This is a genomic window from Streptomyces sp. HP-A2021 (assembly GCF_022807935.1).
Taxonomy (GTDB): Bacteria; Actinomycetota; Actinomycetes; order Streptomycetales; family Streptomycetaceae; genus Streptomyces; species Streptomyces afghaniensis.
Genome location: NZ_CP094344.1, coordinates 1818152 through 2268499 on the forward strand (window position 1 = coordinate 1818152; position 450348 = coordinate 2268499).

The 450348-nt window shown below is 71.4% G+C and carries 438 protein-coding genes, 5 pseudogenes and 1 riboswitch (2 of these 444 only partly in view); of the genes and pseudogenes, 162 read left to right on the forward strand and 281 right to left on the reverse strand.

From position 1 onward, the window contains the following. Positions 1-64, forward strand: partial view of a 2Fe-2S iron-sulfur cluster-binding protein gene (locus tag MQE23_RS08205; RefSeq protein ID WP_243378690.1) — the end only. The gene continues 797 nt to the left of window position 1, outside the view; the window shows 64 of its 861 coding nt (coding positions 798-861); the start codon falls outside the window, past its left edge; its stop codon occupies positions 62-64. Between the two features lie 7 nt (positions 65-71). Next, complete coding sequence (gene fdhD, locus MQE23_RS08210) at positions 72-920, forward strand: formate dehydrogenase accessory sulfurtransferase FdhD (RefSeq protein WP_243378691.1); 849 nt, start codon at positions 72-74, stop codon at positions 918-920. Positions 921-1018: 98 nt separating this feature from the next. Here the strand turns inward: fdhD and MQE23_RS08215 are convergent, their stop codons facing one another. After that, entirely contained in the window at positions 1019-1456 is a 438-nt protein-coding gene (locus MQE23_RS08215; RefSeq protein WP_020276546.1) for a MarR family winged helix-turn-helix transcriptional regulator, read from the reverse strand. 104 nt (positions 1457-1560) lie between these two features. Between MQE23_RS08215 and MQE23_RS08220 the strand changes: the two genes are divergently transcribed. The 3 genes from MQE23_RS08220 (at position 1561) to MQE23_RS08230 (ending at position 5767) form a co-directional block, all read left to right on the forward strand. After that, the gene (locus tag MQE23_RS08220; RefSeq protein WP_020276547.1) at positions 1561-2478 is read left to right on the forward strand and encodes a zinc-binding dehydrogenase; all 918 of its coding nucleotides are present in this window, start codon (positions 1561-1563) and stop codon (positions 2476-2478) included. Positions 2479-2645: 167 nt separating this feature from the next. Beyond that, positions 2646-4517 carry a sialidase family protein gene (locus tag MQE23_RS08225; RefSeq protein ID WP_020276548.1) on the forward strand — a complete coding sequence of 624 codons (1872 nt, stop codon included), beginning with the start codon at positions 2646-2648 and terminating at the stop codon, positions 4515-4517. An 11-nt stretch (positions 4518-4528) separates the two neighbouring features. Next, positions 4529-5767 (forward strand): DUF4185 domain-containing protein, encoded by a 1239-nt coding sequence (locus MQE23_RS08230; protein ID WP_243378692.1) that lies wholly within the window; start codon positions 4529-4531, stop codon positions 5765-5767. Here MQE23_RS08230 and MQE23_RS08235 read toward each other — a convergent pair. Beyond that, positions 5703-6716, reverse strand: a complete 1014-nt coding sequence (locus tag MQE23_RS08235) for a bile acid:sodium symporter family protein (protein ID WP_020276550.1) — start codon at positions 6714-6716, stop codon at positions 5703-5705. The genes MQE23_RS08230 and MQE23_RS08235 overlap by 65 nt on opposite strands. 175 nt (positions 6717-6891) lie before the next feature. On the opposite strand from MQE23_RS08235, the gene MQE23_RS08240 reads away from it, so the two are divergent. From MQE23_RS08240 to MQE23_RS08250, 3 genes are all read left to right on the forward strand, one after another. Then, entirely contained in the window at positions 6892-7824 is a 933-nt protein-coding gene (locus tag MQE23_RS08240; protein ID WP_020276551.1) for a LysR substrate-binding domain-containing protein, read from the forward strand. Positions 7825-8048: 224 nt separating this feature from the next. Beyond that, on the forward strand, positions 8049-9875 hold the full coding sequence (locus MQE23_RS08245; RefSeq protein WP_243378693.1) for an AMP-dependent synthetase/ligase: 1827 nt from the start codon (positions 8049-8051) through the stop codon (positions 9873-9875). Positions 9876-9949: 74 nt separating this feature from the next. Beyond that, positions 9950-10825, forward strand: coding sequence for an aldo/keto reductase (locus MQE23_RS08250; RefSeq protein WP_279345135.1), 876 nt, complete (start codon positions 9950-9952; stop codon positions 10823-10825). A 175-nt stretch (positions 10826-11000) separates the two neighbouring features. Here MQE23_RS08250 and MQE23_RS08255 read toward each other — a convergent pair whose 3' ends face one another. Beyond that, positions 11001-11894, reverse strand: coding sequence for a class I SAM-dependent methyltransferase (locus MQE23_RS08255; protein ID WP_243378694.1), 894 nt, complete (start codon positions 11892-11894; stop codon positions 11001-11003). A gap of 136 nt (positions 11895-12030) precedes the next feature. Beyond that, complete coding sequence (locus MQE23_RS08260) at positions 12031-13752, reverse strand: glycoside hydrolase family 6 protein (protein ID WP_243378695.1); 1722 nt, start codon at positions 13750-13752, stop codon at positions 12031-12033. A gap of 401 nt (positions 13753-14153) precedes the next feature. Here MQE23_RS08260 and MQE23_RS08265 point away from each other — a divergent pair, with 401 nt between their 5' ends. Further along, positions 14154-17072 carry a glycoside hydrolase family 48 protein gene (locus tag MQE23_RS08265; RefSeq protein WP_243378696.1) on the forward strand — a complete coding sequence of 973 codons (2919 nt, stop codon included), beginning with the start codon at positions 14154-14156 and terminating at the stop codon, positions 17070-17072. Between the two features lie 205 nt (positions 17073-17277). Further along, complete coding sequence (locus tag MQE23_RS08270; protein ID WP_243378697.1) at positions 17278-19926, forward strand: cellulose binding domain-containing protein; 2649 nt, start codon at positions 17278-17280, stop codon at positions 19924-19926. Between the two features lie 49 nt (positions 19927-19975). Here the strand turns inward: MQE23_RS08270 and MQE23_RS08275 are convergent, their stop codons facing one another. Continuing rightward, the gene (locus MQE23_RS08275; RefSeq protein WP_279345136.1) at positions 19976-21850 is read right to left on the reverse strand and encodes a rhamnogalacturonan lyase; all 1875 of its coding nucleotides are present in this window, start codon (positions 21848-21850) and stop codon (positions 19976-19978) included. 38 nt (positions 21851-21888) lie between these two features. Then, the gene (locus tag MQE23_RS08280) at positions 21889-22857 is read right to left on the reverse strand and encodes a YafY family protein (protein WP_243378698.1); all 969 of its coding nucleotides are present in this window, start codon (positions 22855-22857) and stop codon (positions 21889-21891) included. A gap of 597 nt (positions 22858-23454) precedes the next feature. Here MQE23_RS08280 and MQE23_RS08285 point away from each other — a divergent pair. Beyond that, positions 23455-23688, forward strand: a complete 234-nt coding sequence (locus MQE23_RS08285) for a helix-turn-helix transcriptional regulator (protein WP_243378699.1) — start codon at positions 23455-23457, stop codon at positions 23686-23688. 81 nt (positions 23689-23769) lie between these two features. On the opposite strand, the gene MQE23_RS08290 is transcribed toward MQE23_RS08285, so the two are convergent. Together MQE23_RS08290 and MQE23_RS08295 are read right to left on the reverse strand one after the other, a co-directional pair. After that, positions 23770-23943, reverse strand: a complete 174-nt coding sequence (locus MQE23_RS08290; protein ID WP_243378700.1) for a hypothetical protein — start codon at positions 23941-23943, stop codon at positions 23770-23772. Next, a complete protein-coding gene (locus tag MQE23_RS08295; RefSeq protein WP_243378701.1) occupies positions 23940-24170 on the reverse strand; it encodes a hypothetical protein in 231 nt (76 codons plus the stop codon). The genes MQE23_RS08290 and MQE23_RS08295 overlap by 4 nt, the downstream gene beginning before the upstream one ends. Positions 24171-24605: 435 nt before the next feature. On the opposite strand from MQE23_RS08295, the gene MQE23_RS08300 reads away from it, so the two are divergent. From MQE23_RS08300 to MQE23_RS08315, 4 genes are read left to right on the forward strand one after another with little or no spacing between them, the layout of a single operon-like run. Further along, complete coding sequence (locus MQE23_RS08300; protein ID WP_243378702.1) at positions 24606-25820, forward strand: helix-turn-helix transcriptional regulator; 1215 nt, start codon at positions 24606-24608, stop codon at positions 25818-25820. After that, complete coding sequence (locus MQE23_RS08305) at positions 25817-26359, forward strand: flavoprotein (protein WP_243378703.1); 543 nt, start codon at positions 25817-25819, stop codon at positions 26357-26359. The genes MQE23_RS08300 and MQE23_RS08305 overlap by 4 nt, the downstream gene beginning before the upstream one ends. Before the next feature lie 28 nt (positions 26360-26387). Further along, a complete protein-coding gene (locus MQE23_RS08310; RefSeq protein ID WP_243378704.1) occupies positions 26388-26567 on the forward strand; it encodes a hypothetical protein in 180 nt (59 codons plus the stop codon). Positions 26568-26600: 33 nt separating this feature from the next. Further along, complete coding sequence (locus MQE23_RS08315; RefSeq protein ID WP_243378705.1) at positions 26601-26804, forward strand: hypothetical protein; 204 nt, start codon at positions 26601-26603, stop codon at positions 26802-26804. 55 nt (positions 26805-26859) lie between these two features. Here the strand turns inward: MQE23_RS08315 and MQE23_RS08320 are convergent, their stop codons facing one another. The 27 genes from MQE23_RS08320 to MQE23_RS08450 all read right to left on the reverse strand — a co-directional run bounded on the left by MQE23_RS08320 (position 26860) and on the right by MQE23_RS08450 (position 49452). Next, a complete protein-coding gene (locus MQE23_RS08320; RefSeq protein WP_243378706.1) occupies positions 26860-27066 on the reverse strand; it encodes a hypothetical protein in 207 nt (68 codons plus the stop codon). Beyond that, positions 27063-27314: a hypothetical protein gene (locus tag MQE23_RS08325; protein ID WP_243378707.1), complete on the reverse strand. Its 252-nt coding sequence runs from the start codon at positions 27312-27314 to the stop codon at positions 27063-27065. Before MQE23_RS08325 ends, MQE23_RS08320 begins: the two co-directional genes overlap by 4 nt. Then, positions 27311-27547: a hypothetical protein gene (locus MQE23_RS08330; RefSeq protein ID WP_243378708.1), complete on the reverse strand. Its 237-nt coding sequence runs from the start codon at positions 27545-27547 to the stop codon at positions 27311-27313. Before MQE23_RS08330 ends, MQE23_RS08325 begins: the two co-directional genes overlap by 4 nt. A gap of 2 nt (positions 27548-27549) precedes the next feature. Then, positions 27550-28281, reverse strand: coding sequence for an N-acetylmuramoyl-L-alanine amidase (locus MQE23_RS08335; protein WP_243378709.1), 732 nt, complete (start codon positions 28279-28281; stop codon positions 27550-27552). Positions 28282-28291: 10 nt separating this feature from the next. Beyond that, on the reverse strand, positions 28292-28510 hold the full coding sequence (locus MQE23_RS08340) for a hypothetical protein (protein ID WP_243378710.1): 219 nt from the start codon (positions 28508-28510) through the stop codon (positions 28292-28294). A gap of 10 nt (positions 28511-28520) precedes the next feature. Further along, positions 28521-29042, reverse strand: coding sequence for a hypothetical protein (locus MQE23_RS08345; protein WP_243378711.1), 522 nt, complete (start codon positions 29040-29042; stop codon positions 28521-28523). 9 nt (positions 29043-29051) lie between these two features. Then, positions 29052-32912 (reverse strand): carbohydrate binding domain-containing protein, encoded by a 3861-nt coding sequence (locus MQE23_RS08350; protein ID WP_243378712.1) that lies wholly within the window; start codon positions 32910-32912, stop codon positions 29052-29054. After that, positions 32912-36055 (reverse strand): hypothetical protein, encoded by a 3144-nt coding sequence (locus MQE23_RS08355; protein WP_243378713.1) that lies wholly within the window; start codon positions 36053-36055, stop codon positions 32912-32914. Before MQE23_RS08355 ends, MQE23_RS08350 begins: the two co-directional genes overlap by 1 nt. Positions 36056-36202: 147 nt before the next feature. Next, complete coding sequence (locus tag MQE23_RS08360; RefSeq protein ID WP_243378714.1) at positions 36203-36589, reverse strand: hypothetical protein; 387 nt, start codon at positions 36587-36589, stop codon at positions 36203-36205. Between the two features lie 12 nt (positions 36590-36601). Then, positions 36602-37009, reverse strand: coding sequence for a hypothetical protein (locus MQE23_RS08365; protein WP_243378715.1), 408 nt, complete (start codon positions 37007-37009; stop codon positions 36602-36604). 6 nt (positions 37010-37015) lie between these two features. Continuing rightward, entirely contained in the window at positions 37016-37498 is a 483-nt protein-coding gene (locus tag MQE23_RS08370) for a hypothetical protein (RefSeq protein ID WP_243378716.1), read from the reverse strand. Then, the gene (locus tag MQE23_RS08375; RefSeq protein ID WP_243378717.1) at positions 37485-38237 is read right to left on the reverse strand and encodes a hypothetical protein; all 753 of its coding nucleotides are present in this window, start codon (positions 38235-38237) and stop codon (positions 37485-37487) included. The genes MQE23_RS08370 and MQE23_RS08375 overlap by 14 nt, the downstream gene beginning before the upstream one ends. Continuing rightward, positions 38237-38695, reverse strand: a complete 459-nt coding sequence (locus tag MQE23_RS08380; RefSeq protein ID WP_243378718.1) for a hypothetical protein — start codon at positions 38693-38695, stop codon at positions 38237-38239. The genes MQE23_RS08375 and MQE23_RS08380 overlap by 1 nt, the downstream gene beginning before the upstream one ends. Further along, positions 38696-39100 carry a hypothetical protein gene (locus MQE23_RS08385; RefSeq protein ID WP_243378719.1) on the reverse strand — a complete coding sequence of 135 codons (405 nt, stop codon included), beginning with the start codon at positions 39098-39100 and terminating at the stop codon, positions 38696-38698. A 1-nt stretch (position 39101) separates the two neighbouring features. Next, entirely contained in the window at positions 39102-40175 is a 1074-nt protein-coding gene (locus tag MQE23_RS08390; protein WP_243378720.1) for a hypothetical protein, read from the reverse strand. 36 nt (positions 40176-40211) lie between these two features. Next, complete coding sequence (locus MQE23_RS08395; RefSeq protein WP_243378721.1) at positions 40212-40622, reverse strand: hypothetical protein; 411 nt, start codon at positions 40620-40622, stop codon at positions 40212-40214. Then, positions 40619-40906, reverse strand: a complete 288-nt coding sequence (locus MQE23_RS08400) for a hypothetical protein (RefSeq protein ID WP_243378722.1) — start codon at positions 40904-40906, stop codon at positions 40619-40621. Before MQE23_RS08400 ends, MQE23_RS08395 begins: the two co-directional genes overlap by 4 nt. 104 nt (positions 40907-41010) lie before the next feature. Beyond that, positions 41011-41529, reverse strand: a complete 519-nt coding sequence (locus MQE23_RS08405; RefSeq protein ID WP_243378723.1) for a hypothetical protein — start codon at positions 41527-41529, stop codon at positions 41011-41013. Positions 41530-41574: 45 nt separating this feature from the next. Continuing rightward, complete coding sequence (locus MQE23_RS08410) at positions 41575-42936, reverse strand: phage major capsid protein (protein WP_243378724.1); 1362 nt, start codon at positions 42934-42936, stop codon at positions 41575-41577. A gap of 10 nt (positions 42937-42946) precedes the next feature. Beyond that, entirely contained in the window at positions 42947-43996 is a 1050-nt protein-coding gene (locus MQE23_RS08415; protein ID WP_243378725.1) for a head maturation protease, ClpP-related, read from the reverse strand. Further along, the gene (locus MQE23_RS08420) at positions 43993-45666 is read right to left on the reverse strand and encodes a phage portal protein (protein WP_243378726.1); all 1674 of its coding nucleotides are present in this window, start codon (positions 45664-45666) and stop codon (positions 43993-43995) included. The genes MQE23_RS08415 and MQE23_RS08420 overlap by 4 nt, the downstream gene beginning before the upstream one ends. A gap of 262 nt (positions 45667-45928) precedes the next feature. Continuing rightward, positions 45929-47242, reverse strand: coding sequence for a phage terminase large subunit (locus MQE23_RS08425; RefSeq protein ID WP_243378727.1), 1314 nt, complete (start codon positions 47240-47242; stop codon positions 45929-45931). Further along, complete coding sequence (locus MQE23_RS08430; protein ID WP_243378728.1) at positions 47239-47766, reverse strand: hypothetical protein; 528 nt, start codon at positions 47764-47766, stop codon at positions 47239-47241. Before MQE23_RS08430 ends, MQE23_RS08425 begins: the two co-directional genes overlap by 4 nt. Positions 47767-47923: 157 nt before the next feature. Further along, the gene (locus tag MQE23_RS08435) at positions 47924-48157 is read right to left on the reverse strand and encodes a hypothetical protein (RefSeq protein WP_243378729.1); all 234 of its coding nucleotides are present in this window, start codon (positions 48155-48157) and stop codon (positions 47924-47926) included. A gap of 50 nt (positions 48158-48207) precedes the next feature. After that, the gene (locus MQE23_RS08440; protein ID WP_243378730.1) at positions 48208-48423 is read right to left on the reverse strand and encodes a hypothetical protein; all 216 of its coding nucleotides are present in this window, start codon (positions 48421-48423) and stop codon (positions 48208-48210) included. 52 nt (positions 48424-48475) lie between these two features. After that, complete coding sequence (locus MQE23_RS08445; protein ID WP_243378731.1) at positions 48476-49099, reverse strand: HNH endonuclease signature motif containing protein; 624 nt, start codon at positions 49097-49099, stop codon at positions 48476-48478. 14 nt (positions 49100-49113) lie between these two features. Next, on the reverse strand, positions 49114-49452 hold the full coding sequence (locus MQE23_RS08450) for a hypothetical protein (RefSeq protein WP_243378732.1): 339 nt from the start codon (positions 49450-49452) through the stop codon (positions 49114-49116). A gap of 107 nt (positions 49453-49559) precedes the next feature. Between MQE23_RS08450 and MQE23_RS08455 the strand changes: the two genes are divergently transcribed. The 4 genes from MQE23_RS08455 to MQE23_RS08470 are packed head-to-tail and all read left to right on the forward strand — an operon-like array spanning position 49560 to position 50345. Then, positions 49560-49748, forward strand: a complete 189-nt coding sequence (locus tag MQE23_RS08455; RefSeq protein ID WP_243378733.1) for a hypothetical protein — start codon at positions 49560-49562, stop codon at positions 49746-49748. Continuing rightward, positions 49745-49987 (forward strand): hypothetical protein, encoded by a 243-nt coding sequence (locus MQE23_RS08460; protein ID WP_243378734.1) that lies wholly within the window; start codon positions 49745-49747, stop codon positions 49985-49987. The genes MQE23_RS08455 and MQE23_RS08460 overlap by 4 nt, the downstream gene beginning before the upstream one ends. Continuing rightward, positions 49984-50163, forward strand: a complete 180-nt coding sequence (locus MQE23_RS08465) for a hypothetical protein (RefSeq protein WP_243378735.1) — start codon at positions 49984-49986, stop codon at positions 50161-50163. Before MQE23_RS08460 ends, MQE23_RS08465 begins: the two co-directional genes overlap by 4 nt. Beyond that, complete coding sequence (locus tag MQE23_RS08470) at positions 50160-50345, forward strand: hypothetical protein (RefSeq protein ID WP_243378736.1); 186 nt, start codon at positions 50160-50162, stop codon at positions 50343-50345. The genes MQE23_RS08465 and MQE23_RS08470 overlap by 4 nt, the downstream gene beginning before the upstream one ends. A gap of 45 nt (positions 50346-50390) precedes the next feature. Here the strand turns inward: MQE23_RS08470 and MQE23_RS08475 are convergent, their stop codons facing one another. After that, the gene (locus tag MQE23_RS08475) at positions 50391-50948 is read right to left on the reverse strand and encodes a DUF4352 domain-containing protein (protein WP_243378737.1); all 558 of its coding nucleotides are present in this window, start codon (positions 50946-50948) and stop codon (positions 50391-50393) included. Positions 50949-51085: 137 nt separating this feature from the next. Between MQE23_RS08475 and MQE23_RS08480 the strand changes: the two genes are divergently transcribed. Beyond that, positions 51086-51268: a hypothetical protein gene (locus tag MQE23_RS08480; protein WP_243378738.1), complete on the forward strand. Its 183-nt coding sequence runs from the start codon at positions 51086-51088 to the stop codon at positions 51266-51268. Between the two features lie 87 nt (positions 51269-51355). Here the strand turns inward: MQE23_RS08480 and MQE23_RS08485 are convergent, their stop codons facing one another. The 10 genes from MQE23_RS08485 to MQE23_RS08530 form a co-directional block, all read right to left on the reverse strand. Continuing rightward, positions 51356-51502 carry a hypothetical protein gene (locus tag MQE23_RS08485; RefSeq protein WP_243378739.1) on the reverse strand — a complete coding sequence of 49 codons (147 nt, stop codon included), beginning with the start codon at positions 51500-51502 and terminating at the stop codon, positions 51356-51358. A gap of 94 nt (positions 51503-51596) precedes the next feature. After that, complete coding sequence (locus tag MQE23_RS08490) at positions 51597-51845, reverse strand: hypothetical protein (RefSeq protein WP_243378740.1); 249 nt, start codon at positions 51843-51845, stop codon at positions 51597-51599. A 22-nt stretch (positions 51846-51867) separates the two neighbouring features. After that, positions 51868-52491 carry a hypothetical protein gene (locus MQE23_RS08495; protein ID WP_243378741.1) on the reverse strand — a complete coding sequence of 208 codons (624 nt, stop codon included), beginning with the start codon at positions 52489-52491 and terminating at the stop codon, positions 51868-51870. Continuing rightward, complete coding sequence (locus tag MQE23_RS08500; protein ID WP_243378742.1) at positions 52491-52895, reverse strand: hypothetical protein; 405 nt, start codon at positions 52893-52895, stop codon at positions 52491-52493. The genes MQE23_RS08495 and MQE23_RS08500 overlap by 1 nt, the downstream gene beginning before the upstream one ends. A 9-nt stretch (positions 52896-52904) precedes the next feature. After that, positions 52905-53519 carry a hypothetical protein gene (locus tag MQE23_RS08505; protein ID WP_243378743.1) on the reverse strand — a complete coding sequence of 205 codons (615 nt, stop codon included), beginning with the start codon at positions 53517-53519 and terminating at the stop codon, positions 52905-52907. Beyond that, positions 53516-54472, reverse strand: a complete 957-nt coding sequence (locus tag MQE23_RS08510; protein ID WP_243378744.1) for a DUF2637 domain-containing protein — start codon at positions 54470-54472, stop codon at positions 53516-53518. Before MQE23_RS08510 ends, MQE23_RS08505 begins: the two co-directional genes overlap by 4 nt. A gap of 75 nt (positions 54473-54547) precedes the next feature. Beyond that, entirely contained in the window at positions 54548-54757 is a 210-nt protein-coding gene (locus tag MQE23_RS08515; RefSeq protein WP_243378745.1) for a hypothetical protein, read from the reverse strand. Beyond that, on the reverse strand, positions 54757-54912 hold the full coding sequence (locus tag MQE23_RS08520; RefSeq protein WP_243378746.1) for a hypothetical protein: 156 nt from the start codon (positions 54910-54912) through the stop codon (positions 54757-54759). Before MQE23_RS08520 ends, MQE23_RS08515 begins: the two co-directional genes overlap by 1 nt. Beyond that, positions 54909-55154 carry a hypothetical protein gene (locus MQE23_RS08525; protein WP_243378747.1) on the reverse strand — a complete coding sequence of 82 codons (246 nt, stop codon included), beginning with the start codon at positions 55152-55154 and terminating at the stop codon, positions 54909-54911. The genes MQE23_RS08520 and MQE23_RS08525 overlap by 4 nt, the downstream gene beginning before the upstream one ends. Next, positions 55151-55315: a hypothetical protein gene (locus MQE23_RS08530; RefSeq protein WP_243378748.1), complete on the reverse strand. Its 165-nt coding sequence runs from the start codon at positions 55313-55315 to the stop codon at positions 55151-55153. The genes MQE23_RS08525 and MQE23_RS08530 overlap by 4 nt, the downstream gene beginning before the upstream one ends. 185 nt (positions 55316-55500) lie before the next feature. On the opposite strand from MQE23_RS08530, the gene MQE23_RS08535 reads away from it, so the two are divergent. Continuing rightward, complete coding sequence (locus tag MQE23_RS08535) at positions 55501-55782, forward strand: helix-turn-helix domain-containing protein (RefSeq protein ID WP_243378749.1); 282 nt, start codon at positions 55501-55503, stop codon at positions 55780-55782. A gap of 129 nt (positions 55783-55911) precedes the next feature. Here the strand turns inward: MQE23_RS08535 and MQE23_RS08540 are convergent, their stop codons facing one another. Genes MQE23_RS08540 through MQE23_RS08550 form a run of 3 tightly spaced genes read right to left on the reverse strand, consistent with a single transcriptional unit; the run spans position 55912 to position 56494 of the window. After that, on the reverse strand, positions 55912-56061 hold the full coding sequence (locus tag MQE23_RS08540) for a hypothetical protein (RefSeq protein ID WP_243378750.1): 150 nt from the start codon (positions 56059-56061) through the stop codon (positions 55912-55914). Positions 56062-56081: 20 nt separating this feature from the next. Then, positions 56082-56276: a hypothetical protein gene (locus MQE23_RS08545; RefSeq protein WP_243378751.1), complete on the reverse strand. Its 195-nt coding sequence runs from the start codon at positions 56274-56276 to the stop codon at positions 56082-56084. Next, positions 56273-56494 carry a MarR family transcriptional regulator gene (locus tag MQE23_RS08550; RefSeq protein ID WP_243378752.1) on the reverse strand — a complete coding sequence of 74 codons (222 nt, stop codon included), beginning with the start codon at positions 56492-56494 and terminating at the stop codon, positions 56273-56275. Before MQE23_RS08550 ends, MQE23_RS08545 begins: the two co-directional genes overlap by 4 nt. Positions 56495-56540: 46 nt before the next feature. Between MQE23_RS08550 and MQE23_RS08555 the strand changes: the two genes are divergently transcribed. After that, positions 56541-56879 (forward strand): DUF6233 domain-containing protein, encoded by a 339-nt coding sequence (locus MQE23_RS08555; protein ID WP_243378753.1) that lies wholly within the window; start codon positions 56541-56543, stop codon positions 56877-56879. A 681-nt stretch (positions 56880-57560) separates the two neighbouring features. Here the strand turns inward: MQE23_RS08555 and MQE23_RS08560 are convergent. Together MQE23_RS08560 and MQE23_RS08565 are read right to left on the reverse strand one after the other, a co-directional pair. After that, positions 57561-57719, reverse strand: coding sequence for a hypothetical protein (locus MQE23_RS08560; RefSeq protein WP_243378754.1), 159 nt, complete (start codon positions 57717-57719; stop codon positions 57561-57563). A gap of 270 nt (positions 57720-57989) precedes the next feature. Then, positions 57990-58880 carry a Ku protein gene (locus tag MQE23_RS08565; protein ID WP_243378755.1) on the reverse strand — a complete coding sequence of 297 codons (891 nt, stop codon included), beginning with the start codon at positions 58878-58880 and terminating at the stop codon, positions 57990-57992. A 138-nt stretch (positions 58881-59018) separates the two neighbouring features. Between MQE23_RS08565 and MQE23_RS08570 the strand changes: the two genes are divergently transcribed. Both MQE23_RS08570 and MQE23_RS08575 read left to right on the forward strand, forming a co-directional pair. Continuing rightward, positions 59019-59291 carry a hypothetical protein gene (locus tag MQE23_RS08570; protein ID WP_243378756.1) on the forward strand — a complete coding sequence of 91 codons (273 nt, stop codon included), beginning with the start codon at positions 59019-59021 and terminating at the stop codon, positions 59289-59291. Between the two features lie 103 nt (positions 59292-59394). Next, positions 59395-59610, forward strand: a complete 216-nt coding sequence (locus tag MQE23_RS08575) for a hypothetical protein (RefSeq protein WP_243378757.1) — start codon at positions 59395-59397, stop codon at positions 59608-59610. 3 nt (positions 59611-59613) lie between these two features. Here MQE23_RS08575 and MQE23_RS08580 read toward each other — a convergent pair whose 3' ends face one another. The 19 genes from MQE23_RS08580 to MQE23_RS08665 form a co-directional block, all read right to left on the reverse strand. Continuing rightward, positions 59614-59796 carry a hypothetical protein gene (locus MQE23_RS08580; protein WP_243378758.1) on the reverse strand — a complete coding sequence of 61 codons (183 nt, stop codon included), beginning with the start codon at positions 59794-59796 and terminating at the stop codon, positions 59614-59616. A gap of 3 nt (positions 59797-59799) precedes the next feature. Continuing rightward, positions 59800-59976, reverse strand: coding sequence for a hypothetical protein (locus MQE23_RS08585; protein WP_243378759.1), 177 nt, complete (start codon positions 59974-59976; stop codon positions 59800-59802). 316 nt (positions 59977-60292) lie between these two features. Continuing rightward, on the reverse strand, positions 60293-60634 hold the full coding sequence (locus MQE23_RS08590; RefSeq protein ID WP_243378760.1) for a hypothetical protein: 342 nt from the start codon (positions 60632-60634) through the stop codon (positions 60293-60295). Between the two features lie 57 nt (positions 60635-60691). Further along, entirely contained in the window at positions 60692-61054 is a 363-nt protein-coding gene (locus MQE23_RS08595) for a hypothetical protein (RefSeq protein WP_243378761.1), read from the reverse strand. Continuing rightward, a complete protein-coding gene (locus MQE23_RS43505; RefSeq protein ID WP_279345137.1) occupies positions 61047-61175 on the reverse strand; it encodes a hypothetical protein in 129 nt (42 codons plus the stop codon). The genes MQE23_RS08595 and MQE23_RS43505 overlap by 8 nt, the downstream gene beginning before the upstream one ends. After that, positions 61172-61666, reverse strand: coding sequence for a hypothetical protein (locus tag MQE23_RS08600; RefSeq protein ID WP_243378762.1), 495 nt, complete (start codon positions 61664-61666; stop codon positions 61172-61174). Before MQE23_RS08600 ends, MQE23_RS43505 begins: the two co-directional genes overlap by 4 nt. After that, on the reverse strand, positions 61663-61899 hold the full coding sequence (locus MQE23_RS08605; protein WP_243378763.1) for a hypothetical protein: 237 nt from the start codon (positions 61897-61899) through the stop codon (positions 61663-61665). Before MQE23_RS08605 ends, MQE23_RS08600 begins: the two co-directional genes overlap by 4 nt. Continuing rightward, positions 61896-62096 (reverse strand): hypothetical protein, encoded by a 201-nt coding sequence (locus MQE23_RS08610; protein WP_243378764.1) that lies wholly within the window; start codon positions 62094-62096, stop codon positions 61896-61898. The genes MQE23_RS08605 and MQE23_RS08610 overlap by 4 nt, the downstream gene beginning before the upstream one ends. Then, positions 62093-62413 (reverse strand): hypothetical protein, encoded by a 321-nt coding sequence (locus tag MQE23_RS08615; protein WP_243378765.1) that lies wholly within the window; start codon positions 62411-62413, stop codon positions 62093-62095. The genes MQE23_RS08610 and MQE23_RS08615 overlap by 4 nt, the downstream gene beginning before the upstream one ends. A gap of 232 nt (positions 62414-62645) precedes the next feature. Then, positions 62646-63548, reverse strand: coding sequence for a hypothetical protein (locus tag MQE23_RS08620; RefSeq protein ID WP_243378766.1), 903 nt, complete (start codon positions 63546-63548; stop codon positions 62646-62648). Positions 63549-63603: 55 nt separating this feature from the next. Beyond that, positions 63604-63891 (reverse strand): hypothetical protein, encoded by a 288-nt coding sequence (locus MQE23_RS08625; protein WP_243378767.1) that lies wholly within the window; start codon positions 63889-63891, stop codon positions 63604-63606. Positions 63892-63991: 100 nt separating this feature from the next. Next, positions 63992-64162 (reverse strand): hypothetical protein, encoded by a 171-nt coding sequence (locus MQE23_RS08630; RefSeq protein WP_243378768.1) that lies wholly within the window; start codon positions 64160-64162, stop codon positions 63992-63994. Then, positions 64159-64383: a hypothetical protein gene (locus tag MQE23_RS08635; protein WP_243378769.1), complete on the reverse strand. Its 225-nt coding sequence runs from the start codon at positions 64381-64383 to the stop codon at positions 64159-64161. Before MQE23_RS08635 ends, MQE23_RS08630 begins: the two co-directional genes overlap by 4 nt. 52 nt (positions 64384-64435) lie before the next feature. Next, positions 64436-64795, reverse strand: coding sequence for a hypothetical protein (locus MQE23_RS08640; RefSeq protein ID WP_243378770.1), 360 nt, complete (start codon positions 64793-64795; stop codon positions 64436-64438). A 193-nt stretch (positions 64796-64988) separates the two neighbouring features. After that, complete coding sequence (locus MQE23_RS08645) at positions 64989-65813, reverse strand: DNA adenine methylase (protein WP_243378771.1); 825 nt, start codon at positions 65811-65813, stop codon at positions 64989-64991. After that, positions 65810-66094: a hypothetical protein gene (locus tag MQE23_RS08650; protein WP_243378772.1), complete on the reverse strand. Its 285-nt coding sequence runs from the start codon at positions 66092-66094 to the stop codon at positions 65810-65812. The genes MQE23_RS08645 and MQE23_RS08650 overlap by 4 nt, the downstream gene beginning before the upstream one ends. Continuing rightward, positions 66091-66468: a hypothetical protein gene (locus MQE23_RS08655; RefSeq protein WP_243378773.1), complete on the reverse strand. Its 378-nt coding sequence runs from the start codon at positions 66466-66468 to the stop codon at positions 66091-66093. Before MQE23_RS08655 ends, MQE23_RS08650 begins: the two co-directional genes overlap by 4 nt. Then, on the reverse strand, positions 66465-67148 hold the full coding sequence (locus MQE23_RS08660) for a hypothetical protein (RefSeq protein ID WP_243378774.1): 684 nt from the start codon (positions 67146-67148) through the stop codon (positions 66465-66467). Before MQE23_RS08660 ends, MQE23_RS08655 begins: the two co-directional genes overlap by 4 nt. Continuing rightward, a complete protein-coding gene (locus MQE23_RS08665; RefSeq protein ID WP_243378775.1) occupies positions 67148-68020 on the reverse strand; it encodes a hypothetical protein in 873 nt (290 codons plus the stop codon). The genes MQE23_RS08660 and MQE23_RS08665 overlap by 1 nt, the downstream gene beginning before the upstream one ends. A gap of 125 nt (positions 68021-68145) precedes the next feature. On the opposite strand from MQE23_RS08665, the gene MQE23_RS08670 reads away from it, so the two are divergent. Beyond that, complete coding sequence (locus MQE23_RS08670; protein WP_243378776.1) at positions 68146-68454, forward strand: type II toxin-antitoxin system prevent-host-death family antitoxin; 309 nt, start codon at positions 68146-68148, stop codon at positions 68452-68454. 59 nt (positions 68455-68513) lie between these two features. On the opposite strand, the gene MQE23_RS08675 is transcribed toward MQE23_RS08670, so the two are convergent. From MQE23_RS08675 to MQE23_RS08770, 20 genes and pseudogenes are all read right to left on the reverse strand, one after another. Next, on the reverse strand, positions 68514-68684 hold the full coding sequence (locus MQE23_RS08675) for a hypothetical protein (RefSeq protein WP_243378777.1): 171 nt from the start codon (positions 68682-68684) through the stop codon (positions 68514-68516). Then, positions 68681-69007, reverse strand: a complete 327-nt coding sequence (locus tag MQE23_RS08680) for a hypothetical protein (protein WP_243378778.1) — start codon at positions 69005-69007, stop codon at positions 68681-68683. Before MQE23_RS08680 ends, MQE23_RS08675 begins: the two co-directional genes overlap by 4 nt. Beyond that, entirely contained in the window at positions 69004-69186 is a 183-nt protein-coding gene (locus MQE23_RS08685) for a helix-turn-helix domain-containing protein (protein ID WP_243378779.1), read from the reverse strand. The genes MQE23_RS08680 and MQE23_RS08685 overlap by 4 nt, the downstream gene beginning before the upstream one ends. A 598-nt stretch (positions 69187-69784) precedes the next feature. Then, a pseudogene (locus MQE23_RS08690) lies at positions 69785-70054 on the reverse strand (WhiB family transcriptional regulator); the annotation flags it as partial. Next, a complete protein-coding gene (locus MQE23_RS08695; RefSeq protein ID WP_243378780.1) occupies positions 70051-70914 on the reverse strand; it encodes a hypothetical protein in 864 nt (287 codons plus the stop codon). The pseudogene MQE23_RS08690 and the gene MQE23_RS08695, both read right to left, overlap by 4 nt. Beyond that, positions 70911-71426: a Holliday junction endonuclease gene (locus tag MQE23_RS08700; RefSeq protein ID WP_243378781.1), complete on the reverse strand. Its 516-nt coding sequence runs from the start codon at positions 71424-71426 to the stop codon at positions 70911-70913. The genes MQE23_RS08695 and MQE23_RS08700 overlap by 4 nt, the downstream gene beginning before the upstream one ends. Further along, positions 71423-71731 carry a hypothetical protein gene (locus MQE23_RS08705; protein WP_243378782.1) on the reverse strand — a complete coding sequence of 103 codons (309 nt, stop codon included), beginning with the start codon at positions 71729-71731 and terminating at the stop codon, positions 71423-71425. The genes MQE23_RS08700 and MQE23_RS08705 overlap by 4 nt, the downstream gene beginning before the upstream one ends. Beyond that, positions 71731-71988: a hypothetical protein gene (locus MQE23_RS08710; protein WP_243378783.1), complete on the reverse strand. Its 258-nt coding sequence runs from the start codon at positions 71986-71988 to the stop codon at positions 71731-71733. The genes MQE23_RS08705 and MQE23_RS08710 overlap by 1 nt, the downstream gene beginning before the upstream one ends. After that, a complete protein-coding gene (locus tag MQE23_RS08715) occupies positions 71985-72365 on the reverse strand; it encodes a hypothetical protein (protein WP_243378784.1) in 381 nt (126 codons plus the stop codon). The genes MQE23_RS08710 and MQE23_RS08715 overlap by 4 nt, the downstream gene beginning before the upstream one ends. Continuing rightward, the gene (locus MQE23_RS08720; protein WP_243378785.1) at positions 72365-73120 is read right to left on the reverse strand and encodes an exonuclease domain-containing protein; all 756 of its coding nucleotides are present in this window, start codon (positions 73118-73120) and stop codon (positions 72365-72367) included. Before MQE23_RS08720 ends, MQE23_RS08715 begins: the two co-directional genes overlap by 1 nt. A 59-nt stretch (positions 73121-73179) precedes the next feature. Next, positions 73180-74217, reverse strand: coding sequence for a hypothetical protein (locus tag MQE23_RS08725; protein ID WP_243378786.1), 1038 nt, complete (start codon positions 74215-74217; stop codon positions 73180-73182). Positions 74218-74219: 2 nt separating this feature from the next. Then, a complete protein-coding gene (locus MQE23_RS08730; protein WP_243378787.1) occupies positions 74220-75068 on the reverse strand; it encodes a hypothetical protein in 849 nt (282 codons plus the stop codon). After that, positions 75065-75271: a hypothetical protein gene (locus MQE23_RS08735; protein ID WP_243378788.1), complete on the reverse strand. Its 207-nt coding sequence runs from the start codon at positions 75269-75271 to the stop codon at positions 75065-75067. Before MQE23_RS08735 ends, MQE23_RS08730 begins: the two co-directional genes overlap by 4 nt. After that, positions 75268-75840 (reverse strand): hypothetical protein, encoded by a 573-nt coding sequence (locus MQE23_RS08740; RefSeq protein ID WP_243378789.1) that lies wholly within the window; start codon positions 75838-75840, stop codon positions 75268-75270. The genes MQE23_RS08735 and MQE23_RS08740 overlap by 4 nt, the downstream gene beginning before the upstream one ends. Continuing rightward, complete coding sequence (locus MQE23_RS08745; RefSeq protein ID WP_243378790.1) at positions 75837-76190, reverse strand: hypothetical protein; 354 nt, start codon at positions 76188-76190, stop codon at positions 75837-75839. The genes MQE23_RS08740 and MQE23_RS08745 overlap by 4 nt, the downstream gene beginning before the upstream one ends. Further along, positions 76187-76420, reverse strand: coding sequence for a hypothetical protein (locus MQE23_RS08750; RefSeq protein WP_243378791.1), 234 nt, complete (start codon positions 76418-76420; stop codon positions 76187-76189). The genes MQE23_RS08745 and MQE23_RS08750 overlap by 4 nt, the downstream gene beginning before the upstream one ends. After that, positions 76417-77259: a hypothetical protein gene (locus MQE23_RS08755; RefSeq protein WP_243378792.1), complete on the reverse strand. Its 843-nt coding sequence runs from the start codon at positions 77257-77259 to the stop codon at positions 76417-76419. Before MQE23_RS08755 ends, MQE23_RS08750 begins: the two co-directional genes overlap by 4 nt. Further along, a complete protein-coding gene (locus tag MQE23_RS08760) occupies positions 77256-77567 on the reverse strand; it encodes a hypothetical protein (RefSeq protein WP_243378793.1) in 312 nt (103 codons plus the stop codon). Before MQE23_RS08760 ends, MQE23_RS08755 begins: the two co-directional genes overlap by 4 nt. A gap of 94 nt (positions 77568-77661) precedes the next feature. Continuing rightward, positions 77662-77970, reverse strand: a complete 309-nt coding sequence (locus tag MQE23_RS08765; RefSeq protein ID WP_243378794.1) for a DNA-binding protein — start codon at positions 77968-77970, stop codon at positions 77662-77664. 3 nt (positions 77971-77973) lie between these two features. Further along, positions 77974-78228 (reverse strand): helix-turn-helix transcriptional regulator, encoded by a 255-nt coding sequence (locus MQE23_RS08770; RefSeq protein WP_243378795.1) that lies wholly within the window; start codon positions 78226-78228, stop codon positions 77974-77976. A 177-nt stretch (positions 78229-78405) separates the two neighbouring features. Here MQE23_RS08770 and MQE23_RS08775 point away from each other — a divergent pair, with 177 nt between their 5' ends. From MQE23_RS08775 to MQE23_RS08790, 4 genes are all read left to right on the forward strand, one after another. Beyond that, the gene (locus MQE23_RS08775; protein WP_243378796.1) at positions 78406-78831 is read left to right on the forward strand and encodes a helix-turn-helix transcriptional regulator; all 426 of its coding nucleotides are present in this window, start codon (positions 78406-78408) and stop codon (positions 78829-78831) included. 437 nt (positions 78832-79268) lie between these two features. Then, entirely contained in the window at positions 79269-80642 is a 1374-nt protein-coding gene (locus tag MQE23_RS08780; protein ID WP_243378797.1) for an integrase, read from the forward strand. Positions 80643-80678: 36 nt separating this feature from the next. Next, positions 80679-81158, forward strand: a complete 480-nt coding sequence (locus MQE23_RS08785) for a hypothetical protein (RefSeq protein WP_020272368.1) — start codon at positions 80679-80681, stop codon at positions 81156-81158. Then, the gene (locus MQE23_RS08790; RefSeq protein WP_243378798.1) at positions 81155-81613 is read left to right on the forward strand and encodes a hypothetical protein; all 459 of its coding nucleotides are present in this window, start codon (positions 81155-81157) and stop codon (positions 81611-81613) included. Before MQE23_RS08785 ends, MQE23_RS08790 begins: the two co-directional genes overlap by 4 nt. A gap of 6 nt (positions 81614-81619) precedes the next feature. Here the strand turns inward: MQE23_RS08790 and MQE23_RS08795 are convergent, their stop codons facing one another. Then, positions 81620-82360: a class I SAM-dependent methyltransferase gene (locus tag MQE23_RS08795; protein ID WP_243378799.1), complete on the reverse strand. Its 741-nt coding sequence runs from the start codon at positions 82358-82360 to the stop codon at positions 81620-81622. 4 nt (positions 82361-82364) lie between these two features. Next, complete coding sequence (locus tag MQE23_RS08800; RefSeq protein ID WP_020272365.1) at positions 82365-82670, reverse strand: 4a-hydroxytetrahydrobiopterin dehydratase; 306 nt, start codon at positions 82668-82670, stop codon at positions 82365-82367. 128 nt (positions 82671-82798) lie between these two features. On the opposite strand from MQE23_RS08800, the gene MQE23_RS08805 reads away from it, so the two are divergent. Beyond that, on the forward strand, positions 82799-83605 hold the full coding sequence (locus MQE23_RS08805; protein ID WP_020272364.1) for a helix-turn-helix domain-containing protein: 807 nt from the start codon (positions 82799-82801) through the stop codon (positions 83603-83605). Here MQE23_RS08805 and MQE23_RS08810 read toward each other — a convergent pair. Continuing rightward, positions 83587-84012 (reverse strand): hypothetical protein, encoded by a 426-nt coding sequence (locus tag MQE23_RS08810; protein ID WP_243378800.1) that lies wholly within the window; start codon positions 84010-84012, stop codon positions 83587-83589. The two genes, MQE23_RS08805 and MQE23_RS08810, sit on opposite strands and share 19 nt — an antisense overlap. A gap of 241 nt (positions 84013-84253) precedes the next feature. On the opposite strand from MQE23_RS08810, the gene MQE23_RS08815 reads away from it, so the two are divergent. Together MQE23_RS08815 and MQE23_RS08820 are read left to right on the forward strand one after the other, a co-directional pair. Beyond that, complete coding sequence (locus tag MQE23_RS08815) at positions 84254-85117, forward strand: helix-turn-helix transcriptional regulator (protein WP_037668933.1); 864 nt, start codon at positions 84254-84256, stop codon at positions 85115-85117. A 117-nt stretch (positions 85118-85234) separates the two neighbouring features. Beyond that, entirely contained in the window at positions 85235-85702 is a 468-nt protein-coding gene (locus MQE23_RS08820; RefSeq protein WP_020272361.1) for a molecular chaperone TorD family protein, read from the forward strand. Here MQE23_RS08820 and MQE23_RS43635 read toward each other — a convergent pair. Beyond that, complete coding sequence (locus MQE23_RS43635; protein ID WP_347710127.1) at positions 85699-85857, reverse strand: winged helix-turn-helix transcriptional regulator; 159 nt, start codon at positions 85855-85857, stop codon at positions 85699-85701. The two genes, MQE23_RS08820 and MQE23_RS43635, sit on opposite strands and share 4 nt — an antisense overlap. Continuing rightward, positions 85801-86087, reverse strand: a pseudogene (locus MQE23_RS08825) (winged helix-turn-helix transcriptional regulator); the annotation flags it as partial. The pseudogene MQE23_RS08825 and the gene MQE23_RS43635, both read right to left, overlap by 57 nt. Before the next feature lie 103 nt (positions 86088-86190). On the opposite strand from MQE23_RS08825, the gene MQE23_RS08830 reads away from it, so the two are divergent. Continuing rightward, positions 86191-87036, forward strand: coding sequence for an NAD(P)H-binding protein (locus tag MQE23_RS08830; RefSeq protein WP_243378801.1), 846 nt, complete (start codon positions 86191-86193; stop codon positions 87034-87036). Between the two features lie 69 nt (positions 87037-87105). Here MQE23_RS08830 and dnaK read toward each other — a convergent pair whose 3' ends face one another. The 6 genes from dnaK to MQE23_RS08860 all read right to left on the reverse strand — a co-directional run bounded on the left by dnaK (position 87106) and on the right by MQE23_RS08860 (position 94394). After that, a complete protein-coding gene (gene dnaK / locus MQE23_RS08835; RefSeq protein ID WP_243378802.1) occupies positions 87106-88971 on the reverse strand; it encodes a molecular chaperone DnaK in 1866 nt (621 codons plus the stop codon). A gap of 60 nt (positions 88972-89031) precedes the next feature. Further along, on the reverse strand, positions 89032-89772 hold the full coding sequence (locus MQE23_RS08840) for a glycerophosphodiester phosphodiesterase family protein (RefSeq protein WP_243378803.1): 741 nt from the start codon (positions 89770-89772) through the stop codon (positions 89032-89034). Then, complete coding sequence (locus MQE23_RS08845) at positions 89769-91154, reverse strand: hypothetical protein (protein WP_243378804.1); 1386 nt, start codon at positions 91152-91154, stop codon at positions 89769-89771. Before MQE23_RS08845 ends, MQE23_RS08840 begins: the two co-directional genes overlap by 4 nt. 120 nt (positions 91155-91274) lie before the next feature. Further along, a complete protein-coding gene (locus MQE23_RS08850; RefSeq protein ID WP_037668927.1) occupies positions 91275-91703 on the reverse strand; it encodes an OsmC family peroxiredoxin in 429 nt (142 codons plus the stop codon). A gap of 119 nt (positions 91704-91822) precedes the next feature. Next, positions 91823-93895 carry a phage holin family protein gene (locus MQE23_RS08855; protein ID WP_243378805.1) on the reverse strand — a complete coding sequence of 691 codons (2073 nt, stop codon included), beginning with the start codon at positions 93893-93895 and terminating at the stop codon, positions 91823-91825. Between the two features lie 97 nt (positions 93896-93992). Next, positions 93993-94394 carry a hypothetical protein gene (locus MQE23_RS08860; RefSeq protein ID WP_086599425.1) on the reverse strand — a complete coding sequence of 134 codons (402 nt, stop codon included), beginning with the start codon at positions 94392-94394 and terminating at the stop codon, positions 93993-93995. An 83-nt stretch (positions 94395-94477) separates the two neighbouring features. On the opposite strand from MQE23_RS08860, the gene MQE23_RS08865 reads away from it, so the two are divergent. Together MQE23_RS08865 and MQE23_RS08870 are read left to right on the forward strand one after the other, a co-directional pair. Next, complete coding sequence (locus MQE23_RS08865) at positions 94478-95251, forward strand: MBL fold metallo-hydrolase (protein ID WP_243378806.1); 774 nt, start codon at positions 94478-94480, stop codon at positions 95249-95251. Between the two features lie 35 nt (positions 95252-95286). Next, a complete protein-coding gene (locus MQE23_RS08870; protein WP_243382543.1) occupies positions 95287-95901 on the forward strand; it encodes a VTT domain-containing protein in 615 nt (204 codons plus the stop codon). A gap of 79 nt (positions 95902-95980) precedes the next feature. Here MQE23_RS08870 and MQE23_RS08875 read toward each other — a convergent pair whose 3' ends face one another. The 4 genes from MQE23_RS08875 to MQE23_RS08890 all read right to left on the reverse strand — a co-directional run bounded on the left by MQE23_RS08875 (position 95981) and on the right by MQE23_RS08890 (position 100168). Continuing rightward, positions 95981-97033, reverse strand: a complete 1053-nt coding sequence (locus MQE23_RS08875; protein WP_243378807.1) for an MBL fold metallo-hydrolase — start codon at positions 97031-97033, stop codon at positions 95981-95983. Next, the gene (locus MQE23_RS08880) at positions 97030-98277 is read right to left on the reverse strand and encodes an aminotransferase class I/II-fold pyridoxal phosphate-dependent enzyme (RefSeq protein ID WP_243378808.1); all 1248 of its coding nucleotides are present in this window, start codon (positions 98275-98277) and stop codon (positions 97030-97032) included. The genes MQE23_RS08875 and MQE23_RS08880 overlap by 4 nt, the downstream gene beginning before the upstream one ends. Positions 98278-98466: 189 nt before the next feature. Continuing rightward, positions 98467-99171, reverse strand: coding sequence for a hypothetical protein (locus tag MQE23_RS08885; protein WP_243378809.1), 705 nt, complete (start codon positions 99169-99171; stop codon positions 98467-98469). Positions 99172-99373: 202 nt separating this feature from the next. Then, on the reverse strand, positions 99374-100168 hold the full coding sequence (locus MQE23_RS08890) for an RNA polymerase sigma factor SigF (protein WP_243378810.1): 795 nt from the start codon (positions 100166-100168) through the stop codon (positions 99374-99376). A gap of 244 nt (positions 100169-100412) precedes the next feature. Here MQE23_RS08890 and MQE23_RS08895 point away from each other — a divergent pair, with 244 nt between their 5' ends. Next, positions 100413-102206, forward strand: a complete 1794-nt coding sequence (locus tag MQE23_RS08895) for a thiamine pyrophosphate-requiring protein (protein WP_243378811.1) — start codon at positions 100413-100415, stop codon at positions 102204-102206. On the opposite strand, the gene MQE23_RS08900 is transcribed toward MQE23_RS08895, so the two are convergent. After that, on the reverse strand, positions 102160-102345 hold the full coding sequence (locus MQE23_RS08900; protein WP_243378812.1) for a hypothetical protein: 186 nt from the start codon (positions 102343-102345) through the stop codon (positions 102160-102162). The genes MQE23_RS08895 and MQE23_RS08900 overlap by 47 nt on opposite strands. A 159-nt stretch (positions 102346-102504) precedes the next feature. Here MQE23_RS08900 and MQE23_RS08905 point away from each other — a divergent pair, with 159 nt between their 5' ends. The 5 genes from MQE23_RS08905 to MQE23_RS08925 all read left to right on the forward strand — a co-directional run bounded on the left by MQE23_RS08905 (position 102505) and on the right by MQE23_RS08925 (position 106740). Continuing rightward, a complete protein-coding gene (locus MQE23_RS08905) occupies positions 102505-102906 on the forward strand; it encodes a DUF2795 domain-containing protein (protein ID WP_243382545.1) in 402 nt (133 codons plus the stop codon). Between the two features lie 81 nt (positions 102907-102987). Continuing rightward, on the forward strand, positions 102988-103419 hold the full coding sequence (locus MQE23_RS08910) for a CBS domain-containing protein (RefSeq protein ID WP_037673444.1): 432 nt from the start codon (positions 102988-102990) through the stop codon (positions 103417-103419). Next, entirely contained in the window at positions 103416-104090 is a 675-nt protein-coding gene (locus MQE23_RS08915) for a hypothetical protein (RefSeq protein WP_020276873.1), read from the forward strand. The genes MQE23_RS08910 and MQE23_RS08915 overlap by 4 nt, the downstream gene beginning before the upstream one ends. A gap of 5 nt (positions 104091-104095) precedes the next feature. Continuing rightward, positions 104096-104638 carry a type 1 glutamine amidotransferase domain-containing protein gene (locus MQE23_RS08920; RefSeq protein ID WP_020276874.1) on the forward strand — a complete coding sequence of 181 codons (543 nt, stop codon included), beginning with the start codon at positions 104096-104098 and terminating at the stop codon, positions 104636-104638. Next, entirely contained in the window at positions 104638-106740 is a 2103-nt protein-coding gene (locus MQE23_RS08925; RefSeq protein ID WP_243378813.1) for a catalase, read from the forward strand. Before MQE23_RS08920 ends, MQE23_RS08925 begins: the two co-directional genes overlap by 1 nt. A gap of 562 nt (positions 106741-107302) precedes the next feature. Here MQE23_RS08925 and MQE23_RS08930 read toward each other — a convergent pair. Beyond that, the gene (locus MQE23_RS08930) at positions 107303-107590 is read right to left on the reverse strand and encodes a DUF6158 family protein (protein ID WP_020270853.1); all 288 of its coding nucleotides are present in this window, start codon (positions 107588-107590) and stop codon (positions 107303-107305) included. 65 nt (positions 107591-107655) lie between these two features. Here MQE23_RS08930 and MQE23_RS08935 point away from each other — a divergent pair, with 65 nt between their 5' ends. After that, the gene (locus MQE23_RS08935; RefSeq protein ID WP_020270854.1) at positions 107656-108756 is read left to right on the forward strand and encodes a Vms1/Ankzf1 family peptidyl-tRNA hydrolase; all 1101 of its coding nucleotides are present in this window, start codon (positions 107656-107658) and stop codon (positions 108754-108756) included. 46 nt (positions 108757-108802) lie between these two features. Here the strand turns inward: MQE23_RS08935 and MQE23_RS08940 are convergent, their stop codons facing one another. After that, on the reverse strand, positions 108803-110422 hold the full coding sequence (locus tag MQE23_RS08940; protein WP_020270855.1) for an ATP-binding cassette domain-containing protein: 1620 nt from the start codon (positions 110420-110422) through the stop codon (positions 108803-108805). Between the two features lie 177 nt (positions 110423-110599). Further along, complete coding sequence (locus MQE23_RS08945) at positions 110600-111142, reverse strand: MOSC domain-containing protein (protein WP_243378814.1); 543 nt, start codon at positions 111140-111142, stop codon at positions 110600-110602. Positions 111143-111234: 92 nt separating this feature from the next. Here MQE23_RS08945 and MQE23_RS08950 point away from each other — a divergent pair, with 92 nt between their 5' ends. The 3 genes from MQE23_RS08950 (at position 111235) to MQE23_RS08960 (ending at position 113733) form a co-directional block, all read left to right on the forward strand. Beyond that, entirely contained in the window at positions 111235-112599 is a 1365-nt protein-coding gene (locus MQE23_RS08950) for a diacylglycerol kinase family protein (RefSeq protein WP_243378815.1), read from the forward strand. Between the two features lie 99 nt (positions 112600-112698). Beyond that, on the forward strand, positions 112699-113520 hold the full coding sequence (locus tag MQE23_RS08955) for a class I SAM-dependent methyltransferase (RefSeq protein ID WP_243382547.1): 822 nt from the start codon (positions 112699-112701) through the stop codon (positions 113518-113520). Positions 113521-113562: 42 nt separating this feature from the next. Further along, positions 113563-113733, forward strand: a complete 171-nt coding sequence (locus tag MQE23_RS08960) for a hypothetical protein (protein ID WP_020270859.1) — start codon at positions 113563-113565, stop codon at positions 113731-113733. Position 113734: 1 nt separating this feature from the next. On the opposite strand, the gene MQE23_RS08965 is transcribed toward MQE23_RS08960, so the two are convergent. The 13 genes from MQE23_RS08965 to MQE23_RS09025 all read right to left on the reverse strand — a co-directional run bounded on the left by MQE23_RS08965 (position 113735) and on the right by MQE23_RS09025 (position 123892). Next, positions 113735-114055: a gas vesicle protein K gene (locus MQE23_RS08965; protein WP_020270860.1), complete on the reverse strand. Its 321-nt coding sequence runs from the start codon at positions 114053-114055 to the stop codon at positions 113735-113737. Then, entirely contained in the window at positions 114052-114240 is a 189-nt protein-coding gene (locus MQE23_RS08970; protein WP_003994122.1) for a gas vesicle protein, read from the reverse strand. The genes MQE23_RS08965 and MQE23_RS08970 overlap by 4 nt, the downstream gene beginning before the upstream one ends. A gap of 16 nt (positions 114241-114256) precedes the next feature. Then, positions 114257-115012, reverse strand: a complete 756-nt coding sequence (locus tag MQE23_RS08975; RefSeq protein WP_243378816.1) for a GvpL/GvpF family gas vesicle protein — start codon at positions 115010-115012, stop codon at positions 114257-114259. Continuing rightward, entirely contained in the window at positions 115009-115347 is a 339-nt protein-coding gene (locus tag MQE23_RS08980; RefSeq protein WP_010038705.1) for a gas vesicle protein, read from the reverse strand. The genes MQE23_RS08975 and MQE23_RS08980 overlap by 4 nt, the downstream gene beginning before the upstream one ends. Beyond that, on the reverse strand, positions 115344-116459 hold the full coding sequence (locus MQE23_RS08985) for an SRPBCC family protein (protein WP_243378817.1): 1116 nt from the start codon (positions 116457-116459) through the stop codon (positions 115344-115346). Before MQE23_RS08985 ends, MQE23_RS08980 begins: the two co-directional genes overlap by 4 nt. Beyond that, the gene (locus MQE23_RS08990; RefSeq protein WP_243378818.1) at positions 116459-117187 is read right to left on the reverse strand and encodes a DNA primase; all 729 of its coding nucleotides are present in this window, start codon (positions 117185-117187) and stop codon (positions 116459-116461) included. Before MQE23_RS08990 ends, MQE23_RS08985 begins: the two co-directional genes overlap by 1 nt. Beyond that, positions 117184-117447 carry a gas vesicle protein GvpG gene (locus MQE23_RS08995; RefSeq protein ID WP_020270866.1) on the reverse strand — a complete coding sequence of 88 codons (264 nt, stop codon included), beginning with the start codon at positions 117445-117447 and terminating at the stop codon, positions 117184-117186. Before MQE23_RS08995 ends, MQE23_RS08990 begins: the two co-directional genes overlap by 4 nt. Before the next feature lie 4 nt (positions 117448-117451). Continuing rightward, complete coding sequence (locus MQE23_RS09000; RefSeq protein ID WP_020270867.1) at positions 117452-118225, reverse strand: GvpL/GvpF family gas vesicle protein; 774 nt, start codon at positions 118223-118225, stop codon at positions 117452-117454. Then, a complete protein-coding gene (locus MQE23_RS09005; RefSeq protein WP_020270868.1) occupies positions 118222-118656 on the reverse strand; it encodes a gas vesicle structural protein GvpA in 435 nt (144 codons plus the stop codon). The genes MQE23_RS09000 and MQE23_RS09005 overlap by 4 nt, the downstream gene beginning before the upstream one ends. 46 nt (positions 118657-118702) lie before the next feature. Next, a complete protein-coding gene (locus MQE23_RS09010; protein ID WP_082319775.1) occupies positions 118703-119071 on the reverse strand; it encodes a gas vesicle protein in 369 nt (122 codons plus the stop codon). 92 nt (positions 119072-119163) lie between these two features. Beyond that, complete coding sequence (ligD, locus tag MQE23_RS09015) at positions 119164-120093, reverse strand: non-homologous end-joining DNA ligase (protein WP_243378819.1); 930 nt, start codon at positions 120091-120093, stop codon at positions 119164-119166. Further along, positions 120090-121937 (reverse strand): transketolase, encoded by a 1848-nt coding sequence (locus MQE23_RS09020; protein ID WP_243378820.1) that lies wholly within the window; start codon positions 121935-121937, stop codon positions 120090-120092. Before MQE23_RS09020 ends, ligD begins: the two co-directional genes overlap by 4 nt. Beyond that, entirely contained in the window at positions 121934-123892 is a 1959-nt protein-coding gene (locus MQE23_RS09025; RefSeq protein WP_243378821.1) for an FAD-dependent oxidoreductase, read from the reverse strand. The genes MQE23_RS09020 and MQE23_RS09025 overlap by 4 nt, the downstream gene beginning before the upstream one ends. 171 nt (positions 123893-124063) lie before the next feature. On the opposite strand from MQE23_RS09025, the gene MQE23_RS09030 reads away from it, so the two are divergent. Next, entirely contained in the window at positions 124064-125026 is a 963-nt protein-coding gene (locus MQE23_RS09030; RefSeq protein WP_020270872.1) for an LLM class F420-dependent oxidoreductase, read from the forward strand. 19 nt (positions 125027-125045) lie between these two features. After that, positions 125046-126137: an enolase C-terminal domain-like protein gene (locus MQE23_RS09035; protein WP_243378822.1), complete on the forward strand. Its 1092-nt coding sequence runs from the start codon at positions 125046-125048 to the stop codon at positions 126135-126137. A gap of 36 nt (positions 126138-126173) precedes the next feature. Here MQE23_RS09035 and MQE23_RS09040 read toward each other — a convergent pair whose 3' ends face one another. Together MQE23_RS09040 and MQE23_RS09045 are read right to left on the reverse strand one after the other, a co-directional pair. Beyond that, positions 126174-127202 carry an SDR family oxidoreductase gene (locus MQE23_RS09040; RefSeq protein ID WP_243378823.1) on the reverse strand — a complete coding sequence of 343 codons (1029 nt, stop codon included), beginning with the start codon at positions 127200-127202 and terminating at the stop codon, positions 126174-126176. A 6-nt stretch (positions 127203-127208) separates the two neighbouring features. Then, positions 127209-127709: a phage holin family protein gene (locus MQE23_RS09045; RefSeq protein WP_243378824.1), complete on the reverse strand. Its 501-nt coding sequence runs from the start codon at positions 127707-127709 to the stop codon at positions 127209-127211. A gap of 48 nt (positions 127710-127757) precedes the next feature. Between MQE23_RS09045 and MQE23_RS09050 the strand changes: the two genes are divergently transcribed. Further along, a complete protein-coding gene (locus MQE23_RS09050) occupies positions 127758-128105 on the forward strand; it encodes a glyoxalase/bleomycin resistance/dioxygenase family protein (RefSeq protein WP_010038732.1) in 348 nt (115 codons plus the stop codon). Between the two features lie 18 nt (positions 128106-128123). On the opposite strand, the gene MQE23_RS09055 is transcribed toward MQE23_RS09050, so the two are convergent. From MQE23_RS09055 to MQE23_RS09105, 11 genes are all read right to left on the reverse strand, one after another. Beyond that, a complete protein-coding gene (locus tag MQE23_RS09055) occupies positions 128124-128687 on the reverse strand; it encodes a GNAT family protein (RefSeq protein WP_020270875.1) in 564 nt (187 codons plus the stop codon). Between the two features lie 31 nt (positions 128688-128718). Next, on the reverse strand, positions 128719-130542 hold the full coding sequence (locus MQE23_RS09060) for a CocE/NonD family hydrolase (protein ID WP_243378825.1): 1824 nt from the start codon (positions 130540-130542) through the stop codon (positions 128719-128721). Positions 130543-130657: 115 nt separating this feature from the next. Further along, positions 130658-131590 carry an LD-carboxypeptidase gene (locus MQE23_RS09065; protein WP_037667738.1) on the reverse strand — a complete coding sequence of 311 codons (933 nt, stop codon included), beginning with the start codon at positions 131588-131590 and terminating at the stop codon, positions 130658-130660. Then, positions 131587-133545: a prolyl oligopeptidase family serine peptidase gene (locus MQE23_RS09070; RefSeq protein WP_243378826.1), complete on the reverse strand. Its 1959-nt coding sequence runs from the start codon at positions 133543-133545 to the stop codon at positions 131587-131589. Before MQE23_RS09070 ends, MQE23_RS09065 begins: the two co-directional genes overlap by 4 nt. 4 nt (positions 133546-133549) lie before the next feature. After that, complete coding sequence (locus tag MQE23_RS09075; RefSeq protein ID WP_020270879.1) at positions 133550-134863, reverse strand: M20/M25/M40 family metallo-hydrolase; 1314 nt, start codon at positions 134861-134863, stop codon at positions 133550-133552. Continuing rightward, positions 134856-135689 carry a M55 family metallopeptidase gene (locus tag MQE23_RS09080; RefSeq protein WP_243378827.1) on the reverse strand — a complete coding sequence of 278 codons (834 nt, stop codon included), beginning with the start codon at positions 135687-135689 and terminating at the stop codon, positions 134856-134858. Before MQE23_RS09080 ends, MQE23_RS09075 begins: the two co-directional genes overlap by 8 nt. Before the next feature lie 76 nt (positions 135690-135765). Further along, positions 135766-136863: an SGNH/GDSL hydrolase family protein gene (locus tag MQE23_RS09085; protein ID WP_243378828.1), complete on the reverse strand. Its 1098-nt coding sequence runs from the start codon at positions 136861-136863 to the stop codon at positions 135766-135768. Between the two features lie 91 nt (positions 136864-136954). Continuing rightward, the gene (locus tag MQE23_RS09090; RefSeq protein ID WP_243378829.1) at positions 136955-138238 is read right to left on the reverse strand and encodes an FAD-dependent oxidoreductase; all 1284 of its coding nucleotides are present in this window, start codon (positions 138236-138238) and stop codon (positions 136955-136957) included. Continuing rightward, positions 138235-139029 carry an amino acid ABC transporter ATP-binding protein gene (locus MQE23_RS09095; protein ID WP_243378830.1) on the reverse strand — a complete coding sequence of 265 codons (795 nt, stop codon included), beginning with the start codon at positions 139027-139029 and terminating at the stop codon, positions 138235-138237. Before MQE23_RS09095 ends, MQE23_RS09090 begins: the two co-directional genes overlap by 4 nt. Continuing rightward, a complete protein-coding gene (locus MQE23_RS09100) occupies positions 139026-139781 on the reverse strand; it encodes an amino acid ABC transporter permease (protein WP_243378831.1) in 756 nt (251 codons plus the stop codon). Before MQE23_RS09100 ends, MQE23_RS09095 begins: the two co-directional genes overlap by 4 nt. 11 nt (positions 139782-139792) lie before the next feature. After that, a complete protein-coding gene (locus MQE23_RS09105; protein WP_020276625.1) occupies positions 139793-140722 on the reverse strand; it encodes a transporter substrate-binding domain-containing protein in 930 nt (309 codons plus the stop codon). 204 nt (positions 140723-140926) lie between these two features. On the opposite strand from MQE23_RS09105, the gene MQE23_RS09110 reads away from it, so the two are divergent. Beyond that, the gene (locus MQE23_RS09110) at positions 140927-142108 is read left to right on the forward strand and encodes a sugar diacid recognition domain-containing protein (protein ID WP_020276624.1); all 1182 of its coding nucleotides are present in this window, start codon (positions 140927-140929) and stop codon (positions 142106-142108) included. Between the two features lie 20 nt (positions 142109-142128). On the opposite strand, the gene MQE23_RS09115 is transcribed toward MQE23_RS09110, so the two are convergent. The 4 genes from MQE23_RS09115 to MQE23_RS09130 all read right to left on the reverse strand — a co-directional run bounded on the left by MQE23_RS09115 (position 142129) and on the right by MQE23_RS09130 (position 148466). Beyond that, entirely contained in the window at positions 142129-142854 is a 726-nt protein-coding gene (locus MQE23_RS09115; protein WP_037673111.1) for a class I SAM-dependent methyltransferase, read from the reverse strand. Between the two features lie 32 nt (positions 142855-142886). After that, the gene (locus tag MQE23_RS09120; RefSeq protein WP_020276622.1) at positions 142887-145331 is read right to left on the reverse strand and encodes a SpoIIE family protein phosphatase; all 2445 of its coding nucleotides are present in this window, start codon (positions 145329-145331) and stop codon (positions 142887-142889) included. Between the two features lie 145 nt (positions 145332-145476). Next, positions 145477-147867: an MFS transporter gene (locus tag MQE23_RS09125; protein ID WP_243378832.1), complete on the reverse strand. Its 2391-nt coding sequence runs from the start codon at positions 147865-147867 to the stop codon at positions 145477-145479. A 155-nt stretch (positions 147868-148022) separates the two neighbouring features. Continuing rightward, a complete protein-coding gene (locus MQE23_RS09130) occupies positions 148023-148466 on the reverse strand; it encodes an SRPBCC family protein (protein WP_243378833.1) in 444 nt (147 codons plus the stop codon). 171 nt (positions 148467-148637) lie between these two features. On the opposite strand from MQE23_RS09130, the gene MQE23_RS09135 reads away from it, so the two are divergent. The 7 genes and pseudogenes from MQE23_RS09135 to MQE23_RS09165 all read left to right on the forward strand — a co-directional run bounded on the left by MQE23_RS09135 (position 148638) and on the right by MQE23_RS09165 (position 153709). Continuing rightward, positions 148638-149675 (forward strand): Rv2578c family radical SAM protein, encoded by a 1038-nt coding sequence (locus MQE23_RS09135; RefSeq protein WP_020276618.1) that lies wholly within the window; start codon positions 148638-148640, stop codon positions 149673-149675. Between the two features lie 133 nt (positions 149676-149808). Further along, positions 149809-151386, forward strand: coding sequence for an alpha/beta hydrolase (locus MQE23_RS09140; protein WP_243378834.1), 1578 nt, complete (start codon positions 149809-149811; stop codon positions 151384-151386). A 179-nt stretch (positions 151387-151565) separates the two neighbouring features. After that, a complete protein-coding gene (locus tag MQE23_RS09145; RefSeq protein ID WP_020270204.1) occupies positions 151566-151820 on the forward strand; it encodes a hypothetical protein in 255 nt (84 codons plus the stop codon). Then, positions 151817-152455, forward strand: a complete 639-nt coding sequence (locus tag MQE23_RS09150; protein ID WP_243378835.1) for a 4Fe-4S binding protein — start codon at positions 151817-151819, stop codon at positions 152453-152455. The genes MQE23_RS09145 and MQE23_RS09150 overlap by 4 nt, the downstream gene beginning before the upstream one ends. Further along, the gene (locus MQE23_RS09155; protein ID WP_020270206.1) at positions 152452-153021 is read left to right on the forward strand and encodes a TetR/AcrR family transcriptional regulator; all 570 of its coding nucleotides are present in this window, start codon (positions 152452-152454) and stop codon (positions 153019-153021) included. Before MQE23_RS09150 ends, MQE23_RS09155 begins: the two co-directional genes overlap by 4 nt. A 57-nt stretch (positions 153022-153078) precedes the next feature. Continuing rightward, a pseudogene (locus MQE23_RS09160) lies at positions 153079-153189 on the forward strand (short-chain dehydrogenase/reductase); the annotation flags it as partial. A 16-nt stretch (positions 153190-153205) separates the two neighbouring features. After that, positions 153206-153709 carry a GNAT family N-acetyltransferase gene (locus MQE23_RS09165; protein ID WP_243378836.1) on the forward strand — a complete coding sequence of 168 codons (504 nt, stop codon included), beginning with the start codon at positions 153206-153208 and terminating at the stop codon, positions 153707-153709. Between the two features lie 2 nt (positions 153710-153711). Here the strand turns inward: MQE23_RS09165 and MQE23_RS09170 are convergent, their stop codons facing one another. Then, positions 153712-154287 (reverse strand): adenylosuccinate lyase, encoded by a 576-nt coding sequence (locus MQE23_RS09170; RefSeq protein WP_020270209.1) that lies wholly within the window; start codon positions 154285-154287, stop codon positions 153712-153714. Positions 154288-154683: 396 nt separating this feature from the next. On the opposite strand from MQE23_RS09170, the gene MQE23_RS09175 reads away from it, so the two are divergent. The 10 genes from MQE23_RS09175 (at position 154684) to MQE23_RS09220 (ending at position 166952) form a co-directional block, all read left to right on the forward strand. Further along, positions 154684-156489, forward strand: a complete 1806-nt coding sequence (locus MQE23_RS09175; RefSeq protein WP_243378837.1) for a 3-hydroxyacyl-CoA dehydrogenase family protein — start codon at positions 154684-154686, stop codon at positions 156487-156489. Positions 156490-156604: 115 nt separating this feature from the next. Further along, entirely contained in the window at positions 156605-157414 is an 810-nt protein-coding gene (locus MQE23_RS09180) for a TetR family transcriptional regulator (RefSeq protein ID WP_037667179.1), read from the forward strand. Positions 157415-157792: 378 nt separating this feature from the next. Then, positions 157793-159136, forward strand: a complete 1344-nt coding sequence (gene ccrA / locus MQE23_RS09185) for a crotonyl-CoA carboxylase/reductase (protein WP_020270212.1) — start codon at positions 157793-157795, stop codon at positions 159134-159136. Between the two features lie 10 nt (positions 159137-159146). Then, the gene (locus tag MQE23_RS09190) at positions 159147-161174 is read left to right on the forward strand and encodes a protein meaA (RefSeq protein WP_037667173.1); all 2028 of its coding nucleotides are present in this window, start codon (positions 159147-159149) and stop codon (positions 161172-161174) included. After that, positions 161171-162133: a CoA ester lyase gene (locus MQE23_RS09195; RefSeq protein ID WP_020270214.1), complete on the forward strand. Its 963-nt coding sequence runs from the start codon at positions 161171-161173 to the stop codon at positions 162131-162133. The genes MQE23_RS09190 and MQE23_RS09195 overlap by 4 nt, the downstream gene beginning before the upstream one ends. Positions 162134-162138: 5 nt before the next feature. Continuing rightward, entirely contained in the window at positions 162139-162651 is a 513-nt protein-coding gene (locus MQE23_RS09200; protein ID WP_016431745.1) for a MaoC family dehydratase, read from the forward strand. Between the two features lie 2 nt (positions 162652-162653). Next, positions 162654-163859: an acyl-CoA dehydrogenase family protein gene (locus MQE23_RS09205; RefSeq protein ID WP_243378838.1), complete on the forward strand. Its 1206-nt coding sequence runs from the start codon at positions 162654-162656 to the stop codon at positions 163857-163859. Positions 163860-164029: 170 nt separating this feature from the next. Next, entirely contained in the window at positions 164030-164686 is a 657-nt protein-coding gene (locus MQE23_RS09210; protein ID WP_010038789.1) for a phosphatidylserine decarboxylase, read from the forward strand. 58 nt (positions 164687-164744) lie between these two features. Then, positions 164745-165527, forward strand: coding sequence for a CDP-diacylglycerol--serine O-phosphatidyltransferase (gene pssA / locus MQE23_RS09215; RefSeq protein WP_051185636.1), 783 nt, complete (start codon positions 164745-164747; stop codon positions 165525-165527). A 204-nt stretch (positions 165528-165731) separates the two neighbouring features. Then, positions 165732-166952, forward strand: a complete 1221-nt coding sequence (locus tag MQE23_RS09220; protein ID WP_020274594.1) for an alpha/beta fold hydrolase — start codon at positions 165732-165734, stop codon at positions 166950-166952. Between the two features lie 4 nt (positions 166953-166956). Here MQE23_RS09220 and MQE23_RS09225 read toward each other — a convergent pair whose 3' ends face one another. Next, complete coding sequence (locus tag MQE23_RS09225; protein WP_243382549.1) at positions 166957-168075, reverse strand: glycerate kinase; 1119 nt, start codon at positions 168073-168075, stop codon at positions 166957-166959. Positions 168076-168368: 293 nt separating this feature from the next. On the opposite strand from MQE23_RS09225, the gene MQE23_RS09230 reads away from it, so the two are divergent. The 4 genes and pseudogenes from MQE23_RS09230 to MQE23_RS09245 all read left to right on the forward strand — a co-directional run bounded on the left by MQE23_RS09230 (position 168369) and on the right by MQE23_RS09245 (position 171426). Next, positions 168369-169442 (forward strand): ADP-ribosylglycohydrolase family protein, encoded by a 1074-nt coding sequence (locus MQE23_RS09230; RefSeq protein ID WP_243378839.1) that lies wholly within the window; start codon positions 168369-168371, stop codon positions 169440-169442. A 182-nt stretch (positions 169443-169624) separates the two neighbouring features. Next, positions 169625-170077: a hypothetical protein gene (locus tag MQE23_RS09235; protein ID WP_020274591.1), complete on the forward strand. Its 453-nt coding sequence runs from the start codon at positions 169625-169627 to the stop codon at positions 170075-170077. Positions 170078-170105: 28 nt separating this feature from the next. Next, positions 170106-170600 carry an NUDIX hydrolase gene (locus tag MQE23_RS09240; RefSeq protein ID WP_243378840.1) on the forward strand — a complete coding sequence of 165 codons (495 nt, stop codon included), beginning with the start codon at positions 170106-170108 and terminating at the stop codon, positions 170598-170600. 81 nt (positions 170601-170681) lie between these two features. After that, a pseudogene (locus MQE23_RS09245) lies at positions 170682-171426 on the forward strand (Sir2 family NAD-dependent protein deacetylase). Here MQE23_RS09245 and MQE23_RS09250 read toward each other — a convergent pair. The 3 genes from MQE23_RS09250 to MQE23_RS09260 are packed head-to-tail and all read right to left on the reverse strand — an operon-like array spanning position 171386 to position 174107. Next, the gene (locus MQE23_RS09250; protein WP_243378841.1) at positions 171386-172099 is read right to left on the reverse strand and encodes a VOC family protein; all 714 of its coding nucleotides are present in this window, start codon (positions 172097-172099) and stop codon (positions 171386-171388) included. The pseudogene MQE23_RS09245 and the gene MQE23_RS09250 overlap by 41 nt on opposite strands. Positions 172100-172134: 35 nt before the next feature. Next, positions 172135-172617 carry a methylated-DNA--[protein]-cysteine S-methyltransferase gene (locus tag MQE23_RS09255; RefSeq protein WP_020274587.1) on the reverse strand — a complete coding sequence of 161 codons (483 nt, stop codon included), beginning with the start codon at positions 172615-172617 and terminating at the stop codon, positions 172135-172137. 8 nt (positions 172618-172625) lie between these two features. Beyond that, the gene (locus tag MQE23_RS09260; protein WP_279345138.1) at positions 172626-174107 is read right to left on the reverse strand and encodes an AlkA N-terminal domain-containing protein; all 1482 of its coding nucleotides are present in this window, start codon (positions 174105-174107) and stop codon (positions 172626-172628) included. Between the two features lie 143 nt (positions 174108-174250). On the opposite strand from MQE23_RS09260, the gene MQE23_RS09265 reads away from it, so the two are divergent. Continuing rightward, positions 174251-174613, forward strand: coding sequence for a metalloregulator ArsR/SmtB family transcription factor (locus MQE23_RS09265; RefSeq protein WP_020274584.1), 363 nt, complete (start codon positions 174251-174253; stop codon positions 174611-174613). Positions 174614-174659: 46 nt separating this feature from the next. On the opposite strand, the gene MQE23_RS09270 is transcribed toward MQE23_RS09265, so the two are convergent. Together MQE23_RS09270 and MQE23_RS09275 are read right to left on the reverse strand one after the other, a co-directional pair. Next, positions 174660-178553: a glycoside hydrolase family 2 TIM barrel-domain containing protein gene (locus MQE23_RS09270; RefSeq protein WP_243378842.1), complete on the reverse strand. Its 3894-nt coding sequence runs from the start codon at positions 178551-178553 to the stop codon at positions 174660-174662. Between the two features lie 237 nt (positions 178554-178790). Beyond that, the gene (locus MQE23_RS09275; protein WP_020274582.1) at positions 178791-179621 is read right to left on the reverse strand and encodes an alpha/beta hydrolase; all 831 of its coding nucleotides are present in this window, start codon (positions 179619-179621) and stop codon (positions 178791-178793) included. 152 nt (positions 179622-179773) lie between these two features. Here MQE23_RS09275 and MQE23_RS09280 point away from each other — a divergent pair, with 152 nt between their 5' ends. Together MQE23_RS09280 and MQE23_RS09285 are read left to right on the forward strand one after the other, a co-directional pair. Next, positions 179774-181819, forward strand: a complete 2046-nt coding sequence (locus MQE23_RS09280) for a SpoIIE family protein phosphatase (protein ID WP_020274581.1) — start codon at positions 179774-179776, stop codon at positions 181817-181819. 236 nt (positions 181820-182055) lie between these two features. After that, entirely contained in the window at positions 182056-183720 is a 1665-nt protein-coding gene (locus MQE23_RS09285; RefSeq protein ID WP_243378843.1) for an ABC-F family ATP-binding cassette domain-containing protein, read from the forward strand. A 99-nt stretch (positions 183721-183819) separates the two neighbouring features. On the opposite strand, the gene MQE23_RS09290 is transcribed toward MQE23_RS09285, so the two are convergent. Together MQE23_RS09290 and MQE23_RS09295 are read right to left on the reverse strand one after the other, a co-directional pair. Further along, the gene (locus MQE23_RS09290; protein WP_020282217.1) at positions 183820-184233 is read right to left on the reverse strand and encodes a hypothetical protein; all 414 of its coding nucleotides are present in this window, start codon (positions 184231-184233) and stop codon (positions 183820-183822) included. 179 nt (positions 184234-184412) lie between these two features. Continuing rightward, complete coding sequence (locus tag MQE23_RS09295) at positions 184413-187085, reverse strand: LuxR C-terminal-related transcriptional regulator (RefSeq protein WP_243378844.1); 2673 nt, start codon at positions 187083-187085, stop codon at positions 184413-184415. A 272-nt stretch (positions 187086-187357) separates the two neighbouring features. On the opposite strand from MQE23_RS09295, the gene MQE23_RS09300 reads away from it, so the two are divergent. Beyond that, positions 187358-188191 carry a class II glutamine amidotransferase gene (locus tag MQE23_RS09300; protein WP_037673724.1) on the forward strand — a complete coding sequence of 278 codons (834 nt, stop codon included), beginning with the start codon at positions 187358-187360 and terminating at the stop codon, positions 188189-188191. Positions 188192-188215: 24 nt separating this feature from the next. On the opposite strand, the gene MQE23_RS09305 is transcribed toward MQE23_RS09300, so the two are convergent. From MQE23_RS09305 to MQE23_RS09320, 4 genes are all read right to left on the reverse strand, one after another. Continuing rightward, entirely contained in the window at positions 188216-188725 is a 510-nt protein-coding gene (locus MQE23_RS09305; protein WP_020277054.1) for an O-acetyl-ADP-ribose deacetylase, read from the reverse strand. Further along, positions 188722-190131, reverse strand: a complete 1410-nt coding sequence (locus MQE23_RS09310) for an NAD(P)/FAD-dependent oxidoreductase (RefSeq protein WP_020277055.1) — start codon at positions 190129-190131, stop codon at positions 188722-188724. The genes MQE23_RS09305 and MQE23_RS09310 overlap by 4 nt, the downstream gene beginning before the upstream one ends. Before the next feature lie 150 nt (positions 190132-190281). Continuing rightward, positions 190282-191127, reverse strand: coding sequence for an inositol monophosphatase family protein (locus MQE23_RS09315; RefSeq protein ID WP_020277056.1), 846 nt, complete (start codon positions 191125-191127; stop codon positions 190282-190284). A gap of 116 nt (positions 191128-191243) precedes the next feature. Continuing rightward, a complete protein-coding gene (locus tag MQE23_RS09320; protein ID WP_243378845.1) occupies positions 191244-193070 on the reverse strand; it encodes a gamma-glutamyltransferase in 1827 nt (608 codons plus the stop codon). Between the two features lie 88 nt (positions 193071-193158). Between MQE23_RS09320 and MQE23_RS09325 the strand changes: the two genes are divergently transcribed. Beyond that, positions 193159-193860, forward strand: coding sequence for a CPBP family intramembrane glutamic endopeptidase (locus MQE23_RS09325; RefSeq protein ID WP_020277059.1), 702 nt, complete (start codon positions 193159-193161; stop codon positions 193858-193860). A gap of 19 nt (positions 193861-193879) precedes the next feature. Here MQE23_RS09325 and MQE23_RS09330 read toward each other — a convergent pair whose 3' ends face one another. Next, positions 193880-194389 carry a DinB family protein gene (locus MQE23_RS09330; protein WP_020277060.1) on the reverse strand — a complete coding sequence of 170 codons (510 nt, stop codon included), beginning with the start codon at positions 194387-194389 and terminating at the stop codon, positions 193880-193882. Positions 194390-194588: 199 nt separating this feature from the next. Between MQE23_RS09330 and MQE23_RS09335 the strand changes: the two genes are divergently transcribed. Beyond that, positions 194589-195257 carry a hypothetical protein gene (locus tag MQE23_RS09335; protein ID WP_243378846.1) on the forward strand — a complete coding sequence of 223 codons (669 nt, stop codon included), beginning with the start codon at positions 194589-194591 and terminating at the stop codon, positions 195255-195257. 43 nt (positions 195258-195300) lie between these two features. Here the strand turns inward: MQE23_RS09335 and MQE23_RS09340 are convergent, their stop codons facing one another. From MQE23_RS09340 to MQE23_RS09380, 9 genes are all read right to left on the reverse strand, one after another. After that, entirely contained in the window at positions 195301-196827 is a 1527-nt protein-coding gene (locus MQE23_RS09340) for an NCS1 family nucleobase:cation symporter-1 (RefSeq protein WP_243378847.1), read from the reverse strand. Between the two features lie 140 nt (positions 196828-196967). Then, positions 196968-197990, reverse strand: a complete 1023-nt coding sequence (locus MQE23_RS09345) for a TIGR03842 family LLM class F420-dependent oxidoreductase (RefSeq protein ID WP_037673703.1) — start codon at positions 197988-197990, stop codon at positions 196968-196970. Between the two features lie 11 nt (positions 197991-198001). Further along, positions 198002-199405 carry a dihydropyrimidinase gene (hydA, locus tag MQE23_RS09350; protein ID WP_243378848.1) on the reverse strand — a complete coding sequence of 468 codons (1404 nt, stop codon included), beginning with the start codon at positions 199403-199405 and terminating at the stop codon, positions 198002-198004. Between the two features lie 94 nt (positions 199406-199499). Next, entirely contained in the window at positions 199500-200342 is an 843-nt protein-coding gene (locus MQE23_RS09355; protein WP_037673706.1) for a nitrilase-related carbon-nitrogen hydrolase, read from the reverse strand. A 155-nt stretch (positions 200343-200497) separates the two neighbouring features. Next, on the reverse strand, positions 200498-202063 hold the full coding sequence (locus MQE23_RS09360; protein ID WP_243378849.1) for a PucR family transcriptional regulator: 1566 nt from the start codon (positions 202061-202063) through the stop codon (positions 200498-200500). 27 nt (positions 202064-202090) lie between these two features. Continuing rightward, a complete protein-coding gene (locus MQE23_RS09365) occupies positions 202091-203377 on the reverse strand; it encodes an aspartate aminotransferase family protein (protein ID WP_020277067.1) in 1287 nt (428 codons plus the stop codon). Further along, positions 203374-204216: a nitrilase-related carbon-nitrogen hydrolase gene (locus MQE23_RS09370; RefSeq protein ID WP_020277068.1), complete on the reverse strand. Its 843-nt coding sequence runs from the start codon at positions 204214-204216 to the stop codon at positions 203374-203376. The genes MQE23_RS09365 and MQE23_RS09370 overlap by 4 nt, the downstream gene beginning before the upstream one ends. 170 nt (positions 204217-204386) lie before the next feature. Further along, entirely contained in the window at positions 204387-206633 is a 2247-nt protein-coding gene (locus MQE23_RS09375) for a hypothetical protein (protein ID WP_243378850.1), read from the reverse strand. Positions 206634-206744: 111 nt separating this feature from the next. Further along, positions 206745-206996, reverse strand: a complete 252-nt coding sequence (locus MQE23_RS09380) for a helix-turn-helix transcriptional regulator (protein ID WP_020269220.1) — start codon at positions 206994-206996, stop codon at positions 206745-206747. Between the two features lie 32 nt (positions 206997-207028). Here MQE23_RS09380 and map point away from each other — a divergent pair, with 32 nt between their 5' ends. Both map and MQE23_RS09390 read left to right on the forward strand, forming a co-directional pair. After that, positions 207029-207796: a type I methionyl aminopeptidase gene (gene map, locus MQE23_RS09385; RefSeq protein ID WP_243378851.1), complete on the forward strand. Its 768-nt coding sequence runs from the start codon at positions 207029-207031 to the stop codon at positions 207794-207796. A gap of 235 nt (positions 207797-208031) precedes the next feature. Then, complete coding sequence (locus MQE23_RS09390; RefSeq protein ID WP_020277074.1) at positions 208032-210563, forward strand: ATP-dependent Clp protease ATP-binding subunit; 2532 nt, start codon at positions 208032-208034, stop codon at positions 210561-210563. Positions 210564-210613: 50 nt separating this feature from the next. Here the strand turns inward: MQE23_RS09390 and ggt are convergent, their stop codons facing one another. Further along, positions 210614-212419, reverse strand: a complete 1806-nt coding sequence (ggt, locus tag MQE23_RS09395) for a gamma-glutamyltransferase (protein WP_243378852.1) — start codon at positions 212417-212419, stop codon at positions 210614-210616. A gap of 105 nt (positions 212420-212524) precedes the next feature. Here ggt and MQE23_RS09400 point away from each other — a divergent pair, with 105 nt between their 5' ends. Beyond that, the gene (locus MQE23_RS09400; RefSeq protein ID WP_020277076.1) at positions 212525-213289 is read left to right on the forward strand and encodes a hypothetical protein; all 765 of its coding nucleotides are present in this window, start codon (positions 212525-212527) and stop codon (positions 213287-213289) included. A 117-nt stretch (positions 213290-213406) separates the two neighbouring features. After that, positions 213407-214975 carry a CocE/NonD family hydrolase gene (locus tag MQE23_RS09405; protein WP_243378853.1) on the forward strand — a complete coding sequence of 523 codons (1569 nt, stop codon included), beginning with the start codon at positions 213407-213409 and terminating at the stop codon, positions 214973-214975. A 223-nt stretch (positions 214976-215198) separates the two neighbouring features. On the opposite strand, the gene MQE23_RS09410 is transcribed toward MQE23_RS09405, so the two are convergent. Beyond that, complete coding sequence (locus MQE23_RS09410) at positions 215199-215942, reverse strand: amino acid ABC transporter ATP-binding protein (protein ID WP_020277079.1); 744 nt, start codon at positions 215940-215942, stop codon at positions 215199-215201. A 140-nt stretch (positions 215943-216082) separates the two neighbouring features. After that, positions 216083-216490, reverse strand: a complete 408-nt coding sequence (locus MQE23_RS09415; protein ID WP_020277080.1) for a DUF6278 family protein — start codon at positions 216488-216490, stop codon at positions 216083-216085. A 274-nt stretch (positions 216491-216764) separates the two neighbouring features. Between MQE23_RS09415 and MQE23_RS09420 the strand changes: the two genes are divergently transcribed. Further along, a complete protein-coding gene (locus MQE23_RS09420) occupies positions 216765-218471 on the forward strand; it encodes an SGNH/GDSL hydrolase family protein (protein ID WP_243382553.1) in 1707 nt (568 codons plus the stop codon). A 38-nt stretch (positions 218472-218509) separates the two neighbouring features. Here MQE23_RS09420 and MQE23_RS09425 read toward each other — a convergent pair whose 3' ends face one another. From MQE23_RS09425 to MQE23_RS09450, 6 genes are all read right to left on the reverse strand, one after another. Continuing rightward, complete coding sequence (locus tag MQE23_RS09425) at positions 218510-219289, reverse strand: exodeoxyribonuclease III (protein ID WP_020277082.1); 780 nt, start codon at positions 219287-219289, stop codon at positions 218510-218512. Between the two features lie 66 nt (positions 219290-219355). Then, positions 219356-219991 carry an MBL fold metallo-hydrolase gene (locus MQE23_RS09430; protein ID WP_243378854.1) on the reverse strand — a complete coding sequence of 212 codons (636 nt, stop codon included), beginning with the start codon at positions 219989-219991 and terminating at the stop codon, positions 219356-219358. Positions 219992-220028: 37 nt separating this feature from the next. Beyond that, positions 220029-221333: a 4-carboxymuconolactone decarboxylase gene (gene pcaC, locus MQE23_RS09435; RefSeq protein ID WP_243378855.1), complete on the reverse strand. Its 1305-nt coding sequence runs from the start codon at positions 221331-221333 to the stop codon at positions 220029-220031. Positions 221334-221464: 131 nt separating this feature from the next. After that, complete coding sequence (locus tag MQE23_RS09440; RefSeq protein WP_243378856.1) at positions 221465-222208, reverse strand: class I SAM-dependent methyltransferase; 744 nt, start codon at positions 222206-222208, stop codon at positions 221465-221467. Positions 222209-222286: 78 nt separating this feature from the next. After that, complete coding sequence (locus MQE23_RS09445; RefSeq protein WP_243378857.1) at positions 222287-223417, reverse strand: DUF5937 family protein; 1131 nt, start codon at positions 223415-223417, stop codon at positions 222287-222289. A 22-nt stretch (positions 223418-223439) separates the two neighbouring features. Next, on the reverse strand, positions 223440-225014 hold the full coding sequence (locus tag MQE23_RS09450) for an AbgT family transporter (protein WP_243378858.1): 1575 nt from the start codon (positions 225012-225014) through the stop codon (positions 223440-223442). Positions 225015-225270: 256 nt separating this feature from the next. Between MQE23_RS09450 and MQE23_RS09455 the strand changes: the two genes are divergently transcribed. Next, positions 225271-227178 (forward strand): CocE/NonD family hydrolase, encoded by a 1908-nt coding sequence (locus MQE23_RS09455; RefSeq protein WP_243378859.1) that lies wholly within the window; start codon positions 225271-225273, stop codon positions 227176-227178. 53 nt (positions 227179-227231) lie between these two features. Then, positions 227232-229136 (forward strand): SMI1/KNR4 family protein, encoded by a 1905-nt coding sequence (locus tag MQE23_RS09460; RefSeq protein WP_243378860.1) that lies wholly within the window; start codon positions 227232-227234, stop codon positions 229134-229136. Between the two features lie 91 nt (positions 229137-229227). Here the strand turns inward: MQE23_RS09460 and MQE23_RS09465 are convergent, their stop codons facing one another. Further along, positions 229228-229803, reverse strand: a complete 576-nt coding sequence (locus tag MQE23_RS09465; RefSeq protein ID WP_243378861.1) for a hemerythrin domain-containing protein — start codon at positions 229801-229803, stop codon at positions 229228-229230. A gap of 255 nt (positions 229804-230058) precedes the next feature. On the opposite strand from MQE23_RS09465, the gene MQE23_RS09470 reads away from it, so the two are divergent. After that, positions 230059-230319 carry a GlsB/YeaQ/YmgE family stress response membrane protein gene (locus MQE23_RS09470; protein WP_037667305.1) on the forward strand — a complete coding sequence of 87 codons (261 nt, stop codon included), beginning with the start codon at positions 230059-230061 and terminating at the stop codon, positions 230317-230319. 47 nt (positions 230320-230366) lie between these two features. On the opposite strand, the gene MQE23_RS09475 is transcribed toward MQE23_RS09470, so the two are convergent. The 5 genes from MQE23_RS09475 to MQE23_RS09495 form a co-directional block, all read right to left on the reverse strand. Next, the gene (locus MQE23_RS09475) at positions 230367-232715 is read right to left on the reverse strand and encodes an SWIM zinc finger family protein (protein WP_243378862.1); all 2349 of its coding nucleotides are present in this window, start codon (positions 232713-232715) and stop codon (positions 230367-230369) included. Beyond that, positions 232712-235543 carry a DEAD/DEAH box helicase gene (locus MQE23_RS09480; protein ID WP_243378863.1) on the reverse strand — a complete coding sequence of 944 codons (2832 nt, stop codon included), beginning with the start codon at positions 235541-235543 and terminating at the stop codon, positions 232712-232714. The genes MQE23_RS09475 and MQE23_RS09480 overlap by 4 nt, the downstream gene beginning before the upstream one ends. Positions 235544-235649: 106 nt before the next feature. Then, positions 235650-236231 (reverse strand): hypothetical protein, encoded by a 582-nt coding sequence (locus MQE23_RS09485; RefSeq protein ID WP_020271919.1) that lies wholly within the window; start codon positions 236229-236231, stop codon positions 235650-235652. After that, positions 236228-237376, reverse strand: a complete 1149-nt coding sequence (locus MQE23_RS09490) for an ROK family glucokinase (protein WP_020271920.1) — start codon at positions 237374-237376, stop codon at positions 236228-236230. The genes MQE23_RS09485 and MQE23_RS09490 overlap by 4 nt, the downstream gene beginning before the upstream one ends. Positions 237377-237500: 124 nt before the next feature. Then, positions 237501-238238 (reverse strand): GntR family transcriptional regulator, encoded by a 738-nt coding sequence (locus MQE23_RS09495; RefSeq protein ID WP_128092532.1) that lies wholly within the window; start codon positions 238236-238238, stop codon positions 237501-237503. 128 nt (positions 238239-238366) lie between these two features. Between MQE23_RS09495 and MQE23_RS09500 the strand changes: the two genes are divergently transcribed. Next, positions 238367-239389, forward strand: coding sequence for a Gfo/Idh/MocA family oxidoreductase (locus MQE23_RS09500; protein ID WP_020271922.1), 1023 nt, complete (start codon positions 238367-238369; stop codon positions 239387-239389). A 34-nt stretch (positions 239390-239423) separates the two neighbouring features. Here the strand turns inward: MQE23_RS09500 and MQE23_RS09505 are convergent, their stop codons facing one another. Both MQE23_RS09505 and MQE23_RS09510 read right to left on the reverse strand, forming a co-directional pair. Further along, a complete protein-coding gene (locus MQE23_RS09505; RefSeq protein WP_020271923.1) occupies positions 239424-240107 on the reverse strand; it encodes a response regulator transcription factor in 684 nt (227 codons plus the stop codon). A gap of 123 nt (positions 240108-240230) precedes the next feature. Further along, complete coding sequence (locus MQE23_RS09510; RefSeq protein ID WP_243382555.1) at positions 240231-241448, reverse strand: histidine kinase; 1218 nt, start codon at positions 241446-241448, stop codon at positions 240231-240233. 237 nt (positions 241449-241685) lie between these two features. On the opposite strand from MQE23_RS09510, the gene MQE23_RS09515 reads away from it, so the two are divergent. Then, positions 241686-241886, forward strand: a complete 201-nt coding sequence (locus tag MQE23_RS09515; RefSeq protein ID WP_243378864.1) for a hypothetical protein — start codon at positions 241686-241688, stop codon at positions 241884-241886. A 48-nt stretch (positions 241887-241934) separates the two neighbouring features. Here MQE23_RS09515 and MQE23_RS09520 read toward each other — a convergent pair whose 3' ends face one another. Both MQE23_RS09520 and MQE23_RS09525 read right to left on the reverse strand, forming a co-directional pair. Continuing rightward, a complete protein-coding gene (locus tag MQE23_RS09520) occupies positions 241935-242330 on the reverse strand; it encodes a ribonuclease domain-containing protein (protein WP_243378865.1) in 396 nt (131 codons plus the stop codon). A 153-nt stretch (positions 242331-242483) separates the two neighbouring features. Beyond that, the gene (locus tag MQE23_RS09525; RefSeq protein ID WP_020271926.1) at positions 242484-243110 is read right to left on the reverse strand and encodes a dihydrofolate reductase family protein; all 627 of its coding nucleotides are present in this window, start codon (positions 243108-243110) and stop codon (positions 242484-242486) included. Positions 243111-243286: 176 nt separating this feature from the next. Between MQE23_RS09525 and MQE23_RS09530 the strand changes: the two genes are divergently transcribed. Further along, the gene (locus MQE23_RS09530) at positions 243287-244048 is read left to right on the forward strand and encodes a 3-oxoacyl-ACP reductase family protein (RefSeq protein WP_243378866.1); all 762 of its coding nucleotides are present in this window, start codon (positions 243287-243289) and stop codon (positions 244046-244048) included. 109 nt (positions 244049-244157) lie between these two features. Here the strand turns inward: MQE23_RS09530 and alc are convergent, their stop codons facing one another. Next, a complete protein-coding gene (gene alc, locus MQE23_RS09535; RefSeq protein WP_020271928.1) occupies positions 244158-245273 on the reverse strand; it encodes an allantoicase in 1116 nt (371 codons plus the stop codon). Between the two features lie 37 nt (positions 245274-245310). Then, positions 245311-246651 carry an allantoinase AllB gene (gene allB / locus MQE23_RS09540; protein ID WP_243378867.1) on the reverse strand — a complete coding sequence of 447 codons (1341 nt, stop codon included), beginning with the start codon at positions 246649-246651 and terminating at the stop codon, positions 245311-245313. A gap of 256 nt (positions 246652-246907) precedes the next feature. Here allB and MQE23_RS09545 point away from each other — a divergent pair, with 256 nt between their 5' ends. Continuing rightward, positions 246908-247705 carry an IclR family transcriptional regulator gene (locus MQE23_RS09545; RefSeq protein ID WP_020271930.1) on the forward strand — a complete coding sequence of 266 codons (798 nt, stop codon included), beginning with the start codon at positions 246908-246910 and terminating at the stop codon, positions 247703-247705. A gap of 55 nt (positions 247706-247760) precedes the next feature. On the opposite strand, the gene MQE23_RS09550 is transcribed toward MQE23_RS09545, so the two are convergent. Further along, a complete protein-coding gene (locus tag MQE23_RS09550; RefSeq protein ID WP_020271931.1) occupies positions 247761-248054 on the reverse strand; it encodes a DUF5955 family protein in 294 nt (97 codons plus the stop codon). A gap of 231 nt (positions 248055-248285) precedes the next feature. Here MQE23_RS09550 and MQE23_RS09555 point away from each other — a divergent pair, with 231 nt between their 5' ends. Beyond that, a complete protein-coding gene (locus MQE23_RS09555) occupies positions 248286-248900 on the forward strand; it encodes a nucleotidyltransferase family protein (protein ID WP_020271932.1) in 615 nt (204 codons plus the stop codon). 207 nt (positions 248901-249107) lie between these two features. Continuing rightward, a complete protein-coding gene (aceB, locus tag MQE23_RS09560) occupies positions 249108-250733 on the forward strand; it encodes a malate synthase A (protein WP_020271933.1) in 1626 nt (541 codons plus the stop codon). Between the two features lies 1 nt (position 250734). On the opposite strand, the gene MQE23_RS09565 is transcribed toward aceB, so the two are convergent. Then, positions 250735-251028, reverse strand: a complete 294-nt coding sequence (locus MQE23_RS09565; RefSeq protein ID WP_020271934.1) for a SelT/SelW/SelH family protein — start codon at positions 251026-251028, stop codon at positions 250735-250737. Beyond that, positions 251025-251939 (reverse strand): HipA family kinase, encoded by a 915-nt coding sequence (locus MQE23_RS09570; protein WP_020271935.1) that lies wholly within the window; start codon positions 251937-251939, stop codon positions 251025-251027. The genes MQE23_RS09565 and MQE23_RS09570 overlap by 4 nt, the downstream gene beginning before the upstream one ends. 97 nt (positions 251940-252036) lie before the next feature. Between MQE23_RS09570 and MQE23_RS09575 the strand changes: the two genes are divergently transcribed. Continuing rightward, on the forward strand, positions 252037-252720 hold the full coding sequence (locus MQE23_RS09575; RefSeq protein ID WP_243378868.1) for a hypothetical protein: 684 nt from the start codon (positions 252037-252039) through the stop codon (positions 252718-252720). 68 nt (positions 252721-252788) lie between these two features. Here the strand turns inward: MQE23_RS09575 and MQE23_RS09580 are convergent, their stop codons facing one another. The 5 genes from MQE23_RS09580 to MQE23_RS09600 all read right to left on the reverse strand — a co-directional run bounded on the left by MQE23_RS09580 (position 252789) and on the right by MQE23_RS09600 (position 260431). Further along, positions 252789-257171 carry a Tat pathway signal protein gene (locus tag MQE23_RS09580; protein WP_243378869.1) on the reverse strand — a complete coding sequence of 1461 codons (4383 nt, stop codon included), beginning with the start codon at positions 257169-257171 and terminating at the stop codon, positions 252789-252791. 147 nt (positions 257172-257318) lie between these two features. Further along, positions 257319-258317 (reverse strand): hypothetical protein, encoded by a 999-nt coding sequence (locus MQE23_RS09585; RefSeq protein WP_243378870.1) that lies wholly within the window; start codon positions 258315-258317, stop codon positions 257319-257321. A 59-nt stretch (positions 258318-258376) separates the two neighbouring features. Continuing rightward, positions 258377-258640 carry a hypothetical protein gene (locus tag MQE23_RS09590; protein WP_243378871.1) on the reverse strand — a complete coding sequence of 88 codons (264 nt, stop codon included), beginning with the start codon at positions 258638-258640 and terminating at the stop codon, positions 258377-258379. A 239-nt stretch (positions 258641-258879) separates the two neighbouring features. Next, entirely contained in the window at positions 258880-259896 is a 1017-nt protein-coding gene (locus MQE23_RS09595) for a hypothetical protein (protein ID WP_243378872.1), read from the reverse strand. A 19-nt stretch (positions 259897-259915) separates the two neighbouring features. Further along, positions 259916-260431, reverse strand: a complete 516-nt coding sequence (locus MQE23_RS09600) for a hypothetical protein (protein ID WP_243378873.1) — start codon at positions 260429-260431, stop codon at positions 259916-259918. A gap of 221 nt (positions 260432-260652) precedes the next feature. Here MQE23_RS09600 and MQE23_RS09605 point away from each other — a divergent pair. Further along, positions 260653-262817, forward strand: a pseudogene (locus tag MQE23_RS09605) (FAD-binding protein). 182 nt (positions 262818-262999) lie between these two features. Continuing rightward, positions 263000-263944 (forward strand): MIP/aquaporin family protein, encoded by a 945-nt coding sequence (locus tag MQE23_RS09610; protein WP_020270936.1) that lies wholly within the window; start codon positions 263000-263002, stop codon positions 263942-263944. 12 nt (positions 263945-263956) lie between these two features. On the opposite strand, the gene cobN is transcribed toward MQE23_RS09610, so the two are convergent. Beyond that, positions 263957-267583, reverse strand: coding sequence for a cobaltochelatase subunit CobN (cobN, locus tag MQE23_RS09615; RefSeq protein ID WP_243378874.1), 3627 nt, complete (start codon positions 267581-267583; stop codon positions 263957-263959). Positions 267584-267639: 56 nt separating this feature from the next. Further along, a riboswitch (cobalamin riboswitch) is annotated at positions 267640-267716 on the reverse strand. Positions 267717-267817: 101 nt separating this feature from the next. Between cobN and cobG the strand changes: the two genes are divergently transcribed. The 3 genes from cobG to MQE23_RS09630 are packed head-to-tail and all read left to right on the forward strand — an operon-like array spanning position 267818 to position 271277. Next, positions 267818-269104, forward strand: coding sequence for a precorrin-3B synthase (gene cobG / locus MQE23_RS09620; RefSeq protein ID WP_243378875.1), 1287 nt, complete (start codon positions 267818-267820; stop codon positions 269102-269104). Beyond that, entirely contained in the window at positions 269101-269772 is a 672-nt protein-coding gene (locus MQE23_RS09625; RefSeq protein WP_020270939.1) for a precorrin-8X methylmutase, read from the forward strand. Before cobG ends, MQE23_RS09625 begins: the two co-directional genes overlap by 4 nt. Next, entirely contained in the window at positions 269769-271277 is a 1509-nt protein-coding gene (locus MQE23_RS09630; protein ID WP_279345139.1) for a precorrin-2 C(20)-methyltransferase, read from the forward strand. Before MQE23_RS09625 ends, MQE23_RS09630 begins: the two co-directional genes overlap by 4 nt. Positions 271278-271329: 52 nt before the next feature. Here the strand turns inward: MQE23_RS09630 and MQE23_RS09635 are convergent, their stop codons facing one another. Then, complete coding sequence (locus MQE23_RS09635) at positions 271330-272094, reverse strand: cobalt-precorrin-6A reductase (RefSeq protein ID WP_243378876.1); 765 nt, start codon at positions 272092-272094, stop codon at positions 271330-271332. Positions 272095-272112: 18 nt separating this feature from the next. On the opposite strand from MQE23_RS09635, the gene MQE23_RS09640 reads away from it, so the two are divergent. After that, positions 272113-273231, forward strand: coding sequence for a cobalt-precorrin-5B (C(1))-methyltransferase (locus MQE23_RS09640; protein ID WP_037666643.1), 1119 nt, complete (start codon positions 272113-272115; stop codon positions 273229-273231). A gap of 28 nt (positions 273232-273259) precedes the next feature. Here the strand turns inward: MQE23_RS09640 and cobM are convergent, their stop codons facing one another. The 3 genes from cobM to MQE23_RS09655 form a co-directional block, all read right to left on the reverse strand. Further along, positions 273260-274009 (reverse strand): precorrin-4 C(11)-methyltransferase, encoded by a 750-nt coding sequence (cobM, locus tag MQE23_RS09645; protein ID WP_020269448.1) that lies wholly within the window; start codon positions 274007-274009, stop codon positions 273260-273262. Continuing rightward, positions 274006-275268, reverse strand: coding sequence for a precorrin-6y C5,15-methyltransferase (decarboxylating) subunit CbiE (cbiE, locus tag MQE23_RS09650; RefSeq protein ID WP_243378877.1), 1263 nt, complete (start codon positions 275266-275268; stop codon positions 274006-274008). The genes cobM and cbiE overlap by 4 nt, the downstream gene beginning before the upstream one ends. A gap of 114 nt (positions 275269-275382) precedes the next feature. Then, positions 275383-275769, reverse strand: coding sequence for a (2Fe-2S) ferredoxin domain-containing protein (locus MQE23_RS09655; protein WP_243378878.1), 387 nt, complete (start codon positions 275767-275769; stop codon positions 275383-275385). 128 nt (positions 275770-275897) lie between these two features. Here MQE23_RS09655 and MQE23_RS09660 point away from each other — a divergent pair, with 128 nt between their 5' ends. Continuing rightward, the gene (locus MQE23_RS09660) at positions 275898-276671 is read left to right on the forward strand and encodes a hypothetical protein (protein ID WP_243378879.1); all 774 of its coding nucleotides are present in this window, start codon (positions 275898-275900) and stop codon (positions 276669-276671) included. On the opposite strand, the gene MQE23_RS09665 is transcribed toward MQE23_RS09660, so the two are convergent. Together MQE23_RS09665 and MQE23_RS09670 are read right to left on the reverse strand one after the other, a co-directional pair. Next, on the reverse strand, positions 276662-277828 hold the full coding sequence (locus tag MQE23_RS09665) for an aromatic ring-hydroxylating dioxygenase subunit alpha (RefSeq protein ID WP_243378880.1): 1167 nt from the start codon (positions 277826-277828) through the stop codon (positions 276662-276664). The genes MQE23_RS09660 and MQE23_RS09665 overlap by 10 nt on opposite strands. A 101-nt stretch (positions 277829-277929) precedes the next feature. Continuing rightward, the gene (locus MQE23_RS09670; RefSeq protein WP_243378881.1) at positions 277930-279513 is read right to left on the reverse strand and encodes an IucA/IucC family protein; all 1584 of its coding nucleotides are present in this window, start codon (positions 279511-279513) and stop codon (positions 277930-277932) included. A 110-nt stretch (positions 279514-279623) separates the two neighbouring features. On the opposite strand from MQE23_RS09670, the gene MQE23_RS09675 reads away from it, so the two are divergent. The 3 genes from MQE23_RS09675 to MQE23_RS09685 are packed head-to-tail and all read left to right on the forward strand — an operon-like array spanning position 279624 to position 283230. Continuing rightward, complete coding sequence (locus tag MQE23_RS09675; protein WP_243378882.1) at positions 279624-281120, forward strand: IucA/IucC family protein; 1497 nt, start codon at positions 279624-279626, stop codon at positions 281118-281120. Between the two features lie 44 nt (positions 281121-281164). Then, positions 281165-282439: a VWA domain-containing protein gene (locus MQE23_RS09680; protein ID WP_020270903.1), complete on the forward strand. Its 1275-nt coding sequence runs from the start codon at positions 281165-281167 to the stop codon at positions 282437-282439. Continuing rightward, positions 282439-283230, forward strand: coding sequence for a hypothetical protein (locus MQE23_RS09685; RefSeq protein ID WP_243378883.1), 792 nt, complete (start codon positions 282439-282441; stop codon positions 283228-283230). The genes MQE23_RS09680 and MQE23_RS09685 overlap by 1 nt, the downstream gene beginning before the upstream one ends. Positions 283231-283291: 61 nt before the next feature. Here the strand turns inward: MQE23_RS09685 and MQE23_RS09690 are convergent, their stop codons facing one another. After that, on the reverse strand, positions 283292-283918 hold the full coding sequence (locus MQE23_RS09690; protein WP_243378884.1) for a helix-turn-helix domain-containing protein: 627 nt from the start codon (positions 283916-283918) through the stop codon (positions 283292-283294). A gap of 85 nt (positions 283919-284003) precedes the next feature. Between MQE23_RS09690 and MQE23_RS09695 the strand changes: the two genes are divergently transcribed. The 3 genes from MQE23_RS09695 (at position 284004) to MQE23_RS09705 (ending at position 286414) form a co-directional block, all read left to right on the forward strand. Continuing rightward, entirely contained in the window at positions 284004-285212 is a 1209-nt protein-coding gene (locus MQE23_RS09695) for a pyridoxal phosphate-dependent aminotransferase (protein ID WP_020270899.1), read from the forward strand. 85 nt (positions 285213-285297) lie between these two features. Further along, positions 285298-285927 (forward strand): hypothetical protein, encoded by a 630-nt coding sequence (locus MQE23_RS09700; protein ID WP_243378885.1) that lies wholly within the window; start codon positions 285298-285300, stop codon positions 285925-285927. A 64-nt stretch (positions 285928-285991) separates the two neighbouring features. Beyond that, positions 285992-286414 carry an acyl-CoA thioesterase gene (locus MQE23_RS09705; protein WP_020270897.1) on the forward strand — a complete coding sequence of 141 codons (423 nt, stop codon included), beginning with the start codon at positions 285992-285994 and terminating at the stop codon, positions 286412-286414. On the opposite strand, the gene MQE23_RS09710 is transcribed toward MQE23_RS09705, so the two are convergent. From MQE23_RS09710 to MQE23_RS09745, 8 genes are all read right to left on the reverse strand, one after another. Beyond that, the gene (locus MQE23_RS09710; protein WP_243378886.1) at positions 286411-288087 is read right to left on the reverse strand and encodes a serine/threonine-protein kinase; all 1677 of its coding nucleotides are present in this window, start codon (positions 288085-288087) and stop codon (positions 286411-286413) included. The genes MQE23_RS09705 and MQE23_RS09710 overlap by 4 nt on opposite strands. Before the next feature lie 94 nt (positions 288088-288181). Beyond that, positions 288182-289570 (reverse strand): nucleobase:cation symporter-2 family protein, encoded by a 1389-nt coding sequence (locus MQE23_RS09715; RefSeq protein WP_020270894.1) that lies wholly within the window; start codon positions 289568-289570, stop codon positions 288182-288184. 224 nt (positions 289571-289794) lie between these two features. Next, the gene (locus MQE23_RS09720; RefSeq protein ID WP_020270893.1) at positions 289795-291174 is read right to left on the reverse strand and encodes an 8-oxoguanine deaminase; all 1380 of its coding nucleotides are present in this window, start codon (positions 291172-291174) and stop codon (positions 289795-289797) included. A gap of 119 nt (positions 291175-291293) precedes the next feature. Beyond that, on the reverse strand, positions 291294-292217 hold the full coding sequence (gene pucL, locus MQE23_RS09725; RefSeq protein ID WP_020270892.1) for a factor-independent urate hydroxylase: 924 nt from the start codon (positions 292215-292217) through the stop codon (positions 291294-291296). Between the two features lie 6 nt (positions 292218-292223). Then, positions 292224-292616, reverse strand: a complete 393-nt coding sequence (uraH, locus tag MQE23_RS09730) for a hydroxyisourate hydrolase (protein ID WP_243378887.1) — start codon at positions 292614-292616, stop codon at positions 292224-292226. A gap of 7 nt (positions 292617-292623) precedes the next feature. Further along, entirely contained in the window at positions 292624-293133 is a 510-nt protein-coding gene (gene uraD, locus MQE23_RS09735) for a 2-oxo-4-hydroxy-4-carboxy-5-ureidoimidazoline decarboxylase (protein ID WP_037667747.1), read from the reverse strand. A gap of 159 nt (positions 293134-293292) precedes the next feature. Next, positions 293293-293661, reverse strand: a complete 369-nt coding sequence (locus MQE23_RS09740; RefSeq protein ID WP_010039054.1) for a helix-turn-helix domain-containing protein — start codon at positions 293659-293661, stop codon at positions 293293-293295. Continuing rightward, positions 293658-293909 carry a hypothetical protein gene (locus tag MQE23_RS09745; RefSeq protein ID WP_010039055.1) on the reverse strand — a complete coding sequence of 84 codons (252 nt, stop codon included), beginning with the start codon at positions 293907-293909 and terminating at the stop codon, positions 293658-293660. The genes MQE23_RS09740 and MQE23_RS09745 overlap by 4 nt, the downstream gene beginning before the upstream one ends. A gap of 248 nt (positions 293910-294157) precedes the next feature. On the opposite strand from MQE23_RS09745, the gene MQE23_RS09750 reads away from it, so the two are divergent. Together MQE23_RS09750 and MQE23_RS09755 are read left to right on the forward strand one after the other, a co-directional pair. After that, positions 294158-294604 carry a carboxymuconolactone decarboxylase family protein gene (locus MQE23_RS09750; protein WP_020270888.1) on the forward strand — a complete coding sequence of 149 codons (447 nt, stop codon included), beginning with the start codon at positions 294158-294160 and terminating at the stop codon, positions 294602-294604. Positions 294605-294623: 19 nt separating this feature from the next. Continuing rightward, positions 294624-295835: an alpha-hydroxy acid oxidase gene (locus tag MQE23_RS09755; protein ID WP_243378888.1), complete on the forward strand. Its 1212-nt coding sequence runs from the start codon at positions 294624-294626 to the stop codon at positions 295833-295835. A 12-nt stretch (positions 295836-295847) separates the two neighbouring features. On the opposite strand, the gene MQE23_RS09760 is transcribed toward MQE23_RS09755, so the two are convergent. The 21 genes from MQE23_RS09760 to MQE23_RS09860 form a co-directional block, all read right to left on the reverse strand. Then, a complete protein-coding gene (locus tag MQE23_RS09760) occupies positions 295848-296615 on the reverse strand; it encodes a sulfite exporter TauE/SafE family protein (protein WP_020270886.1) in 768 nt (255 codons plus the stop codon). A gap of 161 nt (positions 296616-296776) precedes the next feature. Next, positions 296777-297826, reverse strand: coding sequence for an FAD-dependent oxidoreductase (locus MQE23_RS09765; RefSeq protein ID WP_243378889.1), 1050 nt, complete (start codon positions 297824-297826; stop codon positions 296777-296779). 6 nt (positions 297827-297832) lie between these two features. Beyond that, positions 297833-299152 (reverse strand): SidA/IucD/PvdA family monooxygenase, encoded by a 1320-nt coding sequence (locus MQE23_RS09770; RefSeq protein WP_243378890.1) that lies wholly within the window; start codon positions 299150-299152, stop codon positions 297833-297835. A gap of 68 nt (positions 299153-299220) precedes the next feature. Then, positions 299221-300204, reverse strand: coding sequence for a TauD/TfdA family dioxygenase (locus MQE23_RS09775; protein ID WP_020277508.1), 984 nt, complete (start codon positions 300202-300204; stop codon positions 299221-299223). Between the two features lies 1 nt (position 300205). After that, entirely contained in the window at positions 300206-300586 is a 381-nt protein-coding gene (locus MQE23_RS09780; RefSeq protein ID WP_037674252.1) for a hypothetical protein, read from the reverse strand. Beyond that, positions 300537-301781, reverse strand: a complete 1245-nt coding sequence (locus MQE23_RS09785; RefSeq protein WP_243378891.1) for an FAD-dependent oxidoreductase — start codon at positions 301779-301781, stop codon at positions 300537-300539. The genes MQE23_RS09780 and MQE23_RS09785 overlap by 50 nt, the downstream gene beginning before the upstream one ends. Positions 301782-301786: 5 nt before the next feature. After that, positions 301787-303409 (reverse strand): class I tRNA ligase family protein, encoded by a 1623-nt coding sequence (locus tag MQE23_RS09790; protein WP_243378892.1) that lies wholly within the window; start codon positions 303407-303409, stop codon positions 301787-301789. A 3-nt stretch (positions 303410-303412) separates the two neighbouring features. Further along, entirely contained in the window at positions 303413-303775 is a 363-nt protein-coding gene (locus MQE23_RS09795; protein ID WP_037674264.1) for a cupin domain-containing protein, read from the reverse strand. Positions 303776-303989: 214 nt separating this feature from the next. Further along, complete coding sequence (locus tag MQE23_RS09800; RefSeq protein WP_020277503.1) at positions 303990-304988, reverse strand: acetamidase/formamidase family protein; 999 nt, start codon at positions 304986-304988, stop codon at positions 303990-303992. Positions 304989-305152: 164 nt separating this feature from the next. After that, the gene (locus MQE23_RS09805; protein ID WP_020277502.1) at positions 305153-305839 is read right to left on the reverse strand and encodes a hypothetical protein; all 687 of its coding nucleotides are present in this window, start codon (positions 305837-305839) and stop codon (positions 305153-305155) included. A 625-nt stretch (positions 305840-306464) separates the two neighbouring features. Then, positions 306465-307094 carry a LysE family transporter gene (locus tag MQE23_RS09810; protein WP_037674250.1) on the reverse strand — a complete coding sequence of 210 codons (630 nt, stop codon included), beginning with the start codon at positions 307092-307094 and terminating at the stop codon, positions 306465-306467. A 98-nt stretch (positions 307095-307192) separates the two neighbouring features. Further along, positions 307193-308491: a coproporphyrinogen-III oxidase family protein gene (locus tag MQE23_RS09815; protein WP_243378893.1), complete on the reverse strand. Its 1299-nt coding sequence runs from the start codon at positions 308489-308491 to the stop codon at positions 307193-307195. Between the two features lie 67 nt (positions 308492-308558). After that, a complete protein-coding gene (locus tag MQE23_RS09820; protein ID WP_243378894.1) occupies positions 308559-310064 on the reverse strand; it encodes a radical SAM protein in 1506 nt (501 codons plus the stop codon). A gap of 41 nt (positions 310065-310105) precedes the next feature. Further along, positions 310106-311542: an AmmeMemoRadiSam system radical SAM enzyme gene (gene amrS, locus MQE23_RS09825; RefSeq protein WP_020277498.1), complete on the reverse strand. Its 1437-nt coding sequence runs from the start codon at positions 311540-311542 to the stop codon at positions 310106-310108. 76 nt (positions 311543-311618) lie between these two features. After that, positions 311619-311954, reverse strand: a complete 336-nt coding sequence (gene fdxA / locus MQE23_RS09830; protein WP_037674262.1) for a ferredoxin — start codon at positions 311952-311954, stop codon at positions 311619-311621. A gap of 320 nt (positions 311955-312274) precedes the next feature. Next, positions 312275-312880, reverse strand: a complete 606-nt coding sequence (locus MQE23_RS09835; RefSeq protein ID WP_020277496.1) for an LmbU family transcriptional regulator — start codon at positions 312878-312880, stop codon at positions 312275-312277. A 235-nt stretch (positions 312881-313115) separates the two neighbouring features. Then, positions 313116-314138 (reverse strand): DMT family transporter, encoded by a 1023-nt coding sequence (locus MQE23_RS09840; RefSeq protein WP_020277495.1) that lies wholly within the window; start codon positions 314136-314138, stop codon positions 313116-313118. Positions 314139-314185: 47 nt separating this feature from the next. Next, positions 314186-315649: a pyridoxal-dependent decarboxylase gene (locus MQE23_RS09845; protein WP_020277494.1), complete on the reverse strand. Its 1464-nt coding sequence runs from the start codon at positions 315647-315649 to the stop codon at positions 314186-314188. A gap of 33 nt (positions 315650-315682) precedes the next feature. Then, a complete protein-coding gene (locus MQE23_RS09850) occupies positions 315683-317482 on the reverse strand; it encodes an FAD-binding oxidoreductase (RefSeq protein ID WP_243378895.1) in 1800 nt (599 codons plus the stop codon). A 44-nt stretch (positions 317483-317526) separates the two neighbouring features. Continuing rightward, positions 317527-318213, reverse strand: a complete 687-nt coding sequence (locus MQE23_RS09855) for a GNAT family N-acetyltransferase (protein ID WP_243378896.1) — start codon at positions 318211-318213, stop codon at positions 317527-317529. Beyond that, positions 318213-318929, reverse strand: coding sequence for a gamma-glutamyl-gamma-aminobutyrate hydrolase family protein (locus MQE23_RS09860; RefSeq protein ID WP_082320112.1), 717 nt, complete (start codon positions 318927-318929; stop codon positions 318213-318215). Before MQE23_RS09860 ends, MQE23_RS09855 begins: the two co-directional genes overlap by 1 nt. Positions 318930-319333: 404 nt before the next feature. On the opposite strand from MQE23_RS09860, the gene MQE23_RS09865 reads away from it, so the two are divergent. From MQE23_RS09865 to MQE23_RS09885, 5 genes are all read left to right on the forward strand, one after another. Further along, a complete protein-coding gene (locus MQE23_RS09865; RefSeq protein ID WP_243378897.1) occupies positions 319334-320155 on the forward strand; it encodes a TIM barrel protein in 822 nt (273 codons plus the stop codon). Positions 320156-320180: 25 nt separating this feature from the next. After that, positions 320181-321077 carry a 2-hydroxy-3-oxopropionate reductase gene (locus MQE23_RS09870; RefSeq protein ID WP_243378898.1) on the forward strand — a complete coding sequence of 299 codons (897 nt, stop codon included), beginning with the start codon at positions 320181-320183 and terminating at the stop codon, positions 321075-321077. Between the two features lie 208 nt (positions 321078-321285). Further along, positions 321286-322743 carry a catalase gene (locus MQE23_RS09875; RefSeq protein WP_243378899.1) on the forward strand — a complete coding sequence of 486 codons (1458 nt, stop codon included), beginning with the start codon at positions 321286-321288 and terminating at the stop codon, positions 322741-322743. A gap of 308 nt (positions 322744-323051) precedes the next feature. After that, complete coding sequence (locus MQE23_RS09880) at positions 323052-323288, forward strand: hypothetical protein (protein WP_037674243.1); 237 nt, start codon at positions 323052-323054, stop codon at positions 323286-323288. A gap of 179 nt (positions 323289-323467) precedes the next feature. Continuing rightward, on the forward strand, positions 323468-324085 hold the full coding sequence (locus MQE23_RS09885; protein WP_243378900.1) for a TIGR04222 domain-containing membrane protein: 618 nt from the start codon (positions 323468-323470) through the stop codon (positions 324083-324085). Between the two features lie 66 nt (positions 324086-324151). Here the strand turns inward: MQE23_RS09885 and gcl are convergent, their stop codons facing one another. Beyond that, positions 324152-325936, reverse strand: a complete 1785-nt coding sequence (gene gcl / locus MQE23_RS09890; RefSeq protein WP_243378901.1) for a glyoxylate carboligase — start codon at positions 325934-325936, stop codon at positions 324152-324154. A 210-nt stretch (positions 325937-326146) separates the two neighbouring features. Between gcl and MQE23_RS09895 the strand changes: the two genes are divergently transcribed. Continuing rightward, positions 326147-326920 (forward strand): hypothetical protein, encoded by a 774-nt coding sequence (locus MQE23_RS09895; RefSeq protein ID WP_082320111.1) that lies wholly within the window; start codon positions 326147-326149, stop codon positions 326918-326920. A 14-nt stretch (positions 326921-326934) separates the two neighbouring features. Here the strand turns inward: MQE23_RS09895 and MQE23_RS09900 are convergent, their stop codons facing one another. Then, positions 326935-327822, reverse strand: coding sequence for an NAD(P)-binding domain-containing protein (locus MQE23_RS09900; RefSeq protein WP_243378902.1), 888 nt, complete (start codon positions 327820-327822; stop codon positions 326935-326937). Between the two features lie 50 nt (positions 327823-327872). Here MQE23_RS09900 and MQE23_RS09905 point away from each other — a divergent pair, with 50 nt between their 5' ends. Further along, the gene (locus MQE23_RS09905) at positions 327873-328280 is read left to right on the forward strand and encodes a MerR family transcriptional regulator (RefSeq protein ID WP_243378903.1); all 408 of its coding nucleotides are present in this window, start codon (positions 327873-327875) and stop codon (positions 328278-328280) included. A gap of 34 nt (positions 328281-328314) precedes the next feature. Here MQE23_RS09905 and MQE23_RS09910 read toward each other — a convergent pair whose 3' ends face one another. Then, on the reverse strand, positions 328315-329106 hold the full coding sequence (locus tag MQE23_RS09910; protein ID WP_020277482.1) for an alpha/beta hydrolase: 792 nt from the start codon (positions 329104-329106) through the stop codon (positions 328315-328317). An 87-nt stretch (positions 329107-329193) separates the two neighbouring features. Here MQE23_RS09910 and MQE23_RS09915 point away from each other — a divergent pair, with 87 nt between their 5' ends. Next, entirely contained in the window at positions 329194-329700 is a 507-nt protein-coding gene (locus MQE23_RS09915; protein WP_020277481.1) for a GNAT family N-acetyltransferase, read from the forward strand. 55 nt (positions 329701-329755) lie between these two features. Beyond that, a complete protein-coding gene (locus MQE23_RS09920; RefSeq protein ID WP_243378904.1) occupies positions 329756-330268 on the forward strand; it encodes a GNAT family N-acetyltransferase in 513 nt (170 codons plus the stop codon). Here the strand turns inward: MQE23_RS09920 and MQE23_RS09925 are convergent. Continuing rightward, the gene (locus MQE23_RS09925) at positions 330181-331779 is read right to left on the reverse strand and encodes an AMP-binding protein (protein ID WP_243378905.1); all 1599 of its coding nucleotides are present in this window, start codon (positions 331777-331779) and stop codon (positions 330181-330183) included. The two genes, MQE23_RS09920 and MQE23_RS09925, sit on opposite strands and share 88 nt — an antisense overlap. After that, entirely contained in the window at positions 331776-333464 is a 1689-nt protein-coding gene (locus MQE23_RS09930; protein WP_243378906.1) for an AMP-binding protein, read from the reverse strand. The genes MQE23_RS09925 and MQE23_RS09930 overlap by 4 nt, the downstream gene beginning before the upstream one ends. Positions 333465-333589: 125 nt before the next feature. Between MQE23_RS09930 and MQE23_RS09935 the strand changes: the two genes are divergently transcribed. From MQE23_RS09935 to MQE23_RS09945, 3 genes are all read left to right on the forward strand, one after another. Then, a complete protein-coding gene (locus tag MQE23_RS09935; RefSeq protein WP_243378907.1) occupies positions 333590-334399 on the forward strand; it encodes a helix-turn-helix transcriptional regulator in 810 nt (269 codons plus the stop codon). A gap of 203 nt (positions 334400-334602) precedes the next feature. Beyond that, on the forward strand, positions 334603-337455 hold the full coding sequence (locus MQE23_RS09940) for a LuxR family transcriptional regulator (protein ID WP_243378908.1): 2853 nt from the start codon (positions 334603-334605) through the stop codon (positions 337453-337455). A gap of 212 nt (positions 337456-337667) precedes the next feature. After that, positions 337668-338459, forward strand: coding sequence for a serine protease (locus MQE23_RS09945; protein ID WP_243378909.1), 792 nt, complete (start codon positions 337668-337670; stop codon positions 338457-338459). A gap of 108 nt (positions 338460-338567) precedes the next feature. On the opposite strand, the gene MQE23_RS09950 is transcribed toward MQE23_RS09945, so the two are convergent. Further along, entirely contained in the window at positions 338568-339680 is a 1113-nt protein-coding gene (locus MQE23_RS09950; RefSeq protein WP_243378910.1) for a winged helix DNA-binding domain-containing protein, read from the reverse strand. Positions 339681-339808: 128 nt separating this feature from the next. Here MQE23_RS09950 and MQE23_RS09955 point away from each other — a divergent pair, with 128 nt between their 5' ends. Beyond that, the gene (locus MQE23_RS09955; protein WP_020275622.1) at positions 339809-340234 is read left to right on the forward strand and encodes a DUF6003 family protein; all 426 of its coding nucleotides are present in this window, start codon (positions 339809-339811) and stop codon (positions 340232-340234) included. Positions 340235-340266: 32 nt separating this feature from the next. On the opposite strand, the gene MQE23_RS09960 is transcribed toward MQE23_RS09955, so the two are convergent. Continuing rightward, a complete protein-coding gene (locus MQE23_RS09960; RefSeq protein WP_037672005.1) occupies positions 340267-341232 on the reverse strand; it encodes a YihY/virulence factor BrkB family protein in 966 nt (321 codons plus the stop codon). Between the two features lie 169 nt (positions 341233-341401). Here MQE23_RS09960 and MQE23_RS09965 point away from each other — a divergent pair, with 169 nt between their 5' ends. The 7 genes from MQE23_RS09965 to MQE23_RS09995 all read left to right on the forward strand — a co-directional run bounded on the left by MQE23_RS09965 (position 341402) and on the right by MQE23_RS09995 (position 351276). Further along, positions 341402-343210: a methylmalonyl-CoA mutase family protein gene (locus tag MQE23_RS09965; RefSeq protein ID WP_243378911.1), complete on the forward strand. Its 1809-nt coding sequence runs from the start codon at positions 341402-341404 to the stop codon at positions 343208-343210. After that, positions 343210-345402 (forward strand): methylmalonyl-CoA mutase, encoded by a 2193-nt coding sequence (scpA, locus tag MQE23_RS09970; protein WP_020275619.1) that lies wholly within the window; start codon positions 343210-343212, stop codon positions 345400-345402. Before MQE23_RS09965 ends, scpA begins: the two co-directional genes overlap by 1 nt. Next, positions 345399-346391, forward strand: coding sequence for a methylmalonyl Co-A mutase-associated GTPase MeaB (gene meaB, locus MQE23_RS09975; RefSeq protein ID WP_020275618.1), 993 nt, complete (start codon positions 345399-345401; stop codon positions 346389-346391). The genes scpA and meaB overlap by 4 nt, the downstream gene beginning before the upstream one ends. A 73-nt stretch (positions 346392-346464) precedes the next feature. Further along, positions 346465-347919, forward strand: a complete 1455-nt coding sequence (argG, locus tag MQE23_RS09980; RefSeq protein WP_243378912.1) for an argininosuccinate synthase — start codon at positions 346465-346467, stop codon at positions 347917-347919. Positions 347920-348112: 193 nt separating this feature from the next. Then, on the forward strand, positions 348113-348526 hold the full coding sequence (locus MQE23_RS09985; RefSeq protein WP_243378913.1) for a DUF4333 domain-containing protein: 414 nt from the start codon (positions 348113-348115) through the stop codon (positions 348524-348526). A gap of 25 nt (positions 348527-348551) precedes the next feature. Then, the gene (locus MQE23_RS09990) at positions 348552-349235 is read left to right on the forward strand and encodes an ABC transporter ATP-binding protein (protein WP_243378914.1); all 684 of its coding nucleotides are present in this window, start codon (positions 348552-348554) and stop codon (positions 349233-349235) included. A 28-nt stretch (positions 349236-349263) separates the two neighbouring features. Further along, positions 349264-351276 (forward strand): FtsX-like permease family protein, encoded by a 2013-nt coding sequence (locus MQE23_RS09995; protein ID WP_243378915.1) that lies wholly within the window; start codon positions 349264-349266, stop codon positions 351274-351276. Between the two features lie 11 nt (positions 351277-351287). On the opposite strand, the gene pntB is transcribed toward MQE23_RS09995, so the two are convergent. The 8 genes from pntB to MQE23_RS10035 form a co-directional block, all read right to left on the reverse strand. Beyond that, entirely contained in the window at positions 351288-352721 is a 1434-nt protein-coding gene (pntB, locus tag MQE23_RS10000; RefSeq protein ID WP_020277802.1) for a Re/Si-specific NAD(P)(+) transhydrogenase subunit beta, read from the reverse strand. Positions 352722-352727: 6 nt separating this feature from the next. Further along, positions 352728-354287: a Re/Si-specific NAD(P)(+) transhydrogenase subunit alpha gene (locus MQE23_RS10005; RefSeq protein WP_243378916.1), complete on the reverse strand. Its 1560-nt coding sequence runs from the start codon at positions 354285-354287 to the stop codon at positions 352728-352730. A 192-nt stretch (positions 354288-354479) separates the two neighbouring features. Beyond that, the gene (locus MQE23_RS10010) at positions 354480-354932 is read right to left on the reverse strand and encodes a VOC family protein (RefSeq protein ID WP_020277804.1); all 453 of its coding nucleotides are present in this window, start codon (positions 354930-354932) and stop codon (positions 354480-354482) included. A gap of 64 nt (positions 354933-354996) precedes the next feature. After that, positions 354997-355824: an AraC family transcriptional regulator gene (locus MQE23_RS10015; RefSeq protein ID WP_243378917.1), complete on the reverse strand. Its 828-nt coding sequence runs from the start codon at positions 355822-355824 to the stop codon at positions 354997-354999. 21 nt (positions 355825-355845) lie between these two features. Then, a complete protein-coding gene (locus MQE23_RS10020) occupies positions 355846-357507 on the reverse strand; it encodes a glycoside hydrolase family 13 protein (protein ID WP_020277806.1) in 1662 nt (553 codons plus the stop codon). A gap of 36 nt (positions 357508-357543) precedes the next feature. Then, a complete protein-coding gene (locus MQE23_RS10025) occupies positions 357544-358377 on the reverse strand; it encodes a carbohydrate ABC transporter permease (RefSeq protein ID WP_020277807.1) in 834 nt (277 codons plus the stop codon). After that, positions 358374-359438, reverse strand: a complete 1065-nt coding sequence (locus tag MQE23_RS10030; protein WP_243378918.1) for a sugar ABC transporter permease — start codon at positions 359436-359438, stop codon at positions 358374-358376. The genes MQE23_RS10025 and MQE23_RS10030 overlap by 4 nt, the downstream gene beginning before the upstream one ends. An 11-nt stretch (positions 359439-359449) precedes the next feature. After that, a complete protein-coding gene (locus tag MQE23_RS10035) occupies positions 359450-360754 on the reverse strand; it encodes an ABC transporter substrate-binding protein (RefSeq protein ID WP_020277809.1) in 1305 nt (434 codons plus the stop codon). A gap of 313 nt (positions 360755-361067) precedes the next feature. Here MQE23_RS10035 and MQE23_RS10040 point away from each other — a divergent pair, with 313 nt between their 5' ends. Continuing rightward, complete coding sequence (locus MQE23_RS10040) at positions 361068-362108, forward strand: LacI family DNA-binding transcriptional regulator (protein WP_020277810.1); 1041 nt, start codon at positions 361068-361070, stop codon at positions 362106-362108. A gap of 94 nt (positions 362109-362202) precedes the next feature. Here the strand turns inward: MQE23_RS10040 and MQE23_RS10045 are convergent, their stop codons facing one another. Next, positions 362203-362790 (reverse strand): transcriptional repressor, encoded by a 588-nt coding sequence (locus tag MQE23_RS10045; RefSeq protein ID WP_037674624.1) that lies wholly within the window; start codon positions 362788-362790, stop codon positions 362203-362205. Positions 362791-362994: 204 nt separating this feature from the next. On the opposite strand from MQE23_RS10045, the gene MQE23_RS10050 reads away from it, so the two are divergent. The 4 genes from MQE23_RS10050 (at position 362995) to MQE23_RS10065 (ending at position 367432) form a co-directional block, all read left to right on the forward strand. Further along, the gene (locus MQE23_RS10050; protein ID WP_037674626.1) at positions 362995-364497 is read left to right on the forward strand and encodes a family 43 glycosylhydrolase; all 1503 of its coding nucleotides are present in this window, start codon (positions 362995-362997) and stop codon (positions 364495-364497) included. A 74-nt stretch (positions 364498-364571) separates the two neighbouring features. Then, complete coding sequence (locus MQE23_RS10055; RefSeq protein ID WP_243382558.1) at positions 364572-365987, forward strand: family 43 glycosylhydrolase; 1416 nt, start codon at positions 364572-364574, stop codon at positions 365985-365987. Positions 365988-366066: 79 nt separating this feature from the next. Continuing rightward, positions 366067-366975, forward strand: a complete 909-nt coding sequence (locus tag MQE23_RS10060; RefSeq protein ID WP_020277814.1) for a polysaccharide pyruvyl transferase family protein — start codon at positions 366067-366069, stop codon at positions 366973-366975. A 136-nt stretch (positions 366976-367111) separates the two neighbouring features. Next, complete coding sequence (locus tag MQE23_RS10065; protein ID WP_020277815.1) at positions 367112-367432, forward strand: DUF3040 domain-containing protein; 321 nt, start codon at positions 367112-367114, stop codon at positions 367430-367432. Between the two features lie 81 nt (positions 367433-367513). Here MQE23_RS10065 and MQE23_RS10070 read toward each other — a convergent pair whose 3' ends face one another. The 3 genes from MQE23_RS10070 to MQE23_RS10080 all read right to left on the reverse strand — a co-directional run bounded on the left by MQE23_RS10070 (position 367514) and on the right by MQE23_RS10080 (position 370288). Then, complete coding sequence (locus tag MQE23_RS10070; protein WP_243378919.1) at positions 367514-368545, reverse strand: glycosyltransferase family 9 protein; 1032 nt, start codon at positions 368543-368545, stop codon at positions 367514-367516. A gap of 148 nt (positions 368546-368693) precedes the next feature. Next, positions 368694-369293: an HAD-IIIA family hydrolase gene (locus MQE23_RS10075; RefSeq protein WP_020277817.1), complete on the reverse strand. Its 600-nt coding sequence runs from the start codon at positions 369291-369293 to the stop codon at positions 368694-368696. Further along, complete coding sequence (locus MQE23_RS10080; RefSeq protein ID WP_243382560.1) at positions 369290-370288, reverse strand: glycosyltransferase; 999 nt, start codon at positions 370286-370288, stop codon at positions 369290-369292. The genes MQE23_RS10075 and MQE23_RS10080 overlap by 4 nt, the downstream gene beginning before the upstream one ends. Positions 370289-370471: 183 nt before the next feature. Here MQE23_RS10080 and MQE23_RS10085 point away from each other — a divergent pair, with 183 nt between their 5' ends. The 3 genes from MQE23_RS10085 to MQE23_RS10095 all read left to right on the forward strand — a co-directional run bounded on the left by MQE23_RS10085 (position 370472) and on the right by MQE23_RS10095 (position 372782). Then, positions 370472-371239 carry a polysaccharide deacetylase family protein gene (locus MQE23_RS10085; RefSeq protein ID WP_128092651.1) on the forward strand — a complete coding sequence of 256 codons (768 nt, stop codon included), beginning with the start codon at positions 370472-370474 and terminating at the stop codon, positions 371237-371239. 84 nt (positions 371240-371323) lie between these two features. Next, entirely contained in the window at positions 371324-372217 is an 894-nt protein-coding gene (locus MQE23_RS10090) for a virginiamycin B lyase (RefSeq protein WP_037671836.1), read from the forward strand. 124 nt (positions 372218-372341) lie between these two features. Continuing rightward, on the forward strand, positions 372342-372782 hold the full coding sequence (locus MQE23_RS10095) for an SRPBCC family protein (protein ID WP_020275417.1): 441 nt from the start codon (positions 372342-372344) through the stop codon (positions 372780-372782). 39 nt (positions 372783-372821) lie between these two features. Here MQE23_RS10095 and MQE23_RS10100 read toward each other — a convergent pair whose 3' ends face one another. From MQE23_RS10100 to MQE23_RS10120, 5 genes are all read right to left on the reverse strand, one after another. Continuing rightward, positions 372822-373973 (reverse strand): XdhC/CoxI family protein, encoded by a 1152-nt coding sequence (locus MQE23_RS10100; RefSeq protein WP_020275418.1) that lies wholly within the window; start codon positions 373971-373973, stop codon positions 372822-372824. Between the two features lie 49 nt (positions 373974-374022). Beyond that, a complete protein-coding gene (locus tag MQE23_RS10105) occupies positions 374023-375480 on the reverse strand; it encodes an NCS2 family permease (protein WP_020275419.1) in 1458 nt (485 codons plus the stop codon). Positions 375481-375592: 112 nt separating this feature from the next. Beyond that, entirely contained in the window at positions 375593-377992 is a 2400-nt protein-coding gene (locus MQE23_RS10110) for a molybdopterin cofactor-binding domain-containing protein (RefSeq protein WP_020275420.1), read from the reverse strand. 2 nt (positions 377993-377994) lie between these two features. Then, the gene (locus MQE23_RS10115) at positions 377995-378564 is read right to left on the reverse strand and encodes a (2Fe-2S)-binding protein (RefSeq protein WP_020275421.1); all 570 of its coding nucleotides are present in this window, start codon (positions 378562-378564) and stop codon (positions 377995-377997) included. Further along, positions 378564-379454, reverse strand: a complete 891-nt coding sequence (locus MQE23_RS10120; RefSeq protein ID WP_243378920.1) for a xanthine dehydrogenase family protein subunit M — start codon at positions 379452-379454, stop codon at positions 378564-378566. Before MQE23_RS10120 ends, MQE23_RS10115 begins: the two co-directional genes overlap by 1 nt. A 317-nt stretch (positions 379455-379771) precedes the next feature. On the opposite strand from MQE23_RS10120, the gene MQE23_RS10125 reads away from it, so the two are divergent. Both MQE23_RS10125 and MQE23_RS10130 read left to right on the forward strand, forming a co-directional pair. Next, the gene (locus MQE23_RS10125) at positions 379772-381445 is read left to right on the forward strand and encodes a PucR family transcriptional regulator ligand-binding domain-containing protein (RefSeq protein WP_243378921.1); all 1674 of its coding nucleotides are present in this window, start codon (positions 379772-379774) and stop codon (positions 381443-381445) included. 149 nt (positions 381446-381594) lie between these two features. Beyond that, positions 381595-382374, forward strand: coding sequence for a hypothetical protein (locus tag MQE23_RS10130; RefSeq protein WP_037671860.1), 780 nt, complete (start codon positions 381595-381597; stop codon positions 382372-382374). Positions 382375-382713: 339 nt separating this feature from the next. On the opposite strand, the gene MQE23_RS10135 is transcribed toward MQE23_RS10130, so the two are convergent. Continuing rightward, positions 382714-383499, reverse strand: coding sequence for a GntR family transcriptional regulator (locus MQE23_RS10135; RefSeq protein ID WP_243382562.1), 786 nt, complete (start codon positions 383497-383499; stop codon positions 382714-382716). Between the two features lie 212 nt (positions 383500-383711). On the opposite strand from MQE23_RS10135, the gene MQE23_RS10140 reads away from it, so the two are divergent. Beyond that, entirely contained in the window at positions 383712-384563 is an 852-nt protein-coding gene (locus MQE23_RS10140) for a (2Fe-2S)-binding protein (RefSeq protein ID WP_020275426.1), read from the forward strand. A 314-nt stretch (positions 384564-384877) separates the two neighbouring features. Beyond that, positions 384878-385918, forward strand: coding sequence for a DUF2637 domain-containing protein (locus MQE23_RS10145; protein WP_037671848.1), 1041 nt, complete (start codon positions 384878-384880; stop codon positions 385916-385918). 90 nt (positions 385919-386008) lie between these two features. Here MQE23_RS10145 and MQE23_RS10150 read toward each other — a convergent pair whose 3' ends face one another. After that, complete coding sequence (locus MQE23_RS10150; protein ID WP_243378922.1) at positions 386009-386491, reverse strand: ATP-binding protein; 483 nt, start codon at positions 386489-386491, stop codon at positions 386009-386011. A gap of 429 nt (positions 386492-386920) precedes the next feature. Next, positions 386921-387544 carry a hypothetical protein gene (locus tag MQE23_RS10155; RefSeq protein ID WP_037671850.1) on the reverse strand — a complete coding sequence of 208 codons (624 nt, stop codon included), beginning with the start codon at positions 387542-387544 and terminating at the stop codon, positions 386921-386923. A gap of 231 nt (positions 387545-387775) precedes the next feature. On the opposite strand from MQE23_RS10155, the gene MQE23_RS10160 reads away from it, so the two are divergent. Then, positions 387776-389107, forward strand: a complete 1332-nt coding sequence (locus MQE23_RS10160; protein WP_243378923.1) for a helix-turn-helix transcriptional regulator — start codon at positions 387776-387778, stop codon at positions 389105-389107. On the opposite strand, the gene MQE23_RS10165 is transcribed toward MQE23_RS10160, so the two are convergent. Further along, on the reverse strand, positions 389104-390846 hold the full coding sequence (locus tag MQE23_RS10165; protein WP_243378924.1) for a pyruvate dehydrogenase: 1743 nt from the start codon (positions 390844-390846) through the stop codon (positions 389104-389106). The two genes, MQE23_RS10160 and MQE23_RS10165, sit on opposite strands and share 4 nt — an antisense overlap. 66 nt (positions 390847-390912) lie before the next feature. Then, the gene (locus tag MQE23_RS10170) at positions 390913-391731 is read right to left on the reverse strand and encodes a protein phosphatase 2C domain-containing protein (protein ID WP_243378925.1); all 819 of its coding nucleotides are present in this window, start codon (positions 391729-391731) and stop codon (positions 390913-390915) included. A 1193-nt stretch (positions 391732-392924) separates the two neighbouring features. On the opposite strand from MQE23_RS10170, the gene MQE23_RS10175 reads away from it, so the two are divergent. Next, positions 392925-393407, forward strand: a complete 483-nt coding sequence (locus MQE23_RS10175; protein ID WP_243378926.1) for a DUF456 domain-containing protein — start codon at positions 392925-392927, stop codon at positions 393405-393407. Between the two features lie 10 nt (positions 393408-393417). On the opposite strand, the gene MQE23_RS10180 is transcribed toward MQE23_RS10175, so the two are convergent. The 5 genes from MQE23_RS10180 to MQE23_RS10200 all read right to left on the reverse strand — a co-directional run bounded on the left by MQE23_RS10180 (position 393418) and on the right by MQE23_RS10200 (position 399794). Then, complete coding sequence (locus MQE23_RS10180) at positions 393418-393903, reverse strand: methylated-DNA--[protein]-cysteine S-methyltransferase (protein ID WP_243378927.1); 486 nt, start codon at positions 393901-393903, stop codon at positions 393418-393420. Next, positions 393903-395318, reverse strand: coding sequence for an AlkA N-terminal domain-containing protein (locus MQE23_RS10185; RefSeq protein ID WP_020275435.1), 1416 nt, complete (start codon positions 395316-395318; stop codon positions 393903-393905). The genes MQE23_RS10180 and MQE23_RS10185 overlap by 1 nt, the downstream gene beginning before the upstream one ends. Before the next feature lie 96 nt (positions 395319-395414). After that, positions 395415-396521 carry a ribosome small subunit-dependent GTPase A gene (gene rsgA / locus MQE23_RS10190; RefSeq protein WP_020275436.1) on the reverse strand — a complete coding sequence of 369 codons (1107 nt, stop codon included), beginning with the start codon at positions 396519-396521 and terminating at the stop codon, positions 395415-395417. A gap of 203 nt (positions 396522-396724) precedes the next feature. After that, positions 396725-398233, reverse strand: coding sequence for a cellulose-binding domain-containing protein (locus tag MQE23_RS10195; protein WP_243378928.1), 1509 nt, complete (start codon positions 398231-398233; stop codon positions 396725-396727). A 235-nt stretch (positions 398234-398468) separates the two neighbouring features. Next, entirely contained in the window at positions 398469-399794 is a 1326-nt protein-coding gene (locus MQE23_RS10200) for a radical SAM protein (protein ID WP_020275439.1), read from the reverse strand. A 169-nt stretch (positions 399795-399963) separates the two neighbouring features. On the opposite strand from MQE23_RS10200, the gene MQE23_RS10205 reads away from it, so the two are divergent. Beyond that, positions 399964-400302 carry an inner-membrane translocator gene (locus MQE23_RS10205; RefSeq protein ID WP_243378929.1) on the forward strand — a complete coding sequence of 113 codons (339 nt, stop codon included), beginning with the start codon at positions 399964-399966 and terminating at the stop codon, positions 400300-400302. Between the two features lie 21 nt (positions 400303-400323). Here MQE23_RS10205 and MQE23_RS10210 read toward each other — a convergent pair whose 3' ends face one another. Beyond that, positions 400324-401331 (reverse strand): hydroxyacid dehydrogenase, encoded by a 1008-nt coding sequence (locus MQE23_RS10210; RefSeq protein ID WP_243378930.1) that lies wholly within the window; start codon positions 401329-401331, stop codon positions 400324-400326. A gap of 211 nt (positions 401332-401542) precedes the next feature. Here MQE23_RS10210 and MQE23_RS10215 point away from each other — a divergent pair, with 211 nt between their 5' ends. Then, positions 401543-402799 carry a D-arabinono-1,4-lactone oxidase gene (locus MQE23_RS10215; protein WP_243378931.1) on the forward strand — a complete coding sequence of 419 codons (1257 nt, stop codon included), beginning with the start codon at positions 401543-401545 and terminating at the stop codon, positions 402797-402799. Positions 402800-402811: 12 nt separating this feature from the next. Here MQE23_RS10215 and MQE23_RS10220 read toward each other — a convergent pair whose 3' ends face one another. Next, a complete protein-coding gene (locus tag MQE23_RS10220) occupies positions 402812-403162 on the reverse strand; it encodes a helix-turn-helix domain-containing protein (protein ID WP_243378933.1) in 351 nt (116 codons plus the stop codon). Between the two features lie 135 nt (positions 403163-403297). On the opposite strand from MQE23_RS10220, the gene MQE23_RS10225 reads away from it, so the two are divergent. The 9 genes from MQE23_RS10225 to MQE23_RS10265 all read left to right on the forward strand — a co-directional run bounded on the left by MQE23_RS10225 (position 403298) and on the right by MQE23_RS10265 (position 414504). Next, the gene (locus MQE23_RS10225; RefSeq protein ID WP_037671853.1) at positions 403298-404062 is read left to right on the forward strand and encodes an ANTAR domain-containing protein; all 765 of its coding nucleotides are present in this window, start codon (positions 403298-403300) and stop codon (positions 404060-404062) included. Positions 404063-404263: 201 nt separating this feature from the next. Continuing rightward, entirely contained in the window at positions 404264-405529 is a 1266-nt protein-coding gene (locus tag MQE23_RS10230) for an ROK family transcriptional regulator (RefSeq protein WP_243378934.1), read from the forward strand. 220 nt (positions 405530-405749) lie between these two features. Next, a complete protein-coding gene (locus MQE23_RS10235; protein WP_020275447.1) occupies positions 405750-407012 on the forward strand; it encodes a sugar ABC transporter substrate-binding protein in 1263 nt (420 codons plus the stop codon). Positions 407013-407032: 20 nt separating this feature from the next. Then, entirely contained in the window at positions 407033-407998 is a 966-nt protein-coding gene (locus MQE23_RS10240) for a sugar ABC transporter permease (RefSeq protein ID WP_020275448.1), read from the forward strand. Next, positions 407995-408876 (forward strand): carbohydrate ABC transporter permease, encoded by an 882-nt coding sequence (locus tag MQE23_RS10245; protein ID WP_020275449.1) that lies wholly within the window; start codon positions 407995-407997, stop codon positions 408874-408876. Before MQE23_RS10240 ends, MQE23_RS10245 begins: the two co-directional genes overlap by 4 nt. A gap of 12 nt (positions 408877-408888) precedes the next feature. Then, the gene (locus MQE23_RS10250; RefSeq protein WP_243378935.1) at positions 408889-411756 is read left to right on the forward strand and encodes a glycoside hydrolase family 2 TIM barrel-domain containing protein; all 2868 of its coding nucleotides are present in this window, start codon (positions 408889-408891) and stop codon (positions 411754-411756) included. Between the two features lie 139 nt (positions 411757-411895). Next, the gene (locus tag MQE23_RS10255; protein ID WP_243382565.1) at positions 411896-412891 is read left to right on the forward strand and encodes an ATP-binding cassette domain-containing protein; all 996 of its coding nucleotides are present in this window, start codon (positions 411896-411898) and stop codon (positions 412889-412891) included. Position 412892: 1 nt separating this feature from the next. Continuing rightward, complete coding sequence (locus MQE23_RS10260) at positions 412893-413696, forward strand: ABC-2 family transporter protein (protein WP_020275452.1); 804 nt, start codon at positions 412893-412895, stop codon at positions 413694-413696. Between the two features lies 1 nt (position 413697). Next, entirely contained in the window at positions 413698-414504 is an 807-nt protein-coding gene (locus MQE23_RS10265) for an ABC-2 family transporter protein (RefSeq protein WP_037671858.1), read from the forward strand. On the opposite strand, the gene MQE23_RS10270 is transcribed toward MQE23_RS10265, so the two are convergent. Beyond that, entirely contained in the window at positions 414418-415758 is a 1341-nt protein-coding gene (locus tag MQE23_RS10270) for an MFS transporter (protein ID WP_243378936.1), read from the reverse strand. The genes MQE23_RS10265 and MQE23_RS10270 overlap by 87 nt on opposite strands. Positions 415759-415996: 238 nt before the next feature. On the opposite strand from MQE23_RS10270, the gene MQE23_RS10275 reads away from it, so the two are divergent. Next, positions 415997-416764, forward strand: a complete 768-nt coding sequence (locus MQE23_RS10275) for a hypothetical protein (RefSeq protein WP_243378938.1) — start codon at positions 415997-415999, stop codon at positions 416762-416764. A 12-nt stretch (positions 416765-416776) separates the two neighbouring features. Here MQE23_RS10275 and MQE23_RS10280 read toward each other — a convergent pair whose 3' ends face one another. Next, positions 416777-417157 carry a hypothetical protein gene (locus MQE23_RS10280; protein ID WP_243378939.1) on the reverse strand — a complete coding sequence of 127 codons (381 nt, stop codon included), beginning with the start codon at positions 417155-417157 and terminating at the stop codon, positions 416777-416779. Between the two features lie 101 nt (positions 417158-417258). On the opposite strand from MQE23_RS10280, the gene sigJ reads away from it, so the two are divergent. The 4 genes from sigJ (at position 417259) to MQE23_RS10300 (ending at position 421180) form a co-directional block, all read left to right on the forward strand. Next, positions 417259-418164 (forward strand): RNA polymerase sigma factor SigJ, encoded by a 906-nt coding sequence (gene sigJ, locus MQE23_RS10285; RefSeq protein ID WP_243378941.1) that lies wholly within the window; start codon positions 417259-417261, stop codon positions 418162-418164. Positions 418165-418286: 122 nt separating this feature from the next. Further along, a complete protein-coding gene (locus MQE23_RS10290; protein ID WP_243378943.1) occupies positions 418287-419606 on the forward strand; it encodes a jacalin-like lectin in 1320 nt (439 codons plus the stop codon). A gap of 22 nt (positions 419607-419628) precedes the next feature. Further along, a complete protein-coding gene (locus tag MQE23_RS10295) occupies positions 419629-420219 on the forward strand; it encodes a TetR-like C-terminal domain-containing protein (RefSeq protein WP_020271050.1) in 591 nt (196 codons plus the stop codon). Beyond that, positions 420212-421180, forward strand: a complete 969-nt coding sequence (locus tag MQE23_RS10300) for a phosphotransferase (RefSeq protein ID WP_020271049.1) — start codon at positions 420212-420214, stop codon at positions 421178-421180. The genes MQE23_RS10295 and MQE23_RS10300 overlap by 8 nt, the downstream gene beginning before the upstream one ends. 9 nt (positions 421181-421189) lie before the next feature. Here MQE23_RS10300 and MQE23_RS10305 read toward each other — a convergent pair whose 3' ends face one another. The 4 genes from MQE23_RS10305 to MQE23_RS10320 all read right to left on the reverse strand — a co-directional run bounded on the left by MQE23_RS10305 (position 421190) and on the right by MQE23_RS10320 (position 427579). Then, positions 421190-421978: an isocitrate lyase/phosphoenolpyruvate mutase family protein gene (locus MQE23_RS10305; protein ID WP_243378944.1), complete on the reverse strand. Its 789-nt coding sequence runs from the start codon at positions 421976-421978 to the stop codon at positions 421190-421192. Positions 421979-422000: 22 nt separating this feature from the next. Then, positions 422001-424601, reverse strand: coding sequence for a rifamycin-inactivating phosphotransferase (rph, locus tag MQE23_RS10310; protein WP_243378946.1), 2601 nt, complete (start codon positions 424599-424601; stop codon positions 422001-422003). Between the two features lie 163 nt (positions 424602-424764). After that, positions 424765-426456: a DUF2264 domain-containing protein gene (locus tag MQE23_RS10315; RefSeq protein WP_243378947.1), complete on the reverse strand. Its 1692-nt coding sequence runs from the start codon at positions 426454-426456 to the stop codon at positions 424765-424767. A gap of 79 nt (positions 426457-426535) precedes the next feature. Then, positions 426536-427579, reverse strand: a complete 1044-nt coding sequence (locus MQE23_RS10320) for a rhamnogalacturonan acetylesterase (RefSeq protein ID WP_243378948.1) — start codon at positions 427577-427579, stop codon at positions 426536-426538. A 188-nt stretch (positions 427580-427767) separates the two neighbouring features. Between MQE23_RS10320 and MQE23_RS10325 the strand changes: the two genes are divergently transcribed. Then, positions 427768-429441, forward strand: coding sequence for a rhamnogalacturonan lyase B N-terminal domain-containing protein (locus tag MQE23_RS10325; protein ID WP_020271044.1), 1674 nt, complete (start codon positions 427768-427770; stop codon positions 429439-429441). Positions 429442-429459: 18 nt separating this feature from the next. On the opposite strand, the gene MQE23_RS10330 is transcribed toward MQE23_RS10325, so the two are convergent. Both MQE23_RS10330 and MQE23_RS10335 read right to left on the reverse strand, forming a co-directional pair. Beyond that, complete coding sequence (locus tag MQE23_RS10330) at positions 429460-430869, reverse strand: RICIN domain-containing protein (RefSeq protein ID WP_243382568.1); 1410 nt, start codon at positions 430867-430869, stop codon at positions 429460-429462. Between the two features lies 1 nt (position 430870). Next, on the reverse strand, positions 430871-431968 hold the full coding sequence (locus MQE23_RS10335) for a glycoside hydrolase family 43 protein (RefSeq protein WP_243378949.1): 1098 nt from the start codon (positions 431966-431968) through the stop codon (positions 430871-430873). Positions 431969-432227: 259 nt separating this feature from the next. Here MQE23_RS10335 and MQE23_RS10340 point away from each other — a divergent pair, with 259 nt between their 5' ends. Next, a complete protein-coding gene (locus MQE23_RS10340; protein WP_243378950.1) occupies positions 432228-433193 on the forward strand; it encodes an expansin EXLX1 family cellulose-binding protein in 966 nt (321 codons plus the stop codon). A 63-nt stretch (positions 433194-433256) separates the two neighbouring features. Next, complete coding sequence (locus MQE23_RS10345; protein WP_243378951.1) at positions 433257-435359, forward strand: autotransporter-associated beta strand repeat-containing protein; 2103 nt, start codon at positions 433257-433259, stop codon at positions 435357-435359. Between the two features lie 3 nt (positions 435360-435362). Here the strand turns inward: MQE23_RS10345 and MQE23_RS10350 are convergent, their stop codons facing one another. Beyond that, positions 435363-436226 (reverse strand): MOSC N-terminal beta barrel domain-containing protein, encoded by an 864-nt coding sequence (locus MQE23_RS10350; RefSeq protein WP_243378953.1) that lies wholly within the window; start codon positions 436224-436226, stop codon positions 435363-435365. A 41-nt stretch (positions 436227-436267) separates the two neighbouring features. Beyond that, the gene (locus tag MQE23_RS10355; RefSeq protein WP_243378954.1) at positions 436268-437386 is read right to left on the reverse strand and encodes an aminoglycoside phosphotransferase family protein; all 1119 of its coding nucleotides are present in this window, start codon (positions 437384-437386) and stop codon (positions 436268-436270) included. A gap of 46 nt (positions 437387-437432) precedes the next feature. Here MQE23_RS10355 and MQE23_RS10360 point away from each other — a divergent pair, with 46 nt between their 5' ends. Continuing rightward, positions 437433-437966, forward strand: coding sequence for an SMI1/KNR4 family protein (locus tag MQE23_RS10360; protein ID WP_243378955.1), 534 nt, complete (start codon positions 437433-437435; stop codon positions 437964-437966). On the opposite strand, the gene MQE23_RS10365 is transcribed toward MQE23_RS10360, so the two are convergent. After that, on the reverse strand, positions 437963-439330 hold the full coding sequence (locus tag MQE23_RS10365) for an amino acid permease (RefSeq protein ID WP_020271035.1): 1368 nt from the start codon (positions 439328-439330) through the stop codon (positions 437963-437965). The two genes, MQE23_RS10360 and MQE23_RS10365, sit on opposite strands and share 4 nt — an antisense overlap. A gap of 130 nt (positions 439331-439460) precedes the next feature. On the opposite strand from MQE23_RS10365, the gene mmuM reads away from it, so the two are divergent. Continuing rightward, positions 439461-440372: a homocysteine S-methyltransferase gene (gene mmuM / locus MQE23_RS10370; RefSeq protein WP_243378956.1), complete on the forward strand. Its 912-nt coding sequence runs from the start codon at positions 439461-439463 to the stop codon at positions 440370-440372. A gap of 33 nt (positions 440373-440405) precedes the next feature. Here the strand turns inward: mmuM and MQE23_RS10375 are convergent, their stop codons facing one another. After that, positions 440406-441086, reverse strand: a complete 681-nt coding sequence (locus MQE23_RS10375; protein ID WP_243378958.1) for a class I SAM-dependent methyltransferase — start codon at positions 441084-441086, stop codon at positions 440406-440408. Between the two features lie 245 nt (positions 441087-441331). Here MQE23_RS10375 and MQE23_RS10380 point away from each other — a divergent pair, with 245 nt between their 5' ends. Further along, positions 441332-442387 (forward strand): LacI family DNA-binding transcriptional regulator, encoded by a 1056-nt coding sequence (locus tag MQE23_RS10380; protein WP_020271031.1) that lies wholly within the window; start codon positions 441332-441334, stop codon positions 442385-442387. 6 nt (positions 442388-442393) lie between these two features. On the opposite strand, the gene MQE23_RS10385 is transcribed toward MQE23_RS10380, so the two are convergent. The 5 genes from MQE23_RS10385 to MQE23_RS10405 all read right to left on the reverse strand — a co-directional run. Beyond that, positions 442394-444001 (reverse strand): carboxylesterase family protein, encoded by a 1608-nt coding sequence (locus MQE23_RS10385; RefSeq protein WP_243378959.1) that lies wholly within the window; start codon positions 443999-444001, stop codon positions 442394-442396. A gap of 123 nt (positions 444002-444124) precedes the next feature. Beyond that, positions 444125-445372 carry an alginate lyase family protein gene (locus MQE23_RS10390; protein WP_020271029.1) on the reverse strand — a complete coding sequence of 416 codons (1248 nt, stop codon included), beginning with the start codon at positions 445370-445372 and terminating at the stop codon, positions 444125-444127. 25 nt (positions 445373-445397) lie between these two features. Continuing rightward, positions 445398-448727, reverse strand: coding sequence for an alginate lyase family protein (locus tag MQE23_RS10395; protein WP_243378960.1), 3330 nt, complete (start codon positions 448725-448727; stop codon positions 445398-445400). A gap of 26 nt (positions 448728-448753) precedes the next feature. Continuing rightward, positions 448754-450286, reverse strand: coding sequence for a glycosyl hydrolase family 28 protein (locus MQE23_RS10400; protein WP_020274413.1), 1533 nt, complete (start codon positions 450284-450286; stop codon positions 448754-448756). 33 nt (positions 450287-450319) lie between these two features. After that, positions 450320-450348 carry the end of a carbohydrate ABC transporter permease gene (locus MQE23_RS10405; protein ID WP_020274412.1) on the reverse strand. It continues 835 nt past the right edge of the window, so only the last 29 of its 864 coding nucleotides appear in the window; the start codon falls outside the window, past its right edge; the stop codon is at positions 450320-450322.

Below are 450348 nucleotides of genomic sequence, written 5' to 3' on the forward strand. Positions count from 1 at the left end.
GACCCACGGCAATCTCTGCATCAAGGGCCGCTTCGGCTACCAGCACGTACAGAACCGGGGCTGATCAGGACATGGGACGAGTCACGGAACGACGCAAGGTGCTCCGCATCCGGGACGGGGCGGTCTCCAGCCGTCCCGACACACTCGTCGCCGAGGAACCCCTGGAGATCCGCCTCAACGGCAAGCCCCTGGCGATCACCATGCGCACCCCCGGCGACGACTTCGCGCTGGCGGCGGGCTTCCTGGTGAGCGAGGGGGTGCTGGGCGGGCAGCAGGACCTGAGGAACATCGTCTACTGCGCAGGGGCGACGGCCGACGGCTCGAACACGTACAACGTGGTCGACGTGCAGACCGCCCCGGGGGTGGTGATCCCGGACATCACCCTCGAACGCAACGTCTACACCACCTCCTCCTGCGGGCTGTGCGGCAAGGCCTCGCTGGACGCGGTGCGGACCACGGCCCGCTGGCCCATCGCCGACACTCCCCCGGTCCGGGTCACCCCCGAGCTGCTCGCGAGCCTGCCCGACCGGCTGCGTGCAGCCCAGCGGGTCTTCGACCGGACCGGCGGCCTGCACGCGGCGGCCCTCTTCTCTCAGGACGGCGAGCTGCTGGACGTCCGGGAGGACGTGGGCCGGCACAACGCGGTCGACAAGCTGGTCGGCCGCGCCCTGCAGAACGGGGAGCTGCCGCTGTCGCGGACGATCCTGCTCGTGTCGGGCCGGGCCTCCTTCGAGCTGGCGCAGAAGGCCGTGATGGCCGGTATGCCGGTCCTGGCGGCGGTGTCGGCGCCGTCCTCGCTGGCGGTGGACCTGGCCGCCGAGACGGGCCTGACGCTGGTGGGCTTCCTGCGGGGCAGCTCCATGAACGTGTACGCGGGTGAGGACCGGATCGCCCTGCGGGCCGCGGCCGCCCAGGGCTGAGCAGGTTCCCCCGCGACACGGCGGCGGGGCCCCGACCGGCGGGGAGCGCCCCCTGCGCCGCAGGGGCCCCGTCTCGGCCTGCCCGGGGCTCGGCGCCCCTACTCCGCCGCGCCGGATATCCGCCGCAGCATCCCCGTGAACTGCTCGCGTTCGGCCTCCGACAGCGGGGCGAGCAGCTCGTCGTTGGCCGCGCGGGCCGCCTTCTCGCAGCGCGTCAGCAGCCGGGCTCCCCGGGCGGTGAGGGACACCGCGTTCTTCCGCCGGTCCTTCGGGTCCGGCTCGCGCACCACCAAACCCGCCGCCTGGAGGTCGTTCAGGATGCCGACCAGGTCCTTGGGGTCCAGCCCGACCCCGCGGCCGAGGTCGGCCTGGGCGACGGGGCCGAGGTCACGGACGGCGGACAGCACCACGTGGTGCCACATCCGCATGTCCTGCTCGGCCAGCGCCTCGGCCACCAGGGCCCGGCCGCGGGCGGCGGCACGGCCGAGCAGCCAGCTGGGCAGGGAGCGGATCGCGGGGAGGGGAGCTTCCGACATGGCCGCAGCCTAACCAAGAAATCGTTGGTTCTCCCTATGATCATCCTATACCGTTGGGATGCCCAACGAACTCGTGGGGATGACCAACGACATCCGGAGGTGCGATGCGCCGCGTCCGCTACGAATCCCGAGGCGGCCCCCTGTTCACGGAGGAGGCACCGGTGCCCGAGCCGGGCCCCGGAGAGCTGCTCGTGCGCGCGGAGGCGATCGGCGTCACACTCCCGGTCGTCCGCAAGGTCGGCGAGGCGGCGGAGCCGGCCCCGCTCGGCGGCGAGATCGCCGGGGAGGTCACGGCCGTCGGCGAGGGCGTCACCCGCTTCGGTATCGGCGACCGCGTGACGGGGCTCTGCTTCGGCCACGGCTACGCCGACTTCGCGCTCCTGCACGAGGCCATGGCCTCCCCCGTACCGGCGGACGCATGTGCCGTCGACGCGGTCGCCCTGGTCCGCAGCGGCCTGGTCGCCCTCGGCGCCCTGGAGGCGGCTCGGCCCGAGCCGGGCGAAGCTGCCCTGGTCACGGCGGCGGCGAGCGGTGTCGGCCACCTGGCCGTGCAGCTGGCCAGGACGCGGGGCGCCGGGCGGGTCGTGGGGGCGGTCTCCGACCCGGCCAAGGCCGATTTCGTCCGCGGCCTCGGCGCCGACCACGTCGTCACCTACGCCGACGACAGCTGGGGCACCCCGGTCGACTACGTCCTGGACGCGGTCGGCGGGGAGCTGCTCACCCCGGCCCTTGCCGCACTCGCCCCGGAGGGACGGCTGGTGGCGTACAGCTCGGGCGGCGGCACCATCCAGGCGTACGACCTGCTCGTGGGCGCCAAGTCGGTGACCGGGTTCCAGATGGCCCGCATCGCCCGCGGGAAGCCGGAGTTGTACGAGCAGTGGCGTGAGGAGCTGTGGCGGCTGTTCGACGCCGGAGAGGTCAGGCCCGTCGTGCACGGGGAGTTCGCCCTTGAGGACGCGGCGAAGGCACACGGGGAGATCGAGGCGAGGGCCAACCTCGGCAAGGTCGTCCTGATCCCCTGACGCACGCTCCTTGTGGGGGGTCTGTGAAGCCAAGTACCGTCTGTGGCCCACACATGGGACGTGGGATGTCCGGTTGGTTCGCATGTAAGCCCGAATCTCGGCTCCCCGGATTCCGTTCCCGTGCTTCGGTGGTCCAGCCGACAGACGCATGAAGGGCAGGTCGCACCATGCCGTCAAGTCTTCGCACACGTCTGAGATCCACCCTGACAGCCGTTCTCACCGCCGCGGCGCTGCTCACGCCCGCAGACCCGGCCCATCCCCAACCCTCCACGCCCTTACCGGAGTTCGAACAACAGATCCTCTTCAAGGCCTCCCAGGACCCCGGTTACGCGTGCTTCCGGATCCCCGCGATCGTGCGGACCACGGCCGGCACGCTGCTCGCCTTCGCCGAGGGCCGTGTCCTCAACTGCGGTGACGCGGCCGACATCGACATCGTCCTCAAACGCTCCACCGACGGCGGCCGCACCTGGGGACCGCTCCAGGTCGTCAACGAGGGCGCGGGCGACACGCACGGCAACCCGGCGCCCCTCGTGGACCGCAGGACCGGCCGGATCCTGCTGGCCGAGACGTACAACACCGGCCGAACGGACGCCGGCAACTGCACCGTCCCCTGCGACCGCACCCCGCACCTGCAGTACAGCGACGACGACGGCCGGACCTGGTCCGAGCCGCGCGACCTGAGCGACCAGATCCTGCCCCGGCACTGGAACTCCTGGTACGCCACCGGGCCCGTGCACGGCATCCAGCTCACCCGCGGTAAGCACGCCGGGCGGCTGGTGTTCGGCGTCAACACCGAGACGTGGGACGGCAACCGGGTCACCGCCAACCACGCCGCGCTCATCGTCAGCGACGACGGCGGCGACGAGTGGCGGATCGGCGCCACGGACTCCTGGCCGATAGCGCAGGACGGCACGTTCCGGCAGAAGCCCTCGGAGGTGACGCTCACCGAACGGGCCGACGGGGCGGTCCTCGTCAGCGGCCGGGAACAGGACGGCACCGACCTGGGGCACCGCTCCCAGACCCTCAGCCTGGACGGCGGCGACAGCTTCGCCACGCCCTTCCGCGCCCTCCCGGACCTCTACACCCCGCAGGTCCAGGGCGCGACCCTGCGCCTCGGCCACCGGATGCTGCTGTCCGCCCCGGCCGATCCCGACCGCCGCCGGACGATGATGGTCCGCTCCTCCTACGACGGCGGGCGCACCTGGGACAGCGTCGACCGGGGCACGGTCGTCACCACGGACTGGTCCGGCTACTCCGACATGGCGGCGGTCGACGCCTCGACGGTGGGGCTGCTGTACGAGGGCGGCGCGGTCGACGCCCGCGACGAGATCCGCTTCGCCCGCTTCACCGAGGACTGGCTGACACCGCGCCGGGGCGCCGACCCGACCACCCGCGACGCCGCGCCGGGCGCGCGTCCCGCGGCCGTGCTCGGCGGTGCCGGGCGGACGGCCGGCGTCCGCGGCGGTGCGCTGTCCTTCGACGGCACCGACGACGCCGTACGCCTGCCGTACCGGTCCCGGCTGGCGCTCGGCGAGGGCGACTTCACGGCCTCGCTGTTCTTCCGCTACACGGCCACGACCGGCGAACAGCCCTTCCTGTGGATGGGCGGCATCGGCAACAGCCAGCCGCAGATCTGGCTGCGCGGGGAGCCGGCGAGCGACCGGGTCCGGGCGCTCATCACCACCCGGTCGGGCGCGACGACCGTCAGGACGGCCTCGGTGTGGACCGACGGCGCCCACAACGACGGCCGCTGGCACCACCTGGTCCTGCGCCGGGGCGGCGGGAACCTGACCCTCTTCCTCGACGGAACGCCGATCAGCACCCCGGACGTGCCGGGCTCGGTCAGCCGTAACTCCCCGTTCGGCGTGCACATCGGCCAGCGCATGGACAGCCGGGCGTTCCTGGCGGGGGCGATCGACGACGTCCGCGTCTGGAACCGGGCCCTCACCGAAGGGGAGTTGGGCGCCGGCACCAAGGGCGCGGATGCCAGGGGCACGGTGCTGTGGCTCCCCATGGACCGGGTGAGCGGCAGCAACTAACGTCACGGCACGTGCCCGACGACGTGAGTGCAGCACGAGCACGACAGCGCACGGGAACCGGGATCGGCCTGCTGCTGGTCCTGGTTCTCGGGGCCGCGCTGCTCATCGCCCTCCCCGAGGACGAGAGTCCGGACGACGACGCCGCCTGCCGCGCGCGCACGGTCCGCTCCTGGCAGCCGGACGACGGCCTCACCGCCGAGTTCGCCCGCTACGGCGACGACGCCGCCCGCACCGACGACTGGACCGGCGGCGACGGCACCCACTCGGTGCGGCTGCCGGACGGCCGGGTGCTGTGGCTGTTCTCGGACACCTACCTGGGCCGGGTGTACGGCCCGCCCAACCCGCACGGCGAGTCCTACGCCTGGCGGGACACCACCGCGCCGCTGGTGCGCAACTCGGCCGTGCTGATGCGCGACGGCCGACTGGAGACCACCCTCCCCGCCCCGCTCTTCGCCGACCCGGCGCCGAACCAGTGGCGCTGGCCGGTCGCCGCCCGTGTCGAACCCCGCTCCCCCGGCTCCTCCGAGCAGGTCGTCCGGGTGCTGCTGTGGGTGCGCACGGCCGGCCAGGCCCCGTGGATCTACGGCGTGCCCACCGCGACCGAGGTGGCCACGCTGTCGCTGCCCGATCTGCGCCTGGAGTCGGTCGTCAAGGTGCTCGACCAGCAACTGGTCCCGGACCCGTCCCGGCGCGTGCTGTTCGGCACGACCCTGGTCGAGGAGGACGGCTGGACGTACGTCTTCGGCGGTGACGACGGCCGCGCGGCCTCCCGCCCGGCCTCGCACGCGTACGTGGCGCGGGTGCCGGAGGGCAGGCTCGGGGATCCGGCGGCCTGGCGGTACTGGACCGGCTCGGCGTGGGCGGCCGGCGCCCGCCCCCGGGCGGTGCTCGGGGACGAGCAGCGCAGGGGCGTGGGCAGCGCGTTCTCGGTCGTCCGGGACGGCGGGACGTACCTGCTGTTCACGATGGCCGCGGGCCCGAAGGGCCTGACCACCGTCGCCTCGTACTGGGCGTGTTCCCCGGCCGGGCCGTGGCACGGGCCCGCGAAGGAGTTCAGCCCGTCGCTGCCGCAGGGCCAGGTGGCCGCCTACAACCCGCAGGCACATCCGGTCCTGAGCGGCGAGGGACGTCTCGTGCTGAGCTACGACGTGAACTGGCTGGAGACGACGGGCGCCGCCGCCCAGCTCAGCCGGAACGTGTCCCTGTACCGACCTCGGTTCGTGACGCTGCGGCTGGCTCCGGCGCGGTGACCTCCGGGCGGGGGTCGTGCGAGCGGCGCTTGGCGATCACCGCGCAGACCATCAGCTGCATCTGGTGGAAGAGCATCAGCGGCAGCACGGCCAGCGAGGCCTGCGCGCCGAACAGGACGCTCGCCATGGGCAGTCCGGCGGCCAGGGACTTCTTCGAGCCGGCGAACTGGAGGGTGATCCGGTCCTCCCGGACGAAGCCCAGCGCCTTGCCGCCGTACCAGGTCAGCAGCAGCATCACGGCGAGGACCACGGCCTCGACGACGAGCAGCCCGCCCAGCCGGAGGGGGCTGACCTGGTGCCAGATGCCCTGGACCATGCCCTGGCTGAACGCGGTGTAGACGACGAGCAGGATCGAGCCGCGGTCCACCAGTGCGAGGACCTTCTTGTGGCGGGTGACGAAGCCCCCGATCCAGCGGCGCAGCAGCTGTCCGGCGAGGAACGGCACGAGCAGTTGCAGCACGATCTTCAGCAGCGAGTCGGCGGAGAACCCGCCCCCGCTGCCGCCGAGCAGCGAGGCCGCGAGCAGCGGGGTGGCGACGATCCCGACGAGGGAGGAGAAGGAGCCCGCGCAGATCGCGGCGGGCACGTTGCCGCGGGCCATCGAGGTGAAGGCGATCGAGGACTGCACGGTCGACGGGACGAGCGTGAGGAAGAGCAGGCCCTGGTACAGCGGGTGGGTGAGGATCACCGGCACCAGCCCGCGGGCCGCCAGGCCGAGCAGCGGGAAGACGAGGAAGGTGCAGGCCAGGACGGTGGCGTGGAGCCGCCAGTGGCGCAGCCCGTCCAGGGCCTCACGGGTGGACAGCCGGGCGCCGTAGAGGAAGAACAGCAGGGCGATCGCTGCCGTGGAGGCACCGGACGCGACATCGGCGACCGTCCCGCGGGCCGGGAACAGGGCGGCGACGCCCACCGTCGCGAGGAGGAGAAGGATGTACGGGTCGATCGGCATCCGACGCGGCCGGCGCAGGCGTTTCACGGTGCTCCACTTGCTCAGTGCTTACAGACGGTACGTATGTGCGGTGCAGGGCCGATACGGCCCCCTTCCATCCTGCTCCCCGCCCCGGCGATCGGGAATCCCGCATACCGCTCTCACTGTCATCACGCTCCGCGATAGCCTGACAGGCATGTACGACCCCTCCCATCTGCGCACCTTCCTCTCGGTGGCGCAGACGCTGAGCTTCACGCAGGCCGCCCGGCGGCTCGGGCTGCGGCAGTCCACCGTCAGCCAGCACGTGCGGCGGCTGGAGGACGCCACCGGGCGGACGCTGTTCACCCGGGACACGCACTCGGTGGAGCTCACGGAGGACGGCGAGGCCATGCTCGGGTTCGCGCGCCGGATCCTGGAGGTGCACGAGCAGGCGACGGCGTTCTTCACGGGCACCCGGCTGCGCGGGCGGCTGCGCTTCGGCGCGTCGGAGGACTTCGTGCTGACCCGGCTGCCGGAGATCCTCGAGGGCTTCCGGCACGACCACCCCGAGGTCGACCTGGAGCTGACGGTCGAGCTGTCGGGCACGCTGCACGAGCAGCTCGCCGCCGGGAAGCTGGACCTCGTCCTGGCCAAGCGGCGGCCCGAGGATCCGCGCGGCGAGCTGGTCCGGCACGACAGGCTGGTGTGGATCGGTGCGGAGCGCCTCCGGCTCGACCCGGACCGTCCCGTGCCGCTCATCGTCTATCCCCCGCCGGGCATCACCCGCGCCCTCGCCCTGGAGGCGCTGGAGCGGCAGGGCCGCGAGTGGCGTGTCGTGTGCACCAGCGGCTCTCTCAACGGCCTCGTCGCGGCGGCCCGGGCGGGGCTCGGCGTGATGGCCCACTCCCGCGGCCTCATCCCGCCGGGCCTGGTCCGGATCCCGGACCGGGCGGGGCTGCCGGAACTGGGACAGGTCGACTTCGTCGTGGTCCACGGCCGGCGGAGCCCCGCCGCCCAGGGAGCGGCGGACGCCCTGGCCGCGGCGATCCTGGCGGGCGGCGACCGACTGAACCGGAGTGACGAAATCCGCCTCCGGGGCGCTGACAGAAGAGACGGCCGGGCACCGCGCACGAGGAGCCCCGGGCCATGAGGGGTCGTACAGATTCGGTGGAGATTACGGCTCCGAAACTTACTCAACCGTCAGGATTCTGTCCGACCCTTCCCCATGTGGGCGCATTTTCCCTCCCTGACCAGCGCGGACGAGAGCGCTGCTCGCCTTCGCCACCCCTCCCGCCCTCTGCCCGGTTGGGGTAGCTTTCACCGCGCTGTGCGGAGCGTCACTCAACAAGAGCGCTGAGGAGCGGGGAGCGGGGTTTGCGCGAGTTCACCAACCCTCCGTTGGCGTTGGCACCTCCGGTGGGCGGTCTGGCCGACGTGGTCTTCCAGCATGCCCAGGAGGACCCGCTGCACATCGGGCTGGGCCGCAAGGACGAGTCAGGGCAGTGGCGCGACGTCACCAGCGCCGAGTTCCGCGACGAGGTGCTGGCCCTGGCCAAGGGCCTGCTGGCGAGCGGCATCCGGTTCGGCGACCGGGTCGCGATCATGTCCCGTACGCGCTACGAGTGGACCCTGTTCGACTACGCGCTGTGGACGATCGGCGCCCAGGTCGTGCCGGTGTACCCGACGTCCTCGGCCGAGCAGTGCTTCTGGATGCTGTACGACGCCGAGGTGACGGCCGCGGTCGTGGAGCACGAGGACCACGCGATGACTATCGCCACCGTCATCGACCGGCTGCCCCAGCTGCGCCGCCTGTGGCAGCTCGACGCGGGCGCCGTGCACGAGCTGTACGACGCCGGCGCGCACCTCGACGACGAGGTGGTGCACCGCCACCGGCAGGCCGTCACCCCCGACTCGGTCGCCACGATCATCTACACCTCGGGCACCACCGGCCGCCCCAAGGGCTGTGTCATCACGCACGGCAACTTCATGTACGAGGCGGACACCGTCATCGAGCGCTGGGAGCCGGTGTTCCACTCCAAGCGGGGCGACGAGGCCGCCACCCTGCTGTTCCTGCCGCTCGCCCACGTCTTCGGGCGGATGGTCCAGGTCGCCGGGATCCGGGGCAAGGTGAAGTTCGGCCATCAGCCGCAGCTGAACGCGGCGGCCCTGCTGCCCGACCTGGCCGCGTTCAAGCCGACGTTCTTCCTGGCCGTGCCGTACATCTTCGAGAAGGTGTTCAACGCGGCCCGCCGCAAGGCCGAGAAGGAGGGGCGCTCCGGCCCGTTCGAGAAGGCCGTCGACATCGCCATCAAGTACGCGGACGCGATGGAGGCGAAGGCCTGGGGCATCGGCCCCGGCCCGTCCGCCGGCCTGCGCATGCAGCACCAGTTGTTCGACAAGCTCGTCTACTCCAAGATCCGCGCGGCGATGGGCGGACGCATCAAGCACGCCATGTCGGGCGGTTCGGCGATGGACCGGCGGCTCGGCCTGTTCTTCGCCGGGGCGGGCGTGCACATCTACGAGGGGTACGGCCTGACCGAGTCCACGGCCGCCGCGACCGCCAACCCGCCCGGCCGCACCCGGTACGGCACGGTCGGGCAGCCCATCCCCGGCATGACCGTGCACATCGCGGACGACGGTGAGATCTGGCTGCACGGCCAGAACGTCTTCCAGGGGTACCTCAACAACCCCAAGGCGACCGACCAGACCCTGCACGACGGCTGGCTGGCCACCGGCGACCTCGGCGCGCTCGACGAGGACGGCTACCTCACCATCACCGGCCGCAAGAAGGAGATCCTGGTCACATCGGGCGGCAAGAGTGTTTCGCCCGGCGTGCTGGAGGAACGCGTCCGTGACCACCCACTGGTCAACCAGTGCATCGTCGTCGGCAACGACCGCCCGTACATCGCCGCCCTCGTGACCCTCGACCAGGAGGCCGTGGAGCACTGGCTGACGATGCGGGGCAAGCCGCGGATGTCCGCGGCGGAGCTGGTGCGCGACGCGGATCTGGAGGCGGAGGTGCGGCGCGCGGTGGTCGCGGCCAACACCCTTGTCTCGCAGGCCGAGTCGATCCGCACCTTCCGCATCCTGGCCCAGCCGTTCACGGAGGAGCACGGGTTGCTGACCCCGTCCCTGAAGCTGAAGCGGAAGGCGATCGAAAAGGCGTACGAGAACGAGGTCGAGGCGCTGTACCGGGCGTGAATGGCCGGGTAACGGATGAGTCGCACGCCTGAATTCTCCCGTCAGGAATGCATCACGACTCGTGATCGTTGACGATGGGAGGTACACCTGACCACAAACCGAAGGATCGAGAGCTCGTGAGCAAGGTCCCCCCGATCATCCTGAACAACGGCGTCGAGATGCCCCAGCTGGGCTTCGGTGTCTGGCAGGTGCCGGACGACGAGGCCGAGTCGGCCGTCACGACGGCGCTGGAGGCCGGGTACCGCAGCATCGACACAGCGGCGATCTACGGCAACGAGGAGGGCACCGGCAAGGCCATCGCCGCGTCCGGTCTGCCCCGCGAGGAGCTCTTCGTCACCACGAAGCTCTGGAACGCCGACCAGGGGTACGACTCCACGCTGCGCGCCTTCGACACATCGCTGGGCAAGCTCGGCCTGGACTTCGTCGACCTGTACCTGATCCACTGGCCGCTGCCGGCCCGGGGCACCTATGTCGACACGTACAAGGCGTTCGAGAAGCTGCACGCCGACGGCCGGATCCGGGCCATCGGTGTCTCCAACTTCCTTCCGGAGCACCTGGAGCGGCTGATCGGCGAGACGTCGGTCATCCCGGTCGTGAACCAGATCGAGCTGCACCCGCACCTCCAGCAGAGCGCCGCCCGTGAGTACCACGCTGAGCAGGGCATCGCCACGGAGGCCTGGTCGCCGCTCGGCCAGGGCAAGGGCCTGCTCGAGGTCCCGGCGATCGTGGCCATCGCCCGGAAGCACAACCGGACTCCGGCCCAGGTCGTCCTGCGCTGGCACATCCAGCTGGGCAACGTGGTCATCCCCAAGTCCGTGACGCCGGCACGGATCAAGGAGAACATCGAGGTCTTCGACTTCAGCCTGGACACGGAGGACCTGGCGGCCATCAGCGCCCTCAACGAGGACCGCCGCCTGGGCCCGGACCCGGCGACGTTCGACGGCGCCTGAGGTACCCCCGAATGCCCGCAGCTCGCTGAGCTGCGGGCATTCGTGCCTCCCCCAGTGCCTCAAGGGCCTGGGAGGTACCCCCAGGCGGCACGGGTGGGCGCAGCGGCACCCCGCACCGCCGGGCTGCGCACCCACCCGCCAGCGCCAACGCCCAGCACCCCGTGTCAGAGAGTCCCTAACCCGCCCGGACTGCCGTGTGCACCGTATGGGCCTCCAGAACGAACACGTCCGACCGACGGTACAGACTCGCCTCGTCGTCAGGATCGAGCAGCCGATCAAGAGTCGCGAGATCTCCCGCGTCGAGCCCGTCCGTCAGCCGCTCCCGCATGTGCGACAGGGACGCCACGACATAGGCACGGGCCCGCTCAGAGGCGGGTGCCGGGAGGTCGAGCAGGAACGTGTGCGTCCTGGTGTGCTTAAGCCCCGCGGCGGCCAGCAGCCCCGGCCAGTCCTCCGTCTCCGCGACATGCCCCGGCAGCTCCGCCCGCATCCGCGTGAACCACTCCGCCTCCACCGCGTCGATCCGCGCCTGGAGCCCGGGCCGGCCGATGCCGATGTCGCGCGGCAGGTACCGCGGGGGCAGACCACCCTCCATCAGGGCGAGCGTGCCGCCGGGCGCCAGCCGCGCGGCGAACGCGTTGAGCGCGGCCCGCTGGTCGCCCAGGTGGTGCAGGCTGCGGCTCGCCCAGAGCAGGTCGGCGGGGTAGTCCAGCTCGTCGAGCACCTCAGGGAGTTCACCGGCGATCGTGCCGAAGCGGTCGGCGACGCCCAGCCGCTCGGCCCGTGCCCGCGCCCGCTCCAGCAGCGGCTCGGAGCCGTCCACCGCGACGATCCGCGCACCCGGGAACGTCTCGGCGAACAGGCACGACACGACGCCCGGCCCGCTGCCCGCGTCGACGATCAGGCCCGGCTCGGTCACCTCCTTCGCCAGCCAGGCCATGGCCCGCTCGTAGAGGGACGCGAACAGCTCCGCCTGGGACTCCAGCCTCGGGCCCATCTCGGCCCAGTCGATGTCCGTCTGGCCGTGGTGGTGGCCGTGGCCGTGCTTGTGCTCATGCTCGTGCGCCATGGTGGTCAGCCTCTCCCTCGGATGCCGCCAGCCTGCGCCGACGCACCGGGAGTAGGCCACCGCTCTTGCCGCTCCCGCAAAAATGATCCGCCGGGGCCGGAGCCCCGGCGGATCCGTGGGGACGGGTGTCAGCGGGTCAGGACAGCGGCGGGTACGCGTTCTGCATCAGCTGCCGGAACTGGGCGGAGAACCAGTGCCCGGACAGCGGGGCGTCCGGCAGGGCACCCGACATGTTGTGGTTGTTGCGGGGGTTGCCCTCGTACGTCGGGTCGCACATCCGGTCGAAGCCCTTGCCCTCGTCGTTCGGAATCTGCTTGCTCGCCCCGTCGGACTCGCCCGGGGGCTTCATCCACACGTACGCGTCGATCCCGGCAGCGGGGTTGGCCTGCGGCCGCTCGCCGAGGCCGGCTCCGGACTGGTTGCACCAGTTGCCGGGGTTGAAGCGGCGGTCGTAGCGGCCGCCGTCGACGTAGGTGTCGACGGAGGTCTGGGCGCCGGGGCCGGTGGGCCGGGCGGCGCCGCCCCAGCCGTTGCGGGAGGTGTCGATCAGCATGCCGATGCCGGAGTTGAAGCCGACCGAGACCAGTTGGTTGCGGAAGGCCTGGGCGAAGGACAGCTCGTCGACGTAGCGGTTCCAGTCGACCCACTTCGACTCGCGGACGGACTTGCCGGCCACGTTGTCGCTGATGGAGAAGTTGTTCTCCTTCAGGGCGCTGTAGTTCGCCGTGTTGGTGATGAAGCCGTGGACGTCGTTGACGGTCGCGCCCTCGGCGGTCGCCGCCTCCTTGAACAGGGTCGCGGAGGGACCGAAGTTGTCGTCCCAGCCGATCCAGCCGTGGTGGCCGGCGTCGACGTAGTTGTAGACGTTCGGCACGTCGCCGAGCTTGTTCAGCGCGTACCCGACGCCCTTGATGTAGTTGCCGTTGGCCTTCATCACGTCGCACTGCGGGGTGGCCGTCGGTCGGCCGCCGGTGTTGGTGACGAGGTTCGGCAGCGAGTCGATCTCGACGGTCGTGACGATCCGCAGCGAGGAGTACTTCGAGTCGGCGAGGATCGCCTTGATCGGGTCGATGTACTCCGTCTTGTAGCGGCCGATCTCGTCGGGCTTCAGCTCGCCGTTGGAGGCGAGGGCAGCGCAGTCACGGCCGGGCAGGTTGTAGATGACGAGCTGGACGACGAGTTCGCCGGAGCCCTTCTGGCGCAGCGCCTCGTCGAGGTGGGCGCGCAGGCCCATCTTGCCGCCCGCGCCGTTGATCGCGGCGATCCGGTCCAGCCAGACACCGGTCGGCTGGTTGGAGACCCGGCTGCCGCCCGGCTCGGCGGCGGCGTTCGCGGACCACTCGGGGTTCACGTACACCTTGGCACCGTCGTAGGGGTTGTTGACCCGGTTGGCGGGACCGCCCGGGTCCGGCGGATCCGTGGGGCCGCCGGGACCGCCGCTGTCGACGTTGCAGGTCACGCCGTCGAGGGTGAAGGTGGCCGGGATCGCGTTGCTGCCGCTGTAGGAGCCCTGGAAGCCGAAGCTGACCGAACCGCCCGTCGCGAGCCGGGCGTTGTAGCTCTCGTTGGCCACGGTGACGTCGGCACCGCTCTGGCTGATCTTGGCGTTCCAGCCGCTGGTGACCTTCTGGTTGCCGGCGTACGACCACTTCAGCGACCAGGACGACTTCGCGGCACTGTTGTTGGTGATGGTCACGGCGGCGGTGAAGCCGGTGTTCCACTGGTTCTGCACCTTGTAGTCGACGGTGCAGGGGACGGCGGCGGTGCCGACTCCGTCCGGGTCGACGGCGAACGCGGTGCCGGTGGCTCCGGCGACCAGGGCCATGGCGGCCAGTAACGCTGTTCTCGTACGGCTCATGAGTGCGGGTTTCCCTTTCGGTGGTGGGGGTGTCAGCCGTTCAGGGCGCGCTCCGACAAGGACATGAGGAACCCGGCACCGGCACTCGCGCAGCCGGGGACGACCGCGAGGGCGGCGGCTATAAGTACTGAACGCGAGGGGTGTCGCATGAGCGACTCCGTGCAGGTCGGGCCCGCCGTGACGGACGCGTCGACTGATGGAACCGCTCCCACTGGTGTCAAGGAAGGTAGCGCCAAGTGTCGGCAAAGAACAGGGGAGTCACTGACTTTCGCTCAACACACGGCGTCGAATCTTTTCGACTCTTCAAGGACCTTGACCGATACCAGACCCGTCCTCACTATGGGAGCGCTCCCACTGGTTCAAGCCTTGACTTCTCCGAGCCGCAAGGAGGAACCAGCACCATGCATCCCCCACCCCGGAGACGGAGAGCCGTGCGGCGTCTGTGGACCGCCGCGCTCGCAGCTCTCGCGCTTCCGTTGACGATGCTCTCCTCAGGGTCGACTTCCGCTCAGGCGGCCGCACTTCAGTGCAGTGTCGATTACAAGACGAACGACTGGGGCTCCGGCTTCACCGCGGACCTGACCCTCACCAACCGCGGCACGGACGCCATCGACGGCTGGACGCTGACCTACGCCTACTCCGGCAACCAGAAGCTGGGCAACGGCTGGAACGGCACCTGGTCGCAGTCCGGCCAGAACATCACCGTCAAGAACGCCCCGCACAACGCGCGGGTCGCCGCGGGCGCCGCCGTCTCCACCGGCGCCCAGTTCTCCTACAGCGGCAGCAACACCGCGCCGACGTCCTTCACGGTCAACGGCACGCCCTGCACGGGCGCGCACCAGCCGCCGATCGCCGTGCTGACCAGCCCGGCCGCCGGCGCCGTCTACACCCAGGGCGAGGCGGTTCCGCTGGCCGCCACCGCTGCCGCCGCGGACAACGCCACGATCAGCAAGGTGGAGTTCTACGACGACACCAAGCTGCTGGGCACGGACACCAGCGCGCCCTACGCGCTGTCCGTCTCAGATTTGACCGTGGGCAGTCATTCCCTGGTGGCGAAGGCCTACGACAGCATGGGCGCCTCCGCCGACTCCACCCCGGTCGGCATCACGGTCGCCTCCGGCCCGACCGTCGTCGCCTCGCCGCTCCAACTGGGCGTGCAGTCCGGCAAGTCGGGCACGTACGAGGTGAAGCTGTCCAAGCAGCCGGCGTCCAATGTGACGGTGACGTCGACGCGGGCGAGCGGCAACTCGGGCCTGTCGGTCACGGGCGGTGCCTCGCTCACCTTCACCCCGCAGAACTGGAACACCGCGCAGAAGGTGACCGTCACGGCCGCCGACTCGGGTACCGGTTCCGCCGTGTTCGAGTCGACGGCCGCGGGCCACGCCAAGGCCTCGGTCACCGTCACCCAGCTGGCGGCGGCCAAGACGTACGACGCCCGCTTCCTGGAGCTCTACGGGAAGATCACCAACCCGGCGAACGGCTACTTCTCCCCCGAGGGCATTCCCTACCACTCGGTCGAGACGCTGATCGTCGAGGCGCCGGACCACGGTCACGAGACCACGTCGGAGGCGTACAGCTACCTCCTGTGGCTCCAGGCCATGTACGGCAAGGTGACGGGCGACTGGTCCAAGTTCAACGGCGCGTGGGACCTCATGGAGAAGTACATGATCCCCACCAAGGCCGACCAGCCGACCAACTCTTTCTACAACGCCTCGAAGCCGGCGACCTACGCGCCTGAGCTGGACACCCCCGGTGAATACCCGGCCAAGCTCGACACCGGCGTCTCGGTCGGCCGGGACCCGATCGCGGCCGAGCTGAAGAGCGCGTACGGCACGGACGACGTCTACGGCATGCACTGGCTCCAGGATGTCGACAACGTCTACGGCTACGGCAACTCGCCCGGCAAGTGCGAGGCGGGACCGTCGGACACCGGCCCGTCGTACATCAACACCTTCCAGCGCGGCCCGCAGGAGTCGGTGTGGGAGACGGTGCCGCAGCCGACCTGTGACGCCTTCAAGTACGGCGGCAAGAACGGCTATCTGGACCTGTTCACCGGTGACGCCTCCTACGCCAAGCAGTGGAAGTTCACCAACGCGCCGGACGCCGACGCGCGCGCCGTGCAGGCCGCCTACTGGGCGGACCTGTGGGCGAAGGAGCAGGGCAAGGGCGGGCAGGTCTCCTCGACGGTCGCCAAGGCGGCCAAGATGGGCGACTACCTGCGCTACTCCATGTTCGACAAGTACTTCAAGAAGATCGGCAACTGTGTCGGTCCCTCGGCCTGCCCGGCGGGCACCGGCAAGGACGCCTCGATGTACCTGATGTCCTGGTACTACGCCTGGGGCGGCGCCACCGACACCTCGGCCGGCTGGGCCTGGCGCATCGGCTCCAGCCACGCCCACGGCGGCTACCAGAACCCGCTCGCCGCGTACGCGCTGAGCAGCTACGCCCCGCTGAAGCCCAAGTCGGCGACGGGCGCGGCGGACTGGGCCAAGTCCATGGACCGGCAGCTGGAGTTCTACCGCTGGCTGCAGTCCGACGAGGGCGCCATCGCCGGCGGCGCGACCAACAGCTGGGCGGGCCGGTACGCGACCCCGCCCGCCGGGAAGTCGACGTTCTACGGCATGTACTACGACGAGAAGCCGGTCTACCACGACCCGCCGTCCAACCAGTGGTTCGGCTTCCAGGCGTGGTCCATGGAGCGGGTCGCCGAGCTGTACCAGCAGACGGGGAACGCGCAGGCCAAGACGGTCCTCGACAAGTGGGTCGACTGGGCGCTGTCCAAGACCACGTTCAACCCGGACGGCACGTTCCGCATCCCGTCGACGCTCCAGTGGTCGGGCCAGCCCGACACCTGGAACGCCTCCAGCCCCGGCTCCAACAGCGGGCTGCACGTCACCGTCGCCGACTACACCAACGACGTCGGTGTGGCGGCCGCGTACGCCAAGACCCTGACGTACTACGCCGACCGCTCCGGTGACACGGAGGCCGCGGCGGCGGCGAAGAAGTTGCTGGACGGGATGTGGGCGAACCACCAGGACGACATCGGGCTTGCCGTCCCGGAGAACCGCGCGGACTACAACCGGTTCGACGACTCGGTGTCCATCCCGAGTGGCTGGACGGGCACGATGCCGAACGGTGACGCGATCAACTCGTCGTCGACGTTCGACTCGATCCGGTCCTTCTACGAGGACGACCCGGCCTGGTCGAAGATCGAGAGTTATCTCGCGGGCGGTGCGGTGCCGTCGTTCACGTACCACCGGTTCTGGGCTCAGGCGGATATCGCGTTGGCCATGGGCTCGTACGCGGAGCTTCTCGAATAGCCCCCGCCGGGCGCTCCGCGGGGTGGGCGGTACTTCGGGTGCCGGTCCGTAGTGGCTGGTCGCGCAGTTCCCCGCGCCCCTGACAGCGTCCGAAGCTCTGCGTACATGGCCCTGCACCTGACGCGGGGCCACGGCCGGGCGGCTCCCCCCGCACGGGAGCCGCCCGGCCCTCGCACGTTCCCCCTCCCACGGAAGGAACCCCACCGTGCGAAGAACCCGCATTCTCACTGCCGTGCTCGCGCTGGCGGCCGGGCTGTTGTCGGGCGCTCCCGCAGCCCTGGCCGTCGATCCCCCCTCGGTGAAGATCGCCGCCGATACCTACTCCTGGAAAAACGCCAGGATCGACGGGGGCGGGTTCGTCCCCGGGATCGTCTTCAATCGCAGTGAGAAGAACCTCGCCTACGCCCGGACCGACATCGGCGGTGCCTATCGGTGGCAGGAGGCGTCGAAGACCTGGACGCCGCTGCTGGACTCCGTCGGCTGGGACGACTGGGGGCACACGGGGGTCGTCAGCATCGCCTCCGACTCCGTCGATCCGGACAAGGTGTACGCGGCGGTCGGTACGTACACCAACAGCTGGGATCCCAAGAACGGTGCGGTCATGCGCTCCTCCAACCGGGGGGCGAGCTGGCAGAAGGCGAATCTGCCGTTCAAGCTGGGCGGCAACATGCCGGGGCGGGGCATGGGCGAGCGGCTGGCCGTCGACCCGAACCGGAACAGCGTGCTGTACCTGGGCGCACCCAGTGGCAAGGGGCTGTGGCGGTCGACGGACTCGGGCGTGACCTGGTCGCAGGTGGCGAACTTCCCCAACGTCGGCAACTACGCGCAGGACCCCGGCGACACGAGCGGCTACGCCTCCGACAACCAGGGCATCGTCTGGGTCACCTTCGACGAGTCCACGGGCACCTCGGGCAGCGCCACGAAGACGATCTACGTGGGGGTCGCCGACAAGGACAACGCGGTGTACCGCTCGACGGACGCGGGCGCGACCTGGCAGCGGCTGGCCGGGCAGCCCACCGGTTACCTCGCCCACAAGGGCGTCCTGGACGCGAAGAACGGCTATCTGTACCTCGCCTACAGCGACAAGGGCGGACCGTACGACGGCGGCAAGGGACAGCTGTGGCGGTACGCGACCGGGACCGGGACCTGGAAGGACATCAGCCCGGTGGCGGAGGCCGACACCTTCTACGGCTTCAGCGGGCTGACGGTCGACCGGCAGAAGCCGGGCACGGTGATGGCGACCGCGTACAGCGCCTGGTGGCCGGACACGCAGATCTTCCGCTCGACGGACAGCGGCGCCACGTGGACCAAGGCCTGGGACTACACGTCGTACCCCAACCGCGAGAACCGCTACACGATGGACGTCTCGTCCTCGCCGTGGCTGACCTGGGGCGCCAACCCGCAGCCGCCGGAGCAGACCCCCAAGCTCGGGTGGATGACGGAGGCCCTGGAGATCGACCCGTTCAACTCGAACCGCATGATGTACGGGACGGGCGCGACGATCTACGGCACCGAGAACCTCACCAACTGGGACAACGGAAGCAAGTTCGCCGTCAAGCCGATGGTGCAGGGGCTGGAGGAGACGGCGGTCAACGACCTGGCGTCGCCGCCGTCGGGCGCGCCGCTGCTGAGCGCGCTGGGTGACATCGGCGGCTTCCGCCACACGGATCTGACGAAGGTCCCGTCGATGATGTTCACCCAGCCGAACTTCACGACGACCACGAGCCTGGACTTCGCCGAGTCGAACCCGAACACGGTCGTCCGGGTCGGCAACCTCGACTCCGGTCCGCACATCTCGTTCTCGACCGACAACGGCGCCAACTGGTTCGCGGGGACCGACCCCTCGGGCGTGAGCGGCGGCGGCACGGTCGCGGCGGCGGCCGACGGCAGCCGGTTCGTGTGGAGCCCTGAGGGCGCCGGCGTGCACCACGCGACGGGCTTCGGCACGTCGTGGCAGGCGTCCGGCGGGATCCCCGCCGGGGCGATCGTCGAGTCGGACCGCGTCGATCCGAAGACCTTCTACGGCTTCAAGTCCGGGAAGTTCTACGTCAGTACGGACGGCGGGGCGACGTTCAAGGAGTCACCGGCGACGGGGCTGCCCGGCGGTGACAGCGTCCGCTTCAAAGCGCTGCCCGGCGGGACGGGCGACGTCTGGCTGGCCGGCGGCGCGAGCGACGGGGCGTACGGCCTGTGGCACTCGACGGACGGCGGCACGAGCTTCACGAAGCTGCCGAACGTCGAGCAGGCCGACACCATCGGCTTCGGCAAGGCGGCCCCCGGCGCCTCCTACCAGACGCTCTACACCAGCGCGAAGATCGGCGGCGTGCGCGGCATCTTCCGCTCCACGGACAAGGGCGCGAGCTGGACCCGCATCAACGACGACGCCCACCAGTGGGGCTGGACGGGCGCGGCCATCACCGGGGACCCGAGGGTGTACGGCCGGGTGTACGTGGCGACCAACGGACGTGGCGTCATCTACGGGGACAGCTCCGACGGAGGCACCACGGGTCCCGGGCCCGGCCCCGATCCGGCCGGTGCCTGCAAGGTGACGTACAAGGTGACGAGCCAGTGGTCGGGCGGCTTCCAGGCGGACGTGCAGCTCACCAACACCGGGACCGGCGCCTGGAACGGCTGGTCCCTCGGCTGGTCCTTCGCCGACGGCCAGAAGCTGACCCAGGCGTGGAACGCCGAGGCCGCGCAGTCGGGAGCGGCGGTGACGGCGAAGAACGTCGGCTGGAATTCCAACGTGGCGGCGGGCTCGTCGGTGAGCTTCGGCTTCACGGCCAACTCGTCGGGGACGAACACGAAACCGACCGCGTTCAAGCTCGGCGACCAGAACTGCACGGTCGCCTGACCGTGCTTTTGAGGGCGTATGCCGGAGGCGGCATACGCCCTCGTCCTTCTCAGGGGGTGTAGACCGTCGGCCGTGGAGCCGTCGGCATGGCGTTGCCGATGAAGAAGCTCGGGTGCGGGGGCTGGTTGTAGGCGGTGTTCTGCCAGGCCAGGGCCGTGCGGTACTGCGTGTCGTGGAGCAGGGTCGTGATCTTCGTGCTGGTCTCGTGCGGGGTCGAGTAGATGCGCAGCGCGGTGTTGTCGCTGGTGCGCCAGACGACCTCCTCGCGCCAGTCGCCGAGGATGTCGCCGGACAGGACGGGCGTGGACTTCGTGCCGTTGTTGGAGGAGACGCCGGATCCGGTCAGCAGGCGGGTGTCGCCCGAGGTGCCGTACTTGTCGATGCGGGTGCCGTCGAGGAGTTCACGGACCGGGTCGCCGTCCCACCAGGACAGGAAGTTCATGCTGGACGGCTCCCGGCCGAGCGAGGCGCCGGTCGCCGAACGCAGGGTCGTGTCCGCGGCGGACCAGGCCTCGGCGCCCGCGCTGCCGGCGTACACGTCGGCGGCGACGCCACGGCCGTTGTCCGAGCCCGAGGCCGTCTGCCACAGGATCTGGCCGGTGCGGGCGTCGGCCATCCACGAGCCGGGTTTGCTGGAGTTCTCGGAGACCTTGAAGTACTCAAGGCCCGCGCGGGAGGGGTTGAGGTCCCCGACGTGGCCGGCGTCGCCGTGGCCCAGTTTGGTCGTCCACAGCCCGTTGCCGTTGTCGTCGACCGTCATGGCGCCGTAGACGATCTCGTCCTTGCCGTCGTTGTCGACGTCCGCGACGGACAGGCTGTGGTTGCCCTGGCCGTCGTAGCCCTTGCCGCTGTTGGTCGAGGAGTTGGTGTCGAAGGTCCAGCGGCGGGTGAAGGAGCCGTTCCGCCAGTCCCAGGCGGCGATCACCGTACGGGTGTAGTAGCCGCGCGCCATGATCAGGGAGGGGCGGGAGCCGTCGAGGTAGGCCGTGCCCGCGAGGAAGCGGTCGACGCGGTTGCCGTAGTTGTCGCCCCAGGAGGAGACGTTGCCGCGGCCCGGGACGTAGTCGACGCTCTGCATCGCCTTGCCCGTCTGGCCGTTGAACATCGTCAGGAACTCCGGGCCGGACAGCACATAGCCGCTGGAGTTGCGGTGGTCGGCCGAGGAGCTGCCGATGACCGCGCCGGTGCCGTCCTTGGTGCCGTCGGCGGTCTTCATGGCGACCTCGGCCTTGCCGTCGCCGTCGTAGTCGTACACCTGGAACTGCGTGTAATGCGCGCCGGAGCGGATGTTGCGGCCCAGGTCGATACGCCACAGCCGGGTCCCGTCGAGCTTGATGCCGTCGACGATGGTGTTGCCGGTGTAGCCGGACTGGGAGTTGTCCTTGGCGTTGGTCGGCTGCCACTTCAGGACGATGTCCAGGGCGCCGTCGCCGTCCAGATCGCCGAGGGAGGCGTCGTTGGCTTCGTAGGTGTACGCCGAGTTGCCCGGGGCGGTGCCGCCTGCGGGCGGTGAGACCGGGACGTCCTTGTAGCCGGTGCGGAACTGGATCGCGTGCACCGAGTCGCCCTGCTCCACGCCGTTCACGATCGCGCGGACGGTGTAGTCGGCGTGCGAGGGGGCGCCGGAGTGGAAGTAGTTCGTGGAGCCGGTGATCGGGGTCGCGTTGACCTTCGTGCCGGCCCGGTACACGTTGAACGAAACGTCGTTCGGATCGGTGCCCAGCCAGCGCCAGCTGACCAGGTTGCCGCTGCCGGTGTGGACGCTGACCACGCCCCGGTCCAGCTTCTCCACCTGGCGGGCGGTGGCGGCCGCGGCGGTGTCGTCGGTGGCGAACGTGGTCAGGCCGGCGCCGACGAGCGCCGCCGTGGCCGCGGCGACGGGGAGGAGCAGGCGGCGTCTGCGGTGCCTGTGCGGGTGCTTCACGTGACGGACCTCCTGGGAGGACGGGCGGGTTCCGCCTCTCAGTCGCCGCCGGGGGCACGGGAGTTGCCGTACCGCTCCGCCAGTTCGGCCGCGGTCCGGGCGATCCTCGACCGCAGTTCGTCCGGGGCCAGCACCTCGATGGCCGTGCCCAGGCGCAGGAACTCGGCGTGGGCGTGGTCGACGGACTCGATGGGGACCGTGGCGCGGGTCCAGCCGTCGTCGTCCGTACGTCCGTCGCGCCGTACGGCCTCCCCCGCCGGGCCGGTGAGCGTCGTTCCCGGGGCCAGCCGCACCACGGCCTCCCCGCGGTGCAGCCGGTCGTGGAAGCCGCGCTGGTACGCCGCCCAGTACGCGGCCAGGTCGAAGTTCTCGGGACGGGTGAACTCCTCGCCCAGGATGGAGAGTTCGAGGATCTGGTCGACCCGGTAGGTTCGTGGTCCGGGCCCGGCCACGACGTACCAGCGGCCCGCCTTCAGCACCAGCCCGTACGGCTCCAGACGGCGCTCGACGTCGGTGGGCTCGCGCCAGCGGCGGTACCGGACGTGCAGCACGCGGCTGCTCCAGACGGCGTCCGCGACGGCCGGGAGGTGAGGGGTGTCGTCGGCGTCCGCGTACCAGCCGGGGGCGTCCAGGTGGAAGCGGCCGCTGATCCGGTCGGCGTGCGCGCGCAGCTCCACCGGCAGGGCGGCGCGCACCTTGAGCTGGGCGGCAGCGAGCACGGAGCCGAGACCGAGCTGGGCGGCCGGGCCGGGGGCGCCCGCGAGGAAGAGGGCCTCGGCCTCGTCGGCGGTGAGGCCCGTCAGACGTGTGCGGTAGCCGTCGAGCAGGCGGTAGCCGCCGGCGTGGCCCGCGTCGCCGTACAGCGGAACCCCGGCGGCACCGAGGGCCTCCACGTCCCGGTAGACGGTACGGACCGAGACCTCCAGTTCCTCGGCGAGCTGCGCGGCGGTCATCCGGCCGCGGGTCTGGAGCAGCAGGAGGATCGAGACGAGCCGGCTGGACTTCACTGACACATGATGTCGCCTGACCTGGCCGCGTATGGGCTGGTGGGAGAGTTGCCCTGGGAAGTCCTTCACCTCCCGCTAGCCCTACTTGGCTTGAGTTAGCCTGAGTTAGCCTTGGTCGGCAAGATCGTTCTCCCGTCCGTCTCCCATGGGAAAGCCGAGCGGCCCCCGGCGCACCGGGGGCCGCTCCTTGGACCAGGGTGGGGGCTGACCACCCGGGGAGGCGGACGTGACCCCCACCCTGGCCACCCTGTTTTAACGCGTGCAGCATGCATGCGTCACGAGATAATCGTTCACTCGTTCGAGTGATTTTACCTTTTCTTGACTGGGCGCCTGAGACCGCCCACCCATCGCCGAGGGGGTACTCGCGACGGATGGACGGCCTGTCCGACACGGGCTGGCGCCGGCCGCCCGTGCCGGGCTCGCGAGGGGGGTGGCTGCTCACGCTTCAGTAAGCGCGTTCTGTTTCGTGCGTGTTACAGATTGTTCACGTATCAACCAACGCGCTCCGCTGACCTGCTCTTCGACTACCCGCCCTAGATCGAAAAATGTACAGCCGACGATACAGACTCAAGATCACTTAGGGGCAAGCGTGGGCGGGTGCCATCCGCCCTACCCCCCGACCGGATCCTGCAGCGCCGCCGCGAGGTCGGCGACCGGATCCGCGCCGCCCGCTTACACGCCAACCTCACGCAGGAGAAACTCGCAGAACTCGCGGGCATGGACCGCCAGACCATCAACCGCATCGAGCAGGCCCACGCCAGCCCCAAGCTGGACAACCTCTTCCGCATCGCCGACGCCCTCCATGTGCCGCTCTCCGACCTCGTCGAGTGAGGGCCCGCCGCCGGTGACGGGGCTGTCCCGGCGGCGGGCCCGCGGCCGCGCGCAACGGGGCGTCGGGGCGACCGCCTTCCGCTACCAGCGTCGGCGCGAGCCGGTAGCGGGGGCCGGGGCAGTCTGCTGCTGGGTCCGCCGACACGGCTGCCGGTGCCGGTAGATGGTGACGCCGGCCCCGGTGGCGCCGTCGACGCTGGTCTCGTCGTAGTCGTCACCGGCGCGGAGTGGCATGTCGCAGCGTGCGCAGATCATGAGGTGACTCCCGATGTGTCGGTCTTCGCGGTACGTCGTGGTCGCTCCGGGCAGCGCGGCCCGCATTCGTACACCTCGACGTCGAGGCCATGGGCGCCGATACCGCCTTGGGAGACGCCGGCGCTGACCCCGCCGGCCTGTAGGGAGGCGTTGCACCAGCAGCAGTTCCAGCCCGAGTACTGGCCGTATGTCAGCTCGGTGGGCGGCGGCGGCGCGGGGCGGCTCATAGCGTGCCCTCGGATGCGAGGCGGCGCAGGGCGGCGCGGTCGGCGCACGGTGTGTTGCGGAGGCAGGCGCGGCAGTTCGCGACGTGGATGCGGTACACGCGGTCCGCCAATCCCCGGGCGCACGAGTCGCAGCCACGGGGGAACACGGTCACGCCGCCGGGCCCGGGCCGCTCGCCGAGGTCGACGGCCGTCTCGATCGTGAGGCGAGTCTGGCACCACACGCAGGCCGCGCCCCGGGCCTGTAACGCCGACAACCTGGACACCCTGGGGAGCGGTAGCAGGGCAAGCGCGGTGGTCTCTGCGCTGCTGCTGGCGCGTGTCTCCCCTGGCACGAGGGCCTCCACGGTTGCGGTGATCCGTCTCACATGACGACCGTAGGACGCGGTACAACAGAGGTGGGCACGCAAAGTGCGTGCCTTGGTTCGGGGGCGCCCCATGGACACTTCAGGCATCGGCCGCCGCATCGCCCATTGGCGTGACCGGCGCGGGTACACACAGACCGACTTCGGTCAGCTCATGGGGCAGACCAAGCGGTGGGTGCAAGACATCGAAGGCGGGAAGCGCCAGCAGGATCCGCGCCTGTCAGTGTTGGTGCGCGCGGCCGAAGTCCTGCGCGTCCCCCTGGAGCAACTCTTGTCCGACACCCCACCCCCGCCCACGGCTGGCAGCCGCCCGCCCGCCGAGGCGCTCACCGTCATCGACGCCCTGTACGCCCCGAGCGGCGGAGACGACCCGCCCGCAGTGGCCGTCCTGCAACGCCGACTCGTCTACTGCTGCGAGGCGTTCCAGGCCTGCCACTACGCGACGCTCGCACGGGAGCTTCCTGCCCTGATCGGCGGTGCCGAGCAGGCCGCGCATGCTGCGGCCGTTGGTGAAGAGTCGGAAGCGCAGGCCCTGCTGTCCCGGGTCTACCAGCTCGTCACGTCGTACCTTCACAAGTACGGGTCGGCGACGGCGATCCAGGCCGCGCTCGCCGCTGACCGCGCGCTCGCTGCTGCCGAACGGTCCGGTGACCCCGTACAGATGGGGGCCGCGTCGAGGCGGGTAGCGAAGAGCCTCGTGTACCAGGAGCGGCCGGATGCTGCGGTCGCCTTCGCGACGACCGCAGCCCGCCGTCTGTCCGCTGACCTCACCGGCCGTGGGTCGCTCGGCTTGTCCACCCTCGGCATGCTCTACCTGTCCGCGGCCCTCGCAGCCTCGTCGCAGGACCGCACCACCGCCCGAGTCCGCGCGGCAACCGACTACGTCGACGAGGCCGAAGACGTGGCCAAGCGGCAAGGCGGGGACCTCGACGAGGACTACACCATGTTCGGGCCGACCAACGTCGCGCTGCACCGGATGGACATGCTGATCCGGTTCGAGGACGGCTGGTCAGCGCTCGAAGCCGCGGACGACCTCGACCCCGGGGCTCTGGCAGGGATGTCGAGGGAGCGGCAGGCCGGGCACCGGGTTTCAAAGGCACGCGCTTCGCTCTTGACACGGCGCAAGGACGACGCTGCGAAGGCGCTCATTGAAGCCGAGGAACTGGCGCCCGAGGAAGTGCGGCGGCGGCCGGACACGGTGAATCTCGTGAAGGACGTGGTCGGGGCGACCGTGAACCCAGGGGCGGACTTGCGTGGACTGGCCGAGCGTTGTGGACTCCGCGCATGACGAAGCCGGTTCTGTACCTGATCGCCTGCGCCGCGGGCCCCACTCAGTTCATCGACGAAGGCGTGCGCGCTGCCCAAGCAGACGGCTGGGACGTGTGCTTGATCCTCACCCCGTCCGCCGCGACCTGGTGGGAGCCGCGCATGCAGGAGCTCGTCGAGCTCACCGGCCACCCAGTGCGGTCGCGGTACAAGCTGCCGTGGGAGAAGGACGCCCTGCCGAAGGCAGACGCCATGCTGGTGGCGCCGATGTCGTGCACCACCTTGAACAAGTGGGGCGCCGGCATCTCGGACACCGTGGCGATCGGCATCCCGTCGGAGGCGGTCCATATGGGCGTGCCGGTGGTGGCAATGCCGTACTTCAACCAGGCGCAGGGCGCGCAGCCGGCGGTGGCTCGGTCGATTGCTGTGCTGCGGGAGCAGGGGGTCGTTGTCCTCGACGGGCCGGATGGGTATGAGTCGCACCCGCCGAAGCAGGGCGATCCGAAGGCTTTCCCGTGGGAGAAGGCGATCGCTGGGGTGCGGCGCCGGATTGAGGTCTGATCGCACGGGGCGCCGCTACGCTGGTCGCATGTCCCCCGATCTTGTGACCGCTGGTGCTGTGCGCTCGGCTGCCGAGCTGAACCAGGCGATCCGCGCGCTGTGGTCGCATCCGGCGGTGCCGCTCACGGACGGGCAGCGGGCAGAGTACGCGCAGCTCCTGGCCGAGCTGCGGCAGGTCGAGCGTGGGGACGTGACGGCGGCCGCGTGAAGGCCGTGTGACTGGCGGGCGTAGGATCCCGCCGTGGCTGACTTCGACTTCCCCGACGACCTGATCGAGCTGGAACGTTCCGCCTGGGAGGCGATCCAGGCCGGTAACCTCACCGTCGAGCAGGCGACCGCCGTGCAGGCGGGTGTCACCGCCTTCGCGGCAGCGGCCGGGGTCAGCAGGTATACGGCGGAGATGGCGCTGAAGAAGGCCGTCAGGCACGCCGAGCCCGAGGAGTAGCCGCACACGGCAGAGGGCCCCGCCCGCCGTAGCGGACGAGGCCCCGTGCGGCCGGTCAGTCGAGGATGTGCGCGAGGTACCAGACCGCGAACCCCGTCCACCCCACCGCGAACGCCACGGCACCCGCCTTGGTGTGCACCCGGAACCAGCGGCGCGTCGACTCCGACAAGGTGTCGCCCACCCTGGCGTTGCGCAGCGCGTACACCTCGAACGCCGCGCCCGCCAGGATCAGACCGCCCCACACCGCGTCCGCCGGATTCACCGGCCCGCCGCCTGCCAGAGCGCCACACCCAGCGAACCAGCAGCGACCAGCACCGCGATACTCGGCAGTGGCCAGCGGTTCTTCTCGATCGCGTCGAGCCGCGCCTCGTGATCGTCCAACTTCTTGTCCGTCTGCTCACTGCGCTGGACGAGAAGAGCGAGCTGCCCATCCACCCTGATGAACCCCGACTCGCAGGTCCCCCTCAGCCGCTCCAACTCCAGCGCCACGGACACCTCCGGCGTCGTCACTCTCTCACCGCCGTGTCACCGCCGTCGGTCCGCAGCCACGACGGCAGCAGCCCCTGCACGCTCGGCAGCGCCATCACCCGCGCGAACCCGCCGGCGACGGCGAGCGCGCCCGCCACCCACGGCAGCGACTCCGGCACACCCGACGCCGCGACGATCCCTGGCAGGGCCACCGCGACACCCACCGTCGTCTGAAGCACAGTGCGCGCGGTCGTCTTCGTCGAATCCTTCGGCATGATCAAGCTCCCTTCTTCTCCAGCGCGGTCACGCGCTTCTCCAGCGAGGACAGACGGTCCTCGACACTCGGTACGGGCGTCGGCTTCGGCACGGGAGGCTTCGGCGCCGGCGGCTTCACCACGCCCGGCGACCACGACGCCGCGTGCCTCAGCCGCTCGGCGACACGGCTGCGCAGCTTGCCCATGTCCACACCCGCCGGATCCGGCTTGCCCGGCTGCCACTCCTTGTGGGCGATGACCGACTCGGCGTGCCATCCGTGGGCGCGGCAGAGAGCGGCTGAGACCCGCACCATCGCTTCGATCTGGGCAGCGGGCCAGTCCTGGCCGCCGCCCGTGTTGATGGCTTCGAAGCCGTAGAAGTGCCGGTTTCCGTCGGTGTTCGCCTCGTTGTCGATCGGCAGCTTCGTCTCCGCTACGACAGCGGCGAGGACGTCGTCGTCGCCGGATCCGGCGTGGTTGGCGCGGCCGTAGCCGACGAGGTGCACGGTGCCGGAGCGGTCGATGACGCCGTGGCACAGCGGGCCGGGCAGCCCGGAGTAGCCCTTCCGGCACAGCTCGACCATGCCCTTCTCCGTGGAGTACGGGCCGGTGTGGTGCTGCATGATGCCGTTGACCGGGCCCCACGGGCCGCGGCTGTTGCGGTTGTGGGTCTCCCAGTCGCCGACCTCGACAACCTTCACGCCCTCAGCGCGAAGTGCGGCGGCAAACCGGGCGGCGGTCAGTGGTGTGGCCATGCCAGTCCTCCTACAGGTACGTGGTCGTGGTGGAGAAGCGGACGAGCTCCGTCGACACGCTGTCGTCGCCGTTCTGCAACAGGGCACGCAGCCCGGCCAGGACGGTGTCCACCGACTGCTCCGGCAGCGGCCCGCCCGCGCCCTCCTGGATCTGGAGCGTCACCGTGAAGCCGGTCTCGTTCCGTCCGTTCGCGGTGAGCCGGTAGTGCGGATAGGTCAGTTCAGCCATGAGGGGCCTCCTAGGCGAGTCGGGTAACGCGCATGAGCGAGCCGGCACCCACCCGGCAGGCGTCCGCGCTGGACGTGTCCTGCGCCCACTGGAGGGCGAGCGTCCCCGCGCTACTGCCGGTCGTGACGGTGCTGCACTCCTTGGCCAGGATCAGGTTGGTGGAGGACTGGCGGTCGCCGTAGAACACGGTCGTCGTGTAGGCGTGCACACCCCACCGGCCGACACCCGCCGGGGTCGTGTCAGACACCGTGGACGCCATACCGAGCGCGCTGCGGTTCCCGGTGACGCCGGACGGCACCGTCCAGGCAGTACGGATTCCGGTCGAGCCGACTGATGCGGCGTACCAGAGCTCAATCTCGACGAAGTAGCGGGCGTTGGCTTCGAGGGTGGTGGTGAGGTCGGGGTCGTCGGCCAGCGTGGTTGTCGATGAGCGGTCCGTGCTCGTCAACTTTTGGATCATGTCGGGGAGCATCGACGACAGCAGAGTGCCGGTGATGCGCTGGCCCGCGTAGATCGACGGGTACCGGGACACGCGAGCCTCCTACAGGGACGTGTATGCGGGGTGAGCCAGCGCCACCGCGGCGCCGGCAGTGTGGGTTTTCGAGACGCCGTTCACGCTGCGGGTGACGGTGTACGTCTGCGGGTTGACGAGGTCGAGCTGGTCGTAGCGAACCTCCGGGTTGACGTTGCTGTTGGAGCTGGCGGAGATCGACCGAAGCCCGATGAAGGCGGAGGTAGTCAACGCCGTGTCGGTGGTCTCCGCCTGCCACACGCCCGGCTCCAAGCCCGCCGCCGGCCACGCCTTCGCGCGGAGCGTGCTCCCGGAGACCTGGAAGCGCATCCGCATGAACGTGCCCGCGGTGTAGGTGCCGGAAAGCGTGTACGACACCAGCTCAGTTTCGACCGCCGCGACGCGCTTGCGGATGGTCAGCGTCATCGTCCCCGTGGTGTTGAACGCGATCCGCGCGGTGTAGAGGTTGTCGCTGTCGGTGTACCGGCCGGCGAGTCCGCCGGACAGAAATCCACCCGTGGCAGTCGCGGACGGGGTGAGGCTGACGTACGCGTCGAAGTCCGCGTACGGGAAGTCCACGAGCGTACGGCGGGAAGCGTTCACCGTAGCGAGCCGATGCGCCCCATACCCGCCCGTGACGTTGTAGTCAGCCGCCGTGCCTCCACCCGTCGACCACGTCTGCCCCGAATCGGCGGTCCCCCACGACGAGGCCGCGGTCCGGCCGAACTGGTCGTACAGCCACGACGACGACGTCCGCGTGACCCGCACCGCCCACACGTAGTAGACGTCCGACGAGGCCGGGGTGCCGCTGTGGTGCGCCCGCACCACAGCGCGAGACGCCAACGCCGGCGCGGTGAAGGTCTGCTCCAGGTACGTCCATACGCCAGCTGAGACTGCCGAGGCAGAACCGAAACTGCTGGACAGAAACGTGCCAGCACTGTCATGCCAGTTCACGGCCGGCCGTAGCTCGGACCAGCCGCCCGGGCTGTACACCCACATGCTTGCGGTGTACTGGGCGCCGGGGGTGATGCTGTCGACGGCGGTCTGGGTGCACAGGGCTCCGCCTACGGCGGCCACTCCGTTGGGGGTGACGAGTAGCGATGCCGCCGCACGCGGGTGGGGGTTCACTACGGTCGTGGCGTGGGCGATCGTGCAGGACTGTGCCGTCCAGCCAGTTGTGTCCGTGTCGAAGAACGCGTTCGAGTTGAGCAGGCCGCCAGGTGCGGTGACGGTCATGACCTCCCCGCCGATCCGCCAGTCGAACGGCGTGTCGCGCACGTTGGGGGTCCACACGGGGCCCGTCGTGGTGAGCACGTCGACGTCCGTCTCGGACGTGGTGAGGGCCTCGGCGAGCTGGGAGCCGTCCGTGTCGACCCACTGGAACTCGCGCTCGACAGAGGCCGTCGAGGCGTCACCCGCCCACGCCACGTCCCACGGGCCGAAGGGCGTGCAGTTGAAGTCGAGCGTCCAAGTGAACTGGTCGAGGACCTCGCTGTAGCCCTGGGCCATGAGCTCGATCAGGTCGGGCGGCAGCCACGACGGTGGGTTGGCGATGTCCATGCGGTCGCCGATGTCGACTGACGTGGCAGCCTCGATCATGTGCGGCGCGGCTGCCAGGTTCAGCCTCACGACCGGGTAGCGGGTCTCGTCCCAGGTGCCGAGGTGGAGGAGCCATCCGGCGTGGTCACCGGTCTGCGCGTCCTCGTACAGGCTCCGCGTCTGCGAGTCGTCGTACCGGCCGACACCGTCCGGCGGGACCTGCGTCGACAGGGCGCCCTCGTCCAGGGTGCGGCGCGTCGACGAGCCGCCAGTGCGTTGCACGGTGCGGTCGTTGCGGACGGCTTGATCGTCGTCTACCGGGTCCAGCGGGGTGACGAGTCCGTCGTCGCCGGTGTAGTCGAGGACCATGGCCGGGGCCTGGCTGTACATGCTGGGCCGGTCCCGGAACCGGAAGGCGGGATACCAGTCGCGGGACTCGTGCAGGATGCCCTCGTCGGCGTCCGCCGCCTCTCGCATCAGGTCGAGGAGCGGTGACAGGCCCTGGACGCCCATCTGCTCCTCGCTGATGCTGGCGGAGAAGCAGGGGGTGAGCTCCTCGGTGCCGAGCCGGTAGAGGCGCGCGGAGGTGACCTCACCGTCCCAGCCGATCATCGCGCCGATCGTGTTCGTGTACGCCGTGTTGCTGGACGCGACCGCGAGATGCCCGAGCGCTGTGCCGTTCAGCAGCCCGTTGAAGCCGAACCTGCACTCGGTGGCTGCGCCTATCGTGTTCGCCGCCAGAGTGGTGGCCACGCCATCGCTGACGATCCTGTTCAGGCTGGACTCGTCGACGTAGAACACGTACAGCGTCGCGTCGACGTTCGCGCCGTTCTGGGTCAGCTCGACGCCGATCTGCACGTTCTTCCCGTTGATCGCTACCGGGTCGAACCCGGTCGCCAGGATCTGCGTGCCGTCGGAGTCGTACGCCCTCAGGTCCAAATCCCCAGCCGCGTTGATCCACACGGCCCACGTGCGGGCCGAACCCGTCGTGACGATCGTGAACAGGCGATCGGTGCTCGTCACCCCAGCCGCCGGGACCGCAGCGAAGAACCGCGTGAAGATGTAGTTCGTCGCCGTGTACGGCGCGATGGCCACCCGCGTCGTCCCGAACGAGTACGTCGGCAGCGGAGCCGACGCGGCCCAGCCCGAGTACGCCGCCGGCGTCACGCCGCCCGAGGATGGGATCGTCATGGCGGGCTGGCCGTCCATGCCGGACGCGAAGCGGGTGGCGCCGCTCTCGTCTTCCATGGGCCAGTAGGAGACGATGCCTGACCTGCTGGCGTTGGTGAACTCGCGGTACATGGGCGACCGCACCGGCGAGGCGCCTTGGGACAGGCGGCGCATGATGCCGGAGGCTTCGACGTGGGTGACGACGTCGTGTTTCGTCTCCCAGCGGGTGTTCCACGCGGACACCTCGCCCACGAAGCGCGTTCTGCGGTTCGTGATCTGGGCGTTGCCGTTCATCGTCCACGTGCGGCCCGCCGAATCGGCGAAGCTCACGGTGCCGACCGCCTGTGCGGTGAAGTCCGGCGCGGCGACGACCGTGCCGTTGATGCCGTTGCGGACCTCGGCGGCGTGGCAGCGGCCCAGCGGCAGGTTGAACGTGAACGACGTGGCGTTGCCGATCCGCAGGTTCGCCGTGCTGTTGAAGATCGATGTGGTGCCCGACTGCGTGACAGGGTCGCCGACCTGAACCCACGGGCCGTCGATCGTCGGCGCCGTGTAGAAGCGCACGGTGTTCCCGCCCGAGCCGTTGTCCACGTCCAGGGTCACCCGCAGCGCCATCCGGCCGCCCGGCCCCGGGATCACCGGGGCGATCGTCGACGATGCCGACAGGCTGTTCGTGCCGTCCGCCGACCACTCGAAGAACAGGCGCCCACTACGAGTCCCGACGAACCACGACTTCTGTCCGGTGAAGCCGAATTTGCCGATCATCTCGACTGTCGCGCCGCTGGTGACCGGCGCCAGCCAGTTCGCCAGCGACATGTCGAGCCGCACGTCCAGGTCCCCGGTGACATCCAGCGCTGCCGCATCAGGCGTCTCGGCGTAGTCGCCCGTGCTGGCGCCCGGCAGATCCAGGTACGTCTCCCCGGTCATCACGCTGACCCGCACCGCGGTGTTGCGCCCGATCTGCCCGTAGTACGGGCCGTTGGGGTTGCGGGGCGTGTAGCGGCCGTCGTTGTTGTCGAGCGTGAACGTACAGGTGGACGTGTCGACCTGCTGGCCCCAGTCGGAGCGGCCGCGGCGGATACGGATCTGCTGCTCTGCGCGCACGTCCGCCGTGACGTCCGTCCACGTTGAGCCCAGCCGCAACTCCGCCTTGATCGGCAGCGGAGTCTCCGGAAACACCATCAGCCCGCCCCCTGCCCAAGCGCCCGCTGCACGTTGCCACCGCGGCTCGCGACTTCCCTGCGGAACGGATCGAAGATCTGCTGCGCCAGCACCCTGCCGTCGAGCGTGATCGTCTGATGCACGACGATCGGCTGTACCGAACCACCGGCCGGCGTCGGCGCGTACCGAGCGCCGCCGCTACGGGGGGTGTTGAGCATGGACGTCCATGCCTGTTGCTGCATGCGGCGGGTGTCCGGTCCGGAGTACACGCGCGACCCGAACGGCAGGCGGACGAGCTCGGGCTCGTGCTCGCCGACGAGAGTCCACGAGCCGCGCGCCCCGCCGGATGCGGCGCCGATGATGCCGCCCGACGCCTTCTTCCCGAAGCCCTTCTCGATGGCCTTCTCCATCGCCGCGGCGAGCTTGTCCATCGAGCTGGCGAGTTTCGACTGCTGCACCGTCAGGGACTTGACGAGCCGGTCCTGCATGGCGATGGCGCCCTTGTACACCGCGTCCGACGCCGTCTTGCCCGATGCCGTGGCCGCGCTGTTGATCTGCCCCTGAAGGCTGTTCATGCTCTTGATCTCCGACTTCGACGCGCCCAGCAACGCCCCCGCCGTCTCCAGGCCGCCCCCGTCGATGCCGGCCTCCGCGATCTGCTGGATCAGCGACGAGGAGAGGCCCTTCTTCTTCAGGTCGGCCAACGCCTTCGAGAACGAGGTGGCCTTGTCCCTGCTCGCGGTGAGCCCGCCCATGATCGAGGCAACGGTGACCGGGCCGTCGCCCTGGCGTTTGGTGATGTTCGCCGAGTTCAGCACCCCGGACTTCACGGAGTCGGCGAGCTGGCTCGCGGCCTGCTTCAGCGAGTTGAGCTTGTCCCGGGCTCCTTCCAGGGACTTGGTGACGCTGCCGAGGGCCTTCTCGTAGTTGAGGAGCTTCTTGCCGGTCTGGTCCAGCACGCGCAGCAGCGCCTTCTCCTGCCCGCCGTGCGTCGCTTTCATGATGATCGTGCGCCACTGGTTCAGGGAGTCGATCAGCGACCGCATCGAGTCGGGGTTGCCGAGCCCAGACCGGAACTCGGAGCGCTGGTGCCCGGCCATGCGGCCGAAGTGGCTGATGGTCAGATCGCCCCGGGCGGAACTACGAGCCTGCGCCTCCGCCTTCGTCACGCCGCCCCGCGCGAGCCCTGGCAGCTTCAGCTGGTTGTTGTTGATGGCCTCCAGGAGCGGCAGGTACCGCCTGGTTGAGGCGGCGTTCACCACGAACTCGGTGTTCGAAACACGAGCCATCGCGCCCGAGTCGAACATCGCAACGATGCTGTCCGAAGTCCCGGAGCCCGGACCGCTGATGAGACCCTCAGGCCCGTACTGCACCTCGCCGCCACCGGCGAGGCGCTGCATGGGCAGCTTCGACAGCAGGCCGCCGCTGGCCGCGTTAGGGCCACGGCCGCCCTTGCCCGTGTAGATCGTGCGGTGCTCGGTCGTCAGCGTGATCCGCTTGGAGTGCAAGGCCTGCACCGCTGCGTAGGCGGCCCGTGCCTTCGGGCTGATCCCATCGGTTGCCGACAGGCCGATCGACTTGCCCTTGAGTTCGGCGACCTTCTTCTTCGCCGCATCAACCTTGGCTTGAAGATCCTTGATCAGGGCCTTCAGTTCCGCGCGCTTCTCCGGCGGAACAGACTTCATCTGCTCCTTCGCGATCCTGATCTGGGCTTCCCAGTTGCTGATGTTCAGCTTCAGCTTCCCCTGGGACAGCTTCTCGGTGGCCACCGAGGCGAACTCGTTTGCTTTCTCCTGCGCAGTCCCGAGTGACTTGCGGAAGCCAGAGGCGAATTCGTCGAACGCCGCGTTCGCAGTCTTCATCTGATCGCCGATGCCAGGCATCCACCCGAACGCCTTGGCCGCGCCCGACACGATGCCGTCCAGCGCAGTGAGAACCCCTGACGTCATCAGGCGGAACCCGGCGACGAGCAGCGGCAGCGCGTTGACGCCGATCATGACCATGTCCACCACGCCCTGCGCGATCGCGACGAACGCGTTACGGATGGCGCCCTCGTTCTCCTTCACCCAGTTGGACAAGCCCCGGAAGCCGTTCCCGAGCTGCGACGTGTCGATGCCAACCACGGACATCAACGCCTCGAACAGGGACCCGCCGACAACACTCGCGAGCTCGCCCATCACCTCCGTGCCGATCGCCGCGACATCGTTCATCGCCCGGAACGCGTCCGCCATCAGCCCGGCAAACGGCTCCAGCAGCTCCATCACAACCTCGAAGCCGCTGCCGAGCGTGTTGAGCGCAGCACCTGTCGCTTCGAGCATCTCGCCAATCAGCGGACCGAACGCCTCAGTGAACGAACCAGCGACCTTGCCCAGGACTGGAAGCAGCCCATCGTTGATGAACGACGCCAACCCGCTGAGCAACGCCGACGAGCCGCCGATGCCCTGCTCCAGCCCGTCGAACATCTTCGGGAGCCCGGTGTCGAGGAACCCGCCGAGGAGGGAGTCCCACGCGTCCAGCGCCGGCTGGGACTTGGCGCCGAACTCCAGGAAGCTCTGGGTGAACCGGCCGATGCTGCCGGCGAAGTCCTCGAACCACTGGCTGCCCATCTTTACGTTGGTCAGCAGTGCGGACTGGAACGCCGGACTGTCGGCGAAGCGGGACGCCTTCTCGATGATCCGGCCGAAGGAATCGGCCCCGGTCTCGATGACCGGGTTCAAGTCCTTCATGGCCCCTTGGAGGCTCTTCACGGCCTTCTCGGTATGGGGGGCGACCGCTTTCTCCGCGACGTCCCGCCACTCCTCGAACGGCTTCTTGAGCTCCTTGGCCTTGGCCTTCAGGTCGTCGAGCGCGAGCGCGCCGCCGCCGACGACCGCCGTCATGCCCATCAGCATGGGAGCGAGCGCCCCGATCGTCGGCAGCAGCGTCGTGCCCAGCGCGGCGGCCGCGGCGATTGCCTGCCCCCGCAGCCCCATTCCGCCGCCGAGTGACTGGCCGGCGTCGGAGGCCGCGTTGGAGACGTTGCCGAGTTGCCCGCCGACGATGCGCAGCGAGCCGCCCATCTGGTTGGCCTGGCGTTGCAGTTGGTGGAGGTTGCGGGAGACGGAGTGGAAACCAGGCCCGGTGAGGTCCCGGACGTGCACGGTGATCGTCACATCATCAGCCATCCGGGGCCCCTTCCTCGATCGGTGTGTCAGGTGTGCCGAGCCGCTCGATTGCTATGAGCCGCATCAGCTCGGTGTCCTCTTCCATCAGCGAGGACAGGGTGTAGCCGGGGAACCGCTCCAAGATCCCGAGTAGGTACCGGGCGCGGGTCAGCTCGCCAGGCTCTCCGACAGTGCTTCCATCGGGATGGACTCCACCGGGGACGGCTCGCCAGAGGGCGAGCTCTGCGGCAAAGGGTCCGCGTCGTGGACCCCCACGATCGACTGGATCCAGGCGGTCTTCAGGGCGGTGAGGAGGCCGGTGTCGACCTGGCGCATGCCTTCGGGGGTGGCCGGGATGGGTTGGCCGTCGTCGTCTTCGAGGTTCCAGTCGACGAGGCGCTTGCCGAACTCGGCCATGGCGTTGTCGTCTTCGCTCTTGACGACGTCCTCCCACTCGCCGTAGCTCATGCGGCGGACGCGTGCTTCGGCGCCGTGGTGCTCGTGGCCCTCCGCGAAGACGATGCGGACGGCGCGGGGTGTGCCCTTGTAGCCCATGGGTGGCTCCTCTCAGGCCCAGGTGGGGACGGTGCCGTCGGCGAGGGAGCCGGGCGCGGACCAGGTGAGTTCGCCGCTGTCGGAGCGGGTGAGCTGGTAGTCGGAGAAGAGCATCTCCATAGCGAGCGTGACGCCGTTGATGGTGTTCGTGCAGGTCCGCGCCACGCTCGTGCTGGGCACGGTCTTGAACACGTCGTGCTGCCGGTTCGCCGACGGGTTGTGCACGCCGTTGTACGTGACGGACCCGTCAGCAAGCAGCAGCAGCCGCTCGTTCGCCGACTTGTCCACGCCGGTGACGTCCTGCACGCCACGAGGCGTGGACATCTGCCAGTTGGTGATGTCGTTACGGATGTCGCGCGCGGTCCCGCCCGCATCGTCCACAGAGAGTGTCGTCTGGCCGAGGCCGGTGCTCTTTGCCATGAGAGGTCATCCCTTCTTGATCTCGTCGGCGAGCGCCTGCTGGTGCTCGGCGAAGTCCTCAACCCAGTTGTCAGCCCGCTGATGCAGCCGGGCCTTCGTCCCGCGCGGGTTACCGCGGTGATCCCCGTCGCGCACCAGATACAGCGGCGGCTTGCCGAGCGGCGCCCGGTGCGTGGCCGCCTTGAAGCACGGCTGGCCGGCGTCGTACACCAGCCAGGTCTCGCCCTCGGCGACGCGCTGCTCGCGGTACCGGTAGGGCACCTGGCGGCCGTTGACCGTGACCCGCGCGGTCTTGGCCGTGTGCAGCAGGTCGGGGGTGAGGTTCTCGACTCGGACCTGCCAGCCGTTCAGGTAGTGCTCGCAGCCGACTTCGGCGCACGTGGCCTGCCGCATGTGCGTGGAGATCGGGGAGACGATCGCGTAGGTCTTGTAGGCGTGCGCGGGCATGAGCGGGTCGATGCGGAAGAGGTTGACGTTAGAACTGGACATCGGCCACCTCGTTCTTGATGAAGTTCACGGCGAACGCCAGCGACGAGAACCCGCCCGTGGTGACGGTGACCGCGCGGACGTAGCGGCGGATCGTGGCCGTGTTGCTGATCGAGATGCGTTCCGACGTCGGCCCGGCCGTGATCTGCGTGAACGCCAGCCCGGTCACGTCGGCGAACGTGCTGTTGTCCGCTGAGTCCTGGATCTTCACCGTGGCGTCCGTGCCGGTGAACGAGAACACCTGGAGGTAGGCCTGGCCGCCGAAGTCCGCCGACGCCGTGGTGTCGATGCCCGTCCCGTTGGCGGCCGCCGTGTCGGTGCGGACGCCGGCGGTGAGTTGGCGGCCCCACTCGATGCCGTAGCCGTTGGCCTGGGCTGAGACGGTGAAGGTGATCATTCCGTCGTCGCCGCGCTGAGGGTCGTAGCCGACCTGCTTGCCGACGAGCGACGCGGCCGGGCTCCCGAGCGTCGTGCCCCGGCAGTACGTGAGGATCACGTCGGCGCGGGGCAGCGCGGACAGCTTCTCGTGCGTCGCGCCGTCCACAGAGTCCGTGTTGAAGAAGGTGGTCATTTCGAGCGCGCCGTCGCGGAGGCCGCCCTTGCGCTCGAACGCGCTCTTGTCGATGCCGGTCATGACGAGCAGCGCGGGGCCGCCGCCGATCCGGCCGAGCTGCTGGATGTCGCCGGAGGCGTTGTACCCGGCGATGTACAGGTTGTCGCCCAGGCCGCTTTCCTTGGCCACTATGCCTCCTGGTTCCAGAGATCGTTGACGATGAGCGGCAGGGTGATGGTCATGACCCGGTACTCCGCCCCGCCCTCGGAGAGGTAGCCGGCCCGGGCGGACAGCGGGTCGCCGTAGGTGCCGAGGAGGTCGACTTGGCGGACGAGGCCGCCGAGGGCGAAGTCGCCGGAGTAGGCGGCCATGAGGGCGTCGAGGGCGGTCATGAGGTCGGGGTCGATCGCGTCGACCGGCTGCTGCACGAGCGACGAGTAGAGACGCACGTACAGGGCGAGCCGGGACGAGGTCGAGTTGAGGCCGGAGCCGCCGCGCGCCGGGCCGATCTGCTCCACCCACACCGCGGCGGTGATCCCGCTGGTGGGCGGGCTCTTGGGTTCGTGGCCGTTGACGTCGGCGAAGTAGCCGGACGCCAGGGCGTGCGACTCCACCGCGCTGAGGATCGTACGGATGTCCAGGGCCATCTACAGCAGCCCCCTCGACCGGTAGCGGGCCAGCAGTTCGCGGGCGATCTGCGGCGCTTTGCGGTCCAGCAGCGGCTTGGTGCGGCGGAACGTGAAGTAGCCGGGGAACCTTGTGACAGGCGAGTTGCGGGAGCCGGTGCCCTCCAGCCATGGCCCGTACACGATGCGTCCGCCGTCGTGCACCATGTACCGGCCGCCCGACGTCCTGTCGACGCTGATCTTCGACTGGTAGTAGCCGGTGGGGTGCCGCAGCACCTGCCGCAGTCGTTGGTGCACCATCCGCTCGCCCTCAAGCGCGACCTGGTACTCGACGTCGTCGGCGTAGTCGTGCAGGGCACGCCCGGCACGACCGGTGGCCCACGGGCCGGAAGCGTGGGAGTTGACGCGTACGTCGAAGCCAGGCATCTCAGACCCCCCTGTGTCGGGCCTTGCGGCCGTGCGCTGCGTAGACCTGCTCGCGTAGCGACGGGAGGTCGCGGGCGACGAGGCCTTGGTCGTTGCTGGAGAGGCCGCCGCTGGCACGCTTCGTACGGACGTAACCGGCCTGCTCGTTCGTCATCCGGTTCAGGGCCTCAGCGATGGTGAGGTCGCGGACCAGGCCGGGCGGGTCCCAACGCACCACGCTCGCGCCACTGGAGTGCGTCGCCGCGGTGGTGCCGAGCGCGCCACGGGTCACCGTGAGGGTGCGGGGGGCATAGATGGTGGCGCCGGTCGTGTGCGCGGCGAGGACGCTGCCGCCGTCCGACCGTTCGACGATGAGGCTGGTTCCGGCAATGTCGGTGATGAGCATGCGCTCGGCGCCGACGAGGATGGTCTCGTCGACCGCGAAGCCGGACGCGTCGGAGACGGTGATGGTGACGGCGTTCTTCTGCGCCGCGAGGTCGGCGGCGAGGGTCTGCCCGGTGCTGGCCATGGTGCGGCTGGTGACGAGCATCCGCTCGGTGTCGACACGGAGTACGGAGCCGACGCCGAGCTCGGCGGACGCCGCGCCGGTGACGGTGACCGTTGTGGCGGTCGTCGAGGCGACGGCGGCCGTGAGGGTGCCGACGGTGGTCTCTGCGAGGGGGCAGCCTGCCCACAACCCGGTCATGCCGACGTCGCGCTGGTGCGTGCTGCCACCGCCGAGCGCCGCGCTGCTGCCCAGGTTGATCTCTACCCGGTTGTACGGGGGCCCGGATCGGTTCGGCTCCAGCAGGACGTCGGCCAGGTTGATGGCGACCCCACCGGAGGTGATGGAGGTGAGGGAGATGAGCTCCGAGTCGTCCAGCCAGATACGCCATGACGGCCGGTACTGCGAGTCCGGCCAGTTGAAGTACCGGGTGGCTACCGTCGGGTAGAACACGCGGTGGCACAGGCTGTCGATGTCGCGGCTGGAGGACTGCAGGGCACGGTCGATCTGCCGGGCGCTCTTCGCCGACGGCTGCGCGTCGATCGCGCGCATCACGTCCTCACGCGTCGCGTACGCCGGGGGCTGGGTCATCTCTCGTCACCTCCTCTCGTGGTCTCGTGCAGTTGGTCAGGGCCGGCCGTGGATGGAGAAGCTGACGCCGGTGAAGGACGGTGTGGTGCCGCCGAGGGTCCAGCGGATGCGGCCTCGGTTGGTGAGGACGTATCCGTTGTTGATCACGCCGTAGGTGAAGCCCGCCGTAGTCAGCAGCGCCCCGCCGATCGAGGTCGCCGACGACGTCTGCACCCACGTGGTGCCTGTCGCGTCGAGGACATCGAAGAACACCGCCAGGGTCGGGCTGGTGCCGGTCGGAGCGTTCGCCACGGTCACGATCAGCAGGCCGTTACTGATCCGCGAGACGTCGATCGCCCCGGTCAGCCCGCTCGTCGCGTTCGTGACACCCGCGTCCACGTGGTTCGAGGAGCTGTTCAGGGTCAAGCCCTCGGCCTTGAACAGCTCCGTGTTCCGGAAGGCGCTCACGCCTCGCCTCCAGCGTCAGCGTCCGTCTCGGGGCCACTGGTAGCCGTCGAACCGGCAGTGGAGGACTCCGCCTCCGTCCGGGCCTGCTTCGAGCGGCTCCCCACAGTGCGGGCACGCGACGGGCGGCGCTTCTCGCTCTTGCCGGGCGAGGTCGGCTCCTTCTCGGAGGATGTCTCGGAGCTGCTCGAAGCTGATGGCTGCTCACTCCCCTCCACGGCGGCGGGTGCCGCCTGCTCGTCGGCAGCCGCGTTGGACGGACCGCCGTGCACGGTGATCTTCGCCATGACCTGCTCTCCCTCCTCCACGTGGTCCCGAGATCCGCACCAGGGGCACCGGGGCAGACCCACCGCGAAGCGGGTCGTGCACCCGGTGCAGTACCTGAGTGCCATCAGCTGAGCGGCGCCGCGAGCTTGGCCGGCGCCCGCTCGACCATGAGGTCACGGAGCAGGTAGACGACGGCGCCGAGCTGCGCGTTGGTGCCGACGTCGGCGACGTCGAGGCTGATGTAGTCGTAGCCGTCGGAGAGGGAGCGGCCGTCGACCTCGATCGCGATGATCTGCTGCTCCTCCGCCGAGGTTCCGGCGCCGCCGGGGTCGGCGATCGTCGCGGCGACGGCCTGGGTCTTCTTCACCCACTGCTCGTCACCGTCGAGGGTCGCCTCGGCCTTGAGGTAGTAGTGGTCGATGCACGCCAGGTTCGCGGTCGTCCCGGCCGAAGCGGCGGTGTGCTGCTTCAGGGTGATCGTCGGGTCGTCACCGGCGGTGCCGGCGCCCTTGACGACGAGGATCGTGCAGCCGCCCGCGTTCCTGAGGGAGACGCGCTTGCCGGTGACGGCAGCGGCGGAGAGGTCGACGGGCGCGGCGCCGATGCTGACGTCGAAGAGCCGGCCGAGTGCTTCCATGGCCATGGAGGTGTGTCCTTCCTGGGGTTGGGAGATGTCCTGGCCCGGGGGTCAGGAGGTCTCGGCCTTCAGCTCGACGAACGGGGACAGGGTGTTGCCGCCGTTCTGGGGGGTGATCGGGGACTTCAGCCAGGGGCGGCCGTCGACGCGCTGGATGATGCGGAACGTGGTCTTGTCCGAGCCGAACTGGTAGTCCGTGGACGAGTCGGCGGTCATGGTCTGCCGGTCACCGACGAGGTAGTAGCCCAGGTCGGTGAAGGCGAGGTCGCCGCGGGAGCCGAGGGTGCCGCCCTTCTCGGTGATGATCAGCGGACGGCCGAAGAGGGTCATCGGGTGCGGCGACGCGGCGTTGACGACGAACACGCTGTTGCCGCCGGTGCCGACCGACATGGCCATCTGGAGGAGCTGCGGCAGCGCGTCGGGGGCGCAGGTCCACACGGCGCGCGACAGGGAGCTCGGAAGCATCCTCGCGTACATGTTGACCACGTCCGCGTAGTTGATCTCGTTGGAGGTGGCGCGAGGCACGGCGATCGCGGCGTCGTTCTGCGCGCCACGGAAGCCCATCGGCTCGCCGACACCGGTGCCGGTCATGAACTTCGCGTCCTCTTCGAACGCCAGGGCCTGCGGCCACAGCCGCTCCAGCAGCCCCATGAAGCTGATGATGCTGTCCTGAAGCAGCTCGTTCGGGACCGCGGAGAGCCCGGTCAGCTTCTTCGCGTCCAGCTCGATGCGCCCGAACTGCGGGTTCGAGTCGGTGAGCGCGGCGCCCTCCTCGCCCCAGTAGGTGACCATGCCGCCGAAGACGGACCCGGAGTTGGTCGTGCTGTCGATCATCGGGAACGGCACGCGGGCCGAGTCCATCGGGATGACCGTCGCCAGCGGCCGGACGATCGCCATCTCCAGCGCGATCTCCAGCAGCTGCGACCGCAGCACCTCCGGCACCAGGAACCCGCCGTCCGCCGGCGACACCGACGAGGCGGCGTTGCGGAGCTCGGACAGCTTGGCCGCGTCAGCGCGGGTGTTCTTGTGCCAGATGTTCCGGACGTAGTCGATGCCGTCCGCGAACAGCTTGTCGACCACCGCGCCCGGCGCGGCCGCGTTGTGCGCGGTGCCCTGCCGGTGCGACGTCAGCATGTTCGCCCGGCCGGCACGCCCGTTCTGCGGGTCGAGGTTGAGCCTCTTGACCTGGCTGGTGTCCTGGTCGTGGTCGCGGAGGAAGTTCGCGAGCTCGCGCTGGAGCTCGGTCTTCACCAGGTTGTTCAGCTCGGTGCCGTCGCCCTGCTGCTTCTGGGTGTAGGCGGTGATGAACTCGGTCAGGGTCTGCGGCGTCTCGACGACGGGAGCCGCCTTGGCCGGGTCCTGGAGCATCTCCGCCAGCTCGGCGGCGTTGCTCGGGATCGTGGGGGTTGCCATGCTGCCTCCTTCAGGCTGCTTCCGTCGCCGAGCTGGCCGCCGACGTGCTTCGGGTGAGGTGGGCCACGGCTGCGGCCCACGGGTCAGGCTTGGGCTGGGTCAGGTGGGCGACCGCAGCCGCCCACTCGTCCACGGGTTCGGCGGCGGGCGCCTCCGGCTCCGGCACAGCGGCCGGCTCTTCGGGGGCGGGTTCGACGGGCGTGGTCTCGGTGACCGGCTCGACGGGGGTGGTCGCCTCGACGGGCGGGGTCACGGCTGCGGCGAGCTGTGCGGCGATCTCCTCGCCGATCAGGCTGCGGATGTCCTCGGTCAGGGTGGGCTCGGCGGGCGGCTCTTCCCTCGGCAGCATTCCTCGGTAGCCGTAGGCGCTGATGTCGAAGACCTTCCGCATGTCCGGCTCGGTGTCCGGCTCCTGGCCCGGGCGCGCCGGGGTGGGTACGACTTCGTCGGCCAGGCCCGCCTCGACGGCGTCCTCGGGCAGGTACCAGGTCTCGGCGCGCATCCGGGCCCGCCACTCGTCGCGGGTGCCGCCAGCGCGCGCCGCGTAGGCGTCGGCGATGTTGTCCGAGATGAGGTCGAGGAGCTCTTCCATCTCGGCCATGTCCGCGGCGTTGCCCATGCAGACCCCGGACGCGTCGTGGATCATGAGGGTCGTGTTCGGCATCATCACGATGCGGTCGCCGGCCATCGCGATGACGGAGGCGATCGAGGCGGCGATGCCGTCGACCTGGATGGTGACGTCGGCCGACATGCCGCGGATGGCGTTGGCGATGGCCACGCCCTCGAACACCGACCCACCGGGCGAGTTGACGCGGACGCGGACCTTCGGCGCGCTGATGGCGCGGAGGTCGCGGATGAAGTCGTCTGCGGTGGCGCCCCACCATCCGCCGATCTCGTCGTACAGCATCACCTCGGCCTCGTCGCCGGACGAGTTGGTGATGCGGTACCAGGAGGTGGGCTCGACGCCGTGCTGGGCGCGCAGCTTGTCGGCCTGCTCCCGCTGCTTGGCGAGGAAGGTGGTGAGGTTGGCGGGCAGCGCGAGGCCCGGCATCCGGCTCATTCGTCGTCTCCCGTCTTGCGCCGCTTGACCACGCGGCACCTGCACTCGTTGCCGAACTCGGCGCCCGTGCAGTGCACGTAGCCCGAGCCGCCCGGGTAGTCCGTGTAGGCGGCCGCGCGGTTGCGGTAGAGCTGGCCGTCGTTGTCCCGGCACGGGTCGCAGGTGTTGTCGTCGATGACCGCGACCGCCTGCCACCGCATCGCCGCCTCGATGTCCTCGCCGGTGAGCCCGGCCACCGTCTCCGACCAGATGTCTGTCGGCTCGGGCGCGGGCTCGGCGCCCGTCTTCGCGAGGGCGCGGCCGCGGCGGGCGATCTGCGCCGGCGGCGGCACGTTGAGGTCGAGCCCGGCGCCCGCCCGGTTGAGGATGTCGCGGGCCTCTTCCCAGGTGATGCACACGTCGACGCCGAGGTAGATCGACTGGATCATGTCGCCGAGCTCGCGGGGGCTGATCGTCCCGTCCCCGCCGACCGCAGCCGACGTTTCCATCTCCGGCAGGCCGAGCGCCTCGCGGACGGACGCCGCCTCGAACCCAGCCTCAACGAGGGTCTTCGCCGCGGTGACCTTCGCGGTGAGTTCCTTCGCCTCGGCGTCCCGGTCCTCGGGCACGGGGTTCTCGTAGTCGAACTCCAGGCCTTGGCCAGTCGCTCCGTACAGCGGCAGCAGCCGGTGGTTCAGGGCGTCCTTGACGGCTTCGAGGTCGGGGACGACGAGCCACCGGGCGAACATGACCTCGCCGGCTTCGGCGTTGGCGCGGTTGACGTCGTCGACGGCGCCCGTCATCGGCTTGGGGAAGCCGAACGCTTCGCGGATGGTTTCGCGGCCGACGTTGCGGAGTTCGACGAACTGCATGTCGCGCTGGGTGTACTTGCGGTCGATCCACTTGCCGTGTTCGAGGATCGCTACGCGGTGGGCGTTGGCGACACCCTTGTGCTGCTCGTTCCAGCGCTCGCGGAGCTCGTCGAACTCGGTGTCGCCGAGGTGGGTGGGGACCTCGATGATGCCGCCCGGCTCGGCGCTGTTGAGGAAGAAGTTGCGGTTCCACTCGGCGGAGTAGCGCACCGCGTCAAGGTCGGTGAGGAGCGCCTGCACCGGGCCGATACCGCGGTAAGGGTCGGTGGGGTGCGGCGTCCGGATGAAGATCACGTCTTCCTTGCGGAGCGCGATCTGCTGCCCGTCCGGGCCGGTGTACATGTAGCCGGACAGGAACGACTCTGGGTCCGGCACGGGCCGCATCCGGTCCGGGCGCACCGGCCACAGTTCCAGCGGCAGGTTCACGCTCTCGTGCTGAGCGATCACCCACCACTGCTCACCGGTGAGCTGCTTGTGCTGCGCTCCGGCCTCGACGAACTCGGACTGCGTGTAGAAGGCGTTGGGCTTGTTCCACAGGTCCAGTGCGGCGTGGGAGGTGACCTCGGTCCGGTCTTCCTTCCGGCCGGACTTGGCCTTGCGGTACAGCTTCCACTCGACGCCGGCCTCGGCCTTGGCGGTGCGGTTGACGATGGCGAAGAGGGTGGAGACGGAGCCCATGGAGTCGAGCTGGGCGGTCATGCCGCGGCTGGCGCCGAACAGGCCGCGCGAGTAGGCGGCGGCTCGGGAGGCGAAGGGGACGGGCGTCGTGGTGGCCGTGCGCGCGGCGTTGGAGAGGGCGCCGAGGAGGGTTCTGGCCACTTACCCCTCCTCCGTGTCAGGTGCCGCCGTAGACCCGCCAGTTCAGGACGAAGCAGCCGAGGCCGGCAGCGACGAGACCAGCGATCAGGTGCCACACCATGGCGGCACCGGACAACAGAATGATCCCAGCCATGTCAAGCAGGATCGGCATACTCCTATTCAGAGCCTGCATCCACCTGCGCACACGCACCCTGGTCTGCACCTTCATCGTCTTCACGACAACCTCGTCCCCTCGGCAGCGGTTTGTAGGTTCACGACAGTCTCACAGCCACCGCACCCGTGGTCGACCACCGAGGTCCCGGGCGGCAACCATGTACCGGCCGGCGTCCATTGAGTGGTCGTTCTCCTTCACGGGCTCTTCCTTCAGCCCGGTCTGGTTGCCGGGCTTGACGGCCCAGACATAGCCGAGTGCCTCCTCGGCGAGGCCGATGGGGAGGGCGGCGGCGTCCATCTCGGGGTCGCGTTCGAGGAGCGCGTCGCGGAAGACGTACAGGCGGGCGCGCCCGTCACCCTGGGCCTTGAGGCGGGCGCCGAAGGCCTGGATGCCGTCGCTGACGGTCTTGTGGGCGGACTGGGTGCCCATGCCGAGCTTGCGTTCCAGGGTGGCGCGGTCTTCGGCGTCGTGGTCGGTGATGATGGCGCGCGGCCGCGGGTGCCCGGCGAGCAGCCGGTCACGGATGACGGTGGCGTGGTCCTCGACGAGCATGCGGGTGCGCACCCACTCCCGGACCAGGTACAGCCGACCGTCCGGGTCCTCCGCCCACAGCTGGGCGACGAAGGGGTTCGTGAAGCCGAAGTCGACGGTGACCCACCTGACCCAGTTCTCGGGGATGTCGAACGGGTCGATGACGTGGACGGCGTCGGACCAGCCCTCGTAGACGAGGCCTTCGGCGGCGGCCCAGATGCCGTCTCGGAAGCGCAGCCTGCGGACGCCGGTAAGGGCGTCGAGCTTGGCCATGTAGTCCACGCCCCGCTCCGTCAACGTCCCGTCCGCGTTGACGTAGAGGGGGTTGTCGCGGTGCAGGGAGTGCAGCATGCGCATGGTGCCGTCGTCGCACCGCTGCTTGATCCAGTGCTTCGGATGGTCCGGGTTACACGCCAGGATGATCTGCCGGTACGTGTCCGCGTTCCCTCGCAGACGGGTGATCAGGGTCTCCAGGGCCTTGAGGCTGATCTGCGTGGCCTCGTCGATGTAGATCCGCGAAAACTCGGTGCTGAGGAACTTCTCTGGCCGGTCGAGCCCGCCGACGAGGATCTCCGCCCCGTTGGCGAACTGATAGGCGGCCGGCTTCCGCGGGGACCCGCCGAACCACTTCACGACGCCCTCGGCGAGCGCGGCGGTGGCGACCTGCTGCTCGAACGTCACCAGCGTGCTGCCGGTCAGTGAGGCGTGGGTCTGCCGGACGATCAGGCTGCGGCAGTTCGGCACCATCAGCGACGTGTAGAAGGCCTTCTGGAGCATCGCCAGCGACTTGCCGGTACCGGCAGGGCCGGCGATGCAGATCTCCTGATCGCGCGCGGACAGCAGGGTCTTGGCGCCGCCGCGCGGCTCGTATCGCACGACTGTCGCGGTCACACGAGGTCCTGCGGGTCGACCCCCACGATCTCGAACTTCACGCCACCGGAGTGCTCCACCTTGGCCGGCTGCTTGAGGCCGTGCAGGTTCTGGTACTGGTCGCGGATGCGGAGCGCGGTCTGAATGGCCTGAAGGCGGGGCCCGTCGTCCGGGAGCGGCCGTCCGTCCTCGCCGCAGACGACCTGCCCGTGCGAGACAACGACGTGGTTCCGTTCGATGATCTCCAGGGCCATGACGTAGAGGGCGTCGAGTTGCTCCGACTCGGTCTGCCGCAGCTTGGTCACGGCTGGCGTGGCGACGTCGCGCTTCGCGGATTGGATGCCGCGCCAGGCCTGGCTGCGGTCGTAGTAGCCGAACCGGTCCGCGATCTCCTGGTAGGTACAGCGGTGGGTGGCCCAGTACTCGGCCGCCTCGGCGTCGCGGCGGACGTTGTCCATGCTGCGGACGAAGCGGTTCCTGCCGTCGCGGGGGCGTTCGAGGTGGTCGTGGGAGCTTTCCGGCTCGGGCTGTTCGTCGGCGGCCACGGCTGCTCCCCCTTCTGCTGCTGCTCGTGTGGTTACTGGATGACGTGGTTTGATGGTAACGATGCGTGCAACCGGGGTGGCGGCTCAGAGGGCGCGCGCAGGGAGAAGCCCCTACCTCCGAGGGCGTCGGGGGTAGGGGCTTCGGCCATGCCAGGGGTCAGGGCTGGATGTCGTCCAGGCCGTAGATCTTGTCCAGCGTGCGGGCCGCGCCGGTGAACGTTTGCTTGTATTCGGCGCACGCGGTCTGACAGTTGTCCAGCAGGTGACCTGCCCCGACCTGAGTGAGGCCGCCACTGCTGGCCTTGACCAGGGCCTCGGCTGCGTCGTCGCGGCTGATGTTGCCTGCGTCGACTGCTCGGCCGTACTGCTCGATGTCGTCTGCGAGTGCCATAGGTCCAGTGTCCTCGATTCGGTGGCGGTGGGTTGAGCATATGGCGGGGGTCAAACAGCGAGAGGGCTGATCGTCTGGGACTGTCCGAGCGGCGCCAGCTGCGCGTTGGTGGCAACGTGCACGCGAGGCCCGCTGTCGTCCTGGAAGTGGATGCCGCCGTCGCGGTGCACGCCGAGGACGAGGCCGGTCTTGGTGAAGACGACGCGGGGGCCGGCGGTGCGGCGGATGGTGATGCGGTCACCTGCGGTGGGGGTGTACGGGGTCATGGCGGCCTCCTAGGCGGCGAGGAGCATGCGGGCAGCGAGCTGGTGGTGTTGGTCAGGTGCGGGTGCGGCGTCGACGGTCCTGCTCGCGCATGCACTCGCGGCAACGCCGCTTTCCGTTGGCGTACCGGTAGGTGTTCTCAGCGGCGTACTCGTGCCCTGCGCGACAGTGGGTCCGAGGGGCGGCGGGCGGCCGTTCCGCGCGCTCTCGGGCCGTGCGCTCCTGCCGGTACTCCTGCATGCAGGCTCGGCACTCTCGGCGGCCGTCGGGCTTCAGATAGGTGTTCTCCGGGGTGAACTCGTGGCCGCGCTTGCACTGCGTCTTCCTGACGCGAGGCTTTCGGCCCGGCGGCTTGGGGGCGGCCCGCTTGATGTCGCCTCGCAGGATGTTCTCGCGGTTGGTGACGAGTTCGAGGTGTTCGATGTTGGCGCATGCGCGGTTGCGGCAGCGGTGGTCAAGGACTGCGCGGTCGCCGTCGATGCGCTTGGGGATCGGTCCGTGGTGCGCCTCATAGACGATGCGGTGCACGTAGTAGTTGGCGCCATTGATCCGGATGTTCCCGTACCCGGCGGCCGTCGTGGACCCGGTCCAGGTGAGGCACGGTGTTGCAAAGCCAGTGTCCTCGATGACGACGCGGGCCGCGTGTTGCTCAGAGAGGCCCAGGATCTGGTTCGGCATGGCGTGCTCTCTACTCAGGCGGCCAGCGCGAGGCGGGCAGCGACGACCTTGTAAGCGGGCTTGCGGGGGCGGTAGATGACGGCGATCGCGGCGACCTCGGCCGGGGTGTAGCGGGTGCACTGGCGGGCGCGGCCCTTGGTGTAGGAGACGCCCGCGACGCCCTGCGCTCCGGCCTTGGCCGCGTTCTTGCGGAGGCTGCTGGCGACGGTGCGGGCTTCCTTGATGCCGAGGCCGGCGGCCACGCAGTGGGTCGTGAGGGTGGCGGCGCCATCGCGGCGGATCTTGGCGGCGGCGCGCTGGGTGCGGGTGCGGGTCTTGAGGGTCTGGCGGCGGGTGCGGTTGGCGGCGATCATCTGGTCCCCCTCATTGCTGGTGTACGTACACCGTAGCGCGAGGTGTACGTACACCGCAAGGGGTTGGAGGCTATCGGTGTCCGTACACCCGCGATACCGTGGACCCCATGCCGAACGCCCCGAAGACCAAGCACCGATCGGTGCGCATCGAAGATCAGGACTGGGCTGACCTCGCCGCGCGAGCGCCCGGCGGCGACCGCGCGGCCGTCATCAAGGACCTGGTGCGCTGGTACCTGCGGCGACCGGACGCCGACCTGCCGGAGCGCCCGGCGAGCAGCGAGGAGAAGACCGCATGACCTACCGCCGCACCGCAGCCGCGCGCCAGCAGGAACGAGAGGCGACCGAACGACGCATGCGCCGCATGTTCTTGATCGGCCTCATCGCTCCGTGTGTGGCCTTCACGGTCGCCGCGCTACTCATCCGGCCGAGCACCCTGCTCCAGTGGTTCGTTGCAGCACTGACCGTCCCCGCTGCTTCGACGGCTGTCGCCGTGGTCTACATCGTCCGCTCACGCCGGGAGGAGAAGACCGCATGAGCCAGCTGCCGCAGGGCGAGGTCGACTGCCCCCACTGCCACGCCACAGAGGTGACGCAGGACGTCCGCGTCATCGTCGGCCGCGCGGACGGCACGACCGTCGCGATCCGGCATACGAAGGACTGCGTCGACTACCCGCCCGAGCCGGTGCGCCCGGACGAGGAGCCCGGCACATGAGCCTGGCCGCGCGTCTGCGCCGTCTGTTTCGTCGCGGGGGCGGTTCGACGCCCGAGCCCCTGCCGCTCCGCCCGGGCGAGGAGCGAGTCACCCTGTCGCCCGGCTGGAACGGGCCCACGATGGAGACCTCGGCGACCTACACCGGGCGCGGCCTGAACACCTACCGCAAGCCCACCGCATGACGACGGCCCCGCCCGGGATCCGGTGCGGGGCCGCTGCGTGTCCGCCTACTTCACGAACTGCCACTCCGCCGGCTCGTCCAGCACGTCCGGCGAGTACAACACCCGCTCCGGGCGGCCTTCCTTCGGTACTTGGAACAGGACGTTGCCGCGTACGCAGTCGCCGTTCTTCACCTTGGCCTCCAGGGGGTATAGGGGCTGAGGCAGTTCGTTGCCGGTCATGTGGGTGGCTTCGACGCGGGCGCCGTCCGTGTAGGCGAGCGACCACGGGAACGGGGTCACGGTGATGGGCTCGGGGTCCTTGTTGCAGACCTTGATCTCAAGCGCGGCCCACTTCTGATCCGCGTTCAGCAGTTCCGCCACGTCCGGGATCCCGCTGTCCTTGTACCTGACCGTCGTGGCGGTGAACTTGCCCTCGGCGTTGATGTTGGCCGTGTCGCCGAGCTTCAGCGTCTCCTGGCTCGGCGACGGTGACGGGCTCGGCGTGCTGCTGGTGGCCGGTGGCGTGTCGGTCGCCTTGGCCACGGTCGGCTCGTCCGAGGATGAGCAGCCGGTGATGAGGCCGGCGAGCAGCAGGCATGCGGTGATGGTGGTGCGGTGGCGCAAGGTGTCCCCCCAGGTGGTGTGTGCTGGGGTGCATGATGCGCCCGTATGAAGGCATGGTGAAGGCGCCGTTCCTGATCTGTAACCCGAATCCACCCGAACCGGTAGCCCCACCCTGCCGGTAACGGCACACTCGGCTCATGGCGATCAGGGCGAGCGTGCAGGCGGACAGCGAAGACGAATGCGTCGAGGGCCTGGCCCAGCTGGTCGACGCCGGGTTCGTGCCCATCATGATGCCCCGGTACATGACCGACGGCCGATGGCTCGCCCGCGCCGTCCCCGCCCCGCGCCAGGCGCGCAACACGGAGCCGGCCGACCGGTAGCCGCGCATGCGAAAGCCCCCACTGCCCTGGGGGGGATGGCAGTGGGGGCGTGCGCGGTGCGTCGCGGTTCTCAGTGTCGCAGCGCTGTCAACTCGCCTCGTCCTGCTGAGGCGTACCCGGCACCGGCTTGTCCGGCTCCGGGAAGTGCCCGCCCCTGCTGGCTTGGTAGGTCGTCTCGTGGCCGGCGAGGCGCGGGTCGTCGGGCTCTGGGGTCTTGCTCCAGCCGAGTGCCATGATGGCGTCTCCGTCTCCTTGGTGGGATGGGCAACCGGGGCGTGGCCGCGCTCTTCTTGGCGGATGGGAGCGGCCCGCCCCGGGGTCATGTGGCTCAGCGGCCCCAGCAGTTCGACAGGACCGCAGCAAGCAGGAACAGCGCGAACAGCCACGACCCCGACGGCAGGCAGCCGTCCCCACGCGCCTCGTCGTGCACTGGGCGGACGCCGTCCCCCGCGGCCGGCGCCAGCCCTCCGTGCGTGTGGCGGCGGTGCTCGACGAGTTCGTCCTCGGCGTCGACACGGCGGGGGCGTCTCTGTGGGGAGACGGCCGCGCACTGCCGGCACCAGTACTCGTAGGGCATCGCGGGGTCCTTCCGGGTGGGGCTATTCGGTGGGCGTAGCAGGCGTAGCTACGTCTGTAGGAGCGGCTGCTACATCGCTGGTCAGGGCCGTAGTAGCGGGGTTGCTACGCGTCTTGGAGAGGGGCTCGGGCGGGGCCGGGGAGCGGGCCTTCAGCCAGGCCTCCAGGTCGTCCCGGTGCACCCCCTGGTTGACCCTCCCGGCGGCGTCCCGGACGGAGGCCCGGATGGGGATCTGGCGGCGGGTGAGTCCGGCCCTCACGTCGGCCGTGGTGCAGGCGGTGTCGAGGCCGGTCTCGTGGAGCCACTCGACGACCCGCTTCAGGTGCACGCCGGGGGCGTCGCCGATGAGGTCCCACACCATGCCCGGGAAGGGGTCCTCGGGCGAGGCTGGGGGCGTCTCCTCCCCTGCCTCCTCGACCGCGGTCTCGTTGGGGGCGTGCATCCACGCCGCGGCGCACCAGGCGGCGAGCACCCAGGCGATCGCTGTGCGGTACCTGAACAGGGCGAACACGGCGATCGCCCCTACGCCGAGCACCGTCTTCCAGCCGAACCGGCCGACGAGGCGCAGCAAGAGCGCGCGGGAGCCCGCGCCGAGCGGCCCCAGCAGGGCCAGCACGGCGCGGACGCGGTCGGCAGCGGCACGCATCAGGACACCTGCTGCCCGAGGTTGGCGATGCTCTCCGACACCGTGCCCCAGATACCGCCCGCCCCGGAGGCGGCGTACCAGAAGACCAGGCCGAGGAGCGTGACCTGCTCCTTCGTCAGCTTCTTGAACAGGATGATGATCGCCAGCGTGAGCGTCACGGCGGGCATGGTGACGCCGGGGACGATGCTCTGCGCGACGTTGAGGAGGGAGCCGACCAGGTCCGGGACGATCTTGAACACGCCGCCGGCCGCGGCGTACGACGATCCGGCGAGCATGCCGAGGATGAGGCAGGGCCACCAGCCGAGGGGTTTGACCTTGCCTCCGCCCTTGATGCCGACGAGGAGCAGCACCGTGAGGGCGACGGCCAGGCCGACGATGCCGAGATTGCCGAACACGCTGGTCACGACGGGTCCTTACTGGGTGGGGGCGTACAGCAGCACGCCAGCGACGACGGATGAGGCGGGGACGGCGGCGAGCCACGCGACGGGCCACCACCAGCGGCGGGTGCGCCGGTAGACGAGGACGGTGGCGCCGGCGGCCGCGTACCAGAACAGGGCCTGCGGGCCGACGAGGCCGGTGCCGGCGATCCAGCCGGTGACGTAGGTGGACCAGTCGACGAGACCGACCGTCCACCCGAGGTACGCGGCCGACGCGTGGTAGGCGAGCCACTTCACCCGGGGCGGGATGCGGTCGTACGCGTCGAGGAGGGACTGCCGAGGACTGCCCAGGGTGAGCGGGGCGTGCCGCGCCTGGCCGCTCCTCTTGCGGAGCTTCGGGGACTTGGACTTGGTCTTCTCGACCGGCTCGGGCCGCAGATGCCGTTCCGGCTGGGGCAGTGCGGGCTCGGCGGCCGGCTCGGGCGCGGGCCGGGCGGGTGCGTTGTACTCGGCGAGGTCGTCGAACCAGTCCCTCGACCGGGCCGTCGGCTGGCGCGGCACGGACGGCGGAGTGCTGTCGGGGCCGACGCCGCGGGTCTTGAGGATGCTGCGGATGCGGAGCTCGTCCGCGCCGGGGCGGGTGTCGCTCATGACGCCTTCCCTTCGATGCGAGTCCGTGTCCGTCGGACGGTGTCGGCGGAGACGTCCTGTCCGTGGATCTTGCGGACGTAGGACAGGACCGCGCCCTTGTCCGTGATGCCGGACGCGAGGGCTGTCCGGATGGTGTCCGCGACGGTCTGTCCGGGCGGGGCGATCGGACGGACGGGGCGGACGCGGGGGCGCTGTGACCTGCTGTCCTTCGTGTCCGGGCGGCTGTCCGTGTCCTCGTCGAGGACGTCGCGGACGGTGTCCGTGTCCGTGTCGATCCCCGCGGCGGACAGCTGGTCGACGATGTCCTCAGCGTCCGCGTCCGGCATGGTCTTGGCAGCGGCGAGGACAGCGGAACGGACGGTCGCGGAGTGCCGCTTGTCCGGCCTCGTGTCCGTGTCCGGCGCGGCGAGCTCGTGTCCGGTCTGGACAGGGTCGAGGAGGTCGAGGCGGACACCGACCGCGGCGCGCAACGTCTCCCACGACCGGCCCGGGTACATGACCCAGCCGAGGAGCGGGATATGCGGGAGCCGCTCGGCGATGAGGCCGCGGGCCGCACGCTGCTCGTCGCGGATGTCACGGCGGTGGAGTTCGAAGAGCAGCTCCACACCGGCGGAGAGGGACGCGAACCCGGCCGCCGCGGGCATGCCGCCGATGTCGTAGCCGTGGTTCCAGTTGAGGACACCGGCGACGGCGACGAACGCGACGAGCGCGAGGCGTGCGAGGCCTGCGGGGGTGCCTCGTTCGACGGCGCGGCGGGCGTAGGTGGCGCAGATGAGACCGGCCGCGTCGAACATGACGGACAGGGCCCAGGCGAGCCACTCCTTCATGCCCCAGTCCATGAGCTGGCCGGAGAGGGACCAGGCGCCGGCGGCGAGGAGCATGCCGAGGACGAGGGCCCAGGCGAGGCGGATGGGCTGGGAGAGTCTGCGGCCGGTGGCGCGGGGCGTGTTCACTGTGCTCCTCCGGGAGCGGGGAGGTGGCCGGGCCGCGCTGGGGGTTGTACGCGGCCCGGCCGGTCTGCGGGGTGGTTACCAGGTGGTGCGGCGCCAGCCGCCCTTGCGGTCGCGCTGCCGGTCGCGCTCTTCCCAGGCTTGGCCTTGGGCGGCGGCCTTGCCGATGCCGCGGCGGTGGCCTTGACGTCGTTGCCGCGCGGCCTTGTCGGTGGCGGACTCGCGGCCGGCGTACTTCGTCTCGGCGCGTTGGCGGTCGTCGCCGAGGACCTTGTCGAACCAGCCCATCAGACGCCTCCGCCTTGGGTGCCGGTGCCGTGGCAGGGGGTGCAGGTGTGCCAGGTCTGGACGGTCTTGCCGTCGTGGCTGGTGTCGACCGTGCGGCCCTTGGCGCCGCCGCAGCTGGTGCAGGTGCGCGGGCCGGCCGTCTGCTGCTGGCTCATTGCGTGGCCTCCGGCCTGGGGAGGGCGCGGCACGTCTCGGCGTGGGCTTGGGCGTCCTGCCGGGCGTACTGCTCGCTGCCCCAGCCGATGCGGAAGCCGCAGCCGGTGCAGTCCGCGCCGTCGACGTGGCCGGGCTTGGACTCGTCGGCCTTCAGGTCGACGGTGGCGCCGCCGACGGTGAGGTAGCGGGCGATGACGCCCTCGGGCCACGCGGCCGGGGCGGTGGTCTGCTGCTCGCTCATTGGCCGGCTCCCTGCTGCGGGAAGGGGTGCTCGGCGAGGTGCGCTTGGAGGGTGCGGCCTTGGGCGGCTTGGGCGGGGTGGCGGAGGGTGCGGCACAGGTTGCAGCCCCGTGCCGTGTGGGGGGTGGGCTGTTGTTGCGGCTGGTCGGTACGCTCGGGCATGCCTGCCTCTTCGTGGTGTTGTAGGTGGGCGCCCCCGGCCCATATGGCGTTCCAGCGCCGGGCCGGGGGCTTTGTGCGTTAGCAGCGCGGGCTGCTTCCCATGACTGTACGGGGCCCCGTACACTCAGGGCAAGCGGCCCGCCCAAAGAGATGTGAGGCCGGGTGTGACCGAGGAGGCTCAGCGCGTGATCGACGCCATGAACGCCCTGGAGGCGATGACGGATCCGCTGGAGCGCGCCAAGGCGATCGGCGAGGTGATGGCCGATCAGGCGAAGCGCGGAAAGCGGTGGCGCGAGATGCGCCGCAAGGTGGTGTTGGAGATGCGCGCGCAGAAGCCGCCGGTCTCGTATCGGAAGATCGCCGACGCGCTGGGGATCGGTCTGGCTACGGTGCAGGACATCGAGCGCGGCTACACGGGATCAGGGAAGGACCGGCCGCGAGCGAAGGGCGACGAGGCGGAGGGCTGACGTCGCCCCGAGACACAGCTGCGCCCCCGGCCGTCGTGACCCGGTCCGGGGGCGCTGTGCTGTGCAAGCGCCGCCCGGAACGCCAGAGCAGTGACAGAGACGGGCGGCAGGGTCAGCGTCGCACGCCTGTCAAACAGGGCGCCGACGCGACAGCACGTACACGCCGGGCTGGCCTTGAGATGCGGGCGGGGCGGGCAGGTGGGCGGGGCGCTGGTAGCGGTGGCGGCGCATGATCTGCCGCCACGCGCGGCCGGCGTGCGGGTAGGGGTGGTGGGTCATGATCCAGAGCATGGCAGAGATCACGGCTCGTCTGGCCACGCCGTCAACACGGTGCCCGTGTCCTCGTCGACGAGGGTGATGCGGGCCCCGGATCTGCCCCAGTCGCCGACCCAGTCCCGGAACCGGTCGCGCGCCACAGTCTCACGCCCCCACCAGCCGTGCATCGCCGGGCGGCCGTCGCGCGACAGGGTGAGGTGGTAGCGCTCGGGGTTCATGCGAGGCGGATTCCTCGCGCCCGGTGCGGCTCGCGCACGATGGCGCCCTTCGTCTCCAGCTCCCGCAGCTGGTAGTGCACGGTCGACGCGGCCATGCCTACCGCGGTGGCGATCTCGGCGACGGTCGGGGCTTCACCCTGGTCGGTGATGGCCGTGCGGATGCAGCGCAGGATCTGCTCCTGTCTGTCGGTGAGGTACTCGACCCGATGTCTGGCCATGACCCCGATGGGATCACGTGTTCGATTTTTGGTGCAAGCTGAAGGGGTGACCGATCTGCCGCCCGACCTGCCGCGACTCCGCACCCTGGAGACGTGGCTTGCCCTCGCCCTCGACGAGGTACGGCACGCGATCGCGGCAGCCGAGCAGCGGGAGGCCGAGCGGCAGCACGGCCTGGAACGCCAGCCGCCCCCGCCCGACTGGCTCCTCGAACTCGGCCTCAACAGGGACGCGCCGCCCGTACAGGTGCACGTCGGCGGCTGCTGGAACAGCGGGAAGCGCACGCGCGGCATCAGCCGCGACGAGGCGCTCCGGGCGCTCGCCGACGGGGTCAAAGCCTGCGGGGCATGCCGGCCGGACTCGGAACTGGGATACCTGGACGCTTAACTCACCGAACCCGCTTTGCTCAAACCAGGCGGAATCCCCTACAGGTGCAGTACGGTTCTCGGACCATCGACATCGGGGGGTTTCGTGGCCTGTCTCGTGGTCGTTCTCGCCTGGCTCGCCTTCGGATTAGCCGGCCTCGGCATCTCCTCACTCGGCGGCGTCATTCCGCCCCTCGCTGGCCCGCTGCACTTCACCGGAGTGGCCATCGCGTTCCTGGGCTACCCGGCCATGTACGTCGCCAGGAGGTACTACCTCAGCAGCCTGCACGGTTGCTCAAAGTGCTTTGGCGAGAAGTACATCACTCACCAGTCCCTAGACACCCAAAGAATCATGACCTTCACGTGCCCCCGCTGCAAGGGCTCCGGGCGAGAACCGACCTTTAGGCGGCACTAGTCGTCCGCCGCTCAAGCAGGAGTTGGAGGCCCGGCTGGAGCACCAACTGACCATGGCCTTCCCCGAGCAGGCTTCGGTTGAAGACGTTGTACCACTGAAGCCCCGCCGAGACGGGGGGCCCGGCGGGCCATACAGCCAGTGTGGCACGACCTCCTGACAGGATGGCCGGGTTCCGCGTACCGTGGCCGCACCGATCTGGGGAGGCATCATGGACGACGACACCACCTGGGGCTAGGCCCCGGACAGCAAGGCGCCCCCGCAGCCGAAGCTGCGGGGGCGTTCGCGTGTTCAGAGCCCGATGTCTTCGCTGGCCGCGTCGGTCCACTTGTCGGCTTCGCGGATGTAGCCCCAGAAGGCCGGCGAGTTCTCGGCGTGCCCGGACTGTTCGCGGATCTTCTCTTCGCGCTTCCCGGCCCGGCGGCTGGTGGTGATGAACCCGGCCCGCATCGAGTGTCCGGTGAGCCTGACCGTGAGTCCGGCGCGTTCGGCGTTGCGGGCGATGATCTCGCGGACGGCTTCAGGTGAGAGGGCACGGTCGCCGAGGCGGCCGTGGACGGTGATGGGCAGGAAAGCGGGCCCCGACGTGATGCCTGCGGCGGCGCGCCAGGTGAGCCAGGCGCGGACGGGGCAGGTGTCGGGGTTCTTGCCGTAGCCGACGACGACGTCCCGGGGCGGGCGGCCTTCACGGCGGGGACGTTGACTTTGAGCCCTTGGCTGCTAAGCGCTCTTCGACTTCCTCGGCTTGGTCTTCCGTGCCGTCTTCTTGGCGGGCTGCTTCTTCGCAGTCTTCTTCTTCGGCATCTCGTGGACGTCGGCGTCCTCGCCACGGGAGGCTTTGGCCTTCTGTACGGACTCCTCTAGCGCGGCCATGAGGTCGACCAGCTGGCCCGGCTTCTCCTCGGGTTCTTCCAGCTTCGGTGGCTCGCGGTGCTCCCGCTTGGCCTCGATGATCTGCTCCACCGCCTCGGTGTATGCGTCCCGGAACTCGGGATCGTCGAGGTCGTCGCGGCTCATGCTGTCCATGAGCGTGAGGGCGCCCTCGATCTCCTCGTCGGTCAGCTCGACGGGCGGGGGCAGGAGCTCCTCCGGGGATCTGATCTCGTCGGGCCAGCGCATGGCGTGCAGCACGATGACGTCGTCCCGCACCCGCAGCAGGCCGAGCCGCTCCCGACCTGACCAGGCGTACTTCGCGACGGCTACCTTCGAGGAGCGGGCGAGGGCCATGGCGAGGAGCTTGTACGGCTTCGCGGCAACCTGCTCCTTCGGTTCGAGGTAGTAGCCCTCGCCGATCCGGATCGGGTCCACGGAGTCCAGCGGTACGAACGCGACGATCTCGATGGCCTTCGCCGTCGGCAGCGGCAGGTCGCGGAGCTCGTCGTCGCTGATCGGGATGACCTGCTCCTTGGTGAGCTGGTAGCCCTTGCCGATCTCGTCGGTGCGGACCTCGCGGTCCTCGACCTCGCAGTACTTCCGGACCCGGACCCGGCCCATGTCCTCGAGGTGGTACTGGTGGAAGCGGATCGAGTGGTCCTCGGTCGCCGACTGCACGTTGATCGGGACGGTGACGAGACCGAAGCTAATGGCGCCTGACCACACGGTTCGGGGCATGGGAGACCTCCGCAGTAGCCCCGAGCAGGGCCAGCCTACGACAAGAACACCAATACCTCACATGGGGCGAATAGGGCGAATAGGTGGACTGGGGTGAGGAACACGACACAAGCACCCCTCACCCCAAACGGAGGCACAATGATCATCAAGAAGATGCACGAGATGGGCGTCCGCAGCGAACACGCCTACATCGCCGCCTTCGCCTCCATCGGCCTAACCGTCGTAGCGTGGGCCGCCAGCCTCAACGCCGAACCCGGCACCGGCGTCGCACGCGCCGACCGCTGGGGCATCTTCGTCGGCGAATGGGCACCCACCTTCTTCGGCCTCGGCCTCGCCCTGTCCCACTACGAACAGCACGACGGCACCCTCACCGCCACCGTCCACGAACTCCGCGAGCAGAAGGCAAGCTGATCCCCGACAAGGCTCGCCCGCCCCTTGGCCCAGGGGCGGGCGTCTCATGCCAGACGGCTGATGCTGGCATGCAGGTTCCACCGCTCGCATGCACCCTGGCGTCATGGCTTCCGCTCGCCCTGTCGTCGTATACCCGCCCGATGAGGACGGCGGCCGGCGCGTGCGCATGGACAGTGAGATCGCGGGCCGGGCGTACAACCTGCCGGACGTCGTCGAGTTCCTGCGGCGGGCCGGGGTCGAGGAGGTCAACGAGGTGTGGGTTCGCCGGTCGTCGCTGATCGAGTGGCGGGGTGGAGGGCCGGACGTGTGGGAGCACTGACCTCTACGGCTGGTTGCCGCGGTAGAACGGGGAGCTGGGGCAGGTGCGGCTCGTGCAGATGACCTTCTCGTTGTCCGGGTCGGTGGGTTCGGCGTAGCGACGCAGGCCCCAGCATCCGCAGGTGGGGCACGGTTCTTGCGGGCCGTCTTTGGTCTGGTTCATGAAGGCCATGAACGAGCGGTCCATCAGTCACTGCTCCTCGTCGTCGACCAGGCCCCGGTGCCGTTGCTCGCGCGTCCACTGGTCGAGGCGAGCCACGATCTCGGCGTCGGTCTTCTGCTCGTTGTCGGGGGTGCGTTCGATGATGGCGATGACGCGGCGGTCTCCGTCTTCGTGGGTGACCATGCGGTACTTGGAGCCGGGCATGGGTGCCTCCCTGGTGCCTTGAGGGTTCAGGGTGCGGCTGCGACGGTTTCAGGTCAATGGGGCCGACATCTTTCGGTGCGGTCGGCTGGGGCGTAGCGTCGGTGGTCACTTGGGGGTGCGTGGCCCGTCGACGGTAGGGGTACCTGTCGGCGGGCCTCGCGCTGTCTGAACGCGGCAGCGCCCCGCTCGGGGGTGGTGAGCGGGGCGGGGGTTGGCGATCGTGCCGTGGTGGGCCAGCCATCGCCTCTGGGCGCACTACGCGCGCCAGCGTCTCCCCACCGGACGGGTTCAGGATGCCACGGGCGTCAAGCCGGGTTCACTTCCCGATGTTGATCTTCTCGTTGTCGAGGAGCGCGGTGTGCGTGGCCGCCGTGATGATCAGCAGGACCATCAGGAAGCCGGGCACCGGGCTGGTGTCGTTCGGGTCGGGGCTGATCGCGAAGGCGATGGAGAAGATCGCGATCTCCCCGACGATGTAGGCGCCGGCCAGCCACGGCTTCACCACGCCCTTCACCGCCGCGACGACGAACGGCACGGCGGCGGCCAGTCCGGCGCTGACGATCGGCACGAGCGTCCAGATGACCTTGGCCAGGGTGGACGCGAACATGCGGGGTCGGGCGGGCGGGTTGTACGGGGCGTTGATGTAGGGGCTGGCCATGGGTTCTCCCGTTGTTGTGGTGGCGTGGGGGAAGTGTGCTGTGGGGGTAAGTGGTTGTCATGCGGTTCGGGCGGATTGACGCCTACGAGTGACCGGCAGGGGCAGCGCGGGCGGTCCGGCCTTGTACATCGGGCAGCGCCGCAGCTCCGGTTCGAGGATCGCGAGTGCCCGCTCGATGGGCGTCGGCTCCTTGGGTTCCCAGTCAGCGAGGCCGCGGGGCTCGCCCGTGCCGTTGCCGGTGATGAGCAGCCGGTCGGCTTCCGCGTAGGCCTCGGCGAAGATCCGCTGGAAGTAGGCGCGGACGTGGGCGCTGAACTCCTCGTACTCGTCGCAGGTCTCCTGCGGGTGGTGGACGTGTCGGCCGCTGTCGCAGGCGGGCACGTACTGGATCAGCTTCCGGACGGTCAGCTCGTCAGGCACGGGGCTGCTCCTTGATCCAGGTGGCGGGTGTGAGGGTGAGGCGGCCGTCGTCGAGCCGGTCCCACCAGTACGGCCGGTGGAACAGCCAGACGACGCGCAGGGCGTCAGGGTCACGGATCACGACGGCTCCTCGGTGATGGGCCACCAGCGGCAGCCGACGTCGTCCGCGTGGCTGCCGGTGTGGCCGGGGCGCAGCACGCATTCGGTGCGCGGGGTGGTGAGGGCGGTCTCGGGCGACAGGTGGCCGCAGTGCTCGCGGGGCAAGGGGGCGCCGGTCCAGAACGAGGCGAGCGACTTGCGGACTACGTCCGATACCGCGTCGTCGGTCGCTTGGGTCGCTGCCGTGCCCGACGCGGGCTGCTGGCCCTCGACGGCGAGGAGCACCTTCTGAGGGCTCAGGTCGGACCACCCTTGGATGGCCCACCCGGCGACGGCCCGTACCCGGGCGATGGCAGCCTCGGCGCGTGCGGCTCGGGTGGTCGCCGAGGCGAGCGCTTCCCGCGCGGTGGCCAACTGCCGTTGCGACTCCGTCTCCTCGGCCGCTTCGAGCCGCTCGTACAGCTGGTCGAGTTGGTCGCTGGTGAGGTCGTCGAGGCGGATCCGGTCGGTCATGCGGTGCTGCTCCTGGGGGTCTTGCGGGGGCAGGTGGGGTCGTGGTCGGTGCCTGCGGTGGCGGCCCATGCGTCGCAGCACCAGCCGGCCATGGCGACGGCTACGACTCCGTCGTGGAGTGGTGCGGGTGGTCCGGTGGGGACGAAGACGATGCGGATGCGGGCGGTGCGGTGGCCGGCCCACCAGCCTGCGGAGGCGGCGAGGGTGCCGGTGAGGATCAGGTACGGGATCACGGTGCGCCTCCTGCTGCTTGGCGGCCGGTGTCGCGGAGGCCGGTGACGAGTTCTTCGAGGTGGTCGAGGGGGATTCGGACGGGGACGCGGGCGTAGGTGCCGCGGGCCCACAGGGTGACGGTCTGTTGGCCGTTGAGGTCGGTGTCGGGTTGCAGTTCGAGGTGGTGGCCGCTGGTGTCGGTGTATCGGAAGGTCACGGCTGCACCTCCGGGTCGATGAGGTCGGCGAGTGCACGGCCGGTCTCGTAGTCCCAGCTCGCTCCGGGGCCGCGTTCCAGGGCGGCTCGCTGCTGCTCGGCGAGCTGGTGTGCGTGGTCACGTAGGACGGTGCGCGCGGCGTGTTCGGCCTGCTCGGGTGTGTGGGCGACGGAGAGTAGGCCGATGAGGATGGCTTCGATGTTCGTCACGGTCTGCTCCTGCGTGCGAGGTTGCGGAGGGCGCGCTGCCCAGCCGAGGGCGAGCAGGGCGGCGGAGATGAATGGGGCGCAGACGATGCCGATGCCGAGGCCGCCCATCACGCCTCCTCGTAGGTGAGTGGTTGGCTGTGGACCCAGAGGGGTCGAGGGGCTGTGTGCCCGTCTGCGGGGCTGTGAGGGGCTGTTGCGACGCGAGAGTCGCGCGAGGCCCTGTGAGGCGCCCACAGCCTCCGCCACGCCCCACGACGAGGGCGGGGCGGGGTGACGCCTTGGTGGCCGCACAGCAGCGCAGCAGACGCGACCACCAGAGCGAGGTACGCGACGATGGCCGTCACGATCGGGCCCCGTCCTGCGGCGCCTCGTCGGCGTCGGGGCCCTCTTCCTCGTTGACGGTGTGGTTGGGCAGGCGGGGTCCGGACCCCTCGTCGGCCGCCCGGCGCAGCAGATCCCGCAGTGCCTCGGCCACGTGATGCGGTCCGACCGGACGTGACGCGGGCCAGCCATCCGGGCCCTGCTCGCGACGCCGCATCTCAGAGAAGGGGTTACCGAGTTCGGTGTACCGCTTCGTGAGCACAGCTTCCAGGGCCTCCGGTAGCGCGCTGATCTCCAAGCTGTCGGCGCACTCACAGTCGGCGAGGAGGCAGACGTCCTCGTGATGCAGTCGGGTCGGGTGCCCGCAGACGCACGCCGCCTCGGTGCCGGGCTGCGCCTCATCGGCCATGCGGCGCAGCCCGGCGGGGTCCTGTGGCTGCGGCTGCTCACCGGGCTCTGGCTGCTCCTCGGGCTGCCACACCGGATGCTCGGGCCGTTTGCCGATGGTGAGCATCTCCAGCAGGCGCTCAGCCATGAAGCGGCAGAGCGCGGAGTCCAGTTCGATCGGGTAGGGCGTGGCGTTGTCGAGGGCGTGGGCGACTTCCGCGGCCGTGACGTCGGCCCGGGGCACGGGCGGCGGCAGCACGGCTCCCGTCACGACCTCGATGACCCGCTGGCGGGTCTCGAACGGCAGGTGGTGCGCGGTCCCTTGCAGCAAGTCGAGCGCCTCGGCGATGCGCTCGCGGAGCGCGGCCCGGTCGGCGGGTGGCTCGTGCAGTTCGATCGTCAGCGGTGCGTTGAGGTACCGGAACGCGGCCTGAATCGTGCTCACCGGGTGGTCGGCGATGTGCTTGGCGAGCGCCCAGGCAGCGGGGTTGTCGGGCTCACTGGGCTCGGCGGGCGGGGTGTGGTCGGTGGTCATGTGTGGCTCCAGGGGTGGGGCCGCCCCAGTGCAGGGGCGGCCAACGGGGCGGGGGTCAGATGGAGTCCTGGGCGCGGGCGAGTCCCGCTGCGGCGCTCTTGAGGCCGCCCTCGATGTCGCCGACGAAACCGAGGTCTTCCTCGTCGAAGAAGTCCCGGAACCCGGCGGCGTCCGCCAGCGCTGGCCACGCCTCGACGAGGGCGTCGAAGGTGGCGTACAGGTTGCGGAACACCGTGAGCGGGTCGTCGGAGTGGGCGATCTGAGAGTGGCCGAGGTCGCGCAGTTGCTCGGCGGCAGCGCGCAGTTCGTCGGTGAGGCGGACGGTGGGGTGCAGGTCGCTCATGTGCTGCTCCTGGTGGTGGCTGTGCGGGCGGGGGTGGGTGGTGTGGGACGCTGGGGCTGGCCGCCCCCTGCTTGCCTCAGGGGGCGGCCGTGCTCGTGGGTCATGCGGCTTCGGCGAGCCGCTGGGGTCGTTCCGCGCCGGGTGTGCCGACGGCTTCGCACAACTGCGCCCAGTGCTCGTCCTGCTGTCCCTGCGTCCACGGGCCGCGGTGGGGTGCGGGGTCGGGGCGGGTCGGGACGAGCTCCAGCAGCAGGGCCTCCAGCGGGCTCATTGCGCGGCCTCCTCGCGGGGCACGAGGCCGAGGACGATGGCGCTGGTGCAGGGCCACGGGACGTGGACGCCGATGTAGAGGCCGACGTCGGGCCAGCGGGTCCACCAGGCGCAGCGGGCGCAGACGATGTGCGTGGCGCCCTTGTCTCCCTCGGGGGTGCCCTCGTACTCGTCGATGGGTTCGTGGCCGAAGGTCTCTCGGGTGAGCGGTGCTGTGCTCATGGGTTGGCTCCGGTGTGGGTGTTGACGGTCCGGGACAGCGGTCAGGCGGTGGTCAGGTGCTCCAGCCGATGAGGCGGAACCGGGCGCCGTGTTCCTCCAGGGCGCGCTTCGACTCGGCCTGCTCGCGGGCCCAGACGAGACGGACGACCGAGTCGGACTCGGGGACGGTGCGGTACTCGCTGTAGAGGTAGCCCTCGTCGTCGACGTAGACGGCGTCGTGCTCGGGCGTGGGGCGGTCGGCTGGCGGCACGAGCCCGGCGGCGACGGCGGCCTTGAGCCACGCGGCTGCCTCGCCGATGAGGTGCTGGCGGAGGGCGGCGTCGAGGTTGTCCCAGGCGTCGGCGGCCCAGGCGCCGTAGCCGTTGCGGTAGCGGGCTTCGGCGAGCTGGAGGGCTCGGGGGTCGGTGCTCATGGGTTCGTTCCGTTCTGCTGGTTGTGGGCGTCGAGTCGTGCGGGGTGCGGGGCCGGGAGGGTGCGGCCGGTTCGGGTGGTGCAGGGGGCTCGCACGGTGGCGTGGCAGTGGGGGCAGGGGATGCCGCGGGCGGGGTGAGCGTTGGTGCGTTGGCGGAGTTCGTCGGGCATGGGGGCACCCGGCCGGCGGGCGGTCACCGGGACGCCGCCGCGGTGAAGAGGTCGAGCTGGCTGCCGAGCTGGACGTTGGACCAGAGCACTTCGGTGCGGCCTTTGTCGCTGGTGGCGTTGCCGGTCATGGTCTGCTGCTCGTAGCGGTGCCAGTCGGCGTACAGCTCGAGGTACAGGGGGCTGTCGTAGCCCGAGAGGACGACTGCGGCGCGGCAGTCGGCGAGTGCGGCCGCGAGGGCGCGGTGTTCGGCGTCGGTCTTCATCTCGTGCCGGTAGTTCCGGCCCCACCCGCGGGTTGAGCCGAGGTACGGCGGGTCGACGTAGAGCAGGACACGGGGCTGCTTGCCGTACTTGGCGATGAGGTCGAGCGCGGGCAGGGCCTCGAGGGAAACCCCGTGCAGGCGTTCCGCGCCCGCGGCAAGACGGAGGGCGTAGGCCTCGAGGTAGCCGGGCATCGAGGTGCTCGAGCCAGCAGGGTCGATGTAGTGGCGCCATCCGGTGTTGCGGAGGGTGCCGGAGCGGCCTTGGGCGAGGCGGCACCAGATGCGGCGGGCGAGCTCGAGGTCGTCGTCCGTCGGGTCCCACGTGGCGGCGAGTTCTGCTCGAGAGTGCGGGGTGAGCATGCAGGCGCGGAGCAGCTCGGTGGGCCGGTCGCGCAGGACGCGCCAGAACGTCACGAGTTCGGCGTCGAGGTCGTTGACGGTCTCCATCGGTGACGGTGCCTTGGCCAGCAGGACGGAGAGGCCACCGGCGTAGGGCTCGACGTAGTGGTCGTGGTCGGGCAGGAGGGAGACGATCCAGGGGGCGATGCGCTGCTTGCTGCCGAAGTACGGGACCGGGCTCTTCATGCGTTGGTCTCCTCGGTCAGGTCGCGGATCTTGACGGCGGGGCTGCGGGGCGGGGGCGGGTCGTTGCGGTGTTGCCAGGCGTGCCAGCCCTGGACGGGGTGGAGGGTGAGCCAGGTGAGGTTCTCGGCGGAGAGCAGCGTCCAGACGGCTGCGCGGCGGAGGCCGGTGGGGCGGCTGTAGGCCTGCCAGTTCGCCCAGTTAAGGGCTCGGTGTACGGGGCGGGTGCGGCCGAGGGTGTAGCCGACGGCGAGGAGCGCCAGGGCGGCAAGGACGGCGGTCACAGTGCGCCTCGCAGGGCGGCGAGGAGCTGCTCGTCGGTGCCGTGCTGGAAGACGTCGCCGAAGTCGATGAAGCCGGTGGTCTCTTCGCGTTCGCGGGCGTAGCTCCAGTCGCGGACGCAGAGCCAGATGACGGGTGGTTCGGTCTCGTCCCAGGGCTGCTGCTCGCGCTGGTAGCGGAAGACCATGCGGGTGTGGCCGCAGCCGGTGCAGGTGCCGCGGTGGGCGGTGCCGAGGCGAAGGGCGTTCTCCTGCCGGTCGAGTTCGAGTTGGACGTCGGCCCAGGTGGTGCCGCAGCGGGCGCAGTCGCCGGGGTTGGCGAGGGTGCCGTGTGGGGGCTGGACGGGGAAGCTGTGCTTGCAGAGCGAGACCTTCACTGCGTGGCTCCGTTCTGGGCGGTGCGGGCGTCGTCGATGCGGGTGGGATGCGGAGTGCTGCGTTCGCGTCTGCCGAGGGCGCCAGATGCGTCTATGCGGTTGATGCGGCAGCGCTGCCCGGCGGGGGCCTTGCAGTAGGTGCAGGGCACGGCAAGGGCGTCGGGTTGGCCGGCGAGGATGGCGGCGCGTCTCGCGGCTTTGGTGGGCCGGTGCTTGTCGAGGAGTTCGTCGACGGTGCGGGGTACGTAGCTGCCGAGCTCGTCGAGGCGGCGCGCGGCCTCTTCGGCGGCGGGTCCGGCGGTGAGCTCCTTGACCTCCGAGGGCGGGGCCTGGCCGAGAACGACGGCCTGCCGCTCGCCCCGGAGCGCGGCGAGGTAGCCGTCGACGTCGTCGGGGTCGAGTTCGGGGTGGGCCGTCGGTTCGAAGGTGCCGTTGTGCCGGTTCATGCGGTCGCGGACGACGGCGGCCCAGCGGGTGGCGATCTCGGCGGGAAGGATCGGCCACGTCGACGTGGCGTAGTGGGTCTGCGCGGCCTGGAGGGCGAAGTCGTACGGGACTTCGGCGAGGATGCCGGCCCACATGACGATCTGGGCGCGGCGTTCGGTGGGGTCTTCGCGGCGGACGCGGGGGTCTGCGAGGGCGATCTGCGCGATGAGCTGCGGGAGCTGCTCGGGCTCCATCAGGCGGTTCCCTTCTTCTGCCGCAGCTCTTCGGCGATGGCGGCCATGTCTTCGAGGTATTCGGTGGTCTTGCTGGGGGCGCCTACGGGGCGGGGGCCGGTGTAGGCGGGCTGCTCTTGGAGTCCGGTCCAGCCGCGGAGGAAGTACTTCGCGCTGTAGGGCTGGGTCTTGGCGGCTTGCCAGGCGCGGGCGGCGTGGTCGACGAGGGCGGGGACTCCGGCGCGGCGGATGGCGTCGCGGAGTTCGAGCCACTCGGCGGCTTGGAAGCTCCACGAGACGGTCATGCCGCGGGCGGCCATGGCCTCGATGAGGGGCTGGACTTCCCCTCTTCCCGAGAGCGGCACCACTTCGGCGCCGGGCTGTGTGCCGGAGGGGGAAGGGGGAGGTGGTACCTCCGTAGGAGGTACCTGGGACGGGACGGGAGGGGTGGGGACGGGGGCAGCGTCACCGTGACGGCGGGTAGACGCGTCTACATCACCGTCTACATCCGGGTCGTCATTCTCGCTGACCTGCTGCTTTCGCTTGCCCTCACGCCAACGTTGTTGCCGTTCTGACTTCGATTTGCGAGCCAACTCGGTCTCAACTCGACTCGGATTGCGTTCCAAGTACTGGTGGATCGCGTATGAGTTGGCGTCGAGTTCGGGGCACGACTCGCAGTCGTGGCCCTTCTGGTGCCAGAGGCCGGCGTCGACGAGCGCCTTGATCATGCGGGGCGTGCCGTACATCTTGGCGACGTGCTTGGGGACGATCCCGTCGGTCACCTGCTGGGCGGCCCACGATCCGCAGCGCACGTAGAGGCCGACGGCCGGGGTTCCCGCTGCGAACACCTTGGGGTGGCAGTGAAAGCCGTCGTCGATCTTGAACCAGGACATCGGCACTTCTTTCGATCGTGCGGAATCAGCGGGTTATCGCGTCTTGGCAGCGGCGACCTCGCACTGCCATACTACTTTAAAGATTGGAAAGATTGGAAGGACTGGCAATGACTTACACTCTGGCCATGGCTGCTGAGCAGGGCATTCGCAACGCTGAGGACGGTGTGGCAGAGGTCTCGATGACCTACGCCCGGGCGAACCTCACCCAGCTCCTCCGCGAAGTGCGCTACGGAAAGCGACCCGGCGCTTTCACGGAACGCGGCGAGCGAAGTGCCTACGTGGTGCCGCCCGAGTTCTACGAACAGGCGGTGAAAGATCGGGTGATGGTCATGGCTGCCCTCCGTCTGATCGACGAGCTTCCGGACGAGCAGAAGCGCGAGGGGCTGGCGCGCGATCTTGTGCGCTACCGCAACGACCTGATGCATGGGTCCTGACACGACTCCTCTCCTCCTCCCTCGTGGCCCTGCTTCGGCGGGGCCTTCGTCGTGTGCGGCTACTGGCCGGCTTCGCTGACTGGCCCGTGTTCGGCGACGAGGACTCGCCACCGGATGAAGTGGCTGCCGTTGGCGGTCCACCGGGGGCCAGTGCGGTCCTGGACGGCGCGGACGTCGGGCGGGGCCTGGAAGCTGCCGGGGCCGTCGGCGCGCCACGTGCGGGCGGTCATGCGCTGCGGCCGGCTTGGGCGGCGCGGGTGCCGCGCCACACCCCGACCGCGGACTTCTCGCCGGTCGGCCGGCGGCTGCGGTCGAACGTGACGTGCTCGATCACCTGGTCGCGGACGAGGGAGAGGACGAGGTTTCCCCAGTCGGCGCGCGGGTTCGGCGGCTCGGGGAGTTGGTTCGCGCGGGCGATCTCGTAGCTGGTGAACAGCTGGCCGGTGCGGGCTGCGGCGACGAACGCGGGCCGCACCTGCTCGACCCAGGTGCGGTAGTCAGCGACCACCGCGGGTTGGGTGCCGTCGAGGGTGGGCTGCACCGACGCGCTCATCGGGCACCGCCGCGGCGCCGTATGCGGACGCCGGCTTCGAGGATCAGCGTGCGCGCGGTGCCGTAGGAGTAGCCGATCTGGCGGGCGACGCTGGTGATGGTGCAGCCCTCCATGTAGAGCTGGGCGGCGCGTTGGCGGGTGCGTATGCGGGTGCTGCCGGTGATGGGGCGGCCGGTCATGGGGAGTCCTCTCGTGAGGGCGTGGGTTGGGCCGGGAGTCCGGGTGGTGGTTCGGGGAGGTTCCGCGCCCGCCAGGGGCTGTGTGCCGTACACAGCCAGCCCCCGGCGTAGAGACGGACCGGGCCCTCATGCGGGGCGGGGATGGGACAGGCCGGCGGATCGTCGGCGGTCATCAGGCCGTGAGCTGCTTCGAGGTGCCGGTGCGGCGCAGTCGGTTGTCGGCGTCCGCGTTCGCCTGGCGGCAGTCGGCACACGGCATTTGGCCGTTCTTCAGGTGCTTCTGATAGCCGGGCCGGGTGCCGCAGCGGGTGCGCTCGCGGTCGTCGCCGAGGTGTGACGGCATGACGCACGTGGTGATCCCGCACGTCGGCAGGACCCGGCCTTCCGGGTGGCGGCCGCGGTCGAGGATGAAGGAGAGCTGGCGGGGCGTGTAGGAGCGGCCCTCGAAGTAGACCTGCGGGCGGCCTCGCCACAGGACGTGGTCGTCGTTGAGGGGATGGGCGCCGGCGTTCCAGATGGCCCGCAGGGTCCTCTTCGGCTCGTTCTGCTGGGCTTGCTGGACGTCAGCCGCGGCCTTCTCCCGGGTGATCTGCTTGGCGGCGGCGCGGCGACGGACGGCGGCGCGTTCCTTCTCCGTGAGGCCGCCGAAGATCCCGTCGCTGATGCCCTCGTCGAGGGCGAAGTCGAGGCAGTCAGCGACGGAGGGGCAGCGATCGCAGACGGCCTTGGCCTGGTTGATCACGAGCTTCCAGCCGCCCTCTGTGCCGGTCGGGAAGAACAGCTCCGGGTCCTCGGTGCGGCAGGCCGCCTCGTCTCGCCAGTCCGGGGCGCGCCTCGTCTCGGGCGTGGATCCTTGGTAGTTGCTCATGCTGCGTCTGCTCCGAAGATCGCGTCGTACAGGGAGTTGGTGCGCTCGCGGATGGTCCGGTCTTCGAGGTGCTCCGGCCGCACGCACGGGCCGTAGCCGCAACCAGGCGTCGCTGGACCTGCCGGGGGCCTGCCGTGCAGCTGCTCGAACACGGTCCGGCGGACGCTGATGGTCCGGCCGTCGTCGGTCACGGCAGGCGAGTCGCCGTCACGGAACCGGCCCGTCCACCGCATGTGCCCGCCGTCCACCGGCTCGGTGTGCATCGCCCACCGCTCGGCGAACGTCAGTGGCACAGGGACGACGGCCGGCACCCGCTCCTCAGCGCGAATCTCGGCGACCCGTTTCGGGCTGGTGCGCAGCCGCTTCCCGACCTGCTTGTCGGACAAGCCCTCCTTGATGAGGGCGACGACCTCTTCGCGGGTGCCGTTCGGCTTCCGTCCCACCGCGCCCCGGTGGTGGGCGGGGCGGGCGGTGACGGCGGAGTCCCCGATGTGGCCCGGGGCGACGCAGCCCTCGTGCTCACAGGTCACGAACGCGTAACCCTGAGGCTCGTGGCCGTGGCGGATACGGAACGCGATCCGGTAGGTGCTGAAGTTGTCGCGCTGCCAGTGGATGGTGGGGGTGCCCTTACCGTTGCGGTGGCCGGTCCATTCGAGGTGGTCGCCGTCGACGGGCTTCACGCGCCGCCAGAACAGGTCCTCCGGCGAGCCGGCGCCCTTGATGCCGCCGCGGGCCTTGGGCAGGCCGAGTTCGGCGCGGGCGCGAGTGACGGAGCCGAGGCTGACGCCGACCTGGCGGGCGATGGTGCGGTCGCCATACCCGGCACGGAGCAGCTCAGCGACATCAGCGCGGACGTTCATCGGACCACCGCCGCGCGGTCGGGCCAGGTGACCTTGCCGAGCCGGTCGCGCTGAGCCTTGGGCATGTCGAACTCGCCGTGCCCGTACCAGTCGAGGGCGGCGGCGCGGAGCCACCAGGCGTCGCACTGGTTGTCGTCGCCGAACTCGCGGCCTGCGCGCTTCAGGGCGGCGATGGCCATGGCGGTCTTGTCGGCGTTGCCCTTCCCGGTGGCGTAGGCCTTCAGCGTGGCCGGGGTGATGAGGACGTACGGCACTCCGGCTTCGAGGAGGACGGCCCGGACGGCGCCGTGGACCATGCCGGTGATGCCGGCCGCCTTGGCGTGGGCGGGGAGGTCCTCGATGACGGCAAGGTCGATGCTGTCGGCGTGGCCGGCGACGGCGGTCTTGATGGCGACGAGCCGCCAGTCGCCCTTCCACGGGCCCTTGAAGGTGGCGGTCTGTCCGTCGGGCAGGGCGTAGCCGGTGGCGGTGATGGACAGGTCGAGCGCCAGGATGCGGGGCGCGGTGGTCACTGGTCCCCCTCGGTGGTGGTGTTTTGGTTGCGGCGGGCGGCGCGGCGCTGGGCGCTGTCGCGGCTGCGCTTGGCGCGGCGGCAGGCGTGGCAGCGGCAGCCGAGCCGGTAGCCCTTCATCCCGTGGTCGCTCAGATCCATGACGGCCGGGTGGTGGCGCGGCAGCAGGCCGAGGGCGGCGAGGAGCGTGGTGCAGTCGGCTGCGTCGCGCGCCACCGCGGCGACGTACAGGGACGCCTTGCGCTTCTCGTCGGTGGTGGCCTCGTCCTTCGGGGACCAGGTGCGGCGGTTGAGGTCGAGGCCCATCACTCACCGCCCTCGGTGAGGTGCCCATACGGGCAGCGGTAGGTGGTGCCGTGGACGGTGCCAGGCAGGTCCATGCGGCAGACCGGACACCAGGCGAAGGCTTGCACGATGACCGCGCCCGGGACGGGCCACGTCGACGGCTGCCGGGCCGCCACGTTCCGGGCCCGGGTCGGGGCGACCGCCCAGCGCACCACGCCCGTCGCGAAGACCAGCGCGCCGAACAGGGAGGCCGCGCCGACGGTGATGTGGTCACTCATGCCGGCCGCCCGTCGTACGTCACCGTGGGCGTGGTGTCCGTGGTCGCCTCAGCGAGGGCCTCGGCCTTGTCGCGGAGCTGCTGATTCAGGACGTCGTTGATGCGGATCAGCTCAAGGCGCTCCTCGACGAAGACCGTGATCGTCTTGTCGCGCAGGGCCAGCTGCTTCCGCAGCTCCACCTCGACCGGGCCCGGCTTCGGGTAGTCGAGCGGCGCGTCCGCCTTCTGGTCGCGGTGGTGCTGCACGAGGGCCTGGAGCTGGCTGATCGTGGCGTCCTTCTCCTCGCTGAGCTTCTCGGCGTCGAGGCGCCGCTTCCGCTCCCGGAAGAACAGCCCCACGACCTCGTCGTGCTTCGCGCGGGCAACACGTCGACGCATCACTGGGACTCCGATCGCTGGTGCGGGATGAGCGGCCAGTCGCCGCGGACGTATTTGGCGCGGTCCTCTTTGCCGGGGGTGCGGCGGAAGTAGTCGGCGAGGGACTCCGCCTGCTCGCGCGCCCAGTCGGTCTGCTTGTCGTGCAGGAAGTCGAGCGATGCCGCGCCCAGTTCGGGCTCGCGCTGACCGATGCGCCACGCGACCCGGCATGCGGCGAGCGCGTCTGCGGCGGCGTCGTGGGCGGCGTCGAGGGGCACCTTGTAGTGCTCGCAGAGGGCGGTCAGCGTCCGCTTGCCGCGCCGGTACGGGTCGATCTTCTTGTCGAGGACGAACGGGTCGATGACTCGCAGGTCGTCGCCGACGGTCTCGGCGAGGGGCTGCACGCCGTGGCGGCGGGCCTCCCGGTCGAGCATCGTCAGGTCGTAGGCGGCGTTCATCGCGACGACCGGGATCCCCGACAGGACGACGGCCGTGAGCGCGGTGACGACCTGCTCGACGACCTCGCCGGCCGGGCGGCCCTCGGCTCGGGCGCGCTCGGTGGTGATGCCGTGCACCGCGCTGGCGGCCTCGGGGATTTCGATGCCCGGGTCGGCCATCCACGTGGCGGAGGCGGCGGGCTGTCCGCCGCCGCACTGGACGACGCACGCGGTGACGATCCGGTCCCGCTCCGGGCTGACGCCCGTGCTCTCGATGTCGAAGCCGGCGAGGCGGCCGAGGTACCAGGGCGGCGCCTGCTGGTCTGTCTGCTGGTTCACGTGTTCTCCTTGGCGGTGGCCGCCCCGCACTGCCCGCGGGGCGGCCGTTCGTGTGCGGGCTACGCGGGGGGCTGCGTGACAGCGGGCCAGGACTGGGGCGCCGGCTCCTCGATGACCTCGGCCTCGTAAGCGCCGTCCTCGTCCGGGACCGGCTCCTGCCGCGTCTGTTCGGTCTCGGCGTCCTTCTCCGCGGCGAGCTTCATGAGTTGCTTGGACAGCTCGTCCCGGCCCTTCGGGTCGACGTGTCCGGCGGCGGACGCCTTGCGCCACACGTCGCGGACGTCGTCAGAGGTGAGCGCCCCCTCGGCCTCGGCGAGGTAGTCCGGGCGCGGTGCCTCGATCGCGGCCACGGCTTGGCTCCTGCCGGTCGGGTCCAGTGCCACCGCAGTCGGCAGCGGACCGGTGAGGGCCTGCCGCGTGGTGACGCCCCTGATCTCGACCACGACCACCGGGAAGTGCTTCGTCTGTCCGCCGGCGACCCGGGTGCGCGGCTCGATTCGCAGGGTCACCGGCACCAGCCCCTTGCCGCCGGTGCCGGACAGCACCATGTCGACGGTGCCCGCGAGCTCGTTCGCGGCGTACCAGGAGTGCGTCTCCACCCGCCACACGCCGACGTCCGGCATGTCCGGCAGGACGACGTTCAGCCGGGAGGTGGCGGCGCACACCTTGTCCTTGGTGTAGAGGTCTTGGCGCAGCAGGTGCCACTCCGGGCCGTGCTCGGCGAGGCAGAGGCAGGGGTGGCGGCTGATCTGCTCGATCTCGCCGTCGCAGCGGCGGACGCAGCCGCCCTTGTTCCACATCTCGTTGGCCTGGGACAGCGGGTCACCGGGCGGCAGGATCGCGTCGAGCTGCTCGGCCTCGGTGATCACGCGGAACTGCGGGGCGCCGTTGCCCTGGGGCTGCCAGCGCTCGACCTTGCCACCCCACGCTTCGGCGGCGGCGGCTACGTAGTGCTCGGCGTGGCTGCTGAGCACCCATGTCTTCGACTTCACCGGGCGGGCCCGCTTGTTCGGGTCCTGGTTGGGGACGCTGTAGCCGGTACGCAGGCGGCCCAGCTCGCGGGCTTGCTTCTGTGCAGTGCGGATTCGGGAGCCCATGGTCAGGCTGCCTTTCGTGTGGTGGCGCGTCGCCGTGGCGCGGGCTCGTGCCCGGGGGCGTACAGCGCGGGGTAGGTGGACGGGGCGGCGTGCAGCCAGCGGGTGGTCTCCAGCGCGCCGCGGAACGCGCGGTGCGCGACCCTGTCGGCGGGCATCGGCACCAGGGCATGGCTGCCGGCGCGGAGGTTGAGCACGCCGGTCCGCTCGATGCGGGGCATCGGCTGCTCGGTGTCGTCCGGGAGCAGGACCGTCTCGCAGTAGCGGAGCGCGGCCAGTTGCAGCGTGTTCTCCGGATACACCGACTTCGCGGACCGGGTGGCGGACGACTTGTAGTCGATGAGCCACAGCTCCAGCCGGCCGCCCGGCCCGGTCGGCAGCCAGATCATCAGGTCCGCGGTGCCGGCGTAGCCCAACCTGCGGTGCAGGCAGGTGATCTCGGTGGCCTCGATGTGCTCGTTGAGGTCGACGCCCCACGAGGCGAGCCAGATGTCGAGCTGAGCGACGTAAGGGCTGACGATCGGGTCGTCGGCGACTGGGGCGCCGAGGACGCGGGCTTCTGCTGCGCCGTGGACGCGGTCGCCGAGGTCGGCGGCCTGCTCGCGGACGTCGCGGTGGACGGCCTTGAGTTCCTTGGTGAGTCCGGGCCGGTCGTCGGCGACTCGGTCGGTGATGACGTTCCACCGGTCGAGGGCGTATTCGAGGGTGACCTTCACTCCCCACGGCACCAGGGCCATGGACTTGTTGACGGCGGTGTCGATGACGTTGGTGACGGAGACGAGGTCGGGCCCGCCAGCGGGGTCGGTGTAGTAGCGGCCCCGCTCGGTGTCCCGGGCGTGCTTCGGGTTGGTCACTGGGGTCCGTCCTGGGGTTGGCAGGCGAGGTCTGCGAAGCGGGCGTCGGCGTCGAGGTCGAGGGCGTGCCGGTCCGGGTCATCGAGCGGCAGCGTCTGGCGGGTCTGCTCCAGCGCGGCGAGCCGCTGCCGGACGACGAGGTCGTGCATGTCGGCCTGGAGCCGGGTGAGCGGCACGTCCAGGTCGGAAATCGGGCGCGTCACCGGGCCACCCCCGCCCCGGCGTGTGCCTGCTGCTTGCGGTACCAGCGGTAGCGAGGGCTAGGAGCCTGGGTCTCGTCCCACTCGATGGGACCGTGGCACTTCCGCATCGGGTTGTGGAACCACTCGCGGCGGAAGGAGGAGCGACCGCAGTCCGGGCACTGGATCCGGGGGCCGTATTCGGAGCCGATCTCCGAGCGGAACGCCTCCGTTCGCTCGAACTTGTCGAGCCTGCGCACGAGGTCGGAGCCGTCGATCGGCATCTCCTTGCTCGTGTCGATCTCCCACGAGTCGTCCGCCGCGTTCTTCAGCGCACTGTCCTCGCAGTCGGCGTCGACCCAGATGACGTAGGTCTGCGTCCGCTCGATCACGACGGGGTAGCTGCGCTCTTCCGTGCCCCAGGCGCGGGCCTCGCGGACGGCCCGGGAGAGCAGCACGTCGACGTCCTCGTTCGGCTCGGCGGGCTCGGGGCGCGCCCACTTCTTGCCGAAGTACTCGTGGTCGCCTCGGTGGCCCAGGTCGAGCTGGCACTCCTCGTAGGAGCCCTGCGGGTACGACTCTTCGCACTTCATGCCGTCCTCCGCTCCGGGTTGAAGCGGGACAGGACCCGGTCGACGGCCGTGAGCTCGGCGTGCAGGCGGTGCGTGTCCGCCATTGACACCTCGACCTGCGCCGAGTCCATCCCGGCCACGTCCTCGACCTGCTCCAGCGCGGCGTCCAGCTCGCCCTCACGGCGCGGGCCCTGCATCACAGCGGCCAGCTCGTCGAGCGCGGCGATCACGTCGTCGCGGGCGTCGGGGTCGCCCCAGCCGGTGACGAGCTGCACGAGCGTGTCGGTGCGGATCTGGTCGACGCGCAGCACGGAGTGGAGGTGGTCAGCGCCGAGTTCGAAGGAGAGTTGCGGCTTCGTGGACTTGATCATCGGGTGCTCCCGGTCTTGCGGTGGCGGCCCTGAGGCCGAGGAGAAGGGGGGAGGTGGCCGTTGCGGGCCCAGAGCGGGACACGCGGCTCGTCGGCCGGCTCCACGCAGGGCTGCGGCTTCCGCTCGGTGACGACCTGCGTCACGAACTGGGCGATCCACAGCGCGGCGAACGCGAGGCCCAGGTAGATGACGGCGTGCAGCGTGCACCAGCCCCACAGGACGTGCATCACGGGGCGCCGCCGTGGACGCGGGTGACGTGGCCGTGGAGCTCTTCCTCGGCCGATCCGTCGTTCACGTGCCAGACGCTCGTCTGCCAGCCGCACCGGCAGGTCCGGGAGACCTTGGCGTCGTGTCCCTCGACCGGGCCCGCGCCGCCACCGAAGGGGTTCAGCTCGGAGAACTCGCCCGAGCAGTCCTCGGGTTCGGCCTCGCAGGAGTACGGATCCGCGTCGGGCTCGTCACACCGGCACACGGCGGCAGGCTCGTCGTCGTGGGGGGCTTGCGTCGGCGTGCCGCCCGGTTGCGGCAGGTCCCGGCCCAGCCGGTAGGTGTGGTGGAGGTGGAACGGGTCGTCCTCGCGGAGGGCCGCCACAGGCGCGAACCGCCGCGTGATGGCGTCCGGCTCCGGCAGCGCCTCACGGAACGACCGGACCACCTCACGGACCTGCACCAGCGCCTCGTCGATCGGCCGGACGTCCGTCGCCATCCCGAGCGCATGGATGAGGTTGTCCAAGCTGCCCTCGTCGAGCCGCTCGGCCCACGCGAGCGGCTCCGCCTCCAACTCGGCGACCCGAGCCCGCAGTTCCTCGATCTGGCACCAGGGGCAGACGTGGGTGAACTCGGAGTCCACCAACCAGTCCGCGTGAACCCCCTTCGCGCACTGCTGCGGGTTCATCACCTCGTAGGCCGAGAGCTCAGCCCGCACCTTCTCGTGCTCGGCTGCCGTCTCCGGCGACATGTGACGCCCCGCCGAATCGATCGCCATCGCGATCCCCATCGGCGTCTGACGGCCCGCCTTCTGCGCCCGCAGGATCAGATCCGCCAGCGACTTCAGCGCCTTCGTGTTCACGCGGCCACCGCCTCAGCGTGAACCGGCAGCGCCACGACAACCTCGACCGGCACGTCCCGCCACACGGCGTTCAGCACGTGACGGCGCATCGTCCGCCCGAGGTGCTCGTAGCAGTTCGCCACGTGCACGTCCCCGCCGAGCACCTCCTGATACGCGAGCAGCCCCGCCAAGGAGTCGGTGTGCACGAACCCGCGCAACTCCGCCATGACCGAGCCGATCGACCAACCGGCCTCCGGCAGGTCCGGGTGCTCCATCAGGAGCTGCGTCAGCGCGGTCGCCGCGCTGAGTTGAGTAGAGTTATTGGCCATCGGTGGCCTCTCCTTTTTCGGTTCGTAGAGGTGCGCCGGTAGTCGTGGGGTCGCCGGGCCGGGAAGCTGTGGCGGCCCTTCGGCGCGAGAGGGGTCAGGTGGTGGCGAGCGCCGGCCTGCGGGCGGCCGCGGTGCGGCGGCGCTGACGCGGGACGCTGCGCCCCTTGCGCGGGTCGCCGGCGGAGCGGGCCTCGTGGATCCCGGCGCGCTGCTCGCGGCTCGTGACGATCCGGCCGCGGTTGCCGTTACGGCCGCACAGCTCGGGGTGCTGCTTCAGGAACCGGCGCAGCCAGGAGACGGAGCAGTGAAGGACGTAGGCCGTCTCCTGGACGGTCATGTACTCCTGCTCGGGGTCCTCGGGGGGAACGGGAATGCCGTAGCGCTCGTAGGCCTGGGTGGCCATGGCTCATTTCCTTTCGGGTGGGTCCTCGGTGGGGCGAGGCGGCTGACGCCGGAGGCGCTCGTCGGTCGCGTGGAGGGCGGCGCGGAGCGCGAAGTACGGCGGGCGTCGCATGCGTCTGCGGGTGCCGTTTTCGAGGTGGGCGATGTAGCGGGGGGTGACCCCCACGAGTTCGGCCAGCTCGGCACGCTTGAGCCCCGCTTGCTTGCGTTCCTCGCGGATCGCCTCCCCGTCGACCTCGAAGGTCGGGGGTTGGTGCATGCCTAGAAACTAGCTCTAGTTAGCCTCGCTTGTCTAGCCCTAGTTAGCCTCTTAGTCGCGCGAGTTAGGCTCGATCACTCTTGTGGGCTAGCTCTAGTTAGCCTTACCTCATCGGTTACCGGCCGTTTACCTCGATGGAGCTAGGCGGAACTGGGTTCCGGCTGCCAAGATGTCGACATGGCTACTCCCGATCTCGACCGCCTCGCGAAGTACGTGAAGGCCCATCGCATGGAGACCTTCACGTCGCGCAAAGCCGCGGCCGACACGGCAGGTATCTCCAAGGACACCTGGCAGAAGGTCGAGGAAGGGCAAGACGTCCGCGAGTCCACCTACGCCAAAATCGACAGAGCCCTCGGCTGGGCAACCGGCAGCTGCACCGCCATCGCCCGAGGCGACGAGCCGATCCTCGTCGGCACCTCAGGCGCCACCGCCACGATCGCGCCGGCGCCGCCTCCTCCGATCAGTGCGGACGAGCTGAGGCGGGCGGCGTTCGAGGCCGCTCGGGCGAAGCTGCCTGGGGCGCCGATCGGTGACATCGATGCCTTCAGTGACGAGCTTGTGGAGATCTTGCGAAGGGCTGGACAGGTGACGGACGGCGCATGAACTGCGCGTCTTCTCCGTACAACCTTTTCGCCGTGATGGGATTGTTACCTTCCGGGGCTGATGAAGCCTCAACAACCCCCTCCCGCTCGCGCGTTCGTCATGTCACGCTTTGGGTCCACCCGGGGAGGTCCCACAGGCGACACATAGGGGGACCGGTGAGTAATGCCATCAACCTGGATCTTGGGCCGAGCATCCTCGGATACACGACCCAAGTAGCTGGCGAGAAGGTATGCGTCCTGAACTCAAGGGGCGCCGGTGACCGCGCTATTCAGGAGCGCGTGAGGCGGTTCATGAGGGCACAGGGCGAAGACTGTAGAAGCTGCGGCGGCTGCCCCATCGGGCAGGCATCGTAGAAGCAGTCAGCAGGAGGCGTCGGCGGTAGGGGTACCCGCCGCGCTTTCCACACCTAACTCGCCTGTCATCTGGGGGATGGCTCAATGCCCTATGTGGAACGGCGCGGTAACTCGATCCGCGTGAAATGGTGGAGCGGCGAACACATCCTCGACGCCCACGGCAAACCCACGAAGAAGAAGCGGTATGAATCCGCGAGCGGCCCCGAACCCGGCATCCCTTTCGCGGACGAAGACGAGGCCTACACCTACGGCTTGGACCGTGAGTCCGATGTGCGGAACAAGCGCCACCGCCCGAAGTCCCAAAAACTCGCGATGATCGAGTATTGCGACCTGTGGTTCGCATCGACCGATCTGCGCGTGCGGTCGACACTGAAGTACAAGTCAATTCTGGACGCGGTCATCAAGCCGTACTGGACGCAGTGGACCGTCGACCAGGTGACACCCGTCGACTACGACACCTTCAAGCGACACCTCAACGGCCGCTACTCCGAGAGCTACCGGAACAGCGTGCTGAGCGTGTTCCGCATGCTCATGGACGACGCCGTCCTCAAGTACCGGCTGCGCGACGAGACGCCGATCATCGAGCAGCGGCGGCGAGGCCGCTACCAGAAACGGCAGGTGCGGCGCGTGAAACGAGACGTGTCCATCGAGTCCGTGCACCAGCTCGCCGTGAACGCCTACCATCTCTGGGGGTACGCCGGTTGGGCGTACATCTGGACCATCCCATTCACCGGCATGCGACCGCCCGGCGAAATGATGGGCCTACAGCGCGGTTTCGCGTCCCCGAACTGGCCAGCCTCAGACCCCGATGGAGACCGGCGGAAAGAGGCGGAGAAGCGGTACGCGGGCATGCACGTGCTGCGCGTACAGCACCAGCTGTACTACGGGGACAACGGACCGACGTTGGCGGGCCCGAAGTACGACTCGCACAGAACTCTCGTGATTCCGCCATTCCTTCATGAGATGCACAGGGTGCTGCTCGCCTCTCATAACAAGCCGTGGGTGTTCCCCTCCCGGTCGGGTAAGTCGCTGCTCGGTACTGGCTTCACCAAGAACTACTGGTATCCGATTCGCGACGGCCGCAAGGAGGTCAAGCCGACGCGAGGCCGCGACGCTGCCTCCGCGTGCCCGAAGCTGCCAGCCGTCGAGGAGATGGCCGGGCAGGACATCTACCGTCTGCGGCACCTGGCCAAGGAGATCCTCGACGAGGCCGGCGACATCTCGCGGGTGGCGGTCGAGGCTCGGATGGGTCACGAGCTGCCGGGCATGGAGGGCGTGTACTCGAACGTGACGCTCGCGATGGAGAAGCGGATCGTCGAGTACCTTCAGACGGTGTGGGAGAAGCAGGTCGTTGCAGCGGGTCTGTGGGTGCCGTCTTTTCCCACTCCTCTCCCAGATGATCTTTTGGGTGGGGCGTCTGCGCTGTTCAGTGACCTTCCTGTTTTGGGACTTCACTGACACATGATGTCAGGGAAGCGGCTCTAACGTCCCGCCATGCCTTTCACGGAGAAACTGCTGACCGTGCCGCCGCCGATCGAGGTGGCGGGCCGGTGGATCAAGCGCTACCACGTCACGGCCGACCCGGACGGCATCGCGCCCGAGGTGGAGAAGGCGGCGTACGCGCTCCTGCCCGAGCTGCTGCCGGAGCCGGACGGCACCCCGCCGGCGACGTTCGTCGTGCTGCACCGGGGCGGTGACGACGGCGCCTATCTCAACGCGTACAGCTGGGTGTGGGACAACGTGCTGCACTTCGGCGGCGCGGCGGCGGGCCAGCCGGTCCTCGGCTGCCCGGACCGCGACCCCACGCACTTCGTCAGGCCCGGCCCGCCGTGGATCGGCTGCGTCTGGGAGCTACCGCCGATCCTGCACGAACGCGACGCCTGGGTACGGCACATGCTCGCCCCGGACGTCCCCGACCTCGACGCCTATCTGGCCGACCGCATGTCCGAAGGAACCACTGGAGACCGCTCATGAGCAGCCCGCACGACTTCGACTTCTTCCACGGCACCTGGAACGTCCTGCACCGCCGCCGCACCGACTTCCTCGACCCCGGCGGCGAGTGGGAGGAGTTCCCGGGCCGGAGCGAGTGCCGGCCGTTGTTCGACGGGGCCGCCAACATCGACGAGATCGACATGCCGCACCTGGGCGCGAAGGGGCTGACGCTGCGGCTGTTCGACCCGGTCCGCGAGGAGTGGTCGCTGAACTGGGCGTCCAGCCGCAGCGGCACCCTGTTCCCGCCGGTCTTCGGCCGCTTCCAGGGCGAGACGGGCGCGTTCCACGGCGACGACACCCACGACGGCAAGGACGTGCGCGTGCGGTTCGTCTGGTCGGGGATCTCCGCGGCGACCGCCCGGTGGGAGCAGGCGTTCTCCGTGGACGGCGGTGAGACCTGGCTGACCAACTGGGTCATGGAGTTCACCCGGGCCTGAGGCCTCTCACGGCTTCCGGAACGCCCGGAGCGTGAAGAACGGGTCGGGGCGGGGTCTGTCCTGGTCGGGGAGTTCCGCCAGACGGGTGGCGAAGCCGTCGGCGAGCGGGTGGCCGGGCGGCAGGGTGACGAACCAGCCGCGGCGCAGGTCGGCGACCGTGCGGCGCGGGCTGCGGCCCTGCCCGTGGCCGCGGAAGCGGGCCTGCCCGGCCGGGACCAGGCCGTGGCCGGCGGCGCAGGACTCGACGTCCGCCGCCGCGTCCCGGACCGGGCTGGGCGGACGGGAGGACAGGACGACATCGATGTCACTGCCCACGTTGTGGGAGGCGGCCTTGTCGACCGTGGTGACGTAGACGCCGCCGGGCCGCAGCACCCGGGCACACTCGCCGACGATGGTCCGGACGTCGGCGGGCCCGGCGGCCAGATGCAGCAGCCACACGCTGCACACGGCGTCGAACTCGCCGTCCCGGAACGGCAGCCGGCGGCTGTCGGCGAGCACCACGGCACCGGGCAGCCGGGCTGCGGCCTGCCGGGCCATCGCCGAGGCGAGGTCCACGCCGGTGACCCGCATGCCCTCGCGCGCCGCCGCGAGCCGGCGGGTCACGATGCCGGTGCCGCAGGCGACGTCGAGCAGGCCGCGCGCGTCCGGCGGTACGAGGCTCAGCACCGCCGCCGCGGCGGCGGCCGCCCTGGGCTCTCCGCCGCGCGAGGCGTCGTACCGCTCCGCTTCCTTGTCGTAGTCGAGCACCCGGTCAGTGTGCCCCGTGCCCGGGCGCCAGGTCCTCCACCCTGCGGGCGAGCTCGAAGTCCTTCTCGGTGACGGCGCCGCCCGCGCTGTGCGTGTGCACGGACAGGGACACCGTGTTGTAGCCGAGCGTGAGGTCGGAGTGGTGGTCGAGCTCCTCCTGGACCTGGGCGATGTGCACGACCATCGCCGTCGCCGCGAAGTGCGAGCCGAGCCGGTAGGAGCGGGTGAGGCGGTCGCCGTCGAGCGACCAGCCCGGCAGCTCGGCCAGCCGGTCCTCGACCTCCTTCTGCGACAGCGGTTCGACGGGCATGGGCAGCGCTCCTTCCCTGACGCCGGGATCCTCTTCTCCCTACTCAGCCTGCCACAGCGGGACGCTGGAAGCCCTGGTCGGAGCGGTGCGCCTGTCCGACGCGACCGGTTCTCGACTACGGTCCCGGCATGACCACTCATGCGTCCACCGCCGGCCAGGGCGTGGGCCCGCTGCTGCGGGCCTGGCGGGAGCAGCGCCGGGTCAGCCAGCTGGAGCTGGCCCTGCGCGCGGACTCCTCGGCCCGGCACATCAGCTTCATCGAGACCGGCCGCTCCCGGCCCAGCGAGGAGATGGTGCTGCGGCTGGCCGAGCACCTGGACGTCCCCATGCGGGAGCGCAACGCGCTGCTGCTGGCGGCCGGTTACGCCCCGCGTTACCCCGAGACGCCGCTGGACGACCCGGCGCTGGGCGCGCTGCGCGAGGGCATCGAGCGGCTGATCGGGGGCTACGAGCCGTATCCGGCGCTGGTGGTGGACGCGGTGTACGACGTCGTGGCGGCCAACCGGGGGATCATGGCGCTGGTCGACGGCGTGGACGAGTCGCTGCTCGAACCGCCGCTGAACGCGATGCGGCTGGCCCTGCACCCGCGGGGGCTGGCGCCGCGCATCCGCAACCTGCGCGCCTGGCGCGGACACCTGCTGGAGCAGATGGAGCGGCAGATCGCGCTGCACCGCTCCGAACCGCTGCGGGCGCTGTACGAAGAGGTGGCGGCGTATCCGGTGCCCGACGCGGATCCGGCGGAGGAGCCTTCGGAACCGGTGCCGTACTTCGCGCTGCCGCTGCGCATCGAGCACGAGGGGCGGACGCTGTCGTTCATCTCCTCGATCTCCACGTTCAACACACCGATGGACGTGACCGTCGCCGAGCTGGCCATCGAGACGCTGCTCCCGGCCGATCCGGCGACGGTCAAGTACCTTCAATCGCTGCTTCCCTGACGGGCCCTCAGGGCTATGTACTGGAGGGCGGCGAACCCGGCCACGGTCAGGGACTGGAGCACCGTCCACACGGCGCCCGCCGTGCTCGGCGTCAGCCACAGCGCCAGGGCCGCGAGGCTCACCGCCGTCCAGGCGAGGTTGGCCTCCACGACGGCCCGCACGCCGAGCGCCGGCGGCTGCCGGCGTGAGGCCAGCAGCCCCACGCCCGCCGCGTAGGCGGTGAGGAACGCGCCCAGGGCGAGCAGCAGCGTGGAGTCCACCCCGAGGAAGCGGCCGAGCGGGCCGGAGAACGCGAGGTAGGCGAGCGCGTTGGCGCCGGTCACCGCCGCGTCCAGGGCGAGGAAGCGGCGCAGCATCGACTGCGGCGTGCTGGTCCGGGCGAGTGTGGCGAGCTGGGTCGCGGACATGGTGAGTCACCCTCCGTCGGGTCGTGGTGTGGCAGCGGGGCCCGGGTCCCGGGCCGGAGTGCGCCGGCCCGGGACCCGGTGCGTTCACGATCCCGTCCCGGGCGCGCGCGGTCGATTACCCGCGGGGTAATGCCCCGGCGACCCGTCCGTTTCCCGCGATCTTCTCGCCCGCGACCCTGTGAGACTGCCGTCGGAACGTGACAGACTGATCACAGGCTGGGGCACGTTGGGGAGGCGTGGCGTGAGTGAACGGCGGGCCGCACCGACCGTGGGCCAGGTGGTGCTGGGCAAGCGGCTTCAGGAGCTGCGTGAGGCGGCGGGCCTCAGTCGTGACGAGGCTGCCCGGGTGCTGCGCGTCGCCCCCGCGACGGTCCGGCGGATGGAGACCGCCGATGTCGCGCTCAAGATTCCCTACGTGCAGATCCTGCTGACGGCGTACGGCGTGCCCGAGGACGAGGTGACCGCGTTCGTCGAGCTCGCCGAGGAGGCGAACCGGCCGGGCTGGTGGCAGCGGTTCCACGACGTGCTGCCGGAGTGGTTCAGCCTGTATGTGAGCCTGGAGGGCGCCGCCCGGATCATCCGGTCCTACGAGCCGCACTTCGTGCCGGGGCTGTTGCAGACCGAGGGGTACGCGCGTGCGGTGCTGCAGGCCGGCACCATCGGGAACTCCGGGCCGCAGGCCGTGGAGCGGCACGTCTCGCTGCGCATGGAGCGGCAGCGGCTGCTGGACCGCCCGAACCCGCCGCACCTGTGGGTGATCATGGACGAGACGGTGCTGCGGCGGCCGGTGAGCGTCGACGGCCAGGTGATGCGGGACCAGCTGGACAAACTGCTGGAGTACTCCGAGCGGGACCGCGTCACGCTCCAGATCGCCGAGTTCAAGGACGGCCCGCACCCGGGCACGTACGCGCCGTTCTCCCTGTTCCGCTTCGCCGAGCCCGAACTGCCCGACATGGTCTTCACCGAGTACCTGACCGGCGCGCTGTACCTCGACTCCCGCAAGGAGGTCTCCGCGCATCTGGAGGTCCTCGACCACATGACGGCGGGCGCGGCCTCCACCCAGCGCACCGAGAGGCTGCTGCGGGAGTACCGCGAGACCTTCTGAGTCCGCGGTGGTTCAGCGCCGGGCCGGCCACAGTGACCCGTACGGACCCCGCCGACGGGTGTGCCCCCCTGCCGGCCCCTACCGTCGGGATCGCGGGGCGCACGGGAAGGAGGTCCGATGCCTGGATTCGAGGTGCTGTACCAGGCGGCCGCGCTGTGCCTGATGTTCCCCGACGACGACTTCCGTGCCCGGCTGCCGCTGTTGCGCGAAGCCGCCCCGCAGCTAAGGGAGTTCGCCGACCACGCGGCGCTCAGCCCACCGCGTGAGCTGGCGGCGCACTACGTCGAGGTCTTCGAGGCGGAGCCGGACCACAGCCTGTATCTCAGCGCCTGGCGCGAGGCGGCACCGACGCCCTCCGAGGAGCTGTACCGCGCGCACGGACTGGAGACGACCGGCGAGGAACCGCCTGACTTCCTCCCCGCGGTTCTCGAGTGCGCGGCCCGCACCGGCGACACCCGGCTCCTGACGGACCACCGCGACGGTCTGGACCTGCTCCGCTCCAGACTCACCCACTTCGGCACGCCGTACGCGACCGTCCTGGAAGCGGTGTGCGTGACCCTGCCGCCCGACGCGCCGGGACGCTAGGGCGTGTCGTCGTAGGCCTGCCTGGCCCGCTCGACCTCGCCCAGGTGGGTGTCCGCCCACTCGGCGAGGTGCGCGAAGAGCGGCGCGAGGCTGCGGCCGAGCCCGCTGATCTCGTACTCGACCCTCGGGGGGACCTCCGGGTGGTACGTCCGCACGACCAGGCCGTCCCGCTCCAGTTGCCGCAGCCGCTGGGTCACACCTTGGGCGTGATCGTGCCGATGCGCCGTTCCAGCTCGACGAAGCGCTGCCGGCCGTGCGTGTGGAGCGTCCACAGGATCGGTGTGGTCCACCGGCTGAAGACGATGTCCACGACCGGGGCGATGGGGCAGGCCAGTTCCGCTTCGGTCGCGGCCGGTTCCGTCCGGCTCCTCGTGTCGCCCGCCATGCGCTTCCCCCCAGGGCAGTCACTTTCCTCTAGGTACCTACTATATCGACGGTGTTAGCGTCCTGAGCCACGGCAACAGCACTGAAAAACAGAGGAGTTGCTCATGATCGTGGTGACGGGGGCGACGGGGAACGTGGGCCGGTCGCTCGTACGGATCCTGGTGGCGGACGGCGAGCGGGTGTCCGCGACATCCCGGGGAATCTCGGCCGCGGACGTGCCGGAGGGTGTGTCGCACCGGAGGGCGGACCTCACCGACGCGGAGACTCTCCGTCCCGTTCTCGACGGCGCCGACGCGCTGTTCCTGCAGAACGGCGGAGCCGACGCGCACCTGCTGGACCCCGGGCACATCCTCGACGTCGCCAAGGCCGGCGGGGTCGAACGCGTGGTGCTGCTGTCCTCCCAAGGAGTCGCGACGCGGCCGGAGTCGGCCTCGCACGGCGGCCTCGGGAGGGTTCTCGAGGACGCCGTCAGACAGTCGGGCCTGGACTGGGTGATCCTGCGTCCCGGCGGCTTCGCCTCCAACGCGTTCGCCTGGGCCGAGTCCGTGCGGACCCGGCGGGCGGTCGCCGCGCCGTTCGGTGACGTCGGACTGCCGGTCATCGACCCGGAGGACATCGCCGGGGTCGCCGCCGCGACGCTGCGCGAGCCGGACCACCCCGGGCAGACCTACGAGTTGACCGGCCCCGCCCTGAGCACACCCCGGCAACGTGCCCAGGACCTCGGTGAGGCGCTCGGCGAGCCGGTGCGCTTCTTCGAACAGCGGCCCGACGAGGCCCGGGCCCAGATGCTGCGGTTCATGCCCGGGCCCGTGGTCGACACGACCCTGTCCATCCTCGGGGAGCCCACGCCCGCGGAGCAGCGCGTCAGCCCCGACGCCGAGCGGATCCTCGGCCGCGCGCCCCGCCCGTTCGCCGAGTGGGCCCGACGCCACGTCGCCGCGTTCCGCTGACGGGCGAGCGCAGCGACGCGGCCGGTCCGTCCGCGCAGGCTCTGGACCGGTGGGACTCTGCGGACACCCCTAAGCGGCGCCGCCCTTCTCGTCCCGCCGGTCCTTCTCCTCGTCCACGATCTCCGCGTCGACGACGCCCTCCTCGTCCCGCGGGGTGCCGGAGGGCTCCTCGGTCGGTGTCTGCTGGGCCTGGGCGTACATCGCCTGGCCCATCTTCTGGCTGACCGAGGCGAGCTTCTCCACGCCGGCGCGCAGGGCGGCGGTGTCCGCCTGCTGTTCCAGCTGCGCCTTCACTTCGGTGATGGCGGACTCGACCTCGGTCTTCGTGTCGGCCGGGATCCTGTCGCCGTTGTCGCGGAGGAACTTCTCGGTCTGGTAGACGAGTTGCTCGGCCTGGTTGCGGGTCTCGGCGGCCTCGCGGCGCTGGCGGTCCTCCTCCGCGTACTGCTCGGCCTCGCGCATCATGCGGTCGATGTCGTCCTTGGGCAGGGCCGAGCCGCCGGTGACGGTCATCTTCTGCTCGCGGCCGGTCGCCAGGTCCTTCGCGGAGACGTGCATGATGCCGTTGGCGTCGATGTCGAAGGCCACCTCGATCTGCGGCACGCCGCGCGGCGCCGGCGGCAGGCCCGTCAGGTCGAAGACTCCGAGCTTCTTGTTGTACGCGGCGATCTCCCGTTCGCCCTGGTAGACCTGGATGCCGACCGAGGGCTGGTTGTCGGCGGCGGTGGTGAAGATCTCCGAACGCCGGGTGGGAATGGTCGTGTTGCGCTCGATGAGCTTCGTCATGATGCCGCCCTTGGTCTCGATGCCGAGGGACAGCGGGGTGACGTCGAGCAGCAGTACGTCCTTGACGTCGCCGCGGATGACGCCCGCCTGGAGCGCGGCGCCGAGCGCCACGACCTCGTCGGGGTTGACGCCCTTGTGCGGCTCCTTCCCGGTGAGTTCCTTGACCAGTTCGGTGACGGCGGGCATGCGCGTGGAACCGCCGACGAGGATGACGTGGTTGATCGCGGAGAGCTTCACCCCCGCGTCCTTGACCGCCTGGTGGAAGGGCGCCTTGCACCGGTCGAGCAGGCCGGCGGTGAGCTCCTGGAACTGGGCCCGGGTCAGCTTCTCGTCGAGGTGCAGCGGCCCCTCGGCGGAGGCCGTGATGTAGGGCAGGTTGATCGTCGTCTCGGTGGAGCTGGACAGCTCGATCTTCGCCTTCTCGGCGCCCTCGCGCAGCCGCTGCACCGCCATCTTGTCGCCCGCGAGGTCGACGCCGTACTGGCCCTTGAAGCGCTTGACCAGGTACTCGACGATCCGCTGGTCCCAGTCGTCGCCACCGAGGTGCGTGTCGCCGTTGGTGGCCTTCACCTCGATGACGCCCTCGCCCATCTCCAGCAGCGACACGTCGAAGGTGCCGCCGCCGAGGTCGAAGACGAGCACGGTCTGGTCGTTCTCCTTGTCCAGGCCGTAGGCGAGGGCGGCGGCCGTAGGCTCGTTGATGATCCGCAGCACCTTCAGGCCCGCGATCTCCCCGGCCTCCTTGGTGGCCTGCCGCTGACTGTCGTCGAAGTACGCCGGGACGGTGATCACCGCGTCCGTGACGTCCTCGCCGAGGTAGGACTCCGCGTCCCGCTTCAGCTTCTGCAGCACCCGCGCGGACAGCTCCTGCGCCCGGTAGCGGGTGCCGTCGATGTCGCCCTGGTCGGGGAAGCGCCAGTGCGCGTCGCCCATGTGGCGCTTGACCGAGCGGGCGGTGCGGTCCACGTTCGTCACGGCCTGCCGCTTGGCCACCTCCCCGACCAGCACCTCGCCGTTCTTGGCGAACGCCACGACCGAGGGTGTGGTCCTGGCCCCCTCCGCGTTGGCGATGACGGTGGGCTCGCCGCCTTCCAGCACGGCGACCACCGAGTTCGTGGTTCCGAGGTCGATCCCGACCGCACGTCCCATCGCTGTCCCCTTCCGCCAGGGCGCTCTCCCTTTCCAGCACAAAACTTGAGTGCGCTGTTGTCAATGGCGCGAGGGGGTGACCGGTCCGCGCAGCGCCACGGCCCGCCGGGGCCGGTCGGTGACGAGCACGTCCACGCGCGGGTGCGCGAGGAAGGCCCGCATCAAGGTGTCGTCGTTGACCGTCCACACCATGGTGAACAGGCCGCGGCGGGTCGCCTCGCGCAGCACGGTGGTCCTGGCCAGCCGCTGGTGCACGGCGACGCCGTCGGCCCCGCAGGCCCGGATGCGGCGGGCCGGGAACAGCTCGCTCAGCCGGGTCCCGGGCAGCCGGGCCAGGGCCAGCTCCCTGCGGTCGCGCCCCAGGGACAGCGCGGTACGCACCCCGGGGAAGCCCTGTGCGACGGCGGCCACGGAGCAGTCCTCCAGCGACGTCACGACGAGCCCGTCCACGCCGAGCAGGGCCACTGCCCGGTCGACCACCTCCCGCTCGTAGCCGACCTCCTTGAGGTCCAGGTGCGCCACGAGCCTCCCGGCGATCAGCGCCATGACCTCGTCCACCACCGGCACGTCGTAGCCGGCCCGCTCGCTCAGCTCGGCGTGCGTGAGCGTGGCCAGCGGCGGCCCGGTGGGCCCGACCCGGGGGTCGTGGTAGACGACGAGGACGCCGTCCTTCGTGCGGCGGATGTCGAACTCGGCGTACTCAGCGCCGGACTCCAGCGCGTCCTCGTACGCCTGCCAGGTGGCGGGTCCGGCGCGCTCGGAGCCGCCCCGGTGGGCGGAGACGGCGGGGCGTGGCGTCATGGTCGTCGGCTCCCGGAGGGCGAGCGCGGAGGCGGGACGGGTACGGCGTCGTCGTCGGGCGCCGGCAGCAGCGAGCCGGAGCGGGTGCTGATCCGTCTGAGCAGGACGTAGCCGATCAGGACCAGGATCACGAAGGGGAGCCAGGCCAGCGCGTAGGCCGTGCCGTAGGCGCGCAGGTCGAGGATGGAGCGGTGATCGTCGACGTTCGTGCCGTTCACGCCGAAGAAGGCCAGCAGCAGGGTGGGCGGCAGGGCGATCAGCGTGGCGGCGGCGACCAGGCCGGAGACGGTGCGGTCCCGGCGGTCGTCGCGCTCGGCGAGCTCGGCGTCCAGGGCCGCGGAGCGGGCGCTGATCACCGAGGTGAGGCGCTCGACCATGCGGGCCGAGTTCTCCAGGCTGTCGCGGATGCCGAGCGCGTCGCGCAGCGAGGACTGGAACGCCTCCATGACCATCTCGGGGATCAGCAGGCTGTCGACGTAGGCCTCGACGCCGAAGGCGAGGTCCAGCTGGAGTTCGTTGACGCCCGCGGAGAGGCGGGAGATCAGGGAGCGGATCTCGGTGGGCGAGTCGGTCAGGGCCTGCTCGTTGGCCTTCATCGTCGCGAAGGCGGCGAGCCGGGTGCGCTGGAGCGCGGCCAGGGCGGAGATCATGCCGATCGCGACGAGCATCAGGCCGTTCTCGACGTGCGGGGCCCAGCCCGCCTGGACGGAGACGCCGCGGCCGAGGGCGGACAGGGTGACCCCGTGGTTCCTTAGGTGAGGCGCGAGGCTCGCGTCGTAGGGCGTGGCGGGGTTCCAGGGCATGCGGCCGCGGTAGACGATCTCGTTCAGCAGGATCGCCTTGCGGGCCTCGTCGGCGCTGAGCAGCTCGCGCTGTAACCGGCCGCCGGGGAAGACAAGTTGGTGCACGTTCTGGCCGAGGGCGAGCGGTCGGCCGCCGAGGTGTTCGGTCAGCGCCGTCAGGAGCGGGCGGTCGTCGAGTTCGATCCGCTCCCGGTCGAAGCAGGTGGTGGCCAGCCAGGCGGCGAGGTCGCCGGCCGTGGTCTCGCCGGCGAAGGCGCAGTCCACGACGAGGGTGGCGTCGCCGCGCGGGGTGGTGACGACGAGGATCCGCAGGGACGCGAGGCCCAGGCCGTGGTCGCCGTGCGGCAACCGCAGCCGGCGCGGCGCGACCTGTTCGTCGAGCACCGGAACGGGGAGCACGTCCTGGCTGGTCATCAGGTGGGAGGCGAAGCGGCCGTAGTCGTAGCGGTCGACGAGGGCGCCGAGTGCCGTGTCCCGGGGGCGGAGCCGGCCGGAGAGGCTGAACAGCAGCAGGACGCGGGTCCGGTCACGGGTGGCGGAGTCGAGCGCCGTCGCGCTGGTGGACGTTCCCGGCAGCATCGCGTTCCTTCCGGACCGGCGGCAGAGCGTCTGGTTCATACCCCGGGCGCGGTCGGCGAACCGACGACGTCGCGCGGGCCCGCCCTGGTGGGCGGGCCCGCGCGAGGTGGCTGGGGCCGGTCAGGCGAGCTTGGCGGTCAGGGTGATGGGCGTGGCCTTGAGGGCCTGGCTGACCGGGCAGCCGACCTTGGCCTCCTCGGCGGCGGCGAGGAAGGCCGCCTCGTCCATGCCGGGGACGGTGCCCTCGACGGTGAGGTGGATGCCGGTGATGCCCTCGCCGGGCTGGAAGGTGACGTCGGCGGAGGTCACCAGCTTGGTCGGCGGGGTGCCGGCCTTGTCGAGGATGTTGGAGAAGGCCATCGAGAAGCAGCTGGAGTGGGCGGCGGCGATCAGCTCCTCCGGGCTGGTCTTCCCGCCCGGCTCCTCGGTGCGGGCCGCCCAGCTGACCGGCTGCTCGGCGAGGATGCCGGAGGAGTCGAAGGTGACGACGCCGTTGCCCTTGAACAGGTTGCCTTCCCACACGGTGTGTGCGGAGCGCGTGGCTGCCATGACGCATCCTTTCGATGAGTATCCGGAACCGTGACCGGGTTCCTGGCCCCCATCCGATCACACTCCCGCTCAACTCACGCGGAAGACCGGCCCTCTGGCGCCGAACGGCAGCCGCGCCGTCAGGCGGCGCGTTCCTCGCTGCTCTCCAGCGGCACCTGGGGGCCGTCCGACTCGCGCATCCAGCGGCGCAGGACGCGGTGGACGTGTTCGGCGCCGACGAGTTCCTCCCCCTCGTCGACCGGCGCCGAGAAGCCGAGCGGCGACAGCAGGAAGGGTTTGCCCTGTTCGCCGCCGAGGCCGCCGTGGGAGCCGATCTGCTCCTCGAAGGCGAGGACCTCGCCGTCGGCCGGGTCGTGGAAGGAGTTGACCATGATGTCGGCGGTGTGCGGGAAGGAGTGCGTACGGCGTACCGCGTCGGCGGCGCCCGGCCCGAACGCGGCGAGCGGGCCCGGGTTGTCGTCGAGGTCGGCCAGCGGTATCTCGGCGCCGTACGCGCCGAGGACGACCCCGCCGTGCTCGTCGCTGCGGACCAGCAGGAAGCCGATGCCGGGGTGGTTGGCGAGGGTCGGCAGCAGCGCGGGGTGGCGGGCGTCGATCTCCTCCTTGCTCATGCGGTGCGTGACGTCCGGGAAGGAGACCAGGCCGAGGTTGCCGGAGGCCAGCACGATCGGCTCCGAGCGGCGCGTGGGGCGGTGCCGCTCACCGCTCTCCTCGACCGGTATGCGCAGGGCGGCGCGCACGGCGGCGCGGGCCTCCGTGCCACTGCGGGTGCGCTCCGCGCGGCGCGGCACGGGCAGTCCGCAGCCGGCCCGCACCAGGTCGCCGAGGGTGAGGCCGTAGCGGGAGCGGAACGTCTCGCCGGGGCTCTGGCCGTGGTCGGACAGCACGACGATCCGGTAGGGACGCGGGGCGTGCTCGGCGACGTTCTCGATCAGCGCGAGGGAGCGGTCGAGGCGTTCGAGGACCTTCCGCGCGTCGCGGCTCGCCGGGCCGGAGTGGTGGGCGACCTCGTCGTAGGCCACGAGGTCGGCGTAGACGGCGGTGCGGCCGGCGAGCATGTCGCCCGTCACGGCGGCCACGACGACGTCCCGCTCGACGACGGTCGCGAAGGCCCTCACGAGCGGGTAGAGGCCGCCGCGGGAGACGCGAGGGCGTTGCTTGCCGAGGCGGGCGCGGGTGGACTGGCCGATCTCCCGGCCCACCTCGGCGACGAAGGACAGGGCCGTGCGCACGGCGTTGGCCGGGTCGGAGAAGTAGGCGAAGTAGCCCGCGCGGGAGCGGTTCTCCCGGCTCCGGCGGCGGGCGGCTATGGACAGCACGAGGGCCTGCTGTTCGGCGCCGCCGCTGAACAGGTTGCCGCGGCTGGCGCCGTCGACGGTGAGCAGGCCGCCGTGCCCCGCGTACCCGACGGCGCGGCGCTGGAGTTCGGCGGCGCTGGTCGGGCGGTTGCACACGACGACCTCGCGGGTGTCCTTCTCGTACCAGCGGAACGCGGGGACGTCGTGGTTGCTGCCGTGCAGGATGCCGAGCTGGCTGGCGCCGGTCTGGCTGGACCAGTCGGTGCGCCAGGGGGTGAGCCGGTGGGTGGGGCGGCCGCCGTCGCCGATGTCGAGCCAGCGGGCGACGGTGGGCATCAGGCCCTGGCCGACCGCGTCGAGCAGGACGTCGTGGCCGACGCCGTCGAGCTGCAGGAAGACCGTGCCGGGGCTGGCCGGGGAGGGCGGTCCGGAGCGGCGGCGGCGGTCCGAGAGGCGGTACAGCCGGCGGCGGTAGGCGTCGTCGTCGCGGACGGCCAGGGCGGCGCCGGTGGCGGACGCCACGGCGGACATCACTGCGGCGACCACGACGGCGGTCTCCGGGGCGGCGGTGCCGCGCTCCCCGGGGTCGAGACGCAGGGCGAGCAGCAGCAGCGCGCCGTTGAGGAAGAACACCAGCAGGCCCAGCACGAGCGCCGGTACGAGGAGCAGGAGCCGGACGAGCAGCGGCCAGACCACGGCCGACAGCAGACCGAAGGCGCCGGCGCCGAAGGCCGCCGTGACGGCGATGTCGGTCGCGCTGTCACCGTCGGCCGAGCGGAGCCGGAAGTCGGGCAGGATCCCGGCGAGCACGAGCAGGGTGAGGGTGGAGACCGCCCACACGGCGACGCTCCGCCCCACCTGACTGGCGACCCGCCGCCACCGCACGCCCCGCACGCCCCGCCACCTCACGTCCCGGCCCGTCGCCACCACGGACCCTCACCCACAGTGCCACAACGCTCCGGGGGCGCCGGGTGTCCCCGGTACCGTCGCGTCAGCGCCCGTCGTAGCCGGCCGTGGGCATCGACAGCCTGCGGTGCACGCACGCCTTCATCGCCGCGTCGTACGCCGGCTCCGCGTGCCCGACCGTCTCGACCCGCACCCCGCGCCGCGCGCACTCCGCGGTGAACTCCTCGACGGAGGCGAGCGCGCTCTCCAGCACTCTCCGGCTGGGTGCCACGAACAGGTCCAGGCCGGGGCGGACGCCGTCCCACAGCGCGCAGTGGTCGGGACGCAGCCCCCGGACCAGTAACTCCCGGCTGATCACATAGCCCCGCTCGGCGGCCCAGCGGGCGCACATCGCGTGCTGGCTGCGGGAGTCGACCAGGAACGGATCGTCGTCGAGCTCCTCCAGCGGCGTCAGACTCGCGATCGCCGTGACCCTGACCGGCACCATGGCGTCCCCCCTCACCTCCGGTTTCGCCGCCGACCCTACTCCTGCACGTAGGCTTCGGGGAGTCGCGCGAAGGGGGCAAAGAAGTGCCGGTGGAGATCACCTGGTGGGGTCACGCCACTTGCACGGTCGAGGACTCGAACGTACGCGTGCTCACCGATCCGTTGTTCGCACGCCGGCTCGCGCACCTGCGCCGCCGGCGCGGGGACCTGCCGCCTCCCGGCGCCCACCGGGCGGACGTCGCCCTGGTCTCGCATCTGCACGCCGACCACCTGCATGTGCCGTCGCTGATGCAGCTGGCTCCGGGCACACGCCTGCTCGTGCCCCGGGGCGCGCGCCGGGCGGTGCCGGGACTGCGCCGGCTCGCGCACCTGCGGGTCAGCGAGGTGGCGCCGGGGGACGAGACCCCGGTCGGCGACATCGTCGTACGGGCCGTGCCCGCGCGGCACGACGGACGCCGGCTGCCGCTCGGACCGCACCGCTCCCCCGCGCTCGGCTACGTCATAGCCGGCGAGGCCCGGACGTACTTCGCCGGGGACACCGGGCTGTTCGACGACATGGCCGAGGAGGTCGGGCCGGTCGAGGTGGCGCTGCTGCCGGTGGGCGGCTGGGGGCCGTACCTGGGCGAGGGCCATCTGGACGCGGGCCGGGCGGCTCAGGCCCTGGCGCAGTTGGCGCCGCGCAGTGCGGTGCCGGTGCACTACGGCACGTACTGGCCGATCGGGATGGACGCCGTGCGCCCCCACGAGTTCCATGCGCCGGGCGACGAGTTCGTGCGGCTCGCGGCGCGGCACGCGCCCGGCGTGGCGGTGCACCGGCTCGGGCACGGGGAGAGCGTGCGCCTCGAGGCCGCGCGGTGATCTGGACCTCGCCGGTGGCGCAGGCCGCCGTACCTCTGCTCGCGGTGTCGGCCGTCACGCCGGCGTCCGTCGTGCCGGAGTCCACGCAGCAGGCGATCGGCTACCCCACGCTTTTCCTGCTGGTGCTGATCGGGGCGCTGGTGCCGGTGATCCCGACGGGCGCGCTGGTGAGTTCGGCGGCTGTGGTCGCCGTCCACCAGACGGCGCCGTTCTCGCTGGCGATGGTGTTCGTGACGGCGTCGCTGGCGGCGTTCCTCGGCGACGCCGCGCTGTACTGGCTGGGGCGGCGCGGGATGAAGTCGAGGAACGGCTCACGCTGGCTGGAGGCGATCCGGGCGCGGGCACCGGAGGATCGGCTGGAGCAGGCGCAGACGAAACTCGCCGAGCATGGTGTGGCGGTGCTGGTCTTGTCGCGGCTGGTGCCGGCGGGGCGGATTCCGGTGATGCTGGCGTGTCTTCTGGCGAAGTGGCCGCTGCGGAGGTTTTCCCGGGGGAATCTGCCGGCCTGTCTGGCCTGGGCCGTGACGTATCAGTTGATCGGGATTCTCGGGGGGTCGTTGTTCGATGAGCCGTGGGAGGGTGTGGTCGCGGCGATTGCGCTGACCTTGCTGATCAGTGTGGTGCCGAGTGTGGTGCGGCGGGTTCGGTAGCGCCGCTGGAGGTTCTGTTTGTTTTCGGGGTGCGGGTTCGTCGTGGTTGTTCGCACAGGTCCCCGCGCCCCTTGCCTGCCTAAAGCACCTTTGAAGCGCCCACCGGCATGTCCCACAGGTTCTCCCGGGGCAGGCCCGTCTTTTCCCATGCCGCCCGTACCCGCGTGAGGGGTTCCAGGACCGGTTCCGCCGACAGGACGAAGGTGGCCCAGTGCATGGGGGCCATCCTGGTCGCTCCCAGGTCCTGGGCCGCGCGGACCGCTTCCTCCGGGTCGCAGTGGACGTCGCTGAGCCACCAGCGGGGGTCATAGGCGCCGATGGGGAGGAGGGCGAGGTCGATGCCGGGGTAGCGGCGGCCGATGCGGGAGAACCAGTGGCCGTAGCCCGTGTCGCCCGCGAAGTAGACGCGCCGGCCCTCCTGGTCGGTCAGGACCCAGCCGCCCCACAGGCTGCGGCAGGTGTCGGTGAGGGTGCGCTTGGACCAGTGGTGGGACGGGACGAAGTCGAAGCGGACGCCGTCGAGTTCGGCCGCCTCCCACCAGTCGAGCTCCGTGACGCGGGTGAAGCGGCGGCGGTGGAACCAGCGGGCCAGGCCGGCCGGGACGAACACGGGGGTGTCGCGCGGGAGCCTGCGCAGCGTGGGGGCGTCCAGGTGGTCGTAGTGGTTGTGGCTGATGACGACGGCGTCGACGCGCGGCAGTGCCTCCCAGGGGACGCCCACGGGGGTGATGCGGGCCGGGGTGCCGAGGATCCGGCGGGACCAGACCGGGTCGGTGAGGACCGTGAGCCCACCGATGCGCAGGATCCAGCTGGCGTGTCCCGCCCACGTGACGGCGACCGTGCGGGCGTCCACACGGGGCAGCGGGCCGGGGGCGTAGGGGAGCCGGGGGATGTCGGCGAGGCCTTCCGGGCCCGGTCTCACGGCACCCTCGCGGGCGAAGCGGGCCATGGCCCTCAGTCCGGGGAGCGGGGCGGTCAGCCGGTCGTGGAACGTGCGCGGCCACACCCGCCGTTCGGCCAGTGGTCTCGGCTCGGCCAGCGGCGGGTAGGGGGGCGCGACGGGGGACGGGAGGGCCGCGTCGCCGGCTTCCCGAGTGGTCGTGCTCGTGGTCGACTCGGACTGCTGCGTCATCGAGGAGGCTCCCATCGCTGAGCGTCGTCGCGGAGATCGTCGAAGGCCGACTTCAGTTGGATCAACGCCCGCTGCACGTGTGGCAGTTCCAACGGCGTGGGTGAGGTGAGGCATTCCGCGCGTTCCGTGTCGGAGCCGGCCAGCAGTGCGCCGGTCGAGAGCCGCACGCGCGGGGCTTCGAGCTCGTCGCCGAAGCGGTGGCCGCCGGGTGCGGGCATTCCGAGGCGGGCGGTGAGGAAGTCCTCCAGTTCCTGGGCGTCGCCGACGTCGTGCGCGCTCAGCGCGGGGCCCAGCGGAGCGAGGTCGACGTACAGATGGCGGCCGGCCTGCGGGGGCCGGGCGAGGGCGCCGGCCGCGACGACGGCGGCGTGCGCCTCGGCGGCCAGGCGCGCGTGCAGGCGCACGGCGGTGGCGACGCGCGCGGTGACCGGTTCCGGTTCCCCCAGCGCGTAGACGGCCGCCGCGGCGACGGGGGCGGCGACCCGGGCGTCGAGCGCGGTGAGGACGTCGAGCACGCGCGCGTGGAGGCCGTCGGCGTCCTCGCCGGCCGGGAAGCGGGCCACCGCGGCCGGCCAGCCGGGCGGGAGGAGGGCACCGGCCAGGTCGGTGACGACGGTGACCCGGTCGGGCAGCATCTCGGCGGGGCTGAGCAGCACGGTGTCGTGCGGGTCGTGCAGGGTGTCGCGCCAGGTCTCGTCGCTGACCAGGTGCAGGCCCTCCCCCTGGGCGGCCTCGACGGTCTCGTGCAGCAGCTCGGGAGGGGCGACGGTGGCCGTGGGGTCGTCGGCGACGGACAACACGAGCAGGCGCGGATCACCGCCCTCCGCGCGGACCCGGCGCACGGTCTCCAGCAGGGCGTAGGGGTCGGGCACACCGCCGCTCTCCGGCGGGGTCGGCACGTGGAAGACGGGGCGCCCCAGCAGGCGGGCGTACGGCGCCCACCAGGCGGCACAGGGTCTCGGCACGAGGACGTCACCGCCGAGGGCGGCGGTCAGGGCGAGCAGCAGCGCGGGCGCGCCGGGTCCGGCGGCCACCCGGCCGGGGGCGCAGTGCAGTCCGCGCCGGTCCCAGTAGCCGCAGGCGGCCTCGCGCAGGGCCGGTCCTCCGCCGGCCGGCTCGTGGTCGCCCCGGGACGCCGCGGCGGCGAGCACGGCGGACAGCTCCGGCAGTACGGGCAGTCCGTCCTCGGGGAGCGGGGGCCCGAACCGGACGGGGCCGTGACCTTCCGGGTCGGTCCGCCGCATCCGTACCTCCGCAGTGCCTGGTGCCGTGTCCTGTCGCCCTCGTCCGAGCCGTATCGCGCGTGTCCTCGGCCACTGAGTACCCATGGCGCCGCCGCTCCATGGGCGCCCGGCCGGGTTGTGACGGTCACAGCTTGAGCGGGCCGGGCCGGGGAAAGCGGGGGCTTGCGGGGCGGTGGTGCGCGCCTGGGCTCAGCGGTAGGGGTCGCTCTCCCGGTTGCGCAGCCGGTGCACGGCGGCACCGAACGCGCCCGCGATCAGCACGCCGCCCGCGACCAGGGCGGGCACGGAGTCGGAGAAGGCACCGCCGTCACCGGCGCGCACCCCGCGCTGGACGACCGCTCCCCCGCACTCGGCGGAGTGGTGCCACGGTTCGTCGCGCGGTTCGTCGCGCGGTTCGTCGGGACAGGGCTTGTGGGCGGGCTCGTGCGTCGGCTGGTGGGACGGCTCGTGGTGGCCACCGCCCTGAGCCACGGTGAACGTCGCGCTCCACGGCGTGCCCTCCCCGCCGGGAGCGGCCGGGCAGGTGCCGTCGACGGTCCACTCCGAGTCCTCGCCGAGGGCGTCGGGATCACCCTCGAAGTTCTCCGCGGGAGCGATACGGGCCGTGCCCCGGTAGGCCGGGCCGGACACCTCGTCGTCGTTGCCGGTCACCTTGTTCAACGGGACCGTGCCCTCGTCGAAGGCCTGTGAGGTCGCATCAATGCTGTCGGGCGGCGGCCCCCCGGTCGGATCACAGCTGACCGAGACGGTGACCGTGCCGCCGGGCTCCACGGTGGCCGGACTGACCTCGGCGGCGGGTTCGGCGGCGGGTTCGGCGGCCACGACCGGAGCGAACCCGACCAGGGCCGAGCCGGCCAGGACGGCGACGGAGAGTGCGTGACGGGTGCGGCGCATGGAGCGAACTCCTTCGGGCGACGGCAGAAAGGCCCTTCTGCCATCACAGCCAGCCCGCTACAACGCCGCGCGCGGCCATGCCCCATTGGCGGGACAGCACCACTCGACCGGGTGAAGTCGGACGTCCTTCAGGGGCGCGGGGAACTGCGCGACCAGCCGCACACGGCCCGCACACGCCCGAACCACCACGACCCTCACGGCGCTACGCCACATCCCGCATGACCTGCTCCCGAACCCGACCACAGCACCGGCTGATCAGCCGGGACACGTGCATCTGCGAGATCCCCAGCTCCTCGGCGATCCGGCTCTGCGTCATGTCCCCGAAGAACCGCATGTACAGAATCGCCCGCTCCCGCTCCGGCAGCGCCGCCAGCCGCGACTTCACGGCCTCACGGTCGACGACCGTGTCCAGCGCCGGATCCGGCGACCCGAGCGCGTCGCTCAGGGAGTACCCGTCCTCGCTGCCGGGCAGCTCCGCGTCCAGGGACAGGGCGGTGAAGCTCTCCAGCGCCTCCAGGCCGGTCTTGACGTCCTCCTCGCTCAGCTTCGCGTGCTCGGCGATCTCCGCCACGGTGGGCCGCCGGCCGGAGATGGTCTGGGACAGGTCCTGGGAGGCGAACCGGACGCGATTGCGCAGGTCCTGGACACGGCGAGGTACGTGCAGGGTCCACATGTGGTCCCGGAAGTGCCGCTTGATCTCGCCGGTGATGGTGGGCACGGCGTAGCTCTCGAAGGCGTTGCCGAGCTCGGGGTCGTACCGGTCGACGGCCTTGACCAGGCCGAGGGCCGCGACCTGGCGCAGGTCCTCGAAGCTCTCGCCGCGGCTGCGGAAACGCCCGGCGAGCCGGTCGGCCATGGGCAGCCAGGCCTCGACGATCTCGTCGCGGAGTGCGTCGCGCTCGGGTCCGTCGGGCAGTGCGGCGAGCCTGCGGAAGGCGTCGGCGGTGTCGGGGGCGTCGTCGTGGGGGTGCTGCTTCGTGCTGGTGTGGATCGGCATGATGCGTCGCAATTCCCTTGCTGGTGCTCTGGGTTGGACGGTCACCGTGGGAGCGCGTCGACTGGGTGCGGACCAGGAGCACCGGTGGCGGCGCGATTCGCCGCTCCCACGGACGTGCCTCCTGTCCGAAGCACTGAGGTGCGCCTGCCCCCGGCCCCCGCCCGCAAACCCGGAGAGGTTTTCCGCCGTCGCGCAGGGTGACTCGTACAGCTGGCTCTGTCCCCATACGTCCGGGAGGTCGTACATGAGCACCAAGGTCTCCGACCACGTCCTTGAGCGGTTGCGCGAGTGGGGGGTCGAGCAGGTCTTCGGTTATCCGGGCGACGGCATCAACGGCCTGCTCGCCGCGTGGGGCCGGGCCGAGAACGAGCCCCGTTTCGTGCAGTCGCGGCACGAGGAGATGTCCGCGTTCCAAGCGGTCGGATACGCCAAGTTCAGCGGCCGTCTCGGGGTGTGCACGGCCACGTCCGGGCCGGGCGCGATCCATCTCCTGAACGGCCTGTACGACGCCAAGCTGGACCACGTCCCGGTGCTGGCGATCGTCGGCCAGACGCACCGCACCGCGATGGGCGGCTCCTACCAGCAGGAAGTGGATCTGCACACGCTGTACAAGGACGTCGCCTCCGACTTCGTGGAGACGGTGACCGTGCCGGAGCAGCTGCCGAACGTGCTGGACCGGGCGATCCGCACGGCGTACGCGCGCCGCTGTCCGACCGCGATCATCATCCCCGGCGATGTGCAGGAGCTCGACTACTCGCCGCCGACGCACGAGTTCAAGATGGTGCCCTCCAGCCTGGACCGCAGCTCGTGGACGGCCGTGCCGTCCGACGACTCGGTGCGGCGGGCCGCCGAGATCCTCAACTCCGGTGACAAGGTGGCGATCCTGGTCGGCCAGGGCGCGGCCGGCGCGCGGGCCGAGATGGAGTCGATCGCCGAGCTGCTCGGCGCCGGTGTCGCCAAGGCGCTGCTCGGCAAGGACGTCCTCAGCGACGAACTGCCCTACGTCACCGGCTCGATCGGCCTGCTGGGCACGCGTCCGTCGTACGAGCTGATGCGGGACTGCGACACGCTGCTGACCATCGGGTCGTCCTTCCCCTACACCCAGTTCATGCCGGAGTTCGGCAAGGCGCGGGGTGTGCAGATCGACATCGATCCGCACATGGTCGGGATGCGCTACCCGTACGAGGTGAACCTGGTCGGCGACGCGAAGGCCACGCTGGAGCGGCTGATCCCGCTGATCGAGGAGGGCCGCGGGCGCGAGTGGTACGACACGGTGTGCGCCAACGTGACGCGCTGGCGTGAGGTCATGGAGCGCCGCGCGGAACTCGACGCCGACCCGATCAACCCGGAGTACGTGGCCCGGGCCCTGGACCCGCTGCTGCCGGACAACGCGATCGTCGCCTCCGACTCGGGGTCGACGGCCAACTGGTACGCGCGGCACCTGACCATGCGGCCGGGCATGCGGGGCTCGCTCTCCGGCACGCTGGCGACGATGGGCTGCGGCGTGCCGTACGTGATCGGCGCGAAGTTCGCGCACCCGGACCGGCCCGCGATCGCGCTGGTGGGCGACGGGGCGATGCAGATGAACGGGATGGCGGAGCTGATCACGGCGGCGAAGTACCGCCACCAGTGGGAGGACCCGCGGCTGGTGATCGCCGTGTGGAACAACCAGGATCTGAATCAGGTCACGTGGGAGATGCGGGCCATGGAGGGCGCGCCGCAGTTCCTGCCCTCACAGCAGCTCCCGGACGTGCAGTACGCCGCGTTCGCGCGTTCCCTGGGGCTGACCGGCATCCGGGTGGAGAAGCCGGAGGACGTCGAGGCGGGCTGGCGTGCCGCGCTGGAGGCGGACGGTCCCGCGGTGGTCGAGTTCCTGACCGATCCGGCCGTCCCACCGATCCCGCCGCACGCCACCTGGGAGCAGATGGAGGCGACCGCCGCGTCGATCCTGAAGGGTGACTCGGACCGGGGATCGGTGGTCAAGCAGGGCTTCAAGGCGAAGATGCAGGAGTTCCTGCCGGGGCGCGAGAAGAAGTAGCGGTCGCCGCCGCCGGGGGCACGCCGACCGGTTCGCGCCGGTCGGCGCCGTCCTGCGGCAGCAGCAGCTCCTCGTAGCGGCCCAGCAGCAGCACCACTCCGAGCATGAGCACCGGAAGCAGCACAGAGAGCATCGCCATGGCGTGTCCTTCCCCAGAGATGAGTGGGGGGTGTGATCCGGGTCTCCCGCAGGCCGTGGCGCAAACCAGTGCGGAGGGCACCGATCCGGGGTGGCGAACCCGTGTCGGCTCGCGGTGTTCGGGTACGCGGTGCGGACCCCCGACCGTCTGGAGGGAGACATGCAGCGAGGCAGCGACCGGCTGAGCGTCCACCGTGACGACGAGATGAAGCACGAACTCCAGGGGCTGCTCAGGTCCGGGCACCCCACCCGCAGTGAGGAGTGGCACGACCCGGAGCCGGCCGCCGAGGACGACCCCGAGGTCGCGCACGGGCCGGTGACGCCGAGCCGTGCGCCCACGTCCCTGGAGTCGGTGCGCCTGGAGCTGGCCCGGATCCTGGGCCGCAGGGCGTTCCCCGCGAGCGCGCGCGACCTGGCCCGCGAGCTGCGCGGCCACCAGGCGCCCGACGCCCTCGTCGAGGCCCTGGAGCGGCTGCCGCGCCAGGAGCGCTACGGCAATGTCCAGGAGCTGGCCCAGGCCCTGATCCGGGCCCGGGAGACCGGACCGGAGGAGTACGCGTAGGGACCGTGACGGGGGTGCCGCGGGCGGCTCGACCGCCCACGGTGCCCCCGTCGGCCGGGGAACGGAGGGAGGGCCTCAGTGATGGCCGAGTTGGTGAAGGACGTGATGACCCCGGGTGTGGTCGCCGTACGCCCGGACGCCTCGCTCGTCGAGGCGGCGCAGTTGATGCGCACCCAGAACATCGGCGACGTGGTGGTGGCCGAGGGGCAGGACGTGATCGGCGTGCTCACCGACCGTGACATCACGGTGCGGGCGGTGGCGGACGGTGCCGACCCGATGACGGTGAGCGTGCAGTCGGTGTGCACACCGGATCCGGTGACGGTGACGCCGGACGAGCGGGTGACGACCGCGGCCGCGCTGATGCGCGAGCACGCGGTGCGCCGCCTGCCGGTGGTGGAGAACGGGCTGCCGGTCGGGATGGTGAGCCTCGGCGACCTGGCCGAGGCCGAGGACCCCGCGTCGGCGCTCGCCGACATCAGCCGCGCCGAGCCGGACGCCCGAGGTGGTGTGTGAGCACCGACCAGGCGAAGGAGATCAGGGCCAGTGGCGTCACCGTGGACGTCGGTGACGCCACGACCCGCTACCTGCTGTACGGGCTGCTGCCCAGCTGGTTCGTGCCCGGGGTGGCCGACTGGGTGATGCACCGGCGGACCCGTATCGAGGAGACCGCGGGCACCAAGGAGTCGTTGATCCACTCGCTGATGATGGCCGAGGTCGGCATCCCGATCGCGCTGACGCTGCGCTACGAGGTGAACCCGCTGCTGCTGAGCGTGCAGCTGGGCGGGGCCGCGGTGCACGAGGCGACGGCGCTGTGGGACGTCCGTACGGCCGTCGACAGCGAGCGTGAGGTCAAGCCCATAGAGCAGCACATCCACAGCTTTCTGGAGTCGCTGCCGTTCGGGGCGCTGGCCTCCTTGATGTGCCTGCACGCCGACCAGGTGAAGTCGCTGCTGCGCGGCGGCCGCGGGGACCCCGACGCGTGGCGGCTGGTGCCGCGCCGGCGGCCGCTGTCGCGCGGCTATCTGGCCGGCATCGCCGCGGCGATCGGCACCTGCGTGCTGCTGCCGTACGGCGAGGAGTTGCTGCGGTGCGTGCGGGCGGGCCGCAGGAACCGCAAGAACGACAAGAAAGCGAGGAGCGACGCGGCGCGCTGGAGCGCCGCGCGCTCCGGGAAAGGACGTTGAGCATCATGCGTATCGCATTTCTGGTGGCACCCGAGGGCGTCGAGCAGGTCGAGCTGACCGATCCGTGGCAGGCCGCGAAGGACGGCGGTCACGAGCCCGTGCTGGTGTCGACCAAGCAGGGGGAGATCCAGGCGTTCAACCACCTCGACAAGGCGGACACCTTCCCCGTGGACGAGGTGGTGGGCGAGGCCGCTCCGGGCTCGTTCGGTGCGCTGGTGCTGCCGGGCGGTGTGGCCAACCCGGACTTCCTGCGGATGGACGACAAGGCAGTCGCGTTCGTCCGGGACTTCTTCGAGCAGGGCCGGCCCGTGGCCGCGATCTGCCACGCGCCGTGGACGCTGGTCGAGGCGGACGTCGTACGCGGCCGGACGCTGACCTCGTGGCCGAGCCTGCGGACCGACATCCGCAACGCGGGCGGCACCTGGGTCGACGAGCAGGTGCAGGTCTGTGACCACGGTGCCAACAAGTTGGTCACCAGCCGTAAGCCGGACGACCTGAAGGCGTTCTGCGAAACCTTCCTCGACGTCTTCGCCGAGGAGGCCGCCTGATGGTGTCTCCCGCCGACCGGAAACAGGAACAGCGCGAGGCCTTCAAGGCGGACGATCCGGCCGGCGGGCCGCTCACCACCGACCAGGGAGTCGAGGTCGACCACACCGACGACTCCCTGGCGGCGGGCGAGCGCGGGCCGACGCTGATGGAGGACTTCCACTTCCGGGAGAAGCTCACCCGCTTCGACCACGAGCGGATCCCGGAACGGGTGGTGCACGCGCGGGGCGCGGGCGCGTACGGCTATTTCGAACCGTACGAGTCCTGCGCGGAGTTCACCCGTGCGGCGTTCCTCCAGGACCCGGCCGTGCGCACGCCCGTGTTCGTACGGTTCTCGACCGTGCAGGGCCCCAAGGGTTCGGCCGACACCGTGCGGGACGTGCGCGGCTTCGCGACCAAGTTCTACACCTCCGAGGGCAACTACGACCTGGTCGGGAACAACTTCCCGGTCTTCTTCATCCAGGACGGCGTCAAGTTCCCCGACTTCGTGCACGCGGTGAAGCCCGAGCCGCACAACGACATCCCGACGGGCGCGTCCGCGCACGACACCCTGTGGGACTTCGTGTCGCTCCAGCCCGAGACGCTGCACGCGATCATGTGGCTGATGTCGGACCGGGCGATCCCGCGCAGCTACCGCATGATGCAGGGCTTCGGCGTGCACACTTTCCGGTTCGTGAACGCGGACGGCAAGGGCACGTTCGTGAAGTTCCACTGGAAGCCACGGCTCGGCGTGCACTCGCTGGTGTGGGACGAGGCGCAGGAGTGCCAGGGCCGCGACCCGGACTTCAACCGGCGTGACCTGTGGGACGCGATCGAGGCGGGCGAATACCCCGAGTGGGAGCTGGGCGTGCAACTCGTGCCGGAGGAGGACGAGTTCGCGTTCGACTTCGATCTGCTCGACCCGACGAAGATCATCCCGGAGGAGCAGGTGCCGGTGCGGCCGATCGGCCGGATGGTGCTGGACCGCAACCCGGAGAACTTCTTCGCGGAGACCGAGCAGGTCGCCTTCCACACGGCGAACGTCGTCCCCGGCATCGACTTCACCAACGACCCGCTGCTCCAGGCGCGGAACTTCTCCTACCTGGACACCCAGCTGATCCGGCTCGGCGGGCCGAACTTCTCGCAGCTGCCGGTGAACCGGCCGGTCGCGCCGGTGCGCAACAACCAGCGCGACGGCTACCACCAGAGCGCGATCCACTCCGGCACGAACTACTTCCCGAACTCGCTCGGCGGGGGCTGCCCGGCCCACGCGGGCGCCGGGGGAAGTGCGTACACGCATTACGCCGAACGGGTGGACGGCCACAAGATCCGGCGCCGCAGTCCCAGTTTCCAGGACCACTACAGCCAGCCGGCGATGTTCTGGAACAGCATGGCGGACTGGGAGAAGCAGCACATCGTCGAGGCGTTCCGGTTCGAGCTCGGCAAGGTGGGCGCGATGACCGTGCGGGCACGTACGGTCGAGCACCTGGCCAAGGTCGACGGGGAGCTGGCGGTGCAGGTGGCGCGGGGCGTCGGGGTGCCGGAGCCGTCCGCCGCCGAGGCCGCGTCCAAGTCGGCCTCCCCCGCGCTCAGCCTGGAGTCGCTGCGCGGGGACGGTTCGATCCGGACACGGCAGATCGCGGTGCTGGTCACCGACGGCGTGGACGCCGAGCAGGTCACCTCCGTGCGGGAGCGGCTGGCCGCCGAGGGGGCGATCGTCGAGGCGCTGGCCCCGACGGACGGGACGATCAAGGGGTCCGACGGTGAGACGTACGCGGTCGACCGTGCCCTGCCGACCGTGGCGTCCGTGCTGTACGACGCCGTGCTGCTGCCCGGCGGGCCCGTCGGCACCCCGCCGACGGTCGCCGACCCGGACGCGGTGCGGTTCGTGCGGGATGCCTACCGGCACGGCAAGCCGGTGGGCGCGCTCGGCTCGGGCGTGGGCGTCCTGTCGGCGCTGGAGCCCGAGGGGCTGAGGCTGTCGACGGAGTTCCAGCGCGTGGTCGCGGACCAGGGCGTGGTGACGGACACGTCGCCGGGGCCGGCGAGCGAGGAGTTCCTGAACACGTTCTGCGCCGCCATCGCGGCGCACCGGCATTGGGGGCGGGGGCCGGTGCGGCACTGAGCCGGGGGGCAGGGGGGCAGGGCCGGGCCGCGCTTGTGGGGGCGCGGCCCGGCTCGTTTTTGTGGTGTGCAGGGGGCGGCTCGGGTTGCGCCGGTTGGGGGGCGGCTCGGGTTGCGCCGATGTCCGACCCGTTCGCGATGCGCCGGTACGGGTCAGGCCGCGCGCTTCTGCGGCGCGGGCCGGGACTTGCGCTCGGGCGGCGCGGGCCGGGTCGTGTTGTGCCGGGGCGGACCCCCGCGCGCGATGCCCCGGTACGGGGCGCGACACGCTTGTGGAGTGCGGACCAGGCCGGCTTGCGCCGGTGCGGAGGGCTCGCCCTGTGCCGATGCTATGCCGGTCGTGCGGGCGGTGCCGGTCCGCGCGCGAAGCGCCTGCGGGGCCGGGGGCGCTTGTGTGGTGCGGATCAGTCGGGTGGTGGCGGCGCGGAGCAGCCCGCCTCATGCCGACGTGAACCCGCTCGTGAAGGGCGGTGCCGGCCCGGGTGTGATCTACCGGTTCCGGCCGGGGCGCGTTGCGCCGCTGACCGCCGGGGCGTGTCGCTTCGGTGCTGGTCTGGCAGGGTTCAGGTGCCGGGGGTCGTGGGGGTCGTCGACTCCCCGCTTCCCCGCTCCCGGGCCCCTTCGCGGGTGCGGCCCGCCGCCACCGGGCGGCTCGGGTTGCGGCGCAGGAACTCGCCCTCCAGCTGCGCCATGCGTTCGTTGTGCGCCCGCAGCGCGTCGTTCGAGCCGTAGAGCAGCGTGTCGTGGCGCGTGCGGTGGATGGTCTCCAGCTCTTTCATGAGCTGCTGGTCGTCCAACCGGTCAGGGTCCACTCCGGTCATGGTGTTGCCCCGCTCTTCGTGTTCGTTCATGTGGTCCGGGTACCCGCCCCGGGAGCAACTGAGCACTACCCCCGAGCGGCATCCGGGAGGGAGCCATGGATCTCGCCTTTCTGCACCCACTGTACGAACACCCCGGGCCTTGGGCCTCGGTGTACGTCGACACCTCCCGGCATACGGAGGCCACCCCCCACGAGCGGCAGCTGACGGCCCAGGCGATGGCCAGGCAGCTGGCCGACCAGGGCGCGGACGAGGCGACCTGCCGGGCCGTGCAGAGCGCGATCGAGGACCTGCGGCACTCTTCGGAACCGCACGGCCGGGCCCTGTTCGCCCGCGCCGGCGAGGTGGTCCTCGACCCGCCGCTGGCCCGTCCCCCGCAGGGCGGTGACTGGGCCGAATGGGCCCCGCTGCCGCGTGTGACGCCGCTGCTGGAACTGGCCGGCGAGGACCCGGTGTGCGTAGTGGCGTACGTCGACCGCAAGGGCGCCGACTTCGAGCTGCGCAGCGCCCTGGGCAGCGAGGGCGCCGGAAGCATCACCGGGCGCCAGTGGCCGGTGCACCGGACGAGCTCCGTGGACTGGTCCGAGCGGCATTTCCAGCTGCGAGTGGAGAACACCTGGGAGCACAACGCCGCGGAGATCGCCGACGCGCTCGCCGTGTGCCAGGAGGAGACCCGCGCCGACCTGCTGATTCTCGTCGGCGAGGACCGGGAGCGGCGGTCCGTGCACGAGCGGCTGCCCAAGCGGCTGCACGACCTCGTCGTCGAGGCGCCGCACGGCAGCGGCAGCCGGCTCCTCGACGACGACGTGGAGCGGGCCCGCGCCGAGCATGTGGCGCGGCAGGCCGAGGCGGAGCTGGAGCGGTTCCGGGCCGCCCGGAACCCGGACGACGAGGGCCGTTCCGGAGCCGTGGAGGGCGTGCCCGCGCTGATCGAGGCGGCGCGTGAGCACCGCATCGACGAGCTGCTGATCAGGCCGGACGGGCCGGACGCGCACCGCGAGGTGTGGATCGGCGAGGACCCGGACCAGGTCGCGGTGCGGCGTACGGACCTGAAGATCCTCGGCGAGCAGCACTCCTGGCCGGCCCGGGCGGACGACGCGCTGATCCGGTCGGCCGTGGCCACGGACGCGGCGGCACTGGCCGTTGCGGAGCGCGAGGTTCCGGCCGGCGGCCTCGGGGCGCTGCTCCGCTGGAAGTGAGCGGGGTGCCGGGCCCCCTACGAGCCGGCCCCCTACGAGCCGGGTCCTAGCGGGCCCGTTCCACCCTGCGTTCGTCCCAGACCGGGTCCGGGGTCTCCCGGACCCGGCCGTCGCTGCCGAAGACCAGGTAGCGGTCGAAGGAGCGGGCGAACCAACGGTCGTGCGTGACCGCGAGGACCGTGCCGTCGAAGGCCTCCAGGCCCTCCTGGAGTGCCTCCGCGGATTCCAGGTCCAGGTTGTCGGTCGGCTCGTCGAGCAGCAGCGCCGTCACGCCCTGGAGTTCCAGCAGGAGGATCTGGAAGCGGGCCTGCTGGCCGCCGGACAGGCGGTCGAACGTCTGCTCGGCCTGGTTCGTCAGCTCGTAGCGGCGCAGCCGGGACATCGCCGCGCCGCGGTCCTGTGCGTGTTCCTTCCACAGGATGTCGAGCAGCGTGCGGCCCTCCAGCTCCGGGTGCGCGTGCGTCTGCGCGAAGTGGCCGGGGACGACCCGGGCTCCCAGTTTCCAGGTGCCCGTGTGCGCCACGTCGCCGCCGGCGAGCAGGCGCAGGAAGTGGGACTTGCCGGAGCCGTTGGAGCCGAGGACGGCGACGCGTTCGCCGTAGAAGACCTCCAGGTCGAAGGGCTTCATCAGACCGGTGAGTTCGAGTCCTTCGCAGGTGACGGCCCTTACGCCGGTGCGGCCGCCCTTGAGCCGCATCCTGATGTCCTGCTCGCGGGGCGGCTCGGGCGGTGGGCCGGCCTCCTCGAACTTGCGCAGCCGGGTCTGGGCGGCGGCGTATCGAGAGGCCATCTCATGGCTCACGGCGGCGGCTTGACGGAGCGTCAGCACCAGCTTCTTCAGCTGGGCGTGTTTCTCGTCCCATCGCCTGCGCAGTTCCTCGAAGCGCTCGAACCGCTGTCGGCGGGCGTCGTGGTACGTGCCGAAACCACCGCCGTGCACCCAGGCGTCGGCACCCGCGGGGCCGGGTTCCAGGGAGATGATCCGCTGGGCGGCGCGGGCGAGGAGTTCGCGGTCGTGGGAGACGAAGAGGACGGTCTTGCGGGTCTCGGCGAGCCGTTCCTCAAGCCAGCGTTTGCCGGGGACGTCGAGGTAGTTGTCGGGCTCGTCGAGGAGGAGCACCTCGTCGGTGCCGCGCAGGAGGGCCTCCAGGACGAGCCGCTTCTGCTCGCCGCCGGAGAGGGTGCGGACCTGACGCCACTGCGCCTTCTCGTAGGGAATGCCGAGCGCGGCCGTGGTGCACATGTCCCACAGCGTCTCGGCCTCGTAGCCGCGGGCCTCCGCCCAGTCGGAGAGGGCCTGGGCGTACTTCAGCTGGGCGGCCTCGTCGTCGACGGTCATGATGGCGTGCTCGGCGGTGTCCACGGCGTGGGCCGCCTCGCGGAGGCGGGGGGTGGCGACGGACACGAGCAGGTCCCGTACGGTGCTCTCGTCGCGTACGGATCCGACGAACTGCCGCATCACGCCGAGTCCGCCGCCGACGGTGACGGTCCCGCCGTGCGGCTTGACCTCACCGGCGAGCATGCGGAGCAGGGTCGTCTTCCCGGCCCCGTTGGGCCCCACGAGGGCGACGACGGCCCCCTCCCCGACCCGGAACGACACATCACCCAGCAGCGCCCTTCCGTCAGGCAGGTAGTACTCCAGATGCGCGGCTTCGAGGTGACCCATGAGCGCGATTCTGTGCGCCGGACGCCGCCCCGGGCAAACCCATTTCCACCCAGCTGCGGGCAGTCGTGCCTCCCCCAGTGCCTCAAGGGCCTGGGAGGTACCCCCAGGCGGCACGGGTGGGCACAGCGGCATCCCGCTCCGCCGGGCTGCGGACCCACCCGGCCCCAGCGACAACGGTCAGACCCGCTCCAGGGGCCTGTGTGGCCCCGCAGGAAGTTCAACCGCTATCGCGTCGCCGGGGCGCACCACGCCCCCTTCCCGCACCACGCTCATGATCCCGGCCTTGCGCACGACGTTCCCCGCCTCGTCGCGCCCCACGACCCGCTTCAGCAGCCCGTCCTGGAAGTTGTCGATCTGGAGGCAGGGATTGCGCAGGCCGGTCACCTCCACGACCGCGGTGTCGCCGATGCGCAGCAGCGTGCCGGCCGGCAGACCGAGCAGATCGATGCCCTGCGTCGTGATGTTCTCGCCGAGTTCGCCGGGCGCCACCTTGAACCCCTCCTCACCGACCTCCTCGAAGAGTTCCTCGTGCATGAGGTGCACCTGGCGCAGATTCGGCTGGGTCGGATCCTGCGCGACGCGCGACCGGTGCTTGACCGTCACGCCGGCGTGCACGTCCCCCTCCACACCCAGCCCGGCGAGCAGCCTGATGCTGTCCCGGTTCGGCTTGGTGAACGAGTACTCCCCGTTGCTGCTGACCGCCGTCACTCGCCCGCTCATACCTCGGATCCCCCTCTTCGGTCGCGATGATCAACCCTGAGCCTGCCCGTGGAGGGCCGGTGTGTCCACCCCCCTCCGGGTACCCGCACCCCATGACGCCCGCCGTCCTGCCCCGCCTGAGCCGCACCGCGCATCACGACGCCCTGTGGTTCGCTGCCGCCGCCGCCCTCGCGGCGACCCGCACCCCCCGCGCCCGCCGCGCGGCGACCCGCGGCCTGGCCTCGCTCGGCCTCGCCTCCCTCACCGTCAGCGCGCTCGGCAAGCGCACTGTCCCGACGGCGCGGCAGCTGAAGCGGCGGCCGGCCTCCACCGCGTTCCCCTCCGGGCAGGCCGCATCGGCCGCCGCCTTCGCGACCGGTGTCGCCCTGGAGTCCCCCGCCTGGGGCACGGTCGTCGCCCCGGTGGCCGCCTCCGCCGCCCTCGCTCGCGGCCACAGCGGCGCGCACTTCCCGGGCGACGTCCTGGCGGGCGCCGCCCTGGGCGTGGGTGCCGCGTTCGCCGTACGGGGCATGGTGCCGACGCGCGGTCAGGTCGCCCCGCCGGCCCGGTCCCGCGCCGAGGTCCCGGCACTGCCGGACGGCGAGGGACTCGTGCTGGTGGCGAACACCGGCGCCGGGAGCGCCGAGCGGGTCCGTGCCCTGCGGGACGCCCTCCCCCGGGCCGAGGTCGTCGAGTGCGAACCGGGGGACGTGCCCGCCGAATTGGAGAAGGCCGCCACCCGTGCCCGGGTCCTCGGCGTGTGCGGCGGGGACGGCACCGTGAACGCAGCCGCCCGTGCCGCGCTCCGCTCCGGCCTGCCCCTCGCGGTGCTGCCGGGCGGGACCCTCAACCACTTCGCCTACGACCTGGGCATCGAGGGCGTACGCGATCTCGCCCGCGCGCTGTGTGCGGGCGACGCCGTGCGCGTGGACGTGGGCCGGTACTCCTGCGGCGGGAAGCACGGCGTCTTCCTCAACACGTGCAGTGTCGGCGTCTACCCGGAGCTCGTGCGCGAGCGGGAGCGCTGGTCGCACCGGATCGGCGGCTGGCCCGCCGGCGTGCTCGCGGCCCTGCGCGTGCTGCGGGCCGACCGGCACCCGCTGGAGGCCGAGGTTCAGGGCCGTACGCATCCGCTGTGGCTGCTGTTCGCCGGGAACGGCACCTATCACCGCATGGGGCTGGCGCCCGGGCGCCGGCTGGACATGGCGGACGGGCAGTTGGACGTGCGGGTCGTGCACGGCGGGCGCCGGCCGGCGGTCCGGCTGCTCGCCGCCGCCCTCGCGGGGCCGCTGACCCGCTCCCCCGCCCACGCCGCCGTCCAGGTGGGACGACTGCGCCTGGACCACGTGGCGCCCGGCACGCTCCTCGCCTACGACGGTGAAGTCACCGAGGTGGAGGGCCGCGTGACGCTGGAGAAGCTGCCCGAGGCGCTGACCGTCTACCGGCCGGCCGATCCCGTCCGACTGACACCGCACTGACACCCCGTCAGTCCATATGACGGGAATGCGGTCTCACAATGCGGCCGAACTGCGTACGGTGATCCCATGCCGACCCGACACGAAGGGGTGGGATCCGCCATGCCGGAACCACGGGAGACCGCCGTCTACACGCACGGGCACCACGAGTCGGTGCTCCGTTCGCACACCTGGCGGACCGCCGCCAACTCGGCCGCGTATCTGGTGCCGTCGCTCCGCCCCCACATGAAGATCCTGGACGTCGGGTGCGGGCCGGGCACCATCACCGCCGACCTGGCCGAACTGGTGCCCGACGGTCATGTCACCGGCGTAGACCGGGAGCCGGAGATCCTGGAGCGGGCGCGGGCCACGGCTGCCGGGCGAGGGCTGGCCAACGTCGACTTCGCGGTCGCCGACGTGCACGCCCTCGACCACCCGGACGACACGTTCTGTGTGGTGCACGCCCACCAGGTGCTGCAGCACGTGGGGGATCCGGTGGGGGCGCTTCGCGAGATGCGGCGGGTACTGAAGCCTGGAGGGCTGGTCGCCGTGCGGGACGCCGACTACGAGGCCATGACCTGGTTTCCGGCGTCCGAGGGGCTCGATGACTGGCTGGACCTCTACCGCCGGGTCGCCCGCGCCAACGGCGGCGAGCCGGACGCCGGGCGCCGGCTGAAGGCGTGGGCACTGCGGGCCGGGTTCACGGACGTCACGGCGACCTCCGGAACCTGGACCTTCGCCACGCCTGAGGAGCGGTCCTGGTGGAGCGGGCTGTGGGCCGACCGGACGCTGGCGTCGGCGTACGCGGACCGGGCCCGGCAGGGCGGGCACGCGAGCGAGGCGGAACTGCGGGCCGTGGCCGACGCCTGGCGGCAGTGGGGGGAATGCGAGGACGGCTGGTTCAGCGTCCTGCACGGAGAAATTCTCTGCCGAAAGGACGCCTGAAACACCGATTCGGGGACACCCTAAAAGCAGGAGGTTCGAATTATGGTTCCCATCCTGCTGGTACTGCTTCTGGCGTTGGTCCTGTTCGGTGCCGGATTTGCAGTAAAGGTTCTCTGGTGGATCGCTCTGGCGGTTCTCGTTCTGTGGCTGCTGGGATTCTTCGTCCGTGGTACGTCGGCGGCCGGAGGCAGGGGCCGCTGGTACAGGTGGTGAATTAGCCCCCGTCGCGGGGCAGCAGCGGTCCGAGCGGCCCGAGGTCCAGATTGAGGTCCTCGGGCCGCAGTCCGTAGCGGTCGCGCAGTTCCGCCATCCGCTCCTCCAGCAACATGAGCGTGAGGCCGATCCGCTCCTCCTGGTCCTCGCTCAGATCCCCCACGTCGAAGCGGCGCAGCGCCTGGCGCTCCATGAGCTGGCGCAGCAACTCCACCACCGTGAGCACGAGTTTGACCAGGTCACGCTCGACGGTGTCGGGTTCCAGGTCCAGCCGGTTGCGGCGCGGCCGCGGGCTGTGCGCGGGCTGGTCGGACGACGTCACAGCAACTCCTCGAACGGGGAGGGAACCTGGGCGTTCACCGAGCTGATGAGCGCGTTGAGGTCGATACGGACGAGGTCGACGTCGGCGATGCGCAGCGTGATGTCCCCCGTGATCACGACGCCGCCGGCGAGCAGCCGGTCGAGCAGGTCCACGAGGGCGACCTCACGGCGTTCCACTACGGTCACGGATTCTTCCCGTCGGTCATGTGATCTCCCCGGCGAACGAATACGCCGCCCAGGGGCCGGTGAGTTCGACACGCATTCCGGGCACCTCGCCCTTCGTACGGTCGACCATTTCCACGAATTCCTCGGAATGCGCGCGCGGCACGAGATACGCGGCGTTCAGTACGTTACGCCCGCTCACTTTGGAAAGCGCGGGGTTCTGCGGGGGATGCAGCCGGGAATCCTCCGCGAAAGCGGAAAGCTTCTCGTGCAGCCGAGTCGAAAAGCTTTCCGCCTTCTGCCACATCTCCTCGTGCGACCGGGTCTGCATACGCCGCTGCCGCAGGTAGTCGCGGCCTGACGCGGCTTTCTGCGCGGGCCGGGCGCTCTCCTGCGGTTCGGACTCGGCGTACACCTTCACGCCCCACTCGACCCGGCCCTCCAGCCGGTCGAGGGTGCGCCGGAAGTCCTCTTCGCGAGCCTCCATCATCGTGCGTACGCCGCTGTCGTCCCGGAAGACGGTGCCGAGCCGCAGCGGGAGCGGGGTCGTGACGGTGGTGAGCGCGTCGATGACCCCCTGGTGGGCGCGTGCGGTCTCGGTGAGCCAGTCCAGGTCCTCCAGATGGGCGCGGAGCGGTTCCTCCGCGAAGTCCCGCTCCGGTACGTGGCTCACCACGGCCACGAGGCCGTGGTGGGTCAGCGCTCTGGGCGGATCGCCCGCGACCCCCGAGAGCTGGGACTGGAGCGGCGTGCCGAAGGGGCGGCAGACGGCGTAGACGTACCGCAGTCCGGTCACGGTGCCTCCTTCTTCTGCGCGCGGCCGGGCTCCAGTTCCTCCAGCCGGGCCAGCCTCTCGCGCAACTCGGCGTTCTCACGGGTCAGTTCATCACGGCGGGCCCGCGAGCTCAGTGCCGGGTCGGTCTCCCACCAGTCGATGCCCATCTCCTTCGCCTTGTCCACCGAGGCGACGATCAAACGCAGCTTGATGGTGAGGAGTTCGATGTCGAGCAGGTTGATGCGGATGTCGCCCGCGATGACGATGCCCTTGTCGAGCACCCTCTCCAGGATGTCGGCGAGGTTGGCGCCGCTTCCCTGGCCGTAGGGTTCGGGCATCCTGCTGGGCGTTGTCATCGACGGCTCCCGCCTTCGGCGTACTGTTCCTCAGGCTCCTCTTCCTCTTCCTCTTCCTCTTCCTCTTCCTCGTACTCGTCCTCAGGTTCGTCCTCTTCCTCGGTCTCGACGTCGGCCTCGTCCTCTGCGTCGGCCTCGTCCTCGTCCTCGGCTTCGTCCTCCTCTTCCTCGTCCCGGGCCTCGTCGTCGTACTCGCCCTCGGCTTCCTCCTCCGGCTCCTCTTCCTCGGACTCCTCCTCCGCGGCGAGGGCATCCTCGTGGCTGCGGACGACCTCCCCGTCCCGGATCTCGCCGCGCCAGCTGTCCTCCGCCTTGCCCTTGATCGTGATGAAGCGGACGAAGTTCTTCAGGTCGAGCCGGGCCCGGCGGCCCTGGGCGCGCCAGATGTTGCCGGTCTTCTCGAAGAAGCCGGAGGGGTAGTACTCGATGACCAGCAGGACCCGGGTGAGGTTGTCGCCGAGGCTGTGGAAGGAGACCACGCCCTTCGTCGTGCCCTTGGCACCCTCCGACGTCCACGCGATGCGGTCGTCGGACACCTGCTCCGTCGTCTGCGCCTTCCAGCTGCGGTTGGACCAGAAGACCTTCAACTGCCAGTCCGAGGTGGTGTCATCGGCCTTGTTCGCGGCCTTGACACCTTTCGCGAAGGTGCTGAAGTCCTGGTACTGGGTCCACTGGTCGTACGCCGTGCGCAGCGGTACGCCGACATCGATGTGCTCGATGATGACGGTGGGCTTGTTGCCCGCCGAGCGCTTGCGCTTGCCCTTGCCGCCGCCCAGGTTCTTGAAGGCGCCTGTGACCTTGTCCTTGATGCTCGACCCGCCGGTCTCCAGGGCGGCGCGCAGCGGGCTCTTGCCCTCGGCGAGCTTGCGGCCGCCGTCGAGGGCGAGCTTGGCGAAACCGGGGCTTTTACCCTCGGCGATGTCGTTCAGCTTGCCGGTGGTCTCGCCGAGCTTGCGGCCCACGCCGGTCAGCATGCGGGTGGCCTGGGCGGCGACGTACTCCTGCAACTCGGCCTTCAGCCGGTCGGCGGCCTCGCTGTGGGCCAGGTCGGTGAGCGGGTTCTTCGTCGCTCCGTTCGCGGCGGAGCTCGCTGATCCGAGGGTGTCGGTCATCACTCGCCGCCTCCCTTCGGCAGCCGGGCCCGGGCGCTGCCGCCCCTGTTCCCAACCCTGGTCTTCTTCGCCGCCGCCTTCTTGCCTGCGGTCTTCTTGGCGGGGGCCTTCTTCGCCGGGGCCTTGCCCGCCGTCTTCTTAGCGGGTGCCTTCTTGGCCGGGGCCTTCTTCGCCGCCGGCTCCTCGTCCTCCTCCGGCCCGGAGTCCTCGGGCTCCTCTGTCTCGGGCTCCTCTGTCTCGGGCTCCTCTGTCTCGGGCTCCTCTGCCTCGGGCTCCTCTGCCTCGGGCTCCTCTGCCTCGGGCTCCTCTGCCTCGGGCTCCTCTGCCTCGGGCTCCTCTGCCTCGGGCTCCTCTGCCTCGGGCTCCTCTGCCTCGGGCTCCTCGGCGTCGGCCTCAGGCCCCCCGGGAACCACGCCCGACAGCTGGTCGCGTACCTGGGCCGTACGGCCGTGCAGCCGGTTGGCGACAGCGTCGAGCTGCCGCTCGACCATGGCACCGGAGGCCGCCTTGCCGACCCCGCGCAGGTCCTCGCGCAGCTGGTCCCCGATCTCCTTGAACTGCGGGTTGTTCCGCAGCTGCTGCTGGACCAGGTCCGCGACCATGCGCGGGCTCAGGTTCATCTTCTTCCCGGCCACCAGGCCGCCGACGGCCATCGCCATCTTCAGTTTCTTGGTCCGTCCCAGGAGGTATCCGGCCCCTATGGCGAGACCCAGTCCCACTCGGTTCATGGTGTTGTCCCGTTGCCTGTTCCCGCGCTTCTGCGCGAAGCGATCTCCAACCGGTCGAGGAGGTCGTCCTCAAGGCCGTCGAACTCCTCCTCCGTGATCTCTCCGGCCTCCAACTGCTCCTCAAGGCGGCCTAGTTCGGCCCGGATCGTGGCGGGGTCGTAGTAGATCCGCTCAGCCTCCTGGACTACCTGTCTGATGGCCCAGGCGCTGCCGCGCACCGGGGCGAACGGCAGCAGCAGCACCTCCGAGATCAGACCCATGTCGTCACCCCACTCCGGTGTCCGAACCGCTCGCCACGGTGTCCGCCGACTCGGTCGGGCCGGGTTCGACGAAGCTGTACGGCGGCAGCGGTCCGTTGATCCGCACCTCCAGGTGCGGCAGTTCCTTGCGGGCCTGTTCCACGGCCGCCAGGAAGGTCTCGGCCGACTCCCGGTCCACCAGGAACGACACGTTGGCCAGCCAGCCGGTGGACTCGGGGCCCACGCTCACGGCCTCGGCGACCGGCTCCAGGACACGCTGGACTGCGGCGCCGTCCTCGGCCTCCCGGGCCTTGACCGCTGCCGCGACCATCTCGCCGAGCCGGATCTTGTCGTCGTAACTGCCGCCGCCCGCCTGGCGATTGGCCTCGGCGAGACCGCGGATGTCCGGGTTCTCGGCCATCACCTGGTGCAGGACGGCCTCTTCGACGTGGTTGGCCTTGACGTTGTACTCGACCCGGCCGTCGAGGGCCCGCAGGCGCTCCTTGTAGTGCTCGGCACGCTCGGCGAGGACCCCGGTGATCGAGTTGTCGTCCGGGGCGACGCTGCCGAACCGCATGGGCAGCACACACCCGGCCGCGCCCGCCTCGCTCAGCACGCTCTGGTGGGCGAGCAGGTCCTTGCGCTTGGGCCGCAGCCCTTCGGGCGCCTCGCTGACGACGGCCGCCAGGTCGCCCTCGCGCAGGATGCGCACCGGGCGTGGCGGGTCGCCGACGCCGCCCATGCCCTCGGGGAGCCCGGGGTGCGAGCTCGCCGCGATGCCGTAGACGTAGGTGCTCACTCCTGCTCCTCCTTCCGGCGGGCGGACGTGCTCTTGCGGGTCCGCGGACGGGACTCGGTCTCCTGCTCGGAGCCTTCGGAACGCGCCTGCTTGAAGGCGTCGGAGATGGTCTCGGCGGCGCCGGACAGCGCCCCCTTGGACTTACCGCGCGCGCCGGACTCGGTCATCTCCCCGACCAGGTCGGGCAGGCCCGGGTCCTTGCGCGGCCCGGCTTCGAGGTCGAGCCGGTTGCACGCCTCGGCGAAGCGCAGATAGGTGTCGACGCTGGCGACGACGACGCGAACGTCGATCTTGAGGATCTCGATGCCGACCAGGGAGACTCGCACGAATGCGTCGATGACGAGCCCCCTGTCCAGAACAAGTTCAAGCACGTCGTAGAGACCGCTGCTGCCGCCTCCGCCGCCGGTCTGCTGTGCCGGTACGACTGTCATGCCGGATGTCCCTCCTTGTCTGTGGGTGCGGTTCCGGTCGGGCGGCCTAGTGACCGCCGGTCCTTCGCGGGTCGGACCGCCCCCGCTCGTAGCGGCGGACGCGGCGATAACCCGTGAGCTGTCCCTGGGCGTCGAGCTCCACCTGATAGCTCGCCATCAGGCTCATCGTGTCGGGCACCCGCTCGAGTTCGAGGACCTCGACCTCCAGCGCCCAGCCCTGCTCGGTCTGCTCGAAGGACGACACGGACTCGGCGGTCATGCCGGTGAGCTCCGCGAGCTGGCCGCGCGCCTGGCGCAGCACTTCCATGGGGCTCGGCCGGTCGTCGGCCGTGTTGTCAGTCGGTTTGCGTGAATTCTGGGAGTTCTGAGATTTCTGTGAATCCTGCGACTCTTGCGTGTTTTTTGTGTTCGACATGGCCACCTCCCCCTCCGTGTGGCCGCAAGAGTGTTCGCCAAACCTCTACGGGCGCATGCATCTGCCACCCGCCGGCGGCCACGGGGCGTGGCTCAGCCGCGCAGGGCGCGCAGCCGCCGCCGGGCCGGTCCCAGTGCCCGGCCGCGGGTCAGCAGACCCGACCAGGGGTTGGTGCGGGCCTGCTCGACGGCGTCGGCGACGGTCCAGCGGCGGGCGTGCAACTCCGGGTCGTCCAGCTGCTCCCAGGTGATCGGGGTGGCCACGGGCGCGCCCGGCCGGGGCCGGACCGTGAACGGCGCGACGGCGGTCTGCGCGTAGGCGTTGCGCTGCACGTCGAGGTAGAGCCGTTCACCGCGGTCCTTCTTGCGTGCTGCGGTGGTCAGCCGGTCGGGGTGGGCGCCGGCGAGGGTGTCGGCGACGTCGTGGGCGAAGGAGCGCACCTCGTCGAAGTCGTGCCGGCCGTTCAACGGCACGATCACGTGCAGCCCGCGCGATCCGGTGGTCATCAGCGCCGACGGCAGCTCCAGCTCGTCCAGCAGCTCTCCCAGCAGCCGGGCGGCCTCGCGCACGGCGTCGAAGTCGTCCCCGGCCGGGTCTAGGTCGAAGACCAGCCGGTCGGGGTGGTCGACGCTGTCGGCGCGGGACAGCCAGCGGTGCAGCGTGATGCCGGCCTGGTCGGCCAGGTAGAGGAGGGTGGCGGTGTCGTCGCAGACGACGTGGCGGACGGTGCCGCCCTCCTTGGCGACCTCGACGCGGGTGATCCACTCCGGGTAGTGGTCCGGGGTGTTCTTCTGCATGAACATGGGCCCGTCGAGCCCGTCCGGGTGCCGCTCCAGCATCAGCGGACGGCCGCGCAGGTGCGGCAGCATGAAGGGCGCGACGGCCCGGTGGTAGTCCACCAGGTCGCCCTTGGTGTACTCCTTGGCGTCCCCGCCGCCGGGGAAGAGCACCTTGTCCGGCCGGTGGACCTCCACGGTGCGGCGGCCCGCCCGCACCCTGCGCGTGCCGTCGCCGCCGCTCACGGCACGACCGCCTCCTCCACCAGCAGCCGGCCGGCCGCGGCGATGGACTCGGCGTCGATGCCCGCGGCGTGCAACTGCTCGTCCGGGGAGGCCGAGCCGGGCATGCTCCGCACGGCGAGCCGGACCAGGCGCGGTACGGGGCGTCCGTCGGCGAAGGCCTCCAGGACCGCGTCGCCGATGCCGCCCTCCGGGTGGTGGTCCTCCACGGTCACCAGGCAGCCGGTCTCCTCCGCGGCCCGGCGCAGGGCGGCCCGGTCGACGGGCTTCACCGAGTACAGGTCGATCACCCGCGCCCGGATGCCCTCCCGCTCCAGGGCGTCGGCGGCGGCCAGCGCCTCGTGCACGGTGACGCCCGCCGCGACGAGGGTCAGCCGGTCGCGGTCGGAGGAGCGCAGCAGCTTGCTCCCGCCGACCGGGAACTCCTCGTCCGGGCCGTAGATCACCGGGCTATCGCCGCGCGAGGTGCGCAGGTAGCGGACGCCCTCCAGACCGGCCATCGCGCCGACGAGCCGCGCGGTCTGGTTCGCGTCGCAGGGGTAGAGCACGGTCGAGCCGTGCACCGCCCGCATCATCGCCAGGTCCTCGAGGCCCATCTGGCTGGGCCCGTCCTGGCCGATGGCGACGCCCGCGTGCGAGCCGACGAGGTTGATGCCGGAGCCGCTGATGGACGCCATCCGGATGAAATCGTAGGCCCGGGTCAGGAAGGCGGCGAAGGTGGCGGCGTACGGCACCCAGCCGCGCGCCGCGAGCCCGACCGCCGAGGCGACCAGCTGCTGCTCGGCGATGTAGCACTCGAAGTAGCGGTCGGGGTGCTCCTTGGCGAAGAACTCGGCGCGGGTGGAGTCGCCGACCTCGCCGTCCAGGGCGACGATGTCACCGCGGCCGGTCCCGAGGGCGGCGAGGGCCTCGCCGAAGGCGTTGCGGGTGGCGACCTCCTCGCCCTTGTCCCACTTCGGGAGTTCGAAATCCCCGGTGTGGACGGAGTGCAGCATGCGGGCGGCGGGCGGCTCCTGCACCCGGACGCGGATGTCGCGCGGGCCGCCGAGTTCGGTGATCGCCTCGTCGGCCTCGGGCAGCGGCTTGCCGTGCAGGCCCTCGCGGTCCTGGACGCCTTCGACGCCCTTGCCCTTGAGGGTGCGGGCGAGGATCGCGGTGGGCTGGCCCTTGGTGGACAAGGCCTCTCCGTAGGCGCGGTCGATCGCGTCCAGGTCGTGCCCGTCGATCTCGATGGTGTGCCAGTCGAAGGCCTGGAAGCGGCGGGCGTAGGCGTCCAGGTCGTGGCCGTGCCGGGTCGGGCCGCGCTGGCCGAGCCGGTTGACGTCGACGATCACGGTGAGGTTGTCCAGGTGCTCGTACCCGGCGTGCTCGGCGGCCTCCCACACGGATCCCTCGGCCAGTTCGCTGTCGCCGCACAGCACCCAGGTGCGATAGCCGGTGCGGTCGAGCCGCTTACCGGCCAGCGCGATGCCGACCCCGACCGGCAGGCCCTGCCCGAGCGAGCCGGTGGCCGTCTCGACCCAGGGCAGCCGCTGCGGCGTCGGATGCCCTTCCAGGCGGCTGCCCAGCTTGCGGAAGGTGAGCAGCTCCTCGTCGTCGATGGCGCCGGCCGCCTTGTACGCGGAGTACAGCAGCGGGGAGGCGTGCCCCTTGGAGAGGACGAAGCGGTCGTTGCCGGGGTGGGCCGGGCGGTCGAAGTCGTAGCGGAGGTGGTGGGCGAGCAGCACGGCCATCAGGTCGGCCGCGGACATGGAGGACGTCGGGTGCCCGGAGCCCGCGGCGGCGGCAGCGCGGACACTGTCCACGCGCAGCTGCTGTCCGAGGTCGGTGAGTTCACCGGTGTTCATGAGTCTCCTTTCGCGGAGTCGTCCGGGAGGACGTCGGATCGTTTGACGGGGCCGGGGGCGGTGCCGGGTCCGGGGGGTGGCTGATCGGGCGGGGGCTGCGGGGCGGGCTCGGGCTGATTCTTGGCAGGCTCGCCGCCGGGCTGATTCTTGGCGGGCTCACCACCGGGCTGACTCCTGGCGGGCTCATCACCGGACTGATTCTTGGCGGGCTCACCACCGGGCTGACTCCTGGACGGCTCGCCACCCGGCCGCCCCTCCGTCGGCTCGCCGCCGAGCGGCCCCTTGACCGGCTCACCACCGGGCCGGCCCCTGGTGGCGTCACCACGCGGCCGCCCCTTCGACGGCTCGTCACCCGGCTGCCCCTTCGCCGACCCGCCCCCGACCGGTCCCTTGGCCGGCTCGTCGGTCGGCCAGTTCCTGGTCGGTTCAGGACTGGGGCGGCCCTTGGCCAGTTCCTCCTCCGAGCGGCGCTGCGCGGTCCCGGATCCGGGCTGGTTCTGCGTCGCCCTGGATCCGGGCTGCCCCTTCGCGGGTTCGTCTCCGGCCCGGCCCTGCAAGGACCCGGTGCCGGTCCCCCCGTCGTACGTGTCGGCCGCGATCGCCGCCCCCGGCCCCGACCGGGCGCTCGCCTCCTGCCGCTGCTCCGGACCGCCCGGCACCCGGGCCAGCTCGGGCGACGACGTGTCCAGCGGCACGGACCAGGACCGGACGAGCCCCAACTGCACGGCCTGGCGCGGCAGTACCGCGTCCAGCAGCCAGTCGGCGGCGACCCGTACGCGGTTGCCGGGCATCGCGGCGAGGTGGTAGCCCCGCGTCACCGCACCGGCCGGCACTCCGGACAGGGACACGCCGAGCGGATTGGCGGCGGCCTTCGCACCGCCCAGGTCGACGACGAAGCCCAGGTCGCGATGGCGGTAGGGCTTGCGCGCGCCGCCCAGGCCGAGCGAGGCGGCGACGTTCTCCGCCGCGACCTTGCCGTGCCGCCAGGCGTGCTGCGCGGTCATCGGCGTATAGCTCCCCGGCTTCTCCAGATCCGGCACGGCGGCCACGTCACCGCAGGCGAACAGCTCGGGCCGGCCCGGCACCTGCAGGTGCGGGTCGACGAGCAGCCGCCCCTTCTCCATCGGCAGCCCGAGGGACTCGACCAGCGGATCGGGCCGTACGCCCACGCACCACACCAGCGTCCGGGTCTCGACGAACTCGCCGTCGGTCAGCACGACCCCGTCGGGCGTGGCCTCCTTCACGGAGGTGCCCATCCGCACGTCCACGCCCCGCTGCCGCAACACCCGGTCGGCGGTGGTGGACAGCTTCTCGTCCATCTCGGGCAGCACCCGCGGCGCCACGTCCAGCAGCATCCAGCGCGGCCGCATGCCCTGCCGCAGCGGATGCTTGCGGACCTGCGCGTCGGTGAACATCTGCCCGTGCGCGGCGACCTCCGTACCGGTGTATCCGGCGCCGACCACGACGAAGGTGCACCGGGCGGCGCAGGTCTTGGGGTCGTCGGCCGCAGCGGCCAGCTCCACCTGCCGGGTCACGTGGTCGCGCAGGTACAGCGCCTCCGGCAGCCCCCGGAAGCCGTGCGCGTGCTCGGCGACGCCGGGGATCGGCAGCAGCTTGTTGACGCTGCCGGCGGCGAGCACCAGCCGGTCGTAGGAGAGGGTGCCGCCGTCGCCCTCGGGCCCGGTGTAGTGCAGGGTCTGCCCGTCGAGGTCGATCCGGTCGGCCTCGCCCAGCACGAGCCGTACGTCCGGCAGCGTGTCCGAGAGGGAGACCGTGACCCGGCGCGGCTCCAGGACACCGGCCGCGACCTGGGGCAGCAGGGGAAGATACAGGAAGTAGTCGGTCGGGTTCAGCAGGGTGATGTGCGCCCGGCCCCGGGTCTCCCGGGACAGGGTGCGTGCCGTGCGGTACCCGGCGAAGCCGGCACCGACGATCAGGATGCGGGGTCGACTCACGGTCGCTCGCCTCCGGCGCTGTCGCGTAGCTCGGGAGCCTTCCGCGTCCCCCTGGCCAGGACACCCAAACGTCCGGCGGGGCCCTCTCGGCCGAGCGCCGCCGGTTTCCGGACCCGCGCCCGGGTACCCGGTGCGGGATACGGACCGCCGACGTCGCGGAGGCAACCCCCCATGCCCGAGTACGGCTACTTCCTCTCGTGCGAGCAGTACGGACCCGCCGAGCTGATCGAGCAGGCGCGGATGGCCGAGCAGGCCGGATTCCAGGCGCTGTGGATCTCCGACCACTACCACCCGTGGAACGACGAGCAGGGCCAGAGCCCGTTCGTGTGGTCCGTGATCGGCGCGCTGTCCGAGGCGGTGTCCCTGCCGGTCGAGACGGCGGTGACCTGCCCGACCGTACGGATGCACCCGGCGGTGGTGGCACAGGCCGCGGCGACCAGCGCGGTGATGACGGAGAACCGCTTCCGGCTGGGTGTCGGCTCCGGTGAGGCGCTCAACGAGCACATCCTGGGTGACCACTGGCCGCCGGCCCACGTCCGTCTGGACATGCTGGAGGAGGCGATCCAGGTGATGCGCCGGCTGTTCACCGGCGAGGAGGTCAACCACCACGGCCCGCACTACACGGTGGAGAACGCCCGCCTCTACACGGTCCCGGACGAGCCGATCCCGATCGACATCTCCGGCTTCGGCCCGGCGGCCACGCAGCTCGCGTCCCGCGTCGGCGACGGCTACATCACCATCCAGCCGGACGAGGCGATGGTCGAGCAGTACCGCAAGGGCGGAGGCGGCGGAAAGCTCGTCAGCGGCGGCACCAAGGTCTGCTACGACACCGACAAGGAAGCGGCCGTGAAGACCGTCCACCGGCTCTGGGCGAACGAGCAGCTGCCCGGCGAGCTGGGCCAGGTGCTGCCCTCCCCGAAACACTTCGAGCAGGCGCAGCAGCTGGTCACCGAGGACATGGTGCGTGAGAACCGGGTGTGCGGCGACGACGTGGACGAGCACGTGGCCGAGCTGAAGCAGTTCGCCGACGCGGGCTTCGACCGGGTCTACATCAACCAGATCGGCCCGGACCTGCGCGGCTTCTTCGACTTCTACCGCACGAAGGTGCTGCCGCAGCTCCAGCAGGCCGTCTGAGGGAAGGCCTGGCGATCCGATGGAACTCCACCGTCCCGTCGTGTCCGTGTACACGGTGCCGACCGACGCTCCCGAGGCGGACGGCACGCTGGCCTGGGACTCCACGACCGTGGTGGTCTGCGAGGTGTCGGCGGGCGACGCGACCGGGACGGGCTGGACGTACACCCCGGCGACCGTCGGTGACTTCCTCACCGCCGAACTCGCCCCGCTGGTCGAGGGCATGAGCGCCCTGGACATCCCGGCGGTGCACGACGTGATGTGCCGGTCGGTGCGCAACGCGGGCCGCCCGGGCATCGCGTCCTGCGCGATCTCGGCCCTGGACATCGCCTTGTGGGACCTCAAGGCCCGGCTGCTGGAACTCCCCCTGGCCCGGCTGCTGGGGGTCTGTCGCGAGCAGGTGCCGGTGTACGGCAGCGGGGGCTTCACGACGTACCACGACACGCATCTGGCCGCGCAGCTGAACGGCTGGGTGCACGGGCAGCACATCCCGCGCGTGAAGATCAAGATCGGTGCGGGGTGGGGCCGCGAGGTGGCCCGCGACCTGCACCGCGTCCGGGCGGCACGCCAGGTCATCGGCCCGGACGCGGAGTTGTACGTCGACGCAGGCGGCGCCTACACCCGCAAGCAGGCGGTGCGCGTCGGCCATGCCCTCGCCGAGCACGGCGTGGGCTGGTTCGAGGAGCCGGTGTCCTCCGACGACCTGACGGGGCTCAGGCTGGTCCGGGACGCGGTGGTGTGCGACGTGACGGCCGGGGAGTACGGCTTCGACCTGCCGTACTTCGCCCGGATGATCGCGGCGGGGGCGGTCGACTGCCTCCAGATCGACGCCACCCGCTGCGGCGGCCTGACCGAGTTCCTGCGCGCGGCCGCCCTGGCGCATGCCCACGGCCTGGAGGTCTCCGCGCACTGCGCCCCGCACGCCCACGCGGCGGCTGCCGCCTCGCTCCCCAATCTCCGGCACGTCGAGTGGTTCCACGACCACGTCCGCATCGAGGACATGTTCTTCGACGGCGCGCTGGACCCCACGGGCGGCACGGTCCATCCGACCCGGGGAGTTGGCCACGGACTCACCCTGCGGACGCAGGAAGTGGCGGAGTACCAGGTCGCCTAGCCGGTGGCCCAGGCCCAGGAAGGGCATCGGGTGAGCCTACCGGCGGGCCTGCCCGGCCAGTCTGCGTGCGGCCAGGGCGCCCGCCGCCCCCACGGTCAGGGCCGCGCCCATCCGCCGCCGGTTCCGTGAGACCCACTGCTGCGGGCTGTCGTGGACGGCCTCGTCGTCGAACCGCCCGTGCGCGCCGAAGTCGTGGCCCTGCGGCCCGTCCGCCGGAGCCCACAGGTTGGCCGGCTCGTCGTGCCGCTCCTCGTCCTGCTGCGACGAGAAGCCCGTGCGCGCCAGATAGCGGTCCAGCAGCCCGGGGACGACGGCGTTGGCGAGGAGCGTGGCGGCCGTGGAGGCGCCCACCCAGTACTCCCGGCGCCCCGCGTGCGACGCCGCGTACACGATCGCCCGGGCCGCGACCTCCGGCTGGTACACGGGCGCGACCGGCCGGGCGCGGCCCCGCATGCGGTTCAGCACCCACTCGAACTGCGGGGTGTTGACGGCGGGCAGCTGCACCATCGTCGTACGCACTCCACTGCGCGTGTGCAGCAGTTCGCAGCGCAGGGATTCGTTGAACCCCTGGATCGCGTGCTTGGCCCCGCAGTACGCCGACTGGAGCGGGATGCCCCGGTAGGCGAGCGCGGAGCCGACCTGCACGATCGTGCCGCGGTCGCGCGGCAGCATGTGGTGCAGGGCTGCCCGCGTGCCGAACACATAGCCCAGGTAGGTCACTTCGGTCACGCGGCGGAACTCGTCGGGGCCGATCTCCGTGAACGGCGCGAAGACCCCCGTGAAGGCGTTGTTGACCCAGACATCGATGGGCCCGAACGTGTCGACGACCTGCTGGGCGGCGTCGTCGACGGCCTTGGCGTCGGAGACGTCCACGCCGATGACGAGGGGCTCGCCCCCGGCGCTGCGCACCTCGTCGGCCGCGGCGGCGAGCCCTTCGCTTCCCCGGGCCAGCAGGGCGACCCGGTCGCCCCCGGCGGCGAAGGCCCGGGCCGTGGCCCGTCCCACGCCGCCGCTGGCTCCGGTCACCACGACGACGCGGCCGTGCGGTGTCTCTGTCGTGCGCATGCAGTATCACGCCCTGTGGGGAGGTACGTCGGGGTCGTCAGCCGGCCGCGGGGGCACCACGCCGGGGGCGGGCCAGCCGGCGGCACCGGCGACGGGTCCGGCGGCGGGCGGGGCCGGCGGCACGGGCGGCACACCACCGGGCATCCCGGTGCCCGGGCCGGTGCTCTCGTGTCCCGGCGTCATGCCGGCCGCGTGCGCGGAGTCGGGGCGGGACGCGGACGGGCGGGCCATGCCGCGCAGCACGTACGCCAGGGCGCCCAGGATCGCGGCAGTGATCAGGGCGGCGGCCCAGTCGGGCAGGCCGAGGGCGAGGGCCAGTCCCACGGCGAGCGCGAGGGCCGCGCCCGCGTACAGGGCGAGGGCGCCGGACGCGGCGTACAGCGCTGCCTTGCGACGCTGCTTGCGCGTCTGCTCGCGCAGTTCGTCCCGGACGGTCTCGCGCGCCACCTGTGCCAGCTCGTCGACCAGATGCTTGTCCAGATGCTCCAGGTGATCCAGCGGCTTCATGCCCGGCCGGGTACCCTCGCCCCCTCGCGCGTAACTAGGCTCGTCCCCATGGAGATTCTGGGTGCCACACTGCGCGTCTGCGTCGACGACCTCGAGACCGCGATTCCCTTCTACGAGCGGCTGGCGGGCGGCAGAGCCCAGCGCTTCGAACGGGGCGGTGTCCAGGTGGCGGCGATCGGCTGCTTCCTGCTGATGAGCGGTCCCCCGGCCGAACTGGAGCTGCTGCGCAAGGTGGCTGCGACGATCGCCGTGACGGACGTCGAGGAGACGCACAAGGTGCTGACCGAGCTGGGCGCCCACATCATCGCGGGGCCCATCGCCTCCCCGGCGGGCCGCAACCTGATCGCCCTGCATCCGGACGGGTCGGTCTACGAGTACGTGGACCGTCAGGCGTGATCCCGGCCGGGGCCCGGCTCAGCGCCGCCGCCCCGGCTCCTCGATCATCTCGGTGGTGATGGCCCAGCGCTCGTGGTCGCGCCAGGCCCCGTCGACGAAGAGCATGTTCGGCGAGAAGCCCTCCAGGCGGAATCCGCGGCTGCGGGCCAGGGCGATCGACGCGGCGTTGCCGGGCTGGACGTTGATCTCCAGCCGGTGCAGCCGCATCGGGCCGAACGCGTACCGCACCACGAGGTCCAGCCCTTCGCTCATCAGCCCCCGCCCGGCGGCGTGCGCGAAGGCGCCGTAGCCCAGCGTCCCGGACTGGAAGCCGCCCTCGACGATGTTGTTGATGTTGATGAACCCGGCGATGGACCCGTCGCCCTTCTCGCAGACCAGGAAGCCGGCCTTGGAGGGGTCCTCGATCAGCCGGGCCGCGTACGCGGTGTACGCCGGTGCGCTGTCGGGCGGGAAGAGCCACGGCTGGTGCAGGTCCTTGCTCTCCCGGGCGCGGGCGGTGAACTCGGCGCCGTCCTCGTGGGTGAAGTGGCGTATGCCCACCCGGGGGCCTTCGGCGAGGTAGCGGGATGCGTTGTGCGGCACCCCGCCACAGTAACCGCGCCGGCCGTGTCTTTCAGGACCCGACGACCGGCAGCCGGAGCACGCCGGGCTCGCGCGGTCCGCTGACCACGGTCACCGGCTTGATCCCCCGGTTGCCGAAGTAGGCGTCGTCGCTCGCCGCGATCACGAACCGGAGCCGGTGCCCGGCCTCGTACCGGTGCACGATGCCGGGCAGGGTGACGGTGAAGCTCTTCGTCACGTCCGGTACCCGGACCGGCGCGACCAGGCGGCGCACGAGGGTGCGGGTGCCGTCGGGGGCGACGTCGTAGATCTTGGCGAAGAGGACGAGCTTGTCGGCCGCGTCGCCGGAGTTCTGCGTGCGCTCGGCCTTCGGGGAGTGCACCTTGAGCGTGGCCCGGGGCGCGCCGACGACGTCGAGGGGGCGTTCCAGCGGTTTGCTGGTCCAGTCGAGGTAGGTGCCCTTCGTATCGTGTGGGGGTGGGTCCTGCAGCCCGATGAGTCCGGCCAGTGAGCTCTCCGAATGGCTCGTGGGGATCATCCAGTTGGCGTAACCGCGAGTGCCGCGGGCCACCTTGTTGCGGTTGTCGACGAGCTTGCCGTCCCCGGAAAGGTACAGCGTGCGGTTGAGCGCGGGGACGTGGTCGGCGGTGGCGTAGGTGCGGTTCGGGTCGGTCACCCAGTCGCGGTGGTAGGCGAAGGCCGGTCCGGTGTCGGTGTGCGTCTGCTTGCGCAGGTGGCGGTCGAACCAGGCGAGGACGCGCCGGCCGACGTAGCTGGTCTCCAGGTTGCCCCGGGACAGGTCGAGTTCACCGGTGTCCGGGCCGGTGAGCCCACCGCTGTGGCCCCAGGACTGCCAGATCATCTTCACGGGGGTGCCCTGGGCCCGGAGCGTCCGGTACGTCGCCGTGGCCTCGTTGAGGTTGAAGAGGGTGTCGGCCTGCCCCTGGACCAGCAGGGTGGGTGCCTTGACGCGGTGCAGGTACGACACCGGGGAGACGCGGCGGGCGAAGGCGAGCAGCTCGGCGGTCCGGCCGGCGGGGTACCTGCCGGAGTTCAGGGTGTGGATGGTCCGGCAGGCCCGGGTGACGAAGTGCAGGCAGGCCAGGTTGTTGATGCGGGAGGGATCGAGGCTGGGCTGGAGTAGCGGCTGGCCTTCGCCGATGAGGTAGAACCCGTTGGTCCACTGCCACTTGAATGCGCCGGGCACGGAGGGGGCGCCGACGGCGTTGTTGGGGTCCAGCGAATAGGCCAGGTCGTGCCAGGTGATCATCGGGACGAGTGCGTCCAGGCGGTGGTCGACGGAGGCCGTCGCGAGCTGGACGGCGCCGCCGTAGGAGCCGCCGATCATGCCGACGCGCGGGTCGCCGGGGGCGTCGAGGGTGACGAAGTCGGCGGTGCTGCCGTCGTCGGCGGCGCGTTTGCCGCCCAGGAAGTCGACGAGCTGCGAGGCGGCGGCGCCGTCGATGTCCGGGTCGTCGAGGGAGACGAGGCAGCCGCTGCGGCCGAAGCCGAGCCCGGAGTAGACGAGGGAGACGTAGCCGCGCTGGGCGAAGGCCTTGCCGATGGCGTCCGTCGAACCGTCCGACTTGCTGCCGCCGAAGCCGTTCGTGCCGAGCACGGCGGGTGCTGGGTGGCCCCGGTCCACGCCCGCGGGACGGTACAGGTCGGCATCGACGGTGCAGGAGCGGCCGCCGGCCTGGACGGTGAACTTCAGCGGGGTGACGGTGTAGGGGTCGGCCGCGGATGCGGGTGGGGTGAGGACGAGGGGGGCTGCCAGGGCGGCGCCCAGAGCGAGAGCGAGGGGTGCGCGGGATCTGGGCACGCGTCGGGACACACGGACCTCCACGGTGAGGGGCGACGGCAACGACGACAACATGGACAACCCGGATACCGACCAGTAGGTACTGGTCGGTAGTCATGTTGTGACACGTGTCAGGGGGCGTCAATCACCGAAACGAGGGTTTCTTGACAGGGTTTCAGTAGCGGCGGGCTCAGCTCAGGACCGGCGCGTCGAACGTCAACGTGCCTATGCCGGCGTCCAGTTCGGCCGGAACGCCGAGGGGCATCGTCAGCGCGCCCTCGCCGTGCCCGAATCCGAACTCCTCCACGACCGGGACGCCGAGGCCGCCGAGCCGGTCGGCGAGCACCGCGCGCAGTTCCTCGTACGGGCCGCACGCCGCCCAGGAGCCGAGCACGATCCCGGCGACCCCGTCCAGCCAGCCGGCGCGCAGGAGTTGGGTCAGATACCGGTCGACGCGGTACGGGCGCTCGCCCACGTCCTCGATCAGCAGCAGCCCGCCCCGGGCGCCGGCGAGGGCGTGCGGGGTGCCGAGGTCGCTCGCGAGCAGGCTGAGGCAGCCGCCCAGGGTGACGCCCCGGGCCCGTCCGGGCACCAGCGCGGTGCCGCCCGTGGGCACCGCGGTGACGGTCCGCACGGACTCGGGCTCGAAGAGGGTGGCCCGCAGGTGTTCCTGCGCGCGGGCGTTCTTGAGGAAGTCGACACCGGCCGCCGCCGGGCCGTACAGGGTGACCAGTCCCAGGCGGGTGGCGAACGCCTGGTGCAGGACGGTGATGTCGCTGAACCCGGCGAACACCTTCGGGCCCGCCGCCCGCATCGCGTCCCAGTCGAGCAGGTCCGCCATGCGCTGCGCCCCGTATCCGCCCCGGGCGCACAGCACGGCGGCGACGGCTGGGTCGCACCAGGCGTTCTGGAGGTCGGCGGCCCGCTGGGCGTCCGTGCCGGCCAGGTAGTCGAACTCCCGGTGGCGGCCGAGCACATGGGGCGCCACCACGGGGTCGAGGTCCCAGCCGCGCAGGACGTCGAGACCGGCCTGGAGCCGCTCCTCGGGCACGGGTCCGCTGGGCGCGACGACGGCCACGCGGGCGCCGGGGCGCAGTCGGGGTGGTCGCAGCAGAGGTCTCACTTCTTGAGCTCCAGGGTCGGGACGCCGGGCGGGTGCAGCCCGAACACCTGGGCGTACAGGGAGAGTTCGGCTTCCAGGGCGCGCACCATGGTCTCCGCCCGCCGGAACCCGTGTCCCTCCCCCTCGAAGGCGAGGTAGGCGTGCGGCACCGGCCGGTTGCCGAGCCGGGCCAGGAACCGCTCGCACTGGACGGGCGGGCAGATCACGTCGTCCAGGCCCTGGAGCAGCAGGAACGGCACGTGGAGGCGGTCGGCGTGGGTGGCGGGCGAGCGCTCCGTGTAGCGCGCGGGTACGTCGGCGAGCGGCCCGATCAGGCTCTCCAGGTACCGCGACTCGAAGTCGTGGGTCTCGCCTGTGCCCCAGCCGGTGAGGTCGAGGATGGGGTACTTGATCGTGCCGCAGGCGTAGACGTCGGTCGTGGTGAGCGAGGCGGCCGCGGTCCAGCCGCCCGCGCTGCCGCCCCGGACGGCGAGCCGGTCGCGGTCGGCGGTGCCCTCGTCGGCGAGGGCCAGGGCGACGGCCGCGCAGTCCTCGACGTCGACCACGCCCCACTGCTCGCGCAGCCGTTCGCGGTACGCGCGGCCGTATCCGGTGGAGCCGCCGTAGTCGACCTCGGCGACGCCGATGCCGCGCGAGGTGAAGTAGGCGATCTCCAGGTCGAGTACGAGCGGCGCGCGGCTGGTGGGCCCGCCGTGCGCCCAGACGACGTACGGCGGCAGCTCGTCGGCGGGGGCGACGCGGCCGGGGTGGTGCGGCGGGTAGATGTGGGCGTGGATGTCGCGTCCGTCCGGGCCGGTGAAGGTGCGGATCTGCGGCTCGGGGTAGTACGCGGGGTCCACGGCGTCGTCGTGCTCGGCGCCGACGACGCGGGCGTGGCCGGTACGGGCGTCCAGCTCGACCACCTCGTACGCGCTGCGCGGGCTGGCCCCGACGGCGACGACCCGCTCGCCGTGCGCCGCGAGGGTGGCGGCGAACTCGGTCCAGGGCCCGGCCGCGTCGACGACCTCACCGGTCTCCGGGTCCAGGATGCCGAGGGCCGTGGCGCCCCGGCCGTGCACGACGGCGATCAGGCCACTGTCGAGCGGCGCGAACCATCGCATGCCCAGTTTCCACAGCGCCCCGCCGAACTCCTCCTCGCGTGGGCACAGAGGGTCCCCGTCGAGGTAGAGGTTCCACCAGCCGCTGCGGTCGCTCGCGTACAGCAGGCGCCCGTCGTGGGTGAAGTCGGCCTGCGCGACGGACTCGCCGGGCCCGCCCGCCACGGTCCTGGCGCCGTGCAGGGTGCCGTCGGGGCCGACGTCGGCGAGGAGCAGTTCGGTGCCGTCCCACGGCATGCGCGGATGGTCCCAGGCGAGCCAGGCCGCCCGCCGCCCGTCGGGAGACAGGCGCGCTCCGGTCACGAACCGGCTCCGGTCGTCGGTGAGTTCGCGTACGGCATCCCGGTCCCGGGCGGCGGAGCCGTCCAGCGGTACGGCCGCCAGGACGCGGCGCACATCGGTGGGCCCGGGGCCGGTGAACTCCTCCAGCACGCACCACACCTCGCCCCGCTCGGGCCGCAGTCGCGGCTCGGCCCAGCGCAGTCCCACGTCGGACACGGGCGTGAGCGGACGCGGCTCGCCACCCGGCTCATATCGGTACAGCCGCTGGTCGGCGAAGTTCACGAACACCACCAGCGGGCCGTCCTCCCCCGGGAGGGCGGCCCAGGGATGTCCGCCGTACTCGATGACCCGGCTGCGCACATTCCACGGCGCGGGCAGCACCGACTCCTCCCGTCCGTCGGCATGCCGCCGCACCAGGGTGCGCCTGCCCGCCTCGGCGGGGCGGGGCTCGGTCCACCACACCTCGTCGCCGACGAACCCCACGTACTCCGGGTGCCCGTCGTGCGCGGCGGCCAGGGCCGCGTCGATGGGCGAGGGCCACGACCCGTACGCCAGCGTCCGCACCGTCTTCCCCACTCCCCTAGGCCGTCCGCAGGAACCGGTCGAGCACGCGGACGCCGAAGTGCAGCGCCTCGACCGGGACCCGCTCGTCGACGCCGTGGAACATGGCGCCGTAGTCGTAGCCCTCCGGCAGCTTCAGCGGTGTGAAGCCGTAGCCGGTGATGCCGAGGCGGGAGAACTGCTTGGCGTCCGTGCCGCCGGACATGCAGTACGGCACCACGTGTCCCTCCGGGGCGAACTCCTCGACGGCGGCCCGCATCCGGGCGAACGTCGCCGAGTCCACCGGCGCCTGCAGGGCCACCTCGTGGTGATGGAACTCCCACTCCACGTCCGGCCCGGTGAGCCGGTCGAGGGTGTCGCGGAACTCGTCCTCCCCGCCGGGCAGATACCGGCCGTCCACGTGTGCCACGGCCTCCCCGGGAATCACGTTGATCTTGTAACCGGCGTCCAGCATGGTCGGGTTGGCGCTGTTGCGGATGGTCGACTCGACGAGCCCGGCGGCCGGTCCGAGCTTGTCGAGCAGCCGGTCCACGTCGGTCAGGTCGGGCTCGATACCGTACAGCGCGGCGAGCTCGGTGAGCGCGGCGCGCACGGTCGGGGTCAGCCGCGGCGGCCACTCGTGCTCGCCGATCCGGGTGATCGCGGCGGCGAGGCGGGTGACCGCGTTGTCCGTGTTCACCTTGGAGCCGTGCCCGGCCCGGCCGCGCGCGGTGAGCTTCAGCCAGGCGGTGCCCCGTTCACCGGCCGAGACGGGGTAGATCTGCCGTCCGGCGCCGTCGTGGAAGGTGAAGGCGCCCGACTCGCTGACGCCCTCGGTGCAGCCCTCGAACAGCGCGGCGTGCCGGTCGGCGAGGAACCCGGAGCCGTCCTCGGCGCTGGCCTCCTCGTCGGCGGTGAACGCGACGACGATGTCCCGCCGGGGACGGACGCCCTGGCGTGCCCAGGCGCGGAGCACGGCGAGGATCATCGCGTCCATGTTCTTCATGTCGACGGCGCCGCGTCCCCAGACGACTCCGTCGCGGATCTCCCCGGAGAACGGGTGCACGCCCCAGTCGGCGGCCGCGGCGGGTACGACGTCCAGATGGCCGTGGAGCAGCAGCGCGTCGGCCGAGGGGTCGGTGCCCTCGATGCGGGCGACGACGTTGGTGCGGCCCTTGGTGCGCTCCAGGAGCGTCGGCTCGATGCCGGCCTCGGCGAGCCGCGCGGCGGCGTACTCGGCGGCGGGCCGTTCCTGGCAGTCGCCCCCGCCCCGGTTGGTGGTGTCGATCCGGATCAGGTCGGACGTGAACGTCACGACCTCGTCCAGCGCCTGCCCGTCCGGCTGCTCAGCCATACTGCTCCTCCACCGCGGCCGAGACGATCGTGGTGACCGCCTTGAAGGCGCGGATGCCCTGGTACATGGTCTCGCTCGTGTACGCCACCTTCCGCTGCCCGATCCGCTCCACACCCGGCACGACGGTGGCGGCCATGGCCAGGTGCTCGGCGTCGAACTCGACGGCGACGGTGAACGGGCCGCCGCGCACGCGTTCGTGACGCACGGCCAGTGAGGCCGCCTCCTTGGCGGCCGCCCTGATGTCGGCCGCGGTCCTGGCGGGCGTCCGGCACACCGCCGCGTACCGCGAGACGTGGTCCTTCACGGCGACCTTCAGCGCCTCGGGCGCGTACCCGAGCGCGTCCTCGCAGGCGACGTCGTCCCCGGTGACCAGCACGACCGGCACTCCGAACTCGGCGACGACATGGGCGTTGAGCAGCCCTTCGCTGGCAGGTACGTCGTTCAGCCACACGCCCGTGATCTGGTTCGCCAGGTAGGTGTGCGCGAGGACGCCCTCCATGCCGGCGCCCGCGTGGTAGCCGACGAAGGCGATGCCGTCCACGTCGCCGTGCTGCACGCCCTCCACCATGGACAGCGCCTTGTGCCGCCCGGTGAGCAGCTGGGCCCGCTCGTCCAACTGCTCCAGCAGCAGATTGCGCATGGTCCAGTGCGCCTCGTTGACGATCACCTCGTCTGCGCCGCCGTCGTAGAAGCCGAGCACGGCGGCGTTGACGTCCGAGGTGAAGAGCGAACGGCAGCGCTCCCACTGCGAGGCGCCCGGCAGCACGTCGTCGGGCCAGGTGACGCCGGTGGCGCCCTCCATGTCGGCGCTGATGAGGATTCTCATGACGAGCCGTCCCCCCGGATGGAGATCTTCATGGTTCGTCACGTTACGCGCTGCGGGCGGAACCGGCTACGACATGTCACCACCGTATCGGCAGGTCGGTGATGAACGAGGTGAGACGGTCGGCGAGCAGCCGGTCGTCGCGGGCCGAGTAGTGCCAGTGGCAGCCGAGGAAGTCCAGGCCGGTGTCGTCGAGGCGCCAGTAGCGGACCCGGCGGTCGCCCGCGCCCGTGCGTTCCTCGACCACCTGCTGGACGTGTCCGGCGAACGGGCCGGCGCCGACGGCCAGGATGGTCGTCCCCGGCCCGTAGCGCGTCCGCAGCTTCTGGAGGAAGCCGCTGTAGGCGCTCCGGTAGGCGGCGGCGAGGCTCTCGTCGGTCCACGGCTCGCCCGGGTTGACTGGGGTCGAGAAGTCGTTGGTGCCGAGGTGGACCACCACCAGTTGCGGCCGCCAGGTGCCCGGGTTCTGCCAGACGTCGCCGGGCACGTTCAGCAGCGCGCGGTCGTAGAAGCTGCGGTAGTTCACCTCCGGTGTCCCGCCGTTGTAGTTGCGGACCATCCCCAGGCCCGAGTACGCGTTGATCTGGTAGTCGGCGCGCAACCGCCGGGCGGTGAGGGCGCCGTAGCTCACGTCGGAGTTGGTGGTGCGCTTGAGCTGCTCGCCGGTGCAGTCGCGGGAGGTCGAGAGGTTGCCGTAGCCCACCGTGAGGGAGTCGCCGATGAACTCGATCTGGCGGCTGCGCGCGGCCGGCCTGGTGAGGACGGCGCCGCCGGGCGCGGCGACGAAGCCGCCGAACGAGCTGGTGCTCCAGGGGGTGTCGTTGCGTTTGACGAGCCGGACGGTGTGCACGCCGTCGCGCAGGCCGTTGATCCAGTGGGTGGTCCGGCCCGGTGTGACGAGGGTCGCGACGGTCGTTCCGTCGATCTGGACGTCGTAGTCGGCGGCCGGGTCGTCGAGCACGACGCCGATACCGGTGCCGCGGAAGCGGCCCTCGAAGTACACGCCGGGCCAGCTGTACTGGAGCACGTCCCCGGCGTCCTTGACCCGCCCGGCGGTGTGCACGCTCGCGCGGACGGCGTCCTCGTCCGGCGGGGCGGCGGTGGCGACCGCGGGCGGGCCGGCCAGCGCCATCGCCGCCGTCGACGCGACCAGGATCCGTAACCAGGGCAACGGCATGACTGTCCTCCGGGGGGACGAGGCAGGTGCACGGACCGGGCACGGATGACCGTACACCGACAAAAACCCCGCCCACCAGACCGCGTCGCGCTCAGCTCCGCAGCCGGTCGAAGCCGAAGGGCACGAGGGCCTCGGGCCGGCGCCCGGTGACGACGTACTCGGCGAGCCGGTGCCCGGTGACCGGACCCAGGGTGACCCCCAGCATGCCGTGGCCGGTCGCCGCGAAGGCGTTGTCGTGCCCCGGGACGCGGTCGATCACCGGGAGCCCGTCGGGGAGGAACGGCCGCCCGCCCACCCAGGGGTCCCTGATCAGACCGACCAGGTCGTCCGGGTCGTCGAACCAGCGGCCCAGGTAGTGCCGGCTCGCGAGGGCGACCGCGACGACGCGGCGCCAGTCGAGGCGGTTGTTGTTGCCGCTGAGCTCCATCGTGCCGCCGATCCGCGTGGTGCCGCCGATCGGCGAGGCGACGGCCCGGCGCTCGCCGAAGTACAGCGTGTGCCGGGGCGCCGGATCCAGGTCCACGGAGAAGCTGTAGCCCTTGCCCGCCTGGAGCGGCAGACGGTGCCCCAGGAACCCGAGCAGATCCGGCGAGCGCATGCCGGCGGCGACGACGACCGCCGAACAGGGCAGTTCGGTGTCGGCGGTGCGCAGCGCGGTGACCCGGCCCCCTGCCGTCCGGAACCCGGTGACCTCGGCGTTCTCGTGGATCTTCACACCCGCGGCGGCCAGTGCCTCGCCCAGGGCACGGGCGAACGCCTCCGGGTCGACGACCCCCTCCCCCGCCACCAGATAGGCCGCGCGCACGGCCGGTGACAGCGCCTCGTCCAGCAGGTGCGCCTCGGTGCCCGTGACGATGTCGTCGGGCACGGGGTAGTGCCCGTCCGCCATCTCCCGCTGGAGCGCGAGGTGGTGCCGGGCCTCGGCCGGCGACAGGAAGGCGTGCACCATCCCGGGCCGGGTCAGCGTCGTGTCCACCCCGGCCTCGCGCAGCCCGTCGAACAGGGCGAAGGTCTCGCGGTTCAGCTCGGCGATCGCCCCGTAGCCGCGCTTGAACACGGCCGGTGTGCTGCTGCGCCAGAACCGCCACAGCCACCGTACGAACGCCGGGTCCGGAAGCGGCCGCAGGTACAGCGGGGAGTCGGGACGGCCGAGTGAGCGCAGGGCGTAGCGCACCACGCCCGGAGCCGGCACCGGCGTCGAGTGGCTGAGGCAGACCCAGCCGGCGTTGCCCCGGGACGCCCCGGACCCGAGCCGGCGCCGCTCGACCACCTCCACCGGCAGCCCCGCGGCGGCCAGGTAGTAGGCCGTGCACAGCCCCACGACACCGCCGCCCACGACGACGACCGGGTCCGCCGTACCCGACACGGCACTCATGACGCGTTCCCGTACGACGCGAGGAACTCCCTGGTGCGGGCCTCGGCGGGGGTGTCCAGGACGTCCTCGGGCCGGCCCTCCTCCACGATCCGGCCGCCGTCGACGAACACGACGTGGTCGGACACCTCCCGGGCGAAGGGCAGTTCGTGGGTGACGAGCAGCATCGTCATCCCGTCGGCGGCCAGTTCGCGCATCACGCTCAGCACCTCCCGGGTCGCCTCGGGGTCCAGGGAGGAGGTGGGCTCGTCGAAGAGCAGCACCTCGGGCCTCAGGGCGAGGGCCCGCGCGATGGCGACGCGCTGCTGCTCGCCGCCGGAGAGCTGCTCGGGCTGGGCGAGGGCACGGTGGGCCACCCCGACCCGGCGCAGCAGCGCAACGGCCCGCTCCAGGGCCTGCGGTTCGGGCACCCCCGCCTTGAGCTGCGCGAGCACCACGTTCTCCACGGCGGTCAGGTGCGGGAACAGATGGAACCGCTGGAAGACCATGCCGACCGTGCGGCGCAGCCGGGGCAGATCGCGGCAGACCATGCGGCCGCCCTCGTGGACGACCTCCCCGGCGACCTCGACGGTGCCCTGGTCCGGGCGCTCCAGCAGGTTCACGCAGCGCATCAGGGTCGTCTTCCCGCCCCCGCTCTGCCCGATGACGCTGACGATGCTGCCCCGGCCGACCTCCAGGTTCACCCGGTCGAGCACGAGCCGGCCGTCGAAGGACTTGCACAGTCCCTCGATCCGTACGACGGCCTGGGAGGAGGCCCGGGTGGCGGGCGTCGCCGCGGCCACTGACTCGGTCATGCGGACACCTCCTTCGCGGGGACGGCGGCGGCCGGCCCGGCGGCCAGCAGGGCACGGGCCGCCCGCAGGCGCCGCCGTCGCCACGGCGACAAGGGCACTCCCGACCGGACCTTCCGCTCCAGGAGCAGCAGCAGCTGGGACAGCGGGTAGCACAGGGCGAAGTAGATCGCCGCGATGACCAGGTACACCTCCAGGGCCCGGAAGGTGGCCGAGGTGATGAGCCGCCCCTCGGACATCAGCTCGGCTGCGGAGACGGTGACCAGCAGCGAGGTGGACTTGAGCAGGTCGACCAGCATGGTGTTGGTGCCGGGCAGCGCCAGCCGGAGGGCCTGCGGCAGCACGATGTGGCCGAAGATGCCGGTCCTGCCGATCCCCAGCGCCTCACCGGCCTCGGTCTGCCCGGCGTGCACGCCGCTGATCGCGGCGCGGAAGATCTCGGACAGGTAGGCGGCGTAGAAGACGATCAGGCTGAGGCAGCCTGCCGTGAAGACGTCCAGCCGGATCCCGGCCGAGGCGAGGCCGAAGTAGGTCAGGAAGATGATGGCGAGCAGCGGGATGTTCTTGAACACCTCGGTGTAGACGGCGGCGAGGGCACGCGCCGGCCAGGCCTTGCTGAGCCGGAGCAGCGCCACGGCCAGGCCGAGCAGCACCGCACCCGCGAAGCTGACGACCGTGTAGGACACGGTGCGCCCGAGCGCGGAGATCAGATCGGGTCGGTAGTCGGACCAGGGGACCTCGAAGAGACCGGACATGGCGGCTGCTTTCACTGGGCGATGGACGGGGGCGTCCAGTCCTTGGGCCGGTCCACGCCGCGGCGGGCCGTGGCGACGTCGGCGGCGGGCACGAGGAACTGCTTCGGGTCGCCGCCGTACTTGCGGACGAGCTTGTCCAGCTCGCCGTTCTGGTACATGGCGTCGATCTGCGCGGAGATCGCCCGCTCCAGCTTGGTGGCCTTCTTCGGCAGGTAGAAGCCGGTCTGGTACGGCTGGAAGTACGCGTAGGCGGGCTTGGCCTTCACCTGCGCGGCGGTCGGCGGCGTCAGGTACCGGGTGTCGATCTTCAGCTCCGGACGCTGCTTCTGCGCCGCGATGATGATCAGCGGGTCGAGGAAGCCGACGTCGACCCGGCCCGCGCCCAGGTCGTCGAAGACGCCGTTGGCATCGGGGTAGGCGTGCAGCTTGCCACCCGGCACGGCCTGGATCGACTTGACCCAGACGTAGCCCTCGACGGTGCCCAGGTTCAGGCCCTCGAGGTCCCCGACCGTCTTGTACGTCTTGCCGCTGCGGACGGCCATCGCCGGGGGCGAGTAGTAGGGCGGATCGGTGAACAGCCCCTGTTTCTGCCGGTCGGCGGACCACGCGACGCCGCCGATGGTGATGTCGACCCGGCGGGACTGCACCCCGGCGAGCATGCCGGCGAAGTCCGTCACCTCGGGCTCGATCTTCAGGCCGAGCTTTTTGGCGGCGTAGGCGAGGATGTCGCCGTCGAGTCCGACGATTCTGCCGCCCTGGACGCTGGTGTAGGGGGCGTAGGGCTGGACGGCGACCTTCAGGACGCCGGGCGTGAGCGTGCCCAGCGCGGCGGTTTCGGCGGACACGTTCTTCGGGGCGTCGTCCCCGCCCGAGCCGCAGGCGGCGGTGGACATCAGGAGCATCGCGGACAAAGCGAGAGCGAGCGAGCGCACACGGATCATCGGCTCGGGCCTTCCGTCTCGGTGCTGAAGGATCCCGCCGATTCACCGGACACTGTGCACCCGGCGGGGAGGTGGTGAGGCCCATACGCTAGGCACAGGCCCGCCGCGCGTCACCGTTCACTTCGTACGAACTTGTCGCATGAATCCCCGCCTCCCCTGTACGGTGCGTCCAGCCCGGACCGCCCCTGGCGGGAGGAATCGCCCATGCTGAGCCCGTCACTCGCGCAGGAGATCGCCGGGGACACCTCCGCGGTCATCGGCTTCAACGTGCTGATCACCGACGCGGAGGGCATGGTCATCGGCAGCGGCGACAGCAGCCGCGTCGGCACCTTCCACGAGGCGTCCGTCGAGGTCGTCCGCACCAAGGAACCCGCCACGCACAACACCTCCCAGGCCCAGTCGCTGCGCGGGGTCCGGCCCGGGATCACGCTGCCCCTGGTCACGGACGGGCGGGCGGTGGGAACCGTCGGGATCACCGGCACCCCCGCGCAGGTGGGCCGCTTCGGGCTGCTGGTGAAGCGGCAGACGGAGATCCTGATCCGCGAGTCGGTGATGCTGCGCTCCCGGCTGCTCGCCGAGCGGGCGGCCGAGAAACTGCTCACCGACATCGCCGCGTACGACCCGCTGGTCGTGGAAGGCGACCTCCTGGTGTTCCGGGCCGCCGACCTCGGCTTCGACCTGCGGCTGCGCCGGGTCGCGGTGGCCTTCGAGGTGACCGTGCCGGATTCGGGCGCCCGTCGGGGTGCCCGGGCCCGGGACGTGGCGCTGGTCCGCTCGGAGCTGCTGCGGACGGTCCGGGACGTCTTCGCCGACCCGCAGGACATCGTCGCCGGCACGGCTCCTGGCTGGATCGGCGTCCTGCACCGGCTGCCGGCCCGGGCCCCGGCGGACGCGCCGGCCGCCGACTGCCGCCGCGTCACGGACGTCATCGCCGCCCAGGACGGGCTCACCGCCCGCGCGGGCATCGGCGAACCGGCCACCTCCGTCGGCGCTCTGCACGACTCGTACCAGGACGCCTGCGACGCGCTGCGCCTGGGCGCCCGGGTGGACGGCGGCTCCACCGTCCACGCGATCGGCGATCTGCGGGTCCACCAGCTCCTGGCGGCGGTGAGCCAGTCCGCCCGCAACCGGCTGCTCGACCTGACCGCCGCGCGGCTGCGGGAGCAGCCGGACTGGCCGGTCCTGCGCGACACGATCACCGCCTGGTGCGAGAGCGGCTTCAACCTCGTACGGGCGTCAACGGCGCTGCACATCCACCGCAACACCGTCGTCTACCGCATGAACAAGATCGAGCAGCTCACCGGCCGCCCACTGCGCGAGCACCGGACGGCCATGGCCCTGTACCTGGCGTGCCTGGCCGACCGGCTGGGCGGCCCGGACCGCTGACCGTCCGTTCTCAAGGACCTCTAGGCCGTACGCCCCGCCACCAGCCACCTGGAAGGCAGCTCGATGCGCGTGCCGTCGGAGTCGAACTCCGTGGTCACCAGGGGCAGTTCGCCGCTCGCCAGGACGGTGAGCCCGGCCGAGCGCAGGTATTCAGGTACGGCCTCGTCGGAGACCTCGCCGGGGGCGAGGCCGTGCCGGAACACGGGCGCGAGCTTGGGCGGCGGCCCGGCCGGGCCGCTCGCCAGCCCCAGCAGCACCGCCTTGGCCGCCCCCGACAGCTCCACGAGGAAGGCCCGGCCCCGGTCGCCGACCAGCGTGGCGATCCCGTCGACCAACGCCTGCCGGTCGTCCGGCTCACACTGGTGCAGCACGCCCCGCATGTAGACGTTGGCGTCGCCGAACTCGGCGTGCAGGGCCTGCGCCTCGCCCTTCTCGGCGGCGTCCAGCTGCCGGTAGGAGGCCTGCCCCGCCGGGTCGGCCCGCCGGGCGTGGTCGAGGGCCGCGGCGGACAGATCGGCGCCCACGACCCGCGGGAAGCGGTCGGCGAGGAAGCGCGTCTGGGTGCCGTTGCCGCAGCCGAGGTCCACCAGCGGCAGCGCGGGATCGGTCAGGTGCGGTTCGAACAGGGCGAGATGCGGGCCGGCGGTCACGGCCGGCTCGGCGTCCCACATCACCGTCCCCGGTTCGTCGGACGCCTCCCGCCAGAACCCCTCCCAGGCCTCCCGGTACCGGCTCGTCACGCTCATGCCCACTCCCCAGGGTGTCGACGCGGTGGTGTTCAGCGGCGCGGCAGGGTCAGCTCGAACCAGACCGTCTTGCCGGCCTTGGTCCGGCTGGTACCCCACTCGCGGGACAGTGTGCTGACGACCCGCAGACCGCGCCCGGTGTCGTCGAGCGGGCCCGTGCCGAGCAGCGTCGGCAGTTCGTGGTCGTCGTCGTCCACCTCGCACAGCAGGGTGTCGCCGCGGACCAGGCGCAGTTCGACGGGGCGGGCGTGGGAGTGCCGTACGGCGTTGGTGACGAGTTCGCTGACCATCAGCTCGGCGGGCGCGGCCAGCTTCGCCAGGCCCCAGTCGTGCAGTTGCTCGCGGACCGCCGCGCGGGCCCGGCCGACCTCGGCCGGGTCGAGGGCGAGCCGCCACTCCGCCACGTCGTCCGGTTCGATGCCGTTCAGGCGGGCCATCAGCAGCGCCACGTCGTCCTTGCGGCCGCCACGTGTGTTGAGGGCGCGGATGATCGTGTCGCAGGCGTCGTCCATGGAGGCGGCCGGATGGGCGGCCGATTCACAGAGCGTCGCCAGGCCCACGCCGATGTCCTCGCCGCGCACCTCGACCAGCCCGTCGGTGCACATCACCAGCCGGTCGCCGGGCCCGACGCGCACCCGGACCGCCTCGAAGGGCACCCCGCCGACGCCGATGGGCGCTCCGGTGGGCAGGTCGAGCAGTTCGCTGCGCCCGTCGTCGGCGCGGACCAGGACGGGCGGGATGTGACCGGCGTTGGCGAGGTGCAGTTCGCTCGCGATCGGGTCGTACACGGCGTACAGGCAGGTCGCGAGGTAGGTGTCGCCGAGGCGCTGGGCGAGGTCGTCGAGGTTGCGCAGCAGCTGCGCGGGCGGCAGGTCGAGCCCGGCCATGGTCTGCACGGCCGTGCGCAACTGGCCCATCATGGCGGCCGAGTTCAGCCCGTGGCCCATGACGTCGCCGACGACGAACGCGGTGCGGCCGCCGGGCAGTTTCACCGCGTCGAACCAGTCGCCGCCGACCCGTCCGAGCAGCGTGCCCGGCAGATAGCGGGTGGCGATGTCGCAGCCGGCCATGCGGGGCGGGATGTGCGGCAGCATGCTGTCCTGGAGCGTCTCGGCGACGTTCTCCTGGTAGGTGTACATGCGCGCGTTGTCGAGCACGAGGCCCGCGCGGGCGGCGAGTTCGGCACCGGTGACACGGTCCATGTCGTTGAAGACGGGCCGTTCCGGGTGCCGCAGCAGGATCATGAAGCCCAGCACGACATGGCGGGCCTTCAGGGGGACGATCAGCATGGAGCGGCCCGTGATGAGCGGCCGGATGTCGCGCTTCTCGAACTGCGCGGCGATGGCGTGGCCCATCTCCTCGCTGATGCGTGGCACGAGCACGGGCTCGCCGGTCGTCATGCACTGGAAGAACGGCGTGTGCGCCGGGAACGGCATGGCCTCGCCGACGGGCACGACGTCGTCCCAGCGGCCGGGTTCGTCGGTGTGCTCGACGGCGACCCGGTGCCACATGGTCGTCGTGTCGGGCACGCCCTCCGGGAAGCCCTCGCCCGCGACGACCTGTTCGCGCAGGTAGGTCCCGGCGACGTCGGTGAAGCGGGGCACGACGGCCCTGCTGACCTCGAGGATCGTGCGGGACAGGTCGAGGGAGGTGCCGATGCGGCCGCTGACCTCGTTGAGGAACTCCAGGCGCTCGCGGACGGCGGCGTACTCGAGGTCCTCGCCCTCGTCCCGCAGCTCCTCCGGGACGGGCTCGCCGGCGGCCAGGGCCCGCGCGGCCCGTTCCCGGCGTGCCTTGCGCTCGGTGCGCCGGGCGACGCCCCAGTCGGGCGTGACGGGCACCCGCTCGTTCTGGCTGAACTCCAGGACGGGGTAACCGAGTTCGAGGACCTGCGCGACGATGCGGGCGCTCTCGCCGACGCTCATGCTGGGCAGGATCTCGGGGAGTCGGCGGGCGAGGTCCTCCGACCCGGGGAAGTCGGTGTGCAGCGCGAAGCCGGGTGCGATCCGCTCGAACGCCCCGTCGGTGCCGCCGGCCCGCAGCCCGTCCGCGTCGGCGGCCAGCACGAGCAGCCGCTCGGGGCCGGGGCCGATCAGGGGATAGGCCCACCACAGGACGTCGACCCGGTCGCTGCCGGGTGCGGTGAGCCGGGCGCGGCCCGCCGCCGGGTAGGACAGTCCGCCGTCGAGGGACGCTTCGAGGCCGGGGCCGGGGCCGTCGTCGGCCTCGTACGGGGTGGTGTCCTGGTCCTCGGGGAGTGCGCCGGAGACGGGGAGCAGGTCGAGGGCCGCGCGACCGATGGCCTCGTCCTTGGGGACGCCGAACAGGCGCCGTGCGCCGGTGCTCCAGTGCGACACGAGGCCTTCGCGGTCGATGACGACCACGGCCAGGGGGACACGGCCGGGCTCGGTGGCTTCCGTCACCGTGCGGTGCCCGGCCGCGGGGCCGGGTGTGTCCCTCTCGGTGTCACGGTCCATGGCCCAGGCCCTCTCTCCCCACGGATCCGCAAGATCTGTGCCGGCGTCACCACCGTACGGCGACCGCCGGTTGCCATGTGCGGCAATGGGGGAATTCCTCGCGCGGGGTTCGCACCGGCGTGCGACCCCGCGCGCCGGTGCGGGTTCAGTCCTCGTGTCCCAGCTGGAGGTCCCGCTCGGTGCGGCCGCCTCCGGCCACCTGGAGCACGGTGGCGACGGGCGGGTAACCGGCGGCGATCACGGTGTACTCGCCGGAGGACAGGTCGACGAACCGGAACGTGCCGTCGGCGCCGGTGGTGAGGGTGTCGACGACGTTGCCCGCCACGTCGAGCAGCGTCACCCGCGCGTCCTCCACGGGCCGGCCGCCGCCCGCCCGGACGGTGCCGCGCAGGACGGCGCCGCCGGCCAGTTCGATGTCCCGGCGGGTCTCGCGGGCGGCCTGCACGGTGACGGGCAGTGCGGCCGGGCGGAACGCGGGGGCGCTGGCGGCGAGGGTGTACTCGCCGGCCACCAGATCGGTGATGACGTAGCCGCCCTCACGGCCGCTGCGGGTGGTGGCCACGACCTCGCCGTGCGCATTGGTGAGGGTGACGCTGGCGTCCCAAACCGGCGTGCCGTCGGCGGTGACCACACTGCCGACGAGGTTCCCCGCGCCGCCGAGGACGATGTCCAGTTCGACGGGGCGCTCGCCGACGGTCACGGAGACCGCCTGCGGCTGGTGGCCGCCCGCGGCGGCGATCAGCACGTAGGCGCCGGGGCCCGGGGTGGCCAGCGCGTAGCGTCCGTCCTCGCCGCTCGCGCCGCGTCCGGTCTGCTGCCCGGTGACGTCGATGAGCGTGAGGGCGGCGCGAGGCACGACGGTCCCGTCGTGGTGCTGCACCGAGCCGCACACGGGGACGCCGGGCGCGTACGCGGCACGCGCCTGCGGGATCGAGGTGGTCCCCGGCGCCGTGTCCGGGTCGGTGGCGGAGGCGTTGTGGGACACCAGGGGTTTCTCCTTGAGGAAGAAGGCGATGACCAGCCCGAGGACCAGCACCGGCACCAGGTAGAGGAAGATCCGCGGCATGGCGTCGGCGTACGCCCGGATGTAGCCGTCGCGCAGCTCCGGGGGCAGGGCGTGGACGAGCTGCGGGGTGATGGACTCGGTATCCGGCAGTCCGGTGCCCGCACGCGCGGGAAGGCTCTCGGTCAGGGCGTCGGCGAGCCGGTCGGCGAGGAGCGCGCCGAAGACGGCGGCTGAGAGACTGCCGCCGATCTGCCGGAAGTAGTTGTTGGCGCTGGTGGCGGTGCCGAGGTCGGTGGGGCGCACCGAGTTCTGCACGGCGAGGATCAGGACCGGCATGACCATGCCGATGCCGGCGCCGAGGACGGCCATCCAGATGCTGTAGTGCAGCCGGGGCGTGTCGGCGTCGAGGCGGGACAGCAGCCACATGCCGGCGACGGAGAGGGCGCCGCCGAGGACCGGGTAGGCCTTGTAGCGGCCGGTGTGGCTGATGAGCTGCCCGGCGATGACCGAGGCGCCGACGATGCCGGCCGTCATGGGCAGCATGAGCAGGCCCGACTCGGTGGCGGAGGCCCCGTCGACCATCTGGAGGTAGGTCGGCAGATAGCTGGCGGCGCCGAACAGCCCGGCTCCGGTCACCAGGCCGACCAGGCCGGTGACGTTGAAGACGGAGTCCCTGAACAGCCGCAGCGGGATGAGGGGTTCGGCGGCGAAGTGCTCCGTGACGAGGAAGAGGACGGCCGCCACGGCCGCCCCCGCGCCGAGGCCGAGGATCATGCGCGAGTCCCAGGCGTACTCCGTGCCGCCCCAGCTGGTCAGCAGGACCAGGCAGGTGGAGGCGGCGGTCAGCAGCAGCGCGCCGAGGAGGTCCAGCCGGGCCTTGCCCGCCGGTTTCGGCAGCTTCAGCGCGATGGCGACGACGACCAGGGTGACCAGGCCGAAGGGCACGTTGACGTAGAAGCACCAGCGCCAGGAGAGATGGTCGGTGAAGTAGCCGCCGAGCAGGGGTCCGGCCACGGACGCGAGGCCGAAGGCGGCGCCGATCAGGCCCATGTAGCGGCCGCGCTGCCGGGCGGGCACGATGTCCGCGATGATCGCCTGGACGCCGATCATGAGGCCGCCCGCGCCGACGCCCTGGAGGGCGCGGAAGGCGATCAGCTGGTCCATGGTCTGCGCCCGGCCCGCGAGCGCGGAGCCGGCGACGAAGACGACGATCGCGAACTGGAAGACGCCCTTGCGGCCGAGCAGGTCGCCCAGCTTGCCGTAGATCGGCAGTCCGACGGTCGCGGTGAGCAGGTAGGCGGTGATCGCCCAGGACATCCGGTCCAGGCCGTGCAGCTCACCGACGATCTTCGGGAGCGCGGTGGCGACGATCATCTGCTCCAGGGCGGCCAGGAGCAGGGCCAGAAGGAGTGCGAGGAAGACCAACCGCACCCTGCGCGGGCTCAGTTCGGCGGCCGGGGCCCGTGGTGGCTCGGGAGGTTCGGGAGGTGCCACCGCCGGTTCGTCCTGCGCCAGAGTGATCCCGCCCACCTACCGCTCCCCTCGTCGCGCTGCCGCACAATTCCCGCGTAAAAGCGACAACTACGAGCAAGCGCGACGAGTTACGGCACAGGAGCGAGCCGTACGGAGATCACTCGAACCGGTGAGGGGCACAACGGCCCCTGGGTGCTTGAGCCTTGGGGAGGCTACTTCTCGACCTCGGCGGCGAGCCGGGCGAGCAGCGCGTCGTAGATCCGGCCGAGACCCTTGGGCGCGAAGGTCTTCTCGAAGAAGCCGCCGATGCCGCCGGCACCGGTCCAGGTGGTGGTCACGACGACCCGGGACTTGCCGTCGCCGGCCGGGGTGACCCGCCAGGTGGTGACCATGGAGGAGTTGCGGTCCTTCTCGACCAGCTCACCGTCGGTGGGCTCGCTGACCTCCAGGAGGCAGTCGCGCACGCGCTTGCTGGTGGCCTGGAGCTTCCAGTGGACGAGGGTGCCCTCGCCGTCACCGCCCTCCCGGACCTCGTACTCGCTGAACTGCTCGGGCAGCAGCTTCGCGCGCGTGCCGCTGTAGTCGGCGAGGGCGTCGAACAGAGTCTCCGCGTCCGCCGCGACGATCCGCTCCGTAGTGGCCTCGACCTGCGCCATCGCTTTCCTCCAGGACATGGGTTCTCGGGGATTGGGGGCAAGCCAACCACCCCGCTGCCCGGCCCCCCAAATCGGGGTCGCCCAACCCGGTCGAACACGTTCGGAAAACACCCTCGCACGATCAAGGGAACATGTGTTCTATTCTGTGGGCAGTGCTACCGAGGAGGCGTCATGCGCTGGGACAACCTCACCGAGGACTCCGAACACAGCCGGGCCGACGCCGCGCTGTTCGGCGCGGACGCCGTGACCACCCGTACCTTCGACACGCCGGAGTTCCGCGGGATCACCTTCCACGAGGTCCGGGCCCGCTCGATCATCAACCGGGTGCCGGCGGTCTCCCGGATGTCGTTCCAGTGGACGGTCAACCCCTATCGCGGCTGCTCACACGCATGTGTGTACTGCTTCGCGCGCAAGACGCACAGCTATCTCGACCTCGACACGGGTCTGGGCTTCGACTCCCAGATCGTGGTCAAGATCAACGCGCCGGAGCTGCTGCGCCGCCAGCTCGGCTCGCGCCGCTGGCAGGGCGAGCACATAGCGATGGGCACGAACGTGGACTGCTACCAGCGCGCCGAGGGCCGCTACCGCCTGATGCCGGGCATCATCTCGGCCCTGCGCGACCACGCGAACCCCTTCTCGATCCTGACCAAGGGCACGCTCATCCTGCGCGACCTGGACCTGATCAAGCAGGCCGCGGAGGTGACGGACGTCGGCATCTCCGTCTCGGTCGGCTTCACCGACCAGGAGCTGTGGCGCACCGTCGAGCCGGGCACGCCCGCGCCCGAGCGGCGCCTGGAGGTCGTACGGACCTTCGGTGAGCACGGCATCGGCTGCGGTGTGCTGATGGCACCGGTGATCCCGTTCCTGAGCGACCAGCCGGCCCAACTGCGGGCCGCCGTGCGGGCGATCGCGGCCTCCGGCGCCACGTCCGTCACCCCGCTGGTGCTGCATCTGCGGCCCGGCGCCCGCGAGTGGTTCATGGCCTGGCTGGAGCAGCACCACCCGCACCTGGTGCCCCGCTACCAGCGGCTGTACGCGGAGGGCTCCTACGCCCCGAAGTGGTACCAGCGCCGGATCACCCGCCAGGTGCACGAGCTGGCCGAGGAGTACGGCATCGGGCCCTCGCGCGCGCAGACGCCGCGCCGGATCCGGCCGCCCGAACCGGCCGAGCCACCGACGTCCGAACCGACCCAACTGTCGCTCATATAGGAGCGTTCGAGCGCATCCAGCGACCCAATCGGGTCAAGTCTTGACGGAACACGTTCTTCCAGAGCCGCTTGCCGGGACGAATCGGCGAGGACCGTGAACCCCGCGGCCCCGCCCTCCGTCCTGGAAGGACTCCATGAGAACACGCGCAGCCGTGCTGTGCGGCGCCGCCGTCGCGCTGGCCGGGAGCCTTACGGCCGTGCCCGCCGAGGCGAGCGCACCGCACTCCGAAGAAACCTTTCGCGCTGTGAAACCCAGCTGGAAGAAGTGCGGCACCACCGACTATCCGATGCTCCAGTGCGCGTCCGTCAAGGTGCCGCTCGACCACGCGAACCCGCACGGTCGGCAGATCACCCTCGCGCTGTCCCGCGTCCCGCACACCGCCGCGAAGTTCCAGGGCCCGCTGCTGGTCAACCCCGGCGGTCCCGGCGGCGACGGTCTGACGCTCGCCGGGTTCGTCGCGACCTCGCTGCCCAAGGAGGTCGCGGCCCAGTACGACATCATTGGCTTCGACCCGCGCGGAGTGGGCGCGAGCAAGCCCGCCCTCGACTGCAAGCCGGGCCACTTCGGCCCCGTGCGCCCGGACTCCGTCCCGGCCACGCCCGAGGCCGAGCGGGCCAACCTCGCCCGCGCCAAGTCCTTCGCCGCCGCCTGCACCAAGAAGTACGGGCATCTGCTGCCGCACATCAACACGGTCAGCGCCGCGCACGACATCGATGCGATCCGGCAGGCCCTGGGCGCGAGGAAGATCAACTACTTCGGCTACTCGTACGGCACCTACCTGGGCTCGGTCTACGCCAAGCTCTACCCGCAACGGGTCCGGCGCCTGGTCCTGGACTCGATCGCCGACCCCACCGACGTGTGGTACGCCGCCAACCTCAACCAGGACCACGCCTTCAACGACCGCCACCGCGCCTTCATGGCCTGGGTCGCCAAGTACGACGCGCGATACAGGCTCGGCACCGACCCGGAGAAGATCGAAGCCGCCTGGTACGCGATGCGGGCGGCCCTCGCCAGGAATCCGGCGGGCGGCAAGGTGGGTGCCTCGGAGCTGGAGGACACCTTCGTCCCGGGCAGCTACTACAACGGCTACTGGCCCTACCTGGCGGAGGCGTTCGCGGCGTACGTGAACCATAAGAACACCGGCCCGCTGGTCGAGGTGTACAAGCACTTCGGCGCGGTCGACGCCGCCGACGACAACAGCTACAGCATCTACACCTCGGTGCAGTGCCGGGACGCCTTCTGGCCGCGCGACTGGCACCAGTGGCGCAAGGACAACTGGGCGGCGTACGAGAAGGCGCCGTTCATGACCTGGAACAACGCCTGGTACAACGCGCCGTGCGCGTTCTGGCCGACCGACTCGGCACAGCCGATGAGCATCGCCAACGGCAAGCTGCCGCCGGCACTGCTGTTCCAGGCGACGAACGACGCCGCCACTCCGTACGAGGGCGGCGTCACCGTCCACGAGCTGCTCGCGCGCTCCAGCCTGGTGGTCGAGCAGGGCGGCGGCAACCACGGCATCACGCTGAGCGGGAACGCCTGCCTGGACAAGTACCTGGCGACCTACCTGTCCGACGGCACCGTGCCGCGCGGCGTCGGCACACGGGATGCGGTGTGCGACGCCCTGCCGGACCCCAAGCCGCTGACGTCGAAGGCGGCGTCGATGTCCGCCCGCGGCTCGACACTGCACCGCTTGCTCGGCTTCCGCGGCTGAGAGCGCGAGTTCGATCGCGTCACCGGCGGGAGGGCGTACGGGCGCCAGAGGTCAGCTGTCCGCGCACGCTCGTCGATGCCGACGGCCTTGCGCGCGAGAAACCGATCGGTTTACGGTGAGGTTGACACCGATCGGTTTCTCGCCTTCCGGGCGAGCCGGGACGAGGTCTGGAGTGTTGGATGGCTACCGCGCGCGGCGCCGAGGGAGAGTCGGATCTCAGGCTTCCGGCGAAACTGGCCGGCCATCCGTCCGTGCAGGCCGTGCTCGCCCGGCGTGCGGCGGGTGACGTCGCGAGCCCGCCGGCGGTGATCGACGCGGCCTGGCTGCGCGAACGGTGCCTGGCGGCCGGTGCGGACGACGCGGCCGCGGTCAGCCTGGACCACCCCGACCTGACCGGCGAGCGCGAGCACGTACAGTCCGCGCGGTCCGGATGAACCGCGACAACTGCCGCTCCCCCGCCCGCAGCGTGGCCAACCAGGAGTTCCACCAGACCGACGAGCAGGCCAACCACGCCGCCCGCAGCGTCACCCAGGCACTGCAGGACGCCGACTACCGCGCGCTCAATCCGTCGGTCGGGTCCCCCCAGGAGATGGACCACCTTCCCGGCGAGCGGATCTGGGTGGTGGCGCACAAGACGGTCGCGGTGGCCGCGGGGCTCGGCGTGATGGGCCTGCACCGCAACGTCATCCACCCGAAGTTCGGCAACTTCATACTGCTGGCCACCGTCCTGGTGGACGCCGAAGTGAGCGAGTACGGGCAGGCGCTGGACTACAACCCCTGCATCGACTGCAAGCTGTGCGTCGCCGCCTGCCCGGTCGGCGCCATCCGACACCGTGCTGCGACCGCTCCAGGACAAGAAGGAGACCCTGTACGTCCTGCCGGGCTCGCACGCACAGGAGTACGCCCAGCGCCGCTTCCCGCACAAGCCGGTCAAGGAAGTCACCGGCGGCTGGCAGCCCCCGGCCAAACGCCCCGCAGCCTCCTGAGTGATCACGCCGGTCTTTCGACGGCACACTCTGAAACCGATCGGTTTTCATTTCCTCCACATCGGGTTAATCTCCCGGTATGACCACCGAAGCGAAGCCAAGCACCAGAGAGCGGCTGCTGGAGGCGGCGGCCACGCTCACCTACCGGGACGGTGTCGGTATCGGCGTCGAGGCGCTGTGCAAGGCGGCGGGGGTGTCGAAGCGCTCCCTGTACCAGCTGTTCGAGAGCAAGGACGAACTGCTGGCGGTCAGCCTGGAGGAGCGCGCCTCCGCCTTCGTGGCGACCCTCCTGCCGCCGGCGGACGACGGCCGGTCACCCCGCGAGCGGATCCTGCACGTCTTCGATCAGGTCGAGTCACAGTCGGGCGCGCCCGAGTTCCGGGGCTGCCCGTACCTGGCCGTTCAGATCGAGCTGAAGGACCAGAGCCACCCCGCGAGCCGGGTGGCCCACCGGATCAAGGCGAGCCTGACGGAGTTCTTCCGCACCGAGGCCGAACAAGGCGGGGCGAGCGACCCCGACCTGCTGGCCCGGCAGCTCAGCCTGGTCTTCGACGGCGCCAGTGCCCGTGCGGGGATCGGAGCCGACAAGCTGACGGGACTCGTCGCACCCACGGTGAACACCCTGCTCGACGCGGCAGGCATGCGCTGACGCAAGGCCGGCAAGCCACCCGGATCGGCGCTTGCCCTTGCGTGCTGAAACCGATCGGTGGTCGCAGCTGGTTTCGAGGTGATCGGCACAAGCCGCGACACCTCACGCGTCACCCCGCTCGGCGGTGTGACGTTCCTCGACCTCGACGTGGCCGGTGACGCCTCGGTCACCCCGGACACGGGAGATGACGCTCGCCGACTGCGACCGCGTCGCGGAGATCCGCGTCCGCGGCTGGCAGAGCGCGTACCGGGGACTGATACCGCAGTCGTACCTGGACGGGCTCAGCGTCGTGGAGGACGCCGAGCGTCGTCGCGCGCATCTGGCGCAGGCCGACGGGAGCGTGGTGAACCTGGTCGCCGAGGACACCGGCGGCGAGGTCGTGGGCTGGGCCTGCCACGGGCCGTACCGGGACGGTGAACTCCGCACCTGCGACGCCGAGTTGTACGCCATCTACGTCCACCCCGGGCACGTGGGACGCGGCGCGGGGCAGGCCCTCCTCGCGGAGTCCGTCGTGCGCTGCGCGGCCGCGGGCCACAGCCGTCTGCTCCTGTGGGTTCTCAAGGAGAACGGCCGGGCCCGCCGCTTCTACGAACGGGCCGGCTTCCAGGCGGACGGCGCCGAGGAACCCTTCGAGGTGGACGGTGCCGTGATCCCGGAGGTGCGGTACGCGCGCGCACTCCCCCGCTGATCTCACCTCTGTTTCGGAATCCGCCCCAGCGCCCGCACCGCCGCCTCCGCCAGCACCGGATGCGCGAGGGCCTCGTTCAGCACGGGTCTGGCCCGGGCGTCGCCCAGCGTGCCGAGCCCGTCCACGCAGGCGAGGGCCACCCGGCGGTACGGGTCGTGCGGACGCAGCCGTCGCTGCAGGGTGGTGATCAGGGCGGGCACGGCCTCCGGGGCGCGCAGGTCGACCAGGAGCCGGACCGGGTGCAGAGCGTAGGCGACCCGCAGTTCGTTGGTGGCGAGGGCGGCGGCCGCGCGGGCTGTGCGCGGGTCGCCGAGGCGGGCGAGGGCGTAGGCGGCGGAGGCGCAGCGCGGCGGATCGCGGTGGTTGAGCAGCAGCACCAGGGACTCGAAGGCGCGCCGGTCCTCGGCGAGTCCGAGCCGGAAGGCGGCCAGCTCCCTCGCCCACAGGGGCTGCCCGGGTTCGGTCAGCACCGCGGCCAGGGCGTCGAGGTCGTCGGTCGCCACGAGCCGCTCGAAGGCGGGCGACGCCCCCGACTCCTGCCGTAAGCGCTCCGTGAGTGATCGCAACTCTTCGTCCATGACTGAGAGATTAGGGGCGCCGCGAGCTGCGCGGGACGTACATCACAAACACGAGGGCTGGCGCGCTCGTTACCCGCCAGTTAAGCTCAGACGAGCGAGTTACCCACTCGTATCTCCTCGCGGCGGTCTGGTGACGCGGCCACCGCGAGAGCAGTCGGTTCGGTGCCTCAGGTACCGCAGTACGACTCGGCCCCGGGACAGGGCCGGTCGGAACAGCCGCTCGCCCCGGGCGTGTGCACGCCCGCGGAGACGGCACCGGGCGTGTGCGCTCAGCAGCCCGGCCAGCACCCGCACTTCTCACGCACCCGGTGCGCCCGAGACCCGGCTCCTGCCGGGCCGTATTCGGCGAACCCGGGACGCGTTCCCCGTCGTCACCCTCATTCCTGGAGTCCCGCGATGGCCACTCCCCTTTCCGACCCGTCCCTGTCCCCGCTGCGCACCATCGCAGTCGTCGGCCTCGGCACGATGGGCACCGGCATCGCCGAGGTCCTCGCCAAGGCCGGCCGCGAGGTCGTCGGCATCGACATCAGCGAGGCCCAGGCCGCGAAGTGCGTCGCCGCCCTGGAGTCCTCCACCGCCCGCGGCGTCGAGCGCGGGCGGCTGACCGAGCAGGACCGCGCGGAGATCCTGGGCCGCGTCCGTACCTCCACCGACCTGCGGGCCGCGTCCGACGCCGACCTGGTCATCGAGGTGGCGCCGGAGTCGTACGAGGTCAAGCACCAGATCTTCCGGGAACTGGACGGGATCGTGCGCCCCGAGACGATCATGGCGACCGGCACCAACGCCCTGTCCGTCACGCGGCTCGCCGCCGACTCGGCCCGTCCGGAGCGGGTGCTGGGCCTGCACTTCTTCAACCCGGCCCCGGCGATGCGGCTGGTCGAGGTCGTCTCCTCGGTGCTGACCGCGCCGGCCGCCGTCACGGCGGTCACCGATCTAGCCCTCGACCTGGGCAAGGAGCCCGTCGCGGTGGGCGACCGCCCCGGGTTCGTCGCCGACGGCCTGCTGTTCGGCTACCTCAACCAGGCCGCCGCGATGTACGAGGCGAAGTACGCCTCCCGTGAGGACATCGACGCCGCGATGCGGCTGGGCTGCGGCCTGCCGATGGGCCCGCTGGCGCTGCTCGACCTGATCGGCGTCGACACCGCGCGCACCGTCCTGGAGGCGATGTACGCCGCGTCCCGCGACCGGCTGCACGCCCCGGCGCCGATCCTCAAGCAGCTGAGCGAGGCGGGCCTGACCGGCCGCAAGGCGGGACGCGGGTTCTACACGTACGAGGCGCCGGGCAGCGGCACCGTCGTGCGGGACGCTCTGACCCCGCTGGAGGGCGGGAACCTGGTCCCGGGCCGGGAGGTCCGCTCGGTGGGTGTCGCGGGCTCGGGGACCATGGCCTCCGGTATCGCCGAGGTGTTCGCCAAGGCCGGGTACGAGGTGGCCCTCGCCGCCCGCAGCGAGGAGAAGGCCCAGGCCGCGAAGGCCCGCATCGGCAAGTCCCTGTCCCGCTCGGTCGACAAGGGCCGGATGACCGCCGAGGCCGCCGCGCAGACCCTGGACCTCATCACGCCGACCGGCACCTACGACGACTTCGCCGGCGTCGACCTGGCCGTGGAGGCGGTCGCCGAGGACCTGGAGGTCAAGCGGCAGCTGTTCGCCGCACTGGACAAGGTCTGCAAGCCGGGCGCGGTCCTGGCCACCACCACCTCGTCCCTGCCGGTCGTGGCCTGTGCCCGGGCCACCTCGCGCCCGCAGGACGTGATCGGCATGCACTTCTTCAACCCGGCGCCGGCCATGAAGCTGGTCGAGGTCGTCCGTACGGTGCTGACGGCCGACGACGTCCACGCGACGGTCCGCGAGGTCTGCGGCCGGATCAGGAAGCACGCGGTCGACTGCGGCGACCGTGCGGGCTTCATCGTGAACGCGCTGCTCTTCCCGTACCTGAACAACGCGATCAAGATGGTGCAGGAGCACTACGCGTCGCTCGACGACATCGACGCGGCGATGAAGCTGGGCGGCGGCTATCCGATGGGCCCGTTCGAGCTGCTGGACGTCGTCGGGCTCGACGTCTCGCTCGCCATCGAGAAGGTCCTGCACCGCGAGTTCCGCGACCCGGGGCTCGCCCCGGCACCGCTCCTGGAGCACCTGGTGGCCGCGGGCTGCCTCGGCCGCAAGACCGGCCGTGGCTTCCGCGAATATGCCAAGCGCTGAGGGTCCCGGCGACTGGTTCCGGTCCGGCGCGGAGTGGGGTGGCCTGCTCGGCCCGGACCGGTTCCACGAACCAGGCCATGCGCAGCGAGCTGCGCACATGCAGTACGTTCAGGGCATGTCCCAGCCCGCCAAGTCCTCACGTACACCGGCTACGACCGACGCGCCGGAAACCGCCGCAGGCTCTCGCGCCGCCGCCCAGCGGCTCAAGATGCGCCGGGAACTGGCGGCCGCCGCGATGGAGCTGTTCGCGACCAAGGGCTACGAGGCGACCACCGTCGACGAGATCGCGGCCCAGGCCGGGGTCGCCCGCCGCACCTTCTTCCGCCACTTCCGTTCCAAGGAAGAGGCGATCTTCCCCGACCACGACGACACCCTGGTCCGGGCCGAGGCGGTGCTCAACGCCGCGCCCGCGCACGAGCACCCGCTCGACACGGTGTGCCGCGGCATCAAGGAAGTCATGAAGATGTACGCGGCCCGGCCGGAGATCTCGGTCGCCCGCTACAAGCTGACGCGCGAGGTGCCCACGCTGCGCGAGGCGGAGATCGCGTCGGTGGCCCGCTACGAGCGCCTGTTCACCCGCTATCTCCTCGGCCACTTCGACGAGCGCGCGCACGCGGACGACGCCAACGACGACCCGCTGCTCGCGGAGGTCGCCGCGTCCGCCGTCGTCACCGCCCACAACCACGTCCTGCGGCGCTGGCTGCGGGCGGGCGGGCAGGGTGACGTGGAGGCGCAGCTGGACCACGCCTTCGCGATCGTGCGCAAGACGTTCGGCACGGGAATCGGGGCCGGGCGCTCCACGGAGTCGCAGCCGGCCGCGGCCACGGCCTCGGCGCAGGGCGAGGTGCTGGTGACCGTCGCCCGTACCGACGCCCCGCTGGACGAGGTCATGCGGACGATCGAGCAGGCCCTCAAGGAGCGCTGAGCCCCCTTCGCCCGTGTGATGACGGCCACCCCTCGGGGTGGCCGTTTTGGCATGTCAGGGGTGGTTTTGCAGGCGCTTGACGAGGCCGTTCGATCGATCATCGCTCATTTGTTACGTAAAGATTTCATCTGAGAGCAACTTCTGGCACTCAGTGCCTTGCGAGGTGACACGCGGTGTCATACGTTGAAGAGGTCCGGGCGACGTCCCAGCAAGCCCAGCGCCTGCCCGTCCGGACGCCTGCGTCACAGGCAACCTCCCGCGCCACCAGCGCTGCCGAACAGCACCACCGCCGAACCGACGGCACACCCCGACCCTCAGCAGCACCGACGTAACCATCGGCGCCCCTCCCTCAGGGCGCTCACCGCCGGAGGCAACACCGTGACCGTTAAGGACATCCTGGCCGCGATCCAGTCGCCCGACTCCACGTCGGAGGACTTCGCCGCCCTCCCGCTCCCCGAGTCGTACCGCGCGATCACCGTGCACAAGGACGAGACGGAGATGTTCGCCGGGCTCGCCACCCGCGACAAGGACCCCCGCAAGTCGATCCACCTGGACGAGGTGCCGCTGCCCGAGCTCGGCCCGGGCGAGGCGCTGGTGGCCGTCATGGCCTCGTCGGTCAACTACAACTCGGTGTGGACGTCGATCTTCGAGCCGCTGTCCACGTTCGGCTTCCTGGAGCGCTACGGCCGCACCAGCGAACTGGCCAAGCGCCATGACCTGCCGTACCACATCATCGGCTCCGACCTCGCGGGCGTCGTCCTGCGCACCGGCCCCGGTGTCAACGCCTGGCACCCCGGCGACGAGGTCGTGGCGCACTGCCTGTCCGTCGAGCTGGAGTCCAGCGACGGCCACAACGACACGATGCTCGACCCCGAGCAGCGCATCTGGGGCTTCGAGACGAACTTCGGCGGCCTCGCCGAGATCGCGCTGGTCAAGTCCAACCAGCTGATGCCCAAGCCGGACCACCTCAGCTGGGAGGAGGCCGCGGCCCCGGGCCTGGTCAACTCCACCGCCTACCGCCAGCTGGTCTCCCGCAACGGCGCCGGCATGAAGCAGGGCGACAACGTGCTCATCTGGGGCGCGAGCGGCGGACTGGGCAGTTACGCCACGCAGTTCGCGCTGGCCGGCGGCGCCAACCCCATCTGTGTCGTGTCCTCGCCGCAGAAGGCCGAGATCTGCCGGGCGATGGGCGCCGAGGCGATCATCGACCGCAACGCCGAGGGCTACAAGTTCTGGAAGGACGAGAACACCCAGGACCCGAAGGAGTGGAAGCGCTTCGGCAAGCGCATCCGCGAGCTCACCGGCGGGGAGGACATCGACATCGTCTTCGAGCACCCCGGCCGCGAGACCTTCGGCGCGAGCGTCTTCGTCACCCGCAAGGGAGGCACCATCACCACCTGCGCCTCGACCTCGGGTTACATGCACGAGTACGACAACCGCTACCTGTGGATGTCGCTGAAGCGCATCATCGGCTCGCACTTCGCCAACTACCGCGAGGCCTGGGAGGCCAACCGGCTCATCGCGAAGGGCAAGATCCACCCCACCCTGTCGAAGGTGTACTCCCTGGAGGACACCGGCCAGGCCGCCTTCGACGTGCACCGCAACCTGCACCAGGGCAAGGTCGGCGTGCTGTGCATGGCCCCCGAGGAGGGCCTGGGCGTGCGCGACCAGGAGAAGCGCGCCCAGCACATCGACGCCATCAACCGCTTCCGGAACATCTGAGGGCTGCCGGATGACAGAGCGTCAGAAGGACCGTCCGTGGCTCATGCGGACCTACGCCGGTCACTCCACGGCCGAGGCGTCCAACGAGCTGTACCGGCGCAACCTCGCCAAGGGCCAGACAGGTCTGTCGGTGGCGTTCGACCTGCCGACACAGACCGGCTACGACTCCGACCACATCCTCGCCCGCGGCGAGGTCGGCCGGGTCGGCGTGCCGATCGCCCACGTCGGTGACATGCGCCGGCTGTTCCAGGACATCCCCCTGGAGCAGATGAACACCTCGATGACCATCAACGCCACGGCCATGTGGCTGCTGGCGCTCTACCAGGTCGTCGCCGAGGAGCAGGGTGCGGACATCACCAAGCTCCAGGGCACGACCCAGAACGACATCGTCAAGGAGTACCTGTCCCGCGGCACGCATGTGTTCCCGCCGGGGCCGAGCCTCCGTCTGACGACGGACATGATCGCGTACACGGTCTCCCACATCCCGAAGTGGAACCCGATCAACATCTGCAGCTACCACCTGCAGGAGGCGGGCGCCACGCCGGTCCAGGAGATCGCGTACGCGATGTCCACCGCGATCGCCGTCCTCGACGCCGTGCGCGACTCGGGGCAGGTGCCCCAGGAGCGCATGGGCGATGTCGTCGGCCGGATCTCCTTCTTCGTGAACGCGGGCGTCCGCTTCATCGAGGAGATGTGCAAGATGCGCGCCTTCGGCCGCATCTGGGACAAGGTCACGCGCGAGCGGTACGGCATCGAGAACCCCAAGCACCGCCGCTTCCGCTACGGCGTCCAGGTCAACTCACTGGGCCTGACGGAGGCACAGCCGGAGAACAACGTCCAGCGGATCGTCCTGGAGATGCTGGCCGTGACCCTCTCCAAGGACGCACGCGCGCGTGCCGTGCAGCTCCCCGCCTGGAACGAAGCGCTCGGCCTGCCCCGCCCCTGGGACCAGCAGTGGTCGCTGCGCATCCAGCAGGTGCTGGCCTACGAGAGCGATCTGCTGGAGTACGAGGACATCTTCGAGGGCTCGAAGGTCATCGAGGCGAAGGTGGACGAACTGGTCGAGGCCTCGCTCGCGGAGATCGACCGCATCCAGGAGATGGGCGGCGCGATGGCGGCCGTCGAGTCCGGCTACCTCAAGTCGCAGCTGGTCGCCTCGCACGCGGAGCGCCGGGGCCGGATCGAGTCCGGGCAGGAGAAGATCATCGGTGTCAACGCCTTCGAGGGCACCGAGCCGAACCCGCTGACCGCCGACCTGGACACCGCGATCCAGACGGTCGACCCGGAGGTCGAGGCCCGCGTCATCGCCGCGCTCCAGCAGTGGCGCGACAGCCGCTACCAGCCGCCCTTCAACCACCCGCGGCCCTGCAAGGCGCTGGAGAAGCTGAAGGAGGCCGCCCGGGGCACCGACAACCTCATGGAGGCCACCCTGGAATGCGCCCGCGCCGGGGTCACGACCGGCGAGTGGGCCGGGGCCCTGCGCGAGGTGTTCGGCGAGTTCCGGGCGCCCACGGGCGTCTCCTCGGCGCCGGTGGCCGTCCCCGCCGAGGAGGGCAGCACGCTGGCCCTGGTCCGCCGCAAGGTGGATCTGACGGCCAAGGACCTGGGCGTCGGCAAGCTGCGCTTCCTGGTCGGCAAGCCGGGCCTGGACGGCCACTCCAACGGCGCCGAGCAGATCGCCGTGCGCGCGCGGGACGCCGGCTTCGAGGTGGTCTACCAGGGCATCCGGCTCACCCCCGAGCAGATCGTGGACGCGGCCCTCGCCGAGGACGTGCACGCGGTCGGCCTGTCCATCCTGTCCGGCTCGCACGCCCAGCTGGTTCCGGACGTGCTCGAACGGCTGCGTGTGGCCGGTGCCACAGACATCCCGGTGATCGCCGGTGGCATCATCCCGAACGGGGATGCCGAGCAGCTCAGGGCAGCCGGAGTGGCCGCGGTCTTCACCCCGAAGGACTTCGACATCACCGGAATCATCGGCCGCATCGTCGACGAGATCCGGAAAGCGAACAAGCTCGACCCCCTGGAGGTCTCCGCATGACCACGGTCAACCGCCTTCGCCCCCGGCGTTCCTGCCTGGCGGTACCGGGCTCGAACCCCCGCTTCCTGGAGAAGGCGCAGGGCCTCCCCGCCGACCAGGTCTTCCTCGACCTGGAGGACGCGTGCGCCCCGCTCGCCAAGCCCGAGGCGCGGCACACCATCGTCAAGTTCCTCAACGAGGGCGACTGGACGGGCAAGACGCGCGTCGTTCGCGTCAACGACTGGACGACCGAGTGGACGTACCGCGACGTCGTGACGGTGGTCGAGGGCGCCGGCCAGAACCTCGACTGCATCATGCTGCCGAAGGTGCAGGACGCCCAGCAGATCGTGGCCCTGGACCTGCTGCTGACCCAGATCGAGAAGACCATGGGCTTCGAGGTCGGCAAGATCGGCATCGAGGCGCAGATCGAGAACGCGCAGGGCCTGAACAACGTCAACGAGATCGCGCAGGCCTCCCAGCGCGTCGAGACGATCATCTTCGGCCCGGCCGACTTCATGGCGTCGATCAACATGAAGTCGCTGGTCGTGGGCGAGCAGCCGCCCGGCTACCCGGCGGACGCCTACCACTACATCCTGATGAAGATCCTGATGGCCGCCCGCGCCAACAACCTCCAGGCGATCGACGGCCCCTACCTGCAGATCCGCAACATCGACGGCTACCGCGAGGTCGCCCAGCGCGCCGCCGCCCTCGGCTTCGACGGCAAGTGGGTGCTGCACCCGGGCCAGGTCGAGGCGTCCAACGAGATCTTCTCGCCCTCGCAGGAGGACTACGACCACGCCGAGCTGATCCTGGACGCGTACGACTACTACACGTCCGAGGCGGGCGGCAAGAAGGGCTCCGCGATGCTCGGCGACGAGATGATCGACGAGGCCAGCCGCAAGATGGCCCTCGTCATCTCCGGCAAGGGACGCGCCGCCGGCATGCAGCGCACCAGCAAGTTCGAGATCCCGGAGGGCTGAGCGCGATGCAGTTCGGACGCACCTACGAGGAGTTCGAGGTCGGGGCGACGTACAAGCACTGGCCGGGCAAGACGGTCACGGAGTACGACGACCACCTGTTCTGTCTCCTCACCATGAACCACCACCCGCTCCACATGGACACGAACTATGCGGAGAAGACGACGGACTTCGGCAAGAACGTCGTCGTCGGGAACTACATCTACTCGCTCCTGCTCGGCATGTCCGTGCCGGACATCTCCGGCAAGGCGATCGCCAACCTGGAGATCGAGTCGCTCAAGCACGTGGCGCCGACCTTCCACGGCGACACCATCTACGGCCAGACGACCGTGCTCGACAAGTGGCCGTCGAAGTCGAAGAACGACCGCGGCATCGTGCACGTCGAGACCAAGGGCTACAAGCAGGACGGCACGCTGGTCTGCGTGTTCCGCCGCAAGGTCATGGTGCCGACCGAGACGTACATCAAGGAGCGCGGCGGCGAGCAGCCGGGCCGCCCCGAGCTCAAGGAGCAGGAGAAGTAGCCATGGCGCGACTCGCCCAGACCGCCGGTCTGACGGACATCCAGCAGGAGATCCTGTCCACGGTCCGCGACTTCGTGGACAAGGAGATCATCCCGGTCGCGACCGAGCTGGAGCACCGCGACGAGTACCCGCAAGCGATCGTCGACGGGCTGAAGGAGTTGGGCCTGTTCGGCCTGATGATCCCCGAGGAGTACGGGGGTCTGGGCGAGTCGCTCCTGACGTACGCGCTGTGCGTGGAGGAGATCGCCCGCGGGTGGATGTCGGTGTCCGGCATCATCAACACGCACTTCATCGTGGCGTACATGCTCAAGCAGCACGGCACGCAGGAGCAGAAGGACCACTTCCTGCCGAGGATGGCGGCCGGCGACATCCGCGGCGCCTTCTCGATGTCGGAGCCGGCCCTCGGCTCGGACGTGTCGGCGATCACGTCGAAGGCGGTGAAGGACGGCGACGAGTACGTCCTGAACGGCCAGAAGATGTGGCTGACCAACGGCGGGACGTCGTCCCTGGTGGCCGTTCTGGTGCGAAGTGACGAAGGTCACCCCGAGGGCACCCCGCCCCACAAGTCGATGACGACCTTCCTGGTCGAGAAGGAGCCCGGCTTCGGCGAGGTCCGCCCCGGCCTCACCATCCCCGGCAAGATCGACAAGATGGGTTACAAGGGTGTCGACACCACCGAACTCATCATGGATGGCCTGCGGATTCCTGCGGATCGCGTGCTCGGCGGGGTCACGGGCCGCGGTTTCTACCAGATGATGGACGGCGTCGAGGTCGGCCGCGTCAACGTGGCGGCGCGTGGCTGTGGCGTCGCTCAGCGTGCGTTCGAACTCGGCGTCCAGTACGCGCAGCAGCGCCACACCTTCGGGAAGCCGATCGCCCAGCACCAGGCGATCCAGTTCAAGCTGGCCGAGATGGCTACCAAGGTCGAGGCCGCGCATGCGATGATGGTGAACGCGGCACGCAAAAAGGACTCCGGTGAGCGAAACGACCTTGAGGCTGGGATGGCGAAGTACCTCGCCTCCGAGTACTGCAAGGAGGTCGTGGAAGACGCCTTCCGGATCCACGGCGGCTACGGCTTCTCCAAGGAGTACGAGATCGAGCGCCTCTATCGTGAGGCACCGATGCTGCTGATCGGTGAAGGTACCGCCGAGATCCAGAAAATGATCATCGGTCGGCGGCTGCTCGAGGAGTATCGATTCCAGGGCTAGATGTCCGGATACGGGGTGTTTTCTTGGAGAAGAAGATCACACCCCGTCAGCACTCTTCGGCCGCCGACTCGGCTGCCTGGCTTACCCAGTTAGGGCCCCGAGCCGCTACGATCGCCGGAAAGCCGCCGTCCCCCGTCAGAGTGCGGCATCATCCGCTACGAAGGTCATCCATGCCCCACAGCCAAACCTCTGCACCTCGCGACAGCCGGGCCGGCGTACGCCTCGCGCGCGGAGCATCGCCGTGGCTCCTTCCTACCGTCGCCACCGCAGCCCTCAGCCTGGCCCGCGCCCGCCGCTCCGGCGCCGCCAAGGCCGTCGCCGTTCCCGCCACCGCGCTCGCGGCGGGGATGCTGTGGTTCTTCCGCGACCCCGAGCGCGAGATCACCCAGGGCCGGGTCATCTCGCCCGCAGACGGTGTGGTGCAGAGCATCATGCCGTGGAAGGACGGCCGCACCCGCGTCGCGATCTTCATGAGCCCGCTCAACGTCCACGTCAACCGCGCGCCGCTGGCCGGCACGGTGACGTCGGTCGAGCACGTGCCCGGTGGCTTCGTTCCCGCCTTCAACAAGGAGAGCGAGAACAACGAGCGTGTCGTCTGGCACTTCGACACCGAGCTCGGCGACATCGAGATGATCCAGATCGCCGGCGCGGTCGCCCGCCGCATCGTTCCCTACGTGCCCCAGGGCACCAAGGTCGAGCAGGGCGAGCGGATCGGCCTGATCCGCTTCGGTTCGCGGGTCGACCTCTACCTGCCCGAGGGTGTGGAGGTCGCGGTCGAGGTGGGACAGAAGACCGTGGCTGGGGTGACTCGCATTGACCGTGATTGATCCTGACACCAAGGCCGGCTGGGTCCCGGAGGCCGACGAGGTCGACGAAGAAGAGGAGATGCCCCTCTCTCTTCGCCTCTCCATAGCGGACACCCTGACGCTCGGCAACGCCACGTGCGGCTTCATGGCGGTGTACTTCACCACCACCGGCATCCTGATCCCGCACCTCACGGGCAGCCAGGAGACCGGCATGGCCCGCCACAGCGCGGCCACGGCGGTCATCCTCATGCTCTGCGCGGCGGTCTTCGACCTCTTCGACGGCCTGGTGGCGCGCAAGCTGCGCTCCTCCCCCATGGGCGCGGAGCTGGACAACCTGTCCGACCTGATCAGCTTCGGTCTGGCACCGGCGTACTTCGTCCTCGTGTACGGCATGGTCGCGGACGACGCGCATCAGCGGGTGGCGGCGGTCGGGGCGATCGTCGTGCTGCTGGCGGTGGTGCTGCGGCTTGCGAGGTTCTCGTGCGTCACGGTGAAGGACGGCACCTTCCAGGGCATGCCATCACCGTTCGGCGCGCTGACGGTCGTGTCGATCGTGCTGCTGGAGCTGCCGTTCGTGGCGACGCTGCTGGCGATCCTGGGCACCGCGTGGCTCATGGTGAGCCGGGTCGAGTACCCGAAGCCGCGGGGGCGGCTCGCGGTGGCGATGCTGTCGTGGATCGTGCTGGGCATGGGCCTGATGGCGGCCTGGGCCTTCGACGCGCCGAGCGGGCAGCTGCTGCTGCAGACGGGATGCGCGCTTCAGCTGGTCATGGGGGCGGTGATCCCGCTGTTCGCCACGGCCCGGCGAGTGAACAACTTCCGCGACAACCGGCGGGAGGCGCGGGCGGCACAGCTGCCCTGACCCCCTCCCACCACTGACGGGTGTGGCCCGAGCCTCAGAGGCTCGGGCCACACCCGTTTTCGCAGTCAAGGGCATTTCCCTTTTGCCCTTGACCGGTCAACTACCTCTGGTCAAGGCCGATTTGCGGGACATATACAGGAAGAGGAGGGTGGGTCAGGGGGTTGTCAGAGAGTTCCTCCCCCTTCCCGCCACCGGGAGACGGCCATGCCCGCACCCACGCTGAGAGAACACCACGTCACGCTCCAGTCCCAGATCCCCGCGAATCTCAATACCACGGTGACCCTGCCCGTACGGGAGTACGACGGCACCAAGCCGAACCAAGCGCACAAGCCGGTGCTGATGCTGCACGGCAGAAGCGTGCCGGCGCTGGCGGCGTTCGACCTCGCCCCGGTGCCCGGCGGCTCCGCCACCCGGTACAGCTGGGCGCAGGAACTCGCGGACGACGGCTTCGACGTCTTCCTCATGGACGTGCAGGGCTCCGGCCGGTCGCCACGCCCCAGGATGGACGAGCCGTGCAACGCCAACCCGGCCCAGCAGCAGGCCCTCGTCCCCAACCCCCTCCAGGCGCCCTGCCCTCCCCCGCCCCCGTACGCGAAGCAGCTGGGGAATTCGGAGAGTGAGTGGGCGGAGCTGGACGCGGTGGTCAAGTTCATCAGGGGTCTGCCCGGCAGGAACAAGCCGATCCATTTCATCGGCTATTCCCTGGGCGCGGCCATCATGGGCTCCTACGTCCTCCAGCACCCCGGCAACATCGAGAGCCTGCTCCTGCTCGCCCCCGTCTTCCCTCCCAAGGGACGGTGGTCGGGCAACCCCGCCGCCCCCTTCGGACGCCCGGCCGAGGCCCAGACGCTGCCCGTGTCCACGCCGGCCCTCACCTGGGGCTTCCCGATGCTCGTCGGCACCAGGACAGGGTTCAGGACGGGGCTGGACGGCAACCCCGCACTGCGGGAGCCCGACGTCGTGGACCTCGCCTGGAAGGCCTGCATGGAGAACGACCCTCTCGGCAGCAAGTGGGGCCCCGAGGTGGCACCGGGTGAGTACGAGGGCATCCTGCGGTACCGGAACACCTACTGGTGGGGCTGGAACAACCAGACGGTGCCGCACGAGAACCCGGTCGGCACACACGTCCTCGGCCAGCGGGTTCCCGTGCTCATCATCTACGGGGAGCAGGACCGGGCCGCCAACAGCCCCGCGACCTTCCCCGACCCCATCCGCTTCTCCGTGCCGGCCCTCTACGCGGCCGTCAAGGGGCCCCAGAAGCTGATGTTCTGCCTCGCCGGAGCGGGCCACTCCCTGGTGTGGGAGCGCACCGCCAAGACCGTGCACCGCATGTCGAAGCAGTGGTACAAGAACGGCAGAGTGGACGGCCTCACCAGCGGCAGCTACTTCAGGGACCCGGACGGTGAGCTGATACCCCTGCCGTGACGCCTCAGGTCAGGAAGTCCCGCCCGATCCGCTCCGCCACCCGCTCCAGGATCGGCCCGGCCTCGGCGATGCACTTCGCCACGTCCGGCTCCGCGTCCGTCAGGGGGTACACCCGGCGGAAACCGGCCCGGCCCAGGGTCTCCGGCGGCAGGGCCAGGCGGCCGCAGACCGCGACGACCTCCTTGTCCGCCGCACGGGCCGCCGCGGCGACGCCCGCCGGGGCCTTGCCGTGCAGGGTCTGCTCGTCCAGGGAGCCCTCGCCGGTGATCACCAGGCCGGCGCGCTCCAGGGCAGGGGCGAAGCCCAGGACGTCGAGCATGACCTCGATGCCGGGGCGGAAACGCGCGCCGAGCAGCAGGGCGCCGTAGCCGATGCCGCCCGCCGCGCCCGCGCCCGGCGAGGCGGCGTACTCGGCGGCCTTCCGTCCGGCCGACTCCTCCAGCACCTTCGCGAAGTGTGCGAGGGCGGCGTCCAGGGCCGCCACGTCGTCCGGCGAGGCGCCCTTCTGCGGGCCGTAGACCGCGGGCGCGCCCTTCGGGCCGGTCAGCGGGTTGTCCACGTCGCTCGCGAGGACCAGTTCGATCTCGGTGAGGCGGGGGTCGAGGCCGGACAGGTCGGCGGTGGCCAGATCGGCCAGGCCGCCGCCGCCCGGGGGCACCGGCTCGCCGTGCCCGTCCAGGAAGCGCGCGCCCAGCGCGGACAGCATCCCGGCTCCGCCGTCCGTGGTGGCGCTGCCGCCGACGCCGAAGACGATCGTGCGGGCACCCGCGTCCAGCGCGGCCCGCAGCAACTCGCCGGAGCCGTACGTGGAGGCCGTGAGCGGTGCGAAGACCCCGGCGGGCAGCCGCTGCAGTCCGCTCGCCTCGGCCATCTCCACGACCGCGGTGCCCTCGCGCAGCGCGAAGGCCGCCGTCACCTCCTCGCCGAGCGGACCGGCGACCCGTACCTCCCGGCGCTCGAACCCGGCCGCGACCGCCGCGGCCACGGTTCCGTCACCGCCGTCGGCCACGGGCAGCGCCTCGACCTCGAGGTCCGGTACGGCCCGGCGCAGCCCGGCCGTCACCCGTTCGGCGACCTCCACGGCCGTCAGCGACCCCTTGAACTTGTCCGCGGCGACGAGCACCCGCCGTGCCTTCCGGGTATCGCTCACTGCAGCGTCCGCCACTTGCACTCCCCTTGCTCTCCGGGCCCTCACGCACGTCAAGGCCAGTCGCGCCGCAGCGACCTTAACCGCAGGACGCCCCGCCCGTCAGCTCCTGCCCACCCCGTGGACCGAGGCTCTCAAGGGCGCGGGGCTGTGCCGAATATGCGGCTGCCGCCGCGCGGGCGCGACCAACCACGACGAAACCCGCAGCCGCGCACAGACCGCAGAACCCGCCCCTCAAGCGTCCTGCTGAAACGGGGTAGACCATCACCATGGCCCTTGCACGCACGCAGACAGACCTCACCAACCGCATCCTCGGCGGCTGGCAGGGCCGCATCGCGGGCAACATGCTCGGCAAACCGGTCGAGCAGGGCGAGGTGTGGACCCGCGACCGCATCGACCGCTACCTGCGCCAGGCCGCCGCCCTGCCGCTGACCGACTACCTCCCCGAGCCGATCAGCGAACACGACGGCTTCGAGCTGCGCCCCGAGTGGCGCCAGTGCGTGCGCGGCCGCATCCACGGCAGTTGCCGTGACGACGACGTCGACTACGCGATCCTCGGCCTGGACCTGCTGGAGACCCACGGTTTCGGCTTCAGCACCGAGCAGGTCGGCGACCTGTGGCTGCTGCGGCTGCCGTACCTCCAGACGTTCACCGCCGAGCGGGCCGCGTACCGCAACCTCGCGAACGGGCTGAAGCCGCCGCTGACGGCGACGTACGACAATCCCTACCAGGAGTGGATCGGGGCGCTGATCAGGGCCGACATCCACGGCTGGACCTGCCCGGGCGTGCCGCGCCGGGCTGCCTCGCTGGCGCGGCGGGACGCGGTGCTGTCGCACACCGGCAACGGGGTCTACGGGGCGATGTGGGCGGCGGCGCTGATCGCGGCGGCGTTCACCGCACCCACCGTGCGGCACGCGATCGACGAGGCCCTGGCCGTGATCCCGGCGAGCAGCCGGCTGGCCCGCACGGTGCGCCGGGTCGTCTCCCTGCACGACACCCGGATGTCCTGGGAGGACACGCTCACCACGCTCACCGAGGAGACGGCCGGAATGGGCTGGATCCACACCGTCCCGAACGCCGCCGTCCTCACCGCCGGCCTGCTCTACGGCGACGGCGACTTCACCCGCACCATCGCCCTGACCGTGCGCGGCGGCCTGGACACGGACTCCAACGGCGCGACGGCGGGGTCGGTGGCCGGGGTGTTCGGCGGGGCGGGGGCCATTCCGGAGCAGTGGACGGTCCCGCTGGAGGACACGGTCCGCAGCGCGGTGTTCGGCTTCGACGGGGTGCGCATCAGCGAGCTGGCGGAGCGGACGCTGCGGCTGGCGGAGCAGCAGGCCTGACCGGATCGAACCGGCCATTCCCCGCCCGAGCGGGGTGCCCGAGCGACTGTTTCCGGCCACGTGTCCGCGGTCCGACTATGTAGATCAAAACCGAACGTAAGGTGATCTGGCCATTGGCTCGTTCGATCATTTTGCGTCATCTGGTTCGCGTCCTCGCGCCTGACAGAAAGCGTCTGCTTGTCATGTCTCGTCTCAGAACCGCCCTGCGTGCCACCGCCACCGCGACCGTCCTGACCGCCGCCGTGCTCACCGCGCCGGGGGCCGTCGCCGCCGAGCAGTCCACGGCCTCGGCCTCCGCCACCGTGTGCGGCACCGGCTACACGCTGCGCAAGGCGATCCCGCTGCCCCTCGGCGTCGACCCCGCCGTACGCAAGGCGACCCTCTTCGCCTACGAGAACGGCGGCAAGGGCTGCGTCATCCTCGACAACAACGTCGGCCGGGCGCAGTACATGTCCGTGCAGGTCTGCAAGGTGGACGGCACGGCCTGCGACCCCGACACGGGCACCTTCAGCGAGTACGCGGGCCCGGTGTACGTCTCCAGCTTCGCCTGCGCCCCGGTGACCGCCAAGATGGGCTCGTCCTCCGGCAGCTTGTACGTCAACTACAAGTCCAGCTACGTCTTCCCCTGCGGCTGAGCCGTCATCGGGTGGTTACCCTGCCCCAATGACCACGTCTTCTGACTACGCCGCCTACCTCGCGTCCCTGCCCCGCGTCCTGGCCGGCGCCGCCGCGCTGTTCCGGGACGGCGAGGGCCGGGTGCTGCTCGTCGAGCCCAACTACCGGGAGGGCTGGACGCTGCCCGGCGGCACGATCGAGTCCGACGACGGCGAGACCCCGCGGCAGGGCGCCCGGCGCGAGACGGCGGAGGAGATCGGGCTGGACCGGGAGCTCGGCCGGCTGCTGACGGTGGACTGGGTGCCCGGCACGGGGCGTCCGCCGCTGGTGGCGTACCTGTACGACGGCGGGGTGCTGAGCGAGGACGAGCTCAAGGCGATCCGCCTCCAGGAGGAGGAGCTGCTGTCCTGGCGGCTGGTTCCGCGCGAAGAGCTGGCCGACTATCTGCCGGGCGCCCACAGCCGCCGTGTCCTGGCCGCCCTGGACGTCCTGGCGAACGGCTCGGGCACGGCGGAGCTGGAGAACGGGCACCGGGTTTCCTGACCGGTTCCGCCCGTGCACCCGCCGGCGCCCTGTTCGATAACCGCTCGCCGCTGTCGTACGGCCCGGCCTACCCTCGGTGACATGGCCAAGCCCCTCGTCGCGCTCCTCACCGGCGCCGGTATCAGCACGGAATCCGGGATCCCGGACTACCGCGGGCCGAACGGGCTCTGGCGGCGGGACCCGGATGCCGAGAAGCTCGTCACGTACGCGTACTACATGGCCGACCCGGAGATCCGCCGCCGCTCCTGGCGGATGCGGCGCGAGAACCGGGCCCTTCAGGCGGAGCCCAACGCCGCGCACCGGGCGGTGGCCGAACTGGAGCGGTCCGGGGTGCCCGTCCGGGTGATCACGCAGAACGTGGACGGGCTGCACCAGCTCGCCGGAATGCCCGACCGCAAGGTCCTCGAACTGCACGGCACGGCCCGGAGTGTCGTCTGCACCGGCTGCCACGCCCGCGGCTCGATGGAGGACGCGCTCGCACGGGTCGAGGCCGGTGAGCACGACCCGCCGTGTCTGGAGTGCGGCGGCGTCCTGAAGTCGGCGACGGTGATGTTCGGCGAGCGGCTCGACCCCGTCGTCCTCGGCGAGGCGGCCGCCATCAGCAAGGCCTGCCAGGTGTTCGTCGCCGTCGGTACGAGCCTGCAGGTCCAGCCCGCCGCCGGTCTCGCCGGTGTCGCCGCCGACCACGGCGCCCGCCTGATCATCGTCAACGCCGTACGACGACCGTGCCGACGAGATCGTCCGCGAACCCATCGGCACGGCGCTGCCGGAGCTGCTGCGCGGTCTCACGGCCGAGGCGCGGCCAGCAGATCCTCCAGGCGCGTGAGCGCGTCACGGCCCTGGTCGCGTTCGGCTTCGGTGAGTTCGAGCGCGGTGGCCCGGGCGAGGGCGGTCGCCGCCGCGTCCTCGTCGCCGAGTCGTCCCGCGATGTCCGCGCGCAGGACGAGGAGCTGAAGCAGCTGGACGCGCGTCGGCGTCTCGTCCGTCAGGCGCAGGACACGGTCGACGACCTTGGCGGCGCCCGCCGCGTCCCCCTTGGAGTCCGCCAGGAGCGACGCGTGGTGCAGGGCCCGCGCGAACGTCTCCTCGGGGGCCGGCCCGTGGTGTCGGTCCTCGCCCGTGCGCTGCCCGACCCGGATGCAGTTGCCGCCCGGGTCCGTCATGAGGAACTGCCGCACGCCGTACGACATGTCCTTGAGCGGCCCGACCCGCGGCAGGCCCCGGGTGGGGATCCTGCCGTACGCCGCCTTCAGCCCGGCCCGGAACGCCTGGTACAGGCCGTCGACGTCGTCGGTCAGGACGTAGCAGGTGCTGATCGAGCCGGTCGGCTCGTAGTGCTTCATCGCGAAGAACTGCAGCTCGATGCCGCCGCGTTCGACGACCGCGTACGGGTTGGGGCTGCGCTGCTGGTACGTCACCTCGAAGCCGAGGGCGGTGTAGAACTCGAGGACGGGAGGGAGGGTCCGGCACGGCAGGATCGGGATCGTCTTCTCCGGCATGACCCCACTCTAGTCAAATTTGACCAGACGGGAGCCTAAAAGAGCGCGGCCCCCCGTTCGAAGTCCAGCAGGCGCTGCTTGCGCTCCAGGCCGCCGCCGTAGCCGGTGAGGCCGCCGTTCGCGCCGATGACCCGGTGGCAGGGGACGATGATGCCGATCGGGTTGCGGCCGTTGGCGAGGCCGACCGCGCGGGAGGCCGTGGGGGCGCCGAGGGCGTCGGCGAGTTGGCCGTAGGTGCGGGTCTCGCCGTAGGGGATGCGGCGGAGTTCGTCCCAGACCCTGCGCTGGAACGGCGTGCCGGTCAGGCGGAGTTCGACGGTGAACTCCTTGAGCTCCCCCGCGAAGTAGGCCTTCAGTTGCTCCTCCGTCTGCGCGAACAGGGTGTCGTCGCGGGTGCCGAAGGTCTCCTCCGGCGGGCGGTGGCGCTGGCCGGTCATGTAGAGGCCGCACAGGACACCGTCGTCGGCGACGAGGGTGAGGGGGCCGTAGGGGCTGTCGGTCACGGTGTGGTGCTTCATGAACGTCCCTATACCGGTAGGAAGTTGATCGGGTGACTGTCGGTCGCCCAGAGGTACTGGACGGCGTAGGCACGCCAGGGGCGCCAGGCCGCCGCCCGGGCGGTGAGCTTGGCCGGTGTGGAGGGCAGGCCCAGTTCCTGGGCGGCGCGGCGGATGCCGAGGTCGGTGGGGAGGAAGGCGTCGGGGTCGCCGAGCGCGCGCATGGCGATGACGTCGGCCGTCCAGGGGCCGAAGCCGGGCAGGGCGAGGAGCTGGGCGCGGGCCTGCGGCCAGTCGCTCTCCACGCCCAGGTGGAGGTCGCCGTCGGCGAGCCTGCGGACCAGGGTGGTGAAGGTCGTGCGGCGCGTGCGGGGCATCGCCAGGGTCTCCGGGTCCAGCGCCGCGAGGGCCTCGGGGGCCGGGAAGAGGTGCGTGAGGCCGCCCTCGGGGTCGTCGACCGGGTCGCCGTGCGCGGTGACCAGGCGGGCCGCGTGGGTGCGGGCGGCGGCGGTGGAAACCTGCTGGCCGAGCACGGCCCGGACGGCGAACTCCGCCTCGTCCACCGTGCGCGGGACTCGCCGGCCGGGCGCCTTGTCGACCAGCGGTGCCAGGACCGGGTCCGCGCGCAGCTGCTCGTCGATCGCCACCGGGTCGGCGTCCAGGTCGAGCAGGCGGCGGCAGCGGCTGATGGCGACGGTCAGGTCGCGCAGGTCGCTGAGGGTGAGGCGGCAGGCGATGTGGTCGGGGGTGGGAGTGAGGGCCACGATGCCGTGGCCGTACGGCAGCCGCAGGGTGCGCCGGTAGGAGCCGTCGCGCCATTCCTCCACGCCGGGTACGGCCGTGGCGGCGAGGTGGCCGAAGAGGTTGTCGGGGTTGAGCGGGGTCCGGAACGGCAGCCGCAGGGACAGCGCCCCGGGGGTGCTCGCGCCCTGCCGCTTCGGGGCGCGGGCGCGCAGCTCGCTCGGGGCGAGGGCGAAGACCTCGCGGACGGTGTCGTTGAAGGTGCGGATCGAGGCGAAACCGGCGGCGAAGGCGATCCGGGCCATCGGCAGGGCCGTCGTCTCGATGAGCAGCCGGGCCGTCTGGGCGCGCTGGGCGCGGGCGAGCGCGAGCGGACCCGCGCCCAGTTCGGCGAGCAGCTGGCGCTCGACCTGCCGGGTGCTGTAGCCGAGGCGGGCTGCGAGGCCCGGCACGCCCTCGCGGTCCACGACGCCGTCGGCGATCAGCCGCATGGCGCGGGCCACGAGGTCGGCGCGCTGGTTCCACTCCGGGGAGCCGGGGCTGGTGTCGGGCCGACAGCGCTTGCAGGCCCGGAACCCGGCCTGCTGGCAGGCCGCCGCACTCGGGTGGAAGACCATGTTCTCCGGCTTGGGCGGCACGACCGGACAACTGGGACGGCAGTAGATGCCGGTCGTCAGGACGGCCGTGAAGAACCATCCGTCGAACCGGGCGTCCTTGGACCGGACGGCGCGCACGCAGCGCTCGGTGTCGGTGTGCATCCCCATCTGCATGCGTCCAGCATCCGGCACCGGACGGGGCGAGGCTGGCGAGAATCCGACATCGACGTGCCCGGGCGGCGCCCCGCGGAGACCACCGGAACCAGCATGAATGAATATTCATTCATATGTTTGTGGGTGACCGGTACGATGACGTCATGGGTCATGGAGCCGTCATCCCCGCGCAGGACGCCACCGAGCGCGTACGCCTGGACGCGGACAACGTCGCGAAGGTCGCCACCACGCTCCAGGCCCTGTCCACACCCTCCCGGCTGCTGATCCTGGCGCGGCTGCGGGAAGGCCCGCTTCCGGCCACCGAGTTGGCCGCCGAGGTGGGCATGGAGCAGTCGGCCTGCTCGCACCAGCTGCGGCTGCTGCGCAACCTGGGCCTGGTCGTCGGCGAGCGGCAGGGGCGTTCGGTCGTCTACGCGCTGCACGACCACCATGTCGCCGAGCTGCTCGACCAGGCCGTCTACCACGTGGAGCATCTGCGCCTCGGCATCAGCGACGCCGCCGACTGAGGCGGCGCCGCCCGCTTGAGGCGGCGCCGCTGTCCCGCCGTTCGTTCTATTCGGTGGCCGTCGGCCGTCGCGAGGCCGCCATCGCCTCGCTCACGCGCGTCAGCGGACGCAGCCGATAGGTGTACGCGTAGTCGCGGTTGGCGAAGAGCTTGAACTCGTCGTGGGTGTGGGCGCCCCAGCTGTTGTCGCCACCCACGCCCATCTGACGGTGGTTGACCCGGAGGACCACCGCGTCCCTGGGGTCGAGCTGGTAGTCGTGGCGGGCGCCGACCGACAGGTCCTCGGGGGTGAAGCGCGAGGCGTTGACCTCCAGCAGCGGCTCACCGCAGACGAGCAGTCCGCGTCCGCCGCCGTCCGTCAGCGCGGCCCAGCGGACATCGGTCTTGTTGCCGTTCTCCTGGGGACGCAGGTAGGAGGTCCACTGCCCGGAGACCGGGCCGGAGTACAGGCCGACGTCGGTGGCGTTGTTGCGGTCCCACATGTTCTCCTCCGGGCCCCGGCCGTAGTAGTGCAGCCGGTCCAGGCGGCGGGGCAGGAACAGCAGGGTGCCGACCTCGGGGATGTACGGCAGGTTCGGCGCTCCCGGGTGCAGGGTGTTGTCGACCTTGATCTCGCCGTTGCCGAAGACCGTGTACGTCGTGCTGTACGTGGACTCCGTGCTGGTGGGCAGCGTGCCGGTGACCGTGACCTCGACGGCCCGGTCGTCCAGCGGCCGGACCCGTACGTCCGCCACCTTCCGCTTGGCTCCCGCGTCGCGCCACGTCTGGTTGCGGGTGTGGTGGCCGTTGCCCCGGTCGTTGTCGGTGGGCGCCCGCCAGAAGTTCGGGACGGGGCCGGAGGTGATGAGCTTGGTGCCGCCCGCCTCGTACGACGTGATGGTGCCGGTGCTCTTGTCGACGGTGACCGAGAAGCCCTTGCCCCTGACCGTGACCTCCTCGTCCCGGTCGGTGTAGCGCAGGGCGGGGACGCCGCGCAGCGGCAGGGGCGTCACGGCCGGGCTGTCGGTGTCGAGGGCGAGCTGCTGCTTGGCCACCTCGAAGCCGGCCTTCGCCCACTTGGTGGACTCTTTGGTGGTGAAGGAGAGCTGCAGGAAGTACTCCGTGCCCGGTGCGGGCTGCGCCGGCAGCCGCACCGGCACCTTGATGTCCTTGCTGGAAAGCGGCGCGACGTTCAGCTGGTCGCGGGTCAGCCGGCCGCGCTGGACGACCTTGCCGTCGGCGACGAGAGACCAACGGCCGTCGAACTCGCGGAGGTTGGTGAAGAGGTACTCGTTGGTGAGGGTGACGGCACCGAGGCCGCCTCCGGAGGCCGGTGCCGCGTTGATCGCCTGGTAGATCTGCTTGACCTCGGCGGACTTGCCCGTGAGGCCGCGGTCGGCGGTGATGATGCCGTCACCGGCGAAGGCGCCGTCGTTGGGGTTGTCGCCCCAGTCGCCGCCGTAGGCGTAGAACGTCTTGTCGCGCGGGCGCTTCTCGGTGAAGCCGACGGTGGCGGCGTCGAACCAGAACCGTACGCCCTCGTCGTCCGGGCCACGGCTGTCCGAGGCCAGCTCCGCGGCGCTCAGCGCACGGGCGTAGACGCGGGCCCGCCGGATGGTTCCGCTGAACTCCCGGGTCGGATTGTCGACGTCGGTGGCGAGTGTCAGGGACGCGGTGTTGGTGCCGGGGCGCCGGGTGGTGGTCCGGGTGCCGCGCACCTGGCCGTCGACGTACAGGGTGAGCGTCCCCGCGTCCGCGTCGAAGACACCGGCGACGTGGTGCTCCTTGCCCGTCCAGCCGTCCGGCAGCGCCCAGCTCGCGGTGACCCACTGACCGCCGCCGTGGATGAAGAACTCCAGGTTCTTGTCGGTCTGTTTGAGGGCGTACTGGGTGTCGCCCTTGGCGATGAGGGGCTGGTGCCCGCCGGTCACGTGCGGGGTGACCCAGGCCTCCAGGGTGAGGGAGCCGGTGAGGTCGAGGCGGGCGTCACGGGGGAAGACGGTGCCGCCGGAGACGCCCTTCGCGCGGTCGAAGCCGGCGGCGGGTGCGATGACCTCGCCGCGCAGCGCGCCCGGGCCGGACTCGGTGAGCAGCTTGCGGGTCGGGGTCGGCCAGCTCAGGGCCTGGTCGACGAAGTCCCAGATCCAGCCGCCCTGGAGGACGTCGTAGCGGCGGACGATGTCCCAGTACTTCTTGAAGTTGCCGTTGGAGTTCCCCATGCCGTGCGAGTACTCGATCATCACGTACGGGCGGGTGTCGCCGGTGTCCTTGGCGCGCTGCTCGACCCGCTGCGGGCTGTCGTACATCTCGGAGCGGATGTCGCTGATGCCCGGGCGGTCGTCGCCCTCGTACTGGATGACACGGGTGGGGTCGTAGGAGCGGATCCAGTCGTACATGGCGTTGAACGTCGTGCCGCCGCCCGCCTCGTTGCCGAGGGACCAGATGACCACCGAGGCGTGGTTCTTGTCGCGGTGGACCATGTTCTGGGCGCGGACCACGCACGCCTCGGTCCACTCGGGGTGGCCGCTGCCGGGGAACCTGTCGCGGATGCCGTGGGTTTCGAGGTTGGTCTCGCCCACGAGGTACAGGCCGTACTCGTCGGCGAGTTCGAGCCACAGGGGATTGTTGGGGTAGTGCGAGGTGCGGACGCTGTTGATGTTGAGCCGCTTGATGATCTCGATGTCCTCGATCATCTGCGCCCGGGTGAGCGCCGAGCCGGTCTCGGGGTGCATCTCGTGCCGGTTGGTGCCGCGGAAGGAGACCGGCTTGCCGTTGATGCGCATCAGGCCGTCCTTGAGCGCGAACTCGCGGAAGCCGACCCGGTGCGAGAGCGTCTCGACGACCTTGCCGGACGGGTCGCGCAGCCGCAGCACGGCGGTGTAGAGGTTCGGGTGCTCGGCGGACCAGAGCTTCGGCGAGGGGACGGCTCTGGACGCCTCGGCGGTGGCCTCGTCACCGTCCGGGACGTCGACGGGCTGGTTCAGGGGCCGCGACCAGACCGCGTGGCCGCGCGCGTCGTACAGCTGGGTCTCGACCGTGTAGCGGCCCGCGCCCTTGCCGCCGTAGTCGCGGACGTGCGCGGTGACCTTGAGCTCGGCCGACGTGTAGTCGTCGCCGAGCGGGGTGTCCAGTTTGAAGTCGCGCAGGTGCACGTTCGGCGTGGAGTACAGGTGGACCGAGCGGAAGATGCCGCTCAGCCGGATCATGTCCTGGTCCTCCAGCCACTCCGCGTCGGAGTAGCGGTACACCTCGACGGCGATCTGGTTGGTGCCCGGCTTGAGGTGGGGGGTGATGTCGTACTCGGCGGAGGTGTAGGAGTCCTCGTGGTAGCCGGCCAGCTCGCCGTTGATCCACACGTAGTGGGCGGACTTGACGCCCTCGAAGTGCAGGAAGGTGCGGCGGCCCGACCAGTTCCGGGGGACGGTGAAGGTACGGCGGTACTGGCCGACGGGGTTGTAGCGGGTCGGGGCGGCCGGCGGCTGGGCGTCCTCGCCGCCGCCGTTGGGGCCCCACCAGGGGTAGGTGATGTTGATGTAGATCGGGAAGTCGTAGCCGTGCAGCTGCCAGGCCGAGGGCACGGGGATGGTGTCCCAGCCGGAGTCGTCGATGTCGGTGCGGTAGAAGTCGGCGTCCCGGTCGTCGGGGCGGTCGGCGTAGGCGAACTTCCACGTGCCGTCGAGGCTCAGCCGGTACGGCGAGCGGGTGCGGTCGCCGTCGAGTGCCTGCTCGACGTCCGCGTACGGCATGAGCGTGGTGTGCGGCGGCTCGGTGCCCACGCGGTACACGGCCAGGCCGTCGTTCCACTCCGGCGGGCCGTCCGCCGCCGGGCGCCGGCCGGCCGCGTGCGCGACGGCGGGCGACGCGGACAGGGCGAGCGCGCCGAGCACGGCGGCGCCCCCTTCGAGCAGGCGGCGACGGCTGACGACGGGCCGGTCGGCGGGGGACGGGAGCGGGTGCGGCATGACCGTGGCCTTCCTCGGTTCGACAGGGTGCTGCACGGACTGAGGGCACGTCAGATGTGATGCCCAACTCCCGGGCTGGGTGTTTCTGTTGGGACTCGTGCAACTGACGGTGACGGAGCAACTGCTGAGCAGGCACACCCTAGGACTCGAACACAATCGAAGCAATGACCTCGTCGGACTTTGTGCGGTCCTGATGGTTATCTCGCGTCAGGCGCCTTCAGGCCCCCTCAGGCCCCCTCAGGCCCCGAGGAAGGTGAGCACCTCGCTCGTCAGCCGGGCGGGGGCGTCCAGGGGGACGAGGTGGCCGGACTCCGGGACGGGCACGAGCCGCGCGCCCGGGATCAGCCCGGCCAGCTCCTGCCCCTTGGCGAAGGGGATCCAGGTGTCCTCGGTGCCCCAGCAGACCGTCACGGGCAGGTCGAGGGTGGGATAGAGCGGCTGGATGTCGTCGGTGTAGCGCTGGTCGGCCTGTGCGATCTGCCGGTAGAAGGCGGCCTGGCCCCGCTCCCCCGTCCATGGCCCGACCAGGGCGTCCAGCGTGGCGGGCCGCAGGCCGAGGTGGCTCGCGGACGTGACGTACTCGCGCACCAGCGCCTCGTGCAGCGCGGCCGGCAGCTGCTCGAAGACGTGGCTGTGCTCGCCGACCAGCCGGAAGAAGGGGGAGCCCCAGGGTTCCAGGGCCACCGGGTCGACCAGCGCGAGCCGCCGGTAGCGGGCGCCGTGCAGCAGATGGGCGCGCAGGGCCACGCAGCCGCCGAAGTCGTGCGCGACGACGGACGGCTCCCCAAGCCCCCAGTGCGCGAGCAGCTCGGTGAAGATCCGGCCCTGGGTCCCCAGCGAGACGTCCTGGTCCGGGTGCATGTCGGAGGTGCCGTAGCCCGCCATGTCCCACACGTGCACGTGGTGCCCGGCGGCGGCGAGTGCCGGAGCGATCTCGTGCCACACGTACGAGGAGAAGGGCGTTCCGTGCAGCAGCACGACCGGCTCGCCGCCGGGATCCCCGAACCGGTCCCAGCGCACGGTCCCCGATGTGGTGGCCAGGCTCTCCCGCAGCGTCCAGTCAGCCAAGATTCCCGCTCCCTCTCTCCGAGCACCGACCCGCGATTATTTGTCATTTCGGCGCGACAGTGTCACTCCTCCGACCGTAATGTGACCTCATCGGACAGCCTGCGCAATGGATCTTGGCCGGACCTTTTGCCGCGCCGGAAGGAGCGGCTCGCATGAACGGGTATGCGCCATCGGACCGGGACGCCGTCACGGCCGCGCCCGGCGGGCTGCTGGACCTGCTGAAGGTCGCGGCCGTGGTCCTGGACGGCGGCGGGCACATCGCCCTGTGGAGCCCCGAGATCGAGCAACTCCTCGGCTACACCCCCGAGGAGGCCCTGCGGCAGCGCGCCGACACACTCCTGATCGCGCCCGAGAACCGTTCCCGGGGCAGGGAGCTGTTCGCCCAGGTCAGGTCGGGGGACCGCTGGGCCGGCGTCTTCCCGCTGCGGCACCGCGACGGCACGGAACGCGCCGTGGAGTTCCGCACGATGCGGCTCCTCGACAGCGAGGGGCAGCCCCACCTGCTGGGACTCGCCACGGACGCGACGACCGTACGGAGGGTGGAGCGGGACCTCGCCCTCTCGCACAGCCTCGTCCACCAGACGCCGCTCGGTATCGCCGTCTTCGACAACGAGCTGCGCTGGGTCGGGGTCAACCCCGCGCTGGAGCGGATCAACGGGGTGCCCGAGGAGGCCCTGCTGGGCCGGCGGCTCGGCGAGGTGCTGCCGGGCCTGGACGTCGAGGCCATCGAGGGCCGGATGCGGCACGTCCTCAAGACCGGCAGGCCCCTGCTCGACCAGCAGACCATCGGCCGTACGGCGGCGGACGAACACGACCGGGCCTACTCGGAGTCGTACCACCGCATCGAGGACACCGACGGCCGGGTGCTCGGTCTCGCGATGGCCGTGCTGGACGTGACCGAGCGCCAGCAGGCCGCGGCCGAGGTCGCGCAGGCACGCCAGCACCTGTCGGTGATCGCCGACGCCGGGGTGCGGATCGGCACCACCCTGGACCTGCAGCAGACCGCCCGGGAGCTGGCCGACGTGGTGGTGTCGCACCTCGCGGACCTGGCCGCCGTGGACGTCCTGGAGTCCGTCGTGGCCCGCGGCACCATCGCGCCGGTGTCGGGCGGCGCACCCGCGGAGTTCCGGGCGCTGGCCGTCGCGGCGGGCTACCCGACCGACGCCATCCACGCCGCCGACCCGGTCGGCGAACTGGCCACCTACGCTTCGTCACGGATCATCACGCAGTGCGTCCGCAGGGCCCGGCCGGTCCTGGTCGAGCGCGTGGATCCGAAGATGATGCGGCGCATCGCCCGGGACGCACGGGCCGCCCGGACCCTGCACGAGGCCGGCGCACACTCCTATATGGCGGTGCCGCTGATGGCCCGGGGCAAGGTGCTCGGCACCCTCACCCTGTACCGCACGGTCGACGAGCGTCCCTTCGACGACCGGGACCAGGTGCTCGCCTCGGAGCTCGCCGCCCGCGCCGCGATCTGCATCGACAACGCCCGCCTCTACGGCCGGGAACGCGGCACCGCCCTGACGCTCCAGCGCAGCCTGCTGCCGGCCACGCCCGCCGAGCAGGAGGGGCTGGACATCGCCGCCCGCTACCGCCCGGCGCTCAGCGAGGTCGGCGGCGACTGGTACGACGTGCTGCCGCTGGGACCGGGACGCACCGGGCTCGTGGTGGGCGACGTCATGGGCAAGGGCGTCCAGGCCGCGGCGATCATGGGACAGCTGAGCACGGCGACGCGGGCGCTGGCCCGGCTGGACCTGCCGCCCGCCGAACTGCTGCGGCACCTCGACGACATCGCCGGCTCGCTCGGCGACGCGATCGCCACGTGCGTGTACGCGGTGTGCGACCTGCGGGCCGGTGTCTGTTCGCTGTCCAGCGCCGGTCATCTGCCGCCCGTGCTCGCCGGGGCGGACGGCGGCGCGAAACTCGTCGACGTGCCCGGCGGCGTGCCGCTGGGGGTGGGCGGCGTGGAGTTCGGCACCGTGGAACTGGAGTTCACCCCGGGCTCCCTGCTCGCCCTGTACACCGACGGGCTGGTCGAGAACCGCGGAGAGCCGATCGACACCGGCCTCACCCTGCTGACCCGCCTCGTGGAGGACGCGGGGCCCAGCCTGCAACGGGCCAGTGACAGCCTCCTCGGCGCGCTGAGCCCGGAGCCGGACGACGACGTCGCACTCCTGCTGGTCCGCGCCCGGTCCTGAGCGCGCTCGGCGGCAACTGTTAACATATGTGCGTGAGTTACGTTCTCTACCTCTGATCCGGGCCACCGGCTCCGCCCCTCGCATGCCCTGACGAACACGGGCCGAGGCGCCGGGAGCCACGACGTCGCCCACGGCCCGCCCGATTCCGGGCCCGGCCGTCCGTCGGATCCGAAGGCTCGCTCACACCCCCCGCCCGTACCGGGGGTGAAGTGTGCCTCCTTGACGAGGAGGAGAACGTGACCCCCCTTACCCTGCCTGCCCGCGACCGGGCCCAGCTCATCTGCGCCGGCGTCCGCGTCGACCGCGGTGGCCGCACCGTGCTGCACGACGTCGGGATGAAGGTCTCCCCCGGTGCCCGCTGGGGCGTCGTCGGCGAGAACGGACGCGGCAAGTCGACCCTGTTGCACGTCCTGGCCGGCCTGCTGGCCCCGGACGCCGGGACCGTGCACCGCGTGGGCACCCTCGCCCTGGCCGAGCAGGAGCTGCCGGCCGGGGACGAGCGTACGGTCGGCGACTTCATCGACGAGTACCTGGCCGGCGCGCGTGCCGCCCTGCGGGAGCTGGACGCCGCCGCGGAAGCCCTCGCGGCGGAACGGCCCGGTGCCGAACGGGCCTATGCCGACGCCCTGGAGGCGGCGCAGGCGCTGGACGCCTGGGACGCCGACCGCCGGGTGGACGTGGCCCTGGACGGGCTGGGCGCGGTCGGCGACCGTGCCCGTCCCCTGGCCACCCTGTCGGTCGGCCAGCGCTACCGGATCCGGCTGGCCTGCCTGCTGGGCGCCGAGTACGACGTCCTGCTCCTGGACGAGCCGACCAACCACCTGGACGCGGGCGGGCTGGAGTACCTCACCGCCAGGCTGCGCGCCCACACGGGCGGTGTCGTGGTGGTCAGCCACGACCGGGCGCTGCTCGCGGACGTGGCGACGACGATCCTCGACCTCGACCCCACGCGCGACGGCCGGCCGGGCGTGTACGGCGGTGGCTACGCCGGCTACCGGGAGGGCCGCGAGGCCGAACTGGTGCGCTGGGAGGAGGAGTACGAGCAGCAGCGGACCGAGCACGTCCGTCTCCAGCAGGCCCTCTCGGAGGTGCAGAACGGGCTGAGCACCGGCTGGCGCCCGGACAAGGGCACCGGCAAGCATCAGCGCGCCACCCGCGCCGGTGCCCTGGTGCGCTCCGTCCACCGGCGCCAGGACGACCTGGACCGCCACAAGGTCACCGCGCCGGTGCCGCCGCAGCGCTTCTCGATGCCCGCCCTGCCCGCCCGGCCGGGCGTCGTCCTGCTGCGTGCGGAGGAGGTCACGGTCGACGGGCGGCTGCAGCACGCGACGAGCCTGTCGGTGACGTCCGGCGGCAGGCTGGCCGTCACCGGCCCGAACGGCGCGGGCAAGTCCACGCTCCTGTCCGTCCTGGCCGGCCGGCTCGACCCGGACACGGGCCGGGTGCACCGGGCCCGCGGGGTGCGGGTGCGTCTGCTCGGGCAGGAGTCTCCGCGGGCCACGCACCGGCGGGCCCGTGACCTCTACGAGGCGCACACCGCGCGCCTGGTCACGGCCGGCGTGCTGAAGGAAGGTGAGGTCGTGGGGCTCGGCTCGCTGGGTCTGCTCACCTCGCGCGACGCCGGCAAGGCGGTGGCCGAACTGTCGACCGGTCAGCAGCGGCGTCTCGACCTGGCCTTATCGCTGGCCGCCCGCCCGCACGTGCTGCTGCTGGACGAGCCCACGAACCACCTGTCCATCGCGCTGGTCGACGAGCTCACCGAAGCGCTGCACAGCACGGCGGCGGCCGTCGTCCTGGCGACCCACGACCGTCAGATGCGACGCGACATCGCCGACTGGCCGCACCTCGCGCCGGCGCGCCACCGCCCGGCGGGCCGGGGGGTCGGTGCGGGGGCGAGCTGACGGGGCGCCGCTCACGACGCGGACGGCCGGCGCTCCGGGCGGGCTCACCCGCCCGGAGCGCCGGGCACAGCCGTGGTCGGGGGACGGTCCGAGCTGCTCTCAGGCCTCGTCCTTCCGCACGGCGCACAGGGCCCAGATGATGAAGCCGGACATCGCGATCATCACGACCGACCAGACCGGGTAGGACGGCAGGGAGAGGAAGTTGGCGATGATGACGAGGCCGGCGATGCCCACGCCGGCGACCCGGGCCCACGTCGACGCCTGGAACAGCCCCATGCTGACGATCACGGCGACCGCGCCCAGGATCAGATGGACCCATCCCCAGCCCGTGAGGTCGAACTCGAACACGTAGTTGGGCGTCGAGAGGAACACGTCGTCCTCGGCGATCGCCGCGATGCCGCGCAGGATGCCCAGGATCCCGGCGATCATGAGCATGACGGCACCGAAGACCATCAGGCCGACGGCGAATCCGCGTTTCGCGGTGTGCCCGTGCGTAGGGTGTGTGGCGGTCATCCTGCTGCCTCGTTTCTGTCGGGTCCGGCGCGCGGTCGCGGCCGCACGCCCGGCAACCGTTCCGTGCCGTTCTCAGCGTGCTCACGTACGGGACGGGGCCGCCTCACCCGCGGTGGGTGATCCGTACGGCGATGGTCCGCCCTGGCGCGCCGTGCGCTGTCACCCGGCGCAGGTGAACCTCACAGCAGCCGCCGTTCGCGGGCGCGGCGCACCGCGTCGCTGCGGCGGCTGACCGCGAGCTTGCGGTAGATGCTCTTGAGGTGGGTCTTCACCGTGTTCACGGACACGTGCAGGTCGGCGGCGATCTCCTCCGTCGACCTCATCTCGGCCAGGAGCCGTAGCACGTCGCCCTCGCGTGCGCTGAGGTCCTCGACGGCGAGGGCCGGGTGCCGGTCCGGCACGGTGGGCCGGGGGTCGTGGTGGGGGCCGGGGCGGGAGAGGAGCCAGCCGTCGGCCAGTTCCCGGAGCCGGCCGGTGCTCAGCAAGGGGCGGAGCCAGGGACCGGCTTCCAGGAAGGGCCGGCGCAGGTGCCCGCGCCGGCCGTCCAGGAGGGCCCGGGCGACGAGGCGGCGGGCGGCGACCGGGTCGCCTCTCTCGTACGCAACCTGGGCACGGACCAGCGTGGCGCGGATGGTCACCGCCGGGCCGGGCCGGTCGTCCTCCGGCAGGCTGTCGATCATGTCGAGCGCCCCTTCGACATGGCCCGCCGCGAGCCGGGCCCGCGCCGCCTCGACCGCACAGGCCGTCCGGTGGTGCGCCACGCGCTCCACGACCGCCCGGGCCGATTCGGGACGCCCCCGGGCCAGGTGGGCGGCGGATGCGAGCAGGGCGGCGTGGTCCTCCGCCCAGGGTGAGCTCACCGCTGCCGGGACGGACGCTTCCGCCGCCGCCAGCGCGGCCCGGGCGTCCCCTCGGGCGAGGAGCAGCCGCCCCCGGGTGAGGGTCCGGCCGGCCTCCACGACGGGGTCGCCGGTGAGCGGGAGGGAGGCGGCCGCCGCGTCGAGGAGCGCCTGGGCGTCGTCGAGTTCGTCGCGGTCGATGAGGACGGCGGCCAGGACCAGCGGGGCGATGCCGGACCCGGACCGCCGGGGCAGGCTGTAGCGCTCCGCCTGGTCGGCCGCCGCCAGGGCCTTGTGCTCCGCCGGGCCGGGCCGGCCGTTCAGGTAGTCGATCAGCGCGAGGTGGCCGAGGGCTTCCCACCTGGGCAGCGCCATCGCCGCTCCGCCGGGGTGTCCGGCGACCGCCGACAGGGCGTCGCGGGCGGCGTCGAAGCGACCGGCCCACAGGCGGGCGGAGCCGAGGTGGGTGAGCAGGAGGGCGGTGACTTCGGGGTGGGCGTCCAGGCGGTGTGCGGGGACGTCCTGCCGGAGGGCGCGCGCCTCCTCGGCGGCTCGCTCCGCCCTGTCCGGAGAGCCCGTCATCCGTGCCGCCAGGGCTTCCAGCAGGGCGCAGCCGAGCCGGACCGGGGCCCGGTCGCTGCCGTTCGCGGCCAGGTCGCGTTCGGCCCGGTCCAGGTGGGGCAGGCCGTGGTCGAGATCGTGGCGGGCCAGTTCGCGGGCGGCGCGGACGAGGTCGGGCGCCGGGCCCGTGGCCTCGGGGCTCATGCGCGCGAACAGGGCGGACAGGTCCTCGGAGTGCAGACCGGTGAACAGCTGCCCGATCGCGAGGTCGTCCACCACGGCGTTGGCGGTGAACTCCCAGTCGTCCGCCGCGGCACCCTGGACGAGCGCTTCGTGCAGGGCTCCGGACCGCCGCAGCCACCGCGCGGCCCGGCCGCGCAGCTCCGGTTCCAGACCGGGGAAGCGCTCTCGCAGGTGAGCTCGGAGGATCTCCGCGAACAGCGGGTGCAGGCCGTACCACGAGTGGCCGAGGTACTGGACGAAGGCGTTCTGCCGGTGCAGCGCGGCCAGGACCGGCTCCGCGTCGGTGCGCAGGGTCAGCGCGTTCACCAGGTCGGGGCAGCAGCGGTCCAGGACGCTGATGCGCAGCAGCAGGTCCTGGGTGGCGGGTGGCTGCCGGTCGAGCACCTCGGCCAGCAGGAAGTCGGCCACCGCACTGTGGTCGGCCTCGAACTGCTTGACGTACAGGTGGGGGTCCGCGACCTGCCGGGCGGCCAGTGCGCACAGTCTGAGGCCGGCGGCCCATCCCTGGGTGCGCTCCACCAGGGCCCGCACGGCGCTGTGGTTCAGATGCAGACCGTGCCGCGACAGCAGCACCCCGGCCTCCTCGGCGGTGAACGCCAGCTCCGCGTCCCGGATCTCCGTCATCTCGCCCGAGGCCCGGTACCGGTGCAGCGGCAGCAGGGGTTCCGTACGGGTGACGAGGACCAGGCGCAGGCCGTGCCCGGCGTGGTGCAGGACGAACTGCAACTGCTCCGCGATCTCGGGTGAGCTCACCCGGTCGAACTCGTCGAGGACGACGACGGTCGTGTGGTCCCGGCTCTCGAGGTCGGCGGCGAGGCAGGTCAGCGTCCGTCGGTCCACCCGGCCGGCCTGCGCCGGGCAGCCGACCTCGGCTGCCACCGGTACGCCGGCGGCGCGCAGTGCCTCCAGCAGATAGGCCCAGAAGATCCCGGGTGCCTGGTCGGCGGGGTCGGCCGTGAGCCAGACGACCGGTTCGCGCAGGCCGGCGGCCCAGTCGGCGACCAGGAGCGTCTTGCCGGCGCCGGCCGGGCCGTTGACCATCGTCAGGGGTGTCATGAGCGCCTGGTCGAGGTGTCGGGCCAGGCGGGTCCGGCGCAGGAAGCCGGCGGGCCGCTTCGGCAGGGCGAACCGGGTACGCAGCAGCGGGTCGCCCGTGGGGTCGACGCCCGTGGACGCCGGCTCCGCACCAGTCTCCGCGGTCGCGGCCATGGGGCTCCCACTGCCTGCCGTGCGCCGGATCATGAGCAGCACTCGTCTTCCTCAGGATCTCAGTGTTCACTCCCCCGCGCACACCGGCCCGGGCCCTGCCGCTCCCCCCGGCGACCACCCGTGACAACCACCCGTGGCGGGCGATGCGGGCATCGGGGGTGACGGGGTTCTCTGGGATCACGCGCCGCGGCCCCGGCGCGCGAGACGTATCCGCACCGACACCTGCGGAGTCGCACGGCAGGGCCGAGCGGCTCGGATCGGGGATGGTGACCATGTGCCGCTGGCTCGCCTACTCGGGCACTCCCGTGCTGCTGGACGACGTCCTCTACCGGCCGCAGCACTCACTGATCGACCAGAGCCTGCACGCGCGGATGGGTGTCGAGACCACCAACGGCGACGGCTTCGGCGTCGGGTGGTACGCGTGGCACCTGCGCACCCCCGCCGTGATCCGCGATACGGGCCCGGCCTGGAGCAACCGCAATCTCCGGGAGATCGCCGACCACGTCCGCTCGTCGCTGTTCTTCGCCCACGTCCGCGCCTCCACCGGGTCGGCCGTGCAGCAGACCAACTGTCATCCCTTCCGGCACGGGCGCTGGATGTGGATGCACAACGGGGCGATCAGCGGGTTCAGCGAACTGCGCCGCGACCTCATGCTCGCCGTGGCTCCGGAGCTGTTCCCCTCGCTGGAGGGCACGACGGACTCCGAGGTGATGTTCCACGTGGCCCTCACCCTCGGGCTGGACGGCGATCCGCCGGGCGCGGTGGCCCGCATGGTGGGGCTCGTCGAGCGGCTGGGCCACGAGCACGGGGTGCCGCAGCCGCTCCAGATGACGGTCGCGGTGACCGACGGCGAACGGCTGTGGTTCTTCCGGTACTCCAGCGCGGGAGACTCGCGGTCGCTGTACTACAGCAGCCGGGTGGAGGGCGTGCGGGCCCTCCACCCCGATCTCGCGTTCCTGAAGAACATCTCCGACGACACCCGGCTGGTGGTGTCGGAACCGCTCGGTGATCTGCCCGGCGTCTGGAACGCCGTACCGGAGAGCAGCTACGGCGTGGTGCAGCCAGGCCGGGAACTGCTACGGCACTTCGAGCCCGAGCCGGTCTGAGCCGGCCGGCCCGGCCGGGTCGCGTCAGCGGAGCCGGTCGGCGAACACCTCGTACGCCTGCTGGTCGAAGAGCACGAACCTGACCTGCTCGACCGCCGTGTCCGCTGCCCGTACGGTTTCCACCGCGATGCGTGCGCCGTCGTCCATCGGCCAGCCGTAGACGCCCGTGGAGACGGCCGGGAACGCCACCGTGCGGGCGCCGAGTTCGTCGGCGACGCGGAGGGACTCGCGGTAGCAGGAGGCGAGGAGGGCGGAGCGGTCCTCGGTCGCGCTGAAGACGGGGCCTACCGTGTGGATGACCCAGCGGGCGTCCAGGTCACCTGCGGTGGTGGCTACCGCCTGACCCGTGCGCAGGCCCTTGCCGTACCGCGAGGCGCGCAGCTTGCGGCACTCCTCCAGGATGGCGGGGCCGCCGCGCCGGTGGATCGCTCCGTCGACGCCTCCCCCGCCCAGCAGCGAGGAGTTGGCCGCGTTGACGATGGCGTCGACGCTCTCGCGGGTGATGTCGCCCTGGACGAGTTCGATGGTGGTCACGTCTGCCTCAGTCGCTTCCAGACGGCCTTGGCCGCGTTGTGCCCCGACATGCCGTGCACGCCGGGACCCGGCGGGGTCGCCGACGAGCAGATGAAGACGGCCGGGTGAGGGGTGCGATAGGGGAACAGGGTCGGTCTGGGGCGCAGCAGGACCTGCAGGCCGGAGACCGCGCCGGAGGCGATGTCGCCGCCGACGTAGTTGGCGTTGCGGGCGGCGAGTTCGGGCGGGCCCGCCGTCGCCCGGGCCAGGACGCGGTCGCGGAACCCCGGGGCGAAGCGCTCCAGTTGGCGTTCGACGGCGTCGGTGAGGTCGCCGGTCCAGCCGTGCGGTACATGGCCGTAGGCCCAGAAGACGTGCTTGCCCGCCGGGGCCCGGGTGGGGTCGACGATGCTCGGCTGGACCGTGATCAGGAACGGTTTGTCGGGGGCCCGGCCCTCCCGGGACGCCGCGCGCAGTGCCGTGCCGATCTCCGCGCGGTTGGCACCGATCTGCACCGTGCCGGCGACGCGGGCCTCCTTCGCGGTCCAGGGCACGGGGCCGTCCAGCGCGTAGTCGATCTTGAAGACGCCCGGCCCGTAGCGGTAGTCCGCGTAGTGGTTGCCGAAGCCGGCGATGCGGGCCAGGGCGGTGGGCGAGGTGTCGAAGACGTACGCGCGGGCCGGCGGCAGGTCGTCGAGGCGTTTGACCTCGTAGTCCGTGTGGACGCTGCCGCCGAGATCGCGCAGGTAGGCGGCGAGGGCGTCGGAGATCGCCTGGGAGCCGCCGCGGGCGACGGGCCAGCCGCGGGCGTGTGCCGCCAGGGCGAAGACCAGGCCGATGGCGCTGGTGGCGAAGCCGCCGAGCGGCGCCATGACATGTGCGACGAGCCCGGCGAACAGGGTCCTGGCCGGTTCGTCGCGGAAGCGGCGCGTCAGCAGGGTCGACGGAGGCAGGCCGACCAGGCCGAAGCGGGCGAGCGTGACCGGGTCGCGGGGCAGCGCGGTGAGCGGCAGGGACATGAAGTCGCGGGCCAGCGCGTCCCACTTGGGCAGGAAGGGCTCGACGAGCCTGCGGTACGCCCCGGCGTCGCGCGGCCCGAAGGAGGCGGCCGTCTCGCCCACCGACCGGGCCAGCACGGCCGCCGAGCCGTCCGGGAAGGGGTGCGCCATGGGGAGCTCGGCGTGCAGCCACTCCAGGCCGTAGCGCTGGAGCGGCAGGGCGCGGAACGCGGGTGAGTTGATGGCGAGCGGGTGCGCCGCGGAGCACGGGTCGTGCCGGAAGCCGGGCAGGGTGAGCTCCTCGGTGCGGGCACCGCCGCCCACGGTGCCCCGGGCCTCGAACACGGCGACGGAGAATCCGCGGCGGGCCAGCTCCACGGCCGCGGTCAGTCCGTTCGGCCCCGCACCCACTACGACGGCATCGAGCATCGACGGCACCTTCGGACCCCTTCGTCAGCCGACGGCCACTGAGGATCAGGATAGGCCCGGGGACTGACAGTCACCGGCCGCGGGGGGATTCGTGCGGGAAAGCGGCCCGGAGCGCCGCTTGAGCGACTGCGCGTGTACGGTCCGTGACATTCAGGCTCCGCTCGCCAGCAGAGCCGCCACCCGGCGGGCCGTGGCCGCGTCGCGGGCCGCGGTGAACGGCAGGTCGTTGCCGCCCGTGATGCGGAACGGCTCGCCCGTGCGGGTCAGGTGGGCGCCGCCCGCCTCCTCGACCAGGAGCAGACCGGCCGCGTGGTCCCACGCGGCCTCCCAGGAGAAGGCGACCGCGTCGGACTCGCCCCGCGCGATGGCGAGGTACTCCAGTCCGGCCGAGCCGCACGCGCGCGGTGCCACACCCTCGGTGCGCAGGCCGAGCAGCGCGTGCTTTTGTTCGTCCGTCGTGTAGTCCGGATGGGAAGTGGCCACGCGGAGGTCCCGGCCGGGCTCGGGAACGCCGGCGAACAGCCGCTCCCCGTCGAGGTAGGCGCCCTTGCCCCGCTGCGCGGTGGCGAGCCGGTCGCGGGCGGCGGCGTAGGTCCAGGAGGCGAGCAGGGTGCCGCCCTGGGCCAGCGCGACCAGGGTGCAGAAGGCCGGTTCGCCGCGCACGAACTGCCGGGTCCCGTCGACCGGGTCGACGATCCAGACCGGGGCGTCGCCGCGTATGGCCTCGTAGGACGCCGGGTTGGCGTGGACCGCCTCCTCGCCGACCACGGCCGAGCCGGGCAGCAGGGCGCCCAGTGCCTCGGTCAGGTACAGCTCGGCCTTGCGGTCGGCGTCCGTGACCAGGTCGTGCGGGCCGGCCTTCTGGTCGACCTCGTGTGCGGCGAGTCGGCGCCAGCGCGGCATGATCTCGGCGGCGGCCGCGCTGCGGATCGCCTCCTCGACGTCGGAAGCGTGCCGTGCGAGAAACTCTTCGATGGTTTCGGTGCTGTCGATCACCCCTCCATCACAACACGCGGCACTGACAATCCCTACCCAGCCGGTGCACTCCCGGTGGCTGCACGATGAACAGCGACGCCTCCGCGCGGGCTCCACAGCCATGAGACTCGGCGGGTTCACCGCCCGACGGCGTAGCCCTGCATGCCGCGCGGGTTCGCCGCCGCCGACAGGACGCCCGTCTCGGGGTCCCGCGCGACCGCGCAGAGCCTGCCCTCCGACCAGGGGCCGCCGACGGTCACCCGGTGGCCGCGCCGCCGCAGCTCCTTGACGACGGCCGGGTCCGTGCGCGACTCCACGGTGACGCTCCCCGGACGCATGCCGCGCGGGTAGAACGAGCCGGGGAAGCTGTCGTTGTGCCAGTTCGGGGCGTCGATCGCGCCCTGGAGGTCCAGGCCGCCGCGCACCCGGGAGCGCAGCGCGACCGCCAGGAGGAAGTGCAGCTGCCACTGGTCCTGCTGGTCCCCGCCCGGTGTGCCGAACGCCATGACCGGCACACCCTCGCGCAGTGCGATCGAGGGCGTCAGCGTGGTGCGGGGCCGGCGGCCGGGGGTGAGGGAGTTGGGCAGGCCCTCCTCCAGCCAGGTCATCTGGAGCCGGGTGCCGAGCGGGAAGCCGAGTTCGGGCACGACGGGGTTGGACTGGAGCCAGCCGCCGCTGGGCGTGGCCGAGACCATGTTGCCCCAGCGGTCGACGACGTCGAGGTGACAGGTGTCGCCGCGGGTGGCCCCGTCGTCGCCGACCTCCGGCTCGCCGGGCACGGGGGACGCCGGGCTCTTCGCGACGGTGGGTTCGCCGGTGCCCGGGGCGGCGGAGCCCTCCTGGGCGGTGGCCGCCACGCGCGCGTGCGCGCACAGTCGCGGGGTGCGTCCGCCGGGGCTGCCGGGCCGCAGCTCGTGGGAGGCCCGCTCGCCGACGAGAGCGCGGCGGTCGGTGTTGTACGCGTCGGACAGCAGGTCGTCGAGCGGCACCCCGGCGGCGTCCCCGTACCAGGCCTCCCGGTCGGCCATGGCGAGTTTGCAGTTCTCGACCAGCAGGTGGACGTAGTCGGCGGAGCCCTGGGGGGGCAGCTCGGGCGGGAGCAGGGCGAGCTGCTGGAGGAGCACCGGGCCCTGGCTCCAGGGGCCCGGCTTGCACACGGTCCAGCCGTTCCAGTCGTACGTCGCCGGCGTCTCGTAGGTCGCGGACCAGGCGGCGAGGTCGGCGGCCGTGAGGGTGCCGGTGTGGTGTGCGCCGCTGGTGTCCAGGGTGGGCCGCCCGGCCTGCCGCACCAGGGCCTCGGCTATGAAGCCGGAGCGCCACACCTCCCGCGCGGCCTCGATCCGGGCCTCCCGGTCCCCCGCCCCCGCGGTGCGGGCGAGCAGGCGCTTCCAGGTGGCGGCGAGCGCCGGGTTGGCGAAGAGCCCGCCGGGGCGGGGTGGCTTGCCGCCGGGCAGGTAGACGTCCGCCGAGGAGGTCCATTCCGTCTCGAACAGTTCGCGTACGGTCTCGACGGTCTCGCCGACGCGTTCCACGGGCGGGTGTCCGTGCTCGGCGTATCCGACGGCGTACTTCAGGACATCGGCGAGGGACTTGGTGCCGTGGTCGCGCAGCAGCAGCATCCAGGCGTCGAACGCGCCCGGCACGGCGGCGGCGAGCGGCCCGGTGCCGGGGACGAGGTCCAGGCCGAGGCCCCGGTAGTGCGCGACCGTCGCCCCGGCCGGTGCGACGCCCTGCCCGCACAGCACCCGTACCTCACCGCCGGCCGGCGCGAGCAGGATCGGCACCTCGCCGGCCGGGCCGTTGAGGTGCGGCTCGACGACATGCAGCACGAACGCGCCCGCCACGGCGGCGTCGTAGGCGTTGCCGCCGTCCTCCAGGACGGCCATGGCCGACTGCGAGGCGAGCCAGTGCGTGGAGGACACCATGCCGAAGGTGCCCTGGAGAGTGGGGCGGGTCGTGAACATAGGGCCTCTCATCTCGTTCACCTGTTTGCCGGTGATCTCCCTTCCCTACCCGGGCTGACGGAGCGGATAGCGGGATGCTGGTGACACCATGCGGATGTTCTGTGTCCTCACTGTCCTGGTGGCCGCGAACCTGCTCAACAATTGGCTCGCGCCCGGCGCCTACGTACCCACCTGTGTGGCCGCGGCTGCCGCACTGCTGCTGATCGCCCGGTGGGACGGTCTCACCCGCGCCGATCTCGGGCTCGACACGGTTGCCATGTACCAGGGGCTGCGGTGGTCAGCGGTGCTGGTGGGAGCGGTTCTCGCCGTTTTCCTGGTCGGGCTCGCTCTGCCGGTCACCAGGGAGGCCTTCGAGGACGAACGCGCCGCCGGCCTGACCGTGGGGGAACTGCTGTGGCGGGTGCTGGTCAGGGTGCCGGTCGGCACCGTGCTGCTGGAGGAGATCGCCTTCCGCGGCGTCCTGTGGGCCATGGTGCGGCGTCGGCGCGGCACTGCCTGGGCCACTGCGGTGTCGTCGGTGCTGTTCGGGCTCTGGCATGTGCTTCCCTCGCGCGGGCTGAGCCGGGCCAACGCGGCCGCCGGGGTCCTCGGCACCGGACCGGCAGGCACCGCGCTGTCGGTCGCGGCCGCCGTGGTCGCCACGACCGTGGCCGGGGCCGGCCTGTGCGAGCTGCGGCGCCGGTCCGGAAGTCTGCTGGCGCCCGCGGCGCTGCACTGGGCCCTCAACGGCTTCGGCTACGTGATGGCCTGGGCCGTACCTCGGTGGAGGGGCGAGGGGGACGTGCTGTGAGCTTCGGACAGTCCCCGCTTCAGCCGCGGGATGTCGTGCCACCGAGGACTTGCTCGCGGAGGATGTCGGCGTGGCCACAGTGCTGGGCCAGTTCGCGCAGCGTGTGGAGGTAGACCCAACGCAGCGGCAGTGGGCCCCGGCGGTTGCCCAGGAGGAGGTCGTCCAGCGTCAGCTCTGCCGTGGCGCGACGGGATGCCGCGCATGCCTGCCGGTAGGCGTGCTGGACCGAGGCGACCGTGTCGTCGTCGTGGAGGTCGAACGACTCGTCGGGCGAGTCGGGAATGCCGATCTCGGCACGGGATCGGCAGGTCGTCCCCTCGTCGAACCAGACCTTCTCGACGAACGTGGCGTGCTTGACCAGACCGAGCAGCGTGGTCTTGGACGTGACCAGTGACCGGCGTGCCTGCTCTTCGGTCAGCCCGTTCAGACTGTCGTGAAGCGCGCAGCGATGCTCATCGAGGAATGTCTCGAACTGGTCGCGGAGCGTTGCGTGGAAGACGGAGGGTTCCGTCGACGGCTGGAAGACCATGTCCGCAACGATAGGCTGCCCGGCTCCCGTGGACCTGTGCGATGACAAACCGCCCAGTGACCGCCTAACCGATCGAAACCACAACCGTCGACAGTGAGTCACCGTCACCACGCAGGCACGGAGCGAGTTCGCACTTCCGCGTCACAGGGAGTCATGTGAAACTGTCGTCCCGTCCGCCGTCCCCCACGAGAAGGGCGCCGTGCGTTCCCTACCTCTGCCCCTGGCCCTGACCGCACGCCTGTCCCCGGTGGCCGTGCTCGCCGCGGCGGGCTGGGCGCTGTCGTCCGGCCCGCTCGCCGCGCCGCAGGCCGCCGAGCACAAGCCGGCCGACGAGAAGACCGAGACCCAGTCCGCGTCCGCCCCGTCGACGTCGACCGTGTCGAAGACCTACTCGGCCGCGCCGGCGCCGTGCGAGAGCGTTGCCAAGAAGACGGTCGAGTCGCTGGTGCCGGGTGCCAAGACGGCCGGGAAGGAGATCCCGTCCACGGACTCGCAGTTGCGCCGCACCTGCTCCTGGAACGCGCTCAAGGGGTACAACTACCGCTGGCTCGACGTGTCCTTCGAGGTGATGGAGTCGGACGAGGCGGCAGAGAAGGCCTACCAGGGGCGCACCGAGGAGAAGAGCGGCGGTGGCGCCGTTCCCGGTCTGGGTGACACTGCGTACTCCATCGTCAACCTCACCACCGAGGACAAGCAGCAGACCCGCGAGGGCCAGGTGTTCGTGCGCGCGTCCAACGCGCTGATGATCGTCACGTACAACGGCAGCGACTTCGAGTCGAAGAAGGCGCCGAGCACGGACACGATCAACAAGGGCGCGATCAAGGCCGCGAAGGAAGCGGTGGCCGCGCTGGAGGACGGCAAGGGCTGACCGCCCTCCAGCATCCGTGGCCATGGCCGTGGCCGTGGTGGTGTCAGACGGTGGCCCGGTTGCCGCCCCGTGCCGCCATCAGCACCAGGTACAGCAGCATCGACGTGCCCAGGCCCACCGCCCAGCCGTAGTCGGCCAGACCGGCCAGGGCCGGGATGGGGCGGCCGTCGATCAGCGGCTTGAAGCTGGCGCCGCCGACGGCGAGGACACCACCGACCGCGAAGGCGACGACGGCCCGCCAGTTCCAGCCGCCCTCGTACCAGTAGCGGCCGCCCGTGCGGTACAGGTCGGCCAGGTCGAGCCGGGAGCGGCGCAGGATCCAGTAGTCGGCGATGAGGATGCCCGCGACGGTGCCGAGCAGGCCGCCGACCAGGCCGAGCCAGGTGAAGATGTAGCCCTGCGGGTCGGAGTACAGCTTCCACGGGAAGATCAGCACACCGAGGACGCAGGTGGCGAGCGCGCCCGCCCGGAAACTGATCTTCCGCGGCGCGATGTTGGAGAAGTCGAAAGCGGGTGAGACCAGGTTGGCCGCGACGTTGACGGACAGCGTGGCCACCAGGACGGTGACGAGGGCGAACAGCAGGCCCACCGTGTTGTCGGTCTTGGCCGCGAGCTGTACCGGGTCCCAGATCGCCTCGCCGTAGACGGCCTGCGAGCCGGAGGTGACCATCACGGAGAGGAACGCGAACAGCGTCATCGTCGTCGGCAGACCGAGGGCCTGCCCCCACGTCTGCGCCTTCTGGCTCCTGCCGTAGCGGGTGAAGTCGGGGATGTTCAGCGACAGCGTGGACCAGAAGCCGATCATGCCCATGAGCGCCGGAGCGAACAGCTTCCAGAAGTCCGGGCCCCAGCCGAGCTTCGACGGCTGGTCGAACAGCGGACCGAAGCCGCCCGCCTTGTCGCTCATCCACCACAGCATCACGAACGCGCCGACGAGCACGAACGGCGCCGCCCAGTTCTCGAAGCGGCGGATGGTCTCCATGCCCCGGTAGATGATGACGACCTGGAGCGCCCAGAAGATCGCGAACGACAGCCACATCGTCCAGGCGTAGCCGCCGACCTTCGCCGCGTCGGTCCAGCCGCTGCCGACGAGCTTGCCGGCCAGGAAGTAGATGGCCTCGCCGCCGATCCAGGTCTGGATGCCGAACCAGCCGCACGCCACCAGCGCCCGTACGACTGCGGGCAGGTTGGCCCCTCGGATGCCGAAGGAGGCCCGGGCGAAGACCGGGAAGGGTATGCCGTACTTGGGTCCGGCGTGCCCGGTGAGCAGCATCGGTATCAGCACGATCACATTGGCCAGGGCGATGGTGAACACCGCCTGCTTCCAGTCCATGCCGACGGCGATGAGTCCGGAGGCCAGGGTCCAGGAGGCCGTGTTGTGGGCCATGCCGACCCACAGCGCGGAGAAGTTGTACGTGGTCCAGGTGCGCTTCTCGACGGGGACCGGCAGCAGGTCCTCGTTGGCGTAGGGCCCGGTCGGTGCGGGGGCGCCCGGGGCGATCTCCACCCGGCCGTCGGCGAGGGTGACTTGGGTGGTCGGCGGCGGTGCGGTGGGAGCGGTGTCGGTCATGGGCCAGGCCAATCATGGAGGTGGGACGGGAAAGGCCATGCGGGTGGCGCCGATGGGGGGTGCGCTGCGCTCGGGAGCGTCCTGGGCCCCCTTCCCTGGCCGGCGGGAAGGGGGAGATCAAAGGAGTGGTGCGGAGGCGGTCAGCCGTTGACGGCCGGGATCACCCGCGATCCGTACGTGTCGATCACGGCTTCCTGCGCGTCGTGCATGTCGTAGACGGCGAACTGGTCCACGCCGAGCGCGCGCAGCGCGTTCAGCTTCTCGACGTGCTTCTCGACCGGGCCGATCAGGCAGAACCGGTCGACGATCTCGTCGGGCACGAACTGGGTGTCCGGGTTGTCGGCGCGGCCGTGGTGGGAGTAGTCGTAGCCCTCCCGCGCCTTGATGTAGTCGGTGAGTTCGTCGGGGACGGCGGCGGAGTGCTCGCCGTACTTGGACACCAGGTCGGCCACGTGGTTGCCGACCATCCCGCCGAACCACCGGCACTGGTCGCGCGCGTGGGCGAGCGCCTCGGGCGAGTCGTCCTCGGTGACGTAGGCCGGGGCGGCCACGCAGACGGTCACCTCGGACGGGTCCCGGCCGGCGGCGACGGCCGCGTCCTTCACGGCCTTGACCATGTACTCGGTCAGATACAGGTCGGCCAGCTGGAGGATGAACCCGTCGGCCTCCTCGCCGGTCATCTTCAGGGCCTTGGGTCCGTACGCGGCCATCCACACGGGGAGTTCGGCGCCCGGCCCGATCCACGGGAACCGGACGACCGTGCCGTCGCCGAGGTCGGCCTCCCGACCGCTGCCGAGGGCCCGGATGACCTTCATGGCCTCGCTGATCCGGGCCAGCGTGTTGGGCTTGCGGCCGGCCACGCGCATCGCGGAGTCGCCGCGGCCGATGCCGCAGACCGTGCGGTTGCCGAACATGTCGTTGAGCGTGGCGAAGGTGGAGGCGGTGACCTCCCAGGTGCGGGTGCCCGGGTTGGTCACCATCGGCCCGACCTTCAGTTTCGTGGTGTTGGCCAGGATCTGGCTGTAGATCACGAACGGTTCCTGCCACAGCACGGCGGAGTCGAAGGTCCAGCCGTACGAGAATCCGTTGCGTTCCGCCCGTTTCATCAGGCTGATCACCCGCGAGGCCGGCGGGTCGGTCTGCAGGACGAGTCCGAAGTCCATCGGCACCACTCCTAGTTGAGGTACTGACAGGTGGATCGCGGGGTGTAGACGCCGTGCCCGGCGTGCCCGGTGTACTCCCGCTCGGTGATCACGGGTTCGCCGCGCGAGAGGACCGTCTCGACCCGGCCGGTGACGCGTTTGCCCTCGTACGCCGAGTAGTCGACGTTCATGTGGTGGGTCTCGGCCGACATGACCTGCTCGGCGTGCGGGTCGTAGATGACGACGTCGGCGTCGGCGCCCGGCGCGATGGTGCCCTTCTTCGGGTAGAGGCCGAACATCCGGGCCGGCGAGGCGCAGGCGATCTCGATCCAGCGGCGGCGGGAGATGTGCCCGTCGAGGACCGCCTGGTGGAGCAGGTCCATACGGTTCTCCACCCCCGGCAGGCCGTTGGGGATCTTGGAGAAGTCGCCGCGGCCGAGTTCCTTCTGGCCCACGAAGCAGAACGGGCAGTGGTCGGTGGAGACCACCTGGAGGTCGTTGGTGCGCAGGCCCCGCCACAGCGCGGCCTGGTGCTCCTTCGGCCTGAGCGGGGTGGAGCACACGTACTTCGCGCCTTCGAAGTCCGGCTCGGCGAGGTTGTCGGTGGACAGGAACAGGTACTGCGGGCAGGTCTCGCCGAAGACGGGCAGTCCCTCGTCACGGGCCCAGGCCAGCTCGGCGACCGCCTCCGTCGCCGAGACGTGCACGACGTACAGGGGCGCGCCCGCGACCTGCGCGAGCTTGATGGCGCGGTGGGTGGCCTCGGCCTCCAGCAGGGCCTTGCGGACCTCTCCGTGGTAGCGCGGGTCGGTCTCGCCCCGGGCCAGGGCCTGCTCGACCAGGACGTCGATCGCGATGCCGTTCTCGGCGTGCATCATGATCAGGCCGCCGTTCTCGGCGGAGCGCTGCATGGCGCGCAGGATCTGGCCGTCGTCGCTGTAGAAGACGCCCGGGTAGGCCATGAACTGCTTGAAGGAGGTGACGCCCTCCTCGATCAGCAGGTCCATCTCCTTGAGCGTCTCCTGGTTCACATCGGAGACGATCATGTGGAAGCCGTAGTCGACGGCGCAGTTGCCCTCGGCCTTGGCGTGCCAGGCGTCGATGCCCTCGCGCAGGCTGTGCCCGACGCTCTGCACGGCGAAGTCGATGATCGTGGTCGTGCCGCCCCAGGCGGCGGCGCGGGTGCCGGTCTCGAAGGTGTCGGAGGCGAAGGTGCCGCCGAAGGGCAGCTCCATGTGGGTGTGGGCGTCGACGCCGCCGGGGATGACGTACTTTCCGGTGGCGTCGATCGTCCGGTCTGCGGTGAAGGCCTCTGCGGCGGGGGTGCCGGAGGTTGCGAGGGCGGCGATTCGGCCGTCCTCGATCAGGACGTCGGCGTGGATCTCGTCGGATGCGGTGATGACGAGGCCGCCGCGGATGACGGTTCGGGTGGTCATGCTCTGTCGCTCCTCGCCGTTTGGACGTGCCGGTTGACTGTGGCTGGCAGCGCGCACGCGGCGGTAGCCGCATATCGAATACAGCCCCGCGCCCCTAGAGGTCCGTCAGCGGACCGTACGCTGCAGGGGCCCTGTCCCTGTAGAACTGCCAGCGGTCGCGGACCTCTCGGAGTTTGGCCATGTCCAGGTCGCGGACGACCAGTTCGGGCTCCTTGTCGCTGGCCACCTCGCCGACGAACTGGGCCTCCGGGTCCACGAAGTACGACGTGCCGTAGAAGTCGTTGTCGCCGTACTCCTCGACGCCGACCCGGTTGATCGCGCCCACGAAGTACTCGTTGGCGACGGCCGCCGCCGGCTGTTCCAGCTGCCAGAGATAGCCGGACAGGCCGCGCGAGGTGGCCGAGGGGTTGAAGACGATCTCGGCGCCCGCGAGGCCGAGTGCGCGCCAGCCCTCGGGGAAGTGCCGGTCGTAGCAGATGTAGACGCCGACCTTGCCGACGGCGGTGTCGAAGACGGGCCAGCCGGAGTTGCCGGGGCGGAAGTAGAACTTCTCCCAGAAGCCCCTGACCTGCGGGATGTGTGTCTTGCGGTACTTGCCGAGGTAGGAGCCGTCCGCGTCGATCACGGCGGCGGTGTTGTAGAGGACGCCCGGCTGCTCCTCCTCGTACATCGGCAGGACCAGGACGATGCCCAGTTCCTTGGCGAGGGCCTGGAAGCGGCGGACGATCGGGCCCTCGGGGATCTGCTCGGCGTACTCGTAGAAGGCCGGGTCCTGGACCTGGCAGAAGTACGGTCCGTAGAACAGCTCCTGGAAGCACAGGACTTGAGCACCCTGCGCGGCCGCGTCGCGGGCCGCCTGCTCGTGGACCTGGATCATCGACTCCTTGTCGCCCGTCCAGGCGGTCTGGAAGACGGCGGCACGGATCACTCGGCTCATCGGGACCTCCGGTCGCTCGGTGTGCCGTGAGCCTAGGAAGCCGGGACGTGCTCTTTGAGTTGCACCGTGTCACGTCTGGGGGCGTGCGGCGTGCCACCGTGTCACTCTGCCGTGTGCCCATGTTTCACCGCCGTTTTCCCAGGTGGTCGGGTGTTTCACTGCTGTTGCGCGTCGTGCGCGAGGAGTGCGATGTGCACCGAGGCGGCCTGCTCGAAGTCGTCGAGGTCCACCCCGAGGCGGACCTGTATGGCTTCCAGGCGGCGGTAGAGGGCGGGCCGCGAGACGTGGTGGAGCTGGGCGGTCCGGGACTTGTTGCGGCCGGTGGCGAGGTAGGTGCGCAGCACGGACAGCAGGTCCTCCTCGGCCTCGCACAGCAGCCCGTCCAGCTCCCGCTCGGCGAAGGACTGCACGTGCGGGTCGTCGCGCAGCAGGCGGATCAGGCCCCGCAGGTGGACGTCCTTCAGGCGCACGACCGGTGGGAGGTCGAGGACGGCGGAGGAGTCGGCGACGGCGTCCGCGACGTGCTGGGCCTCGCGCAGTCCGGCGGGGACGTCGTCCCAGGCGGCACGGGGGTCGGCCGCGGCGACGACCGTGCGGGCCGGTCCTGACTCGGTGCGCAGCCGGGTCGCGAAGTGTGCGGCGAGGGCGTCCGCGTCCTGGTCGCGGGGAAGGCTGAGCAGCACGGCGGTGGCTCCGTCGGCCAGTTCGGCGACCAGCCCGGGCAGGCCCAGCAGACGCAGCAGCCGGTCGAGCCGGGCGGTGTCGCCGTCGCGGACGACCAGCGGCACGAACGTCCGCCGGTTGACCGGCAGCCCGGCCGCACGCGCCCGGGGCAGCAACTGCCGTGCCGGTACGATGCCGCTGACCAGGTCGGTCAGCAGGCCTTGCGCGGACTGCTCCTCCCAGGAGCACGCCGCGCCGCCGCCGAGCATGCGGTGCAGGACGAGGGCCTCGGCGGCGCGGTCGGCCAGCAGCCGCCCGGTGGCGGTGTCGCCCCGGTAGCCGCACAGCAGGATCCGGCCCCAGCGCTCCCCGCGTCCGCCCAGTTCGGCCCGGATCCAGCCGTCGCCCTCGGTGCCGCCGGCCTGCCGGGCGATGCGCTCCCAGTCGCGCAGCACGTCGTCCACCGCCGGCCGCTCCCCCGCCGTGCCGAGGACGCGGTGGGCGAGGTTGGTGACGACGACCGGGCAGGCGCTGTGCCGGGCGACCTCGTCGAGCAGGCGTTGCAGCGGGGCGCCCGCGGTGATCAGTGCGGTGAGTTCGGTGCGGACGGCCTCGGAGAGGCTGACGGCGGCGAACTTGCGCCGCACGAGGCGTGACTGGACCTCCTCGGTCAGCTCGGCGAAGGGGAAGGGCCGGTGCAGGACGACCATCGGCAGCCCGCACCGCTCGGCCGCCCGGCGCATCACGGCCGGCGCGGCGGGGAAGGCGCGGCCGAGTCCGAGGACGACGGCGGCGGCTTCCGCGCGGTGCAGCGACCGGACGTACTCGGCCTGCTTCTCCTCGTCGCCGGCGAGCAGCACACCGGTGGTGAGTATCATCTCGCCGCCGCTGAGCATCACGCCGACGTCGGCGGCCTCGGCGACGTGCACCCAGCGCACCGGCCGGTCGAGATGGCTCGCGCCGGCCACCACCTCGGGCTCCCCGGCGAGCACCCGCTCCAGGGTGAGGACCTGCCGGACCGACAGCGCGGGTTCCGGGGAATCCAAGGTGATGGTCATGGTGCCGTTCCCTTGTTCAGTGCACTGCTACTGGATGCTCCTCAGAGCGTTCTCGAGGATCGCGGCGCCTTCCTCGGCCTCCGCGACGTTGAGGGACAGCGGCGGGGCGACGCGCAGGGCGCTGGTGTTGTGGCCGCCGCCCTTGCCGATCAGCAGGCCGCCCTCGCGGGCCGCCTCCAGGACGGCCGCCGCGGCCTGCGGGTCGGCCTCGTCGGTCCCCGGCCTGGTGATCTCGATGCCGATCATCAGTCCGCGTCCGCGCACCTCCCGTACGGCCGGCACCTGCGCGGCGGCGGACCGCAGCCGCTCGATGAGCATGCCGCCGACGCGCCGGGCGTTGCCCTGGAGGTCGTGTTCCAGCAGGTAGTTGAGGTTGGCGAGGCCCGCCGCCATGGTGATCTGGGTGCCGCCGAACGTGGAGATGCTGTTGGAGTCGAGGCAGTTCATGATCTCGGAGCGGGCGACGACACCGCCGATGGACATGCCGTTGCCGATGCCCTTGGCGAAGGTCATGATGTCCGGCGGCCCGTTCTGCCCGTGGGCCTGCCAGCCCCAGAAGTGCTCGCCGGTGCGGCCCCAGCCGGTCTGCACCTCGTCGGCGATCCACAGGACGCCGTGCTCGTCCAGCACCTCGCGGAAGGCGGCGTAGAGCCCGTCGGGCGGTGAGGTGAAGCCGCCGATGCCCTGGATGGGTTCGGCGATCAGCGCGGCCGGCGCGCGGGTGTGGCCGAGCAGGTCCTTCAAATCGTCGACGCAGGCCGCGATGAAGTCGTCGTCGCCGAGGGAGGCGTACGGGCCGCGGGTGCGCACGCCGCCGTGGACGTACAGCGTCTGGAGCGGGGACAGCGAGGTCGGGGACCAGCCGCGGTTGCCGGTGATGCCGACGGCGCTGAAGGAGCGGCCGTGGTAGCTGTTGCGCATGGCCATGATCGTGTTGCTGCGGCGGTAGGTGGTGGCGAGCAGCAGGGCGGTGTCGTTGGCCTCGGTCCCGGAGGTGGTGAAGAAGACGCGCGCGTCCGGGATCCCGCTCAGCTGGGTCACTCGCTCGGCGAGTTCGACCATCGGCCGGTTGAGGTACAGGGTCGAGGAGTGGATGATCCGCCCGGCCTGCTCGCTGACCGCCTTGGTCACCTCGGGCAGGGCGTGCGCGGTCATCGTGGTGAGGATGCCGCCGAAGAAGTCGAGGTACCGGTTGCCGTGGGCGTCCCAGACGTGACGGCCCTCGCCGTGGGTGATCTCGAGGGGGTCCTCGTAGTAGAGGGCGAGCCAGTCGGGGAGCACGGCCCGGTGGCGGCCCAGCAGGTCGTTGGTCACGGCTGCACCAGTCCTTCGTAGGCGTCGGGGCGGCGGTCGCGGTAGAAGGCCCACGTCTGCCGCACTTCTTCGATGAGGTCGAGGTCCAGGTCGCGGATCACGAGCTCCTCCTGGCTGTCGCTGGCGACGTCGCCCACGAACTGCCCGCGGGGGTCGACGAAGTAGCTCGTCCCGTAGAAGTCGTTGTCGCCGTACTCCTCCTGCCCGACGCGGTTGATCGCCGCGATGTAGTACCCGTTGGCGACGGCGGCCGCGGGTTGCTCCAGCCGCCACAGGTGGGACGACAGGCTCCGGTGGGTGGCGGAGGGGTTGTAGACCAGCTGGGCTCCGGACAGGCCGAGTTGCCGCCAGCCCTCCGGGAAGTGGCGGTCGTAGCAGATGTAGACGCCGACCTTGCCGGCCGCCGTGTCGAAGACGGGCCAGCCGAGGTTGCCCGGCTTGAAGTAGAACTTCTCGCGGAAACCCTTGAGCTGCGGGATGTGGTGCTTGCGGTACTTGCCGAGGTAGGTGCCGTCGGCGTCGATCACGGCCGCGGTGTTGTAGTAGAAGCCGGGCTGCTCCGCCTCGAACACCGGCGCGACGATCACCATGCCGGTCTCGCGCGCGAGGGCCCGCATGCGCCGTACCGTCGGCCCGTCGGGTACGGGCTCGGCCCAGCGGTAGTGCTCCGGCTCCTCGACCTGACAGAAGTAGGGGCTGTTGAAGACTTCCTGGAAACCGATGATCTTCGCGCCCCGGCGGGCCGCCTCGCGGGCGTGCTCCTCGTGTTTCGCCACCATGGACTCGGTGTCGCCGGTCCAGGTGGCCTGGACCAGGGCGGCACGTACGACGTTGGCCATGAGCTGCTCCTTCGACGCGACGTCAGCGCCTCTACGCCCGTAGAAGCGGGCCGTAGAGCCACGAACGTAAGCCTCCGGCCCGGGCTTGCCAAGACCATCGTCCCCAACCCGCGGTGCCGCGCGCGATTCGCACTCCTGTGGGTGAGTCGCCGGGGGCACGAGATGCCCGGTCAGGCAGGGAATCCGGCGACCCGGAGAGCGTGCACGAGGTCCCAGCGGCGCTCGTCCGACACGCCCCGGGCGGCCTCCAGCAGGAGCGGTACGAGGGTCTGCGGACCGGGCTCGGCGCTGCGGGCCGCCTCCTCGGGGGTGCGTGCTCTGACGTACGCGTCGAGCAGCACGCGCACCTCGCGGTGGCGCCCCTCGGCGACCAGTCCCAGGACGGCCTCTCCGATCTCGCCCGGGGGCCGACCGGTCCCCTGCCGCAGGATCTGCTGCCCGTCGCCCGCGCGCCCGGCCGCACCCAGCGCGTCCGCGGCGGCGACCAGCCGCCCGGCGGGCAGCGAGCCGGCCTCCCAGAGCAGCGTCTGCCAGTCCGCACCGAGCCCGGCCCGCTCCAGCTCGTGCGCGAGCAGCGGAAACCGGGCCGGGGCCCAGGAGGCGGCCTCGACCAGCAGAGCGTGCGCCTCGCCGCTGCGCCCCTCCTTCCGCAGCCGCGCGAGGGCCTCGACGGCTTGCACGACGTCCCTCCGCTCGGCCACACCGACGTCCACGGCGCGCGGTTCCGCCCGCTCCTCCCCCACGGCTTCGGCGGCCCCGGCGAACCGCGCACCACGGGGCGTACGGCGGCCGGTCACCGGGGCGGGGTCGGGAAGCAGCGGCACAGCAGCGGACGGCGCGACGACGGGCGCTGCGTCCTCCTCGACCATCCCGGCGAAACGGGCGCTGCCGCGGCGGCGTTTGCGTTGCTTGGGGGCGGGGGTTTCCGGGGCGGCGGCGGGTTCCCGGGTGGCGGCAGGCCCTCGGGGGGCGCTGGGTTCCCGGGGGGCGCTTGGTTCCTGGGTGGCGATGAGCTCAGGGCCGACTGCGGGTTCCGGTGTGGCCGTGGGTTCTGGCGCGGTGAGGGGTCCGGGGGCTGCTGGGGACGGAGCGGCGACGGCGTCGGGTGTGCCGCCGGCTGTGGTTTTCCGGGACGCGGCCCAGCCCGCCCGACGCTCGCGCTCACGGGCATCAGCCGCGGCCTCCGCCGAAGCCGCCCCACCCACCGGAAACTCACCATCACGCCCACCGGCCCCGCGAACCGGAGCCCCGAAACCGCCGGACGCGCCACCAGATACGGCCTCCCAGGAGGTGGCGCGCCCCGCCGGGTGCTCGCCGTCGCGGGCGTCCGCCCGGCCGGCCCTGGCCGGGGAGACGCCGGACGCTGTCCCCCGGTAGCCGGCATGTCCTGCCGAAGACTCGCCGTCCTGGGCATCGGGCCGCCCGGCCGGGTCCGCCTCGGCGTCCGGATGCCGGGGGGCGTGGCGACCGGCCGCACCCGGCACGCCTGACGCCGGGTCCTCGCGGTGCCAGGCCGTGTCAGGCGTCCCGGGGTCGTACGGGCCGCCCGGGGCCGATCGCATACGGCCGCTGTCCGGTATCGGGCCGTCAGGCGTGTACCCGTCGGCCCTTGCCGGTCGAGCACCGCCCACCGCCGCACCAGAGCCTGCCCACCTGGCCGGTCCTGCTCGCGAAGACCCGTGCGCCGTACCAGGGCCCGTCTCCCTGCCCTGTCCTGCTCGCGAAGCCCCCTCCGCCGCCGCGAAGTCTCCGTCGTTCGGCCTGCGGCGCCACGCGCCCGACCAGGCAGCGTCGTCGCCCGGGGACCCACCGCCGCCATGTCCGCCTGAAGCCGCGCCCGCGCTGACGGGCACACCAGCGGCAGGTCCCGGCCTGCCGTCACCCCACGCCCCGTGGAACACGCCCCGCTCGCGGCGGTCCAAGTCGGCCATCCGGGCCCGGAGTTCCGCGCAGCGCGCTGTCGCGCGCTCGTGGTCGTCGTGGGCCCAGGCGAGGTCGAGGCGGAGGGTGTCGGCCTCTTCGCGGGTGGCGGCGACGGCGAGGAGGCGGGTCAGTTCCGTCTGGCGCTCGGCGGCGTACTTCTGTTCGCGGAGCATGACGTCGAGCCGGTCCCCGAGGGCGTCACGGCCGCCGGGCCGGGCATCGTACGCAGCGAGCGCAGCGGCGTGCAGGGACCGGGCGCGTTCCGTCTCCGGGCCCGCGCCCCCCGGGCCGTACTGCCCGGCGAGGTCCTGCAACAGCGCCTCGACCACGTCCCACGGCGGCATCTCCCGACCGTCGAGACAGGCCCGCATGCCCTCGGGGTCACGCTGCCAGAACACCGCACACCAGCCCCCGGACGGGTCCAGGCGTGCCAGCAGACCGTCCAGGTAATGCGCGAACTCCCGTACTGCACTTGGGAGTCGATCCGCCGCCATCGCTCAACTCCCGCCCGACCGGACACTCCGCCCAGTAGGCAACACCAGTCGTGTTACAGCCGTGCTACGGGGAGTTTTCACACGCGGCGCAGGAGCCTCAGCACTCCCTCGTCAGACCGGCACCAGCACGCACCGCCCGGCCAGCTCGTCCATCGACAGCCCGAGCGCGCCCGCCAGCGCGGCCACGGTGAAGAAGGCCGGGGTCGGAGCCCGCCCGGTCTCGATCTTCCGGAGCGTCTCCGGGGAGATGCCCGCGCTCGCCGCGACCTCCGCCATGCTCCGGTCGCCACGCGCCTCACGCAGCAGCCGGCCGAGCCGTTCGCCGCGTTCGCGCTCTTCTGGGGTGAGAGGGGTGCGCACCATGCCCCCATTCTAATACCGGTATAATAATTGGCATGGTTGAGCTGAAGACCGATGTGTCGATCGATGCGATGTACGAGGCGGGCCAGGTCGTCGCCCGCGCCCTGACGGCCGCGCAGAAGGCCGCTGACGTGGGCGTCTCCCTGTTGGAGCTGGACGAGGTGGCGCATGACGTGCTGCGCGAGGCCGGCGCGACCTCGCCCTTCCTCGGCTACCGGCCGACCTTCGCACCGACCCCCTTCCCCGCCGTCCTCTGCGTCTCGGTCAACGACGCGATCGTGCACGGCATCCCGACCCGCTACCGGCTGCGCGACGGCGACCTGGTCTCCATCGACTTCGGCGCGGAACTGGGCGGCTGGGTCGGCGACTCGGCGCTCAGCTTCGTCGTGGGTACCCCGCGCCCGGCCGACCTGCGCCTGATCGAGACCGCCGAGCGGGCCCTCGCGGCCGGCATCGAGGCCGCCGTCGTCGGCAACCGCATCGGCGACATCGCCCACGCGATCGGCACCGTCTGCCGCGCCGCGGGCTACGGCATCCCCGACGGTTTCGGCGGCCACGGCATCGGCCGCCGGATGCACGAGGACCCCGGCGTGCCGAACGAGGGCAGGCCGGGGCGCGGGATGCGCCTGAGGCACGGCATGGCGCTGGCGATCGAACCCATGGTCATCGCGGGCGGCATCGACACCTTCCACCCGGCTCCCGACGGCTGGACCCTGATGACGGACGACGGCTCCCGCGCGGCTCACGCGGAGCACACGGTGGCGATCACGGACGCGGGCCCGAGGATCCTGACCGCGCGCTGAGATCATCCCGACCGCACGCCGAGGTCTGCGCTGAGATCATCCCGACCGCACGCCGAGACCTGCCGGGATTACCCGGGTACGCCCCGAAGGTGCCCCTTGTCCGCGATCGTGCGAAGGTGTTCTACGAGCGCGCCCCAGGTGTAACGGGCTGCCACCCGGGTTACCCGACCCCGGCACGTCGACCAGCGAGGGCGTCCCCCGCCCGCGCGCCGGGGACGCCGGGAACGGAAGGCCCATGAGCAGCGGCTTCAGCAGCCCGGAGGGCTACGGCTCGGATCCCTTCGGAGAATTCCTCGCACGCTTCTTCGGCGGACCGCGTCCCGGTCCCCGGCAGATCGACATCGGCCGGCTGCTCAGCCAGCCGGCCAGGGAGCTCGTCCGCGGCGCCGCCCAGTACGCCGCCGAGCACGGCAGCCGGGATCTCGACACGGAACACCTCTTGCGGGCGGCGCTCGCCACCGAACCCACCCGGACCCTGCTCACCAAGGCCGGCGCGAACCCCGACTCGCTCGCGTCGCAGATCGACGAGCGGTCGGGACCGGCCCAGCACACCCCGGACGACGCACCGCCGCCGACCGCGCTCTCCCTCACCCCGGCCGCCAAGCGCGCCCTGCTGGACGCGCACGACATGGCCCGGGCCCGCGGCTACGGCTACATCGGACCGGAGCACGTGCTCAGCGCCCTGGCCTCGAACCCCGACTCGGCCGCCGGGCACATCCTGAACGCGGCCCGCTTCGCCCCCTCGGAACCCCCCGAGGCGCCCGAGGCCCCGCAGGCCGAACGGCCGCGTCCGACGAACACGCCGACCCTCGACAAGTACGGCCGCGACCTCACCGAGCTGGCCCGGCAGGGCCGTATCGACCCGGTGATCGGCCGGGACCAGGAGATCGAGCAGACCGTCGAGGTCCTCTCCCGCCGCGGCAAGAACAACCCGGTGCTGATCGGTGACGCGGGCGTCGGCAAGACCGCCATCGTGGAGGGACTGGCGCAGCGCATCTCCGAGGGGGACGTGCCCGACGTGCTGACCGGGCGCCGCGTGGTCGCCCTGGATCTGACGGGCGTGGTCGCGGGCACCCGCTACCGGGGTGACTTCGAGGAGCGGATGAACAACATCGTCGGCGAGATCCGCGCCCACTCCGACCAGTTGATCATCTTCATCGACGAGCTGCACACGGTCGTGGGCGCCGGTGCCGGTGGCGGCGACGGCAGTTCCATGGACGCCGGCAACATCCTCAAGCCGGCCCTCGCCCGTGGCGAGCTGCACATCGTGGGGGCGACCACGCTGGAGGAGTACCGCCGGATCGAGAAGGACGCGGCGCTGGCCCGCCGCTTCCAGCCGATCATGGTGCCGGAACCGACCGCGGCCGACGCGATCGAGATCCTGCGCGGTCTCCAGGACCGCTACGAGGCCCACCACCAGGTCCGCTACACCGACGAGGCCCTGGTCGCCGCCGTGGAGCTGTCCGACCGCTACCTCACCGACCGCCGGCTGCCGGACAAGGCGATCGACCTGATCGACCAGGCAGGTGCCCGGGTCCGGCTGCGCGCCCGCACCAAGGGAACCGACGTACGGGCCATGGAGCGGGAGCTGGAGCAGCTGACCCGGGACAAGGACCAGGCGGTCGCGGACGAGAGCTACGAGCAGGCCACCCAGCTGCGCGACCGGATCGTGGAGCTGAAGCTGCGGATCGCGCAGGCCGGTGGCGACGGCGAGATCGACGAGGGCCAGGACCTGGTCGTCGGGGCCGAGGCGATCGCCGAGGTGGTGTCCCGGCAGACCGGCATCCCGGTCAGCAGCCTCACCCAGGAGGAGAAGGACCGCCTGCTGCACCTGGAGGAACATCTGCACGAGCGGGTGGTCGGCCAGGACGAGGCCGTGCGGGTCGTCTCGGACGCGGTGCTGCGCTCCCGCGCCGGCCTGGCCAGCCCCGACCGGCCGATCGGCAGCTTCCTGTTCCTCGGCCCGACCGGCGTCGGCAAGACCGAGCTGGCCCGGGCGCTCGCCGAGGCCCTGTTCGGCAGCGAGGACCGCATGGTCCGCCTCGACATGAGCGAGTACCAGGAGCGGCACACGGTCAGCCGCCTGGTCGGCGCCCCGCCCGGCTACGTCGGCCACGAGGAGGCCGGCCAGCTCACGGAGGTCGTCCGCCGGCACCCGTACTCGCTGCTTCTGCTGGACGAGGTGGAGAAGGCCCACCCGGACGTCTTCAACATCCTGCTCCAGGTCCTCGACGACGGCCGCCTCACCGACTCCCAGGGCCGCACGGTCGACTTCACCAACACCGTCATCGTGATGACCAGCAACCTCGGCTCCGAGGCGATCACCCGCCGGGGCGGCTCCGTGGGCTTCGCGTCGGGCGGCGCGGACGCGGACGAGGAGGCCCGGCGCGAGCAGATCCTGCGCCCCCTGCGCGAGCACTTCCGCCCCGAGTTCCTCAACCGCATCGACGAGATCGTCGTCTTCCGCCAGCTCAGCACGGAACAGCTGCGCCGGATCACCAACCTCCTGCTGGACCGCACCAGGTCCCTCGTGCAGAGCAAGGGCATCTCGGTGACCTTCACCGACCGAGCGGTGGAATGGCTGGCCGAGCACGGCTACCAGCCGGAGTACGGCGCCCGCCCGTTGCGCCGCACGATCCAGCGCGAGGTCGAGAACGAGCTGTCACGACTGTTGCTGGACAGCAGGGTCGAGGAGGGCGGCCAGGTGACGGTGGATGTGGAGGACGGTCGCTTGAGTTTCCGGACGCAGGCGAGTGCAACGCCCTGAAGGGGCGCGGGGAACTGCGCGACCAGCCCCCACGCACCGTCAGACGGGACTCAACGCACAGGCCGCACCACCATCGCCGACCCACCACCCCGTCGCACAGTCTCTGCCGCGGCGAGCCACTTACCACCAGGCAACCGCTGAACCCCCGTAGCCGCACCGATCTCCGGGTTCAGCTTGAAGGAGTGCCCGATCGCCTCCAGCTGCTTCCGCAACCCGGCGTTGTCGTACAGCCCCGGTTCCAGCTCGGTCTGCGCAGCATTGCGCTGACTGGCCCGGGGCGCGGCGATCGCGTCCACCAGCGGCAACCCCCGGTCGAGGAACCCGACCAGCGTCTGCAGAACGGTCGTGATGATGGTCGCGCCACCGGGCGACCCGAGCGCCACCACGGGCCTGTCGTGCCGGTCGAGGACGATCGTCGGCGAGATCGACGACCGCGGCCGCTTCCCCGGCCCCGGCAGGTTCGGGTCGTGCACGGCGGGATTCGCGGGGGTGAAGGAGAAGTCCGTCAGCTCGTTGTTGAGGAGGAACCCCCGCCCCGGCACGGTGATCCCGCTGCCACCCGTCTGCTCGATGGTGAGCGTGTAGGCGACGACGTTCCCCCACTTGTCGGCCACCGTCAGATGCGTCGTACTGTCGCCCTCGTACGTCGTCGGAGCGGCCGTACCGCCGGAGGCACACCGCTCGGGATCGCGCGGATCACCCGGCGCCAGCGGACTCTTCAGTACCGCGTCGTCCTTGATCAGACACTCGCGTGAGTCGGCGAACCGCTGCGACAGCAGTTCCCTGGTCGGTACGTCCTCGAAGGCCGGGTCGCCCACCCAGCGGCCCCGGTCCGCGAAGGCGATCCGACTGGCCTCGATGTAGCGGTGCAGGTACTGCGCCTGGCTCGCCTTCGACAGGTCGGTCCGCTCCAGGATGTTGAGCGCCTCGCCGACGGTCGTACCCCCGGAGGAGGACGGCGCCATGGAGTAGACGCCGAGGCCGCGGTACGAGGACCTGGTGGGTGTCTGGGGCTTGGCGCGGTAGGCGGCCAGGTCCCTCTCGGAGAGGTCGCCGGGGCGGGCGTTCCAGCCCGAGGCGGGGTCCACGGGCGGCTTGTTGACCGTGTCGACGATGTCCCGGCCGATGTCACCGCGGTAGAGGGCGCCGACGCCCTTGCGGGCCAGTTCCGCGTAGGTGCGGGCGAGGTCGGGGTTCTTGAAGGTGGAGCCGACGACGGGGAGCCGTCCGCCGGGCAGGAACAGTTCGGCGGTGTCCGGGAAGTAGCGGAAGCGGGTCTCGTTGGACGCCGTCTGCGAGCGGAAGGTCTCGTCGACGGTGAAGCCGTCACGGGCGAGGCGCTCGGCCGGCTTCAGGACGCTCGCGAGCGGCTTGCTGCCCCACTTGTCCAGTGCCGTCTGCCAGGTGGCGGGCGTGCCCGGGGTGCCGACGCTCAGGCCGCTGCTGACGGCCTGGGCGAAGGGGACGGGCTTGCCGTTCTCGACGAACAGGTTCTTGTCGGCGGTCAGCGGGGCTCTCTCGCGGCCGTCGATGGTGCGGACCGTGCGGGACTTGGCGTCGTAGTAGACGAAGTAGCCGCCTCCGCCGACCCCGGCCGAGTAGGGCTCGGTGACACCGAGCGCGGCGGCCGTGGCGACGGCCGCGTCGACGGCGTTGCCGCCCTTGCGCAGGACCTCGATCCCGGCGGCGGAGGCGTCCCGGTCGACGCTGGAGACGGCACCGCCGTAGCCGACGGCCAGGGGCGTTTTCTCACCGCCGGTGCGCTGCGCGGTGGGTGGCGCCGCCGCTCCCACCGACACCACCACGGCGGCCGAAACCGCCAGGACCGTCAGATTCCGTGCCACAGGGCGACGCATCCGCACCTCCAGTCAAAGGCCGTCCGCGCAGCTTAATTCATCGCCATGGCCGCGTCAGGAAGGCGTCGAACACCGGTGCGTCGGGGCCCGCTACCATGCGCGCCCATGAATGACGACGTGCGCAACATCGTCCTGGGCGTGGTCGCGGCGGGCATCAGCGCCGCGCTCGGCTGGGTGACCCGCACCTACTTGTGGAGGCGCAAGCTCCGCCGGAAGCAGGCCTTCTTCGGACTGCCCGACAACTCGGAATCGCTGCTGGTGGTGAACCGGGGTGCCGGGGGTCCCGAGTTCGCCGTGATGCGCTACGACGTGTTCGCGCTGCTCGAACTCGCGGCGCTGATCAAGGACTGCAACGCCCACGCCCAGATCCTTCCGCACGACACGGCACGTCAGGGGTTCGGTGAGCGCACCGAGTTCTGCGTGGGCGGCCCGGCGTCCAATCGCCGGATGGCGGCGCACCTGTCCTCCCTGCTGCCCGGTGTGCGGGTCAACGTCGACGCCGAACCGAGCCCGGACCGGGGCTCGTTCCTGGTCGGCTCCGAGCGCTACCGCGTGGAGAACGGCAAGGAGGAGTACGCGCTGCTCGCCCGGCTCACGGCGGAGCGGAGCCAGCACACCCGTCCCGTCTTCCTGTTCTGCGGCCAGACGTCGATCACCAACCAGGCCACCACCCGCTATCTCGCCCGCCATCACGAGCGCCTGTCCCGCAAGTACGGCAACAACTCGTTCGTGCTGCTGCTGAAGGTGATCAACTCGCAGGCGTACGGGCCGGACGTCGTCGAAATGGTGGCGGACGTGACGCGCGCGGCCCAGGCCCCGCTGCCCGCCGCGGCGACGGCGGCTCCACGGGGAAACCACCGGGCCTCCTGAAGTTCTCCACTACTCAACAATCGTTACTGCCACGTAACTTACCGACGGGTTACCACTGGTAAGGGGGCAAGGTTACCGTCTGGTCACTTTGCCACTGACACGAGTGAGGAGTGACCCGTGGGACACCACCGCAAGGCCCTGCGCACCACCGCCGTAGGCGCCGTCTCGGCGACCCTGGTCGCCGGCACCGCCCTCGGACTCGCCCCCACCGCACAGGCGGCGCCGAACCCGGTCCGGTTCGTCGACATCGCGGGCGACGGCGGCACCGTCCTCAAGGCCAACGTCGTCACCCCGGCCGGCGCCGACGGCACCCGCCGCTACCCGCTGCTCGTCATGCCCACGAGCTGGGGCCTGCCCCAGGTCGAGTACCTGGCCCAGGCTCAGAAGCTCGCCGACTCCGGGTACGTCGTCGTCACCTACAACGTGCGCGGCTTCTGGCAGTCGGGCGGCGAGATAGAAGTCGCGGGCCCACCCGACGTGGCCGACGCCTCGAAGGTCATCGACTGGGCGCTCGCCCACACCCCCTCGGACGCCGGGCACGTCGGCATGGCGGGCGTCTCCTACGGCGCCGGCATCAGCCTGATCACCGCTGCCCACGACAAGCGCGTCAAGGCCGTCGCCTCGCTGAGCGGCTGGGCCGACCTGATCGACTCGATCTACTCCGGGCGCACCCAGCACGTCCAGGCGGCCGCCCTGCTGGACGGCGCGAGCGTGGTGACGGGCCGGCAGAGCGCCGAACTCCGGCAGACCTTCGACGACTTCTACGCCTCCAACCTGGCGAAGGAACCGGAGCTCGTCGCCTGGGGGAAGAAACGTTCCGCCGCGACCTACGTCGACCAGATCAACAAGAACGGCGCGGCGATCATGCTCGCCAACGCCTGGGGCGACACGGTCTTCCCGCCCAACCAGTACGCCGACTTCTACGAGAAGCTGACCGGCCCCAAGCGGCTGGAGATGCGGCCCGGGGACCACGCCACCGCCGAGCTGACCGGCCTGTTCGGGCTGCCCAACGACGTGTGGCAGGACACCGAGCGCTGGTTCGACCACTACCTGCGGGGCGAGGACAACGGCATCGACCGGGAGCAGCCCGTCCAGCTCAAGTCCCGCTCCGCGGGCGGCTACGAGGGCTACCCCGACTGGAAGTCGGCCGGCGCGACACACCGGAAGCTCGCCCTCGCGGGCACGACCACGATCCGTACCAACGTGAACTCGGGGGCCGACGGCGGAGTCGTCTTCCTGTCCAGCATCCTCGACCAGGTGGCCCAGCTGCCCCCGATGGCCTCGATCCCCCTGATCCCCCGCCGCTGGGCCGCCGTATGGCAGTCGGAGAAGTACGCCACGGCCCAACGGGTGCGCGGAACGGCGAAGTTGCACACGACCCTCACCCCGACCAAGGAGAGCGGCACCCTCGTCGCCTACCTGTACGACGTGGGGCCGCTCGGCCTCGGCAAGCTGGTCACCAACGCGCCGTACACCTTCCACGGGCGCACCCCCGGAAAGCCGTTCGGCGTCGACCTGGAGCTGTACTCCACGGCCTACGACGTCCCGGCCGGGCATCGCCTCGCCCTGGTCGTCGACACGGTCGACCCGCTCTACATCGAGCACAACCCGTCCGGCGCGCAGCTGACCTTCTCCTCGCCGGCGAACGACCCGTCGTACGTGTCGGTTCCGCTGCGCGAGCAGTGATCTCCGGCTGCCGCCGGACGAGCCTGGCCGATGTGAACCGCCGCCCCCGTGGCCGACAGGGCCGTGGGGGCCGCACCCGGTGGGAATGGCCCGCGGACCGGGCGGGCGGTCTGCTCATCCCGGGCGGGATCGGCGGAATTCGGCGAAGTCCCCCTCTCCGACAGGGATGAAGGGCACATCGTAGTCGAGGTCCGATGCGATGAGCCGTCCGGTGCCTGCCCGTTCAGTGCTTGAGGATCTTGGAGAGGAAGTCCTTGGCGCGGTCGCTGGTGGGGTTGGTGAAGAACTCGTCGGGGGTGCGGTCCTCGACGATCCGGCCGTCGGCCATGAAGACGACGCGGTTGGCGGCCGAGCGGGCGAAGCCCATCTCGTGCGTGACGACGATCATGGTCATGCCTTCGCGGGCCAGCTGCTTCATGACCTCCAGCACCTCGTTGATCATCTCCGGGTCGAGGGCGGAGGTCGGCTCGTCGAAGAGCATCGCCTTGGGTTCCATGGCCAGTGCTCGGGCGATGGCCACGCGCTGCTGCTGGCCGCCGGAGAGCTGCGCCGGGTACTTGTCCGCCTGGTCGGCGACGCCGACCCGGTCGAGCAGTTCACGGGAGCGCTTGTCGGCGTCCTCCTTCTTGCGCCCGCGTACCTTGACCTGCCCCAGGGAGAGGTTCTGGAGGACGGTCTTGTGGGCGAAGAGGTTGAACGCCTGGAAGACCATCCCGACATCGGCGCGCAGCCGCGCGAGGGGCTTGCCCTCCTCCGGCAGCGGCTGCCCGTCGAGGATGATCGTCCCGGACTCGATGGTCTCCAGGCGGTTGATCGCCCGGCACAGTGTCGACTTTCCCGACCCGGAGGGGCCGATGACCACGACCACCTCCCCCCTGCCGACGGTGAGGTTGATGTCCTGGAGGACATGCAGCTCCCCGAAGTGCTTGTTGACGTCACGCAGCTCGATCAGCGGATCGACGGCCATGCTCAGCCCTACTCACTCTCAGCTGTGTGGTGGTTGCCGCAACGTATCCAGGCAAGATCGGACTTGTCGGGCGACACGCACTTTTCGATCATTAGCCGTATTTACGGCGAACTTTGGGCCAATGGTTGCGGCCATGGGGCTCACGACTCCGCGACTTCCGCGTACAGCTGGGACAGCTCGGGCACTCCGTTCGCGGCCCACTCGTGACCGGAGTCCACGACGTCGAACTCCCGGCCGGAGGCGAGCCGCACGACGGGCTGCCCGTCGTGCCGGATCTCCCAGGCGGCTCCCGGGACGGTGCGCACGATGACGGTGCCCAGGTAGAGCCCGGCGTCGTTGCCGAGCCACGTCAGGGTCTCCTCGTCGTCCCGCCAGAGCGGCACGAGCTGGTCCAGTGCCTCCAGCGAGACCGCCGAGTCGTCCAGCCGGACACCCGCCCGGGACGCCTGGGAACGGAGCAGTTCACACTCGGCGAGGAGTTCCGCGATGCCTGCCGGATCGGGCACCCCGAGCTTCCGGCGCCGGTTGCCCAGGAAAGGGATGTTCATACGTCCAGCGTGTCATTCGTACCACCGTACGCACCACAGGCGCGCGGGCTCGTCGGTTCCTGACGAGTTCACGCCGAGTTCGCGCACGGCTCGTTGACGGGTCCCTGAAGTCTCCCTAGTTTCACCAGGCGTCGTGCGTCTCGGCTTTCGTCGTGTCTTCTGTTCCGTCCCTGCGTTTCGTCTTGGTTCGTCGTGTGTCGATGAGCGGGAGGAGTCGGCCGTGCGCCGATGTGTCCGGGGGATCCTGGTCGTCCTGGCCCTGTGCGTGTCCCTGATGCCGGCGGTCTCGGCGCGGGCCGTCGAGGAGCGGCGGGCCGCGCCGGTGCCGCTTGAGCGGCTGTTCGACAACATCGCCGTCAGCGACGACGGCCGGCCCGCGCGGGCCGACTTCGACGGTGCCGGAGCCTCCCTGTCCGCGCGGGACCTCACGGCCGCGGGCTGGACGCCCGGCCGCGGCCTCACCGTCCAGGGGGCCCGGCTGACCTGGCCGCGGCGGCAGCCCGGCGAGCCGGACAACGTCCTCGCCGCCGGCCAGGACGTGCGGGTCACGGGGCGCGGCGACGCCCTCGCCTTCCTGGTGGCGGGCACCGCCGGTACCGAGACGGGCGGCCCGGGCGAGATCACGTATGCGAACGGCACGCGCTCCGGGTACCGGCTGACCGCGCCCGACTGGCGTACCGGGCCGCTCGCCACGAAGGCGGTGGCCCTGCCGCACATCAACACGCCCGGCGGTCAACTCGCCGAGCGGGCCCGCCTGTACGTCGTGACGGTGCCGCTGGTCCCGGGGCGCCCGGTCGCCTCGGTCCGGCTGCCGCGCGCGGCCGGGCTGCACGTCTTCGCGGTGTCGGTACGGACCGCGACGCGGGGCTGGACGGGCAGCTGGACGACGTCGGCCGGGGGCTACGGCGCGGTGGGGCCCTGGACGGACCGGACGCTGCGGCTGGTCGTGCACACGTCGGCGGGCGGGCCCCGGGTGCGGGTGCGGTTCGACAACACTTTCGCGGCGGCGCCGGTCCGCATCGGCAGCGCGACGGTCGCCGTGCGGGCGTCGGGCGCGGCGGCACGCGGGACGCCGGTGCCGCTGTCCTTCGGCGGTGCGCGGGGCGTGGAGATCCCGGCCGGGGCCCAGGCGTACAGCGACCCGTTGGGCTTCGCCGTCCCGGCGGACGCCGACCTGCTGGTGAGCTTCCATCTGCCCGGCACGGTGGCGTCGGCGCCCGTGCACCGGCTCGCGCAGCAGCGGTCGTACGTCAGCGGACCGGGCGACCACGCGGCGGACGCCTCCGGCGGCCCGTACACCTCGGTGATCACCAGCTGGCCGCTGCTCGCCGGGGTCGACGTGAGCGGCGGGCCCGGATCCGTGGTGCTGCTCGGGGACTCGATCACCGACGGCGACAAGTCCACGGCGGACGCGAACCGGCGGTGGCCGGACGTGCTGGCCGGCCGACTGCTGACGCAGAGCGAGGTACCTCGCTACGGAGTGCTGAACCAGGGCATCTCGGGCAACCGTGTGGTCACCGACCGGTATCCCGGCGACGGGGTGTCCACGGACGCGGCCGGGGTGAGCGCCCTGCACCGGTTCGACCGGGACGTCCTCGCCCAGCCGTCGGCGCGGACGGCGGTCGTCTTCGAGGGCATCAACGACATGCGCTGGGGCACCTCTGCGGAGCAGGTGATCGCCGGGCTGCGGGAGCTGGCGGCTCGCGGGCACACCCGGGGCATCAGGATGCTCGCGGCGACGATCCTGCCGTGCGAGGGCGAGGCGCGCTGCACGGCCGCCGTCGACGCCGAGCGGGTCGCGGTGAACGAGTGGATCCGGGACGGCGGGGTCTTCGACGGCGTGCTCGACTTCGACGCGGTGGTCCGGGACCCGGGGCGGCCGCCCCGGATCCTGCCCGCGTACGACAGCGGGGACCATCTGCATCCGGGCGACGCGGGGCTGGCGGCCCTGGCGGAGTCGGTCGACCTGCGGCTGCTCTAGTCGACCTGCGGCTGCTCTAGAGGATGTCCGCGAAGGCCTTACACATCGAGGTCCACCACGACCGGCGCGTGGTCCGACGCGCCCTTGCCCTTGCGCTCCTCGCGGTCCACGTACGCGTCCTTGACCGCCTTCGTGAACGGCGCGTTCGCGTACACCAGGTCGATGCGCATGCCGCGGTTCTTCGGGAAGCAGAGCTGGCGGTAGTCCCAGTACGTGAACGGGTGCTCGTACTTCAGGGGCCGCGGGACCACGTCGGACAGGCCCGCCTCGCGCAGGGAGGCGAGGGCGGCACGCTCGGCCGGGGTGACGTGGGTGGAGCCCTCGAAGGCGGCGCGGTCGAAGACGTCGTCGTCCGTCGGCGCCACGTTGTAGTCGCCCATCACCGCGAAGGGGCGGCTGCCGGAGGCGTCACCGGCGACGGCGGCCTTGAGGGCCTCGAACCACTGGAGCTTGTAGGCGTAGTGGGGGTGGTCCACCTCACGGCCGTTCGGCACGTAGACCGACCAGACGCGGAGCGGGCCGCACGTCGCCGAGATGGCGCGGGGCTCCACCGAGCCGTCGAAGCCGGGGTCGCCGGGCAGGCCCTTGACGACGTCCTCGATGCCGACGCGGGACAGCACCGCCACGCCGTTCCACCGGCCGGTCGCGTGGACCGCCGACTCGTAGCCCAGCTCGCGCAGCTGCTCCGCCGGGAACTGGTCCTCGGCGACCTTGGCCTCCTGGAGGCACAGCACGTCCGTGCCGCTGCTCTCCAGCCAGGCCAGGAGCCTCGGCAGGCGGGCGGTGATCGAGTTCACGTTCCAGGTCGCGATGCGCATGTCCCACAACCTACCCGGCGGGTCTGACAACGCGGCCCGGTCCCCTGGGGCCTCAGACCTCGGGCCTCAGACCTCGGCGGAGTCCCCCGGTGCCAGCCGCAGGTGCTCCGAACCGCCGAGCTGCCCGATCTGGCGGTCGTAGATCGGCCGGGCCAGGTCGGTGAGCAGGGCGTCGTGGATGTCGTAGGCGCGCTGCGGCTTCACCTCGCGGACGTAGTCGATGACCTCCGAGATCTTGCTCCAGGGGGCCATCACCGGGAGCATCAGCGTCTCCACCCGGTGGCCGGGGACGGTGAGGGCGTCGCCGGGGTGGAAGACCTTGCCGCCGTCGACGAGGAAGCCGACGTTGGTGATCCGCGGGATGTCCGGGTGGATCACCGCGTGGAGCTCGCCGTGGACCTGGACCTCGAAGCCGGCGGCGGTGAAGGTGTCACCGTGGCCGACGGTGTGCACGCGGCCGGGGAACGCCGAGGAGATCTTCTCGGCGACGGACTTCAGGGTCCAGATCCGCGCGGCCGGGTTGTTCTCCATCGCGGCGCGCAGCCGGAACTCGTCGAAGTGGTCGGGGTGCTCGTGGGTGACGAGGATCGCGTCCGCGCCGAGCGCGGCGTCCTCCTCGCTGAACCCGCCGGGGTCGAGGACGAGGGTGCGGCCGTCCTTCTCGAGGCGGACGCAGGCGTGCGACTTCTTCGTGAGCTTCATGATTCCATCCTGCCTCCGCGCTCCCCGGCGGGCTCACTCACTCCTGGGGCGTGGTCTCCTCGCGGATGACCTGCTGGGCGACCTTGAACGCGCTGTTCGCGGCGGGGACGCCGCAGTAGACGGCCGCCTGGAGCAGCACCTCCTTGATCTCGCCCGGGGTGAGGCCGTTGCGCAGGGCGGCGCGGGTGTGGAAGGCCAGCTCGTCCAGGTGGCCGCCGGCGACCAGGGCGGTGAGGGTGACGCAGCTGCGGGTGCGCCGGTCGAGGCCGGGGCGGTCCCAGATCTCGCCCCAGGCGTAGCGGGTGATGAACTCCTGGAAGTCCCCGGAGAACTCGTCGGCCTGTGCCAGCGCCCGGTCGACGTGCGCGTCGCCCAGCACCTCACGGCGGACCTTGAGCCCGGCGTCGTAGGGGTCGGGCCGCCCCTGGGGCTGCGGCGGCGCGACCGGGGCGATCTCGGCTACGGGGCCGGTCTGGAGGGGCTGTGCCGGGGCGGCGGACAGGACCGGCTTCACGGCGGCCGCGGGCAGGGCGGTCTGCCCGGTGGAGGTCTCGAAGGCGGGCTGCCAGGCGGTGGAGAAGTGCCTCACCAGCAGGTCGGTGACGGCCGCGGGCTGCTCCACCGGCACCAGGTGGGAGGCGCCGGGGACGACGGCGAGGCGGGCGTCCGGGATGCCGGCGACCAGGGTGCGGGCCTCGGCGGGGCCGGTGACCTGGTCGTCCGATCCGACGAGGACCAGCGTCGGCACGCCGACCCGCCCGAGCTCGGCCCGCACGTCGAACGAGGCGAGCGCCTCGCAGGCGGCGATGTAGCAGCCGGGGTCGGTGGTGCGCACCATCTGCACGGCCCACTCGGTGATCGCGGGCTGCGCGGCGGCGAACCCGCCGGTGAACCAGCGGTCGGGCGCGGTACGGGCGATGGGGTCGAGGCCGTTCGTGCGGACTATCACGCCTCTCTGCCGGAACTCGTCGGCCGTGCCGAAGCGCGGCGAGGCGGCGATCAGCGCGAGGGATGCGAGCCGCTCGGGGTGGCGCAGGGCCAGCTCGATGCCGACCGCGCCGCCGAGGGCACAGCCCGCGTAGCCGAAGCGCTGCACGCCGAGCCCTTCGAGGGTGGCCAGCAGCCGGGTGGTGAGGTCGGTGACCGAGCCCGCCGGGTACGCGGGCGCGCCGCCGTGCCCCGGCAGGTCGAACCGGAAGACGCGCCACTGCTTGATCAGCTCGGGGACCTGGCGGTCCCACATGTGCCAGGTGGTGCCCAGTGAGGGACCGAGGATCAGGACGGGGGCCTCTTCCGGCCCGTCAAAGCGGTATTGCAGGGTTTCGACGTTCTTCTGACTCACCCGATCACGCTCCCACATCACACACGCTCCGCGGGAGCGGGGGCGGAGACACTCGCCAGACCTCCCCATCCGCCCCCGGACGAGGATCCTCCACGTCCGGCTTCACACACCAGCGTTTCGTGGTGACGAAGTCAGTGGTCCGGCCGGTATCGGTAGACGGAGACGTGAGAACGCGACTCGGCGGTGAATTCGGCGCCGGTCCAGTCCGCGTGCCTGCTCTCCAGCTCGAATCCGGCCAGCTGTGCCATCAGGTCGAGTTCGGCCGGCCAGATGTAGCGGTGCGGGCTGCGGGACAGCTGGGCCCGTCTTGTCTCGTCGAATCGGAAGTGGTGCGAGACGACGTGCTGGTTCAGAACGTCGTAGGTGTCCAGTCCGATGTAACCGGCCTCGGAGTTCCAGACCACGGCCGCCTGCCCCGGTGGCAGCTTGCGCAGCTCCGGTACCCAGAGCTCGATCACGAACCGGCCGCCGGACGTGAGGTGGCGGGCGGCGTTGCGGAAGCATTCGACCTGCTCGGCCTGGGTGAGGAGGTTGGAGATGGTGTTGTAGACGAGGTAGACCAGCGTGTACTCCCCCGGGGCCGTGGAGGTCGTCATGTCACCGATGACCACGGGGATCGTCGCTTCGTCTGCCTTGGTGCGCAGTCGGTCGACCATCGGCCACGACAACTCGATGCCGGCGACCGGTACTCCCCGCTCGGCGAGCGGGACGGCCACCCGGCCGGTGCCGACAGCGAACTCGAGCGCCGCTCCGTCGCCCGCGATTTCCGCGAGGCGGTCCACGGTCGGCCCGAGGACCTCGGGCGCGAACATGCCCGTACCCGGGCTGTCATAGCGACGGGCGGCATCGGCGTCCCAGAGATTCTCCTGCTCCATACCGCCAGCCTTCGCCGTCGGCCCGAGCGATGTCCACCGATTATCGGCTTGCCGGAGCCTTCTCGCCCGGTTTCGGCTTCACCGTGCCACGGTTGCGAGGACGTCGTGGCCCAGCCGCTGGATGACGTCCGTGGCGAGCCGGTGCCGCACCAGTTTGCCGTCTCGGGTGGAGCGAACCAGGCCCGCTTCGCGCAGGGTGCGCAGGGCACGGGAGACCTGTGGCTCGCTGGAGCCGAGGCGGGCGGCGAGCTCCGAGGTGGTGATGGGCTCGCCCAGCAGATGGCGGCACAGCTCCATCCGGGCGGGCGAGGTCAGCGCCATCAACCGGTGGTGCAGATCCCGCAGGGTCAGCTGTCCGGCCGGGGCATTTCCACGCGCCGCGTACTGCACCACCACGCACGACGGGAGCTCGTTCTTGACCGTCAGGTGCGGCCACACCCGCGCGGACGGGACGAGGACGAGGGGGCGCGGGGACACCTTCACTTCGTCGATCTGCAGCTTGTCCAGGCGTATCCGTTGCCCCGGCCCGACCCGGGCCGCGGTCGGCAGCAGCTCCGCGAGTACATCCGCGGGCGAGCGGAGGGAGACGGGAGTCCCCCCGGCCGAAGGCTGGGGGAGGATCGTCAGCCGGCGACGTACCTCCCGCGCGTGGTCCTCCAGGGGCGGCCGCAGGGAGCGCCAGTCCTCGGCGAAGAACGCGCTGTCGGCGGTCCGCAGCACCGCCAGCAGCCGGTCCCGCAGCTCCAGCGGGGCCGCCACCAACTGTCGCGCCAGCTCACCCCGGGCATAGGAGCGGCGCAGGCAGCGGCGTGCGTAGTCCTCCGCCGCGGCGGTACCGGCGCGCAGCTCACGGGCCGGCGGAACGGGCTGCGCGTTGGTGCCGAGGACCCCGGGCGCCACCAGCTCGACGAAGTCCTCGACCGGCAGCGCCGCGATGGCCGCCAGCTCCTCGTCCAGGCTCGACGCGAGCGGCAACGTACGCGGAAAGAACAGGCGGCAGCGGTAGCGGGCCCACAGAGGAGCGAACACGGACAACTCGTCGCGCAGCTCGGGTCCCGCCGCGGCGGCCCGGGCCGTCCAGCCGGCGGCCTCCGGGTGGTGCTCGGGCTCGGCGAGCACGTGCAGGCTCGCCATCAGTTCCGACAGCGCGGAGGGCCCGACCGTGAGGTCCGCGGGGCCGAGCTCTCCGAGGTCGAGGACGATGCTCACGCCGTCAGCGTACGGCCGGCGCTCACCGCACGGGTGCGCCCGGGCCGAGCGGGATGCCCAGCAGGTACCAGGCGAAGAACAGCGACACCCAGACCATCAGCATGATCATGGCGAGCGGCAGGGTGAAGGAGACCAGGGTGCCGATGCCGGCCTCGCGGCGGAGGGTCTGGAGGTAGCCGACACAGAGCATGAACGAGGTGCTCATCGGGGTGATGGAGTTCGTGCAGGAGTCGGCGATGCGGTAGAGCGCCATGGTGGTGGCCGGATTGGTGCCGAGCAGCATCAGCATCGGCACCAGTGCCGGGGCGACCAGGGTCCACAGGGCGGAGCCCGAGGTGATGAGGAGGTTTATCAGCGCGACCACGACGATCAACAGGCTGAACAGCACCAGTGTGGGCGCGCCCAACCGCTGGAGGAGATCGGCGCCTTCGACCGCGACGACCGTGGCGATGTTGGTCCACTTGAACAGGGCGAGGAACTGCGACACGGCGAAGAACAGCACCAGCAGCGGTGCGATGGAGCGCACGCCCTCCGCCATGAACTCCGGTATCGCGCGGCTCCCGCTGATCCGCCCGGTGAGCCGCCCGTACACGGCACCGATGAGCAGGAAGAAGACGGTGAGGAAGACGGCGATGGCGTTCATGAAGGTCGACTCCACGATCGCGCCCCCCTCACCGCGCAGGGGCGACGAGGTGGGCAGCATCGCGAGCACGATCAGCGTGGCGTAGCCGAGCACGGCCAGCCCGGTCAGCTTCAGGGCCCGCAGCTCGGTGGCGTCGTCGACACCGGCGGCAGCCACCCGCCCTGCCGCGGCGGCTTCCAGGTCCGCGTCGGGGGTCAGGTGGTGCTCGCGCCTGGCGAGGATCTTGTCCACGACCAGGGCGATGGTGCCGGCCAGCACGAACGCCGAGACGGTGGTGAAGTACATGTTGTCCGTCGCGCGGACCACCACGCCCTTGTCGACGAGCTGGGCGGCCTCGGTGGCCACGGAGGCGAACAGCGCGTCACCGGGGGCGATCAGCGGGTTGGCGTCGCCCGCGGCGTTGATGGACACGAACGCGACGATCATGCCGAGCATGGGAGAGCGGCCCACGGCGCGGAAGGCCACCGCCCCGAGCGGGATGAGGACGACGTACGCGGAGTCGGACAGGAACTTCCCCAGCACGCCGCCCAGAGCCACGCCCAGGACGACCGTGCGCGGGGACAGGCCCGACAGCATGCGGCGGGCCAGTGCTTCGAAGAGTCCCGACCGCTCGGCGACCGCGACACCCAGCATCACCATCAGCACGGTGCCGAGCGGTCCGAAGGTGACGAAGGACTCCTCGGCGCCGGCGATCAGGTCCCGTACGGCGTCCGCCGACAGGGCGCTGCGTACGCCCACCGGATCACCCGAGGAGGGGTCCTCGACCTGCAGGCCGGAGGTGTTCAGCGCCCAGCTGACGAGGGCGACGATCCCGCACAGGATCCAGAACAGCCAGAACGGATGGGGCAGTGCGTTGCCCGCGCGCTCGACCAGGTCGAGGAGCCGGGAGCCACGGCCCCCCTCGTCGGGCTCGGTGGCCTGCACATCCTCGGCGCGGCTGTCGGGTGTGCTCATGGCGGTCTCCAGTGAGGATGGGGAGAGGGCGGGGAGAGGGCGGGGAAACGAAGGCGTGGCGCGGCTGCGCCGCGAGCGGTGCGAAATGAGCCCCAGAGCCGCGCGGGGTCACGTTCCGTCGCGATGGCACGCGGGGCGCTCTCGGGTTGCGCCGACAGTAGGTCCCGTGTCCGGCCCCGTCACCGTCCTGCGGAACAGTTGACCTGATGACGTCAAGTGATCGCCATGATCTGGGCCATTGCTTAGCGTCACGGGAGTGACCTCGTACGACACCTCCCGCGCCCCCCGGCCCGAACCCCTCCAGGGCGGTGCCTTGTGGCGCCGTACCCTGCGCATCCCGATGCGGGACGGCGTCCGTCTCGCCGCCGACCTGTACTCCGCCTCAGCCGAGCCGGAGGCGACCGCGCTTCCCGTGCTCCTCGAGCGCACCCCGTACGGGCGGCGCGCGCAGCGCGGTTCGGACCAGGACCGCAGCGACGCGCCGGTCCCGCGGCCCGAGGACATCGCCCGGCATTTCACCGACGCCCGCTACCACGTCGTACGGCAGGACTGCCGGGGACGCGGCGACTCCGAGGGGACGTTCGTGAAGTACCTCGGCGAAGGCCCGGACGGGGCGGACACGATCGCCTGGCTCAGGGACCAGCCGTGGTGTGACGGCAGGGTCGTGATGACGGGGGTGTCCTACTCCGCCCACGTCCAGGCAGCCGCGGCCGCCGAAGGGACGACGGGGCTGGCCGCCATGTTCCAGGACTCGGGCGGTTTCTCCTCCGCGTACGACGCCGGGATGCGGATGGGCGGCGCCTTCGAGCTGAAGCAGGTGACCTGGGCACTGCGGCACGCGGTGCACAGCCCGGAGGCCGGGGCGGATCCGGTCCTGGCCGAGGAACTGCGGCGCGTGGACCTGACGGGCTGGTTCGGCGCCATGCCGTGGCGGCGGGGCTGCACGCCGCTGCGGCACCTGTCGGCGTACGAGGACTTCCTGCTGGAGCAGTGGCGGCAGGACGCCTTCGGGGACTACTACCGCAACCCGGCGATATACGGGCGAGGTTTCTACGAGCGCTTCCCGGACGCGCCGAGCCTGCACATGGGCAGCTGGTACGACCCGTACGTCCGCTCCACCATCGAGAACTTCACCGCCCTGCGCGCACTGAAGTCGGCACCGTCCTACCTGGTGATGGGACCGTGGACGCACGGGCACCACTGCGAGACGTACGCCGGAGACGTGGACTTCGGTCCGCGGGCGACCCTGGACGGCAACCTCGCCCCGTCGTACCTGGAGTTCCGCCGCCGCTGGTTCGACCGGGCGCTGGGCCGGGAGGGAGATCCGGGGAGCCGAGACCTCCCCGCCGTCCAGTACTTCCTGATGGGCGGCGGCGACGGCCGACGTGATGCGGCAGGGCGGATGCGGCACGGCGGCGCATGGCGCACCGACACCCGGTGGCCGCCGGCGTCGACGGCGCCCGTCGCCTTGTACCTCACCACCGACGGCGCCCTCACCACCGCCCCGCCCACCGTGGCCACGGCGGCGGTGGCCTACGACTTCGACCCGCGCCGCCCGGTCCCCACCATGGGGGGCCAAGTCACCTCGGGCGAACCGGTGATGACGGGCGGGGCGTACGACCAGAACGCCCCGGACGCCCGGGTCTACGGGGCGCGCGAGCCGTACCTGCCGCTGGACTCCCGCCCGGACGTGATCAGCCTGAGCACCCCGCCACTCCAGCGGGACGTCGTGCTGGCCGGCCCGGTGTCGGCAAGGCTCCACATCTCGACGACGGCCCCGGACACCGACTTCACCATCAAGCTGATCGACGTCCATCCGCCCAACGCCGACTACCCGCACGGCTTCGCCATGAATCTCACCGACGGCATCGTCCGCTGCCGCTTCCACCGCTCCTACGAGCGACCGGAGTTGCTCATTCCGGGCGAGGTCTACGAGATCGAGGTCACCGCCCCGGACACGGCGAACCGCTTCGCCGCAGGCCACCGCATCCGGCTCGACGTCTCCTCCAGCAACTTCCCCCGCTTCGACGTCAACACCAACACCGGCGAACCGGAGGCAGCAGCCCGCCGCACCGCCGTGGCCACGAACACGGTGCACATGGATGCGGGGCGCCCTTCCCACCTGCGACTGTGGCTGGAAGGAGGCGCGGACGCACTCGCGTAGCCGGACAGCCGCGCAGCGGAGCGTTGTCAGTGGTGGGTGGCAGCATCGGGAACATGACGGACACCACGGCATTCGACTGGCGGTCCTTCCTGCTCAGGTGGAGCGGGGAGTGGGCGGATTCCCTGCCGGACGGCGAGACGCGGAGTGCGGACGACGAGGCCGCGTGGCGGGCGCGCTGGCTCGGGTTCCCGGCCGCGCCGGAGGAGCGGATCGCAGCCATGGAAGAGCGCCTCGGCCGACGGATGCCCCCGTCGTACCGGGAGTTCCTCGAGGTCAGCGACGGGTGGCGGCACGCGGGCGGATTCGTGTGGCTGCTGGCGGGGACCGAGGACGCGCACTGGCACGACAACGAGTCGGGACTCGCCGACATGTTCGAGGAGTACCTGGACGAGGACGCCGACCCGGAGGAGCGACGGGAGGCGGACATCTGGCGGCGCGGGCTGCAGCTCGACGTCGAGTCCGACGCCACCCACGTCCTCCTGGATCCCGAGGACGTGGACGAGGACGGTGAGTGGGCTGTCTACACGTGGGCGAGCTGGCTCGCCGAGCCACCCCAGCGCCACGCGAATTTCCTCGAGTTCATGCAGGACAGGTACCGGGAGTTCCACAGCCTGCGCGCACAAGGCAGTGACGAGGAGCCGGTGTTCGTCAACGACACGACACAAGAGCTGGACTCCATGGTGGAGGAGGCCCGGCTGGAGGCGCTGCGCGGCGGCTGGGAACGGGCCGGGGAGGTCCTGGACGAGGCCAAGGAGTACGGCAGACCACGGGCCGCCGGGCTGGGCGACCAGATACGCCGCCTGCTCGGAGAGACCTACATGGTGTACTTCGACGGGCTGGTCACGGACCCGCAGTACGCTGCCGAGCTGCTGCCACCGCTGGTCGCCGAGCACGCGGCGCACTCGTACCGGGACGACTCCACGCTGACGTTCCATCTGCGGGGCGCCGACGACGGGCTGGTGTCGCTGGCTTACGCGACGCTGGATCAGGTGCGGAACGGCACGTACCGGTACACGGCGGCCGGACCGTTCGGGGAAGCGGTCGAGCGGGCGCGGGAGCTCGCTCGGTGGGGAGACACCGACGGGGCATGGCGGACGCTGAGGGACGCTCTGCCGCTGTGGGAGCCGCTGGGACCTGATCACCTGGCGCCGCTGGGATGGGTGGCCGACCCCGTACTCGGGCCGCTGCTGACCCCGGAGCGGGGTCGCGAGCTGCTGTCCACGCCACGAGGCGGGCAGACCGGCGAGGTCCCGGGGCCGACGGCCGGGCTCGACCCGGGTGACCTGGCGTGGCTCGCGGAGCCGGACCCCGGCAACAACCGCACGTCCTACCGGTTCGTCCTGGTGGAGGGGGTGGAGCCGGAGGAGTTGCCCGGACGCCTCGCGGACGGGGACGGCACCGTGCTGAACGAACCCATGACCTTCTGGGAGACGCGCCGCAGATCGCTGCACGAGCGGCGGGAGTTCTCGTCCTACGACGACAGGGCTCTCATGGCGGTCGGCCGGGCCGGCACCGGCTGGAGCTTCGCTTTCGACGGCGATCCCGCCCCGTTCGACCAGCGGCGCTTCGTCTCCCCGGCCGCCGCCGCCAGTGAGGGCACGCGCGCGGTGGTGGTGTGGAGCGGGCTCAGGAAGAGTCACGGGGAGCGGTTCTTCCACCTTTCGGTGGCGCGAGACGGTGCCGAGCAGTACGCCTTCACGTACGCGGACGGAGAGGTCCGGTCAAGCGGGGAGATACCGCGGCCGCTGGATCCGAGCCGGTTCTTCGGTGACCTGGCGGACGGCGTAGGGACGGAACGGTCGCTGCTGGAAGCGGTGGCCGGGGAGTTCGGTGCCCATCTGCCGCGTCACGCGATCGTGAACGGGCGGCTGCACACGTTCGCCACCCGTTCCTGGACGCGGCCGCCCAGGGATGGAGAGACGTACATGGTGATCCGCATACACCATGAAGGCTCATGAGGAAGTGGTGGGCGACAGCCGACCTCGTTCGGAGCGGGGCCGGCCGGCCGGGCGGCACAGCCGGTTGCCCTCACCCATCCGGCTCCGCCGGTCAGCCGGCCCCGGGGTCTTGCTTTCCGCGCCCGGTGAGCATGTCGCGCAGGCGGTCGACCATGCCTGTGCCGGGCGCGAGGAGTTTGTTCGCGGGCGGGGTGTCCGGCGCGGACGGGTGCGGACGGGTCGGAGCATGCTCCTTGGCCGATCGGGCCTTCTCACCGAGCTCCTCCAGGGCGGCGGCGGAGCAGACGTCGGCCAGCATCGGGAAGAGCCGGTTCTCCTCGTCGTTGACATGCGCCGTGACGGAGTTCTTCAGCCGCAGGATCAGCGTGTCGAAACGCCCGTCCCCGGGTCGGCAGTCTTCGAGCTCCTTGAGCATGCGCTCGACTTCGCTGTGGTCGGCGATCTCCTTGTCGGCGAGGTCGTCTCCCCCGTCGACGTACCGGCGCACCGTCGGGTACAGGTACTCCTCCTCGGCCACCGAGTGCCGGATCAGCTCCATGGTGAGCCGGTCCGCCAGTTCACGCCGCCGCTCATCGGCCTCGGGCAGTGCTTCGATCTGCGAGAAGAGGTCCTCCACCTCGCGGTGATCCGCGGTCAGTTCCTGGATGACGTTGCCGCCGTGTCCCATGGGTTCTCCACTCCTTGTCGTCCCGAGGCCGGGTGTCCACCGGCTCACCGCCCAGCACGGATACCTGCCACGCCCGCACCCACAACCTCACGCCGGTCCAGCACTTCACTCCGGTGGCCGACAGAATCCGGCCGCGGCCGCTCGGGTTGCCTCCCATGACCGGCGTGCAGGTCCGTGTGACAGACGACGCTTATGGCGGCCTTCGACGGGAACACGGAGTCGTGCCCAAAAGGGCAACGAATGGAAGGAGTTGTCGTGTCGTTCCTGTGGGCGATCATCGCTGGGCTCGTCATCGGCCTGCTGGCCAAGCTCGTCCTCCCCGGACGTCAACCCATCCCCCTGTGGCTGACGGTCCTCATGGGCATCGTCGGCGCCGTCGCCGGCAACGCGCTCGCCACCGCATTCGGTGTGCGCGACACCGGCGGCATCGACTGGATCCGCCACGTCTTCCAGATCGGCATCGCCGCCGTCCTCATCGGATTCGTCACCCCGCTGTGGGCCCGACGACACGCCTGACACCGCGCCGTGTGCACCATGGTCGAGTCCGGTCAGTGTCCCGGCTCTCAGAGGTCGCTCGGTATGCCCAGGCCCGTCAGGGCGCCGACCGGGTCCAGGTCGGGGGTGCCCCGGGGCCACCAGTCCTCGTGGCCCGGCTCGGACTCGTAGGCGTACCACAGGCCGTCGCGGCCCAGGCGGAGCTGCACATGGCCCTGGGGGTGGGTGAGGTGGTTGCGCCAGGGGCGGAAGGCGGGCAGGTCGGCGGCGAGGAGCAGCGGACGGGCCCGGTCGAACCGGCCGGCCGGCGGATCCCACGGCTCCTCCAGTACGGCGAGGCCCTCCGGTCCGCCCTGGCGCCAGGCGGCGACCGCGCGGGCCAGCTCCGACGGGGTGCGGCCCGCTGCGGAGGCGAGGGAGGAGTAGAGCGCCCGGGTGCCCGCGGTGAGCCCCGAGCCGGGGCGGGCCGCGGCCAGGCGCACCGCGTCCTCCCAGAGCGTCAGCTGCCCGACCGGGTCACGGCCCGTGGTGAGCAGCGCGTGGGCCCGGGCGGCGGCGTCCGTGGCCAGCTGGTCCAGCGCGAACGGGTCCGGGCCGCCGGGGGCCGCCGGGTAGGCCGGGGGCTGCTCGGGGTGCGGGGGCGGGGGCAGCGGCGCCGGCAGGGGCGGGAGGGCGCGCGGCGTGAGAACGTCACCGGCCCGCACTCCGGGCAGCGGCGCCGGTCCCCTGTCCTGGGCGGCGCGCGCCGCACGGGTGGCACTCAACCGGGACAGCGCGTCGAGCAGCTCGCGTTCGCCCCGGCCGCGCAGCAGGAGCAGGACGAAGGGGTCGGCGTCGAGCAGCCGCGCGGTCTGGTAGCAGAGGGCGGCGGCATGCTTGCAGGGGTGGCCCCGGTCGGGGCAGCTGCACCGCGGCTCCAGATCGCCCGGTCCCGGCAGCAGGGGCACGCCGCAGTCCGCGAGGGACTGGGGCATCTCCTTGTCGAGGAGTGCCGCGATGTGCCCGGGCCGGTCGGCGGCGGCGTCCAGGAACCGCTCCCAGTCGGAGTCGTCGAGCGTGCGCAGCCGCACCTGCACGCGGTACGGGCGCGGACGGCTGCCCCGCACGTACGCCAGCACCAGGCCGGGCGTCACGGTGATGGCGTCGACATGCCCCTGTCCGGCATAACCCCTCCCGCGCTCCAGCCGCTTGGCGTCCAGCGCGCCCTGCTCCAGCGCTGCGACCCACGCGTTTCCCCACCAGCTCTCGGCGAAGCCCTTGCCGTCCGGGTCCCGGGGCGGGAAGGCGGGAAAGGTACGGCGGAGCTCGGTGTCGCGGTCGGGGGCGGCCATGGAGTGGGAAATCCGAGGAGTCTCGGGTCGGGTGGCTGAGGGGGCGGGGGTGCGAGTGGGGTCGGCAAGGCTGTGAGACGAGTCGGGCATGCCGTGGGGCGCGCGCTCGGCGGTTTCGTCAGGGCCCTCGGGCGTCGCCTCCGACTCGTCCGTGTCCGCGGGCATTCGGAAAGCGTCGGCCAGCAACTTCCGTACGTCCCGCACTCCCCCGCCGGCGGCGTGCCCGCGCGCCTGCCGACCGGCCCTGGACCGCTCACCCACCCGGCCGTGCCGCGACCGGCGTCCCGCGCTCTCGGCCTCTTCCCGGGCCCGCCGCGCGTCCTGCCGTGCTGCGCGCAGTGCCTCGCGCGCGATGTCCGCCGCGCTCGTCCCCGGGCCGTCGTCGTCACCCACGGCCGGGCTGTCCGCTGGTACGGCGGTGGGCTGGTCCTCCACGACAGCGGGAGCACCGGCCGAGTGCGTCTCGGCCGGGGACTTCCCCGGGGCGCGGGTACGGTCCGGCCCGGCGGAAGCGCCGGAATCGTCCGGCCCGGCGGAGGCGCTGCCGAGCCCGGCAGAGGCGCCGGAACCCTCCGGCCCACCCGAGGCACCCGCCCCCTCCGAACCACCCGGACCGCCGGAGCCGTCCGACCGGCCAGCAGCGCCGGAACTGTCCGGCCCGCCGGGGGCGTCCGAACCGTCCGGCCGCCCCTGGGCGCCGGAACCCTCCGGCCCACCCGAGGCACCGGAGGCACCCGCCCCCTCCGAACCACCCGAAACGCCGGAACCCTCCGCTCCATCCGAGGCACCGGAACCCCCGGACCCGGCGGGCCCCACCCTGCCCTCCGAGGTACCGCCTGGCAGCTCGCCGGGCACATCGGCGTCCCGCAACGCGCCCACGTCGCTCGCCGACCCCTCGCCACGCCGGTGCTCGGAGACTGCCCTGCGCAGTGCCTCGCGGGCCACGTCTGCCGGACGGGGAGTCTCCTCCTGGCCGGTGGGCCGCCCGGACGGGTGGGGAGCAGAGGGCGTCTCCGCGTTCCGGTGAGCCTGTTCCCGGGCCGCCCGCAGGGCCCGGCGGGCCTCGTCGGCCGGGCTGGGCGTCATGGCGTGCTCCGCAGGGAGACCAGGTCGGACAGCTCACGGTCCGTCAGTTCGGTGAGGGCCGACTCGCCGGAGCCGAGGATCGCGTCGGCGAGGGCGCGCTTGGCCTGGAGCATCTCCGCGATGCGGTCCTCGATCGTGCCCTCGGTGATGAGGCGGTGGACCTGGACGGGCTGGGTCTGGCCGATGCGGTAGGCGCGGTCGGTGGCCTGTTCCTCGACGGCCGGGTTCCACCAGCGGTCGAAGTGGACGACGTGGCCCGCGCGGGTGAGGTTGAGGCCGGTGCCCGCCGCCTTGAGGGACAGCACCAGGACCGGGGTCGAGCCGGCCTGGAAGCGGTCCACCATGCGCTCCCGCTCCGGTACCGGCGTGCCGCCGTGGAGGAGGTCGACCGGGACCGCCCGGGTGGCCAGGTGGGAGGTGATGAGGCGGGCCATGCCGACGTACTGGGTGAAGACCAGGGCGGATCCGTCTTCGGCGAGCAGCGTGTCCAACAGCTCGTCCAGCAGCGCGAGTTTGCCGGAGCGGGCGGCGAGCCGGTCGCCGCCGGCCCGGGCGGGCTCCTCCTTCAGGTACAGCGCCGGGTGGTTGCAGATCTGCTTCAGCGACGTCAGGAGCTTCAGCACCAGGCCCCGGCGTGCCATGCCCTCGGCGGTCTCGATGGCGAGCATCGACTCGCGCACCACCGCCTCGTACAGCGCGCCCTGTTCACGGGTGAGCGGCACCGGGTGGTCGGTCTCCGTCTTGGGCGGCAGCTCGGGGACGATGCCCGGGTCGGACTTCTTCCGGCGCAGCAGGAAGGGCCGGACCAGGCGGGCCAGGCGCTCCACCGCCTCCTCGTCCTCGCCGTTCTCCACGGCCCGGGCGTGCCGGGCGCGGAAGGACTTCAGCGGGCCGAGGAGGCCCGGGGTGGTCCAGTCGAGCAGCGCCCACAGCTCCGACAGGTTGTTCTCGACGGGCGTGCCGGTCAGGGCCACGCGCGCGGGCGACGGGATCGTGCGCAGCGCCTTGGCCGTGGCCGAGTAGGGGTTCTTGACGTGCTGCGCCTCGTCGGCGACGACCATGCCCCACGCCTGCCCGGCCAGGGCGGGGGCGGCGGAGCGCATCGTGCCGTAGGTGGTGAGGACGAAGCCGCCGTCCAGGTCGTCGAGGCTGCGGTCCGGGCCGTGGAAGCGGCGGACGGGGACGCCGGGTGCGAAACGGGTGATCTCCCGCTGCCAGTTGCCCAGCAGCGAGGCCGGGCAGACCACCAGGGTCGGCTCGCGGCGGGCCCGCTTCAGGTGCAGGGCGATGAGGGTGACGGTCTTGCCGAGGCCCATGTCGTCGGCGAGGCAGCCGCCGAGGCCGAGGGAGGTCATCAGGTCGAGCCAGGCCAGGCCCCGCAGCTGGTAGTCGCGGAGGGTGGCGTGCAGGCCGGGCGGCGGTGCGGCCGGGCGTACTCCCGCGGTGAGGCGGTCACGCAGGGCGGCCAGCGCGCCGGCCGGTACGGCCTCGACCGTCTCGCCGTCCACGTCGGCGGTGCCGGTGAGGGCGACCGACAGCGCGTCGACCGGGTCGAGCAGCCCCAGGTCCCGCTTGCGGGCCTTGCGGACGAGGGCCGGGTCGACCAGCACCCACTGGTCGCGCAGCCGGACGACCGGGCGGTGTGCCTCGGCGAGGGCGTCCATCTCGCTCTCGGTGAGCGGGTCGCCGCCGAGCGCCAGCTGCCAGCGGAACTGGAGCAGATCCTCGCTCTCGAAGAAGCCGGTGCCGTCGGTCGCCGAGCCGGGGGCCGGCCGGACCACCGCCGCGGCCGAGAGATCCTGGGCCAGATCCCGGGGCCAGTGCACGGCGACGCCGGCCGCGGCGAGCCGGGTGGCAGCGACACCGAGCAGGTCGCTCAGCTCCCCTTCGGTCAGCGCCAGCACGTCGGGCACGTCCTGGTCGGAGAGCCGGTCGAGCGGCGGCCAGACCCGGGCCGCGCGGCGGACCGCGAGGGCCGCGTCCACCCGGGCGCGTGGGCCGAAGGCGTCGTCCGCCTCGCCCGCCCACAGCGCCGCCGCGTCGGCGACGAGGGTGGGGTCGGCGAGGCTGTGCACCTGGACGACCGCGGCACCGGCGCTGCGTGCGCCGTCGTCGTGGGCGTCGTCGAACAGGTCGTACGCCGAGAGGTCCAGCCGGAGCGAGATCCGCACGCCGGCGTCCATGCCGGCCGCGACCTCGGCGGCCCAGTCGTGGGCGTGCGGCAGGTGCTGGGCGTCGCGGGCCGCGAAGGGTCTGCCCGCGGCGTGGGGTGCGGCCGGGGTGCGCGGCAGGGTGTCGGCGACCGCGTCGAGGAACGCGCGCACCAGCGCTTCCGGTTCGGGCAGGCGGATCGGGCCCGGGCCGGGCAGCGGGACGGCATGCCCCTCGTACGGCAGGGCGGCGGCCACCGCGCGCAGGTGCGCGATGTCGTCCGGGTCCAGCGGGCCGGCGCGCCAGGCGTCGTGGCCCGTGGGGGTCAGGCCGGGCAGCAGCCGGCCGCGCGCGGTCAGCCGCAGGGCGTGCAGGGCGGCGGCGCCCCAGCAGGCGGTGGCGGGGTGGGCCGCGGGGTCGCGCCGGGCGCGCACCAGCAGCGGCAGGGCCTCGTCCAGCGGGAGCGACAGCGCCGGGGTGGTCCGCCGCCGGACCGCGGCGCCGTGCCGTCGTACGACCGTGAGCTGGGTGTCGTCGGTGGGCAGGGGCTCGCCCTCGGGGTCCCAGAAGGCGATGCGCCCGTCGCGCGGGAGGGGTGCGGGCAGGAAGACGGCCGGGAGCCGGACCGGAACCGTCGCGTCCCCCGCCCGCTCGGCCACCGCAGCCGTGTCGCCCATACGTCCTGTCACCTCCCGCCCACGTGTCGGATCAGTTGTCTCCGACTCTACGGGCGGGGTCTGACAATCGGCCCCGACGACCCCGACGGCCGAGCACGGCTTCGGGTCAGGGCACCGTCCGCGACACCACGTACACCCAGGGATACGCCGGGTTGGACAGGTCCACCACCACGTCGTGCGTGGGCGCGGGGTTCTTCTGCCGGTGGACGAAGCCGTACCAGGAGTCGCCCTCGGGGAACTTCCAGCCGGTGACCTTGCGGTCGCGGGCGCCGATGGTGATGTGGCCCTTCTCCAGGTCGGCCCGGGTCACGCCCAGGCCCGTCAGATAGGCGTCCAGACCGGCCGCGTTGGTCTCGAACTGGGCGTACAGGCGGCTGGTCTTCCAGTTGTTGGTCTCGTAGTACGCCACGTGCCAGGCCGGGTGCGGGACGGGCACCTGGTAGATCCGGCGCTGCAGCTTGGACGGCCAGCCCGCGGTCAGGCCGGTCGCCGAGTACTTCGCTTCCTTGTCCTTGCCGCTGTCCCGGCTCTGGTTCGCGGAGATCACCAGGTAGCCGGCGGGAACGCCGATGAGCAGCACGATGATCAGGAGCGTGAGCGCCCTGCGGCGGATCATGTGGCGGCGGTCCTCGGCCGGGCGTTCCTCCCCCTCCGGCCACGAGCCCTGGTGCGGCAGCGAGGCGGTCACAGCGTCTCCTGGGTACTGCGGAGGGACTGCGCGTACCGCTCGTAGCGCTCGTACCGCTCCACCCGGCGGCGCTTGGCGCGCCGGAAGCGGCGGGCGACCAGCCGGGCCAGGTCGGCGGCGCCGACCATGCCGGCCTCGGGGCCGAGCTGGGCCCGGGCGATACGGGCCTCGGGGCGGTAGCCGCGGCCGGTCAGATGCCTGCGGAAGGCGTCCCTCGCGGGGCCGATGAGCAGGTCGTCGGCGGCCGAGACGCCGCCGCCGATGACGAAGCAGGAGGGGTCGAGGGCGGCCGCGAGGTTGGCGATGCCGACGCCGAGCCACTGGCCGATGTCCTGGAGCAGCTCGATGCACATGGCGTCACCCTCGCGGGCCAGCTCGGTGATCATCGGGCCGGTGATGTCGGAGATGTTGCCCTTGACGTGCTCGATGATCCCGTACGCCACCGGCGAGTCGGCCGCGGCCAGCTCGCGCGCCTCGCGGACCAGCGCGTTTCCGGAGCTGTACTGCTCCCAGCAGCCGCGGTTGCCGCACGGGCAGCGGTGGCCGCCGGGTACGACCTGCATATGGCCGAACTCGCCGGCGACGCCGTACTTGCCGCGCTTGACCTGCCCGTCCTCCAGGATCGCGCCGCCGATGCCGGTGCCCAGCGTGATCATCACGAGGTGGTCCTCGCCGCGGCCGGCGCCGAAGCGCCACTCGGCCCAGGCTGCGGTGTTGGCGTCGTTGTCCACGAGGACCGGTACGGAGAGTCGGCCCGAGAGGCGGTCGCGGAGCGGCTCGTTGCGCCATGACAGGTGGGGGGCGAACAGCACGCGGTTGCGGTCGGCGTCGACCCAGCCGGCCGCGCCGATGCCGACGGCGTGCACGTCGTGCCGGTCCGAGAGGTCCAGTACCAGCTCGGCGATGGTGTCCTCGACGACCTTGGGGCTCTTGGACTTGTCCGGCGTCTCCGTGCGGACCTTCTCCAGGATGTTGCCGTCGGCGTCGACGACGCCCGCCATCACCTTCGTACCGCCGATGTCGATGCCGACCGTCGGTACGCGGGGTGCCGTCAGGTGTGAGCGGCGCTCCCGGGTGCCGACGGTGCGGAGCACGGTGGCACGGCGGGAGCCGATGGGGGCGGTGAAGTCGCGGTAGGTGCTCATCGCCGCCGATTCTGCCTCACGGTGGGGTGCTGTGCGGAGCGGGGCAGGGGCGGGGTGGTGCGGATCATTGCCGGGTGCGGGTGAGTGGTGGGTGGCTCGCGCAGTTCCCCGCGCCCCTGAAAAATCAGGTGCGTACCAGAAGCTGGAACTCGAACGAGTAGCGCGTCGGGCGGTAGGTGTGTGTGCCGTATTCCACTGCGCGGCCCGTGTCGTCGAACGTGACGCGTTGCATGGTGAGCAGCGGGGCCCCCGCCTCCTCCGCCAGTCGTTCCGCCTCCTCCGTCGTCGCGGCCCGGGCGCCGATCGACTGGCGGGCGCTGTGGAGGGTGATGCCCGCCGCCCGCATCAGGCGGTAGAGGCCCGTGGTCTCCAGTTGGGCGGTGTCGAGGTCGATGAGGCCGGGGGGCAGGAAGTTGCAGAGGTAGGCCATGGGCTCGCCGTGGGCGAGGCGGAGCCGTTCCACGCGGTGGACGTCGCTGTCCTCGGCGACGCCGAGTGCGGCGGCGATTTCCGCGGAGGCGGGGACGAGCGTGTTGACGAGGACCTTGGTGGCCGGGCGCTGGCCCGCCGCCTCCAGGTCGTCGTAGAGGCTGCTCAGCTCCAGCGGGCGCTTGACCTGGCTGTGCACGACCTGGGTGCCCACGCCGCGGCGGCGGACGAGGAGGCCCTTGTCGACGAGCGACTGGATGGCCTGGCGGACGGTCGGCCGGGACAGGCCGAGCCGGGCGGCGAGTTCGATCTCGTTGCCCAGCAGGCTGCCGGGGGTCAGCGTGCCGTGCTCGATCGCGGCCTCCAGCTGCTGTGACAGCTGGAAGTACAACGGCACGGGAGAGCTGCGGTCCACGCTCAGCTCGAGCTGCACGGTCGGGTCCACTTCTGGTTTCGGCACGGGCCGAGCGTAGCTCTGTGCGTTGTTGACGGGAAGTTGTGTAGTCAGATTGTCCGGACATTCCGATTGACAGGGGCGGGCTGGGCACGCACTTTGTTTTCATGCGCATCGGCGTCATCGGTACGGGCCGCATCGGCACGATCCACGCGAACACGCTCAGCCGGCACCGCGACGTGGGCTCCCTGATCCTCACGGACGCGGACGCCTCGCGGGCCCAGGAACTGGCGCACCGGCTGGGCGAGACGGCCGCCCCCGGCGTGGAGGAGATCTTCCGCTGGGGGGTCGACGCCGTGGTGATCACGACGGCGACGTCGGCCCACGCCGAACTGATCGGTCGGGCAGCACGCTCGGGCCTGCCGGTGTTCTGCGAGAAGCCCATCGCGCTGGATCTGCCGGGGACCCTGAGCGCGATCGCCGAGGTCGAGACGGCCGGGACGGTGCTCCAGATGGGCTTCCAGCGCCGCTTCGACGCCGGCTACCGGGGCGCCCGCGAGGCCGTGCGCTCCGGCAGGCTGGGGCGGCTGCACACGGTGCGGGCGCTGACCAGCGACCAGGCGCCGCCGCCCGCCGCGTGGCTGCCGGTGTCCGGCGGGCTGTACCGGGACACGCTGATCCACGACTTCGACGTGCTGCGCTGGGTGACGGGCCGGGAGGTCACGGACGTCTACGCGGCGGGGTCGGACGCCGGGCCCGCGATGTTCCGCGAGGCGGGCGACGTCGACACCGGCGCCGCGCTCCTCACCCTCGACGACGGCACGCTCGCCACGGTCACCGGCGCCCGGCTGAACGGGGCCGGCTACGACGTGCGCATGGAGCTGGCCGGGGAGCTCGACCAGATCGTGGTCGGTCTGGACGACCGTACGCCGATCGCGTCCACCGAGCCGACCGGACCGCCGGCCGCGGACAAGCCCTGGACCGGCTTCCTGGAGCGCTTCGGCCCCGCCTACGAGGCGGAGCTGAACGCGTTCGTCGAGGTCGTGCGGGGCGAGCGGGCCAACCCCTGTGACGGGCGCGAGGCCCTTCAGGCGCTGCGCGTCGCCGAGGCGTGCGAGCTGTCGCGCCGGGAGCGCAGGGCGGTTCACCTCGCGGAGATCCCCGGCGGGGCCGCCTCGGCCTTCGTGTGACGGCGGGGCGGCGCCGCGAGCCCGGCGGGGCCGGTCAGTGCCCCTGCTGCTCCTCTTCCTCCTCCAGGAGTCCCGCGTCGTACGCCAGCAGCGCGATCTGCACGCGGTTGTTGAGGTCGAGCTTGGCCAGGATGCGGGAGACGTGCGTCTTGACCGTGGCGACGCTCATGAAGAGGCCGGTGGCGATCTCGGCGTTGGACAGGCCCCGGCCGACCGCGACGGCGACCTCGCGCTCGCGGTCGTTGAGGGCGGCCATGCGTTCACGCGCACGAGTGCGGCGGGTGTCGGCCGCGGTGCCGACCGCGTGCTGCATCAGCTGGCGGGTGACGGTGGGCGACAGGACCGGGTCGCCGGCCGCGACCCGGCGTACGGCCGCGAGGATCTCGGCCGGCGGGGTGTCCTTGAGGACGAAACCGGCGGCGCCCGCGCGCAGCGCCCGCAGGACCTGTTCGTCGGCGTGGAAGGTGGTGAGGACCACCACCTGCGGGGCGTCCTTGCGGGCGCGCAGCCGCTCCGTGGCCGTGAGACCGTCCACCGTCGGCATCCGGATGTCCATGAGCACGACGTCCGGGCGGGTGCGGTCGACGAGCGCCTCCACCTCGCCGCCGTCGGCCGCCTCGCCGACGATGTCGATGTCGTCGGCTCCGCCCATCATGAAGGACAGTCCGGCCCGCACCAGCGGATCGTCGTCGACGAGGAGCAGTCTGATCGCAGTCATGGGCCTTACGTAATCACGGTCGGGGCGGATGCGGGGCGCGGACGCCAACGCCCGGCAACACCCCGGCCGAATCAACTCCGTTCAGGGCAGGGGGTCGTGGGGAAGGATCCGCGAGGCCGCGCCTCAGCCCCACGGCAGCCATGCCCCTACCTCGAACCCGCCCTCCGGTGTGTGGCCGTGCTCCAGGCGGCCGCCCGCCAGGGTCGCTCGTTCCGTCAGGCCGATCAGGCCCTGGCCGGAGCCGGGGACGGGTGGTACCTCGCCCTCGGGGGGCGGGTTGTGCACGGAGACGGTGAGGCCGGTGCCCGGTCCGCCGGTGACGGTCACCGTGACCTCCGTGCCGGGCGCGTGCTTGCGGGCGTTGGTCAGGCCCTCCTGGGCGATCCGGTACGCGGTGCGGCCGACGGAGGACGGAACGCCGCCGGCGTCGTCGACCCGCTGGTCGAGGGCGACTTTCATGCCGGCCTCGCGCGACTCGGCGACCAGCGTGTCCAGCGCCGCCAGCGTCGGCTGCGGCCGCCCCGTGTCGTCCGGCTCCCCGGCCCGCAGGACGCCGATGATCTCGCGCAGGTCCTGGAGCGCCTCGTGCGCGCTCTCCCGGATGACACCCGCCGCCCGGGCCGTCTCCGCCGGGGGCGCGTCGGGCCGGAATTCCAGGGCGCCCGCGTGCACGCTCAGCAGGGTCAGCCGGTGAGCGAGCACGTCGTGCATCTCCCGCGCGATGGCCTCACGGGCGAGCCGCTGCGCCTGCTCGGCCCGCAGCCGCGCCTCCGTCTCGGCCCGCCGGGCCCGGTCCCTGAGGCTCACCATGAGCTGCCGCTTGGACCGTACGAACATGCCCCAGCCGACGATCGCCAGCGTGAGCAGACCAGCGAAGAGCACGCTCAGCACGTACGGGATGTCCGCGTCGGGGCGCAGCCAGTAGTAGAGCGGAACCAGCGCCACGTTGATGCCGCCCACCCAGGCCACGTACCGGAAGGGGCGGTGCACGGCGAGGGTGAACAGGGCGATCAGCCCCGCCCCGCCCGCCGTGTCCGAGACGAAGGTGGCGGCGCTCATCGCCACGGCGAGCCCCAGCGGCCAGCGACGGCGCAGCCAGACGGCCGCGCAGGCCAGCGCCCCGATCAGCTGGTCGACGACAGCCAGCCCTTCCGGGACGTGGGGGTTGTCGTTGAGCGCCTCTATGGCGGCCGCGCCCACCAGCACGGCCAGCACGAAGCAGGAGAAGTCGACGACCCAGTCGCGGGCGGTACGCCGGGGCCGTCGCCCGGCGCGTGCGGCGTCGGGGTCGAGTTCGTGCAGCAGGGCGGAGGGGATGAACCATCTGCGCCCGGTGAACAGCGCAGGTGTCTCGACCGCCGGCACCGGGGAGGCCTGCCCCGCGTTGTCACCACTCACGGTCGACAAATCTACGCAGGCCGGGGCCCGTTCATCTCACTCCGGCCGGAATCGTCGACCAAAGTCACCGCATCGCAGACTTTCGACGCGGCCGACCAGGTCCGGCCAGGGACTTCCGTCCAACGGACGTTCGCCCCGCGGCCGATGTGCGTGGGGGGTCCGCGGGGCGAGGCTGGTGCCATGAAGCAGGTGCTGGAGATTCTCGGCTTCCTCGCCCTCGTACAGGGCGTGGCGGGCCTGGTGCATGAGTTCACCGACTGGAACTGGGGCCTCGTGCAACGACTGGGGTTCCTCGACGGCTACGAGACCTACGCGAGCGTCGCCCTGCTCGTGCTGGGCATCGCCCTGTTCGCGGCGGCCGGGAGCCGGAAGTCCGCCTGAGGACGCGGGCGGGCTTCCGGCCGGCGTGCACGGAGGTGGCCGCCCGGCTCAGCAGCCGTAGTCGACCAGGTCGAACGACTCGTAGTGGTCGGCCGTGTAGTAGTCCTCCCGGTTCTCCTCACCGGTGACGATGCGCCGCGCACCGCGCGTGGAGGAGCCGGGGGTGATGACCGTGTACTCGTGGTAGTAGCCGGTCGACTGGCTCGGCAGGAGGCCTTCCCGGTTCTGGAAGACGGTGCCGTCCTGCTCGAACGGGAAGGGGCCGCCCTTCTCGATCAGGTCGAGCGTGTCGTGGGCCTGGGACGGCAGGTCGCCGTAACAGATGGTGCCGACGGCGGTGGGGGCCGCGTCGGCCGTGGTGGCGGAGACGGTACCGCCGACGAGGAGCGCGGACAGGAGGGCGGCTGCTGCGCCGAGCCGCGAGGCGCGTGGGGGGAAATTCATGCGCACATGATGACGCGCGTAGACGCTGGCATGTCAATGACAAGCGCGGAGATTTTCCCGTCAAGTCCGATGAGTTGGTGGGAAGTTAACCTGCCCTCCGGCGCCCCCACCCGCTGTTCACCAGGGCCGACGAGGACGCCGGGGCAGGGGCGGTCACGCGTCCTGAGGCAGCGCGTACTCGCCGTACTCCGGGCGGCCCGCCACCTCGTACGTCTGGATGGATACACCCGTGCTGGTGACGCTCCCCCCGGCGTGCCGGAACGCGGTCGGTACGGCGCCCTCCGGGAACAGCCGGAATCCGGTGCCGAGCACGACCGGGAAGGTCAGCAGATGGAGCGAGTCGACGAGCCCGTGCGCCAGCAGGGACCGGACGAGGGCGCCGCTGCCGTGCACCTGGATCTCGCCGTCGGTGCGCTCCTTCAGGGCCGTGACCTCCTTGGCGAGATCGCCGGTGAGCACGGTGGTGCCCTCCCACCCGGGGTCCGTGAGGGTGGAGGACGGGACGTACTTCGGCAGTGCGTTGAGTTTCGAGGCGACCGGATCGGCGGGGTCGGTCACCTTCGGCCAGAACGTGCTGAAGATGTCGTACGTCCGGCGCCCGAGCAGGAAGGCGCGCGGGCGTGCGAAGACCTCGTCGATGAACCGGCCGAAGTCCTCGTCGGCGTACGGGAAGCTCCAGCCGCCGTGGGTGAAGCCGCCGCGGGTGTCCTCGTGCGGGCCGCCGGGGGCCTGGTAGACGCCGTCGAGGGTGACGAAGAGGGTGGAGACGAGCTTGCCCATGGTGGGGTGCCCTTCTTCTCGGAACGGTCTGGGTCTTTGTTCATCGGTTCAGACCCCGTGCGCACCGGCAACTCATCGCTCGGCCGTACGGCTCTCCGAGGCGACGAACCGGATGAGCCCACCTCGACGTCCGTTCACCGCCAGCACCGCTGTCGGCCGGCCGGTGGGATGGACCCATGACTCAAGGAACTCTCGGCACCTCTCAAGGAACTCTCGACGGCAAGGTGGCTCTCGTGACCGGCGCGAGCCGGGGCATCGGCGCGGCGACGGCCCTGCGGCTGGCCCGGGAGGGCGCGGACGTGGCGGTCGGCTATGTGAACGGCAAGGAAGCGGCCGAGGACGTCGTACGGGCCGTGGAGGCGCTGGGGCGCCGTGCGGTGGCGGTGCGCGCGGACGCGTCGGACGCCGCCGAGGCGACCGGTGCCGTGACCACGGCGGCCGAGGCGCTGGGCGGTCTCGACGTCCTGGTGAACAACGCGGGCGTGGGGCTGCTCGGGCCGCTGGAAACTCTGTCGCTCGCGGACGTGGACCGGGTCCTCGCCGTCAACGTGCGCGGCGTCTTCCTGACCTCCCAGGCCGCCGCCGCGCGCATGCCCGAGGGCGGGCGGATCATCACGATCGGCAGCTGCATGGCCCAGCGCGTGCCGGGCCCCGGCGGGACGCTCTACGCGACGAGCAAGGCGGCCCTGGCCGGTATGACCAAGGCCCTGGCCAGGGAGCTGGGCGGGCGGGGGATCACGGCGAACCTCGTCCTTCCCGGGCCGATCGACACCGACATGAATCCGGCGGACGGGCCGTACGCGGCCGGCCAGGCGGCGATGACGGCGCTGGGGCGGTTCGGGACGGCGGACGAGGTGGCGTCGATGGTGGCGTATCTGGCCGGGGCGACGTACGTCACCGGTGCGGAGTTCGCCGTGGACGGCGGGCACGCGGCGTGAGGCAGAGGGCGTGAGGCAAGCAGCCTGAGAGGCAGAGGGCGCACCGGTGCTGTCGGGCCGGTGCGCCCCCCTCCATGCACGGCGAAAGCGGGTTCGGGGCGGGGCCTTCTCAGCCGCCCAGCTCCTGGTGACGTGCCGCGAGGCGCCGTGCACCGTCCTCCGTCAGGGAACCGAACAGCCGCAGTCGGGAGATGCCGCCGTCCGGGAAGATGTCCACGCGCGCGTGCGTGCCCACGGCCGGGGCCGGAAGGACGAAGCGGTGGTTGGTGTCGGGCTGGAGGCGGGTGCGGGGCAGGACCTCCCGCCACTCGCCGTCCTCGCCGTCGCGCACGGACACCGAGGCCCAGCCGGCGCTGTTGCCCTTGAGGTACGCGGTGTCGATCTCCAGGGCGCGGATCCGGGACTGGGCGGCCAGCCGGTAGCGGATCCAGTCGTGGCCCCGGTCGCGGCGGCGCCGGGTCTCCCACCCGTCGTCCATCTTCCGGGAGCGGCCCGGCTGGATGGTGTTGGTGGCGGGCGAGTAGAAGAGGTCGGAGGCGTCCTCGACCTGGCCGCCGTTCTCCAGGGCGACGACGTCGAAGGTGCCCAGCACGTCCAGCCACACGGGGTCCGGGACGACCTCGCCGTGCACGCGCAGGCGGGCGATGCCGCCGTCGGGGTGCTGGTTGACCCGCAGGTGGGTGAAGCGCTGCTCGACGGCGACGGGGAAACCGTTCGCCGCGTGGCCGCCGACCGGCGTGCGCGGGACCAGGGTCGTCCACTTCACGTCGTCCCCGAGGAGCTCCTCCGGCGACGGGGAGCCCGGCACGCAGGTGCCCTCGACGGACACGGCCTGCGGGTAGTTGCCGCGGAAGTGCGCGGTGTCGACGACGATCCCCCGGACCACGCCCGGGGCGCCGAGGCGGACCAGCGCCCAGTCGTGGTCCTCCGCGGTCGGCCAGGGGTGCTCGGCGGAGGCGCCCCGGCGGCGCCGCGTCTCCCAGCCGTCCATGATCTTGCCCTTGTGCCCGAAGTGCTCGGGGTCGAACTCGGCGCGCTCGGGCACCAGCAGGTTCTCGCGCTGGGCGAAGAACTCGTCGTTGGCGGCGATGACACCGGCGCCGAGGCGCCGGTCGGCGAGATTGGCGTACTGGGTGAAGGGGAAGTCGGCGGTGCGGTAGTCCGCGTACGGGTCGCCGCCGCCGTAGGGGTTCGCGTCGCCGGTAAAGCCGGGAATCGCCGTCACGATGATCAGGTCTGCCTTTCGGTGTCCGGGATGGGATTCAGTTGGTCCGGGTGAGGAGCTGCCCCTTCGGTTCGGTGAACTCGCCGTCCGCGACGATGCGCTGCCCGCGCAGCCAGGTGGACTTCACGACGCCGTACAGGGTCCTGCCCGCGTAGGCCGTGACGTGGTTGCGGTGCTGGAGGGCCGCCGGGTCGACGGTGAAGGTCTCGTCGGGGGCGAGGACGGCGAAGTCGGCGTCGCGGCCCGCCGCGATGGCTCCCTTGCGGTTGTCGAGCCCGACGAGTTCGGACGTCCGCGTCGACATCCAGCGGACCACGTCCTCCAGGCCGTGTCCGCGCCTGCGGGCCTCGGTCCACACCGCGGGCAGGCTCAGCTGGAGTCCGGAGATGCCGCCCCAGGCGGTCGCGAAGTCGTCGGTCTTCAGGTCGGCGGTGGACGGGGAGTGGTCGGTGACGACGCAGTCGATGGTGCCGTCGGCCAGCGCCTGCCAGAGCAGGTCCTGGTTGGCGGCCTCGCGGATCGGCGGGCAGCACTTGAACTCGCTGGCGCCGTCGGGGACTTCCTCGGCGGTGAGGGTCAGGTAATGGGGGCAGGTCTCCACGGTGATGCGGACGCCCTCCGCCCGCGCCTCGGCGATCATCGGCAGGGCGTCGCTGGAGGACAGGTGCAGGACGTGCACGCGCGCGTGGAGGGCCTTCGCCTCACGGATGAGCTGGGCGATGGCGGTGTCCTCGGCGTCCCGGGGGCGGGAGGCGAGGAAGTCGGCGTACCTGGGGCCTGGCTGCTGCGGGGCGGAGGCGAGGAGGCGGGGGTCCTCGGCGTGCACGATGAGGAGGCCGTCGAAGGCCGCGATCTCGGCCATGGCGCGGGCCAGCGGGTCCCGTTCGAGGTGCGGGAACTCGTCGACGCCGGACGGCGACAGGAACGCCTTGAAGCCGAAGACGCCGGCCTCGTGCAGCGGACGCAGGTCCTTGACGTTGTCCGGCAGGGCGCCGCCCCAGAAGCCGACATCGATGTGCGCCTTGTCGGCGGCGACCTGCTGCTTGGTCCGCAGGTGCGCGACGGTCGTGGTCGGCGGCAGGGAGTTGAGGGGCATGTCGACGAGGGTCGTGATGCCGCCGGCCGCGGCGGCGCGGGTGGCGGTCCAGAAGCCCTCCCACTCGGTGCGGCCGGGGTCGTTGACGTGCACGTGGGTGTCGACCAGGCCGGGCAGCAGGACGTGGTCGCCCAGGTCCTCCAGGCGGGCGGTCTCCGGTACGGGTGCGTCGTACGGGAGGACGGCCGTGATCGTGCCGGCGGCGACCGCGACCGATGCGGCGCGGGTCCCCTCGGGAGTGATGACACGCGTCGAGCGAAGCACCAGTTCAGCGTCGGACACCCGAACCCCTTACATCCACTTGCCGCAGTTACTTCCGCGTAACGGAATTCAACTTTCTGTTGAAGGAGTCTTCACCCCCTCTTCCGCGCAGTCAAGGGCACACTGGACTCCTGCACGCACCTCGCGACCACTCCTGGACGTTTCCACAAAGCGGAATTACAATTCCAGTACGCAGAACGTAGCTACGTACAAGCGGGGAGTCAACCGACTGCCGGGTAGGCTTCTGCTCTTCCGCCAGTCCCGAAAGGAACGCGCCGTGCCGACGTCCAGCGCCAGCACCACCGACTCCGCCCGGTCCTCCGCCAACGGCGGGGTCCAGTCCCTGGAGCGCGCCTTCGACCTGCTCGAACGGATGGCGGACGCGGGCGGCGAGGTCGGCCTGAGCGAGCTCTCCGCGAGCAGCGGGCTGCCGCTGCCGACGATCCACCGCCTGATGCGCACGCTGGTGGCGTGCGGGTACGTACGGCAGCAGTCCAACCGCCGGTACGCACTGGGTCCGCGCCTGATCCGCCTCGGCGAGTCCGCCGCCCGGCTGCTGGGCACCTGGGCACGGCCGTACCTCGCCCGGCTGGTCGAGGAGACCGGTGAGACGGCGAACATGGCGCTGCTGGACGGGGACGAGATCGTCTACGTGGCGCAGGTGCCGTCGAAGCACTCGATGCGGATGTTCACGGAGGTCGGCCGACGCGTACTGCCGCACTCCACGGGCGTGGGCAAGGCCCTGCTCGCCGGTTTCCCGCCGGAGGAGGTGCGGGCCCTGCTGACCCGTACGGGCATGCCCGCCGCGACGGACAAGACGATCACGACGCCCGACGGCTTCCTCGCGGCGCTGGAGGAGGTGCGCCGGCAGGGCTACGCGATCGACGACAACGAGCAGGAGATCGGCGTCCGCTGCCTGGCGGTCTCGGTACCCGACTCCCCCACGGCCGCGGCCATCTCCATCTCCGGCCCGGCGGGCCGGGTCACGGAGGCGGCGACGGAGAAGATCGTCCCGGTCCTCCAGCAGGTCGCCGGCGAGCTCTCGCAGGCCCTGGCCACCCAGAGCCCCGCGTAGGCGGCCTCCGAGCCCCGAGAACCCGGACGACAGCCGACCTCCGCCCCGCCGTCGCTCAGCCCTGTCCCCGCACCGTCCCCCCGAAGAGGTCGACGGCGCGGCGGACCTCCGTCAGTTCCGGGGAGAGCGCGCTCACCGAGCCGATCGCGCCCGCGATCAGCAGGAGGGAGCGGCGCAGCCGTGGGATCTCGGGGGTGCCGTCGGCCGCCATCGCGTCCAGGGCGGCCAGTTCCTCCTCGGCGATGGTCCGGTCGGCGAACTCGCCGGGATGCGCGGCGAGCCGACGACGCAGCCGGGCGACGGCGGAGCGCAGCTCCGTCACGCGCGGATCCTCGTCGCCGCCGGTCACAGGCCCCTGCCGCCTCTGCTCAACGCTCCGCAACACAGTCCTCCCCCTCGCACTCCGTCGTGCGCGTGCCCTTCCGACGCGAAGTCCCCCACACCGGGCGCAGGTCGGCCGCCCGGCCGGTCGGTGCGGGCGACAGTAAACGACGCGGGCCACCAGGCGCCAGTCCATTGCGTCATCGACTTGTTTCGCTGCGTGACTTCTCGGCCCGAGGTCGTGCGGTATGCAGGATTCATGACGACATGGGAGACGCGGAACAGGGCGGGTGCGGTTGCCGGGGTGCTGCTGGCCGCCGGGGGCGGGCGGCGGCTCGGCGGACGCCCCAAGGCACTGCTCACCCACCGGGGACGCCCCCTCGTGGAGCACGCGGTACGGGTGTTGCGCGAGGGCGGCTGCGAGCGGGTCCACGTAGTACTGGGCGCACGGGAGGACGAGGTCCGGACCCGGGCCGTACTGCCGGGATGCGTACTGGTCGCCAACCCGGACTGGGAACGGGGCATGGGGACGTCCCTGCGGGCCGGGCTGGACTCGCTCGCGGGCACGGGCGCGACGGCCGCCCTGGTCTCGCTCGTCGACCAGCCCGGTATCGGCCCGGAGGCGGTGGCCCGGGTGCTCACGGCCTGCGAGGGCGAGGAGTCGCTGGTGTCGGCCGCGTACGACGGAGTGCGCGGCCATCCGGTGCTGTTCGGCGCCGCCCACTGGGCCGGCATCGCCGCGACTGCGACCGGGGACCGGGGGGCACGCGCCTATCTGAAGGAGCACGAGCCGCGCATCACGCTCGTGGAGTGCGGGGACGTGGCCCGGCCCTTCGACATCGACACGGAGGCCGATCTGGCCCACCTTGAGTGAACGGCGCGGCACGGAGAGCCACCTTGCCTCGACCCTGAGAATCTCGACATCAACAGATGATTGAACTTCCACCATGAGGAAACTAGTATCCACTGTTCAGAAGCGCCCGAGGCCCTCGCGGGCGCCGAACGCCGTATCCGGGAAGACTGGCACCCGGTGCCGAACCGCCGGTTCGTCTTCGTAGCTCGCTGAAGGAAGTGACAGTTCATGTCCGCACCAGCGCCGTCCCCGCTGGCCATCGTCGACGCCGAGCCCCTGCCCCGGCAGGAGGAGGTCCTCTCCGAAGCGGCGCTCGCCTTCGTGGCCGAGCTGCACCGGCGGTTCACGCCCCGGCGTGACGAACTCCTCGCCCGGCGCGCCGAGCGCCGCGCCGAGATCGCCCGCACCTCCACCCTCGACTTCCTCCCGGAGACCGCCGCGATCCGCGCCGACGACTCCTGGAAGGTCGCCCCGGCCCCCGAGGCCCTGAACGACCGGCGGGTCGAGATCACCGGCCCCACCGACCGCAAGATGACCATCAACGCGCTCAACTCGGGCGCGAAGGTGTGGCTCGCGGACTTCGAGGACGCCTCCGCGCCGACCTGGGAGAACGTGGTCCTCGGCCAGCTCAACCTGATCGACGCCTACACCCGGAACATCGACTTCACGGACGCGAAGTCGGGCAAGTCGTACGCCCTGAAGGCGAACGAGGAACTCGCCACGGTCGTCATGCGCCCGCGTGGCTGGCACCTGAACGAGCGTCACCTCGTCGACGCGGACGGCACCCCGGTGCCCGGCGCGCTCGTCGACTTCGGCCTCTACTTCTTCCACAACGCCAAGCGCCTGCTGGGCCTGGGCAAGGGCCCGTACTTCTACCTGCCCAAGACGGAGTCGCACCTGGAGGCCCGTCTCTGGAACGAGGTCTTCGTCTTCGCGCAGGACTACGTCGGCATCCCGCAGGGCACCGTGCGCGCCACCGTGCTGATCGAGACGATCACGGCCGCGTACGAGATGGAGGAGATCCTCTACGAGCTGCGCGACCACGCCTCCGGGCTGAACGCGGGCCGCTGGGACTACCTGTTCTCCATCGTCAAGAACTTCCGGGACGGCGGCGCCAAGTTCGTCCTGCCCGACCGCAACGCGGTGACGATGACGGCCCCGTTCATGCGCGCGTACACCGAACTCCTCGTCCGCACCTGCCACAAGCGCGGCGCCCACGCGATCGGCGGCATGGCGGCGTTCATCCCGTCCCGCCGGGACGCGGAGGTCAACAAGGTCGCCTTCGAGAAGGTCCGCGCCGACAAGGACCGCGAGGCGAACGACGGTTTCGACGGCTCCTGGGTCGCCCACCCCGACCTCGTCCCGATCGCCATGGAGTCCTTCGACAAGGTCCTCGGCGACAAGCCCAATCAGAAGGACCGGCTGCGCGAGGACGTCGACGTCAAGGCGGCCGATCTGATCGCCATCGACTCGCTGGAGGCCAAGCCGACGTACGCGGGTCTGGTCAACGCCGTGCAGGTCGGCATCCGCTACATCGAGGCCTGGCTGCGCGGCCTCGGCGCGGTCGCGATCTTCAACCTGATGGAGGACGCCGCCACCGCCGAGATCTCCCGCTCCCAGATCTGGCAGTGGATCAACGCGGGCGTCGTCCTCGACAACGGCGAGCCGGTCACCGCCGACCTGGCCCGCAAGGTCGCCGCCGAGGAGCTGGCGAACATCAAGGCCGAGATCGGCGAGGAGGCCTTCGCGGCCGGCAACTGGCAGCAGGCCCACGACCTGCTGCTGACGGTCTCCCTCGACGAGGACTACGCCGACTTCCTGACGCTCCCGGCGTACGAGCAGCTCAAGGGCTGACTCAGTCCGCGGACGGTTCGGCGGACGGCTTGTCCGAGTGGCCCAGGGGCTTGCCCGGGGCCACTCGGTCGCGTACGGCCCGCTTCACGGCCGTCGGCTCGGGGAAGCCCTGCTCCCGGCGGTCCCAGACGACCTCGTCGCCGACGCGGACGACGAACACTCCGCCGGTGCCGGGTTTCAGCGCCAGCTCCGTCAGCTCGGACTCGAAGGTCGTGAGCAGCTCCTGCGCCAGCCAGGCGGCGCGGGGCAGCCAGCGGCACTGGGTGCAGTACTCGATCTCGACACGGCCACTCATCCGAGGTGCACCGACCAATCCTGTTCGGCCGCGGGCTTGCCGTGCAGGTCGGGGACCTGCCTGAGCCACGCGGGGCGTCCTTGCCGGCTGCGGGCCGCCCGGAGGGCCTCCTCGGCGGCGAGTTCCTCCCGGCCGGGGAAGTCGGTGGGCAGCCATGCATCGGAGGCCCGCACGCGCGCGTGGAGGTATGCCACGTACGCCTCGCGTGCCTCCGGCGCGCTTGCGAAGCCCGGCTCGTCCGCGAGCCAGGCGTCCGGGACCTCGGCGAGGATCCGGCGCAGCAGCTCCTCGGTCACCCGGGGAGCGAGCTCGGCGTCGGCGGCCCGGACGTCGGGCCCGTAGTGGCCGAGGGCATGGTGCCGGAAGTCGTAGGCCTTGGCGGGGTCGGCGCCGTCCCAGCGGTGGTGGAAGACGAGCGCGGCACCGTGGTCGATCAGCCACAGGCGCGGGGGTGCGACGCCCAGGGTGGGCCAGACCATCAGGTTGGAGCTGTGCACCGTGCGGTCGACGTTCACGGTCAGGGCGTCGAGCCAGACGATCCTCCCCGCCTCCAGCGGATCGACGGGGAAGACCCGCGCGATCTCCGGCGTGAAGTCCCGGGCGCCCGGCAGATAGTCCATGCCGAGGTTCACGCCCCCGCTGGCCGCGTGCAGGTCCCGCACCTCCTGATGCGGCTCGTCACCGGCGATCAGCGGGTCGAAGTGCACCAGCACCAGCTCGGGGAAGCGCAGCCCGAGGGCGCGGGCCAGCTCCCCCACGATCACCTCGGCGACCAGCGCCTTGCGGCCCTGCGCGGAGCCGGTGAACTTCACGACGTAGGTGCCCAGGTCGTCGGCCTCGACGACCCCGGGTACGGATCCGCCGGACGTCAGGGGTTCGATGTAGCGGGTGGCGGCGACCTCTCTCAGCATCTTCAAAGGCGCCCCTTGCTTCCTGCCTCCGGCATGAAGCGAACATAGTAACCCAGCGCTCACAACGAGCCGCCTCGGCGGTAAGCTGTGGAGGGACATGAGTGACAGCATCGAGTGGCTTGGTGAGTTCTGTTTCGAGGAACCCACGGGGGGCCCCGGAATGCGTGGCGGGGTGTCGTTGACCGCTGTGCGTGGTCTGGCGGTGGAGGACCTGTTGCGGCGCATGGGTGCCGGGGACGGCCAGATCGGCGCATGCGCCCATTACCGTGATTTCGATCCTCTGTCCGTGGACGCCCCGTGGACTTGCTGCATGTACGGCACGTCCGGTGAGTGGTCGTACGTCCTGGAGGATTCCGGAGTTTGTGCCTGGTACCAGCATTGGGCTGACGGCAACAGTTCTGTGATGCCTCGGGACGGCGAGGAGTTCGTGTGCCTGTACGCGAACGCGGCGGTGCAGCCGTCGTGGTTGTTCTATTCACCGGGTGACGGGGACCTCCTACGGGCAGAGTTCCGGCACAGCCTGACGGGTCCTGCTCCGGTAAGCGAGTCCGGAAGGGCTCACCTGCTGGACAGCCGGATGCGGAGCAACGGCGCCGTCTGGCCGGACCCGGACGGTTTCTCGTCGCCCGCGGAGTGGCGCGCTTTTGTGGAGGACCGTTCCGCTGGGCTTCATGCCGCGGTGTGGCGATCGGTCGGCGAGCACACCGGTCTGAGGATTCCCAGAGGGGCCGTCGAGTCGGGTGATCTTCCCGTGGCCTTGCTGGTGGATCCGTTCATGTGACGCGCGACGTTCCTGTGACATGCGAAGGGCGGCTGGTGGACCAGCCGCCCTCGCTGTTTCTCCGGTATCTAGTTCGTGGTCATGGTGCAGTGCATGAAGGTTCCGGTTCCCGTGGCACAGGCACCCTTGATGTTGGTGTCCAGCCAGTAGGCGTCCCTGTCCATGAGACGCATGTTCTTGGCGAATCCCGAGGAGAAGGCAGCCATTGATCCACTGTTCTGGACACCTGAGATGGACGACCTTCCGCATACCTCCCTGAAACTCGGCATCGTTCCGGGAAGATTTCTGAGATGGACGGTTCCGTTGTCCATCTGCGCGTAGGTCTGCATGCACTCCGCGCCGGTGGAGACGGGATTGAGTCCGTCGAGTTCGGCCGGCTGTCCTCCGCTGTTGTAGGAGGCGTTGAACGTGAACTCGTCGCAGTTCGGAGCGTCGGTGCTGCTGTTCATGGCTGCCGGGTCGTAATTGGTCCGCGCCCATCCGTCCACGTCACAGATGACGGCACGGTTCGCTCCGTTGCGTCCGCCCGGCAGGTAGTACAGGGGGGTGTTCGCGCTGTGCAGCCCCGGGCTCTTCGGACTGCCGTGCTGGATGAGCCAAGCGTGGGCTGCCGCCTGCGGATACTTGGCGGCGTTGAAGGTGTAGGTGGGTGCGTAGTTGTGGAAGACGCATCCTCCGGTCGCGGTTATCTCGGTGTCGCAGCGGATTTCGTCGAGATCGGTCTTGCGGACCGTGCTCTTGGACCACTGGTAGCCGGTGTGGGTGGGGGCGATGCTGTTGTCGGAGGGGTAGATGTCTCCGTCGATCTGGACGTCCGGGTGGAAGAGGAATTCCTTGTCGGCGACCGAGTTGTCCCAGGTGTAGGTGGTGGTGAGATTCGCCGCGTGGGTGTCTCCCGGTGTCCAGTTGGGTGCTCCGTTCCAGGCGCTGTTTCCTGGTTCGTCGGGTGTGCAGCCGGTGTCGCACAGATGCTTGTTGATGGCGAGCATGACATCGGCGATGTCGAGGGGGACGGAGTCCGGCGCGATGCTGAGGTGTTCGGTGAAGGAGTTCGTTCCGTCCAGTTCCAGTACGCGCTGGATCTGGAACATGATCGTTCCGCTGGCACCTTCCGAGGTGATGTAGTAGTACGGCACGGCCCGGTTCTCGCAGGCGATGGTGCGGGTGGAACGGGCGATGATCTTCCCGTCGTCGCACCAGGTCGCGAGGCCCTGGGACGAGACGCTGGTCGCCAGCGAGCCGTCGGGGCCGGGGTTGGACGCGTCCTTGCCCAGCGCCGCTGTGGCCTTGTCGTCCGGGGACTGGATGGCCTGGTTGGGGTTGGGGCTGTTGCTGTCGTACGCCGGCAGGGCGAGGTCGACGGCGTAGTCGTTCGGGATGCCGTAGTCGCCGGGGACGAAGGCCATGGCGTCCCAGGCGATGTCGTCGTCGCCGGACCCCGTGTAGGTGGTGTTTGAGAGCCTGACTTCGGGCGCCTTGTCGTTGAAGCGGAAAGCGCCGAGATAGACCCAGGTGTTGCTTTCGTTCGCGTCCTGGTTGACCACGACCTTGGCGGTGCCGAGGGCGGTGGGTATTTCGTAGAACGCCTTGGTGGTCTGGGCTCCGGTGTCGGGGATGTGGACGTAGACGGCCGCTTGTTCCTCGGGGACGGCACCGGGGAGTTTCCAGTCGCCCTGGATCGTCATGCGACCGCCGTCGCCGCCGAGATGAGCCTGGTCACGGGTGTGCGCGTACCAGAAATGACCCTGGTAGCCGCCGCCGATCTGGTGGAGGTCGGCTTTGGCGTCGTACTGGCCGAGGCCGGGCCCGGTGGCGTTGGGATCAGGGTAGAACGTGAACTGGAACGAGCCGTCGGTTGTCGTCGTTCCGCAGTCGCTCCAGGTGGGTGTTCCCGCAGGGACGGATGCGACGATCTTCGCTCCTGACGGAAGGTTTCCGGTACCGCACTGAGGTGTGCCGTACTGAAGGCGGTATCCGCGGCCGGGCTCGCTGATCAGCGTCGCATATTTGATCTTTTCGTTGCCGCAGGTGGAAGAGCAGTTGTCCTTCCAGGTGGCATTGGCGGCGTTCCACCAGTACTGGGTGTAGCAGCCGGCGTCCGGACAGTCCGGCGGGTTGGCGGCGTCACAGTTGTTGGCCGCATTGCAGAACGTGTCGAGTGGCGGCTTGATGGCGGTGCGCTCGGCGGTGGTGTTCCACCAGGCCGGGTAGAAGCCGGCGGAGCTGTAGCCGGATTCGCCGGGCCAGTCCTGGCGTCCGGAGGTCGCGTAGGAGTGGCCGGTGTCGATGGACCAGGCGGCCCACCCCATGACCTTCTCCTCGTACGGCCAGTACTGGGGATGGGCGGCGTCCCAGGGCCAGTTGGCCGGGTCGGCGTCCATGTCCATGAAGGGGTCACGGTCGGCCGGGTAGACCGGGTTGGCGGGGTTGTTGAACCAGCCGAGTCCCCAGTTTCCGTTCTCCGCTTCCTTGGATTTGGGATTGAAGCCGAGGTTGTAGTTCCAGACGGCGGTGAACCAGTTCTCCGGCTTGGCCGGGTCGTCGTTGTTGACGGTGATGGTCTGGTCGGCCTCGTGGACCTCGTTCCACTTGTCCGCGAGGATGTGGAGCGAAGCGGCGATGTTCATCGTGTAGTCGAGGGCGACGGCACGCTGGAGTTCGGGATCGAGAGAGGTCTCGTTGTCCTTCTCGAAGCCCGCCTTGCGCATGCCGTCGGTGACCTGGCCGACACCGTAGCCGCAGTCCGACAGGTCCCAGTGGATGGTCCAGTAGTCCGCGAGGCTGCCCCCGGTCTGGTGTCCGTAGTAGCCGTCCACGGAGGCCAGCGGGCTGCCCATCTGGCCGGGAATGGCGCCGGATTCCGCCTGCCACAGGTTGGATTCCTGGGCGAGGATGCCGAGTTCGACCTGTGCGGGGATGCGGCCGCCGCCGTTGAGCGTGGGGGCGGGCCAGGTGCCCTGGGGGTTGATGGTGGCCAGTCCGGTCTGGGTGCGCCAGCCGCCCTGCCTGATGTAGCCGGAGGTGAGGTCTCCGCGCACGGCCATGTCGACGGCCCACTCCACCTGGTTCGGGGTGGGCTGGAGGGCCTGGGTGTCGACGTCGTTGCGGGGCACGGAGCACCAGGCGTCGGTGTCCACGGGGTCGTGGGCGCGCGGGTCGTCGGTGGCCGTGGTCATGAGGCTCATCGTGGACATCTGCGGCCGGCTGTCACCGGTCAGGGCCGGCGAGGTGGTGCCGCCCGCTGTGGCGGCCGGCTCGTCGGCCGTGAGCGTGGTGCGCTGTCCGGTGACGGTGGAGGTCGCGGTGATGTCGAGGAGGTGACTGACGCTTCCGGCGCCCTGCCCGGTGGCCGGCTCCTTCGCGGTGTGCGAGAGGTCCTTGCCGACGCCCTTGATGTTGGCGACGCCGCGCTCCACGGCGTCGGAGACGACGGGGTCGACCGCGAGGCGTCCGCGGGTGGACAGCTGCGCTTCGTGCGGGACGTTCTTCCCGGTGATGCCGCTCTGGCCGAACGCCGCGTCGTGGGTGGCCCGGCCGAGCAGGTAGACCTTGCCGGTGGTGTCCTGGGCGAGGCCCATCGCGGTGGTTCGGCCGTGGGCGACGGTGGTCTTGGTGCCGTGTGTGTACGTCTGCACGCGGGCTTGCGTGTCACCGGTGCGGTCGATGTAGTCGACCGTTCCGTCGTTCCCCGCGGTGATGTCGTACGGGGCGTGCTTCGTCGCGGTGAGCGTCGCCTGCTTGCCCTTGCGGCTGATGTGGACGAGGCGGTTCCCGGCCGCGCCGATCAGGCCGTCCTCGACGGGGACGGCGGAGGTGATCTCACCGCGGGCGGTGACGTCCGCGACGCTGTCGCCGTGCGTGTCGACGGTGATCAGGCGCGTCTTGTCCGCGCGCAGGGCGGTGAACGCCGCGCTGTGGGTCTGCGCGTTGCAGGTCGGGTCGAAGTAGGCGAGGGACGCGGTGAACGGCATCTTGGTGACGTCGCCGCTGTCCAGGTCGACGACGGCCGTCAGGGCGCCGCCCATCATCAGGTCGGGTTTGTTGGTGAAGGTGCGGGGGGCGTAGACGACGGCTGCGTGGTGATCGTCCATCAGGCAGCTGTTGCCGATCCAGGTGTCGGCCGGCAGCTGGGGTTCGGACAGGACGGTGGCGGTCTTCCAGTGGTAGCCGGTTTTCGCGTCGGCGACGAGGAGGTGCAGTCCGTCGCTGTCGGCGGCGGTGGTCACGGCCCGATCGCCGGAATTCTTCCAGTCCTTGCCGAGGACGCTGTCCCGGTCCCCGGCTGGAATCGCCAGGGGGTGTTTTCTCTTGGCCGGTGTGGCGTGTCCGGTCTTCTTCGGCGGAGTCGAAGAATCCGCTGCCTGCGCTGTACTCGCCATGGTGAGGGTCATCGCGGCGACCGCGGTTGCCGAGATGACAGCCATGGCGCGTTCTCTGTGCCGTCTTCGCATGGTGGTCTCCTTTCTTTCTGTCAGATGTGTCCGTGGTCCTGACGAATCGTTACGGCGAGGCCGCCGAACCGGTCGCCTCAGGCGACCAACAGTGCGGCCGCGAGCGCGTCGTCCACCGCGATCGGGACTCCGACGCCCCCGCACCGCTCATCCGGCCCGCTGGGCGCGGGCCGCCGACAGCGCCTTGCCGTGGCGGGCGGCGATCGCCTCCAACTTGGCCTTGTTGTCGGCGATCTGCCTGTTCTCGATCTCGCTCTCGGTGTCGAACCAGATCCTCACCAGGTTGGTCCGCTGCTTGCACGCCACGTCGTCGACAGCGAGTCCGATGCTGTCCTGGCTCTTCGAGGTACGGCCGTCGGTGACGCCCCGTGTCATCGCCTGGTACGGGTCGGCGAGGTTCTTGTGGCCCTGGGCGTCCATGCAGGACGACCAGGCGCTGATCGCCTTCTTCACCGCCCGGTCCCGCCGCGAAGCGGTCAGGCTCTTCCCGGCGAGTTGGGAGACGAACTGCGCGTCGGAGTCGTCGAGTTCGATCTGTTCCTTGCTCCAGCCGACACAGCCGCCCTTCTTGAGCGCCTTGCCGTGGTAGGAGGCGCGTGCCGGCTTGACGCTGTTGGGGGCGATGTAGAAACCGCCCTTGTCGTTCTCGGCGTGGGTGGTGACCGGCTTGGTGTGCCCGGTCAGTACCTCCACTTGCACGCCGGGGAGGTCGGGGACGCTCTGGTCGGTGTGCCCCCGGAACTTCGGCGCCAGTTCATAGCCGTACTTCGCGGCATCGTCCGGGTCGGTGATGCCGTAGCGGCGTGCCATGTCGGCGCCGTCGGAACTGGGCGGCGGATTCGCTCCGGCCTCGGGAAGGGTGACGTGGAAGCCGTAGTCGGCCATGCACTTCTGCTGAAGGCCGGTCGTCGCCTGATCGAGGGTGACCCGGTCGGCGTAGGAGAGCATGTACTTCTCCAGGGGAAGCACCATGTTCCTGGCCAGTCCCTTCCGGGGGGCCTTCGCGGGCCAGTTGTCCTTGTTCACGACCGGTGTGCCGGCCGGGGTGTTCCGGGCGCTGGTGCTGTTGCTGCCGCACCCGGTCATGAGCGTCGCTGCGGCGATGGCGGCGGCCACCACCGAGGCCGCGGTACGGCGCGTGCTCATCATGGGCTCCTTGAAGGGGGGTCTGAACGCCGAGAGAGCAGGGGAGGGTTTCCCCTTCGCTACTTCCGGTCGACGAGGGGGGTGAACTCATCGACGTAGATCTTCGGTACCTGCGGAACCGGACCCATGTCTCCCGAGCCGATCACCGCATCGTCCCGCCCGGTTTTTCCCGGGGGGACGTCCTGCAGCCAGAACCGGTTGTACGCGGTCCAGCCCTTACCGTCGGCGATGCTGATCTGGACGGAATACGTCGCATCCCGCTGGTAGGTGTTGGCCACCTCGATCTCGGTACGCACACCACTGCTTTCCGGTGTGGCACGCACGGTGAGGTCTCCGTACTCCAGGACCCGCGTACGGCCTTCGGAGTGCACCGAGGCCACAGGCGACGGGGATGGCGACGGACGCACTCGCGGACTGCTCTGCTCCGCGCTCGGAGTCGCCGGCCGCTGCGGCGCGGGGGCCTTGTCGGCGCCGCCGTCCGTACACCCGGCGGCCAGCACGCACGCCGCCATCAGCCACAGTGCCCGGATCATGCGCGGTCCTGGCACTACCGCACCGGTCCTCACTGGACGGAAGTCGCCATCTGCTTGCGCGCGGCGGTCATTTCCTTGTCGTGCTGCTCCTTGATGCCGGTCAGCCGGCTCCTGTTGCCGGCGATCTGCTGGTCCTGGATCGCGGACTCCACGCCGAACCAGACCTTCACCAGGTCCGTCTGCTCCTTGCAGTCGATGTCGTCGACCGCCAGAGCGACGGACTCCGGCGACGGCTGACCGTCATTCGTGACGCCCTGGTCCATCGCCTTGTACGGATCGGCGAGTCCCTTGTGTCCCTTGCCGTCCATGCATGCGGACCAGGCGGCCATGACCTTGATGACCTTGTCGTCCTTCATCGACTGCACCAGGCTGTCCCCGGTGAGCTGCGCCACGAAGGCGGGGTCGGCCTCCTTCAGGCCGAGCTGCTGCTTGGACCAGCCGACACAGCCGCCTGGCTTCAACTTCTTTCCGTCGTACTCCGCGCGAGCGGGCTTCGTGCTCCTGCCAGGGGTGGCCAACAGCTCTCCGGCCTTGTCTCCCGTGGGGGGTCTGAGCGGTTCGGGCTTGGTGTGGCCGGTCAGGACCTCCACCTCGACACCGGACAGATCACGCATGGTCTGCTTGGTGTACTCCTGCAGCGCCGGAGGGAGTTCGTAGCCGTACTTCTCGGCTTGGGCCCGGTCGGTGATGCCGTAACGGCGTTCGATGTTGGCGTCGTTGTCACTGGGAGGGGGGTTGGCGCCTGCTCGTGGCAGCGTCAGGTCGATGCCGTAGTCCTTCATGCAGGACTGCTGGAGATCGTTGGCGGCCTGCTCGACGGTGACCTGGTCCTCGTAGGAGGGCATGTACGCCTCCAGCGGGAGGCTCAGACCCTTGGTCAGGCCGCTGGTGGGGATTCTCTCGGGCCAGTTTTCCTTGTTCACGACCGGTCTGCTGTCGGCCGCGTTTTTCGTGGTGTCCGATGTCGTGCCGGAGGAACAGGCGCTGACCAGGAGAGCCGAAGCGGTCAAGGCTACTGCGGCGGCTGTCTGCTTGATGTACTTCACGGGGGTTCCTTCTTGTGCTTTATGCGAAGTGGGAGGAGGCGTTGTTGTTCTTCAGAGCGGAGATCAGGTCGGTGATGTTGCAGTCCCCGTAAGGGCCGTTCTTCGCGAAGTACTGGGATGTGCCGCCGTAGCCGGAGTTGTAATACACGCGGTAGTTGTCGTCCGGGGCGCAGTTCTGCACGGACGCCGCATTGTTCTTCAGGTACTGGCCGTTGCCGTAGCCGCCGTTGCCGAACACGTACCGGTAGGTCGTCAGTGACGAACCCTGGTACTGGCTGGTGCCCCAGTGGTCGGACACATTGCCGTAGAACGTCGTGAAGGCCGACTTGTAGTAGCCGTCCTGGACCGCGATGTCCTTCGAGTTGTAGAACAACCACAGGTCACCGTAGGAGCAGTTGATCCACGGAACGTCACAGTTGTCCATCACCGTGTACTCCGCCGCGTTCACCGGACCGGCGGTCGTCATCACGGCCGCCACCGCCGCGAACGACACAGCGCAGGCGGCTGTCTTCTTCTTGAAGCGGATCCTTATCATGACATCTCCGTCGATAGATCATTTGTGCGAGAAGGACATTCGCACCAGGTGAGTGTCATGGCCATGCTTTTTACGTGATCAGGACCTGCGTGAGGAATAACCTTGACCGGCCCGCCGTGACGGCAATGGGAGCCGGGTACCCGGGAGCGGCAGGCGGAGAGCCGTCCCGGCGCGACCGGACGTCGCGCACGGTCGACGGCTCAGGAAGGCGGTTCCCCCCGATGACTCGCACCCCTTTCGACGCCTCCGGGGCGGATGATGTGGCCGGGCTGGCGGCGGCGCTGAGCGAGGAGGTGGACGCCGAGGTCAGGTTCGACGCGGGCAGCAGGGGTGCCTACTCGACCGACGGCTCCAACTACCGGCAGGTCCCGATCGGCGTCGTGGTGCCTCGTACGGTGGAGGCCGGAGCTCAGGCCGTACGGGTGTGCGCCCGCTTCGGCGCCCCGGTCCTGTCGCGGGGCGGCGGCACCAGTCTCGCGGGCCAGTCGACGAACACGGCCGTGGTGATCGACTGGAGCAAGTACTGCACCAGGCTGGTCCGTGTCGATCCCGGCGCACGGACCTGCTTGGTGGAGCCGGGGATCGTCCTGGACGTGCTCAACCGGCGCCTGGCCGGCCACGGGCTCCAGTTCGGGCCGAGGCCCTCGACGCACAGCCACTGCGCCCTGGGCGGCATGATCGGCAACAACTCGTGCGGCGCGTCCGCGCAGGCCTACGGCAAGACCGTCGACAACGTGCGCCGCCTGGAGGTGCTCACCTACGACGGCGTCCGGATGTGGGTCGGGCCGACCTCCCGGGCGGAGCCGGCGAGCGGCTCGTGAGCGCGTTCGGCGAGCTGAAGGCGCTGTTCGACCCGGGCAACCGGATGAACCCGGGCAAGGTCGTCGACCCCGACCCGGTCGACGGGCAGCTGCGCCTCGGCCCCTCCTGGCACCCGGCCGCATCCGCGACGCACTTCGGCTTCCCGGAGGACGACCACTCCTTCGACCGGGCCGTGCTGCGCTGTGTCGGCATCGGTAACTGCCGCAGCCACTCCGGCGGAGTCATGTGCCCCTCCTACCGGGCCACGCTGGAGGAGGAGCACTCCACCCGGGGCCGCGCCCGGCTGCTGTTCGAGATGCTCGGCGGCCACGCCGACTCAGCCGTCACGGACGGCTGGCGCTCCCCCGAGGTGCGCGATGCCCTCGACCTGTGCCTGGCCTGCAAGGGATGCAAGTCGGACTGCCCGACCGGTGTCGACATGGCCACCCTCAAGGCGGAGTTCCTCTCGCATCACTACGAAGGGCGGATGCGCCCCGCGGCCCACTACTCCATGGGCTGGCTGCCCGTGTGGGCGCGCCTGTCCCGGATCGCCCCCGGGCTGGTCAACAGTGCCCTGCACGCGCCCGCTCTGGCCCGGGCGGGCAAGCGGCTGGCGGGCGTGGACGAGGCCCGTCAGGCACCCGTGTTCGCCCGGCAGTCCTTCCTCCAGTGGTGGCAGCGGCGCGGTAGCGAGGAGCCCGACCCGGCCGATCCGCGCACCGTGCTGCTGTGGCCGGACACCTTCAGCACGTACTTCCACCCGTCCATCGCCATCTCGGCCGTGCACGTTCTGGAGGACGCCGGTTTCCGCGTCGCCGTGCCCGCCGAGCCGGTCTGCTGCGGCCTGACCTGGATCTCCACGGGCCAACTGTCCCGCGCGCGGAAGGTGCTGCGCCGCACCCTCGACACGCTGCGGCCCCACCTGGAGGCGGGCACCCCGGTCATCGGCCTCGAACCGTCCTGCACCGCCGTCTTCCGCGCCGACGCCCCCGAGCTGATGCCCGGCGACCAGGACGCGCAACGGCTGGCCCGGCAGGTCCGCACCTTCGCCGAGCAGCTCGTCCAGCACGCGCCCGACGACTGGCAAGCCCCTCGGCTGGCCCGGCGGGCGACGGTGCAGACCCACTGCCACCAGCACGCGATCATGAAGTTCGACGCCGACCGCGAGCTGATGCGCCGCGCCCGTCTGGACGCCGACGTCCTCGACGAGGGCTGCTGCGGCCTCGCCGGCAACTTCGGTTTCGAGCGCGGCCACCACGAGGTCTCCCTGGCCGTCGCGGAGCAGGGCGTCCTGCCCGCCGTCCGCGCGGCGGCCCCCGGCAGCCTGCTGCTCGCCGACGGCTTCAGCTGCCGCACCCAGATCGACCAGGGCGACACCGGACGGCGTGCCCTGCACCTGGCCGAAGTACTGGCCCTCGGCCTGGAGGGCACCCTCCCGGCCGAACACCCGGAACGCCTGGCCGCGCGCCCCGACCGGCCCTCCCGCGCGGCGCGGTGGGCGACGACCGCCGGCGCCACCGCCCTCACTGCGACGGCGACGACGGCGGCCTGCCGGGCCGCCCTGCGGTCGCTGCGGCGCCCTTGACCCGCCCCGCACGCTCGGCCCGGGCTGCTCATCGCCCTGATCGACACCGGCCTGGCCGGTGTCGACTCGCGGCGGTCGCTGCACGGATTTACCTTGGCGACACGGCATGAAGCGAAAGCAGGCCACAACGGCACGGGCAGCCGCGCTCAGGCGCGGCCGGGCGAGTGTCTGGGAGGATCATCATGGCCGTCGAGATCCAGCCCCTGCTGAAGCCCTCTCGGCTCAGGCGCCGCGGAGGCTTGTGGGGCGAATGCCTTGCGGAGTTCCTGGGGACCTTCGTCCTCATCTCCTTCGGTTGCGGCGTGGTCGCGATGGCGGTCGCGGCGCTGCCCGGCTCGGGGCGTACCGAGGGGCCCACGACGTTCTTCCTCGGTGCCGGGGACTGGTTGCTGATCACCTGGGGATGGGCCATGGCCGTGATCCTCGGTATCTATGTGGCCGGTGGGGTCAGCGGTGCGCACATCAATCCGGCGGTGACCCTGGCCTTCGCCGTTCGCCGCAAGTTCCCGTGGGTCAAGGTCGTCCCCTACTGGGTGTCCCAGGTGCTCGGCGCCCTGGCCGGCGCGGCACTGGTCTACGCCGTGTACCACGACGCCATCAACACCTTCGACGACGCCATGAAAGGGCCGAAGACGGGCGGGCACACCCTCGCCTCGTTCTCGATCTTCTCCACCTTCCCGGCGCCGTACTTCAACGGCGGCATCTGGGGTCCGCTGATCGACCAGGTCGTCGGCACGGCCTTCCTGGTCATGCTGGTGGTGGCGATCATCGACCTGCGGAACACGGCGGTGAAGGCCAACCTCGGACCGCTCGTGATCGGGTTCGTCGTGGCGGCCATCGGCATGTCCTTCGGGGCGAACGCGGGCTACGCGATCAACCCGGCCCGCGACTTCGGCCCCCGCCTGTTCACCTGGATGGAGGGCTGGGGGGAACTCGCGTTCCCAGGCAGCTTGGCAGGGGCGTTCAGCGGCTACTGGTGGATCCCGATCGTCGGCCCGCTCGTCGGCGGCGTGATCGGGGTGCTGGTGTACGACCTGTTCATCGGCGACGTGCTCCACGTCCGGGCGCAGCAGGGCGAGCTTCCGGAGCCCGGCCGGACCCGCCCCACCACCTCCGACGACGAGTGAGCCGGAGCCCGGTCAGCCGTCGCCCTCCAGGTCCCCCTCCGTCTCCAGGTACACCTGCCGCAGGCCCTCCAGCACGGCCGGGTCGGGCTTCTCCCACATCCCGCGGGACTCCGCCTCCAGCAGGCGTTCGGCGATGCCGTGCAGGGCCCAGGGATTGGCCTGCTGGAGGAACTCCCGGTTGGCCTCGTCCAGGACGTAGGTCTCGGTGAGCTTGTCGTACATCCAGTCGGCGACCACGCCGGTGGTGGCGTCGTAGCCGAAGAGGTAGTCCACGGTGGCGGCGAGTTCGAAGGCGCCCTTGTAGCCGTGGCGGCGCATGGCCTCGATCCACTTGGGGTTGACGACCCGGGCGCGGAAGACGCGGGAGGTCTCCTCGACGAGGGTGCGGGTGCGGACCGTCTCGGGGCGGGTGGAGTCGCCGATGTACGCCTCGGGAGCGGTGCCGCGCAGCGCTCGGACGGTCGCCACCATGCCGCCGTGGTACTGGAAGTAGTCGTCGGAGTCGGCGATGTCGTGCTCGCGGGTGTCGGTGTTCTTCGCCGCGACCGCGATCCGCTTGTACGCCGTCTCCATCTCGTCCCGCGCCGGGCGGCCGTCGAGTTCGCGGCCGTAGGCGTAGCCGCCCCAGACCGTGTAGACCTCGGCGAGGTCGGCGTCGGTGCGCCAGTCGCGGGAGTCGATGAGCTGGAGCAGGCCGGCGCCGTACGTGCCGGGGCGGGAGCCGAAGATGCGGGTGGTGGCGCGGCGTTCGTCGCCGTGGGAGGCGAGGTCGGCCTGGACGTGGGCCCGTACGTGGTTGGCCTCGGCCGGCTCGTCCAGGGAGGCGGCCAGGCGTACGGCGTCGTCCAGCAGGCCGATGGTGTGCGGGAAGGCGTCCCGGAAGAAGCCCGAGATGCGGAGGGTGACGTCGATACGAGGGCGGCCCAGCTCCTCGTACGGCACGGGCTCCAGGCCCGTCACCCGGCGGGAGGCATCGTCCCAGACGGGGCGGATGCCGAGCAGGGCGAGGGCCTCGGCCACGTCGTCGCCCGCCGTGCGCATGGCGCTGGTGCCCCACAGGGAGAAGCCGACGGAGGTGGGCCAGTCGCCATTGTCGGTGCGGTAGCGCTCCAGGAGCGAGTCGGCGAGGGCCTGGCCCGTCTCCCAGGCGAGGCGGGAGGGGACGGCCTTGGGGTCGACCGAGTAGAAGTTGCGGCCCGTCGGGAGGACGTTGACGAGGCCCCGCAGGGGGGATCCCGAGGGGCCCGCCGGGACGAAGCCGCCGGCGAGCGCGTGGACGGTGTGGTCGATCTCGGCGGTGGTCGCGGCGAGTCGCGGCACGACCTCGCGGGCCGCGAACTGAAGGATGGCGGCGACCTGTTCGCCGTGCTCGGCGGGGACCGCGGCCGGGTCCCAGCCCGCGTCGTCCATCGCCTGGACCAGGGCGCGGGCCTGCTCCTCGGCCGCGTCGGCGGTGGTGCGGGTCGCGGCGGACTCGTCCAGGCCGAGGGCCTCGCGCAGGCCGGGCAGGGCCGTGGCGCCGCCCCAGATCTGGCGGGCGCGCAGGATGGCGAGGACGAGGTTGACGCGGTCGGCGCCCTGCGGCGGGTTGCCGAGGACGTGCAGGCCGTCGCGGATCTGGACGTCCTTGACCTCGCAGAGCCAGCCGTCGACGTGCAGGAGGAAGTCGTCGAAGCCGTCGTCGTCCGGGCGGTCCTCCAGGCCGAGGTCGTGGTCGAGCCGGGCGGCCTGGATGAGGGTCCAGATCTGGGCCCGGATCGCCGGGAGCTTGGCGGGGTCCATGGAGGAGATCTGGGCGTACTCGTCGAGGAGTTGCTCCAGGCGCGCGATGTCGCCGTAGGAGTCGGCGCGGGCCATGGGCGGGACGAGGTGGTCGACGAGGGTGGCGTGGACGCGGCGCTTGGCCTGGGTGCCCTCGCCGGGGTCGTTGACCAGGAACGGGTAGATCAGGGGGAGGTCGCCGAGGGCGGCGTCGGGGCCGCAGGCGGCGGACAGGCCGGCGTTCTTGCCGGGCAGCCACTCCAGGTTGCCGTGCTTGCCGAGGTGGATCATCGCGTCGGCGCCGAAGCCGCCGTCCTCGGCCCGGGCGGCGATCCAGCGGTAGGCGGCCAGGTAGTGGTGGGAGGGCGGCAGGTCCGGGTCGTGGTAGATCGCGATCGGGTTCTCGCCGAAGCCGCGCGGGGGCTGGATGAGGATCAGCAGGTTGCCGAAGCGCAGGGCCGCGAGGACGATGTCGCCCTCCGGATTGCGGCTGCGGTCGACGAACATCTCGCCGGGGGCCGGGCCCCAGTGCTCCTCCACCGCCGTGCGCAGTTCCCCGGGGAGCGTGGCGAACCAGCGGCGGTAGTCGGCCGCCGGGATCCGCACCGGGTTGCGGGCCAGCTGCTCCTCGGTGAGCCAGTCCTGGTCGTGGCCACCCGCCTCGATCAGCGCGCGGATCAGCTCGTCCCCGTCACCGGAGGCAAGGCCCGGCACCTCCGTGTCCGTTCCGAAGTCGTACCCCTCGTCGCGGAGCCGGCGCAGCAGGGCGATCGCGCTGGCGGGGGTGTCCAGGCCGACCGCGTTGCCGATGCGGGAGTGCTTGGTCGGGTAGGCGGAGAGGACCAGCGCGAGGCGCTTGTCGGCGGGCCGGATGTGGCGGAGCCGGGCGTGGCGTACGGCGATTCCGGCGACGCGGGCGGCGCGCTCGGGATCGGCGACGTAGGCCGGGAGGCCGTCGGCGTCGATCTCCTTGAAGGAGAACGGGACGGTGATGAGGCGGCCGTCGAACTCGGGGACGGCGATCTGGCTGGCCGCGTCGAGCGGGGAGACGCCCTCGTCGTTCTCCTCCCAGTCGGTCCGTGAGCCGGTGAGGCACAGGGCCTGGAGGATCGGCACGTCGAGGGCGGTGAGCGCGCCCGCGTCCCAGGACTCGTCGTCGCCGCCGGCCGACGCCTCGGCGGGCCTGGTGCCGCCGGCGGCGAGGACGGTGGTGACGATGGCGTCGGCGGCGCGCAGTTCCTCGATCAGCTCGGGCTCGGGGGCGCGCAGGGAGGCCACGTACAGGGGCAGGGGCCGGCCACCCCCGTCCTCGATCGCCTCGCACAGGGCGCCGACGAAGGCGGTGTTGCCGCTCATGTGGTGGGCCCGGTAGTACAGCACGGCGACGGTCGGGCCGTCGGTCTCCCGGCCCTCCCGGGGCAGCGGGCCCCACGTGGGCGCGGCCGCCGGCGCCTCGAAGCCGTGGCCGGTGAGCAGGACCGTGTCGGAGAGGAAGCGGGCGAGCTGCTCCAGGTTGGCCGGGCCGCCGTGGGCGAGGTAGGCGTGGGCCTCGGCCGCGATGCCGATGGGGACCGTGGAGGACGCCATCAGCTGGGCGTCGGGGGCCTGTTCACCGGTCAGGACGACGACCGGGCGGCCGTCGGCGAGGAGCAGGTCGAGCCCGTCCTGCCAGGCCCGGATGCCGCCGAGGAGGCGTACGACGACCAGGCCCACACCGTCGAGGAGGCCGGGGAGGTCGTCGAGGGCGAGGCGGGAGGGGTTGGCGAAGCGGTACGGAACCGGGCCGCCGGCCGCGCGGGCGCTGAGCAGGTCGGTGTCGGAGGTCGACAGGAGCAGGATGCGGGGGTGCGGGGGGCGTTCCCCGGATTCGTGCAGCATGCGGCGGCTGGCCTTCCTCGGGGTGTCCGCGCCCCGGGCGGGTGGTGGGACGGCGGGAGTTCCTGGCTCGCCCGGCCCGTGGGGGCCGGGCTCACAGTGGCGGGACCGCGCCGGACTCGCACCGGGCTTCCTCCCCTGTCGCCGTCGTGGCGTCGGCGGACCGGATGATCCACCGAGGAGCATAGTAAGGGGCGGGGGAAAAGGGCGGGGCATACACCGGGTGTGATGGTAGGTATGCTCGCCGCCATGTCCACGCCTGCCCTCCGTTCATCGCCCCAGGCCACAGCGGTCTCCCGGGACCGCGGTGACGCCTGCCCGGGGACGCTGCGGCTGCACGCGGCGGACGACGGCGCGCTGGCCCGTGTCCGGGTCCCCGGCGGGGTGCTGACCGTGCGTCAGGCGGCGGCGCTCGCCGACGCGGCGGAGCGGGTGGGCGACGGCGACCTGCATCTGACCTCGCGCGGCAACGCGCAGCTGCGGGGTCTGGACGACGGCTGCGGCGGGGAGTTGGCCGGGCTGCTGGACGCCGCCGGGCTGCTGCCCTCGCGCGGGCACGAGCGCGTGCGCAACATCGTGGCCTCGCCGCTGTCCGGTCTCGACGGACGGGGCGCGCTGGACGTACGGCCCTGGCTGACGGCCCTCGACGCGGCGCTGTGCGCGAGCGAGGCGGCACAGGCCCTGTCGGGGCGTTTCCTGTTCGCGCTCGACGACGGGCGCGGGGACGTGGCCGGGCTCGATGCCGATGTGACGGTACGGGCGACGGCGGACGGCGGTGCGCAAGTCGGCCTCGGAGCGGCCGGAGAGGTGCTGCACGTCTCCGCCGAGGAGGCGGCACGGGCCGCGCTGCTGGCCGCGGAGACCTTCCTGGAGGCGGCCAGGGCCAGCGGGGCACGGGTCTGGCGCGTGGAGGAACTCGACCTCCCTGACGGCGAGTTGCTCGGTGCGGTCGGCCGGCGTCTGACCGCCGAGGGCATCCGCCATCAGCGTCGGGGCCGGGAGACCGGCCGCACGGACGGACCGCCCCCGGGAGTCGTCGGTGACGGCCTCTCCGTGCACGTACCGCTGGGCCGGCTCTCGGTGCGCCAATGGCGGGAACTGACACAGGTCGCCGCCGGTGAGCTGCGTCTGACGCCGTGGCGCGGTGTGGTTCTTCCCACACCGCGGACCCGCGCCGACGAGTCCCTCGCCCGCCTCGCCGCCGCCGGCCTCGTCACCGGCCCCCGCTCCCCCTGGCTGCGCGTCGGCGCCTGCATCGGCAGGCCCGGATGCGCCAAGTCGCAGGCGGACGTACGGACCGACGCGGCCGAGACCCTCGGCGCGATCGGCCCGCACGGCCTGCCGCTGTACTGGTCCGGCTGCGAACGCCGCTGCGGGCACCCCCGGGGCGACCGCGTCGACGTGGTCGCCGTTCCGGGAGGCGGCTACCGGATCTCCACCGCCGTAGCCGGCGAGGAAACCCGGACCACCACGATGAACGACCCCGCCCGACTCGCCGCCGCCCTGGCGGAGATCACCTCATGACCCGTACGACGACCGAGAGCAGCGAGAAGACCACCGTGACCACGTACGACTACGAGAAGGACGGCGCGGCCATCTACCGCCAGTCCTTCGCCACCATCCGCGCGGAGGCGGACCTCGCGGCCCTGCCCGCCGACGTCAGCCAGGTCGCGGTCCGGATGATCCACGCCTGCGGGATGGTCGACCTCGTACGGGACCTGTCCTACACCCCGGCCGTGGTCGCCCGGGCCCGTGCGGCCCTGCGTGCGGGCGCGCCCATCTTCACCGATGTGCAGATGGTGGCCAGCGGGGTGACGCGCAAGCGGCTGCCCGCCGGCAACGACGTGCTCTGCACGCTCTCCGACCCGTCCGTGCCGGAGCTGGCCGCGAAGCTCGGCACCACGCGCAGTGCCGCCGCGATGGAGCTGTGGCGGGACCGGCTGGAGGGCTCGGTGGTGGCCGTCGGCAACGCGCCGACCGCGCTGTTCCGGCTGCTGGAGATGATCGAGGAGGGGGCTCCGCGCCCGGCCGCCGTGATCGGCGTGCCGGTCGGCTTCGTCGGGGCCGCCGAGTCCAAGGACGCCCTGGCCGCGCATCCGTCCGGTCTCGAACACCTGGTCGTGCGCGGCCGTCGCGGGGGCAGCGCCATCGCCGCCGCCGCGCTCAACGCGATCGCGAGTGAGGAAGAGTGAGCGGCGAACAGTCCACAGCGGGGCGGCTGTACGGAGTCGGGCTCGGTCCGGGTGACCCGTCCCTGATGACCCTGCGGGCCGTGGAGGTCATCGCCGAGGCGGACGTGATCGCGTACCACAGTGCCCGGCACGGCCGTTCCATCGCCCGCTCGATCGCGGCGAAGCACATCCGCGCCGACCACATCGAGGAGCGGCTGGTCTACCCGGTCACGACCGAGACCACCGACCATCCCGGCGGCTACCAGGGCGCGATGGAGGAGTTCTACGCCGAGGCGTCGGCCCGGCTCGCCGCGCACCTGGACGCGGGGCGGACGGTCGCGGTCCTCGCCGAGGGCGATCCGCTCTTCTACGGCTCCTACATGCACATGCACAAGCGGCTCGCCGACCGCTACGACACCGAGGTGATCCCCGGCGTCACGTCGGTGTCCGCAGCCGCAGCGCGGCTGGGCACGCCGCTCGCCGAGGGCGAGGAGGTGCTGACGATCCTGCCGGGCACCCTGCCCGAGGAGGAGCTGACCGCACGGCTCGCCTCGACCGACGCGGCCGTGGTGATGAAGCTGGGGCGGACCTTCACCAAGGTGCGCAGTGCGCTGGAGGGTTCGGGACGGCTGGACGACGCCCGGTACGTCGAGCGGGCCACCATGGCCGGGGAGCGGCTCGCCGAACTGGCCGACGTGGACGCGGAGTCGGTGCCGTACTTCTCGGTGGCCGTGCTGCCCAGCCGGGTCGACGCCGAACGGCCGGAGAACCCGGAGCGGGGCGAGGTCGTCGTGGTCGGGACCGGGCCGGCCGGTCCGCTGTGGCTGACGCCCGAGACCCGGGGCGCGCTGGCCGCCGCCGACGACCTGGTCGGCTACACGACCTACCTCGACCGGGTGCCGCGGCGGCCCGGGCAGGTCCGGCACGGCTCGGACAACCGGGTCGAGTCGGAGCGCGCCGAGTTCGCCCTCGACCTGGCCCGGCGCGGGCGGCGGGTCGCGGTCGTCTCCGGCGGCGACCCGGGCGTGTTCGCCATGGCGACGGCCGTCCTGGAGGTCGCCTCCCAGGAGGAGTACGCGGACGTCCCGGTGCGGGTGCTGCCGGGCGTGACCGCCGCCAACGCGGCAGCGGCCCGGGCGGGCGCCCCGCTCGGCCACGACTACGCCGCGATTTCCCTGTCCGACCGGCTCAAGCCCTGGGAGGTCATCGCCGAGCGACTGCACGCGGCGGCCTCGGCGGACCTGGTGCTGGCCCTGTACAACCCCGGCTCGCGCAGCCGCACCTGGCAGGTGGGCAAGGCGCGCGAGCTGCTGCTGGAGCACCGGGCGCCGGACACCCCGGTCGTGGTGGCACGGGACGTGGGCGGCACCGGCGAACGCGTCCGGATCGTCCGGCTGGCCGATCTGGACCCGGCCGAGGTCGACATGCGCACGATCCTCCTGGTCGGCTCCTCCCAGACCCGGGCCGTCCGGCGCGGGGACGGCGAGGAGATCGTGTGGACTCCGCGCCGCTATCCGGAGGCGTGAGAGAACGCGGCGGCCGGCTCGCCTCCGGCTTGGAGGCGGGCCGGGCCCGTTCTCAGCCGCCGGCCGGGAACCCGCGTCCGTGGGACCACTCCCCGACCCACCGGGCCGCCTCCTCCGGACCGGGCACGACCGGGACGCCCTCGGGGACCGGGGGCCTGCGGATCACGAGGACCGGCAGGCCGGCCTCCCGAGCCGCCGTCAGCTTCGGGGCGGTGGCCGCTCCCCCGCTGTCCTTGGTCACCACGACCTCGATACGGTGCCGGCGCAGCAGTTCGCGCTCGCCGTCGAGTGCGAACGGGCCGCGGTCGAGCAGCACCTCCATGCGGGCCGGGTGCGGGGCCTCGGGCGCGTCCACGGACCGTACGAGGAACCACAGGTCGTCCAGCGCGGCGAACGCGGCCAGACCCATACGCCCGGTCGTGAGGAACACACGCCGGCCCAGCGCGGGCAGCAGCCGCGCGGCCTCCTCCAGGGAGCCGGCGTCGTGCCAGTCGTCGCCCGCGACGGGGACCCAGCCGGGGCGCCGCAGGGCGAGCAGGGGAACATGGGCGGTGGCGGCGGCCCGCGCCGCGTGGAAACTGATCGTCCCGGCGAAAGGGTGGGTGGCGTCGATGAGCACGTCCACCCGGTGCTCGCGCAGCCACGCGGTCAGCCCCTCCGCCCCGCCGAAGCCGCCGATCCGGACCTCGCCCGGAGGCAGGCGGGGGCTGGCCACCCGCCCGGCGAGCGAACTGGTCAGGGTCAGGCCGGGCGTGTCGTGGAGCAGTTCGGCAAGACGGCGGGCTTCCGTGGTGCCGCCGAGAATCAGTACGTGCATGGAAGTCCAGGTCCGTTCATGAGCAGCGAAGTGAAGGGCGGCCGCAGGGCCCAGCTGGAGCACACCGGCCTGCGGCCCGGCTGGACCACCGGCGCCTGTGCGACGGCGGCCACGACGGCGGCGTACGCCGCCCTGCTGACCGGCGAGTTTCCCGACCCCGTGACGATCACCCTGCCGAAGGGGCAGACGCCGTCGTTCGCGCTGGCCGTCGAGGAACTGGACGACGGGCACGCGATGGCGGGGGTCGTGAAGGACGCCGGGGACGACCCTGACGTGACGCACGGCGCGCTGGTCCGGGTCACGGTACGGCTGCTGCCCGCCGGGTCCGGGGTGGTGTTCCGGGCGGGCCCCGGGGTCGGCACGGTCACCCGGGCCGGCCTGCCCCTGCCCGTCGGCGAACCGGCCGTCAACCCGGTCCCCCGGCAGATGATGCGCGACCACGTCGCCGAGGTCGCCGCCCGGCACGGCGCCCCGGGCGACGTCGAGATCACCGTCTCCGTCGACGACGGCGAGGAGATCGCCCGCTCCACGTGGAACCCCCGGCTGGGCATCCTGGGCGGCCTGTCCATCCTGGGCACGACCGGCATCGTCGTCCCGTACTCCTGCTCGGCGTGGATCGACTCCATCCGGCGGGGCGTGGACGTCGCGCGGGCGGCGGGGCGTACGCACGTCGCCGGGTGCACCGGGTCGACGTCGGAGAAGACCGTCGTGGCCGAGTACGGGCTGCCCGAGGACGCCCTGCTCGACATGGGCGACTTCGCGGGCGCCGTGCTGAAGTACATCCGCCGCCACCCCGTCGACCGCCTGACGATCTGCGGCGGCTTCGCCAAGCTCTCCAAGCTCGCCGCCGGGCACCTCGACCTGCACTCGGCCCGTTCCCAGGTCGACAAGGGCTTCCTCGCCGAGCTGGCCCGGCGCGGCGGCGCGGACGAGGCGCTGGCAGCGGAGGTGGCGGACGCCAACACCGGGCTCGCCGCGCTCCAGTCGTGCCTGGCCGCCGGGGTGCCGCTCGGCGACCTGGTCGCCGCGACCGCCCGCGACGAGGCCCTGGCCGTGCTGCGCGGGGCGCCGGTCGTGGTCGACGTGATCTGCATCGACCGGGCGGGGGCGGTGGTGGGGCGCAGCGCGCCGGCCTGACGGCGGGGGCCGTGGACGTTCACCGCTGTCAGCACACGTGGCGTTCCCGCTCCGGCGAGTACAGGTGGCTGTCCCGGAACTGTTCCGCGCCGAGCGTGCGCCCCACCATGATCACGGCCGTGCGCAGTACACCGGCCTCCTTCGTCTTCCCCGCGATCTCGTCGAGGGTGCCGCGGATGATCAGCTCGTCCGGGCGGGAGGCGTAGGCGACGACCGCGGCGGGGCAGTCGGCGCCGTAGTGCGGGAGGAGTTCGGCGACCACGCGGTCCACGTACTGGGCGGCCAGGTGCAGCACGATCAGCGCGCCGCTGCGGCCGAGGGTCGCCAGGTCCTCGCCCTCGGGCATGGCGGTGGCCCGGTTGGCGACCCGGGTGAGGATCACGGTCTGGCCGACCGTCGGCACGGTCAGCTCCCGCTTCAGGGAAGCCGCCGCCGCGGCGAAGGCGGGGACGCCCGGGACGACCTCGTACGGCACCCCGGCCGCGTCCAGGCGCCGCATCTGCTCGGCGACCGCGCTGAACACGGCGGGGTCCCCGGAGTGCAGCCGGGCCACGTCATGCCCCTCCTCGTGGGCGCGCAGCAACTCGGCGGTGATCTGGTCCAGGTCGAGCTGCGCGGTGTCCACGAGCCGGGCGTCCGGCGGGCATTCGGCGAGCAGTTCGCGCGGGACCAGGCTGCCCGCGTACAGACAGACCCGGCAGGTGGCGAGCGTGCGGGCGCCGCGCACCGTGATCAGGTCGGCGGCGCCGGGGCCGGCACCGATGAAGTACACGGTCATCTGTCTGCTCCTGAAGAGGTGTCGGGCGTTTTCCGTACGGCCCACTGGGTCACCGGCATCGCCTGCCGCCACCCGGTGAAGCCTCCCACCGGCACGGCGTGTGCCACGGCGAGCCGCACCAGTTCGCCGCCGTGGCGCCGGTGCGCGTCGGCGAGCAGCGCCTCGGACTCCAGCGTCACGGTGTTGGCGACCAGCCGCCCGCCGCCGGGCAGCGCCTCCCAGCACGCGTCGAGGAGGCCGGGCGCGGTGAGCCCGCCACCGACGAACACGGCGTCGGGGGGCGGCAGTTCGGCGAGGACGGCGGGCGCGGCGCCGGTGACGACCCGCAGCGCGGGCACGCCGAGCCGGTCGGCGTTGCGGCGGATCCGTTCGGCGCGCGCCGGGTCCCGCTCCACGGTGACCGCGCGGCACGAGGGGTGGGTGCGCATCCACTCGACGGCGATCGAGCCGGAGCCGCCGCCGATGTCCCACAGCAGTTCGCCGGGGGCGGGGGCGAGCACGCCGAGTGTGGCGGCGCGGATGTGCCGTTTGGTGAGCTGCCCGTCGTGCTCGTACGCCTCGTCCGGGAGTCCGGGTACGGCGCCCAGCCGCAGGACGTCGGGGGCGCGGCGGCACTCCACGGCCACGATGTTGAGGGGATCGCCGGGCGGCTGCCTCGCGGGCCAGTCGTCGGCGGTGGACTCGGCGGTCGTGCGTTCCCGGTCGCCGCCGAGCTGTTCGAGGACGCGCATCCGGCTGGGCCCGAAGCCCCGGTCCCGCAGCAGGGCGGCGACCTCGCCGGGGGTGGTGGCGTCCGCGCTGAGGACGAGGAGCCGCCGGCCGTCGTGCAGGGCGGCGGCCAGGCGGGCGGCGGGCCGGCCGACGAGCGTGACGACCTCCACGTCCTCCAGCGGCCAGCCGAGCCGGGCGGCGGCGTAGGAGACGGAGGAGGGGTGCGGCAGGACGCGCAGGGCGCCGGCCTCCTCGGCGAGGGCGCGGCCGATGCCGTAGAACATGGGGTCCCCGCTGGCCAGTACGGCGATCCTGCGGCCGGCGTGCGCGGCGAGCAGGCCGGGGACGGCCGGGCGCAGCGGAGAGGGCCAGGCGACGCGCTGCCCGGCGCACTCCGGGGGCAGCAGATCCAGCTGGCGCGGTCCGCCGATCAGGATGTCGGCCGCACGCAGTGCGGCGCGGGAGGCGTCGGGCAGACCCGCCCAGCCGTCGGCCCCGAGCCCGACGACGGTCACGGCGGCGGTCGCTTCGGGGGGTTCGGGGGTCACTGCGCGGTACCTCGGGGCTCGGGGGCAACAGAGGCGCACTCTACTGGGCGCTGACCAGCGCACCTGTGCTCGGGTACACCGTCCCGCCCGGTCCCCGGCTCCTGCCCCGCTCCGTCATGACCGGTCCGGGCGCCGCCGCACGAGGGGGCTGAAGACGTACAGGTCGAGGATCTCGGGCCGCGGGGCCACGCCCGGGCCGCCCTCCCGGACCCAGGAGACCACGTCCTCGGTCGCCGCCGGGTCGTTGACCAGCCCGAGCCACACCGGGCGGGCGCCGGCGGCCCGGCCCTCGGCGGACGGCTGGACGACGATGACGTTGGCCTGGTCGCAGACGTCGAGACACGAGGAGATCCGCACCGGCCCCGCCGCGCGCAGCCGCTCGGTCTGGGCCGCGTGATCGACACCGGTCACCTTGCCGCTGCCGCAACAGCAGTCCCGGCACACGACGATGCGGCAGGGTGCCGGACCGGACGCCGCCGCGTCCAGGGGATCGTCGCTCACACCGGCTTCCTCGTCGTTCCGCCCTCGCCTTGCCGCTGATCATCATTCCACGGGGCCGTCGGACCGGATCGCGGGTGTGTGGTTCGGATACCGTGCGGGCGGGGTCCTGCGAGGGGTGGGGAGGCAGCATGGGGTCGGGGAGACGGCAGGCGCCGGGGAGCGTGGTGTGGCTGCTGATGGGGCTCGCGACGCTCGTCGTCGCAGTGGCCATGGCCCTGGAGGTCCGTGGGGCGCTGGACCGGGAGCGGGAGTTCCGTGCCGCGCCGGCCTGCGCCTCCGCCCCCGTGCAGGCGTCGGGATGCCGGTGGGAGCAGGAGTTCACCGTCCGCGAGGCCGACCTGAACCGTGGGCAGCGCAACGGCCCGCCGGAGGCGGAACTGCTGCTGCCCTCCGGCAAGCCCTGGGACGTGACGTTCCGGCAGACCGATCCGGTGGTGTCGGAGCTGGCGCCGGGCGAGAAGGTCGTCGGCCTGATCTGGCACGGGCAGGTCGTCGAGGTACGGGACGCCGACGGGCGGCGCCAGCAGACGTCGGACGGGCCCGTGGGCTGGCCCGAGGACCGGCTCGGCGGCGCGCTCGCCTGTTTCTCGTTCGGCCTGCCCGTCCTCGTCGGCGGGGTGTGGCCGCTGGTCGCGCGGGGTGACCGGCGGCACGCGAAGGCGGCGGTCGTGGTGCGGTGGCACGGCGTCTGCCTGGCCGCCGTGGCCCTGTTCACCCTGTGGGCGCAGGGTGCCAACGGCTGGCCGCTCTGGGCGATCCCGGCGATCTGGGGGCCGTTCGCGCTGCTCGGCCTGGCCTCCATGACGGCCTTCGTCATCGCCGCCCTGCGCGGTGACATGGACGACGATGCCCTGCCCGCCCCGGAGCCGGATCCGACGGCACCGGCGTCAGGTCACTCCTGACCCCGGACGCCGTCGGGGAGCCGCGCACCGTCGCACAGCGACGCGCCGCCGCAGGCGGCGGCCCGGGCCCGGATGGGGACGCCGTTCGCGCGCAGCACCTCGCGGACGTCGAGGATCAGCGGGAAGACCTCGTGGTTGCGGTCCTCGCCCTGCTCGTCCCAGGCCCGCTGCTCGGCCTCCACGGCCATGCGGTCCTCGGCGAACACCCGCTCGGTGAAGCGCCTGATGAACGGCCAGGCCACATGGAGGAGGCCGGGGATCCCGGGCTTCTCGATCATGAGCAGGCCGAAGGCACGGCACGTGCGCTGCTCGGCGTCCTCGGGCACGTAGGCGGCCCAGAGGCGGAAGGCCGGGCGTTCGGCGTTCTCCGGGACCAGGTCGAGCGTCTGGTACGGGTACTCGGTGCGGATGGTCATGACGTCGGCGGTGCCGCCCCCGAGGCCCTCGGCGGCCAGCAGCCCGGCGCTGCGGTTGCGCCTTCCGCCGGTGTGGGTGAACAGGTACCTGGCCTCCACGGACCGCTCGTCGGCCTCGTATCCGAGCAGTTCGGGGTGGAGCCTGCCGACGACGCCCCGGTGGAGGAACTGGTGGTTCATGTCGAGGAGGTTCTCGTGCATGAACGAGTAGTGGCAGCGCACGGTCCGCGAGTACGTCATGGTCCGGTACCGGGGTGAGCCGAAGGCGGGCAGGTGCGGCAGCGGTGTGGCCGCCGCTCGCCGCGGGTCGCCCGGGAAGACGAAGACCAGGCCGTACGCCTCGCGCACCGGGTAGCCGCGCACGCCGCGGGGTGGCCGGCGGTCGCCCTTGGCCAGGTACGGGATCTGCGAGATGCGGCCGTCGCCGCGATAGGCCCAGGCGTGGTAGCGGCAGCGGAGCGTCTCGCCCTCCACGACGCCCATGCTCAACGGCACCTGCCGGTGGGCGCACCGGTCCTCCAGCGCGTGCACCTCGCCGCTCTTTCCCCGGAACAGGGCGATGCGCTCCCCCGCGAACGTGGCCGCCAGCACCCGCTCGGCGCGCACCCGCCGGGACAGCGCGACCGGATACCAGTGGTCCGGGTGCGCGCCCACCCTGCGCAGATCGGCCTCGGCGGGATCAGGGTCGGTGCGCTCCGAGGGCTCGGCGGCGAGGGCGGTGGCCCTGTCGGTCTCGGTCATACCTCTCCTCGCAGGGGGGACACGGCGCGGTCAGCCACCCTCACCCTGACCGCGGCCCCGTCCCGGTGCCCTGCCGGAGGGTCCGGACGGGTGAACGGCGCTCAGGCGCCGCGCAGCGGGTTGGGCAGCGGCAGGTAGCGCGCGTCCGCGCCGTCCGCCCCCGTCCAGCGGAGCAGCAGGTTCGTCTTGCCGGGGAGGGTGGGTGAGGCGAGCAGGGCGGGGATCTCGGGGACGTCGTGGCGGGCGAGTTCGCGGCGGGCGGCGGGCCAGGGGTCGAAGCCGGGGTGGCGTTCCGCGAGGGCGCCGGCGATCTCGCTGAGGTGATTGACGACCAGGCAGTACACGAGCCGCTCCCAGCCGGCTTCCCGCCCCACGTCCGGCAGCAGTTTGACGCCCTCGGCGTCCCGGTACAGCGCCTGCACGGGCATGCCGCCGGCGTCCACGGCGACCAGGGTGTTCTGCAGGTGCGCCTCGATGACGACACCGTGCCGGGCGAAGGCGGTCAGTGCCGGGGGCACCACCCGCGCCAGGTACGCCGCCCACCAGGCCCCGGGGTCGGCGGCCCGGTCGAGCGGGCTGCCGTCGAAGCCCTCGACGAGACCGGCGGCGAGCAGCGGGGTCGCACCGGGCAGGAGACGGCCTCCGAAGCCGTCCCGGACGAGGACGGCCAGGGCCTCGAAGGCGAAGTCGGCGGTGCGGTACCCGCGGTCGCCGAGCCAGGCCGGGGGGCCTTCGAACGTGTCGAGGGCGGCGCACACGGCCGCGTCGGTCCGGCGCAGGGCGAGCAGGTCGTGACGCCACAGCCGGCGGATGTCGTTGGTGATGCGCACGTCCAGGCTGAACTTCAGGAAGAGGTCGTGCCCGGGCGCGTAGAGCGTGCGGATCGCGGCGGTCGGCCAGGTGTCGGGGGCGGTCGTGCCGAGCCGGACGAGTCTGCCGTCCGCGAAGGCGTCGGCGAGCTCGGGGCCGGCCAGGTCGAGCTGCCAGGGGTGGGCGGGCAGCAGCCGGTAGCCGGGCGGGGCCGTGCCGAGGGCGTCGAGGGCCGAGGTGTCGCCCTCCTCGACGACGGTGTCCGCGCGCAGCGCGAGCAGGGTCAGCGGGAAGCGGGCGTACGCCTCGGGCGCGTAGGGCAGCCAGCCGGCGGCGGGGCCGCCGCCGCGTGCCTTGGGGGCCGGGTGGTGGGTGTGGCCGGTGAGGAGGCTCTGCTCCGAGCGCCGGTAGGGGTCGTCGGGCGGGGTGGCCCGGGCGCGGGCGGCCAGCAGCGCGGCCACGGCGTCCCGGCTGTCGATCATCTCGGCGGGCAGTTCGTGGTTGGACAGCCCGGTGTGCCGGCGCAGTTCCTCGGCAACGAGTTTGACCAGCTCGGTGTGGCCGATACGGTGCCAGCCGCCGGCCGTGCGGACCTCGGGCTGGGCGGGCCGCCGCGTGCCGCGCACGCGCAGCAGGCGGTCCACGCCGGGCAGGTGGTGCACCCGGTGCTCGACCGTCTCACTCACCGGCCGCGCCACCTCCCGCAGCAGGCAGTTCAGCAGCGGCACGGCGGCGTACGCGTCGGCCCGGTCGGCGAGGCCGCCGGTGACCGGGTCGTCCTGGGCGGAGACACCGTGTGCGGAGTCACCATGGGCACAGTCACCGTGGGCGGAGTCGTCGCCGTCGGGCGGGGGCATGAGGTCCACGCGTTCCACTCGTTCCCTGCGGTCCTTGAAGGATTTCCGGACTTCCGGGCGGAGATGATCAGTCTGCGTGTCGTCGTCATCCCGCCGTGACGCCCTATTCGTACCCGAGGAGCCCGCCCGTGCACCGTTCCCCCACCGCCGAGGCCGAGGTCGCCGACGAACTGGCCGTCGTGCGGCCCGGTCTCCTGCCGCGGTACGAGGCCGAACTGCCCGGTGCCCGGGCGGCCGTGCTGTCCCGTCTGTGGCGCGGTCTCGCCCACGACCCGCTGCCCTGGGTCACCCGCCGCGAGCAGGGACGGGACGGGCTGACCCTGCACCTGTCCGACGGCCGCCGGCTGCACGGCCCGCGGCCGGATCCGTACGCGACCGGCGCGTACGTCACCGTCGTACGGCTCGACGAGGCGGAGTACGACGATCCGGCCCGGCTGGTGACCGACCTCGCCGTACCGCACTCCGCGTCCTTCGCCGCCGAACTCGGGCACAGCGTCGCCTCGCTGGCGCTGTCGAGAGCGGGACAGGAGGGGCGCGCCACGGACGGGTGGCCGCAGAGCGACTGGGAGTGGGAGCAGCGGATCGTCGACGGGCATCCGTTCCATCCCACGTGCCGGTCCCGGCCCGGTTTCTCGGTGGCGGAGCAGCTCGCCTACGGGCCCGAGCACCGGCCGCTGGTGGAGCTGGGGCTGGTGCCGGTGCGGGCGGAGGAGTGCCTGGTGACGGGGGCGTGGCCGCGGGAGCTGCGGGACGGGGAGCGGGTGGTGCTGCCGGTGCACCCGTGGCAGGCGGCGCATGTGCTGAAGCGGGTGTGCGAGGAGCGGCGCGCCGGGCATCCCCTGATGGCGCTGCGGACGCTCGCGCTGCCCGGCGGGCCGCACGTCAAGACCTCGCTCAGTGCCCGGCTGACGTCCTCGGTGCGGGACATCTCGCTTGCCTCGGTCGCCGCGTCCGCGGTGCTGTCGGACTTCGCCGGGACGCCGGCGGCGCACACCGACGGCCTGCTGCACATGACCCGCACCCTGGGCGCGGCGGCGGCCGGCTCCCCCGACTTCGCGGCCGTCCTGCGGGAGCCGCCAAAGACGTACGCGACGTCCGGCGAACGGGTCCTGCCGGTGGCGGCACTCGCCACGACCGAGCTCCCCCGCTCCCCCGCCTGGCTGGCCGCCTTCGCACGCCTCGCCCTCACCGTCGGTCTGCGGCTGCTGGAGCTGGGCGTGGCCCTGGAGGCGCACGGCCAGAACCTCCTGGTGATCCTGTCGCCGGCGGGCGATCCGCTGCGGCTGGTCTACCGCGACCTGGCCGACATCCGCGTCAGCCCGGCCCGTCTCGCCCGGCACGGCATCACGGTGCCCGACCTGCCCGCCCGCATGGTCACGGACGACGAACGCACGCTGCGGCGCAAGCTGTTCGGCTCGCTGGTGGCGGGCGCGCTGGCCGGCACGGCGGGGTCGGGGGCGGTGCTCGCGCAGGCCCTGGAGACGGCCGTACGGGAGCTGCCCCGCACCCCGGACCTCGCGGCGCTGCGCGCGGAGCCCCTGCCCACGAAGGCGCTGACGCTGATGCGGCTCTCGCCGCAGGCGCCCGGCGACCAGTGGGCCGACCTGCCCAATCCCCTTGCCTGAGCCACGTTTTGGAGCACGGCACCCCTGATCAATAAGATCCGCCGATGATCACAAGAAAACGGCTGGCGGCGGGCGTCTGTGCCCTGCTCGCCGCGTTGACGGCCGGGCTCGCCTTCCCGGCCGGAGCGGCTGCCGGTGAACCCACCGGCCAGGACGCCCCCAAGGTCGACCTCGTCCTCGATGTCAGCGGCTCGATGCGGGCCCGCGACATCGACGGGCAGTCGCGGATGGCCGCCGCGAAGCAGGCGTTCAACGAGGTGCTCGACGCGACGCCGGAGGAGGTCGAGCTCGGCATCCGCACCCTCGGCGCCGACTATCCGGGCGACGACCGGAAGACGGGCTGCAAGGACACCGCGCAGCTCTACCCGGTCGGCCCGCTGGACCGCACCGAGGCCAAGACGGCCGTCGCCACGCTCAGCCCGACCGGCTGGACGCCGATCGGCCCGGCCCTGCTGAAGGCGGCCGACGACCTGGACGGCGGCAACGGCTCCAAGCGCATCGTGCTGATCAGCGACGGCGAGGACACCTGCGCCCCGCTCGACCCGTGCGAGGTGGCCCGCGAGATCGCCGCCAAGGGCATCGGCCTGACCATCGACACGCTGGGCCTGGTGCCGACGGCCAAGCTGAGCAGGCAGCTGAGCTGCATCGCCGAGGCCACCGGCGGCACGTACACCTCGGTGGAGCACCAGGACGAACTCACCGACCGGGTCAACCAGTTGGTGGACCGGGCGGCCGATCCGGTGGTGACGCCGGTACCGGTCAAGGGCGCCGAGGAGTGCACCGAGGCACCGGCGCTGGAGTCCGGGCTGTACACGGACCGGGAGGAGTTCGGACAGCAGCGCTGGTACCGGGTGGACGTGCTGCCGGGCCAGGAGCTGCGGGCCTCGGTGAGCGTGGCGGCCGACCGGGCCGTGAACCCCGGCTACGGGGTGCTGCTGCGGGCGGTCACGGTGCACGGCCGGGAGATCGTGCGCGGCGAGGCGGCGGGCGACGGCCGTACGGATGTGATCTCGACGGGGCTGAGGTACCCAGAGCCCGAGCGTGACGACGCCGACGGCGGCAAGCCGGCCGCGGAGACCGTGTGCCTGGCGGTCACCCACTCCTTCTCGCCGGCCTCCGGGGTGAAGACCACGCCCGGGCTGCCGCTGGAGCTGACGGTCGACGTCGTGGACGGCCCGAGCCAGGCGGGTGACGTGGCCTCCTTCGGCCTCGGCCGCGGCTGGTGGCTGCTCGGCGCGCTGATTCTCACCGGCTTCCTCGCCGGTCTCGTCTGGGGCTGGCTGTCGCGCTGGCGGGTCGCGGTCTGGAGGACCAACTGATGCGAACGATACGTGCGTTGAGCGCCGCGCTGCTGACCCTCGGACTGGCGGCCGCGCCGGCGGCGGCCGACCCGTGGCCGAGTGCGTCGCGGGACGGCGGTGCGGCGCCCCGGCAGGCGGGCACGTCCTTCCGTACGGCCACGGAGATCGAGCAGGGGCAGCGGGCCACGGCGAGCGGCTCCACGGGCGACTACCTGTACTGGTCGTTCCCCGCCGACACCGGACAGCGCCCCACGGTCAGGGCGACGGTGAAGCTGCCGGACACCCACGCCGCGCAGACCTGGCAGATCGACGTCTACGACGGCCTGCGCCGCCGCCAGGCCTGCCAGTACGGGGCGCAGACCCGCGCCGCGGCGGCGGACACGCCCTCCGTGGAGCTGGCCTGCGTGCTGCGCACGGTCCGCGCCTGGTCGGAGCCGTGGGCCAACGACCCGCTGCCCGGTACCTACTACATCCGCCTGACGGCGACCGGCGTCCCGACCTCCGACCTGGGCCTCCCGGTCGACGCAGAGGTCCGGGCCGACTCCAGGGACATCGGCGGCGCGGCGGCGGTGGACGGCTCACTGGCCGAGCCGCTGGTGCCGGGCATCGCGACGAAGTCCGAGGACCAGCAGGAGAACGCGGCGGTACTGGCGGGACTCCAGCCCCAGGACGGCTGGGCGTCCGGCTGGTGGTCGGACCGGTGGGTGTGGACGGGGATGGGCGGCGTGCTGGCCGCGCTGGCGGGTGTCGCCGGGTACGCGCTGACGCGCGGCGCGGGACGGCCGGTGCGGGTGCCGCCGAGCGCCTGACATGACATCAGGCCGAGTGCCTGATACTTCATCAGAAGGCCCGCATCACGCGGGCCTTCTCTCATGCCTCGCGGAGCGCCTTGGCGAGCGTGCCCTCGCCGCTCACCTCGACCCGGCCCTCCCGCACGGCCCGGGCCAGGCTCAGCTCCCCCCGGCTGAGCGCCGTGCACGTGCCGGTGTCCAGGACCAGCCGGGCGTCCGGCTCCCCGGGAGCGGGCCCGTCCCCGTACACGGGCCCCTCCTCGGCACCGGCGCGCAGGTGGAACTGCCCTTCCTCCAGGCGGACTTCGACGAGCCCCTCCCCGTCCAGCAGGCGCAGCAGGGGCAGGGCGAACCAGTGCGCCCGTACCGCGTCCGTCGGCCGCCGCTCCCCGAGTTCCGCCTGGCTCCACGCTCCCAGCGCCTGGAGCACGGGCAGCAACTCCCGTCCCCGGGAGGTGAGTTCGTATACGTACGCCGCACCGGGCGGGGGCAGCCGGCGGCGGGTCGCGAGGCCGTCGCGCTCCATGTCCTTCAGCCGCGAGGCGAGTACGTCCGTGCTGACGCCGGGCAGGTCCGCGTGCAGGTCGGTGTAGCGGCGGGGACCGGCGAGGAGCTCCCGGACGATCAGGAGGGTCCAGCGGTCGCCGACGACGTCGAGGGCGCGGGCGGCGGAACAGTACTGGTCGTAGCTGCGGCGAGGTGGCATGCGACGCAGTCTAGACAAGTTGTTGGACTTTCCAAGCGGCTACTTGGTAAAACCAAGCAACACAGTCGGCGAGGGGAAGCAGCGCATGGAGTTCCGGCAGTCGAGCAAGCTGAGCGAGGTCTGTTACGAGATCCGCGGCCCGGTGATAGAGCACGCCAACGCGCTGGAGGAGGCGGGGCACAGTGTGCTGCGCCTGAACACCGGCAACCCCGCGCTCTTCGGGTTCGAGGCGCCGGAGGAGATCCTCCAGGACATGATCCGGATGCTGCCGCAGGCGCACGGTTACACCGACTCGCGCGGCGTCCTCTCCGCCCGCCGCGCGGTTGCCCAGCGCTACCAGACGCTGGGCCTGGAGGTCGGCGTCGACGACGTCTTCCTCGGCAACGGCGTGTCCGAGCTCGTCTCGATGGCGGTCCAGGCGCTGCTGGAGGACGGCGACGAGATCCTCATCCCCGCCCCGGACTTCCCCCTCTGGACGGCCGTGACGACCCTCGCGGGCGGCAAGGCGGTCCACTACCTCTGCGACGAGCAGGCCGACTGGTACCCGGACCTGGACGACATGGCGTCGAAGATCACGGACCGTACGAAGGCCGTGGTCATCATCAACCCCAACAACCCCACCGGCGCGGTCTACCCGAAGGAGATCGTCGAGGGCATCCTCGACCTCGCCCGGCGGCACGGCCTGATGGTGTTCGCCGACGAGATCTACGACCAGATCCTCTACGACGACGCCGTGCACCACTCGGCCGCCGCGCTCGCCCCCGACCTGGTGGTGCTCACCTTCTGCGGCCTGTCGAAGACGTACCGCGTGGCGGGCTTCCGCTCCGGCTGGCTGGTGGTGACGGGCCCGAGGCAGCACGCCAAGGACTACCTGGAGGGCCTCACGATGCTGGCCTCCATGCGGCTGTGCGCCAACGCGCCCGCCCAGTACGCCATCCAGGCCGCGCTCGGCGGGCGGCAGTCCATCCGCGACCTCACCCTGCCGGGCGGCCGGCTGCGCGAGCAGCGCGACGTGGCCTGGGAGAAGCTGAACGAGATCCCCGGCGTGACGTGCGTGAAGCCGAAGGGGGCGCTGTACGCGTTCCCGCGTCTCGACCCCAAGGTGCACAAGATCCACGACGACGAGAAGTTCGTCCTGGACCTGCTGCTGCGGGAGAAGATCCAGGTGGTCCAGGGCACCGGCTTCAACTGGCCCACCCCCGACCACTTCCGCATCCTGACTCTCCCCTACGCCGACGACCTGGAGGCGGCGATCGGGCGGATCGGGCGGTTCCTCGGCGGGTACCGGCAGTAGGCGCGATTGTCAGTGGCGGGTCGTAGCCTTCCAGCAGGTGGGGCGAGTGCCCCGGGGCCTGTCCCGTGCCGGAGAGGAGCGTGCCGTGACCCGACCGCCGACCGCCGCACAGCGGCGGGTCATCGACGCCGCCGACCCGGTGACCGGCCGGCTGCGGGGCACGGAGGCACAGCTCGCGGCGCTGGTGAAGCGGGGGCTCGCCTTCCGGCATCCACGGCCACCGCACGATCACTTTCTGACGCCGGAGGGCCACCGGGTGCGGCAGGGCGTCATGCAGGTGCACGAGCCCGCCACCGAGGCCCCCGCCGCCGCCGGTGTGTTCGCCGCGCGCGCCGGCGGCGAGGAGGCGGCGCCGGAGACCGGGCCCGCCCGGCGCCGTGAGGTGCACAGCGCCTGGCAGGGGCTGCTGGAGCTGCGCCGGATGACCAACCCGGACGGCGCGGTGGAGCGGCCGTGCGGCTGGGAGCGTACGCATCTCGTGCAGGCCGCCGCACTCGCGCTGGAGGCGGCCGGACACCACCCGGCCGGGCGGGACGACGGGGGCTACCGGGTGCGGGAGACCCCGCAGCCGGAGGCCGTCGCCGTGTACGAGCCGGACGGCGAGGCGCTGCGGACCTGCGCGGCCACCCTGGAAGGGGCAGGCTGGCAGGTGAGCGAGCACCGCGAGCCGCGCACCGGGACCCGCTATCTCCTGGCCTCGCCCCGCCGGGCGTGATGAGCATGCCAAGATCGGTGGATCGTTGCGTGCGCCACGCGTGCCCGGTGTGAGAAGGGAAGCCATGAGCGAGCCGTTTTCCGTCCCGGTGACCGTCCGCGGTTACGAGACCGACGTGCAGGGTCACCTCAACCAGAGCGTGTACCTGAACTACGCGGAACACGCCCGCTGGTCGTTACTGCGGGCCGCGGGGATCAGCCAGTCCGCCCTCATCGGCAGCGGCGTGGGCCCGGTCGCCCTGGAGACCACCATCCGCTACAAGCGCGAGCTGCTCGCGGGCGACGAGGTCGAGGTGACCTGCGCCTTCGCCTGGGGTGAAGGCAAGACGTTCCGTATCGAGCAGACGGTCCGCAAGGCGGACGGCACGGTGGCGGCCGAGATCACGGCCGTCGGCGGTCTGATGGACCTGAAGGCCCGCAAGCTGGTCCCGGGCCCCCAGGAGCACTTCAGGAAACTGGCGTCGGACCCGGGCCTGTTCGGACTCTAGGCCGCTTTCTTCCAGACGGTCATGTCCACCATGAGGGAGGCGAGCTCCGGCAGCGCGGTCGACTTCGTCTGGACCACGAGCAGGGCGATGTCCCCGGAGGGGTGCTTGGCGCAGATCTGACTCCCTGCCGCCACCGAGGCCAAAGTCCAGCGGTGGCGGTCGGCAGCGCCGAGCATGAGCCGGCACTCGTCGAGGGAAACCGCCTCGTCGGTGAACATCTGCACGAAGACGCTGGTGTCGCTCTCCAGCTCGCAGCTGGGGTTCTCACAGTTGAAGCGGATGTCTCCCTTGCGGTCGTCGCGCCAGAGCGGCCTCTCGAAGCTGAGCGAGGTCTTCGCGTTCAGCAGCAGTGAGGCCTGCGTGGCGACCTGCGGTGACTTGGACGCGGCCGGGGACGGACTGGACGCTTCCGGAGCTCCTCCGCCCGCCTCCGCCTCCGCTCCCGACGCGGGCCCGGAGCCCGAGCGCGCCCCCGTCGACGACTCCGGCGCGGCCGACCGTCCGGACTTCTCCGGGCCGGGCGTCGACGGTGCGCCCGCCACCCAGTCGCCGAATCTGTTCCCCGCGTCCGCGACCATCCACGCCAGGCCGGTCAGCACCAGCGCCCCCGCCGTCACGGCCGCGGTCGTGATCAGGGCGGAGCGCCGTCTGCGCGCCCGTCTCTCCTCCGGTCCCTGCGGTCGTGTCTGCGGCTGCGTGACGACCAGCGGCTGCATGTGCACCCTGGTCGGATCGAGGGTCGCCGGGGAGGCCCAGGTGGCGTCGAGGTCCGCCGGGGAGGGGACCGTCACCTCCGGCCCCATGACGTCCCGCCAGACGGCCGGGCCCGCGCCCGCCTCGGCGTCCGCGCCCAGCCCCCGCCGGCACCACTCGACGATCTCCGCCAGACCGGCCCGGTCCTCCGGGGCGGCGGCCAGGCACCGGGCGAAAAGCGGACGGAGCTGCTCGGGCAGCACGGACAGGTCGGGTTCGTCGTGCACGATCCGGTACAGCACACCGACCGCGGAGCCGTCCCCGTACAGCGGCCGGCCCAGCGCCGCGAAGGCCGCCGTCTGGCCCAGCGCGAAGACGTCGGTCGCCGCCGTGACCTCGCCGCCGGACGCCTGCTCGGGAGCCATGAAGTGCGGAGTGCCGACGGTGGCGCCCGTGGCGGTGTGCGAGGTGAAGTCGGAGGCCAGCGAGATGCCGAAGTCGATCACCCGCGGCCCGTCGGCGGCCAGCAGCACGTTCGACGGCTTGAGGTCCCGGTGCACGATGCCCGCGCCGTGGATGGCCTGCAGCGCCTCGGCCACCCCCGCCATCAGCCACAGCACCGCGGGCGCCGGCAGCGGTCCGCGCCGGGCCACGGCCTCCGTCAGGGACGGGCCGGGCACGTACAGCGTGGCCGCCCAGGGCGGTGTGCCGTCCGCGTCGGCGTCGATCAGCTCGGCCGTGTACGCGCCCCGGACCCGCCGGGCCGCCTCCACCTCCCGGCGGAACCGGCGCCGGAAGGCCGGGTCGTCGGCCAGCTCCGGGCGCACCACCTTGATCGCCACCGGCCGGCCGCCCTGCGTGTGCGACAGGTACACCCGGCCCATGCCGCCCGCGCCCAGCCGAGCCACCAGGCGATATCCGGCCACCATGGGCGGATCGTCCGCCTGCAACGGCCGGAACACCTCGGTCGCGTGGTTCATCGGTCCGTCTCCCCCTCGTCCCCTGTCCCCCCGGTCAACGGTGAGTTGACCGAGGCAGAAGCCTAAGCGGAGTTCGGAGCTGTTTTCGCCGATCTCACGGTGCTGCCGGGGCTCGGGGGACGCCCGTGATCTCCTCGCCCGCCTCCATCGGGTGGGTCACGTCGTGTGCGTCCCGGTCGCGTCGGCCCAGGTGGTTGAAGACCAGGTTCAGCAGGACCGCCGCGACGCAGCCCGTCGAGATGCCCGAGTCCAGTACGATCCGCGCCGTCTCCGGGAAGGCGTGGTAGAACTCCGGCGCCGTGATCGGGATGATGCCGACGGCCAGGGAGACGGCCACGATCAGGACGTTGTTGTCCTTCTCCAGGCCGGCCCGGACCAGGGTCTGAATGCCGCTGGCCGCGACCGAGCCGAACAGGACCACGCCCGCCCCGCCGAGCACCGGGCGCGGGACGACGGCGATCAGCGAGGCCGCCATCGGGCACAGGCCCATCAGCACCAGGAACCCGCCACCGGCAGCGACGACGTACCGGCTGCGGATCTTCGTCATGGCGACCAGGCCGATGTTCTGCGCGAAGGCGCTGCACATGAAGCCGTTGAAGAGCGGGCTGATCGCCGAGCCGAGAGTGTCGGCGCGCAGGCCGGCCGCGATGGTCTTCTCGTCGGCCGGGCGGTCGACGATCTCCCCCAGCGCCAGCATGTCGGCGGTCGACTCGGTCATCGACACCACCATCACCACGCACAGGGAGAGGATCGCGGCGAGCTGGAACTGCGGGGCGCCGAAGTGGAAGGGCGTGGGGAAGCCGATGACCGCCGCGTCCGCGACCGGGCCGAAGTCCGTGGCGCCGAACGGAATCGCGATGAGCGTGCCCGCGACCAGGCCGAGCAGCACCGCGATCTGCTTGACGAAGCCCCGGGTGAAGCGCCGCAGCAGCAGGACCACGACGAGGGTGCCGGCGGCCAGCCCCAGGTTGGTCGCCGAACCGTAGTCGTGCGCGGCCGGGTCGGGGCCCTGCGCCCAGCCGAAGGCGACCGGGAGCAGGGAGATGCCGATCAGGGTGATGACCGTGCCCGTCACCACCGGTGGGAAGAAGCGGACCGCCTTGCAGAAGACGGGGGCGGCCAGGAAGCCGAGGAGTCCGGCGACGATCACCGCGCCGAAGATGACCGGCAGGGCGTCGGACTTGTCCTCGGTGGAGGCGACGATCGCGGTCATCGGGGCGACACCGGCGAAGGTGACGCCGTTGACGAACGGCAGCCGGGCGCCGATCTTCCAGATGCCGATGGTCTGCAGGAACGTGGCGAGGCCCGCAGTGAACAGGCAGGCGCCGGTGAGGAAGGTCAGGTCGGTGGCGGTCAGGCCGATGGCCGCGCCGACGATCAGAGGTGGGGCGACGACTCCCGCGTACATGGCGGCCACATGCTGCAGGCCGGTCGTCGCCATCTTGAGCGCGGGGAGTTTTTCGTCAACGGGGTGGTCGGCCACGGCGGCTTCCCTCCGGTCGGTTACACGGCTGCGTCGGATGACGGCCGTGGGTGTCAAGGAGGTGGTGCGGGTGGTCGTGCGGGACCGGACATGCGGCGGACGGGCAATGGCCGTTCCGGGGCGCACGCGTGCTCGCGCGCCCCGGAGACGACCGCCGTGGACCCCGCTCGGGTCCGCGGCCACCGGCCGGGAGCCGTCCCTCCCGGCCGGAGTCATCCGGGTGGTCAGCCCTGCGCGGCGATCCTCGCCAGCCGCCGGGCCTCGTCCCGCGTGGCGCGGGCGATGGCGTCCTCGTCGGCCGTGAGCAGCCGCCCGTCCTCGACGATCTGCCGGCCGCCCACGAAGGAGGCGGTGACCGGGGCCGCCGCGCCGAAGACCAGGGCGGTCACCGGGTCGGCGATGGAGGCGTGGGCGAGCGTGTCCAGCTTCCACAGCACCAGGTCGGCGAGCTTGCCCGGCTCCAGGGAGCCGGTCTCCGCCGCCCGGCCCAGCACCTGGGCGCCGCCGTAGGTGCCCAGGCGCAGCGCCTGGCGGGCGTTCAGGGCGGCCTCCTTGTGCGCACCGAGGCGGTTGATGAGGAGGGCGTTGCGCAGCTCGGTGTGGAGTTCGCCGGACTCGTTGGAGGCGGTGCCGTCGACGCCGAGGCCGACCGGGACGCCGGCCGCGAGCATGTCGGGGACGCGGGCGATGCCGGCGGCGAGGCGGGCGTTGGACGAGGGGCAGTGCGCGACGCCGGTCCGCGTGCGGGCGAAGGCGGCGATGTCGGAGTCGTTCATGTGGACGCAGTGCGCCATCCACACGTCCTCGCCGAGCCAGCCGGTGGACTCGAAGTAGTCGGTCGGGCCCATGCCGAACAGTTCATGGCAGAACTTCTCCTCCTCCACGGTCTCCGAACCGTGGGTGTGGAGCCGTACACCGAGACGGCGGGCCAGCTGGGCGCCGTCCCGCATCAGCTCGGTGGAGACGGAGAAGGGCGAGCAGGGCGCGACGGCGACCTGGGTCATCGAGTCGAACGAGGAGTCGTGGTGCTGCCGGACGGTGTCCTCGGTGGCGGCCAGCGCGCCGTCCAGGGTCTCGACGGCGAAGTCCGGGGGCAGGCCGCCGTCCTTCTCGCTGCGGTCCATGGAGCCGCGGGCGAGGGTGAAGCGGACGCCCATGTCGCGGGCGGCGGTGATGATCGCGCCGGACAGGTCGCCGGAGCCGTGCGGGAAGACGTAGTGGTGGTCCATGGCGGTGGTGACGCCGCCGCGGGCCATCATCGCGAGCGAGCCCTGGGCCGCCGCGCGCACCATCGGCTCGTCGATGCGGGCCCAGACGGGATACAGCGCGACCAGCCAGTCGAAGAGGTTGTGGTCCGTGGCCAGGCCCCGGGTGATCCACTGGTAGAAGTGGTGGTGGGTGTTGATCAGTCCGGGGGTGACGAGGTGACCGGAGGCGTCGATACGGCGTACGACGTTCTCCAGGCCCTCGGGGGCCTTGCCCGCGCCGAGCGACTCGATGCGGTTGCCGGCCAGGACGACATGCCCGGAGGCGTACTCGGTGTCGTCGGCGTCGACGGTCGCGATCGCACAGTTGTCGATGACGATGCGCTGGGCTGCTGCCATGGTTCGTCCTTTGCGCTGAGATGGAGGGGCACGGCAGGACCCGGGGAGTTTGAGTGCCGTGGCCGAGGAGAAGGGTTCCCCGGCCACGGGTGCCGAAAGAGGGAAGGCCGGAAGGGACGTCAGAGGTTGGTGAGGTCCACGGGGATCCTCGCCTCGCAGCCGTCGCGCAGGATCGTCGCCTCGATCAGGCCGTAGGGGCGGTCGGCCGCGAAGTACACCTCGTTGTCGTTCTTGAGCCCGAACGGCTCCAGGTCAACCAGGAAGTGGTGCTTGTTCGGGAGGGAGAAGCGGACCTCGTCGATCTCGCTGCGGTTGTTGATGATCCGCGCGCCCATCTGGTACAGCGTCTGCTGGAGCGAGAGCGAGTACGTCTCGGCGAAGGCCTGGAGCATGTGCTTCTTCGTCTGCTCGTAGGACTTCTCCCAGTGGGGCATGCGCTGGTCGTCGTCGGTCCAGTTGAACCGCCAGCGGCCGGCGACCTGGGTGGCCAGGATGCGGTCGTAGGCCTCCTTCAGCGTCGTGTACTTGTCCTTGACGTAGCCCCAGAACTCGGAGTTGGTCGAGTTCATCACGACGAGGTCCTTCAGGCCCGAGATGACCTCCCACGACGAGCCGTCGTAGGTGATCTGGGTCAGCCGGACCTCCTGGCCCTTGCGCACGAAGGAGTGCTTGACCTCGTCGGCGCCGATGAACTGCGAGTTGGCGTCGGAGGCCTCGATCCGCTCCCAGGCGTACTCCTCGATGCGGATCCGGGCCGTCTTGATCGGCTCCTGCGAGGTCACGAAGTGCCGGGCGAGGTGGATGCCGAACTGCTCGGCGGACTCGATGCCGTGCTCCTTGGCGAACGCGTACACCGTGTTCTTGGTGGTGTCGGTGGGCAGGACGTTGGCGTTCGAGCCGGAGTAGTGGACCTCTTCCATGTCGCCGCTCAGCGACACGGAGACGTTCATGTCCTTGATGTGGTGGGTGGCGCCGTCCCGCGTGATCTTGACGACTCGGTTCTCGGCCTTGCCGTACTGGTTCTGTCCCAGAATGGTGGGCATGAGTAGCTAGCTCCCTCGGTATACGGAGTAGCCGAACGGGTTGAGCAGCAGCGGTACGTGGTAGTGCTCCCCGGGCGTCACGGCGAAGGTGATCGCCACCTCGGGGAAGAACACGGCACCGCTGTCCCGATTCGCGGGGGCGTCCTGCTGCGCATCGGCTTGCTTCTTCTCGAAGTACGGCTCCACCGCGAAGTCGAGCCGTACGTGGGTGGTGCCTTCCGGCAGCGCCGGCAGGTCCTTGCACCGCCCGTCCGCGTCGGTCGCGGAGCCGCCGAGCGCCTGCCAGTCGGCCTCGCGCCCCGAGCGGGCGAAGAGGTGGACGGCGACGCCCTCGGCGGGGCGGCCGACGGACGTGTCCAGGATGTGCGTGGACACGGATGCGGTGGCGGAGGTGCTCATGCTGCTGTCAGTCCTCTTCGACGAGTCGGGCCAGGCGGATGCGGTTGATCTTCCCCAGTTCGGTGCGGACGATCTCCCGCTCCCGCTCCGGCGTGTTGCCGATCCGTTCCCTGACCGCGTCGCGCATCTGCTCGCCGGTCCGGCCGGTGGCGCAGATCAGGAAGACATGACCGAACTTCTCCTGGTAGGCGAGGTTCAGCTCCAGCATCTCCGCCTTGAGCTCGTCGGAGGCGCCGGCCATGCCGCGCTGCTCCCGGGCCGAGGTGGGGTCGCCGGGCTTCGGGCGGCCGATGGGCGGGTGGCCGGCCATCGCCTCCGCGAGGTCCTCTGCCGTCAGCTCCGCCATGGCGGCGTCGCTCGCGGTGTACAGGGCCTCGGCGGTGGCGTAGGGGCGGGCGGCGAGCAGCCGCTTCGCCCACGCCGTGGAGGCGCAACGCTCATGGAGCGCGGTGTAGGCCGCGTGCTCCTCGAGAGCGTTGAACCGGGCCAGGCCCGGCGGCATGGAACTGGAAGTCACGGGAGCCTCCGTGGCCGGGTACGGCCTTCGTGCTGAACGGGCGTGCCGATAGCTAACGCCCTCCCACGACAACACGTCAACAGTTTGTTGAAAATTCCGTGTGACGAAACCCGGCGAGGCGGCGAAACCCGACGAGGGGGCGAAACCGGGCGGGCCCGGTCAGGCCCCCTTCTCGCGGTTGAGGTAGTTGTAGACGGTGAAGCGGCTGACGCCCAGGGCGCTCGCCACGGTCTCCACCCCGTGCCGTACGGAGAAGGCGCCACGCGCCTCGAGTATCCGCACGACCTCCTGCTTGGCCTTGCGGTCCAGGTCGGCCAGCGGCATGCCCTTGCGGCGCTCCATGGCGGCCAGGATGTGGTCGAGGGAGTCGGCGAGCTGCGGCAGCCGCACGGCGACGGCGTCGCGGCCCTCCCAGGACAGGACGACGTCGTCGGGACCGGCCTCGTCGGGCGGGATCATCTCGCCGCCCATGGCGTCGACCAGGGGCTTCACGGCCGCAATGAACGGCTCGTCCCCGGCGCCGCTCATGCCTCGTCCTCCTCGATCACGTTGACCTGGAGGGAGACCCGGGTGGCGCCCGCTTCCAGGGTCTTGCGGAGCAGCGCGTCCACGGCGGTGAGCACCGCATCGGCACCGCCCTCGGCGGTGTTGCCGAACGGGCCGACGTCCACGGCGTCCAGTTCGGCGGCCTCCACGACCTCGCGGGCGACCAGCGCGTGCGCGGGTGCCTCGTCGAGGTCGAAGGGCTCGGTGGTGAACTCCACTCTCAGTCGCATGCTGCCCCCAGAACCGTCGTGACCTGTGCGACCCTAGCCGACGCCGGGGCGGACCGGACCGCCCGCGCGAGCACTCCGTGTTCCGCGCGGGCACGCCTTCCCCGGCATACGGTCACGTTTCCCGCACATTCGCATTCACGCCCCTTGCTCTCCATCCTCCTGCACCGCCGGGAAGGCTGAAAAAAGCCGCTGCATTCCCCGCAGGGAAACACCGACAATTGGTCGGCATGACAGAGCGACGCATAAATGTGGGAAACGAACTCCCCCAGGTCTTCGGACAACTCCGGGACATCCGGGACCTCGTCGAAAAGGCGGCCGTCGAAGCCGGGCTCGACATGCGGCTCATCGAACTCGTCAAGATCAGGGCGTCGCAGATCAACGGCTGCGCGTACTGCCTCGACCTGCACACGCGCGACGCCCGCCGGCTGGGCGAGGACGACCGCCGGCTGCATCTGGTGGCCGCCTGGTGGGAGACGGATCTGTACAGCCCCCAGGAGCGGGCCGCGCTCGCGCTCACCGAGACCATCAGCAAGCTGTCGCAGAGCCAGGACGTGCCCGACGACCTCTACGCGCAGGCGACCTCGGTGTTCACCAAGGAGCAGTACACGGCGGTCGTGTGGTCGATCAGCGTGATCAACACCTTCAACCGGCTGGCCGTCACCAGCCGCAAGCCCCTGCCCGCGCGCGTCGCCTGAGGACAGAGGAAGGTACTCCGTGACGAAACGACGCCTGCCGCGGCCCCGTGAGGTGGCCCAGCTCCTGCGTCCGAGGCCGTTCGTGCCGAACCCGACCGACCGCCGGCTGTCGACGGCGTACTCCATCCCCGATCTGCGCCGCCTCGCCCGCAGGCGGGCGCCCCGGGCGGTGTTCGACTACACCGACGGGGCGGCGGAGGGCGAGATCAGCCTGCGCCGGGCCCGGCGGACGTTCCGGGACATCGAGTTCCATCCGCACGTGCTGCGCGGGGTGGCCGATCCGGACACCGGCACGGAGATCCTGGGCAAGCGGTCGGCGCTGCCGTTCGCCTTCGCCCCGACCGGGTTCACCCGCATGATGCACCACGAGGGCGAACGGGCCGTCGTCGCGGTCGCCGAGCAGGCCGGCATCCCGTACGCCCTGTCCACGATGGGGACGACGTCGATCGAGGACGTCGCCCGGGCCGCGCCGGACGCGCGCAGGTGGTTCCAGCTGTACGTGTGGCACGACCGCGGGGCGGGCGCGGAGCTGATGCGGCGGGCCGAGGAGGCCGGGTACGACACGCTCCTGCTGACCGTGGACACCCCCGTGGGCGGGTCCCGGCTGCGGGACCTGCGCAACGGCCTGACCATCCCGCCCCGGCTCTCGCTCAGCACGTTCCTGGACGGGGCGACCCATCCGTCCTGGTGGCTGAACCTGCTCACCACCGAGCCCCTCACCTTCGCGTCCCTCAGCTCCTGGGACGGCACGGTGGCCGAGCTGATCAACGCGATGTTCGACCCGGGGCTCGACTACGAGGACCTGGACTGGGTGCGGCAGAGCTGGCCCGGGAAGCTCGTGGTGAAGGGGATCCAGAGCACGGAGGACGCCCGGGACGTCGTCAAGCACGGCGCGGACGCGGTGCTGCTGTCCAACCACGGCGGCCGCCAGCTGGACCGGGCGCCGACCCCGCTGGAGCTGCTGCCGAGGGTCCGCGACGAGATCCAGGAGGAGGCGGAGATCTGGCTGGACGGCGGGATCCTGTCCGGCGCGGACATCGTCGCCGCGATCGCCCGCGGCGCCGACGCCTGCCTGATCGGCCGGGCCTATCTGTACGGCCTGATGGCGGGCGGCGAACGCGGTGTCCGCCGGGCGGTGGACATCCTGCGCACCGAGATCGTCCGCACCATGCAGCTGCTGGGCGTACGGTCGACGGCCGAACTCCGCCCCGAGCACGTCACGCTGCGCTGACGCCGCAGGCGCTCAGGTGGTGAAGAGGATCACCGACACCGTGACGCCGATGGTCACCACCGTCCAGCGCAGGAGTTCCTCGTTCATCCAGCGGGACACCTTCGCGCCCAGGTAGCCGCCGATCAGGGCGGTCGGGGCGGCGACGAGTGCCAGGGCCCAGTCGACGGGGCCGAAGAGGGCGAAGATCAGCAGGGTGACCGTCGAGTTGACCAGGGAGAGCGCCGCCTTGAGCGCGTTGAGGCGGTGCAGGCTCTCGGACGTGGTCATGGCCAGCGACACCAGCATGATCACGCCGAGCGCGCCGGCGAAGTAGCCGCCGTACACCCCGGCGGCGGTCATGACCACCGCCAGGGGTACGACACGCTCGCGGCGCTCGTCGCCGGTGGCCGGGCTTGCCGCCCGTACCAGCTTCTTCACCTGCTTCTGGCCGGCCAGCAGCAGGCTCGCGAAGAGCACCAGGGCCGGTACGAACGTGTCGAAGCTCTTGCTGCTCGTGACCAGCAGCAGCACCGAGCCGGCCACCGTCCCGACGGCGGTGAGCACCGACAGCAGCACCATCCGGCCTCTCGGCTCGGACTTCAGCTCGGGTGCGAAACCGTAGACCTGCCCCGCGAATCCCGGCCAGTTGGCGACGGAATTCGTGACATTCGCGGCCTGCGTCGGAAGGCCGACTCCGACCAGTGCCGGAAAGAGCAGCAAGGAACCGCCACCGGCTATGGAGTTCACGGCACCGGACAGCAATCCGGCCACTGCGACGACCGCGAGAACGCCCCACTCCATCAGCAGAAAACCTCAATCCGAATGGCGGGCTGAAAAGTCCGGTCGATCTTGCTACAGGGCCGATACCGCCGCAAGAAGCCGATGGCCGCGGTGGGTTGTCGGCGATGGTCTTCGGCCACCGCGACGTTCGACCACCGCGGCATCGGGTCCCGCCTTCCGCTTCAGGCGACCACCCCCAGGACCAGATCGGCCGCCTCCCGGGCGATGGCCGGGGCGAGCCGGTACCCGCAGCCGTTCGCGGCACCGGCGAACACCACGCGTCCCCCGTCGTCCACCGCGTCGACGACCGGTTCCCGGCCCGGGCTGTAGGCGTCGCAGAAGACGCGGCCCGACCCCGCGTGCTCGACGAGTGCGGGCGCCCAGCTGCGCAGCGTGCCGCGCGCCTCCTCCAGGTCCTCCGGGCTCAGGCCCCGGGCCACCGTCCCGGGGTCGACGTCCCACTCCGTGCGGGTGAAGCTGTACAGCCAGTGCCCCCGCTCGGGCAGCGGCAGCAGGAAGGCGTCGTCGTCCTGGAAGACGATCGCGCCGTCCGTCGGGGCCGGGCGCTGCTCGATGTGCAGGGCGACCACCTTCTTCACCCGGGCCCCCGACGGCGCGGCGAACGGCGCCAGCGCCGGGTCGGCGGTCCACGGTCCGGGCGCCAGCACCACCCGGTCGGCGGTGAGCGTGTCGCCCGTGCTCAGCCGCAGCACCACACCACCGCTCCCCGGCTGCACGGCCGTGACGGCGACGCCCTCGCGGAAGTCGACGCGGGAGCGCAGATCCCGGGCGAGCGCGCAGGTCAGGTCGTGGACGACGGTGTGGTGTCCGCCGCTCACCCGCCAGACCGACGCGTCCGCCGGGATGCCGACGGCCGGGAGGTCCCGGTGCTCCGCCCGGACGGGCTCGGCCCCGGCGAGGTACGTCTCGCGGACCGCCCGGTCGTCGGCGGTGGCGGACACCACGGACACGGCCGTCGGGTGGATCGGCAGCGCGGGCCGCTCGTGCCTGAGCCGGTCGTAGTAGTCCTGGCTGTACCGGGTCATCGCGCGCAGCCGCTCGGTCGCGCCCCGCGGCAGGTGCAGGCCGGCCGAGCGGCGGCTGGCGCCGCTGCCGATCGCGTCCCGGTCCAGGACGGTGATCGTGGCGTGCGGTGCGCGCGCGGCCAGCTCCCGCGCCACGAGGCAGCCGATGATCCCGGCGCCCACCACGGCGATCCGGATTCCCGCCACGGGCGATCACGCTCCCTGCGGGAACTTGTCGACGGCCGGTTCCGAGGACCACCTCAGGAAGGAGTCGCACTGCTCCTCGGTCTTGACGCCCAGCAGCCGGTCGAGGATCCGGCGGCTGCGCCAGGCGATCAGGCTGAGGTTGGGATCGGCCAGGCCGCGCTGCCGGCGGACGCCGTTCTGGACGAAGATGCCGTGGTCGGGCGGTCCGTCCCAGCACGCGGCGAAGTCCCGGTCGATACGGATCTCCTCGTCCTCCCACTCCAGCCGGCCGGCGAGCGGCGCCAGCATGTCCGGGCGGGCCGGCCGGAATCCGGTCGCCCAGACGACGACGTCCGCGGTGAGCCGTTCGACGGCACGCGGCCGGTTCCCCGGCTCCAGGGTGAGTTCCCAGGCGCCGTCGCCGCCGCTCACCTCGGTGACGGTGCGGTCCGGGTACAGCGCGATGAGCTTCTGGTCGCCCTCCACGAAGTGGCGGGTGTAGCAGCGCTGGTAGATCTCCTTGAGGGTGGCGGGCGAGACACCGTCGCTGGCCAGGAGCTGCCGGTCGTTGAACGCCTCGCGCTGGGCGCGGTCGAGCGAGAAGAAGTGGTCGGAGAAGGAGGGCGTGAAGTAGTCGTTGGTGAACGGCGAGTCGTCGATGGGGAAGAAGTTGTCACGCCGGGATATCCACGCCACATGGGCCGGGCGCTCCCCCTCCGGGCGGGAGATCAGGTCGAGGAAGGCCTCCGCGCCGGACTGGCCTCCGCCCACCACGCCGACCCGCCGCCCGCCGAGGCCGCCGGACCGCCGCACGAAGTCGCTGACGTGGAACTGCGACTCGCCCAGCAGGCCGCGGGCGTGCTCGGGCACCCAGGGCCGGCTGCCGATGCCGAGGGACACGTGGTCCGCGGTCAGGGTCCGCTTGCCGGTCCGGATCACGAAGACCCCGTCGAAGTCGACGGACAGGACCTCCTCACCGAAGGTGACGTTCTCGTTCTTGCGGCTCGCCCACTCCAGGTAGTTGCGGAACTCCCGGCGCGGCATGGCGTCGAACTGGGCGTTGACGAAGTGGTAGATCATGCCCTGGTCGTGCAGGTACGACAGGAACGAGAACTTGTTCGTCGGATCGGCCAGCGTCACCAGGTCCTTGAAGAGCGACACCTGGAGCGTGGCCCCGGCGATCTGCTGGTCGTCGTGCCATCCGAAGGTCTCCCGGCGCTCGACGAACAGGCTGGTCATCTCGGGACGGCCGTGCAGCAGGGAGGCGAGGCTCAGGTTGGCCGGGCCGACACCGATGCCCACACAGCCGAAGTGCGGGCCGTCCGGTCCGCGTCGAAGGGTGTCCACTGTGCCGATCTCCCGTGTCTTGGACGCCTGACGGACTGTGCGCGCGGTCCGGGCCGCGCTCGGGCCGGTCACCGGACCAGTACGTTGCCGTCGTTGGGGCGGTGCCGGCGGGAGCGCCGCAGGTCGGTCAGGACGAAGGTGCGCTGCAACCAGCGGTCACGCCCGTCGTAGCGCGGCCGGTAGCCGGTACGTCCGTGCAGTGTGACCCGGTTGTCCACGAGGGCCAGGTCCCCGGGCCGCAGCCGGAACTCCAGGGCCTGCGCGTGGCAGGCCGACTCCAGTTCGGCCATGGCGAGTTCGGCCTGTCCGCTGCGGGTGGTGGTGGCGGCGAAGTCGACCCTCAGGTCGGGGTCGAAGAGGTCGCCGACGAGTACGGCGTGCTCGGTGACGTGGTTGTTCCGCCCACCGAAGGAAGGCGGCGGCGCCGTGACGTAGTCGGCGCGGTAGAGCGCCTCCCGGTCCACCCAGCTCAGCATCGGCAGGATCTGCCGGATGCAGGAGGTGCGCAGTCCCGCGACTCCTTCGTGGTCGGACCGCAGGCACATGAGCAGGACGAAGTCGGGGCGGTGGGCGTGGAAGGCGTTCTCGGTGTGGAAGGTCAGTTCCACGGAGCCCGGATTGCCCTGCACCTCCTCCTTGCCCGGCACCGGCACCACGTTCTGCACGAGGGCGCCGTTCTTCTCCGGCCGGAAGGCGGCCGGGTCGCCGAGGCCGCCGGCGATCATCATCAGGACGGCGGCCGAGACGGACGGCTCCGACTGGACGGAGTCGAGCGTGGCGGGCGTGTCGGGCAGGAGGTCCTCGCCCACGGGCAGTCCGCGCAGTAACAGGACGCCCTGATCGCCGGAGTGGCGGCGGAACCGGCTCACGGCCTGCCGGAGTTCCGCCGGCAGATGGTGCCAGGCGTCGCCGGCCGCCGCGGTCCAGGCGGCGCCGTCCACCGGCCCCTCGACGGCCATGAGTTGTTCCGACGTCTCCCGCACGGCTTTGGTCACGGTGTCGTCGAAGGCGAGTACGTGGTCGTCGACCCTGCTGAGTGTGGCGGTGGACATCTCATCCCCCCTCGGGTGCGGATTCTGTCGGCTTGGTGGCAGCGGCGTGGGACGGGATCTCCTCGATGGCGGAGGTGCCCTTCGCGGGGGTCGGCTGGTAGCGCTCCCATTCCTCGCGCAGCACGATGCGTCCGTCGTCGAGCCGTTCGGGCGTGCTGACGCACCGTCCGACGGCGATCTCACCGCTGCGCAGGACCAGGGTGTAGCCCATGGTGATGGTGCCGTCGGCGTCGCACGTCCCGGCCAGGGCGCAGCGGCGGACCTCGCCCCCGGCGGCCTCCGCCCACACGAGGTCGCCGTCCTGGTGGTACGTGGCCACGGGTGCGGTGCCGTCAGGGCCCGCCTCGGTGTTGCGGAACGTTCTGCCGTTGTAGTCGATCACGCGTGGTCTCCTGTGTCGTGGGGGTCGGGGCGGGGTCGCCCGGGCCGGTGGCGACCGGATGGTCCAGTGGGTGCAGTCCGGTGGGGGCGGGAGGCACGCCGCCGAACCGGCTCGCCAGCGTGCGGGCGGTGAGCGGGGCGAACTTGAACGCGCCGCCGCCGCAGGCGCAGTGGGCGAGGACGGCTCCCGCGCCGAGGTCGGCGAGCAGGGTGCCGCCCGATGTGCCGTCGGTGACGTAGTGGCAGTCGCGGGTGCCGACGACCCACTCCGGCCGCAGGCCCGGGACCAGTTCGGTGAACCGGCTCGCCGGTTCCCCGGCGGGTGCCTGGTCCGGCTCGGGGACGTCCGGCCCGGCCACGACGCGGCACAGCGCGTCGGCGGACAGTTTCAGCGGGGTGCCGGCGACCGGCGGGACCAGCCAGGCTCCCCAGGGGATGCCGGAGACGGGCACGGCGGGGGTGCCGCGCCATCGCTCCCGCTCCCGGGGCGGCGGGTCGCAGTACACCATGGTCTGCCGGTGCACGGTCAGCCGCCCGGCGAGGACCGGCGGCAGCAGGGCCCGGGACCAGGCCCCGGCCGCCAGCAGCACCCGGTCGCCGCGCAGGGTCCGGCCGTCCTCGACCGTCACCGCCCGGGCCGCCGCGTCGACCGCCGTGACCGTGGTGTGCGGCAGCAGCCGGGCCCTGGGGTGGGCGCCGAGCCAGCGGACCGCCGCCCCGAGCACCCGGTCGGCGAGGAGCACTCCGGTGTCCTCCTCCAGGACGGCGCCCAGTCCGGCCGGGAAGGCCAAGTGGCGGTACGTTTCGGGAAGTTGCCGCGGTGCGAGCACCCGTGCCCGGAGTCCGGCCCGGGTCAGCCCGGCCGCCGCGGAGGCCGTCTCCCCCGCCGGCAGCGTGGTCAGTACGCCCGTGCGGTACAGGAAGCGGCCGTCCAGCAGTGACTCCAGCTCCCGCCACAGCCCGTGCGCGGTGACGGCCGCGCGGGTGGCGCCGGGATCGTGCGGGTGCAGGGCCCGCATCACCCGGTGCCGGTCGTGGGAGGAGGAGCCGGGGTGGGGCAGGGGGCCCCGTTCGAGGAGGGTGATGTGCTGCCCCGCCCGGACGCATTCCACCGCGGTGAGCAGTCCGACCACGCCGCCGCCCACCACCACCGTGTGCCGATCCCCTCCGGCCGGGCCCCCGTTCGTCCCCCGCACGGTGCTCACTCCCCCGACCGCTCACCGGCGCCTCCGAGGAACGGCACCGGGAAGGCGGTGACCTCGCCGGCGTCCGCCAGGGCCTCGTCCAGCGTGCCGTCCCAGCCGCCGGCCCGGCGGGCCTCCTCGGCGAGGTCGATGAGGATCGGCGAGGCGCCGGCGATCAGGACGCGCAGTTCCAGGAAGAGGTCGCCGAGGGCCTCGGCCCGTGCCGGGGCGGGCAGTTCGGCGAGCCGGGCCGTCGCCCTGCCCAGCCGGTCCAGCTGTGCCACCACGAGGTCGGCGGCCGTGGACGGACTGTAGCCCTGGATCTCGTAGGCGTCGACGAACCGGTCCAGTACGGCACGGGCGCGCCGCCGGGCCGGGCCGGACACGGGCAGCGTGCCGGGGGTGTCGGCGGCGGCCGGGGCGAGGGCGCCGGCGATCCGGTTCCAGGGCCCGACGAGCCGGTCCCGCGTGACCTTCACCAGTGCGTCCCGGCTGAAGTTGGTCCGCTGGTGCTCCGGTCCGGTGAGCGCCAGATGGAACCGGAACGCGTCGCGGCTGACGAGGCCGAGCACTTCGTCGATGTAGACGACGTGGCCCCGCGTGGTGGAGAACTTGTCGTCCTCCAGTTCGTAGAACTCGTTGGAGACGATGTGGTCGGGCAGGGCGTACCGGCCGTCGTGGGCCATCAGCAGGGCCAGGTGGGTGAGGCCCCAGAAGTAGACGATGTCGGAGCCGATGAAGTAGATGATCTCCGGGTCGTGTTCGGGGCGCCAGAGCTCCTTGCCGGCGACGCGCGGGTCGGCCACCCGGCGGGCGGCGAAGTCCGTGCAGTACATCGCCGCCGGGATGCCCTCCACCCACGCGTTGAGCCGCTGCCCCTCGGTGCCCGGGAAGGGCGAGGGCAGCCCGTGGGCGACGGGGTAGGTGACCGGGAAGTCGGGCAGCGGCCGGGCCAGTGCCTCGCGGAGGAACTTCAGGGTACGCGGCCGCAGACCCGACTCGCGCGTCTGGTAGAAGGACGCGAGCCGTTTGCGGTACTGCTCCATGGGCAGCACCAGCACCTGGTGCTCGCGTGTGGTGACGGGTGCGGCCGGGTCCAGGGTGGACCACGGGTCGATGAGTTCGTCGAAGTTGTTGGGGTGGCCGCACATCTCGCAGACGCCGCCGCGGCTCTCGGTGACGCAGACCGGGCAGTAGCCGCCGACCAGTCCCTCGAGCAGGACCTCACCGGTGCGCGCGTCGCAGGGGAAGGAGACGGTACGCAACTCCAGTTTGCCCGCGTCGTACAGGTCGGTGACGAAGCGCAGGGCGTTCGCCCGGTAGGCGTCGTCGTAGGGGGCGTAGCCGTCCACGGAGATGCCGGCGGCCCGGAGGGTCCGTCCGATCGCGGCGTGGTTGACGGCGGCCAGTTCCTCGGGGGTGGTGCCGCTGCGGCGTGCGCCGGCCATGACGTACGTCTGGCTGTCGTCCGTCCCGGTGGAGAAGACGACGGGACGGCCGCGGGCGCGCAGGTACCGGGCGTGGATGTCGGCCGACATGAACGGGCCGGCCAGGTGCCCGATGTGGAGGTCGCCGTTGGGGGTGGGTGAGGTGTCGATGATGACGGCGGGCCGGGAACCTCCCGGTGAGGTCCCTGCCATCGCTCAGGCCTCCCCGCGGTGCCGGGCGAGGAATCCCTCGGCGGTCTCGGGGGTCCACCAGGCCGTGTACATCTGGAAGTCCTCCGCCCCCTCGTTGTGCACCTGGTGATCCGTGTCCGGCGGGAAGTGGACGATGTCCCCCTCGCGGAAGGGCACACGCTCGCCCCTGGATTCGAGGACCGCCTCGCCGGACAGGGCGATGAAGATCTCGTAGTCGGGATGGGCGTGCCGGGTGGTCGAGGACCCCGGGTGGACCACGCACCAGGCGCCTTTGAAAGGGGCGTTGAGGGCGGACCAGGGGAGCAGTGGCTGCGAGAAGCCGTTCTCCGGCCCCAGCGTGCCGCGGTCGAGGCTGCGCATTTCCATGGTGGCCACCAATCTCGGTGTCGGTGTGGGCGTCGCGGTGTGTCGGGGGTGGGCGTGCCGCGGCCGTACGGCCCCGGACGATCGGGGGGCAGCCCGGGACCGGCTGCGGGAGTACGCCGGAGCCGTGGAATGGCAGCCGGGCGGGCACGGGCTGCGGGCGGGGCCGTACGGCGGTGGCCGGACCGCCGCGGGCGGTGTGCCGCGGCCGGGGTGCTCAGAGGCGGGCGGCGATCTCCCGCATCCGGCGGTGGGCTCCGCCGTACCCGGGTCTGTCCGGGAGCAGGGCCTTGGGCACCTTGGTGGCGACGGTGTAGTCGGTGTCGACGACGTTCGCCAGCGGGGTGCGGGAGATCTGGGAGAGCAACTGGTAGGCGTCGAGCCGGTCGAGGCCGTGGAGTTCGCTCAGCCAGTTCACCATCTGCACCTGCGAGACGCGCCAGGCGTCCTCCAGGGGCCGGGCGCTCCCGAGGGTGATGAGGTACTCGTCGTTCTCGATGCGCGGCCAGGCGGGCGCGGCGCCCTTGATCAGGTCGACGACGAGGGTCACGTTCATGGCGCCCTCGACGGCGGTGCCGCACGACTCGCCCTCGCCCTGCCGGTAGTGACCGTCGCCGACGGAGAACAGCGCGCCGTCGACGTTGACCCCGAGGTAGCAGGTGGCACCGGCCCGCATCTCGGGGGTGTCGAGGTTGCCGCCGTGGGCGCCGGCCGCCAGCGAGGAGCGCACCTCCGCGCCCTGCGGGGCCACGCCCACCGTGCCGAGCATCGGGGCCAGGGGCAGGTCGACCGCGAACTCACCGGCCGCCGCCTCGAAGCGAATCGTTTCGGCCTTCGGGTCGACCTGGTAGATCCAGGTCCGTTCCGGAAGCGGGTCCTGCAAAGTGGCGGTGCGATCGGTGGAGGTGAGCCCGCCGAATCCGGCGACGAGGGTGGAGACGCCCCAGTCACGGGCCGGGGTCAGTCCGGCGATGTGCAGGACCAGGGTGTCGCCGGGTTCCGCCCCTTCGACGTGAAAAGGGCCGGTCTGCGGATTGAATCTGCCGTGCCGGATTCTCTCGCCGGGCAGGTGCGAATTCTTGTGGAGCAGACCGCTGAAGGCGTCCTCGGTCCACAGTCTCAGCGTCGTTCCCGGACGTAATCGGGAAATCGCTTTCACTCCGCCGAACGTCCAGCTGAGCTGAGCGGGCGACGGCACGAATTCGAAGGTGTCCATGTACGTCTCCCCTCGGGAGGCGGTCCGTACATCTCCAGGCGCAGCAAGGCTACCTTCGTCGAATTCGCAGTCAAGAGTGTTTCCCGTGAACACTGCTGACAGGTTCGGTGCGCATATGAAACAGGCCATTGCGCGACGGGGCGAAGGGGATCTGTTCCAGCCGGTCAGAAAACACTCTCCCAGCGGCCCGGCTGCGGAGCGGGGGCGGGACGGGGTCCGGGGTGCGGCCGGAAATGGAGGCCGTGGACAAAGCCGGTCGTCTCGGACGTGACGGTGAGGGACAGCTCGTCGGCGCGCTCGATCCTGGTGCGCGCGCCGAACGACATGGCGAACAGCTGCGACAGGCCGCCCTGCCAGCTGCGGACGGCCTCGGTGTGCTCGCGGGAGCCGTGGCCGAAGTACGACGCCAGCCGCTCGCAGTGCCGGGACGCCGCGCCGATCGTGTCGGCCGCTTCCCTGGTCACGGACAGCTCGTGGACGGGCGGCCGGTGGTCCCCGCGGGGGCGGGGCGCCACGGTCACCTCGGGATCCGGGTAGCGGGCGGGCATCACCCGGTGCAGCTCCAGCGCGGCGTGCACCCCGGCCCCGAACGCCTCGGCCCGGGCGAGGCAGGTCTCTGCGATCGCGAGCCACTGCGTCTCCGGTATCGCGAACCGCGCGCGGGGCGGATCCGCGCGGCCGGGGTCCGCCTCCGCGGTGGCCACCGCCCCGGGGGCGAGTGCGGTGTACAGGGCCCGTGCGGTGGCCGGCACCAGGTCCATGACACTGCCCACCGCGTCGACGGCGGCCGTGATCGCCGCCATCTCGACGTCCGTCAGGGCCCGGTGCACACGCTCCGCCGTACCGGTCATCCGGGGCGACCTCCTTCGTCCGGTCTGCTCGGGCACAACACCTCGCTGAGGGGGGTGGAGAGGCGGGCGGGATGGCGCGGTACAGGGCGGGCCGGCAACGAAGGGCGAACGCCCGGGCCCGCACCGGGCGGGCCGTCCGGCCACCGCGGTGGAGCAACGGGGCGTCCACGGTGGGGCCGCGTGGCCGCCGAGGGTGCAGAGACGAGACCGTCGGGATGAAGCCGGGCCGCAGAGGTTCGACGACGAGGCCCCAGGGGTGAAGCCGGGCCGCAGAGGTTCGACGACGAGGCCCCCGGAGCCGAGCCACACCGCAACAGGTCGACGACGAGGCCCCGGAGCCGAGCCACACCGCAGGGGTGGAGCCGTGAGCCCCGGAGGTGGAGCAGCCATGCCGCCACGAGTTCGGTTGCGAGGATGCTGTGGGGGCGGCAGCCGGGTCGGCAGGGCCGTGCCGGGCACCGGCGGGTCGAGGGCAGGGGCACGGCGGGTCGAACGGGGGTCGCAGGGGCGGCATCGAGCGGTCCGGCCCCGGAGGGGACCGGGCCGCGCCGGACCGCCGTACTCCCCGCGCGTCACCAACACCCGGCAGGTGTGGTGCGCGGGGAGGCACGGCCTCGCCGTTCCGTCAGCCGATGGCCTGGTACGCGAGGACGCCGCCGAAGAAGATGACGCCCACGCCTGCCAGGAGGTCCACTCCCTGGAGCATGCGGGCGGTGAACCAGCGGCGGAACAGCACGGCCCCGATGCTGAGGGTGGTGAACCACAGCAGCGTGCCGGAGCCGACGCCGACCAGCATGGCGAGCGAGTCCGCGAGCGTGTCCGTGACGTTCGCCGCCGTGGCGGCGGCGAAGGCCGCCGCCCAGTAGCCGATCGTCGCCGGGTTGGCCGCCGTCGCCGTGAGAGCCGTACGGAAGGCCTCCCACGGCTGCACCGTCTCGCCCTCGGTGTCGACGACCGCGCTCCTCGCCCGGAAGGCCGAACGCACCGAGCGGAAACCCAGATACGCCATGACCACGGCACCGGCGAGCCCGAGCGCGGTCCGCAGCACGGAGATGTCCAGCAGCTTGCCGACACCCGCGAGGCCGAGGCCGGCGTACAGCACGTCGATGGCCGCCGCGCCGAGGCCGATGGCGAATCCGCAGAGAAAGCCGTTGCGCAGAACACTGCGCACACACAGCAGTCCGATGGGACCGAGCGGCAGGGCGACGAGGAAGCCGAGTCCGAGACCCGCACTCCAGGCCGGGATCACGCTCACCGTCTGCTCCCCCGCTGCACCACGCCGTTCACCCCGGTCCCCGATAAACGGGTTTGCGCCAATTCCCCCGCCTCCTTGCGGCACACCCGTCGGTCAGGTCATTCGACGAGTTCGGATATGCCGAAGCGTACCTCACCGGGTTCCGCGGGACTCAGGTCCTCCGGCGCGTAGAACATCTCGTAGACATTCGTGGACAGCAGTTGGCCGGCCCGGGTCAACGAATACACGTCGTCCCCCTGCTTTTCCAGCCAGCCCTTGTCGAGAAGCTGTTCCAGTTCGCTGCCGAAGACGTCCTCCATCGTGACTCCGAAGCGGTTCTCGAAGTCGTGACGGTAGATCTCGCACATTTTCAGGCCACGGATCATGACCCGGCGCATCTCCTGTTCCTTGGTGAGATACGTGGCGAAATCGAGCGGGACCTTTCCTTCCTCCACCAGCTCGTAGTACTGCTTGAGCGGCTTGACGTTCACGAACAGCCGGTCGTGGATCACGCTCTTGGACGACACGCCGAAGCCGATCATCGGCCAGGTGCGCCAGTAGTACTCCAGGAACCGCGAGTAGTCCTCGCAGCGGTCGGGGTGGTAGTAGCCCGTCGAGCTGCGGCGCTTGAACCCCGCCGCCTCCAGCGCGTCGATGGCGTACTCGTACATGCGCTCTTCGTCCTCGGGCGTCGGCAGCGCCATCTTCCCGGACTTGATCAGGGAGTGGAACGCGGTCTTGGGCCAGATCTCCAGGCCGTAGGCGGTGATGCAGGCGGGTTCCAGCTCGATCGCCCGGTCCACGCTGTGCTTCCAGTCGTCCAGGGACTGGTCGGGCAGCGGGAAGATCAGGTCGATGTTGGTGTGGGTGAAACCGCCGTCGACGATGGTCCGGTAGGCCCGCTCGGCGGTGGCCAGGTCGTGCGAGCGGTTGCAGATCTGCAGCAGGCGGTCGTCGAACGCCTGGATGCCCAGGTTGAGCCGGTTGAAGCCGGAGTCGCGCATGCGCGCGATCTTGGCCCCGTCCACCGTCGACGGGTCGAACTCCAGGGCGATCTCCGCCCCTTCGTTGAACTCGAAGGACTCGCGGCACACGTCGAGCAGCCGGGCCGTCTGGTCGCCGGTGAGGATGCCGGGCGTGCCGCCGCCGAAGTAGACGGCGTCCACGCGGAAGGCGGGGAACACCCGGTTCGCGGCGAAGGCGCGGATCTCCTTCTCCAGGGCGTCGACGTACTGCGCGAAGTGCTGCTCGTTCTTGTTGATGTAGACGGTGTAGTCGCAGAACCCGCACTTGGTGATGCAGAACGGCACGTGCAGGTAGAGCACGGCGTTCTCGGGCCGGAAGTACTCCTCGTAGTCCGGTTTACGGTACTTGAAGGGGTAGGTGTGGATGTTGCGGCGAACGATCTTCTCGGCCATCTGGCTGCTGCTCCTTGTCAGGCTCGCCGTGCGGCGGCGGAGGGACGACCGGGCGGTGCGGGGACCGTCAGCAGAGCACCCGGAAGGGCTCGTAGCCGGTGGGCTGTTCCAGGGCGGGCCGCTCGTTGGGGACCACGGGGCGGCCGCAGGAGACGAACAGGTCGTCGTACCGGTCCCGGGAGCGTGCCCGGTAGTCGGCCGTGGACCTGGCCAGCATCTTGATGACCTCCTCGGCCAGCATCAGCTGGTACTGGCACGACTCGTCGTTGAGGACGTTGACGTCCCCCGAGGCCACGTGGTTCTCCTGCCGGCAGCCGCCACCGCACAGGTAGCGGGCCCAGCACCCCCCGCACACGGGGTGCTCGTCGACGGTGCGCCGCCACTCGGGGTGCTCCCGGGTGATCCCCTCGGAGCCGGTGCCGACGTCGAAGCTCTCGTCGCCGACGAGGCGGTGGCAGGGGCTGATGCTGCCGTCGGGTGAGTGCGTGTAGTACGTCCGGCCGCCGGAGCAGAAGGCCAGGGCGGTGGCTCCCTCGGTGACCATCTGCACGGTCCGCTCGTACTCCAGCACGCCCTTGAAGCGGTTGCCGGGTGCGAAGAGGGACGGGTAGTGGAGGAGGAAGTCCTTGAACTGCTCGACGATGCCGGGCTGGAGGAAGTGGTTGATGTACTGGATGCCCTGCGGCTCGGAGAGCTTGCGGTCGCCGAGGGTGAGGGCGATGGGGACCTTCGTGTCCTTCTCCACCGGGTACACGCCCGGGTAGATCTGGAAGTAGTCGAACAGGTCCAGCTGCCACAGGTCGTGCACGCTGTCCTTGAGGCTGGGCTCGCCGGTGGCGATCGTCATCCGCGCCACCAGCGTGATGTCGTCGCCGCACGCCTCCCGCAGCCGCCAGAGGTTGCGCATGATCCGGTCGTAGGATCCCATGCCGTTCTTGGAGGGCCGGTTGGCGTCCTGGACCTCGCGACCGCCGTCGATGGAGACCGAGACGATGAAGCGGTACTCGCGGAACAGCTCCTCGATGCCCTTCGGCATCAGCGTGAGGTTGGTGGAGATGCGGTGCACGAACTCGGTGCCGTCCCGCCGGGAGACGCTCCGGGCGCGCTCGCAGATCCTCTGGATCACGGCGAAGTTCGCCAGCGGTTCGCCGCCGAAGAACTCGAAGCGGACGCGCTGTCCGGGCACGGCGTTGCGCTCGATGAAGTCGAAGATCCAGGCGATCGAGTGCTCGCCCATGGCCTCGGTGATCCGGCCGTAGTCCCCGCCTTCCGCGAAGCAGTAGGTGCAGGCGAGGTTGCAGACGTTGGTGAGGTTGACGTTGACCGCGAAGTCGGCCCCGTCGGAGAGCGAACTCTCCCGCAGCCGGGAGCGGTTGACGCCCTCGTCGGCGCCCACGGCCTGCCGCATGCGCTCCCAGGCCTGCCGCTCCGGGGGCAACAGGCTGTCCACGCCGGACTCCAGGCGCTCGGCGGTGCCGGCCGGGGCCAGCAGCAGCCGGTGGTTGTCGGTGAGGAACACCGCGGCGGTGTCGTCGCTGAAGGGCAGCACACGGTAGTCGGTTCCGTGCCTCATGTGTTTCTTCCCCTTGTCTCCCCGGGTGCCGGGACCGGGGCTCAGCGGCGGGTGCCGGGCTGGAAGAGGGGCAGCGGCGACACGTCCTGGTTCAGGGTCCCGGCGGCCACCTCCACGGTCGGGAAGTGGGCCCGGTCGAAGACCTGGTGGAGGCTGGAGGTGCACCGGTCCGGGATGGCCACCTGGACGCCGAGCTCGTCGGGCGTGCTCTTGGCCGCGATGTAGCGGAAGCTCTCCTGCGGCTTGAGCTCGACGATCTCCCAGCTGCCGTCCGCGGCCGGATCGCCGTAGCGGCGGGTGTAGGCGGTGGCCGGCGCGTCGGACTCGTTGCGCATCTGCACGTGGAGCGCGCGGACGTCGCCGTGCCAGTCGAAGGACGCCACGTCGAGGTCGCCGCCGGCGGGCAGCTCCTGGACCTTGCTGCGGCGCCGGGCGTCCGGCAGCAGCTTCAGGGGGGCGCGGGTGCCGCAGGATGCGCAGTTGCCGTCGGCGTCCACCCCGACCAGGTCGGCGTTGAGGCCGTACCGGGTGACCTGGAGCAGGCCGCACTGGCTGCACCAGGTGTTGGTGGACTCGGTGTCGTAGACGTTGCCGAGGTAGACGTGGTTCAGGCCCATGTCCATGGCGACCTTGCGGGCGCGTTCCAGGCGGTCCACGGGCGTGCGGATGGTGTCGGTCATCTTGTAGTCGGGGTGGAACCGCACGAAGTGGGTGGGGATCGACGGGTCCAGCCGCTCACCGACGAAGGTGGCCATCTCGCGGGCCGTCTTCTCGTCGTCGCTGAGGTCGGTGACCATCAGCGTGGAGACCTCGACGTGCTTTCCGGCCCGGTAGACCTGCTCGGTGCCTTCCAGCACCGGCTCCAGCCAGCCCTTGGTGATCTTGCGGTAGTACTTCGGGTCGAGGGACTTGATCGACACCGAGAAGATGTCGATGACGGGGATGAGTTCCTCGATCGCCTCTCCGCTGATGAAGAACGCGGACTTGTAGAGGTTGACGATGCCGGCGGCCTTGGCGAGGGCGGCGGTCTCGACGACGAACTCGTGCCACACTACCGGGTCGTTGTAGGTCCAGGAGATGACCTTGATGCCGTGCCGGACGGCGATGTCGACGACTTCCTCGGGCGTGTAGTGGTAGACGTCCTTGTCCTCGACGTAACGTGCCTGGGACGTCTTCCAGTTGTGGCAGTAGTCGCAGTTGAGCATGCAGCCGACGTTGCCCATGGAGAGGATGCGGGCGCCGGGCGCGTAGTGGAAGACCGCCTCGGTCTCGATGGTCTCCTCGGTGGCGTGCACCGAACGCCCGTAGTTGAGGGTGACCAGGCGTCCGTCACGGTTGGCGCGCACCATGCAGAAGCCGTGCTGTCCGGGGCGTATGCGGCAGTTGCGCGGACTGAGGTGACATCGCACGACGTCGTCGTCGAGCCGTTCCTCGAGCCGGGCTGGATGGGGTTCCTGGTTCCAGGTCGTCTGCGTCACGGACTGTCCTTCCGTCGGGGGGAGGTGGGCAGTTGTGCCGTGCGGTGGTGCGGAGCGAAACCGTTTCGTCGGGGCGTCAGGTGCGGGCTGCCGACCGGGGCAGCGCGGTGATGTGCTCGTGGTCGGCCGCGACGGGGCCGACCTCCGTGGCGCCGCCCGGTGAGCCCAGGTCGGTCGTGGCGGTGAAGAACTCGGCGTTCACCCGCTCGTACACCTGCCACTCCTCGGGGAGTTCGGTGTCGCGGTGGATCGCCTCGACCGGGCAGACCGGTTCGCAGGCCGAGCAGTCGATGCATTCGTCGGGGTGGATGTACAGGGTGCGCGAGCCCTCGTAGATGCAGTCGACGGGACAGACGTCCAGACAGGCCTTGTCCTTGACGTCGACGCAGGGCTGGGCGATTACGAAGGTCAACAGTTCCCCCATTGCCATGCTCACGGTGAAGTACCCGAAGGTGGTTCGCGCTGACGTGCGGAGGGCTTCGGTTTCGCAAGAGCAGCGCGGCTGGTCGGGGCGCGGCTCGGCAAAGACTGGCGGGGGAATTGCGGACGCGTCAAGGAGATCGCATTAAGACTGCTGACTGGTTTTCTCGAAGGTAAGGCAAGCCTTATTGAATTCGCCGTCCTTGCCGACCAGGGGACCTTGCCTCCGGGAGGGGGCCGGACGGTGCCTGCCGCCGCCCGAGGATGACCGAAAGCTGCCGTAGTCGGCCCGGGCGGCGGGGGCGGGGACCTTCAGGGCCCGGCCTCGTCGTCGAGTCCGGCTGCCCGGTCGAGGCTGGCGGTGATCCATTCGGCCAGTTCGAGGCCGTCGCGCTCGGCGGCCCTCGTCCAGGCGGACTCCTGCTCCGTGGTGGTACGCAACTGGAGCCGCACCTGACGTGGTTCGCGAACGTCGGACGAGTCGGAAAGCTCCTTGCGCAGTTCGTGCCGGAGCCGGTTGCGGGACCAGCCCTCCTGGGCGGCTCGGTCCAGCCATCTGCGGCGTTCCTCAGGGGCCAGGGAGGCCACTTCGGCGTGGTGCTGGAAGCTGAGTCTGGGATTCCGTTCGGAGGCCGGAAAACGTCTGGCGATCCACGCGTAGTTGCGCAGGGTCTTGTAATCGAGACCGGTTTCCTCCATCGCCCGGCGGTACTTGCCGGGATATCTTTCCTGGCCGTACACGAGCCAGTCGCCGTGCCACCAGCAGGAGGAATCCGCTATCAGGAAGAGGTGTTTTCCGACGCGTTTCCACTCCGCCAGGGAAAAGCCGGGTGGCAGGACCAGACTGGTGCGCCGGGTGACAGCGGCTCCGATGACGGGGTGTTCGGACACACCGTGCAGCGCGGTCGAGTTGCCCAAGCCGGTTCCCCCTTCACTCCGGGGAAGGACAGGTTGCCGTGATCGCGACGGAGTCTGACACCGGGTCCGGCCGCGGTCCAGGCCGTTGAGCCGTCGGCCACGAGTCTGGCCCGAAGGCGACGGTCGGCCAGCGCGGCCGAAACACTCCGCACCCGCCACACCCAAGGCTTCCCAAGCCCGTGAGTCCGGTCTGCTTACGGGCGCTCGCCGTTCATGGCTCCGAACCTCCGCTGCGCTACCGCCCCTCGCCTCCGCCCAGGCCGGTCGGGGTCTCGCGCGGAGAGCGCTCCGGGACCGGCCGGGGGAGTCTGGCGCGGTCGAAGACGTGGAAGCTGAAGAAGACGCCGCCGATGACCAGCAGGCCGCCCCAGAGCTCCTGGGCGGTGGGGAGGCGCTGTTCCCAGATCAGGTAGAAGAAGGCTCCGAACACCGCCTCCATCCCGATGATCGGGCCCATGACCGTCGCCGGGAGGCGCTTCGACGCGATGTTCCAGAACCACGTGGCGCACCACGAGCCCAGCACGGCCAGCGCCGCGCACCAGGCGAGGAACGACCACAGCGTGCCGGTGTCGGCGAACGGGGACGTGCCCTCGGCGGACTCGGCCAGCGGCAGCAGGACGAGGGAGCCGAGGAACGCGCCGATACCGATGCAGGCCGTCCACGTGGCGTTGTCCGGAACCCGGGCCGCACGCCGCAGGATGATCCGGTTGGCGATGACGAAGTACGACCAGGCCACACACGCCGCGAACCCGAGCGCCGCACCCGCGAGCCGGTCCTGCCCGTCGCCCGCCGTCCCCAGGGAAGCGGTACCGCCGTTCACCAGGAACAGCCCGGCGGCGATGACGGCGATGGGCAGCAGCCCGCTGCGCCAGGCGAAGACCTTCTCGACGGCGTTGGAGATCAGCGAGACCATGACGGGGATCAGACCGGTCATGGCCGAGGCGAGGACACCGCCGCCGACGGACGCGGACATCGACAGCAGCAGGTAGAAGCCGATGTATCCCACGACGCCCAGGTGCATCGCCTTGAGGACGTCACGCTTCCCCAGGGTGCGGAGCCTGCCGGGCCGCGCCAGCAGTACGGCGGCCGACATCAGGCCGAAGACCGCGTACCGGCCGAGGACGAGGTAGTAGATGTTGACGGGCTCGACGGCGGCGGGGCCCAGGAAGGTGAAGCCCCACAGGGCCGTCGCGAGGAGCGCGGCCGACAGCCCGACGAGGGCCGGCACGGACCGGCGCCGCCGCTGCGTCGGGTCCATGTCCGTCTCCCCTCCTCGGTCCGCCGGCGTCGTACGGGGCGTCACCCTCACGTGGCGATCAGCTCGTCGCCGATCGCCACGACCTGTTCGACGAGGAAGTCGAAGTCGGAGAGCTCCGACCGGTGGTTGTTGTTGGCGACGCGGATGACGAACTTCCCGTCGATCACTGTATGGGACGGCATCGCCAGTCCCCCGACCTGCAACCGGGTCAGCACGGCCTGGTTGAGACGGTTCAGCTCGTCCGCTGTGGCGCCCGGCCGCACATAGCGGAAGCACACGATGTTGAGGTCGCTGCGGGAGACGACCTCCAGCCTGTCCGAGCTGTCGGCCAGTTTGGTCAGGTGGGCGATCTGGCCGATGTTGCCCGCGATCGACGCGGCGAAGGACTCGATGCCGTGCGTCTTGAGGGCGAACCACACCTTCAGCGCCCGGAACCGCCGGGACTGCTCGACGCCCCGGTCGGAGAAGGCGAGGGAGTACGCGGCGGGCCCCTGGTCCGTGCTGCTGATGTAGTCGGCGCTGGAGCTGAAGGTGCTCTCCAGCGCGTCGGCCCGGCGGACCAGCACGCAGCTGACGTCGAACGGCATGTACAGCCACTTGTGCAGGTCGAAGACGAGCGAGTCGGCCTCGCTCATCCCGGCCAGCAGGGTCCGGTGGGTGGGCAGCAGTTGTGCGAAGGCGCCGAACGCGCCGTCGACGTGGAACCAGAGGTCCTCCTCCCGGGCGATGGCGAGCAGTTCGTCGAGGGGATCGACGGCTCCGGTGTTGACCGTGCCGGCGTTGCCGACCAGGCACAGGGGGTGGAGCCCGGCGTCGCGGTCGGCACGGATGGCCCGGCGCAGGGCCCCGGTGTCGATCCGGAAGGCGGCGTCGACCGGTGTCTGCCGGAAGTACTGCCCGCCGATGCCGAGGAGTTCGACGGCCTTCTCCACCGAGTGGTGGGTCTGCGTGGAGCCGTAGACGGTGAACTGCCGGCCGTCGGCGAGGGCGCCCAGGCCGCGGATGTCCGCCGTGCCGCTCTTCGCCCGGCGGGCGGCGGCGAGCGCGATGATCTGCCCCATCGAGGCGCCGCTGGTGAGGATGCCGGAGCCGTCGGCGGGCCAGCGCATGGCCTCCTTCAGCCACTCCAGCACCTGGTGCTCGACCATCATCGCCGCGTTCTCGCCCGAGCCGAGCGTGCAGTTGACGACGGAGGCGAGCAGGTCGGCGTAGGCGGCGACGGGCACTCCGGAGCCGTTGGCCCAGCCCCAGAAGCGCGGGTGGATGTTGCCGCGCGGGTAGGGCATGACCGTCGTACGGAACTCTTCGTAGACGTCCTGCACGGGCGTGGGGGTCCGGGGCAGTGCGGTGCCGAGCCGGGCCTGGACGTCCGGGGGTACGGGCTGCCAGACGGGCCGGTCGCGGATACCGGCGAGGTAGTCGGCCATGTCGTCGACGATGCGCCGGCCCAGGGCCTTGAACTCCTCCCAGTCCGGAGGGTCGAGGGGGGTGGTCTCTTCGTGCGGGGACACCGTGCTTGCCTCCTGGCGTGCTTGCGGCGGTGGTCAGCTGCGGGACGCTGCGGGGGCCCTGGGGGCGGTGCCGGCGGATGCCGCGTCCGTCATGAAGGCGGTGAAGCGTTCCGGGTGGTAGAGGGCGTGCATCGGGTGCGGCTGGTCGCCGAGGGAGGCGAGGACGGCCCGGGCGACGGCGGGTGCCTGTGCGAAACCGCCGGTGTTGTGGCCGCCGTTGATGACGAAGAGGCCGCCGTGCGCGGTGGTCTCCGCGTGGTAGACACCGAGTGACGTGGCGGTCCAGGGCCGGACGCAGTACTTGAAGTCGTAGTTGTCGGCGGGCCGTGAGGACGCCGAGCGGTGGGCCTGGTCGGGGAAGAGCCGTTCGATGGTGTCGATGATGCCGAGCCGGATGGCGTCCAGCTGGGCCTCGTCGGCGTCGGTGCCGACGCCCGTGTAGCCGTATCCGGACCCGACGATCAGGGTCGGCCGGCCGTCGCCGTCGCGGGCGACGGTCACGTTGGCGTCCTCGGTGACATGGCCCCTGCGGCCGACCTTCAGCGAGTGCGGCAGCCGTGTGTGCTCGTTGCCGATCCGCATCCAGCCGCCCAGGACGCCCTGGATCCGGCCCTCGCAGGGCGAGCCCATGAGCAGGGCCTGGCCGTCGACTCCGGGCGAGGCGACGACGTGCGCGTCCGCGGGTACGGGCACCGGGCAGTCGAACCCGGTCACGGCTCCCGTGCCGTCGCGCCGGACCCACCGCACCGGGGTGTCCCAGTGGAACACCACGCCGCGTTCCCGGAGGAACGTGACGAGCCGCCGCGTGAACCGGTGCACGCCGACGGTGAAGCCGGGCACGAGGAACCCGCCGGCCAGGGCGCCCGTCTCGAAGGCGCCGGTCAGTCCCGGAAACTCCTGGACCAGTTGCCCGGGCGTGAGTTCGCGGGCGAGGGCGCCGAGGGCGCGGTGCCGGGCGAGGGCGGCCCGGTGGTGGTCCGGATCGGCGTACAGGCGCAGGACACCGTCGGTGAGGACGACGTCCTCGAAGAGGCCGGGGTGCTCCTGGCGCAGGGCGGTCCACTCGTGGAACGCCTCGGCGGTGAAGGCGAAGATGTCCTGGTTGTAGGCGCGGGCCAGCCAGGACGGCACACGTTCGAACTCCTCGATCCAGGCGCGTTCCGGGGCGGACAGCGGCCGGTCGCCGGTGGCGAGCCAGCCTCCGTGGTCGACGGGCAGCCGGAAGTGCGCCGGCGGACGGCCGTGGAAGTCCTGGTTGTTGTAGCCGTCCATCTCGGTGAAGGTGAACATGCGGGCGTCGTCGCCGGCGTGCGTGCAGCCGTACCGGCGCCAGTGCTCGCCGCCGGGGGCCGGGGACCGGTCGAGGACGGTGACCCGGTAGCCCTCCCGCCACAGGTACAGGGCCGTCACCAGGTTCACGACGCCGGCGCCGATCAGCACGGTCTCGCGGCAGCCCGTGGCGGGTAAGCCGGGCTGGGCGGGGGCGTGCTGGAGGGTGAAGCGCCGCTCGAAGCCGCTCAGGGCCGTCGCGATCGAGGCGAGGCCGCCGTCGGGGTGGTTGAACTCGACGAGGTCCCGGGGTGCGGAGCGGCTGGGGGTGCCGGTGACGTACGACAGGTACGTGATCCCGGGCACTCTCCGGCACCAGTGCCGCAGGAAGGCTTCAGGGGGCCGCCTGGACATGATCAGGCCCCGTGCGCCGTGGGCGGTCACCTCGCACAGCAGCTCGTCGGCGGGCGCGGTGTCCAGGTCGGGGAAGTGGACGATGTTTCCGTCGCGCAGGAAGTCGGAGTACGCCAGCTCGGAACTCGGGGTGGTGATGATCGTCTTCAACGTTCCGCTTTCGGTAAGAGGTGCGTGAATTCCACCGGTGTTGTTCAGGGCTGCTCGCCGGTGAAGGGCAGCGAATGTCGTTGCAGGGAAAGGCTCGTGCCTGACCGGTCGTCGGCGCCGAGACGGACGCCGACCCAGCCTTCGAGGAAGGCCCTTTCGAGTTCGCCGGTGGCGGAGAGGCCGACGGACCGCTCCTCTTGCCCGTTTCGCACCGGAGGCCAGGGGGCCGGGGTGGGGCGGTAGAAGAGGAAGCGCAGTTTTCCGCCGAATTTGGTGACGAGCCGGACCGGGCGGAAACCCGCCCGCATCAGTGATCCGACGCCGTTCGGATTCATCGGCGAGCTGGTGGCGTAGAGGTGCCGGATGTCGAGGGCGGCGACGTCGGCGAGGGCTCTGGTATTCATCAGCCGGGCAAGTCCGTGGCCACGCCATTCGGGCAGTACGGCGATGGTGTCCCAGTGCGCGACCCGGGCGTACTCGGAGGGCGGCAGCGGGGTGTCCTTGGCCAGGTTGAAATCCCGGTCGCGCGGAAAGTAGACCATCCGGTAGGCGACCGTGCCGGAGCCGTGCGTCACGCCGTAGCAGAGCCCGCCGTCGGCGAGGCAGTAGGAGATGAACTCGGGCGTGCTGGTCTGGAAGACGCCCGGGTCGGGGAGCGAGGACTTGATGCGCTCCTGGAGGCCCAGGAGCGTGTCGAGGTCCTCGGGGCCGAGACGTCGGACCTCGAACATCAGCGCTCGCCTCCCGCCGCCGCGACGAATGCCGAGATCAGCGGGTCGGCGAGGTCGCCGGTGTCCTCCACGGGCAGCTCCGGGTGCCACATGACGCCCACCGCCCAGGCCTCGCCGGGGTGCTCGATCGCTTCGGTCAGCCGGTCGTCGGAGCGGGCCGTGACCCGCCAGGGGTGACCGTCCGCCGCCAAGGGGCCCAGCCCCTGGTGGTGGTAGGAGGTGACGGTCACGGCGGGCCGGCCGTACGCCGCCGCGACGGCGCTGTCCTCGGTGAGGGTCACGCGGTGCCGCGAGGTCTCCGTCAGGGAAATCCGGTGGGCGACGCTGCCGCCGTTGACATCAGGAATATGAGAAATGAGCGGATGACCGGTGGCGGTGTAGAGAACCTGGCAGCCGCGGCAGATACCGAGGACCGGCAGCCCGGCTTCCAGTGCCGCTTCGGCAAGCCGGATTTCGAAGACGTCACGGCCGGGCTGGTACTGGTAGTCCGGCTGTCTCTCGGCGCCCGAGCAATGGGCGGGGTCGATGTCCTCACCGCCGGTGAGCATGAGGCCGTCGAGGTGTGGGAGATACACATCGGCGAGCTTGTCGTCGACACAGGGAATGACGAGTGGAATACCTCCCGCCCGAATGACGTGATTGACATATCCGGCATGCAGACAATGGCTGTCTATTGCCGATCGAAAGCGCGCGGTGATACCGATCCGCGGTTTCATGCCCCACCCCCGTTGATGACGCGGATTGGAAAGCGCAGACACGCTAACCGATGCCGTTCCGGCCTGCAAGATCAATGATCCGCGAACCAAGTTTCCGCTACTTGTGAAGAAGGGCGTTTTTCGGTCAGCGGGATAGCCCTGACTCCCGGAGACCGTGCTCCTGCGCTGGCTCGAATTCGACGGTGACAACCGGACACGGTCTTTCCGTCCAGCCCTTTTCGATGAGCCGCGGGCGGGTGGGGCGCTTCCCGCCGGTGTCCCGCCGCGGCGGGACACACCTCACCCACCCGCCTCGCGCGGCCCGCCTCCCGTCCCCTTGACAAGCCGCGACACCCGGCGGCAGTCTTCCGTTAAGCAGAAACCAACTTCCACAATGCGAAAAAAGCGGAAGGGAGCGCGGCCCGATGGGATTCGCAGACCAGCGCTTCAACGTCAACCTGTCGATCCTCTTCACGGAACTCCCGCTCCTGGAGCGCCCCGCGGCCGCCGCCGCGGCCGGCTTCACGGCGGTCGAGCTGTGGTGGCCCTGGATCGACTCGCCCACCCCTGAACAGTCGGAGCTCGACGCGCTGAAGAAGGCCGTCGAGGACGCCGGCGTCCAGCTCACGGGGCTCAACTTCTACGCCGGCCGGCTGCCCGGCCCCGACCGTGGCGCCCTGTCGATCCCGGGCGAGGAGTCGGAGAGGTTCCGCGCCAACATCGACGTGGCGACCGGCTTCGCCGCCGCTCTCGGCTGCAAGGCGCTCAACGCGCTGTACGGCAACCGCGCCGAGGGCGTGGACCCGGCCGAGCAGGACGCGCTCGCCCTGGAGAACCTGGTGCTCGCGGCCCGGGCCGCCGACCGGATCGGCGCGATCCTGCTGATCGAGGCGCTCAACCGGCCCGAGTCGCCGTCGTATCCGCTGGTGTCCGCACCGGCCGCCGTCGGCGTCGTCGACAAGGTCAACGACACGACGGGGCTGGACAACGCCCGCTTCCTCATGGACCTCTACCACCTGTCCATGAACGGCGAGGACCTGCCGCAGGTGATCGACCGGTACGCCGCGAAGACCGGCCACGTCCAGATCGCCGACAACCCCGGCCGCGGCGCCCCCGGGACGGGCTCGCTGCCCCTCGAAGACCTCCTCGACCAGCTGACCAAGGCGGGTTACGACGGCTGGGTCGGCCTCGAGTACAAGCCGGGCGACCGCCCGAGCGCCGAGGCCTTCGACTGGCTGCCCCGCTGACCCCGCACCGAAAGGCACCCCCATCATGACCACCACCGCCCTTCCCAAGATCGCCTGGATCGGTCTCGGCATCATGGGCTCCCCCATGTCCGAGAACCTCGTCAAGGCGGGCTACGACGTCACCGGCTACACACTGGAGCGGGACAAGCTGGACCGCCTCGCTGCCGCGGGTGGCACGTCCGCCGGTTCGATCGCCGAGGCCGTGCGGGACGCCGACGTCGTCATCACGATGGTCCCGGCCTCCCCGCAGGTCGAGGCCATCGCCTACGGCCCCGACGGCATCCTGGACAACGCGAAGCCCGGCGCCCTGCTGATCGACATGTCCTCGATCACCCCGCAGACCTCGGTCGACCTGGCGAAGGCGGCGAAGGACAAGGGCATCCGCGTCCTGGACGCCCCCGTGTCCGGCGGTGAGGCCGGCGCGATCGAGGCCGTGCTGTCCATCATGGTCGGCGGCGAGCAGGCCGACTTCGACCAGGCCGAGCCGATCTTCGAGGCGCTCGGCAAGACCATCGTGCTGTGCGGCCCGCACGGCTCCGGCCAGACCGTGAAGGCCGCCAACCAGCTGATCGTCGCCGTGAACATCCAGGCGTGCGCCGAGGCCGTGGTCTTCCTGGAGAAGTCCGGCGTGGACCTGAAGGCCGCCCTGGATGTCCTGAACGGCGGTCTCGCCGGCTCGACCGTGCTGACCCGCAAGAAGGCCAACTTCCTCGACCGGGACTTCAAGCCGGGCTTCCGGATCGATCTGCACCACAAGGACATGGGCATCGTCACGGACGCCGCCCGCAATGTCGGCGCGGCCCTGCCCGTCGGCGCCGTGGTCGCCCAGCTGGTCGCGTCCCTGCGCGCGCAGGGCGACGGCGGCCTGGACCACTCGGCGCTGCTGCGGGCCGTGGAGCGGCTCTCCGGCGCGCAGCTCTGACGTCTTCCTGACCCCCCTCTGGACCCGGGGGCCCCAGACCCCGGGCGGCGTCGCCGCTGACACCTGTCCTGTCGCGCCCAAAGGGGCGGCGCCGCCCGGACCCACCCATGCCCACCGCTTCAACAAACTGTTGACGCTCCGATCGCCCGACCCTAGGCTCCACGAAGCGGAAACATTTTTCCGCTGCCCTCTCGTACGGAAGGTCACGATGTCGCAGCGCGTGCTCACCACCGAGTCCGGCGCCCCCGTCGCCGACAACCAGAACTCCGCCACCGCCGGCGTCGGCGGCCCGCTTCTGCTCCAGGACCAGCATCTGCTGGAGAAGCTCGCGCGCTTCAACCGCGAGCGCATCCCGGAGCGCGTGGTGCACGCCCGTGGCTCCGGCGCCTACGGCCACTTCGAGGTGACCGACGACGTCACCGGCTTCACCCACGCCGACTTCCTCGGCGAGGTCGGCAGGCGGACCGAGGTGTTCCTGCGCTTCTCGACGGTGGCCGACAGCCTCGGCGGCGCGGACGCCGTGCGCGACCCGCGCGGTTTCGCGGTCAAGTTCTACACGGCCGAGGGCAATTACGACCTCGTCGGCAACAACACCCCGGTCTTCTTCATCAAGGACCCGGTCAAGTTCCCGGACTTCATCCACTCGCAGAAGCGCGACCCGTTCACGGGCCGTCAGGAGCCGGACAACGTCTGGGACTTCTGGGCGCACTCCCCCGAGGCCTCGCACCAGGTGACCTGGCTGATGGGCGACCGCGGCATCCCGGCGTCGTACCGGCACATGAACGGCTACGGCTCGCACACCTACCAGTGGACGAACAGCCGGGGCGAGGCCTTCTTCGTCAAGTACCACTTCAAGACGAACCAGGGCGTCCGCTGCCTGAGCAGCGCGCAGGCCGCCGAGCTCGCGGGCAAGAACCCGAACTCCCACCAGACGGACCTGCTCCAGGCCATCGAGCGGGGTGTGCACCCGTCCTGGACGCTCTACGTCCAGCTCATGCCGGCGGCCGAGGCGGACGGTTACCGCTTCAACCCGTTCGACCTGACGAAGGTGTGGCCGCACGCCGACTACCCGCTCCAGCGCGTGGGCCGGCTGGTGCTGGACCGCAACCCGGACAACGTCTTCGCCGAGGTCGAGCAGGCCGCGTTCTCCCCGAACAACTTCGTGCCGGGCATCGGCCCCTCGCCCGACAAGATGCTCCAGGGCCGCCTGTTCGCCTACGCGGACGCCCACCGCTACCGCCTGGGCGTCAACCACACGCAGCTGGCCGTCAACGCGCCCCGGGCCACGACCGCCGAGAACTACGGCCGGGACGGGCTCATGGCGTCCAACCCCCAGGGCCGGTACGCCAAGAACTACGAGCCGAACTCCTACGACGGCCCGGTGGAGACCGGCCGCCCGCTGTCGGCCCCGCTGGCGGTGACCGGCCACACGGGCACCCACGCGGCGCCCCTGCACACCAAGGACGACGACTTCTTCCAGGCGGGCGAGCTGTACCGGCTGATGTCCGCCGAGGAGAAGTCCCGCCTGGTCGCGAACATCGCCGGCGGCCTCGCGCAGGTCTCCCGCGACGACGCGATCGAGAAGAACCTCGCGCACTTCCACGCCGCCGACCCCGAGTACGGGCGGCGCGTGGAGGAGGCGGTCCGCGCCCTGCGCGAGGACTGAACTCCCTGACCGCGTCCGACCGCCCGGGCGACCCGGATGAGGGGTGGTCGCTCCGGGCACGGACGCGGGCAGGGCGCGGACCGCGGCGGAGTGCGAGCCAGTGCGGTGGTGAAGGACCCGGACGGGCTTCTCGACCTGAGGGAAGCCGGTCCCGGACTCCGTCGCACCCGCCGCGGTCCTCATACCCACCCCTCCCCCATGACCCCGTCCGGCGGCGCGAACGTCCTGTCGCGCCCAGTCTCGCGCCGTCGGACGGCCAGAGCCCGCCCCAGGGTGCGGAACCGGCCCGGCCGCAGCAGCCTGAAGGCATGGCACATCCAACCGAGCACCCGCATGTCGTGGTCCATCCCCCCGCCCTGGACGGATCCCGCCGGGTCACCCTGGGCGAGGAGCCCCTGGGCGTGGCCACGCACGCCGACGACGTCGCCGAGATCCTGCGGCTGGCGGACCTCTACGTCACCGACGTGGCGGAGAGCGACCTCGTCGAGTGGCAGGGCGGCGGCCCGGACGACTGGCCCGGGCTGTCGGAGCACCACGAGGCGTGAACACGCCCCGCCCTTCGCGGGCGCGCGTACGGCACCGGTCGTACGCCTCGTACGGAACCCTCAAATGAACCTCTGAACCCGGCCCCGGGGGCTTCAACCGCCCCCGGGGCCGGGCACATTCTCGACACACGGGACCCGCCGGCACGGGGGCGGCGGGCCCCGGCACGGGGGGTGAAGCCATGAGCGACGGTACGGCGGTCCGGCTGGAGCCGCACGAGATCGCACTGCTGGGGGACGGCCCCCGGGCCGCCGTCACCGTCGCCGTGGTGGACCTGTATCTGCGGGGCCTGGTGAAGGCGGACCGGCCGGGGACGATGCGGGCGGGCATCGCTGACGCCGTGAGCGCCGAGCGGCCGCCCTCTCCCCTGGCCCAGGAGGTGCACGCCTGTCTCCACGAGCCCGCCGGTCTGCGGACGTTGGTCAAGGATCCGGGCATACGGCTCGCGGTGGCCCTCATGCGCATCCCGCTCGCGGAGGCGGGCCTGCTGCGCTACCCGCTGCTCGGCCCCACGCGCGCCGCGCGCCGCCATGTCCGGGAGCTGGGGCTCCACCACCCGCTGCCCGCCAGCAGGCTCGGCCTGACCGACCACGACCGGCTGCTGGCCGTCGCCCTGCACGGCGAGGCGGCCCTGCGGCTGGTGGTGCCGCGCTTCGCCCTGCGGGCAGGGCTGATCCGCCGGGCCGAGGTGGGCGGCAAGGGCCTCCTCAAGCACTCGCGCGGTCCGTACGGAGGCGGCAGTGCGGGCTACACCTCCTGCGGCGGGGGCGGAGGCGGCTGCGGGGGTGGAGGCGGGTAGTGAACGCGTGAACGCGACAGGGGCGGTCCGTCCTCCCGGACGGACCGCCCCTCGGCTGCGCGGGTGTCAGACCTTCAGCGGCTTGATCGAGGTCGGCGCGTGGCCGGGCTCGGTGGCCAGCTCCTCGAACTCCACGACGTTGCCGATGTCGTTCGTCGTCGACATGGAGATGTTGGTGACGCGCTCCAGGATCGCCTCGACGACGACCGGGACCCGGTACTCCGCGGCGAGCTTCTTTGCCTGCTCGAACGCGGCGCCCAGCTCGGCCGGGTCGGTCACCCTGATCGCCTTGCAGCCGAGGCCCTCCGCGACCTTGACGTGATCGACGCCGTAGACGCCGAGCTCGGGCGCGTTGATGTTCTCGAACTCCAGGTTGACCTGGAAGTCGATGTCGAACGCCCGCTGCGCCTGGCGGATCAGGCCCAGGTAGGAGTTGTTGACGAGGACGTGGACGTACGGGATCTTGTGCTGCGCGCCGACGGCCAGTTCCTCGATCATGAACTGGAAGTCGTAGTCGCCGGAGAGCGCGACGACGGACGCCTCCGGGTCGGCCTTGGCGACGCCGAGCGCGGCCGGGATGGTCCAGCCGAGCGGGCCGGCCTGGCCGCAGTTGATCCAGTGGCGGGGCCGGTAGACGTGCAGCATCTGGGCGCCGGCGATCTGCGAGAGGCCGATGGTGGAGACGTACCGGGTCTGAGGGCCGAAGGCCTTGTTCATCTCCTCGTAGACGCGCTGCGGCTTGATCGGGATGTCGTCGAAGTGCGTACGGCGCTGGAGGGCCGCCTTGCGCTCCTGCGCCGAGGCCGCCCAGGCGGAGCGGTCGGGCAGCTTGCCGGCCTCCTTCAGTTCGCGCGCCGCCTCGACGAACAGCTCCAGCGCGGCCCCGGCGTCGGAGGCGATGCCGTAGTCGGGGGCGAAGATCCTGCCGATCTGGGTGGGCTCGATGTCGACGTGGACGAAGGTCCGTCCGGCCGTGTAGACGTCGAGTCTGCCGGTGTGGCGGTTGGCCCAGCGGTTGCCGATGCCGAGGACGAAGTCGGACTCCAGGAAGGTCGCGTTGCCGTAGCGGTGCGAGGTCTGCAGGCCGACCATGCCGGCGTTCAGCTCGTGGTCGTCGGGCAGGACGCCCCAGCCCATGAGGGTGGGGACGACCGGGGTGCCGGTCAACTCGGCGAACTCGACGAGCAGTTCGGCGGCGTCGGCGTTGATGACACCGCCGCCCGCGACGATCAGCGGCCGCTCGGCGGCGTTCAGCATCCCGATCGCCTTCTCGATCTGGGCGCGGGTCGCGGCGGGCTTGTAGACCGGGAGCGGCTCGTACGTCTCCGGGTCGAACTCGATCTCCGTGAGCTGGACGTCGATCGGCAGGTCGATGAGGACCGGGCCGGGGCGGGCGGAGCGCATCAGATGGAAGGCCTGCTGGAAGACGCCGGGGACCTGCGCGGCCTCCAGCACGGTCACGGCCATCTTGGTGACCGGCTTGGCGATCGAGGCGATGTCGACGGCCTGGAAGTCCTCTTTGTGGATCACGGCGGTCGGGGCCTGGCCGGTGATGCACAGGATCGGGACGGAGTCGCCGGTCGCGGAGTACAGGCCCGTGATCATGTCGGTGCCGGCCGGGCCGGAGGTGCCGATGCAGACGCCGATGTTGCCGGCGTGGGTGCGGGTGTAGCCCTCAGCCATGTGCGAGGCGCCCTCCACGTGGCGGGCGAGGGTGTGGTGGATGCCGCCGGAGGCCTTGAGCGCCGCGTAGAACGGGTTGATCGCCGCGCCCGGGACACCGAACGCGTCGGTGACGCCCTCCCGCTTGAGGATCTCAACTGCCGCGCGGGCAGCGGTCATTCGAGCCATCGAGTACTCCTGCTTCGGCTGTCGGATTCGCACTCCCGTCGCGCCCCGCGGTGAGCTCTTCCGTAATGTGGAAAGTAACTTCTACGATCTGGAATGAATGTATGCGGGGCGGGTGAAGGGCGTCAAGAGACGGGCAAGCGGCGGACAGGCAGGGGTTCGGCGGCGCACGATGGACGCGCTGTCCCGATGTGACGCCGTACGGGAGTGGTCATGGCCGAGAGCGTGCCGGTGCGCTGTCCGTCCTGCCGACGGGAGCACCGCTTCACGGCCCCGTCGTATCCGTGCGTGTGCGGAGCGCCCGTCGCCCCGCGGCTCGACCGGGACGGCACGGTGACGCCCGTCTCCCATCGCGTCTGGCAGGACGACTGGGTGACGGTGCGGTGCGAGCGCTGCGGCCGACGTGGGGAGTGGCCGCGGCCGGAGGTGGGGTGCCCGTGCGGGGTGGTGCTGCGGGTGCCGGTTGTGGAGGGGACGGGCGGGGCCGGGCGGGGCGGGGCGCCGGGCGCGAGTGCCCAGGCCGGTCCGCGCCACGCCGCAGCCGCCGTCGAGGGGGCCCCTGCATCAGCCGGTGCCGCCGACGGCGCGGCCCGGCCGCCCTTCCGCTCCGTACCGGTCCGTACCGCGCTCGACGCCGTCACCGCCGCCGCGCTCTATCTGCGCTGGCTCGGCTACCGGGGCGTCCGGCGGGCGGATCAGCGGCCGCCGTCCGGGATCGGTCTCGCCGCCCGCGGCGTCGTCGCGCTGGTCGACCCGGCCGTGCGCCCCGCGACCCTGCGGGACGTGGAGTGCCTGTGGCTGACGGCCATGACGGAGTCGGCGGACTGCCTCTGCTTCTCCCTCGCCGGGTACGCGCACGACGCCCGGGCCCGCGCCGACGCCCTCGGCGTCCCGCTGTTCGTCCTCGAACTCACCGGCACGCCGCGGCCGGTGAACGCCCCGGCCGGGGCACTGGACGCCACCGGCACGGAGAACCGGGCGCCCTGACAGGCCCGAACCGGTCAGTCGTCGGCGGGCCCGGGCCTGCTGAACTCTTCGATCAGCACGGGATACTGCTCACCACCGTGTCCCGCGGCGATCGAGCGGTCGGCCATCGCCTTGAACAGCTTCGGCAGTTCGGCGCTGACACCCACCGCCTCGCTCTCCTCGATCAGGTGTGCCATGGCCCGCGCGTCGGTCTCCAGGGCCGACACCTCGGCCGGGAAGGAGCCGCTGTCGATCTGCTCGGCGTATCCGGGCAGCCAGTCGGCCACACCGGCGGCGATCCGCTGCGCGAACGGCGCGTACGTCGCGGCGTCGACACCGGCCGTCCTGAGCAGCGCGGTGCCCTGGAGCCAGGCGTTCAGGACGCTCCACATCATGGCCAGTCCGGCCACGTCGTACAGGGACGCCAGGCCATGGTCCGCACCGAGGTGAGTGACGGTGCCGAGCGCGTCGAGGGTCGGCTTGTGCGCGTCGAAGTCCGCCTGGGGGCCGCTGTGCAGAATCACCGCCTCGGGCGTGCCGATGGCCGGCGGTACGGCCATGACGGCGCCGTCCAGGTAGCGGGCGCCGCGCTGCTCGGCCCATCGAGCGGTCTCCCGGGCCTGGGCCGAGTCGCCCGAGGTCAGATTGACCAGCGTCGTGCCGTCGAGTTCGACGTCGCTCGCGCCGAGCAGTTCCCGCACGGCCTGGTAGTCGGTGACGCAGATGATCGTCAAGGAGCCGGCCGCGACCGCGTCACCGACTGTCGGTGCGAGCCGTGCGCCCCGGGCCACCAGCCCGTCGGCCTTGGAGGTCGTGCGGTTCCACACAGTGGTGGGATGCCCGGCCTTCAGGAAGGCGCCGGCGAGTGCCTGGCCCATCAGTCCGAGTCCGATGACTGTCACGGGTGTGTCGGTTCTGTTCATGGCAGCATCGTCAACGTTGATACCGGTGTGAAGGTCAAGCGAGGTTGTCGATGCGTATCGGGGAACTGAGTCGCCGGACGGGCGTCAACGCCCATCAGTTGCGCTACTACGAGGCCCAGGGCCTGCTGGAGGCGGACCGCGGCACGAACGGGTACCGCGAGTACGACGAGAGCGCGGTCCTGCGGGTGAGACAGATCCGCCACCTGCTCGGTGCCGGCTTATCGTCGGAGGACATCGCTTATCTGCTGCCCTGCGCGGTCGGAGAGGCCCCGGAGCTGCCCGGGTGTCCCGAACTGCTGGCGGCGATGCGGTCGCGGCTGCGCCGGCTGGACGACCAGATGTCCGCGCTCGCCCGGTCCCGGAACGCCCTCGCCGACTACATCGACGCGGCCGAGCGCATGAGCGACCGGACCTACCCGCCCTTCGACGGTGCCGACCCGGAGCGCGTGCCCGCCTGACGAACTCGTGGAACGAGTGGAAGGCACGGCAGGACTACGTCGACCGCCGGACGGACCGGGAGTCCGTGAGCGCCGCCGCGGTGACGCGGGCGAAGGCCTCCGGGTTGTCCAGCATGATGTTGTGTCCGCAGTCCGGGACCGCGACGACGGACACCCCGGACGCGGAGAGCGCGTCGGTGCCCGGCAGCGGGCCGTCGGCCTCGGGCAGCAGGAAGGTCCGGGGGATCTTCAGGTCCAGCAGGAGTTCGCGCATGGTGGGTACGGTGCCGCGGACGAGGTGGACCGCGCTGCGGTGCAGGGCCTCCCGGCCGGCCAGACGCATCGTGGACCACCAGTGGGGGCCGACCCTGTCACGGACCTCTTCCCACCCGCCTGCCAGGAACTGCTGCTCGGTGTAGGCGGCGATCCCGCTGCTGCCCGACGAGCCGGGGGCGCGCGGTATCGGGTCGAGGTTGGCGTCGACCAGGACCAGACGGGAGACCAGGCGGGGGTGCCGGGCGGCCAGGACGATCGCCACCGAGCCGCCCATGCTGTGCGCGATCAGCTCCGCCCCGGTGACGTCGGCGGCGGTGAGCGCCTCGGCGAGCGCGTCGGCGTGTGCTTCCAGGGTGTAGTCGAAGCTCGCCGGCCGGTCGCTGATGCCGTGCCCCAGCAGGTCGATCAGCAGCGACCGGCGGCCGGCCAGCAGTGGATGGACCGCGACCTGAGTGAAGTAGGCGGGCGACGTGGCGCCCAGGCCGTGCACGTAGACGCGTGGCGGTTCCTGTCCCGGCAGTTCGACCCAGCGGATCCGTTCGCCCTCGGGCGTCACGGCGGCGTCGCGCACGGTCTGCTCCCCTCGCGGTTCAAGTCGGTGTGGAGGGACGAGAGTAGCCACCGGGTCCCGGTGTGCACCGCGCCGCATACTCAACCCATGCGTATCCGCCCCGCGACCGCCGCCGAACTGCCCGCCCTCCAGGACATCGAACGTGCCGCCGGTGCCCCCTTCCGCGACCTCGGCATGCCGGAGATCGCCGACGACGAACCGCCCGCGCTCGACGTACTGGAGCGCTACCGCGAGGCGGGCCGCTGCTGGGTCGCGGCGGACGAACGGGACCACCCGGCCGCGTACCTCGTCGCCGAACCCGTGGACGGCGCCCTGCACATCGAGCAGGTCTCGGTCCATCCGCGCGCCGCGCGCCGGGGCGTGGGCCGACACCTCCTCGCGCACGCCGCCGACCGCGCCCGCGAGGAGGGCCTGTCGGCCCTGACACTGACCACCTTCGCGGAGGTCCCGTGGAACGCGCCCTACTACGCCCGCCTCGGCTTCCGCACCTTGTCCGAGGCGGACCTCACCCCCGGCCTGCGTAGGATCCGCGCGACGGAAGCCGAACACGGCCTGGACCGACGGCCCCGCGTGTGCATGCGCGCACCGCTGTGACCGAGGCGCGGTAATCCGCGCGCGGTCCGGCCGCACTGCTGCCAGGATGCGCCCCATGGGCGACATCGAACCCGGCACGCTCGTCGTGCGCCGCGCCGAGCCGTCGGACCACACGGCGCTGACCGAGACCGACCCGATCGCGGCGGCGGGAGACCGGGCGCGCCGCGCCGGCATCCGGCGCTGGTGCGAGCAGGGCCGGGCGGTGCTGGCCGAAGACGCGCGCGGGCCCGTCGGCTACGGCGTGCTGGAGTACACCTTCTTCGAACAGGGCTTCCTCACCCTGCTGACGGTCGCACCCGCCGCACGCCGGCAGGGTGTGGCCACGCGGCTTCTCACGGCCGTCGAAGCCGCGTGCACCACGCCCAAACTGTTCACCTCGACCAACGTCTCCAACCAGCCCATGCAGCAACTGCTCCTGAGCGCCGGCTGGCGACCGGCCGGTCTGGTCCACGGCCTCGACGACGGCGACCCCGAGCTCTTCTATCTCTGCCCTCCCGCGAACCTCTCCCGCAGTTCCACCTTGCGTACCTTCCCGGACACCGTCATCGGGAACGAGTCTAGGAGCTGAAGCCTGGTCGGGACCTTGTAGTGGGCCAGGCGGCCCTGACAGAAGGTCTGGAGTTCGTCCAGGGTGAGCGGGTCGGCGGGGTCCAGGGGGATGACACAGGCGAGGACCTCCTCGCCGTAGCGGTCGTGCGGGACGCCCACGACCTGGACGTCCTGGATCTTGGGGTGGGCGTGGAGGAACTCCTCGATCTCGCGGGGGTAGATGTTCTCCCCGCCCCGGATGATCATGTCCTTGATGCGGCCGACGATCTCGACGTAGCCGTCCTCGCGCATCACGGCGAGGTCGCCGGTGTGCATCCAGCGGCCCGCGTCGACGGCCTCGGCGGTCTTCTCCGGCTCGTTCCAGTAGCCGAGCATCACGCTGTAGCCGCGGGTGCACAACTCGCCCGCCGTGCCGCGCGGTTGGGTCACGCCCGTCGCCGGGTCGACGATCTTCACCTCGATGTGCGGCAGCACGCGGCCGACCGTGCCGGTGCGGTGTTCCAGGTCGTCGTCCATCCGGGTCTGGAGCGAGACCGGGGACGTCTCGGTCATGCCGTAGCAGATGGAGACCTGCTGCATGTGCATCTCGGCGACCACCCGTTTCATCACCTCCACCGGGCAGGGCGAGCCCGCCATGATGCCGGTGCGCAGGGAGGACAGGTCGTACGAGGCGAATCCGGGGAGGTTAAGCTCCGCGATGAACATGGTCGGGACGCCGTAGAGCGAGGTGCAGCGCTCCTGCTGGACGGCCTCCAGCGTGGCCTTCGGGTCGAAGGACGGGGCCGGGATCACCATGCAGGCGCCGTGCGAGGTGGCGGCGAGGTTGCCCATGACCATGCCGAAGCAGTGGTAGTAGGGCACCGGGATGCAGATCCGGTCCTGCTCGGTGTAGGCGATCAACTCGCCCACGAAGTAACCGTTGTTGAGGATGTTGTGGTGGGAGAGGGTGGCTCCCTTGGGGAAGCCCGTGGTGCCCGACGTGTACTGGATGTTGATCGGGTCGTCGCAGGACAGGCCGTCGTCCGTGATCCGGGCGCCGGGAGTCCCCCGCCCGAGCAGCGCGTCCCAGCTCGGGTCGCCGATGTAGACCACCTCACGCAAGTCGGCGCATCTGCCCCGCACTTCGTCGACCATCGCCCGGTAGTCGCTCGTCTTGTGGCTGAGGGAGGCGAACAGGAAGGAGATCCCGGCCTGCTTGAGGACGTACTCGACCTCGTGCGTGCGGTAGGCCGGGTTGATGTTCACCATGATCGCGCCGATGCGGGCGGTGGCGTACTGGACCAGGACCCACTCGGGACAGTTGACCGCCCAGATGCCCACCCGGTCGCCCTTGACTACCCCGGAGGCGAGGAGCGCCGAGGCCAGCTCGTCGACGGCCGCGCCGAACTGCGCGTACGTCCAGCGCCGCCCGGACGGCACGTCGACCAGCGCCTCACGGTCCGGCCAGGTGGCCACGGCCCGGTCCAGGTTGGCCCCGATGGTGTCGCCGAGCAGAGCCGTATCGCCGGTTCCATGACTGTACGAGGTCACCGGAAGTCCTCCTCGCGGTACTCGGCGTCCGACCCGGCCGCCGTGGCCTCGCGCAGCTCGATGCGGCGGATCTTGCCCGAGACGGTCTTGGGCAGGTCGCCGAACTCCAGGAGGCGGATGCGCTTGTAGGGGGCCAGGGCCTCACGGGAGTGCTCGAACAGCACCTTCGCGGTGTCCGGGCCGGGCTCCCAGCCCGCCGCAAGGACGACGTACGCCTTCGGCACCGCGAGCCGCAGCTCGTCCGGCGCGGGCACGACGGCCGCCTCGGCCACCGCCTCGTGCTCCAGCAGCGCGCTCTCCAGCTCGAAAGGGCTGATCTTGTAGTCGGACGCCTTGAAGACGTCGTCCGCGCGGCCGACGTAGGTGATGTAGCCGTCCTCGTCCCGCGCGCCGATGTCGCCCGTGCGGTAGTAGCCGCCGGCCATCGCCTCCGCCGTGCGGTCCGCGTCGCCGTGGTAGCCGGTCATCAGGCCGACGGGGCGGTCCGAGAGGTCGAGCGCGATCTCGCCCTCGCGCGCGCCCGGCGCACCCGAGACGGGGTCCAGCAGCTCGACGCGGTAGCCGGGGCTCGGCCGGCCCATCGAGCCGGTCTTGAGCGGCTGGCCGGGGCTGTTGGCGACCTGCACGGCCGTCTCGGTCTGGCCGAAGCCGTCCCGGATGGTGACGCCCCAGGACCGGCGGACCTGCTCGATGACCTCCGGGTTGAGCGGCTCACCGGCGGCGACGACCTCGCGCGGCGGGGTGCGCAGCTGCGTCAGGTCGGCCTGGATGAGCATGCGCCAGACGGTGGGCGGCGCGCAGAAGGTGGTGACCCGGGCCCGGTCCATCTCGGCCATGAGACGGGCGGCGTCGAAACGCGTGTAGTTGTGCAGGAAGACGGTCGCCTCGGCGTTCCAGGGGGCGAAGAGGTTGGACCAGGCGTGCTTGGCCCAGCCGGGTGAGGAGATGTTCAGATGCACGTCGCCGGGCTTGAGGCCGATCCAGTACATGGTCGACAGGTGCCCGATCGGATACGAGGTGTGGGTGTGCTCGACGAGTTTGGGCCGGGCGGTCGTGCCCGAGGTGAAGTACAGCATCAGCGGGTCGTCGGCCCGGGTCGGGGCGTCGGGTGTGAAGCGGGCGGTGGCGCCGTAGGCGTCGTCCAGCGGCAGCCAGCCCTCGGGCACGGCTCCTGCGTCTCCCGCCTCTGTCGCGGCGATGCGGGTGTAGTCGCCGGGGACCTCGGCGAACTTGCCCGCGTCCTCGGAGCGCGCGATCACGTGCCGGACCCGGCCGCGGTCGACGCGGTCGCGCAGATCGGCGGGGCCGAGCAGCGGGGTGGCCGGGATGACCACGGCCCGCAGTTTCATCGCCGCGAGCGCGATGATCCACAGTTCGGCCTGGTTGCCGAGCATCACGAGGATCCGGTCCTCGGCGCGCACGCCCCGGGCGCGCAGCCAGTTGGCGAACTGGTCCGAGCGTACGGACAGCTCCCCGAAGGACAGCTGTGTCTCGCGGCCGTCCTCCTCGACGATGTGCAGAGCGGTGCGGGCGTTGCCGTCCGCGATCTCGTCGAACCAGTCGAGCGCCCAGTTGAAGTAGTCGGGACGGGGCCAGCGGAAGCCCTTGTAGGCCGTGCCGTAGTCCTCGCGGTGTTCCAGCAGGAAGTCCCGCGCGCTGCGGAAGGCCTCCGTCGCCGATGTCATGTGTCCTCCTTGGTACCGGACCATTGCCGGACGGCTCCGAGCCATCGTGTAATCCGTGATGCAGGTCTCACTACCCCCGAACGGGGGGTGCGCCCGCGCGGGAGCCGTAGTGAAGGGGCGAACAGGTGACAGCAGACGCGTCCGACGCGGTCGAGATACGCAACGCGCTGCTCCGGCTGCGGCGCGCCACCGGCCTTCCGGTCGCCTTCGGCGGCCTGATGGAGGCCGGGCAGCGGATGCGCATCAGCGAACTGAGCGGCACGGCGACGCACGCCCTGCGGTCGCTGGTGGTGACGTCCGGGAACGGGCTGGGCGGCAAGACGCTGGTGCTGGCCCGGCCGTGCGTGGTGACGGACTACTCGGTGTCGCGGCAGATCAGCCACGAGTACGACGCCCCGGTGGCGGTGGAGGGACTGCGCTCGGTGCTGGCCGTGCCGGTGGTGGTGCGGCACTCGGTGCGCGGGGTGCTGTACGGGGCGCTGCGGACGGCCCTGCCGCTGGGCGGGCGCATGCTGGACGAGGCCGTCGAGGCGGCGCGGGAGGTAGAGAGGGCGCTGGTCGTGCGGGAGGAGGCCCGCACGCTCGCCGCGGAGGGCGCGGCCGGCGCGGGACGGGAACAGGTGCGGGAGGCGCACGCGGCCCTGCGGGCGCTGGCCCCGAAGATCGCGGATCCGGAGCTGCGGGCCGAGCTGCTCGACGCGTGTGCCCTGCTGACGGCCGACACCACACCGTCGGACCGGGTCCGGCTCACGCCCCGCGAGGTGGACGTGCTGGCGTGCGTCGCCGCGGGGGCCACGAACGCGGTCACGGCCGAGCGGCTGGGCGTGACGCCCGAGACCGTCAAGGGGTATCTGCGGTCGGCCATGCGGAAGCTGCGGGCCCGGACCCGGGGCGAGGCCGTGGTCGCGGCACGCCGGGCGGGATGGTTGCCGTAGGTTTGTGATGTTTTCCGTTACCCCTGCCGTTCGATATGCCGACGGGTTCCCGACCGGGCGCCACCGCCGTGTTCCGCCGCATTCGGGAGACCGATGAATTCACGCTCGGACCTGCGTTGTTATTTCCCTCACCACGCCGTCCGTCCGAAATTCAAAGAGCTGTTGCCTAATATTGGCCAGGACACGCCACACGGAGGGGAGCGGTGACCGTGCCACGGGACTTCCAGGAGCCTCCCAGGAGCCGCCCCGACGTGGTCATCGGCCGGGAGGACCTGTTCACGTCGGCGCGTGAACAGCTCGGCCGAGGCGGGAGTGTGCTGCTCCACGGCCCCGCGGGAATTGGAAAGTCGACGGTCCTGCGGGCGCTGGCCGCCGATTACGCCGGTGCGGCCCGGACCGTGTTGCGGTGCTCGGCCACCGAGTCCGAATCCCACCTGCCGTTCCTGGCGCTGGCCGATCTGTTCGGCCTGGTCCTGGACGAGGTCTCCGGTGCGCTGCCCGCCGCCCAGCGCACCGCTCTGGAGTCCGCGCTCACCGGGCGCGGCGAATCCACCCTCCAGAGGGACGGACTCGCGCTGCGCCTCGCCGTGCTGTCGGCGCTGCGCACCCTCGCCGCCAAGGGCCCGGTGCTGGTCGTCGCCGACGACCTCCAGTGGCTGGACGCGGCCAGCGCCGAGCTGCTCGGTTTCGCCGCCCGCCGGCTGGGCGACACGCCCGTGCAGATGCTGTGCGCGGTGCGGACCGAGGGCCAGGAGTACGACCGTCATCTACGCGCGTCCCCGCCCGACACGCTCGCCGTCCGGCTGGGCCCGCTGTCCCGTACGCAGGTCTCCGCACTGCTCGACCACCGCGGCTACACCCCGCTGTCCCGCTCCACGATCCGCGACATCCACCGCACCAGCGGCGGCAACCCCCTCTTCGCGCTGGAGCTGGGCCGCGCCCTCGCCGAGAGCCCGACCCGGCCCCGGCCCGGCGAACCGCTGCCCGTGCCCACCTCGCTGCGGGCGCTGGTGCTGAGCCGGCTGGAGATGCTGTCGGACGAGGCGCGCCGCACCCTGCTCGTGGCCAGCGCCGGTGCCCGTCCCACGCTGGCGCTGCTGCACGCGGCCGGCCGGGAGCACGCCGAGGGCGAGACCGCCCAGGCCGCGGCGCTGGGGCTGCTGGCGACCGAGGGGGAGGGTCCCGCCGTACGGTTCGCGCATCCGCTGATCTCGGCCGCGCTGTACGCGGAGGCCCCGGCGCAGGAGCGGCGGGCCGTGCACGCCGCGCTGTCCACGGCGGCCTCCGATCCGATCGAGCGGGCCCGGCATCTGGCCCTGGCGACCACGGGCACCGACCCGGAGGTGGCGGCCCGGCTCGCGGAGGCCGCCGCGCTGGCCCGGGACCGCGGGGCGCCGTCGGTCGCCGCCTCGCTCGGGCTGCTCGCGGCGCGGCACACCCCGGCGGACAGCACGCCCGGCCCGGACGAGCGGCGGCTGCAGGCCGCGGAGGACGCGATCACCGCCGGCGAGGCCGATCTCGCCCGGGACATCGCCCGGGACGTGCTGACCCGGGCGAGCGTGCCCGCGGAGCGGGTGCGGGCGTGGATGGTGGTCATCGAGGCGGCGGGGCAGGCGCTCGGCGACGTCGACGCCGTCTTCCCGCAGGTCCTGGCCGACGCCGGCGACGACCCGCGGCTGCTCGCCCTGGTCCACTACCAGCTGGCCTGGCGCGGCCTGGTCGTCGAGGGCGACTTCGCCGAGGCCCGGCAGGAGGCCGCGCACGCGGCGGAGCTGGCCGCCCGCGGCGAGGACCGGCGCACCGAGCTGATGGCGCTGTCCTTCCAGGCCTCCACCGAGACCCTGATGGGCCACCCGGACGCCCCCGCGACCGTGAAACGGGCGCTGAAGGAGCCGCAGGACCCGTATGTGGCCTGCCATCACAACGGCGCCGGCTCGGCCCGGTTCCGCTGGCTGATCATGAGCGACCAGCTGCCCGAGGCGCGGGCGACCATCACCGCGCTGCTGCGCGAGGTGCGCAGGCGCGGCATGGTCGAGAGCGAGGTGCACTTCCTGCGCTTCCTCGCCGATACGGAACTGCGCTCCGGACACTGCGGCCGGGCCCTGGACCTGGCCCGCGAGAGTCTGCGGCTCGCCCGGGACGCCGGGATCGGTGAGGGTGCCTCCGCCATGCTCGCCTCCCTCGCGGAGGCCTCCGCCGGGGACGTCGACCGGGCGCTGGCCCTCGCCCGTGAGGCGGCCGACCACGCCGAGGTCGACGGCGACCAGATGTACCTGTCCCGCGCCCTGGCGGCCCTGGGCTACGCCCAGTTGGTGTCCGGGGACCCGGCGGCCGCGGTCCGTTCGCTGCGCCGGGTGCGCGAGCTGGAGCAGGGCCTCGGCATCAACGACCCGGCCCGCGGCCGCTGGCACGGCGACCTCGCCGAGGCCCTGGTCCGCATCGGCGAACCGGGCGAGGCCCAGGACGTCATCGACACGGCACGGGTGCACGCGCTGCGGCTGGGCCGGGAGAGCGTGCTGGCCGTCCTCGACCGGGCCGAGGCGCTGGTGCGGGCGGCGCGCGGCGAACACGAGGCGGCCCTGGTCCGGCTGACGTCGGTACAGGACCGGCTCGGCCGGCTGGGCTACGGCCTGGAGGAGGCCCGGGCCGCGTTCGCGCTGGCCCGGCTGCGCACCCAGGCCGTGGGTGCCGCCCGCACCGGCGGGACTCCCCCGCCGGGGCCGGCGTCGTACGACGAGGCCGCCCGGCTGTTCCGGCGCTGCCGGGCGCTGCCCTGGCTGCGGCAGGTCGACGCGGCCGCCGCTGCCGGTCCCGCCGCGGTGGAGCCCGCCTCCGTCGCACCGCCCGTCGCGCTCGACGCTCTGGAGGGCCTCGCGGCGATGGAGCGTCAGGTCGCCTCACTGGTGATGGAGGGCGCGACCAACCGGGAGATCGCGGCCCGGCTGTTCATCAGCGTCAAGACCGTCGAGGCGACCCTGACCCGGGTCTACCGGAAGCTGGGGATCCGTTCCCGGGTGGACATCGTCCGGCTGGCGGCGGGCCGCCGCACGACCTGACCCACCCGCCTCCACCAGGGCCCGAACGGCCCGACCGAGGGTTTTCCCTGCCCAACTCCCTTAGGGGGTTCCCTCATTGGGAGGCCGACCTTCCGGGCCCTAGCTTTGTCGCGTGCCGCTCGCCGGGCACACGGAGATCCGAACAACGGCGTCAGGGTCACCGTGCACCACCACCCGCGCGACCCCCCACCGGCAACTCCCCGAGGAGACGCATGTTCGGGTTCAACCGTGTCAGGAAAGCCGCCGCCGTCGCCACCGCGACCGCTGCCGCCGCCGCGACCGCACTGCTCGCCGCTCCCTCCGCCGTCGCCGCGCCCCAGCCGATCGTCGGCGGTACGACGACCACGACGACCGCGTACCCGTTCGTCATGCAGATCACGGACGCCTCGCAGAACCAGTTCTGCGGCGGCACGCTCGTCTCGCCCACCAAGGTCGTCACCGCTGCCCACTGCATGGTCGGCGAGACCGCCGGCAGCGTGCGCGTCGTCGGCGGCCGCACCTACCTCAACGGCACCAACGGCACGGTCAGCAGAGTCAGCAAGATATGGGTCCACCCGAGCTACACCGACGCCACCAACGGCGACGACGTGGCCGTGCTGACGCTGTCGACGTCGATGCCGTACACCACGGCGAAGTACGTCTCCTCCTCGCAGACCTCGGTGTACGCGGCCGGCACCACGGCCCGCATCCTCGGCTGGGGCACCACCTCCTCGGGCGGCAGTTCCTCCAACCAGCTGCGCACCGCGACCGTACCGACCGTGTCCGACTCCAGCTGCGCGAGCTCCTACGGCTCCGACTTCGTGCAGAGCGACATGGTGTGCGCCGGGAAGACCTCCGGCGGCGTGGACACCTGCCAGGGCGACAGCGGCGGCCCCCTGCTCATCGGGGGCGTCCTGGCAGGCATCACTTCCTGGGGCGAGGGCTGCGCCCAGGCCGGTTACCCGGGTGTCTACACCCGGCTGACCACCTTCTCCAACCTGGTCACGACGCAGATCAACTCGTAGCCGGGCACCAGCTCCTGAGCACCCCTCAGGTGAAATACCAGGGGCGTTGCGGGCCTCCACGAGCGGCCCGCAGCGCCCCCTTTCCATGCGTGGGGCCGGCCTCCGCCGTCACGCGTCGTGTACGGCACCGAAGCGGACGTCGCACGAGGACTCCGGGTGCATGATCCGCAGCATCCGCTCCCCCTCGGCGACGATCTCGTCCCGCTGGGCCCCGGTGAGGCGGCCGAAGGGCTCGATGACGAGCGCCTGCTCGTCGAGTCGCCACAGACCCGCGAGGAACCCGTCGACGAGGAGGGTGCGATGGGCGATGTTGCCCTGCCAGGCGCGGCCCCGGTACTCGGGCGGGACGACGCGGGTGCGGTCGGCGTGGGAGAGCAGCAGGTTGTCGAACTCGGGCAGGAAGCGCGGCGGGGCCGGGGTGTCCGGGTCGGGGCGGGTCGCGTCCGGCAGGTCGAAGAGCTCGACGCCGCCTTCGTCCCGGAAGGTGACCAGTCGCGGGCGGAGACGTTCGAAGGCGTCGCGCAGGCGGGTCAGTCCGGCCCAGGTCTGCATGTCCCGCACGGAGGCCGGGCCGAAGGCGGCGAGGTAGCGCAGCACGACCGCGTCGGGCGTGGCGGCCGGTCCGGCGGGGCGGCCGAGCCAGTGCTCGGCGGTGGTCAGGCTGACCTGGCCGCTTAGGCCCCACAGGCCACGCGGGGTCACCTGCACGAGCGGCAGCCGGCACCGGGCGGCGACGGACAGGGCCTGCGGGTCGGCGTCGGGCCACTCCTGGAGCAGGGCCTCGCGCAGTTGCTTCATGGTGCGGGGCTCGGTCTCGACGAGGTCGCGGGCGAGGGCGGCGAGCCGGTCCAGGTCGACACCGGCGAGTCCCGTGCGGAAGTTCGTCAGCTCCCGGTCCCGGGCGGGCTGCACCAGCGGACGCAGCGAGAGGCAGTCGTCCGCGGTGTGGGTGTGGATGGTGGAGCGCATCGTGACGATCCGGACGACCTCGCGGTCGGCCATCAGCCGGGACAGCGCCTCGGGGGCGAAACCGTCGAGGCGGGCGGCGAGCGCGTAGTACGGAGGCTTGACGTTCTGCGCCTGGAGGCCGACCAGGTGCTCGACGGCCGCGGCGGCGGAGATCCGGGCCGGGCGCAGGAGCAGCTGCCGGTCGAGGGTGGCGCGGTTGAGGGCCCGGGTGCCGAGGTGGGGTGCCGTGACGCTCCGCTTGGTGTTCGTCATGGGGGCACGGTAGCGAGACTTGCGGACAGGATCTGTCCGCGATGACCGAGTCTCCGGGAGCCGGCCGTATTCCGGGCGCGGTGGGGTAATGGGACGTCGATCAGCCCCCAGTTGAGAAGGAGCCGAGGATGACCGACGACGCCTACCTGTTCCTGCTTGACGACGCGTCCGCGCGGCTCGGCGTTGCCCCCGCCGCCGTCGGGGAGCTCGCCTGCATGGAGACTCCCGCGGTTCGCGCGTGGCTGGACGCTCAGGGAAGCACGCCGGCCTCCCCGCACCTGCGCCTGCTGCCGCCGGAGGAGACGGCGGCCATTCCTGAGGGAGCGGAACGGCTGCCCGTCCCGCTGAGCGACGAGGAACTGAGCCGGGTCCGCCACCGGATGGCACCGGAGCCGCTCGCGCGGGTCGAGGAGGAGCTGCTCGCCTACCGCGACTGCGCGGACGGGTGGGACGGCCTGATCGGACGCGCGCTGGCCGCCGGCGTGGCACCGCACCGCATCGTCGAACTGACCGGGGTGGACCCCGCGACGGTGAACGCTGCGGCGAACCGCTGAGGACGCTGCTGCTGCTCGGCCGGCGTCCGGGCTCACGCACCGGGTCCGGGGTCCGGCTGGACGGCTGACCGGATGCCGGCGCGGGCCGCTTCCAGCTGGGCGGCGAACGCGATGCCGAGGAAGAGCGCGACGGCGGTGAGGTTGGACCACAGCAGCAGGGCGATGAAGGCGGTGAGCGGCCCGTACACGGCGCCGAAGGCACCGCTCTCCTCGACGTACAGCGCGAGCAGCCAGGTGGCCGACACCCACAGCAGCAGATGCACGGCCGAACCGAAGGCCAGCCACGTGTAGCCGGGCTGGACGCGGCGGGGCGACCAGCGGAAGATCACGGCGGAGGCCACCCAGGCCAGTGCGAGCCCCACGGGGATGTCGAGCACGCCCCACCACCGCGACCCGCTGGCCTCCCAGCCGGCCGAGTCCGCCACGGCGTCGCCCACGGCCTCGCCGGCGACGAGCACGACGAACCCCAGCACCAGGGGCAGACCGGCGGCGAGCGCGAGAACGATCGCCCGCCCGTACTTGCGCGGGAAGGGACGGTCGCGCTCGATGCCGTAGATCCGGTTGGCGCCGCGCTCGATCTGGCCCATGGCCGAGGCGAGGTTCAGCAGCGCGAAGCCCAGACCGAGCCACAGGGCGAGCGTGCCCCAGACATCGCCGTGCGCGGTGCGCCGCGTCCCTTCGAAGGCGTCCTCGACGATCTGCGCGCTGGCCCCCGGCACGATCCGGCCGAGCGTGAGCTCGATGACCCGGCCCACGCCCTCCGTGTGCACCGACGTGGCAAGACCCACGAGCGCCACGGTGCACGGGACCAGCCCGAGCACGACCTGGAAGGCGAGGGCCCGCGCGTTGGTGAAGCCGTCCGCGTACCGGAACCGTGCGAAGGAGTCGGCCAGCAGCCGCAGCCCTCCGTAGTGGCGCAGTGCGGTGAACGCCTCGTCTCCGGAGAGCTCGTCTCCGATCATGTCCCGGGTCTGCGGGACGTGGACGGCGGTACCCATGGCGTGCACACTCCTTGTCGTAGGGCGGCTCCCCGCCGGAAGCTGCTCCCTGTCGGGTTGCCCTGTGAACCTCTCCCCTCAGGGGAGATCGGGATCACAGAAACGGGGAGGGCAAGGTCACAGCCTCGCGCACTGCTGCTCCTCTGTGTCCGTGACCTAGCATCCGAGCATGACGGTCCTGCCTGACGACGGGCTCGAGCTGGCCGGCGACTTCCCTGATGTGCCCCATGAGCAGTGGCAGCGCCTTGTGGCGGGTGTGCTGCGCAAGTCGGGCAAGGAAGTGGAGGGCGCCGAGGCCGAGGAAGCCCTGTCCACCGCGCTGGAGGACGGGCTGCGCACCCGGCCTCTCTACACCGCGCACGACACCGCGCCCGAGCCGGGCCTGCCCGGATTCGCACCCTTCGTGCGGGGCGGCCGGGCCGAGGGGAACACGCTCGGCGGCTGGGACGTACGGCAGCGGCACTCGGTGGCCGACAACGGCGCGGTGCTCGCGGATCTGGAGAACGGCGTCACCTCCCTGTGGCTGGCCGTGGGGGAAGGCGGCATTCCGCTGCCGGAGCTCGGCCGGGTCCTCGACGGCGTCTATCTCGACCTGGCCTCCGTCGTCCTCGACGCGGGGCGTGAACCCGGGCCGGCGGCACGGGAGTTGCTGCGGCTGTACGAGGAGCGCGGTGTCGCCCGGGAGGCGGCGCGCGGCAATCTGGGCGCGGATCCGCTGGGGCACGAGGCCGGGAGCGGGCAGCACGGCGACGTCGCTCCGGCGGCGGAGCTCGCCCGGCTGTGCGCCGAGGGGTACCCGGGGCTGCGGGCACTGACCGTGGACGCCCTGCCGTACCACGAGGCCGGTGGCTCGGCCGCCCAGGAGCTGGGCTGCTCGCTGGCCACGGGAGTGGCGTATCTGCGGGACCTCACGAAGGCCGGGCTGAGCGTCGAACAGGCCTGTGCGCAGCTGGAGTTCCGGTACGCGGCGACCGCCGACCAGTTCCTGACGATCGCCAAGCTGCGGGCCGCGCGCCGGCTGTGGGCGCGGGTGGCCGAGGTCTGCGGGGCGCCGCGTGCGGGGGCACAGCTCCAGCACGTCGTGACGTCCCCGGTGATGATGACGCGCCGCGACCCGTGGGTGAACATGCTGCGCACGACCATCGCCACGCTGGCCGCCGGGGCGGGCGGGGCCGACGCGGTCACCGTGCTGCCCTTCGACCACGCCCTCGGCCTGCCGGACGCGTTCGCGCGCCGTATCGCCCGCAACACCTCCACGATCCTCATCGAGGAGTCGCATCTGTCCCGGGTGATCGACCCGGCGGGCGGCTCCTGGTACGTGGAGCGGCTCACCGACGAACTCGCCCACGCGGGCTGGGAGTTCTTCCGGCGGATCGAGCGGCTCGGCGGCCAGGCGGCGGCCCTGCGGTCGGGGGACCTCGCACAGGACCTGGCCGACACCTGGCAGGCCCGTCGTACGAAGCTGGCGAAGCGGCGCGAACCCGTCACGGGCGTCAGCGAGTTCCCGCACCTCGCGGAGAAGCCGGTGGTCCGCGAGAGCGCGCCCGAGCCGCCGTCCGGCGGGCTGCCGCGGGTGCGCCGCGACGAGGAGTTCGAGGCGCTGCGCGCCCGCTCCGACGCCCACCTCGCCGCGACCGGCTCCCGGCCCCGGATCTTCCTCGCCGCGATCGGCCCGGCCGCCGCCCACACCGCACGCCTCACCTTCGCCTCGAACCTCTTCCAGGCGGGCGGCATCGAACCCGTCACGGACGGCACCTTCGAGGACAGCGGCGCGACGGAGGCCGTGCTGTGCTCCAGCGACGCGCTGTACGAGGAGCAGGCCGAGGCCACCGCCCGGGCCCTGAAGGCCGCCGGCGCACGGCATGTCTTCCTCGCCGGCCGTCCCGGGCAGTACACCGGTGTCGACGCGTACGTCTTCGCGGGCTGCGACGCCGTGGCCGTGCTGTCCGCGACCCTCGACCGCATGGGAGTGTCCTGATGACCGCCCCCTCCGACCGTTCCGTCCCCGACTTCTCCGGGATCGAGCTGGGGACTCCGGCCTCAGACGGCGGCCCCGACGAGTGGCGTACGGCGGTCAAGAACGCCTCCGGCGGTGACGACCTGCTGTGGGAGACCCCGGAGGGCATCGCCGTCAAGCCGCTCTACACCGGCCGTGACCTGGAGGGCCTGGACTTCCTGGACACCTATCCGGGCGCGGCGCCGTATCTGCGCGGCCCGTACCCGACGATGTACGTCAACCAGCCCTGGACTATCCGTCAGTACGCCGGTTTCTCCACGGCCGAGGAGTCCAACGCCTTCTACCGGCGCAACCTCGCGGCCGGGCAGAAGGGCCTGTCGGTCGCCTTCGACCTGCCCACGCACCGGGGTTACGACAGCGACCACCCGCGCGTGACCGGTGACGTCGGCATGGCGGGTGTGGCGATCGACTCGATCTACGACATGCGGCAGCTCTTCGACGGCATCCCGCTGGACAAGATGACCGTGTCGATGACGATGAACGGCGCCGTGCTGCCGGTGCTGGCGCTGTACATCGTGGCGGCCGAGGAACAGGGCGTGCCGCCGGAGAAGCTGGCGGGGACCATTCAGAACGACATCCTCAAGGAGTTCATGGTCCGCAACACCTACATCTATCCGCCGAAGCCGTCGATGCGGATCATCTCCGACATCTTCGCCTTCACCTCGCAGCGGATGCCTCGCTACAACTCCATCTCCATCTCCGGCTACCACATCCAGGAGGCGGGCGCGACGGCCGACCTGGAGCTGGCGTACACGCTCGCGGACGGCGTGGAGTACATCCGGGCGGGCCGGGAAGCCGGCCTGGACGTGGACGCGTTCGCGCCCCGGCTGTCGTTCTTCTGGGCGATCGGCATGAACTTCTTCATGGAGGTCGCCAAGCTGCGGGCGGCGCGCCTGCTGTGGGCGAAGCTGGTCAGGCAGTTCGACCCGAAGAACGCCAAGTCCCTTTCCCTGCGCACCCATTCGCAGACCTCCGGCTGGTCGCTGACCGCGCAGGACGTGTTCAACAACGTGACGCGCACCTGCGTGGAGGCGATGGCGGCGACGCAGGGGCACACGCAGTCGCTGCACACCAACGCCCTCGACGAGGCGCTGGCCCTGCCCACCGACTTCTCGGCGCGCATCGCCCGCAACACGCAGCTGCTGCTCCAGCAGGAGTCCGGCACGACCCGCGTCATCGACCCGTGGGGCGGCAGCGCCTACGTCGAGCGGCTGACGTACGACCTGGCCCGGCGGGCCTGGCAGCACATCCAGGAGGTCGAGGCCGCGGGAGGCATGGCCAAGGCCATCGACGCGGGCATCCCCAAGCTGCGCATCGAGGAGGCCGCGGCCCGCACACAGGCCCGGATCGACTCGGGCCGGCAGCCGGTCATCGGCGTCAACAAGTACCGCGTGGACAGCGACGAGCAGATCGACGTGCTCAAGGTCGACAACTCCTCCGTGCGCGCCCAGCAGATCGAGAAGCTGCGGCGGCTGCGGGCGGAGCGGGACGAGACGGCGTGCCAGGACGCGCTGGACGCGCTGACCCGGGCCGCCGCCGGCGAGGGCAACCTGCTGGAGCTGGCGGTGCACGCGGCCCGCGCGAAGGCGACCGTCGGGGAGATCTCCGACGCCCTGGAGAAGGCGTACGGCCGGCACGCGAGCCAGATCCGTACGATCTCCGGCGTGTACCGCAACGAAGCAGGGGAGTCCCCGTCCGTGGACCGCACCCGAGCCCTGGTCTCCGACTTCGAGGAGGCCGAGGGCCGCCGCCCGCGCATCCTGGTCGCGAAGATGGGCCAGGACGGCCACGACCGCGGTCAGAAGGTGATCGCGACCGCCTTCGCCGACCTCGGCTTCGACGTGGACGTCGGCCCGCTGTTCCAGACCCCGGCCGAGGTGGCCCGGCAGGCCGTCGAGGCGGACGTGCACATCGTCGGTGTCTCGTCGCTGGCGGCCGGTCACCTCACGCTCGTCCCGGCGCTGCGCGAGCAGCTCGCCGAGGAGGGGCGCGAGGACATCATGATCGTGGTCGGCGGGGTGATCCCGCCGCAGGACGTGCCGACGCTGCTGGAGATGGGCGCGGCGGCGGTCTTCCCGCCGGGGACGGTGATCCCGGACGCGGCGTACGACCTGGTGAAGCGACTGTCGGACGGACTCGGGCACGACCTGTGATCGACGTCGACGGGTATGTGAAGGGCGTACTCGACGGGAAGCGGGCGATCATCGCCCGGGCCATCACGCTCGTCGAGTCGACCCGCCCTCAGCACCGGGCGCTGGCCCAGGAGTTGCTGACCGCGCTGCTGCCGCACAGCGGGCGGGCCCGGCGGATCGGGGTCAGCGGGGTGCCCGGCGTGGGCAAGTCGACGTTCATCGACGCGTTCGGGTCGATGCTGACGGGGCTCGGGCACCGGGTGGCGGTGCTCGCCGTCGACCCGTCCTCCAGCCGTACCGGCGGCTCGATCCTGGGCGACAAGACGCGGATGGAACGGCTGGCGGTGGACCCGGCGGCGTTCGTCCGCCCCTCCCCCACCGCGGGCACGCTGGGCGGCGTCGCCAAGGCGACGCGCGAGTCGATCGTGGTGATGGAGGCGGCGGGCTACGACGTGGTCCTGGTGGAGACCGTCGGCGTCGGCCAGTCGGAGACCGCGGTCGCGAACATGGTCGACTCCTTCCTGCTGCTCACCCTCGCCCGCACGGGCGACCAGCTCCAGGGCATCAAGAAGGGCGTCCTGGAACTGGCCGACGTGATCGCCGTGAACAAGGCGGACGGACCGCACGAGCGGGACGCCCGGGCCGCCGCACGGGAGCTGGCCGGAGCGCTGCGGCTGATGCACGGCAAGGACGCGTTCTGGACGCCGCCGGTCCTGCATTGCAGCGCGCGTGAGTCGACCGGCCTGGACGCGGTGTGGGAGCGTCTGGAACAGCACCGCACGCTGCTGGACTCGACCGGCCGCCTCACCGCCAAGCGCCGTGACCAGCAGGTCGACTGGACCTGGACCATGGTCCGCGAGGAACTCCTCGGCCGTCTGCACGCCGATCCGGCGGTACGGGCGCTGGCGCCGGTACTGGAGCAGCAAGTCAGAGAGGGCGGGTTGACCCCGACACTGGCCGCCGAACGCATTCTGGGCGCGCTCGGAGGTTCCGGGGCGGCGGACATCTGAGGCAGGACCTGCGGGAATCGCGATTCCGCATACCTGGCTTGCATGACTATGCAAAGTGATACATACTCTTTCTATGTCCAAGGTCCTCACCTCCCTGCCCGCCGGCGAGCGCGTCGGCATCGCCTTCTCGGGCGGTCTCGACACCTCCGTCGCGGTCGCGTGGATGCGCGACAAGGGCGCCGTCCCGTGCACCTACACCGCCGACATCGGCCAGTACGACGAGCCCGACATCGCGTCGGTGCCCGGCCGTGCGAAGACCTACGGGGCCGAGATCGCGCGACTGGTCGACTGCCGTGCCGCGCTGGTCGAGGAGGGCCTGGCCGCGCTGACCTGCGGGGCGTTCCACATCCGCTCGGGCGGGCGGGCGTACTTCAACACCACGCCGCTCGGCCGTGCCGTCACGGGCACGCTGCTGGTCCGGGCGATGCTCGAGGACGACGTCCAGATCTGGGGCGACGGCTCGACCTTCAAGGGCAACGACATCGAGCGGTTCTACCGCTACGGCCTGCTCGCCAACCCGCACCTGCGGATCTACAAGCCCTGGCTGGACGCGGCCTTCGTCACCGAGCTCGGTGGCCGCAAGGAGATGTCGGAGTGGCTGCTCGCCCACGGGCTGCCCTACCGCGACAGCACCGAGAAGGCGTACTCCACGGACGCCAACATCTGGGGCGCCACGCACGAGGCCAAGACCCTGGAGCACCTGGACACCGGCGTCGAGACCGTCGAGCCGATCATGGGCGTCCGGTTCTGGGACCCCGAGGTCGAGATCGCCACCGAGGACGTGACGATCGGCTTCGACCAGGGCCGCCCCGTGACGATCAACGGCAAGGAGTTCTCCTCCCCCGTCGACCTGGTCATGGAGGCCAACGCCATCGGCGGCCGGCACGGCCTGGGCATGTCGGACCAGATCGAGAACCGGATCATCGAGGCCAAGAGCCGCGGCATCTACGAGGCCCCGGGCATGGCCCTGCTGCACGCCGCGTACGAGCGTCTGGTCAACGCGATCCACAACGAGGACACCCTCGCCCAGTACCACACCGAGGGCCGGCGGCTCGGGCGGCTGATGTACGAGGGCCGCTGGCTGGACCCGCAGGCGCTGATGATCCGCGAGTCGCTCCAGCGCTGGGTCGGCGCCGCCGTCACCGGCGAGGTGACGCTGCGGCTGCGGCGCGGTGAGGACTACTCGATCCTCGACACGACCGGCCCGGCGTTCAGCTACCACCCGGACAAGCTGTCCATGGAGCGCACGGAGGACTCCGCGTTCGGCCCGGTGGACCGGATCGGCCAGCTCACCATGCGCAACCTGGACATCGCCGACTCCCGCGCCAAGCTGGAGCAGTACGCCGGCATCGGTCTGATCGGCACCGGCAGCCCGACCATCGGCGCCTCCCAGGCGGCCGCGACCGGTCTGATCGGCAGCATGCCGGAGCTGCCGCAGGGCGGCGCCGAGGCCATCGCGTCCCGGGGCGCGGTCTCCGACGAGGACGCGTGGCTGGACCGCGCGGCGATGGAGTCCGGCACGGACTGACCAGCGCCCTGGTCCCACGGAAGGCCGGCTCGGCACCCTCGGTGCCGAGCCGGCCTTTCCTCGTACGGCCGTCGGAAGGTCATCGGCCGAACGGCCGACGCCCGCGCCGGGACCACCCCGGAGCTCTGGCCGAACGGCCGAGGCGCGAGTCCGCGTGCCCGGGCGAGAGTGGAGCCACTTCCTCTGCTCGACCATGCCCCAGAACCAGGAGTACGAGATGCAGCGCGGTTTCCTCGTCGGTGCCGTCGGCGGCGTGGCCGTCATGGCCGCCGTGGGCGGGGTCGTCACCTTTCTCCTGGCCGGCAAGGACGTGCAGCACACCACGATCGACACCTACTCCCGTGCGCTGTACGTGAAGGTGGACGGCCGCCCGGCGGTGGCGAGGACGATCGTTCAGGCCCGTATCGAGGGCTGGTACCACCCGCTGCCGTGGGTCGGGAAGGACATCGACGAGGTGTCCTGCCCGGCGCATCTGAAGGCGGTGGCCGGTGCGACCGAGACGTGCACGGCGCGGGCCGGGAGCGAGCGGGTCTCGATCCCCGTCCGCGTGATCAAGGTCGAGGGAGACCCCGCGACACCGCGGGTGACCTGGAAGTTCGAGCGCTGACACGTACCCGGGAGCACACCGAGTCATGAGCACCGTCCTGGCCGGCCACGGCCTCACCAAGAAATACGGCTCCACCACCGCGCTGGACGGCGTGGACGTCGAGGTCGGCGAGCGGGACTCGCTGGCCGTCATGGGCCCGTCCGGCTCCGGCAAGTCCACTCTTCTGCACACCCTGGCCGGGATCGTCCGGCCCGACGGCGGCCAGGTGCTGCTGCGCGGCGACCGCATCGACAGTCTCGGGGAGAACCGGCTGAGCGCGCTGCGCCGGAAGCGGTTCGGGTTCGTCTTCCAGTCCGGCCAGCTGCTGCCCGAACTGCCCGCCGAGGAGAACATCGCGCTGCCGCTGATGCTGGAGGGCGTCCCGCGCGGGCAGGCCGTCTCCCGAGCCCGCCGCTGGTTCGCGCCGCTCGGCCTGGACGGCCTGGAGAAGCGCCGGCCCGGACAGCTCTCCGGCGGCCAGGCCCAGCGGGTCGCCATCGCCCGTGCCCTGGTCGTCGAACCGGACGTCGTCTTCGCCGACGAACCCACCGGCGCCCTGGACCAGCACACCAGCGAGGAGGTCGTACGGCTCCTCACCTCCGTCACCCGCGAGCAGGGCGCCGCCCTGGTCATGGTCACCCACGACGCCGACGTCGCCGCCCACTGCGGCCGGATCCTCCAGGTCCGTGACGGCCGGATCAGCGGCCACAGCCAGTACACGGCCGTCTGACCCCGCCCGCGCGCCACCGGAGACCACCATGCGTTCCCCTGTCCTTCCCCTGACCTGGCACCTCGCCCGGTCCGCCGGCCGCCGTGGCTTCCAGAGCCAGTTGCTCGCCGCCGGAGCCGCCGCCGTCGGCGCCTTCGTGCTGCTGCTGATGCTCGCCGCCTGCCTCGGCTCCGGCGCCCGTGCCGACCGCACCACCTGGCGCATGCCGGATGCGGCACCCGCCGGGTCGGCGACCGCCGTCCAGGCCGTGACCTCGACCCATGTGCGCCACCGGCCCGTCACCGTCGTCAGTCTCGCCCAGCTCCCGGACCGGCGGCCCACGCCGGCACCGCCCGGCCTGAGCGCCTTCCCGAAGAGGGGCGAGGTGTACGTCTCCCCCGCCCTGGCCGGGCTGATCCGCGAACTGCCCGCGAAGCAGTTCGCCGACCGCCTTCCCGAGCCGGCGCGGTACGGCACGATCGGCGCGGCGGGGCTCGCCTCCCCCGACGAACTGGTCGCCGTCGTCGGACGCGCGCCCGGCGATCCCGCGGTCTCCGCGGCGGCCGAGGGCGACGGCTGGTACGACGAAGGCCGGACCGCCCGTGCCGGGATCACCGGCTTCGCCGGCTCCGAGCCGAGCATGTTCACGGGCGCCGACCAGCAGACGGCGCTGCTCGGCGCGGTGCTGCTGGTGGTGCCCGTCGTGGTGCTGGCCGCCGCGGCCGGACGGCTCGGAGCGGCCCGGCGCGAACAGCGGCTCGCCGCACTGCGGCTGGCCGGGGCAACCCCGCGGCAGATCCTCGCCATGACCGCGGTCGAGGCGGCGGCGGTGGGCGCCGCCGGTGCCCTCTCGGGCGCTGTCGCCCATGTGGTGCTGCTGCCCGCCCTCGCCGAGATCCCCTACGGCGTCGGCGCCTGGTACACCGGCCAGTTGTGGGTCGGTCTGCCGTGGCTCGCGGCGGTCGTGCTGGGGGTCACGGTCCTCCTCACGGCCAGCGCGGTGACGATGCTGCGCCAGGTGGCGAAGTCGCCCCTCGGCGTGGCCCAGCAGGCCGACCCGCGGCGCACCCGCATGATCCGGCTCGTGCTGTTCGCCGCGGCCCTCGTCTACATCATGCAGAGCACCGGCGGCCGTCTGACGAGCCGCCGGATGATCGTGCTGCTGGCCCTGTTCTACGGGGCGTTCTGGCTGTTCGGCCCATGGGTCGTGGACCGGCTCGGACGGGTCGCGGGCCGTTTCGCCCGCCGCCCGGCCACCCTGCTGGCGGCCCGCAGGCTCAGCGACGACCCGCGCGGCGCCTGGCGCACCGTCAGCGGCCTTGTGCTCGCGGGCTTCGTCGCCGGGTTCTTCTCCGTCAGCCGGCTGGACATCGGCTTCCCCGAGCATCCCGACCAGGTCGCGGTGATCACCGAGAACGCCGCCGACGCCCGGCACACGGCCACCGAGGCCCGTGCGCTGCTGGACCGGGCGGGCCTCGAAGCGACCGTGCGCACCGTGGGCGACGACAACTTCGACGGCAGCGTGCTGTTCGGCAACCCCGGCGTGGTCGCCCGGGTCTCCGGCGGGACCGAGCGGATCGACGCCGCCGCCACCGCCCTGACGCCGCTCGGGGAGGGCCGGTTCCCGGTCACACAGGACTACGTGTCCGCGCCCGACGCCGCCGTCACCGACCGCATCGCGACCGTCAGCACCGCCACGCTGATCATGAGCTTCCTCGTGGCGACGGCCTCGGCGGGACTGACCGCGGCGGCAAGCGTCCTGGACCGGCGCCGCGTCTACGGGCTGCTGCGGCTGTCCGGCGCCCCGCTGAAGGTGCTGGACCGGGCGCGGGTGCGCGAGACGGTCCTGCCCCTGCTCGTGCTGGCCGGCGGCACGACCGCCATGGGCGTCTTCGGCGGCTACCAGCTCGACAAGGCGGCCGGCGCCACCGTCGACGGCGCCGGCGCCCTCCAGCTCGCCGCCTGCGTGGCCGTCGGCGCGCTGGCGATGCTCGCCGCGATCGGCGGCAGCAGGCCGCTGCTGCGCCGGGTGACGGCCGACCCGGCGCAGACCGCGGACTGACGGACGGCCCTTCAGCGCGTGGTGCCGGCCATCTCCCGGACAGGCGCGTCGAGGGCGTCGAGGCTGCGCAGGATGTCCTCCACGCGCTGCTTGGCGTCGCCGAAGAGCATCTGGCTGTTCTCCCGGAAGAACAGCGGGTTCTGCACACCGGCGTAGCCGGCGGCCATCGACCGCTTGAAGACGACCACGTTGGCCGCCTCCCACACGTGCAGCACCGGCATGCCGGCGATGGGGCTGGCCGGGTTGTCGGTGGCGGCCGGGTTGACGGTGTCGTTGGCGCCGATGACCAGGACGACCGAGGTGGCGGCGAAGTCGTCGTTGATCTCGTCCATTTCCAGGACGATGTCGTACGGCACGTTCGCCTCGGCGAGCAGCACGTTCATGTGCCCGGGCAGCCGGCCGGCGACGGGGTGGATGCCGAAGCGCACCTCGATGCCCCGCTCGCGCAGCTTGCGCGCCAGCTCCGCGACCGGGTACTGGGCCTGGGCGACCGCCATGCCGTAGCCCGGGGTGATGATCACCGAGGAGGCGTCGCGCAGCAGTTCCGCGGTCTCCTCCGCGCTGATCTCCCGGTGCTCCCCGTGCTCGCCGTCGTCCGCGGCCGCAGCCGGCGTCCCGAAGCCGCCCGCGATCACCGAGATGAAGGAGCGGTTCATCGCCTTGCACATGATGTACGACAGGTAGGCACCGGAGGAGCCGACCAGCGCGCCGGTGACGATGAGCAGGTTGTTGGCGAGGAGGAAGCCCGAGGCGGCGGCGGCCCAGCCGGAGTAGCTGTTGAGCATGGAGACGACCACCGGCATGTCACCGCCGCCGATGGAGGCGACCAGGTGCGCGCCCAGGGCGAGGGCGATGACGGTGACCGCGATGAGGAGACCCATGTTCGGGCGGGCCACGAACGCGACGGTGAGGGCGACGAAGGCGACCAGCGCACCGATGTTCAGGACGTGCTTGCCGGGCAGCGTGAGCGGGCGCGAGTTGATGCGCGCCGAGAGCTTCAGGTAGGCGACGACGGAACCCGTGAAGGTGACGGCGCCGATGAACACCCCGATGAACACCTCGGCGTGGTGGATGCCGAGCAGCGAACCGGTGAGCTCGGCGTCGACGTCGAGGTAGCCGTTCCAGCCGACGAACGCGGCGGCGAGGCCGACGAGGCTGTGCATGATGGCGATCAGCTCGGGCATGCCGGTCATCTCGACCACCCGGGCCCGCCACAGTCCGATGCCCGCGCCGATGGCGGTGGCGACGGCGATCAGCACGAGACCGGTGGCGGTGATGTCCTTCGACGCGAGGCCGACGGTGGCGGCCAGGGCGACGACCATGCCGGCGATGCCCCAGACGACTCCCGAGCGGGAGGTCCGGTGCTGCGAGAGCCCGGCGAGGCTGAGGATGAACAGCAGCGCGGCGACGACGTAGGCGGCTTCTGAGGCCGTGACTGTGGTCATCCGTGATCAGCCCTTCGAGAACATGCCGAGCATCCGGCGGGTGACGGCGAATCCGCCGAAGATGTTGATGCTCGCCAGCAGGATCGCGGCGAACGACAGCACGGTGACGGCGGTGTTCCCGTGCCCGATCTGGAGCAGTGCGCCGACCACGACGATCCCGGAGATGGCGTTGGTGACCGACATCAGCGGGGTGTGCAGCGCGTGGTGCACGTTGCCGATGACGTAGAAGCCGATGACGATCGCCAGCACGAACACCGTGAAGTGGCCGATGAGTTCGCTCGGCGAGAAGGCCGTCACCAGGAACAGCGCGAGCGCTCCGGCGCCTACGAGGGCGTACGAGGACCACGCGGGGCGGGCGGGCTTCGCCGGTGCCGTGGCGGGCGCGGCCGGTTCCGTACCGCCGGCCGGGGCGGGTGCGGGTGCGGCGGACACCTGGACCGGGGGCGGCGGCCAGGTCTTCTCGCCGTCGCGGACCACGGTCATCGACCGCTGCACCACGTCGTCGAAGTCCAGGACGAGCCGGCCGTCCTTGCCCGGGGTGAGCAGCTTCATCAGGTTGACGACGTTGGTGCCGTACAGCTGCGAGGCCTGGGCCGGGAGCCTGCCGGGCAGGTCGGTGTAGCCGATGATCGTCACGTCGTTGTCGGTGACGACGGCCTTCCCGGCGACCGTGCCCTCGACGTTGCCGCCCTGGGCCGCCGCCATGTCGACGATCACGCTGCCGGGCTTCATCCGCGCGACGTCCTCGGCGGTGACCAGCCTCGGCGCCGGGCGGCCCGGGATGAGCGCGGTGGTGATGATGATGTCGACGTCGGCGGCCTGCTCGGCGTACAGCTGCGCGGCGAGCCGGTCGTAGTCCTCCGAGGTGGCCCTCGCGTAGCCGTCGGTGCTCACCTCTTGCTCGACGCCCACCGTCAGGAACTCCCCGCCCAGCGAGCGCACCTGCTCGGCGACCTCGGGCCGGGGGTCGGTGGCGCGGACCACGGCGCCGAGGCTGCGGGCGGCGCCGATCGCGGCGAGCCCGGCCACCCCGGCACCGGCGACCAGCACCTTGGCGGGCGGCACCTTGCCGGCGGCGGTCACCTGGCCGGTGAAGAACCGGCCGAAGGCGTGCGCGGCTTCGACCACGGCCCGGTATCCGGCGATGTTCGCCATCGAGCTGAGCACGTCCAGGGACTGGGCGCGCGAGATGCGCGGCACGGCGTCCATGGCGAGGACGGTGATCGGCCGCCGCGCCAGCTCGTCGACCAGTTCCGGGTGCAGCGCGGGGCCGATGAGCGCGATCAGCGTCGCCCCGTCCCGCAGCCGGCCGATCTCCTCGCTGGAGGGGCCGTTCACCTTGAGCACGATCTCCGTCTGCCACGGGTCGCCGAGCCGGGCTCCCGCCTCCTCGTAGGCCGCGTCGGAGAAGCGGGACGAGGCCCCCGCCCCCGGTTCGACCACCACCTCGTAGCCGAGTGCGGCAAGTCTTCCCACGGTGGCCGGCGTCGCCGCCACCCTGGTCTCGCCCGCAGTGGACTCGGCGGGTATGCCGATCCGCTGGGGTTCCGGTTCCGCTGGGACCATCGTCTGCCTCTCCGTCGTTCGGGTGCCTGTCCTCCTTGGTGCCCGCATCCTGCACGTTCGACGCCGTGTCCGTGGCGGGCCGTGGTCACATGGCCGACGAGGTCGTCCTCACACCGCCCAGGGGTTGCCGTGGGAGGCTTTCGTGGAGTATCGCTGACGTGACGCGGACGCCTGGCCCGCGACATCACCGACTCACGTGAACAGGTCGGTCGTGCGCTGCTGGATCTCCTCGGGGGTCAGCTCCTCGATCGTCTGGGAGATCATCCAGAGATGGCCGAACGGGTCGGCGAGACGGCCGCCGCGCTGCCCGTAGTGCTGGTCGGCGACGGGGTACACCACGCTCGCTCCCGCCCGCAGCATGGCCTCGGCCACGGCGTCGGCGTCGGACACGTCCAGGGCCATGATCACCGGGCTGCCGCCGAGCGAGTCCGGCGCCGGATCGCTCTCATCGGCGTCCTTGACCGCGATCACCGCGTCGCCGAGCCGCAGCATGGCGTGCACGATCTTCCCGTCGGGGTCGGTGTACCGCTCGATCTCCTCGGCGCCCAGCGCGGTCCGGTAGAAGTCGACCGCCCGGGGCCCGTCGGAGACCACGAGCCGGGCGTAGAGGCGGGTGAGGGTCGGTTTGTCGGTTGCGTTCGTCATGCCCTCACGATCGCCGGTCCGGGCGGCCGTGGATTGTAGAAAACGGCCGGCCGGGCAGGACCCGTCACCCGCCGAGCGGAACGTGGTTGCGTTCCCCGGGCGAGCGCGGCGCGTACGCGGTCGGGGTGATCCCCGCGAGCGCGCGGAACTCGTGGATCAGATGCGCCTGGTCGTGGTAGCCGCACTCCGCGGCCAGAAGCGCCCAGTCCGGCTCCCCGGACCCGGCGTTCACCCGGCCCAGCAGCCGCTGGAAGCGCCGTACCCGCGCATACCGTTTCGGCGGGAGTCCCAGCTGTTCGGCGCATCTGCGGGCCAGCCGCCTGGAGGTCCAGCCGAGCCGGTCGGCGACCTCGGCCACGGGCGTTCCGCGGTCGAGCAGCGCCGCGGCGAGCCGGACCGCCGGGTCGGGCTCCAGGGGACGTTCCGCCCGCTGCAGCAGGACCGTCTCCAGCTCCCGCAGACCCGCCTGCGGGCCACCGGCGGCCATGGCCTCCAGCAGCCGCTCGCGCAGCACCGCACCGTCCGTGCCCCACAGCTCGTCGAGCCCGGCGAGCCGCCCCTGGACCACACTGACCGGGTCGGTGAGGAAGGGATACGCCCCCGCGGGACGGAACGCCACCCACACGACGGCACGCTGCTGCGCCGGGTCGATCACCGCAGGCTCCGTGTACGGCCCCTGCAATGCCGCACCCCGGGTCCGCCGGTCCGACGAGGACAGGGTGTCCCCGTCGAGGTTCACCAGCAGCTGCGCCCCGCCCGTCGGCAGGGCCAGCTCGGCGGAGTGCGCGAACCGCCCCTCGACATAGCCGAGCGCACCGATCAGCGGCGCGAGCGCCGGCGCCGACGGCCGGACCGTGAGGGAGACGGGAATCTCCTCCGCCGTGCGAGCCATGTGCCCAGCCTAGGATCTCCGCTACACCGCCAGCCACACCGCCTGATCGGGCCCCAGCCGGCCGTCCTCGAGCGGGCCACTGGCCAGGAGGAGCTCGGCGTGTGCGGGCAGTTCGTACGGCTCGGCGGAGAGGTTGACCACGCACCGGAAGCCGGGCTCGCGGCTGAAGGACAGCACTCCCTCGGGAGCTTCCAGCCACGTCATCGTGCCGTCGCCGAGGGCGGGGTGCTCGCGGCGGATGCGCAGGGCCGTGCGGTAGAGCTCCAGCATGGAGGCGGGGTCGCCGGTCTGGGCCTCGGCGCTCAGTGCGGCCCAGTCGGCGGGCTGTGGCAGCCAGGGTTCGGCCGTGGTGTCGTCGGGGCTGAAGCCGTACGGGGCGGCCTGGCCCGACCAGGGGATGGGCACGCGGCAGCCGTCACGGCCGCGGTCGGTGTGGCCCGAGCGCTCCCAGATCGGGTCCTGGAGGGCGGATTCGGGCAGGTCCTCGACCTCGGGGAGGCCGAGTTCCTCGCCCTGGTAGACGTAGGCGCCGCCGGGCAGGGCGAGCATCAGCAGGGCGGCGGCCCGGGCACGCCGGATGCCCAGGTCCAGGTCGAGGGGACCGTCGGGCTCGAACCGGGCGTTGACGATCCAGCTCTGCGATGCGGTACGGCCGTAGCGGCTGGGGTGGCGCATGACGTCGTGGTTGGACAGGACCCAGGTGGCAGGCGCGCCGACGGAGCCCAGCATCGTGAGGGAGTCGTCGATGACGGCGCGCAGGTCCTTGGCGTCCCAACCGCACATGAGGAAGTCGAAGTTGAAGGCGGTGTGCAGGCCGTCCCGGCGGACGTAGGCGGCCAGTCGTTCCGGTGTGTCGGCCCAGGCCTCGGCGACGAAGGAGCGGTCGCCGGGGAACTCGTCGGCGACCTTGCGCCAGGCCCGGTATATCTCGTGCACCTCGTCCCGGTCCCAGTGCGGATGGTCGAGGTGCCGGCGGATCTCGTCCCGGCGGGTGAGCGGGCCCGTCACCGCGGGTTCCGCGCGGGGCGGCAGGTCGGGCAGCTCCGGGTGTTTGATCAGGCCGTGGGCGACGTCGATGCGGAAGCCGTCGACGCCCCGGCTGAACCAGAACCGCAGGATCGACTCGAACTCCGCCCGCACCTCGGGGTGTTGCCAGTTCAGGTCGGGCTGTTGGGGTGCGAACAGGTGCAGGTACCAGTCGCCGTCGGGCAGCCGGGTCCAGGCCGGCCCGCCGAAGCAGGACACCCAGTCGTTGGGGGGCTCGGTGCCGTCGGGTCCGCGGCCGGGGCGGAAGACGTAACGCTCGCGTTCCGCACTGCCGGGCCCGGCGGCCAACGCGGCCTGGAACCAGGCGTGCTGGTCGGAGGTGTGGTTGGGCACGATGTCGGGGATGACGCGGATCCCGTGCTCGTGCGCCTCGGTGATGAGCTGTTCGGCGTCGGCGAGGGTGCCGAAGCGGGGGTCGATGGCGCGGAAGTCGGCGACGTCGTAGCCGTGGTCGGCCATGGGCGACTTGTACCAGGGGTTGATCCAGATGGCGTCCACGCCGAGGGACTTCAGATACGGCAGGCGGGAGCGGATGCCGGCGATGTCACCGACGCCGTCACCGTTTCCGTCGGCGAAGCTGCGGATGTAGACCTGGTAGATGACGGCACTGCGCCACCAGGGTGCGGTGGGGGACACGAGGCTCCTTGCGGAAGACGGGGGGGGAGACGGGGGTTACTTCGCCGCGCCGGCCGTGAGCCCGGCGACGATACGACGCTGGAACAGCAGCACCATCACGACCAGCGGAATGGTCACCACGACGCCCGCGGCCATCTGGCTGCCGAACGGCGTCTGGTACGTGGTCGCTCCCGAGAACTTGGAGATGGCGACGGTCGCGGTCTGCATGCTCGGCTTGTTGGTCATCGACAGGGCGATGAGGAACTCGTTCCAGGCGGCGATGAAGGTGATGATCGCGGTGGTGAAGATGCCCGGTGCCGCGAGGGGGACGATGACCTTGCGGAAGGCCTGGCCGCGGGTGCAGCCGTCGACCATGGCGGCGTGTTCCAGTTCGTCGGGCATCTGCCGGAAGAACGTGGTCAGGTTCCACACCGCCAGCGGCAGCGTGAAGGACATGCTGGGCACGATCATGGACTGGTAGGTGTTGATCCAGCCGATGTCGGTGAACAGCTTCAGCAGCGGCACGACGATCGACACCACCGGGAACATCGAGGTGGCGATGATCAGCGTGAGGATCAGCCGCTTGAAACGGAACTCCAGCCGGGCCATCGCGTACGCGGTGAACGTGGCGAGCAGGAGCGACATCCCGGTCGTGATGCCGGCGACGACCAGGCTGTTGAGCAGGGCCCTGGTGAAGCCCTGGCCCGGGCTGAACACCGACCGGTAGTTCTCGAACGACACCCGCGAGGGGAACAGCGAGGTGCTGAAGATGTCGCCGGTGCTGCGCAGGCTGGAGACCAGCATCCAGTAGAACGGGGCCAGGCAGTAGGCCACCACCACGGCGATGCCCAGATAGGGCAGCCACTGCCGCCACTTGGCCGAAAGGGTCATGCCGTCACCTCCCGGACTCGGCGGCGCGGCGTCCTGACCGCGTGGCCCTTGCGCTTCTTCGTCCCGCCGGCGCCCCCGATGAGGTCGGCGCCGAGCAGCCGGACGAAGGCGAGCGCGATGAGGAAGACGTAGAGGAAGAGGAGGACCGCGTACGCGGAGGCCGGTCCGAAGCGGACGTTGGACGCCTCGTTCTGCGCGAGCATCGACAGCGTCTCGACGGAGCCCTTCTGGGCGCCGATGAGGATGTAGGGCAGGTCGAACATCCGCAGCGCGTCAAGGCAGCGGAAGAGCACCGCCACCATCAGCGCGGGCTTCACCAAGGGGAGGGTGATGCGCCAGAACTGCTGGAGGGCGCCGGCCCCGTCGAGCCGGGCCGCCTCGTAGACCTCCTTCGGGATCACCTGGAGGCCGGCCAGGACCAGCAGGCCGATGAAGGGGGCGGTCTTCCACACGTCGGCGATGACGACCGCGATCTTGGCGGAGAAGCCGTCGGCGGTCCACAGGACCTGGTGGCCGATGAGGACGTTGGCGATCCCGTCGGCGTTGAAGATCCACTTCCAGAGCAGTCCGGAGATGGCCGTGGGGATCGCCCAGGGGACGAGGATGCCGGCCCGCACCACGGCCCGGCCCCGGAAGGCCCGGTGCATGATGAGTGCCATGGCGACCCCGATCAGGGTCTCCAGCGACACCGTGACGACGGTGAAGAAGGTGGTGTTCCAGAAGGCGTTCCAGAAGCGGTCGCCGGCCTGGGTGAAGATGTCGGTGTAGTTCTTCAGCCCGACGAACGGCTCGGTGTTGCTGATGAACCCGGTCTTCGGGTCCAGGCCCTTCGGTCCGTACAGGGACTCGTCGAGTGCCATGAGCGTCGGGTAGAGCACGACGACCGTCAGCACCAGCAGCGTCGGGGAGACCAGGAGTGCGGCCAGGCTGCCGGTGCCCGCGGTGGCCCGGGAGCGGCGGCGCCGGGGGCGTTCGGGAACCGGGGGCCGCCCGGGGCGGCGGCGGGCCGCCGTCCCGGGCGCGTGCGGGGCGGTGTCGGGCGGGATCGCGGTGTCGGCCATGACCCGCGGCCTCACTGCGCCGTCAGCTTCTGAAGGTCCCCCTGGAGGTCCTTCAGCGCCTGTGTACTGCTCTTCTTACCGGTGAGCGCGGCGTAGACCTCGTTCTGGATCGCGGCGGTCACGTCGCCGTACTGCACGACGCGCGGGCGCGGCACGGCCTTCGTGATCGACTGCTTGAGGTCGGGCAGGTACGGATACTGCTTGTCCAGGGACGCGTTGTCGTAGAGGTCGGCGTAGGGCGGGGCGAGGGAGGCGTTCTTGAGGAAGTAGGTGGCGCTCTCCTCGCTGGTGAAGAACTTCATGAAGTCCAGTGCCGTGGCCTTGTTCTTGGCGAAGGACGACAGGGCCAGGTTGGAGCCGCCGAGGCTGGAGGCGCCGGGGCCGTTCAGGCCGGGCAGGGGCGCGACGGCGAACTTGCCCTTGACGGGGCTCTTCTGGGCGAGGGAGTACACGTAGGGCCAGTTGTTCAGGAAGATCAGCTTGCTTGCCTGGAAGGCCTGGCGGCCGTCCTCCTCCTGGTAGGTGATGGCCTCCTTCGGGATCGTCTTGTCCTTGAAGGAGTCGACGAGGAAGTCCAGGCCCTTCTTGGCCTGCGGGGTGTCGACGTCGGGCTTGCCGTCGGCGTCGACGATCTTGCCGCCGGCGGAGTTCACTGCCTCGGCGAAGTTCACCGTCAGTCCCTCGTACTTCTGGAACTGCCCGGCGTAGCAGGACATGTTCTTCGCCTCGGGGAGCTTCTTCACCTTGGCGCAGTCGGCGGTCATCTGGGCCCAGGTGGTGGGGGCCTGGGTGACGCCGGCCTTCTTCAGCAGGTCGGTGCGGTAGAACAGCAGGCCGCCGTTGGAGCTGGCGGGGACGGCGTAGAGCTTGCCGCGGTACTGGCCGGTCTGCACGACCGGCTGGAGCATCTTGCCGAGCGGGAACTGGTTCGCGGGCAGCGGCTCGATCCACTGGTGGGCGGCGAACTCCGACGTCCACACGACGTCGGTGGCGAGCACCGTGTAGGCGTCGGACTTCGTCTCCGCGTTCTGGATCATCTGCTGGCGCTGCGAGTCGGCGTCCGTCGGCAGCTGGATGAAGGTGACCTTCTCCTTGGGGTGCGCCTTGTTCCAGCGGTTGATGATCGTCTGGACGGTGCCGGTGGTGTCCTTCCCGGCGACGTACGTGATGGGGCCGCGGCCCTTGAACGACACCGGCGCGGACTGCGCGGACTGTCCGGAGCCGCTGCCGCCGGACGAGCCGCAGGCGGTGAGGAGGAGTCCGGCGGCGGCGAGCGCTGCGGAACACTGGATCGCTCTGGCGGTGCTGGTCTTCACTGTCTCTCCTGGTCGTGATGGACCGAAGTCGTGTCTGTTCCCCCGGAATGGCTTTGGTCATGAGATTGCGTTGCCACGGCATTCCGCTGATAAAAACCGCAGCTCACAGCGGATAAGAGGCGTCCCTCCGGGGCGACTTCGAACCTGTCGAGACAACGTTTGCACGCTAGGAGTGCCCGGCCGGGAAGTCAATGCGTCGCGGCGTGGTAAGAAGGCAAGAATCAGGTGAGACAGCGCTGTCACCAAGTGCCGTGGAGCGCAGGGTTCCTGTGCTAGCGTCCGGCGCATGCCACCAGGTCAGCGGCACCCCACGATGGCTGACGTCGCCGAACGGGCCGGGGTCTCCACCTCCACGGTCTCGCGCACTCTGCGCGGCCTGTCCACCGTCTCGCCGGAGGTCCGCGCCCGCGTCGAACAGGCCGCCCGGGAGCTGAACTTCGCGGTCTCGCGCCATGCCGCCAGCCTGGTGACGGGCAGGACGTGGAACATCGCGGTGCTGGTGCCCACGCTCAGTTCGTGGTTCGTGGGCGCGGCCCTGTCGGGTCTCGCCCTCGTCCTGCGGGCCGCCGGCATGGAACTGACGGTCTATGTGATCCCCGGCATGGCCGAGCGCACGGCGTTCTTCGAGCACCTTCCCGCGCGGCGCAACGCGGACGCGCTGCTGGTGTTCTCCTTCGACCTCACCGAGGAGGAGACCGCCCGGCTGGACGGTCTCGGCATGCCGGTCGTGTACGTCAGCCAGCACGTCGACGGACGTCCGAGCGTCTACGTCGACGACGTGGCCGGCGCCCTGCGCGGCACCCGGCATCTGCTCAACCTCGGCCACCGCCGGATCGCCTACGTACGGACGGTGGGCACGGGCGGCTTCTCCTTCAGTTCGCAGGAGCGGCTGGTCGGTTACCGGCAGGCGCTGACCGAGGCGGGTCTGCCCCTGGACGACGATCTGGTGGTCGCCACCCCGGCGGGTGACAAGCGGGGCGCCGCCGAGGCGGTCGGCAGGCTGCTGGGGCTGCGGGAGCCGCCCACCGCGGTCTTCGCCGAGCAGGACGAGGTGGCCGTCGCCATGATCTGGACGCTGCGCGCGACGCGTGTCGAGGTGCCCGGGCAGGTGTCCGTGGTCGGCTTCGACGACCAGCCGCTGGCCCAGTGGTTCGATCTGACGACCGTGGCCCAGTCGCCCTCGGCCATCGGCCGGGAGGCCGGCGCGCTCGCCCTGTCACTCGTCAACGACCCCGGCGGGGACCGCGAACGGCACGTCATGCTGCCCACCCATGTGATCCCCCGGACGACCACGGCCCCGCCGCCCGCGCCGCGCGGCACGGCCGAGGAGCCGTCCCGGCTGCCGCCGGTCTGACGGCAGTCGCCGTGCGGTTCGACGCCCCCTGCCCCCGGACACAGGCTGGGAGCCGGCCACCGGCGACGGGACGCGCCGCATGCCGGCCGGACTGTCACCGCCCGCCGTCCAGCGGGTGCGCGCCGAGTTCACCGCCCGGCTCACCGCCGACTCGGTCACCGACCTCGACGTACGCGTCCTGACGGGCACGGCCCGCTTCCCCGGCTGACCGGCCGGGCGGGCGGGGCGGCGGGCAGGAGGCCGTGGTCGGCCCGCGTCCGCAGGGGCCGCAGACGCCGCTCAGTTCGAGGGTGTGCTCCAGCTCCGTGAAGCCCGTGGTCCCGGCGAGCCGGGCGGCCCACTCCTCGACGGCCTCCGCGTCCACGGGCCGGCTGCGGCCGCAGCGGCGGCAGATGAGGTAGTGGCGGTGCTCGCCGGCCTGCCGCCCCAGGTAGAGCCGCTCGCCTCCCTCGTCGCGCACGACGTCGACTAACCCTGCGCGGTCCAGCTCGCGCAGGGTGCGGTAGACGGTGGTGAGTCCGACGGTGCTGCCGGAGTCGACCAGCAGCGCGTGCAGTTCCTGCGCGGAGACGAACTCGCGGCAGCGGCCCAGGGTGTCGAGCACGGCCCGGCGCTGCCACGTACTGCGCAGGCCCGGCGTGTGGATGCGCTCCACGGCCGGGCTCTCCTCCGCTTCGCCCACCACTGGACTCCTCGCTCGACCGGCGCGTTCGTCGGCCCCCCATGCTAGATGAACATGGTTTTCACGTCGACGACCGTCCCGGCCTGCCTCGCGTGTCACGCCTGCGCAAACCGTTGACGGAGGTAAGAGCTCCACTTATCTTCTGATCGAATTCACGAACTGCGTTCGAAATCACGGACATAGAATCGGATAGAGGCGGCTCGGATGCTCCGGACTCCCCCTGCGGCCAAGCGCCGCGGTCCCCTGCTCGTCTGCGTGCTCGCCCTGCTCCTCGCCCTCGCGGGAGCGACGCTGCCGGCGTCCGCGGCGGACGGGCGCCCCTACACCAACCCGCTCAAGTCGACCAAGGGCGCCGACCCCTGGCTGACGTACCACGATGGCGACTACTACCTGATCACCACGACGTTCACCGGCGTCCTCGCGATGCGGAAGTCGCCGACCCTGGCCGGGCTCGCCACCGCGCCCAGCGTCCAGGTGTGGTCGGACACCACCGCGACCCGCAACACCAACATCTGGGCGCCGGAGATCCACTTCCTGAACGGCCGCTGGTACCTCTACTACTCCGCCGGCCGGAGCGGCGTGGCCTGCTGCGACTCGCAGCGCACCCATGTCCTGGAGAGCGCCGGTTCCGACCCGATGGGCCCCTACACCTACAAGGGGTCGCTGACCGGGTCGAACCTCACGCCGGGCGGCTGGCTGATCGACGCGAGTGTGCTCCAGGCGAACGGGCGGCTGTACCTCGTCGGCAGCGGTTTCGTGAACGGCGGTACGCAGAGCCTGGTCATCGCGCCGATGAGCAATCCGTACACCCTCGCGAGCAGCACCTTCACCGTCGTCTCCAGCCCGACGCTGAGCTGGGAGCGGTCCGGGTCCCCCGTCAACGAAGCGCCCGAGCCGCTCTACCGGAACGGCCGCACCTTCCTCACGTACAGCGCGAGTTCCTGTCAGACGGCCGACTACAAGCTCGGTCTGCTCGAGCTCACCGGCGCCGATCCGCTGAACCCGGCGTCCTGGACGAAGAAGCAGACACCGGTCTTCCAGCGCGACGACGCGGCCGGTGTGTACGGCCCCGGGCACAACGGCTTCTTCACCTCGCCCGACGGCACCGAGAACTGGATCGTCTACCACGCCAACTCCTCGGCGAACGGCGGCTGTGGCAACGCCCGCACCACCCGCGCCCAGAAGTTCACCTGGAACGCCGACGGCACGCCGGACTTCGGCACACCCGTCCCCCTCGGCAGCACACGCCCCGGCCCGTCCGGAGAAACGGCCGCGACTCCGACGGCGTACACCCTCGTCAACCGCAACAGCGGCAAGTGCCTGGACGTGGCGGGCGGCAGCAGCGCCGACGGCACGAACGTCTTCCAGTGGAGCTGCACCGGCGGCGCCAACCAGAAATGGAAGGTCGAGGACCTGGGTGACGACACCAGCCGGCTGGTCAACGTGGCCACCGGCAAGGTGCTGGACACCGCCGAGTGCTCCGCCGCCGACGGCGCCGACCTGCGGCAGTGGTCCTGGCTGAACAACAACTGCCAGCGCTTCCGGCTGGTGTTCACCGCGAGCGGTGATCACGTCCGGATCGTCAACGAGAGCACCGGCAAGGTCGCCGACGTGGCGGACTGCGGCACGGCGAACGGGGCCGACGTACGGCAGTGGACCTGGCTGAACAACAACTGCCAGCAGTGGAAGCTCGTCCCCACCACCTGACCACCTGATCACTCCCCCTTCTGATCCGGAGAACTCCCTTGAGACGTAAGAGACGCAATGCTCTGCGGCTGCTCCTGGCCGTCCTCGTCGCCCTCGCGACCTGCCTGGCGGGCGCGCCCGCGCACGCCGCCGTGCCCGACTCCCCCGCCGTCACGTACACCAACCCGATCGCGGAGAAGCGGGCCGACCCGCACATCTTCAAGCACACCGACGGCTACTACTACTTCACCGCGACCGTCCCCGAGTACGACCGCATCGTGCTGCGCCGGGCGACCACCATCCAGGGGCTGAAGTCGGCTCCCGAGACGACCATCTGGACCAAGCACGCCAGCGGCGTGATGGGGGCCCACATCTGGGCGCCGGAGATCCACTTCATCGACGGCAAGTGGTACGTGTACTTCGCGGCGGGCGCCACGAACGACATCTGGGCGATCCGCATGTACGTCCTGGAGGGCACGGGCGCCAACCCGCTCACCGCCACCTGGACCGAGAAGGGGCAGATCAGGACCCAGTGGGAGAGCTTCTCCCTGGACGCCACCACCTTCGTCGTGAACGGCGTGCGCTACCTGGCCTGGGCGCAGCGCGACCCGTCCGTGAACAACAACACCGACATCTACCTGGCGAAGATGGCCAACCCCTGGACGATCACCGGCACTCCGGTGATGCTGTCGCGGCCCACCTACTCCTGGGAGACCGTCGGCTTCAAGGTCAACGAGGGCCCGGCGGTCATCCAGCGCGGCGGCAAGGTCTTCATGACGTACTCCGCCAGCGCCACCGACAGCAACTACTGCCTGGGCATGCTCACCGCCTCCGCGAGCGCGAACCTGCTCAGCCAGGCGTCCTGGAGCAAGAGCCCCACCCCGGTGTTCGCCAGCAGCGCCGCGACCAGCCAGTACGGTCCGGGCCACAACTCCTTCACCGTGTCCGAGGACGGAAAGAGCGACATCCTCGTCTACCACGACCGCAGCTACAAGGACATCAGCGGCGACCCGCTCAACGACCCCAACCGCCGCACCCGTGTGCAGAAGGTCTACTGGAACGCCGACGGCACCCCGAACTTCGGCATCCCCGTGGCCGACGGGATCACCCCGCAGCGCTTCTCCTCGTACAACTTCCCGGACCGGTTCATCCGCCACTGGGAGTACCGGGCCCGGATCGAGGCGAACGTCTCCAAGCTCGCCGACTCGCAGTTCCGCGTCGTGCCCGGGCTGGCCGGCAGCGGCACGGTCTCGCTGGAGTCGGCGAACTTCCCCGGTTACTACCTGCGGCACAAGAACTTCGAGGTGTGGCTGGAGAAGAACGACGGCAGCGCGCAGTTCGCGTCCGACGCCACCTTCCACCGGCGTGCCGGGCTGGCCGACCCCGCGGGCGTCTCGTACGAGTCGTACAACTACCCGGGGCGATACGTCCGCCACTGGGAGTACCTGCTGAACGTGCAGGCGGTGAGCACGGCGACCGACCGGGCGGACGCCACGTTCTACGCCCAGTGACCAAGGGTCGGTTGCCCGTAATGCCCTGATTGTCTTCCCGCTGGGCGGGCACTCAGGGCGTGTGCAGACACATGACGGCATGCGACCGCGCAGGGTTCTGCTGACCGGGTGGTTCAGCTTCCGGGACGGGGAGGCGAACGCCGGGGACGTGCTGGCCCTGCGCCGGGTGGAAGACGTACTGCTGGGCACGGGCATCCCCTACGACGTCGCCTGGAGTCCCGGCTTCCGTCCGGAGGCACTGCACCTGGACCGGCTGTGGCCGGAGGACTACTCCCACCTGGTGTTCGTGTGCGGCCCGCTGCACGGGCCGCAGATCGAGGAGCTGCACCGGCGGTTCGCGCACTGTGTGCGGATCGCCGTCGGCACCTCGGTGATTGACCCCGCCAGCGCGGCCGTGACCGGCTTCCACCGGGTGCTGCCCCGGGACGCGCCGGACAGCGAGCCGGTGGAGGACCTCGCAGCCCGCGCCCCGGACGCGCCCGCCCGGCCGGTCGTCGGGGTGATCCTCACGCACGGGCAGCAGGAGTACGGGGAACTGCGGCGGCACGGGCAGGTCGCCGAGGAAGTGACGCGCTGGCTGGCCGGGAAGGACTGCGGCCGGCTGGAGCTGGAGACGCGGCTCGACACCCACGACTGGCATCTCAGTGCCACGCCCGCGCAGCTCCAGTCCGTGCTGGCCCGGCTGGACCTCGTCGTCACCGACCGGCTGCACGGGCTGGTCATCGCGCTGCGGGTCGGCACCCCGGTGCTGGCCGTCGACCCGGTCGAAGGCGGCGCGAAGATGACCGCGCAGGCCCGGGCCTGCGGCTGGCCCGCGCTGGTGCCGGCCGAGCGGCTGGACGTGCGGCAGTTGGACCGCTGGTGGGACTGGTGCCTGACCGGCGGCCGGGTGACCGCGCGGCAGATCCGGGACGGGTTCCGCGAGGGCACCGTGCCGGACAGCGCGGACCGGCTCGTCGAGGCGCTGGCGCGGCCGGTCCCCGGTTAGTTCCCGGGTTTCACGGGGCACCCGCTTGTACGTCCGCCGCTGTACGTCCCCCCGTCACACGTCCCCCGCCTGTACGTCCCCCTGGTACGTCCCCCCGGGAGGAGAGACGGTCCGGCCGCCCGGAAGGAGAAAGCGCGTGTCCATCGGCCGACTTCCCGAGAACGAGCAGCGCATCCTCGACGAGATGGAACGCGCGCTGCGCCGCGACCGCCGCCTCGACCGCCGACTGCGCACCCTGCGACTGAGCCGCCGCCCCGACCCCGCCCGGCTGCTGGCCCGCCTCGGCTCCTACCGGCCCCGTGTCTGGACCGTGGCGGTGCTGCTCGCGGTGTCGGTCGGGCTGATGGTGTCCGGGATGGTCACCTCGGAGCCGGGGGTGATCTGGGCATTCGCCCTCGTCTGGCCGCCGACGCTGTTCGCCCTGTTCCGGCTGATGTGCCGGTGGTGCGGAAGCTGAGCGTCCGCCGCTGATCCGGGGGGGGCTGAACCCGCACCCGCGTGGGGGTGCGGGTTCAACCCCGTGCAGCGGCGGGTCTTCTCACAGGTGTCGGGTGCCGGGCAGTTCGTCGACGGCGCGCAGGACGTCGTCGGGGGTGATGCGCAGCAGCGCGGGGTCGGGGCGGCGGCCGTGCGGGTCGCCCTCCGGCCCGTACCACAGCGCGCGGTGGCGCGGGCCGGGCGGCGGGCCCCAGCGGCTCGGTGCGACCGGGCCGAAGAGGGTGACGGAGCGCGTGGCGTGGGCGACCGCGAGGTGGGCGATGCCGGTGTCGCCGCTGATCACGGCGTACGCGTCGGCGACGAGGGCGGAGAGCCGGCCGAACGGGAGGCCGCCGCCGAACACGTCGGTGTCGGGCAGGCCGGCCTCCTTGGCGAGCCGGTCCACGAGGTCGCTCTCGTCCGGGCCGCCGGTCACGACGACCCTGAGGCCCCGGGCGCGCAGCCCGTCCGCGACGGCCGCGTACCGCTCGACGGGCCAGCGGCGGGCCGGCGACCCGGCGCCGGGATGCAGCAGGACCGCGCCGGGTGCCGGGGAGGCGGTGCGCGGTCGGGGCAGGCACACGTCGCCCGGGTCGACGTCGATGCCGTACGACTGGAGCAGCCGGCACCAGCGGTCGCGTTCGTGTTCCTCCGCGTACCAGGGCGGGCCGTCGATCTCGGGCGTGTCCGGGTGGGCGAAGGCGAGCAGCTTCAGCGGGCGCAGCCCCATGAGGAGCCGGTGACTGGCCGGCCCGTTGCCGTGCAGGTCGACGGCGATGTCCGGGGGCGGACCACTCCAGTCGAGCGAGCGCGGCACACCCCGCCCCGGCGCGGAGGCGGGCAGCAGCCGGTCCACGGCCCCCGTCGCCTCGGCGACCGGCGCCAGCTCGGCGGGCGCGGCCAGGACGAGTTCGTGCCGGGGGTAGGCCCGCCGCAGGGCGCGCAGCGCGGGGACCCCGGCGAGGAGGTCGCCGAGGCCCAGAGCGCGGAGGACGAGGAGGCGGGGTGTCGTCGGTTCCCCGGGCGCCCTGTCCGCTGCCGTCGCTGTCCTGCCCGCATCCGTCCCTGTCTTCGCTGTCTGGTCCTGTGCCATGCCAGCAGACTGCCGTGTTCCCCCCGCCTCCGCCCCCGCAGCCGCGCTCATCGGGTGCCGTGCCGGCGCCTACCTCGTACCGACGGTCATCGTGCCGGGAGGCGGCAGCGTACGTCGCCGAAGCTGTCCGGACGCGTGACAAGGGCCTTCACGCACCCCTCCCCTGACCTGAACCGGCCGTGAAGGCCTCCTGGATGGGGCGTTCGTCGGCGAGGACGCGGCCCTTGGGCGGTCCGTCCAGTACGGCCCGGGCGGCGGTCAGCAGGTCCGGGGCGACGTGGCCCGCGTCCGCGGTTTCCTCGGGCCGGGTCTGCGCGGTGGGGACGAGGATGCCGTGGGCGCCGGCGCGGCGGGCGGCCTCCACGTCGGCCCCGATGCCGCTGATGACGACGAGGTCGGCGGGGCTGGTGCAGATCCGCCCGGCCGCCCACAGCACCATGCCAGGCTGGGGTTTGCGGCAGTGGCAGCCGTCGTCGGGACCGTGCGGGCAGACGGCGAACACGTCGAAGGAGCCGAGGAGTTCGTCGACGCGGTGGTTGACGCGGCGGACGTCGGCGTCGGTGAGCAGTCCGCGCGCGACACCGGGCTGGTTGGTGACGACGCCGGTGCGGATGCCGCGTCCGCGCAGCAGGGCGAGCGCCTCGCGGGCGCCCTCGACGGGGCGTACGCGGTCGGGGTCGGCGTGGTGGGGGACGTCCTCGACCAGTGTGCCGTCGCGGTCGAACAGCACGGCCTTGACCGGGCTCATCGTGCCACCTCCTGCCAGGAGGGGGCATGGCGGTGGCGCAGGGTGCCGGTCAGCCGGTGCCAGGTCGCGGCGGGCGGGATGAGCACGCTGGTCGCCAGCATGGTCGTCACCTCCTCGCGGGTGCGCGGGCCGGGCGCGATGCGGGCCCGGGCGAACTCCGCCGTGCCGGCCGCCCAGCCGAGCGCGCAGGCCGCCGCGGCCCGGCCGTGTCCGGTGGCGGCGAGGGCGCACGCGGCGACGCCCGCGGTGGTGATCGCCGCGTGCTTGCGGATCCGGCCGCGCGGCGCGACCGCCTTGTCCCACCAGTCGGGTCCGTGCAGCTGCCGCATGAGGGCGTCGTCGGCGTTGCCGCGCTGCTGGCGCACGGACACCCAGCGGGAGGCGGGGCGCACGGGGTGGCGGGTGGCGCGGCGGCCCTGCCGGATGCGCCAGCCGGCGTCGAGGAGGCGCAACGCGAGGTCGGCGTCCTCGCGGAAGGCGCGCCGGAAGCGTTCGTCGAAGCCGCCGGCCTGCTTGAGGGCGTCGGTGCGGTAGGCCATGTCGGCGGTGATCCAGTGGGCGCGGGCGAGTCCGGCGGTGCCGCGTTCCCAGTCGGTGGGGCGGCGTTCGCCGGGCAGCGGGACGGCGATGACGCCCTGGACGCCCGCGATGTCGGGCGACGCCTCGGCGAGGTCCTCGGCCAGTTGGTCGGCCCAGTGGGGCCCGACCTGGACGTCGTCGTCGAGGAACACGGTCCACGGCGCGGTCACGGCCCGCAGTCCGGTGTTGCGGGCGGCGGCGGGCCCGCGTCCGCCGCCGATGAGCACGGTCGTGCGCTCCCGCAGGTCGCCGAGGACGCTCAACGGGTGTTCCAGCTTTCCGGGTTCGGGTTCGGGCCGGTCGTCGACGAGGACGATCTGCTCGGGGCGCGGCCCGGTCGCGGCGGCGAGCGCGGCGAGACAGTCGGCGAGGGTGTCCCGTACGAGGGTGGGGATGACGACGGCGTACGAGGTCATGCTGCGGCCCTCCGTCCCGAGCTGTGTGGCGTACTCCGGCTTCTCGCGGGTGCCGTGGTGCGGCTGTCTCAAACACTTGGAGACAACTCACCGCCCGGTGGGTTTCGGTAAGGGGTCCGAAAATCGCGAAACGGGACTATACACTCTGTGTATAGTCCCGGCATGCCTTCTCTGACCAAGAAGATGAAGAAAACGGGGATCGCGTTCCGAACGGCCGGAACGCTCGCGGCGACCGCCGCCCTGACGCTGGCGCTGAGCGGCTGCTCAGGGCCCGACGCCACGGCTCCCAGTGCCGTCCGCGCACAGGCGGCGGCGGACGTCCGGGCAGCGCGCTTCGGCACCGTCGACTGCCGCGAGGCGAAGTGCATCGCGCTCACCTTCGACGCCGGCCCGAGCGAGCACTCCGCACGCCTGCTGCACATCCTGAAGGAGAAGCAGGTCCCGGCGACCTTCTTCCTCCTCGGGAAGCGGCACATCGAGAAGTACCCGGAGCTGGTGCGGCGGATGGCGGACGAGGGCCACGAAGTGGCCAGCCACACCTGGGACCACAAAATCCTCACCCGGCTCAGACCCGAGGAGATACGTGAGGAGCTCGAACGCCCCAACCAGGAGATAGAGCGCCTCACCGGACAGCGCCCGACCCTGATGCGCCCGCCGCAGGGCCGCACCGACGACACCGTCCACGAGATCTGCCGCGAGCTGGGCCTCGCCGAGGTGCTGTGGAGCGTGACGGCGAAGGACTACACGACGACCGACCCGGACCTGATCACCCGCCGCGTCCTCGCCCAGGCGTCCCGGGACGGGATCATCCTGCTGCACGACATCTACGACGGCACGGTGCCGGCGGTGCCGGGGATCATCGACGCGCTCAAGGAACGGGGGTACGTGTTCGTGACGGTGCCGCAGTTGCTGGCACCCGGAAAGGCGGAGCCGGGGAAGGTGTACCGGTAGGACGCCTCAACGCCCTATCGGGGAAAAGGAGTTGCGGCCGCCGTCGCGCGCGGGGAGGGTGCGAGGGCGCTGAAGGGAGAACCGTTGTCGCACTCTGACTCTCCGGTCGTCCAGGAGTTCGCCGTGGCGGACCGGGATGCCGGGCCGTACGGGATCACGGCCGGGCCGGACGGAGCCCTGTGGCTCACGTTCGTCCACAGCGGCCGGATCGGGCGTCTCACCCTGGACGGCGAGCTCACGGAGTACGCGCTGGACTCGCCGTCCTGCCGCCCCATGGTCATCGCACCGGGGCCGGACGGGGCCCTGTGGTTCACCCGCTCCGCGGACCACCGGATCGGCCGTGTCACGGTCGCCGGCGAAACGGAATCGTTCGCCTTGCCGACGCCCGACTGCGGCCCCTACGGCATCACGGCCGGCCCGGACGGCGCGCTCTGGTTCACGCAGATGAACACGGACCGCATCGGCCGCCTGACGACCGGCGGCGAGATCACCGAGTTCGCCCTCCCGGTGACGGGCGCCTTCCCCTCGGCGATCACCCCGGGCCCGGACGGGGCCCTGTGGTTCACGCTCAACCAGGCCAACGCCATCGGCCGCATCACCGTCACCGGCGACATCCGCCTGCACCCGCTGCCCACCCCGGACGCCGCCCCGGTCGGCATCACCAGCGACGGCACGGACCTGTGGTTCGTCGAGATCGCGGCAGGCCAGGTCGGCAAGGCCGCCACGGACGGCCGGATCGAGGAGTTTCCCCTCCCCGACCGCACCTCCCGCCCCCACGCCATCACCGCGACCTCCCCCGGAGACTGCTGGTTCACCGAGTGGGGCACCAACCGCATCGGTCACCTCACCCCCAAGGGAAAACTCCTCGAACACCCCCTCCCCTCCCCGCACTCCGAACCACACGGCATCACGACGACCCCGGACGGCACCGTGTGGGCGGCCCTGGAGACGGGGGCGGTGGCGCGGGTGGCTCCGTAGCCATGCCGGTCATTGCCCGCGAGGGGAAGCCCACGCGTGCCGCGCGGCGGGCCGGGGCTGGGCCGAGCGGGTGAGCCGGGAGCGAGCGGGGCGCTGATCAGTGGGGAGTCCCTACGATCGTGGCGTGGCGAACATCCTGCTCGAACGTACGGTCCCGCTCCCCCTCGACGAGGCGTGGCGGCGGATCACGCAGTGGCGGCGGCACGGTGAGGTGGTGCCGTTGACGCGCGTCTCGGTGGTACCGCCCGCGCCCACCGGCCCGGGGACCGTCGTCGTGGCCCGGTCGGGTGTCGGGCCGTTGTCCTTCGAGGACCCGATGGAGGTCACACTGTGGCAGCCGCCGGAGGACGGGGCTCCGGGGATGTGCCGCCTGGAGAAGCGGGGCCGGGTGGTACTGGGCTGGGCGGAGCTGGAAGTCCGGCCGGGGCCCGGGGGCCGTACCCGGGTGGTCTGGCGGGAGGAGATCCGGATCCGGCTCCTGCCGTCGCTCTTCGACGGCGTACTGCGGCCCTCGGCGCGATACGTGTTCGGCCGTGCCCTGAACCGCTTGCTCCGACGTCCGTGACACCCCGGCGGCAGCCAAGGGTGGCCCGCTGAGCCGGGCTCAGGCCACCGACCCGATCCGCCCCAGCGCCTTCGACTCCGGCTCGTGGTGGATCGGCGTGTGGGCCCCGGTCAGCGAGACCCCGCTGCCGCCGCGCCGGGCCGCGACGATCTCCGAGGCGATCGACAGGGCCGTCTCCTCGGGCGTACGGGCCCCGAGGTCCAGGCCGATCGGCGAGTGCAGCCGGCTCAGCTCCAGTTCGGTGACGCCGACTTCCCGCAGGCGTGCGTTGCGGTCCAGGTGGGTGCGCCGGGAGCCCATGGCACCGACGTACGCCACGGGCAGCCGCAGCGCCAGTTTCAGCAGGGGGACGTCGAACTTGGCGTCGTGGGTCAGGACGCACAGGACCGTGCGGCCGTCGACGTCCGTGCGCTCGAGGTAGCGGTGGGGCCACTCGACGGCGATCTCGTCGGCCTCCGGGAAGCGCGCCCGGGTCGCGAAGACGGGGCGGGCGTCGCACACGGTGACGTGGTAGCCGAGGAACTTGCCGATGCGGACCAGGGCGGCGGCGAAGTCGATCGCGCCGAACACGATCATGCGGGGCGCCGGGACCGAGGACTCGACCAGGACCGTGAGCGGTGCGCCGCAGCGTGAGCCCTGCTCTCCGATCTCCAGCGTGCCCGTTCGGCCGGCGTCCAGGAAGGCGCCCGCCTCGGCGGCGACCGAGCGGTCCAGTTCCGGATGGCCGCCGAAGCCACCGTCGTAGGAGCCGTCGGGGCGGACCAGCAGGGCCCGGCCCGTCAGTTCGCGCGGCCCCGACACGATCCGCGCCACCGCCGCCGCCTGCCCACCCGCGGCGGCGGTGAGCGCGGACGCGACGACCGGACGGACCGGATCGCCGGCCCGCACCGGGGTGACCAGGATGTCGATGACGCCGCCGCAGGTCAGACCCACGGCGAAGGCGTCGCCGTCGCTGTATCCGAAGCGCTCCAGGACGGTCTCGCCGTCCCGCAGCGCCTGTTCGCACAGCTCGTAGACCGCGCCCTCCACGCAGCCTCCGGAGACCGAGCCGATCGCCGTGCCCTCGGCGTCCACCGCGAGCGCGGCGCCGGGCTGCCGGGGCGCGCTGCCGCCGACGGCCACCACGGTGGCCACTGCGAAGTCACGGCCCTGCCCGACCCACCGGTTCAACTCCTCGGCGATGTCCAGCATCTGTCTCGGTCTCCTTGAGGCTGCGGCGAGGCTGCGACGGGCGTCAGTGTCAGTGGACGCCCAGCCAGCTCTCGATCGGGTTGAGGGCGAAGTAGACGAGGAACACCGCCGCCAGAATCCACATGAAGGCGCCGATCTCGCGCACCTTGCCCTGGGCGGTCTTGATGGCGACGTAGGAGATGACGCCCGCGGCGACACCGGTGGTGATGGTGTACGTGAACGGCATCAGGACGACCGTCAGGAACACCGGGACGGCGGTGGCCCGGTCGGCCCAGTCCACGTGCCGGGCGTTCATCAGCATCATGGCGCCGATGACGACGAGGGCGGCGGACGCGACCTCCTGCGGCACGATCGCCGTGAGCGGCGTGAAGAACAGGCAGGCCGCGAAGAACAGACCGGTGACGACCGAGGCGAGGCCGGTGCGCGCGCCCTCGCCGACGCCCGTGGCCGACTCGATGAACACCGTCTGGCCCGAGCCGCCGGACACCCCGCCGATCGCGCCGCCGGCGCCGTCGATGAACAGCGCCTTGGACAGGCCCGGCATCCGGCCCTTGTCGTCGGCGAGCTTCGCCTCGGTGCCGACGCCGATGATGGTGGCCATCGCGTCGAAGAACCCGGCCAGCACCAGCGTGAAGACGATCATGCCGACGGTCATCGCGCCGACCTCGCCCCAGCCCCCGAACTCCACGTCCCCGAAGAGCGAGAAGTCGGGCATGGACACCGCGCCGCCGTGCAGTTCGGGGGCGCCGGCCGCCCACTGTTTGGGGTCGATGACACCCGCGGCGTTCAGGATCGCGGCGACGACCGTGCCGCTGACGATGCCGATGAGGATGGCGCCCGGGATGTTCCGGGCCTGCAGCATGAAGATCAGCAGCAGCGTTCCGGCGAAGAGCAGCACCGGCCAGCCGGCCAGTTCGCCCGCCGGTCCGAGCGTGACGGGAGTGGCCTTCCCCTGGTGCACGAAGCCGGACTTGTAGAAGCCGATGAGGGCGATGAACAGGCCGATGCCCATCGTGATGCCGTGCTTGAGCGCGAGCGGGATCGCGTTCATGATCATCTCGCGCAGGCCGGTGACGACCAGCAGCATGATGACCACGCCGTACATCACGCACATGCCCATCGCCTGCGGCCAGGTCATCTCGGGCGCGACCTGGGAGGCGAGGACTCCGGAGACGGAGAGACCGGCGGCGAGGGCGAGCGGCACCTTGCCGACGAAGCCCATGAGCAGGGTGGTGAGGGCCGCCGCGAACGCGGTCGCGGTGATCAGGCCCTGCTGCGCGAGGGTGTTCCCCGCCGCGTCCTTGCCGGACAGGATCAGGGGGTTGAGCAGGAGGATGTACGCCATCGCCATGAAGGTGGTGACGCCGCCGCGCACTTCGCGCGCGACCGTGGACCCTCTGCGGGATATGTGGAAGTACCGGTCGAGCCAGGACCGTCCGGCCGGGACGCGGGTGCCTTCGCCCGCGTCTTCGGCTGTGGTCCTCGGCTCCAGTGACTGCTGGGTCATGTGGGCCTACTCCCAAGTTTCATAGGGGGTTGGGATGCACGACCCGGGGGACGGCCCGAGACGAACGAAAGGGGGTCCGGGGGACACGGTCCCCCGGACGGAGCTCTCCTGCTCAGGCCTCGGAGAGTGACGTACCCGTCAGGTGCTCGGGCCGTACCGGAGTCCGGTTCAGCTCGAGCCCGGTCGCGTTCCGGATGGCCGCGAGGACCGCCGGCGTGGACGACAGGGTGGGTGCCTCGCCCACGCCGCGCAGCCCGTACGGGGCGTGGTCGTCGGCGAGTTCGAGGACGTCGACCGGGATGGTCGGCGTGTCGAGGATGGTCGGGATCAGGTAGTCCGTGAAGGAGGGGTTCTTCACCTTCGCCGTCTTGGGGTCGACGATGATCTCCTCCATGACGGCCACGCCCAGGCCCTGTGTCGTGCCGCCCTGGATCTGGCCGAGCACGGACAGCGGGTTGAGCGCCTTGCCGACGTCCTGGGCGCAGGCCAGCTCGATGACCTTCACCAGGCCGAGCTCGGTGTCGACCTCGACGACGGCGCGGTGCGCGGCGAAGGAGTACTGGACGTGCCCGTTGCCCTGGCCGGTACGCAGGTCGAAGGGCTCGGTCGGCCGGTGCCGCCACTCCTCCTCGACCTCGACGGCGTCCTCGCCGAGGACGTCCACCAGGTCGGCCAGGACCTCGCCGCCGTCGGTGACGACCTTGCCGCCCTCCAGGAGCAGTTCGGCCGTGTCCCAGGCCGGGTGGTAGGTGCCGAACTTGCGGCGGCCGATCTCCAGCACCTTCTCGCGGACCAGCTCGCAGGCGTTCTTCACGGCACCACCGGTGACGTACGTCTGCCGGGAGGCCGACGTCGAACCGGCGCTGCCCACCTGCGTGTTGGCCGGGTGGATCGTCACCTGCGTGACGCCCAGCTCGGTGCGGGCGATCTGCGCGTGGACGGTGACGCCGCCCTGCCCGACCTCGGCCATGGCCGTGTGGACGGTGACCACGGGCTCGCCGCCGACGACCTCCATCCGGACCTTCGCGGTCGAGTAGTCGTCGAACCCCTCGGAGAAGCCCACGTTCTTGATGCCGACCGCGTAACCGACACCGCGTACGACGCCTTCACCGTGCGTGGTGTTGGACAGGCCGCCCGGCAGTTCCCGTAGGTCGGCGCCCTCGCTGGACTCCCACTGGCGCTCCGGCGGCATCGGCATCGCCTTGACGCGGCGCAGCAGTTCGGCGACCGGGGCCGGCGAGTCGACCGGCTGCCCGGTCGGCATGATGGTTCCCTGCTCCATGGCGTTGAGCTGCCGGAAGTCCACGGGGTCCATGCCGAGTTCCCTGGCCAGCTTGTCCATCTGCGCCTCGTAGGCGAAGCAGGCCTGGACCGCGCCGAAGCCGCGCATGGCGCCGCAGGGCGGGTTGTTGGTGTAGAGGGCGATGGCCTCGATGTCCACGTCGTCGATCACGTAGGGGCCGACGGACAGGGAGGAGGCGTTGCCGACGACGGCCGGGGAGGCGGAGGCGTAGGCGCCGCCGTCCAGGACGATCCGGCACTTCATGTGCGTGAGCTTGCCGTCCCTGGTCGCCCCGTGCTCGTAGTAGAGCTTGGCGGGGTGGCGGTGGACGTGTCCGAAGAACGACTCGAACCGGTTGTAGACGATCTTGACGGGCTTGCCCGTGCGCAGCGCCAGCAGGCAGGCGTGGATCTGCATGGACAGGTCCTCGCGGCCGCCGAACGCGCCGCCGACGCCGGACAGCGTCATCCGCACCTTGTCCTCGGGCAGGCCGAGCACGGGCGCGATCTGGCGCAGGTCGCTGTGCAGCCACTGGGTGGCGATGTAGAGGTGGACGCCGCCGTCCTCCTCCGGCACGGCGAGGCCGGACTCGGGGCCGAGGAAGGCCTGATCCTGCATGCCGAAGGTGTACTCGCCCTCGACGATCACGTCCGCCCGCTTGCGGGCCTGAGCCACGTCACCGCGGACGATCGGCTGGCGGTGGACGATGTTCGGGTGCGGGACGTGGCCGGCGTGGTGGTCGTCGCGGTTCTCGTGCACGAGGATCGCGTCCGGCGCGGTGGCCGACGCCTCGTCGGTGATGACGGGCAGTTCCCGGTAGTCCACCTTGATCTTCGCGGCGGCGCGGCGCGCGGTCTCCGGGTGGTCGGCGGCGACGACGGCGACCGGCTCGCCGTGGTGGCGGACCTTGCCGTGGGCGAGGACCGGGGTGTCCTGGATCTCCAGCCCGTAGTTCTTCACGTCGGTCGGCAGGTCGTCGTACGTCAGCACGGCGTAGACGCCCGGCGTGGCCAGGGCCTCGCTCGTGTCGATGGACACGATCTCGGCGTGCGCAACGGTCGAGCGGAGGATCTGGCCCCACAGCATGTCCTCGTGCCACATGTCGGACGAGTACGCGAACTCGCCGGTGACCTTGAGGGTGCCGTCCGGGCGGAGCGTGGACTCGCCGATGCCGCCCTTGGTCTGCGAGCCCTGGGTGATCTTGGTCGGGGTTCCGTTGGGGGAAGACATGATCAGACCGCCTCTCCCTGCCGGGCGGCCGCCAGGCGGACCGCGTCCATGATCTTCTCGTAGCCGGTGCAGCGGCACAGGTTGCCCGACAGGGCCTCGCGGATGTCCGCGTCGGTCGGCGTCGGGTTGCGCTCCAGCATCTCGTCGGCGGCGACCAGCAGACCCGGCGTGCAGAAGCCGCACTGGACGGCGCCGGCGTCGATGAACGCCTGCTGGACCGGGGAGAGCTCGGTGCCCTCGCCGGTCTGCGAGTCGCCCTTGGCCTGCCACTGCTGGGCGTTCTGCAACGACGTACCGCACGCGTCACTCGCGCAGGAGCGCTGCTTGGCGTAGTCGGCCAGCCCCTCGACGGTGACGACCTCGCGGCCCTCCACCTGCCCGGCGGCGACCAGACAGGAACACACCGGCACCCCGTCCAGCCGGACCGTGCACGACCCGCACTCGCCCTGCTCACAGGCGTTCTTCGAGCCCGGCAGCCCGAGCCGCTCCCTCAGTACGTACAGCAGGGACTCGCCCTCCCACACGTCGTCGGCTTCCTGCGGACGGCCGTTGACCGTGAAGTTGACGCGCATTACGCAGCTCCCTCGGTGGTGCGGCGGGCGCCGCGGTAGGACTCCCAGGTCCAGGTCAGCGTGCGGCGGGCCATGACGCCGACCGCGTGGCGGCGGTAGCTCGCGGTGCCCCGGACGTCGTCGATCGGGTTGCAGGCCGCGGAGCACAGATCCGCGAACTGCTTGGCGACGGACGGGGTGATGATCTTGCCGTTGTCCCAGAAGCCGCCCTCCTCCAGCGCGGCGTTCAGGAACTCCTCGGCGGTCTTGGCCCGAACGGGTGTCGGTGCGGCCGAACCGATGCCGGTCCGTACGGTCCGCGTCCGCGGGTGCAGCGCGAGTCCGAAGGCGCACACGGCGATGACCATCGCGTTCCGGGTCCCCACCTTGGAGAACTGCTGCGGCCCGTCGGCCTTCTTCACGTGCACGGCGCGGATCAGCTCATCGGGGGCCAGCGCGTTGCGCTTCACACCCGTGTAGAACGCGTCGATCGGGATGCGCCGCACCCCGCGCACCGACTCCACCTCCACCTCGGCGCCCGCGGCGAGCAGGGCCGGGTGGGCGTCGCCGGCCGGGGAGGCGGTGCCGAGGTTGCCGCCGACGCCGCCGCGGTTGCGGATCTGCGGGGAGGCGACCGTGTGCGAGGCGAGGGCGAGCCCCGGCAGCTCGGCGCGCAGGTTCTCCATGATCTTCGTGTAGGGCACGGAGGCACCCAGCCGCACGCTCTCCTCGCCGACCTCCCACTCGCAGAGGTCGCCGATGCGGTTCAGGTCCATGAGGTACTCGGGCCGGCGGTGGTCGAAGTTGATCTCGACCATCACGTCGGTGCCACCCGCAATCGGCACAACGGTGGGATGCTCGGCTTTCGCGGCGAGCGCCTCCTCCCAGCTGGCGGGGCGAAGGAAGTCCATGACCGGCTCTCTTCTTCGTCTTCTCGTGGGGCGTTCAGATTGAGCCAATCCGTGTGCGGCGGTCCCGGCTCGTTCATGTGCTGTTTACGCGTAGTGGACTCAGTACACAGGCCGGTGCTCCGGAGGGGTCAGTCACGGAAACCATGAAGGAGTTGGCTGGCCAGGACGGGCATCTTGTAGATTCATATGAACGGAGGCCATCAGAAACCTCCTCGTTTTCCTGTGGAAACGCGCGACACAGCCGCGTGACCTGGGACACAGCCAGGACCGGCAAGATCCACCATGGATTTCGAGACAAAGAACGGCGGCGACGAGAAATGCGGCTGCGCGCACTGCTGGACACCGACGCGCTGGGCCTCAAGCTGCTCGGCGGCGAGGACGAGCTGGACCGCACCGTGCGCGGTGTGATGACCACCGACCTGCGCGACCCCAGCCGCTACCTCTCGGGCGGCGAGCTGGTGCTCACGGGCCTGGCCTGGCGCCGGGACGCCGCGGACTCGGAGCCGTTCGTGCGGATCCTGGTGCAGGAGGGGGTCACGGCCCTCGCCGCGGGCGAGGCCGAACTCGGGGACGTACCGGACGACCTGGTCGAGGCCTGCGCCCGCCACCGCCTCCCGCTCTTCGCGGTGCACGAGTCGGTGGCGTTCGCGACGATCACCGAGCACGTCGTACGGCAGGTCTCCGGCGAGCGTGCCGGAGACCTCGCGGCCGTGGTCGACCGCCACCGCCGGATGATGACGTCGGGCCCGGCGGGCGGCGGCCCGGACGTGGTCCTGGACCTCCTGGGCTCGGACCTGGACCTGCGCGCCTGGGTCCTCTCCCCCACCGGCCGCCTGATCGCGGGCCCGAAGACGTCGGGTCCCGCCCTCACCGCGGAGGCCTGCGGCCGGCTGGCGGCGGAACACCTGACCGCCACCCGCACGGGCCGCCGCGCCCCGCACCGCGTCCTCCTGGGCGGCACGACCTACTCCCTCTTCCCCATCCGCTCGACGGGCCGCGCCCCGCAGACCGCGCGGGACGCCCGCGAGACCGTCCTGTCCGACTGGCTGCTGGCCGTAGAGGCGGACGCCGGGGACTGGGCGGAGGAGCGCCTCGACCTGCTGTACGGCGTCACTCAGCTGATCGCGGTCGAGCGGGACCGCCGCGACGCCGCCCGCACGGTCCGCCGCCGGCTCGCCCAGGAGGTCCTGGAACTCGTCCAGACGGGCGCGGCCCCTGCGGAGATCGCCGCCCGCCTCCGGGTGGCCGCCCCGGTCCTGCTGCCCGGCCTCGGCGCCGCGCCGCACTGGCAGGTGATCGTGGCCCGCGTCGACTGGGACGGCGCCGAGATCGAGCAGGGCCCGGTCGCCCAGGCCCTGCTGGAGGAGATCCTGGTGGACCCCCTGTCGGCCGGCCCGGAGCACTCCGACCGCATCGCCGTGGCCCACACGGGCGACGAGGCCGTCGCCCTCGTCCCGCTCCCCGCCGTCTCGACGGAGCACGACGGCTCCGAGACCGGCGTCCTCGCGGACGCGCTCCTGGAGTCCGTACGGGACCCCCTGACGGCCGGTCTGGACGACGACGGCCGTCTCACACTGGGCGTCAGCGCGGCCGTGCACTCGGCGGAGGGCCTGCGCGGCGCGCTGGAGGAGGCCCGCCACGCCCGCCGGGTGGCGGCGGCCCGCCCGGGCCGGGTCTGCGCGGCGGGCCACCAGGAACTGGCCTCCCACGTCCTCCTCCTCCCCTTCGTCCCGGACGACGTCCGCCGCGCCTTCACGGCCCGCCTGCTGGACCCCCTGCGCGACTACGACCGCCGCCACCGCGCCGAACTGATCCCCACGCTGGAGGCGTTCCTGGACTGCGACGGCTCCTGGACGCGCTGCGCCACCCGGCTGCACCTCCACGTCAACACCCTGCGCTACCGGGTAGGACGAATCGAGCAGTTGACGAGCCGTGACCTGTCCCGCCTCGAAGACAAGCTGGACTTCTTCCTGGCGCTGCGGATGAGCTGAGACACGGGGCGTCCCGGCCCAAACACGAGACGCCCCGGAGTCCCACGACTTTGTGAAATCCTTCACCCACCCTCTTGGCCCGGCCCCGCGATTCGTGCTGAGATGCCGCCACCACTCAACAGCTCGATGGCGTGCTCGGGGAGGGCAACGTGGCGCATTCCGCCATGTCTGGTAACGGAACGACCGCCGGTGACGATCCCCTCCAGACCGCGGTATGGCGGCTGCGCTCACGCGCGTGCTGGGCCGACGCGGCCGCCCTGCTCCTGCCGGACACCCCCGCGGCGGCGCTGCAACGCGCGTCGCTGCTGGTGGAACGGTGTCTGTACACGGAGCAGGGCTGGGAGGAGGCCGAGGACGCCCTGCGCACGGCGGAGGCGCTGGCCCACAGCGACGACGAGCGGGGCGCGGCCGCTTGTGAACGCGGGTACTTGGCCTACGCCGCGACGGTGCTCACGGTGCGCGACCGGGCCGACGAGGCGCGGGCGGCGCTGGGGCGGGCCGCGGCGCTGATCCCTCCGGGGGCTCCGCAGCGGGCCCTGCTGGACTTCCGTCGCGGGTTGCTCGCGGAGAACCTGACACGTTCCCCGCAGGCGGCGCGGGCCGCGTATCGCCGTGCGCACGCGGGGGCGACGGCACAGTCCGACCCGTTGCTGCTGTCGTTCACGTGGCGGCACCTGGCCGGACTCGCGTTGTGGGACGGGGAGTTGGCGGAGGCGCGGCACGGTTTCGCGGAGTCGCTGCGGATCCGTGAGGAGCTGGGTTATCTCGTCGGCACGGCACCGGCGCTGGTGTCGCTCGCCGACACGGAGACGGAGCCGGAGGCGTCGCGACTGCGGGAGGAGGCACGGCGGTTGTTCCGGTTGCTCGGGGGTGTGCCGACGTGGCTGGCCCGGCAGCTGGCCCCGGCCCCTCCAGCGGCGACAGCTTGACGGCGTTCGAAGGTACCCGGCGTTGTCACTGAGGCCGGGTGGGTCCGCAGCCCGGCGGAGCGGGGTGCCGCTGCGCCCACCCGTGCCGCCTGGGGGCACCTCCCAGGCCCTTAAGGCACTGGGGGAGGCACGACTGCCCGCAGCTAAGCCGAGACGCGCCCGCACCCGCCGACGCACGGAAGGGGACGTGTCGGGGGGTGTCCGCCCGCAGCGGTCGGCGCGTCAACGGACAGCCAGTCGGGGTCCGACCCCCTCGCGCCGTTCCGAGGACGGGCACCCCCCGGCGCGGCCCCGACCCACCACCCGGCGTCAGGCGCAAACGGCGCGCGCGGACACCACTCACCCCGCGCCCGCGAAGTGCTCCCCCACCAGCGCCCGCACCACATCCAGATCCCGGGCGATCAACGCGTCCAGCAACGCCGTGTGTTCGTGCGCGTCCGCCACCAGATCGGCCCGGCCCCGCATCCCCGGCCCGCTCCCCACCAGCGGCCACTGCGCCCGCCGGTGCAGGTCCTCCGCGATCTGGACCAGCTGCTCGTTCCCGGAGAGGGACAGCACCGCCCGGTGGAACCCCCGGTCGGACTCCGCGTAGGTCGCACGGCAGCCGGAGGACGCCGCGCGGACCGTCGCCTCGGCGAGGGGACGCAGCTCGGCCCAGCGCTCCGCCGGCACGGTACGGGCCAGCCGCAGCATCACCGGCACCTCGATCAGCGCCCGCACCTCGGCCAGCTCCGCCAGCTCCCGCGCTCCCCGCTCGACCACCCGGAACCCACGGTTCGGCACGACCTCGACGGCACCCTCCAGGGCCAGCTGCTGCATGGCCTCCCGCACCGGCGTCGCCGAAACCCCGAACCGCTCCCCCAGCACCGGCGCCGAGTACACCTCCCCGGGCCTCAGGTCCCCGGCCACCAGCGCGGCCCGCAGCGCATCGACGATCTGCCCACGCACCGAGGACCGCTGAACGACAGGCCGCCCCCGCGGAACGGCCGGCAGGACCGGCTCACTGTGCGTGTGCTCACCCCGCACCACCTCGACACCGGCTCCAGGCCTCACCCGACCCGCATCAGCAGCCCCAGCCTGCTGTGGCACCCGGACCTGCCCACCCGGCACGTCTCCCCTCGGCACCTCTCCCCCAGGCACCTCCGCCCCGGCGGAACCCTGCGCGCCCTGCTTCACGGCTCGGCTCCTCCTCCGGACGTATCGGTACTTGGGGTCATTACGGCGGGTTGTTACTCGTCCGTCAAGCACCATAAGCGCACCGGCCGCCAGTTCAAATCCCAGCGATCTTGGGTAAGGTAAGCCTTACCTTCAAACGCCTCACGCGGACCGGTGATCACATGCCCCTGCCCCCTTCGGCCCTCTCCGGCGCGTACGCCCGGCTGACCGAGGTCCTCCCGGGGCTGGCCATCACCGAACTGACCGCCGAGGACGAGACCCCCCAGGGCGGCAACTGGACCACCGCCGCCGCGCTCGCGGAAGCCGGCCCCGGCCTCGACGCCTACCTGTCCTGGGACGACGCCCAGATACACCGGGACTACGGCCGGCAGGCGCGGCCCGACGTGATCGCCAGCTTCGGCCTGCACCGGTACGCCTGGCCCGCCTGCCTCCTGATCACCGTCCCCTGGTTCCTGCACCGCCGCGTGCCCCGCTACCCGGTGACGCACGTCTCGTACGACCGCACCGCCCCCGCCCACCCCGTCGGCCACCTGGCCGTCCGCCCGGCCGGCTTCGCCTGTCTGCCCGGCGACGAGGCGGCCGCACTGCCCGGCGCCCGGGTCGTCCCGGACGAGGAGGCACTGCGGGCCGAGGTGCGGTCGGCGGTCGCGGAGCACCTGGAGCCGGTCCTGGCCGGTTTCGGCCCCCGGATGCGGCGCCGCGGCCGGGCGCTGTGGGGTATGGCGACGGACGAGATCGTCGAGGGGCTCTGGTACGTCGCCCAGCTGCTCGGCGAGATCGAGGAGCGGCGTGCGATGCGCGAGCTGGAGCTGCTCCTGCCGGGCGCGACCAAGCCGTACGTGGGCACTGCGGCCTTCCGCGAACTGACCGGCCCCGACGGCGAGCCGCTGCGCACCCGGGACCGCGCGAGCTGCTGCATGTTCTACACCCTGCGCCCCGAGGACACCTGCGCCACCTGCCCGCGCACCTGTGACGCCGACCGGGTCACCAAGCTGCTGGCCACGGCCAGTTGAGGCAACCCCGGGCAGACCGGGACAGAGCAGTCCCACCACCCCGGTAGGATCATCGCCGAACCGGCCACCCACTCGCGCGCAGCCGATTCACTCCCTCCTCACGGGTCACGGAAACTTTCCGGGGAACCACCCGTACGGGTACTCTTCTTCGAACTCAACTCCTGCCCCTCAAGCGGCAGTTCGAGCAGAATGCCGCCCTGGGCAATCCCTTGCACTTCCTTGGCGGCCTCTTGCCCCGAAACCCCCTGAGGGCCGGTGGGATTGGGCCACTATGGCGGGCGTTACGCCCTATCCCAATGCAAGGGACCACCCAGATGAGACTGACCGACATATCGCTGAACTGGCTGCTTCCGGGCGCCGTGCTTCTCCTGGGCATGCTGGCGGCGGTGGCGGTGCTCGCGCGCGGCAAGCGCTCCTCGGTCAAGGACACGAGCGCGGACGATTCCTGGGAGCGCAGCGAGGAACGCCGCAGACGCAAAGAGGCCCTTTACGGCACCGTCTCCTACGTCCTCCTGTTCTGCTGCGCGGCCGTCGCCGCCGCGCTTTCCTTCCACGGCCTGGTCGGCTTCGGCGAGCAGAACCTCGGCCTGTCCAACGGCTGGCAGTACCTCGTCCCGTTCGGCCTGGACGGCGCGGCGATGTTCTGCTCCGTACTCGCGGTGCGCGAGGCCAGCCACGGTGACGCGGCGCTCGGCTCGCGGATACTGGTATGGACGTTCGCGCTCGCCGCGGCCTGGTTCAACTGGGTGCACGCGCCCAGGGGCGTCGGCCACGACGGCGCTCCCCACTTCTTCGCCGGCATGTCGCTCTCGGCGGCGGTGCTCTTCGACCGCGCGCTGAAGCAGACCCGCCGGGCCGCCCTGCGCGAGCAGGGCCTGGTGCCGCGCCCGCTGCCGCAGATCCGTATCGTGCGCTGGCTGCGGGCCCCCCGGGAGACGTACAAGGCCTGGTCGCTGATGCTTCTGGAGGGTGTGCGCAGCCTGGACGAGGCCGTCGACGAGGTGCGCGACGACAAGCGCAAGAAGGACGAGGCCCGGCAGCGGCGGCGCGACCAGCAGCGCGTGGAGCGCGCCCAGTTGAAGGCGATCAGCCGCGGGCACCGCGGCCACCTCGGCCGTGGTGGCGGCCGGCAGCTGGAGGTGCAGGTGGAGCGCGGCTCCTCGCAGGTCTCCGCGGAGCCTGCCATATCCGCGCCGGAACAACTGCCCGTCCGCTCGCGTCCCTCCCTTCAGCCCGTCCGCCATGGAGCTGACCCGGTGACCGTCGACCTAACCGCGGAGGACGACACGCAGGCGCTGCCGCGCCTCGACTCGCTGGAGCGCAAGCTCAAGGACCTGGAGCAGCAGTTCGGCTGACCTGGCCGCACTCGGACAGAGCCGGGAAGGGGCGTGGCCTGCGGGCCGCGCCCCTTTCTCCGTTCCTCATCCTCCGTGCCGCTCCGTTGTTCACGCCGCCTCGGCCTCCAGCTCGAACCAGACGGCTTTGCCCACTCCGTGCGGCCTGACGCCCCAGGCGTCCGCGAGGGACTGCACCAGGAACAGGCCTCTGCCGTTCGTACCGTCGTCGGCGACCGGTACGCGCAGCCGGGGTCTGCGGGCCACGAAGTCCCGTACCTCCACCCGTAGTCCACGGGGTCCGACGGTGGCCGTCAGGACCGCGTCGTGGTCGGTGTGGACGATCGCGTTGGTGACGAGTTCACTGGTGAGCAGTTCCGCCACGTCCGCTCGTGCGGTCCTCCCCCACTGCCCGAGCAGTTCTCGCAGGGCCCTGCGGGCTTCCGGCACGGCCCGTAGGTCCGCCCGCCCGAGCCTGCGCCTCAACTGAGGTGCCGCCACCTGCTCCGTGACGTCTTCGGTCTGGTCCTCCGCCGTCTTCGCCGAGAAGGCCCCGATCGTTATGGGACCGCCTCCTCGTGCCTGCCTCTCCATGACCCCCGCCCGCGCGCCGATGTCGGTTCCCCTCCTGCTCGAACACGTTCACGGGGATCCATGCCCCGTCGGGCACGCGGCAGTCATCTCGAATCGTCAACGACCGGGTGTTCGGCCATCCGGCCGGGACCGGCTGGCCGGACGGACCGGCCCTGAGCGGTGCGGCGGCGCGGAAAGGGGAGACAAGAGGGCAGCCGGTGGTCGTCCCGCGGCGGATCCTGACCGCCGGAGATCGGACGAACTGCCGACGGCCGGCTGCCGTTCCTTCCGTACGCGGCGAAGCCGCGGGGCGACTGGTCCCCGTGCGCCGCGGTCCGGTGAAGTTGGCCGAAGTACGACGGTCTTCCCGGGGTTCCCGGCCGGTACGGGGCCGTCCTCCCCACCCCCGTGGCGGAGGACGGCCCCGGTCCTTCTCGGGTGGCCGCGCGGTCAGTACAGCTTGTTGACGGCGGTGGTCGTCGTCTTCTTGAAGGCGGCCACGGGCGCGTCGTCGAAGTCGCCCATCTGTCCCCACTGCACGACGGTGACGGTCCTGCCGTCCCGCCCGACGGACAGCAGCGAGATGTCCGTGGCGCCCCAGGACGTCTCGGTGTGCAGGCCGCGGACGCGGGCGCCCTCCTCGACCGGCAGTGAACCGTAGTCCCGGCCCTCGGCCTCGACGTCCGGAGAGGTCTCCTCGATGCGGTCGGCGCAGGTGCGGATCAGGTCGTCGTAGTGCTTCGCCAGGGCCTTGGCCTGGGCGGCTGTGCCCGTCACGACGGTCAACTGCACGGCGCTGGTTTCCAGGTCGGTCCGGAACTCCCGGTGCCGGTAGTCGTAGTCGAGCACGCCCTCCGTGCTCACGCAGGAGCCGAGTCCCTCCGGGAACCCGTCGGTGACCGGGCCGGCCGTCCAGGCCGAGCTCGGGTGCGGCGGCAGCTGGGACGCCGACAGGAACTTCGGTGCGGCGGCCTTCGGCGCGGCACCGGCGGCCGGTGCCGTGAGGACCGTGCCCGCCGCGAGGGCGGCGACGGTCAGGGCGGTGAGAGCGCTTGCTCGGATGCGCATGGGCATGGGTGTTCCCCCGTGGACGAGTGCGTGGATGTGGATGCCGCGGCGAGGCCGGCTGGTCGGCCCGGGCCTGGTCGGTGCGACACCAAGAGCATCAGCGGTCCCACCGCCCGGATGCAACAGCTCGCATCCGATCCGGCACGGTGGAACCATCCCAGCCCGTCTGACGTGCAGGTACATGGGGTGCCTGGGATGCCGTTCCGGGCCGGGCCGAGCCGAAAGGACGGGGGAACGGTGTCGGTACAGGACGGCGTCGACGACGTCGGGGAGTTCGCGGCGCTGCTGAGGACGCTGAAGGAGCGCACGGACCGCAGTTACGGTTCACTGGCCCGCCGCCTGAACATGAACACCTCGACCCTGCACCGCTACTGCGCGGGCGAGGCGGTCCCGCTCGACTTCGCGCCCGTGGAGCGCTTCGCCGCCCTGTGCGGGGCGTCAGCGGAGGAACGTCTGGAGCTGCACCGCCGCTGGCTCCTCGCGGTGGCGGCGCGGCAGCGTCCTCGGCCGGCGAGCGCTGCCGGTCCGGCGGAGACGGGCACGGACACGGATACGGATACGGACACCGACACCGACACCGACACCGACACGGCGGACGGCCCTGTCGAAAGCCCTGCGGAAGCGGACTCGCTCCCCGGCCTCCCCTGGTACCGCCGCGGACGCGTCGCGGTCGGACTGGCCGCCGCCTGCGCGGTGTTGGCGGCGCTCGGGAGCCTCGCCGCGCTGCCGGACGGGCGACGTGCGTCCGCCGGCGACCGGCCCGGCACTGCCGCTCCGGCCCCGTCCGGTACGGCGAAGACGGAAGCCCCGGACGGGAAGAGCCCCTCCCCTGCCCCGAGCGGCACCTCCCCCGCTCCGCGGCGGTCTTCACCCTCCGCCACCCCGAAGCGGCTGAAGCCCTCCCCGTCCCCCTCCGTCCGCACCACCCCGCCCGCCGGCAAGACCGCCTCCGCCCCACCCCTCACCTGGTCCGCCGACTCCCAGGCGTGGAAGCTCGGCTGTGGTCACGACTACGTCGTCGCCAAGCCGCCCGCGCAGGTGCCCCCGCCGCCCGTCCCGCAGGACGCCGGGGTCTGGGCCGCGTCGCAGAACGCGGTGCACGGCGGCGAGACGCTCGTGCGGCTGTCCGTCCAGGGGCGGACCGACACGGCCGTCGTGCTGGAGGCGCTGCGCGTACGCGTGGTGGGACGCTCGGCACCCGCGCCGGGCAACGCCTATGCCATGGACCAGGGCTGCGGCGGTTCGATCACCCCGCGCTCCTTCGACGTGAACCTGGACAAGGACCGCCCCATCGCCCGCGCGGTGGCCGGGAGCGACGCGGGTACGCCGATCCCGGCGGTGCGCATGCCCTACCGGGTCTCCGCCCGCGACCCCGAGGTGCTGCTGGTCAACGCCAGGACCCAGGGGTGCGACTGCCGCTGGTACCTGGAGCTCGACTGGTCCTCCCAGGGCCGCAAGGGCACCGTCCGCATCGACGACGCCGGCCGCCCGTTCCGGACCAGCGGCATCAAGGGCCTGCCCCGCTACACGTACGACACCTCCGAACGCCGGTGGGCGCCCTACGGCTAGAGCCGGGGCACGTTGCGCAGGTTGGAGCGGGCCATCTGCACCATCCGGCCGACCCCGCCGTCCAGCACCATCTTGGATGCGGACAGGGCGAACCCGGTCACCATCTCGGCCTTGATCTTCGGCGGGATGGACAGGGCGTTGGGGTCGGTGACGACGTCGACGAGGGCCGGGCCCTTGTGCTTGAAGGCGTCCTTCAGTGCCCCGGCGAGGTCCTTGGGCTTCTCGACGCGTACCCCGTAGGCACCGCAGGCGCGGGCGACGGCGGCGAAGTCGGGGTTCTTGTTGGTGGTGCCGTAGGACGGGAGTCCGGCGACCAGCATCTCCAACTCGACCATGCCGAGGGAGGAGTTGTTGAAGAGGACGACCTTGACCGGGAGGTCGTACTGCACCAGCGTCAGGAAGTCGCCCATCAGCATGGAGAACCCGCCGTCGCCGGACATCGACACGACCTGCCGCCCCCGGTCGGTGAACTGCGCGCCGATCGCCATGGGCAGCGCGTTGGCCATCGAGCCGTGGGAGAAGGAACCGATGACGCGACGGCGGCCGTTGGGTGAGATGTAGCGGGCGGCCCAGACGTTGCACATGCCGGTGTCGACGGTGAACACGGCGTCGTCGGAGGCGACTTCGTCGAGCACGGACGCCACGTACTCGGGGTGGATCGGCACGTGCTTGTCGACCTTGCGGGTGTACGCCTTCACCACCCCCTCCAGCGCGTCCGCGTGCTTCTTCAGCATCCGTTCGAGGAAGCGCCGGTTCTTCTTCTCCCGCACCCTCGGGATGAGGCAGCGCAGCGTCTCCCGCACGTCCCCCCACACCGCGAGGTCCAGTTTCGAGCGGCGGCCGAGGTGTTCGGGCCGGACGTCGACCTGGGCGATCTTCACGTCGTCGGGGAGGAAGGCGTTGTACGGGAAGTCCGTGCCGAGCAGGATCAGCAGGTCGCACTCGTGGGTGGCCTCGTAGGCGGCGCCGTACCCGAGCAGCCCGCTCATCCCGACGTCGAACGGATTGTCGTACTGGATCCACTCCTTGCCGCGCAGCGCGTGCCCCACCGGAGACTTGATCTTCCCGGCGAACTCCATGACCTCGGCGTGCGCGCCGGCCGTGCCGCTGCCGCAGAACAGGGTGACCTTGTCGGCGTCGTCGATCATCTCGACGAGCCGGTCGATCTCGGCGTCGCCGGGGCGGACGGTCGGCCGGGCGGTGACGAGGGCGGTCTCGGCGGCCTTCTCCGGGGCGGGCTCGGCGGCGATGTCGCCGGGCAGGGAGACGACGCTGACGCCGGAGCGGCCGACGGCGTTCTGGATGGCGGTCTGGAGGAGCCGGGGCATCTGCTTCGGGCTGGAGATCAGCTCGCTGTAGTGGCTGCACTCGCGGAACAGCTGGTCGGGGTGGGTTTCCTGGAAGTAGCCGAGGCCGATCTCGCTGGACGGGATGTGCGAGGCGAGGGCGAGGACCGGGGCCATGGAGCGGTGGGCGTCGTAGAGGCCGTTGATGAGATGGAGGTTGCCGGGCCCGCAGGAGCCGGCGCAGGCGGCGAGCTTGCCGGTGATCTGCGCTTCCGCCCCGGCGGCGAAGGCGGCGGTCTCCTCGTGCCGCACGTGGATCCAGTCGATGGCGGAGTTGCGGCGGACGGCGTCCACGACCGGGTTGAGGCTGTCGCCGACGACTCCGTAGAGGCGTTTGACTCCGGCACGCGTCAGGATGTCGACGAACTGTTCCGCGACGTTCTGTTTGGCCATGTCTCTCGTCTGCCCCTTCGGTCTCCTGGGATCCCTCCGGGTTCCATCAAGTCACAGGAGACGTCCTCACGCCTCCCAAACGGCCGCGGCCGTACGGTCGTCCGCATAACCCTTGACCCGTACTTGGGAGTCCGCGAGGAACGCGGCGAGGCCGGGCGGCTCGGGGCGGGACCACCGCTCGGCGAGGTACTCGCCCAGTTCGGGTTCGCCGCGCAGCGGCTCGGCGAGGCCGGCGCTGCACACGAGGAGCGTGTCACCCGGGCGGGCGACGGAGGTGCGGAAGCGGAAGGGTTCGCGGGGTGGTTCCGGCGCCGGTTCGTAGGGGCTGGGCGGGGTCGGGATGCCCAGGTCCATGGTGAGCCGGTCGCCGTCGGGCGTCTCGGAGGGCGGCGATCCGAAGCCCACGACGGGTTCGCCCTTGATCTCGGCGACCTGCGGTTCGATGTCCTGCCACTCGCCGTCCCGCAGCCGGAACAGCCCGCCGGGCCCGACGCCGAAGAAGACGCGCGTACGGCACTCGGGGTCGGCGGGCAGCAGCAGACAGCGCAGGCCGGCCGCGTACTCCTCCGGGTCGACGCCCTGTTCGGCGGCGCTGGCGCGGAGCTTGCCGAGGCTGCGGTCGGTGAGGCGGTGCAGTCCGGACTTCAGGTCGCCGCGCCGCCCCGCCCTTATGTCCTCCACGAGCCGCGCGTGGCTGCGTCCGACGGCCCGCCCGATCCAGTGACAGGCCTCGGCGGCGGCCCGGTGCGCCCCCGGCGTGGCCCGCGCCCCGGTCGCCATCGCCACCAGCAGCAGCGCCTGCTCGCCCGTGCCGAACCGCGCGGTCAGCAGCGAGTCCCGCCGCGGCTCGCCCCGGTACCGCGCGGAGTCCCCCCGCACGGACACGGCCCGCACCGTGCAGGCCCCGTACCGGGCCCCGTCGAGCACGGTGTCCGCGACGAGGTCGTCCAGATCATCGGGATCGGCGAGCGGGAGCGCCGTGGGTTCGGCGTCGTAGGTGGGCGGCCGAGAGCCGACGTGGCCACGGGGCCGGGGGGAGGACGCGGGGCGCTCGAACCGCGGTTCGGGCTGGTCGGGCGGGAGGTCGGCGGGCGGTGAGGGCGTGGGGGCGAACCGGCCGGCCGGGGTGGCGTGGGCGGGGAGTCGGCGAGCGGTGGTGACGTCGGCGGAGGGTCTGCCGGGCGAGGTGGTGCGGGCGGCGGATCTGCCGGGCGAGGTGGTGCGGGCGGCGGATCTGCGGGGCGAGGCGGTGCGGGCGGCGGTCCGGCTGGGGCGGGGGATGCGGCCCCGCCGGGCCGGGGAGTGCGGAGCGCGGCCCCATCGGGCCCGGCCCCGGAAGACTCAGCGCCGCCCGGCTCGGCGGCGGGGATTTCGGCCCCGCCTCGGCCGGACTCGGCTGTCGGTCCTGTGGGGCCCCTGGGCGGGGCATCCGCCGTGGTCGAGCGGGCCTCGGGCCCCGGCCAGACGGGAGGCGCCGGGGGCGGCGGAGGGACCGTCGGTGGGTCGGGGGACGTCCCCGATGCGGGGATCGTCGTCCCTGTCGCCGCAGTCGGGAACGTCACCGGCCCCGTCGGACGGGCGGGTGGTGGCTCCCAGGGGGCGCGGTGGGGTGACCGGTCGGAACGTGGGGTGTCCATGACGTCGTCGGCGCCGGAGCGAGGCGCCGGAACCACCGGCTCGGAGCCGGTCCTCTTCCCTGCCCCCGTTCCCGGAACGTCCCGGTCGCCCACCGCCCCCGCCGCCGAGGCGAAGCGGTCGTCGAGGGAATCGGGTGCGGGTGCGGGGCCCGTGTCGCCGGTGGAGTCGTCGTACAACTGCCCCCACCAGTCGTCCTCGGGACCGGTGGGCCTTCCCCCCTGCTGGCTCATGCCCCTAATTGTCCACCGCAGGGGCCGGATGAAACGGGGCTTGTGGAAAAACCGGCCTCTCACGGCGCCGTGAACCACGCGTCGAGTGAGCCGTAGAACGGTCATGCGATATGACCATGTCCCGGCGGCCGCGCGCGGCTGACCTGCGGGTCTGAACCGCGACTACGCTTCTGACCTGCGTCTTCTCCCCTATTCCGGCAGGCTGGTCAGATGGGAGTGTGGGACCTCCTGCTGGTCGGGCTGGTCATCCTGCTCGGTCTGTGCGGAGTGCTGCTGCCCGCGGTGCCCGGTTCGTTGCTGGTGTGGGCCGCGGTCATGTGGTGGGCGCTGAAGGACCCGCAGCCCGTCGCCTGGTGGATCCTGGTGGGAGCCACGGTTTTGATGTTCGTCTCCCAAGGAGTGCGCTGGGCCCTGCCTCCCCGGCGGCTGCAGGCGAGCGGCGCCACCCAGCGCATGCTGGCCTACGCCGGAGCGGGATCCACCCTCGGCTTCGTCCTGCTCCCCGTCATCGGCGCGATCCCCGGTTTCCTGGCCGGCATCTACCTCGCCGAACGCCTCCGCCTCGGCCGCCACGCCGAGGCCGTCGCGGCCGTGCGCACGGCGATGCGCTCGGGCGGCTCCAGCGTGCTGGCGGAGCTGTTCACCTGCCAGCTGATCGCGGCGGCCTGGCTGGGGGCCGTTTTCGGGGCGTGAGAACACGCTCCTACAGCACCCCCTCGTGCGTCAGCAGCCGTACCTTGCGCTCCAGGCCGCCCGCATAGCCGGTCAGCGTCCCGTCGGCCCCGATCACCCGGTGGCACGGCCGGACGACCAGCAGCGGATTGGCGCCGATCGCCCCGCCCACGGCACGTACGGCGGCCCTGGGCGCCCCGATGCGCGCGGCGATCTCGCCGTAGGTCACGGTCGAGCCGTACGGGATGTCGTCCAGCGCGGCCCAGACCTTCTCCCGGAAGACGGAGCCGTCGGTGCGCCGGGCCAGCCGGAACTCCTTCAGGTCCCCGGCGAAGTAGGCGGCGAGCTGCTCCTCGGCCTCGCGGAACGGCCCCGGGTCCTGCCGCCAGTCGTCCTCCACCACGCGTCCGCCCTTCTGCCCGGGCACGGACAGCGAGGTCAGCGCACCGTCCGGGGCGGCGGTGAGGAGCAGCGGCCCGAGCGGGGAGGCCACGTTCGTCCAGTACGTCGAGGTCATCACAACTCCCACTTCCCTGCTGCGCGCAGGTGGTTCAGGGCGTACGAGCGCCAGGGGCGCCAGCTGCCGGGGACGTCGGCGCCGGGTGGGGCCACGTCGGGGTCGCCGAGGGCGCGGGTGCGGATCTCGGCGATGGTGCGGGCGTCCAGGCCGGGCACGGCCCGCAGGGCGTCCTGCGCGTCGTCCCGGTCGGCGCCCGGGTCCAGGCGTACGGCATGGTCGGCGAGGGCGGCGGTGAGCGCGCCGAGGGCGCCGCCGGGTTCGGCACCGGCGAGGACGGCGGGCTCGGGGAAGAGATGCGTGAGGCTGCCGCAGGGGGCGTCGAGGGCCTTGCCGTACCGCCGTACGAGCCGTTCGGCCTCCGCCCGGCCGACCAGTGCGCGTACCGCGAGTTCCTCCGGGTCGGCGGTGCCGGGCGAGCGCAGGCCGGGCCGGGCGGCGACCAGGGGTGCGAGCCCCGGGTCGGCGCCGAGGCGCTCGTCGACGGCGTAGGGGTCGGCGTCGAGGTCGAACTGCCGCCGCAGCCGCTGCACGGCGGTGGTGAGGTCGCGGGGGTCGGTGAGGTGCAGCCGGGCGTCGAGCCAGCCGCCCGGGTGGGCGCCGGACCCGGTCCGGGCGGTGCGGGGGCGTTCGTCGACGGCGACGATGCCGGTGCCGTACGGGAGGCGGAGCGTGCGCCGGTAGGTGCGCGCTCCTGGCGGGCCGCAGACCTCTTCGATGCCGGGCACGGCCTCGCGTTCCAGCAGGTCGAAGACGGGGCCGGCCTGGTAGGGGCCGCGGTGGGCGAGCCGCAGCGGGATGCCGGCGTCCGGGGTGGCCGTACGACCGGACCGGCCGCTCTTCGGCGCGGCGGCGGCGCGCAGTTCGCTCGGGGTCGACGCGTACACGGCCCGGATGGTGTCGTTGAACTGCCGCACGCTGGCGAAGCCCGACGCGAACGCGATCTCGGTGATCGGCAAGTCGGTGGTCTGCACCAGGACTCGGGCGGTGTGGGCCCGCTGGGCCCGGGCGAGGGCGACGGGTCCGGCGCCGAGTTCCGCGGTGAGCTGCCGCTGCACCTGCCGCGCGCTGTAGCCGAGCCGTCCGGCGAGCCCGGCGACGCCCTCGCGGTCGACCACGCCGTCGGCGATCAGCCGCATGGCCCGGCCCACCACGTCCGCGCGGACGTTCCACTCGGCGGAGCCGGGCACGGCGTCCGGGCGGCACCGCCGGCAGGCCCGGAAACCCGAGCCCTGCGCGGCGGCGGCCGTGGCGAAGAACCGTACGTTGGCCCGCTTCGGGGTGACCGCGGGGCAGCTCGGCCGGCAGTAGATGCCGGTCGTCTCGACGGCGAAGAAGAAGGCGCCGTCGAAACGCCCGTCACGACTGCGTACGGCTTCGTACCTGGGGTCTTCCCTCGTGTCTTCGTCCCTCACGGTGTCCAGTCTCCGCCGTCGGCGGGGCTGCCGCTGGCGGAAATCGGACACGGCGCTCCGGACGCCGCTCCCTCCCCCGGTCCGGACACCGGGCGGCTACGAACGCCAGTGCGGTCCGCGCTTGGCCTCCATCGCGGCCCTTCCGATGGCGCCCTTGCGCTTCCAGTCCTTGCGGATCTCCGCCCGGAGCCGGGCGTCCGTCTTGGCGACGATGCGCTGGTTCTCCCGCAGGAGCTTGCGGTAGCTGTGCAGCCGCCGCTCCGGCAGGTCGCCCTCCTCGACGGCGGCCAGCACGGCACAGCCCGGCTCGGCCTCGTGGGCGCAGTCGTGGAAGCGGCACCGCTCGGCCAGTTCCTCGATCTCGGAGAACACCTGCCCGACGCCGGTCTCGGCGTCCCAGAGTCCCACGCCCCGCAGTCCGGGGGTGTCGATCAGGACGCCCCCGCCGGGCAGCGCGAGCAGGTTGCGGGTCGTCGTGGTGTGCCGGCCCTTGCCGTCGACATCCCGGGTGGCCTGGACGGCCATGACGTCCTCGCCGAGCAGCGCGTTGGCGAGGGTCGACTTGCCCGCGCCGGACTGCCCGAGCAGCACGGACGTCCCCCCGCCGACGATCGCCGCGACCACGTCGAGACCGGCCCCGTCCACAGCGCTGACCGGCACCACCGGCACGCCGGGCGCGCTGGTCTCCACGTCCTGGACGAGGTGGGCGAGGGTGACGGCGTCCGGTACGAGGTCGGCCTTGGTGAGGACGACGAGGGGCTGCGCCCCGGATTCCCAGGCGAGCGCGAGGAACCGTTCGATACGGCCGAGGTCGAGTTCGACGGAAAGGGGCACGGCGACGATGGCGTGGTCGACGTTGGCCGCGAGGATCTGCCCCTCGGACCGCTTGGAGGAGGTGGAGCGGACGAACGCGGTGCGGCGCGGCAGATACGCGCGGACGTAGCGCGGGTTCCCGCCGGGTTCGACGGCGACCCAGTCGCCGGTGCAGACGACCCGCAGGGGATCGTGCGGGGTGACGAACGCCGTGTCGGCGCGCAGCACCCCGTCGGCGGTGACGACGTCGCACTGTCCCCGGTCGACCCGGATCACACGTCCGGGCAGCAGTCCTTCGGTGTCGTACGGGGCGAACTCGTCCGCCCATGCGTCGTCCCAGCCGTAGGGAGCGAGCGCGGAGGAAACGGATGAAGCGGAGCTGGAAGTCAAGGGTGACCCTTTCCAGGTCGGCCCCCGGCCCGACAGTCGGTCGGATCAGCCGGCGGCCACGGAGGTGGACTTGATGAACTGGATGCGGGCAGCGCCCATCGCAATGACAGCCATCGGTCAACACCTCCTCGGTCCTCGACTCTTCGTGAAATCCGGCTCCTCGTGGAACCGCCGTCACGCTATCCCGTCACGGGCCGGCCGCGTCAACTGCTTTTCGCGCAGTCGTGGCCGTTCAGCGTGAAGCCGTACGGCGGGGAGTTCTTCCCGTGCCAGGAGGCGAGGAAGCCGAAGGCCAGGTCGCCGCCCGCGGGGACCGACTTGTTGTAGTCGGCGGCGGTGGCGGTGACGCGGGAGCCGTCCTGGGAGACGGAGGCGTCCCACATCTGGCCGACCTGCTGGCCGTCGCGGAAGGACCAGGACACGCGCCAGGAGTCGAGGGGCTTGCTGCTGGTGACCGTGACCGTGGCCTGGAAGCCGTCGGGCCACTGGTTGACCAGGTCGTACTCGACCCGGCAGGTGGGGTTCTCGCCCTCGCCGCCCTCGCCGCTCTCGCCGCTCTTGGTGGGAGAGGACGTGCCCTGCGGTTCGGTGTGGCGGTTCGTGCCCTCCGGTTTGGCGGGCTTCTCCGACTTGCCCGTGTTCTCGGTGGCGTCGTCGGCGGGCTTCGAGGTCGCGGGCGGCAGGTCGGGGGCGGACGGCAGGGGCGGTTCGGGGTTGGGGTCGGCCACCGGCTGACGGCCGGCGTCGCCGCGTGCTCCGAGGTCGTCGCCGGAGCCGCCGAAGGGCATCATCGAGACGCCGAGCGCGAGGACGGAGACCAGGACGGCGGCGACGAGGAGTCCGTTGCGGGCGACGCGCGCCTTCTGCTCCCCGTCCTCCGGATCCCCCGGCGCCTTGTCCGCCCCGTCGGGCCGGCCGGCGCCGAGCCGTACCTCGGCGGCGCGACGGCGGCGCTCCAGGTAGGCGAGGCCGCCCCAGCCGATCACCCCGCCGGCCAGTGCCCCGGGCAGCCCGCCGCCGTGCAGCCGCAGACAGGCTGCGGCCTCGGCGCACTGGACGCAGGTGGCGAGGTGCCGGGAGAGGTCACCCGGGGCGTCGGCGGCGGAGGAGCGGGTGACGGCGTCCAGCAGCCGGGCGTAGCTGCGGCACTGGGCGTCCATCGGGGTGTCGAGGTGGTTGCGGTGGCATCGGTCCCGGAACAGGGTGCGCACCTGCTGGAGTTCGTCGGCGGCGGTGGCCGGGTCGAGGCCCAGGCGGCGGGCGACCACGGACAGCGGCAGCGCCTCCACCTCGGCCAGCCACAGCAGTTCGGCGTCGGCCTGCTGCAGGTCGCGCAGTCCGCGCAGCGCGAGCGGGCGCCGCAGGGGCGGGCCGGTGTAGCGGACGGCCTTGTCCGAGTTGAGCCACAGGCGCAGGTCGGGGTCGAGCTTGTGGCCCTGCCCCTCCTCTTCCCAGGCCGCGGCCGTGGTGCGTACGGCGGTCAGCAGCAGGGGTATCCGGGGCAGCCGGGCCGCGCGGCGGCCGGCGCTTCTGGCCTGGCCGGTTTCGGCCGCGCGGGCCTCACGCGTGCCGTGTGCGAACGCCTCGCGGCCCAGCTGTGCGGCGGCGGTGGAGCCGGACGTGCACAGATCGGCGTAGGCGAGGACCGCGTCCCAGCACTCCGAGAACAGCGCGGCCTCGGCGGCGTCCTGAGGGGTCGGCAGGTCGGGCATGGGTCTCCTGCATCCACAAGCGAGGTCAACTCACCACTTCGGCAATGGAGTTGGGGGAAACCTCGCGGCAGGGCCAGAGCTTTTCACGCCACCCACACAACTGACAAGCGCCCTGTTCAGATGTCAGCACAGGGCGGCGGGCCCCCACGGCTCCGGCCTTTGTATGCGGTACGGACACGGCCGCCCTGTGACTCAACGCCGTACCGCAATGATGGACGACGTCATCGAAGCGTTATCAAACAGCGGTGGGTTCGTCCGCCGGGAGGCTGTCCATGAAGGAGCTGACGGAGAAGACCGCGTTGCCGGCGCCGGGGGGACCGTAGCCGGGGGGCGAGGAGAGGCCGAAGTCCTCCATGGTCTGCCGGTACGCCTGGAGCAGGCGGATGTGGTACTCCAGCGGCGCGCCCTGGGGGTTGGCCTTGCCGAGGGGCGTCGTGGGCTCCGGGCACCAGGTGGTGAAGCGGGGCGTGATGCCGTGCGACATGAAGAAGCGCAGGCCCTCGGTGGTGGAGGCGATGGCCTCGTCGACCGAGGTGAAGCCGAACGGCTCGGCCATCTCCACGCCCGCCACGAAGTTGGGGATGACGTTGCGCGCGCCGAAGATCTCCGCCGAGTCGAGGATGCGCTTGTGCCACTCGTCGCGGCCGACGTAGCGCTCCTTGCCCGGGCAGTACATCTTGAACAGGTACTCGTCCCACACCTCGTAGTTGGGGTGGTAGATCTGCACGCCGTAGTCCTTGAAGCGCTGGACGTCGTCACGCGGCAGCGCCTGGGCGACGACCTTGCCGATCCAGCGGCCGGGGAAGCGCTCCTCGATGGCCTTGGCGTAGTGGCCGTAGAAGTCGGCCTCGTCGCGGCCGGAGACGGTCTTCGTGATGGCGCCGCCGGTGAGGGTGTAGGCGGTGGAGGTCTTCGCCGTGTCGTAACGGTCGATGATCTCCAGGGCCTCCAGGACCTCCTCGACGTCCTTCACCCCGGTGTAGGGGCGCCCGGCGGCCTTGTGCTGGCGCCAGTTGTGGTTGATGTCGCAGTACTGGCACTCCTCCTTGGCGCCGAAGTACTGGCAGACCCGGAAGACGGTCAGGTAGATCAGGTAGCCCCACTGGATGGTCGGGGCCACCTCCATGACCGACTTCCCGCTGGCGAGGGTGTGCCGGTAGTACTCGGGCATCGGCGGCACGCCGACGTCGGAGATGCGCTTGCCGTCGAGGTAGAGGCCGAGCACGCCGTCCTCGTTGGCGGCGACGCGGTAGGGCGAGGACGGGTTCACCCGCACCGAGACGACGGTCCGGCGCAGGTCGTAGGGGCCGCCGGTGAGGATGATCTCCTCGGGCGGCCGGCGCAGCGCGGCCTCGCCCAGCTCGGGCAGGGTGCCGTGGTCGAAGGAGAAGATGAAGTACGACTTCGGCTTGACCTCGCCGCCCTCGTTGTCGCTGAGCGCGGACGGGTCGAAGGCCACGCCGCCCCGGAGCAGGTCCTCCTTGAAGACGGCCTCCCGCGGGACGTGCGGGAACCGCTCCATCAGATCCTCGACCAGCGCGGTACGGCTGCCGCTGCCCATGCCGTGTCTCCTCCCGGTTCGAACGTACGACTCCTCACGGTATGCCCATGGGTGTGCGAGGCCGGTACCGGGCCCCCCTGACTCGGGCGAATGTCCCTTTTGGGTACGCCTGGGTTGCAAGTTCGCGACGACCCGGATGGAGGGGTGGGTTCCGCACGACGATATGGACATGCCAGAACACGCCGACAAGCAGCCCGCCGCCGGGACTGATGCGCTCACCGCAGGATGCCTCCTGCTGCTCGTGCTGGTGGCGGACGTGGCGGCCGGTTTTCTGGTCGTGCTCCTGCTCGCGGTACGGGGGCTGGGCCGGATGGACGCCTGCGCCGGGCAGACGGCACCCTGCGCACCACCGACGGACTGGGCACCACTGCTGTGCTTCGGCGCCCTGGCCCTGGCAGTGGGAGTGACGGGCATCCTGCTGCTGCGGCTCGGCCACCCTTTCATCGGAGCGGTCCAACTGGTGCTGTGCATCGTCCTCGCAGGCCACGCCCTGGGGTCATGGCCCTGACCCAGGAACAGTCCACGCGTCCTAAGCCTCGCGCTCCAGTGTCGCGAGGTCGACCGCGTATGCCAGTTTTCGCCCGGTCAGCAGCCGTTCCGCCTCCTCGGCGACCGTCAGCCCGAGGCGGGCCAGCTCGTTGCCCTGGGAGCCCGCGAGGTGCGGGGTGACGAAGGCTCCGGGCAGGTCGTGGAGGGGAGAGTCGGCGGGCAGCGGCTCGGGGTCGGTGACGTCGAGGATCGCGGTCAGGCGCCCGGCGCGCAGTTCCGCCACGAGGGCGTCGTGGTCGACCAGGGCGCCGCGCGCGGTGTTGATGAGCACCGCCCCGTCGGGCATCAGCGCCAGTTCACGACGGCCGATCATGCGGTGGGTCTCGGGCGTCTCGGGCGCGTGGACGGTGACGACGTCGGACGTGCGCAGCAGGTCGTCCAGCGGCAGCAGGGGGACGCCGAGCGCGGCGGCCTCCCGCTCGTCGACGTACGGGTCGGTGAGGGCGGGCCGCAGATCGAAGGGGCGGAGCAGTTCGAGGACGCGGCGGCCGATGCGGGAGGCGCCGATGACACCGACGCGGCGGCCGTAGTTGCCGATACCGGGGACGACGCCCCAGCCGGAGGAGGTGCGGGTGGCGCGCATCCGGTCGCGGGCGGCGAGGACGTCCTTCCCCGCGAGCAGGATCATGGCGAGGGTGTACTCGGCGACCGGCAGCGCGTTGGCGGCGGCGGCCGAGGAGACGGCGATGCCGCGCCGCCAGATCTCGGGGGTGGAGAAGGACTTGACCGAACCGGCCGAGTGCAGCACGGCGCGCAGCCGGGGAGCCGCGTCGAGGACCGCCTCGTCGAGCCGGGGGCAGCCCCAGCCGGTCACCAGGATCTCGGTCCCGGCCAGCGCCTCGCGCACGCCCGGGTCGGCGAAGTCCCGTGCCACGAGCGCCGGATCGATGTCCACCGCCTCCTGCAGCCGGGCCAGCACCTCGGGCGGGAAGACCTGCGGCACGTTCTCGGCGGTCATGGCGAACAGTGCCTGGGAGCGCTGGCTCAAGGAGGTGGCCTTCCGGCTCGGAGAAGGGCTGGGGACGAAGGGCTGGGGACGAAGGGCTGGGGACGGCTCGTTCGGAACGCCGGTAGAAAACGCTCTCTACCGTCTCTTCACGGTAGACCGAGCCGGGCGGCAGCGGCAACGGGCGACGGGCCGGGGTAGGTTCCGGCAGGGGGCTGTCCCGGTCCCCGCTGTTTCGGGGAAGGACGACGCGATGAACGGGACCGTGACCAACTGGGCGGGGAACATCACCTACGCGGCCAAGGAACTGCACCGGCCGGGCTCGCTCACCGCGCTGCGCGCGCTCGTCGCCGACAGCGACCGGGTGCGGGTGCTGGGCAGCGGACACTCGTTCAACGAGATCGCCGAGCCGGGCGCCGAGGGCGTCCTGCTGTCGCTGGCCGACCTGCCGCCGGAGGTGGACGTCGACACGGCGGCCCGCACGGTCCGGGTCGGCGGCGGCGTGCGCTACGCGGAGCTGGCCCGCAGGGTGCACGGGCAGGGGCTCGCACTGCACAACATGGCCTCCCTGCCGCACATCTCGGTGGCCGGGTCGGTCGCGACCGGCACTCATGGCTCGGGCGTGCTCAACGGCCCGCTCTCGGCGGCCGTGCGCGAGGTGGAGCTGGTCACGGCGGACGGCGGGGCGGTGACGATAGGCCGGGACGAGGAGCGGTTCGGCGGGGCCGTCACCTCGCTCGGCGCGCTCGGCGTCGTCACCGCGCTCACCCTCGATCTGGAACCCACCTTCGAGGTCGAGCAGCACGTGTTCACCGAACTGCCCTTCGCGGGGCTGGACTCCGGGACGTTCGAGACGGTGATGGCGACGGCGTACAGCGTCAGCCTGTTCACCGACTGGCGCGGGCCGGGCTTCCGGCAGGTGTGGCTCAAGCGGCGCTCCGACCAGCCGCTGCCCGCCTTCCCCTGGGCCGCTCCCGCCAGCGAGAAGATGCACCCCGTGCCGGGGATGCCCGCGGTCAACTGCACCGAGCAGTTCGGTGTGCCGGGGCCGTGGCACGAGCGGCTGCCGCACTTCCGGGCGGAGTTCGTCCCGAGCAGCGGGGCGGAGTTGCAGTCGGAGTACCTGCTGCCGCGCGGGCACGCCGTCGAGATGCTGCACGCGCTCGACGCGATCCGGGAGACCATCGCGCCCGTCCTGCAGACCTGCGAGGTGCGTACGGTCGCCGGCGACGACCAGTGGCTGAGCCCCTCCTACGGCCGGGACACCGTGGCGGCGCACTTCACCTGGGCCGAGGACACGCCGGCGGTGCTGCCGGTGGTGCGGCGGGTCGAGGAGGCGCTGGAGCCGTTCGGGGCGCGGCCGCACTGGGGGAAGGTGTTCACCGTGCCGGCGTCCGACCTGCGCGGGCTGTATCCGCGGCTCGGCGATTTCCGGGCGCTGGCGCGGGAGCTGGACCCGGAGGGGACGTTCGCCAACGCCTTCGTGCGGGACGTGCTGAGGGAGGCGTAGCGGGTCCGCGGGTCAGGTCGTGGCGTGCGGCCGGCTGTGGTCGCCGAGGGTCGTGGCGCGGTCGGCCTCGTCCTTGACGAGCAGGGAGAGCAGCGACGCCACGGTCAGACCGGCCTCGGCGGGGTGACGGAGCACCTTGCCGGGGTCGATCCGGTACGTGTTGGTGCGGCCCTCCCGGGTGTGCGAGAGGTAACCGTCCTGCTCCAGATCGGCGATGATCTTCTGGACGGCGCGTTCGGTGAGCCGGCAGTGGGCCGCGATGTCCCGGATACGGGCGCTGTGGTTGTCGGCGATTGCTGCCAGCACCCGGGCATGGTTGGTGAGAAACGTCCATCCGGTGTGTGGCTCGGGCACTCCATCCATGCCCCAACTCTACCGACCAGACGTACACGCATTCAAAAACACGTACTTCGTTTCATGTATTGGTTGACGGGTGTGGGGTAGAGGGGCAACGCTGGAACACGGAGGCACGGCGAACTAACAAGGGAGAACGCGGCCATGCCGGACGCTGCGCACTCTGCGCGGTCTCACACCCAGGAGGGCGCCGTATCCGCGGCGGGCGCCGGCGCGCCGGCGGAGATCCCGCCGTGCATGGCGACCATGGACGTCGCACCGGACGGCGACCGGATGACCGTCACCGTGTGGGGTGAACTCGACCTGGGCAGCCGGCGGCTGCTGCCAGAGCTGCACGACATCCTCACACTGTCGGGCAGCGGCATCGACCTGCGGCTGGACGCGATCGGGTTCTGCGACTGCTCCGGCCTCAACATGTTGCTGGACCTGCGCATGCGCGCTCTCGACCAGGGCAAGACGGTCGCCGTCCGCTCCAGCGGCCGCGCGGTGGAGCGCCTGCTCGACCTGACCGGCACCCGGGAGCTGTTCACGGCGCCGGGCTCGCACCAGGTATCCCCCGCCGACGACGACGAGCCCGCCCCGGGGGCGGCCGACGACGAGGACCTCCGCGCCGAAGTCGCCCAGCTGCGGCGGGCCATGCAGACCCGGCCGACCATCGACCTGGCCCGCGGCATCCTCATGGCCTCCTTCAGCCTGAGCCCCGAGGCGGCCTGGAGCGTGCTGGTCAGGACCTCCCAGAACACCAACACCAAGCTGCACCAGCTGGCCCGGGACCTGGTGGACACGGTGCACGGCAGCACGCTGCCCGAGCCGGTGCAGCAGCAGCTCGCGGCTGCCGTCGCGAGCACGGCACCCCGGAGCGAGGCGGCGGCGTGCCCCGCGAGCGGGGCCGTGGAGGACCGGCATTGACGTCCCCGGCCACCCGCTGAGGCATGATGAGCGGGCCGCCGTCGGGCGCCAACCGGCCATGACCGGCCCTTACCAGGGCCGCACTTTATAAAGCCCCTTTCCTAACCCCTTGTCGAAAGTCCCGGCAGCCCATAGCCTTGCGCCGCGCCGGTGCCGACGTCGACCCGGCCCGAGCCGGCCTGGGAAGGGATGGGCACCCCGGTGAAGCGCACGTCACGTGACATCCGCACCGCGAACCGCTACGAGGTGCTGCGCCAGATCATCGCCGAGTCACCGACCTCCCGGCAGGAGCTGGCGGCCGCCACCGGCCTCAGTCTGGCCACGGTCGCCACACTCGTCGGCGAGCTGCTCGACCTCCGCATGATCACGGAGGTCGGCTTCGAGGACTCGGCCGGCGGCCGCCCCCGGGGCCTGGTGGCGGTCAACTCCTCGGGGGGCGCGCTGATCGGCGTCGACATCGCCGAGACCTACGTCCATGTCGAGCTGTTCGACCTGGGGCTGAACGTCCTCGCCCGCGCCGAGGAGGACGTCCGTGCCGGCGAGAGCCTGCCGGAGCAGGTGGTCGGCCACGTGGCGACCGCCGTCGGCTCGGTGGTCATGCAGGCCGGTATCGAGGGCGCCCGGGTGCTCGGAGTCGGGGTGAGCGTGCCGGGGCAGGTGGACCGCGCCACCGGCACCTCGGAGTACGCGCCCAACTGGGACTGGCACGACGTACCGCTGCTCGACCTGCTCACCGAACACATCGCCTATCCCCTGTACCTGGACAACCCGCTGCGCGCCAGCGCGGTGGCCGAGCTGTGGTTCGGGGCGGCGCGCGGGCGGGGGAACGCCGTGGTCGTCAACCTCGGGACCGGGGTCGGCGCCGGACTGGTCCTGGGCGGCGGGCTGCACCGCGGCGTGAGCAACAGCGCCGGAGAGTGGGGCCACACCACGATGGTGCTGGACGGGCGCCTGTGCCGCTGCGGCAACCACGGCTGCGTGGAGACCTACGTCGGCGCGCGCGGCATCATGCTGAACCTGCGCGAGGTCGGCCCCGACAGCGCGCTGCTGCACCCGGACGACCAGACGGCGACCATCGACGCGCTGGCCCGCGGGGTCGCGGCGGACGACCCGGTGGCCCGCCGGGCCGTTCACGAGACCGCGCGCTATCTGGGCGCCGGCGTCGCCGACCTGGTGAACCTGTTCAACCCCGAGATCGTCGTGCTGAGCAGCTGGGTCGCCCGCACCCTGGGCGAACCGCTGCTGCACGAGGTGCGCGAGGCCGTCGCCCGGCACGCGCTGCCGCGGCCGCTGGCCGCCACCGAGATCGTCCTCTCCCCGATCCCCACCGACCCGGTGTGCCTGGGCGCGGCGACGTTCGCGCTCGAAGGGGCGCTCCAGGCCGTCGGGCAGCGGAACGGCAAACGCACCACCCCGGCGAAGAGCACCCCCCGCGCACGGAGCCGCACCACCGCTCCACCCTCATAGCGGCGGAACCAACTCCTCCGCCATCCCCGCTTGTTCGAAATCGCGAACCGGACACAACGCTTCGAACAGACTTCGTCCAACCCCTTGCCGAAGCCTTAGCCGAAGCTCTAGCGTCCCGCACCGCACCTCTCTTTGAGCCATCTGGCGCGAGCCCCCGGGCCGTGAGCCATCAGGCAGTGAGCCGCAGAGCCGCAGCCGCACTCGAGACAAGGACGTCAGCATGTCGGCATCGAGCAACATGAACTGGGACCGCCGCAACGTACTGCGGGCCGCGATGGGCCTGGCCGCCGCCGGCGGACTCGCCGCGTGCGGCAGCAACACCGGCCGGGGCAGCGGAGGTTCGGGCGACGGTCTCGTCCAGTACTTCCACGCGTACGGCGAGGCAGGCGTCGAGCAGGCCGTCAAGCGGTACGCGAAGGCCTACAAGGGCGCCAACGTGACCACGCAGTGGATCACCGGCAACAACTTCGAGCAGAAGCTCTTCGCCGCGCTGCTCACCAAGAACGCGCCCGACGTCTTCGAGTTCCACCCGCAGATCCAGATGGTCAAGAGCGGGCAGGTGGCCGACCTGACCGACATCATCGAGCCGGTCAAGGACGACTTCAACCAGGCCGACATCAAGTCGCACACGGTCGACGGCAAGATATACGGCGTCCGGATGATCGACGACCCGCAGTTCCTCTTCTACCGGCCCTCGATGTTCGAGAAGGCGAAGATCGAGGTGCCGACCACGCTGGAGGAGCTGATCGAGGCTGCCGACAAGCTGACCACCAGCAAGGTCAAGGGCATCTTCCTCGGCAACGACCTGACCTCGGTGGACCGCCCGCTGATCTGGTCGGCCGGCGCCGACACGCTCACCGCGGACAACAAGCCCGCCTTCAACACCGACGCGGTCGCCGAGGGCCTCAAGCAGCTGCGCGGTCTGTTCACCAGCGGCAACCTGCTCCTCGACGCCCCCGCCGACTCCTGGGACCCGTCGGCCTTCATCCAGGGCCTCACCGCGATCCAGTGGTGCGGCATGTGGGCCATGCCGGCCATGCAGAAGGCGCTCGGCGACGACATCGGCATCTTCCCCTTCCCGAAGGTCGGCTCGGCCGGCAAGCAGTCGGTCTACAACGGCGGCTGGTCGATGTTCGTCAACGCCAAGAGCAAGAACGTCGAGGCGGCCAAGGAATACGTCAAGTGGCTGTGGATCGACCAGAAGCAGTACCAGGAGGACTTCGCCACCTCCTACGGCTTCCACATCCCGCCGCGCACCTCGCTCGCCGCGTCCGCGACCAAGCTGAAGTCCGGCCTGCCGGCCGAGGGCGTGAAGCTCTTCAACGAGTTCGGTCACTTCGACAACATCGGCTGGACGCAGGCCATGATCGCCTCGTTCTGGGACGTGATCGCCAACACCGTCCGCAAGAACGGCGACCCGAAGGCCGCGCTCGACGCCTGCGAGAAGAAGGTCGACGCCGAACTCAAGAAGCTCTTCGGATAGACCACCGGACGGATCTCGACATGTCGACCACCACCACGCGCGGGGTCGCCCAGCCCGCCCCGGCCAAGGTCTCCAAGACCCGGCCGCGGCGGGGCCTGAGGGCGAACAGCACGTTCAACTTCTGGCTCTTCACCGGCCCGTTCCTCATCGGCCTGGTGATCTTCGTCTTCGTGCCCATCGGCTGGAGCATCTGGCTCAGCTTCTTCGAGGCACGCTTCACCGTCACGCCGAGCGAGTTCGTCGGCTTCGACAACTACAAGCAGATCCTGACGGACGCGAACTTCCGGAACTCCCTCGTCACGTTCACCGTCTTCGCCGCGTTCATCGTGCCCGCCACCTGGGCCCTGTCGCTGGGACTCGCCCTGCTGGTGAACCGGCTGCGGTTCATGCGGGCGTTCTTCCGTTCGGTGTTCTTCCTGCCGACCGCGGTCAGCTATGTGGCGGCCTCACTGATCTGGAAGATGTCCATCTTCAACGGCGTCCGCTTCGGCTTGGCGAACACCGTGCTCGGCTGGTTCGGCGTCGAGAACATCGCCTGGCTGGCCAACCCCGATCCGCCCTGGTACTGGCTGGTCATCGTGACCGTCCGCCTGTGGCTCCAGTCGGGCTTCTTCATGATCCTTTTCCTGGCGGCACTCCAGAACATTCCGCAGGAGCTGTACGAGGCCGCCGCCATCGACGGCGCCAAGCGGGGCTGGCAGACCTTCCGGCACATCACACTGCCCCAGCTGCGGGCCACGTCCACCGCGGTGATCCTGCTCCTGCTGATCGCCGCCTACCAGGCCTTCGACGAGTTCTTCAACCTGCTCGCCAAGGCCACCTGGGGCCAGCCCCCGCTGGTGGAGCTGTACAAGATGGCCCTCGGCCAGAACCAGAACTACGGCGCGGGCAGCGCGGGCGCGGTCGTCCTGACCCTGCTCATCTGCGTCGTGACCCTGTTCCAGGGCAAGATCATGGGCTTCGGAAGGGGTGAGGAGTCCAAGTGACCACCACAGCACCCGACGTCACGAAGGCCGCGAAGCCGGTCAAGGCCAAGCGCGGCGGCGTCATGGGCAACACCGGTCTGTACATCGCGACCGGCGTCGCCACGATCCTCTTCCTGGTCCCCTTCTACCTGATCGTCCGCAACTCGCTGATGACGGACCCGGAGATCACGGGCGAGGAGTGGAAGTGGTTCCCCACCACCATCCAGTGGGGCAACTTCACCGAACCCTTCAACGACGTCACCGTGGATTTCGCTCAGTCCATGTGGAACTCCGTGGTCGTCGCCGTCCTGCACACCGCCGGCATCCTGCTGATCTGCTCGCTCGCCGGCTACGGCCTCGCCCGGATCCCGTACAAGCACGCCAACAAGGTGTTCTACGCCGTTCTGGTCACCCTGATGGTCCCCACGGCCGTCACGTTCGTGCCGAGCTTCGTTCTCGTCTCGTCCCTCGGCTGGGTGGACAGTTACCGGGGTCTCATCATCCCGGGCCTCTTCAGTGGTTTCACGTGCTTCCTGTTCCGGCAGTACTTCCTGGGGTTCCCGAAGGAGCTTGAGGAGGCGGCGCGCGTGGACGGGCTCGGCTACTGGGGCGCGTACTGGCGTGTCGTCGTGCCGAACTCGCTGAACTTCTTCGCGGCCATCGCGACGATCACCTTCATCAACGGCTGGAACGCCTTCCTGTGGCCCCTGGTCATCGGCCAGGATCCGAGCGCCTGGACGGTCCAGGTGGCACTGTCGTCGTACATGACGAACCAGACCGTCAACTACCACCTGATCTTCATGGCCACGGCCATTTCCATCCTGCCCCTGGTGTTCGTCTTCCTCTTCCTCCAGCGCTGGCTGGTGCAGGGGATCGCCCAGACCGGCATCAAGGGCTGAGCTAGGAGACCGATGTCTTTCCGCACCACCTCCGTCGACTACGTCGAGGACGTCTCCCCGGGCAGCGGAGCCCTGCCGCCCCGCGCCTGGTACGCGTCCTCGGACGCCAGGTCCTTGTCGCTGAACGGCAGCTGGCGTTTCCGGCTGTCGGCGACGATCGACGCCGAGGACGACTCGTTCGCCGAGGAGGGCTACGAGGCCGGGGACTGGGCCGAGGTCACGGTCCCCGGGCACTGGGTCCTGCAGGGTGACGGGGCGTTCGGGTCCCCGATCTACACCAACCACCTCTACCCCTTCCCGGTGGACCCGCCGCACGTCCCGACGGAGAACCCGACCGGTGACCATCTGCGCGTCTTCGACCTGCCCTCCGACTGGCCCTCGGACGGCGGGGCGGTGCTGCGGTTCGACGGTGTCGAGTCCTGCGCCCGGGTGTGGCTGAACGGCACGGAGCTCGGCGAGTTCAAGGGCTCCCGGCTGCCGCACGAGTTCGCGGTCGGGCACCTGCTGAAGCCGGGCGAGAACGTGCTGGCCGTGCGCGTGCACCAGTGGTCGGCGGGGTCCTACCTGGAGGACCAGGACCAGTGGTGGCTGCCGGGCATCTTCCGTGACGTGACGTTGCTGCACCGCCCGGCGGGCAGCGTCGGCGACTTCTTCGTGCACGCCTCGTACGACCACACCACCGGCGAGGGCACGCTGCGCGTCGACTCCGACGTCGACGGGCGGGTGACCGTCCCGGCCCTGGGCATCGACGTCGCGACCGGCGAGCCGGTGACGGTGGCCGTCGAGCCCTGGACGGCCGAGACGCCGAAGCTCTACGACGGTGTGCTGGCCACCGACGGCGAGCGGGTGCCGCTGCGGATCGGTTTCCGTACGGTCGTCCTGGAGGACGGGCTCGTCAAGGTCAACGGCAAGGCGGTCCTCTTCAAGGGCGTCAACCGGCACGAGTGGCACCCCGAGCAGGGCCGCGCGCTCGACCTGGAGACCATGCGCGAGGACGTGCTGCTGATGAAGCGGCACAACCTCAACGCCGTGCGCACCTCGCACTACCCGCCGCACCCGGCCTTCCTGGACCTGTGCGACGAGTACGGGCTGTGGGTCATCGACGAGTGCGACCTGGAGACCCACGGCTTCACCGAGCAGGACTGGCGGGACAACCCGGTCGACGACGACCGCTGGACCCCGGCCCTGCTGGACCGTGCGGCACGGATGGTCGAGCGGGACAAGAACCACCCGTCGGTGGTGTTCTGGTCGCTGGGCAACGAGGCCGGCACCGGCCGCGGGCTCACCGCCATGGCCGAGTGGATCCACGACCGCGACCCCGAGCGGCTGGTGCACTACGAGGGCGACTGGAACTGCCGCGACACCGACGTGTACTCGCGGATGTACGCCTTCCACGACGAGGTGGAGAAGATCGGGCAGCGGCTCGACGGCGGTACGCGGGGGCGCCGCGAACTGCCGTTCATCCAGTGCGAGTACGGGCACGCCATGGGCAACGGCCCGGGCGGGCTCGCCGACTACCAGGAGCTGTTCGAGAAGTACGAGCGGCTGCAGGGCGGGTTCATCTGGGAGTGGATCGACCACGGCGTCAAGCACGCCGAGCTGGGCTACGCCTACGGCGGTGACTTCGGCGAGGAGCTGCACGACGGGAACTTCGTCTGCGACGGGCTGGTCTTCCCGGACCGGACGCCGTCGCCGGGCCTCGTCGAGTACAAGAAGGTGATCGAGCCGGTCCACATCGAGGGCGACGGCGCGAACGGCATCGTGCGGGTCACCAACAAGCAGGACTTCGCCGACCTGTCCGCGCTGGCCTTCGAGTGGTCGTGCCAGGTGGACGGCGAGACGGTCGAGTCGGGCTCGCTGTCGGTGCCGGCGCTGGCGCCGGGCGAGAGCGCCGAGGTGAAGCTGCCGGAGCCGCCGGTCGACGGCCGGGGCGGTGAACGCCAGTGGACCGTGCGGGCGCTGCTCGCGGACGACACGCTGTGGGCCGCGAAGGGCCATGTCGTGGCCTGGGGGCAGTTCGCCGCGGGGGCACGGCCGCTGCCGACCTTCCCGGCGACCGACCGGCCCGTGCGCGACGGGGACCGGTTCACGCTCGGCCCGGCCGCGTTCGACGCCCGCACCGGTGCGCTGCTGTCGATCGGCGGGGTCGGGGTGAGCGCCCCGCGGCTGGACGTGTGGCGGGCGCCGACCGACAACGACGACGGCGCGGAGTGGCAGACCGACACCCGCTACGGAACGCTGTGGCGCACGCTCGGCCTGCACCGCATGCGGCACCGCCTGGTCTCGGTCGAGGCCGGCGACGACGCGCTGACGGTCCGCACCCGGGTGGCGCCGGCCGCCCGCGAGGTCGGCCTGGACACGGTGTACCGCTGGACGTCCGACGGTGAGCGGCTGCGGCTGGACGTGTCCGTGACACCGGAAGGCGACTGGACGGTGCCGCTGCCCCGGCTCGGCGTCCGGTTCGGGCTGTCGGAGGCCGACGCCGTGGAGTGGTTCGGCGGCGGCCCGGGCGAGGCGTACCCGGACACCAGGGCGGCGTCCATGGTGGGCCGCTGGCAGTCGACGGTGGACGGGCTCCAGACGCCGTACGTCCGCCCGCAGGAGAACGGCGCCCGCGCCGACGTCCGGTGGGTGGAGCTCGGCGGCCTCAGGATCGAGGGCGATCCGGAGTTCTGGTTCACCGCCCGGCGCTGGACCACCGAGCAGCTGGACGCGGCGCAGCACCGCACCGACCTCACGCCCGGCGACACGGTGTGGGTCAACCTCGACCACGGGCAGCACGGCATCGGCTCGCAGTCCTGCGGCCCGGGTCCGCTGCCGCAGTACTTCCTGAAGGCCGAGCCGGCTCAGTTCGCGTTCGTGTTCTCGACCACCAGGTGAGAAATCGAGGTAAGAACTCGATTAATCGATTGACCAATTGATCGACATTCCGACAGGGTCGGGGCGTCATCCGCGGCCGGTCGGCCCTCGAAGCCGACCGGCCGCACCTGCTTTCCCCGCAAGGAAGTTGGTGAGCCGGTTGAGTGCCGCCATCGAGGTCCGGGGGCTGTCCCGCACCTTCCACACCACCGTCCGCCGCCCCGGTTTCCTGGGCGCCGTCAGATCCCTGGTCAACCCCGAGCGCGTGGCCAAGCACGCCGTCACCGACATCACCTTCGACGTGGCCCCGGGCGAACTCCTCGCCCTGCTCGGCCCGAACGGCGCCGGCAAGTCCACCACCATCAAGATGCTGACCGGCATCCTCACGCCCACGTCCGGCGAGGCCCGGGTCGCGGGCGTGGTGCCGTACCTGGAGCGGGAGCGCAACGCCCGCAACGTCGGGGCGGTGTTCGGGCAGCGCACCCAGCTGTGGTGGGACCTGCCGGTGCGCGAGTCGTTCGCGATCCTGCGGGACATCTACGAAGTACCGAAGGCCGAACACGCCGCCCGGCTGAAGGAGTTCGACGAGATCCTGGACCTGTCGTCCTTCTGGGACACCCGGGTCCGCCATCTCTCCCTCGGCCAGCGGGTGCGCAGCGATCTGGCCGCCGCCCTGCTGCACGACCCGCCGGTGGTGTTCCTGGACGAGCCGACGATCGGCATGGACGTGGTGGTCAAGGAGCAGGTGCGGGAGTTCCTGCGCCACCAGGTCGAACAGCGCGGCCGTACGGTGCTGCTGACCACGCACGACATGACGGAGGTCGAGCGGCTCGCCGAGCGGGTGGTGCTGGTCAACCACGGACGGCTGGTCCTGGACGGCACCCTCGACGAGATCCGCCGCAAGTTCGGCTCGACCTGGCAGGTGCGGGCCACGCTCGCCGACGCGCAGGCCGAGGTCGTGCCGCCGCCCGGCATCACCGTGCTGAGGCGGGGCGGCGCGCAGGTCGTCTTCGGTCCTGACGGGGCGGACGCGCCCACCGTCCAGCAGGCGTTGAAGGCCGTGATCGAGCGGTTCGAGGTGACGGACATCGCCCTGGACGAGGCGGACCTCGAGGACGTGATGCGGGCCGCGTACGTGCACGTCGGGGAGGTCTGACATGGCCGTGCTGCACGCCTGGCGCGCCGCCCGTGTCACCCCGCTCGGCGAGTTGAACGCCCCGCCCCGGATGACCGCCGTCGCGCTCCGGCTGGCCGTCCAGGTGGTGCTGGTGTGGTCGCTGTGGCGCGGCCTGTACGCGCAGACCGGCACGACGGCCGGCCTGAGCCGCGCCCAGGCGGTGACCTACGCCGTGCTGGCCGTCCTGGCGTCCCGGCTGCGGGAGCTGGACCAGTACGCGGGCCGGGACACGGTCCTCCAGCACATGCACTTCGGCACCATCGTCTACTGGTACCTGCGGCCGCTGCCGCCGCAGCGCTACTACGCCCTGCGGGCCGCCGGCGAGCAGCTGTACGGGCTCGCGTGGGCGCTGACGGGATACGTGATCTGCCTGGCCGCGGGGGTCGTCGAGCCGCCCCGCTCGGCCTCGGTGGCCGGGGTGTTCGTGCTGAGCATGCTGCTGGGCCAGTGGGTCCTCTACTACGTCATGCTCGTGCTCGACCAGTTGTGCTTCTGGACGGTCCGCAACACCGCCGCGATGCTCATCCTGCTGTTCGCGCAGAACCTGCTGTCCGGGGTGTACGCGCCGCTGTGGTTCTTCCCGGACTGGTTCGTGACGATGAGCGCCTTCCTGCCCTTCCAGGCCACGCTGAGCGTGCCGCTGTCGCTGTACGTGGGGCGGATCCCGCTGTCCGACGCGGCGTTCCAGCTGTCCGTGCAGGCGGCCTGGGTGGTCGTGCTGGCATTGTTCACCCGGCTGCTGTGGCGGCGGGCCGCCCGGCGCGTGATCTCGCAGGGAGGCTGAGATGTCGGTGAAGGCTCTGCGGATCGTGTGGCGCGTCACCGCGCTCAACTTCCGCGCGCAGATGGAGTACCGCACCGAGTTCCTGCTGATGATCGCCATCGGCGCGATCTGGCAGGTGTCGGTGATCGTGTTCGCCACGGTGCTGTTGTCCCGGTTCGCCGGGATGGGCGGCTGGGACAGCTCCGACGTGCTGCTGATCCCGGCGACGCGCATGCTGGCGCACGGTCTGTTCGTACTGTTCCTCGGGCGGATGCACTGGGCCGGCCGGCAGATCCAGGAAGGCCGGGTCGACATCTACCTGATGCGCCCGATGCCGGTCCACCGGCAGATCCAGCTGGCCTTCTTCCCCACCAACGCCATCGGGGACCTCACGGTCGCAGCCGGTCTGATGGTGGGGGCGCTGTCCCGCAGCGACCTGGACTGGACGGCGGGCCGGATCACGTACCTGGTCGCGGCCGTGCTCGGCGGCATGCTGCTGGAGGCGGCCCTGTTCACGGTCGTGGCCAGCGCTGCCCTGCGCTTCCCGGCCGCCGACCAATGGGGCCGCTGGCTCGAGGAACTCCTCGGCACCTTCGGCAGTTACCCGCTGAACGTCCTGCCCAAGGCGGTGGGCGGTTTCCTGACCTACGGGCTCCCGCTCGCGTTCGTCGCCTACTTCCCGGCGGCGGTCCTGACCGGCCACGGCCACACGACGGGCGTGCCGTTCTGGCTGGCGGCGGCGTCACCGCTGCTCGGGCTGCTGGCGTACCTGGGATCCCGGCTGCTGTGGCGGTGGAGTCTGCGGCACTACAGCGGGGTCAACGGGTGACCGGCCGGCCCCGCGGATCGGGGTGAACAGGGCCGTCACGGCGAGCAGGACGCAGGTCGCTCCGGCGGCCACGGCCACCGGGGTCGTGCCCTGCTCCTCGGCGGCCCAGGTCAGCAAGGCCGCGCCGATCGGTGCCGCCGCGTACTGAAGCGTCCAGAAGGCGGACGTGACGCGGCCCAGGAGGTGCTCGGGAGTGACCTCCTGGCGCAGCGACATCGAGCAGGTGCCCGCCATGCCGACGCAGGCGAGGAACGCGGCGCTCAGGGCCGCCACGACCGGCACGTCCCGGGCCCAGCCGAGACCGGCGAAGGCCAGCCCGCACACCGCGACCGAACCGGTCCACGTCGGTCCGAAGCCGAGGCGGCGGCGGATGCGGGCCACCAGCAGGGCGCCGGTGATGGTGCCGAGCGCGCCGACCGCCATGACCGTGCCGACCGTTTGGTCGTCATGGCCGAGGTCGTGCTTGAGGTGGTAGATGACCAGGTCGTTCAGGCCGAGGGTGAGGAAGCTGAAGACGAACAGGAGGGCGGTGAGCGAGCGCAGCACCGGGTGGCCGTGGAGGAAGGCGACGCCGGTGCGCAGGTCCTGCCACAGGCCGGTGCTGCCGTCCGTGCGCTCGTCCGGGGCGCGCTTGCGGAACCGTACGAAGAACAGGCACGCGGCCGACACCCCGAAGCTGGCCGCGTCCACACCGATCGCCGCGGCCGGACCGGACCAGGCGGCGACCAGTCCCGCGCACAGCGGACCGAGGACCCCTGCGGCGGCGGCCGTCGCGTTCAACCGGCCGTTGGCCTCGGTGAGTTGCCCGGTGCCGACCAGGCCGCGCACAACCGTGACGTAGCCGACCGCGAACAGCATCCCCACGGCCTCGCACAGCGGCAGCACCGCGTACAGCAGCCAGATCCGCGGGCCGAACAGCCACACCAGCGGGATCACCCCGTACAGGACCATGCGCACGAGGTCGCAGGCGATGAGCAGCCGGCGCCGGTCCACCCGGTCCACCACGGCCCCGGCGAACACCGCCGCCACGACCGCGGCCGCACCGCCCACCGCCGTCAGCAGCCCCATCCGCGCGACCGATCCCGTGGCCTGAAGCACCAACAGGGGCAGGGCGATCAGCGCGAAGGAGTCGCCCAGCACGGAGAGGGTCTGCGCGGCCCAGAAGATGCCGAAGTCCCGCTGCCGCCACAGGGGACGGGTGCCGTGTAAGCCCTCGTCGGCGGCGTCCTCGCGCCGCGCCGCCCCGTGCGTCATGCCGCCTCCCCCGTGTCCCCGCTTCCTGGCCGCCCGGCAACTTTACGGCTCCCCCGTCGACCGAGGGGTGTCGCACCCGCACCCGCATCCGTCCCCGCGCGGGCGTAAGAAACCGATACCGGTCGGTGGTGCGGACGGGGTAGCGTCCGAAGCGTGAGGTGATCTCTCCCGTGGTGTCCCGGACACCGCAGACGCGAACCCGACCCGTACCCCTGACGCTCCGCGGGGAGACATCACCATGCACATCACCTTGGGCAACACTCCTGAAGACACACTGGCCGCTTTCACCGCACGGGCGGCCGCCGATCCCGGCGTGGCCGGGCTGGTCCTCAGTGGCTCCCGGGTCCACGAGGGCATGCCGACGGTCCACTCCGACTACGACCTGCATGTGATCCTCAGGGACCAGCACGCCTCGCCGATCGCCGAGTTGGACTGGTTCCGCTCGGCCCACCTGGACCTCGTGGTCATCGAGCTGGCCGAGTTCCGCACCCGCGGCATGCCCGGCCGGCCCGACCACTTCGCGCGCTACTCCTACGTCCACGCCCAGGTCCTGCTCGACCGGCTCGACGGGACCATCGCCCGGATCCTCGACGAGAAGCGGACGCTGGGCGCCACCGAGGCCCGGGCCGCCGTCGACGGCTGGCTCGACGCGTACGTCAACCAGACCTACCGCTCCCTGAAGAGCTACCGCGACGGCCGCCCCGCCATGGGCCACCTGGACGCCGCCGAGTCCGTCCCCCACGCGCTGGAGGTGCTCTTCGCCCTGCACCGCCGCGTCCGGCCCTACAACAAGTACCTGCAGTGGGAGCTGGAGCGGCAGCCGCTGGGCGAGCCCCGGTGGGACGCGGGCCTGCTCCTGCCGGTCGTCCGCCGCATCCTGGCCGACGGCGACCCGCCCACCCAGCGCACCCTCTTCGCCGACATCGAGGAGGCGGCACGGCGGGCGGGCCACGATCCTGTGCTCGACGCCTGGGGCACGGAACTGGAACTGCTGCGGCACCCCTGACTCACCGGGACCTCAGCGCCGGGCCAGCGCCAGCACGCTGAGACCGAACATCAGGACCCCCAGGGGCAGATGGACCGATGGGACGTGCGCGATGCCCAGCACGACCTGGACCGAGGCGAGGACGAGGAAACCCGACGCGTGCCAGACCGGCCGGGCGGAGCCACCGCCCGGCTTCCACGCCAGTACCGCCGCGAGCAGGTACAGCATCGACGCCCCGTACATCACGCGGGCTCCGGCACTGTGCAGCGTCTCTCCGTAGGACGAGGTCAGCAGCAACCCTGCGGAGACCGCCTGGAGGAAGATGGTCAGGGTCTGCAGGGCGATCGCGATCCGCAGGACCGAGGAGCCGCCGCGCCGTGCGTCCGCCGTCGTCGCCGTCATCTGAGTGGCCATGTCAGTTCCCCTTGTCCGCCCTCGGGCAGTCGATCGATAAGGTCTCACCAACTCGACGAGGCAGGCCTGCGAAAGGTAAGGCGAGGGGGACGGCCGGAAGCATGGGGACTGTCGGGAGCAGCACGGACGGGACGGCCGGCGAGCGACGCCGACTGATCAATGTCGCCTACCGGTTGCTCGGTTCGGTGACCGAGGCCGAGGACGCGGTGCAGGATGCCTACGCCCGCTGGTACGGGCTGCCCCGCAGCCGGCAGGAGGAGATCCTGTCCCCCGGCGCCTGGCTGACGACGGTGACCGGCCGCATCTGCCTGGACCTGCTCGGCTCGGCGCGGGCCCGCCGGGAACGCTATGTCGGCGCGTGGCTGCCCGAGCCGCTGCCCGACCGGACCGAGTGGGACGGCGCGGGCGGCACCGGCCCTGCGGACCCCGCCGACCAGATCGTCCTGGACGAGTCGGTGTCCATGGCCTTCCTCGTCGTCCTGGAGTCGATGACGCCCGCCGAGCGGGTGGCGTTCGTCCTGCACGACGTCTTCCGCTATCCGTTCGCCGAGATCGCCGGCGTCCTCGGCCGGACCCCCGCGGCCTGCAAGCAGCTGGCGGCCTCCGCCCGGCGGCGGGTGGGCGCCGCGCGTACTCCGGTGCCGGCGTCCGGCCGGGCCGACGTGGTGCGGCACGTCAAAGAGGCCTGGGAGAGCAAGGACATCGCGGCCCTCGTCGGGCTCCTGGACCCGGCCGCCGTGATGACCGCCGACGGCGGCGGCATGGTCGGCACCGTCCTGCGCCCGGTGGAGGGCGGCGCGCGCATCGCCCAGTACATGGTCGCCATCGCCGACAAGGCTCCGGGGCTCGAACTCCTGGAGCGGACGGTCAACGGCGTGCCGGGCCTGGTGGCCCAGCGGGACGGCGTCGTCATGACGGTGGCCGCGTTCGACGTCTCCGACGGGCGCGTCACCCGGATCTGGGCGGTCCGCAATCCGGAGAAGCTGCGGCCGTGGGCGCGGTCCTAGCCCGGTCCGCCGTTTCATCTTCAACTGTTTCCCCCGAGTCCCTTGCGCACCACCCGAGTTGGCGTCGAACCTGAACATCGTTCATGTCCCGCTCCGCCTCCCCGACCGGAGACACCCCCACCATGAGACGACTTCTCGGCACCCTCGCCGCTGCCGCTCTGACCCTCACCGGACTGACCGCGACCTCCGCGACGCCCGCCGCCGCAGCGGACTCCGGCTCCTTCAACGTCCTGACGTACAACATCGCGGGCCTGCCCCTCGGGCTCGGCGACAGCGACCCCGAGACCAACACCCCGCTGATCGGGCAGCGGCTCGGGCCGTACGACATCGTGAACGTGCAGGAGGACTTCAACTACCACGCCTCGCTGTACGCCAACGACAAGCACCCGTACCGCACGGCGACCAGCGGTGGCGCGGCCTTCGGTGACGGGCTCAACACCCTGTCGGACCACCCCTTCGAGGACTTCCAGCGGGTGAAGTGGAAGGACTGCACCGGCACCAACTGCCTGACCCCCAAGGGATTTTCGCTGGCGCGAGTGAGACTGGCGGAGGGCGCCTTCGTCGACCTGTACAACGTCCACACCAACGCCGACTCGACCGACGACGCGCTGGCCGCACGCCGGGCCAACGTCGAGCAGCTCTCGGACTTCATCCAGGCGAACTCGGCGGGCAACGCGGTGATCGTCATGGGCGACACGAACACCCGGTACACCCGCACCGGCGACAACATCCGCACCCTGCTGTCCGAGAACGGCCTGACGGACGCGTGGGTGAAGCTGGTGAAGGGCGGCACGCCCCCGGCCCAGGGCAGTGACGCGCTGGTCTGCGACGCGGCGGCACCGGCGAACGACTGCGAGGTCGTGGACAAGGTCCTGTACCGGGGCAGCAAGCTGCTGACCCTCACCGCGACCCGCTACGCCAACGACTGGAAAGCCTTCCTCCGCTCCGACGGCAAGCACCTCTCCGACCACTTCCCGCACGCGGTCGACTTCTCCTACACGCTCAACTCGTCCCTTCGCGCGAGCGACTTCATCGGCGGTCCGCACGGCACGGCCTTCAACGACGCGGACGACCTGCCGGCGAACCCCGCCCCCCGCACCCTCACCCTGCGCGGTAGCAGCCGCCTGGACGCGGTGTCGTTGACCCATGACGGCGGTACGGCCCTGACCCACGGCGGCACGGGCGGCACGCCGGCCTCGCTGACGCTGGCCCCGGGCGAGCACCTGACCTCGGTGAAGCTGACACAGGGCCAGAAGGACGGCCGCACCCGGATCTTCTCGGCGTCCTTCGCGACGGACCAAAGCCGCACCCTGTCCGCCGGCACGGCCACGTCCGACGCGAAGACCTTCACGGCCCCCTCCGGATGGCAGATCGTGGGCTTCACGGGCCGCGCGGGCGCGGAGATCGACAAGCTGGGTGTGATCTACGCGCCGATCCGCTGAGCTCGTACTACGCTCTTCCCTCATGCCCAGAGCCGGCCTCACCCCCGACCGCCTCGTCGCCGCCGCGGCCGACCTCGCCGACGAGGCCGGCCTGGACCACGTCACCCTCTCCGCCCTGGCCCGCCGCTTCGGCGTGAAGGACGCGAGTCTGTACACCCACGTCCGGAACCTGAAGGACCTGCGCACCCGCCTGGCCCTCCTGGCGGGCGGCGAGATGATCGACCGGATCGCGGCGGCGGTCGAGGGGCGGGAGGCCGGCCGGGACACGCTCGGCGCCTTCGCCGGCGCCTACCGGGCCTACGCCCTGGAACACCCCGGCCGGTACGCGGCGACACAGCTCCCGATCGACCAGGACCTCCTCACGGACTCCCCCGCGATGCGCCGCACGGCCGACGTCACCTACGGCATGCTCCGCGCCTACGGCCTGGAGGAACCCGACCTCACGGACGCGGTGCGCCTGCTGCGCAGCACCTTCCACGGCTACTGCGCCCTGGAGTCCACCGGGGCCTTCGGCGCGCCCCGTGACGTACAGGCGTCCTGGGACAGGTCGATCGACGCCCTGCACGTACTGCTGAAGAACTGGCCCCGCGAGAAGAGGACGACCGATGCGTGACACAGCCGGCTCCATAGCGGAGATCTACTCGCTCGGCACCGGCCCCTGGACGATGACACCCGTGACGCGGGGCGCCCTGGGCCAGATCTGGAAGCTCTCCGGACAGGGCTCCTCCTGGGCCGTGAAGGAGCTTCTCTTCGGCTGCGACGAGGCGCAGGTCCGCCGCGAGGCCGCGCTCCGGGACTCCGCGGCCGACCTGGGCATCGCCTCCCCCCGGCTCCACCCGAACCGGCAGGGCGCGCACGTCTCCCGGCTCGCCTCGGGCGGGTCGTACGTGAAGCTGTACGACTGGGTCGAGGGCACCCGGGCGGACGCGTCCGACCCGGACGTCCTGGACTGGTTCGGCCGGACCATGGCGCTGCTGCACCGGGCCGGAGAGGGCGCCGTCGAGACGCCGGGCGACTGGTACGAGCGGTGTCCCGACGACGCCGACTGGGAGGACGTCCTGAAGAAGGTGCGGGACGCCGGCCTGCCGTGGGCGGACGAACTGGACCGGTTCATCGCGACGTCGGCGCCCCGGCTGGCGCACTGGGTGACACCGTCGGATCCCGACGGCCTCGTGACCTCGCACCTCGACCTCCAGCCCCAGAACGTCCTGGTGGGCCCGGCCGGGCCGGTCCTCCTCGACTGGGACAACGCCGGGCCGGTCTCGGCGGAACGGGAGTTCGCGCGAGCCTTGTACGTGTGGTCGGGCCGGGGCGAGGTGGACATCGCGGCCGCCCGGCGTCTGGCCCGGGCCTACCGCGATGCCGGGGGCCGGGCCGAGGTCACGGGCCCGGAGTCGTTCTCGATGCTGTTCGCCACGGACCTGAACTACATCCGAGTGCAGGCCGAGTGCGCCGTCGATCCGGCGGTGACCGCGGCGCAGCGCGAGTTCGCGGGCCGGCAGGTCCTCACCTGTCTGCGGAGCCTGCCGGACCTCGCTGCCGTGTCGCTGCTGGTCGCCGCGCTCGACACCTGACGCAGTGACCTACTGCGGTGCGACCTGACCGGCCACGTCCTCGTACGACGGCGTCGGCCCCGCCGGCGTCCGGCCGGCCCGGATCTCCGCCACCGCCTCCAGGGCCGCGCCCAGCGCCCGCCGGTACAGCAGCGAGCCGAGGCTGATCCGGCGCACGCCGGCGTCGGCGAGGTGGGAGACGGCGGGCCCGCCCGGCGAGTAGAGGACGTTGAGGGGGGCGTGCACGCGGCGCACCAGGGCGGTGATCTGCCGCAGGTCGGTGAGGCCGGGGACGAACACGCCGTCCGCGCCCGCCTGTCGATAGGCGTCGAGCCGGGCGAACGTGTCCGTGGCGTCGCCGTCGCCGAGCCAGTGGGTGTCGGTGCGGGCGTTGACGAAGAGGCCGGGGACGGCCTCCTTGACCGCGGCGATCTTCGCCGCGTGCCGGTCGGCGGGGCCGAGCCCGTCCTCCAGGTTGATGCCGGCGACTCCGACGGCGTGCAGCTCGCGCGCGAACTCCGCCACCTCGTCCGGGTCGTCGCTGAAGCCGCCCTCGGCGTCGACGGACAACAGCCACGGCTCCGAGCCGAGGGCGCGGGCCAGCCGGAGCGTCTCCTCACGGGTCGCCGCCTCACCGTCGGGCAGTCCCGCGGCCGCGGCGACGCCCAGGCTCGTCGTCCCGATCGCCCGGAACCCCTGTCCGGCCAGGGCCCGCGCGGACGCGCAGTCCCAGGCGTTGGGCAGCAACAGGGGCTCCTCGGCGTGGTGAAGGGCGGAGAGGGCCCCCGCGGCCGGTGTCTGCTTCGGATGAACGGTCATGGGGCCACGCTAACCAGGCCGGTCAAGACAGGATCTCGACGTACCCGTCGGTCCCGTGCACGCGGATCCGCTGCCCGTCCCGGATCAGCCGGGTGGCCTGCTCCACGCCCACCACGGCCGGCAAGCCGTACTCCCGGGCGATCACCGCGCCGTGGGTCATCAGGCCGCCCACCTCCGTCACCAGGCCCGCGACGGAGACGAACAGCGGCGACCAGCTGGGGTCGGTGTAGGTCGTGACCAGGATGTCGCCCGCCTGGAGATCGGCCTCCGCCATGTCGAGGATGACGCGGGCCCTCCCCTCGACGGTCCCGGCGGACACCGGCAAGCCGACCAGGGCACCGTCCGGCACGTCGTCGCGCCGGTACGCCCCGGTGACGGCCTCACCGTCCGAGGTGAGCACCCGGGGCGGTGTGAGCGCCTGGTACGACCGGAAGGCGTCCTTGCGCTGCCGGACGAGCCGGTCGTCCACCTGGTTCGAGCGCACGACGTCGTGGAGCTCCTGGAACGTGAGGTAGAAGATGTCCTCCTTCTCGGGAAGCACTCCGGCGTGCACGAGGCGCTCCGCCTCCGCCATCAGGGCCTGCTTGTAGACGAAGTAGCGGCTGACGATGCCGTACTTCGGGTACTCCCGGTACCCGATGAAGGTTCTGACCCGGTCGATCATCCGCTTGGTCTCGTCGGCTTTCCGCTCCCCGTCCGGCAGGGCCCGCAAGCGTGCCAGCACGTCCTGTTCCTGCTTCAGCGCCTTCTGCCGGCCTTCCTCGAAGCGGCGCCCGGCGGCGCCCGGCTCGAAGTGCCTGACGTTGTCGAGGATCACGGGCACGAGCGTGCTGGGGCGCTCGCGCCAGCGCGGCCTCGTGATGTCGATCTCGGCGACGCAGCGCATGCCGTACCGGTCGAGGTAGGCCTCGATGGCGTCGCGCGCTTCGGTCCCGCCCGGGAGCTTCACCAGCTCGTCCAGGAAGCCGTCGTCCTCGACGCCCTCCAGGAACGCCACCACCTCCGGATGGGGGCGGATCGCGTCCGCGACGTCCAGCAGCGCCAGCCCCATCTCCGAGGTGATGTTGTCGGGGGCGGACAGGGTGAGCGTGTCAGCGGCGTTCTTCTCGCCCAGCCACTCCTGCAGCTTGTCGTTGAGCCACCACGTGGCCTCCATCCCCGCCATGATCACCTGCATGCTCAGCGGATCACCGAGGACGCGCTTGTGCTCCTCGAAGGCCTCCAGCAGGAAGTCGAACAGCGCCGGTCCGGTCTTCGTCCGGATCTCGCGCTCCAGGGCGGCGACGGACGCCTGGCTGCGCTCGATCAGCTCGGTGACGATGGCCGGATCGGTCTCGATCGGAGCGGACGTGCGACCGCCGGAAGGCGGCCCGCCGGGGCCCGCGTCAGGGAGCGACGGGACGAAGTCGTCGCGGTCGAGGACGGTCTCCAACGCGTCCCTGACCAGCGGGTCGCCTCTGCCCACGAGGTCGAGGAGGCCGGCGCGGCTCGCGGGCGAGGCCAGGCGCCGGGTGACGTCGACGAACAGCCTCCCGCCGGCCTCGAGCATCGGCGCCATGGCCGTCAGCTGCCACATGGAGAGCCCCAGGGGCTTCATAGCGTCGGTCATCATCTGCTGATGACCGACGGAGACATAGACGTGGTTCTCCTGGTCGCCGGTCTCGGGGATGGGGAACAGCGTCGTGATCGGCCGGCTCTGAACGATCTGGAAGTCATCGCCGTCCAGGCACCATTCGATGTCCTGCGGACGGCCGAAGTGCGCTTCGATCCGCCGCCCGAGCCGCACGAGCCGTACGACCTGCTCGTCCGTCAGCGCCGGCTGCTCCTGCCGCTGCGCGTCGATCGCCACTTCCTGCGTACCGCCGGCCGGCAGGGCCTGAACGGCACGCTGTTTGGCGGCGATCGTCTTGTCGACGACTTCGCCGTCGCGCACCTTGAAGACGTCCGGGTTCACCAGGCCGGAGACCAGGGCCTCGCCGAGGCCGAAGCCGGCGTCCACGGTGGCGACCTTCCGGTTGCCCGTGACGGGGTCGGCCGTGAACAGGATGCCGGCCGCCTGCGGGAAGACCATTTGCTGCACGACCACGGCCATGTGGACCGTACGGTGGTCGATGCCGCTGCGCCGGCGGTAGGTCACGGCCCGCTCGGTGAACAGCGAGGCCCAGCACCGGCTGACGTGCTGGAGGACCGCCGCCGGCCCCACGACGTTCAGGTAGGTGTCCTGCTGGCCGGCGAAGGAGGCCGTCGGCAGGTCCTCCGCCGTCGCGCTGGACCGGACGGCGTAGGCGGCCTGTTCGCCGTGCCGGGCGAGCGCGCCGGTGATCGCCGCGGCGAGATCGCCCGGGATGGCGATCCCTTCGACGGTCCGGCGGATCTGCGCGCTGAGCGTGCGGACCGCCTCCCGGTCGTCCGGGTCCACGCGCGACAACCGATCGAGCAGATCGTCGATCGACGGCGCTTGCGCCATGATCCGCCGGAAGGCGTCCGTCGTCACGCAGAAGCCGGCCGGCACGCGGACGCCCTCGATCCGCGAGAGCCTGCCCAGGTGCGCGCCCTTGCCCCCGACGACCGCGACCTGTGTCTCGTCGATCTCCTGAAGATCCCGCAGGTAGTGCTCAGCCATCCGACGCGTTCCCCATTTCCGCAGTGTGTGGCACAGGCCGACGATTCTGCGCCCTGACCCGGGCCTTGCCGCAAGCCCCCCAGTGCGCTATACGTTGAGAGTGGCAAGGAGAGTCCTCTCCTTGCCTTTGCCATGTCGTCGGCGGTTTCGAAGGGTCAGCGCGTCACGTGAGCGGCGCTGCCTCCACTCCCGAGCCGTCCAGCCGGACCCGCGCCCCGTCCCCGTCGCTCCAGCGGACGTCGACGGCCCCTGTCTCGTCCACCCGCACGGAGACCAGCTCCGCCAGCGGGAGGGGGTCCGGCTCGCCCGTCAGCCGGCCCAGGGCGACGAAGAGCGTGGCGCCCTCGCCGGTGACGCCTGTGAGGGAGTCGTCGAGGCCGACCGCGGGCAGGAGTTCGGCCCGCAGGCCCTCTCCCGCCGGCCAGCCGGTGATCCGCACCGGCGTCCCGGGTTCCGTCCCCGTCACCAGATGTGCCCGCACCTCCGCCGCCCCGCGCGCCAGCACCACGCTCGTCACACTGGCTCCCCCGCCCGCGGTGTGCCGCGAGGCCGCCCAGCCGTCGCCGGCGCCGAGCGGCTCGATGCCGGTGCGGCTCGGGTCGTCGCCGACGAGCACACTGTTGTCGTAGGAGGGAGAGGGGGCCGTCACGGTCGAGTAGGCCAGGCGCGTGTAGTACGGGTCGTAGCGGACGTCCTCGCTGCCGTGGTTGTGCAGACGGACCACGCCGTCGGAACGGGTGGACTGGAGCAGCCAGTTGGGCGGGCCGATGGGGGTGACAGCGTCCGCGCGTTCGGCCGGGGCCGGTTCCTCCGCTGCCGTCCACACCTCGTGGTCGGGAGGCAGGAGCAGGCCGAGGAAGCCCTTGCTCGCCCAGTAGGGGGAGGCCGGGCCCGAGTAGCCCTGGAGGACGGATTCGTCGGGGCCGTGCCAGCCCAGGGAGAGCAGGCCCCGGTCGTCGACCGCGCCCCGGTCGAGGAAGTAGCGCAGTGCTCCCGAGGCCAGGCGCCGGGTCTCGCCCGGGGAGAGCGGCGTACGGCCGGTCAGGGCGCCCAGCCACAGCGGTGCCGTCGTCGCGAAGCGGTAGGTGAGGGAACGGCCCTGGTGCATGGGAGCGCCGTCGCCGCCGAACAGGCGGGCGTAGTCCGAGAGATGGCGTTCGAGACGGGTCCCGTACAGGTCCAGCAGGCGCTCGTCCCGCTCCAGCCAGGCGTGCAGCACCGGGTAGAGGTGCATGGCCCAGCCGTTGTAGTAGTCGAACTTGCGGCCGTCGCCGTCGGTGTACCAGCCGTCGCCCAGGTACCACTGCTCGATGCGCTCCAGGCCGCGGTCGATCGCCGCGCGGGACGCGTCCGGCTCGTGGCCGACCTCGGCCAGGAAGCCGCCCACCGTGACCGGGAACAGCTCCCAGTTGCAGGGCCAGGCCTCGGCGGTGAGCGCGTCGCCGAGCCAGGCCGCCGCCCGCTGCCGTACGCCGTCGTCCAGCCGGTCCCACAACAGGTCCCGCGTCAGGCGCAGGGCGAGTGCGATCGACGCCGCCTCCACCAGGGGCTGGCTGCGGTCCTCGATGCGGGGCCAGACGCCCGAGACCCCGGCGGCCAGCCCGTCGGCATAGCGCTCCAGGGCCTTCTCGTCGCGGCGGAAGGCGGCCAGCAGCAGGGTGCGGGCGTAGCCCTCCAGGCCGTCGGAGAGGCGGCCCGACCAGCTGGTGCGGTCGCCGGGCAGGTGGTAGAGCGCGCGGTCCTCGGTCGCGTACGGCTCGACGGCGGTGAGCAGGGCGTCGGCCGCCGCCTCCCAGTGGGCGCGGGTGTAGCCGGTGAACGAGGAGGCCGTGCGGTCGGCGGGAGGCAGCTGCATCGCGTCTCTTTCGTGCTGGGACGGGTCGGAACAGGCTGGACCTGGAGCGCCCCGGTTCCGGTCGGGGCGCCCCAGGGGTTCATCCCACCCGCACCTTGCCCTTCGGCACCAGATGCCGGGTGACGAGTTCGTCGCGGACCAGGCCCGCGTAGGCCGTGGCACCGCGCACGGAGGTGTGCGTGTTGTCCCGCGCCTCGTTGGTGAGGTAGAGGGCCTTGGAACCCTCCACGCCCAGGGACTCGACGAGTGCCTTCGTCTTGGCGGTGAGGTCGATGAGCGGGACGTCCTGGGCGGCGGCGACGGAGCGTGTGACCGCCGGGTGGTCGACGCCCAGGCCGTTGACCAGGAGCGCGGTTCCGTTGTTCAGCGTGCCGTCGGTGTTGAACCAGCGCCGCACGATGGGAGTGACAAGGACCGGCTGTCCGCCCCGCTCCCGGACTCCCGCCACCAGTGCCTCGAGGTTGGCCCGGTAGGTCGCCTCGTCCGTGGTCTTGTCGTTGTGGGCGAGCTGGACGAGGACCAGGTCGCCGGGGCGGATCAGGGGCCGTACGGTGGCCCACAGCCGCGGGTTCCCCAGATACGTGACCGTACTCTCGCCGGAATCGGCGTAGTTGGCGACGGACACGCCCTGGCGGAGGTACTGGGGCAGCTGCTGGCCCCAGCCGGAGTACGGGTCGCCGGGCTGGTCGCAGACCGTGGAGTCGCCGACCAGGAAGATCTGGCGGGCGTGCCGGGCCGGGGTGACCTTGATGCCGGCCAGGGCGGGGGCGGAACCGCCGATGCGCAGATCGAGGCCGGCGGTTCCGTCGGGGCCGGTGGGCTCGCCCTCGGGAGTGCGGACGTTCACGGTGAAGCTGCGGGTGACGCGCTCGCCCGCCGGTGCGGCCGTCTCCGGCAGCAGGGACCGGCGGGTCTCCCCGCTGATGCTCGTGGCGGACGCGGCCTTTGCGCCGAGCACGACCCGTACGTCGTACGTACCGGGCGGGACGTCGAAGTGGCAGGCGCCCGCGGTGCAGTGCGCGAGGCCCGGCCGTCCGCCGGCCTCGCCCGCGTGGGCGGGTACGACGGACAGGGCGGTGCTCAGCGCCACGGCCGCCAGCACGGCGATGTTGAAACGTCTCACTCGCAACTCCTCCGTCACGGTGACAAGACCTGGCCGCTGAACGTATCGCCTCCGGCAAGCGCTTTCTAGACCTCGGCCTGATTTCGCAAAGATGGTGCCACCAGGCATGTGAAAGCCCTTTCGCGAAATCGATTCAACTGTCACCCTCGCTCTCGCCCGCCCCCCACCTCCCGAAGGAGGCACCCCCCATGCCCGGATCCGCGAACAGACCGGTCGGCCGCCGCGCCTTCGTCCTCGGCGCCACCGCCACCGCCGGCACGGCCCTCACCGGCACGGCGACCGGCACGGCGCACGCCGCAGGCTTCGGCTGGAGCGACGACGGCTCGGCCTACGTAGTCGACTCCGGCGCCCAACTGGTTTTCAAGGTGAGCAAGTCCACCGGCGACCTGACCTCCTTGGTCTACCGGGGCACGGAGTACCAGGGCTACGGCGGCATGAACTCGCACATCGAGTCCGGCCTCGGCGCCTCCACCGTGAGCATCAGGCAGTCCGGCTCCACGATCCTGGTCTCGGTCACGCACGGCACGCTCCGGCACTACTACGCGGCCCGCAGCGGCGAGAACAACGTCTACCTGTGGACGAACAAGGCCGACACGTCCGTCTCCGCGACCCGGTACATCGTGCGCGTGAAGAAGGGCGCGTTCCTCAACGACGAGCCCGACTCGTACACGTACGCGCCCACCGCCATCGAGGCCTCGGACGTGTTCCGGAAGTCCGACGGGCAGACCCGCTCCAAGCACTATGCCAAGCGGCGCGTCATGGACTACGACCACATCGGCTGGTCCGCCGGCGGCGTCGGTCTGTGGATGGTGCGCAGCAACCACGAGAAAGCCTCCGGCGGCCCCTTCTACCGCTCGCTGCTGCGCCACCAGAGCGCGGACGGCGGCGGCCTGTACGAGATCCTCTACTACGGACAGAACCAGACCGAGGACCAGCGCTTCGGTCTCCAGGGCCCGTACGTCATCGCCTTCACGGACGGCGGGGCGCCCTCCTCGGCGCTGTTCCCGGGCACCCTGACCACGCCGTGGGCCGACTCGCTCGGCATCGCCGGGTACGTGCCGGCGAGCGGCCGGGGCAAGGTGGCGGGGGTCGGGATATCCGGGCGGAACACGGCGTACCCGTACACCGTGGGCCTGGCCAACGCGGCGGCGCAGTACTGGGGTTCGGCGCGTTCCTCGGACGGCTTCTTCTCCGTCCCGGGCGTGCTGCCGGGCACGTACACGCTGACCGTCTACAAGGGCGAGCTGGCGGTGTACACCACCTCGGTGAGCGTGTCGGCGGGCGGCACGACCACCCTGAACACGATCGCCATCCCGTCCTCCAACGACCCGTCCAATGCGAGCGCGATCTGGCGGATCGGCGACTGGAACGGCACGCCGGCCGGGTTCAAGAACGCGGACCTGATGACGTACGCGCATCCCTCCGACGTACGGGCCGCGTCCTGGACGGGGAACGTCGTCATCGGCGACGGCGAGACCGCGGCCTTCCCCTGCTACCTCTGGAAGGACGTCAACAGCGGGATCCTGGTGTACTTCCGGCTGGCGGCGGCCCAGGCGGCGGCCGCGCACACCCTGCGGATCGGGGTGACGACGGCGTACGCCAACGGCCGCCCGCAGGTGACGGTGAACGATGCCTGGACGTCGGCCATCCCCTCCCCGCCCACCCAGCCGAACACCCGGTCGCTGACCAACGGTTCGTACCGCGGCAACAACCACACGTTCACGTACAGCGTCCCGGCGTCCGCCTGGAAGACGGACGCGAGCCAGTACAACGTGCTCAGGATCGACGTGGTGAGCGGGTCGGGGGCGACCGGCTTCCTCAGTGCGGGGACGGCGATCGACGCGATCGACCTGCTGGCGTAGCGGCCGTCCCGGCGGTTGTCAGGTCCCGCGCGTCCACTGCTGGTTGGTGCCGCCGTTGCACGTGTATGTGATGAGCGCGGCGCCGTTGGCGGTCGACGCGCCGTTCACGTCCAGGCACTCGCCGGACGCACGCGACTTGACGTTCACGTACGAGCCGGTGGTGGTCAGCGACCACTGCTGGCTCGTCGCGGAGGAGCAGTTCTCCTGCGTGACCGTGCTCGCGTTCTCCTGCACGCACAGGGAGCTGTTCCTGACCATCAGCTGGTAGTAACCGCTTCCGACGGACTTGAACCAGTACTTCTGGTTGCTGCCGCCGTTGCAGTCGTACTGCTTGAGCTGGGCACCGGCCCACAGCGACTGGCTGGTCACGTCCGCGCACTTGGACGAGTGGCGGGCGACGAGGGTGTTGTACGTGGCGCTCGTGCCGGAGACGGTCCCGGCGGCCGTGTCGACGGTGACCTCCGGCGACCAGGACATGGCCATCGTGGTCGAGTTGGAGAAGGTCAGCGGCAGCCAGACGTACCGCGAGTCGTTGACGGTCCCGCCGAAGGAGTTGCCCCAGCGGTCGCCCAGGTAGAGGTACGAGGTACCGGAGGTGCCCTGGACCGGCAGCACGAACGCGGTCTGCGAGCCGTAGGCCGTCGAGTCGCCGATGTTCTTCATGGCCGACCAGGGGCCGGAGATGCTCGTGGCCGTGGCGTACTGCTGCTGGTTGGGGTTCCAGCCCGTGGCGCCCGAGGTCAGCATGAAGTACACGCCACCCCGCTTGAACAGGGCCGGGGCCTCGCGGTGGCCGCCCGGCCAGGGGTTGGCGACCAGGCTCGCGATGCCGGTGTAGTCGGCGGTGAGGCGGTAGATCTGGAGGTCGTAGTTCTCGCGGGCGGCGGAGATCATGTATCCGGCGCCGTCGGTGTCGACGAAGACCGTGATGTCGCGGGACATGTGCTGGCCGAGCGGGCGGAAGCTGCCCTTCCAGGTGTAGTTTCCGTCGACGGTGTCGGAGACGGCGACGGCGGCGCGGGCCTCGCTGTAGTCGGTGCCGTTCTCCTTGTGCATCCACATCACGAACTTGCCGGTGGAGGCGTTGTACATGACCTTCGGCCGCTCGATGTTGGCGGTCGCCAGCTCCGGGTCGCTGGCCTCGGTCAGGACGTGGTTGCGGAACTCCCAGTTCTTCAGGTCGGTCGAGCGGTAGGCGTCGACGTACCGGAAGGTGTTGTCGGCGTTGCGGTGCTCGCCGAACCAGTAGTAGTAGGAGCCGACCTTGAGGACCCCGCCGCCGTGCGCGTGGACGGGGTTGCCGGAGGTGTCCTTGAACTGCGTGCCGTTGGTGATGGTCTGGGGCGCTGCCTGGGCGGGGCCGGCGGTGGCGAGGGCGCCGAACATGCCCAGGCACAGGGCGAGGAGGACCGCGTACGCGCGTCTCATCTCAGTCACCCGCCGTCACGGTGTCGGCCACCGGGATGCCGAAGTCCGGGGTGCCGTCCGGCTTCCAGCCGAGCTTCTGGATGCGGGTGTGCCGGTTGGGGTCGTTCAGCGGGTCGCCGTTGATCTCCTTGTACTGGCGGGCGTGGTAGACGAGGACGTCGGTGCGGCCGTCCTCGGCGACGGTGAAGCAGTTGTGGCCGGGGCCGTACTGCTTGGTGGTGTCGTTGCTGGTGAAGACCGGGGTCGGTGACTTGGACCAGCTCATGGGGTCCAGGAGGTGACTGTCGGCGTCCGCGGTCAGCAGGCCCATGCAGTAGTTGAAGTCGGTGGCGCTGGCCGAGTACGTCATGAAGAGGCGGCCGTTGCGCTTGATGACGTACGGGCCCTCGTTGACCTTGAAGCCGATGCACTCCCAGTCGTACTCCGGGGTGGAGAGCCGCACCTGCGGGCCCTTCAGGGTCCAGGGGTTCGCCATCTCGGACAGGAAGATGCCGGTGTTGTTGTCCAGGCCGGGCTCGTGCTGCGCCCAGGCGAGGTAGCGCTTGCCCCGGTGGGTGAAGGTGGTGGCGTCCAGGGAGAAGGTTTCCCAGGCCGTTTTCACCTGGCCCTTCTCCACCCAGGTGCCCTTGAAGGGGTTGGGATGGGCGTTCTCCAGCACCCATATGCGGATCGCCCACACGTCCTCGGCGGGCGCGGAGGCGAAGTAGATGTACCACTTGCCGCCGATGCGGTGCAGTTCGGGCGCCCAGATGTGCGCGCCCATGTTGCCCGTGGGGTGAGCGCGCCAGATCACGGACTCGTCGGCCGTGCCCAGGCCGTTCAGGGTCCGGGAGCGGCGCAGGATGATGCGGTCGTACTCGGGGGCGGTGGCGGTGAAGTAGTAGAAGCCGTCCTTGTGCCGGTTGATGTGCGGGTCGGCCCGGTTGCGGACGAGCGGGTTCACGAAGGGAGCCGGCTTCGGGGGCCTGGCCTGGGTGGCGGCCTGGGCCACACCCGGGACGGCGGGGACGGCGGCCAGGGCACCGGCGGCTGCGGCGCCCTTCAGCAGCAGCCTGCGGCTGGGGGGTTCGGGCAGAGCGTGGTCGCGGTCGCGGCTCATGCGGTGGGGCCTGCCTCTCACTGGGGGACACACGGCGTTGTCCGATGCGTCGCCTGATACATCACCTGATGCATCGTCTGACATTTCGAACACCATCTGTCATTACGAACGCCGAAAAGGTAAGGGTGCGCCACGAGGAGGTCAACGGGTCTGACGGGACGACTCACCGGCAACCTTTCCGGCCCCGGCGGCCACTGGTAGGTCGAAAGCGTGCATCCTCCTGGACTCCTGAAGTCCTGAACCACGTAAGGACCCACCCGTGGCATCCCGTTCTCACCGCCGTCGCCCGAGCAAGCGACGCAGTGTCCTCGTCTCCGCCGTCGGTGTGGCGGCGGTGGGACTTCTGCTGTCGCTGGTGATGGTGCTCCGCCCCGACGGCGAGCCGGACACCGTGCAGTCCGCTGCCGATCCCTCCGCCGGCCACCGGTCGAGTGCCACGCCCACGGCACCGGCGCGGAAGCCCGCACCGAAGCAGAAGCCGAAGGCGAAGGGGCAGCCGAAGCAGTCCAAGGCATCCCCGACGCCGACCACGACCACCCCGTCGGCGCGGCCCTCGCCCACCAGCGCCCCCCGGTCCTCACCGCGGCCCGCGTCCGGCACGGCACCGCTGGCGGGACGTATCCAGCCCCAGGTCACCTACAAGGGGGTCGCCACCCACTACGACGCCGCGGACGGCGACGGCGCCTGTCTGTACGGCCCGAGCCCCGACCTCATGGTCGCGGCGATGAACCACACCGACTACGAGACGTCCAAGGCGTGCGGTGCGCACATCCTCGTCCGCGCGGCGAACGGCGCCTCCGTCACGGTCCGGGTCACCAACGAATGCCCGCTGCCCTGCGCCCCCGGGCAGCTCGACCTCAGCAAAGAGGCCTTCGCCAAACTCGCCGGCCTCTCCGCCGGCCGGATCCCGATCACCTGGAGCCTGCTGAGCCCCAGCACGTCCGACACCGTCTCGATCCGCTACAAGACCGGCTCCAGCAGCCACTGGTGCGGCATCCAGGCGCTCGGCCACCGCAACCCGCTGGCCCGGCTGGAGGTGAAGACCGGCAGCGGATGGAGCCGGCTGACCCGGACCGAGTACAACTACTTCCTCTCCCCCGGCGGCACGGGCTGCGGCGGCGCCCTGAGGCTCACCGACATCTACGGCGAACAGCTCACCGTCGACGGCATCGCGATTCGTCCGGACGCCGTACAGCCGACGCGTGTGCAGTTCGCCCGGCACTGAGCGGTGGAACGGCAACCGTCGATTTTCTGTTATCGGCCGCCCGCCCCCCGCGTCTCCCCTCCCGTGCGCAGTCTCACCCACACCACAGCAGCGGCCGCCGGTGTCCTCGCGGCGGTCGCCTCCCTGCTCGCCGCTCCCCCGGCGGTGGCCGCCGGTCCACGGGACGTCACCGCCGACGTGCTGGCCGACCGGGACGTGACGCTCGGCGGCGACACGGTCGTCACCGTGCCGCCCGGGACGACGACGTACGACGGCGTGTTCCGCGGCGAGGGCACGCTCACGGTGCGCGGCAGCGGGACCCTGGTCCTCACCAAGGACAGCGACTTCACGCTCCCCGAGTCCCGGCAGCGGGTGCGGACGCTGGGCGGGAACCACCCGTACGTCACCGTCGCCAACCCGGACCCGCCGGCGGTCACGGTGGAGCGCGGGGCAACCCTCCAGTACGGCGACGGCGGTACGACGGGACTGATCGGCCACTTCCCGTACAACACCCCGGCGTTCCGCCTCAACCAGGACAACATCCGGGTCGACGGCACCCTGCGGCTGTCGCTGACGAGCGCGTACAACCTGGGCACCATCAGCGGTTCCGGGCTGATCACCCAGCCGAGGTTCCTGTGGGGCACCTGGGACGTGTCGGGCACGCACTCCTTCTCCGGGGTGATCGACAACGGTACCCAGCTGAACGCGGGCCGCCCGGAGTACGCGACCTCGCTCCCGAACGTCCGCAAGGTCCTCAACCAGGGCACCTGGACCGTCGACACGCCGCTCGGCCGGACCGTCACGATGGGCATGGACTTCTACCAGCGCGAGTACGGCAGCGACATCAACGTCCAGTCGCGGCCCGGCGGCAAGGTGATCCTCACCGGCCAGTACAGCTGGTCGGACCGGGGCGGCGACAGCGACCCGTCGCTCAGCGACCCGGCCCTCAACTGGACGCCCGCCCGCAAGAACGTCAACAAGCGCGGCACCAACATCAAGGGCGCGAACGTCCAGTGGGGCGATGGCACGACCAACAGGATCTTCATGCCGGGGACCGCCGAGACGGTCTACATCAACCTCCTGGCCGCCCGCTCCCGTTCCCGCCTCACCTTCGACTACGACGGCCCGGTGACGCTCGGCGCCCCCATCGGCGGCGGCGTATTCCACGACACCCTCTCGGCCCCCGGCGCCGGCGACATCGTCATCGCCGGCACTCCCGGCAACGACGTGACCTTCGCGGCCGTCCAGTACTACGACGGCTCCACGACGGTGGAGAAGGGGGCGGTGCTGCGCCTGGGCAGCGGGAAGCGGGGCGGGGACGGCGGGCTGTACACGGCGGGCGCCCGCTACAAGGTCGTCAACGACGGCTCGCTCGTCCTGCGCAACAGGAACCGGCCCCTCACCCTCTCCCGCATCGGCGGCAGCGGCTCGCTCACCCAGTCGGGAGCCGCCACGACGACCCTGACGGGTCCCGCCGTCACGTACACCGGGACGACCACCGTCTCCAGGGGCACGCTGGCCCTGCGCAAGGGCGCCACGCTCACCCGCAGCAGGGCCATACGGCTCACGGCGGCCGGGACGCGGCTTGACACGGGCCCGGCGGGTCTGCGCGTCGCGACCACGCTCACCGGCAGGGGCACGGTCGCGGGAGCGGTGACGAACGACGGTGCCGTGACCACCGGCCTCACCGTGAACGGCGCCTACACGCAGAGCTCCAAGGGCACCCTGGTCCTGCGCGGCAAGCCGCTGAAAGTGACGGGGACGGTACGGCTGGCCGGGGACCTCGACGTCTCTGCCCTCGGAGGCCGGGGCCGGCCGGCTCGTGAGGTCACGGTCCTCGACCACAAGGGCGACGGCAGGATCTCGGGAGCGTTCGAGGGGCTGCGGCAAGGCGCCCGCCTGAAGCTCGGCGACACCACCTACCGCATCGACTACCGGGCGGGAGACGGGAACGACGTCGCCCTGACCGCGAAGACCGCCCCGCGTCCCTCTCCGACCGCGCCCGGGGCGTCCGCGTCCGGCGCCGTGGCCCCCCGGAGCGCCGGCGCGTCGGAGGACGTCGGCTTCGGCTGGTGGCCGTACGCCCTCGGACTGGCCCTCGTCGTCAGCCTCGCCGTGCCGATGGCGGCGCGACGCGGCCGGCGCCACCGAGGCGGCGGCCGGCATGCGGGCCGCGCACGGCGGTGAGGCTCACAGCTCGGACTCGCCCCACGACGTGACGACCGCGTCGTCGCCGACGGCCACCCTGCCGGGCCGCAGCACGGCGAACTTCGCGCCGAAGGCGACGCCGCCCTCGGACGCCCGCCGGTAACCGGCGAGGGTGCGCAGCGGTTCGGGGCCCGCCCTGTCCCCGGACTCCTGCTCGACCAGGGTGACGGCGCAGCGGATGGCGAGCTTGGCGTAGCCCAGTTCGGCGTCGCCGATGCGGAGGTGACGGACGCGGTCCTCGGTGTGCGGTTCGTCCCAGCCATCACCTTCGTTCCTGCCGCCGGGTTCGTCTCCGCCGTCGAGCACGATGTTGGGGCGGAAACGGTTCATCGGCAGCGGGCTCGCGCCGCGTTCGCTCAGTTTCCGGTTGAGGAGGCCGAGGGTGGAGCGCGAGACGACGTGCAGGGCGCAGCTGTCGGCGTAGCCGGAGGTGCCGGGTGTCATGCCGTCGGTCACCCGGTCGTGTTCCGGCGGTACGCGCACGAGCCGGCTCGGGGCGCGCAGCACCTCCGAGAGCCAGTCGGCCGCCGTGTCGCCCTGGTCGATGCCCTGGTAAGCGGTCCCGAACAGGTCCACTTTCTGCCGGGCACCGGTGGTGTCCACCCGCAGGTGCAGGTCCTCGGTCCCCGGCGCGCTGAGCGTGAGGCGTTCGCCATCGGCGGTGAGGGCGGGCCGGATGACGGCCAGCCGGGGATCCCGGCGCTGGGTCCGGTACACCCCCTCCTCGCTGACGACCATGAAGCTGCGGTCGTGCGCCAGCCCGGCGGGGATCACCAGTGCCTCGGTCGCCGATGTCCCGGCGCATCCCTTGACTGGGTAGTACGACAACTCGACGACGCGGGCCATGCCCTTCCCTTCTCCCGGCAACGAGCCTCGGACGTCCGGTGTCAGCGGCCGCTCGGCGCCTGAGGGAAGCCGAGCCGGGGAGCCAGCAGCCGGGCCTCGGCCGCCCATTCGGCGAGGAAGGCGAGGGCCAGGCCGCGTTCGCGGTAGCGGAGTCCGGCGGGGACAGTGCCCTGGCCGCCGTAGGCCGGCTGCTCGTCGTCCGCCCGGGCGAGCATCAGTGCGGTGAGCCAGTCGTACTTCACGGCTGAGGCGCACACGCCGAGCCGTACGAACCGTTCGTCGCCGCGCCAGCCGCTCTCGCGCAGGCCGTGCACGTACGCGTCGTACGCCGCCTTGGCCAGGCCGGGGAGGTCGGCGGCGGGGACGAACAGGTCGAAGACGCAGTCGGGGAGGTAGTTGCCGAGGTCCTCGCCGAGCGCCCCGTCCCCCGCGAACGCCCAGTCGAGGACGGCACTGCCCTGGCCGTCGGAGCGGACGTTGGCCGGCCACTGGTCGAGATGGCAGAAGGCGCGTGGCAGGGACTCCATGACCGTGAGGAACCACTCCCGGTCGTGGCGGAGGCGGACCATGTCCTCGCGCAGGCCCGCCGGGAAGTGCTCCCGGATCAGGGGGTGTCGCCATGCCTCGTCGTCGTCGAGCAAGTCCTGGCCGGTCGTCTTGCCGGCGGTGTAGTCGCGCAGGAAGCGCTGCGACAGCCACGGCCGGTCCTCCCCGGCGCCCACCGCGCCCTGCGCGGCCCCGAGCCGGTGCGCGTGCTCGACGTGCCGGGAGAGCGGCCAGCCCGTCGCCGGTTCGCCCGGCACGTCCTCCAGCCACAACGCCAGGTCACCGTCGGGGCGTTCGGCGCAGGCCAGCAGCCGGGGTGCGCGGATGCCGTGCCGCTGCCAGACCTGGGCGAGCCCCGACTGGTAGACGTACGCCTCACGGCGCCAGAAGTTCCAGTGCCGGGGGTCGTTGGAGGCGGCCCACGTGGCGCTGGTCTCCTTCGTCCGCGTCAGCACCTTCAGGACGGCCGACCGGCCGCCGCCCGTGACGCGCCACACGCCCGCGGTGACGCCGTTCGACGGGTTGTGCGTGAGAGGTACGAGGGTCGTCCCTCCGGGGGCCGCGGAATCGAAGATCTCGCGAAACTCGGCTTCCGCCACGGCGACTTCAGGCATCCCGTCAGCTTACGGTGAGGTTCTTGCGAGACCGGCAGGAGGACACATGGAACCCGCTCCGCTCGGCGAGTCGTGGCAGCGGGTGGAACGCTGGCTCGAGGAACGCGGGAGCGCCCGGGAGCTGGCTCCCGCGGCCACCCCGGCGGACATCGCCCGGGCCGAGGAACAGCTCGGCACGCGTCTCGACCCCGACCACGCGCTCCTGTTGCTGGGCCACAACGGCAGCGGCAGCTTCTGCCTGCCGCCCTGCTACCGGATCCTGAGCACCGAGGAGGTCGTGACCGACTGGCGGTCCAAGACGAAGGTCTGGGGTGACGGGTCTCCCCCCGCCTACGCCCCGGAGTGGATCCCCTTCGCCTCCGACGGCACGGGCGGTGTGCTCCACCTGGACGTCTCCCGGCCGCACGAGCGCATCCACGAGCACGACAAGCTGGGCGCCTCCCACTTGTCCTCCCACCCCATGTGGGCCTCCCTGCCCGCACTGCTGCACTGCACCGCCGACGCGCTGGAAACCGGTCGGTACCTGGACGGTTACCGGCGTCCCGGTGACGACAGCTCGTTCCTGCTGTGGGAGTACTAGGCGGCCGCCTCCCGCCGCCCCCGCAGCCACACGTACACCGGGATCCCGGCGAACAGGAACAGCACGCCCTGGTAGACGGCCGCGTATCCGGCGCCCGCGATCAGCCAGAACGAGAAGCCGAAGGAGAGGACGGCGACGATCAGGTCGCGGACCAGGCCGGCGGGGCGGACGCGTTCGCGGGTGCCGCGGGCCAGCCAGTAGAGCTGGGCCGCCGCCGACAACAGGTACGGCACGCAGCCGGTGAACGTGGTGATCAGGACGAGGACGCGGAACGTGGTGTCCGGGCCCGCCGTGTAGTTGAGGGCGATGAGGAGCGTGCCGAGGACCGCGCAGGCCCAGACGCCGAAGCCGGGCACGCCGCCCTTGCCGACCCGGGCGAAGGGCGCGGGGAAGAGACCGTCGCGCGCGGCGGCGTACGGCATCTGCGCGGCCATGAGGATCCAGCCGTTGAGGCAGCCGGTGATCGAGACGACGGCGACCAGGGCGATGGCGGTGCCGCCCCAGGAGCTGCCGGTGAGGGCGTTCACGGCGTCGGCGAACGGGGCGCCGGAGTCGATGAGTTCGCTGTGCGGGACGAGGCCGAAGACGGCGACCGTGCCGAGGATGTAGACCAGGGCCGAGGCCAGCGTGCCGAGGACGCTCGCCCGGGCGACGGTCCGCTCGGGGTCGCGGACCTCGCCCGCGCTCACCGCGGCCGACTCCACCCCGAGGAAGCTGTACAGCAGCAGCGCGGCGGAGGCGGCCAGCGCTCCGGAGACGCTCTGACCGGAGGCGTTGAACGGGCCGAAGTTGTCCGTGTCGACGAAGAACAGGCCGATGGTGGCGAGCAGGAGCAGCGGTACGAACTTCAGGACGGTGGAGACGACCTGCACCGTGCCGACCCAGCGGGTGCCCGCGAAGTTGGCGGCGGCGGGCAGCCAGAGAGCGGCCATGGCGACGACGGCCTGGAGGACGTGGTTGCCGTGCAGGGGTATCAGGACGTCGACGTAGCCGACGACCGCGACGGCCAGGGCGGCGATGCTGACCCAGCACATCGTCCAGTACGACCAGGCCGACAGGAACCCGGCGAACTCGCCGAACGCGTCCCGCGGGTAGACGTACAGCCCGCCCGTGACCGGGCTGCGCCGCGCCAGCCTGCCGAAGAGCAGCGCGAGGGCGACCGCGCCGGCCGAGAGCACGACGAAGGCGAGCAGGCTGATCGTGCCGTAGGGGGCGACGGTGGCGGGCAGGGCGAAGATGCCGCCGCCGATGATGTTGCCCATGACGAGGGCCGTGGCGGCGGCCAGGCCGAAGGTACGGCGGGGAGGGGGCGCCGGGGCCGGCTCGACGGGTTCGGTGGCCTCGGCGGGGCTGGGGACGGTCATGGGCGTTCCTGACGAGCGGAGGGGGGAGGGCCGTGATCGTAACCCGCCATCCCACATGTTGGGCGACCTGTTCATGTACTGGACACAATCGGCTGGGGTCCGCCGCCGGATCTGGACTACGGTCGTCCGTATGACCAGCACCCTCACCCTCGCCGAAGCCCTCGCCGCCGGGACGGTCGTCCTCGACGGCGGCATGTCCAACCAGCTCGAGTCGGCCGGGCACGACCTGAGCGACGAGCTGTGGTCGGCGCGGCTGCTCGCGCAGCAGCCGGAGGCGATCACCGAGGCGCATCTCGCCTACTTCCGGGCGGGCGCTGACGTGGCGATCACGGCCAGCTACCAGGCCACGTTCGAGGGCTTCGCCAAGCACGACATCGACCACGACCGGGCGGCCGAACTCATGGCGCTCAGCGTCGAGTCGGCACGCGACGCGGCCCGGCTCGCCCGCGTCTCCCGCCCGTTGTGGGTGGCGGCCTCGGCCGGCCCGTACGGGGCGATGCTCGCGGACGGCTCCGAGTACCGGGGGCGCTACGGCCTCACGGTCGACGAGCTGGAGCGCTTCCACCGCCCCCGCCTGGAGGTGCTGGCCGCCGCCCGCCCCGACGTCCTCGCCCTGGAGACGGTCCCCGACGCCGACGAGGCCACCGCCCTGCTGCGGGCGGTGCGCGGGCTCGGGGTGCCGGCCTGGCTGACGTACTCCGTCGCCGGTGGCCGCACGCGCGCCGGGCAGCCGCTGGAGGAGGCTTTCGCCCTGGCCGCCGACGCGGACGAGGTGATCGCGGTCGGCGTGAACTGCTGCGCGCCCGAGGACGCGGACACCGCCGCCGCGATCGCGGCCCGGGTCACCGGCAAGCCGGTCGTCGTCTACCCCAACAGCGGCGAGACCTGGGACGCCGACGCCCGCGCCTGGACCGGCCGCGCCACCTTCACCGCCGACCAGGTGAAGGGCTGGCAGCGGTCCGGCGCCCGCCTGATCGGCGGCTGCTGCCGGGTGGGCCCGGAGGCGATCTCGGACATCGCGGGGACGCTGGGGGCGGCGTAGGGCGTGAGGGACTGCGTCCGGCCGAGGGGTCTCTCAGCGCAGCCGGCGCGCGCGCAGCACCAGGTCGTCGGTATGGTGCGCGCCGGCGCCACCGTCGGGTGCCACTCGCGGCCGTTGTTCGTTCACCTCCACCTCCCAGTCGTCGTCGAGTGCGTCGACGACCATCGAGGGCCAGACGTAGTCAGCCGGATCGAAGCCGCCGTCGTCCGCCTGCTGGGTGTCCACCCCCGCGTGGTGTACGACCAGCAGCACGCCGCCGGGTGCGACGGCCGCGAGGAGCGCTCGCTCGGCCGCGGCGTCGGGGGTGCGCAGCAAGGCCGGGTACTGCGCGGAGACCAGGTCGAAGGAGGCGGTCGGGAGCGCCGCCTCGGTGAGTGCGGCGTGTACCCAGTGAACGGCGAGGCCGGCGTCCCGCGCGTGTCCGGCCGCCCGCTCCAGCGCCACGCCCGAGACCTCGAGCGCGGTCACCTCCCAGCCGCGGCGCGCGAGCCAGACGGCGTCCGCGCCCTCGCCGCAGCCGACATCGAGTACCCGCCCGGGTGTGAGTCCGGCGACCTCCGCCACGAGCGCACCGTTGGGCCGGCCGCTCCACAACTGTTGTCGGTCGGCGTACCGGTTGTCCCACTCCGCTTGCACCGCGGGGTCCCCGACGTATCCGTCGGCAGGCCAGGAGATTCCGGACGCGGGCGATCCTGCTGCGATGTTGTCGGTCACGGACCCACCGTCGCCCACCGGGGCCCGGGTCTGCCACTCCTGTTGCCGGTCCGGCAAACCGGCCGCTGCCCACCGGCCCGCCTTCCAGGGATGACTCGACACCCGACCCTGACACCGGTCCGCGCACACCACTCCTCCCCCTCCCCTCCCCACTGCTAGCCTCCGTCCAGGGAACCGGTTGCCATGGTGTTGCCGCAGTTCCCGAGGGGTGGGTGCGGACCGGCGCCCGGAGAGACGAGGCAGTCATGACGAGGAAGAGCGGGGACGCGAGCCGCAGCACCATCCGGGACGTGGCGGCCCGCGCGGGGGTCTCGGCGTCGACGGTGTCCCGGGTGCTCGGCGGTGTGTACCCGGTGAGCGCGGCGACGCGCGGGCGCGTGATGCGGGCGGTCCGTGAGCTGGACTACGTGGCCGACGCGCGGGCGAAGGCGGTCGCGGGCGTCGGCACGCCCACGCTGGCGTTCGTGCTGGAGGACATCACCGGCCCGTCGTTCGCGCACATGGCCCACGGCGTGGAGCGCGAGGCGACCCGCCTAGGCCACCTCTGCCTGGTGTGCAGCACGGAGGGCGACGTCCGGCACGAGCTGGAGTTCGTCGAGATGATGCGCGCCCAGCGGGCCGCCGCCGTGATCCTGGTCGGCGGCACCGCCGACACCCCCGAGTACCGCGAACGCACCCACCGCATGGCCGACTCCCTCGCCTCGGCGGGTTCGCGCCTGGTCCTGTGCGGCAGGCCGCCGCTGGACCCCGGCGCCCCGGTGACGGTCATCGAGTACGACAACGAGGGCGGCGCCTACACCCTGGTCGCCCACGTCCTCGCCCAGGGCCACCGCCGGGTGCTGTTCCTCGGCGGCAGGGCGGACCACACCACGGCCCTGGGCCGCGAGCGCGGCTATCTCGCGGCGCACCGGGCCCGGGGCCTCACCCCCGACCCGTCCCTACTCCTGCACGGCGACTTCACCCGGGACGCGGGCCACCGCCTCATGCAGCAAGCCCTCAAGGAGAACCTGGACTTCACGGCCGTCGTGGCCGCCACCGACATGGTCGCGGCAGGCGCCCTCACGGCCCTGCACGAGGCGGGCCTGACCGTCCCCGGCGACGTCTCCCTCGCCGGCTACGACGACATCCCGTTCGCCCGCGACCTGCACCCCGCCCTGACGACGGTGCACGTCCCCTACGAGGAACTCGGCCGCCTCGCCGTCCGCACAGCCCTCGAACACACGCCGGGCGCACCGGACGAGCACCTGCTGCTGGGCACGCACGTGGTGGTGCGGGACTCGGTGGGGGCGCCGCCGGCGTGAGCGTCGTCAGTGTCGGCGGAGGGCGCCGGAGCGTCGCAGCCGCCGTACGGCTGACCGCAGTTCCATACCGCGTGCGGGTGAATCGTCGACAGGGACCAAAGCGGGTGTGGACTCCTCAGGCGTGAGCGCGGCGTCGGTCGCCCAGAGGGCGAGTTCGCGGTCGCGGGGGCCGTACGCCGTGTAGGCCACGCCGTTCTCGGCGTCCGGTGCGCGGTCTCCGAAGACGCGCACGGGGTGGGTCTCGTCCCAGCGTTCCCAGCCCGGGTCGCCGTCCGTGGCGAAGCGGACCCAGGCGGCGTGCATGGCGTCGGCCAGTTCCTGCGGGGCGCCTTCTCCGGCCAGTTTGCGGGCCTCCGGGACGTCCCCGGTGTCGAAGACGAAGCCGAGCTCCAGCGCGTGGCAGGAGCCGAGGTCGGGCAGGTTGGAGGGCCAGGCGAACTCGTAGACGTACGACGGTTCCGTACGGGCGTCGGCCAGGTGGTGCAGGGGGATGCGCAGGAGGTGGTCGGTGACCAGCTGGCCGACGATCTCCGCCGTGCCCGCTTCGGGGTGCAGGGCGCGGTAGCCGCGCGGGACCTCGCTGCCGCAGTGGCAGCGGGCCATGGCTCCCGCGAGGGCGACGGCTCCGAGGCGGTCGACGCGCTCCAGCAGGCCGCCCGGGACCAGCCACAGCCGGTACTCGTCGCGGGTCCAGCCCGTCATCAGCTCGACGCCCGGGGCGGCGCCGCCCTCGGTGAGGGCCTGAAGGGGGTCGCGCGGGACGGTGTCGCCGTCGATGACGATGCCGAAGGCGGGGCCGCCGACCACCGGGCTGCTGAGCCTGCCCACCTCGGCCTGGGTGTGCAGCAGCAGGTCGCGGTCGACGGCGGCGAAGGCCTCGGCGGTGGCGGGGATCTTCAGCCGGGAAGCCATGCGGCGCACCATCCGCCGTACCTTGGCCCGCTCGGACGCCTCTGGCGGCCCGCTCTGCAGGACTGCCCGCCGGACCAGCCCCTGCGTCTGCGGGGCGGCGATGAGGGCGCCGATGCTGATCGCCCCGGCGGACTGGCCGAAGAGGGTGATGCGGCCGGGGTCGCCGCCGAAGGCCTCGATGGCCTCGTGCACCCAGGTCAGGGCGGCGATCTGGTCGCGCAGGCCGAGGTTCGGGGGCGTGTCCGGGAACAGTCCGTAGCCTTCGACGCCCAGCCGGTAGTTGACCGAGACGCACACGACGCCGTCGCGGGCGAAGGCATGGCCGTCGTAGACGGGGACGGCGGACGAACCCCTGGTCAGGGCGCCGCCGTGCAGCCAGACCAGGACGGGGAGCCGGGCTCCGGGATCCGGCTGCGGGGTCCAGACGTTGAGGTTGAGGCAGTCGTCGCCCGGCACGACCGGGTCGGACAGGTAGTGCGCGAAGGCCTCGGAGTACGGCGGCTTGGGCGGGGTGGGGCCGAAGGCACCGGCGTCGAGGACGCCGTCCCAGGGGGGCAGGGGTACGGGCGGGCGGAAGCGGCGGGGGCCGAAGGGGGGCGCGGCGTACGGGATACCGCGGAAGACCGCGACTCCCCGCTCGTACCTGCCGCGTACGGCCCCGTACGGGCTCCTGACCACGGGATCCGCCTGGCCTGCCGTCATACGCCCACCAGCCCTTCGCCGCGCTCGTGCACCGGAAACACCAGAGCACCACATCGCCCATCGGTATTCCGGTGCACGAGCCCGCTTGACCGCTATTTGGCGGACTCTTGGGCAGCGGAGACGCTATTTGGCGTACATCAGCGTGCCGAAGCCGAGCTGGTCGAAGCCGCCGCTGGTGGTGCCGTAGTCGCCTCCTCCGCCCTCGGGGGCGACGGAGAAGCACATCTGGGCGATGTACTTGTCGTCGAGGAGCAGGCGCCGGCCGTAGTGGTAGTGGAGCATCGCCCACACCGGGCGGACCTGGCCGCGCGATCCGGAGCCGATCACGGTCTGTGACTGCTGGGAGCAGGTCTGGCCGCTGCCCCAGGTGTAGGTGGTGTAGGGCACGTTCATGTTCAGGTTGTACTTGGCGACGTACTGGGCCGCCTTCATGAACCGCCTTCCGTCGTAGGAGTACAGGTCGTCGCCCTGGTTCCAGGCCATTTCGCACAGGGCGCCCATCTGGCCCATGCCCATGACGGTGTGGCCCTGGTCGCGGCCCGACTCCTGCCACTGGCCGAGGTCGTAGCCCTCGACGTTCGGGTAGAGGAACGGCACGGCCCGCTGGATCTGGCCGTTGCCGCCGCCGCTCTTGAAGTAGGTGACGGCCTGGTCGTACTTGGCGCCGTCGTCGCACAGGATCCCGATGGCCATGATCGAGGCCATGTTGCACAGGTCCCAGTTGGCCCAGTAGTTGGTGATGCAGGCGTCGTTGTGCTCGCGGAGGAACCGGTCGTTCAGCGGGTAGAAGACGTTGAGCATCATCGTCTTGAACCGGCCCAGGTCGAACCCGGCGTAGCCGCGCATGAGTTCGGCGACGTTCGCGAACTGCCAGCCGTAGAGGCCGGCGGCCAGGTACCGGTCGGCGTTTCCGGTGATGCCGGTGAGGGTGGACGACCAGGCGTTGAGGATGCGCACCGCGCAGTCGGCGTTCGCGGCGGTGCCGCCGACGTGCCAGCGCAGCGCGTTCTGGTAGGCGGCGTGGATGTCGTTGTAGAGCTGGGGGTAGTTCTCGCCGGTGCCGCCGCGGATGATCGTGGCGGTGGCGCGGGGCGTCCAGGTGGACGCCGAGTGGGAGTTGGCGGTCAGCCGGCGCCAGCCGGAGGCCCAGGGGTCGTCGCCCGCGGCGACCCTGACCTTGGCGCGGTTGATGTCGCCGGCGTTGTGCAGCATGCCGGGGTGGGTGAAGGTCGCCGGGGCCGCGTCCGCCGTGGTGGCGGTGGCGGTGGCGCCGAGGGCGAGGGCCGCGGTGAGGCCGCCGGCGGTCTTGAGCAGACCGCGGCGGCTCACCTGGCCGCCCTCGTGGTGCGTGTGGGGGGACGTGCGGCTCATGTGGGGTTCTCCGATCCGTGGAGGACTACATGGGGGTGATGCTCACCTCGTCGAACTCGGTGGTGCTGTGGGTCAGGGGGCTGCGGGAGCAGACCACGAGGCCCACGTAGTAGGGGGCGTCACCGAAGCCGGGGATGTCTCCCTCGGCGAGGGGGGTCCAGGTGGCGCCGTCGTCGGACGAGACGGATGCGGTGAAGTGCGTCCCGGTGCGCTTCAGCCGCAGCAGGCAGGGGGCGGTGACCGCCGCGTTGCCCGTGAACGTGGACTTGCCGGCGACGGTCGGGCGCAGCATCAGCTGGGCGCTCGTGCCGCCGGTGACGATCGTCCCGGCCGCCTGGTCGAACGGCGACAGGGACTTGGCCATGAGCAGGCCGACCCGGTCGCCGGTGGCTCCGGCGCGGGAGACCAGACGGGCGGTGACCTCGCAGTCACCGGTGACGGGCCGTCGTACGAACTGGCCGGTCATGCCCTGGTTGTTGACGGCGAGGTCGGTTCCGGCGCCGCGCACCACGAAGGTCCCGTCCTCGTGGGCGGTGCTGCCGGGGGTGCGGACGGCGACCACGCCGAGGGTGCCGTAGGCGCGGTCGTCGAGGACTACGTCCCCGAGGTCGCCGTAGGTCCAGGGCGCCGGCGGCGGGGTGCCCACCGTGAGGGTGAGGGCGCCGCCGTCGTCTCCGGCGGCGTTGCCCGCGCTGGTGGTGACCTTGAACTCGCCCGTCTGCGTGGGTGTTCCGGAGATCAGGCCGGTGCGCTTGTCGACGCGCAGGCCGTCGGGCAGCCCGTCCGCGGCGAACCGTATGGGTTCGTGAGACGCGCGCAGGAGGTGCTTGAAGGGCACGCCCTTGTTGGCGAACACCGTGGTGGCGGAAGTGAGTTGCGGCTTGGACGGTGTCGGCATCGTCGACGTGGCGGACTCCGACAGGGGGCCGCGTCCGGCGCAGTTGGTCTTGGCGACGGCGTAGTGGTACGTCGTGCCGGGTGTGCCGGTGGCGTCGGCGTACCGGACGCGGGTGCCGAAGCCGACCGCGCCGATGCCGGTGGCGATCGTCTCGTAGGGGCCGTCGGCCGTGGTGGCGCGCAGCACCTTGTAGCGGGCGGAGAGGTCCGGGTCGGTCCAGGCGAGCTCGACCGCGTCGGCGCCCGCGACTGCCCGCAGGTCGCCGGCGGCGGTGGCCGGGCGGGGCACGGACCAGACCTCGCCGGCGGTCCGGGAGACGACGCTGACGTTGTCGAAGGCGCCGGTGCCGGTCTCGGCGTAGTCCTCGTCGACGCCGAGGCAGGAGGTGAGGGTGAGACCGACGTACGCCGTGCTGCCGAGGTCGACGTCGGTGGAGCCGACCTCGGTCCAGCGGATGCCGTCCGGGGAGATGGCTCCGGTGCAGCGGTCGCCCCGGCGGGTCACGCGGACCCAGTACGGCATGCGCAGCCGGTAGCCGTCGCCCGCGCCCTCGACGTACGGGGCCCGAAGCGGAGTCGCCGACTCGGGCAGGGTGCCGAGGGACGAGATCGGGAAGGCGGCGCTCGTCGTGATCGTCTGCTGCTGGGACGGCGGCACGGGTGTGCTGCCGGTGCCCTTGACGGCGGCTCCCGCCTTGGCCCGTACGGACCACACGCCGCTCCAGGTGTGCAGCGGCAGGCCCTGGATCAGCATGGCGGCGTGCGCGACGTCCGCGTCCAGGCCCGCTCGTATCGTGACGCCGATCTTGGAGTACTGGGAGCTGAGCGGATACACGATCCGCGCGGTGATCGTGCCGTCGCCGCGCAGCGGCAAGTACGCCAGGCGGTGGGTGTCGGCGGTGCCGGACGCCTCCAGCACGAACCGCTCGCCGTCGAACACGGCCGAGCCGGGGATCCGCACGTCTCCGACGTCCCGCGTCGCCCAGGGGTCGGGCAGCCCGGGGACCGCCGCCGCCCAGGCGGAACGGGCGCTGGTGCCCCGGGAGTTGGTGGCCGTGACCGTGTAGTAGGAGGGCCTGCCCGGGCGGGCGCCACGGTCGGTGTACTGCGGCGTGCCGAGGCCGGTCGCGATCGTCTCGTAGGGCCCGTCGGCTCCGGTCGCCCGCAGGACCGTGTACGACTCGGCCCACGCCGACGGCAGCCAGGCCACGGTGACGGACTTGTCGCCGCCCACCGCCGTGACACCGGCCGGAGCCGTGGGCGCGGCCGCGGCCGGGGTCTTCGTGCCCGCGAAGGTGAGGGTGCCCCAGCTCGGCAGGTCGTCGTTGCTGCCCTCGACGACCCGGGCGCCGCCCGTGCCGCGGAAGACGGCCGCCTTGGTGTAGGGGGTGTCGAGGCCCCGGACGCCGGCGTAGTGCGCGTAGGCCATCTCGTAGATCGGGGGCAGGTTTCCGCGTCCGACGGCGGAGACGGACTTCTTGACGTACTTGCCGGTGCGGTCCAGGTCGGGGACGAAGGGCACGTCGCCGCCGAGGTTGTAGCGGGCGGCGTACTCGACGTTCTTCAGCAGCCGGTTGCCGTCGAAGGCGTACAGGTCGACGCCCTGGTTCCAGGCGACCTGCGCGGCGTCCGCGAGCAGGCCGACGGCGAGCTGCTCGTGGCCCTGGTCGCGGCCGGACTCCTGGCCCTGTCCCGCGTCGGTGACGATGCGGTGCGGGACGCTGCCGTTGCCCGCGCCGGCGGCGGCGAAGCGCAGCGCGTCCTCGAAGAGGGCGGGCTCCTCGCAGAACACGCCGATGGCCAGGATGGACTGGATGGACGTCAGGTCCCAGTTGCCGTTGGCGTAGAGCATGTAGCCGGAGATCGCCGGATACCAGACGCGCAGGAAGGACTCCTTGCAGCGGGCGATGTCGTCCTCGGCCCAGCCGTCGTACCCGGTGTACCGGAGCAACTCGGCCGCGTTGACGAACTTGAAGGCCTGAAGTCCGGCGCCGAGTGGCCCGTCCGCGCCAGTGATGGCGGTGAGCGACGCCGACCAGGCGTTGAGGATGTCCCGGGACTTGTCCGCGTAGGCCCGTTCGCCGGTGATGCACCACATCAGCGCGGTCTGGTAGGCGGCGGCCGAGTCGGCGACGGCCTGGTTCTGGAAGTTGGTCGGGCCGCGGCCCCAGGAGGTGATCTGGCCGGTGTTCTGGACGGCGTAGGTCGCCTTGGAGCGCGCGTGGGCGGCGAAGGCGAGGAAGCCGTCGTAGATCGGGGATTGCTGGGCGGCGACGGCGGCCTTCATGCGGGTCAGGTCGTCGGCGCTGTGCAGCAGGCCGGGGTGGGTGAAGGCCCGGGGCGTGGTCGTGGCGGCCCGGGCGGTGCCGGACGCGAGCAGGCCGCTCGCTCCCGACACCAGCAACAGGGCGGCCGCGCCGCCGAGGAAGCCACGGCGGCTCGGTGCGGGGGTGCTCATGGGAGTGCTTCTCACAGGGACGGTGGTCATGACGCGGCGGCCGCCGCGGCCTCGGCGGTGGTGAGGAACTTGAGGTTCGTCACGTGCTCGTTGACGAACATGGGCACGCCGTCCGAGGCCAGATACCACTTCGGCTTGCCAGTGCTGTCGGCGATCACCCTGCCGTTGACGCGGAGGTTCTCGAAGGTGACGTCCTTGATCGCGTGCTCCGCGTCGAGGCCGGCGATGATCGAGAGGTCGGCGTTCTTGCCGTTGTAGCTGAGGTCCTTGATGTAGACGGACTCGATGCCGCGGCCTGCCGACGTGTTGTACTTCGGGTTGTACTCGACCCGCATGTGGATGAGCTGGCCCCAGCGGAAGTCCTCCACGCGGATGTCGTCGAACCTGACGTCCCGGACGATGTTGCTGTCACCGACCATGAAGGCGATGGCGCCCTGGTAGGTCACCTGCGGCTCGCGGTGGTCGAGGATGTCGATGTTCTCGTAGCGCAGGTTCTCCAGCACCTCGGGGGTGTCGGAATTGCCGTGCACGCCGATGTTGATCGGGTGGGCGACATCGGCCCAGAGGGAGCAGTTCCTGACGGTGATGTTGCGGGTGTCGCCGTAGAAGTCCCAGCGGTGGGTGTAGAGAGCGACGGAGTCGTCGGAGGTGCGCAGGAAGCAGCCGTCGATCGTGACGTTCTCGGAGCAGTAGAGCTGGATGCCGTCACCCCAGCCCTGGTGACTGAAGGCACGCAGATTCTTGATGGTGAGGTTCTTGGACTCGGCGACCCTGATGTTCTCGTACCGGGGGTTGAGGATCGTGACGCCGTCGATCGTGACGTTCTCGCACTTGCGGACGAAGACCGCGCCGCCGGTCGTGTCGTAGACCACGCCGCGACCGATCAGCCGGGAGTTCTCCACGCCCTCGAAGATCACGCTGGAGGTGAGGACGGCGCCCGGGGCCAGGTAGACGGTGGTGCCGCTGGGCACCTTGAGGGTTCGGTCGGGGTGGGTGTGCAGACCGGGCCCGAAGTACATGACCTTCTTGTCGCCCTCGGTGGGCACGTCCCGCTCGATCGGGTTCGCGAACAGGTGCAGGCAGTCGAAGATCTTGTCGTCGATCTGGACGACCAGGTTGCGGGGCCGGTCCAGGGTGAAGCGCGCGGTGCTGCCGAGCACCTCGGGCTGGATGCCGTACGAGTCCGGGCGGATGCGGACCTTCTCGCCGCCGCCCGGGTTGTACGTGACCTCGACCTCGACCGTGCCGGAGAAGTCGAAGGCGGCCCAGGAGGAGCTCTGGGCTCTGTTGCTGCCGGTGCTCGCGTCGATCAGTGCGAGCTTGGCGAGGTAGACGCCGAGCTTCTGCCAGGTGCCGCCGAGCGGCCGGACCTTGACCGTGAAGGAGTTGTTGACAGGCACCTTCGGAAGCGTCGGGTGGATGACCACACTGTCGCCGGTGGTGCCGGTCTCATCCGCCGCGGCGGCCTGCGCGGTGCCCGCGATGCTGCCGGCCAGGCCGGCGGCAGCGATGACACCGGCGGCCTGGAGGGTGGTCCGGCGTGACAGGGGCGTGTTCATGCGTGACTCCTTGCAAAAGGTTCGGTAGAGGGGCTACTTCAGTCCGGTCGTGGACATGCCGG

Coding starts and splice junctions, on each gene's coding strand:
- MQE23_RS08340 (WP_243378710.1), bottom strand. CDS start 28,510: ATGGCTGAACTGACCTATCCGCACTACCGGCTCACCGCGAACGGACGG.
- MQE23_RS09320 (WP_243378845.1), bottom strand. CDS start 193,070: ATGTTCACGACCCGCCCCACTCTCCAGGGCACCTTCGGCATGGTGTCC.
- pssA (WP_051185636.1), top strand. CDS start 164,745: ATGCCCCTCTCTCTTCGCCTCTCCATAGCGGACACCCTGACGCTCGGC.
- MQE23_RS08415 (WP_243378725.1), bottom strand. CDS start 43,996: ATGAGCCGGATGCCGGGCCTCGCGCTGCCCGCCAACCTCACCACCTTC.
- MQE23_RS09130 (WP_243378833.1), bottom strand. CDS start 148,466: ATGGCGCAGGTCGAGGCCACTACGGAGCGGATCGTCGCGGCGGACGCG.
- MQE23_RS08615 (WP_243378765.1), bottom strand. CDS start 62,413: ATGGGCGGCCTCGGCATCGGCATCGTCTGCGCCCCATTCATCTCCGCC.
- MQE23_RS10060 (WP_020277814.1), top strand. CDS start 366,067: ATGCGACCGCGCAGGGTTCTGCTGACCGGGTGGTTCAGCTTCCGGGAC.
- MQE23_RS09195 (WP_020270214.1), top strand. CDS start 161,171: ATGACCACGGTCAACCGCCTTCGCCCCCGGCGTTCCTGCCTGGCGGTA.
- MQE23_RS08660 (WP_243378774.1), bottom strand. CDS start 67,148: ATGGAGCCCGAGCAGCTCCCGCAGCTCATCGCGCAGATCGCCCTCGCA.
- MQE23_RS09075 (WP_020270879.1), bottom strand. CDS start 134,863: ATGGCTGAGCAGCCGGACGGGCAGGCGCTGGACGAGGTCGTGACGTTC.
- MQE23_RS09775 (WP_020277508.1), bottom strand. CDS start 300,204: ATGTCCACCGCCACACTCAGCAGGGTCGACGACCACGTACTCGCCTTC.
- MQE23_RS09520 (WP_243378865.1), bottom strand. CDS start 242,330: ATGAATTTCCCCCCACGCGCCTCGCGGCTCGGCGCAGCAGCCGCCCTC.
- aceB (WP_020271933.1), top strand. CDS start 249,108: ATGTCCGCACCAGCGCCGTCCCCGCTGGCCATCGTCGACGCCGAGCCC.
- fdhD (WP_243378691.1), top strand. CDS start 72: ATGGGACGAGTCACGGAACGACGCAAGGTGCTCCGCATCCGGGACGGG.
- MQE23_RS08445 (WP_243378731.1), bottom strand. CDS start 49,099: ATGCCGAACCAGATCCTGGGCCTCTCTGAGCAACACGCGGCCCGCGTC.
- MQE23_RS09050 (WP_010038732.1), top strand. CDS start 127,758: ATGGAGATTCTGGGTGCCACACTGCGCGTCTGCGTCGACGACCTCGAG.
- MQE23_RS09155 (WP_020270206.1), top strand. CDS start 152,452: ATGACCACCGAAGCGAAGCCAAGCACCAGAGAGCGGCTGCTGGAGGCG.
- MQE23_RS09090 (WP_243378829.1), bottom strand. CDS start 138,238: ATGAGTGCCGTGTCGGGTACGGCGGACCCGGTCGTCGTCGTGGGCGGC.
- MQE23_RS10385 (WP_243378959.1), bottom strand. CDS start 444,001: ATGACGGCAGGCCAGGCGGATCCCGTGGTCAGGAGCCCGTACGGGGCC.
- MQE23_RS09190 (WP_037667173.1), top strand. CDS start 159,147: ATGACAGAGCGTCAGAAGGACCGTCCGTGGCTCATGCGGACCTACGCC.
- MQE23_RS10365 (WP_020271035.1), bottom strand. CDS start 439,330: ATGACCGTCCCCAGCCCCGCCGAGGCCACCGAACCCGTCGAGCCGGCC.
- MQE23_RS08305 (WP_243378703.1), top strand. CDS start 25,817: ATGACGAAGCCGGTTCTGTACCTGATCGCCTGCGCCGCGGGCCCCACT.
- MQE23_RS09240 (WP_243378840.1), top strand. CDS start 170,106: ATGACCACGTCTTCTGACTACGCCGCCTACCTCGCGTCCCTGCCCCGC.
- MQE23_RS08885 (WP_243378809.1), bottom strand. CDS start 99,171: ATGCGCCGCACCCGTCACGCACTCTCCGTCGCCGTCCTGGCCGGCTCG.
- MQE23_RS08490 (WP_243378740.1), bottom strand. CDS start 51,845: ATGCCCTACGAGTACTGGTGCCGGCAGTGCGCGGCCGTCTCCCCACAG.
- MQE23_RS09920 (WP_243378904.1), top strand. CDS start 329,756: ATGGGCGACATCGAACCCGGCACGCTCGTCGTGCGCCGCGCCGAGCCG.
- MQE23_RS09345 (WP_037673703.1), bottom strand. CDS start 197,990: ATGGACTTCGGACTCGTCCTGCAGACCGACCCGCCGGCCTCGCGGGTG.
- MQE23_RS09945 (WP_243378909.1), top strand. CDS start 337,668: ATGTTCGGGTTCAACCGTGTCAGGAAAGCCGCCGCCGTCGCCACCGCG.
- MQE23_RS08350 (WP_243378712.1), bottom strand. CDS start 32,912: ATGGTGTTTCCGGAGACTCCGCTGCCGATCAAGGCGGAGTTGCGGCTG.
- MQE23_RS10015 (WP_243378917.1), bottom strand. CDS start 355,824: ATGGCTCGCACGGCGGAGGAGATTCCCGTCTCCCTCACGGTCCGGCCG.
- MQE23_RS09515 (WP_243378864.1), top strand. CDS start 241,686: ATGAAGCAGGTGCTGGAGATTCTCGGCTTCCTCGCCCTCGTACAGGGC.
- MQE23_RS09575 (WP_243378868.1), top strand. CDS start 252,037: ATGAGTGACAGCATCGAGTGGCTTGGTGAGTTCTGTTTCGAGGAACCC.
- MQE23_RS09570 (WP_020271935.1), bottom strand. CDS start 251,939: ATGCTGAGAGAGGTCGCCGCCACCCGCTACATCGAACCCCTGACGTCC.
- MQE23_RS08600 (WP_243378762.1), bottom strand. CDS start 61,666: ATGACCGACCGGATCCGCCTCGACGACCTCACCAGCGACCAACTCGAC.
- scpA (WP_020275619.1), top strand. CDS start 343,210: ATGACCGCCCCCTCCGACCGTTCCGTCCCCGACTTCTCCGGGATCGAG.
- MQE23_RS09205 (WP_243378838.1), top strand. CDS start 162,654: ATGGCGCGACTCGCCCAGACCGCCGGTCTGACGGACATCCAGCAGGAG.
- MQE23_RS08665 (WP_243378775.1), bottom strand. CDS start 68,020: ATGTCCTGGTTCAAGATCGACGACGGCTTTCACTGCCACCCCAAGGTG.
- pntB (WP_020277802.1), bottom strand. CDS start 352,721: ATGACCACAGTCACGGCCTCAGAAGCCGCCTACGTCGTCGCCGCGCTG.
- MQE23_RS10325 (WP_020271044.1), top strand. CDS start 427,768: ATGCCCGGATCCGCGAACAGACCGGTCGGCCGCCGCGCCTTCGTCCTC.
- MQE23_RS09235 (WP_020274591.1), top strand. CDS start 169,625: ATGTCTCGTCTCAGAACCGCCCTGCGTGCCACCGCCACCGCGACCGTC.
- MQE23_RS10220 (WP_243378933.1), bottom strand. CDS start 403,162: ATGGATGGAGTGCCCGAGCCACACACCGGATGGACGTTTCTCACCAAC.
- MQE23_RS08890 (WP_243378810.1), bottom strand. CDS start 100,168: ATGCCGATCCACACCAGCACGAAGCAGCACCCCCACGACGACGCCCCC.
- MQE23_RS08705 (WP_243378782.1), bottom strand. CDS start 71,731: ATGGGCCTCGACCTCAACCGCCGCACCTGGTCCCCGAAGGACGAGGCC.
- MQE23_RS10145 (WP_037671848.1), top strand. CDS start 384,878: ATGAGACTGACCGACATATCGCTGAACTGGCTGCTTCCGGGCGCCGTG.
- MQE23_RS08820 (WP_020272361.1), top strand. CDS start 85,235: ATGCCTGGATTCGAGGTGCTGTACCAGGCGGCCGCGCTGTGCCTGATG.
- MQE23_RS09905 (WP_243378903.1), top strand. CDS start 327,873: ATGCGTATCGGGGAACTGAGTCGCCGGACGGGCGTCAACGCCCATCAG.
- MQE23_RS09095 (WP_243378830.1), bottom strand. CDS start 139,029: ATGACCGAGTCAGTGGCCGCGGCGACGCCCGCCACCCGGGCCTCCTCC.
- MQE23_RS10335 (WP_243378949.1), bottom strand. CDS start 431,968: ATGAGCCGCGACCGCGACCACGCTCTGCCCGAACCCCCCAGCCGCAGG.
- MQE23_RS08455 (WP_243378733.1), top strand. CDS start 49,560: ATGCCGAACGCCCCGAAGACCAAGCACCGATCGGTGCGCATCGAAGAT.
- MQE23_RS10075 (WP_020277817.1), bottom strand. CDS start 369,293: ATGAGCCCGGTCAAGGCCGTGCTGTTCGACCGCGACGGCACACTGGTC.
- MQE23_RS09995 (WP_243378915.1), top strand. CDS start 349,264: ATGCGTTCCCCTGTCCTTCCCCTGACCTGGCACCTCGCCCGGTCCGCC.
- MQE23_RS09250 (WP_243378841.1), bottom strand. CDS start 172,099: ATGCCGGAGAAGACGATCCCGATCCTGCCGTGCCGGACCCTCCCTCCC.
- MQE23_RS09580 (WP_243378869.1), bottom strand. CDS start 257,171: ATGCGAAGACGGCACAGAGAACGCGCCATGGCTGTCATCTCGGCAACC.
- MQE23_RS08450 (WP_243378732.1), bottom strand. CDS start 49,452: ATGATCGCCGCCAACCGCACCCGCCGCCAGACCCTCAAGACCCGCACC.
- MQE23_RS08560 (WP_243378754.1), bottom strand. CDS start 57,719: ATGCGGGCCGGGTTCATCACCACCAGCCGCCGGGCCGGGAAGCGCGAA.
- MQE23_RS08770 (WP_243378795.1), bottom strand. CDS start 78,228: ATGCACCAACCCCCGACCTTCGAGGTCGACGGGGAGGCGATCCGCGAG.
- MQE23_RS10050 (WP_037674626.1), top strand. CDS start 362,995: ATGCTCCGGACTCCCCCTGCGGCCAAGCGCCGCGGTCCCCTGCTCGTC.
- MQE23_RS08880 (WP_243378808.1), bottom strand. CDS start 98,277: ATGCGGCGGACCGACCCGGAAGGTCACGGCCCCGTCCGGTTCGGGCCC.
- MQE23_RS08940 (WP_020270855.1), bottom strand. CDS start 110,422: ATGGGTCACCTCGAAGCCGCGCATCTGGAGTACTACCTGCCTGACGGA.
- MQE23_RS09875 (WP_243378899.1), top strand. CDS start 321,286: ATGTCGCAGCGCGTGCTCACCACCGAGTCCGGCGCCCCCGTCGCCGAC.
- MQE23_RS09530 (WP_243378866.1), top strand. CDS start 243,287: ATGACTCAAGGAACTCTCGGCACCTCTCAAGGAACTCTCGACGGCAAG.
- MQE23_RS08310 (WP_243378704.1), top strand. CDS start 26,388: ATGTCCCCCGATCTTGTGACCGCTGGTGCTGTGCGCTCGGCTGCCGAG.
- MQE23_RS09370 (WP_020277068.1), bottom strand. CDS start 204,216: ATGGCCAACGTCGTACGTGCCGCCCTGGTCCAGGCCACCTGGACCGGC.
- MQE23_RS09915 (WP_020277481.1), top strand. CDS start 329,194: ATGCGTATCCGCCCCGCGACCGCCGCCGAACTGCCCGCCCTCCAGGAC.
- MQE23_RS10395 (WP_243378960.1), bottom strand. CDS start 448,727: ATGAGCACCCCCGCACCGAGCCGCCGTGGCTTCCTCGGCGGCGCGGCC.
- MQE23_RS08850 (WP_037668927.1), bottom strand. CDS start 91,703: ATGGCAGCCACGCGCTCCGCACACACCGTGTGGGAAGGCAACCTGTTC.
- MQE23_RS08895 (WP_243378811.1), top strand. CDS start 100,413: ATGAGCACCAAGGTCTCCGACCACGTCCTTGAGCGGTTGCGCGAGTGG.
- MQE23_RS08800 (WP_020272365.1), bottom strand. CDS start 82,670: ATGCCCGTCGAACCGCTGTCGCAGAAGGAGGTCGAGGACCGGCTGGCC.
- MQE23_RS09390 (WP_020277074.1), top strand. CDS start 208,032: ATGAGCAGCGGCTTCAGCAGCCCGGAGGGCTACGGCTCGGATCCCTTC.
- MQE23_RS08925 (WP_243378813.1), top strand. CDS start 104,638: ATGGTGTCTCCCGCCGACCGGAAACAGGAACAGCGCGAGGCCTTCAAG.
- gcl (WP_243378901.1), bottom strand. CDS start 325,936: ATGGCTCGAATGACCGCTGCCCGCGCGGCAGTTGAGATCCTCAAGCGG.
- MQE23_RS08740 (WP_243378789.1), bottom strand. CDS start 75,840: ATGAAGTGCGAAGAGTCGTACCCGCAGGGCTCCTACGAGGAGTGCCAG.
- MQE23_RS08495 (WP_243378741.1), bottom strand. CDS start 52,491: ATGCGTGCCGCTGCCGACCGCGTCCGCGCCGTGCTGGCCCTGCTGGGG.
- MQE23_RS08565 (WP_243378755.1), bottom strand. CDS start 58,880: ATGCCCCGAACCGTGTGGTCAGGCGCCATTAGCTTCGGTCTCGTCACC.
- MQE23_RS08875 (WP_243378807.1), bottom strand. CDS start 97,033: ATGACGCAGCAGTCCGAGTCGACCACGAGCACGACCACTCGGGAAGCC.
- dnaK (WP_243378802.1), bottom strand. CDS start 88,971: ATGGGACGTGCGGTCGGGATCGACCTCGGAACCACGAACTCGGTGGTC.
- MQE23_RS08840 (WP_243378803.1), bottom strand. CDS start 89,772: ATGACGCCACGCCCCGCCGTCTCCGCCCACCGGGGCGGCTCCGAGCGC.
- MQE23_RS09105 (WP_020276625.1), bottom strand. CDS start 140,722: ATGATCCGTGTGCGCTCGCTCGCTCTCGCTTTGTCCGCGATGCTCCTG.
- MQE23_RS09375 (WP_243378850.1), bottom strand. CDS start 206,633: ATGGCGGCGGATCGACTCCCAAGTGCAGTACGGGAGTTCGCGCATTAC.
- MQE23_RS08960 (WP_020270859.1), top strand. CDS start 113,563: ATGGTTCCCATCCTGCTGGTACTGCTTCTGGCGTTGGTCCTGTTCGGT.
- MQE23_RS08805 (WP_020272364.1), top strand. CDS start 82,799: ATGACCACTCATGCGTCCACCGCCGGCCAGGGCGTGGGCCCGCTGCTG.
- MQE23_RS08290 (WP_243378700.1), bottom strand. CDS start 23,943: ATGATCTGCGCACGCTGCGACATGCCACTCCGCGCCGGTGACGACTAC.
- MQE23_RS08355 (WP_243378713.1), bottom strand. CDS start 36,055: ATGGCTGATGATGTGACGATCACCGTGCACGTCCGGGACCTCACCGGG.
- MQE23_RS08980 (WP_010038705.1), bottom strand. CDS start 115,347: ATGACAACGCCCAGCAGGATGCCCGAACCCTACGGCCAGGGAAGCGGC.
- ggt (WP_243378852.1), bottom strand. CDS start 212,419: ATGCGTCGCCCTGTGGCACGGAATCTGACGGTCCTGGCGGTTTCGGCC.
- MQE23_RS08260 (WP_243378695.1), bottom strand. CDS start 13,752: ATGAGCCGTACGAGAACAGCGTTACTGGCCGCCATGGCCCTGGTCGCC.
- MQE23_RS09465 (WP_243378861.1), bottom strand. CDS start 229,803: ATGGGACACGGCGGCAACGTCATCCAGGAACTGACCGCGGATCACCGC.
- MQE23_RS08785 (WP_020272368.1), top strand. CDS start 80,679: ATGCCTTTCACGGAGAAACTGCTGACCGTGCCGCCGCCGATCGAGGTG.
- MQE23_RS08435 (WP_243378729.1), bottom strand. CDS start 48,157: ATGGCACTCGCAGACGACATCGAGCAGTACGGCCGAGCAGTCGACGCA.
- MQE23_RS08240 (WP_020276551.1), top strand. CDS start 6,892: ATGTACGACCCCTCCCATCTGCGCACCTTCCTCTCGGTGGCGCAGACG.
- MQE23_RS08905 (WP_243382545.1), top strand. CDS start 102,505: ATGCAGCGAGGCAGCGACCGGCTGAGCGTCCACCGTGACGACGAGATG.
- MQE23_RS09710 (WP_243378886.1), bottom strand. CDS start 288,087: ATGAACCACGCGACCGAGGTGTTCCGGCCGTTGCAGGCGGACGATCCG.
- MQE23_RS09430 (WP_243378854.1), bottom strand. CDS start 219,991: ATGAAGCTCACGAAGAAGTCGCACGCCTGCGTCCGCCTCGAGAAGGAC.
- MQE23_RS09100 (WP_243378831.1), bottom strand. CDS start 139,781: ATGTCCGGTCTCTTCGAGGTCCCCTGGTCCGACTACCGACCCGATCTG.
- MQE23_RS10280 (WP_243378939.1), bottom strand. CDS start 417,157: ATGGCCACTCAGATGACGGCGACGACGGCGGACGCACGGCGCGGCGGC.
- MQE23_RS10250 (WP_243378935.1), top strand. CDS start 408,889: ATGTCTTTCCGCACCACCTCCGTCGACTACGTCGAGGACGTCTCCCCG.
- MQE23_RS09635 (WP_243378876.1), bottom strand. CDS start 272,094: ATGCACGTACTGATTCTCGGCGGCACCACGGAAGCCCGCCGTCTTGCC.
- MQE23_RS10390 (WP_020271029.1), bottom strand. CDS start 445,372: ATGAGCCGCACGTCCCCCCACACGCACCACGAGGGCGGCCAGGTGAGC.
- MQE23_RS08845 (WP_243378804.1), bottom strand. CDS start 91,154: ATGCTGCCGGGAACGTCCACCAGCGCGACGGCGCTCGACTCCGCCACC.
- MQE23_RS10100 (WP_020275418.1), bottom strand. CDS start 373,973: ATGCTGGACATCGCCGAGGAGTTGAACCGGTGGGTCGGGCAGGGCCGT.
- MQE23_RS08790 (WP_243378798.1), top strand. CDS start 81,155: ATGAGCAGCCCGCACGACTTCGACTTCTTCCACGGCACCTGGAACGTC.
- MQE23_RS08985 (WP_243378817.1), bottom strand. CDS start 116,459: ATGACCGACACCCTCGGATCAGCGAGCTCCGCCGCGAACGGAGCGACG.
- MQE23_RS09045 (WP_243378824.1), bottom strand. CDS start 127,709: ATGAAGCCGCTGGATCACCTGGAGCATCTGGACAAGCATCTGGTCGAC.
- MQE23_RS09265 (WP_020274584.1), top strand. CDS start 174,251: ATGGGTCATGGAGCCGTCATCCCCGCGCAGGACGCCACCGAGCGCGTA.
- MQE23_RS10085 (WP_128092651.1), top strand. CDS start 370,472: ATGAAGAAAACGGGGATCGCGTTCCGAACGGCCGGAACGCTCGCGGCG.
- MQE23_RS10270 (WP_243378936.1), bottom strand. CDS start 415,758: ATGACGCACGGGGCGGCGCGGCGCGAGGACGCCGCCGACGAGGGCTTA.
- MQE23_RS08580 (WP_243378758.1), bottom strand. CDS start 59,796: ATGGACCGCTCGTTCATGGCCTTCATGAACCAGACCAAAGACGGCCCG.
- MQE23_RS08745 (WP_243378790.1), bottom strand. CDS start 76,190: ATGATCAAGTCCACGAAGCCGCAACTCTCCTTCGAACTCGGCGCTGAC.
- MQE23_RS08930 (WP_020270853.1), bottom strand. CDS start 107,590: ATGAACGAACACGAAGAGCGGGGCAACACCATGACCGGAGTGGACCCT.
- MQE23_RS10175 (WP_243378926.1), top strand. CDS start 392,925: ATGGGAGTGTGGGACCTCCTGCTGGTCGGGCTGGTCATCCTGCTCGGT.
- MQE23_RS09855 (WP_243378896.1), bottom strand. CDS start 318,213: ATGTTCGAGGTCCGACGTCTCGGCCCCGAGGACCTCGACACGCTCCTG.
- MQE23_RS10200 (WP_020275439.1), bottom strand. CDS start 399,794: ATGGGCAGCGGCAGCCGTACCGCGCTGGTCGAGGATCTGATGGAGCGG.
- MQE23_RS09930 (WP_243378906.1), bottom strand. CDS start 333,464: ATGACATCGGCGACGGAGGCCTTCCGCAGCGCGCGGGACTTCCTGCTG.
- MQE23_RS09080 (WP_243378827.1), bottom strand. CDS start 135,689: ATGAGAATCCTCATCAGCGCCGACATGGAGGGCGCCACCGGCGTCACC.
- MQE23_RS09290 (WP_020282217.1), bottom strand. CDS start 184,233: ATGACCGCCACACACCCTACGCACGGGCACACCGCGAAACGCGGATTC.
- MQE23_RS10350 (WP_243378953.1), bottom strand. CDS start 436,226: ATGGCCCGCGTCGTCGAGTTGTCGTACTACCCAGTCAAGGGATGCGCC.
- MQE23_RS08590 (WP_243378760.1), bottom strand. CDS start 60,634: ATGGCCAGCCCCTACATCAACGCCCCGTACAACCCGCCCGCCCGACCC.
- MQE23_RS08725 (WP_243378786.1), bottom strand. CDS start 74,217: ATGGGCTCCCGAATCCGCACTGCACAGAAGCAAGCCCGCGAGCTGGGC.
- MQE23_RS09210 (WP_010038789.1), top strand. CDS start 164,030: ATGCCCCACAGCCAAACCTCTGCACCTCGCGACAGCCGGGCCGGCGTA.
- MQE23_RS08530 (WP_243378748.1), bottom strand. CDS start 55,315: ATGCCCGAGCGTACCGACCAGCCGCAACAACAGCCCACCCCCCACACG.
- MQE23_RS08630 (WP_243378768.1), bottom strand. CDS start 64,162: ATGAGCCCGCTGGAGGCCCTGCTGCTGGAGCTCGTCCCGACCCGCCCC.
- MQE23_RS08675 (WP_243378777.1), bottom strand. CDS start 68,684: ATGACCGCCCGCACGTGGCGCGCCGACGGCCCCGGCAGCTTCCAGGCC.
- MQE23_RS10110 (WP_020275420.1), bottom strand. CDS start 377,992: ATGTCTTCCCCCAACGGAACCCCGACCAAGATCACCCAGGGCTCGCAG.
- MQE23_RS08860 (WP_086599425.1), bottom strand. CDS start 94,394: ATGGTGCCGGTCAGGGTCACGGCGATCGCGAGTCTGACGCCGCTGGAG.
- MQE23_RS08760 (WP_243378793.1), bottom strand. CDS start 77,567: ATGGCCAATAACTCTACTCAACTCAGCGCGGCGACCGCGCTGACGCAG.
- MQE23_RS10205 (WP_243378929.1), top strand. CDS start 399,964: ATGCCAGAACACGCCGACAAGCAGCCCGCCGCCGGGACTGATGCGCTC.
- MQE23_RS09400 (WP_020277076.1), top strand. CDS start 212,525: ATGAATGACGACGTGCGCAACATCGTCCTGGGCGTGGTCGCGGCGGGC.
- MQE23_RS08465 (WP_243378735.1), top strand. CDS start 49,984: ATGAGCCAGCTGCCGCAGGGCGAGGTCGACTGCCCCCACTGCCACGCC.
- MQE23_RS10080 (WP_243382560.1), bottom strand. CDS start 370,288: ATGACCTCGTACGCCGTCGTCATCCCCACCCTCGTACGGGACACCCTC.
- MQE23_RS10240 (WP_020275448.1), top strand. CDS start 407,033: ATGTCGACCACCACCACGCGCGGGGTCGCCCAGCCCGCCCCGGCCAAG.
- MQE23_RS08300 (WP_243378702.1), top strand. CDS start 24,606: ATGGACACTTCAGGCATCGGCCGCCGCATCGCCCATTGGCGTGACCGG.
- MQE23_RS09685 (WP_243378883.1), top strand. CDS start 282,439: ATGCGAACGATACGTGCGTTGAGCGCCGCGCTGCTGACCCTCGGACTG.
- MQE23_RS08220 (WP_020276547.1), top strand. CDS start 1,561: ATGCGCCGCGTCCGCTACGAATCCCGAGGCGGCCCCCTGTTCACGGAG.
- MQE23_RS09600 (WP_243378873.1), bottom strand. CDS start 260,431: ATGATAAGGATCCGCTTCAAGAAGAAGACAGCCGCCTGCGCTGTGTCG.
- MQE23_RS09450 (WP_243378858.1), bottom strand. CDS start 225,014: ATGAGCACACCCGACAGCCGCGCCGAGGATGTGCAGGCCACCGAGCCC.
- MQE23_RS09900 (WP_243378902.1), bottom strand. CDS start 327,822: ATGAACAGAACCGACACACCCGTGACAGTCATCGGACTCGGACTGATG.
- MQE23_RS09990 (WP_243378914.1), top strand. CDS start 348,552: ATGAGCACCGTCCTGGCCGGCCACGGCCTCACCAAGAAATACGGCTCC.
- pucL (WP_020270892.1), bottom strand. CDS start 292,217: ATGCCCACCATTCTGGGACAGAACCAGTACGGCAAGGCCGAGAACCGA.
- MQE23_RS09475 (WP_243378862.1), bottom strand. CDS start 232,715: ATGACGCCCAGCCCGGCCGACGAGGCCCGCCGGGCCCTGCGGGCGGCC.
- MQE23_RS08775 (WP_243378796.1), top strand. CDS start 78,406: ATGGCTACTCCCGATCTCGACCGCCTCGCGAAGTACGTGAAGGCCCAT.
- MQE23_RS08440 (WP_243378730.1), bottom strand. CDS start 48,423: ATGACCCCGTACACCCCCACCGCAGGTGACCGCATCACCATCCGCCGC.
- MQE23_RS10105 (WP_020275419.1), bottom strand. CDS start 375,480: ATGACCCAGCAGTCACTGGAGCCGAGGACCACAGCCGAAGACGCGGGC.
- cobM (WP_020269448.1), bottom strand. CDS start 274,009: ATGACCGTGTACTTCATCGGTGCCGGCCCCGGCGCCGCCGACCTGATC.
- uraH (WP_243378887.1), bottom strand. CDS start 292,616: ATGAGCACCTCCGCCACCGCATCCGTGTCCACGCACATCCTGGACACG.
- MQE23_RS08400 (WP_243378722.1), bottom strand. CDS start 40,906: ATGGCGAAGATCACCGTGCACGGCGGTCCGTCCAACGCGGCTGCCGAC.
- MQE23_RS09795 (WP_037674264.1), bottom strand. CDS start 303,775: ATGGAAATGCGCAGCCTCGACCGCGGCACGCTGGGGCCGGAGAACGGC.
- MQE23_RS10140 (WP_020275426.1), top strand. CDS start 383,712: ATGCCCCTGCCCCCTTCGGCCCTCTCCGGCGCGTACGCCCGGCTGACC.
- MQE23_RS09085 (WP_243378828.1), bottom strand. CDS start 136,863: ATGCCGTTGCCCTGGTTACGGATCCTGGTCGCGTCGACGGCGGCGATG.
- MQE23_RS09625 (WP_020270939.1), top strand. CDS start 269,101: ATGACCCGTACGACGACCGAGAGCAGCGAGAAGACCACCGTGACCACG.
- MQE23_RS10070 (WP_243378919.1), bottom strand. CDS start 368,545: ATGGCACAGGACCAGACAGCGAAGACAGGGACGGATGCGGGCAGGACA.
- hydA (WP_243378848.1), bottom strand. CDS start 199,405: ATGACCACCCGAACCGTCATCCGCGGCGGCCTCGTCATCACCGCATCC.
- MQE23_RS10040 (WP_020277810.1), top strand. CDS start 361,068: ATGGCTGACGTCGCCGAACGGGCCGGGGTCTCCACCTCCACGGTCTCG.
- MQE23_RS09880 (WP_037674243.1), top strand. CDS start 323,052: ATGGCACATCCAACCGAGCACCCGCATGTCGTGGTCCATCCCCCCGCC.
- MQE23_RS08715 (WP_243378784.1), bottom strand. CDS start 72,365: ATGCGTCGACGTGTTGCCCGCGCGAAGCACGACGAGGTCGTGGGGCTG.
- MQE23_RS09115 (WP_037673111.1), bottom strand. CDS start 142,854: ATGAGCGTGACGAGCCGGTACCGGGAGGCCTGGGAGGGGTTCTGGCGG.
- MQE23_RS09760 (WP_020270886.1), bottom strand. CDS start 296,615: ATGGAGTGGGGCGTTCTCGCGGTCGTCGCAGTGGCCGGATTGCTGTCC.
- MQE23_RS09295 (WP_243378844.1), bottom strand. CDS start 187,085: ATGGCCGCGACCGCGGAGACTGGTGCGGAGCCGGCGTCCACGGGCGTC.
- MQE23_RS08955 (WP_243382547.1), top strand. CDS start 112,699: ATGCCGGAACCACGGGAGACCGCCGTCTACACGCACGGGCACCACGAG.
- MQE23_RS09255 (WP_020274587.1), bottom strand. CDS start 172,617: ATGAAGCACCACACCGTGACCGACAGCCCCTACGGCCCCCTCACCCTC.
- MQE23_RS08225 (WP_020276548.1), top strand. CDS start 2,646: ATGCCGTCAAGTCTTCGCACACGTCTGAGATCCACCCTGACAGCCGTT.
- MQE23_RS09460 (WP_243378860.1), top strand. CDS start 227,232: ATGACGGACACCACGGCATTCGACTGGCGGTCCTTCCTGCTCAGGTGG.
- MQE23_RS08410 (WP_243378724.1), bottom strand. CDS start 42,936: ATGGCAACCCCCACGATCCCGAGCAACGCCGCCGAGCTGGCGGAGATG.
- MQE23_RS09665 (WP_243378880.1), bottom strand. CDS start 277,828: ATGACCGAGACCGACAGGGCCACCGCCCTCGCCGCCGAGCCCTCGGAG.
- MQE23_RS09955 (WP_020275622.1), top strand. CDS start 339,809: ATGACCGACGACGCCTACCTGTTCCTGCTTGACGACGCGTCCGCGCGG.
- MQE23_RS08480 (WP_243378738.1), top strand. CDS start 51,086: ATGGCGATCAGGGCGAGCGTGCAGGCGGACAGCGAAGACGAATGCGTC.
- MQE23_RS09895 (WP_082320111.1), top strand. CDS start 326,147: ATGGCCGAGAGCGTGCCGGTGCGCTGTCCGTCCTGCCGACGGGAGCAC.
- MQE23_RS08330 (WP_243378708.1), bottom strand. CDS start 27,547: ATGCCGAAGGATTCGACGAAGACGACCGCGCGCACTGTGCTTCAGACG.
- MQE23_RS09965 (WP_243378911.1), top strand. CDS start 341,402: ATGACGGTCCTGCCTGACGACGGGCTCGAGCTGGCCGGCGACTTCCCT.
- MQE23_RS09865 (WP_243378897.1), top strand. CDS start 319,334: ATGGGATTCGCAGACCAGCGCTTCAACGTCAACCTGTCGATCCTCTTC.
- rph (WP_243378946.1), bottom strand. CDS start 424,601: ATGGCTGAGCACTACCTGCGGGATCTTCAGGAGATCGACGAGACACAG.
- cobN (WP_243378874.1), bottom strand. CDS start 267,583: ATGCTGCACGAATCCGGGGAACGCCCCCCGCACCCCCGCATCCTGCTC.
- MQE23_RS08525 (WP_243378747.1), bottom strand. CDS start 55,154: ATGAGCGAGCAGCAGACCACCGCCCCGGCCGCGTGGCCCGAGGGCGTC.
- MQE23_RS09555 (WP_020271932.1), top strand. CDS start 248,286: ATGACGACATGGGAGACGCGGAACAGGGCGGGTGCGGTTGCCGGGGTG.
- MQE23_RS09220 (WP_020274594.1), top strand. CDS start 165,732: ATGCCCGCACCCACGCTGAGAGAACACCACGTCACGCTCCAGTCCCAG.
- MQE23_RS08830 (WP_243378801.1), top strand. CDS start 86,191: ATGATCGTGGTGACGGGGGCGACGGGGAACGTGGGCCGGTCGCTCGTA.
- sigJ (WP_243378941.1), top strand. CDS start 417,259: ATGGGGACTGTCGGGAGCAGCACGGACGGGACGGCCGGCGAGCGACGC.
- MQE23_RS08335 (WP_243378709.1), bottom strand. CDS start 28,281: ATGGCCACACCACTGACCGCCGCCCGGTTTGCCGCCGCACTTCGCGCT.
- MQE23_RS08540 (WP_243378750.1), bottom strand. CDS start 56,061: ATGACCCACCACCCCTACCCGCACGCCGGCCGCGCGTGGCGGCAGATC.
- MQE23_RS09490 (WP_020271920.1), bottom strand. CDS start 237,376: ATGAGCACCTACCGCGACTTCACCGCCCCCATCGGCTCCCGCCGTGCC.
- mmuM (WP_243378956.1), top strand. CDS start 439,461: ATGACCAGCACCCTCACCCTCGCCGAAGCCCTCGCCGCCGGGACGGTC.
- MQE23_RS09330 (WP_020277060.1), bottom strand. CDS start 194,389: ATGGTCTTCCAGCCGTCGACGGAACCCTCCGTCTTCCACGCAACGCTC.
- MQE23_RS09425 (WP_020277082.1), bottom strand. CDS start 219,289: ATGCGCATCGCGACCTGGAACGTGAACTCGATCACCGCCCGCCTGCCG.
- MQE23_RS08710 (WP_243378783.1), bottom strand. CDS start 71,988: ATGAGTGACCACATCACCGTCGGCGCGGCCTCCCTGTTCGGCGCGCTG.
- MQE23_RS09720 (WP_020270893.1), bottom strand. CDS start 291,174: ATGGCAGCAGCCCAGCGCATCGTCATCGACAACTGTGCGATCGCGACC.
- MQE23_RS08910 (WP_037673444.1), top strand. CDS start 102,988: ATGGCCGAGTTGGTGAAGGACGTGATGACCCCGGGTGTGGTCGCCGTA.
- MQE23_RS09885 (WP_243378900.1), top strand. CDS start 323,468: ATGAGCGACGGTACGGCGGTCCGGCTGGAGCCGCACGAGATCGCACTG.
- MQE23_RS08620 (WP_243378766.1), bottom strand. CDS start 63,548: ATGACCACCGACCACACCCCGCCCGCCGAGCCCAGTGAGCCCGACAAC.
- MQE23_RS09480 (WP_243378863.1), bottom strand. CDS start 235,543: ATGGGCGACACGGCTGCGGTGGCCGAGCGGGCGGGGGACGCGACGGTT.
- MQE23_RS09640 (WP_037666643.1), top strand. CDS start 272,113: ATGAGCAGCGAAGTGAAGGGCGGCCGCAGGGCCCAGCTGGAGCACACC.
- MQE23_RS10295 (WP_020271050.1), top strand. CDS start 419,629: ATGCCCAGAGCCGGCCTCACCCCCGACCGCCTCGTCGCCGCCGCGGCC.
- MQE23_RS08640 (WP_243378770.1), bottom strand. CDS start 64,795: ATGAGCACCGACCCCCGAGCCCTCCAGCTCGCCGAAGCCCGCTACCGC.
- MQE23_RS10305 (WP_243378944.1), bottom strand. CDS start 421,978: ATGACCGTTCATCCGAAGCAGACACCGGCCGCGGGGGCCCTCTCCGCC.
- argG (WP_243378912.1), top strand. CDS start 346,465: ATGTCCAAGGTCCTCACCTCCCTGCCCGCCGGCGAGCGCGTCGGCATC.
- MQE23_RS09705 (WP_020270897.1), top strand. CDS start 285,992: ATGAGCGAGCCGTTTTCCGTCCCGGTGACCGTCCGCGGTTACGAGACC.
- MQE23_RS10215 (WP_243378931.1), top strand. CDS start 401,543: ATGAACGGGACCGTGACCAACTGGGCGGGGAACATCACCTACGCGGCC.
- MQE23_RS10330 (WP_243382568.1), bottom strand. CDS start 430,869: ATGAGACGCGCGTACGCGGTCCTCCTCGCCCTGTGCCTGGGCATGTTC.
- MQE23_RS10010 (WP_020277804.1), bottom strand. CDS start 354,932: ATGACGAACGCAACCGACAAACCGACCCTCACCCGCCTCTACGCCCGG.
- MQE23_RS09585 (WP_243378870.1), bottom strand. CDS start 258,317: ATGAGCACGCGCCGTACCGCGGCCTCGGTGGTGGCCGCCGCCATCGCC.
- MQE23_RS09680 (WP_020270903.1), top strand. CDS start 281,165: ATGATCACAAGAAAACGGCTGGCGGCGGGCGTCTGTGCCCTGCTCGCC.
- MQE23_RS09180 (WP_037667179.1), top strand. CDS start 156,605: ATGTCCCAGCCCGCCAAGTCCTCACGTACACCGGCTACGACCGACGCG.
- MQE23_RS09300 (WP_037673724.1), top strand. CDS start 187,358: ATGTGCCGCTGGCTCGCCTACTCGGGCACTCCCGTGCTGCTGGACGAC.
- MQE23_RS10355 (WP_243378954.1), bottom strand. CDS start 437,386: ATGCCTGAAGTCGCCGTGGCGGAAGCCGAGTTTCGCGAGATCTTCGAT.
- MQE23_RS09005 (WP_020270868.1), bottom strand. CDS start 118,656: ATGACAGTCGTACCGGCACAGCAGACCGGCGGCGGAGGCGGCAGCAGC.
- MQE23_RS08235 (WP_020276550.1), bottom strand. CDS start 6,716: ATGCCGATCGACCCGTACATCCTTCTCCTCCTCGCGACGGTGGGCGTC.
- MQE23_RS08485 (WP_243378739.1), bottom strand. CDS start 51,502: ATGGCACTCGGCTGGAGCAAGACCCCAGAGCCCGACGACCCGCGCCTC.
- MQE23_RS09270 (WP_243378842.1), bottom strand. CDS start 178,553: ATGCCGCACCCGCTCCCGTCCCCCGCCGACCGGCCCGTCGTCAGCCGT.
- MQE23_RS08250 (WP_279345135.1), top strand. CDS start 9,950: ATGGGAGGTACACCTGACCACAAACCGAAGGATCGAGAGCTCGTGAGC.
- MQE23_RS09610 (WP_020270936.1), top strand. CDS start 263,000: ATGGCCGTCGAGATCCAGCCCCTGCTGAAGCCCTCTCGGCTCAGGCGC.
- MQE23_RS10030 (WP_243378918.1), bottom strand. CDS start 359,438: ATGGCCGACACCGCGATCCCGCCCGACACCGCCCCGCACGCGCCCGGG.
- MQE23_RS08645 (WP_243378771.1), bottom strand. CDS start 65,813: ATGAAGAGCCCGGTCCCGTACTTCGGCAGCAAGCAGCGCATCGCCCCC.
- MQE23_RS09140 (WP_243378834.1), top strand. CDS start 149,809: ATGAGAACACGCGCAGCCGTGCTGTGCGGCGCCGCCGTCGCGCTGGCC.
- MQE23_RS09690 (WP_243378884.1), bottom strand. CDS start 283,918: ATGCCACCTCGCCGCAGCTACGACCAGTACTGTTCCGCCGCCCGCGCC.
- MQE23_RS08635 (WP_243378769.1), bottom strand. CDS start 64,383: ATGAGCACAGCACCGCTCACCCGAGAGACCTTCGGCCACGAACCCATC.
- MQE23_RS09110 (WP_020276624.1), top strand. CDS start 140,927: ATGCTGAGCCCGTCACTCGCGCAGGAGATCGCCGGGGACACCTCCGCG.
- MQE23_RS08360 (WP_243378714.1), bottom strand. CDS start 36,589: ATGGGCTACAAGGGCACACCCCGCGCCGTCCGCATCGTCTTCGCGGAG.
- MQE23_RS09660 (WP_243378879.1), top strand. CDS start 275,898: ATGGGGTCGGGGAGACGGCAGGCGCCGGGGAGCGTGGTGTGGCTGCTG.
- MQE23_RS08920 (WP_020276874.1), top strand. CDS start 104,096: ATGCGTATCGCATTTCTGGTGGCACCCGAGGGCGTCGAGCAGGTCGAG.
- MQE23_RS09805 (WP_020277502.1), bottom strand. CDS start 305,839: ATGACCGGTACGGCGGAGCGTGTGCACCGGGCCCTGACGGACGTCGAG.
- MQE23_RS09030 (WP_020270872.1), top strand. CDS start 124,064: ATGCCCGAGTACGGCTACTTCCTCTCGTGCGAGCAGTACGGACCCGCC.
- MQE23_RS09325 (WP_020277059.1), top strand. CDS start 193,159: ATGCGGATGTTCTGTGTCCTCACTGTCCTGGTGGCCGCGAACCTGCTC.
- MQE23_RS09505 (WP_020271923.1), bottom strand. CDS start 240,107: ATGACTGCGATCAGACTGCTCCTCGTCGACGACGATCCGCTGGTGCGG.
- MQE23_RS08900 (WP_243378812.1), bottom strand. CDS start 102,345: ATGGCGATGCTCTCTGTGCTGCTTCCGGTGCTCATGCTCGGAGTGGTG.
- MQE23_RS09415 (WP_020277080.1), bottom strand. CDS start 216,490: ATGAACATCCCTTTCCTGGGCAACCGGCGCCGGAAGCTCGGGGTGCCC.
- MQE23_RS09420 (WP_243382553.1), top strand. CDS start 216,765: ATGCCGGCGGTCTCGGCGCGGGCCGTCGAGGAGCGGCGGGCCGCGCCG.
- MQE23_RS09310 (WP_020277055.1), bottom strand. CDS start 190,131: ATGCTCGATGCCGTCGTAGTGGGTGCGGGGCCGAACGGACTGACCGCG.
- MQE23_RS09170 (WP_020270209.1), bottom strand. CDS start 154,287: ATGGACGAAGAGTTGCGATCACTCACGGAGCGCTTACGGCAGGAGTCG.
- MQE23_RS08405 (WP_243378723.1), bottom strand. CDS start 41,529: ATGGCCATGGAAGCACTCGGCCGGCTCTTCGACGTCAGCATCGGCGCC.
- MQE23_RS08995 (WP_020270866.1), bottom strand. CDS start 117,447: ATGGGTCTGATCTCGGAGGTGCTGCTGCTGCCGTTCGCCCCGGTGCGC.
- MQE23_RS08365 (WP_243378715.1), bottom strand. CDS start 37,009: ATGGCAAAGAGCACCGGCCTCGGCCAGACGACACTCTCTGTGGACGAT.
- MQE23_RS08670 (WP_243378776.1), top strand. CDS start 68,146: ATGGCTGCTGAGCAGGGCATTCGCAACGCTGAGGACGGTGTGGCAGAG.
- MQE23_RS08680 (WP_243378778.1), bottom strand. CDS start 69,007: ATGAGCGCGTCGGTGCAGCCCACCCTCGACGGCACCCAACCCGCGGTG.
- MQE23_RS08520 (WP_243378746.1), bottom strand. CDS start 54,912: ATGAGCCAGCAGCAGACGGCCGGCCCGCGCACCTGCACCAGCTGCGGC.
- MQE23_RS08295 (WP_243378701.1), bottom strand. CDS start 24,170: ATGAGCCGCCCCGCGCCGCCGCCGCCCACCGAGCTGACATACGGCCAG.
- MQE23_RS09840 (WP_020277495.1), bottom strand. CDS start 314,138: ATGGACCCGACGCAGCGGCGGCGCCGGTCCGTGCCGGCCCTCGTCGGG.
- MQE23_RS08385 (WP_243378719.1), bottom strand. CDS start 39,100: ATGCCTGGCTTCGACGTACGCGTCAACTCCCACGCTTCCGGCCCGTGG.
- MQE23_RS08780 (WP_243378797.1), top strand. CDS start 79,269: ATGCCCTATGTGGAACGGCGCGGTAACTCGATCCGCGTGAAATGGTGG.
- MQE23_RS08945 (WP_243378814.1), bottom strand. CDS start 111,142: ATGAGCGGGCGAGTGACGGCGGTCAGCAGCAACGGGGAGTACTCGTTC.
- MQE23_RS09740 (WP_010039054.1), bottom strand. CDS start 293,661: ATGAGCGGCGCCGGGGACGAGCCGTTCATTGCGGCCGTGAAGCCCCTG.
- MQE23_RS09525 (WP_020271926.1), bottom strand. CDS start 243,110: ATGGGCAAGCTCGTCTCCACCCTCTTCGTCACCCTCGACGGCGTCTAC.
- MQE23_RS08470 (WP_243378736.1), top strand. CDS start 50,160: ATGAGCCTGGCCGCGCGTCTGCGCCGTCTGTTTCGTCGCGGGGGCGGT.
- MQE23_RS09150 (WP_243378835.1), top strand. CDS start 151,817: ATGAACCGCGACAACTGCCGCTCCCCCGCCCGCAGCGTGGCCAACCAG.
- MQE23_RS10120 (WP_243378920.1), bottom strand. CDS start 379,454: ATGGACTTCCTTCGCCCCGCCAGCTGGGAGGAGGCGCTCGCCGCGAAA.
- MQE23_RS10225 (WP_037671853.1), top strand. CDS start 403,298: ATGCCGGACGCTGCGCACTCTGCGCGGTCTCACACCCAGGAGGGCGCC.
- MQE23_RS08515 (WP_243378745.1), bottom strand. CDS start 54,757: ATGGGCTGGTTCGACAAGGTCCTCGGCGACGACCGCCAACGCGCCGAG.
- MQE23_RS09500 (WP_020271922.1), top strand. CDS start 238,367: ATGCGCATCGGCGTCATCGGTACGGGCCGCATCGGCACGATCCACGCG.
- MQE23_RS09745 (WP_010039055.1), bottom strand. CDS start 293,909: ATGCGACTGAGAGTGGAGTTCACCACCGAGCCCTTCGACCTCGACGAG.
- MQE23_RS08765 (WP_243378794.1), bottom strand. CDS start 77,970: ATGGCCACCCAGGCCTACGAGCGCTACGGCATTCCCGTTCCCCCCGAG.
- MQE23_RS09985 (WP_243378913.1), top strand. CDS start 348,113: ATGCCCCAGAACCAGGAGTACGAGATGCAGCGCGGTTTCCTCGTCGGT.
- MQE23_RS08380 (WP_243378718.1), bottom strand. CDS start 38,695: ATGGCCCTGGACATCCGTACGATCCTCAGCGCGGTGGAGTCGCACGCC.
- MQE23_RS08550 (WP_243378752.1), bottom strand. CDS start 56,494: ATGGCCAGACATCGGGTCGAGTACCTCACCGACAGACAGGAGCAGATC.
- MQE23_RS08390 (WP_243378720.1), bottom strand. CDS start 40,175: ATGACCCAGCCCCCGGCGTACGCGACGCGTGAGGACGTGATGCGCGCG.
- MQE23_RS09135 (WP_020276618.1), top strand. CDS start 148,638: ATGCGCTGGGACAACCTCACCGAGGACTCCGAACACAGCCGGGCCGAC.
- MQE23_RS10180 (WP_243378927.1), bottom strand. CDS start 393,903: ATGACCTCGACGTACTGGACGAACGTGGCCTCCCCGCTCGGGCCGCTG.
- MQE23_RS09860 (WP_082320112.1), bottom strand. CDS start 318,929: ATGAAACCGCGGATCGGTATCACCGCGCGCTTTCGATCGGCAATAGAC.
- MQE23_RS10025 (WP_020277807.1), bottom strand. CDS start 358,377: ATGACCCTTTCGGCCAAGTGGCGGCAGTGGCTGCCCTATCTGGGCATC.
- MQE23_RS09035 (WP_243378822.1), top strand. CDS start 125,046: ATGGAACTCCACCGTCCCGTCGTGTCCGTGTACACGGTGCCGACCGAC.
- MQE23_RS08935 (WP_020270854.1), top strand. CDS start 107,656: ATGGATCTCGCCTTTCTGCACCCACTGTACGAACACCCCGGGCCTTGG.
- MQE23_RS09380 (WP_020269220.1), bottom strand. CDS start 206,996: ATGGTGCGCACCCCTCTCACCCCAGAAGAGCGCGAACGCGGCGAACGG.
- MQE23_RS09565 (WP_020271934.1), bottom strand. CDS start 251,028: ATGAGTGGCCGTGTCGAGATCGAGTACTGCACCCAGTGCCGCTGGCTG.
- MQE23_RS09800 (WP_020277503.1), bottom strand. CDS start 304,988: ATGGACACCTTCGAATTCGTGCCGTCGCCCGCTCAGCTCAGCTGGACG.
- MQE23_RS09060 (WP_243378825.1), bottom strand. CDS start 130,542: ATGTTGTCGTCGTTGCCGTCGCCCCTCACCGTGGAGGTCCGTGTGTCC.
- MQE23_RS09360 (WP_243378849.1), bottom strand. CDS start 202,063: ATGACCATCACCTTGGATTCCCCGGAACCCGCGCTGTCGGTCCGGCAG.
- MQE23_RS08545 (WP_243378751.1), bottom strand. CDS start 56,276: ATGAACCCCGAGCGCTACCACCTCACCCTGTCGCGCGACGGCCGCCCG.
- MQE23_RS10155 (WP_037671850.1), bottom strand. CDS start 387,544: ATGCCCATGCGCATCCGAGCAAGCGCTCTCACCGCCCTGACCGTCGCC.
- MQE23_RS10290 (WP_243378943.1), top strand. CDS start 418,287: ATGAGACGACTTCTCGGCACCCTCGCCGCTGCCGCTCTGACCCTCACC.
- MQE23_RS09790 (WP_243378892.1), bottom strand. CDS start 303,409: ATGGCAGGGACCTCACCGGGAGGTTCCCGGCCCGCCGTCATCATCGAC.
- MQE23_RS08810 (WP_243378800.1), bottom strand. CDS start 84,012: ATGTCCGCGACCCAGCTCGCCACACTCGCCCGGACCAGCACGCCGCAG.
- MQE23_RS09280 (WP_020274581.1), top strand. CDS start 179,774: ATGAACGGGTATGCGCCATCGGACCGGGACGCCGTCACGGCCGCGCCC.
- MQE23_RS08265 (WP_243378696.1), top strand. CDS start 14,154: ATGCATCCCCCACCCCGGAGACGGAGAGCCGTGCGGCGTCTGTGGACC.
- MQE23_RS10360 (WP_243378955.1), top strand. CDS start 437,433: ATGGAACCCGCTCCGCTCGGCGAGTCGTGGCAGCGGGTGGAACGCTGG.
- MQE23_RS08370 (WP_243378716.1), bottom strand. CDS start 37,498: ATGTCCAGTTCTAACGTCAACCTCTTCCGCATCGACCCGCTCATGCCC.
- MQE23_RS08990 (WP_243378818.1), bottom strand. CDS start 117,187: ATGAACCGAGTGGGACTGGGTCTCGCCATAGGGGCCGGATACCTCCTG.
- MQE23_RS10195 (WP_243378928.1), bottom strand. CDS start 398,233: ATGCCCGACCTGCCGACCCCTCAGGACGCCGCCGAGGCCGCGCTGTTC.
- MQE23_RS08685 (WP_243378779.1), bottom strand. CDS start 69,186: ATGACCGGCCGCCCCATCACCGGCAGCACCCGCATACGCACCCGCCAA.
- MQE23_RS09010 (WP_082319775.1), bottom strand. CDS start 119,071: ATGTCGAACACAAAAAACACGCAAGAGTCGCAGGATTCACAGAAATCT.
- MQE23_RS10315 (WP_243378947.1), bottom strand. CDS start 426,456: ATGCAGCTGCCTCCCGCCGACCGCACGGCCTCCTCGTTCACCGGCTAC.
- MQE23_RS10235 (WP_020275447.1), top strand. CDS start 405,750: ATGTCGGCATCGAGCAACATGAACTGGGACCGCCGCAACGTACTGCGG.
- MQE23_RS09260 (WP_279345138.1), bottom strand. CDS start 174,107: ATGCAGATGGGGATGCACACCGACACCGAGCGCTGCGTGCGCGCCGTC.
- MQE23_RS09815 (WP_243378893.1), bottom strand. CDS start 308,491: ATGGCCGAGAAGATCGTTCGCCGCAACATCCACACCTACCCCTTCAAG.
- MQE23_RS08625 (WP_243378767.1), bottom strand. CDS start 63,891: ATGAGCGACCTGCACCCCACCGTCCGCCTCACCGACGAACTGCGCGCT.
- MQE23_RS08695 (WP_243378780.1), bottom strand. CDS start 70,914: ATGAACGTCCGCGCTGATGTCGCTGAGCTGCTCCGTGCCGGGTATGGC.
- MQE23_RS09695 (WP_020270899.1), top strand. CDS start 284,004: ATGGAGTTCCGGCAGTCGAGCAAGCTGAGCGAGGTCTGTTACGAGATC.
- MQE23_RS10380 (WP_020271031.1), top strand. CDS start 441,332: ATGACGAGGAAGAGCGGGGACGCGAGCCGCAGCACCATCCGGGACGTG.
- MQE23_RS08460 (WP_243378734.1), top strand. CDS start 49,745: ATGACCTACCGCCGCACCGCAGCCGCGCGCCAGCAGGAACGAGAGGCG.
- MQE23_RS08570 (WP_243378756.1), top strand. CDS start 59,019: ATGATCATCAAGAAGATGCACGAGATGGGCGTCCGCAGCGAACACGCC.
- MQE23_RS10125 (WP_243378921.1), top strand. CDS start 379,772: ATGCGGCTGCGCGCACTGCTGGACACCGACGCGCTGGGCCTCAAGCTG.
- MQE23_RS10115 (WP_020275421.1), bottom strand. CDS start 378,564: ATGCGCGTCAACTTCACGGTCAACGGCCGTCCGCAGGAAGCCGACGAC.
- MQE23_RS09820 (WP_243378894.1), bottom strand. CDS start 310,064: ATGAGGCACGGAACCGACTACCGTGTGCTGCCCTTCAGCGACGACACC.
- MQE23_RS09960 (WP_037672005.1), bottom strand. CDS start 341,232: ATGGGTACCGCCGTCCACGTCCCGCAGACCCGGGACATGATCGGAGAC.
- MQE23_RS10300 (WP_020271049.1), top strand. CDS start 420,212: ATGCGTGACACAGCCGGCTCCATAGCGGAGATCTACTCGCTCGGCACC.
- MQE23_RS10150 (WP_243378922.1), bottom strand. CDS start 386,491: ATGGAGAGGCAGGCACGAGGAGGCGGTCCCATAACGATCGGGGCCTTC.
- MQE23_RS10265 (WP_037671858.1), top strand. CDS start 413,698: ATGTCGGTGAAGGCTCTGCGGATCGTGTGGCGCGTCACCGCGCTCAAC.
- MQE23_RS09200 (WP_016431745.1), top strand. CDS start 162,139: ATGCAGTTCGGACGCACCTACGAGGAGTTCGAGGTCGGGGCGACGTAC.
- MQE23_RS09040 (WP_243378823.1), bottom strand. CDS start 127,202: ATGCGCACGACAGAGACACCGCACGGCCGCGTCGTCGTGGTGACCGGA.
- MQE23_RS09020 (WP_243378820.1), bottom strand. CDS start 121,937: ATGAACACCGGTGAACTCACCGACCTCGGACAGCAGCTGCGCGTGGAC.
- MQE23_RS09120 (WP_020276622.1), bottom strand. CDS start 145,331: ATGGACCGTGACACCGAGAGGGACACACCCGGCCCCGCGGCCGGGCAC.
- MQE23_RS09355 (WP_037673706.1), bottom strand. CDS start 200,342: ATGAGCCGAGTGATCCGTGCCGCCGTCTTCCAGACCGCCTGGACGGGC.
- MQE23_RS09175 (WP_243378837.1), top strand. CDS start 154,684: ATGGCCACTCCCCTTTCCGACCCGTCCCTGTCCCCGCTGCGCACCATC.
- MQE23_RS08255 (WP_243378694.1), bottom strand. CDS start 11,894: ATGGCGCACGAGCATGAGCACAAGCACGGCCACGGCCACCACCACGGC.
- MQE23_RS10165 (WP_243378924.1), bottom strand. CDS start 390,846: ATGGCCAAACAGAACGTCGCGGAACAGTTCGTCGACATCCTGACGCGT.
- MQE23_RS10005 (WP_243378916.1), bottom strand. CDS start 354,287: ATGGTCCCAGCGGAACCGGAACCCCAGCGGATCGGCATACCCGCCGAG.
- MQE23_RS08950 (WP_243378815.1), top strand. CDS start 111,235: ATGACGCCCGCCGTCCTGCCCCGCCTGAGCCGCACCGCGCATCACGAC.
- cobG (WP_243378875.1), top strand. CDS start 267,818: ATGCTCGCCGCCATGTCCACGCCTGCCCTCCGTTCATCGCCCCAGGCC.
- MQE23_RS08215 (WP_020276546.1), bottom strand. CDS start 1,456: ATGTCGGAAGCTCCCCTCCCCGCGATCCGCTCCCTGCCCAGCTGGCTG.
- MQE23_RS08575 (WP_243378757.1), top strand. CDS start 59,395: ATGGCTTCCGCTCGCCCTGTCGTCGTATACCCGCCCGATGAGGACGGC.
- MQE23_RS09950 (WP_243378910.1), bottom strand. CDS start 339,680: ATGACGAACACCAAGCGGAGCGTCACGGCACCCCACCTCGGCACCCGG.
- MQE23_RS08505 (WP_243378743.1), bottom strand. CDS start 53,519: ATGAGCGACACCCGCCCCGGCGCGGACGAGCTCCGCATCCGCAGCATC.
- MQE23_RS09440 (WP_243378856.1), bottom strand. CDS start 222,208: ATGGAGCAGGAGAATCTCTGGGACGCCGATGCCGCCCGTCGCTATGAC.
- MQE23_RS10260 (WP_020275452.1), top strand. CDS start 412,893: ATGGCCGTGCTGCACGCCTGGCGCGCCGCCCGTGTCACCCCGCTCGGC.
- MQE23_RS10275 (WP_243378938.1), top strand. CDS start 415,997: ATGCACATCACCTTGGGCAACACTCCTGAAGACACACTGGCCGCTTTC.
- MQE23_RS09410 (WP_020277079.1), bottom strand. CDS start 215,942: ATGGCCGTCGATCCGCTGATCGAGCTGCGTGACGTCAACAAGCACTTC.
- MQE23_RS09340 (WP_243378847.1), bottom strand. CDS start 196,827: ATGACCGACACCGCTCCCACCGCACCGCCGCCGACCACCCAAGTCACC.
- MQE23_RS09145 (WP_020270204.1), top strand. CDS start 151,566: ATGGCTACCGCGCGCGGCGCCGAGGGAGAGTCGGATCTCAGGCTTCCG.
- MQE23_RS09870 (WP_243378898.1), top strand. CDS start 320,181: ATGACCACCACCGCCCTTCCCAAGATCGCCTGGATCGGTCTCGGCATC.
- map (WP_243378851.1), top strand. CDS start 207,029: ATGGTTGAGCTGAAGACCGATGTGTCGATCGATGCGATGTACGAGGCG.
- MQE23_RS09230 (WP_243378839.1), top strand. CDS start 168,369: ATGGCCCTTGCACGCACGCAGACAGACCTCACCAACCGCATCCTCGGC.
- MQE23_RS09165 (WP_243378836.1), top strand. CDS start 153,206: ATGACGCTCGCCGACTGCGACCGCGTCGCGGAGATCCGCGTCCGCGGC.
- MQE23_RS08585 (WP_243378759.1), bottom strand. CDS start 59,976: ATGCCCGGCTCCAAGTACCGCATGGTCACCCACGAAGACGGAGACCGC.
- MQE23_RS10400 (WP_020274413.1), bottom strand. CDS start 450,286: ATGAACACGCCCCTGTCACGCCGGACCACCCTCCAGGCCGCCGGTGTC.